The sequence below is a fragment of the Streptomyces sp. RB17 genome (assembly GCF_009604455.1).
Classification (GTDB): domain Bacteria; phylum Actinomycetota; class Actinomycetes; order Streptomycetales; family Streptomycetaceae; genus Streptomyces.
The window spans coordinates 569,207-1,018,580 of record NZ_WEGL01000002.1 but is presented as its reverse complement, the minus strand read 5'-3'; the positions used below and the strand labels follow the sequence as shown (position 1 = coordinate 1,018,580).

General features: G+C 72.5%; 404 protein-coding genes and 20 pseudogenes (2 of these 424 cut by a window edge). 223 read left to right on the top strand and 201 right to left on the bottom strand.

Annotated features, from left to right (window positions below):
- Together pip and SRB17_RS11565 are read right to left on the bottom strand one after the other, a co-directional pair.
- Nucleotides 1-832, bottom strand: the 5' portion of a protein-coding gene (gene pip / locus SRB17_RS11570; protein ID WP_153537370.1) for a prolyl aminopeptidase. The gene continues 134 nt to the left of window position 1, outside the view; the window shows 832 of its 966 coding nt (coding positions 1-832); its start codon is at nt 830-832; its stop codon lies beyond the left edge, outside the window.
- Nucleotides 833-889: 57 nt separating this feature from the next.
- Nucleotides 890-1,042, bottom strand: a complete 153-nt coding sequence (locus SRB17_RS11565) for a hypothetical protein (RefSeq protein WP_153537368.1) — start codon at nt 1,040-1,042, stop codon at nt 890-892.
- Between the two features lie 134 nt (nt 1,043-1,176).
- On the opposite strand from SRB17_RS11565, the gene SRB17_RS11560 reads away from it, so the two are divergent.
- Complete coding sequence (locus SRB17_RS11560) at nt 1,177-1,950, top strand: polysaccharide deacetylase family protein (RefSeq protein ID WP_194293969.1); 774 nt, start codon at nt 1,177-1,179, stop codon at nt 1,948-1,950.
- A gap of 23 nt (nt 1,951-1,973) precedes the next feature.
- Here the strand turns inward: SRB17_RS11560 and SRB17_RS11555 are convergent, their stop codons facing one another.
- Both SRB17_RS11555 and SRB17_RS11550 read right to left on the bottom strand, forming a co-directional pair.
- On the bottom strand, nt 1,974-2,111 hold the full coding sequence (locus tag SRB17_RS11555) for a hypothetical protein (protein ID WP_153537366.1): 138 nt from the start codon (nt 2,109-2,111) through the stop codon (nt 1,974-1,976).
- Nucleotides 2,108-2,437, bottom strand: coding sequence for a hypothetical protein (locus SRB17_RS11550; protein ID WP_153537364.1), 330 nt, complete (start codon nt 2,435-2,437; stop codon nt 2,108-2,110). Before SRB17_RS11550 ends, SRB17_RS11555 begins: the two co-directional genes overlap by 4 nt.
- 183 nt (nt 2,438-2,620) lie before the next feature.
- On the opposite strand from SRB17_RS11550, the gene SRB17_RS11545 reads away from it, so the two are divergent.
- The 6 genes from SRB17_RS11545 to SRB17_RS11520 all read left to right on the top strand — a co-directional run bounded on the left by SRB17_RS11545 (nt 2,621) and on the right by SRB17_RS11520 (nt 11,141).
- Nucleotides 2,621-3,829, top strand: coding sequence for an EfeM/EfeO family lipoprotein (locus SRB17_RS11545; protein ID WP_153537362.1), 1,209 nt, complete (start codon nt 2,621-2,623; stop codon nt 3,827-3,829).
- Nucleotides 3,826-5,064, top strand: coding sequence for an iron uptake transporter deferrochelatase/peroxidase subunit (gene efeB / locus SRB17_RS11540; protein WP_323375302.1), 1,239 nt, complete (start codon nt 3,826-3,828; stop codon nt 5,062-5,064). The genes SRB17_RS11545 and efeB (SRB17_RS11540) overlap by 4 nt, the downstream gene beginning before the upstream one ends.
- A 176-nt stretch (nt 5,065-5,240) precedes the next feature.
- Nucleotides 5,241-7,082, top strand: a complete 1,842-nt coding sequence (locus SRB17_RS11535) for a phospholipase C (RefSeq protein ID WP_153537360.1) — start codon at nt 5,241-5,243, stop codon at nt 7,080-7,082.
- Nucleotides 7,083-7,191: 109 nt separating this feature from the next.
- A complete protein-coding gene (locus tag SRB17_RS11530; RefSeq protein ID WP_323375301.1) occupies nt 7,192-8,193 on the top strand; it encodes an aminoglycoside phosphotransferase family protein in 1,002 nt (333 codons plus the stop codon).
- A gap of 211 nt (nt 8,194-8,404) precedes the next feature.
- Entirely contained in the window at nt 8,405-9,430 is a 1,026-nt protein-coding gene (locus tag SRB17_RS46105; protein WP_228395945.1) for a hypothetical protein, read from the top strand.
- Between the two features lie 157 nt (nt 9,431-9,587).
- Nucleotides 9,588-11,141 carry a N,N-dimethylformamidase beta subunit family domain-containing protein gene (locus tag SRB17_RS11520; RefSeq protein ID WP_323375300.1) on the top strand — a complete coding sequence of 518 codons (1,554 nt, stop codon included), beginning with the start codon at nt 9,588-9,590 and terminating at the stop codon, nt 11,139-11,141.
- Nucleotides 11,142-11,194: 53 nt separating this feature from the next.
- On the opposite strand, the gene SRB17_RS11515 is transcribed toward SRB17_RS11520, so the two are convergent.
- Both SRB17_RS11515 and SRB17_RS45360 read right to left on the bottom strand, forming a co-directional pair.
- Nucleotides 11,195-11,383, bottom strand: coding sequence for a hypothetical protein (locus SRB17_RS11515; RefSeq protein ID WP_153537356.1), 189 nt, complete (start codon nt 11,381-11,383; stop codon nt 11,195-11,197).
- Nucleotides 11,384-11,577: 194 nt separating this feature from the next.
- Complete coding sequence (locus SRB17_RS45360; RefSeq protein ID WP_194293968.1) at nt 11,578-12,474, bottom strand: alpha/beta fold hydrolase; 897 nt, start codon at nt 12,472-12,474, stop codon at nt 11,578-11,580.
- A 384-nt stretch (nt 12,475-12,858) separates the two neighbouring features.
- Here SRB17_RS45360 and SRB17_RS45355 point away from each other — a divergent pair, with 384 nt between their 5' ends.
- Nucleotides 12,859-13,365, top strand: a complete 507-nt coding sequence (locus SRB17_RS45355) for a hypothetical protein (protein ID WP_194293967.1) — start codon at nt 12,859-12,861, stop codon at nt 13,363-13,365.
- Here the strand turns inward: SRB17_RS45355 and SRB17_RS11505 are convergent.
- Nucleotides 13,342-13,875, bottom strand: coding sequence for an RNA polymerase sigma factor (locus tag SRB17_RS11505; RefSeq protein ID WP_323375299.1), 534 nt, complete (start codon nt 13,873-13,875; stop codon nt 13,342-13,344). The two genes, SRB17_RS45355 and SRB17_RS11505, sit on opposite strands and share 24 nt — an antisense overlap.
- A 359-nt stretch (nt 13,876-14,234) precedes the next feature.
- On the opposite strand from SRB17_RS11505, the gene SRB17_RS11500 reads away from it, so the two are divergent.
- Together SRB17_RS11500 and SRB17_RS11495 are read left to right on the top strand one after the other, a co-directional pair.
- Nucleotides 14,235-14,801, top strand: a complete 567-nt coding sequence (locus SRB17_RS11500) for an RNA polymerase sigma factor (RefSeq protein WP_153537352.1) — start codon at nt 14,235-14,237, stop codon at nt 14,799-14,801.
- Nucleotides 14,802-15,142: 341 nt separating this feature from the next.
- Nucleotides 15,143-15,532: a VOC family protein gene (locus tag SRB17_RS11495; protein WP_153538254.1), complete on the top strand. Its 390-nt coding sequence runs from the start codon at nt 15,143-15,145 to the stop codon at nt 15,530-15,532.
- 9 nt (nt 15,533-15,541) lie between these two features.
- Here the strand turns inward: SRB17_RS11495 and SRB17_RS11490 are convergent, their stop codons facing one another.
- Nucleotides 15,542-16,234 (bottom strand): NAD(P)-dependent oxidoreductase, encoded by a 693-nt coding sequence (locus SRB17_RS11490; RefSeq protein ID WP_153537350.1) that lies wholly within the window; start codon nt 16,232-16,234, stop codon nt 15,542-15,544.
- A 170-nt stretch (nt 16,235-16,404) separates the two neighbouring features.
- Between SRB17_RS11490 and sigJ the strand changes: the two genes are divergently transcribed.
- On the top strand, nt 16,405-17,364 hold the full coding sequence (gene sigJ / locus SRB17_RS11485; protein ID WP_153537348.1) for an RNA polymerase sigma factor SigJ: 960 nt from the start codon (nt 16,405-16,407) through the stop codon (nt 17,362-17,364).
- Between the two features lie 41 nt (nt 17,365-17,405).
- Here sigJ and SRB17_RS11480 read toward each other — a convergent pair.
- A pseudogene (locus SRB17_RS11480) lies at nt 17,406-17,959 on the bottom strand (right-handed parallel beta-helix repeat-containing protein); the annotation flags it as partial.
- A gap of 156 nt (nt 17,960-18,115) precedes the next feature.
- On the opposite strand from SRB17_RS11480, the pseudogene SRB17_RS11475 reads away from it, so the two are divergent.
- Nucleotides 18,116-18,416 (top strand): annotated as a pseudogene (locus tag SRB17_RS11475) (GlcG/HbpS family heme-binding protein); the annotation flags it as partial.
- Between the two features lie 271 nt (nt 18,417-18,687).
- Here the strand turns inward: SRB17_RS11475 and SRB17_RS11470 are convergent.
- The 4 genes from SRB17_RS11470 to SRB17_RS11455 all read right to left on the bottom strand — a co-directional run bounded on the left by SRB17_RS11470 (nt 18,688) and on the right by SRB17_RS11455 (nt 23,082).
- Complete coding sequence (locus SRB17_RS11470; RefSeq protein WP_153537346.1) at nt 18,688-19,401, bottom strand: DUF4232 domain-containing protein; 714 nt, start codon at nt 19,399-19,401, stop codon at nt 18,688-18,690.
- A 227-nt stretch (nt 19,402-19,628) separates the two neighbouring features.
- Nucleotides 19,629-21,860 carry a catalase/peroxidase HPI gene (katG, locus tag SRB17_RS11465; RefSeq protein ID WP_153537344.1) on the bottom strand — a complete coding sequence of 744 codons (2,232 nt, stop codon included), beginning with the start codon at nt 21,858-21,860 and terminating at the stop codon, nt 19,629-19,631.
- 33 nt (nt 21,861-21,893) lie between these two features.
- On the bottom strand, nt 21,894-22,331 hold the full coding sequence (locus tag SRB17_RS11460; RefSeq protein ID WP_153537342.1) for a Fur family transcriptional regulator: 438 nt from the start codon (nt 22,329-22,331) through the stop codon (nt 21,894-21,896).
- Nucleotides 22,332-22,764: 433 nt separating this feature from the next.
- Complete coding sequence (locus SRB17_RS11455) at nt 22,765-23,082, bottom strand: hypothetical protein (protein ID WP_153537340.1); 318 nt, start codon at nt 23,080-23,082, stop codon at nt 22,765-22,767.
- A 701-nt stretch (nt 23,083-23,783) separates the two neighbouring features.
- On the opposite strand from SRB17_RS11455, the gene SRB17_RS11450 reads away from it, so the two are divergent.
- Nucleotides 23,784-24,812, top strand: a complete 1,029-nt coding sequence (locus tag SRB17_RS11450) for a Ku protein (protein WP_153537338.1) — start codon at nt 23,784-23,786, stop codon at nt 24,810-24,812.
- Nucleotides 24,813-24,821: 9 nt separating this feature from the next.
- Here the strand turns inward: SRB17_RS11450 and SRB17_RS11445 are convergent.
- A pseudogene (locus SRB17_RS11445) lies at nt 24,822-24,977 on the bottom strand (LacI family transcriptional regulator); the annotation flags it as partial.
- 35 nt (nt 24,978-25,012) lie between these two features.
- Here SRB17_RS11445 and SRB17_RS47990 point away from each other — a divergent pair.
- The 5 genes and pseudogenes from SRB17_RS47990 to SRB17_RS11425 all read left to right on the top strand — a co-directional run.
- Nucleotides 25,013-25,132, top strand: a pseudogene (locus SRB17_RS47990) (MFS transporter); the annotation flags it as partial.
- The gene (locus SRB17_RS11440) at nt 25,078-26,217 is read left to right on the top strand and encodes a Gfo/Idh/MocA family oxidoreductase (protein ID WP_323375298.1); all 1,140 of its coding nucleotides are present in this window, start codon (nt 25,078-25,080) and stop codon (nt 26,215-26,217) included. The pseudogene SRB17_RS47990 and the gene SRB17_RS11440, both read left to right, overlap by 55 nt.
- On the top strand, nt 26,214-27,083 hold the full coding sequence (locus SRB17_RS11435; protein ID WP_323375297.1) for a sugar phosphate isomerase/epimerase: 870 nt from the start codon (nt 26,214-26,216) through the stop codon (nt 27,081-27,083). Before SRB17_RS11440 ends, SRB17_RS11435 begins: the two co-directional genes overlap by 4 nt.
- A gap of 180 nt (nt 27,084-27,263) precedes the next feature.
- Complete coding sequence (locus SRB17_RS11430) at nt 27,264-28,445, top strand: acyltransferase family protein (protein ID WP_153537336.1); 1,182 nt, start codon at nt 27,264-27,266, stop codon at nt 28,443-28,445.
- 297 nt (nt 28,446-28,742) lie between these two features.
- Complete coding sequence (locus tag SRB17_RS11425) at nt 28,743-29,513, top strand: class I SAM-dependent methyltransferase (protein WP_323375296.1); 771 nt, start codon at nt 28,743-28,745, stop codon at nt 29,511-29,513.
- Here SRB17_RS11425 and SRB17_RS11420 read toward each other — a convergent pair.
- The 7 genes and pseudogenes from SRB17_RS11420 to SRB17_RS11395 form a co-directional block, all read right to left on the bottom strand.
- Nucleotides 29,510-30,151 carry a hypothetical protein gene (locus SRB17_RS11420; protein WP_416237049.1) on the bottom strand — a complete coding sequence of 214 codons (642 nt, stop codon included), beginning with the start codon at nt 30,149-30,151 and terminating at the stop codon, nt 29,510-29,512. The genes SRB17_RS11425 and SRB17_RS11420 overlap by 4 nt on opposite strands.
- A 9-nt stretch (nt 30,152-30,160) precedes the next feature.
- Nucleotides 30,161-30,349 (bottom strand): annotated as a pseudogene (locus tag SRB17_RS48450) (hypothetical protein); the annotation flags it as partial.
- A gap of 34 nt (nt 30,350-30,383) precedes the next feature.
- A complete protein-coding gene (locus SRB17_RS11415; RefSeq protein ID WP_153537331.1) occupies nt 30,384-32,552 on the bottom strand; it encodes a discoidin domain-containing protein in 2,169 nt (722 codons plus the stop codon).
- A gap of 130 nt (nt 32,553-32,682) precedes the next feature.
- On the bottom strand, nt 32,683-34,038 hold the full coding sequence (locus SRB17_RS11410) for an FAD-binding protein (protein WP_228395944.1): 1,356 nt from the start codon (nt 34,036-34,038) through the stop codon (nt 32,683-32,685).
- Between the two features lie 169 nt (nt 34,039-34,207).
- Nucleotides 34,208-35,023: an inositol monophosphatase family protein gene (locus tag SRB17_RS11405; protein WP_153537329.1), complete on the bottom strand. Its 816-nt coding sequence runs from the start codon at nt 35,021-35,023 to the stop codon at nt 34,208-34,210.
- 75 nt (nt 35,024-35,098) lie between these two features.
- A complete protein-coding gene (locus SRB17_RS11400) occupies nt 35,099-36,901 on the bottom strand; it encodes an RICIN domain-containing protein (protein ID WP_153537327.1) in 1,803 nt (600 codons plus the stop codon).
- A 136-nt stretch (nt 36,902-37,037) separates the two neighbouring features.
- Complete coding sequence (locus SRB17_RS11395) at nt 37,038-38,204, bottom strand: FAD-dependent oxidoreductase (RefSeq protein WP_323375423.1); 1,167 nt, start codon at nt 38,202-38,204, stop codon at nt 37,038-37,040.
- Nucleotides 38,205-38,380: 176 nt separating this feature from the next.
- On the opposite strand from SRB17_RS11395, the gene SRB17_RS11390 reads away from it, so the two are divergent.
- From SRB17_RS11390 to SRB17_RS11365, 6 genes are all read left to right on the top strand, one after another.
- Nucleotides 38,381-39,385 carry a Ppx/GppA family phosphatase gene (locus SRB17_RS11390; protein WP_153537323.1) on the top strand — a complete coding sequence of 335 codons (1,005 nt, stop codon included), beginning with the start codon at nt 38,381-38,383 and terminating at the stop codon, nt 39,383-39,385.
- Nucleotides 39,386-39,557: 172 nt separating this feature from the next.
- Nucleotides 39,558-40,508 carry an ABC transporter substrate-binding protein gene (locus SRB17_RS11385; protein ID WP_153537321.1) on the top strand — a complete coding sequence of 317 codons (951 nt, stop codon included), beginning with the start codon at nt 39,558-39,560 and terminating at the stop codon, nt 40,506-40,508.
- The gene (locus SRB17_RS11380) at nt 40,505-41,305 is read left to right on the top strand and encodes an ABC transporter permease (RefSeq protein ID WP_153537319.1); all 801 of its coding nucleotides are present in this window, start codon (nt 40,505-40,507) and stop codon (nt 41,303-41,305) included. The genes SRB17_RS11385 and SRB17_RS11380 overlap by 4 nt, the downstream gene beginning before the upstream one ends.
- Nucleotides 41,302-42,147, top strand: coding sequence for an ABC transporter permease (locus tag SRB17_RS11375; RefSeq protein WP_153537317.1), 846 nt, complete (start codon nt 41,302-41,304; stop codon nt 42,145-42,147). Before SRB17_RS11380 ends, SRB17_RS11375 begins: the two co-directional genes overlap by 4 nt.
- Nucleotides 42,144-43,754 carry a benzoylformate decarboxylase gene (mdlC, locus tag SRB17_RS11370; protein ID WP_153537315.1) on the top strand — a complete coding sequence of 537 codons (1,611 nt, stop codon included), beginning with the start codon at nt 42,144-42,146 and terminating at the stop codon, nt 43,752-43,754. The genes SRB17_RS11375 and mdlC overlap by 4 nt, the downstream gene beginning before the upstream one ends.
- Nucleotides 43,755-43,757: 3 nt before the next feature.
- A complete protein-coding gene (locus tag SRB17_RS11365) occupies nt 43,758-44,525 on the top strand; it encodes an ABC transporter ATP-binding protein (protein WP_153537313.1) in 768 nt (255 codons plus the stop codon).
- A gap of 103 nt (nt 44,526-44,628) precedes the next feature.
- Here the strand turns inward: SRB17_RS11365 and SRB17_RS11360 are convergent, their stop codons facing one another.
- The 3 genes from SRB17_RS11360 to SRB17_RS11350 all read right to left on the bottom strand — a co-directional run bounded on the left by SRB17_RS11360 (nt 44,629) and on the right by SRB17_RS11350 (nt 49,653).
- Nucleotides 44,629-47,268 carry a glycosyl hydrolase gene (locus SRB17_RS11360; protein WP_323375295.1) on the bottom strand — a complete coding sequence of 880 codons (2,640 nt, stop codon included), beginning with the start codon at nt 47,266-47,268 and terminating at the stop codon, nt 44,629-44,631.
- 107 nt (nt 47,269-47,375) lie between these two features.
- Nucleotides 47,376-48,500, bottom strand: a complete 1,125-nt coding sequence (locus SRB17_RS11355; RefSeq protein WP_323375294.1) for a GNAT family N-acetyltransferase — start codon at nt 48,498-48,500, stop codon at nt 47,376-47,378.
- 280 nt (nt 48,501-48,780) lie between these two features.
- On the bottom strand, nt 48,781-49,653 hold the full coding sequence (locus SRB17_RS11350) for a helix-turn-helix transcriptional regulator (RefSeq protein ID WP_323375293.1): 873 nt from the start codon (nt 49,651-49,653) through the stop codon (nt 48,781-48,783).
- 140 nt (nt 49,654-49,793) lie between these two features.
- Between SRB17_RS11350 and SRB17_RS11345 the strand changes: the two are divergent.
- From SRB17_RS11345 to SRB17_RS11315, 7 genes and pseudogenes are all read left to right on the top strand, one after another.
- Nucleotides 49,794-50,074: pseudogene (locus SRB17_RS11345) on the top strand (SDR family NAD(P)-dependent oxidoreductase); the annotation flags it as partial.
- 7 nt (nt 50,075-50,081) lie between these two features.
- Complete coding sequence (locus SRB17_RS11340; protein ID WP_228395943.1) at nt 50,082-50,198, top strand: short-chain dehydrogenase/reductase; 117 nt, start codon at nt 50,082-50,084, stop codon at nt 50,196-50,198.
- 26 nt (nt 50,199-50,224) lie between these two features.
- On the top strand, nt 50,225-50,440 hold the full coding sequence (locus SRB17_RS11335) for a tautomerase family protein (protein ID WP_153537303.1): 216 nt from the start codon (nt 50,225-50,227) through the stop codon (nt 50,438-50,440).
- Between the two features lie 627 nt (nt 50,441-51,067).
- Nucleotides 51,068-53,238, top strand: a pseudogene (locus SRB17_RS11330) (TIM-barrel domain-containing protein).
- Nucleotides 53,239-53,361: 123 nt separating this feature from the next.
- The gene (locus tag SRB17_RS11325) at nt 53,362-54,570 is read left to right on the top strand and encodes a carbohydrate-binding protein (RefSeq protein WP_323375292.1); all 1,209 of its coding nucleotides are present in this window, start codon (nt 53,362-53,364) and stop codon (nt 54,568-54,570) included.
- Nucleotides 54,571-54,695: 125 nt separating this feature from the next.
- The gene (locus tag SRB17_RS11320) at nt 54,696-55,472 is read left to right on the top strand and encodes a polysaccharide lyase family 7 protein (RefSeq protein WP_153537301.1); all 777 of its coding nucleotides are present in this window, start codon (nt 54,696-54,698) and stop codon (nt 55,470-55,472) included.
- A 91-nt stretch (nt 55,473-55,563) separates the two neighbouring features.
- Complete coding sequence (locus SRB17_RS11315; RefSeq protein WP_153537299.1) at nt 55,564-56,025, top strand: hypothetical protein; 462 nt, start codon at nt 55,564-55,566, stop codon at nt 56,023-56,025.
- A 32-nt stretch (nt 56,026-56,057) separates the two neighbouring features.
- Here SRB17_RS11315 and SRB17_RS11310 read toward each other — a convergent pair whose 3' ends face one another.
- The 3 genes from SRB17_RS11310 to SRB17_RS47550 form a co-directional block, all read right to left on the bottom strand.
- Nucleotides 56,058-59,432: a pyruvate carboxylase gene (locus tag SRB17_RS11310; protein ID WP_153537297.1), complete on the bottom strand. Its 3,375-nt coding sequence runs from the start codon at nt 59,430-59,432 to the stop codon at nt 56,058-56,060.
- Nucleotides 59,433-59,590: 158 nt separating this feature from the next.
- A complete protein-coding gene (locus tag SRB17_RS11305) occupies nt 59,591-60,460 on the bottom strand; it encodes a hypothetical protein (protein WP_153537294.1) in 870 nt (289 codons plus the stop codon).
- A gap of 76 nt (nt 60,461-60,536) precedes the next feature.
- Nucleotides 60,537-60,671, bottom strand: a complete 135-nt coding sequence (locus tag SRB17_RS47550; RefSeq protein ID WP_267133420.1) for a hypothetical protein — start codon at nt 60,669-60,671, stop codon at nt 60,537-60,539.
- A 548-nt stretch (nt 60,672-61,219) separates the two neighbouring features.
- Here SRB17_RS47550 and SRB17_RS11300 point away from each other — a divergent pair.
- Nucleotides 61,220-62,209 carry an aldo/keto reductase gene (locus SRB17_RS11300; protein WP_153537292.1) on the top strand — a complete coding sequence of 330 codons (990 nt, stop codon included), beginning with the start codon at nt 61,220-61,222 and terminating at the stop codon, nt 62,207-62,209.
- On the opposite strand, the gene SRB17_RS11295 is transcribed toward SRB17_RS11300, so the two are convergent.
- Nucleotides 62,199-62,546, bottom strand: a complete 348-nt coding sequence (locus SRB17_RS11295) for a hypothetical protein (RefSeq protein WP_153537289.1) — start codon at nt 62,544-62,546, stop codon at nt 62,199-62,201. The genes SRB17_RS11300 and SRB17_RS11295 overlap by 11 nt on opposite strands.
- Before the next feature lie 152 nt (nt 62,547-62,698).
- On the opposite strand from SRB17_RS11295, the gene SRB17_RS11285 reads away from it, so the two are divergent.
- On the top strand, nt 62,699-63,856 hold the full coding sequence (locus SRB17_RS11285) for an iron-containing alcohol dehydrogenase family protein (protein ID WP_153537287.1): 1,158 nt from the start codon (nt 62,699-62,701) through the stop codon (nt 63,854-63,856).
- Nucleotides 63,857-64,218: 362 nt separating this feature from the next.
- Here SRB17_RS11285 and SRB17_RS11280 read toward each other — a convergent pair whose 3' ends face one another.
- A complete protein-coding gene (locus tag SRB17_RS11280) occupies nt 64,219-64,554 on the bottom strand; it encodes a DUF6343 family protein (protein ID WP_153537285.1) in 336 nt (111 codons plus the stop codon).
- A 118-nt stretch (nt 64,555-64,672) separates the two neighbouring features.
- Between SRB17_RS11280 and SRB17_RS48445 the strand changes: the two are divergent.
- Nucleotides 64,673-64,964, top strand: a pseudogene (locus SRB17_RS48445) (MFS transporter); the annotation flags it as partial.
- A 47-nt stretch (nt 64,965-65,011) separates the two neighbouring features.
- Here the strand turns inward: SRB17_RS48445 and SRB17_RS11275 are convergent.
- The 3 genes from SRB17_RS11275 to SRB17_RS11265 are packed head-to-tail and all read right to left on the bottom strand — an operon-like array spanning nt 65,012 to nt 66,713.
- On the bottom strand, nt 65,012-65,755 hold the full coding sequence (locus tag SRB17_RS11275) for a metallophosphoesterase family protein (RefSeq protein WP_153537283.1): 744 nt from the start codon (nt 65,753-65,755) through the stop codon (nt 65,012-65,014).
- A complete protein-coding gene (locus SRB17_RS11270; RefSeq protein ID WP_153537281.1) occupies nt 65,752-66,030 on the bottom strand; it encodes a BON domain-containing protein in 279 nt (92 codons plus the stop codon). Before SRB17_RS11270 ends, SRB17_RS11275 begins: the two co-directional genes overlap by 4 nt.
- Nucleotides 66,027-66,713 carry a nucleotidyltransferase family protein gene (locus tag SRB17_RS11265; RefSeq protein WP_153537279.1) on the bottom strand — a complete coding sequence of 229 codons (687 nt, stop codon included), beginning with the start codon at nt 66,711-66,713 and terminating at the stop codon, nt 66,027-66,029. Before SRB17_RS11265 ends, SRB17_RS11270 begins: the two co-directional genes overlap by 4 nt.
- Before the next feature lie 408 nt (nt 66,714-67,121).
- Here SRB17_RS11265 and SRB17_RS11260 point away from each other — a divergent pair, with 408 nt between their 5' ends.
- Complete coding sequence (locus tag SRB17_RS11260) at nt 67,122-68,273, top strand: PP2C family protein-serine/threonine phosphatase (RefSeq protein ID WP_153537277.1); 1,152 nt, start codon at nt 67,122-67,124, stop codon at nt 68,271-68,273.
- Nucleotides 68,274-68,494: 221 nt separating this feature from the next.
- Here SRB17_RS11260 and SRB17_RS11255 read toward each other — a convergent pair whose 3' ends face one another.
- The 4 genes from SRB17_RS11255 to SRB17_RS11240 form a co-directional block, all read right to left on the bottom strand.
- Complete coding sequence (locus SRB17_RS11255; RefSeq protein WP_153537274.1) at nt 68,495-68,995, bottom strand: hypothetical protein; 501 nt, start codon at nt 68,993-68,995, stop codon at nt 68,495-68,497.
- A 178-nt stretch (nt 68,996-69,173) separates the two neighbouring features.
- Complete coding sequence (locus SRB17_RS11250; protein WP_153537271.1) at nt 69,174-69,662, bottom strand: SRPBCC domain-containing protein; 489 nt, start codon at nt 69,660-69,662, stop codon at nt 69,174-69,176.
- Between the two features lie 120 nt (nt 69,663-69,782).
- Nucleotides 69,783-70,598 (bottom strand): SAM-dependent methyltransferase, encoded by an 816-nt coding sequence (locus SRB17_RS11245; RefSeq protein WP_153537269.1) that lies wholly within the window; start codon nt 70,596-70,598, stop codon nt 69,783-69,785.
- Between the two features lie 50 nt (nt 70,599-70,648).
- A complete protein-coding gene (locus SRB17_RS11240; RefSeq protein WP_153537267.1) occupies nt 70,649-71,524 on the bottom strand; it encodes a helix-turn-helix domain-containing protein in 876 nt (291 codons plus the stop codon).
- A 943-nt stretch (nt 71,525-72,467) separates the two neighbouring features.
- On the opposite strand from SRB17_RS11240, the gene SRB17_RS11235 reads away from it, so the two are divergent.
- Together SRB17_RS11235 and SRB17_RS11230 are read left to right on the top strand one after the other, a co-directional pair.
- Nucleotides 72,468-73,130, top strand: a complete 663-nt coding sequence (locus SRB17_RS11235; RefSeq protein WP_323375291.1) for an ATP-binding protein — start codon at nt 72,468-72,470, stop codon at nt 73,128-73,130.
- Between the two features lie 332 nt (nt 73,131-73,462).
- Complete coding sequence (locus SRB17_RS11230; RefSeq protein ID WP_323375290.1) at nt 73,463-74,164, top strand: GNAT family N-acetyltransferase; 702 nt, start codon at nt 73,463-73,465, stop codon at nt 74,162-74,164.
- A gap of 185 nt (nt 74,165-74,349) precedes the next feature.
- Here the strand turns inward: SRB17_RS11230 and SRB17_RS11225 are convergent, their stop codons facing one another.
- The 3 genes from SRB17_RS11225 to SRB17_RS11215 form a co-directional block, all read right to left on the bottom strand.
- Nucleotides 74,350-74,637, bottom strand: a complete 288-nt coding sequence (locus SRB17_RS11225) for a hypothetical protein (protein WP_153537265.1) — start codon at nt 74,635-74,637, stop codon at nt 74,350-74,352.
- A 37-nt stretch (nt 74,638-74,674) separates the two neighbouring features.
- The gene (locus SRB17_RS11220) at nt 74,675-76,843 is read right to left on the bottom strand and encodes an acetoacetate decarboxylase family protein (RefSeq protein WP_153537263.1); all 2,169 of its coding nucleotides are present in this window, start codon (nt 76,841-76,843) and stop codon (nt 74,675-74,677) included.
- A 266-nt stretch (nt 76,844-77,109) separates the two neighbouring features.
- Nucleotides 77,110-77,568, bottom strand: a complete 459-nt coding sequence (locus SRB17_RS11215; RefSeq protein WP_323375289.1) for a flavodoxin family protein — start codon at nt 77,566-77,568, stop codon at nt 77,110-77,112.
- Between the two features lie 190 nt (nt 77,569-77,758).
- On the opposite strand from SRB17_RS11215, the gene SRB17_RS11210 reads away from it, so the two are divergent.
- The gene (locus SRB17_RS11210; RefSeq protein WP_323375288.1) at nt 77,759-78,457 is read left to right on the top strand and encodes a lipoprotein; all 699 of its coding nucleotides are present in this window, start codon (nt 77,759-77,761) and stop codon (nt 78,455-78,457) included.
- A 20-nt stretch (nt 78,458-78,477) separates the two neighbouring features.
- On the opposite strand, the gene SRB17_RS11205 is transcribed toward SRB17_RS11210, so the two are convergent.
- Nucleotides 78,478-79,116 (bottom strand): GNAT family N-acetyltransferase, encoded by a 639-nt coding sequence (locus tag SRB17_RS11205; RefSeq protein ID WP_323375287.1) that lies wholly within the window; start codon nt 79,114-79,116, stop codon nt 78,478-78,480.
- Between the two features lie 177 nt (nt 79,117-79,293).
- The gene (locus SRB17_RS11200; protein WP_153538240.1) at nt 79,294-81,237 is read right to left on the bottom strand and encodes a DUF1996 domain-containing protein; all 1,944 of its coding nucleotides are present in this window, start codon (nt 81,235-81,237) and stop codon (nt 79,294-79,296) included.
- A 369-nt stretch (nt 81,238-81,606) separates the two neighbouring features.
- On the opposite strand from SRB17_RS11200, the gene SRB17_RS48440 reads away from it, so the two are divergent.
- Entirely contained in the window at nt 81,607-83,367 is a 1,761-nt protein-coding gene (locus tag SRB17_RS48440) for an NlpC/P60 family protein (RefSeq protein ID WP_416237040.1), read from the top strand.
- Between the two features lie 33 nt (nt 83,368-83,400).
- On the opposite strand, the gene SRB17_RS11190 is transcribed toward SRB17_RS48440, so the two are convergent.
- Nucleotides 83,401-84,459, bottom strand: a complete 1,059-nt coding sequence (locus SRB17_RS11190) for an NAD-dependent epimerase/dehydratase family protein (RefSeq protein WP_323375286.1) — start codon at nt 84,457-84,459, stop codon at nt 83,401-83,403.
- A gap of 212 nt (nt 84,460-84,671) precedes the next feature.
- Between SRB17_RS11190 and SRB17_RS11185 the strand changes: the two genes are divergently transcribed.
- Complete coding sequence (locus tag SRB17_RS11185) at nt 84,672-86,036, top strand: FAD-dependent oxidoreductase (protein ID WP_153537255.1); 1,365 nt, start codon at nt 84,672-84,674, stop codon at nt 86,034-86,036.
- A gap of 253 nt (nt 86,037-86,289) precedes the next feature.
- On the opposite strand, the gene SRB17_RS11180 is transcribed toward SRB17_RS11185, so the two are convergent.
- Complete coding sequence (locus SRB17_RS11180) at nt 86,290-87,291, bottom strand: hypothetical protein (protein WP_153537252.1); 1,002 nt, start codon at nt 87,289-87,291, stop codon at nt 86,290-86,292.
- On the bottom strand, nt 87,288-87,674 hold the full coding sequence (locus SRB17_RS11175; protein ID WP_153538238.1) for a PadR family transcriptional regulator: 387 nt from the start codon (nt 87,672-87,674) through the stop codon (nt 87,288-87,290). Before SRB17_RS11175 ends, SRB17_RS11180 begins: the two co-directional genes overlap by 4 nt.
- Before the next feature lie 357 nt (nt 87,675-88,031).
- Here SRB17_RS11175 and SRB17_RS11170 point away from each other — a divergent pair, with 357 nt between their 5' ends.
- The 6 genes from SRB17_RS11170 to SRB17_RS11145 all read left to right on the top strand — a co-directional run bounded on the left by SRB17_RS11170 (nt 88,032) and on the right by SRB17_RS11145 (nt 97,300).
- Nucleotides 88,032-89,207, top strand: a complete 1,176-nt coding sequence (locus tag SRB17_RS11170) for a hypothetical protein (RefSeq protein ID WP_153537250.1) — start codon at nt 88,032-88,034, stop codon at nt 89,205-89,207.
- Between the two features lie 143 nt (nt 89,208-89,350).
- Nucleotides 89,351-89,638 carry a DUF1232 domain-containing protein gene (locus SRB17_RS11165; RefSeq protein WP_153537248.1) on the top strand — a complete coding sequence of 96 codons (288 nt, stop codon included), beginning with the start codon at nt 89,351-89,353 and terminating at the stop codon, nt 89,636-89,638.
- 29 nt (nt 89,639-89,667) lie between these two features.
- Nucleotides 89,668-90,366 carry a 2-phosphosulfolactate phosphatase gene (locus tag SRB17_RS11160; protein WP_153537246.1) on the top strand — a complete coding sequence of 233 codons (699 nt, stop codon included), beginning with the start codon at nt 89,668-89,670 and terminating at the stop codon, nt 90,364-90,366.
- Between the two features lie 218 nt (nt 90,367-90,584).
- On the top strand, nt 90,585-93,164 hold the full coding sequence (locus SRB17_RS11155) for a SpoIIE family protein phosphatase (RefSeq protein ID WP_416237048.1): 2,580 nt from the start codon (nt 90,585-90,587) through the stop codon (nt 93,162-93,164).
- Nucleotides 93,165-93,174: 10 nt separating this feature from the next.
- A complete protein-coding gene (locus SRB17_RS11150) occupies nt 93,175-95,913 on the top strand; it encodes a SpoIIE family protein phosphatase/ATP-binding protein (protein ID WP_153537242.1) in 2,739 nt (912 codons plus the stop codon).
- Between the two features lie 67 nt (nt 95,914-95,980).
- Nucleotides 95,981-97,300, top strand: a complete 1,320-nt coding sequence (locus tag SRB17_RS11145) for a tetratricopeptide repeat protein (RefSeq protein WP_153537240.1) — start codon at nt 95,981-95,983, stop codon at nt 97,298-97,300.
- 13 nt (nt 97,301-97,313) lie between these two features.
- On the opposite strand, the gene SRB17_RS11140 is transcribed toward SRB17_RS11145, so the two are convergent.
- Both SRB17_RS11140 and SRB17_RS11135 read right to left on the bottom strand, forming a co-directional pair.
- The gene (locus SRB17_RS11140; RefSeq protein ID WP_153537238.1) at nt 97,314-97,547 is read right to left on the bottom strand and encodes a hypothetical protein; all 234 of its coding nucleotides are present in this window, start codon (nt 97,545-97,547) and stop codon (nt 97,314-97,316) included.
- 91 nt (nt 97,548-97,638) lie between these two features.
- Nucleotides 97,639-99,489, bottom strand: a complete 1,851-nt coding sequence (locus SRB17_RS11135; protein WP_153537236.1) for a glycoside hydrolase family 15 protein — start codon at nt 99,487-99,489, stop codon at nt 97,639-97,641.
- A 153-nt stretch (nt 99,490-99,642) separates the two neighbouring features.
- Here SRB17_RS11135 and SRB17_RS11130 point away from each other — a divergent pair, with 153 nt between their 5' ends.
- The gene (locus SRB17_RS11130) at nt 99,643-99,849 is read left to right on the top strand and encodes a hypothetical protein (RefSeq protein ID WP_153537234.1); all 207 of its coding nucleotides are present in this window, start codon (nt 99,643-99,645) and stop codon (nt 99,847-99,849) included.
- Between the two features lie 118 nt (nt 99,850-99,967).
- Here the strand turns inward: SRB17_RS11130 and SRB17_RS11125 are convergent, their stop codons facing one another.
- Nucleotides 99,968-101,101 carry a molybdopterin-dependent oxidoreductase gene (locus SRB17_RS11125; RefSeq protein WP_153537232.1) on the bottom strand — a complete coding sequence of 378 codons (1,134 nt, stop codon included), beginning with the start codon at nt 101,099-101,101 and terminating at the stop codon, nt 99,968-99,970.
- A gap of 178 nt (nt 101,102-101,279) precedes the next feature.
- On the opposite strand from SRB17_RS11125, the gene sthA reads away from it, so the two are divergent.
- A complete protein-coding gene (gene sthA / locus SRB17_RS11120; RefSeq protein WP_153538236.1) occupies nt 101,280-102,665 on the top strand; it encodes a Si-specific NAD(P)(+) transhydrogenase in 1,386 nt (461 codons plus the stop codon).
- A gap of 99 nt (nt 102,666-102,764) precedes the next feature.
- Here the strand turns inward: sthA and SRB17_RS11115 are convergent, their stop codons facing one another.
- From SRB17_RS11115 to efeU, 4 genes are all read right to left on the bottom strand, one after another.
- Nucleotides 102,765-103,241, bottom strand: a complete 477-nt coding sequence (locus SRB17_RS11115) for a DUF5709 domain-containing protein (protein ID WP_153537230.1) — start codon at nt 103,239-103,241, stop codon at nt 102,765-102,767.
- A 69-nt stretch (nt 103,242-103,310) separates the two neighbouring features.
- Entirely contained in the window at nt 103,311-104,468 is a 1,158-nt protein-coding gene (locus SRB17_RS11110) for a HoxN/HupN/NixA family nickel/cobalt transporter (protein ID WP_194293966.1), read from the bottom strand.
- Between the two features lie 109 nt (nt 104,469-104,577).
- Nucleotides 104,578-105,849: an iron uptake transporter deferrochelatase/peroxidase subunit gene (efeB, locus tag SRB17_RS11105; protein ID WP_153537228.1), complete on the bottom strand. Its 1,272-nt coding sequence runs from the start codon at nt 105,847-105,849 to the stop codon at nt 104,578-104,580.
- Nucleotides 105,850-105,905: 56 nt separating this feature from the next.
- On the bottom strand, nt 105,906-107,936 hold the full coding sequence (gene efeU, locus SRB17_RS11100) for an iron uptake transporter permease EfeU (RefSeq protein ID WP_153537226.1): 2,031 nt from the start codon (nt 107,934-107,936) through the stop codon (nt 105,906-105,908).
- Nucleotides 107,937-108,175: 239 nt separating this feature from the next.
- On the opposite strand from efeU, the gene SRB17_RS11095 reads away from it, so the two are divergent.
- Genes SRB17_RS11095 through SRB17_RS11075 form a run of 5 tightly spaced genes read left to right on the top strand, consistent with a single transcriptional unit; the run spans nt 108,176 to nt 112,214 of the window.
- A complete protein-coding gene (locus SRB17_RS11095) occupies nt 108,176-108,835 on the top strand; it encodes a DedA family protein (protein WP_153537224.1) in 660 nt (219 codons plus the stop codon).
- Complete coding sequence (locus tag SRB17_RS11090) at nt 108,835-109,446, top strand: phosphatase PAP2 family protein (protein ID WP_153537221.1); 612 nt, start codon at nt 108,835-108,837, stop codon at nt 109,444-109,446. Before SRB17_RS11095 ends, SRB17_RS11090 begins: the two co-directional genes overlap by 1 nt.
- A complete protein-coding gene (locus SRB17_RS11085; protein ID WP_153537219.1) occupies nt 109,443-110,198 on the top strand; it encodes a phosphatase PAP2 family protein in 756 nt (251 codons plus the stop codon). The genes SRB17_RS11090 and SRB17_RS11085 overlap by 4 nt, the downstream gene beginning before the upstream one ends.
- Nucleotides 110,152-110,817, top strand: coding sequence for a response regulator transcription factor (locus SRB17_RS11080; protein WP_153537217.1), 666 nt, complete (start codon nt 110,152-110,154; stop codon nt 110,815-110,817). The genes SRB17_RS11085 and SRB17_RS11080 overlap by 47 nt, the downstream gene beginning before the upstream one ends.
- On the top strand, nt 110,814-112,214 hold the full coding sequence (locus tag SRB17_RS11075) for a sensor histidine kinase (protein WP_153537215.1): 1,401 nt from the start codon (nt 110,814-110,816) through the stop codon (nt 112,212-112,214). Before SRB17_RS11080 ends, SRB17_RS11075 begins: the two co-directional genes overlap by 4 nt.
- Before the next feature lie 135 nt (nt 112,215-112,349).
- Here the strand turns inward: SRB17_RS11075 and SRB17_RS11070 are convergent.
- From SRB17_RS11070 to SRB17_RS11055, 4 genes and pseudogenes are all read right to left on the bottom strand, one after another.
- Nucleotides 112,350-113,000: pseudogene (locus SRB17_RS11070) on the bottom strand (hypothetical protein); the annotation flags it as partial.
- A 57-nt stretch (nt 113,001-113,057) separates the two neighbouring features.
- The gene (gene prcB, locus SRB17_RS11065; RefSeq protein ID WP_153537213.1) at nt 113,058-113,912 is read right to left on the bottom strand and encodes a proteasome subunit beta; all 855 of its coding nucleotides are present in this window, start codon (nt 113,910-113,912) and stop codon (nt 113,058-113,060) included.
- 74 nt (nt 113,913-113,986) lie between these two features.
- The gene (locus SRB17_RS11060) at nt 113,987-114,967 is read right to left on the bottom strand and encodes a lysylphosphatidylglycerol synthase domain-containing protein (protein ID WP_153537211.1); all 981 of its coding nucleotides are present in this window, start codon (nt 114,965-114,967) and stop codon (nt 113,987-113,989) included.
- Nucleotides 114,964-116,451 carry a hypothetical protein gene (locus SRB17_RS11055; protein WP_153538232.1) on the bottom strand — a complete coding sequence of 496 codons (1,488 nt, stop codon included), beginning with the start codon at nt 116,449-116,451 and terminating at the stop codon, nt 114,964-114,966. Before SRB17_RS11055 ends, SRB17_RS11060 begins: the two co-directional genes overlap by 4 nt.
- Before the next feature lie 169 nt (nt 116,452-116,620).
- On the opposite strand from SRB17_RS11055, the gene SRB17_RS11050 reads away from it, so the two are divergent.
- Together SRB17_RS11050 and SRB17_RS11045 are read left to right on the top strand one after the other, a co-directional pair.
- Nucleotides 116,621-117,004 carry a BlaI/MecI/CopY family transcriptional regulator gene (locus SRB17_RS11050; protein ID WP_153537209.1) on the top strand — a complete coding sequence of 128 codons (384 nt, stop codon included), beginning with the start codon at nt 116,621-116,623 and terminating at the stop codon, nt 117,002-117,004.
- Nucleotides 117,001-117,894, top strand: coding sequence for a M48 family metalloprotease (locus SRB17_RS11045; RefSeq protein ID WP_153537207.1), 894 nt, complete (start codon nt 117,001-117,003; stop codon nt 117,892-117,894). The genes SRB17_RS11050 and SRB17_RS11045 overlap by 4 nt, the downstream gene beginning before the upstream one ends.
- Before the next feature lie 38 nt (nt 117,895-117,932).
- On the opposite strand, the gene SRB17_RS11040 is transcribed toward SRB17_RS11045, so the two are convergent.
- The gene (locus tag SRB17_RS11040) at nt 117,933-120,287 is read right to left on the bottom strand and encodes a glycoside hydrolase family 65 protein (RefSeq protein ID WP_323375284.1); all 2,355 of its coding nucleotides are present in this window, start codon (nt 120,285-120,287) and stop codon (nt 117,933-117,935) included.
- Nucleotides 120,284-121,024: an HAD family hydrolase gene (locus SRB17_RS11035; protein WP_153537205.1), complete on the bottom strand. Its 741-nt coding sequence runs from the start codon at nt 121,022-121,024 to the stop codon at nt 120,284-120,286. The genes SRB17_RS11040 and SRB17_RS11035 overlap by 4 nt, the downstream gene beginning before the upstream one ends.
- A gap of 84 nt (nt 121,025-121,108) precedes the next feature.
- Here SRB17_RS11035 and SRB17_RS11030 point away from each other — a divergent pair, with 84 nt between their 5' ends.
- From SRB17_RS11030 to SRB17_RS11005, 6 genes are all read left to right on the top strand, one after another.
- Nucleotides 121,109-121,798, top strand: a complete 690-nt coding sequence (locus SRB17_RS11030; protein ID WP_323375283.1) for a nucleoside/nucleotide kinase family protein — start codon at nt 121,109-121,111, stop codon at nt 121,796-121,798.
- A gap of 451 nt (nt 121,799-122,249) precedes the next feature.
- Nucleotides 122,250-124,157 carry a phosphatase PAP2 family protein gene (locus SRB17_RS11025; RefSeq protein ID WP_153537203.1) on the top strand — a complete coding sequence of 636 codons (1,908 nt, stop codon included), beginning with the start codon at nt 122,250-122,252 and terminating at the stop codon, nt 124,155-124,157.
- Between the two features lie 92 nt (nt 124,158-124,249).
- Nucleotides 124,250-126,088, top strand: coding sequence for a phospholipid carrier-dependent glycosyltransferase (locus tag SRB17_RS11020; RefSeq protein ID WP_153537201.1), 1,839 nt, complete (start codon nt 124,250-124,252; stop codon nt 126,086-126,088).
- 78 nt (nt 126,089-126,166) lie between these two features.
- Nucleotides 126,167-127,084 (top strand): MurR/RpiR family transcriptional regulator, encoded by a 918-nt coding sequence (locus SRB17_RS11015; protein WP_323375282.1) that lies wholly within the window; start codon nt 126,167-126,169, stop codon nt 127,082-127,084.
- A gap of 358 nt (nt 127,085-127,442) precedes the next feature.
- Nucleotides 127,443-127,826 carry a hypothetical protein gene (locus SRB17_RS11010; protein WP_194293965.1) on the top strand — a complete coding sequence of 128 codons (384 nt, stop codon included), beginning with the start codon at nt 127,443-127,445 and terminating at the stop codon, nt 127,824-127,826.
- Between the two features lie 120 nt (nt 127,827-127,946).
- Nucleotides 127,947-130,382: a SpoIIE family protein phosphatase gene (locus tag SRB17_RS11005; protein WP_153537199.1), complete on the top strand. Its 2,436-nt coding sequence runs from the start codon at nt 127,947-127,949 to the stop codon at nt 130,380-130,382.
- 277 nt (nt 130,383-130,659) lie between these two features.
- Here SRB17_RS11005 and SRB17_RS11000 read toward each other — a convergent pair whose 3' ends face one another.
- Complete coding sequence (locus SRB17_RS11000; RefSeq protein ID WP_153538226.1) at nt 130,660-131,133, bottom strand: flavin reductase family protein; 474 nt, start codon at nt 131,131-131,133, stop codon at nt 130,660-130,662.
- Nucleotides 131,134-131,943: 810 nt separating this feature from the next.
- The gene (locus SRB17_RS10995; RefSeq protein ID WP_323375281.1) at nt 131,944-132,585 is read right to left on the bottom strand and encodes a peptidoglycan-binding domain-containing protein; all 642 of its coding nucleotides are present in this window, start codon (nt 132,583-132,585) and stop codon (nt 131,944-131,946) included.
- A gap of 149 nt (nt 132,586-132,734) precedes the next feature.
- Between SRB17_RS10995 and SRB17_RS10990 the strand changes: the two genes are divergently transcribed.
- Nucleotides 132,735-135,152 (top strand): polysaccharide lyase 8 family protein, encoded by a 2,418-nt coding sequence (locus SRB17_RS10990; RefSeq protein WP_153537197.1) that lies wholly within the window; start codon nt 132,735-132,737, stop codon nt 135,150-135,152.
- On the opposite strand, the gene SRB17_RS10985 is transcribed toward SRB17_RS10990, so the two are convergent.
- Both SRB17_RS10985 and SRB17_RS10980 read right to left on the bottom strand, forming a co-directional pair.
- A complete protein-coding gene (locus SRB17_RS10985; protein WP_153537195.1) occupies nt 135,139-135,990 on the bottom strand; it encodes a hypothetical protein in 852 nt (283 codons plus the stop codon). The genes SRB17_RS10990 and SRB17_RS10985 overlap by 14 nt on opposite strands.
- A gap of 462 nt (nt 135,991-136,452) precedes the next feature.
- On the bottom strand, nt 136,453-136,722 hold the full coding sequence (locus tag SRB17_RS10980) for a hypothetical protein (RefSeq protein WP_153537194.1): 270 nt from the start codon (nt 136,720-136,722) through the stop codon (nt 136,453-136,455).
- A gap of 356 nt (nt 136,723-137,078) precedes the next feature.
- Here SRB17_RS10980 and SRB17_RS10975 point away from each other — a divergent pair, with 356 nt between their 5' ends.
- The 3 genes from SRB17_RS10975 (at nt 137,079) to SRB17_RS10965 (ending at nt 140,011) form a co-directional block, all read left to right on the top strand.
- Entirely contained in the window at nt 137,079-137,825 is a 747-nt protein-coding gene (locus SRB17_RS10975) for a TetR family transcriptional regulator (protein ID WP_153537192.1), read from the top strand.
- Nucleotides 137,826-137,986: 161 nt separating this feature from the next.
- On the top strand, nt 137,987-138,406 hold the full coding sequence (locus SRB17_RS10970; RefSeq protein WP_323375280.1) for a Zn-ribbon domain-containing OB-fold protein: 420 nt from the start codon (nt 137,987-137,989) through the stop codon (nt 138,404-138,406).
- A 189-nt stretch (nt 138,407-138,595) separates the two neighbouring features.
- Nucleotides 138,596-140,011, top strand: a complete 1,416-nt coding sequence (locus SRB17_RS10965; protein ID WP_153537188.1) for an NAD(P)/FAD-dependent oxidoreductase — start codon at nt 138,596-138,598, stop codon at nt 140,009-140,011.
- 61 nt (nt 140,012-140,072) lie between these two features.
- Here SRB17_RS10965 and SRB17_RS10960 read toward each other — a convergent pair whose 3' ends face one another.
- Nucleotides 140,073-140,459, bottom strand: coding sequence for a PPOX class F420-dependent oxidoreductase (locus tag SRB17_RS10960; RefSeq protein ID WP_153537186.1), 387 nt, complete (start codon nt 140,457-140,459; stop codon nt 140,073-140,075).
- A gap of 70 nt (nt 140,460-140,529) precedes the next feature.
- Nucleotides 140,530-141,708, bottom strand: a complete 1,179-nt coding sequence (locus SRB17_RS10955; RefSeq protein WP_153537184.1) for a MalY/PatB family protein — start codon at nt 141,706-141,708, stop codon at nt 140,530-140,532.
- A gap of 155 nt (nt 141,709-141,863) precedes the next feature.
- Between SRB17_RS10955 and SRB17_RS10950 the strand changes: the two genes are divergently transcribed.
- On the top strand, nt 141,864-142,694 hold the full coding sequence (locus SRB17_RS10950; protein ID WP_323375279.1) for an SAM-dependent methyltransferase: 831 nt from the start codon (nt 141,864-141,866) through the stop codon (nt 142,692-142,694).
- 695 nt (nt 142,695-143,389) lie between these two features.
- The gene (locus tag SRB17_RS10945) at nt 143,390-144,784 is read left to right on the top strand and encodes a S1 family peptidase (protein WP_153537180.1); all 1,395 of its coding nucleotides are present in this window, start codon (nt 143,390-143,392) and stop codon (nt 144,782-144,784) included.
- Between the two features lie 148 nt (nt 144,785-144,932).
- Here the strand turns inward: SRB17_RS10945 and SRB17_RS10940 are convergent, their stop codons facing one another.
- On the bottom strand, nt 144,933-145,118 hold the full coding sequence (locus tag SRB17_RS10940; RefSeq protein ID WP_153537178.1) for a hypothetical protein: 186 nt from the start codon (nt 145,116-145,118) through the stop codon (nt 144,933-144,935).
- Nucleotides 145,119-145,217: 99 nt separating this feature from the next.
- Nucleotides 145,218-146,366, bottom strand: coding sequence for an ROK family transcriptional regulator (locus SRB17_RS10935; RefSeq protein ID WP_153537176.1), 1,149 nt, complete (start codon nt 146,364-146,366; stop codon nt 145,218-145,220).
- Nucleotides 146,367-146,501: 135 nt separating this feature from the next.
- Here SRB17_RS10935 and SRB17_RS10930 point away from each other — a divergent pair, with 135 nt between their 5' ends.
- Nucleotides 146,502-147,704 carry a Gfo/Idh/MocA family protein gene (locus SRB17_RS10930; RefSeq protein ID WP_153537174.1) on the top strand — a complete coding sequence of 401 codons (1,203 nt, stop codon included), beginning with the start codon at nt 146,502-146,504 and terminating at the stop codon, nt 147,702-147,704.
- 39 nt (nt 147,705-147,743) lie between these two features.
- On the opposite strand, the gene SRB17_RS10925 is transcribed toward SRB17_RS10930, so the two are convergent.
- Nucleotides 147,744-148,439: a L,D-transpeptidase family protein gene (locus tag SRB17_RS10925; protein WP_153537173.1), complete on the bottom strand. Its 696-nt coding sequence runs from the start codon at nt 148,437-148,439 to the stop codon at nt 147,744-147,746.
- Nucleotides 148,440-148,553: 114 nt separating this feature from the next.
- Nucleotides 148,554-148,970: a hypothetical protein gene (locus SRB17_RS10920; RefSeq protein WP_416237039.1), complete on the bottom strand. Its 417-nt coding sequence runs from the start codon at nt 148,968-148,970 to the stop codon at nt 148,554-148,556.
- Here SRB17_RS10920 and SRB17_RS46095 point away from each other — a divergent pair.
- Together SRB17_RS46095 and SRB17_RS10910 are read left to right on the top strand one after the other, a co-directional pair.
- A complete protein-coding gene (locus tag SRB17_RS46095; protein ID WP_416237038.1) occupies nt 148,897-149,211 on the top strand; it encodes a LysR substrate-binding domain-containing protein in 315 nt (104 codons plus the stop codon). The genes SRB17_RS10920 and SRB17_RS46095 overlap by 74 nt on opposite strands.
- 205 nt (nt 149,212-149,416) lie before the next feature.
- Nucleotides 149,417-150,805, top strand: coding sequence for a pyridoxal phosphate-dependent decarboxylase family protein (locus SRB17_RS10910; RefSeq protein ID WP_153537171.1), 1,389 nt, complete (start codon nt 149,417-149,419; stop codon nt 150,803-150,805).
- 13 nt (nt 150,806-150,818) lie between these two features.
- On the opposite strand, the gene SRB17_RS10905 is transcribed toward SRB17_RS10910, so the two are convergent.
- The 4 genes from SRB17_RS10905 to SRB17_RS10890 all read right to left on the bottom strand — a co-directional run bounded on the left by SRB17_RS10905 (nt 150,819) and on the right by SRB17_RS10890 (nt 154,364).
- Nucleotides 150,819-151,607: an SDR family NAD(P)-dependent oxidoreductase gene (locus SRB17_RS10905; protein ID WP_153537169.1), complete on the bottom strand. Its 789-nt coding sequence runs from the start codon at nt 151,605-151,607 to the stop codon at nt 150,819-150,821.
- Nucleotides 151,608-151,638: 31 nt separating this feature from the next.
- Nucleotides 151,639-152,553 carry an SDR family oxidoreductase gene (locus SRB17_RS10900; RefSeq protein ID WP_153537167.1) on the bottom strand — a complete coding sequence of 305 codons (915 nt, stop codon included), beginning with the start codon at nt 152,551-152,553 and terminating at the stop codon, nt 151,639-151,641.
- A 96-nt stretch (nt 152,554-152,649) separates the two neighbouring features.
- Complete coding sequence (locus tag SRB17_RS10895; RefSeq protein ID WP_153537165.1) at nt 152,650-153,279, bottom strand: MBL fold metallo-hydrolase; 630 nt, start codon at nt 153,277-153,279, stop codon at nt 152,650-152,652.
- A complete protein-coding gene (locus SRB17_RS10890) occupies nt 153,279-154,364 on the bottom strand; it encodes an S-(hydroxymethyl)mycothiol dehydrogenase (RefSeq protein ID WP_153537163.1) in 1,086 nt (361 codons plus the stop codon). Before SRB17_RS10890 ends, SRB17_RS10895 begins: the two co-directional genes overlap by 1 nt.
- A 235-nt stretch (nt 154,365-154,599) precedes the next feature.
- On the opposite strand from SRB17_RS10890, the gene SRB17_RS10885 reads away from it, so the two are divergent.
- The 4 genes and pseudogenes from SRB17_RS10885 (at nt 154,600) to SRB17_RS10870 (ending at nt 157,553) form a co-directional block, all read left to right on the top strand.
- Complete coding sequence (locus SRB17_RS10885) at nt 154,600-155,391, top strand: acyltransferase domain-containing protein (protein ID WP_228395941.1); 792 nt, start codon at nt 154,600-154,602, stop codon at nt 155,389-155,391.
- A 160-nt stretch (nt 155,392-155,551) separates the two neighbouring features.
- Nucleotides 155,552-155,917: a nuclear transport factor 2 family protein gene (locus tag SRB17_RS10880; RefSeq protein ID WP_153537159.1), complete on the top strand. Its 366-nt coding sequence runs from the start codon at nt 155,552-155,554 to the stop codon at nt 155,915-155,917.
- Nucleotides 155,918-156,342: 425 nt separating this feature from the next.
- Nucleotides 156,343-157,221 (top strand): annotated as a pseudogene (locus tag SRB17_RS10875) (cytochrome c oxidase subunit I); the annotation flags it as partial.
- A complete protein-coding gene (locus SRB17_RS10870) occupies nt 157,218-157,553 on the top strand; it encodes a hypothetical protein (protein WP_153537157.1) in 336 nt (111 codons plus the stop codon). The pseudogene SRB17_RS10875 and the gene SRB17_RS10870, both read left to right, overlap by 4 nt.
- Nucleotides 157,554-157,567: 14 nt before the next feature.
- Here the strand turns inward: SRB17_RS10870 and SRB17_RS10865 are convergent, their stop codons facing one another.
- From SRB17_RS10865 to SRB17_RS10860, 3 genes are all read right to left on the bottom strand, one after another.
- A complete protein-coding gene (locus SRB17_RS10865) occupies nt 157,568-157,882 on the bottom strand; it encodes a hypothetical protein (protein ID WP_153537155.1) in 315 nt (104 codons plus the stop codon).
- A 158-nt stretch (nt 157,883-158,040) separates the two neighbouring features.
- Entirely contained in the window at nt 158,041-158,163 is a 123-nt protein-coding gene (locus tag SRB17_RS47545; protein WP_267133419.1) for a hypothetical protein, read from the bottom strand.
- 64 nt (nt 158,164-158,227) lie between these two features.
- The gene (locus SRB17_RS10860; protein ID WP_323375278.1) at nt 158,228-158,968 is read right to left on the bottom strand and encodes an alpha/beta hydrolase; all 741 of its coding nucleotides are present in this window, start codon (nt 158,966-158,968) and stop codon (nt 158,228-158,230) included.
- 324 nt (nt 158,969-159,292) lie between these two features.
- Here SRB17_RS10860 and SRB17_RS10855 point away from each other — a divergent pair, with 324 nt between their 5' ends.
- Nucleotides 159,293-160,522 (top strand): glycosyltransferase, encoded by a 1,230-nt coding sequence (locus SRB17_RS10855; RefSeq protein WP_153538222.1) that lies wholly within the window; start codon nt 159,293-159,295, stop codon nt 160,520-160,522.
- Between the two features lie 28 nt (nt 160,523-160,550).
- Here SRB17_RS10855 and SRB17_RS10850 read toward each other — a convergent pair whose 3' ends face one another.
- Nucleotides 160,551-161,576: an alcohol dehydrogenase gene (locus tag SRB17_RS10850; protein ID WP_153537153.1), complete on the bottom strand. Its 1,026-nt coding sequence runs from the start codon at nt 161,574-161,576 to the stop codon at nt 160,551-160,553.
- A 761-nt stretch (nt 161,577-162,337) separates the two neighbouring features.
- Nucleotides 162,338-163,000 (bottom strand): TetR/AcrR family transcriptional regulator, encoded by a 663-nt coding sequence (locus tag SRB17_RS10845; RefSeq protein ID WP_323375277.1) that lies wholly within the window; start codon nt 162,998-163,000, stop codon nt 162,338-162,340.
- Nucleotides 163,001-163,151: 151 nt separating this feature from the next.
- On the opposite strand from SRB17_RS10845, the gene SRB17_RS10840 reads away from it, so the two are divergent.
- Nucleotides 163,152-164,420 carry a YncE family protein gene (locus SRB17_RS10840; protein ID WP_153537150.1) on the top strand — a complete coding sequence of 423 codons (1,269 nt, stop codon included), beginning with the start codon at nt 163,152-163,154 and terminating at the stop codon, nt 164,418-164,420.
- A gap of 67 nt (nt 164,421-164,487) precedes the next feature.
- On the opposite strand, the gene SRB17_RS10835 is transcribed toward SRB17_RS10840, so the two are convergent.
- The gene (locus SRB17_RS10835) at nt 164,488-166,356 is read right to left on the bottom strand and encodes a cellulase family glycosylhydrolase (RefSeq protein ID WP_153537148.1); all 1,869 of its coding nucleotides are present in this window, start codon (nt 166,354-166,356) and stop codon (nt 164,488-164,490) included.
- A gap of 82 nt (nt 166,357-166,438) precedes the next feature.
- Nucleotides 166,439-169,084, bottom strand: coding sequence for a GTP-binding protein (locus SRB17_RS46090; protein WP_323375276.1), 2,646 nt, complete (start codon nt 169,082-169,084; stop codon nt 166,439-166,441).
- Nucleotides 169,085-169,342: 258 nt separating this feature from the next.
- Here SRB17_RS46090 and SRB17_RS10820 point away from each other — a divergent pair, with 258 nt between their 5' ends.
- The 7 genes from SRB17_RS10820 (at nt 169,343) to SRB17_RS10790 (ending at nt 177,491) form a co-directional block, all read left to right on the top strand.
- Nucleotides 169,343-169,834: a (2Fe-2S)-binding protein gene (locus SRB17_RS10820; RefSeq protein WP_153537146.1), complete on the top strand. Its 492-nt coding sequence runs from the start codon at nt 169,343-169,345 to the stop codon at nt 169,832-169,834.
- Nucleotides 169,831-172,308 carry a xanthine dehydrogenase family protein molybdopterin-binding subunit gene (locus SRB17_RS10815; RefSeq protein WP_153537144.1) on the top strand — a complete coding sequence of 826 codons (2,478 nt, stop codon included), beginning with the start codon at nt 169,831-169,833 and terminating at the stop codon, nt 172,306-172,308. The genes SRB17_RS10820 and SRB17_RS10815 overlap by 4 nt, the downstream gene beginning before the upstream one ends.
- Nucleotides 172,305-173,159 carry an FAD binding domain-containing protein gene (locus SRB17_RS10810; protein ID WP_153537142.1) on the top strand — a complete coding sequence of 285 codons (855 nt, stop codon included), beginning with the start codon at nt 172,305-172,307 and terminating at the stop codon, nt 173,157-173,159. Before SRB17_RS10815 ends, SRB17_RS10810 begins: the two co-directional genes overlap by 4 nt.
- Nucleotides 173,160-173,174: 15 nt before the next feature.
- A complete protein-coding gene (locus tag SRB17_RS10805) occupies nt 173,175-174,050 on the top strand; it encodes an AAA family ATPase (RefSeq protein ID WP_153538220.1) in 876 nt (291 codons plus the stop codon).
- Between the two features lie 557 nt (nt 174,051-174,607).
- Nucleotides 174,608-175,735, top strand: coding sequence for a vWA domain-containing protein (locus tag SRB17_RS10800; RefSeq protein ID WP_323375275.1), 1,128 nt, complete (start codon nt 174,608-174,610; stop codon nt 175,733-175,735).
- Nucleotides 175,728-176,831 carry an XdhC/CoxI family protein gene (locus SRB17_RS10795; protein ID WP_323375419.1) on the top strand — a complete coding sequence of 368 codons (1,104 nt, stop codon included), beginning with the start codon at nt 175,728-175,730 and terminating at the stop codon, nt 176,829-176,831. The genes SRB17_RS10800 and SRB17_RS10795 overlap by 8 nt, the downstream gene beginning before the upstream one ends.
- A gap of 21 nt (nt 176,832-176,852) precedes the next feature.
- On the top strand, nt 176,853-177,491 hold the full coding sequence (locus tag SRB17_RS10790; RefSeq protein WP_153537136.1) for an SRPBCC family protein: 639 nt from the start codon (nt 176,853-176,855) through the stop codon (nt 177,489-177,491).
- Nucleotides 177,492-177,588: 97 nt separating this feature from the next.
- Here SRB17_RS10790 and SRB17_RS10785 read toward each other — a convergent pair whose 3' ends face one another.
- From SRB17_RS10785 to SRB17_RS10765, 5 genes are read right to left on the bottom strand one after another with little or no spacing between them, the layout of a single operon-like run.
- Complete coding sequence (locus SRB17_RS10785; RefSeq protein WP_153537133.1) at nt 177,589-178,176, bottom strand: GNAT family N-acetyltransferase; 588 nt, start codon at nt 178,174-178,176, stop codon at nt 177,589-177,591.
- A 22-nt stretch (nt 178,177-178,198) separates the two neighbouring features.
- On the bottom strand, nt 178,199-178,699 hold the full coding sequence (locus SRB17_RS10780; protein WP_323375274.1) for a metallophosphoesterase: 501 nt from the start codon (nt 178,697-178,699) through the stop codon (nt 178,199-178,201).
- Between the two features lie 9 nt (nt 178,700-178,708).
- Nucleotides 178,709-179,719 (bottom strand): SDR family oxidoreductase, encoded by a 1,011-nt coding sequence (locus tag SRB17_RS10775; protein ID WP_153537131.1) that lies wholly within the window; start codon nt 179,717-179,719, stop codon nt 178,709-178,711.
- 49 nt (nt 179,720-179,768) lie between these two features.
- Entirely contained in the window at nt 179,769-180,878 is a 1,110-nt protein-coding gene (locus SRB17_RS10770) for an enolase C-terminal domain-like protein (protein WP_323375273.1), read from the bottom strand.
- A gap of 10 nt (nt 180,879-180,888) precedes the next feature.
- Nucleotides 180,889-183,924, bottom strand: a complete 3,036-nt coding sequence (locus tag SRB17_RS10765) for an FAD-binding and (Fe-S)-binding domain-containing protein (RefSeq protein ID WP_153537129.1) — start codon at nt 183,922-183,924, stop codon at nt 180,889-180,891.
- A 151-nt stretch (nt 183,925-184,075) separates the two neighbouring features.
- Here SRB17_RS10765 and SRB17_RS10760 point away from each other — a divergent pair, with 151 nt between their 5' ends.
- The 5 genes from SRB17_RS10760 to rfbC all read left to right on the top strand — a co-directional run bounded on the left by SRB17_RS10760 (nt 184,076) and on the right by rfbC (nt 189,204).
- Nucleotides 184,076-184,513 carry a MarR family winged helix-turn-helix transcriptional regulator gene (locus tag SRB17_RS10760; RefSeq protein WP_153537127.1) on the top strand — a complete coding sequence of 146 codons (438 nt, stop codon included), beginning with the start codon at nt 184,076-184,078 and terminating at the stop codon, nt 184,511-184,513.
- The gene (locus SRB17_RS10755) at nt 184,513-185,916 is read left to right on the top strand and encodes an MFS transporter (RefSeq protein ID WP_153537126.1); all 1,404 of its coding nucleotides are present in this window, start codon (nt 184,513-184,515) and stop codon (nt 185,914-185,916) included. The genes SRB17_RS10760 and SRB17_RS10755 overlap by 1 nt, the downstream gene beginning before the upstream one ends.
- A gap of 7 nt (nt 185,917-185,923) precedes the next feature.
- Nucleotides 185,924-186,508, top strand: a complete 585-nt coding sequence (locus SRB17_RS10750; protein WP_153537124.1) for a hydrolase — start codon at nt 185,924-185,926, stop codon at nt 186,506-186,508.
- A 133-nt stretch (nt 186,509-186,641) separates the two neighbouring features.
- A complete protein-coding gene (locus tag SRB17_RS10745; RefSeq protein ID WP_153537122.1) occupies nt 186,642-188,591 on the top strand; it encodes a glycosyltransferase family 2 protein in 1,950 nt (649 codons plus the stop codon).
- A gap of 4 nt (nt 188,592-188,595) precedes the next feature.
- Nucleotides 188,596-189,204 carry a dTDP-4-dehydrorhamnose 3,5-epimerase gene (gene rfbC / locus SRB17_RS10740; RefSeq protein WP_323375272.1) on the top strand — a complete coding sequence of 203 codons (609 nt, stop codon included), beginning with the start codon at nt 188,596-188,598 and terminating at the stop codon, nt 189,202-189,204.
- A gap of 47 nt (nt 189,205-189,251) precedes the next feature.
- On the opposite strand, the gene SRB17_RS10735 is transcribed toward rfbC, so the two are convergent.
- The 6 genes from SRB17_RS10735 to SRB17_RS10710 form a co-directional block, all read right to left on the bottom strand.
- Nucleotides 189,252-190,055, bottom strand: a complete 804-nt coding sequence (locus SRB17_RS10735; RefSeq protein WP_323375271.1) for a class I SAM-dependent methyltransferase — start codon at nt 190,053-190,055, stop codon at nt 189,252-189,254.
- Nucleotides 190,052-190,933 (bottom strand): dTDP-4-dehydrorhamnose reductase, encoded by an 882-nt coding sequence (gene rfbD, locus SRB17_RS10730; protein ID WP_153537120.1) that lies wholly within the window; start codon nt 190,931-190,933, stop codon nt 190,052-190,054. The genes SRB17_RS10735 and rfbD overlap by 4 nt, the downstream gene beginning before the upstream one ends.
- The gene (gene rfbB, locus SRB17_RS10725; RefSeq protein WP_153537118.1) at nt 190,930-191,901 is read right to left on the bottom strand and encodes a dTDP-glucose 4,6-dehydratase; all 972 of its coding nucleotides are present in this window, start codon (nt 191,899-191,901) and stop codon (nt 190,930-190,932) included. The genes rfbD and rfbB overlap by 4 nt, the downstream gene beginning before the upstream one ends.
- Complete coding sequence (locus SRB17_RS10720; protein WP_153537116.1) at nt 191,898-192,965, bottom strand: glucose-1-phosphate thymidylyltransferase; 1,068 nt, start codon at nt 192,963-192,965, stop codon at nt 191,898-191,900. The genes rfbB and SRB17_RS10720 overlap by 4 nt, the downstream gene beginning before the upstream one ends.
- A 139-nt stretch (nt 192,966-193,104) precedes the next feature.
- A complete protein-coding gene (locus SRB17_RS10715) occupies nt 193,105-193,287 on the bottom strand; it encodes a hypothetical protein (RefSeq protein WP_323375270.1) in 183 nt (60 codons plus the stop codon).
- 127 nt (nt 193,288-193,414) lie between these two features.
- Entirely contained in the window at nt 193,415-193,771 is a 357-nt protein-coding gene (locus SRB17_RS10710; RefSeq protein WP_153538210.1) for a DUF6479 family protein, read from the bottom strand.
- A gap of 126 nt (nt 193,772-193,897) precedes the next feature.
- On the opposite strand from SRB17_RS10710, the gene ctaD reads away from it, so the two are divergent.
- Nucleotides 193,898-195,562 carry a cytochrome c oxidase subunit I gene (gene ctaD, locus SRB17_RS10705; protein WP_153537112.1) on the top strand — a complete coding sequence of 555 codons (1,665 nt, stop codon included), beginning with the start codon at nt 193,898-193,900 and terminating at the stop codon, nt 195,560-195,562.
- Nucleotides 195,559-195,942, top strand: coding sequence for a cytochrome c oxidase subunit 4 (locus SRB17_RS10700; protein ID WP_153537110.1), 384 nt, complete (start codon nt 195,559-195,561; stop codon nt 195,940-195,942). The genes ctaD and SRB17_RS10700 overlap by 4 nt, the downstream gene beginning before the upstream one ends.
- On the opposite strand, the gene SRB17_RS10695 is transcribed toward SRB17_RS10700, so the two are convergent.
- From SRB17_RS10695 to SRB17_RS10685, 3 genes are all read right to left on the bottom strand, one after another.
- Nucleotides 195,878-197,371, bottom strand: coding sequence for a cytochrome b (locus SRB17_RS10695; protein ID WP_153537108.1), 1,494 nt, complete (start codon nt 197,369-197,371; stop codon nt 195,878-195,880). The two genes, SRB17_RS10700 and SRB17_RS10695, sit on opposite strands and share 65 nt — an antisense overlap.
- On the bottom strand, nt 197,368-197,643 hold the full coding sequence (locus SRB17_RS10690) for a hypothetical protein (protein WP_323375269.1): 276 nt from the start codon (nt 197,641-197,643) through the stop codon (nt 197,368-197,370). Before SRB17_RS10690 ends, SRB17_RS10695 begins: the two co-directional genes overlap by 4 nt.
- A 668-nt stretch (nt 197,644-198,311) precedes the next feature.
- Nucleotides 198,312-200,771, bottom strand: a complete 2,460-nt coding sequence (locus SRB17_RS10685) for a SpoIIE family protein phosphatase (protein WP_153537106.1) — start codon at nt 200,769-200,771, stop codon at nt 198,312-198,314.
- Nucleotides 200,772-201,257: 486 nt separating this feature from the next.
- Here SRB17_RS10685 and SRB17_RS10680 point away from each other — a divergent pair, with 486 nt between their 5' ends.
- Nucleotides 201,258-203,402, top strand: a complete 2,145-nt coding sequence (locus SRB17_RS10680; RefSeq protein ID WP_416237037.1) for a SpoIIE family protein phosphatase — start codon at nt 201,258-201,260, stop codon at nt 203,400-203,402.
- Between the two features lie 243 nt (nt 203,403-203,645).
- On the opposite strand, the gene SRB17_RS10675 is transcribed toward SRB17_RS10680, so the two are convergent.
- A complete protein-coding gene (locus tag SRB17_RS10675) occupies nt 203,646-205,031 on the bottom strand; it encodes a S1 family peptidase (protein ID WP_416237036.1) in 1,386 nt (461 codons plus the stop codon).
- Between the two features lie 183 nt (nt 205,032-205,214).
- On the opposite strand from SRB17_RS10675, the gene SRB17_RS10670 reads away from it, so the two are divergent.
- From SRB17_RS10670 to SRB17_RS10650, 5 genes are all read left to right on the top strand, one after another.
- Nucleotides 205,215-205,628, top strand: coding sequence for a PaaI family thioesterase (locus SRB17_RS10670; protein WP_153537102.1), 414 nt, complete (start codon nt 205,215-205,217; stop codon nt 205,626-205,628).
- A 453-nt stretch (nt 205,629-206,081) separates the two neighbouring features.
- On the top strand, nt 206,082-206,297 hold the full coding sequence (locus SRB17_RS10665; protein WP_153537100.1) for a type A2 lantipeptide: 216 nt from the start codon (nt 206,082-206,084) through the stop codon (nt 206,295-206,297).
- Between the two features lie 101 nt (nt 206,298-206,398).
- Nucleotides 206,399-207,205: an HlyD family efflux transporter periplasmic adaptor subunit gene (locus SRB17_RS10660; RefSeq protein ID WP_323375267.1), complete on the top strand. Its 807-nt coding sequence runs from the start codon at nt 206,399-206,401 to the stop codon at nt 207,203-207,205.
- The gene (locus SRB17_RS10655; RefSeq protein WP_323375266.1) at nt 207,202-209,421 is read left to right on the top strand and encodes an NHLP family bacteriocin export ABC transporter peptidase/permease/ATPase subunit; all 2,220 of its coding nucleotides are present in this window, start codon (nt 207,202-207,204) and stop codon (nt 209,419-209,421) included. Before SRB17_RS10660 ends, SRB17_RS10655 begins: the two co-directional genes overlap by 4 nt.
- Before the next feature lies 1 nt (nt 209,422).
- Nucleotides 209,423-212,248, top strand: a complete 2,826-nt coding sequence (locus tag SRB17_RS10650) for an NHLP bacteriocin export ABC transporter permease/ATPase subunit (RefSeq protein ID WP_153537096.1) — start codon at nt 209,423-209,425, stop codon at nt 212,246-212,248.
- 27 nt (nt 212,249-212,275) lie between these two features.
- Here the strand turns inward: SRB17_RS10650 and SRB17_RS10645 are convergent, their stop codons facing one another.
- Nucleotides 212,276-213,106: a ribonuclease BN gene (locus SRB17_RS10645; RefSeq protein WP_323375265.1), complete on the bottom strand. Its 831-nt coding sequence runs from the start codon at nt 213,104-213,106 to the stop codon at nt 212,276-212,278.
- Between the two features lie 254 nt (nt 213,107-213,360).
- Here SRB17_RS10645 and SRB17_RS10640 point away from each other — a divergent pair, with 254 nt between their 5' ends.
- Nucleotides 213,361-214,407 (top strand): MGDG synthase family glycosyltransferase, encoded by a 1,047-nt coding sequence (locus SRB17_RS10640; RefSeq protein ID WP_153538199.1) that lies wholly within the window; start codon nt 213,361-213,363, stop codon nt 214,405-214,407.
- A gap of 1,028 nt (nt 214,408-215,435) precedes the next feature.
- Here the strand turns inward: SRB17_RS10640 and SRB17_RS10635 are convergent.
- From SRB17_RS10635 to SRB17_RS10625, 3 genes are read right to left on the bottom strand one after another with little or no spacing between them, the layout of a single operon-like run.
- A complete protein-coding gene (locus SRB17_RS10635; RefSeq protein ID WP_153537094.1) occupies nt 215,436-216,173 on the bottom strand; it encodes a polysaccharide deacetylase family protein in 738 nt (245 codons plus the stop codon).
- A 27-nt stretch (nt 216,174-216,200) separates the two neighbouring features.
- The gene (locus SRB17_RS10630) at nt 216,201-217,142 is read right to left on the bottom strand and encodes a DMT family transporter (RefSeq protein ID WP_153537092.1); all 942 of its coding nucleotides are present in this window, start codon (nt 217,140-217,142) and stop codon (nt 216,201-216,203) included.
- Between the two features lie 9 nt (nt 217,143-217,151).
- Nucleotides 217,152-218,006 carry an SDR family NAD(P)-dependent oxidoreductase gene (locus SRB17_RS10625; RefSeq protein WP_153538196.1) on the bottom strand — a complete coding sequence of 285 codons (855 nt, stop codon included), beginning with the start codon at nt 218,004-218,006 and terminating at the stop codon, nt 217,152-217,154.
- A gap of 464 nt (nt 218,007-218,470) precedes the next feature.
- Between SRB17_RS10625 and SRB17_RS10620 the strand changes: the two genes are divergently transcribed.
- On the top strand, nt 218,471-218,671 hold the full coding sequence (locus tag SRB17_RS10620; protein WP_153537090.1) for a hypothetical protein: 201 nt from the start codon (nt 218,471-218,473) through the stop codon (nt 218,669-218,671).
- Between the two features lie 131 nt (nt 218,672-218,802).
- Here the strand turns inward: SRB17_RS10620 and SRB17_RS10615 are convergent, their stop codons facing one another.
- Complete coding sequence (locus SRB17_RS10615; RefSeq protein WP_153537088.1) at nt 218,803-219,330, bottom strand: SRPBCC family protein; 528 nt, start codon at nt 219,328-219,330, stop codon at nt 218,803-218,805.
- Nucleotides 219,331-219,358: 28 nt separating this feature from the next.
- Nucleotides 219,359-219,679 (bottom strand): ArsR/SmtB family transcription factor, encoded by a 321-nt coding sequence (locus SRB17_RS10610; RefSeq protein WP_153537086.1) that lies wholly within the window; start codon nt 219,677-219,679, stop codon nt 219,359-219,361.
- A 169-nt stretch (nt 219,680-219,848) separates the two neighbouring features.
- Here SRB17_RS10610 and SRB17_RS10605 point away from each other — a divergent pair, with 169 nt between their 5' ends.
- From SRB17_RS10605 to SRB17_RS10585, 6 genes are all read left to right on the top strand, one after another.
- On the top strand, nt 219,849-221,357 hold the full coding sequence (locus tag SRB17_RS10605; protein ID WP_153537084.1) for an MFS transporter: 1,509 nt from the start codon (nt 219,849-219,851) through the stop codon (nt 221,355-221,357).
- A gap of 90 nt (nt 221,358-221,447) precedes the next feature.
- A complete protein-coding gene (locus SRB17_RS10600) occupies nt 221,448-221,945 on the top strand; it encodes a methyltransferase family protein (RefSeq protein ID WP_153537082.1) in 498 nt (165 codons plus the stop codon).
- 57 nt (nt 221,946-222,002) lie between these two features.
- Nucleotides 222,003-222,179, top strand: a complete 177-nt coding sequence (locus tag SRB17_RS45345; RefSeq protein WP_194293964.1) for a hypothetical protein — start codon at nt 222,003-222,005, stop codon at nt 222,177-222,179.
- Between the two features lie 484 nt (nt 222,180-222,663).
- Entirely contained in the window at nt 222,664-223,677 is a 1,014-nt protein-coding gene (locus SRB17_RS10595) for an iron-containing redox enzyme family protein (protein WP_153537080.1), read from the top strand.
- Complete coding sequence (locus SRB17_RS10590; RefSeq protein WP_153537078.1) at nt 223,678-224,352, top strand: HemK2/MTQ2 family protein methyltransferase; 675 nt, start codon at nt 223,678-223,680, stop codon at nt 224,350-224,352.
- Nucleotides 224,333-224,542, top strand: coding sequence for a CDGSH iron-sulfur domain-containing protein (locus tag SRB17_RS10585; RefSeq protein WP_323375264.1), 210 nt, complete (start codon nt 224,333-224,335; stop codon nt 224,540-224,542). The genes SRB17_RS10590 and SRB17_RS10585 overlap by 20 nt, the downstream gene beginning before the upstream one ends.
- A gap of 200 nt (nt 224,543-224,742) precedes the next feature.
- On the opposite strand, the gene SRB17_RS10580 is transcribed toward SRB17_RS10585, so the two are convergent.
- Nucleotides 224,743-225,177 carry a protease inhibitor gene (locus tag SRB17_RS10580; RefSeq protein WP_153537076.1) on the bottom strand — a complete coding sequence of 145 codons (435 nt, stop codon included), beginning with the start codon at nt 225,175-225,177 and terminating at the stop codon, nt 224,743-224,745.
- 335 nt (nt 225,178-225,512) lie between these two features.
- Here SRB17_RS10580 and SRB17_RS10575 point away from each other — a divergent pair, with 335 nt between their 5' ends.
- The 4 genes from SRB17_RS10575 to SRB17_RS10560 all read left to right on the top strand — a co-directional run bounded on the left by SRB17_RS10575 (nt 225,513) and on the right by SRB17_RS10560 (nt 229,760).
- On the top strand, nt 225,513-226,076 hold the full coding sequence (locus SRB17_RS10575) for a hypothetical protein (protein WP_153537074.1): 564 nt from the start codon (nt 225,513-225,515) through the stop codon (nt 226,074-226,076).
- A gap of 156 nt (nt 226,077-226,232) precedes the next feature.
- Nucleotides 226,233-227,837, top strand: coding sequence for a purine-cytosine permease family protein (locus SRB17_RS10570; protein ID WP_323375263.1), 1,605 nt, complete (start codon nt 226,233-226,235; stop codon nt 227,835-227,837).
- A complete protein-coding gene (locus SRB17_RS10565) occupies nt 227,834-228,505 on the top strand; it encodes a cyclase family protein (protein ID WP_153537070.1) in 672 nt (223 codons plus the stop codon). Before SRB17_RS10570 ends, SRB17_RS10565 begins: the two co-directional genes overlap by 4 nt.
- Nucleotides 228,506-228,590: 85 nt before the next feature.
- Entirely contained in the window at nt 228,591-229,760 is a 1,170-nt protein-coding gene (locus SRB17_RS10560; RefSeq protein WP_153538192.1) for a lactate 2-monooxygenase, read from the top strand.
- A 116-nt stretch (nt 229,761-229,876) separates the two neighbouring features.
- Here the strand turns inward: SRB17_RS10560 and SRB17_RS10555 are convergent, their stop codons facing one another.
- From SRB17_RS10555 to SRB17_RS10545, 3 genes are all read right to left on the bottom strand, one after another.
- On the bottom strand, nt 229,877-231,589 hold the full coding sequence (locus tag SRB17_RS10555) for an RICIN domain-containing protein (protein ID WP_323375262.1): 1,713 nt from the start codon (nt 231,587-231,589) through the stop codon (nt 229,877-229,879).
- A gap of 489 nt (nt 231,590-232,078) precedes the next feature.
- Nucleotides 232,079-232,456, bottom strand: coding sequence for a toxin Doc (locus tag SRB17_RS10550; RefSeq protein ID WP_153537066.1), 378 nt, complete (start codon nt 232,454-232,456; stop codon nt 232,079-232,081).
- Between the two features lie 3 nt (nt 232,457-232,459).
- Nucleotides 232,460-232,699, bottom strand: a complete 240-nt coding sequence (locus SRB17_RS10545) for a hypothetical protein (RefSeq protein WP_153537064.1) — start codon at nt 232,697-232,699, stop codon at nt 232,460-232,462.
- A gap of 176 nt (nt 232,700-232,875) precedes the next feature.
- Here SRB17_RS10545 and SRB17_RS10540 point away from each other — a divergent pair, with 176 nt between their 5' ends.
- Both SRB17_RS10540 and SRB17_RS10535 read left to right on the top strand, forming a co-directional pair.
- A complete protein-coding gene (locus SRB17_RS10540) occupies nt 232,876-233,385 on the top strand; it encodes a methylated-DNA--[protein]-cysteine S-methyltransferase (RefSeq protein ID WP_153537062.1) in 510 nt (169 codons plus the stop codon).
- A gap of 87 nt (nt 233,386-233,472) precedes the next feature.
- On the top strand, nt 233,473-233,709 hold the full coding sequence (locus tag SRB17_RS10535; protein ID WP_323375261.1) for a 2OG-Fe(II) oxygenase: 237 nt from the start codon (nt 233,473-233,475) through the stop codon (nt 233,707-233,709).
- A gap of 30 nt (nt 233,710-233,739) precedes the next feature.
- Here the strand turns inward: SRB17_RS10535 and SRB17_RS10530 are convergent, their stop codons facing one another.
- Both SRB17_RS10530 and SRB17_RS10525 read right to left on the bottom strand, forming a co-directional pair.
- Nucleotides 233,740-234,075, bottom strand: a complete 336-nt coding sequence (locus SRB17_RS10530) for a hypothetical protein (RefSeq protein WP_153537060.1) — start codon at nt 234,073-234,075, stop codon at nt 233,740-233,742.
- Nucleotides 234,076-234,154: 79 nt separating this feature from the next.
- A pseudogene (locus tag SRB17_RS10525) lies at nt 234,155-237,251 on the bottom strand (glycoside hydrolase family 2 TIM barrel-domain containing protein).
- A gap of 265 nt (nt 237,252-237,516) precedes the next feature.
- On the opposite strand from SRB17_RS10525, the gene SRB17_RS10520 reads away from it, so the two are divergent.
- Nucleotides 237,517-239,946 (top strand): SpoIIE family protein phosphatase, encoded by a 2,430-nt coding sequence (locus SRB17_RS10520; protein ID WP_153537058.1) that lies wholly within the window; start codon nt 237,517-237,519, stop codon nt 239,944-239,946.
- A gap of 15 nt (nt 239,947-239,961) precedes the next feature.
- Here SRB17_RS10520 and SRB17_RS10515 read toward each other — a convergent pair whose 3' ends face one another.
- Nucleotides 239,962-240,510, bottom strand: coding sequence for an RNA polymerase sigma factor (locus SRB17_RS10515; protein ID WP_323375260.1), 549 nt, complete (start codon nt 240,508-240,510; stop codon nt 239,962-239,964).
- A gap of 47 nt (nt 240,511-240,557) precedes the next feature.
- On the opposite strand from SRB17_RS10515, the gene SRB17_RS10510 reads away from it, so the two are divergent.
- The 5 genes from SRB17_RS10510 (at nt 240,558) to SRB17_RS10490 (ending at nt 246,101) form a co-directional block, all read left to right on the top strand.
- Nucleotides 240,558-241,949: a serine/threonine-protein kinase gene (locus tag SRB17_RS10510; protein ID WP_153537056.1), complete on the top strand. Its 1,392-nt coding sequence runs from the start codon at nt 240,558-240,560 to the stop codon at nt 241,947-241,949.
- Between the two features lie 152 nt (nt 241,950-242,101).
- On the top strand, nt 242,102-242,794 hold the full coding sequence (locus tag SRB17_RS10505) for a DUF4232 domain-containing protein (RefSeq protein WP_153537054.1): 693 nt from the start codon (nt 242,102-242,104) through the stop codon (nt 242,792-242,794).
- A 197-nt stretch (nt 242,795-242,991) separates the two neighbouring features.
- Nucleotides 242,992-244,233: a hypothetical protein gene (locus SRB17_RS10500; RefSeq protein ID WP_153538188.1), complete on the top strand. Its 1,242-nt coding sequence runs from the start codon at nt 242,992-242,994 to the stop codon at nt 244,231-244,233.
- 64 nt (nt 244,234-244,297) lie between these two features.
- Complete coding sequence (locus SRB17_RS10495; protein WP_153538186.1) at nt 244,298-245,551, top strand: arsenic transporter; 1,254 nt, start codon at nt 244,298-244,300, stop codon at nt 245,549-245,551.
- A 31-nt stretch (nt 245,552-245,582) separates the two neighbouring features.
- The gene (locus tag SRB17_RS10490) at nt 245,583-246,101 is read left to right on the top strand and encodes a universal stress protein (protein WP_153537052.1); all 519 of its coding nucleotides are present in this window, start codon (nt 245,583-245,585) and stop codon (nt 246,099-246,101) included.
- A 1-nt stretch (nt 246,102) separates the two neighbouring features.
- Here SRB17_RS10490 and SRB17_RS10485 read toward each other — a convergent pair whose 3' ends face one another.
- Both SRB17_RS10485 and SRB17_RS10480 read right to left on the bottom strand, forming a co-directional pair.
- The gene (locus SRB17_RS10485) at nt 246,103-248,310 is read right to left on the bottom strand and encodes an RICIN domain-containing protein (protein ID WP_323375259.1); all 2,208 of its coding nucleotides are present in this window, start codon (nt 248,308-248,310) and stop codon (nt 246,103-246,105) included.
- Nucleotides 248,311-248,591: 281 nt separating this feature from the next.
- Nucleotides 248,592-249,506 (bottom strand): helix-turn-helix domain-containing protein, encoded by a 915-nt coding sequence (locus SRB17_RS10480; RefSeq protein WP_153537050.1) that lies wholly within the window; start codon nt 249,504-249,506, stop codon nt 248,592-248,594.
- Between the two features lie 74 nt (nt 249,507-249,580).
- Here SRB17_RS10480 and SRB17_RS10475 point away from each other — a divergent pair, with 74 nt between their 5' ends.
- Nucleotides 249,581-250,390: a phytanoyl-CoA dioxygenase family protein gene (locus tag SRB17_RS10475; protein WP_153537048.1), complete on the top strand. Its 810-nt coding sequence runs from the start codon at nt 249,581-249,583 to the stop codon at nt 250,388-250,390.
- 12 nt (nt 250,391-250,402) lie between these two features.
- On the opposite strand, the gene SRB17_RS10470 is transcribed toward SRB17_RS10475, so the two are convergent.
- A complete protein-coding gene (locus SRB17_RS10470; protein WP_153537047.1) occupies nt 250,403-251,371 on the bottom strand; it encodes an aldo/keto reductase in 969 nt (322 codons plus the stop codon).
- Between the two features lie 193 nt (nt 251,372-251,564).
- Between SRB17_RS10470 and SRB17_RS10465 the strand changes: the two genes are divergently transcribed.
- Together SRB17_RS10465 and SRB17_RS10460 are read left to right on the top strand one after the other, a co-directional pair.
- Complete coding sequence (locus SRB17_RS10465) at nt 251,565-252,389, top strand: endo alpha-1,4 polygalactosaminidase (RefSeq protein ID WP_194293963.1); 825 nt, start codon at nt 251,565-251,567, stop codon at nt 252,387-252,389.
- Between the two features lie 151 nt (nt 252,390-252,540).
- Complete coding sequence (locus SRB17_RS10460) at nt 252,541-253,404, top strand: hypothetical protein (protein WP_153537043.1); 864 nt, start codon at nt 252,541-252,543, stop codon at nt 253,402-253,404.
- Here the strand turns inward: SRB17_RS10460 and SRB17_RS10455 are convergent.
- A complete protein-coding gene (locus SRB17_RS10455; RefSeq protein WP_153537041.1) occupies nt 253,401-253,949 on the bottom strand; it encodes a flavoprotein in 549 nt (182 codons plus the stop codon). The two genes, SRB17_RS10460 and SRB17_RS10455, sit on opposite strands and share 4 nt — an antisense overlap.
- Before the next feature lie 57 nt (nt 253,950-254,006).
- On the bottom strand, nt 254,007-254,465 hold the full coding sequence (locus tag SRB17_RS10450; protein ID WP_153537038.1) for a nuclear transport factor 2 family protein: 459 nt from the start codon (nt 254,463-254,465) through the stop codon (nt 254,007-254,009).
- A 129-nt stretch (nt 254,466-254,594) separates the two neighbouring features.
- Here SRB17_RS10450 and SRB17_RS10445 point away from each other — a divergent pair, with 129 nt between their 5' ends.
- Nucleotides 254,595-255,179: a TetR/AcrR family transcriptional regulator gene (locus SRB17_RS10445; protein ID WP_153537036.1), complete on the top strand. Its 585-nt coding sequence runs from the start codon at nt 254,595-254,597 to the stop codon at nt 255,177-255,179.
- On the opposite strand, the gene SRB17_RS10440 is transcribed toward SRB17_RS10445, so the two are convergent.
- Both SRB17_RS10440 and SRB17_RS10435 read right to left on the bottom strand, forming a co-directional pair.
- On the bottom strand, nt 255,166-255,354 hold the full coding sequence (locus SRB17_RS10440) for a ferredoxin (RefSeq protein WP_153537034.1): 189 nt from the start codon (nt 255,352-255,354) through the stop codon (nt 255,166-255,168). The two genes, SRB17_RS10445 and SRB17_RS10440, sit on opposite strands and share 14 nt — an antisense overlap.
- Before the next feature lie 12 nt (nt 255,355-255,366).
- Nucleotides 255,367-256,596: a cytochrome P450 gene (locus SRB17_RS10435; RefSeq protein WP_153537032.1), complete on the bottom strand. Its 1,230-nt coding sequence runs from the start codon at nt 256,594-256,596 to the stop codon at nt 255,367-255,369.
- 623 nt (nt 256,597-257,219) lie between these two features.
- Here SRB17_RS10435 and SRB17_RS10430 point away from each other — a divergent pair.
- Entirely contained in the window at nt 257,220-257,669 is a 450-nt protein-coding gene (locus tag SRB17_RS10430) for a nitroreductase family deazaflavin-dependent oxidoreductase (protein WP_153537030.1), read from the top strand.
- A 98-nt stretch (nt 257,670-257,767) separates the two neighbouring features.
- Here SRB17_RS10430 and SRB17_RS10425 read toward each other — a convergent pair whose 3' ends face one another.
- Nucleotides 257,768-258,778, bottom strand: coding sequence for a cation diffusion facilitator family transporter (locus tag SRB17_RS10425; protein ID WP_323375258.1), 1,011 nt, complete (start codon nt 258,776-258,778; stop codon nt 257,768-257,770).
- Nucleotides 258,779-258,876: 98 nt separating this feature from the next.
- Here SRB17_RS10425 and SRB17_RS10420 point away from each other — a divergent pair, with 98 nt between their 5' ends.
- Nucleotides 258,877-259,893 (top strand): glutathione S-transferase family protein, encoded by a 1,017-nt coding sequence (locus tag SRB17_RS10420; RefSeq protein ID WP_153537028.1) that lies wholly within the window; start codon nt 258,877-258,879, stop codon nt 259,891-259,893.
- A gap of 28 nt (nt 259,894-259,921) precedes the next feature.
- Nucleotides 259,922-260,227, top strand: coding sequence for a DUF4235 domain-containing protein (locus tag SRB17_RS10415; RefSeq protein WP_153537026.1), 306 nt, complete (start codon nt 259,922-259,924; stop codon nt 260,225-260,227).
- A gap of 5 nt (nt 260,228-260,232) precedes the next feature.
- Here the strand turns inward: SRB17_RS10415 and SRB17_RS10410 are convergent, their stop codons facing one another.
- Together SRB17_RS10410 and SRB17_RS10405 are read right to left on the bottom strand one after the other, a co-directional pair.
- Nucleotides 260,233-260,694, bottom strand: coding sequence for a pyridoxamine 5'-phosphate oxidase family protein (locus SRB17_RS10410; protein WP_153537024.1), 462 nt, complete (start codon nt 260,692-260,694; stop codon nt 260,233-260,235).
- Nucleotides 260,695-260,739: 45 nt separating this feature from the next.
- Nucleotides 260,740-261,459, bottom strand: a complete 720-nt coding sequence (locus SRB17_RS10405) for a TetR/AcrR family transcriptional regulator (protein WP_153537022.1) — start codon at nt 261,457-261,459, stop codon at nt 260,740-260,742.
- A 125-nt stretch (nt 261,460-261,584) separates the two neighbouring features.
- Between SRB17_RS10405 and SRB17_RS10400 the strand changes: the two genes are divergently transcribed.
- Both SRB17_RS10400 and SRB17_RS10395 read left to right on the top strand, forming a co-directional pair.
- Entirely contained in the window at nt 261,585-263,087 is a 1,503-nt protein-coding gene (locus SRB17_RS10400; protein ID WP_153537020.1) for an APC family permease, read from the top strand.
- 17 nt (nt 263,088-263,104) lie between these two features.
- Nucleotides 263,105-264,730 carry an amidohydrolase gene (locus SRB17_RS10395; protein ID WP_153537018.1) on the top strand — a complete coding sequence of 542 codons (1,626 nt, stop codon included), beginning with the start codon at nt 263,105-263,107 and terminating at the stop codon, nt 264,728-264,730.
- Nucleotides 264,731-264,734: 4 nt separating this feature from the next.
- On the opposite strand, the gene SRB17_RS10390 is transcribed toward SRB17_RS10395, so the two are convergent.
- Both SRB17_RS10390 and SRB17_RS10385 read right to left on the bottom strand, forming a co-directional pair.
- Nucleotides 264,735-265,571, bottom strand: a complete 837-nt coding sequence (locus tag SRB17_RS10390; protein WP_153537016.1) for a hypothetical protein — start codon at nt 265,569-265,571, stop codon at nt 264,735-264,737.
- 61 nt (nt 265,572-265,632) lie between these two features.
- Nucleotides 265,633-266,604 carry a GlxA family transcriptional regulator gene (locus SRB17_RS10385; RefSeq protein ID WP_153537013.1) on the bottom strand — a complete coding sequence of 324 codons (972 nt, stop codon included), beginning with the start codon at nt 266,602-266,604 and terminating at the stop codon, nt 265,633-265,635.
- A gap of 71 nt (nt 266,605-266,675) precedes the next feature.
- Here SRB17_RS10385 and SRB17_RS10380 point away from each other — a divergent pair, with 71 nt between their 5' ends.
- Nucleotides 266,676-267,626, top strand: a complete 951-nt coding sequence (locus SRB17_RS10380; protein ID WP_153537011.1) for an NADP-dependent oxidoreductase — start codon at nt 266,676-266,678, stop codon at nt 267,624-267,626.
- A gap of 154 nt (nt 267,627-267,780) precedes the next feature.
- The gene (locus SRB17_RS10375) at nt 267,781-268,161 is read left to right on the top strand and encodes an anti-sigma factor antagonist (protein ID WP_323375257.1); all 381 of its coding nucleotides are present in this window, start codon (nt 267,781-267,783) and stop codon (nt 268,159-268,161) included.
- Nucleotides 268,162-268,182: 21 nt separating this feature from the next.
- On the opposite strand, the gene SRB17_RS10370 is transcribed toward SRB17_RS10375, so the two are convergent.
- The 7 genes from SRB17_RS10370 to SRB17_RS46080 all read right to left on the bottom strand — a co-directional run bounded on the left by SRB17_RS10370 (nt 268,183) and on the right by SRB17_RS46080 (nt 275,074).
- Entirely contained in the window at nt 268,183-270,393 is a 2,211-nt protein-coding gene (locus SRB17_RS10370; protein WP_153537009.1) for an ArnT family glycosyltransferase, read from the bottom strand.
- A gap of 188 nt (nt 270,394-270,581) precedes the next feature.
- Complete coding sequence (locus tag SRB17_RS10365; protein WP_153537007.1) at nt 270,582-272,354, bottom strand: complex I subunit 5 family protein; 1,773 nt, start codon at nt 272,352-272,354, stop codon at nt 270,582-270,584.
- A complete protein-coding gene (locus SRB17_RS10360) occupies nt 272,354-272,701 on the bottom strand; it encodes a sodium:proton antiporter (RefSeq protein ID WP_153538178.1) in 348 nt (115 codons plus the stop codon). Before SRB17_RS10360 ends, SRB17_RS10365 begins: the two co-directional genes overlap by 1 nt.
- 8 nt (nt 272,702-272,709) lie before the next feature.
- Entirely contained in the window at nt 272,710-273,447 is a 738-nt protein-coding gene (locus SRB17_RS10355; RefSeq protein WP_323375256.1) for an MnhB domain-containing protein, read from the bottom strand.
- A complete protein-coding gene (locus tag SRB17_RS10350) occupies nt 273,444-273,707 on the bottom strand; it encodes a Na(+)/H(+) antiporter subunit B (RefSeq protein ID WP_323375255.1) in 264 nt (87 codons plus the stop codon). The genes SRB17_RS10355 and SRB17_RS10350 overlap by 4 nt, the downstream gene beginning before the upstream one ends.
- A gap of 723 nt (nt 273,708-274,430) precedes the next feature.
- Entirely contained in the window at nt 274,431-274,883 is a 453-nt protein-coding gene (locus SRB17_RS10345) for an MrpF/PhaF family protein (RefSeq protein ID WP_323375254.1), read from the bottom strand.
- On the bottom strand, nt 274,880-275,074 hold the full coding sequence (locus SRB17_RS46080) for a hypothetical protein (protein ID WP_153537005.1): 195 nt from the start codon (nt 275,072-275,074) through the stop codon (nt 274,880-274,882). The genes SRB17_RS10345 and SRB17_RS46080 overlap by 4 nt, the downstream gene beginning before the upstream one ends.
- Before the next feature lie 240 nt (nt 275,075-275,314).
- Between SRB17_RS46080 and SRB17_RS10335 the strand changes: the two genes are divergently transcribed.
- Entirely contained in the window at nt 275,315-275,878 is a 564-nt protein-coding gene (locus SRB17_RS10335; RefSeq protein ID WP_153537003.1) for a VanZ family protein, read from the top strand.
- 106 nt (nt 275,879-275,984) lie between these two features.
- The gene (locus tag SRB17_RS10330) at nt 275,985-277,220 is read left to right on the top strand and encodes a lectin (protein ID WP_153537000.1); all 1,236 of its coding nucleotides are present in this window, start codon (nt 275,985-275,987) and stop codon (nt 277,218-277,220) included.
- Nucleotides 277,221-277,232: 12 nt separating this feature from the next.
- Here SRB17_RS10330 and SRB17_RS10325 read toward each other — a convergent pair whose 3' ends face one another.
- The 3 genes and pseudogenes from SRB17_RS10325 to SRB17_RS10315 all read right to left on the bottom strand — a co-directional run.
- Entirely contained in the window at nt 277,233-277,478 is a 246-nt protein-coding gene (locus SRB17_RS10325; RefSeq protein WP_153538170.1) for a hypothetical protein, read from the bottom strand.
- On the bottom strand, nt 277,475-277,783 hold the full coding sequence (locus SRB17_RS10320; RefSeq protein WP_194293962.1) for a hypothetical protein: 309 nt from the start codon (nt 277,781-277,783) through the stop codon (nt 277,475-277,477). Before SRB17_RS10320 ends, SRB17_RS10325 begins: the two co-directional genes overlap by 4 nt.
- A gap of 46 nt (nt 277,784-277,829) precedes the next feature.
- Nucleotides 277,830-278,075 (bottom strand): annotated as a pseudogene (locus SRB17_RS10315) (SDR family NAD(P)-dependent oxidoreductase); the annotation flags it as partial.
- 105 nt (nt 278,076-278,180) lie between these two features.
- Here SRB17_RS10315 and SRB17_RS10310 point away from each other — a divergent pair.
- The 4 genes and pseudogenes from SRB17_RS10310 to SRB17_RS10295 all read left to right on the top strand — a co-directional run bounded on the left by SRB17_RS10310 (nt 278,181) and on the right by SRB17_RS10295 (nt 280,985).
- Nucleotides 278,181-279,224, top strand: a complete 1,044-nt coding sequence (locus SRB17_RS10310; protein ID WP_153536998.1) for a PHP domain-containing protein — start codon at nt 278,181-278,183, stop codon at nt 279,222-279,224.
- A 21-nt stretch (nt 279,225-279,245) separates the two neighbouring features.
- Nucleotides 279,246-279,347, top strand: a pseudogene (locus tag SRB17_RS46075) (HAD family hydrolase); the annotation flags it as partial.
- Between the two features lie 387 nt (nt 279,348-279,734).
- Entirely contained in the window at nt 279,735-280,766 is a 1,032-nt protein-coding gene (locus SRB17_RS10300; protein WP_323375253.1) for an SDR family oxidoreductase, read from the top strand.
- Nucleotides 280,767-280,799: 33 nt separating this feature from the next.
- Nucleotides 280,800-280,985: a hypothetical protein gene (locus SRB17_RS10295; RefSeq protein WP_153536994.1), complete on the top strand. Its 186-nt coding sequence runs from the start codon at nt 280,800-280,802 to the stop codon at nt 280,983-280,985.
- Between the two features lie 71 nt (nt 280,986-281,056).
- Here SRB17_RS10295 and SRB17_RS10290 read toward each other — a convergent pair whose 3' ends face one another.
- A complete protein-coding gene (locus tag SRB17_RS10290) occupies nt 281,057-282,346 on the bottom strand; it encodes an ROK family transcriptional regulator (protein WP_153536991.1) in 1,290 nt (429 codons plus the stop codon).
- A gap of 170 nt (nt 282,347-282,516) precedes the next feature.
- Nucleotides 282,517-285,693 carry a cytochrome P450 gene (locus SRB17_RS10285; protein WP_153536989.1) on the bottom strand — a complete coding sequence of 1,059 codons (3,177 nt, stop codon included), beginning with the start codon at nt 285,691-285,693 and terminating at the stop codon, nt 282,517-282,519.
- Between the two features lie 247 nt (nt 285,694-285,940).
- Between SRB17_RS10285 and SRB17_RS10280 the strand changes: the two genes are divergently transcribed.
- Nucleotides 285,941-286,582, top strand: coding sequence for a PAS domain-containing protein (locus tag SRB17_RS10280; protein ID WP_153536987.1), 642 nt, complete (start codon nt 285,941-285,943; stop codon nt 286,580-286,582).
- 417 nt (nt 286,583-286,999) lie between these two features.
- Here SRB17_RS10280 and SRB17_RS10275 read toward each other — a convergent pair whose 3' ends face one another.
- Nucleotides 287,000-287,935, bottom strand: coding sequence for a DUF3626 domain-containing protein (locus SRB17_RS10275; protein WP_153536985.1), 936 nt, complete (start codon nt 287,933-287,935; stop codon nt 287,000-287,002).
- A 104-nt stretch (nt 287,936-288,039) separates the two neighbouring features.
- Between SRB17_RS10275 and SRB17_RS10270 the strand changes: the two genes are divergently transcribed.
- Nucleotides 288,040-288,534: an FBP domain-containing protein gene (locus tag SRB17_RS10270; protein ID WP_153536983.1), complete on the top strand. Its 495-nt coding sequence runs from the start codon at nt 288,040-288,042 to the stop codon at nt 288,532-288,534.
- Between the two features lie 60 nt (nt 288,535-288,594).
- Here the strand turns inward: SRB17_RS10270 and SRB17_RS10265 are convergent, their stop codons facing one another.
- Nucleotides 288,595-289,599 (bottom strand): quinone oxidoreductase family protein, encoded by a 1,005-nt coding sequence (locus SRB17_RS10265; RefSeq protein ID WP_153536982.1) that lies wholly within the window; start codon nt 289,597-289,599, stop codon nt 288,595-288,597.
- Between the two features lie 131 nt (nt 289,600-289,730).
- On the opposite strand from SRB17_RS10265, the gene SRB17_RS10260 reads away from it, so the two are divergent.
- Nucleotides 289,731-290,309, top strand: coding sequence for a CGNR zinc finger domain-containing protein (locus SRB17_RS10260; RefSeq protein WP_153536980.1), 579 nt, complete (start codon nt 289,731-289,733; stop codon nt 290,307-290,309).
- Nucleotides 290,310-290,316: 7 nt separating this feature from the next.
- Here SRB17_RS10260 and SRB17_RS10255 read toward each other — a convergent pair whose 3' ends face one another.
- Nucleotides 290,317-290,805, bottom strand: coding sequence for a hypothetical protein (locus tag SRB17_RS10255; RefSeq protein ID WP_153536978.1), 489 nt, complete (start codon nt 290,803-290,805; stop codon nt 290,317-290,319).
- 119 nt (nt 290,806-290,924) lie between these two features.
- On the opposite strand from SRB17_RS10255, the gene SRB17_RS10250 reads away from it, so the two are divergent.
- From SRB17_RS10250 to SRB17_RS10240, 3 genes are all read left to right on the top strand, one after another.
- Entirely contained in the window at nt 290,925-292,178 is a 1,254-nt protein-coding gene (locus tag SRB17_RS10250; RefSeq protein ID WP_194293961.1) for an FUSC family protein, read from the top strand.
- 129 nt (nt 292,179-292,307) lie between these two features.
- Nucleotides 292,308-293,357 carry a hypothetical protein gene (locus SRB17_RS10245; protein ID WP_153536976.1) on the top strand — a complete coding sequence of 350 codons (1,050 nt, stop codon included), beginning with the start codon at nt 292,308-292,310 and terminating at the stop codon, nt 293,355-293,357.
- A gap of 109 nt (nt 293,358-293,466) precedes the next feature.
- Nucleotides 293,467-294,666 carry a lactonase family protein gene (locus SRB17_RS10240; RefSeq protein ID WP_153536974.1) on the top strand — a complete coding sequence of 400 codons (1,200 nt, stop codon included), beginning with the start codon at nt 293,467-293,469 and terminating at the stop codon, nt 294,664-294,666.
- On the opposite strand, the gene SRB17_RS10235 is transcribed toward SRB17_RS10240, so the two are convergent.
- Together SRB17_RS10235 and SRB17_RS10230 are read right to left on the bottom strand one after the other, a co-directional pair.
- Nucleotides 294,634-295,359 (bottom strand): DUF2470 domain-containing protein, encoded by a 726-nt coding sequence (locus SRB17_RS10235; protein ID WP_153536971.1) that lies wholly within the window; start codon nt 295,357-295,359, stop codon nt 294,634-294,636. The genes SRB17_RS10240 and SRB17_RS10235 overlap by 33 nt on opposite strands.
- Before the next feature lie 103 nt (nt 295,360-295,462).
- Nucleotides 295,463-296,068, bottom strand: a complete 606-nt coding sequence (locus SRB17_RS10230) for a TetR/AcrR family transcriptional regulator (protein ID WP_153536953.1) — start codon at nt 296,066-296,068, stop codon at nt 295,463-295,465.
- A 107-nt stretch (nt 296,069-296,175) separates the two neighbouring features.
- Here SRB17_RS10230 and SRB17_RS10225 point away from each other — a divergent pair, with 107 nt between their 5' ends.
- Nucleotides 296,176-297,762 (top strand): cytochrome P450, encoded by a 1,587-nt coding sequence (locus tag SRB17_RS10225; protein ID WP_153536951.1) that lies wholly within the window; start codon nt 296,176-296,178, stop codon nt 297,760-297,762.
- On the opposite strand, the gene SRB17_RS10220 is transcribed toward SRB17_RS10225, so the two are convergent.
- Entirely contained in the window at nt 297,724-298,575 is an 852-nt protein-coding gene (locus SRB17_RS10220) for a pentapeptide repeat-containing protein (RefSeq protein WP_153536949.1), read from the bottom strand. The two genes, SRB17_RS10225 and SRB17_RS10220, sit on opposite strands and share 39 nt — an antisense overlap.
- Before the next feature lie 234 nt (nt 298,576-298,809).
- Between SRB17_RS10220 and SRB17_RS10215 the strand changes: the two genes are divergently transcribed.
- Nucleotides 298,810-299,196 (top strand): hypothetical protein, encoded by a 387-nt coding sequence (locus tag SRB17_RS10215; RefSeq protein ID WP_153536947.1) that lies wholly within the window; start codon nt 298,810-298,812, stop codon nt 299,194-299,196.
- 12 nt (nt 299,197-299,208) lie between these two features.
- Here SRB17_RS10215 and SRB17_RS10210 read toward each other — a convergent pair whose 3' ends face one another.
- The 9 genes from SRB17_RS10210 to SRB17_RS10170 all read right to left on the bottom strand — a co-directional run bounded on the left by SRB17_RS10210 (nt 299,209) and on the right by SRB17_RS10170 (nt 308,896).
- Nucleotides 299,209-299,718: a PIG-L deacetylase family protein gene (locus tag SRB17_RS10210; protein ID WP_153536945.1), complete on the bottom strand. Its 510-nt coding sequence runs from the start codon at nt 299,716-299,718 to the stop codon at nt 299,209-299,211.
- Between the two features lie 148 nt (nt 299,719-299,866).
- On the bottom strand, nt 299,867-301,168 hold the full coding sequence (locus SRB17_RS10205; RefSeq protein WP_153536943.1) for an alpha/beta fold hydrolase: 1,302 nt from the start codon (nt 301,166-301,168) through the stop codon (nt 299,867-299,869).
- Between the two features lie 106 nt (nt 301,169-301,274).
- Complete coding sequence (locus SRB17_RS10200; protein ID WP_153536941.1) at nt 301,275-302,300, bottom strand: LacI family DNA-binding transcriptional regulator; 1,026 nt, start codon at nt 302,298-302,300, stop codon at nt 301,275-301,277.
- A gap of 54 nt (nt 302,301-302,354) precedes the next feature.
- Nucleotides 302,355-303,710 carry a BNR repeat-containing protein gene (locus SRB17_RS10195; protein ID WP_153536939.1) on the bottom strand — a complete coding sequence of 452 codons (1,356 nt, stop codon included), beginning with the start codon at nt 303,708-303,710 and terminating at the stop codon, nt 302,355-302,357.
- Nucleotides 303,707-304,027 carry an L-rhamnose mutarotase gene (locus tag SRB17_RS10190; protein ID WP_153536937.1) on the bottom strand — a complete coding sequence of 107 codons (321 nt, stop codon included), beginning with the start codon at nt 304,025-304,027 and terminating at the stop codon, nt 303,707-303,709. Before SRB17_RS10190 ends, SRB17_RS10195 begins: the two co-directional genes overlap by 4 nt.
- 18 nt (nt 304,028-304,045) lie before the next feature.
- Nucleotides 304,046-305,125, bottom strand: coding sequence for a rhamnose ABC transporter substrate-binding protein (rhaS, locus tag SRB17_RS10185; protein ID WP_153536935.1), 1,080 nt, complete (start codon nt 305,123-305,125; stop codon nt 304,046-304,048).
- A 31-nt stretch (nt 305,126-305,156) separates the two neighbouring features.
- Complete coding sequence (locus SRB17_RS10180; RefSeq protein ID WP_323375252.1) at nt 305,157-306,146, bottom strand: ABC transporter permease; 990 nt, start codon at nt 306,144-306,146, stop codon at nt 305,157-305,159.
- Complete coding sequence (locus tag SRB17_RS10175; RefSeq protein ID WP_153536933.1) at nt 306,139-307,209, bottom strand: ABC transporter permease; 1,071 nt, start codon at nt 307,207-307,209, stop codon at nt 306,139-306,141. The genes SRB17_RS10180 and SRB17_RS10175 overlap by 8 nt, the downstream gene beginning before the upstream one ends.
- Nucleotides 307,210-307,381: 172 nt before the next feature.
- Nucleotides 307,382-308,896, bottom strand: a complete 1,515-nt coding sequence (locus SRB17_RS10170; RefSeq protein WP_153536930.1) for a sugar ABC transporter ATP-binding protein — start codon at nt 308,894-308,896, stop codon at nt 307,382-307,384.
- A gap of 261 nt (nt 308,897-309,157) precedes the next feature.
- On the opposite strand from SRB17_RS10170, the gene rhaI reads away from it, so the two are divergent.
- From rhaI to SRB17_RS10135, 7 genes are all read left to right on the top strand, one after another.
- Nucleotides 309,158-310,318, top strand: a complete 1,161-nt coding sequence (gene rhaI, locus SRB17_RS10165; RefSeq protein ID WP_323375251.1) for an L-rhamnose isomerase — start codon at nt 309,158-309,160, stop codon at nt 310,316-310,318.
- A gap of 139 nt (nt 310,319-310,457) precedes the next feature.
- Nucleotides 310,458-312,497 carry a bifunctional aldolase/short-chain dehydrogenase gene (locus SRB17_RS10160; protein ID WP_153536926.1) on the top strand — a complete coding sequence of 680 codons (2,040 nt, stop codon included), beginning with the start codon at nt 310,458-310,460 and terminating at the stop codon, nt 312,495-312,497.
- Nucleotides 312,498-312,505: 8 nt separating this feature from the next.
- Nucleotides 312,506-313,942 carry a rhamnulokinase gene (locus tag SRB17_RS10155; protein ID WP_416237047.1) on the top strand — a complete coding sequence of 479 codons (1,437 nt, stop codon included), beginning with the start codon at nt 312,506-312,508 and terminating at the stop codon, nt 313,940-313,942.
- A 72-nt stretch (nt 313,943-314,014) separates the two neighbouring features.
- Nucleotides 314,015-314,770: a (Fe-S)-binding protein gene (locus SRB17_RS10150; RefSeq protein ID WP_153536923.1), complete on the top strand. Its 756-nt coding sequence runs from the start codon at nt 314,015-314,017 to the stop codon at nt 314,768-314,770.
- Nucleotides 314,767-316,245 (top strand): LutB/LldF family L-lactate oxidation iron-sulfur protein, encoded by a 1,479-nt coding sequence (locus SRB17_RS10145; RefSeq protein ID WP_153536921.1) that lies wholly within the window; start codon nt 314,767-314,769, stop codon nt 316,243-316,245. Before SRB17_RS10150 ends, SRB17_RS10145 begins: the two co-directional genes overlap by 4 nt.
- Entirely contained in the window at nt 316,242-316,883 is a 642-nt protein-coding gene (locus SRB17_RS10140; protein WP_323375250.1) for a lactate utilization protein C, read from the top strand. Before SRB17_RS10145 ends, SRB17_RS10140 begins: the two co-directional genes overlap by 4 nt.
- Nucleotides 316,884-316,982: 99 nt before the next feature.
- Nucleotides 316,983-318,137, top strand: a complete 1,155-nt coding sequence (locus SRB17_RS10135; protein ID WP_153536919.1) for a betaine/proline/choline family ABC transporter ATP-binding protein — start codon at nt 316,983-316,985, stop codon at nt 318,135-318,137.
- Nucleotides 318,138-318,171: 34 nt separating this feature from the next.
- On the opposite strand, the gene SRB17_RS10130 is transcribed toward SRB17_RS10135, so the two are convergent.
- The 4 genes from SRB17_RS10130 to SRB17_RS10115 form a co-directional block, all read right to left on the bottom strand.
- Nucleotides 318,172-319,116 (bottom strand): ABC transporter substrate-binding protein, encoded by a 945-nt coding sequence (locus tag SRB17_RS10130; RefSeq protein ID WP_153536917.1) that lies wholly within the window; start codon nt 319,114-319,116, stop codon nt 318,172-318,174.
- Nucleotides 319,113-319,784: an ABC transporter permease gene (locus tag SRB17_RS10125; RefSeq protein WP_153536916.1), complete on the bottom strand. Its 672-nt coding sequence runs from the start codon at nt 319,782-319,784 to the stop codon at nt 319,113-319,115. The genes SRB17_RS10130 and SRB17_RS10125 overlap by 4 nt, the downstream gene beginning before the upstream one ends.
- The gene (locus SRB17_RS10120; protein WP_323375417.1) at nt 319,781-320,524 is read right to left on the bottom strand and encodes an ABC transporter permease; all 744 of its coding nucleotides are present in this window, start codon (nt 320,522-320,524) and stop codon (nt 319,781-319,783) included. The genes SRB17_RS10125 and SRB17_RS10120 overlap by 4 nt, the downstream gene beginning before the upstream one ends.
- A 128-nt stretch (nt 320,525-320,652) precedes the next feature.
- Nucleotides 320,653-320,982 carry a hypothetical protein gene (locus SRB17_RS10115; protein ID WP_153536914.1) on the bottom strand — a complete coding sequence of 110 codons (330 nt, stop codon included), beginning with the start codon at nt 320,980-320,982 and terminating at the stop codon, nt 320,653-320,655.
- 110 nt (nt 320,983-321,092) lie between these two features.
- On the opposite strand from SRB17_RS10115, the gene SRB17_RS10110 reads away from it, so the two are divergent.
- From SRB17_RS10110 to SRB17_RS10100, 3 genes are all read left to right on the top strand, one after another.
- Nucleotides 321,093-321,950: an AAA family ATPase gene (locus SRB17_RS10110; RefSeq protein ID WP_153536912.1), complete on the top strand. Its 858-nt coding sequence runs from the start codon at nt 321,093-321,095 to the stop codon at nt 321,948-321,950.
- Nucleotides 321,947-323,302 carry a vWA domain-containing protein gene (locus SRB17_RS10105; RefSeq protein ID WP_323375249.1) on the top strand — a complete coding sequence of 452 codons (1,356 nt, stop codon included), beginning with the start codon at nt 321,947-321,949 and terminating at the stop codon, nt 323,300-323,302. The genes SRB17_RS10110 and SRB17_RS10105 overlap by 4 nt, the downstream gene beginning before the upstream one ends.
- 105 nt (nt 323,303-323,407) lie before the next feature.
- Nucleotides 323,408-324,382: a pyridoxal-phosphate dependent enzyme gene (locus SRB17_RS10100; protein WP_153538156.1), complete on the top strand. Its 975-nt coding sequence runs from the start codon at nt 323,408-323,410 to the stop codon at nt 324,380-324,382.
- Between the two features lie 236 nt (nt 324,383-324,618).
- Here the strand turns inward: SRB17_RS10100 and SRB17_RS10095 are convergent, their stop codons facing one another.
- Both SRB17_RS10095 and SRB17_RS10090 read right to left on the bottom strand, forming a co-directional pair.
- Nucleotides 324,619-324,975 carry a cupin domain-containing protein gene (locus SRB17_RS10095; protein ID WP_153536910.1) on the bottom strand — a complete coding sequence of 119 codons (357 nt, stop codon included), beginning with the start codon at nt 324,973-324,975 and terminating at the stop codon, nt 324,619-324,621.
- Between the two features lie 511 nt (nt 324,976-325,486).
- Nucleotides 325,487-325,690: a hypothetical protein gene (locus tag SRB17_RS10090; protein WP_153536908.1), complete on the bottom strand. Its 204-nt coding sequence runs from the start codon at nt 325,688-325,690 to the stop codon at nt 325,487-325,489.
- A 165-nt stretch (nt 325,691-325,855) separates the two neighbouring features.
- Between SRB17_RS10090 and SRB17_RS10085 the strand changes: the two genes are divergently transcribed.
- Nucleotides 325,856-326,560 (top strand): RNA polymerase sigma factor, encoded by a 705-nt coding sequence (locus SRB17_RS10085; RefSeq protein WP_153536906.1) that lies wholly within the window; start codon nt 325,856-325,858, stop codon nt 326,558-326,560.
- Nucleotides 326,557-326,898 carry a hypothetical protein gene (locus SRB17_RS10080; protein WP_153536904.1) on the top strand — a complete coding sequence of 114 codons (342 nt, stop codon included), beginning with the start codon at nt 326,557-326,559 and terminating at the stop codon, nt 326,896-326,898. The genes SRB17_RS10085 and SRB17_RS10080 overlap by 4 nt, the downstream gene beginning before the upstream one ends.
- 41 nt (nt 326,899-326,939) lie before the next feature.
- On the opposite strand, the gene SRB17_RS10075 is transcribed toward SRB17_RS10080, so the two are convergent.
- A complete protein-coding gene (locus tag SRB17_RS10075; RefSeq protein WP_153536902.1) occupies nt 326,940-329,270 on the bottom strand; it encodes an MFS transporter in 2,331 nt (776 codons plus the stop codon).
- A gap of 128 nt (nt 329,271-329,398) precedes the next feature.
- Between SRB17_RS10075 and SRB17_RS10070 the strand changes: the two genes are divergently transcribed.
- Both SRB17_RS10070 and SRB17_RS10065 read left to right on the top strand, forming a co-directional pair.
- Nucleotides 329,399-330,364, top strand: coding sequence for a pirin family protein (locus tag SRB17_RS10070; RefSeq protein ID WP_153536900.1), 966 nt, complete (start codon nt 329,399-329,401; stop codon nt 330,362-330,364).
- A 4-nt stretch (nt 330,365-330,368) separates the two neighbouring features.
- Nucleotides 330,369-330,539: a hypothetical protein gene (locus SRB17_RS10065; protein WP_153536898.1), complete on the top strand. Its 171-nt coding sequence runs from the start codon at nt 330,369-330,371 to the stop codon at nt 330,537-330,539.
- Between the two features lie 106 nt (nt 330,540-330,645).
- Here the strand turns inward: SRB17_RS10065 and SRB17_RS10060 are convergent, their stop codons facing one another.
- Both SRB17_RS10060 and SRB17_RS10055 read right to left on the bottom strand, forming a co-directional pair.
- Nucleotides 330,646-331,749 (bottom strand): substrate-binding domain-containing protein, encoded by a 1,104-nt coding sequence (locus SRB17_RS10060; RefSeq protein ID WP_153536896.1) that lies wholly within the window; start codon nt 331,747-331,749, stop codon nt 330,646-330,648.
- Nucleotides 331,736-334,276 (bottom strand): SpoIIE family protein phosphatase, encoded by a 2,541-nt coding sequence (locus SRB17_RS10055; protein WP_153536893.1) that lies wholly within the window; start codon nt 334,274-334,276, stop codon nt 331,736-331,738. Before SRB17_RS10055 ends, SRB17_RS10060 begins: the two co-directional genes overlap by 14 nt.
- A 287-nt stretch (nt 334,277-334,563) precedes the next feature.
- On the opposite strand from SRB17_RS10055, the gene SRB17_RS10050 reads away from it, so the two are divergent.
- The 6 genes from SRB17_RS10050 (at nt 334,564) to SRB17_RS10025 (ending at nt 340,996) form a co-directional block, all read left to right on the top strand.
- Entirely contained in the window at nt 334,564-335,652 is a 1,089-nt protein-coding gene (locus SRB17_RS10050; RefSeq protein ID WP_153536891.1) for a substrate-binding domain-containing protein, read from the top strand.
- A gap of 35 nt (nt 335,653-335,687) precedes the next feature.
- A complete protein-coding gene (locus SRB17_RS10045; protein ID WP_153536889.1) occupies nt 335,688-336,467 on the top strand; it encodes an ATP-binding cassette domain-containing protein in 780 nt (259 codons plus the stop codon).
- A 5-nt stretch (nt 336,468-336,472) separates the two neighbouring features.
- Entirely contained in the window at nt 336,473-337,744 is a 1,272-nt protein-coding gene (locus tag SRB17_RS10040; protein WP_153536887.1) for a sugar ABC transporter permease, read from the top strand.
- A 303-nt stretch (nt 337,745-338,047) separates the two neighbouring features.
- Complete coding sequence (locus tag SRB17_RS10035) at nt 338,048-339,115, top strand: sugar ABC transporter substrate-binding protein (protein WP_153536885.1); 1,068 nt, start codon at nt 338,048-338,050, stop codon at nt 339,113-339,115.
- A 576-nt stretch (nt 339,116-339,691) separates the two neighbouring features.
- Nucleotides 339,692-339,862 carry a hypothetical protein gene (locus SRB17_RS10030; protein ID WP_153536883.1) on the top strand — a complete coding sequence of 57 codons (171 nt, stop codon included), beginning with the start codon at nt 339,692-339,694 and terminating at the stop codon, nt 339,860-339,862.
- A 156-nt stretch (nt 339,863-340,018) separates the two neighbouring features.
- Nucleotides 340,019-340,996, top strand: a complete 978-nt coding sequence (locus SRB17_RS10025) for a hypothetical protein (RefSeq protein ID WP_153536881.1) — start codon at nt 340,019-340,021, stop codon at nt 340,994-340,996.
- 304 nt (nt 340,997-341,300) lie between these two features.
- Here SRB17_RS10025 and SRB17_RS10020 read toward each other — a convergent pair whose 3' ends face one another.
- On the bottom strand, nt 341,301-341,744 hold the full coding sequence (locus tag SRB17_RS10020; protein WP_153536879.1) for an MscL family protein: 444 nt from the start codon (nt 341,742-341,744) through the stop codon (nt 341,301-341,303).
- Nucleotides 341,745-342,086: 342 nt separating this feature from the next.
- On the opposite strand from SRB17_RS10020, the gene SRB17_RS47540 reads away from it, so the two are divergent.
- The 3 genes from SRB17_RS47540 to SRB17_RS10005 all read left to right on the top strand — a co-directional run bounded on the left by SRB17_RS47540 (nt 342,087) and on the right by SRB17_RS10005 (nt 345,654).
- Nucleotides 342,087-342,221, top strand: a complete 135-nt coding sequence (locus SRB17_RS47540; protein WP_267133418.1) for a TetR family transcriptional regulator — start codon at nt 342,087-342,089, stop codon at nt 342,219-342,221.
- A 714-nt stretch (nt 342,222-342,935) separates the two neighbouring features.
- Nucleotides 342,936-343,415 carry a MarR family winged helix-turn-helix transcriptional regulator gene (locus SRB17_RS10010; RefSeq protein ID WP_194293960.1) on the top strand — a complete coding sequence of 160 codons (480 nt, stop codon included), beginning with the start codon at nt 342,936-342,938 and terminating at the stop codon, nt 343,413-343,415.
- Between the two features lie 151 nt (nt 343,416-343,566).
- Entirely contained in the window at nt 343,567-345,654 is a 2,088-nt protein-coding gene (locus SRB17_RS10005; RefSeq protein WP_153536875.1) for a SpoIIE family protein phosphatase, read from the top strand.
- A 13-nt stretch (nt 345,655-345,667) separates the two neighbouring features.
- On the opposite strand, the gene SRB17_RS47985 is transcribed toward SRB17_RS10005, so the two are convergent.
- A complete protein-coding gene (locus tag SRB17_RS47985; protein WP_323375247.1) occupies nt 345,668-346,930 on the bottom strand; it encodes a PucR family transcriptional regulator in 1,263 nt (420 codons plus the stop codon).
- Between the two features lie 125 nt (nt 346,931-347,055).
- Between SRB17_RS47985 and SRB17_RS09995 the strand changes: the two genes are divergently transcribed.
- The 4 genes from SRB17_RS09995 to SRB17_RS09980 all read left to right on the top strand — a co-directional run bounded on the left by SRB17_RS09995 (nt 347,056) and on the right by SRB17_RS09980 (nt 351,650).
- Nucleotides 347,056-347,898, top strand: a complete 843-nt coding sequence (locus tag SRB17_RS09995) for an SDR family NAD(P)-dependent oxidoreductase (protein WP_153536873.1) — start codon at nt 347,056-347,058, stop codon at nt 347,896-347,898.
- Nucleotides 347,899-347,974: 76 nt separating this feature from the next.
- The gene (locus SRB17_RS09990) at nt 347,975-348,865 is read left to right on the top strand and encodes a M24 family metallopeptidase (RefSeq protein WP_153536871.1); all 891 of its coding nucleotides are present in this window, start codon (nt 347,975-347,977) and stop codon (nt 348,863-348,865) included.
- A 48-nt stretch (nt 348,866-348,913) separates the two neighbouring features.
- The gene (locus SRB17_RS09985) at nt 348,914-350,239 is read left to right on the top strand and encodes a DUF1254 domain-containing protein (RefSeq protein ID WP_153536869.1); all 1,326 of its coding nucleotides are present in this window, start codon (nt 348,914-348,916) and stop codon (nt 350,237-350,239) included.
- Nucleotides 350,240-350,312: 73 nt separating this feature from the next.
- Complete coding sequence (locus SRB17_RS09980) at nt 350,313-351,650, top strand: MFS transporter (RefSeq protein WP_153536867.1); 1,338 nt, start codon at nt 350,313-350,315, stop codon at nt 351,648-351,650.
- A gap of 20 nt (nt 351,651-351,670) precedes the next feature.
- On the opposite strand, the pseudogene SRB17_RS09975 reads toward SRB17_RS09980, so the two are convergent.
- Nucleotides 351,671-352,213: pseudogene (locus tag SRB17_RS09975) on the bottom strand (transposase); the annotation flags it as partial.
- A 137-nt stretch (nt 352,214-352,350) separates the two neighbouring features.
- Between SRB17_RS09975 and SRB17_RS09970 the strand changes: the two are divergent.
- From SRB17_RS09970 to SRB17_RS09950, 5 genes are all read left to right on the top strand, one after another.
- Nucleotides 352,351-353,913 (top strand): long-chain-fatty-acid--CoA ligase, encoded by a 1,563-nt coding sequence (locus SRB17_RS09970; RefSeq protein ID WP_153536865.1) that lies wholly within the window; start codon nt 352,351-352,353, stop codon nt 353,911-353,913.
- Between the two features lie 102 nt (nt 353,914-354,015).
- The gene (locus SRB17_RS09965; protein ID WP_153536863.1) at nt 354,016-355,242 is read left to right on the top strand and encodes an acyl-CoA dehydrogenase family protein; all 1,227 of its coding nucleotides are present in this window, start codon (nt 354,016-354,018) and stop codon (nt 355,240-355,242) included.
- Between the two features lie 80 nt (nt 355,243-355,322).
- Nucleotides 355,323-356,303 carry a GAF domain-containing protein gene (locus SRB17_RS09960; protein WP_153536861.1) on the top strand — a complete coding sequence of 327 codons (981 nt, stop codon included), beginning with the start codon at nt 355,323-355,325 and terminating at the stop codon, nt 356,301-356,303.
- 109 nt (nt 356,304-356,412) lie between these two features.
- Entirely contained in the window at nt 356,413-357,582 is a 1,170-nt protein-coding gene (locus SRB17_RS09955) for a PP2C family protein-serine/threonine phosphatase (protein ID WP_323375246.1), read from the top strand.
- 66 nt (nt 357,583-357,648) lie between these two features.
- The gene (locus SRB17_RS09950) at nt 357,649-357,942 is read left to right on the top strand and encodes a hypothetical protein (RefSeq protein WP_153536859.1); all 294 of its coding nucleotides are present in this window, start codon (nt 357,649-357,651) and stop codon (nt 357,940-357,942) included.
- On the opposite strand, the gene SRB17_RS09945 is transcribed toward SRB17_RS09950, so the two are convergent.
- Nucleotides 357,905-358,345 (bottom strand): hypothetical protein, encoded by a 441-nt coding sequence (locus tag SRB17_RS09945; protein WP_194293959.1) that lies wholly within the window; start codon nt 358,343-358,345, stop codon nt 357,905-357,907. The genes SRB17_RS09950 and SRB17_RS09945 overlap by 38 nt on opposite strands.
- Nucleotides 358,346-358,578: 233 nt before the next feature.
- Here SRB17_RS09945 and SRB17_RS09940 point away from each other — a divergent pair, with 233 nt between their 5' ends.
- Nucleotides 358,579-360,741 (top strand): SpoIIE family protein phosphatase, encoded by a 2,163-nt coding sequence (locus SRB17_RS09940; protein ID WP_153536857.1) that lies wholly within the window; start codon nt 358,579-358,581, stop codon nt 360,739-360,741.
- A gap of 177 nt (nt 360,742-360,918) precedes the next feature.
- Here SRB17_RS09940 and SRB17_RS09935 read toward each other — a convergent pair whose 3' ends face one another.
- From SRB17_RS09935 to SRB17_RS09920, 4 genes are all read right to left on the bottom strand, one after another.
- Entirely contained in the window at nt 360,919-362,103 is a 1,185-nt protein-coding gene (locus SRB17_RS09935) for a type III polyketide synthase (protein WP_153536855.1), read from the bottom strand.
- A 674-nt stretch (nt 362,104-362,777) separates the two neighbouring features.
- On the bottom strand, nt 362,778-363,587 hold the full coding sequence (gene xdhC, locus SRB17_RS09930; RefSeq protein ID WP_153536853.1) for a xanthine dehydrogenase accessory protein XdhC: 810 nt from the start codon (nt 363,585-363,587) through the stop codon (nt 362,778-362,780).
- 1 nt (nt 363,588) lies between these two features.
- Nucleotides 363,589-366,036 carry a xanthine dehydrogenase molybdopterin binding subunit gene (gene xdhB / locus SRB17_RS09925; protein WP_153536850.1) on the bottom strand — a complete coding sequence of 816 codons (2,448 nt, stop codon included), beginning with the start codon at nt 366,034-366,036 and terminating at the stop codon, nt 363,589-363,591.
- The gene (locus SRB17_RS09920) at nt 366,033-367,496 is read right to left on the bottom strand and encodes a xanthine dehydrogenase small subunit (RefSeq protein WP_153536847.1); all 1,464 of its coding nucleotides are present in this window, start codon (nt 367,494-367,496) and stop codon (nt 366,033-366,035) included. The genes xdhB and SRB17_RS09920 overlap by 4 nt, the downstream gene beginning before the upstream one ends.
- A 588-nt stretch (nt 367,497-368,084) precedes the next feature.
- On the opposite strand from SRB17_RS09920, the pseudogene SRB17_RS09915 reads away from it, so the two are divergent.
- The 9 genes and pseudogenes from SRB17_RS09915 to SRB17_RS09875 all read left to right on the top strand — a co-directional run.
- Nucleotides 368,085-369,516, top strand: a pseudogene (locus SRB17_RS09915) (aldehyde dehydrogenase family protein); the annotation flags it as partial.
- Nucleotides 369,517-369,791: 275 nt separating this feature from the next.
- Nucleotides 369,792-370,572: pseudogene (locus tag SRB17_RS09910) on the top strand (helix-turn-helix domain-containing protein).
- A 179-nt stretch (nt 370,573-370,751) separates the two neighbouring features.
- A pseudogene (locus SRB17_RS09905) lies at nt 370,752-371,450 on the top strand (MFS transporter); the annotation flags it as partial.
- 41 nt (nt 371,451-371,491) lie between these two features.
- The gene (locus SRB17_RS09900; RefSeq protein ID WP_153538150.1) at nt 371,492-372,235 is read left to right on the top strand and encodes a PIG-L deacetylase family protein; all 744 of its coding nucleotides are present in this window, start codon (nt 371,492-371,494) and stop codon (nt 372,233-372,235) included.
- Nucleotides 372,236-372,260: 25 nt separating this feature from the next.
- Entirely contained in the window at nt 372,261-372,743 is a 483-nt protein-coding gene (locus tag SRB17_RS09895; RefSeq protein ID WP_153536845.1) for a cupin domain-containing protein, read from the top strand.
- 175 nt (nt 372,744-372,918) lie between these two features.
- Nucleotides 372,919-373,806, top strand: coding sequence for a sigma factor (locus SRB17_RS09890; RefSeq protein ID WP_153536843.1), 888 nt, complete (start codon nt 372,919-372,921; stop codon nt 373,804-373,806).
- A 254-nt stretch (nt 373,807-374,060) separates the two neighbouring features.
- Nucleotides 374,061-374,978 (top strand): sigma-70 family RNA polymerase sigma factor, encoded by a 918-nt coding sequence (locus SRB17_RS09885; RefSeq protein WP_153536840.1) that lies wholly within the window; start codon nt 374,061-374,063, stop codon nt 374,976-374,978.
- 171 nt (nt 374,979-375,149) lie between these two features.
- Nucleotides 375,150-375,623, top strand: coding sequence for a carboxymuconolactone decarboxylase family protein (locus SRB17_RS09880; protein WP_323375245.1), 474 nt, complete (start codon nt 375,150-375,152; stop codon nt 375,621-375,623).
- A 115-nt stretch (nt 375,624-375,738) separates the two neighbouring features.
- Complete coding sequence (locus SRB17_RS09875) at nt 375,739-376,503, top strand: SDR family NAD(P)-dependent oxidoreductase (protein WP_153536836.1); 765 nt, start codon at nt 375,739-375,741, stop codon at nt 376,501-376,503.
- A gap of 77 nt (nt 376,504-376,580) precedes the next feature.
- Here SRB17_RS09875 and SRB17_RS09870 read toward each other — a convergent pair whose 3' ends face one another.
- The 3 genes and pseudogenes from SRB17_RS09870 to SRB17_RS09860 all read right to left on the bottom strand — a co-directional run bounded on the left by SRB17_RS09870 (nt 376,581) and on the right by SRB17_RS09860 (nt 377,435).
- Nucleotides 376,581-376,790, bottom strand: a complete 210-nt coding sequence (locus SRB17_RS09870; protein WP_153536834.1) for a hypothetical protein — start codon at nt 376,788-376,790, stop codon at nt 376,581-376,583.
- Nucleotides 376,791-376,798: 8 nt separating this feature from the next.
- Nucleotides 376,799-377,005, bottom strand: coding sequence for a hypothetical protein (locus SRB17_RS09865; RefSeq protein WP_153536832.1), 207 nt, complete (start codon nt 377,003-377,005; stop codon nt 376,799-376,801).
- Between the two features lie 65 nt (nt 377,006-377,070).
- Nucleotides 377,071-377,435: pseudogene (locus tag SRB17_RS09860) on the bottom strand (cupin).
- Nucleotides 377,436-377,835: 400 nt separating this feature from the next.
- Between SRB17_RS09860 and SRB17_RS09855 the strand changes: the two are divergent.
- The 5 genes from SRB17_RS09855 to SRB17_RS09835 all read left to right on the top strand — a co-directional run bounded on the left by SRB17_RS09855 (nt 377,836) and on the right by SRB17_RS09835 (nt 382,726).
- The gene (locus tag SRB17_RS09855) at nt 377,836-378,732 is read left to right on the top strand and encodes an RNA polymerase sigma-70 factor (protein ID WP_153536831.1); all 897 of its coding nucleotides are present in this window, start codon (nt 377,836-377,838) and stop codon (nt 378,730-378,732) included.
- Nucleotides 378,733-378,904: 172 nt separating this feature from the next.
- Nucleotides 378,905-379,402, top strand: coding sequence for an Ohr family peroxiredoxin (locus tag SRB17_RS09850; protein WP_323375244.1), 498 nt, complete (start codon nt 378,905-378,907; stop codon nt 379,400-379,402).
- A gap of 136 nt (nt 379,403-379,538) precedes the next feature.
- Complete coding sequence (locus SRB17_RS09845) at nt 379,539-379,967, top strand: OsmC family protein (RefSeq protein WP_228395937.1); 429 nt, start codon at nt 379,539-379,541, stop codon at nt 379,965-379,967.
- 145 nt (nt 379,968-380,112) lie between these two features.
- The gene (locus SRB17_RS09840) at nt 380,113-381,813 is read left to right on the top strand and encodes an L-aspartate oxidase (RefSeq protein WP_153538146.1); all 1,701 of its coding nucleotides are present in this window, start codon (nt 380,113-380,115) and stop codon (nt 381,811-381,813) included.
- Between the two features lie 166 nt (nt 381,814-381,979).
- On the top strand, nt 381,980-382,726 hold the full coding sequence (locus SRB17_RS09835) for an SDR family oxidoreductase (RefSeq protein ID WP_153536825.1): 747 nt from the start codon (nt 381,980-381,982) through the stop codon (nt 382,724-382,726).
- Between the two features lie 218 nt (nt 382,727-382,944).
- On the opposite strand, the gene SRB17_RS46065 is transcribed toward SRB17_RS09835, so the two are convergent.
- Nucleotides 382,945-383,334 (bottom strand): SMI1/KNR4 family protein, encoded by a 390-nt coding sequence (locus tag SRB17_RS46065; RefSeq protein ID WP_228395936.1) that lies wholly within the window; start codon nt 383,332-383,334, stop codon nt 382,945-382,947.
- Between the two features lie 292 nt (nt 383,335-383,626).
- Between SRB17_RS46065 and SRB17_RS09825 the strand changes: the two genes are divergently transcribed.
- From SRB17_RS09825 to SRB17_RS09815, 3 genes are all read left to right on the top strand, one after another.
- On the top strand, nt 383,627-383,851 hold the full coding sequence (locus SRB17_RS09825; RefSeq protein WP_153536823.1) for a hypothetical protein: 225 nt from the start codon (nt 383,627-383,629) through the stop codon (nt 383,849-383,851).
- A gap of 299 nt (nt 383,852-384,150) precedes the next feature.
- On the top strand, nt 384,151-384,402 hold the full coding sequence (locus SRB17_RS09820) for a hypothetical protein (RefSeq protein ID WP_153536821.1): 252 nt from the start codon (nt 384,151-384,153) through the stop codon (nt 384,400-384,402).
- 182 nt (nt 384,403-384,584) lie between these two features.
- The gene (locus SRB17_RS09815) at nt 384,585-385,139 is read left to right on the top strand and encodes a hypothetical protein (protein ID WP_153536819.1); all 555 of its coding nucleotides are present in this window, start codon (nt 384,585-384,587) and stop codon (nt 385,137-385,139) included.
- Between the two features lie 190 nt (nt 385,140-385,329).
- On the opposite strand, the pseudogene SRB17_RS09810 reads toward SRB17_RS09815, so the two are convergent.
- Together SRB17_RS09810 and SRB17_RS09805 are read right to left on the bottom strand one after the other, a co-directional pair.
- Nucleotides 385,330-385,699 (bottom strand): annotated as a pseudogene (locus tag SRB17_RS09810) ((2Fe-2S) ferredoxin domain-containing protein); the annotation flags it as partial.
- The gene (locus tag SRB17_RS09805; RefSeq protein ID WP_153536817.1) at nt 385,696-387,672 is read right to left on the bottom strand and encodes a heavy metal translocating P-type ATPase; all 1,977 of its coding nucleotides are present in this window, start codon (nt 387,670-387,672) and stop codon (nt 385,696-385,698) included. The pseudogene SRB17_RS09810 and the gene SRB17_RS09805, both read right to left, overlap by 4 nt.
- Nucleotides 387,673-387,784: 112 nt before the next feature.
- On the opposite strand from SRB17_RS09805, the gene SRB17_RS09800 reads away from it, so the two are divergent.
- Entirely contained in the window at nt 387,785-388,195 is a 411-nt protein-coding gene (locus SRB17_RS09800; protein ID WP_153536815.1) for an ArsR/SmtB family transcription factor, read from the top strand.
- Nucleotides 388,196-388,364: 169 nt separating this feature from the next.
- Here SRB17_RS09800 and SRB17_RS09795 read toward each other — a convergent pair whose 3' ends face one another.
- The 4 genes from SRB17_RS09795 to SRB17_RS09780 all read right to left on the bottom strand — a co-directional run bounded on the left by SRB17_RS09795 (nt 388,365) and on the right by SRB17_RS09780 (nt 392,721).
- On the bottom strand, nt 388,365-389,645 hold the full coding sequence (locus tag SRB17_RS09795; protein WP_153536813.1) for an MFS transporter: 1,281 nt from the start codon (nt 389,643-389,645) through the stop codon (nt 388,365-388,367).
- The gene (locus tag SRB17_RS09790) at nt 389,642-390,772 is read right to left on the bottom strand and encodes a PLP-dependent cysteine synthase family protein (protein WP_153536811.1); all 1,131 of its coding nucleotides are present in this window, start codon (nt 390,770-390,772) and stop codon (nt 389,642-389,644) included. Before SRB17_RS09790 ends, SRB17_RS09795 begins: the two co-directional genes overlap by 4 nt.
- Before the next feature lie 125 nt (nt 390,773-390,897).
- Nucleotides 390,898-391,365 carry a hypothetical protein gene (locus SRB17_RS09785; RefSeq protein ID WP_153536809.1) on the bottom strand — a complete coding sequence of 156 codons (468 nt, stop codon included), beginning with the start codon at nt 391,363-391,365 and terminating at the stop codon, nt 390,898-390,900.
- A gap of 105 nt (nt 391,366-391,470) precedes the next feature.
- On the bottom strand, nt 391,471-392,721 hold the full coding sequence (locus SRB17_RS09780; protein ID WP_323375243.1) for a PP2C family protein-serine/threonine phosphatase: 1,251 nt from the start codon (nt 392,719-392,721) through the stop codon (nt 391,471-391,473).
- A gap of 441 nt (nt 392,722-393,162) precedes the next feature.
- On the opposite strand from SRB17_RS09780, the gene SRB17_RS09775 reads away from it, so the two are divergent.
- A complete protein-coding gene (locus tag SRB17_RS09775) occupies nt 393,163-393,408 on the top strand; it encodes a hypothetical protein (protein ID WP_153536807.1) in 246 nt (81 codons plus the stop codon).
- Between the two features lie 425 nt (nt 393,409-393,833).
- Nucleotides 393,834-394,988 carry a site-2 protease family protein gene (locus SRB17_RS09770; RefSeq protein WP_323375242.1) on the top strand — a complete coding sequence of 385 codons (1,155 nt, stop codon included), beginning with the start codon at nt 393,834-393,836 and terminating at the stop codon, nt 394,986-394,988.
- Between the two features lie 11 nt (nt 394,989-394,999).
- On the opposite strand, the gene SRB17_RS09765 is transcribed toward SRB17_RS09770, so the two are convergent.
- Nucleotides 395,000-396,097: a cation diffusion facilitator family transporter gene (locus SRB17_RS09765; RefSeq protein WP_416237035.1), complete on the bottom strand. Its 1,098-nt coding sequence runs from the start codon at nt 396,095-396,097 to the stop codon at nt 395,000-395,002.
- Nucleotides 396,098-396,167: 70 nt separating this feature from the next.
- Between SRB17_RS09765 and SRB17_RS09760 the strand changes: the two genes are divergently transcribed.
- Complete coding sequence (locus tag SRB17_RS09760) at nt 396,168-396,524, top strand: ArsR/SmtB family transcription factor (protein WP_153536805.1); 357 nt, start codon at nt 396,168-396,170, stop codon at nt 396,522-396,524.
- Between the two features lie 80 nt (nt 396,525-396,604).
- On the opposite strand, the gene SRB17_RS09755 is transcribed toward SRB17_RS09760, so the two are convergent.
- The 5 genes from SRB17_RS09755 to SRB17_RS09735 form a co-directional block, all read right to left on the bottom strand.
- Entirely contained in the window at nt 396,605-397,432 is an 828-nt protein-coding gene (locus SRB17_RS09755; RefSeq protein ID WP_153536804.1) for a ZIP family metal transporter, read from the bottom strand.
- Nucleotides 397,433-397,636: 204 nt separating this feature from the next.
- The gene (locus SRB17_RS09750) at nt 397,637-398,464 is read right to left on the bottom strand and encodes a DUF6461 domain-containing protein (RefSeq protein WP_153536802.1); all 828 of its coding nucleotides are present in this window, start codon (nt 398,462-398,464) and stop codon (nt 397,637-397,639) included.
- A gap of 21 nt (nt 398,465-398,485) precedes the next feature.
- Complete coding sequence (locus tag SRB17_RS09745; protein WP_153536799.1) at nt 398,486-398,965, bottom strand: inorganic diphosphatase; 480 nt, start codon at nt 398,963-398,965, stop codon at nt 398,486-398,488.
- 277 nt (nt 398,966-399,242) lie between these two features.
- Entirely contained in the window at nt 399,243-400,478 is a 1,236-nt protein-coding gene (locus SRB17_RS09740) for an MFS transporter (protein ID WP_323375241.1), read from the bottom strand.
- The gene (locus tag SRB17_RS09735; RefSeq protein ID WP_153536797.1) at nt 400,469-400,654 is read right to left on the bottom strand and encodes a hypothetical protein; all 186 of its coding nucleotides are present in this window, start codon (nt 400,652-400,654) and stop codon (nt 400,469-400,471) included. Before SRB17_RS09735 ends, SRB17_RS09740 begins: the two co-directional genes overlap by 10 nt.
- Before the next feature lie 22 nt (nt 400,655-400,676).
- On the opposite strand from SRB17_RS09735, the gene SRB17_RS09730 reads away from it, so the two are divergent.
- The 6 genes from SRB17_RS09730 to SRB17_RS09705 all read left to right on the top strand — a co-directional run bounded on the left by SRB17_RS09730 (nt 400,677) and on the right by SRB17_RS09705 (nt 404,484).
- Nucleotides 400,677-401,372 (top strand): class I SAM-dependent methyltransferase, encoded by a 696-nt coding sequence (locus SRB17_RS09730; RefSeq protein ID WP_153536796.1) that lies wholly within the window; start codon nt 400,677-400,679, stop codon nt 401,370-401,372.
- A gap of 184 nt (nt 401,373-401,556) precedes the next feature.
- The gene (locus SRB17_RS09725; RefSeq protein WP_153536794.1) at nt 401,557-402,372 is read left to right on the top strand and encodes an alpha/beta fold hydrolase; all 816 of its coding nucleotides are present in this window, start codon (nt 401,557-401,559) and stop codon (nt 402,370-402,372) included.
- Nucleotides 402,365-403,024, top strand: a complete 660-nt coding sequence (locus SRB17_RS09720) for a GNAT family N-acetyltransferase (protein WP_153536792.1) — start codon at nt 402,365-402,367, stop codon at nt 403,022-403,024. Before SRB17_RS09725 ends, SRB17_RS09720 begins: the two co-directional genes overlap by 8 nt.
- Before the next feature lie 109 nt (nt 403,025-403,133).
- Nucleotides 403,134-403,622 (top strand): MarR family winged helix-turn-helix transcriptional regulator, encoded by a 489-nt coding sequence (locus SRB17_RS09715; RefSeq protein WP_153536790.1) that lies wholly within the window; start codon nt 403,134-403,136, stop codon nt 403,620-403,622.
- Nucleotides 403,619-404,074 (top strand): MarR family winged helix-turn-helix transcriptional regulator, encoded by a 456-nt coding sequence (locus SRB17_RS09710; protein WP_153536788.1) that lies wholly within the window; start codon nt 403,619-403,621, stop codon nt 404,072-404,074. The genes SRB17_RS09715 and SRB17_RS09710 overlap by 4 nt, the downstream gene beginning before the upstream one ends.
- Nucleotides 404,075-404,136: 62 nt before the next feature.
- The gene (locus SRB17_RS09705) at nt 404,137-404,484 is read left to right on the top strand and encodes a tetratricopeptide repeat protein (protein ID WP_323375413.1); all 348 of its coding nucleotides are present in this window, start codon (nt 404,137-404,139) and stop codon (nt 404,482-404,484) included.
- Nucleotides 404,485-404,536: 52 nt separating this feature from the next.
- On the opposite strand, the gene SRB17_RS09700 is transcribed toward SRB17_RS09705, so the two are convergent.
- The 3 genes from SRB17_RS09700 to SRB17_RS09690 are packed head-to-tail and all read right to left on the bottom strand — an operon-like array spanning nt 404,537 to nt 406,494.
- Nucleotides 404,537-405,112, bottom strand: a complete 576-nt coding sequence (locus SRB17_RS09700; protein WP_153536786.1) for a GNAT family N-acetyltransferase — start codon at nt 405,110-405,112, stop codon at nt 404,537-404,539.
- 14 nt (nt 405,113-405,126) lie between these two features.
- Nucleotides 405,127-406,065 carry a M48 family metalloprotease gene (locus SRB17_RS09695; protein WP_153536784.1) on the bottom strand — a complete coding sequence of 313 codons (939 nt, stop codon included), beginning with the start codon at nt 406,063-406,065 and terminating at the stop codon, nt 405,127-405,129.
- Nucleotides 406,066-406,071: 6 nt separating this feature from the next.
- Nucleotides 406,072-406,494: a BlaI/MecI/CopY family transcriptional regulator gene (locus SRB17_RS09690; RefSeq protein WP_153536782.1), complete on the bottom strand. Its 423-nt coding sequence runs from the start codon at nt 406,492-406,494 to the stop codon at nt 406,072-406,074.
- A gap of 139 nt (nt 406,495-406,633) precedes the next feature.
- Between SRB17_RS09690 and SRB17_RS09685 the strand changes: the two genes are divergently transcribed.
- Nucleotides 406,634-407,278 (top strand): peptide deformylase, encoded by a 645-nt coding sequence (locus tag SRB17_RS09685; protein ID WP_153536780.1) that lies wholly within the window; start codon nt 406,634-406,636, stop codon nt 407,276-407,278.
- 16 nt (nt 407,279-407,294) lie between these two features.
- Here the strand turns inward: SRB17_RS09685 and SRB17_RS09680 are convergent, their stop codons facing one another.
- Nucleotides 407,295-408,725: a dihydrolipoyl dehydrogenase family protein gene (locus SRB17_RS09680; RefSeq protein WP_153536778.1), complete on the bottom strand. Its 1,431-nt coding sequence runs from the start codon at nt 408,723-408,725 to the stop codon at nt 407,295-407,297.
- A 143-nt stretch (nt 408,726-408,868) separates the two neighbouring features.
- On the opposite strand from SRB17_RS09680, the gene trxA reads away from it, so the two are divergent.
- Entirely contained in the window at nt 408,869-409,252 is a 384-nt protein-coding gene (trxA, locus tag SRB17_RS09675) for a thioredoxin (protein WP_153536776.1), read from the top strand.
- A 12-nt stretch (nt 409,253-409,264) separates the two neighbouring features.
- On the opposite strand, the gene SRB17_RS09670 is transcribed toward trxA, so the two are convergent.
- Together SRB17_RS09670 and SRB17_RS09665 are read right to left on the bottom strand one after the other, a co-directional pair.
- Nucleotides 409,265-410,701 (bottom strand): aldehyde dehydrogenase family protein, encoded by a 1,437-nt coding sequence (locus SRB17_RS09670; protein ID WP_153536773.1) that lies wholly within the window; start codon nt 410,699-410,701, stop codon nt 409,265-409,267.
- A gap of 161 nt (nt 410,702-410,862) precedes the next feature.
- Nucleotides 410,863-411,876 (bottom strand): LacI family DNA-binding transcriptional regulator, encoded by a 1,014-nt coding sequence (locus tag SRB17_RS09665; RefSeq protein WP_194293958.1) that lies wholly within the window; start codon nt 411,874-411,876, stop codon nt 410,863-410,865.
- 102 nt (nt 411,877-411,978) lie between these two features.
- On the opposite strand from SRB17_RS09665, the pseudogene SRB17_RS46060 reads away from it, so the two are divergent.
- The 3 genes and pseudogenes from SRB17_RS46060 to SRB17_RS09650 form a co-directional block, all read left to right on the top strand.
- A pseudogene (locus tag SRB17_RS46060) lies at nt 411,979-412,095 on the top strand (DUF3291 domain-containing protein); the annotation flags it as partial.
- A gap of 47 nt (nt 412,096-412,142) precedes the next feature.
- Nucleotides 412,143-412,805: a TetR/AcrR family transcriptional regulator gene (locus SRB17_RS09655; RefSeq protein ID WP_153536769.1), complete on the top strand. Its 663-nt coding sequence runs from the start codon at nt 412,143-412,145 to the stop codon at nt 412,803-412,805.
- A 17-nt stretch (nt 412,806-412,822) separates the two neighbouring features.
- Nucleotides 412,823-413,968 carry an FAD-dependent oxidoreductase gene (locus SRB17_RS09650; RefSeq protein ID WP_153536767.1) on the top strand — a complete coding sequence of 382 codons (1,146 nt, stop codon included), beginning with the start codon at nt 412,823-412,825 and terminating at the stop codon, nt 413,966-413,968.
- Nucleotides 413,969-414,331: 363 nt separating this feature from the next.
- On the opposite strand, the gene SRB17_RS09645 is transcribed toward SRB17_RS09650, so the two are convergent.
- Nucleotides 414,332-415,012, bottom strand: a complete 681-nt coding sequence (locus SRB17_RS09645; protein WP_194293957.1) for a TetR/AcrR family transcriptional regulator — start codon at nt 415,010-415,012, stop codon at nt 414,332-414,334.
- Nucleotides 415,013-415,115: 103 nt separating this feature from the next.
- On the opposite strand from SRB17_RS09645, the gene SRB17_RS09640 reads away from it, so the two are divergent.
- Nucleotides 415,116-415,679, top strand: a complete 564-nt coding sequence (locus tag SRB17_RS09640) for an NADPH-dependent FMN reductase (RefSeq protein WP_153536765.1) — start codon at nt 415,116-415,118, stop codon at nt 415,677-415,679.
- Nucleotides 415,680-415,737: 58 nt separating this feature from the next.
- Here the strand turns inward: SRB17_RS09640 and SRB17_RS09635 are convergent, their stop codons facing one another.
- Nucleotides 415,738-416,619, bottom strand: coding sequence for an LLM class F420-dependent oxidoreductase (locus SRB17_RS09635; RefSeq protein WP_153536763.1), 882 nt, complete (start codon nt 416,617-416,619; stop codon nt 415,738-415,740).
- Nucleotides 416,620-417,306: 687 nt separating this feature from the next.
- Complete coding sequence (locus SRB17_RS09630; protein ID WP_153536761.1) at nt 417,307-418,284, bottom strand: ArsR/SmtB family transcription factor; 978 nt, start codon at nt 418,282-418,284, stop codon at nt 417,307-417,309.
- A gap of 56 nt (nt 418,285-418,340) precedes the next feature.
- Between SRB17_RS09630 and SRB17_RS09625 the strand changes: the two genes are divergently transcribed.
- Together SRB17_RS09625 and SRB17_RS09620 are read left to right on the top strand one after the other, a co-directional pair.
- Nucleotides 418,341-419,624, top strand: a complete 1,284-nt coding sequence (locus tag SRB17_RS09625; protein WP_153536759.1) for an MFS transporter — start codon at nt 418,341-418,343, stop codon at nt 419,622-419,624.
- A 61-nt stretch (nt 419,625-419,685) separates the two neighbouring features.
- Nucleotides 419,686-421,107 (top strand): amidase, encoded by a 1,422-nt coding sequence (locus SRB17_RS09620; protein ID WP_153536757.1) that lies wholly within the window; start codon nt 419,686-419,688, stop codon nt 421,105-421,107.
- Between the two features lie 134 nt (nt 421,108-421,241).
- On the opposite strand, the gene SRB17_RS09615 is transcribed toward SRB17_RS09620, so the two are convergent.
- Both SRB17_RS09615 and SRB17_RS09610 read right to left on the bottom strand, forming a co-directional pair.
- Nucleotides 421,242-421,670 (bottom strand): hypothetical protein, encoded by a 429-nt coding sequence (locus SRB17_RS09615; RefSeq protein WP_153536755.1) that lies wholly within the window; start codon nt 421,668-421,670, stop codon nt 421,242-421,244.
- A 204-nt stretch (nt 421,671-421,874) separates the two neighbouring features.
- Complete coding sequence (locus tag SRB17_RS09610) at nt 421,875-422,546, bottom strand: helix-turn-helix transcriptional regulator (RefSeq protein ID WP_323375240.1); 672 nt, start codon at nt 422,544-422,546, stop codon at nt 421,875-421,877.
- A 124-nt stretch (nt 422,547-422,670) separates the two neighbouring features.
- Here SRB17_RS09610 and SRB17_RS09605 point away from each other — a divergent pair, with 124 nt between their 5' ends.
- Both SRB17_RS09605 and SRB17_RS09600 read left to right on the top strand, forming a co-directional pair.
- Complete coding sequence (locus SRB17_RS09605; RefSeq protein ID WP_153536753.1) at nt 422,671-423,084, top strand: hypothetical protein; 414 nt, start codon at nt 422,671-422,673, stop codon at nt 423,082-423,084.
- Between the two features lie 161 nt (nt 423,085-423,245).
- Nucleotides 423,246-423,692, top strand: a complete 447-nt coding sequence (locus SRB17_RS09600) for a type II toxin-antitoxin system PemK/MazF family toxin (protein ID WP_323375239.1) — start codon at nt 423,246-423,248, stop codon at nt 423,690-423,692.
- On the opposite strand, the gene SRB17_RS09595 is transcribed toward SRB17_RS09600, so the two are convergent.
- The gene (locus SRB17_RS09595) at nt 423,677-424,579 is read right to left on the bottom strand and encodes a TIGR02452 family protein (protein WP_323375238.1); all 903 of its coding nucleotides are present in this window, start codon (nt 424,577-424,579) and stop codon (nt 423,677-423,679) included. The genes SRB17_RS09600 and SRB17_RS09595 overlap by 16 nt on opposite strands.
- Nucleotides 424,580-424,858: 279 nt before the next feature.
- Here SRB17_RS09595 and egtA point away from each other — a divergent pair, with 279 nt between their 5' ends.
- From egtA to egtD, 4 genes are read left to right on the top strand one after another with little or no spacing between them, the layout of a single operon-like run.
- Nucleotides 424,859-426,193, top strand: coding sequence for an ergothioneine biosynthesis glutamate--cysteine ligase EgtA (gene egtA, locus SRB17_RS09590; protein WP_153536751.1), 1,335 nt, complete (start codon nt 424,859-424,861; stop codon nt 426,191-426,193).
- Nucleotides 426,190-427,527 carry an ergothioneine biosynthesis protein EgtB gene (egtB, locus tag SRB17_RS09585; protein ID WP_153536749.1) on the top strand — a complete coding sequence of 446 codons (1,338 nt, stop codon included), beginning with the start codon at nt 426,190-426,192 and terminating at the stop codon, nt 427,525-427,527. Before egtA ends, egtB begins: the two co-directional genes overlap by 4 nt.
- Nucleotides 427,527-428,342 carry an ergothioneine biosynthesis protein EgtC gene (egtC, locus tag SRB17_RS09580; RefSeq protein WP_153536747.1) on the top strand — a complete coding sequence of 272 codons (816 nt, stop codon included), beginning with the start codon at nt 427,527-427,529 and terminating at the stop codon, nt 428,340-428,342. Before egtB ends, egtC begins: the two co-directional genes overlap by 1 nt.
- Complete coding sequence (gene egtD / locus SRB17_RS09575) at nt 428,339-429,298, top strand: L-histidine N(alpha)-methyltransferase (RefSeq protein ID WP_323375237.1); 960 nt, start codon at nt 428,339-428,341, stop codon at nt 429,296-429,298. Before egtC ends, egtD begins: the two co-directional genes overlap by 4 nt.
- A 1-nt stretch (nt 429,299) precedes the next feature.
- Here the strand turns inward: egtD and SRB17_RS09570 are convergent, their stop codons facing one another.
- Nucleotides 429,300-430,553 (bottom strand): extracellular solute-binding protein, encoded by a 1,254-nt coding sequence (locus SRB17_RS09570; protein ID WP_323375236.1) that lies wholly within the window; start codon nt 430,551-430,553, stop codon nt 429,300-429,302.
- 181 nt (nt 430,554-430,734) lie between these two features.
- Between SRB17_RS09570 and SRB17_RS09565 the strand changes: the two genes are divergently transcribed.
- Nucleotides 430,735-430,950, top strand: a complete 216-nt coding sequence (locus SRB17_RS09565) for a dodecin (RefSeq protein ID WP_153536743.1) — start codon at nt 430,735-430,737, stop codon at nt 430,948-430,950.
- A gap of 13 nt (nt 430,951-430,963) precedes the next feature.
- Here the strand turns inward: SRB17_RS09565 and SRB17_RS09560 are convergent, their stop codons facing one another.
- Nucleotides 430,964-431,455 carry a hypothetical protein gene (locus SRB17_RS09560; RefSeq protein WP_323375235.1) on the bottom strand — a complete coding sequence of 164 codons (492 nt, stop codon included), beginning with the start codon at nt 431,453-431,455 and terminating at the stop codon, nt 430,964-430,966.
- A gap of 65 nt (nt 431,456-431,520) precedes the next feature.
- On the opposite strand from SRB17_RS09560, the gene SRB17_RS09555 reads away from it, so the two are divergent.
- The 3 genes from SRB17_RS09555 to SRB17_RS09545 all read left to right on the top strand — a co-directional run bounded on the left by SRB17_RS09555 (nt 431,521) and on the right by SRB17_RS09545 (nt 435,153).
- On the top strand, nt 431,521-432,528 hold the full coding sequence (locus tag SRB17_RS09555; RefSeq protein ID WP_323375234.1) for an LLM class flavin-dependent oxidoreductase: 1,008 nt from the start codon (nt 431,521-431,523) through the stop codon (nt 432,526-432,528).
- Nucleotides 432,529-432,601: 73 nt separating this feature from the next.
- Nucleotides 432,602-432,790 (top strand): antitoxin, encoded by a 189-nt coding sequence (locus SRB17_RS09550; RefSeq protein ID WP_153536741.1) that lies wholly within the window; start codon nt 432,602-432,604, stop codon nt 432,788-432,790.
- Nucleotides 432,791-432,822: 32 nt separating this feature from the next.
- Nucleotides 432,823-435,153, top strand: coding sequence for an ATP-binding cassette domain-containing protein (locus tag SRB17_RS09545; RefSeq protein ID WP_153536739.1), 2,331 nt, complete (start codon nt 432,823-432,825; stop codon nt 435,151-435,153).
- Here the strand turns inward: SRB17_RS09545 and SRB17_RS09540 are convergent.
- From SRB17_RS09540 to SRB17_RS09520, 5 genes are all read right to left on the bottom strand, one after another.
- Nucleotides 435,119-436,081, bottom strand: a complete 963-nt coding sequence (locus SRB17_RS09540; RefSeq protein WP_153536737.1) for a lysophospholipid acyltransferase family protein — start codon at nt 436,079-436,081, stop codon at nt 435,119-435,121. The two genes, SRB17_RS09545 and SRB17_RS09540, sit on opposite strands and share 35 nt — an antisense overlap.
- Nucleotides 436,081-436,851 (bottom strand): GNAT family N-acetyltransferase, encoded by a 771-nt coding sequence (locus tag SRB17_RS09535; protein ID WP_153536735.1) that lies wholly within the window; start codon nt 436,849-436,851, stop codon nt 436,081-436,083. The genes SRB17_RS09540 and SRB17_RS09535 overlap by 1 nt, the downstream gene beginning before the upstream one ends.
- A 237-nt stretch (nt 436,852-437,088) precedes the next feature.
- Nucleotides 437,089-437,838: a succinate dehydrogenase/fumarate reductase iron-sulfur subunit gene (locus SRB17_RS09530; protein WP_153536733.1), complete on the bottom strand. Its 750-nt coding sequence runs from the start codon at nt 437,836-437,838 to the stop codon at nt 437,089-437,091.
- Nucleotides 437,835-439,793, bottom strand: a complete 1,959-nt coding sequence (locus SRB17_RS09525) for a fumarate reductase/succinate dehydrogenase flavoprotein subunit (protein WP_153536731.1) — start codon at nt 439,791-439,793, stop codon at nt 437,835-437,837. Before SRB17_RS09525 ends, SRB17_RS09530 begins: the two co-directional genes overlap by 4 nt.
- Before the next feature lies 1 nt (nt 439,794).
- Entirely contained in the window at nt 439,795-440,466 is a 672-nt protein-coding gene (locus SRB17_RS09520; RefSeq protein WP_153538124.1) for a succinate dehydrogenase, read from the bottom strand.
- A 119-nt stretch (nt 440,467-440,585) separates the two neighbouring features.
- On the opposite strand from SRB17_RS09520, the gene SRB17_RS09515 reads away from it, so the two are divergent.
- Entirely contained in the window at nt 440,586-441,470 is an 885-nt protein-coding gene (locus SRB17_RS09515) for a LysR family transcriptional regulator (RefSeq protein ID WP_153536729.1), read from the top strand.
- Between the two features lie 119 nt (nt 441,471-441,589).
- Here SRB17_RS09515 and SRB17_RS09510 read toward each other — a convergent pair whose 3' ends face one another.
- The 3 genes from SRB17_RS09510 to SRB17_RS09500 form a co-directional block, all read right to left on the bottom strand.
- A complete protein-coding gene (locus tag SRB17_RS09510; protein WP_323375233.1) occupies nt 441,590-443,734 on the bottom strand; it encodes a putative bifunctional diguanylate cyclase/phosphodiesterase in 2,145 nt (714 codons plus the stop codon).
- The gene (locus tag SRB17_RS09505) at nt 443,731-444,543 is read right to left on the bottom strand and encodes an SAM-dependent methyltransferase (protein ID WP_153536726.1); all 813 of its coding nucleotides are present in this window, start codon (nt 444,541-444,543) and stop codon (nt 443,731-443,733) included. Before SRB17_RS09505 ends, SRB17_RS09510 begins: the two co-directional genes overlap by 4 nt.
- A 259-nt stretch (nt 444,544-444,802) precedes the next feature.
- Entirely contained in the window at nt 444,803-445,759 is a 957-nt protein-coding gene (locus SRB17_RS09500) for an SCO0930 family lipoprotein (protein ID WP_153536724.1), read from the bottom strand.
- Between the two features lie 297 nt (nt 445,760-446,056).
- Here SRB17_RS09500 and SRB17_RS09495 point away from each other — a divergent pair, with 297 nt between their 5' ends.
- Both SRB17_RS09495 and SRB17_RS09490 read left to right on the top strand, forming a co-directional pair.
- Nucleotides 446,057-446,629, top strand: a complete 573-nt coding sequence (locus tag SRB17_RS09495) for a hypothetical protein (RefSeq protein ID WP_323375232.1) — start codon at nt 446,057-446,059, stop codon at nt 446,627-446,629.
- Between the two features lie 33 nt (nt 446,630-446,662).
- The gene (locus SRB17_RS09490; RefSeq protein ID WP_153536722.1) at nt 446,663-447,427 is read left to right on the top strand and encodes a DUF4239 domain-containing protein; all 765 of its coding nucleotides are present in this window, start codon (nt 446,663-446,665) and stop codon (nt 447,425-447,427) included.
- 144 nt (nt 447,428-447,571) lie between these two features.
- On the opposite strand, the gene SRB17_RS09485 is transcribed toward SRB17_RS09490, so the two are convergent.
- Nucleotides 447,572-448,429 (bottom strand): hypothetical protein, encoded by an 858-nt coding sequence (locus SRB17_RS09485; RefSeq protein WP_153536720.1) that lies wholly within the window; start codon nt 448,427-448,429, stop codon nt 447,572-447,574.
- A 332-nt stretch (nt 448,430-448,761) separates the two neighbouring features.
- On the opposite strand from SRB17_RS09485, the gene SRB17_RS09480 reads away from it, so the two are divergent.
- Nucleotides 448,762-449,374: the 5' portion of a class F sortase gene (locus SRB17_RS09480; RefSeq protein ID WP_153536718.1), read on the top strand. 59 nt of this gene lie beyond the right edge of the window; only the first 613 of its 672 coding nucleotides appear in the window; its start codon is at nt 448,762-448,764; its stop codon lies beyond the right edge, outside the window.

Genomic DNA, 449,374 nt, shown 5'->3' with positions numbered 1-449,374 from the left:
TGCCGAGGAGGTTGCCGAAGTCGAGGCTGCCCTGGACGAGAGTGCCGGGGATGCCTTTGAGCAGGTGGGCGTCGCGCAGGACCACGCCTTCGTCGTTGCCCTCGCCCAGGAAGTGGTCGTTGCCCCAGTAGTGCGTGACGGTGCGGGCGATGCCCATGCGGAAGACGGGGTCCTCGTAGCGGGCGACGGAGCGCGGCGGCGCGGGGATGGTGGCGGTCTCCCAGTCGGTCCAGGCCCGGGCGGCCCGTTCCCGCACCTCGCGGTCGGGTGATTCGAGCAGCCGGTTGTAGGCGGCGGCGAGGTTGCCGTCGCGCTCGTCGGCGGGCACCTGGGACCGGAACCTCGCGAAGGCGTCCGGGAAGATCCGGCCGAGCCCGTGGGTCAGCAGCTCGACCTCGGCGTTCGACCCGGTGGCGACGCCGGTGAGCACCAACTCGGAGACGACGCCCGGATGGGTCTGCGCGTAACGGAGCGCGAGCACCGACCCCCAGGACACGCCCCACACCAGCCACCGTGCGATGCCGAGGTGGCGGCGCAGCAGTTCCAGGTCCGCCATGAGACGGTCCGTGGTGTTGACGCTCATGTCGGTGTCGGGGCGGCTCGCGTGCGGTGTGGACCGGCCGCAGCCCCGCTGGTCGAGCAGCACGATCCGGTAGGCGGCCGGGTCGAACAGGCGCCGGGGGTAGGGGGTGCACCCGGATCCCGGTCCGCCGTGCAGGACGACGGCGGGCTTTCCATGGGGGTTGCCGCAGGTCTCCCAGTAGACACGGTTGCCGTCGCCCACGTCGAGCATGCCGTGCGCGTACGGTTCGATCTCCGGATAGAGGGCCATCGGGGCACCGTAACTCCTCCCCGGGTGCCCGCAACGGCTGATCCGCCATGTCCGCGCTCACAACTGCCGTCGTACGCCGGCCTCCCGCTCCGCCTGCTCCGGTTGGTGGCCGAGGTCGCCGTGCAGGGACGTACGAGGTCGTACGACACGCGGTACCCCGTTCTGCGCGGTGTCCTCCGCCCCTGCGGCGTCGTTGGTCCTGGGTGGCATCTGTCGCGGAAGCGCCCCGGAACTGTCCGTGATCCGTAACAGCCGGATCCCGCGATCAACCCCGGCCGTCCTGACAGGTGCACGAAACACAGGTGCACAAGAGCACAGGGACACGGCACGGAACGGGGCGGGGTATGGCGCTGCGCGGTGGGCGGGGTTGGTACGGCCGGATGGTTGCGGCGGCGCTCGGGGTCACCGCGGTGGCGGCCGCCACGTCGGTGTGGACCGCGCAGGCCGGCCAGCCGGGCGGCGGTTCGGGCGGGACGGCTGCTCCGGCCCGGCACGCCGCGCCGCGGACGGCGGCCGTGTCCGCCGAGATCGCCCACGCCTCGGACGGGGGCGCGCACGCGGTCAACATCACCATCGACGACGGCCCGGACCCGGTCTGGACCCCGCAGGTGCTCCAAGTGCTGCGGGAGAACGGTGTGAAGGCGACGTTCTGCATGATCGGTCCGGAGGCCCAGGCGCACCCCGAGCTGGTCCGGCAGGTGGTGGCGGCCGGACACCGGCTGTGCGACCACACGGTGTCGCACGACACCACGATGGACAAGAAGTCCGAGGCCTACCAGGCGCAGCAGATCCTGGAGGCCGAGCGGCAGATCACCCAGGCGTCCGGTGGCGTACGGCCGCTGTACTACCGTGCCCCGGGCGGCGCCTTCACCCCGTACAGCCGGCATCTGGCGGCCTCGCACGGGATGCGTCCGCTCGGCTGGAACGTGGACTCCAAGGACTTCGAGCGGCCGGGCACGGCCGCCATCGTCGCCACTGTCCAGCGCGAGTCGGTCAACGGGCCGACGATCCTCTTCCACGACGCGGGCGGCGACCGCTCGCAGACGGTGGCCGCGCTGCGCACCCTGCTGCCGTGGCTGAAGCAGCAGGGCTACTCCTTCGGTTTCCCGGTGCGCTGAACCGACTCGGGGGGAAGGCGACTTCAGCCGATCCGGTGGCTGAGCTTCTCCAGGCCGCCCACCGGCATCCTGAGCCGTCTCCCGCCGTCGGCGGCGAAGCCGGTGAGGGCCGCCCCGGAGGCGTTGACGTCGGCGGACGCTCCAGTGTCGGTGTCGGTCACGCGGACGACGAGCGCGCGCCCGGCGAGGGTGCCGCCCTGGGCGGCGCGTCCGCGGCCCCGCCGACGATCATGGACGGTGCCGCGGATGCGGTGCCGATCACGTCGAAGTGACCGCGTCCCGTGGGCGCGCCCAGCACCGTCTCTTCGGCGATGGCGTACCGGTCCGGACGCGACCGGCCGGCTGTTCGAGCCGCCCGGCCCTCCGGTAGGAGACGCCGGCTAGCGCGCAGCCGGCCTCCGCCGCGGGGTGCCCGGGCACAGCCGCCGGCACGCTCCGGTCGTGCCAGCTCCACGGCGACCGTCCTGACCAGGTCAGCGACCCGCACCGGGCCGGCCGCTCCCGCTGCTCCGCCACGGCGGTTTCTGGTCCGTGAACGACCGTTTCGGGCCACGTGCGGGTGAACCGCGGGAGAAATCTTGGTCACCGAAGTCCTGGGACGACTGTTCGGATCCGGAGGGTTGCCTACCATGAGGCCGCTGCGTACTACGTCGTTCCGGAAAGGCTCGCCATGCCGTTGCCTCGCCTCGGCACGCGGTCCGCTCGTCTCCGGACGGCGCCCGCCGTGTTCGTCGCCCTCGCCGCGGCCCTCGCGGGCACGCTGACGGCCTGTTCGCTCGGCGGCCGGCAGCACAACGGGACCGCGGGCGCCCCGTCGGCACACGTCGTCGTCGACGTGTCGGAGAGCCACTGCGGCCGCGGCTGGACCCGGCCCGAACCCGGCGTGCGGACGTTCGACCTGCACAACTCCTCCGACGGCGCCGCCGAGGTCTACCTGGAGGACCCGGGCAGCCAGGTGGTGTACGGCGAGGTGGAGGGCATCGGGCCCGGTACGACACGGCAGTTGACGGTCCGGCTGGGCAAGGGGGCCTACGCCTTCAAGTGCGTGCCCGACGACGCCGACGCAGTCACCGGCCCCACCGTGCGCATCACCGGCGGACGGCGCGGCCCGGGCGCCGCGCCGGTCTCGGAGCACGACCTGATCCCGCCCGCCCTCACCTACCAGAAGTGGGTCGGCACCGGGCTCGACGACGTCGTCCGGCTGACGGCGAAGCTCAAGGACGCGATCGACCGGGGTGACCTCGCCGGCGCACGGTCGGCCTGGCTGCCGGCGCATCTGGAGTACGAGCGGCTGGGCGCGGCGTACGACGCCTTCGGGGACGCGGACGCGGCGATCAACGGCACCGACGCCGGCCTGCCCGGCGGGGTGCACGACAAGGACTTCGCCGGGTTCCACCGCCTGGAGTACGGGCTGTGGCACGGCGAGCCTGCCGACGGGCTGCGCGCCCCGGCGGCGGCGCTGGTCAAAGCGGTGACCCGGCTGCGGGACAGCTGGTCGCAGACCCGTATGGACCCCGCCCAGCTGGGGCTGCGCGCGCACGAGATCCTGGAGAACACCGTGCAGTTCGAGCTGACCGGCCGCACCGACTACGGCAGTGGCAGCAACCTCGCCACGGCCCGCGCCAACCTCGACGGCACCCGCGAGGTGCTGTCCCGGCTGAGGCCCGTGCTGGCGGCCCGGTACGCCGGACTTCCTGACCTCCAGAAGGAGCTGGACCGAGCCCAGGACACCCTCGACGGGTTCCACCACCGCGATTCCTGGACCCCGCTGGACCGTCTCGGCCGTACCCAGCGGGAAGACGTGAACGCGGTGCTCGGCGACCTGGTCGAGCGCCTGGCCTCGGTGGCCACCCTGTGCGACCCCCGGAGGACCGTGTGAGCGACCGTGCGACCAGCGCCGAACGACCCGACGGACTGGGCCGGCGCGGCTTCCTGCGCGGCGCCGCCCTGGCCGGGGCCGGCCTCGCCACCAGCGCCGCCGCCCCCGAGCAGTCGCCGGCAGCCACGACGGCGTCCGTCGCCCCCTTCCACGGCGCGCACCAGGCCTCGGCCATCGCGGCCCCGCGCCGCTGTTGCGTGTTCGCCTCCCTCGACGTGACCGCCCGGAACCGCGCCGAACTCGCCGACCTGCTGCGCACGCTCACCGACCGGGCCCGTTTCCTCACCTCGGGCGGTACGCCGTCCCCGGTGGGCATCACCGCCCCGCCGCCCGACTCGGGCGTCCTCGGCGACAGGCTGCCCTCCGGCCAGTTGGCCGTCACCGTCGGCGCCGGCGCCTCCCTCTTCGACGACCGGTACGGGCTGGCCGCGCTCAGGCCCCGGCGGCTGACCGCCATGCCCGCCTTCCCCGACGACGACCTCCGGGCCGACTGGTGCCACGGCGACCTCAGCCTCCAACTGCACGCCGACGAACCGGACACCGTCCTGCACGCGCTGCGCGACATAGCCCGGCACACCCGGGGTGCCGCGCAGGTCCGCTGGCGCCTCGACGGCTTCGCCAGCCCGCCCCGGCCCTCCGGAACTCCACGCAATCTGCTGGGGTTCAAGGACGGCACCGCCAACCCGGACGCCACCAGCGTCCGTGAGATGGACCGCCTGGTGTGGGTGGGCAAGGGCATGGGCGAGCCGGACTGGGCGGTCGGCGGCAGCTACCAGGTCGTCAGGCTGATCCGCATGCTGGTGGAGTTCTGGGACCGGGTCTCGCTCAGCGAGCAGGAGCGGATGTTCGGGCGGGCCAAGGAGTCCGGGGCGCCGCTGGACGGCGACCGCGAGCACGACACGCCGAAGTTCGCCGACGACCCCAAGGGTGACGTCATCCCACTGGACGCGCACATGCGGCTCGCCAACCCGCGCACCCCGGCCACCGCCGACCAGCGCCTGCTGCGCCGCGCGTACAACTACGACCGGGGCATGGACGCCAACGGCAACCTCGACATGGGCCTGCTGTTCACCTGCTACCAGCAGGACCTGAAGCGGCAGTTCGAGACGGTGCAACACCGGCTGAAGGGCGAGCCGCTGACGGACTACATCAGCCCGTTCGGCGGCGGCTACTTCTTCGCGCTGCCCGGCGTACGGGACGCCCAGGACTGGTACGGGCGCGCCCTGTTCGGCTGAACCTGTCCGGACAACTCGGCCGCCACATGGGTCAACACACAGTCAAGTTTTGCCCTGGTATCCCTGACTCGGTGTTCACCCGCGCGCCATCATGGCTCCGCCGACGCGCCCCGCAACGGGCGCAGCATCCCTGCTCGTACGACGCACAGACGTTCTGTCCAAAGGGGTAGACCATCATGGCCAGCAGAGGAAGACGAGCCGCGATGCGGAGCCTGGGCGCGCTCGCGGGAGCCGCGGCGCTCACCGTGCTCGGCAGCAACGCGCCCGGCTGGGCGGCGGCGCCCGCCGCGGCGCAGGGCGGGCACTCGTCGACCGTGACGCCGATCAAGCACGTCGTCGTGCTCTTCGACGAGAACATCTCCTTCGACCACTACTTCGCCACGTACCCGAAGGCCGCCAACACCGACGGCACGAAGTTCACCGCGTCGAAGAACACCCCGAAGGACATCGACACCCTCGCGCACGCCGGGCTGCTGACGAAGAACCCGAACCAGTACGCGCCGAAGCGGCTGTCGCCGTCGCAGGCGATGACCTGCGACCAGAACCACAACTACGGCGCCGAGCAGCTCGCGTACAACGGCGGCAAGGCCGACCAGTTCGTGCAGAACACCGAGGTCGACAAGTGCAGCGGCGGCCTGTTCGGCGAGCCCGGCCTGGTCATGGACTACTACGACGGCAACACCGTGACCGCGCTGTGGAACTACGCCCAGCACTACTCGCTGAGCGACCGCTCCTACAGCTCGAACTACGGCCCCTCCACACCCGGCGCGCTGAACCTGGTCTCCGGCAACACGCACGGCGTCATCTCCATGGACCCCTCCACCGGCACCGACAACCCCAAGCAGACCTCGAAGCCGGACTCGTACACCGTCCAGTCGCCCGACGCCAAGGGTGTCGGCACGGTGATCAACGACCCCGACCCGGCCTACGACGACTGCTCCGGCAAGGACCACACCAGCACCAACGCGCTGGCGTCGATGCAGGGCAAGAACATCGGTGACCTGCTCAACACCAAGAAGGTGAGCTGGGGCTGGTTCCAGGGCGGCTTCCGTCCGTCGACCGCGTGGAACGGCACGTCCGGCTCGTACGCCAAGTGCGACACCACGCACACCAATCTGGGCGGCGCCGCCGTGGCGGACTACAGCCCGCACCACAATCCGTTCGCGTACTACAAGTCGACGGCGAACCCGCACCACCTGGCGCCGAAGTCCGTCTCGGAGATCGGCCACAACGGTCGGGCCAACCACAACTACGACCTGACCGACTTCTCCGCCGCGCTGAAGGCGGGCAAGCTCCCGGCCGTCAGCTTCGTCAAGGCCGGTGAGTACCAGGACGGCCACGCCGGCTACTCCGACCCCACCGACGAGCAGCACTTCCTGGTGAACCAGATCAACGCGATCCAGAGCTCGCCGCAGTGGAAGTCCACCGCGATCGTGGTCGCCTACGACGACTCCGACGGCTGGTACGACCACGCCTACGTCGCCCCGAAGAACGGCTCGACGGACACCTCCCTCGGCTCCAACGGCAAGGCCACCGACAGCCCGGCCTGCCAGAAGGGCCCGAAGGCGGCCGGCGGTTATGCCGACCGCTGCGGCCCCGGCACCCGCCAGCCGCTGCTCGTCATCTCGCCGTACAGCAAGGTCAACAAGGTCGACCACACCCTGACGAACCAGGCGTCCATCACCCGGTTCATCGAGGACAACTGGTGCACCGGCCGCATCGGCGACCACTCCTTCGACGCGACGTCCGGCTCCCTGGCGGGCATGTTCGACTTCCGGCACCCGAACAACAAGCAGGTGCTGCTGAACTCCGACGGCTCGGTCAGGCATGTCGGCCCGGTCCAGGACGTCGCCCCGGTGTCCACCAGCATCACCCCCGGCCCGGCGATGCAGAACACGGCCGCGTCGACCGACGCCTCGGGCTTCCCGACCCTCCCGGTCGGCCTCGGCGTGGGCGCCCTGCTGGCCGCGGGTGCGACCGGCACGTACCTGACGCTGCGCCGCAAGCAGCAGGCCTGATCCCGCAGTCCGGCACACAGTGACGCGCTCCCGGTCGGTGACCGGGAGCGCGTTCGTGTGCCGGCGAAATGGGTGGCCGGCTCGCCGGTCGTGATGTTGAGATGGCCTGGTGCAACATGAGTTCTCGATCGTCGTGGACCGGAGCAGATACCAGTACGCGCCGACTCCGTGGGAGCGGGAGTCATGGCGGGCCTCGGCCCTCGACTGGGTGGCGGAGCAGCTCGCCGTACGGGGCCTGCGGGCAAGCGGTGAGCTGCGGGTGCGGCTGCGGCCGTGGTCCGTACTGATGCGGGTGCCCGTCGAGGGACGGGACGTCGTCTGGTTCAAGGCGAATCCGCCGGCCAGCGCCTTCGAGGGCCCGTTGACCGCCGCACTGGCCCGCTGGGTGCCGGAGCATGTGCTCCGGCCGCTGGCCGTCGACGCCGGGCGTGCATGGATCCTGCTGCCCGACGGAGGAGAGCTGTTCCGCGACGTGCTCGCCCGGAAGCCGGTCGAGCCGCGGACCTGGGAGGAGCTGCTGGGCCGGTACGCGAGCCTGCAGCGGGCCCTCTCCCCGCACGCGCGCGAGATCGAGCGGCTCGGGGTGCCCGCCACCCGGACCGCTGACCTGCCCGAGGTGTTCGACGAACTGCTCGCGGGGAGCGCCGCGCTGCCTCCGGAGGCACGCGAGCGGCTGGAGCTGCTGCGCCCCCGGCTCGCGGACTGGTGCGCCGAACTCGCCTCGCTCGGCGTCGAGGACACCCTCGACCACGCGGACCTGCACGACGGCCAGCTGTTCCATCCGGCGCCGGACCGGTTCACCTTCTTCGACTGGGGCGACGCGGTCGTTTCACACCCGTTCTGCAGCCTGCGGGTCCCCGCCGAGAAGGCGCGCGCACGCTACGGGGCGCAGGTCGTGCCCCGGCTGCTCGACGCCTATCTGGAGCCCTGGACGGACGCCGGCCACACACCCGCGGACCTGCGCCGCGCCGCACACCTCGCCTGGCGCCTGAGCGTCCTGGGCCGCGCCGCGTCCTGGGGCCGCACGTTCCCCGACGCGTCGGGCACCGGCCCCGGTTCCGAACACAGCTCCGCGTCTCTGCTGGAGATCTTCAACGACCCGCCTTTCTAGGAGAGTTGGGCCGTGCGCCCGGATCGGTCAGGGCGCCGGGCTGCCGACTGCCGAGGGCCGAGGAGCGGCGGCTGCGGGTGCCGAGGCGGGGCGGCCGGCCGGTCGACGGTGGGTGCCGACGTGTCGTAGCCGGATCGAGCGCCCCACCCGCCCGATGCCCGCGCTCGCTCGCGCTCGCCGCACCCGTGCCGCGCGGCGGACACTGGGCCGTATGACCCGCGCTCGTACGCCCGCCGCTCCCCCGCCCGGCCGCCGTACCGTGCTGGCGGCCCTCGCCGGTGCCGCGCTCGGCGCGGCGGGGTGTTCCGGCCCTACGACCCCGGCCACGCGCCCGTCCCCTACACCCCCGCACGCTCACCCGTCCCAGAGGTCGACAGCCGGCACCGGCTCGCCGTCGCCCTCCCCCGCTCTGCCGCGCACCACCCCTTGGCGGCCCACGTCCGCCGAAGTGCAACCGGCCGCGAAGCTGCGCGCCGTGCAGTTGGTGGAGGCGATCGGCGCCTGGGCCGACGGGCACGGCGGCGCGGCGGCGGCGCGGGCGAGGGTCGCGGCGCTCGCACTGCCGACGGCCCTCGTCGGCCAGGCAGGGCCGCTGCTGACGACGGCCGACCAGGCGGCGCTGCAGGTCGTGGACGCGCAGTACGGCGGGATCCTGTCCAGATCGGCCAGCGTGCTGGTGGTGTGCCGGCAGTGGACCCGGCGCGCCGGCACGGTCAGCGCCGGCGGCACGACGGTCGACGTGCGCCTCTCCCGGTCGGGTTCCGGCTGGACGGTCGACGCCCTGCATCCGGCGCACCCGGGACCGGCCGCCCGGTCGCCGGCACCGGAGATCCGGAGCGTGCTGTCCGACGGCCGGATCGTGCTGCCGCCCGCCGCCGCGGCGGACCTGCGCAGTGGTCGGGTGCACACCAGCGTGGCGAAGGCGATGCTCGCGCTGGCACGGTCGTACCGGCTGGAGGTGAGCGTCGTCCGCTCCGGGCATCCGCTGGACGTGTTCGGCACCAGCCGGCCCAGCGACCATCCGCGAGGCCGGGCCTTCGACGTGTGGCGGATCGACGGTCACGCGGTCGTCGATCCGGCGACTCCGCGCGGTCTGATCGAGCGGTTCATGCGGGACGCGGCGGCCGCCGGATCGTACAACGTGGGTGGTCCCGTGCTGCTGTCGGGCGGCAGTGCCGGTCAGTTCTTCAGCGACGCCACCCATCACGACCATGTGCACATCGGGTTCCGTACCTGACCGCACCGCCGCGGCGTCACCCGTTCGGCCGTACCGCCGGCAGGCCCCGCCAGGCGGGCTCGCGCGGCCCGCCGGCCGGTGTTCCCCCCGACTCCGCCGGTTGCGCCCGCCGCGCGGGCGCCGGGACGCTGGAGCCGACAGCACCCCGGGAGGTGAAGTGGCTCCGGCACACGGCACCACGCCGTCGGACGGCCTCGGCCGCCGGCGCTTTCTCGTCCTGAGCGCAGGCCTGGGCCTGGGCACGGCCGCCGCGTGTACGGCGGCACCGCCGCATCCGCACTCCACCGCGGCCCCCGACCGGCGGTTGCGGCCCGAGGCGGAGCGGGACGCCCCGGGCACCGCCGACTGGCGTCTGGCCTCCACCGGCCCGCCGGACGCGGTGGCCGGCTACCCGGACCGGGTGAGCGTGACGCCGGGCGAGCCGTTCGGGCTGCATGTGTCCACCACCGCCGCCGCGTTCCGGGTCTCCGCGTTCCGGGTCGGCTGGTACGGCGGCCGGCAGGCCCGCCGGATCTGGACGTCCGAGCGCATACCCGGCCGCGCCCAGCCGGCGCCGCGCGTGCTGACCGCGACCCGCACGGTGCGCGCCGACTGGCCGTTGACGCTGCCGGTGGACACCTCGGGCTGGCCGGAGGGCGCCTATCTGCTGCGACTGGAGGCGGACACCGGCCACCAGCGTTACGTCCCGCTCATCGTCCGCTCCACCGACGGCGCGGGCCGTACGGTCCTGCTGCACGCCCCGGCCACCTGGCAGGCGTACAACCGCTGGGGCGGCAGCAGCCTCTACAACGGCGCGTCCGGCGCCTACGCCACCCGCTCGCTCGCGGTGAGCTTCGACCGCCCCTACGACGGCGACGGCGCCGAGAAGTTCCGGGTCTACGAGTGGGCCCTGGTGGTGCTGGCCGAGCGCCTCGGCATCCCGCTCGCCTACACCACCGGCGTGGACGTCCACCGCGACCCCGGGGTGCTGCGCGGCGCGCACGCCGTCGTCTGCCTGGGCCACGACGAGTACTGGACGCCGGAGCAGCGGGCTCATGTGACCGCCGCCCGGGACGCGGGGACGAACATCGCCTTCCTCGGCGCGAACACCTGCTTCCGCCGGGTCCGGCTGGAGGCCGGGGACGGCGCGGACGACCGCACGGTGGTCTGCTACAAGACCGACTATCGCGCCGACCCCTGCTACGGCTCCCACCCCGCGCTCGTCACCACCGACTACCGTCTCCCGCCGGCCGCGGATCCCGAATCCTCCCTGACCGGTGTGCTCTACGAGGGCTATCCGGTCGACGCCCCCTATGTGGTGCGGGCCGCCGACCACTGGCTGTACGAGGGCACCGGCGCACGTTCCGGCGACGGCTTCGCCCATCTCGTCGGAGTGGAGTACGACCGGATCACCCCCGGCGCTCCCACCCCAGGCCCGCTGGAGATCATCGCGCACTCGCCGCTGGTCTGCGGGGGGCGGGCCAGCCACAGCGACTCGGCGTACTACACGGCCTCCGGTGGAGCCGGCGTGTTCGCGACCGGCACCATGCGCTGGGTGGAGGGTCTCGTCGCCGGGACCGGCATGTTCGGGCGCGACCACGGCATGGACGCCCGCACCCGCGCCTTCGTCACCCGCACCACGGAGAACCTGCTGCGCACGTTCGCGAAGGGCCCCGCGGCCCGACACGCCCCGCCGCCGCGCGCCAACGTCCGTACGGTGTACGGGGCCTGAGGTCAGGACGGCGGGGTGCCGCCGGTCGCGTTGTACATGCGCCGAAAGACCGGTCAGCCCATCGCGGCGTGAGGTCCGCCCGAGCGCAGGTGGTCCCTGCGGGCGTTGTTGTAGATCCGCAGGAGGTGCTTGGCGACGGCACAGGCCGCGCCGTCGGCATGGCACTGACGGCAGGTCCGCATGTGCTGCTCATAGGTGAGGCGCGCGTTTTCCAACGCGTCGTTGAGAGAGGACTGGGACATCTCGGCATCTCCGGGCAGGGCGCGTCCTGGGACTGCGCAAAGCTGACTGACTGGTACACCCGGAACCCAGGTGATCATGTTACTGGCGGTACTGGGAAACCGCCGGGCGCACGTGCCGATCCTTGTCCGGTTCCGCACTGCTCGGCGCCCGGTGCCCACGGGGTCTGCCCGGCGTCGGTGGTGACCGGAAAGGGTCAGTGGCCGCCGGAGAAGAGGGCCACGGCTGCCTCGGCCACCAGAGCGGGGCGTTCCTCGTGGAGGTGGTGACCGCAGCCGGGGACCACCTCGACCCGGAGGTCGTCGGCGTGCCGGCCGGCGTCCGTGATGACGCTCGGCGGGAGCATGAAGTCCCGCTCGCCGGCGAGAATCACGGTCGGTGTGGTCAGCCGGAGCTTCCTGTACCGGCCGAGGACCAGCTTGGCGATGTCCCGCAGGGCGAACGCGCGGTGCAGGGCCTCGCCGGCCCGCGCCCGGCCGGGCTCCTGGCTGGAGCGCACGAACTCGTCCATGGCCTGCGGTGTCCACACCGCCTGCTCGGCCACGCCCTTGCGCATCAGGTAGCGCGTGAAGCCGGGCCGCCGGCGCAGCATCCAGCGGCCGAGCAGCGGCTGTTCCAGCAGTGCCGTGTACCAGAACCGCCAGGACTGGGCCATGAGCCGCCGGTGCATCGGCCACGGGTGCATCATGTTCAGCGCCAGGAAGTGGCGGATCCGCTCGGGTGCCTGGAGACACACGTGGAAGCCGGTCCAGGCGCCCCAGTCGTGCCCGATGAGGTGGACCCGGTCCAGACCCAGTTCGTCGAGGAGGCCGAGCACGTCGGCCACCCTGGTGTCGGTGTCGTAGCCGTGGCCCGGTGTGTCGGACCAGCCGAATCCGCGCTGGTCCACGCACAGCAGCCGGTACCGGCCGGACAGCAGCGGGATCAACCGCCGCCAGCCGTACCAGTGCTGGGGGAAGCCGTGCAGCAGGACGACGGGGTCTCCTCGGCCGGCCTCCGCGACATGCAGACGGACGCCACGCACGCTGACGTAGCGGTGATGGACGCCGTCCGGTTCGGGCAGCGACGGGGTGCTGTGCTCCACGGTCTCCACGAGGGCTCCAGGGGACGTCGGGGTCGGTGATCGGTCTGTCAGGAGTCGCAGGAAGGACGAAAGGTTCCGTCGGATCCCGTCGGACCCTCGTACGGAACGTCTACGGGTCCCGGCTCCTCCTGATCCAGCGCGGCTCGATGCAGCCCAGTAGCCCTCGACGGAGGAGCAGAACGTGCCAAGAAGGCGAGGCCCCACCGCGGTCGGGGGAATGGTCACCCAGCGGGAGCGTGCCCCCGCTGCTTCCCTGTGGCTGAGGGGCAGTCGGTACCCTGGCCTCTCGGACACAAAGAGGCGACTCGACGCCGATACACCCTCTGATCCACCTTGCCTTGACCATGTGGGGGTCGGTGCGGCCCGTCTCGCGACGCAGAGGGAGCGACAGGGATGACCGGTTCGGGGGGCAGCGGCTGGCCGACTGCCGAGCTGGACGCGGTGCGCCGTCTGAAGGTCATCGCGTCCGCCGCCGGGCAGCACGCGTCGTTCGCCGAGCGCCGTTTCGACGCGTCCCTGGACGAGTTGTGGTCGGTCGCCTCGGATCTGGAGAACGAACTCCCCGTGATCGTCGGGGGTGTGCGCTCCTTCACCATCACGCGGTCCGCGGGTGAGCGGCTGTCGGGTGAGGCCGTGGGCAGAGGCGGGTTCCGGGAGCAGTTCGACGTCGTCCTGCGGCCCGGCTGGTGCCTGATGCAGGGCAGGGTGCTGACGAGCGGCATGGCCGCCACCGCGGACGGCGACGGCTGCCGGTTCGCCTTCTTCACCAGCCTGCGGCTGCCCGGCGGCGGCCTCCTCGACCGGCTGCGCGGCCCGTGGTCCGCACGGCGGGCCGAGGCGATACTCGACCGGCTCGGGGAGCGGGTGGCCGTCCGGTCAGCCCCAGGCCGACCGGAATGACCGCCTGGCCCGGAACAGCCGGGATCTGACGGTCCCCACCGGTATCTCCAGCAGGGCGGACACCTCCTGTTCGCTGAGCCCCTCGACGTGACGGAGCATCAGCACCACCCGATGCTCGGGCGCGAGCCGGTACAGGGCGTCGGCGAGGTCGGAGGCCAGGTGGAGGTCTGCGGAGGCGGGCGGCTCCTCCCACTCGACGGGAACCGTCGGCTGCCGGCGTCGCCGCCCCGCGAACTTCAGGGCCTCGCGCACCGCGATCGTCCGGACCCAGCCGAGCAGCGCGGCGGGCTCCTTGAGCTGCCGGATGCCGCGGAACACCGTGATCAGGGTCTCCTGGGCCGCATCCGCGCCGTCCTGCAGCGCCACCGGGCCACAGATCCGGCCGACGTAGGGCGCGAGGACGCCCAGCAGTTCGTCCATGGCCAGCGCGTCGCCGCGCTGCGCTCCCTCGACCAGGCGGGCCAGCAGGTGCGGATCGTACGGTGTGCTCGCGTTGCCCTCCTTCTTCACCGCATCCCCGCTTCCGGCTCCGTGGAGTCCGCGGCGGAAGAGGAGGGAGGGAACGCAATGCGCCTTCTTCCGCCGAGGCAGCGCAGACCCATGAAATCGACACCCCCCGGTTGATGGCGAATTGACCGCTCACGCATCCTAGGCGGCGGCGGAGTCGACGCCCACGGCGGGCGTCTTCCACAACCGGACAGCGGCGTCGCGCGGCCGGTGCACCCCCCCGGCCCGGCATTGAATTCAAGCCAGAGCTCAAAGTACCGGGAGTACCTGGCCGTTCCCGCCCCTCCTTCCCACCGAGGCTCCCGCACGGACGCCGGCTTGGCGTCGCTGGAGCCTCGACGACCAGGGGAGGAGAACGACAGATGACAAGCACGCGAGCAGGCACCGTCCAGCAGAGCCCGCCGTCCCGGCCGACCGCACCGGAGGATCCATGGTCCGCCGCGGCCCCGCTCGTCCTGGCGGCGCAGTCCGGTGACGCCATGGCACTCGACGATCTGCTGAGCCTGCTCACCCCGTATGTGAGCAGGCTGTGCCGGCCGATCGCCCTGCACAACAGCGCCGACGCCGTCCAGGAGGCGCTGATCGCCGTCTTCCAGGGCCTGCCGCGGCTCAAGGATCCGCGCGCACTGTACGCGTGGGTGCGCACGATCACCGTGCGCGAGGCGGTGCGGGTGGCCCGCCGGGCCGAACGCGAGACACCTGTGGGCGAGTTCGACGACATCGCCTGGCCGTGCAGTCCCGAACTGGCCGTCGACGTACGGGACGTGCTGCGGCGCCTGTCCACCGAGCACCGGGCGGTCCTGGTCCTGCGCGAACTGGAGGGCCTGGACGAGCGGACGGCGAGCGACATGCTCGACATCGCCTGCGGCACGCTGAAGTCCCGGCTGCACCGTGCCCGACACAGCTTCCGAAAGGCGTGGCCGCGGTGAACCCGAACCCGCCGGCGGCCGAACGCGACCCGGTGCGGCGCCTGCGCGTCCTGGCCCCGGGGCTGCATGCCGTCATGTGCGCGGACGACGCCCGGCGACGAACTCGCCGAGTCCCGGTGGGGTTGGCCGTCACCGGCGGGCACGTGGTGCACCGGCGTGCCTGGCCGAGCCCGTCAGCGGTGCGTCAGCGCGCGGTCACCGGCTCGGCAGGACCCGCGACACGCCGTCGAGGAGCCGTCGACGCGCCGTCGCGTCCCCGGTTAGGATCGCCGGCGGCATCGCGTGCCGGTCACCGGCCGGGTGAGGCATGGAGGTGCCAGGACATGCCGTGGAGGCATTCCTTGCCGGTCCAGTTCAACCACACCATCGTCCATGCCCGGGACAACCGGGAGTCCGCCGAGTTCTTCACCGGAGTGCTCGGTCTCGAGATCACCGCGGAATGGGGCCCGTTCGTCGCGGTCGCCCTTGCCAACGGTGTCACCCTGGACTTCGCCACCGTTCCCGAGGAACACATCACCCCCCAGCACTACGCCTTCCTGATCTCCGAGGAGGAGTTCGACGCCGCTTACGCGCGGATCGTCGAGCGCGGCATCGAGCACTACGCCGACCCGCACCAAAAGCAGCCCGGCACGATCAACCACAATGACGGCGGCCGCGGCGTCTACTTCATGGACCCCGTCGGCCACGCCATGGAGCTGATCACCGTCCCCTACGGCGGCCGGCCCTCCTGACCGGGCGCTTCACCTGCCGAACCCCTCCTTCTTGACGAGGTCGAGGAAGCGCGGGGTGCCCTCGGTGGTGCGTACGTCGAGAAAGGCCCGCGCATGCCCGTCGGTGACGGCCTCGCGCACCAGCGCGTGCGCGAGGTCGGCACGGGAGGTGAACCGCCCCGGCAGCCGGCCGGAGTCCAGCCGGTAGTCGCTGACCTCGCTCGTGTCGAAGAGGCCGGCGGGCCGCAGCACCGTCCAGTCGTGACCGCTCGCACGCACGATCTCCTCCATGCGGCGCATGTCGTCGTAGACCGTGCGGCCGACGACCCGCGCGAAGAAGGGCTCGAGCACCTTCCGGAAGAAGACGCCCTCACCGGGCGCCGGCACGTCGAACAGGACGGTGGAGGTGACGCACACCAAGCGTCGCACGCCGTGCCGGGTCATGGCCCGGGTGATGTGGGTGAGGCCCGTCGAGTACACCGTGACGGGGGCCCGGCCGTAGGGGACGCCGAGGGTGGAGATCACCGCGTCGTGGCCGGGGACGACGCGGTCGACCGCCGCCCCGTCCAGGACGTCGGCCTCCGCGACCCGTAGGCGGGGGTGGTCGAGCGGGAAGGTGTCGGGGTGGCGGGTCACGGCGGTGACGGTGTGTCCGGCGGCGGTCGCCTGCTCGGTGACCTGCCGTCCGGTCGGCCCGTTCGCGCCGAAGACGACGAGTCGCATGGGCTGCTCCTTCGCTGCGTGGTGCTGCTGGCGTGGACCGAGAGGGCCGGGAGGGCGGCGAGTGTGACAGCGCGGGCGCGGGATGAGACCTACGGCACATATCCGCACCCGAATGTCACACTCCGAGGACCCGGGCCCCTCTGGGTGGGCAGACGTCGTGAGGAGAAGTCATGGCCGACCACCGGACGCCCGCGGGGACGGACACCGCCACCCAGGCGTTCCTCGACCACCGCGAGCTGCTCTTCGCGGTGGCGTACAACATGCTGGGCACCGTCACCGACACCGAGGACGTGCTGCAGGAGACCTGGCTGTCCTGGGCGGGGCGTGCGGGTGCCGAGAAGGCGGGACAGGCGGCGGAGATCGAGCATCCGCGGGCCTACCTCGTGCGGATCACCGTGCGGCACGCGCTCGCCCGGCGGGCGCGGATCGCCCGGCGGCGCGAGACGTACGTCGGGCCGTGGCTGCCGGAGCCGCTGCTCACCGACGGCCCTGCCGGTCCGGCCGCCGGCGAGGACGCGTCCGAGGGTGCGGTGCGCGCCGAATCGGTGTCGCTGGCCATGCTGGTCGTGCTGGAGACCCTGACCCCGCTGGAGCGGGCGGTGTTCGTCCTGCACGAGGTGTTCGGCTACGCGCACACCGAGATCGCGGACATCCTCGGCCGCAGCCCCGTGGCCGTACGGCAGCTGGCGCACCGCGCCCGGTCCCATGTGCGCGCCCGGCGCCCCCGCTACCAGGCCCATCCCCGGGTCCGGCGGCAGGCGACGGAACGGTTCGTGGCCGCCGCGCTCGGCGGGGACCTCGGGGCGCTGCTGGAGATCCTGGCGCCGGAGGCCACGCTGTGGACGGACGGCGGCGGCAAGGCGCAGGCGGCACCGCGGCCGATCCGCGGCCGGGACAAGGTGGCACGGGCGCTGACCGGCTACGCCGCGCGTTCCGCGGCGGACCTGGAGTTCCAGCACCGGGACGTCAACGGCGACGCGGCCGTGGTCGTGTTCGAGGACGGCGCCCCGCACGCGGTGATGGTCATGGACCTGGACCCGGACGGCGCGCATGTCCGCGAGGTCTACCTGGTCACGAACCCGGACAAGCTCTCGGCCCTGGACCCGGGCGAGCCGCGCCATGACGTCTAGGCGTGGGCGAGCGGGACGCCGCCACAATGCGGCGCACCGTGTTACGGGTTCACGACCGTGCCGCCGAAGGTCACCGTGAGGTGCCCGTCGGAGGCGAAGGACCAGCCGAGGGCGCCGGAGTACGAGGAGCAGCGGGAGCCGTTCGTACCGGTCCAGAACTGGTTGGAGCTGTCGGCGTCGCCGGAGATCTTGTCGTTCGAGCCGCTGACGGCGAAGCGGCACGAGGTGTTGCTGCGGAACACCGAAGTGCCCGCGTCGAAGGCGAAGTTGCGCTCGGTGTTGTCGATGCCGGCGTTGTTGGAGATGGTCATCGTGCCGGGGTTGCTGTTGTAGGTGAACCCGTGGTGGCCGTTGTTGCAGGCGATGTCGTGCCGCACGATGTGGTTGACCGCGATGTCGTCGCCGCCGAGCTTGTAGCCGTTGCGGTCGCCGTTCTGTTCTGCGTGCCGTCGGTGAGCGTGCCGTTGCCGTACGACAGGGAGTACTCGATGGTCACCGGGCCGATGGCGCCGGTGTCGGTCTTGGTGTACAGGTCCCAGCCGTCGCCGATGTTGTTGTGGGAGACGTCGTAGCGGAAGACGTTCCCGGTGCCGGTACCTCGCGATCGGGGTTGCGGGGCGGGAGGCGTTCGAAGCGCTGCGGAGGTGAGGGGGCCGTTCGCGTGAACGCCGTTGGGGTGCGGGCGTCGGGCGACAGCGGGTGCTCGGGTGCTCGCGCGGTTCCCCGCACCCCTCACGGGGCGCCGCCCCCCGTCGACCGCAATGGCAACACGCTGGTCACCCTGCGCGTGGACGGGACGGGCCCGCAGTCGTACGAGTCCGCGCAGCGCAAGGTGTTCACCGCCGGGTCCTGGAACGCGCCCACGTCGGAGCCGGCCGAGCGGCTCGAGCAGGCGCCCGGCCTGCAGGCCATCCCGGGCACGCTGTTCCTCACGGGCCCACGCCGGTAACCGGCAAGGGCGCCCCGGTCGCGGGCGTCGGTGTCGCGTGCGCCTGTCCGGTGAGCTGGACCAGAAGTACGCGCAGGCGGGTGCGGGGGTGCTCGGCCGCTGACCGGCCGAGGGCCCCGTCGTGCCCACCCCCGCCTCCGCGCCCCTGCGCGGCCGGGTACGCGCGGCCGCGGGCCGGCGGCGGCGCGTGCTGCGCCGGCCGACCGGGCCGTGGGACACCCACCGGGCCGGCCGGGTCACGGCGGCTGGACTTCCCTGCCCGGTCGCGTGTCGGCCCGGACGGCGGCGGCCTGCCCATGCCGTACGAGAGCGCACGGACGGAGCGGGCGTCCCAGGCAGACCTCCTGGCCGGGGCCGCCCGCCGGCCGCACCGGTCAGGCGGGCTTCGTCGCCGAGACCGCGGTCGCGGTGACCGTGTTGTCGCACTCGGCGAACTCGCCGTCCGACAGCGCGACCTGGTGCGCCCCCGCGCCGGGCAGCCCGACGACGAGCGTCGGGTAGACGGCTGGCTTCGCGCCGGACGCGCAGTAGCCGTCGCCCTCGCCCTGGACCTGGTGGAAGGCCAGCTTCGCCCATGCCTTGCCGGCCGGCGCGAGGCGCACGGCGGATGCGATGCCCGTGGGGGTCACCCGCAGGGGGATGTTGTGCTCGGGGGAGCCATTGCCCGCTCCGGCCACCGACGGGTGGCCCTGCAGGACGCACGGGTGCCCGGAGACGTTGGTGAACTCGACGATCGCGGCGCCCGTGCCGGTGCCGTCCGGGCGTTGGGCCGCCTGGCGGGCCGTCGCCGCCACGGCCGACGGCGAGCACGCCGGTGCCGTGCCGGCCGAGGTGTCGGAGGCCGGAGATGCCGGGGCACCCGAGGCGGTCGACGTGCCGCCGCCCGAGGTTCCCGGGGCCGACGGGGGGGCGGTGGTGGGGCTCGTGGTGGCGGGGGTGGTGCGGGAGGGGGTGGCGGAGACCGGGGTCGGGGAGGACGCCTTCGCCGACCCGTCGCCGTCGCCCGGCCCGCACGCCGTCAGCGTCAGTGCGGCGGCGATCACAGCCGTCGCCGACGCGGCGAGGCGGATGGTGTTGCGGTGGTGCATGTGGTCCCCCGATTCCGGTGGTTCGACCGGCTCGGTGCCGGTGCTCGCCGAGGGAGACAGAGCGGGGAGACTCCGGGTTTCCGCCGTGGATCGTCTGTGACGGTTGTGGATCTCCTGTGACGTTCCGGTGACGGGAGGCCGGTGACTGAAGGCCCGGCCCCTGGTCGAACGACGAGGGCGTACGGCCCGACCCCCGCGGGTCGGGCCGTACGCCCTCACAGCCGTGCTCAGACCAGGTCGAACCGGTCCGCGTTCATGACCTTGTCCCACGCGGCGACGAAGTCCTGCACGAACTTCTCCTTCGCGTCGTCGCTGGCGTAGACCTCGGCGAGGGCGCGCAGCTCGGAGTTGGAGCCGAAGACGAGGTCGGCACGGCTGCCGGCCCACTTCAGCTCGCCCGTGGCGGCGTCACGGCCCTCGAACGTGGTCTGGTCCTCGGTGGTCGACTTCCACGCCGTGCCCATGTCGAGCAGGTTGACGAAGAAGTCGTTGGTGAGGACGCCGGGCGTCTTCGTGAGGACGCCCAGCTGCGACTGCTGGTGGTTGGCGCCGAGGACGCGCAGACCGCCGACGAGCACCGTCATCTCGGGGGCGCTCAGGTCCAGCAGGTTCGCCCTGTCGACCAGCAGGAACTCCGCCGGCAGACGGTTGCCCTTGCCGAGGTAGTTGCGGAAGCCGTCCGCGGTCGGCTCCAGCGCCTCGAAGGACTCGGCGTCGGTGTGCTCCTCGGACGCGTCCACACGGCCCGGGGTGAAGGGCACCTCGACCTCGAAGCCGCCCTCCTTGGCGGCCTTCTCGACCGCGGCGACACCGCCGAGGACGATGAGGTCGGCCAGGGAGACCTTCTTGGCGCCGGAGGAGGCGTTGAACTCCTGCTGGACGTTCTCGAGGACGCGCAGCACCTGGGCCAGCTCGTCGGGCTCGTTGACCTCCCAGCCGCTCTGCGGGGCGAGTCGGATGCGGGCGCCGTTGGCACCGCCGCGCTTGTCGGTGGCGCGGAAGGTCGAGGCGGACGCCCACGCCGTGGTGACCAGCTGGGACACGGACAGGCCCGAGTCGAGCAGCTTGGTCTTCAGGGACGCGATGTCGACGTCGTCGATCAGCTCGCCCTCGCGCTCCGGCAGCGGGTCCTGCCAGATCAGGGTCTCCTCCGGGACCTCCGGGCCGAGGTACAACGACTTCGGGCCCATGTCACGGTGGGTGAGCTTGTACCAGGCGCGGGCGAAGGCGTCCGCGAACTCCTCCGGGTTCTCGTAGAACCGGCGGGAGATCGGCCCGTAGATCGGGTCGAAGCGCAGCGACAGGTCGGTCGTGAGCATGCCCGGCGCGATCTGCTTCGAGGAGTCGTGGGCGTGCGGGACGGTGCCCTCACCCGCGCCGTCCTTCGGCCGCCACTGCTTGGCGCCGGCCGGGGACTCGGTCAGCTCCCACTCGTATTCGAACAGGATCCGGAAGAAATTGTTGCTCCACTGGGTCGGCGTGTCGGTCCAGGTGACCTCCAGGCCGGAGCCGATGGCGTCCGCGCCCTTGCCGGTGCCGTGGGTGCTCTTCCAGCCGAGGCCCTGCTCCTCCAGGCCGGCGGCCTCGGGGTCGAGGCCGACCGCGTCGGCCGGACCGGCGCCGTGGGTCTTGCCGAAGGTGTGGCCACCCGCGATGAGGGCGACGGTCTCCTCGTCGTTCATGGCCATGCGGCGGAACGTCTCACGGATGTCGCGGGCCGCGGCCAGCGGGTCCGGGTTGCCGTTCGGGCCCTCGGGGTTGACGTAGATCAGGCCCATCTGGACGGCGCCGAGCGGGTTCTCCAGCTCGCGGTCGCCGGTGTAGCGCTTGTCGTCCAGCCAGGTGGTCTCGGGACCCCAGTAGACGTCCTCCTCCGCCTCCCAGACGTCGGCGCGGCCACCGCCGAAGCCGAAGGTGTCGAAGCCCATGGACTCCAGCGCCACGTTGCCGGCGAGGATCATCAGGTCGGCCCAGGAGATCTTCTGGCCGTACTTCTTCTTCACCGGCCACAGCAGTCGGCGGGCCTTGTCCAGGTTGACGTTGTCGGGCCAGCTGTTCAGCGGGGCGAAGCGCTGCTGGCCGGCGCCGGCGCCGCCACGGCCGTCGCTGACGCGGTAGGTGCCCGCGCTGTGCCAGGCCATACGGATGATCAGCGGGCCGTAGTGGCCGAAGTCGGCGGGCCACCAGTCCTGCGAGGTGGTCAGCACCTCGGCGATGTCCTGCTTCAGGGCCGGAAGGTCGACGCTCTTGAACGCCTCGGCGTAGTCGAACTCCTCGCCGAGCGGGTTCGTCACGGGCGGGTTCTTGGAAAGAATCTTCAGGTTGAGCCGCTCCGGCCACCACTGGCGGTTGCCACCGCCCTGGGTCGGGTGCAGGGCCCGGTCATGGGCGACGGGGCAGCCACCGCTCGCCCCCTGCGCCTTCGCGTCTGTGACGATCGCGTCGTGGTTCTCAGTCATGGCAATCCTTCCGAACTGTGCGGAACTCGGTGCTCAGGAACTGCGGCCGGTGGAGCAGTCGGGGCAGATGCCCCAGTAGACGACTTCGGCCTCGTCGATGGCGAAGCCGCGGTCGTCGGAGGCGGTCAGACAGGGCGCGTCGCCGACCGCGCAGTCGACGTCGGCGACGGCACCGCACGACCGGCACACGATGTGGTGGTGGTTGTCCCCCACGCGTCCCTCGTACCGGGCCGGGTGACCGGCCGGCTCGATGCGGCGGACGAGGCCCGCCGCGGTGAGGGCGTGAAGGGCCTCGTAGACGGCTTGCAGGGAGATGTGGCCCACGCGGGTGCGTACCCCGGAGGCGATCGCCTCGACGCCGAGGTGGTCGCCGGCCCGGACGGTCTCCAGCAGCGCGACGCGGGCTGCCGTCACGCGCAGGCCGGCACCGCGGAGTTCCTCGGCGGTGGTCGGGGTCGGGGAGGCGGTCATGGGGCCGAACCTACCCTCATAAACACGAGTGATTCAAGAAAACGAACGATGCAATTCAGGTCGCATCGCGTCGGTGGCCGTCCACCTGCGCGCCACCTGCACGTCCGCCTCGACGCCCGCCCGGGCGTTTGCGTTCACGTTTGCCTTCGTCCAGGGCTCAGCCTCGGTTGTCCGTGCACACGGGTCGCGGGGCGCGACGGGCTCGGGCGGTGCGGCGACCGTCCCGGCGATCGGCCCGGCAATCGATCACGGGATGGGTTCGCGGGAAGGTCGGGTACGGATCGGCTGATGGACGGGCCGGCGGAGCGGGGAGTGGGACGGCGGGCGGGTCGGGGGCCGGTGCGGGGGCATACCCGCATCATGTGGCCCCGGATCGGCGACGGCGGCGCGGCAAGCCGGACGGTCCTCCGAACGGGTGGGCCGGTGTACGTGCCTACGCCCGGTCGGGCCGACGGCCGGTCCGGGCGCGCCCGCAGCGGCGGGCCAGGCCGTGGAAGGCCTCCTTGGGCTCCCCGTGCAAGCCGGAGTCGGGGGCGTCCGGGCGGTCCTCGATGGTCTTGGTGACGGCGTAGCTCGCCATCGCCGCGCACACGTCCATCGAGGAGACGTCGAGGAGTTGCATGAGAAGCTCCGCCTGGGTGCGCTCGCTGCGGACCGGACCGCTCTTGGTCTCCGGCGACTTCTCGACGTAGGCACACGTGCCGAACTCCATGACGGCCGGCGGCTTGCCCCACCGCAGACAGCCGTTCAACTCCCTTGTGCAGTCGGCCTTGAGGGAGAAGCACGATCCCGGGCACGAACAGCCAGAACTCACAGCCCACGCCGAGGTCCACGGCCGCCCCATGCTTGCGCAGCCGCTCCGCGAACCGGCGGGTCTCGGCGAGGTGTTCCAGGATGCCCTGAAGGCCGTACCCTCCCTCCTCCGCATACGGTCGCCCTGCCGGGCCCGGCCGCACCGGCGCCGTCCGACGCAAGGTGGGGCCGACACCGAAAGGCGGGGCCCTCCGACGCCGAAAGTCGCGCCTGCCACCACCCGCGTCCGCCCCACCATGATCCCGCGCGCCCCACCCGGACGAGTCACCGCATGACGCACATAATCGGCAACGAGTGAGAAACTCGGACCCCGTCACCAAGTGGCCGTCGAGAGGGACGCTGGTGGACCTGGACGCCGTCGCCGACGAGTTGTACGGGCTGCGGCCGGAGGCGGTCCCGTACCGACGAGCAGGAGGCAGGGGACCGCGCCAAGGACGCCGACCGCGCCGTACGGGAGGCCCGGCGCCACGCCGAGAAGACCGCGGCCCAGGCGGAGCGACTGGCCGGCACCCGTACCGAGCGCGCGTCCCCGGGCCGGGCGCACCGGCGGTGACGGGACAGCACCACAGCGCACGGCGGACCGCTTCAGATGACCGAACACAGAACGAACGGCCGCCCCACGACGGGAGGCGAGGAGCCATGGCGAGACCGATCTGGACCGGTGTCCTGACCTTCGGGCTGGTCACCATGCCCGTGGGCCTGTACACCGCCACCGAGGACCACACCGTGCACTTCCACCAGCTCCAGCGCGGCACCTCGGACCGGATCCGCAACAAGCGGGTCAACGAGCGCACCGGCAAGGAGGTCGACACCGACCGGATCGTCAAGGGCTACGAGATCGACGAGGGCGAGTACGTCGTCGTGGAGCCGCAGGAGCTGGAGGAGATCGCGCCCGGGCGGTCGAAGGTGATCGACCTCGCCGGGTTCGTCGACCTGCACCAGGTCGAGCCGGTGTACTTCGCCCGCACGTACTACGTCGGCCCGCGCGGCAAGGAGTACGTGAAGGTGTACGAGCTGATGCGGTCGGCGCTGGACCGCTCGGACAAGGCCGGGATCGCCACGCTCATCATGCGCGGCAAGGAGTATCTGACCGCGTTGCGCGCGCAGCCGGGCGTTCTCGTCCTGCACACCCTGCACTGGGCCGACGAGGTGCGCGACCCCGCCGACGTGGTGCCCGAACTGCCCGCGCGGCGCACGAAGAGCGACAGCAAGGAGCTGCGGACGGCCGAGCAGCTGATCGACGCCCTCACCATCGACTGGGACCCCACCGGCTATCACGACACCTACGAGGAACGCGTCAAGAAACTCGTCGTGGCGAAGCGGGAGGGCGAGGAGGTCGTCGGCGAACCGGAGCCGCCGGAGGCGACCAACGTCATCGACCTCATGGACGTCCTCAGCCGGAGCGTCGAGCAGGGCCGCTCCCGGGGTCGCAAGGGCGGCAGGGGGAAACGGGCCACCGCAAAAGAACCGGCCACCACTAAGAAGCAGGCCACCGCCAGGAAGCAGGCCTCCGCCAAGAAGCGGGCCGCCGGCCGGAAGGAGGCCGAGGACCTGGGGTCCCTGTCCAAGGCCGAGCTGTACGAGCGGGCGAGCGACGCGGGCGTACCGGGCCGGTCGAAGATGACGCGGGATCAGCTCGTCAAGGCCCTTGCGAGGAAAGCGGCTTGACCACCGTGCTCACCGGATTCCGGCCGGTGGCGGGCCGCTTGTCCCTCGCGCGACCAGTTTCGGGTTTCGGGTCAACTCGGCCTCCCTGGGCTCCAGTTCCGGCTCCTCCAGACGCTGGACGGCGAAGCGGACCGCGTGTTCGGCCATCAGCGACCTTCCTCGCCTTCCAGCAGGGCGCGATCTCGCCGGTGACCTGGCTGATGCTGTCGGAGATCTTCCCGATGCGGATGCGCGGTTTCGGCATGGGCGTCGCGGCGGTGGTGCTGTGGCTGACGAACTTCGTCATCGGCCTGGTCTTCCCGTCCCTGGTGTCCGCGATCGGCGTCTCCGGCACGTTCTTCCTCTTCGTGGTGGCGGGGACCTTCTCGTTCACCTTCGTCAGGCCTGCGTCCCCGAGACCAAGGGCCGCACCCTCGAATCCCTCGAATCCCTCGAATCCGAACTCCGGGCGCGCTTCACCGTCACTGGCGCCCGCGTCACCGCAGTCACGGACATCGACGCCGCCCGCGCCGAGGAGACGGCGGCGCCCGCCGGCGCCCGGGTGCTGCCCGACGGCGCCGCCGTGGTCGCGGCCGACGACGTGGACGCCGTCCTCGTGACGTCCTGGGGCCCGACCCACGCCGAGCACGTGCTGAACGCGATTGCCGCCGGGAAGCCGGTGTTCTGCGAGAAGCCCCTCGGCACCACCGCAGAGGACTGTCTGAAGATCGTCGCGGCGGAGCAGGCGCACGGCCGCCGCCTGGTGCAGGTCGGCTTCATGCGCCGCTACGACGCCGGCTACCGGCAGCTGAAGCAGGTCATCGACTCCGGCCGGATCGGCGAGCCGCTGATCGTGCACTGCGCCCACCGCAACCCGACCGTCCCGGAGTCGTACACCTCGGCGATGGCCGCCCTGGACACGGCCGTGCACGAGGTGGACGTGCTGCGCTGGCTGCTGGACGACGAAATCGTCTCCACCCGGGTGGTCACCCCGCGCGCGACGAGCAAGCGGTTCGAGCACCTCGAGGACCCCCCGATCATGCTCTTCGAGGGCGCCAAGGGCGTCCGCATCGACCTGGAGGTCTTCGTCAACTGCCAGTACGGCTACGACATCCAGTGCGAGGCGGTCGGCGAGGAGGGACTCGTACGGCTGCCGGACCCGGCCGCGGTCGCCGTGCGCACCGGCGGCCGGCACAGCACCGAGGTGCTGACGGACTGGGTGGGCCGCTTCGCGGACGCCTTCGACACCGAGTTCCGCGAGTGGATCGGGAACCTGGCCGCCGGGCGCGAGCCCACCGGGCCGTCGGCCTGGGACGGCTACGCCGCCACCGTCATCACCAGCGCGACGGTCGAGGCCCTGGAGTCGGGCCGGGTCGTCGCCACGGACGTCGAGCCCCGCCCCGCGTTCTACGGAGGTGCCGCGTGAAGATCGCCCTCGACCCGTACATGTTCCGCGCCCTGCCGATCGACGACATAGTGCGCACGGTGGCCGAACTCGGCTACGAATGCATCGAGTTGTCCCCGTGCGACGACTTCATGCCGTTCTTCCTGCACCCGCGGGCGGACGGCGCGCGCGTCGCGGAGCTGAAGAAGTCCCTGCGCACGCACGGGGTGCGGCTGTCCTCCGTGCTGCCGCTGCACAAGTGGTCCTCGCCCGACGAGACCGAGCGGCAGGCGGCCGTCCGCTACTGGAAGCGGATGATCCAGATCACCGCGGACCTCGAATGCCCGCTGATGAACTCGGAGTTCAACGGCCGCCCCGAGCGGGCGGCGGAGAGCGAGGCCGCGTTCTGGCGCTCGCTGGAGGAGCTGCTGCCGCTGTTCGAGCGGGAGGGCATGGCGCTGAACCTGGAGGCGCACCCGGACGACTTCTGCGAGGAGAACACGCCCGCGGTCGACCTGGTCCGCGCGACCGACAAGCCGTGGGTGAACTACCTGTACTGCGCCCCGCACTCCTTCCACCTGTCGGGCCAGGACACGACGGCGGACATCGCGGCGATGATGCGTTACGCGGGCGACAAGCTGCGGCACGTGCGCATCGCGGACTCCTTCAACCACAAGGGTTCCTCCGGCCTGCGCTACATCCTCAACCCGCCCGGCACCCCGGCCCGGATCCACCAGCACCTGGACATAGGGCAGGGCGAGGTCGACTGGGCGGCGTTCTTCGGCACCCTGCGGGAGCTGAGGTTCGACGGCGTGGCCACGGCCTGTGTGTTCGCCTGGGAGGAGCGGGCCCGGGAGTCCTCGGCGTTCATGCTGGAGCGGATCACCAAGGAACTGGCCGCGAGCTGATCAAGGAGGTGCGTGGGGCGTCACTCGTACGGGTGCACCCGGTCCGGCCGTCCGTGGCATCCGCAGAGCTCTGTCGTTCGGCAGCGAGTGTGATGTTTGCCATGTGACGTGATGGACTCGGGGTGAACGGGCAAGGTACCCCTTCATGCCCCACGCCAACCCTCTGCGGCAGGTGATTCGATGACAACGGCGACGACCCGGACGATCCGGACGACGCCGAACGCCAGTACCGGCGACACGACCGCCAGGGATTCCCCAGCAGCCGCCAAGCCCTCGCTGCCGTCCCTCACGGGACTGCGGTGGATGGCGGCACTGCTGGTCTTCGGACTTCATGTGAACAACTTCGGCTACTTCGGAGGCACCGGTGGCCGCCTCGTTTCCTGGGGATTCAGTTCCGGTGCCACCGGTGTGTCGTTCTTCTTCGTGTTGTCCGGCTTCGTCCTGACCTGGTCGGCCCGGCCCCGCGACCGCGCGCTCGCCTTCTGGAGACGGCGCATCGCGCGCATCTACCCGGTGCACCTGGTCACTCTGGGGCTCGCTCTGGTCATGGCGTACACGCTGGCGAACCAGCCGAGGCCGACGCCGAAGCAGGCGCTGTCCAATGCGCTGCTGCTGCATTCCTGGTGGCGTCCCTGGTGGCAGACACTGAACCCGGTCAGCTGGTCCCTCGCCTGCGAGGCGTTCTTCTACGCCGCCTTCCCGCTGTTGTTCCTGCTGCTGCGCCGGCTCGGCGCGCGCGGTTCGATCGTGCTGGGCGGTCTGTCGGTCGCGGCGGTCGTGGTGCTGGCCCGGGCGGACGCCCACCACTGGTGGACGTACGCGCTGTACTCGTTCCCCGCGGCCCGGCTGCCCGAGTTCGTCCTCGGCGCCGTCACCGCGCGGCTGGTGCTGCTCGGCCGGTGGCGCGGGCCCGGCCTCGAGGCCTCGCTCGCGCTGGCGATCATCGGCTACTTCCTCGTCCCGCAGGTCGCGCCCGGCTACTCCGCCACCATGTGCACCATCGCCGGGTTCACGCTGCTCATCCCGGCCGCCGCCGTCGCGGACGTGCAGGGGCTGCCCTCGCTGTGGCGGCGCCGGCGGCTGGTGCGGCTCGGCGAGCTGTCGTTCGCCTTCTACATGGTCCATCTGCTGGTGATCCGGTCCGCCACCCAGTTGCTCGGGACGAAGCCGCACTTCGGGCTGCTGGCGGGGGTCGCCGTCACCACGACCGTGTTCGCGGTGTCGCTGGGGTTGTCCTGGCTCCTGTACGAGACGGTGGAGCGCCCGGCGAGACGCCTGCTGCTCCGCCGGCGCGGCCGCCCGGCCGCACCGCCGGACGCGGCCCCGGCCGATCGCGATGCACCGGCCCCGGCACGGGACTGAGCCGGTCGCGAGGCACCGGCCCCGGCACGGGACTCAGCCGGTCCCCCGGCCTCCCGGGGAGGCTCCCGGAAAAGTCGCCGAGAAAATGCCCTCGGCCTGATCGCGGAAGGCCGCGTGCCGGTGCACCGTGGGGCTCGCACGGCCTGCCGGCCGGCCTTCGGGGGAGGCGGCCCCGCCCCCCTACGCCACCGCCTCAGGTGCCCGCCGGTGCCTTCGGGCCCGGGTCTGGCATCTGGTCTTCCGCCGTCCCCGTCCCTAGGTTCTGGGCGTCGGGAGAGCAGCGGGAAAGGGGGCCGGGTGGACCGGGACATCCGCACGGTGGACGACGTGCTACGACTGCTGGACGGACTGTTCGCGCCGGAGGCCGACCGGTGGACGGAAGGGGCGGCCGCGTGGTGGGACGGCTTCTATACGGAACGGGACAAATCGGTGCCGTTCTTCGCGGCGAAGCCGGACGAGAACCTGGCGTCCTACCTGGAGCGCGGTCTGATCGCGCCGGGGCGGGCCCTGGACCTGGGCTGCGGCCCCGGCCGCAACGCGCTGTGGCTCGCCGCGCACGGGTTCGACGTGGACGCCGTCGATCTCTCGCTCGCCGCGATCGCCTGGGCCGAGGAGCGGGCGCGTCAGGCGGGGCCGGGTGCCGCGGGAGCCGGTGACCGGGTGGGGGGCGTCCGGTTCCACTGCGGGGACGCCTTCACCCTGACCGCGGACAGCACGAGCGAGCTGTGCGGCCCGTACGACCTGGTCTACGACTCCGGCTGCTTCCACCACCTGCCACCGCACCGCCGCGTCAGCCATCTCGCGCTGCTGGAGCGCGTGCTGGCGCCCGGCGGGCACTTCGCGCTCACCTGCTTCGCCGCGGGACGGATGGGATCCGAGCTCCCCGACGCGGCCTTCTACCGCGAGCCCGGCCTGCACGGCGGCCTCGCCTACACCCCCGATTCACTGCGCCGGATCTTCGGCGATCTGGAGGAGCTCGAACTTCGCCCCATGCGACAGGAACCGGCGGACTCCGCCCTGTTCGGGGAGGAGTTCCTCTGGACGGCCCTGTTCCGCCGCCCCGCCTAGTCCGAGCGGATCTCCGCGGAGTGCCGTTCGCCGCCACCCGCTTGGGGGCGCGACCGCCGGGCCGTCGACGGGAAGCGGTCCCACACCCGGTGGGAGTCGAGCAGTCGGGTGAGCTGCTGGAGGACCGTCGTGGCGCCGTCGCCGGAGATCACTCCGCGCGCGTCGGAGGGGATGCCCGCCGCCTCCAGTGCGATCTCCCCGCCCTTGGCGGCGCCGATGGCCTTGCCGTGCCGGTACGCCGTCGCGAGCAGCGGGCCCACCCGGGGGCCGGGAGTGACGTTGCCGCCGGCGGGCAGGGCCGCCTGGGCGTCACGGGCGCCGTAGGCGTCGACGCCGATGCCCGGGGCGCCGTCCACGAGCAGCGCGTCGAACTCCACGGACCGTGCCGTCGCATAGGTCCGCTGGACGGCCGGCGCGTCCGGTCCGGAGCCGGGGGTGCCGCCCGTGGGTGCGACGACGAGCGCGACCGGGCCGGTGAGGATGCCGATGACCCGGCCGCCGGTGGGCCAGGTGTGCCCGACCTGGGACAGGGCGGGGCCGGGCTCGACGTCGGCCAGGGGCACGCTGGGTGCGGGGGCGGGCAGGCCGAGGCCGGTGGCGACGCCCGCGCACTGGTCAGGGTCGATGTTCGCCGGCACCTGCAACGCCCTTTCCTTGATGGCCTGTTCGCAGCACTTGCCGAGTTCGAAGGAGTAGGCGCCGATGATGTGCTGGGGTCGGTGCCGCGGCCCTCTTTGTGCCCGGGCGGTTTGAACACCGCGTCTCCGCGGCGCCGGAACTCCTCCAGGGCCTCGAGTACGGGTGCGCGCGAGTGGTTCATCGCACTCGGCGCGCACTCGAAACCCCCGAGGCCCTGTCTTCAGGGATGGATCACGGGAACGACGTCACCTTGGAGGGAACGGTGCCGGTTCCCGAGGTGGGTGCGCCCGTGCCGTCGACGACATGGGCGTACTGGCCGTTGCCGCCGAGGGAGATCACCAGCAGGTCGTGCATCCTGATGCCCGGGCCCGTCGGGACCTGGAAGCCGTGGGCCTGGACGATCGACGGATCGGCCGTGTAGTTGCAGTAGCTGCCGAGTCCCCAGGCCTCATGGGCGGTGACGGAGTCGGCGACCTTGTAGGCCGCGTAGCCGACGATGCCGTCATGGGTGATGGCGGCGGCGTCGGGGGCGTCGTACGCCTTCTCGTTCTGGAAGAAGATCGTCCGGCCGCGCTCGCCGTTCCAGTAGACGTCGTACTTGTTGAAGTGTTCGACGAACAGGCCCGTGGCGAGCACGTCGTCACCGTTGACCCGCAGGCCGTAGTCGGCACGGTTGGTGTCCCAGCCGACTCCGCTGCCGTGGTCGGCGCGCCAGATCCAGGTGTGGTCGATGATCGTGTCGTTGCTGTCGACCACGAGCGAGTTGGTGGCGAGGCCGGGGCCCGCGCCGCCGATGCGGAAGAACACGTCCTGCACGGTGGTGGGGTCGGCCGAGTGGTCGGCGCCGGCGCCGGGGGTGCCGATGCGCAGCAGGGTGTCGGAGTCGACCGGTCCGGCGTCGATGAGGAAGCCGGCCAGCCGCACGCCGTCGACGTCCGCCACATGCATCGCGTCGATGCCGTTGTCCGGGACGAGCGTGGCCAGGCCCAGGCCGAGGACGACGGTGTCGGGCCGGGTGATGTCGATGGTCTGGTCGAGGTGGTAGATGCCGGGCGTGAAGAGCAGGTCGAGGCCCTGGGCGAGGGCCGCGTTGATGGTGGCGGCGGTGGCACCCGGCTTGACGACGTAGAACCGGTCGAGCGGGAGGGAGGTGCCCGGGGTGTTCGGCCAGGAGACGCCGCGGGCGTTGGTGCGCTTGCCGGGGACGAACACCTTGTAGTCGTTGCCGTCCAGGTAGAGGAACGGCTTCTCCCGCGATACCGGGGTGGTGTCCAGAGTGGTGTACGGGCCGCTGTCGAAGTTGGTCGCGGGTGCGCCCTGGACGCCGGAGAACGTCATGTTCCAGACGCCGTTGGTCCAGCCGCCGACCGAGCTGTCGCGGGTGTACCACTGCTGCTGCGAGTACGGGCCGACCGTGCCGTCGATCTTCGAATCGGCGATGTAGCCGCCGGAGGCCCAGCCGTAGCCGGTCGGGGCGAGGTTCAGGCCGCCCTCGACGTGGATACGGCGGAAGGGCGCGGCCTGTGCCACGGCCCAGCGGTCGGTGCCGCTGGACGGGTTGATGGCGAGGTTCTCCGCCGAACGCCAGAAGTTCTGCGTGGCGTTGCCGTTGAACCAGCCGGCGTCGACCGTGACGTCCCCGTTGATCCGGGTGTCGTCGGGGTTCAGGCCGAGCCCGGAGACAGAGGTGTAGAAGCCGAGCTGGGCGTTGATGCCGTTGTAGGTGCCGGGCTTGAGCAGGAACTGGTAGCGGCCGGTGCCGAACTGGGCGGACTCCTGTTGCGTGAACACGTCGTCGAACCTCTGCTGGAGGTTCGGGGTGGAGGGGTCCACGACGATGACGTTCGGGCCGAGGTCTCCGCCGCCCTGGATCGGACCGGTCGCGGTGGTCGTGGCGTGCACGGCCATCTCCCAGAGGGAGTAGCCGTAGCCGGTGCCGCGTCCGGTGCCGTACATGCGGACGTACCGGCCGGAGCCGCTGACGTCGTACGACGACGAGCCGCCGCTCGCGCCGGTGAGGGTCTTCAGGGTGGACCAGCTCTGGCCGTCGGTGGAGGTCTGGAGCTGGAAGTCCTTGCCGTAGGCGGTCTCCCAGTTCAGGTCGATCCGGCACAGGTCCTCGACCGCGCCGAGGTCGACCTGCAGCCACTGCGGGTCGCTGAACTGGCTGGACCAGCGGGTGGAGGTGTTGCCGTCGAAGGCGGCGGAGGCGGGGGTGCCGGCGTTCTCGGTGGAGGACGCCGTGGCGGGCCGGCCCTGGGCGGCGTCGGCCGTGTCGCAGGTCTGGGTCCCGGCCGCGGCGGGGGTGTGGGCGAGGGGCAGGGTGATGAGCGCGGCCATGGCGGCCAGGGCGAGGCCCAGGGATCTCGGTCGCGTGCGGGTTCTCTGCCGGCTTCTCATGTGGCGGCTCCCAAGGAGGTGCGGGGTCAAGCGACCGGCCGCACAGCTTAGTTCATGTTTTGATTTAAGTGATGAGACAAGCGGGCGGCAAGCCTTCGGAAGCCAGAACCTTCAGAACTCGGCGGACCCTTCAGAACCGCAGCCCGTGTCTGCGCGCCAGGACGTGATGCGGGTCGAAGCGCCGTTTGGCGGCGGCGAGGGCCGGCCGGCGGCTGCCGTGGTGGTGCCGCCAGTCGGCGTCCGACAGGGGCAGGGCGTTGACGGGATAGGCGACGGCGCCCCGGGAGCGGGCCAGTTCGTACGCGGCGCGGTTGGCCGCCACCATCGCCGCGACCGTCTCGGGGCTGCCGGGCGGAGCCGTGCGCAACAGGGCGAACAGATACAGGACTTCGCCGGCGGGGCGGCTGAAGAGGGGGGCCCGCAGCCGGCTGGAGAGCAGGGGGTACAGCAGGACGAGGCCGGTGTCGCGCAAGTCCCGGAAGGCGGGGTCGGCGAGCACGGTGCGGACGACGGACCCGGCACTGTCGTGCGGGAGCAGTAGATTGAGCCACGGGTGCGGATACAGCCACTCCCCCGTCTCCCGCAGGACTTCCTCGTCGGTGTCCACCCGATGGGCGAACTCGCCGTATCCCAGGTCCTCTCTTTCCAGTGCGGCGGGATCGTGCCCGAGTCCGTCGAGGAGGGCGGCGTCGTCGGGCGGGAAGGGGCCGTGGTGCGGGGCCACGGCCTCGATCATGTACTGCCAGCCGTGCTCATCGGCCGGCCGCGCCTGGCCCTCCAGATACGCGAAGCGCCGCTCCTCGGCGAGCCGCCGCTGGTCGGCGAGGTAGCGGGTGAGGTCGGCGTAGTACAGGCAGTAACGGCGGACCTGCGTGGGGGCCGGGACCAGGCGCAGTGTGGCGGCCACGATGACGGCGCACTGGCCGAGTCCGGCGAGCACGGCGTGGAACAGCTCCGCGTCCCGGTCGGGTGAGCAGACCCGGTGCTCGCCGGCCCCGGTCACCACCTCCAGCTCCAGGACCTGGTCCGCGACCAGGCCGTGCCGGTGGCCGGCCCCGCCGAGTCCGCCGGCCGACAGGACGCCGCCGACGCTCGCGCCGAGGTAGTCGGTGAGGACCGGTGGGGTGCGGTCGTACGGCAGGGTGGCAGCGAGCACCTCCCGCCACAACGCACCGGCCTGCACGGTCACTTGGCCGTCCGCCACGGGACCGACCCGGTTCATCGCCCGCAGGTCCAGTACGGTCCCGCCGCCCGCCTGTCCCTGGCCGTACATCGAGTGGCCGCCGCCGCGCACGCTCACGGGGACGCCCCGGGGCCCGGCGAACTCCAGCAGGTCCTGGATCTCGGCGGCGGAGCGTGGGCGCAGGACCGCGACCGGCGGGGCCGAGACGATGTGCCCGAAGTCCTGCGCCGCCTCGCGCAGGGTCTCCGGGCGGGTGTCCAGGGCCTGTTCGAAGCGGGTGGCGAGGTCGGCGGCCAAGGTCATGCGGGCATCACATCAGAGAATCGGCGGCTCCGTCGAGGAGGCGGGCCGGCTTGGCACGCCCGTCCGCGCGATGGCGAACGGACTTCAATTCGGCCCGGCCGCCAGTGATTTGACAGTGAAGGACTTCGACCCGGGCGGCCCGGTTCCGGCGGCCAAAAGGTCCCCTCGGCTAACTGCCCTCACCCCTCTGGTTCTTGATGATCTCCAGCAGTGCGGCGTGGGTCTCCGCGTCGGCCGCCGCGACGAGCCCGCCCGCGCCGCTGAGCACGGGCTCGCCGTACAGGCCGGTCATCGTGCAGCCGGCCGCCCGGCACAGGGCGATCCCCGCCGCGAAGTGCACGCTGTCGCGCAGATCGCCGCCGGTGACATAGGCGGCCCGGCGGCCCGCGGCCACCCAGGCCAGGGCGAGAGTGCTGGAGATGACCCGGGGCCGGAACCGTTCGGCGAAGCCCGGGTCGGCAAGGAGGCGGACCGCCTGGAAACCGGGGGCGTTGCAGAGCGGCGGATCGAGGTTGACGTCCACCAGCACGGACCCGGCCCAGGGCGTCAGCCGTTCGTCCACGCCGTCCCTGCGGACCCAGGCCGCCTCGCCGTCGGTCCAGAACACCTCCCCGCCGAACGGGTCGGCGGTCGCGGCGGCCGTGACCTCGGACCCCTGACGCAGGGCGACGTTCACGCCGACGAGCATGGTGCGCACCGCGTAGTTGAGGGTGCCGCACAGCGGGTCGACGAGCCAGTGCCGGGGCGCGTCCGCGGCGCCGGAACGTCCGCTTTCCTCTCCGGTCACGGCGTCGTCCGGGCGGGCGGAGCGCAGGACGTCCAGGATGGCCCGCTCGGCGGCGAGGTCAGCCTCGGTCGCGAAGTCTCCGGCCGACTTGTCGTGGCGTTCGAGCCGGCTGCCGTAGAGGTCACGGACCACGGCCGCGCCCGCCTGGGCCGCACGCACGGCCAGCTCGGCGTCGGAACCCCCGTTGATGATCGACATGGGCGCAGGATAGCCGGAAGCCTCCTGCCCCTGAAGGGATCGGGCCCCGGCCCGCACGGGTCGGGGCCGGTTCGGCTAGGGACGGGTGAAGCCGGTTCCGGTGAGGGACAGGGTCTGTTCGGCGGCGGAGCGTCCGCCGCCGACGGAACTCCCGCTGCCGTCCGTCCAGGTGCGCAGCGGCGTGGTCTCGGCGAGCCGGCCGGAGGTGCCGGAGAGACCGAGCACGAGCCCGCTGTAACGGTTGACCAGACGGTAGGTGCCGCCGGTGGCGTTCGGGATCACGAACCACTGCTGGCCGACGGAGGGCCCGCCGGTCCGTGCCGCCGTGACGGTGGGCTTCGCGCCCCAGGCCCGGCCCGCGGAGGCGGACGAGTCGACGCCGAGCAGCCGGCCGCTCGCGGCGTTGGTGAGAGTGAAGGCGCCGTCGCCGGTCGGGGTGAAGACCCAGACGTCGCGGCCGGATCCGGTGGGCCGCACCAGCGAGGTGGTGCCGGTGCCGCCGGCCGTCTGGGAGAGGATCCGGCCCGTGCCGCTCGCGATGCGGTAGCCGCGGCTCGTGTCCATCGGCGGGGCCGCGGGTGCGGCGGAGTCGACGGTGATGTCGACGTACTCGCCGGAGGCGTCGTGGGAGCAGCCGAAGGCGCAGTACGAGCGGAAGGAGCGGCCGACGATCGTGGAGCTGGTGCGGTTGGCGCTGTCGAGGAACCAGCGGTACCAGGAGGCGTTGGTGTAGCCGCCGGTGTCCCCGATCAGGCGCCACTTCTGGGTCGTCAGGTCGTCGGTGGCGTAGAGGTACTGGGGCGAGTTGCCGCTCTGGTCGACGGCCTGCGGCTCGCCGATGTACAGCCCGAGATGGGCGTCGTAGGCGATGTTCATGACGAACAGCGGCGAGGTCGGCGGCATCAGCCCGGCCGCGATCTGCTGGGCGGCGGTGCCGGTGTCGGCCGGGTCGTACTCGGCGGAGGCGGGGGTGTAGCCGGTGGGGTGGTCGGCGTCGACGGGGACGATGTCGCTCTCCTTGCCGCCGGTGCCGGGCTGTGACCAGGCGCCGTCGTACCACTTGCGCCAGGAGCCGGGGGCCATCCTGGCGGAGATCGGGGCGCGGGCCACGTGCTCGTAGAACGCCTTCCAGCCGCCGCTCTTGTCGATGATCCGGGAGCCGTAATAGACGTAGAAGTAGCCGGAGGCGGTGTCGACGAAGAGGCGCTGGTCGCCGTCGCCGTAGGAGTACGTCTGGTGGGGGAAGGCCGCCGTGTCCCCGCGCTCGGTGCTGTACGGGGACGTGATCACGTGGTCCTTGATGGTCCAGGTGCGGCCCCGGTCGGTGGAGACGGCGTAGTCGATGGCGTCGTAGTGCAGTCCGTCGCCGAAGGGCTGCGGGGTGAACTCGTTGTGCACCAGGCCGTACCAGTCGCCGGTGTCGGGGTCGACCCACATCCCGGACAGGTCGCAGTAGTTCTTCTGGGCGTAGCCGGAGCCGGCCGGCGCGTACGTCGCCTCCCAGCCGGTGGGGCTGTTGTTGCAGCGCCAGGTGGTGTCGTCGTTGCGGTCGGCGGGGTTGGCCGGGTTCACGGCCTTGCTCAGGGTCTTGTCGAAGCCGGCGGTGTCGAAGTCCTTGCCGGTGTAGAAGTCCCAGGTGCGCGGGTCCTGGGCGCCGTACAGGGCGGCGGACTGCTGGTAGTGGAAGGTGCCGTCCCGGTCGAGGTAGGGACTGGCGGGGGTGTCCGTGGGGTGGGCGAAGGGCAGCGGGGTTCCCACGGTCACGGTGTAGCCGGCGTCGGCGGGTGTGGCGGCCGGTGCCGGGGACGCGATGCCAACGCCCAGGACCAGGCCGGCGGTCGCGGCCACGGTGCCGCCTGCTCTGCTCGAGAGTCGCAACTGTGCTCCTTGGGGCCGAAGGTTTCCGAAGGGCCGGTCGCACGGAACGATCCGGCCCCTGCGGTTTCCCCGGCAATGGACTCCAGTGCTCCGCCTCTTGCACTTTCGCGTGCCGGCGCCCGGTCGGAGCTCCCGGTCAGGGCTGCTCGGGCGGGGCCGCGGACAGCGGGCTGTCCCAGGCCAGTTGGCGGACGAGCGCCTCGTCCGGCTCCGCGGGACGGGCCACGACGGGACCCGGACGGGCCGGGTTCCGGCCGCCGCGGGAGATGCCGCCGCTGACGGTGATGTTGTGCTCCACGCGCGGGCGGCGGTGCCGTTCGTAGGCGGCGAACGCGGTCTGCGGATCGGGCAGGTCGCGCAACGCCTTGGCGAGGACGACCGCGTCCTCCAGGGCCATCGAGGCCCCCTGGCCGGTCGCCGGGGAGGCCGCGTGGGCCGCGTCGCCGATGAGCAGCACGCGTCCCGTGTGCCACACCGTGCCGAGCGGCAGCTCGGTGGCGTTGGTGACCATGACCGGCCCCTGGGAGGCGGCGACGACGTCTGCGGCGGGTGTGGAGTCCTTGCGCAGCAGCGGCAGCAGCTCCTCGCGCCAGGGGGAGGGGTGGGCGGAGCCGCCGACGGGCAGCGGTCCGGTGCTCACGCGGGCGAACCAGTACGTCTGCCCGGCCGGTGACACCGCCTGTCCGAACGTGGTCTCGCTGCCCCGGACGAAGGTGATGACGCCGGTGCCGTCCGCGTCGGGAGCGGTGCCGGTGTAGCCGTAGAAGACCCGCTGGCCCGCGTACCGGGGCCGGACGCCGGGGGTGAGGAGCCGGCGCACGGTGGAGTTCAGCCCGTCGGCGCCGACGAGGAGGTCCGCGTGGGCGGTGCTGCCGTCGGCGAAGCGGGCGGCGACGCCGTGCGGGCCGTCCGTGACGCCGGCCAGACGGGCGCCGTGGCACACGCGGATGCCGCGCCGGGCCGCCTCCTGCTGGAGGGCCGCGTTCAGTTCGCCGCGGCGCAGACAGCGGTAGCGCAGACCGGGTACGGCGACCTCGCCGAGCGGTGCGTGAGTCAGCTCGGTGCCGTCGCTGTCGAGCAGCCGCAGCGAAGTCAGCGGAAAACCGACGGCCGTGACCGCGTCCGCGGCGCCGAGCTGGGCCAGGGCGCGCATTCCGTTGCTCGCCAGGGTCAGGAACGCACCGATGTCCTCGGCGGTGTCGGGATGTGCCTCGTGGACGGTGACGTCGTATCCGGCCTTGTGCAGCCCGAGCGCGGCCGCGGTCCCCGCGATGCCCCCGCCGATCACCAGTACCCTCGTCACGTCCGTCCCGCTCACGTGCCGCTCCTCGCGCCGACTGTGGTGGTGTTCATCTAACGGCAGGCACGGGCCTGGTGTCGGGCAGGGGGCCGAGATCAGGACAGGAGCCGGCCGGTGCTGTGCACACAGGCGCCCCTTGAATGACGGGTTCCTGGCCGGAAAGTGGGTAGTCCCCGGCCATGCGGGTGAGCGTGCTGGATGCGGGGTCGAACACGGTTCGGTTGGTGATCGCGGATGCGGAGGGTGGCGTTCCGCTGCCGGTGCACACGGTCAAGTGGAAGCTGCGCCTGTCCGAACACGTCGGACCGGACGGCACCATCGCCGACGAGGCGGTGGAGCGGCTCGTTCTAGCGGTGGCCGCGGCGGGGGCCACGGCCCGCAGATGGCATGCGTCGGGGCCGCTGGCCTTCGCGACCACGGTGGTGCGCAGCGCCCCGAACCGGCAGGAGGTGCTCCGCCGGGTGGCGGCCGGGACGGGGATCCGCATGTGCACCCTGCCGGGCGAGACCGAGGCGGAGCTGACCTTCCTGGCGGCCCGGCGCTGGCTGGGCTGGCGCGCCGGCCCGCTCGCGGTGCTCGACATCGGCGGCGGCTCCCTGGAGGTGGCCTTCGGCCGGGGCCGGCTGCCCGACTTCGCCGCCTGCCTCCCGCTCGGTGCGCGGCGCCTCACCCAGGAGTACCTCGCGGCGCAGGATCCGCCCGGGCCGGAGGAACTGAAGGAGCTGCGCCGCCGGATCCGCCATGAGCTGCGGGACGTGGCCTCGCGGATCCGCTGGGAAGGGCCGCGCACCGCCGCGGTCAGCTCCCGTACGTTCCAGCAGCTGGGCCGGCTGTGCGGGGCGGCGCCCGGGCGCTACGGCCCCTTCGTCCCGCGGGAGATGCGCTGCCGGGATCTGCGCGAGACGGTCCGCACCCTCGCCGCGCTGCCCGCCGCCGAGCGTGCCCGGCTGCCCGGGATCTCCGCCCCGCGCGCCGAGCAGAGCCTGGCCGGAGCGGTCGTCGGACACACGGCGCTCAAGCTCATGGGGCTGCGCGGGGCCGTGGTCTGTCCCTGGGCCATCCGCGAGGGCGTGCTGCTGCGCTACGTCGAGGACGGCGCGGACTGGTGGACGGACATCACCGGCACCGCCGCCACGGCCCCACCCTCCGCGCCCCCGTTGCGCATCGCCGGCCCACTGGCCTGACGAGGCCTCAATGGGCCGCGGAGGCCTGCCGGAGGCCGGCAATGAGCCGAGCGCGGACACCGCACCGGTTCGTGTTTCTCCAAAGCTCCCGAAACCCGGCCCCGATCTGTAGCGATCATGACAAATGCGGGGTAGTCATCCCCGTATGCCTTTACGCCGATCACGACCGGGAATGACGGGAACGAAACGCCTCGCCGCACTCATCGCCGCGGCGGCGCTGGTCCTCATGGGCTGCGGCAGCGGCGGAACGTCGCACTCCGGTGACGGGCGGCAGCAGCTGACCGTGGCCGCGCTGCCGCTCACCGACTCCGCCGCCCTCTATCTGGCCCGGGACCGCGGGCTGTTCGCCAAGGAGGGCCTGGACGTACGCATCCAGCCCGTGCAGCAGAGCATCCAGGCACTGCCCGCGCTGCTCAAGGGCCAGGTGGACGTGATCGCGAGCGCGAACTACGTCACCTATTTCCAGGCGTACGAGAAGGGCACCCTGGACCTGCGCATCCTCGCCGAGGGCGTGCGGATCGCCCCGCACATGATGGACGTCCTGGTGCCCAGGGACTCGGCGCTGAGGAAGCCCGCCGACCTCGCGGGCAGGAAGGTCGCCGTCGCCGTCCTCAACAACATCCAGTCCCTGACTCTGAACGCGATCCTGGAAGCCCAGGGCGCAGGACGGCCCGTCTACCGGCAGATCCTGTTCCCGCAGATGGGCCCGGCCCTGCAAAGGGGCCAGGTGGACGCCGCCCACGTGGTCGAGCCCTTCGACACCGCCGTCCAGGGCGAATTGGGCGCCCGGGTGCTGCTGGACGGCGGGTCGGGACCGGCGCGGGGCCTGCCCGCCAGCGGGTACATCACCACCGCGGACTTCGTGAAGAAGAACCCCAAGGCCGCGGCGGGCTTCCGGCGTGCCGTCGAGGCGGCCTCGAAGCTCGCCGCCGAGGATCCGACAGCGGTGCGCACCGAGCTGCCCAAGTACGCCAAGGTGACCGCGGACCAGGCCAGGTCGATCCATCTGCCCGCCTATCCGGCGTCCGCGAACCCGGCCGTCCTGCACCGGCTCATCACGCTCATGCGCGCCCAGGGACTGTTGAAGAAGGACGTCGATCCCGCACCGCTGCTGGTGAAATGACGCGGCGCCAGGAACTGCTGCTCGGTCTGCTCGGCGCGGCGGGGGCCTTCGGTATCTGCGAGGCGGTCGCCCGGGCCGGGCTCGTACGGCGCAGCTACCTCCCGCCCGCCTCCGAAGTCCTCGCCCGGGCCGCCCGGTTGGCGGGTGACCCGGCCTTTCTCGGCGGGATCGGGGTGACCCTGCGGGCGTGGGCGCTGGGCCTCGGGCTCGCCTGTGCGATCGCCGTGCCGCTGGGGCTGCTGCTGGGCGCGGTGCCGGTGGTGGAGGCCGCCGTACGCGCGGTGATCGAGTTTCTGCGGCCCCTGCCGTCCGTCGCGCTGATCCCGCTGGTGTCGCTGCTGCTCGGGTCGGGCACGCGCACAGAGGTGACGCTCATCGCGTACGCCTCGCTCTGGCCGGTGCTGTTCAACACCGTCTACGGCCTCGGCGAGACCGATCCGCTGGCCAAGGACACCCTGCGCGCCTTCGGGTTCGGGCGGCTCGCGGTGCTGCTGCGGGTGGAGTTGCCGGCCACCGCCCCGTTCATCGCGGCCGGCGTGCGGATCTCGGCCGCGGTCGCCCTGATCCTGGCCGTCGCGACGGAGATCCTCTCCGGCTTCGGCCAGGGCCTCGGCATCTTCATCGCCCAGGCCCAGACGGAGACGGACGGCACGCGGGACGTGCTGGCCGGGGTGGTGTGGGCGGGTGGCCTCGGGCTGGTGATCAACGGCGTGCTGGTCGGCGCGGAGCGGCGGTTGTTCGCCTGGGCGCAGGAACCCCGCCCGGAGGCAGGCAAGTCGGTGCGGAGCCGCCCATGACGGAGACAAGGCCGAAAGAGCAGCCCGGATCCGCGTCCGGCCCGCCCCGGGGCACTGCCGTCCCCTTCCTGCTGCGCTGGTCGGTGCTCCTCGTCGCCGTCGGCTGCTGGGAGCTGGCCGCCCGCGCCCAGACCAGTGTGTATTTCCCGCCGCCGCTGCGCATCGCCCGGCACGCCCGCGATCTGTGGTTCTCGGGACCTGTCGGCCATCTGTTCCTCACCCCGTCCGCCCTCGACACCATCCTGCCGAGCCTGGGCCGGATGGCGGCCGGGTTCGCGCTCGCCGCACTCGCCGGGATCACCCTGGGTATCGCGGTGGGCCGTTCGCGGCGGGCGTACGCGCTGTGCAACCCGGTGCTGCAGTTCGCCCGGGCCGTGCCGCCGCCCGCGCTGGTGCCGGTGTTCGTCGTCGTCTTCGACTTCGGTACGCCCATGCAGGTGGCGTCGATCGTGTTCAGCGCCGTATGGCCGGTGCTGGTCAACTCGGCCGAGGGCGCCCGCGCCACCGACCCGCTGCGGCTGCAGGTGGCGGCCGTGCTGCGGCTGACGGCACCCGAACGGCTGTGGTTCCTGATCCTGCCCTCGGCGCTGCCCCGGATCTTCGCCGGGCTCCGGCTCAGTCTCTCGCTGTCCCTGATCCTGATGGTGTTCTCGGAGCTGCTGCCGGGCAGTGACAACGGCATCGGCTTCACACTCACCGACGCCCAGACGCGCTCCGACCTGCTCACGGTGTGGGCGGCGCTGCTGCTGCTCGGCGCGCTCGGGTATCTCCTCAACACCGGTCTGCTGGCGGTCGAGAAGCGGCTCGTCGGCCCACGGGCATCCGCAGGGAGGACGCCATGACGACGGCCACGGTCCGCGAGGCGGTCGTACGGTTTCTGCACGAGACCGGCATGACCACGGTCTTCGGCAATCCGGGCTCCACGGAGCTGCGGATGTTCCGGGACTGGCCGGACGACTTCAGGTATGTGCTGGGCCTGCAGGAGTCCGTCGTCGTCGGCATGGCGGCCGGGCACGCGCTCGGCACCCGGCGGGCCGCCTTCGTCAGCCTGCACTCGGCCGGCGGGGTGGGGCACGCCCTCGGCGCGGTGTTCAACGCCTACCGCGACCGGGTGCCGCTGGTGATCGTGGCGGGACAGCAGGCGCGCTCGCTGATCCAGTTGCGGCCGTTCCTCGGCGCCGACGAACCGACCCTGTTCCCGCGCCCGTACGTGAAGTCCGCCCGCCAGCCGGAACGCGCGGAGGACGTGCCGGCCGTGCTCGCCGAGGCGTACCGGATCGCGATGGCACATCCGCGCGGCCCGGTGTTCGTGTCGGTGCCCGAGGACGACTGGGACCGGCCCGCCGAGCCCGTCACGCCCCGCACGGTGCACTCGGCGTTCACGGCCGGCCCGGATGCCCTCGACGCGCTCGCCGCCCGGCTGGACACCTGCGCGCGCCCGGCGCTCGTGGTCGGGCCGGGCGTGGACGACGAGGACGCGCTGGACGAGGTCCGGGCGCTGGCCGAGCGGATCCGGGCCGGGGTGTGGATCAGCCCGCTCTCCGGCCGCTCCGGCTTCCCGGAGTCGCATCCGCTGTTCCAGGGGTTCCTGCCACCCATCGCCCGGCAACTGGCGGCACGCCTCGCACCGTACGACGTGGTGGTGGCCCTCGGCACACCGGTGTTCACCTATCACGTGGCGGACGACGGCCCGCCGCTCGCGCCGGGCACGGAGCTGTTCCATCTGGACTGCGACCCCGGCCAGGCCGCTTGGCTGCCCACGGGCACCAGTATCGTCACCACGCTGCGGCCCGCCCTGGAGCGGCTCACCGGGCTGCTGCGCAAGGAACCCGACCGCGACCCACCGCCGCCAAGGCCGGCCCCCGCCCCGGCACGCGCCGAGGGGCACATCACACCGGAGCTGTTCTTCGATCTGCTGCGCGAGCGGCTGCCGCGCGACCGGGTCCTCGTCGAGGAGGCGCCGAGCCACCGCGACACACTGCACGCGCGCGTACCCGTCGAGGCGAGCGGCGGCTTCCTCACCACGGGCAGCGGGGCGCTCGGCTGGGGTCTGCCCCTGGCGGTGGGACGGGCGCTCGCCGACCGGCGCCGGGTGGTGTGCGTGGTCGGTGACGGTTCGGCGCTGTACTCGGTGCAGGCCCTGTGGAGCGCGGCCCGGCACGCGGCCCCGGTCACCTGCGTCCTGCTGGACAACGGCGGTTACGCGGCCGTGCGCGCGCTGGGCCGCCGGATCGGGGTCGCGCCCGTCCCCGGCACGGACATCACCGGCATCGACTTCGCGGCCCTCGCCGAGTCCTTCGGCTGCCCCGCGGCCCGCGCCGAACACCCCGACGAGCTGCCGGCCTCGCTGGACCACGCCCTGAGCCGGGGCGACGACTCCGGCCCCTTCCTGCTGCACCTGCGGGTCGGCGGCAGCGCGGGCACCCTGTACGAGCCCTGGGCCGGGTGAGGCATGCTGCGCCTCGACTCCGTCAGCCGGCACTTCGGCGACACCCACGTCCTGGACGGCATCACCCTCACCGTGCCCGACGGCCAGCTCCTCAGCGTGGTCGGGCCCTCCGGGTGCGGCAAGTCCACGCTGCTGCGCACCATCGCCGGGCTGCTGCCCGCGCAGCAGGGCATGGTCACGATCGACGGGACGGCGGTGACCGGCGTACCGGAGCGGCTCGCGGTCGTCTTCCAGGACTACGGCCGCTCGCTGCTGCCCTGGCTCACCGTCCGCGACAACGTCGCCCTGCCGCTGCGCCGCCGGGGTCTTCCGCGCGCCGCCCGCCGGGCCGAGGCCGAGACCATCCTCGAACGGGTCGGCCTGCACGGGGTGGCCCGGCGCCGTCCCCGGGAGCTGTCCGGCGGTATGCAGCAGCGCGTCGCCATCGCCCGCGCCCTGGTCTGCCGACCCACCCTGCTGCTGATGGACGAGCCGTTCGGCTCGCTGGACGCGGGCACCCGCGAGGACCTGGAGGACCTGCTGCTGGAGGTCCACCGGACGAACGACACGACCATCGTGTTCGTCACCCACGACATCGACGAGAGCGTGTACGTCGGGGACCGCGTCGTCGTCCTCTCCCCCGGCCCCGGCTCCCGCGTGGTGCGCGACCTGCCGGTGGACCTGCCCCGCGAACGGGACCAGCTCACCACCAGGAGCCTGCCCGGGTTCGTGACGTTGCGCACGGAGGTCGGACGGGCGGTACGGGGCGCTCCGCGGGTCTGGCCGGGATAAGGAAATGCCGCTCCGTGCCGTCTGTTGTCTGCAGGTCCGTGTTGGCTGGTCGCGCAGTTCCCCGCGCCCCTTTCGGGGTGCGGGGAACTGCGCCCTCAATCGTTCAGCGCAGGTCGCACACCTTGACGGTGTAGATCCCGCGGCCGTGCGTCGCGGCGTACAGCGTGCCGCCGTCCGGGCTCGTCTTGAGCTGGAGCACGGCGACGGCCGGCAGGCTGCCGATCCGCTGCCAGGTGGCGCGGCCCGGGGCGCGGTAGACGACCCCGAGGTCGGTGGCGACGGCGAGGCCGCCGTCCGCCGTCACCAGCGCCGAGTTGGTCGGCACGTCGGGCAGGTTGCCCGAGATGTCCTTCCAGGTCGTCCCGCCGTCGGTGGACTCGAAGACGTGGCCGACGCCCGCGCCGGGGCCCTCGGTCCAGTGCCGGGAGAAGCCGTTGACGGCGAGGAACACGTGGTCGGCGTTCTTCGGATCGACGGCGAAGCCGCTCAGGTAGCGGTTGGGCACGGTCCCGTCGACCGGCAGGCTGATGTCGTGCCAGCCGGTGCCGTCCGCGTTGCCGACGGCGATGCCGCGGGCGAAGCCCTGGTTGTTGCAGGGGCCGCACCAGGCGGCGTAGATCTTGCCGCCGGACGCGGCGACGGCGGTCGCGGTACGGCCGGCACCGAGGTCGTGGACGCTGGTCCACTCCTTGCCGCTGCGGATGGCGTAGCCGTGGGTCTGGACCCAGATGTGCCGGCCGCCGGCGACCCAGGTGTTGCCGTCCTTCATGTCCGCGGCGAGCGGGGCGATGAAGCGGGCCTCGCTGGTGGCGTTGTCGGGCGGGGCGACGGAGTACGAGGTGGCCTTGCTCGGGTCGGTTACCCAGCTTCCGTCGTTCACCGCGCAGTTCTGGGTGACCTGGACGGCCAGGTAGACGTACTCCTGGGCGATGTTGCAGCCGTTGGCCGGGTCGGTGAGGGTGTCGCCGCCGTCGCCGCCGAAGTTGGAGCCCATCACCTTGTCGTTGCTGCGCAGAACGGACTGGCCGTTGTCCTGGAGGCCACCGGTGACGGCCAGGCCGCCGTGGTCGGGGTCCTTGCCGATGCCGACGGAGTAGTACTGCAGGGTGTCGATGGTGCCGTCGTTGAGGGAGGTCCAGTCGGTGGCGTGGCCGGAGGCGTCCTGGGAGCCGTTCACCGGGCGCTTGTAGACGCCGCCGTCGTTGCCGACGTACACGAAGCTCTTGCCGTGGTAGCGGCCGATCGCCACGCCGTGCTGGTCGGAGTGGGTGGTCGGGTTGCAGTCGCCGGTCTGCTTGGCGGGGTCGATGTTCCAGCAGGGGAAGGTGAAGTTCCAGTACGGGCCGACCGTCGACCAGTCGGCGCCGCCGTCCTTGGTCTCGTAGACCTCTTCGAGCCCGGCGTACACGTGCTGCGGGTCGCTCGGGTCGACGGTGAGGAACTGGTTGTACCAGGCCTGGACACCGGGCATGTAACCGGCCGTGGTGAGCGCCGAGTTGTCGGCGGCCAGGCCCTTGTAGTCGGCGATCTTCGTCCAGGGGCCGGTCGGCGAGCCGGACTTGGAGACGTAGATGCCCTCCAGACCGCTGTCCGGGTTGGTGTTCAGCTGCTCCGGTGACTGGTCGATGGCGTAGTAGCGGGAGCCGTCGGCGGAGCGGGCGAAGGTGACGTTGCCGACGTTGTCGGCGTCGGCCGGGAGGTCACCGAGGCCACTGGTGATCCGGGTCCAGGTGCCGCCGGCCTTGGTGTAGAAGCCGTTGTAGTCGTCACCGCTGCGCCAGCCGACGGCGAGGACCACCTTGGAGGGGTCCTTGGGGTCGATGGCGATGTCGTTGGCGATGTTCTTGTACGGCGCGCTCGGGTCGTCGGCCTTCGAACCGCCCGGCAGGAAGTCGGGGTTGGGCGCGTACTCCAGTTTCCAGGGGCCGCCGAGCTTCTTCGCGGAGTGGCTCCACACGCCCTTGCTCGTGGCCGCCCACACCGTGCCGCCGCCGAAGCGCAGCTCGTGGATGGTGGTGCTCTCCAACTCGTCGCCGCCGACCCGGCTGCGCGTGGAGAAGGTGCCGTGGTGCGGGTGGGTGAGGACGTAGACTCCGCTGCCGAGGTAGGCGTCGGCGTTGGTGGTGGCCTCGCCCGTGCCCAGCCACAGCCGGCCGGCCCCGTCGACGGCGAGGGCGCCGGTGGACTGGGCGGGCAGCCGGTCGCTGATGGGCTGCCAGTGGCCGCCGCCGCTGCGCGAGCGCCACACTCCGCCGCCGGCGCTGCCCGCGTAGACGTAACCGTCGTCGTCGGCGGCGAGCGCCGCCATCCGGCCGGTGACGTTCCCGCTTCCGCCGCTGGAGTTGGAGTCGATGTCGCGGTAGCGCGCGTCGTCGGAGTTGTACGGCAGGTCGGTGATGTTGCGCCATCTGCCGCCCGCGTCGTGGAGCTTGTTCAAATCCTGCCAGGCCGCGCCGTAGGCACCCGGCGCGACGACACCCGGCGAGGTGCGGGCCTCGGCGTACTGGTCCGCGCCCTCGGCGATCTCGTCCGCCTCGTTGCCGCCGTCGTCGTCCGCCGCCACGTGCGGCGACATGGCACCCACCGACTGCTCGCGCTCCTTGGCCAGTTGGCCGAGGGCACGGACGCCGAAGGGGCTCACCGTGCGCCCGGAGGCGGCGGACGGGGGGATGGCGACGAGTGCGGCGGACGCGGCGAGCGCGCAGACGGTGAACCACCGTCTTCTGTGGGTTGGTACGGACACCAAGGGCCTCCCGGGGTGCAGCGATACTGCTGACATCGCAGACCCGATCACGTAGGCGCGAAATCGTCTGCCGCTTGGCGAAATTTTTGACGAGAACCTGCCAGTAACTACCGGTCCGGGAAGCGATTCTTCCGGGCGGGCGGGGCGGCCGCCACGCCCTGACTGCGCACCCTGCCCACGGTCTTCAGCAGCCGGTCGGCCGGTGCCCGCAGCTGGGGATGGGCGTTGACCGTGTTCCGCAGCCCCCGCACCGGCCTGCGCCACAGCCGCTGGGCGAGCGCCATCGGGTGCGGGCGGGCCGCGAAGCCCTCGGCGACCCGCAGTTCACGGGTCTTGAGCCAGTCCTTGTACTCCTTGTCGCCGCGCCCGAGGTCCACGAGGGTCACCCCGTGCCGGGCCGCCGCCTCGGCGGTCCGCAGATGCATCATCAATCCGGGCGAGTAGTAGTGCAGTTCGGGGTCGTAGGCGGTGAACCAGGCGGCCAGCACGGTGCTCGACCGGGGGCCGAAGTGGGCCGCGACCGGCCGGTCACCCGCGTACAGCACGGACAGCACCCCGGTGAAGTGCTCCTCGCGGACCCGGAAGAGATGGTCGACCAGGCCGACGATCCAGGGCCGGGAGAACCTGTCCATGCGGCCGGTCCTGCGGTACTGGGCGGACTTCCACCGCATGAGGGTGCGCAGCACCTCCGGGTCGCGTTCGTCGAACTCGAACCGCACCTCGCCGATGTCCCGGCCGAGCCGCCGTTCCTTCTTCAGCGTGGTCTTGGCCAGGCCCGGGTAGGTGGCGCGCAGCCACTCCGGGTAGCCGCCGTCGCCGGGCTTCACATCGATCACCGGGGAGGCGAAGGTGCCCGTGACGTGCGGCGCGAACGGCCGCTGTTCCTGGACGAGATGGTCGAACTCGAAGATGCTGAGCCCGCAGGCGCGCAGCAGTTCCCCGGCGTCCCAGGTGACCCCGGGCCGGTGCACGAGGGCCTGGCAGTCGGACAGTCCGAGCCCGATGGCGCGTCCGGTGCCGAACGGCCCCCGCTCGTACGGGAAGAACCCGGCGGGTTCCCCGTTCTCGCGCAGGACCGCCACCCGGGCCCCGCGCCGGTACCGGCCGACGCCGGTCGCGAACTCCGGTGCGAGGAAAGGGTTGGAGTACTCGGGTGACTCGTCCATGGCGCGGTGCCAGGCCCCGCGCAGCTCGGGCGTCAGCTCGCCGGGTCTGTGGATGGTGATCTCCACCTCAGTTCGACCGCCCTTCCGCAGGCTCGGCGAGCGGTGTGCCCGAGGCGGCACAGACCGGTGAGGCGTGTGGATCATGGCTCATGGATCGCATGGGCGACCGCTCCCCCCCATGACGCGCCGGGCGCGTCCTGCCACTCGTTCCGATGTGCGTCGCTTCCCCTCCGCGCGCGACTGCTCAAACGTCGCGAAACAGTACGCACACTGTCAAGGGTGCCTCAGGCGACGGATGATCCGCCACGGGTCCGCCGACTTCGTGACACGCCTGGTGCAAGCCCCCTCATCGGGGCGGGCGCCCCAGCTGCTGCGCCCTGCCGCCCAGGTCCTGCGTGCCGATCACCGAGAGCAGCTCCAGCTGGGCGGCCCCCTCGGTGCCGGGCGGGGCGCTGAACCACAGCAGGCGCTGCCGGCCGTCCTCGCTGAAGAGGCTGTGACAGTCCAGCTCGATGACGCCGAGCGAGGGGTGGACGATCCGCTTGTGGTCGGTGCGGCGCAGGGCGACCTCCCGCTGCTCCCACAGCTCGGCGAACTCCGTGCTGCGCCGCAGCAGCGTGGCCACCAGCCGGGTGACGTCGGCGTCCTTGGCGCGCCGGGCCGCGACCGCCTGGAGGTCGGCGGTGAACACCCTCGAGTGGTGCGGATGGTCCTCGGCCGGGTAGATGCCGCGGGCGCTCGGGTCGGTGAACCAGCGGTGGACGAAGCTGCGGTGGGGCCCGCGTCCGCTCGGCATCTCGCCGAGCAGCGCCACGGCGAGGGGGTTCTGGACGAGCGTCTCGTGCAGGTCGGTGATGACCTGGGCGGGGGTCGTGCTGAGCCGGTCCAGCAGGCCGAGCAGGGCGGGCTGGACGAGCGCGGTGGGCCCGAACGCCTCGGCCGGCAGCGGGCGGTCGGCGAGGTGGAACAGATGGTCGCGTTCGTCGCCGCCGAGCCGGAGGGCACGGGCGAGGGCAGCCAGGACCTGCGCGGAGGGCTGGGCGCCACGGCCCCGCTCCAGCTCGGTGTAGTAGTCGGCCGACAGCCCGGCCAGTTGGGCCACCTCCTCGCGCCGCAGACCCGGAACCCGGCGGCGCGGCCCTGCGGGCAGGCCGACGTCGGCGGGGCGGACCCGGTCACGCCGGGACTTCAGGAAGGCGGCCAGCTCGGCATGGTTCACGCCGTCCATGGTCGCGCCCCGGCGAACGCGGATCCAGGGGTTGCCGACCCCAGGGTGAGCGCAGCCGTGGTTGGCGCGGCCGCGGCGACCCAGGCTGAGGGAGCACGTCCCGCACCGCCCCCTCCGGCAGGAGACAGCTCATGTCCGCTCAGGAAACAGCCGCCCAGGAATCGGCGCCCCGGGAATCGGCTGACCGCCCCCGCGTCGCCGTGGTCACCGGAGGCTCGCGCGGCATCGGCCGGGCGACGGTGAGCCGGCTCGCCGCCGAGGGGGACGCCGTGGTGATCGGCTACGCCGGCCACCGCGAGTCGGCCGAGGCCGCCGTCCGGGAGGTCATCGCGGCCGGCGGCAGCGCGGTCCCGTACACGCCGACGTCGCCGGCGAACGGCAGGTCACCGAGTTCTTCGGTACGGCCGCTGCGCACCCACGTGGACCCGGCCCGTGACGGCAGCGAGGTCGTCTCGGCGGTCGTCGGCCGCATCCGGGCGGAGTTCTTCCGCCGCGCGGGCATCGACGCCCCGCTCACCCCGGGCAGTTCCCTCTGACACCCCTCGAGCAAGGAGAAGAACCCATGCCGTTCGCGAATTTCAAGGTGCCCGCCGGAAGCCTGGACGAGGAGCAGAAGGAGCTGATCGTCGCCCGCACGACCGAGTTGTACGTCGAGATCTACGGCGAGCGGGCCCGGGCCGCCACCATGGTGCTGGTGGAGGAGGTGACGGACGGCGGCTGGGGCATCGGCGGCGGTGTCCTGACTCTCGCCATGCTCCAGGAGCCGTCCGGCGGCTGACGGGAACGCGGCCCGACCCTTGACATGAACCTGCGTCAGCACGAGGCTTCCTGCTTGAAGTTGCTCGTTTCAAGGGACTTCCGAGCGCTTCCGAGCACCAGGAGCAAGATCAGTCAGTCCGCAGTGCTGCGAGGGGAGCTGTTCCGCGTGCAAAGACCGCGAAGACTGCGCCACCGTGTGCCATGGCCGGCCTGGGTACCGCTGGGGCTGGCGACCGCCCTGGCGGGAACCCTGCTCGCCGGTCCGGCGCCCGCCCAGGCCGCCGCCACCGCCTCCGGCGCCGTACTCGATCCCGCACACAGCAGCGTCAGCTGGCAGAGCCCGGTCTACGCCAAGGGCACCGGCGGCGGCACCGAGAGCTGTCCCGACCCGGCCGCCGACCCCGACGACAAGGTCTGCGACCGCTTCGACCTGACCGTCTCGGTGCCGGACGGCTACTGGGACGACAACCCCGAGGGCGGCGTTCCGCTGTCCGTCAAGTGGGAGAAGCCTTCCGACGACTTCGACCTGTACGTCTACGACGACCACGGCACGCAGGTGGCGTCCAGCGCGGGCACCGCCGACCCGGAGGCCACGGTGATCCCCAGGGCGTCGGGGACGTACCACGTGGTGGTCGTGCCGTACGACGTGCACGACAACTCCTTCACGGGCACCGCGTACCTCCCCGCCACCACGGACGCCGGTGATCTCACGTCCTTCTCGGGCGGCGACGGCAGGTACACCGTCGAGGCCGGGCAGCTCACCGCGCGGGCCGACTTCCTCGAGGGCGGTCAACTGCGGCTCCAGGCCGACCCGTCCGGCTCGCTCAGTGATCCGGCGGGCACGGCCATCGTGCGCAAGGAGCCCGCCCCCGAGCGGCAGACCTCCTCCTTCGACGCGGGCGACTACTACGGCATCCGCTCGCCGCAGGCCGTCCTGCGCGTGTACAAGAGCCGCTGCGCTTCGGGCTGTACAAGCCCGACAACCGCACCCGGATCTGGCAGGAGGACAAGCCGCTGCGCTGGTCGACCGGCGGGATGCGGCAGAGCCTGGTGCGGGGCGCGGACGAGCAGTTCTTCGGCGGCGGCGAGCAGAACGGCAGCTTCTCGCACCGCGGGCAGACGATGTACGTGTCCAACAGCTTCGACTGGGACGAGGGCGGCTACAACAACTCCCAGCCGTTCTACCTCTCCAGCGCGGGCTACGGCGTCTTCCGCAACACCTTCGCACCGGGCGTGTACACCTTCGGCCGGCCGGTGACCACCGGTCAGCAGGAACGGCGCCTCGACGCGTACTACTTCCTCGGCGACGCCAAACAAGTCATCGGCAGGTACACGGCGTTGGTCGGCAAGCCCTTCATGCCACCGGTGTACGGCCTCGAACCCGGCGACTCCGACTGCTACCTGCACAACGCCAACCGGGGCGAGCGGCACACCCTGAACGCGCTGAAGATCGCCGACGGGTACACGCAGAACCAGATGCCGCTCGGCTGGATGCTGGTCAACGACGGCTACGGCTGCGGGTACGAGAACCTGGAGCAGACCGCCAAAGGTCTGCAGGACCACCACGCCCAGCTCGGCCTGTGGACCCAGGACGGCATCGACAAGCTCGCCGACCAGGTCAAGGCCGGTCAGCGGGTGGCCAAGCTGGACGTGGCCTGGGTCGGCAACGGCTACAAGTTCGCGCTCGACGCGTGCGACGCCGCCAAGAAGGGGATCGAGGACAACAGCGACGCGCGCGGTTTCGTGTGGCTGCCGGTGTCCTGGGCGGGCGCCCAGCGCTGCGGGGTGCTGTGGAGCGGCGACCAGAAGCTGTCCTGGGACTACATCCGCTGGCAGATCCCGACCTATGCCGGAGCGACCATGTCCGGCATCGCCTACAACACCGGTGACGTGGGCAGCATCTACCGCCACGACGCCACGATGTACGCCCGCGACCTGCAGTGGAAGGCGTTCCTGCCGGCCATCATGACCATGGACGGCTGGGCGACCGACCTCACGACCAAGAAGCCCGCCGACCAGCAGCCGTGGCTCGACGGCGAGCCGTACACCTCCGTCAACAGGAAGTACCTGCAGCTGAAGGAGCGGCTACTGCCGTACATGTACACGCTCTCCGCCGAGGCGGCGAAGACGGGTGTCGGCGCGGTGCGTCCGCTGTGGCTGGAGTACCCGGACGACCCGGGCACCCTGTCCGACCAGGCGAAGTACGAGTTCCTGTCCGGCCCCGACTTCCTCGTGGCGCCGGTCTACCAGGACTCCGACACCCGCGACGGCATCCACCTGCCGAAGGGCACCTGGACCGACTACTGGACGGGCCGCACCTACCAGGGTCCGACCACGGTCAACGGCTACCACGCCCCGCTCGACACACTCCCGCTGTTCGTGCGCGAGGGCGCGATCGTGCCCATGTGGCCGAAGGGAACGACGAGTTGGCAGACCCGGGACCGGCACGAGCTGGACTGGGACCTGTATCCGGCGGCTCACGGCACGAGTCACTACACGCTGTACGAGGACGACGGGGTGACCCGCGACTTCGCCGGGGGTGCCGCCGCCACCCAGCGGGTGTCCCTGCACACCGACGGCGCCGGGACGACCTTCTCGGTGGGCGCGAGCAGGGGCGAGTACACCGGCAAGGTGGACGCCCGCTCCTACCGGTTCACCGTGCACGGCGACACGGCGCCCGCACGGGTCCTCCTCGACGGAAGCCGACTGCCCGCCTCCGCCTGGTCGTACGACGCCGGCGCGCACGTCACGACGATCGACACCCCGAGCCTGCCGCTCGACCGGGGCTTCACCGTGCGACTGGTCGACGAAAGGTAAAGGAATCGTATGGTCTAGTCCAAAGAGAGCGTTGGTCTAGTCCAGCTTATTGACGTGGCCGCAACAGCTCCCGGAGGGTGGGGCTCCCCGTTCTGGGACTCCCCCACCCTCTGGAGGCACGCAGTGAGACCTCTTCGGGCATGTCTGGGCGCGGCCGCGGCCGTCACGCTCGCCGCCGCCGGCACGACCGCGCTCGTCGCGAACAGCGCCTCGGGCGCGACGACCGCTCTGAGCAACCGCTGGTACGCCGCGGCCCCTTATCTGATGCCACTGGACAACGACCCGCCGGACCCGGCCGCCATCATGGACGCCACCGGCCTGAAGGCCTTCCAGCTGGCCTTCGTCCTCGCCCCCAACGGCGGTGGCTGCTCCCCCACCTGGGGCGGCACCGCGCCCGTCTCCTCGGACACGGCCGTACAGTCCATGATCAACACGATCCGCGCCAAGGGCGGTGACGTGTCGGTCTCCATCGGCGGCTACGGCGGCACGAAGCTCGGCCAGGCCTGCGCTGACGCCGCGTCCACGGCGGCGGCCTACCAGCAGGTCATCACCAAGTACGGGCTGCACGCCATCGACTTCGACCTGGAGGAGCCGGAGTACGAGAACACCGCGGCCATCAAGAACGAGATCGGCGCGGCCAAGATCCTCCAGCAGAACAACCCGGGGCTCTACGTCTCGGTGACGACGGCCGGCACCGCGGACGGCACCGGCTGGTTCGGCAAGCAGATGCTGCTGGAGGCCAAGTCCCAGGGGTTCACCCCGAACAACTTCTCCATCATGCCGTTCGACGGCGGTTTCAACGGAGCCGCGAGTCAGACCAGCGCGCTGACCAACTTCAACTCGATCCTGCAGTCGACGTTCGGCTGGGACCAGGCCACCGCGTACGCCCATGAGGGCTTCTCGGGCATGAACGGCCGCAGCGACTCGGGCGAGTACTTCACCCAGGCCGATTTCCAGACGGTGCTGGACTATGCGACGAGCCACAACATGGACCGCTTCACGTTCTGGTCCCTGAACCGCGACCGGCAGTGCAGCCCGCCGGACAACGGCGGCCGCACGTCCGGGACGTGCTCCAGCGTGGCGCAGAACGACTGGGACTTCGCCAAGTATTCGGTGCAGTTCGCGGGCGTCACCCCGCCGAGCAGCACCCCGACACCCACCCCCACTCCGACGCCGACCTCCTGCAAGACCGCGTGGAGTGCGTCGGCGGTGTACACGGCCGGCGACGAGGTCTCGTACGGCAAGCACAACTGGAAGGCCGAGTGGTGGACCCAGAACGAGGTGCCGGGCGCCTCGGAATGGGGCCCGTGGCAGGACGAGGGCGCCTGCTGAGCCACTTGACGTGTCTGGTTCAGACCTCTAGCTTCTCGGGTCATCAACGGCCAAGGATGCGTTCAGCGTTCATCATGCTGAACGCATCCGACGGTCCGGCCTTCACTCGAAGAAGGGACCCCCACATGACCCGATCCCGGCTCCTCGCGGTGCCGACCGCTGCGGGCCTCGCCCTCGCCCTCGCACTCCTCGGCAGCCCCAGCGCGATCGCCGCCGACCCGCATGTGGCGCCCGGCGGCAACTTCGACCTGTCGGTCTGGGAGCTGCAGGAGCCCGTCGGCTCGCCCGGCAGCCCCACCACCATCCCCTCGTCCCGGCTCCAGGGCCCGAACGGCTACCAGGACGCCTACTTCTACACCGACACCCGCGACGGCGCCATGACCTTCTGGGCGCCCGAGAAGGGCGTCACCACGCCGAACTCCAACTACGCCCGCTCCGAACTGCGCGAGATGAACCGCGACGGCAGCGCCGCCGACTGGGCGCTGTCCGGCTCGCACCGGATGAGCGCGACCCTGCGGGTGGTGTCGGTGACGAAGAACGTGTGCGTCGGGCAGATCCACCTCGGCAGCGGCGGCTCCTCCACCAAACCGCTGCTGGAGTTGTACTACCACGCCGACGGCGACATCGTCCTCGGCACGGAGAACTCGCCGTCCGGCGGCCAGACCGCGCACACCGTGGGGCACGTGTCGATCGGCAAGACCTGGACCTACACCATCGCCGTCTCCGGCGGGAACACCATCGACCTGACCGTCAACGGCACCACCACCCACTACGGCATCCCGTCGTCGTTCCAGCCGTACAAGCAGTACTTCAAGGCCGGCTCGTACAACCAGTCCTCATCGGACAGTACGACCAACGGCGCCCGTGTCGCGTTCTACGGCCTGACTGTCAAGCACGGGTGACACGCCGTGCGACCTGCGCGATTGGTGCAAACGGCCGGGTGGTCGTAGCGTCGAGTGGACGGTCGAACACAGCACGACGGTGGGAGCGGCCATGCGTGGAGCACTGGTGGGAACGGCGGTCACCCTGGCGGCAGGAGCCCTGCTGACCACGGCGATGACGACGGCCTCGGCCAGTCCCCCGACCCCTCCCGGTACCGGCGTGCAGGCCAGTCCGGCCCGGCCCGTCCTGGTCGACTGCTTCTTCCACCGGAACGTCCGCCCGGCCGACTTCATCCTGGCCTGTGGCGACGGCAACAGCCGGCTCACCGGACTCCACTGGTCCCAGTGGGGTCCGGACGGTGCGAAGGCCGTGGGCGTGAACTGGGTCAACGACTGCGACCCGTACTGCGCCGCCGGCACCTTCCACCAGTACCCGGTCGTCATCCGGCTGACCGGCGAGCAGCAGTGGAAGAAGCATCCGTCCTTCGAGCGCTACGCGCAGATGAGCCTGACCTACACCGGCGCCCGGCCGAAGGGCTTCAACCAGGTCATGACGTACCCGCTCTGGGACTGACCCGGGGCCCTCCGGCCGCAGCACACGGTGGCTCAGGCGAGCTCGACCAACAGGTCCCCGCCCTCCACCTGCTGGATCCGGTTGATGGCCAGACGGGAGACGCGGCCCGCCTTCGGCGCGGTGATGGTGGCCTCCATCTTCATCGCCTCGATGGTGGCCACGGTGGCGCCGGCGGCGACCTCGTCGCCCTCGGACACCGCCAGGGTCACCACACCGGCGAACGGCGCCGCCACATGACCGGGGTTCGCGCGATCGGCCTTCTCCGTCACCGGCACGTCGGAGGCAGCGGCGCGGTCACGGACCTGGATGGGCCGCAGCTGGCCGTTGAGCGTGGACATCACCGTGCGCATGCCCCGCTCGTCGGCCTCACCGATGGCCTGCAGCTCGATCAGCAGCCGGACGCCGGGCTCCAGGTCGACGGCGTACTCCTTGGCGGGCCGCAGTCCGTAGAAGAACGCCTTGCTGTCCAGCACGCTGGTGTCGCCGAAGGCCTGCCGGTGGGTGTCGAACTCCCGCGTGGGGCCGGGGAACAGCAGCCGGTTGAGGGTGGCGCGGCGCTCCTTGGCCAGCCCCTCGTGGTCCTCGCCGGACAGCTCGGGCGCGGGCCTGGACGCGGCCCGGCCCTGGAGGGCCTTGGTGCGGAACGGCTCCGGCCAGCCGCCGGGCGGGGTGCCCAGCTCGCCGCGCAGGAAGCCGATCACCGAGTCCGGGATGTCGAACCTGTCAGGAGTCTCCTCGAAGTCCTTCGGGGAGACACCGGCGCCCACCAGGTGCAGGGCGAGGTCGCCGACCACCTTGGAGGACGGGGTGACCTTGACCAGGCGGCCGAGGATGCGGTCGGCGGCGGCGTACATCGCCTCGATGTCCTCGAAGCGGTCGCCGAGGCCGAGGGCGACGGCCTGGGTGCGCAGGTTGGACAGCTGGCCGCCGGGGATCTCGTGGTGGTAGACGCGGCCGGTCGGGGAGGCGAGGCCCGCCTCGAACGGGGCGTAGATCCTGCGGACACCCTCCCAGTACGGCTCCAGGTCGCCGACGGCCTGCAGGTCGAGGCCGGTGGGGCGGTCGGAGTGGTCGGTGGCGGCCACCAGCGCCGACAGCGACGGCTGGGAGGTCGTACCGGCCATCGAGGCGACCGCGCCGTCCACGGCGTCGGCGCCCGCCTGGATCGCGGCCAGGTAGGTGGCGAGCTGGCCGCCGGCCGTGTCGTGCGTGTGCAGATGCACGGGCAGATCGAACTCGCGGCGCAGCGCGGAGACCAGCTTGGCGGCGGCCGGCGCGCGCAGCAGTCCCGCCATGTCCTTGATCGCGATGACGTGGGCGCCCGCCTCGACGATCTGCTCGGCCAGCCGCAGGTAGTAGTCGAGGGTGTACAGCCGCTCGGCCGGATCGTTGAGGTCGGCGGTGTAGCAGAGGGCGACCTCGGCGATCGCGGTGCCGGTCTCGCGTACGGCGTCGATGGCGGGGCGCATCTGGCCGACGTCGTTGAGGGCGTCGAAGATGCGGAAGATGTCGATGCCGGTGGCTGCGGCCTCCTGCACGAACGCGTCGGTCACCTCGGTCGGGTACGGCGTGTAGCCGACGGTGTTTCGGCCGCGCAGCAGCATCTGCAGGCAGATGTTCGGAACGGCCTCGCGCAGCGCGGCCAGCCGCTCCCAGGGGTCCTCGGCGAGGAAGCGCAGCGCGACGTCGTACGTCGCACCGCCCCAGCACTCCAGGGAGAGCAGCTGCGGCAGGGTGCGGGCGACGACCGGAGCGACGGCCAGGAGGTCCTTGGTGCGCACGCGGGTGGCCAGCAGGGACTGGTGGGCGTCGCGGAAGGTGGTGTCGGTGACGCCGATGGTCGGCGACTGGCGCAGCCGGCGGGCGAAGCCCTCGGGGCCGAGGTCGACCAGCAGCTGGCGGGTGCCGGCGGTCGGCTCGCCGGCCGGCAGCGGCGGCAGCTTGGTGATGGGGTCGAGCAGGTCGGGGCGCTCGCCGTGCGGCTTGTTGACCGTGACGTCGGCGAGGTAGGTGAGCAGCTTGGTGCCGCGGTCCGCGGAGGAGCGGGCGGTCAGCAGGTACGGGCGCTGCTCGATGAAGGACGTGGTGACCCGGCCCGCCTGGAAGTCGGGGTCGTCCAGGACGGCCTGCAGGAACGGGATGTTGGTGGCCACGCCGCGGATGCGGAACTCTGCCACGGCACGCCGGGCGCGTCCGACGGCGGCCTTGAAGTCGCGGCCCCGGCAGGTGAGCTTGACCAGCATCGAGTCGAAGTGGGCGCTGATCTCCGTACCGGCGTGGGTGGTTCCGCCGTCCAGGCGGATGCCGGAGCCGCCCGGGGAGCGGTAGGCGCTGATCCGGCCGGTGTCCGGGCGGAAGCCGTTGGCGGGGTCCTCGGTGGTGATACGGCACTGCAGGGCGGCACCGCGCAGGGTGATGGTGTCCTGGGCGAGGCCGAGGTCGGCGAGGGTCTCGCCGGAGGCGATCCGCAGCTGGGCCTGGACCAGGTCGACGTCCGTGACTTCCTCCGTCACGGTGTGCTCGACCTGGATGCGCGGGTTCATCTCGATGAAGACGTGGTTGCCGTCCGGGTCGAGGAGGAACTCCACGGTGCCCGCGTTGCGGTAGCCGATCTCGCGGGCGAAGCGCACCGCGTCGTCGCAGATCCGCTGCCGTACCTCGGGGTCGAGGTTGGGGGCGGGAGCCAGCTCGATGACCTTCTGGTGGCGGCGCTGGAGGGAACAGTCGCGCTCGTAGAGGTGGATGACGTCGCCCTCGCCGTCGGCGAGGATCTGCACCTCGATGTGGCGCGGGTCGACAACGGCCTTCTCCAGGAAGACCGTCGGGTCGCCGAACGCGGCGTCGGCCTCGCGGGAGGCGGCCTCGATGGACTCGCGCAGCTGGGCGGGATCCTGCACGCGGCGCATGCCGCGCCCGCCGCCGCCCGCGACCGCCTTGACGAAGACGGGGAAGCCGATCTCCTCGGCGGCGCGCACCAGTTCGTCCACGTCGGTGGAGGGCTGGGAGGAGCCGAGCACGGGTACGCCGGCCGCCCGGGCGGCTGCCACCGCGCGGGCCTTGTTGCCGGTCAGCTCCAGGGTGGCCGCGCTCGGGCCGACGAAGGTGATGCCCGCCTCCTCGCAGGCGCGGGCCAGTTCCGGGTTCTCGGACAGGAAGCCGTAGCCCGGGTAGACGGCGTCGGCACCGGCCCGGCGGGCGGCGCCCACGATCTCCTCGACCGAGAGATACGCCCGCACCGGGTGTCCCGGCTCGCCGATCTCGTACGCCTCGTCGGCCTTCAGCCGGTGCAGCGAGTTGCGGTCCTCGTGCGGGAACACGGCGACGGTGCGCGCGCCGAGCTCGTAGCCCGCCCGGAACGCGCGGATCGCGATCTCTCCACGGTTGGCGACCAGCACCTTGCGGAACATCCTGGAATCCCTTCAGCTGCCCTGCCGGCGACGAACACCATGGTGTCTGCCACGCCCTGCCGTACATCGCGGCCACCCTAGGGGGTGCTCGCGCATGTCGACGTGCGACAACCATCACATCGACAGGGTGGGCGGCGCCACAGGCACACCCGGCGGGGTCAGCACTCCAGGGAGGTCATCGCCGTGTCCTGCGAGCGCTCCTGTGCGCGTTCGGCGCTCGCCGGCGCGGGCACGGTCCGGGGCGGCACGGGCGCGGGGATCACGGGTGGTTCCGTGGGCGTGGGACCGCTGTCCCGGACGGGCAGCAGGGACCGCAGACGGGCCTGCAGCCGGGCGCGGCGGCCGTGCAGCAGGCCGAGGACGATCGCCGAGGCCACCGCGATCAGGTGCTCGCGGCCGGCCAGATTGGGCACGGCGACGGACTCCCACACCATCGAGCCGCCGGTCAGCGTGAACACGACGGGCGCGCGTTCGACCACCGAAAGATAGGTGAACAGGCCGACGACGGCGGCGGAGGGGCCGGTGTCGAGCACCTGCCCGTACGCGTGCGGCAGTCCGAAGCCCCACCAGCCGGGACCCATCGCGATCATCACGCGGGCGGTGAGCGTGCCGGCCAGGGTCGTGGCGTAGGAGATCGCCAGCGTACGGGCCCGGCCCAGAGCCAGTTCGGCCCAGGCGAAGGCGAGGAACAGCTGGGTGATGCCCGCCCACACCGGCAGATCGAGCGCCGGGACGTACAGCGACACGGGCGTGCGCAGCAGCGACAGCCACAGCGGCAGGTCGGCCCGGACGCCGCCGAGGCGCGTCACCCACACAGCGCCCAGCGGATGCTGGGCGATCGCGTGGAAGAAGATGACGCCCAGCGCGGCGACGAACGCCAGCAGCAGGCCGGACACACCGCGCCGCGTGAGCCGCCGCACCGGTTCGACGACGATGGCGTGCCACTCGCCCCGCAGCGTGCGCCCGGTGAACCGGGCCGGCCGTGCGAGCAGCGCGCGGCACCACTCGATGCGCGCTTCAGTCGTCATGAGGCACGGCAGCCCATCGCCTTCGGCTCCCCCGTCATGTCCATCGCCCCCTTCACCCCGGTCCGGCAACCCGGCCTCAGAGCGTTTTCCCGTTGTCCACCGTCGTGGGGAGCAGCAGCAGCGGTACGCCGGTGAAGTCGCCGCCGGCGACGCCGCCCCCGTGGCGGAACTCGTCGATCACCTGTTGGTTGCGCCACTGTCGTTCCGACATGCGCCCGGTCCTCCCCCGGTGTGGGCCTTGGTGGTGGTGAGACCCGATCGGTGACAGTTCAGCGAGCCGGGAGGCGGGCGTCAAGATCCTTTGCGGAGGGAGAAGGGTGTGGGAAGACCCACAGGTCCCCAGCGGCGGAATCCGGGCCCGGGAGGCAACCTCGGCCCCCTTGGATCCGTCCTCCCGTACAGGTCCCTGGAACAACGCGGCGCGGCGCGCGAGCCCGGACTCCCGTACAGCGGCCGCCAGTTGCCCACCGAGTGGCACGTCCCACCGTTCGAGCGTTCCCGCCCGGAACTCCTTGGCGTCCTACGGGCCGTCAAAGTCGGTACCGGTGTGCCTCTCCACGGCACCGCCGAAGTCCATCGGTCGCCCAGAACGACCTGTTCGGGCTGCCGGTGCGGCTGGATTCCCGGCCCGGCCCGGAGCGTTGCTTGACTTGGAGAGCGCTCCAACTCGTAGCGTCGCAGACGTACGGCACGCGAGGGCTCGCACCCGTGTGTCGTACGGGACGACGATCGAGTGTGCAGGAAAGGCTGGGACAACACATGCAGAAGCGCAGTCTGCGGGACCTCCAGGTATCGGCTCTCGGCCTTGGGTGTATGGGCATGTCCGCCTTCTACGGCTCCGCCGACCAGGAGGAGGGCATCGCGACCATCCGGCGGGCCCTGGACCTGGGGATCAATTTCCTCGACACCGCGCAGGTGTACGGCCCGCTGACCAACGAGTCGCTGGTCGGCGAGGCGATCCGGGGGCATCGTGACGAGTACGTGATCGCGACCAAGTTCAACTACCGGATGGACGACGCCGTACCGGGCGACATGACGACCGTCGGCCGCCAGGACGGCTCGGCCGAGCATGTGCGCAGCTCGATCCACGGCTCGCTGCAGCGGCTGGGCACCGACCACATCGACCTGTACTACCAGCACCGGGTCGACCCGAACGTGCCCATCGAGGAGACGGTCGGCGCGCTGGGCGAGCTGGTCGCCGAGGGCAAGGTGCGGCACATCGGGCTGAGCGAGGCGAGCGCGGAGACCATCCGGCGGGCGCACGCCGTGCATCCGATCACCGCCGTGCAGAGCGAGTACTCGCTGTGGACGCGGGACGTGGAGGCCGAGGTGCTGCCCGCCTGCCGGGAGCTCGGCATCGGCTTCGTGCCGTACTCACCGCTCGGCCGCGGCTTCCTCGCCGGCCGCTTCACCTCGCCGGACGAGCTGGACGAGAACGACTTCCGGCGCAACAACCCGCGCTTCACGGACGCCAACCTGGAGGCGAACCTGCGGCTCGCCGCCAAGGTCAAGGAGATCGCCACCGAGAAGGACGTGACGCCGGCCCAGCTGGCCATCGCCTGGGTGCTGGCCCAGGGCGAGAACCTGGTGCCGATCCCGGGCACCAAGCGGCGCAGCTACCTGGAGCAGAACGCGGGTGCGGTCGGCATCGAGCTCAGCAAGGAGGACTTGGCGCGCATTGACGCGGAGCTGCCTCAGGTTGCGGGTGAGCGGTACGACGAGGCAGGGATGCGGGCGGTCAATCGGTGAGCGCCCCGGGAAGCGCCGGGAACTGTCGTCGGGCCGCTGCGGGTTCATCGTGGCTGGTCGCGCAGTTCCCCGCGCCCCTTTGGGGGCGCTGTCGTCGGCGCCGGGCATAAGCGACCGTGAGGACTGCCGGCAAGGGACCCCACAGGAGCAGGGGCGTGTAGCAGACGTAGCGGGACAGGGCCTGCCAGCCGCCCACCCGGGTCGGGAAGTCGGCGGGGAGCCGGTCGCCCGTGACCGTCCGGCCCGAGACCACCATGGTGAAGGTCAGCACCGTCCACAGCAGGGTCAGGGCGGTGGCCCCGAGTCCGGCCGGGGCCACCGCCGCGCTCACCGGCACGCGCCGGCAAGCTCGCGGGCGAGATGAGCCCCGTACGGCTCTACGAGGCGCTGGCCGGCCGGGAGTTCAGGCTGCCGTCTCCGGCCGCCGCGCTCGACGCCACCACCGTCACGGTCTGACGCCACCGAACTCTCCCAGGGAGCCGCACCACCATGACCGACAACCTCGCCCCCATGAGCCTCGACACCGTCCTCCGTGTCGAGTTCGGACCCGGCCGGATCGAACTGCTGCCCGAACTGATCGCGGACACCGGTCACCACCGCGCCTTCGTCGTCACCGACCGGGGGCTGCGCGCGACCGGTGTCGCCGACCGCGTCCTGAAGATCCTGGACGCGGCGGGCGTGGAACACACCGTGTACGACGAGGTGGCGCCCAACCCGTCCACCGGGAACGTCGACGCGGGCGCCGCCCGGGCCCGTGCCTTCGGTCCGGCGGCGGTCGTCGCGCTCGGCGGCGGATCGGTGCTGGACGCCGCGAAGGGCATGTCCCTGCTGGTGGGCAATCCGGACGCGGTCGCCGCCGACGCCGACCACCTGTGGGAGGCGGCCGACGGGCTGCCGCTGATCGCCGTGCCGACGACCTCCGGCACCGGCGCGGAGACCAACGGCTTCGGTGTGATCGAGGACGCGGCGGCCTGCCGCAAGGTGTATCTCGGCCACCCCTCCGTCAAGCCCCGCATCGCCCTGCTCGACCCGGAGCTGACGCTCGGTCTGCCACCGGCGGCGACGGCCGCGACCGGCATCGACGCGCTCGTGCACGGCATCGAGTCGCTGGCCTCGCGCGGCGCGAACGCCTTCTCCGTGGCGTGTGCCACCCAGGCCGTGAGCATGGTCAGCCATGCCCTGCCGGCCGCCCACCGGAACGGGTCGGACCTCGACGCGCGCGCCGAGCTGATGATGGGCGCGCATCTCGCCGGCCAGGCCCTGACCCTGTCCGGGCTCGGCCTGGTCCACGGCATCGGCCATGCGCTCACCGCCCACACCGGCACCCCGCACGGCGTCGCCCTCGCCGCCGTCCTGGAGGAGGTCATGGAGTTCAGCGCGCCCGCGGCGCGGGAGGCGTACGAGCGGGCGGCGCGGGCCATGCGCGTACCGGCACCCGCCGACGGCGACTGGGCCCGGGCGGCCGTCGCCGCGGTACGGGAGCTGTCCGGAACGCTGGACATCAAGCGGCCCCTGCGCGACCTGGGCGCCGCCCGCGCCCAGCTCCCGGCGATGGCGTCGGGCGCGGTCACGGACGCGGTGACGAAGAACGCGCCCCGGCTGCCGGAGGAGACGGAGGTGCTGGAACTGCTGACGCGGGTGTATTGAGGGGACGGATCAGCGGGGACTGGATCGCTGGGGGCGGTGAGTGCTGACGCGGGGCCGCTCAGAGCACGCATCGGCAAGGCCCGGATCGGCGAAGGCGCTGCAACTGCTGACGCGGGGCCGCTCAGGGCACGCATCGGCAAGGCCCGGATCAGCCAAGGCGCTGCAACTGCTGACGCGGGGCCGCTCAGGGCACGCATCGGCAAGGCCCGGATCAGCGAAGGCGCTGCAACTGCTGACGCGGGGCCGCTCAGGGCACGCATCGGCAAGGCCCGGATCGGCGAAGGCGCTGCAACTGCTGACGCGCTGGTCAGAGCACGTGTCAGCGGGGCGCGGCACATCGGTGGGGGCCGGGGTCTGCCGAGTCAGGGGGCCGTGTCCCGCTCCCGCCGTCTCCGCCGCGTCACCACCGTGAGATGCAGCGCCGCCGCCAGCGCGAGGACACCGCACACCACCGCGAGGACGGTCAGCGGGCCTCCGCCCGGGCTGTCGCCGGGACCCGAGTGCGCCGCCCAGACGGCAAAGCCGGCCGTCGCTGCGGCGAACAGCGGCAGGAAGACGGCGGACAACAGCTGACGCAGCCGAAGTGCGCTGCGTGCGGTGGCCGGTTCGGTGCCGGTGCGCGGGAAGCGGTCACCGAACACTCCGGAGCGTGACCGGGGCTCCGGCGCCGCCGTCCGTCCGTGGTGTTGGCCACGCATGGGACGCCTCCTTTCGCGGGGCGTATCAGGTCTGCGACCGACCGCGGAGCCAGGACCCGAGCCCGGCAAACCGGGGGTGCGAGGAGTCGCGCGCACGCCCCAAGTGCCGTACGGGTGGCACAGCGCGGGTCGGCTGGGCACCGCGCTCGCCGCTGCGGCAGTCGGTTTCCTCGGTACCGCCCGCTACGTACGTCGCCAACGGGCAGGCTGTCGTTCCTGTTCGTCGCATCGGTGGTGCCCTTCCTGCGGCCCGGTCCCGGGGCGGTGGCCGAGCAGCCGACGGCCGAGACGCGGACCGTCCCGCACAGGCCGAGATGAGGGTGCGGGAGGGGCTGCGGTTCATCCCGCATCGGCCGCGCCTGATGGCCCTCGCCATCCTCGTCACCGGCCCGCTCGCGGGCGGCGCCGGCCACCGCCCGGCCGAGAAGCGTGCCGTCCCGTTGACTGGCCGGGCGGCTCACCCCTGCGGGTGCTCCTCGTGGTCCGGCAGGTTGTACACGTGGAAGGCCTGTCCGATGACCGGCTGGGCCACGTTCCGTACGCGGATGCCGCCGCTGGTCATGCCGTGCTCGGTGCCGGCGTGGGCGTGGCCGTGCACGGCGAGATCGGCGCCGGCGGTGTCGATCGCCTCCGCGAGCAGATAGCTGCCGAGGAACGGATAGATCTCCTGCGGCTCCCCGGCAAGGGTGTCCGGAACGGGCGAGAAGTGGGTCAGAGCGATCCGGACGTCGCAGTTCCGGTCGGCCAGGTCCTTCAGGGCGGCGTGCAGACCATCGGCGCACCGCCGGCTGTAGCGGACGAACTCCTTCATGAGGGGTTCGCCGAACTCCCCGGCACAGGCTCCGACGAATCCGCCGCCGAAGCCCTTGGTACCGGCGACCCCGATCCGGGTCTCGCCGGTGCCCACCACGGCGGACTCGCCCTCCAGGACATGGGCACCGGCGTCCCGCAGGATCGCGGCGACCTCCTCGGGTCGTTCGTCGTGGTGGTCGTGGTTGCCCAGGACGGCGACGACCGGCACCCCGAGGTCCTTGATCTCCCGTGCGACGACCGCGGCCTCCTCGGGCGTACCGTGCCGGGTGAGGTCGCCCGCGAGCAGCAGGACATCGGCGCACTCGCGCAGCGTCAAGAAGGAGGAGCGCAGCGTGCCCTGGCTCTCCGGGCTCATGTGGATGTCCCCGACGGCCGCGATGCGGATCATGTCAGGTCCTCTCCGTGGTCGGGCGAGGAGGTCCCCGCGACCAGGATGTCGCAGTGGACAGGGTGCCCCGCCAACTCCTCGCGTGCCAGGTGGCAGATGTCGTCCCGGCACTGGGTGGACGGCACGGTGCCGGTCAGCAGGACGGCGTCGCCGCGCAGCTCCAGCCGTACGCCGAGTTCCCCGAGGTCGCCGGTGGCCAGGCGCTCGGCGAGATGGGCGACGCGGTAGTCGAGGTTGCCGGCCGCCGGTGGGGGCGGCGGGCTCGTGTCGGTCATGGCTGCCCCTCCTGGGCGTCGATCACGTTCAGCCGTTCGAGGAGGAAGAGGAAGGCGGCCGGCATGGGCTGGTCGCCGCAGGCCACCCGGAGCTCGTCCCAGTCGACCTTCTCGCGCACGGCGCGGGCCACCGGCAGGACCGCTCCGAAATCGCAGTAGTGCTCCGAGAAGGCGCTGATCAGGCTGTGGATCAGGTCGGTCGGGGAGAGGACGGGCATCAGCACCGAGTCGACCGGCAGGACATGGGCGCGCTCGAGCATCTCCTCGGTGACGGGCTGGTGCGCGAGGGCGAAGATGATGTCGATGTTCTGCCCGCGGCAGGTGGTCTTCAGCAGCCAGTCCTCGGGCGGGGTCCGGATGGGCAGGCCGGCCTCGCGCAGGGTGCCGGTCACCGCCTCCGCGTCGTCGGGCAGCACGCAGAAGTCGGCGTCGTGCTGGAGGTAGCGGCTGCCTCCGTGGGCGTAGACGGCCACGCTGCCGGCGAGCGCGAAGCGGTGGCCGGCGCGTTTGAACAGGGCGCCGATCTCCTTGGTGGCCTCCAGGATCGCCTGGCTGCGGTCCTGCGGCAGGTCCGGCTGTCCCGGTCCGGGCCCGCCCGGCTGGTCCGGTCCGCCCGTGGCGAGGCGGAGCTCGGTGACCTCCGGTCGCCGGAGGGGAGCGGTGTCCTCCCCGTTGTGCGTCATGGCGTCTCCGTTCGCGGCCCGGGGCCGGGTCGGCCGGTTCGGACCCGGGGGTCGTACGGGTACCCGACGCGATCGCACCGACACGGCGCACGCTCGGACGGTTCACGGCGGCTCGGCCGCCCGCGACCAGCGCGAAGTGCCGGGGGTGAGGATCTCCGCGCGGGGCGGGGCACGGTGGAGCGGGGCCGGGCGGAGCCGGGCGCGGCGGGGCGGAGCCGGGCGCGGCGGGGCGGAGCCGGGCGCGGCGGGGCGGAGCCGGGCGCGGCGGGGCGGAGCCGGGCGCGGCGGGGCGCCGCTTCGCCGGCCCGATCGTCACACGGAGGGTGCGCTGGTCCGGCGTCGGCCGTCCGTGCGGGCGGCGAGGGACACTGACGTGCGTCGCGTCCCGCGCAGGGGCACTCTGTAGGAATGAGCCCCCGGCTCGGTGTGGGTCCCCGGCAGCCGTGGCAGTCGGTACACGCTCTGCTGCTGCTCCCGATCGCGCTCATCGTGGTGATCGCGGTGGTGGACACGCAGACCCCCACCAACGTCCATCTCGGCCCGGCCCTCGTGATCGCGCCGGCGATCACCCCTTCCTTCGCCGGGCCCCGGACCACGGCGGCCGTCGGGGGGCTGGCACTGGCCGCGCAGGTCCTCATCGCCTTCACCCACGGCGGGATCGGCACGTCGAACCACATCGTGCAGATCATCACCCTCGCGGTGCTGACGGTGCTGGTGGTGCTCTACAGCGCCCTACGGGAGCGCCGGCAGGCCCAGCTGGCCCAGGTCCGCACGGTCGCCGAGGCCGCGCAGCACGTGCTGATGTGGCCGCTGCCCGAGCAGATCGGCCCGCTGCGGATCGCCTCGCTGTATCTGGCGGCGGAGGACGAGGCACAGATCGGCGGCGACCTGTACGCGGCGACCCGGTGCGACGACTCGGTGCGCGTCCTGATCGGCGATGTGCGCGGCAAGGGCCTGCCCGCGATCGGCGAGGCCGCACTGCTGCTCGGCGCCTTCCGGGAGAGCGCCCATCGGCACATCCCGCTCGAGGAACTGGCGGCCCTGCTGGAGCAGTGCGTCACCCGGTACGCGGCGGACCTGGACCCGCCGGAGGAGGCGGGCGAGCGGTTCGCCACCGCGCTGCTGGTGGAGATCCCGGACCGGGATCCGGTGACCCGGATGACCAGCTGCGGCCATCCGCCGCCGCTGCTGCTGAGCCCCGGCCACGCCGTCACGGTCCCGAGTCTGCACCCGTCCCCGCCGCTCGGGGTGCACGGGGCCACCGAACACACGCTGGACGTGTTCTCCTTCGAGCCCGGTGACACCCTGCTCCTGTACACCGACGGGGTGATGGAGGCCCGGGACACCCACGGCCGGTTCTATCCGCTCACCGAGCGGGTCGTGCGCTGGACCGACGACGCACCCGAGGCGCTGATGCACCATGTGCGGCGCGACCTGCTCACCCATGCCGGTGGCCAGCTGGGCGACGACGCGGCGCTCATCGCGCTGCACCGCACGTCCGTCGACCGGCGCCACCATCACGGCCGGATCGCCGGCGCGCACGGCTTCCGGCACGGATGAGGGCCTTCGGCCACCCGCCGGAGAGCCGTGGCCGCCGCAGGACCGTGCACCGAACCGCTCGCGCACACTCCGCTGCCGCACATCGGCCCTGCCGAGCCCGCTGGTGATCGTGACCGCGGCATGGCGCCGCCCGGCCCTGCCCCTCGCGCGGGCGGCACTGAGCGTCACGGCAGGCGTGAGCCCCGCCCCGAGTGGGGCGGGGCGGGACCGCACGCCCCCGGTCAGCGGACCGACTTGAGGTCGGTGATCTTCAGGGTCTTCAGGTCGGACTGGACGTCGATCCGGCTGACCTCGGCGTGCGGCCCGTCGCTCCAGGTGAGCGTGACCCGGCTGGTGGCGTGGCCGGCGCCGGAACCGGTGTAGGTGACCTTCCACTTCACCGGCACGTTCTGCGCGAAGAGGATGCCGTCGGCGTGCTCCTTCTTCTCGAAGGTGGCGACTTTCTTCTGTGCGGCGGCGGAGAGGTAGAAGGCACGCAGCGCCTTGGCGGCGTCACCGGCGGACTTGTCGTCGGTGGACCAGACGGCGTCGATGTAGGCGCCGTAGAAGTCGGCGACGTGCTGGGTGACGTTGCGCGGGTCGCCCTGGGCGGAGGACACGGCGGCGGCACGGGTGGTGCGGCTCGCGCCGGCGCCCGCGAGGGCGGGCGTGACGGCGGCCAGGGTGAGCCCGCCGGTGAGGGCGACGGCGGTGATCAAGGTCTTGCGACTGCGGACGGACATAGGTCTCATTCCCCCGGTTTCGGTACGACCGGGCTAATCCCGGCCGTCGACGGACTTTAAGACCCCATTTCCCTCGCGCCGGTTCCGCTTTCTCTCGGCTTTTTCCCACTCTGTTCCCGCACTATGAGGCAGCCGGATGGTTGTGCCGAATTCCGGTCGCTTTTCGCCGCCCTTTCGGTCATTCCGCCTCGGACGGCCGGCGGGCGTGCGGTCCCTCGACGAGCCGGGCGAGGTTGTCGAGGGCCATACGGGTGCCCAGTTCGTTGTCCTCGCGGGGGATGGCGTCGGGCAGGCCCTCGTGCAGGATCTCCACGTCCGTGCCGCCGTCGTCGGCCGCGGTGAGCGTGGTCGTCTGGGTGACGGTGCCGCGCAGGGCGTCGTCGTCGGTCTCGAACTCGAACACCTCCACCACCAGCGCGTCGGGCTCGAGCCTGGCGAAACGGCCGTGGTAGGTGTCCGTGTGGCCGCCCGACTTGCCCGCGGCGGACGCGTCGCCGTAGGTCAGGGAGATCCGGAAGGTGCCGCCCTCCCGGGCGTCGAAGGTGTGGACGCGGGCGGTCATGCCGGCCGGGACGCGCCAGGCCGCGATCGCGTCGGCGTCGGTCAGGGCCCGGTAGACGGCGTGCGGCGGCGCCTGTATGTGCCGGGAGACTCGGGTGGCGTACATGGGCTCACGCTACCGGCCGGGGCAACCGCCCGGACAACGGTGGGAAAAGAGGCGGGGCCGGGGTCCGGGAGGTGGGTGCGGACCCCGGCCCCTGGTCTGTCGGGGCTTTCCGTCGGTCTGTCAGGGCTTGCGGGCGACCGCGCCGTACATCGCGATGTCCTCGTCGCGGATGTCCTGTTCGCCCGTACCGTCGGGATGCCACTTGTGGACCTGCACGATGCCCGGCTCGACCAGCTGCAGGCCCTCGAAGAACTCGTGGGCCTCGTCGATGGTGCGCAGCCGCATCGGCATGTTGCGGGCCGCGTACTCGCGGGCGACCCGGCCGACCTCCTCGGGCGCGAACTCGGCGGTGCCGATGGACATCGCCAGATGGCTGCCCGAGGGCAGCGGCTCCAGCAGCCGGCGTACGACACCGACCGCGTCGTCCGCGTCGAGCATGAAGTGGACGATGGCGATGACCGTGAGCGCGACGGGCCGGTCCAGGTCCAGGGTCTCGCGCAGTTCCGGGGCGTCCAGGATGGCCGCCGGGTCGCGGAAGTCGGCCTCGATGTACGAGGTACGGCCCTCGGGCGCGCTGGCCAGCAGGCCCTGGGAGAGGGTGAGGACGATCGGGTCGTTGTCGACGTAGACCACCCGGGACTCGGGGGCCACGGCCTGGGCGATCTCGTGCAGGTTGGGCGAGGTGGGGATGCCGGTGCCGATGTCCAGGAACTGGCGCATGCCCGCCTCCGCGGCGAGCCAGCGCACGGCGCGGTTCATCCAGTCGCGGTTGGCGCGCATGTGGACCGGGAGCGCGGCCCACTCCCGGGACATGGCGTCACCGGCCTCCTGGTCGGCGGGGTAGTAGTCCTTGCCGCCGAGGATGTAGTCGTAGATGCGGGCGGAGTGGGCGTTCTCGGTGTCGATGCGGTCGGCCGGCCATCCGTTGTCGGACAACGCCGTGTCTCCATTCGGTCGAGGGGTCCGGGACTCGCGTTCGGGGTGCGTCACAACTCCCTGCGGATCGCGCCGAGCAGGGCCTCGGTCTTTCTGGCGGGCGCGGCCTGGGCGCCGAGCCGGTCCAGCGCCTCCCGGTACACCACGACGTCGTCGGCCTTGTCGAGGTAGACGGCCCCGACCAGGCCGTTGAGGTACACGATGTCGGGCAGTTCGCGGGCCCGGAACCGGAAGAGGTGGTAGGCGCCCGCCCGCATCGCCGGGTGCGGGCCGTTGGCGAACGGCATGAGCTGCAGGGTCACATGGGGCAGGCGGTTGACCTCCACGAGGTGGTCGATCTGCGCCCGCATCACCGCAGGGCCACCGACCGGCCAGCGCAGCGCCGTCTCGTCCATCACCACCCAAAGCCGCGGCGGCGCCGCGCGGGCCAGCAGCTCCTGGCGGCGCATGCGCAGTGCGACCCGGCGCTCGGTGGCCTCGGCGGAGGCGTGCGGGTTCTCGGCGCCGAGCAGCGCCCGGGCGTAGTCCTCCGTCTGCAGCAGGCCGTGCACGAACTCGTTCTCGTACGCGCGGATCTGCAACGCGGCCTGTTCCAGGCTGAGATACGCGGCGAACCAGTCGGGCATCACATCGCGGTAGGTGTGCCACCAGCCGCGTTTGTTGGCCTCGCGCACGGACTTCAGGAAGGTGTCGATCTCGTCCTGGTCGGCGACGCCGTAGACCTGGAGCAGCTTCTCGGCGTCCGCGAGGCGCAGCCGGGCCACCTTGGCGGCCTCCATCCGGCGGATGGTGGAGTGGCTGACGCCGATGGCGGCGCCCGCCTCTGCGTAGCTGAGGCCGGCCCGGGTCCGCAGCTCCTCCAGCTGCCGGCCGAGGATCATGCGCAGGACGGAGGGGGCGCCGCCCCAGTCGGTCTCAGCGGTCATGCCCCACACCCCCTCACCGGGTCACAGGGACACCGTCGCACACGGTCGCTCTCCCGGGCCCATTCGATCACGTTCTGGCCGGAGCAGCATGCACTTCGCCACTTGAAAATTTCAACTTGCTGGTTGCGGAGCGTTGTTGGCGGGTGCGAAAGTGGATCCACTGCTCCGGCCGACCCAAGGAGCAGGCGGCGCGGCCGGGTTGGGGGAGACCGGGCCGCACCACGGCCTCGTGGGAGGCGTGTCGTCTGCTGCGTGCGGTCGGCCCGACACCGCGACCCCCCACGCGAGGCCGGACGAAAGGCGCACGGCGATGGCTCCGCCCTCCCTCCCCCGACCGCTCCCCCACCCACCCGAGAACCGGAGACCCACCCCACCACCCCTGTCTCCCGGCCCCCCGCGCCTGCCGGCGCTACCCCGTCAGAACCGGGCCGTGGACCTTCCCGACCGGCCCGCCGCTCCCCTGCATCCACTCACGGATGCGGCCCGCCCACACCCGACACGGGACACCGCGAGCCGGCCGGAGCGGGATCCGGGCCGCGCGCCCCACCCACAGCCGACGCCGGACAGCGCACACCAGCCGCATCCGACCCCGGACAGCACGGACCGGACACACCGAAGTCCAGGCCGATCGGACCAGCCACACCCGACGCCGGACAACACGGACCACCCACAACCGACCCCGGACACCGCGGACCAGACACACCGAAGTCCACGCCACGCGGACCAGCCACACCCGACGCCGGACAACACGGACCACCCACAACCGACCCCGGACACGGCGGACCAGACACACCGAAGTCCAGGCCGCATGGACCAGCCGCACCCGATGCCGGACAGCGCGGACCAGCCACACCTGGCCCTGGACAGCGCGGATCATTCACTCCCGGCTTCGGACCGCGCAGTACGGCGAGACGGATTGGCGGATGCCGCGGACGCACCGCGCGTGTGGGCGGATCCCGGCGACGGACCGGACGGGGCCTCGGAGGACACCGGGGACCGCCCGCATCCGGTCGCGATAGGCACCGGGGACGTGCCACGCACCGCCGTGGACGGCACCGAGGAGTGCGCGCGCCCCGCCCCGGACGCCCTGAGGCACCCCTACCGGCCGCCGGCTCCGGCCGGTGTCCTGAGACCACCCGGAGGCGGGCGCCTCGGTCGACTCCCTCGGCCCCTCGGCCCCGACCGGCTCGCCTCCGGGGACCCGCTTCCCCGCTCCGCCGCCGCGTTCGACCTGCCCGCGCAGCCGGCGGCGGTCGGCACGGCCCGGCGTGTCGTACGGGACCTGCTGACCGCCTGGGGCGTGCCGGACGGCCCCCGGGACGACACGGTCCTGGTGACCTCGGAGCTGGTCACGAACGCGCTCGTGCACGCGGCCGGTGAGCGGATCGCCTGCCGGCTGCACGGCACGGCGGACCGGATACGCGTCGAGGTCGAGGACCAGGACGGCGGCCCCACGCTGCCGGCGGCGCTCCGCCCCGGACCCGACGACCAGCACGGGCGCGGGCTCTTCCTGGTCGACGCGCTGAGCCGTGACTGGGGCGTGACGCCGGTGTCCGGCCGGCCCGCCCACGTCGTCTGGGCGGAGCTGCCGTCCGACCGCGGCTGACGCCACTCCCGCCGCGCCCGCACTCGACCACCCGCGGACCATCCCCCACTCGTCCGAAGGATGCCCATGCACTCCATCGCCCCCACGCTCACCCCCACCCCCGCGCCGGCCCCGTCCGCCGACCCGTCCTGGACCCGCACCCACCCCAAGCCGGGCTCCCAGGAACAAGCGGGCTGACCCCGGTCCCCCCACGGCCCCGCCGTTTCACTCCCCCGTCCCAAAACCACCCCCGGCCACACCCCAGCCACGCCCCACCCGCCTCGAAGCCCGGTACATTCGCCGCCGGTGCGGATCGTCCGCATCCCTCGGGACTCGGGGTCTGGACGGGTGCCGTGGTCGTCGCGCGGGCCGTTCCGTCGGGGGTGCGCATGGTCTGGTCGGTGATCCGGCGGAGGCGGGCCGCCGCGTCCGGACTTCCCCTGCCCGGGCGGTGCGGGCCCGAGGCCGGCCGGCATGTTCTGGCCACCGAGCGCCTGCTGTTGTTCACGCCCCGGACCCGGCTGGACGTCGCCGCGGCCCTCGCCGCCAGCGCCGACGCCGAGGCGCAGCGCTGGCTCGGCACCCAGGCGGACGAGGTCCTGCCCGACCCCGGCACCCGCAGGGCCCTGCTCGCCTGGCGGCCGGCCGACGACGACGGCCGCCGGGTGCCCCGGAAGCTGGCCCAGCCGTACGCACCCGGCCCGGACGACCCCCTGCTGCTCGTCTGCGTGCGCAGGTCGGACCTCGGTTATGCCGGCGCCCTCGAACTGGAGCACCGCACGGGCGAGATGGGCGGCTGGCTGGCACCGGCCTGCCGCGGCCAGGGCCTGGGCGCGGAGCTGTTCCGCGCGGGCGCGGCTCTCGCGCACACCCATGCCGGACTGAGCACCGTCCGGGCCGGCGCGGAGCCGGGGAACACCGCGAGCCTGCGGGCCCTGGCCCGGGCCGGCTTCGTACCGGACGCGGGGCCGCCCCGGCACACCCTGCCCGACGGCCGTGTGGTCGAGGCCGTCTGGCACCGCCACGACAGCGCGGCGGCCTCTCGCTGCCGCTGACGACCCGCCGGCGCCGAGTGTCGTACCGGCCATGCGCCGGCACCCCGAGCCGGGGACGCGGGTCTTTCGCGAGCAGCCCGGGTACGCCGGGTGGCCCGCAAGGCCTGAGGCGCTTCGGGCCTCTGGGCAAGAGCACGGCGGCACGCCGGGTGGGGCCGGACCGGCACCGGCCGGTGCGGGACGGCTCAGTTCCCGGCGCGGGTGTGGGGCTCAGTCCCGGCGCGGGTGTGGGTGTCCAACGCCTCGGCGGCGGTGCGCAGTTGCTTCGCCGCCGTGGCGCAGGCGGCGGCCTGCCGCTTCAGGGTGGGGCGGCTCCAGTCGGGTGCCGCAGGGCAGCCGCTCAGGGTGGCCGCGGTGGCCAGCAGCCGGCGGGCGTAGCCGTCCATGAGGTCGGCGTCGGCCCGCAACGTGTCGGCGTGCGCGAGGAGTTCGTCGGCCGGGGCCGTGGTCGCTCGGGGGGACTCGGTCACCATGGCGGCTCCCACTGGACTGGGGGTAGGGGCAGGGGCTTCAGCGCGGCAGGACGGCACCGGCGCTGCGGTGGAGCAGGAACTGCGGACAGCTCAGGACGAACAGGGGCCGGGCCCGGTCGATGCCAAGCCGGCGCAGCTGTCCGGCGAGGGGTTCGGCCGCCGCGGTGTCCAGCCGCAGCCGCACGCCGGTGCCGCGGTGCAGCCGCGGCCTGCCGTGCGCCCGGACCAGGGTGCGTACGGTGCTCTCGGCCCGGCGGCCGTAGAGGATCCAGTCGGTCTCCGGGCAGCGGATGCCCAGTCCGAGCCGGCCCTCGACCGTGAGCCCGAGGTCCCCGGACCTGACGTCGATCCGCCGGCCCGTCAGATCGGCCTCGGCGGTCGTCCGCATCGCGGGCTGGCCCCAGATCTCCCGGGCGACCACGCGGGCCTCGTCGCTGGTGACGGCGAGGGAGAGGACGTAACGGCCGGTGCGGCGCAGGTCGACGCGGCGCAGCAGGTCCGCGGCGACGTCGTACGGGCGGGGCCGCCACAGGTCGTCGACCGGGACGGTCAGGGCGATCTCGGTGAACGGGCCGATCGTGGAGCAGCGGTGCTCGTAGAGCGACAGCACGGCGAGCGCCCGCCGGCCCAGCCGGCTCGGGGTCGGCCAGGTGGCGCCGGGCAGCATGCCGCGCACCGCGTCGGCGGAGACGGGGAAGCAGAGGTGGGCGGCGGCGGAGTCGTAGAAGCGCACCGGCACGTCGACCGGGCCGGCCGTCGTCGGGCGCGAGGTGGTCGGCAGGGTGAGGAAGGGGTAGCCCTCGGGTGGGTTGGCGCGGTCCTTGAGCTGGTAGGCCTGGGTGCGCACGATCGGGCCGCGGTACGGCGTGAGCGCCGCGTCGACGTCCTCGCGGGCCTCGGGGATGACCGTGCGCAGATGCTCGATGTACTCGCGCAGCATGTGGCACAGCGGGAACTCGTGGGTGGGCCCGGTGTAGTCGACCTGGTACCGGTGCGGGTGCGGGTCGAACAGCGAGCCCGCCCCGCGGCCGTCCAGGACGGGCACGATGTCGTGCTGGTTGGTGATGGCGGCGACCCAGGTGCGCGGGTCGGCGGGCTTGTCGTCGTCGACCGGCGAGCCGACGGCGACGACGTGCGTGACCCGGTAGGTGCGGCAGAACTCCTCGTCCCGTGCGAGGTTCAGCAGCGCGGTCCCGCCCTCGCCGTGCCCGATCAGCGCGAGGTCTGCGCCGCGCGGGATGCCGTAATCCGCCAGGGCGAGCCGGAGCGAGCGGGTGTAGGGCGAGCCGGTCGTGAACAGGTTCCGCCAGGCGCCGACGACGTCGTGCGGGGAGTGGTGGCGTGGCCGGCCCGGTGTCATGCCGGGCGCCTGGACGACGTAGCGGACGACACCGTCGGGACCGCGCACGTTCTGCACGAGGATCCGCCCGTCGGTGGACAGCACCTCGATGTTGCGCAGAAACCCGAGGAACGAGCCCTCGGGGGCGATGAACTGCTTCTCCTGGTCCGTGAGGTCGACGGCCTCGGCCGCGCCCCGCTCCCGGTCCGGGTCCGCGAGGTGCGGGACGCTGATCGCGGGCAGCGGACCGGCGGCCGGTTCGCGCCCCGCCGCGCGAGCCCAGCCGGTCTCCTCGCTCTTCGGGTCCTCGTCCAGCAGGGCTCGGACGGCGAGCAGTTCGGTCATCAGCGGGGCCAGCCCGGACAGGGCCCGCTGGGCGCCCTGGTCCCGGAACAGCGCGCGCAAGGCCCGTACGGCGTCCAGATCCCGGTCGGCGGTGACGGCCTCCCTCAGCCGGCGCATGCCCGGGTCGCGTGCGAACTCGGGGTGGCCGGCCAGCACGGCGGCGATCCTCAGGCGCAGCGAGGTGACGGCGGCCAGCGCGGCCAGGCTCTCCCGGCCCAGTACCCCACCGGCCGTGCCGAGCACCTGGCCCATGCCCTTCGGCACGGTGATCGCCTGGCCGCCGAGGCCCTCCTTGCTGGTCAGGGCCCGCAGCAGCGCCCACCGCGCGGCGAGGCCGGTCCGGGGACGGCGGCGCGCGGAGGCGGTCAGGGGCGGCGCGAACAGCGCGGCGCCGGTGCGCTCGGACACCGCGCGGATGCCCTCGGCGACGTCCATCATGTCGCGTGCGCACCGGCGCAGCAGCTCTCCGGCGTCCTCACCGTCCGGCGCGGGCCGTCCCGGTGCGTGGCCGTCCGCTCGCATCCGACGCTCCCTCGTTCGACGACGTACGACGACACATGACAGAGTTCAGCCACGCCGGACGGGCGCGACCGCGGTCCCATCGTCGGTCAGGGACACCGAGCCCGCACCTTGATCCGTCCAGGTAGCGGACGCCAGCCGAGTCCGGGCGAACGGCCGGAGGGCCGCCGCGTACCCGCTCCGCGGCACCGTACGGGTCGGCCGGCCGCCCGGCAGCGGCGGTGACGCGTCAGGGCGGGCCCGCGGGCCACCGGCGCCTCACCCGGCGCTCACGCCCCGGGCATCAGCCCCGCCGCGACCGTGGCCCCGAGCTCCCAGCACGCCTCCGTGTCGGCCTTGCCGGGCTCGCCGGTGACCGTCACCGGGTCGGCCGCGCGGCGCCAGCCGAGGCCGGTGGTGACGGCCTCGACAGCACGTACGGCGCCGGTGACGTCGTTGCCCCCGTGGACGTAGTAGCCGAACGGCCGGCCCCGGGTGTCGTCCAGGCAGGGGTAGTAGATCTGGTCGAAGAAATGCTTCAGCGCGCCGGACATGTACCCGAGGTTCGCCGGTGTGCCGAGCAGATAGCCGTCGGCCTCCAGGACGTCGGAGGCGGTCGCGGACAGGGCGGCCCGGCGGACGACGCGCACGCCCTCGATCTCCGGTGTCGTGGCGCCGGAGACGACGGCCTCGAACAGCGCTTGGCAGTTGGGCGACGGGGTGTGATGGACGATCAGCAAGGTACGCACCCCCGCACCCTGCCTTGCCCCTGCCGCGCCTCGCAAACGACAGGCGTGGCGGCCGGCGAGCACCGCCGACGTCGACGCGATCCACCGCGGTGCGGCGGTGCCACTCGGTTCAGGTGCTCGTTGACTACGAGGTCGGCGTTGTCGGTGCCCTCGGTTACAGTGGCGCTCCTGAACAGGAGGGGAGCGGGAAGTGCAGGTCAGGGTGGGGTCCGTGGCGGGCGCGGTGGTCGTGGCGGTGGCGCTTGCGGCGACGCTCGGCGGGTGCGCGAAGTCCGCGGACGGTGCCGGGAAGAGCGCCTCGAGCGCGTCCTCGGACGCCCAGAGCGAAGGGGCCAGGGAGACGGCGACGGCAAGCGGTGGTTCGATCGGAGCGGCCGGTTCGGCGTGCGAGCTGCCCGTCCGGTTCGACATCGCCAAGCGCTGGAAGGCCAGGGCGATCGACGCCGAGGCGGAGTTGTCCAAGGCGTCGAAGGGCTCCGACGGCGACCTGAGCGGGTCGCTCGCCGACGCCTTCCTGCGCCAGGGCCCGGTCACCGCGGCCTGCGAGATCGATGCCAAGCCGGCGGGCCACATCGGTTTCCTGCGCGTGTGGACCGGCAAGGCGGGGAAGGCGGACGCGGGCAGCGTGCTGCGCGGGTTCGTCGCCGCGGAGGACAACGCCGGCAAGGCGAAGTACCACTCCTTCAGGACCGGCGGCGGCCTGACCGGCGTGGAGGTCGAGTACCTCTACACCAGCAAGCTCCTGGACGAGACGAAGAAGGAGACCGCGCTCGCGGTCGGCACGCCGGACGGCCCGGTCGTACTGCACCTCGGCGGGATGGACAGCGAGGAGCACGAGGCGATGCGGCCCGCTTACGAACTCGCCAAGCAGACACTTGAGTTGAGCTGAGCGCCGCCGCGCGGAAGCGCTCAGCCCACGGTCGTGGACCGGCCCAGGTAGGTGAGGGGACCGGCGTCCGCGACCGGGATCTCCTGGAAGCCCAGGCGGTCGTAGAAGGCGCGGGCGGCGGTGTTGACGGTGACCATGCCGAGATGGACGGCCTGAACGCCCTGTTCGCGCAGGGCGTTCAGGAAGGTGTGCGTCAGCCGGCGGCCGTGACCCTGCCCCTGCCAGGGCGGCAGCAGGTCGATGTGCAGATGGGCGGGGTGGCCGGCGAGTTCGGGTACGAGCATGCGCTCCGGGTGGTGCAGGAGACGGATCATCTCCTCGGTGGGCGTGCGGGGCGGCTCGGTGGGTTCCGGGTCCGGATAGCGGTCGGACAGCCGGGGAATCCAGCTCCGGCGGAAGTCCTCCACGAAGCGCTCGGTGTCGGCGGTGCCGACGATGTAGCCCACGGCCCGGCCCGTGCCGTCGTCCAGTACGAAGGCGAGGTCCGGGTCGAAGTGACAGTAAGGCTCGGCGAAGAGCGCGGGCATGAGGCGCTCATCGGGGTAGAGGGCGCGGGAGTCGCCGCCGTTGTGCGCGGTACGGACACAGACGTCGGCCACCGCGGCGCGGTCGGCGGGGCGGTAGGGGCGGATGACGGGGGTGGGAGGGAGAGAGGGCACGGTGTCATCCTGAACCTCCTGGGAGCGCTCCCACAAGTCACCCCTCCCGCACGGTCGTTCACGGGCTCGCTCGTCCGGCGCACGGCGCAGGGGCGGTCCACTCCGTGGAGCCGAGGAGCGGACCGCCCTGCGGGAGACGGCCGGTTGTAGCCGGGCCACCTTCAGTGGCGGCCGCCGTCAGTAGCGGAGTCGCCGGGCCCTGAGCAGCATGATCAGGCCCGACATGGCGAGCAGGGTGCCGAGCGCCGCGGGCCACAGGTGCGCCCCGGTCTCCGCGAGTGCGCCCTGCGTGCCCTGCGGTTGGGGCTGCGCGGAGGCGGGCGGGACGTATCCGGCGGGAGTGGCCTGGGCGGACGTGGACGCACTGGGCTCGGACTGGGCCGACCCGGGCCTGGGCGAGGACGTGGGCGTGGGCGTGGACGGTGCCGGTTCGGTGGAGCCGCCCTGCTGGGGGGCCTGGTGCCGCTTGGGGCCGCGGTCGCGCTTGACCGTACCGTCACTCGGTGCGGTCGTGCGGCGGTCCGGTGTGGCCGCGCGGCCCGGCGTGGTCGTCGCGTCGGTCCTCGGTTCCTCGCTGGGCTGTGCGGCCGAGGGCGTCGGCGCGGCGGTGGCGGTCACGGTGGCGCCGGGCTGCTGCGTCGTACCGGAGCCGGAACTCGCCGTGGGCGACGCCGTCGTACCGGAGCCGGAACTCGCCGTCGGCGACGCCGTCGTACCCGCGTTGCCGCCGTCGGGGCCGCAGGTGCGGCCGGAGTTGATGCAGTCGACCACCTGGCGCATCAGGTCCGCGTCGAAGACGTTGATGAAGTCGCCGTGGTCGGTGACGGGTTTGTGCAGCTGCTCGGGGAAGGAGTCGACCGCGAAGAGCGGGACCGTACGGCCGCCGTCCTGGAGGCTCGGCGCCTTGACGTCGTAGACGATCCGCTCGACCAGCTGCGGAATGGCGCGGAAGCCGGCCGGGCAGGAGCCGTCGGGGGCGGTGAAGGCCACGTGGGTACGGTGGTTGGCGCTGTCGATGTTGCGGCCGTCCCAGCAGCTCTGGAACCGGAAGGTGCGCACCACGTCGCTGCCGGGCGGGCACAGCGGGTACTTGTCCTTCAGCTGCCGGTCCTCGTGACCGGTGCAGCTCCAGGACGCGTTGGCGTTACCGGGACCGTTGACGAAGGCCTTGGCGTCGCCGGTGATGATGCGCAGCAGGCGGGGCATGGCGGTGACCTTGCCGCGCGGGTTTCCGGTGAAGGTCAGGGTGACCTGCTTGGGCGTGACGATCTGGCCCGCGTTGCCCTCCGTGCCGCCGCCCGGGGATCCGGCGTCCCGCTCCTGGGTGCCGTTCTGCAGGCGCAGCACCGGCCAGTAGTACGAGGACTTGTCGCCCTTGTCCACGCAGCTCGTGTCGGCGTTCGCGAGGTCGTCGTCGCTCGCGAAGGCGGTGTTGCTCTGGTTGCCCACGTAGTCGTGGAAGTGGTGGGCGCCGTTGGAGACGCCGGGGGCGACGATGACGTTGTCGGAGTTGAACAGGCCGTTCGCGTTGACGCCGCAGTCGGAGGTGAAGCTGCCGCGCGAGGCGTCGGCCTGCTGCGGCGGGTTCGGCTCGGCGGGCGGTACGGAGGTGATGTCGGCGTAGTCGGAGACGACGGGTCCGTTGCCGCCCTGGCCTGCGCCGCCCGGCTGGGCACCCGGGCTCGGGGTGGCGGTGGCCTGGGCGCCGTCGCCGCCGGGGCGCAGGGAGCAGGCGGCCAGCGCGTCCAGGCCCTGCGGGTGCTCCCCCGCCCCGTCGATGGCGTCGATGATCCGGCCGATCGCCGCGGCCCGCTTCTCCTTCAGCGGGTTCATGATCGTGTCGTCGACCGAGCCGGAGCCCTGTTCATCGGCCCGGCCCGACTGCTGGAGCTGCCGGTAGGCGTCGGCCGTCTGCCGGTCCAGCAGGGCGAGTTCGCGGTCCACGCCGGGACGGGCCGCGTCCGGTACGGCGGTCAGCCGGCTGCCGACGTCGGGGCAGTCGATCGTGGCCATGCCCGCGGACAGGACCTGTCCGGTGCCGTTCGTGCCGGATCCGTCGCCCCAGCCCTCGGTCGCCGAGGCGTAGACGTTGGCCGCGACGAGGCCGCCTCCGCCCAGCATCAGAGCCATCGCTGCGAAGGTCGCGCGTCGTGCGCCGGTCGGGCGTCTGCGCCTGTTGCGTACCAAGGTCGTCCCCTGTGTGGTGTGTGCGCCGGTCGGGCATGGAGCTCCCCGGCCCCATACGGAGGGCGGCACCGATGTGTTCAACCGCATCGCGGATTCACCGGGACCTCACAGGAAAACGCGGATCTCTCCCCTTCCCCTTCGAACGGCATCACGAACATCACAAATACGTATCGGACATTTCACACCTCAACCTTCACACGAGGTACACAGGTTGGCTAGGTTGACGCGAGGCCGCCCGGCCCTCGACGGACCGGACAGCAACGGCCCAACTGCCCTGTGGGGCAAGGAAGGAGCGTGTCTTCCATGGCGCCGGAGAGCCGCGACGAGGTTGCGCAGGACGAGGTCCGGCAGCGGATCCACTCCCTGTACGACCAGGCCGAGAACGCGACCGGCAACTACAACGCGACCCGGGCCATGGCCTCGGTGACGCGCTCGCGGGGCGTCCCGCTGGCCAAGCGCTCCGGGCGGGCGGCGGATCCCGCTCTCGACGAGGTCGCCCGGCAGTGGTTCGAGGGGGCACGCGCCAAGCTCGGCCCGACCGTCCCCGCCGTCCTGCCCGCCGACCGGCAGCCCGACCGCCCCGACCCGGCTGCGGGCCGCTCCCGGGACCGCGGCGGCCTTCCGGGCGGCGCGCCGGACGCCCCGGGCATGGGCCCCTCCGCTCGGCGGCGCGAGGCCCTGGAGCGCGTCGTCGACCGCACGGTGGCCGAGCTGACGGCCGGCCGGGCGACGGACCCGGAGAGCCTCGCCCTGGCGGCACGCGAGAGCGGACGCGTTGCCCTGACCGGGTCACGGCGCCTCGAACTTCCGAGCGGGAGCGGGGAGTCGACCGGCGCCGACGGAACAGGTGCGGCCGGCGCGTCAGCCGTGGTGGCTCCCGATGGGCGTGGAGTACCGGCCGGTCTCGGTCGGGTGGCACCGGCGGGCCTCGGACCGGCGGAACCGAGCGGTCTCGGTCCGGTGCCTCCGGCCGGCCTCGGTACTGAGCCGGCGGCCGGAGCCGGTCCCGTCGAGACGGCCGTCCTCCCGGCGGCCGCACTGCCGACCGCGCCGGGCCGCCCCTCCCCCTCCGCCTCCAAGGCGAACAACCAGCGCAAGCTGGCCGCGGCGAGCGACGTGATCACCCGCTACACCGCCCGGCTCACGACGGCCGCCGCGACCGCTCAAACCGCACCCATGACGGCTACTGCGCCGGAGTTCGTGACGGCCACAGCGCCGGAGTTCGTGACGACCGCACCGCCGGAGCCGGTGACGGGCATACCGCCGACGTACGTGACGGCCACACCACCCACGCCCATGACGGCCACACCATCCGCTCCTGTTACGGCCGCACCGCCCACGCCGACAGCGGCCGCGCCGTGGGCTTCCATCGCCACGGCGCCCCTCGCGCCACCCGTGGAGCCTGACTCCCTGGACTTCGCAACCAGCCAGTGGCAGCAACCGGAATGGGCGGCATCCCCCGCACCCGCCACGGCCGTGTTCCCCACGCCTCCCGCGCAGACCGCGTCCCCAGACCCGACGACCCTTCAGTGGCAGCAACCGGAATGGGCAGCATCCCCCGCGCCCATCACAGCCGTACCCCCCACCCCTCCCGCGCAGGCCGCACCCTCAGACCCGACGACCGGCCCGTGGCAGCAACCGGAATGGGCGGCCACCGGTGCGACGGCGACGGCAATGCCGGCCCCCGTTCCCGAGTGGCCTCAGGCCACGCGGGCCGCCAAGGCCATCGCGTTCGCCCGGGGGCAGGTCGGCAAGCCCTGTGTGTGGGGTGCGACCGGGCCGGACTCGTACGACTGCTCCAGCCTCACCCAGGCCGCCTGGAAGGCCGCCGGGGTGCCGCTGCCGCGGGCCGCGTACCAGCAGGCGCTCGCCGGCGCCCCGGTCACCCTCGCCGGGATCGAGCCCGGCGACCTGGTCCTCTTCTTCGACGACGACCGGCACGTGGGCCTCCACGTCGGCGGCGGCATGATGGTGCACGCGCCGGGCCCGGGGGCGTCGATACGCGAGGAGTCGATCTACGGCGCCGGTGAGTCGGCGATCCACCGGATCGTGCGGCCCGCCTGAGAGGTCCGCGGACCGGGACGACCGGGACCGGGATCAGCCGCGGCGCCGGTGTGCCCGCCGGCTCTCGTAGTGGTCGAGCAGGGTCTCAGCCAACGGACGGTAGGTCAGGCCGAGTTCGTCGATGCTGCGGCGGTTGTCGACGCGGAAGCGGATGCCGAGGTGCCTGCGGATGTAGTCCTGGGTGAGGCCGAAGGCGGGGCCCAGGATGCGGACCGGCCAGTGCGGGAGCCCGGTGCGCGGGAGCCGGAGGTCGCGGGGGTGGCGGGTGAGGATGACGCGGGCCATCTCGTGGAAGGAGGTCATGGTCTCGGCGGCCACGATGTACCGCCCGTGCGCCGCAGGTTTCTCGGCGGCGGCGATGTGCGCGTCGGCCACGTCCCGGACGTCCGCCGTGGTGAAGCTGAAGTCCGGTGCTCCGTAACAGAAGTAGCCCTGGAACAGCTCGTCCAGCAGGAAGAGGCTGCCGGAGTCGGACGCGGGCGTGAACGAAGGCCCCAGGATCAGTCCGGGGTTGACCGACACCATGCGCCAGCGGTCCTGCTCCGCCTCGGCCTCCCACGCGGCGCGTTCCGCCAGCGTCTTGGCGTAGTGGTAGGGGTTGTTCCCGACGGTGCTGGTCGTGTTGCAGTACCGCTCGGAGAGTACCTGGCAGTCCATCGCGAGCACGTCGGCGTAGTCGCCGAAGATCGCGCCCACGGTGGACGTGAACACGAGCGTGTGCACCTGAGGGGTCCGCTCGATCGCCGCCAGGACGTTGCGGGTGCCCAGCAGCGCCGGGTCCACGACGTCCCGTCGGCCGTCCTTGATCCGCTCCGGCATCAGGAACGGCGAGGCCACATGGAAGACGACCTCGCACGCACGGAACGCCGCATCGAACGTCCCGTCCCTGAGCAGGTCGGCCTCGAACAGCCGCAGTCGGCCGGGAAACTCCTCCTGCAGCTCCCACAGCGGCCGGACCTTGGCCGCGTCGGCCCTGTTCCGTACGGTGGCGTGGACCTGGTAGCCCCGCTCCAGCAGGCGTCGCACCAGATGACTGCCGACGAAACCGCTGCCGCCCGTCACCGCCACGGTCGTCCCCGCGTCTAGGTCCACGCTCGCCCCCTGTCTCCCGTCCTGTCTCGCGTCCGAGGACAGGGTCGGGCACCGGTCGCTCCGGGGGGAACACCCCGGACCATAAGACGACGCTAGGTATGTCATAAGATCCACTTATGGGGTCATAGACCGGACCCGCGTACCAACTTAGGTCTGCCTTAGCTTAGGCTTCCTGATCAAGTCGCCCATTCAGACGCGAAGGGAACCTGATCATGCCGCGCCCCCTGCGGGTAGCCATCGTCGGAGCCGGCCCCGCCGGGATCTACGCCGCCGACGCCCTGCTCAAGTCCGAGGTGGCCGCCGACCCCGGTGTGTCCATCGACCTCTTCGAGCGGATGCCCGCCCCGTTCGGCCTGATCCGGTACGGCGTCGCCCCCGACCACCCGCGCATCAAGGGCATCGTCACCGCCCTGCACCAGGTGCTCGACAAGCCTCAGATCCGGCTGTTCGGCAACGTCGACTACCCCACCGACATCAGCCTGGACGACCTGCGCGCCTTCTACGACGCGGTGATCTTCTCCACCGGCGCGACGGCCGACCGCGAGCTGCCGATCCCCGGCATCGACCTCGACGGCTCCTACGGCGCCGCCGACTTCGTCTCCTGGTACGACGGCCACCCGGACGTGCCGCGCACCTGGCCGCTGGACGCCGAGAAGGTCGCCGTCCTCGGCGTCGGCAACGTCGCCCTCGATGTGGCCCGCGTCCTCGCCAAGACCGCGGACGAACTGCTGCCGACCGAGATCCCGCCGAACGTCTACGACGGCCTGAAGGCCAACAAGGCCATGGAGATCCACGTCTTCGGCCGGCGCGGCCCGGCGCAGGCGAAGTTCAGCCCGATGGAGCTGCGCGAGCTGGACCACTCTCCGAACATCGAGGTCATCGTCGATCCCGAGGACATCGACTACGACGAGGGCTCGATCGAGACCCGGCGCGGCAACAAGCAGGCCGACATGGTCGCCAAGACCCTGGAGAACTGGGCGATCCGCGACGTCGGCGACCGCCCGCACAAGCTCTTCCTGCACTTCTTCGAGTCCCCCACGGAGATCCTCGGCGAGGACGGCAGGGTCGTCGGCCTGCGCACCGAGCGCACGGCCCTGGACGGCACCGGCAACGTCAAGGGCACCGGCGAGTTCAAGGACTGGGACGTCACCGCGGTCTACCGCGCGGTCGGCTACCTCTCCGAGAAGCTGCCCAAGCTGCCCTGGGACCTCGACTCGGGCACGGTCCCGGACGAGGGCGGCCGGGTCGTCGAGGAGGGCGGCACGCATCTGCAGTCCACCTACGTCACCGGCTGGATCCGGCGCGGCCCCGTCGGCCTGATCGGCCACACCAAGGGCGACGCCAACGAGACCGTCGCCAACCTACTGGACGACTACGCGAACGGCCGGCTGCACACCCCGGCCTCGCCCGACCGGGAGGCGGTGGACGCCTTCCTCGCCGAGCGCGAGGTCCGCTTCACCACCTGGGAGGGCTGGTACAAGCTGGACGCCGCCGAGCGCGCCCTGGGCGAGCCGCAGGGCCGCGAGCGCGTGAAGCTCGTCGAGCGCGAGGACATGCTGCGGGAGAGCGGGGCGTAGCCCGCAGTCCGCACCGCGCAGTGAGGGGCCGGCGCCGGTGCGCCGGCCCCTCGCCATGCGCACGGGAAGGCGGTGCGTCCGGCGTGGGCCGCCCAGCCGGTGCCGCCGACGCGCGCCCTCCAGGTTCGCCTGCGCATTCCGGCGGGCCTGTGGCGGAAACCTCGGGCCTCCCGGCCGCGCGGGCCCGTCGCGGCGCGCGCCACCGTGGGACGACGGCATCCGTGTCGGCGCCGCGCTCTGACCCCGAAACGGCTCAGCGCGACGCGAGTTCGCGGCGGCCCGCCACCATCAGCAGCACGGTCAGCAGGGCGAGCGCGGCCGTCTGGGCGAGGCCGCCGCCGGTGTACGTACCGGCCCCGGGCACCCGGAGCCATGGGTAGACGGCGGCGACGCGCGCGGCCAGCAGGAGCAGACCGAGCGCGGCGAGGGCGAGGGCGCCGCCGGGCGCGACGCCCGCCGCGCGGCGCGCGCTCCACAGCAGCCGGCCCAGGGCGGCGACCACGAAGCAGTTCGCGGGCCCCCACACCAGGTCGTCGGCGACCGGCACGAACACCAGGGAAGCACCCGTCACCACACACGTCGCCATGAAGACCAGACCAGGAGTGCCGGCGGGCAGCCGGGCCGGGGGCGCGTCGCGGTGGAGGGCGGCACACAGCGCGAGGGCGGGCAGCCAGGCGAGCAGCGCCAGCGTCACGACGAACGCCGGCTCCGTGACGACCGTCGCCCCCGTCAGCGGGCGGACCAGCGGCCACACGCTGGGCACCGCGGCCACCAGGGCGCCGATCCGGGCGAGGCGGCGGCGGTCGTACAGAAGGGCGAAATAGGCGACGGCCCAGCCGAGCGGAAGGATCCACTGGGCGACGGCGACCGTCGCGGCGAGGAGCCCGTGGTCGGTGAAGTCCGCGAGGAACATCCGCCGTTCTCCGCCGCCCCGGGTGAACGACCAGGTCAGCTGCAGGACCGGCTCGACGACCGCGGAGGCCGCCAGGAGGAGGACGGCGGCCAGCGCGAAGAGCCGGGCGCCCGACCCGAGCAGGACGTAGCGCCGGGGCGCCCCGGCCGCGCCGAGGCGGCTGCGCACCCCCAGGGCGGCGATGCTCGCCACCTCGGCGAGCGTGGGCCGGCTCTGGTCCTGGATGTCGCGGTCGAGGTCCTCCAGGTACGTCTCGACCATCTCCTCCTCCCGTTCCCGCCGGTAGTAGGCGGGGAGCAGGCGCAGGACGGTGCGGTAGCGGGCCTCCAGCAGTGTGGTCATGCGTAGCCTCCCGCGAGTCCGGGTGCGGTGGGGGGTTCGGCCGGGCGGGCCGCGGGGCGGGCGGGGGCGCCGGCGCGGCGGCCCTCGGCGATGCGCCGCTTGGCCGCCCCGGCACCGGCGGCCATCCGTTCGGCCTCCGCGTCCAGCGCGGCCACTCCGGCGTCGGTGAGCCGGTAGTAGCGCCGCAGCCGGCCCTGCTGCACCTCTTCCCGGTCCAGCACGATCAGGCCGTCCGCGGTGAGCCGGTCCAGCACTCCGTACAGCGTGCCGACCCGCAACTGCACCTCCCCGTCGGACAGTTCCTCTATCTCGCGCAGGATGCCGTAGCCGTGCCGCGGCCGGTCCGCGAGCGCCGTGAGGACGAAGAACGCCGCCCGGGTCATGCTCTTCGCTGTCATGCAGCCATGATATATCGACTGCCGATATATATCGAGCGGTTCGGGGGCCCGTAGGCGGCCTCGCACGTCGTCGTGGCCGGGCGGTGAGAACGGGGTCCGCCCCAAGCGGATGGATGGGCGGGCCCCGTTCGCCGGACCATTGTGGGGGCCGCACAGGGGCGCGACCACGTGTGAACGACGGCCGCCCGATGCGGGCTCCGCGCGCCCCGGGTGCACGGTGCGCGTCCCGTGCGCGGGGGCGTCCGGCCGCCGCCACGCGCCGCCCCACGGCCCCGTACGCCGAGAAGCCGCGCCGAGCGGTGATACTGGGAGGCACACCCGCCCCCATCAGCAGATTGGCTCATGTCGAACTCCACCGCTGACCACGCCACCATCCCGCAGACCCTCTGGGCGGCTCGTGGCCGCCACACCGGTCCCGATCCCGAGGAGGTCGTCCGCCGCACCCTGCGCAGGCACAAGGACAGCGGCGACATCGACGACTTCGCCGAACCCCCCGTGCCCGGGGACGCGGCCCGGCGGGTGTTCGAGGCGCGCTGGCGGGTCGCCGGCCCGGTGACCGTGCGGGCCCGGCTCACCCTCGTGCCGCAAGATGGCCGGCGGGAGGGCCACGAGTGGCGGCTCGTCGCGGAGGCGGAGCGCCCGTGGGACGAGGCATGGCCCTCGCCGGCGACACTGTTCTGGCCCGAGGCCGCAGGAGGCGAGGACGGCACCTGGGACCACCACGCCACCGTGACCGGGCTGCGCCTCAGGCAGGTCAACGCGCTGCCCGCCGACGACAAGGAGATGCGGCGCAGACTGCGGGACGCGGCGCGCGAGACCTGGTGCCTGAACGTCGTCGTGCACGAGGCCATGACCCCGGACGAGCAGGGCAGGCTGCCGCTGGCCCGGCTGCTGCCGCCCGGCCTGAGGCACCGGGTGGTGGAGCACCGGGCCGCTCCGCACCAGTTCCGTGCCGTCAACTGGGCGCTGAAGGACCTCGGCGTCGAGGTGCCGCGCGGCGGCGCGGTGCTGCTGCCCCCGGACCCGGCCCCGGAGGGCTACGACAGCCGCGAGCACACGGTCCGCAGCGTCTTCCTGGACGGTTCCGAGCCCGCGGAACTCTTCGCTGCCCTGCGGCACTTCGCCGCCCTGCCCCGGCCGCTGCCGCGGGAGGCGGAGGAGGCGCTGACCGACCTGCGGGACAACTGGACCCTGATGACCCTCCAGGAGGAGCTGGAGCGTGAACGGCGGCTGGTCGCCCGGTACGCCGAGGCGCTGGAGGCGATGACCAGGTCCCGTGATCTGTACAAGGACGCCGCCGAGCAGGCCCTGGAGGCGCTCGCCGCCTACCGTGACGTCCCCGCGCCCGCCCTTCCGCCCCAGCGGCCCGCGTCCCGGACACCGGGCGCGCTGCAGCAGCTGACCCGGACGTTCGAGCGGCTGAGGTTCACGGCCAGGGGCCGGCAGGAGCAGGGGGCCGAGCCCACGGCGGAGAGCGACGGCACGGAGACAGCCGACGGCACGGACCGGTCGTCGTAGCCGGCACAACCGGTCGTCGCAGCCGGCACAGTGAGGGCGGGGCATCGTCGTGGCCGTCACAGCCTCGCTGCAGTCCACGTAGCCGTGACAGCCGCGGCGGAGAGTCGTCGTAGCCGTCCTGTGGGAACTCGGATGGAGGCCGGATGGACACCGCCACCACCCTGCTGGTGATCGGCGCCGTCGTCGCGGCGGTGCTGCTCGCGATCGCCCTCGGCCTGCTGGCCCGGCTGGTGCGTGCGCGGCGCACGCTGCGGCGGGCCGGGCTGCCGACGGGCCCGCGCTGGGTGTTCTGGGACGCCGTCGCGTATCTGCTGCTCCCCACCGACCTGCTGCCCGACCCGGTCTACCTGGACGACATCGCGGTCCTGCTGCTCGCGCTGCGCAGCCTGCGCGCCGCCCGGCCGCTGCCGCCCGGCCGGGCCGAGCCCTGAACGGCCGCCACAGGCCCGATCATGGAGTGATGCAGACCGAGTTCACCGGTATACCCGGTACGCCGGCGGCCCCGGACGTGGCCGTGGTCGTCGATGTCATGCGGGCGTTCACCGTGGCCGCCTGGGCGTTCCGGCGCGGTGCCGAGCGGATCGTCTTCGCCGGCACGCGCCAGGAGGCCCTGGAGCTGAAGTCCCGTCACCCGGGCTGGCTCGCCTTCCAGGACGGCGCGCCGGTGCCGGGGTTCGACCTGGCCAACTCGCCCGCGCGGCTGCGTTCGCTGGACGTGCGGGGCCGTACGGTCGTGCAGAAGACCACCGCCGGGACGGCCGGGGCGCTCGCCGTGGCGGACGCCGGGCTGCTGCTGTGCGCGAGCTTCGTGGTGGCCGGTGCGACCGCCGAGGTGCTGCGCCGGGCCCGACCGCAGACGGTGACCTTCGTCGTCACCGGAGACGGCGGCCGGGCCGAGGAGGATCTCGCCTGCGCCGAGTACATCGCGGACCGCGTCCGGGCGGCCGACGCGGACCCCGGCCCCTACCTGGAACGCGCCCGGCGCTCCGACGCCGCCGGACGGCTCACCGACGGCGCGCGGCGCGGCTGGAGCGGTGTCCACCCCGAGGACGTGGCGATGTGCCTGGAGGCGGACGCCTTCCCGTTCGCCATGGCGGCCTCCCGGGTGGACGGTCATCTGGTGCTGCGCCCGGTGGACACCGGGAGCCCGGCCGGCTGAGGCGGCCCACGTCCTCCACGACACCGGGCCCGCCCGCCGTGACGGCGGGCGGGCCCGGTGTCGTGTCCCACAGCCGGGACGGATCCGGCGCACCGCGCCCCCTTCTCCGGGCTCTCTCCCCGTTTCCCACTCGTACCAGGTGCGTCGCACGGCCCTCCGGGCGCATTCTTGCTGTGTCATCACCCGGCGGCGCACGGGACGAGGTAGGGGCGATGACTGTGAGCGGCGGTGGCGAGCAGGCGGTCCGTACGCGGACGCGTCTCGCCGCGCTGCTGGCAGCCACCTCGACCGGCGCGCTCGGCGCGGCCGGCGGCCGGGTGGCGGCCGTGTATCTGCGCTCCGGCACTCCGGGCCTGTTGCGCCTCGCGGCGCTCGCGGGGCTGCCCGGCCCGTTGTTCCGGCCCTGGTGGCGACTGCACGTCGACCGGGCCTTCCCCGTCGCCGACGCCTACCGCCTCGGCGTCCCCGTGGTGCTGGCGAACGCCGCCGAGACGGTGCGCCGGTATCCGCAGTTCGCGGCCGGCCTGCCCTTCCCGTTCGGGTCCGTGCATGTTCCGGTGCCGGGCGGGAGCGAGCCGCTGGGGGTGCTCATGGTGCTGCGCCCGGCGGTGACGGACACCGCGGACGAGTTGCTGGACCGGGAACTGCTGTACAGGCTCGCCGAAGGCCTGGGCGCCGAGCTGCTCGGACTCGCCGACGGCGACCCGGGCGCGGTGGTCTGGGACGGTGAGCCGCTGTGCGTACGGCCGCCCGCGAGCCGGCCCGCGCAGACCGTCGTGGCACGGTTCCGCTGGGATCCCCGGACCGGCGTGGTGTGCGCGGACGACCGGCTGCATGCCCTGCTCGGGCTGTCCCCCGGTGACTTCGAGGGGACGGACACGGCGCTCGCGCACGCCCTGGCCCCGCACGATGCGCACCTGGTCCTGGCCGCGCTGCGCGACGCCGCGGCCGGGAAGCCGCCCGCCGCGCCGCTGAGCCTGCGGGCGCGGAACGGCACGCCGCGGCTGCTGGACCTGTGGCCGGCCGCCGAGAGCGGGGCCGGGGAGCAGGTCGGCGGGGTGGTGGTCGACCCGGGGCCGGCCGTCTCCGCGGACGGCGCGGCCGACCTGCTGCCGCAGGGCGTGTTCTGCCTCGACCGGCTGGGGCTGATCGTCTACGCCAACGAGGCCGCGGCCCGGCTCACCGGCCGGGACCGGGAGTGGCTGCTCGGGCGCCCGCTGTGGGAGGCGATGCCGTGGCTGGCGGGTGCGCCGTACGACGACCATCTGCGCGGCGCGCTGCTGTCCCAGGGTCCGGTGCACTTCCATGTGCGCCGGCCGGCCGAGAGACCCGGCGAGTCCGGTGCGGGCGACTGGCTCGCCGTGTCGGTGCATCGCAGCGAGGACCTGCTGAGCTGCACGATCGTCCCGGCCAGCCGCATGGACCCACCGGCCGGGCCGGCCGTCGAGGAGCACGTCGTGGAGGACACGGTGGCGGCGAGCGGCCCGATGGCGCCGCTGTACCGGCCGATCGCCCTGGCCATCGCGCTGACGGACGCGGTCACCGCCCGTCAGGTGTCGGCGGTGGTGATGCGGGAGCTGCTGCCCGCGTTCGGCGGCCGGCGCCTGGCCATCTATCTGCTCCAGGAGCGGCATCTGTATCTCGCCTGGGAGACCGGCTTCCCGCAGGGGTTCCTCGCGCCGTTCGAGGGCATCGGCCTCGACGCGCGCATGCCGGGCGTGGAGACCCTCACCACGGGCCGGCCGCTGTTCTTCGAGTCCATGCAGCAGATCGCGGCCAACTACCCGGGCATCCCCCTCGACGCCGAGGAGGGCGCCCGGGCCTTTCTGCCGCTGATCGCCTCCGGCCGGCCGGTCGGCTCGTGCATCCTCGGCTTCGACCGTGAGCGCAGCTTCAGCACCGAGGAGCGCACGGTTCTCACCGCGCTCGCCGGGCTGATCGCGCACGCCATGGAGCGGGCCCAGCGCTACGACAGCGAGGCGGCCCTCGCCCGCGGCCTGCAGCAGGCGCTGCTGCCCCGCCGACTGTCGACGCATCCGCAGGTGGAGACCGCGGGCCGGTATCTGCCGGGCACGCAGGGCATGGACGTGGGCGGTGACTGGTACGACGTGGTCGAGGCCGGTGACGGGCTGGCGCTGGTGATCGGTGATGTGCAGGGGCACGGGGTGCAGGCGGCGGCCACCATGGGGCAGTTGCGCAGCGCCGTACGGGCGTTCGCGCTGGGCGACCGGCCGCCCGACGAGGTGCTGAGCGGCACCAACCACCTGCTGATCGGCCTCGATCCCGGGCAGTTCGCCAGCTGCTGCTATCTGCGGCTGGACCCCGCCACCGGCCGTGCCCGGATCGCCCGGGCCGGACACCCGCCGCCGCTGCTGCGCTCCCGCGACGGGCGGACCCGGCTGCTGGACGTCCCCGGCGGTGTCGTCCTCGGGGTGGATCCGCAGGCCCGGTACCCGGTGGCCGAGCTGCTGCTGGAGCCGGACGCGATCCTCGCGCTGTACACGGACGGACTGGTGGAGCGGCCGGGCGCGGACATCGACGAGGGCATCGAGGTGCTGCGGCGGGCGCTCGCCGGGGCGGGGACCGCCGCCCGGCGCCGGGGCGGGCGGTCGCTGGCCGGGGTCGCCGACCGGCTCACGGCCACCGCCCGGCAGGCCACCGACCGCCCCGACGACGTCGCGCTGCTGCTGGCCGCCCGCCGTTCGCGCCCCTGCGCCTCCGGTGAGCGGACCGCACGCCTCCGAACGGCGGAAGTCACCTCGGGTGACAGTCTCGCCGGACGGGGCCGGGCAGTGTAGACATGGGCACATGGTGCGAACGCCCGGCCGGAACGCGACCCGGCCGCCCCGTCCTCTCGGGCTCCCGCGCGCATCGGCGGGCCCGGGGTCGCAGGGCTCGGGCGGGAACGGCGGCGGGCCCGGGGCGCTGCGGTCGGCGGTGACCGGGCGCAGCGTCGCCGGGCAGGTGTTCGTACTCCAAGTGGTGATCGTGCTGCTGCTGGTCGTCGCGGCCGTGGTGGCACAGTTGCTGCAGGTGCGGCGCGACACCGACATGGAGGCTCAGAACCGTTCCCTCGCCGTCGCCCAGTCGTTCGCGAACGCGCCGGGCACGGTGGCCGCGCTGCGCGCCCCGGACCCGACGGCCATCCTCCAGCCGAAGGCCGAGGCGACGCGCAAGGCGACCGGCGTGGACTTCGTCGTCGTGATGAACACCGACGGCATCCGCTACACGCATCCCAAACCCGACCGCATCGGCAAGAAGTTCGTCGGCACGATCGGCCCCGCGCAGGCCGGCGGCACGGTGGTCGAGCACGTCAGCGGCACCATAGGGCCGCTGGTGCAGGTGGTGGTGCCCGTCAAGGACGCGGCCGGCAAGGTGGTGGGCCTGGTGTCGGCGGGCATCACCACCGCGCACGTCGGCGGTGCCGCCAACCAGCAGCTGCCCATTCTGCTCGTGGCGGCAGCGGTGGCGCTCGCGCTGGCCACCGCGGGCACGGCCCTGGTCAGCAGACGCCTGCTGCGCCAGACGCACGGCCTGGGGCCGTACGAGATGACCCGCATGTACGAGCACCACGACGCGGTGCTGCACGCGGTCCGGGAAGGCGTGCTGATCGTCGGCGACGACGGCCGGCTGCTGCTCGCCAACGACGAGGCGCAGCGGCTGCTGGACCTGCCCGGGGACGCCGAGCGGCGCAGCGTGCTGGAGCTGGGCCTGGACGACGAGACGGCGGCGCTGCTGGCCTCGGGCCGGGTGGCCACGGACGAGGTGCACCTGGTCAAGGACCGGCTGCTGGCGATCAACCAGCGGCCCACGGATCTGCGCGGCGGCCCGGCCGGCAGCGTCACCACGCTGCGCGACTCCACCGAGCTGCGCGCGCTGTCGGGCCGGGCGGAGGTGGCGCGCGAGCGGCTGAACATGCTGTACGACGCCGGGGTGGGCATCGGCACCAGCCTGGACGTGTCCCGTACCGCCGAGGAACTGGCCGAGCTGGCGGTGCCGCGGTTCGCGGACTTCGCGACCGTGGACCTGTTCGACGCGGTCCTGCACGGCGAGGAGCCCAAGCCGGGCACCGCGCTGCGCCGCGCCGCCTGTGCCGGTGTCCGCAAGGACTCGCCGCTGTATCCGGTCGGTGAGCGGATCCGGTTCGTGGCGACCTCGCCGCAGGCGCGCAGCCTGACCACCGGGCAGTCGGTCCTGGAGCCCGTCCTGCGCGAGGCGCCCGGCTGGCGTGCGCAGAACCCGGAACGCACCGGCCGGGTGCTGGCGTACGGCATCCACTCGCTGATCACCGTGCCGCTCAGAGCGGGCAACCTGGTGCTGGGCGTGGCGAACTTCTGGCGTTCGGAGAAGCCACAGCCGTTCGACCCCGAGGAGCTGGCGCTCGCCGAGGAGCTGGTGGCGCGGGCGGCGGTGTCCATCGACAACGCCCGCCGGTACACGCGCGAGCACAGCATGGCGGTCACGCTCCAGCGCAGTCTGCTGCCGCGCTCGCTGCCGGAGCAGGGCGCGCTGCAGATCGCCTACCGCTATCTGCCGGCGCAGGCCGGGGTGGGCGGCGACTGGTTCGACGTGCTGCCGCTGTCCGGTGCCCGGGTGGCCCTGGTGGTGGGGGACGTGGTCGGGCACGGGCTGCACGCGGCGGCCACGATGGGACGGCTGCGCACGGCGGTGCACAACTTCTCCGCGCTGGATCTGCCGCCGGACGAGCTCCTCGGTCTGCTGGACGAGCTGGTGGGCCGGATCGATCAGGACGAGAGCGCCGCGGACGGCGCCGCGGCGATCGCCGGCGCGACCTGTCTGTACGCGGTGTACGACCCGGTCTCGCGGCGCTGCAGCATGGCGCGGGCCGGTCATCCGCCGCCCGCGCTCGTGCACACCGACGGCCGGGTGGAGTTTCCGGAGATGCCGGCCGGGCCGCCGCTGGGGCTCGGCGGGCTGCCGTTCGAGACGGCCGAGCTGGAGCTGGCCGAGGGCAGCCGGCTGGTGCTGTACACCGACGGGCTGGTGGAGGACCGCGAGCGGGACATCGACGTCGGTCTCGACCTGCTGGGTGACGCTCTGCGCGGCACGCCGGGCGCCACGCCGGAGGAGACCTGCCGCGCCGTGCTGGACAGGCTGCCGGCCCGGCCGAGCGACGACGTCGCGCTGATCATCGCCCGGACCCGGGTGCTGGGCGCCGACCGGGTCGCCGAGTGGCAGGTGCCGTCCGACCCGGCGGCGGTGTCCGAGGTGCGGTCCGCGGTGACCCGGCGCCTCGCCGACTGGAACCTGGAGGAGCTGGACTTCACCACGGAGCTGATCCTGAGCGAGCTGGTGACCAACGCCATCCGCTACGGGCGCGGCCCGATCGGGGTACGGCTGCTGCGCGACCGCACGCTGATCTGCGAGGTGTCCGACCGCAGCACGACCTCCCCGCACCTGCGGTACGCGGCGACCACCGACGAGGGCGGCCGGGGTCTGTTCCTGGTCGCCCAGCTCGCCGAGCGCTGGGGCACCCGCTACACCCCCGACGGCAAGATCATCTGGGCGGAGCAGCCACTGCCGTAGACCTCCGCGGCAATCGCGTGCGGGAATTGTGTTGAGGGCACGTCGTCGACGGGTGATGATCTCCGGCATGTTCTCGCGCAGGAATCGCCGCCCGAAGTCCCCCGATCTCCTCAAGGCCTGGGAGTCCCTGGACTCCGGGGATGTGCCCGGTGCGCTGCGGCAGTTGCGGGCGGCCGGCGAGGAACAGCCGCTCGACGAGGTGGCCCTGGTGGTGCGGCGAGCCGCGGCAGCGGCGGGCTTCGCCGACCTCGGGGAGGCCGCCGCGGCTCTCGCCGCCGCCCCCGAACGCCCCAAGGCCCTCTACGACTTCGGGTACGCGTGTGTCGAACGCGGCGTGTCCCACCTGGCGATCCCGCCGCTCCGCGAGGCGCTGCGCCGCAGCGGCGGTTCACCGGCCGTGCTGCGGGAGCTGGTGTCGGCGTACGAGGACGAGGGCCGGCACCGCGAGGCGGTCACCGAACTCGCCCGGCACGAGAGCGCGTTCACGGACTGGCCGGACCGCTATCTGCTGGTGTTCAACGCCGTGATGGCGGGCGACCTGGAGCTGGCCCGGCGCCAGCACGCGCTGCTGTCCGATCCCGAGGACGCGCAGTGGCAGCCGGCCCGGGAGCGGCAGAACCGGGTGCTGGAGCGCGCGGCCGACGCCGAGCGGGTGTCCTCGCTCGACCTGACCGATCTGCGCGGCTGGCAGTACGTGATCGCCGGCACGGTCCTCGGCACCCTGTCGCCGTACGGCTTCGACGCGGGCATGCACGGCCGCTACGCCTGGCTGCAGGACACCCCCGACGGCTGTCTGCGCGGGCTGCTGCGGCTGCGCACCCTGTTGGAGGCCGCCGAGGTGCGGCCGCGGTCGGTGTCGCTGCTGCCCGACCGGGACTCGCGGATCCTCGGGCTCGCCGCGGCCGAGGTGCTGGACCTGCCGGCCGAGCCGTTCGCGCCCGGCCGGGCGGACACGGTCGTGGTTGCCTACGACCTCGACGGCCTGGCGGCGCACGACGACGGCCCGGAGATCGTCGGGCAGCTCTTCGAGCGCGTGCCCGGACAGGTGCTGCATGCGCATGCGAGCTGCTGGACGGACCCGCCCGCGATCACCGCGGACAGTGTCGGGCTGCTGCACCAGTCGGTGGTGCAGCCCTGGGGCGAGCAGCTGCGCCAGGGCGCCGGCGGCGGCGTCGAGAAGGGCCCGGCGGACGACCGCCCGGAGGCGGAGATCGCCGCCGAGGTGACGGCCGCCGACCCGGACGCCGAACAGGGGGACGGCGAGGGCCCGGCGGACGACGACGCGCGGTTCGCCGCGTTCGCCGGCGCCGTCAAGGGCACCTGGCTGCGCGGCGACCGGGCGCGCGTACGGTCCGCCGGGCCCGTCCCCAGTTCCCGGTTCGCCTGAACGGAGGAGGCGGTCAGGCGGTCAGCCGCTCGCGCAGCAGGTGCTTGCCCATCTCGGCGCCCTTGCGGCTGTCGGCCTGAGCCTTGTGGAACAGGTCCATGAGCTCGCGGTCGTTGTCGCGTTCGGCGTCCTGGATGTACGTCTCCAGGCGCAGGGCGTTGTCCAGGCACGCCTCGACGTACCAGATCAGGTCGTAGTTCTTGTCGCGGGTACCGGTGATCCCGCCGGTCTCGCTGGTGCTGGTCATCCGGGGTCTCCTCCTTCTGTCGACCCTGCGTCGTTCTCCTTGCGGAGACTTCCGGGTACCCGTTCGACCTGCGGACACACCGCCCCGATGGTCAGCCGAGGGCGCGGTCGAGGTTGAACGCGGCGCTGATCAGGGACAGGTGCGTGAACGCCTGCGGGAAGTTGCCCTGTTGTTCGCCGGTACGGCCGATCTCCTCCGCGTACAGCCCGAGGTGGTTGGCGTAGGTGAGCATCTTTTCGAAGGCGAGCCGTGCCTCGTCGAGCCGGCCGGCCCGCACCAGCGCCTCCACGTACCAGAACGAGCAGATGGAGAAGGTGCCCTCGTCGCCGCGCAGTCCGTCGGGGCTGACCTGCGGGTCGTAGCGGTAGACGAGGGAGTCGGAGACCAGGTCCTCGGTGAGGGCGTCCAGGGTGGAGAGCCACTTGGGGTCGGTGGGGGCGATGAACTTGGCGAGCGGCATCATCAGCAGCGAGGCGTCCAGCACGTCGCCGCCCTCGTACTGCACGAAGGCGTGGCGCCGCTCGGACCAGCCGCGGTCCATGATCCGCCGGTAGATCGTGTCGCGGGCCTGCCGCCAGCGGGGCAGGTCGGCGGGCAGTCCGCGGTGGTTGGCGAGGCGGATGGCCCGCTCGATGGCGACCCAGCACATCAGCCGCGAGTACAGGAAGTTCCTGCGGCCGCCGCGGGTCTCCCACACGCCCTCGTCGGGCTGGTCCCAGTGTGCGCAGACCCAGTCGACCAGATGGCACACGTCGTCCCACTGTTGGCTGGAGATCGGCTGCGCCCACTTGTCGTACAGGTAGATCGAGTCGATCAGGGCGCCGTAGATGTCCAGCTGGAGCTGGTCGGCGGCGTCGTTGCCGACCCGGACCGGGGCGGAGCCCAGATGGCCCTCCAGATGGGTCAGCTCGCGCTCGCGCAGGTCGGTGCGGCCGTCGATGCCGTACATGATCTGCAGCGGCGGTGCGGAGCTGTCCGTGGCGCAGGGGCTGACGTTCGTGGTCAGGAAGCGCATGAACGCCTCCGCCTCGCCGGCGAAACCGAGCCGCAGCAGCGCGTACACGGCGAAGGCGGCGTCCCGCACCCACACATACCGGTAGTCCCAGTTCCGCTCGCCGCCGAGCTGCTCGGGCAGGCTGGTGGTGGGGGCGGCGACGATGGCGCCGGTGGGGGCGTAGGTGAGCAGCTTCAGGGTCAGGGCGGAGCGGTGCACCATCTCGCGCCAGCGGCCCCGGTACCGGGACTGGTGCAGCCAGTGCCGCCAGTAGGCGACCGTGGTGTTGAACTGGTGTTCGGCCTCGGCGTGCGGGCAGCAGCGGGGGGCCACCTCGGCGCCCACCTGGTCGAGGGCGAACACCGCCGTCTCGCCCTCGCCGAGCTTGAAGTCGGCGCGCGCGTCCCGGGCGTCGCACTCCAGGGGGACCGTGGAGGTCAGCGCCAGGGACATCTTCGCGGACTCGAAGACGACGGTGCCGTCGAGGCAGCGCAGGGTGTGCTCGGCCGCGCCGTAGTCGAACCGCGGGGCCACCAGTACCCGGAACGAGACGGTGCCGCGGACACAGACCACGCGCCGGATCAGCCGGTGCCGGCCCCCCTCACCCGTACCGGCCGCGCTGTCGGAGGTGACCGGCATGAAGTCCTGCACCTCGCCCACGCCGTCCTCGGTGAAGAACCGGGTGATCAGTACGTTGGTGTCGGGGAAGTAGAACTGCTTGGTACGGGCGGGGACGGCGGCGGCCAGCTCGAAGCAGCCGCCGCGCTCGGCGTCGAGGACGGCCGCGAAGACGCTGGGGGAATCGAAGGACGGACAGCAGTACCAGTCGATCGTGCCGTTCGTGCCGACCAGGGCCACACTGCGCAGGTCGCCGATGAGTCCGTGCTCGGCGATGGGCAGGTAGCGGGGACGGTGGTCGCCGTCCCCGAGAAACGGGGTCTCGGCCATCTACGGCCTCCCGGTGAGGGGTGCGAACTGATTTCCAGCTTAGGAGGGTGTGCTCTCCGGTGGCGTGGGAAGGCGCTGCGGGGAATGGTGAGAGTGTGCCCCGTTCGGCGGCACCGGCACGGATGCGGTCATCCGGACCGAGGAGGAGGCATCATGTCGACCATCAAGCCGGAAGAATCCCGGTCGTCCGACGACCACTGCACCCCGGACGCCCTGCTCCACTCCGCACCCTCCAGGGATGTCACCCCGGAGGACCTGGTGATGGCGGCGGGCAGGGACGTCACACCGAAGAACCTCGACTGGGCCCGCCGCAAGATGGAGAAGGAGGGCCCGACAGCCATCGAGAGGCTGATGCCGTAGGGCGGTCCGGGGAAACCGAGAGCTTCTTTTCGACGGGGGCGGAACGACCGACCCAAGGGCGCGGGGAACTGCGCGCACCACCACGCACGACCCGCGCCCCGACGTACGGCATGGGCACCTACGGCGAGGGGCCGTCGTCCACACAGACCACCCGCACGAAGCGCACGGCGTTGTTGGCGAAGCCACCTCGGTTCCAGCGCTGCTCGAGGGGCTGGGCACCACCGACGCCGTCATGCGCCCGCGCGCCCATCGCGTACTCGCCGGGCGCCGCGTGCCAGTCGTGGCGCCAGGCCCGCCACGCCCATCGCCGCCCGGCCACGACCGGGGCGAGGACAGCCGGCTCCCAGCTCGCGCCGCCGTCCGTGCTGATCTCCACCGAGGACACGGGCGCCTGCCCGGACCAGGCACGGCCGAAGAGCCGCACCGGCCCCGGCCGGACCACCCGCGTGCGGGACATGAAGTCGGGAAAGCCGGGCGGCACGAGCAGCGCGCGCGGCGCGATCCGGGTGACCGGCTCGCCCTCCTCGTCGGCGGTGCGCCGGATCCGGTAGGCGACCGCTTGCTGGAAGCCCGTGAACGGTACGTCGCTGACGGTGACCGTGCGGAGCCACTTCACATGCGCCATGCCGTACCAGCCGGGCACGATCAGCCGGAGCGGCCGGCCGTGCTGCGGGGGCAGCGGCGCGCCGTTCATCGCGGTGGCGACCAGCACCGCCGGATCGTCGCCGACGGCGACGGCCAGGGGGAGCGCGCGCTGGTAGTCCTGCTCGACGCCCCGCTCGACGCCGTGATCGGCGCCGGTGAAGACGACGTCGGCGGCCGCCGGGTCCGCGCCCGCCTCGGCGAGCAGCAGCCCGAGCGGCACGCCGGTCCAGTCGGCGGTGCCGACGGCCTCCACCAGCCAGGGCTGGCTGACCGGCCGGGGGCTGAGCAGGGCCCGGCCGTTGCCCGCGCACTCCACGGTCACCCGGGTGGTGACCTGCGGGAACGAGTGCAGGTCGGCGAGGGACAGGTCGAGCGGGGCGCGGACCCGGCCGTCGACGGTGAGCCGCCAGGCCCCGGGGTTCGGCACGTACGGGATGTCGTAGTGCGTGAGGACGTAGTGCAGTCCGGGCGGGGTGACGTCGTACCGCAGCGCCTCCAGGGGCAGACCGTGGTTGCGGGTGGCGAGCGCGAGTTCGTCGGCGCCGATCCCCTCGCCGGGACCGGCCTGCCGGGCGGGGGAGCTGACGTCGCCGGGTCGCTGACCCATGGCGTCATTGTCCTCCCGGGACGCCGGTGCGGCGAGGAGGGCGGACGCCGGTGCGGCGGGCAGTGCGCACGCCGACGGCAACTCCTGTGCGGCTCCGGGGATTTCGACGGCGGCGATCCCTTCCGGAGCGGGCCGGGGGGCTGACAGACTTCCGAGGGTGCCCGACTTCGACTTCGACATGCTCGTCATCGGATCCGGACCCGGCGGTCAGAAGGCCGCCATCGCCGCGGCCAAGCTGGGCCGCCGGGTCGCCGTGGTCGACCGCCCCGACATGCTCGGCGGGGTCTCCCTGCACACCGGAACCATCCCTTCCAAGACCCTGCGCGAGGCGGTGCTGTACCTGACCGGTCTCACCCAGCGCGATCTGTACGGGCAGAGCTACCGGCTGAAGGACGACATCACCGTCGCCGATCTGACCGCGCGCACCCGGCACGTGGTCGGCCGCGAGGTGGACGTCGTGCGCAGCCAGCTCTCCCGCAACCAGGTGACCGTGTACGCCGGCACGGCCCGCTTCGCCGACCCGCACACCGTCGCGCTGTCGGAGGTCTCCGGCCGGGAACGGCGGCTGAGCGCCGGGCACATCGTCATCGCCACCGGCACCCGGCCGGCCCGACCGGACACGGTCGAGTTCGACGGGCGGACGATCATGGACTCCGACAACGTGCTCTCACTGGAGCGGGTGCCGCGGTCCATGGTGATCGTGGGTGCCGGCGTGATCGGCATGGAGTACGCGAGCATGTTCGCCGCGCTGGGCAGCAAGGTGACGGTGGTGGAGAAGCGCCCCGGGATGCTGGACCTGTGCGACGTCGAGATCGTGGAGTCGCTCAAGTACCACCTGCGGGATCTGGCCGTCACCTTCCGGTTCGGCGAGACCGTGGCCGCCGTCGAACGCCATCCGCGGGGCACCCTGACCGTGCTGGAGAGCGGCAAGAAGATCCCGGCGGACACGGTGATGTACTCGGCGGGTCGGCAGGGCCTCACCGACGAACTCGACCTGGAGCGGGCCGGGTTGGCGGCGGACGCGCGGGGCCGGATCACGGTGGACGAGCACTACCGCACCGAGGTGCCGCACATCTACGCCGTCGGTGACGTCATCGGCTTCCCGGCGCTCGCGGCGACCTCGATGGAGCAGGGCCGGGCGGCGGCGTACCACGCGTGCGGGGAGCCGGCCGCGCGGATGCACCGTCTGCAGCCCATCGGGATCTACACCATCCCGGAGATCAGCTTCGTCGGGCGGACCGAGGACCAGCTGACCGAGGACCGGGTGCCGTTCGAGGTGGGGCTGGCCCGGTACCGGGAGCTGGCCCGCGGGCAGATCATCGGGGACTCGCACGGCATGCTGAAGCTGCTGGTCTCTCCTGTGGACCGCACGCTGCTCGGGGTGCACTGCTTCGGCTCCGGGGCGACGGAGCTGATTCACATCGGGCAGTCGGTGATGGGGTGCGGCGGGACGGTGGACTACCTGGTGGACGCGGTGTTCAACTATCCGACCCTGGCCGAGTCGTACAAGGTCGCGGCGCTGGACGCGACGAATCGGCTGCGCCAGGTGGACCGGTTGGGGTAGTTCTGGGTCGCTCTTCGACGCCGGGTGCGGGGTCGTCGTGGGCTGGTCGCGCAGTTCCCCGCGCTCCTGGGGTGGGACCGGTTCCCCCGGCCGGGAGGCTCAGGTTTTCTCGTCCACCACGTGTACGGCCGCTTCCTCGGCGCCCGCCGCTCCTCCGTCCACGCCGACGTCCCCCGCGATCTCCTCCTTGGTGGTGTCGGGGTGCGCGCCCTCGTCCGGGGCGACCAGGCGGCCCGCGCGGGCATCGCCCGCCTCGGGGTCGACCGGTTCGCCCTCTCCGCCGGGCAGGTCGCCGATGTCGTCGCCCGCCGGCGGCTGGGCGTCCGGGACCTCCTGGGCCAGGCGTTCGTCCAGGGTCTCCCCGGCTTGCTGCTCGCTCGCCGTGGTGCCCTGCTTGGTGACGGCCAGGGGGCGTTCCGGCGGGGAGTAGCCCTCGTCGAGGACGTCGTCGTAGGTGCGCTCGTCGACCGCGTCCTGGGGGTCCAGAGGGGCGGCGTCCTGCTGTTCCTCGTTGGTGCCGGTGGGCTGGTAGGCGTCGTCGGCCATCGGGGTCTGCTCGGACTGCTGGTCGCTCATGGTCGCCTCCCTCTGGACTCGCGGGCGGTCCCGGTCCGCGTTTCCCGGAAGCGGGCGGCCAATCCCCGGTCAGGACCCCGGCTGCTCCGCCGTGGCCAGGCCCTCCGTCCACTTCTCCTCGATCCGGCCCGCCTTCCACACCAGCAGGGCGACCGCCCAGGTGGCGAAGAACAGGCCGACGATGACGAAGCCGACGGTGTTGAGGTCGAGGCCGGAGATCCAGTCCCAGAAGGCGCCGTGCAGGCCGAGCTTGTCGGCGAGGAGGCCGAGGAGCTCGACGGTGCCGATGATCAGGGCGACGGCGACGGACAGGCCGGTGATGGTGAGGTTGTAGTAGACCTTGCGGACCGGCTTGGAGAACGCCCATTCGTAGGCGAAGTTCATGAACGAGCCGTCGATGGTGTCCAGCAGGGACATGCCGGCCGCGAAGAGGACGGGCAGGCAGAGGATGGCGTACCAGGGCAGGCCGGAGGCGGCACCGGAGCCGGCGAGGACCAGCAGGGCGATCTCCGTGACGGTGTCGAAGCCGAGGCCGAACAGCAGGCCCAGCGGGTACATCTGCCAGGGCTTGCTGATCGAGCCGGTGACCCGGCCGAGCAGGCGGTTCATGAAGCCGCGGTTGTTCAGCTGCGTCTCCAGGGCGGCCTCGTCGTAGGCGCCGGAGCGCATCTGCCGGAAGACCTTCCAGATGCCGGCCAGGATGACGAGGTTGATGCCGGCGATGAGGTAGAGGAAGGTGCCGGAGACCGTCGTACCGATCAGGCCGGTCACCTCGTGCAGATGCGAGTTGTCGGCGCGGACCGGTCCGGCGAGGGTCTTCATGCCGAGCGAGAGCAGCAGGCAGAAGCCGAAGACGATGCTGGAGTGGCCGAGGGAGAACCAGAAGCCGACCGACAGCGGGCGCTGTCCCGCACCCATCAGCTTGCGGGTGGTGTTGTCGATCGCGGCGATGTGGTCGGCGTCGAAGGCGTGGCGCATGCCGAGGGTGTAGGCGGTCACGCCGATGCCGATACCGAAGGATTCCTTGCCCACGCTGAAGTGCTGCGGCGCGATGATGCCGACCAGGGTGCCCCAGCCGATGACGTGCAGCGCGAGGACGAAACCGGCCATCCCGCCGACCCTGATCCACTCCTGCCGTGTCATGGAGCCGCGGACACGGCGCCAGGCCGAGCGCTTGGCGTCGGCCTGGGCGGGGCGGGACGGAGCGGAACCGGGTGCGGCCGTCATCGGGTGGGTCATCCTTCGGTGGTACGGGTACGGCGGCACAACACAGCCTTGCGCCTTGTGCCATCCAACCGCACCTGCAACCAATACGCAATAAGCCCGACGGTGTGGGTCAGGCGGAGAGCATCCCCCGGCCCAGCCAGTCCCGGGTGTCCCGGACGCCGGGCAGGGCGAAGAAGTAGCCGCCGCCCGTCGGGGAGATGTAGTCGACCAGGGGCTCGTCGATGAGCCGGGTCTGCACGGCCTCGAACTGGCGCTTGACGTCCTGGTTGTAGCAGCAGAAGACGAGGCCCATGTCGAGGTTGCCGACGTTGTCCACGCCCCGGTCGTAGTTGTAGCCGCGGCGCAGGATGCGGGAGCTGTCGGTCGAGGCCTTGCGCGGGTTGGCGAGGCGGATGTGGGCGTCCAGCGGGATCGCGGTGCCGTGCGGGTCCTTGGCGTAGTTCGGGATGTCGGTCTCCTTGGCGCCGTCGAGCGGGGCGCCGGTGTCCTTGCGGCGGCCGAACATCTTCTCCTGCTCGGTGAGCGAGACCCGGTCCCAGAACTCGACCAGCATCCGGATGATCCGGATGACCTGGTAGCTGCCGCCCTGGGTCCAGGCGGGCTCGCCCTGGCCGTCGCCGACCCAGATCAGCTTGTCCGTCTCGCGCGCGGAGGTGACGTCCGGGTTGGCGATGCCGTCCTTGAAGCCGAGGAGGTTGCGCTGGGCGCCGGTGGGGCGCGGGGCGTTCTGGAAGCCGTCGACGCGCCACTTGATCTGCATGGCGCCGCGGGTGTGCCGTGCTATGTCGCGCAGCGCGTGCAGCACGGTGTCCTGGCTCTGGGCGCATATCTGCAGGGACAGGTCGCCGTGGCACTCGGCCGGGTTCAGGTTGTCGTTGGGGAAGGTCCGCATCGGGGTGAGCCGGGCGGGCCTGGCCTTGGCGAGGCCGTAGCGGTCGTCGAAGAGGGAGGCGCCGACGCCGAGGGTGACGGTGAGGCCGTCGGAGGGGACCTCCGGGCCGAGGATGCCGTTGTCGGAGGGCGGCGCGCCGACGCCCAGGTCGGTGGGGGCGCCGCCGGAGGCGAGGAAGCGGGCCCGCTCGGTGATGGTCTTCAGCAGCTCGGTCAGGCCCTTGCGGTCGTCGGCGATGACGTCCAGGGAGACGAAGGTGGCGGCGGCCGGTGCCGGGGTGACGATCCCGGCCTGGTGGGCGCCGTGGAAGGGGACCTTCGCGGTGCCGTCGGGATGCGCCGGCCCTGCCTGCGCGGTGCCGCCGCTCTCGCCGAGGGCGAAGCCGCCGCCGGCCAGCACCGCTGTGGCGGCACCGGCGCCCAGCGCGGTCCGCACGAACGAGCGGCGGGCGGGGCCGACGGGGCAGGCCGACGGTTCGGCAGTGGACATCGCAGGGGTCCCTTCGGGGTGCGGGTGGGCGGAGGTCATCGGGCAGGCTTCGGGCATCAGGCGGACTTCCGGATCTCGAGCAGGTCCGGGATCGGGGCGAGGTCTTCCAGCAGCTGGCCGGTGGCGCCGTTCAGGCGCTGCCGGTCGGCCTGGGCGAGCTGCCCGACGGGGGTCCAGCGGTTGCCGTCGTGGGCCGCGTCCAGGAGTTTCTGCACGCGGGCGATGTCCGCGTCGACCGTCGGGAGCAGCTTCGGCGAGCGGCTGGTGAGCAGTGGCCTGAGGACGGTGAGCAGTTCGCGGGTGCCGGAGAGGTTGGCGTCGGCGGTGGCGAGGCTGGTGCCGCTGCCCTCGTCGGTGTCGCCGGTCAGCTCGAACTGGAGGGTGTTCTCCAGGATCTCGTGCGCGCGCAGCGGCAGGTCGCCGGGGTCGAAGTCCTGGGACGGGAAGGCCTTGCGCAGGCCTGCGGCGTCCGTGGCGAGCTGCCGCGCGGGGGCGGTCAGGTCCTTGGCGGGCTGTCCGTGCCACAGGCCGTACTCGAGGCGGAGGAAGCCGGTGAAGTCCTTGTCCTGCTCGCCGTCCGGGAGTCCGTCGGCCCGGCCGTCGATCTTCTTGTCGTAGTCCTCGAAGGTGCCGTAGGCGGCGCCGAGGGAGGCGTAGGTGCGGTGGGCGGTGAGCCAGTCGGTGCGGGCCTTGTCGAGGTGGTTGTGCTCGATGTCGTCGTCCAGGGTGCGGGTCTGGCCGACGAGGGTGTCCAGGCCCTGCTCGACGTACGTCCTGTACGCCTTCAGGGGGCCTGTGAGGTCCTGTTCGGAGACGGGGACGACCGGCGTCGCCGCGCCGCCGCCGCTCACGGTGACGGCCTTGGAGGTGACGGCCTTGCCGCCGGTGGGGACACAGCGCCAGGCGTAGGTGCCGCCGGCGACGGTGGCGACGAGGTCACGGGTGGTGCCGGGGGCCAGACCCTCGATCTCGCCGTAGACCGCGCTGGTCGACGGGTCGATCAGATACACCTCGGACGTCTTGCTGCCGGTGTTCTGCATCTGGAAGGTCTGCCGGCCCGGCTTGGGCGCGGTGAAGCCCTTGCCGCACGCGGTCTCGGAGACGGCGACGGTCTGGTCCCCGGCGGGCTTGGGCCGGGAGAGTGCGACGACGAGTCCGGCGATCACGGCGGGTACGGCGACGACGGCGGCGGGCACCACCCAGACCGGCCGGCGCCGCTCGGTCCGGCCCGCCTTGGGCGCGCGCTCGGTGCGCTCCTTCGCCGGCTTGGGACCCGTGGTCCGCACGCCGCGCACGAACAGGGTCATCACCACGGCCAGGTAGGCGACGTACGCCACCACCTGGAGCCAGGTCATGGTCGGGGTGAGGTTGAGGACACCCTGGATCAGGGTGCTGTACCAGGAGCCGGCGTCGACGCTGCTCGCGAGGTCGACCGCATAGGCGCTCTTCCCGGGCAGTACGCCGCCCTCCTGCAGATCGCGCAGGCCGTAGCCGAGGACACCGGCCGCGATGACGATCAGGACGGCGCCGGTGGCGGTGAAGAACTTCGTCAGGTTGATCTTCAGCACGCGCCGGTACAGGCCCCAGCACAGGCCCGCCGCGAGGACGAGGCCGATGGCGGCGCCGGTCAGGGGTCCGGCCGACTCGCCGGCCGCGCGGGCCGTGGTCCACAGGAACAGGGCGGTCTCCAGGCCCTCACGGCCGACCGCGAGGAAGGAGGTGAGGATCAGCATGCCGGACCCCATGGCGAGGGCACCGGTCACCTTCTCCTTCAGCTCGCCGGAGAGGTTGCGGGCCGAGCGGCGCATCCAGAAGACCATGGCGGTGACGAACGCGACCGCGATCACGCTGAGGGTGCCGCCGAACGCCTCCTGGGCGGTCTGCGGCATGGAAGCGGCGGTGAAGGTGAGCACAGCGCCGAAGCTCATCGCCACGGCGACGGCGGCCAGGACGCCGGTCCACACCTGGGGCAGCCGTGAGCGCGCCTCGGCGCGGACCAGGGTGGCCACGAGGATGGAGACGATCAGTCCCGCTTCGAGTCCCTCCCTGAGTCCGATCAGGAAACTCGGAAACGCGTCGTCCCACATGCCCTGCTGCCCTCCCTGTTAGTTAGTGAAGGCATGCCTTACCTTCGCGGACCATCATGACCATGGCCATGTAGTCGGCCGGTCACAAAGTGGTAATGGACAGGCAAAGCCCGGGAACGTTCGCCACCCTCCGTTCGTCTACAGGTCGATAGACCGTCTACAAATGTGTAGTCGGATCTTGTCGGAGCCGAAGTCGACGTACGCGTCGACGTCACAGTCGATGGAAAGGGCGTACGGCGATGGCCACTCCCCCACACCTGGCGTCGCAGCTCGCGGTCAACGTGCTCGACGCCCATTCGCTGCTCGCCGCCTTCGGCGTGCTCGGCGTCGGCGTGGTGCTCTTCGCGGAGACAGGCCTGTTGATCGGGTTCTTCCTGCCCGGGGACTCCCTGCTGTTCACGGCGGGGCTGTTGTGCACGGGCCGCTCCGACAGCGGGGTGCACCTCTCGCTCGGGCCGCTGCTCGTCGCGGCGGCCGTCGGCGCGCTGGCAGGCGCCCAGTGCGGGTTCCTGCTCGGCCGGAAGGCGGGCGGCGCGCTGCTGGCCCGCAGCCGGTCGGTGAAGCTGCGCGAGGGCGCTCAGCGCGCCGAGGAACTCCTGGAACGGTACGGACACGCGAAGGCGATCGTGCTGGCCCGCTTCATCCCGGTGGTGCGCACGGTGCTGAACCCGCTGGCAGGCGCGCTCGAGGTCCCGGCCCGAACCTTCACCCTCTGGCAGGTGGCGGGCGGGCTCGTGTGGAGCCTCGGTGTCACACTCGCCGGATACGCGCTGGGCTCGTCGATCCCGAACATCGACAAGTACCTGCTGCCGATGATCGCGCTGATCGTCGTCGTCTCCCTCCTGCCGCTCGCGGCCGAGGTGCTGCGCTCCCGCAGGGCGGCCAGGGAGACCCGCTGATGACGTCCGCTCTGTCCGGCTCGTCGGTCGACGGGCCCCTCTACCTCGACGTGGTGGATCTCGCCCACCGCTCCCCCGGCTGGCTGGACGGCATCATCGCCGTGTGGTCGGCGTACGGCCTGGCGGTGTTCGCGCTGCTCATGGTCGCCGGCTGGTGGCGGGCCCGCCGGGCCGGGGCGGACGCGGCCGTGACGGCGCTCACCGTGCCGGTGGCGGTGGTGGTGGCCTTCGGCGTGAACAGCGCCGTGAAGCCGCTGGTCGCCGAGGACCGGCCGTGCCGACACCTGGCCTTCCGCACGCTGGAGGCGTGTCCCGCGCGGGGCGACTGGGCGTTCCCGAGCAATCACACCGCGGTCGCCTTCGCCGCTGCGGTCGCCCTGTTCTTCGTCTCCCGTCGGCTGGGCGCCGTCGCCTCGGTGTGCGCCCTCGCCATGGGGGCCTCCCGGGTGTGGGTCGGGGTGCACTATCCGCACGACGTCGTCGTGGGGGCGGCGCTCGGCGGGCTGGTCGGCTTCCTTGCCATGATCGCCCTGCGCCGCCGGCCGGACCGCCTCGTCGCACGGCTGTCGCGGACCTGGCTGCGCCCGCTGCTGGTGGCGGGTACGGCATGAAGCCGGGGAGGCTCGCCGAGTCGGCGGGCACGGTAGCCCTGGGCGCCTGGATGGCGTTCGCGGCGCTGGCCGCCGTGGTGGTGAGCGACCAGGGCGACCCGCTCGCCCCGGACCAGGGTCTGCTGTCCTGGTCCGTCGGACACCGCCCGCCGGTCGCGGTGGCGGCGGCCCGCGGCCTGACCGACACGGGCACCGGTGTCGTGCCGTACGTCCTGGTGGTCCTGGCCGGGCTGATCGCGGGACGCACCGGGCGGCAGCGGCTGGGGGCCGCGCTGCTTGCCGCGGTCTGCCTGGGCGCGGGCCAGGCGGTGCGGTACGGCGTGATGGAACTGGTCGCCAGGACCCGGCCGCCGCGGTACGACTGGCAGACCCACGCCTCCGGCTGGTCGTTCCCCTCCGGCCACACCACCACGGCCGCGCTGACGGCAGGTCTGCTGATCACGGCCCTGTATCTGCGCGCCCCGCGCGGCAGAACCGTGCTGTGTCTGCTGGTCGCGTGCTGGGGGGCGGGGGTCGGGCTGACCCGTGTCTTCCTGGGCGTGCACTGGTTCACCGACGTGGTCGGCGGCTGGCTGCTCGCCGTCGGCTGGCTCGGTGTCTTCGTCTGCGCGGTGGCCCGGTGGCTGCCCGGGCGACACGTCCCCCCTGCCCCGGAACAGGACATATCCCACCCGAATGACACGGCCCACGGGCCGGTGGAGAGACATGCGCCCCAGGATCCTCATCGTCGAGGACGATCACGCTCTGCGTGACGTACTGCGCCGTGGTCTGCAGGACGAGGAGTTCGACACCGTGTGCGCCGGTGACGGCGCCACGGCCCTGCGGCTGGCGACACCGGACGTGTCCGCCGTCGTGCTGGACGTCGGCCTGCCCGACGCCGACGGCCGGGACGTCTGCCAGGCGATGCGGGCCAACGGCTTCCTCGCCCCGGTGCTCTTCCTGACCGCGCGGCAGGGACTGGCGGACCGTCTGTCCGGCTTCTCGGCCGGCGGGGACGATTATCTGCCCAAGCCGTTCCACCTCGCCGAGCTGGCCGCCCGGTTGCGCGCCGCGTTGCGCCGGGCGGCGTCCGCGCCGGCCTCCGCCGCCGCGGACGGACTGGTGCTGGACGCCGTCCGGCACAGCGCCACCGTGTCCGGCACGCGCGTCGATCTCACCCCGACGGAGTTCCGGCTGCTGGCGGCGCTCACCGCGGCCGGCGGGGAGCTGGTGCGCCGCCGCGAACTGCTGCGCGCGGGCTGGCCGGAGGGGGCGCAGGTCAGCGACAACACGCTGGACCAGTATCTGACCCGGCTGCGCCGCAAGCTGCGCGCGGCGGGCAGCGAGCGGACCATCGCCACGGCACGCGGGATCGGCCACCGCCTGACATGAGTCTGCGCCGCACGCCTCGCCGGCCCCACCTGCCGCGCCGCACGCACACACTGCTCGCCCGTCTCGCGCCGCGCACCCTGCGCGGCCGGCTCTCCCTCGTCGCGCTGACCACCGCCGCGCTGCTGATGGTGATCCTCACCGTGGTGTTCAACACCGTGGCCCGCCATCGCCTCCAGCGGGAGGCGGACGACGAGCTGCGCACCCGTGCCGCGGCCGTCGCCACGACGGTCGACACACGGCACGGCCGGGTGCGGGTGCTGGAGACCTCCGGCGACCGGCTCCTGGACACCAACGCGTGGATCTACACGGGCGGCAGTCTGCTGGAGCGGCCTCCGTCCGGGGCCGGCGCGCTCACCCGCGCCGCGAATGCCCTGGCCGCGCGCGGCGGGCGCGGCTGCACCACGGTGCACGGCCCCGACACGGTACGCCTGTGCGCGGAACCGGTGCCCGGTGCGGCGGCGCGGGCCACCGTGGTCACGGCCCTGGACCTCGGGCCGTACCGGAGTTCGGCCGAGACGCTGCTGCTGGGCTCGTTCGCGCTGGACGCGGTGATGCTCGCCTGCACCTATGCGCTGACCCGGCTCGCGGTGGGCCGGGCGCTGCGTCCGGTGCGCACGATGACGGACCAGGCGACGCAGTGGAGTGCCGTGGGATCCGAGGAGCGCTTCGCCGGCCGGGGCCGGCCGGCGGAACTGGCCGAGCTCGGCGACTCGTTGGACGCCCTGCTGGACCGGATCCGGGCGGTGCTGCGGCACGAGCGGCGGCTGACCGGCGAGCTGTCCCACGAGCTGCGCACCCCGCTGAGCCGGATCGTCGCCGAACTGGACTGGTGGCGCTCCCGGCCCCGCTCCGACGCCGAGACCCGGGCGGCGCACGAGGTCGTGGCGGAGGCCGCGCAGTCGATGCGCACCATCTGCGACACCCTGCTGGACGAGGCCCGCGCGGGTGTGCCGACGGCGCCCGGCACCGCCGACGTGCCGGCAGTGCTGCACCGCCTGTCCGACTCCATGCCGACCCCGGACGCGGTGCGGGTCGTCGTCGGGGACGTCCCCGGGCCGCTCACGGCCGGCGTCCCGCCGGCGCTCGTCGAACGGATCGTCAGCCCGCTGCTGGCCAACGCCGTGCGCTATGCCCGTACGACGGTCACGCTCGCCGCGTGCCGGACGGCCGACGGCATACGGGTCGAGGTCACCGACGACGGTCCGGGTGTGCCGGAGGCCTTCACGGACCGGCTCTTCCAGCCCGGCAAGCGGGCCGATCCCGCCGACGGCCACGGTGGGGCCGGCCTCGGACTGCCGCTCGCGCGCCGCCTGGCCCGCTCCGCCGGCGGCGAGGTGTCCCACGATCCCGGGCACGGGCCCGGGGCGCGGTTCGCGGTCACCCTGCCCGCCGGCTGACCGCGTCGCACGGTCCGCGTCACTCTGCCTGCCGGACGCCCACGTCGGACGGGCCGCCTCCCGCCGAGGCCCGACGCCGGACGGTCCGTGTGGCCGCGCCCGCCCGCCTGACCACCGCCGTCGCACGGTCCGCTCGGCCGGCCGTTCCACGGTGACGTCCTTGCGGGTCACGATCGGGAACACGACCAGGCCGAGAATGACGGCGAGGAACAGCACGCTGGTGATCACAGTGCCGAAGCCCGGACCGCCGTCACCGGTGGGCTGGGAGAGGTGGTCGCCGACGGAGGCGCCGAGCGGCCGGGTGAGGACGTAGGCGATCCAGAAGCTGGTCACGGCGCTCGGACCGAGCGACCGGGCGACGGCGACCGCGGCAGCGAACAGCACGGCGGACACCCAGTAGCCGAGGTCCATCCGCTCGGCGAGGAGGTCACCGGCCGAGGTGCCGAGCGCGAAGGTGAACAGGACGGCGAGCCAGTAGAAGGCCTCCCGGCGCGTGGTGTCGACGTGGTGGATCGACAGCGTGCGCTCGGTGCGGTACCAGGCGGCGAAGACGATCATCAGGGCGATCGCGAAGACGGTCGTGGTGGTCTCCAGCGCGACGCCCATGTTGTCGGTGAGGTTGTCGCTGACCAGGTTGCCGACGACGCTGCCGACCGTCGTGCACAGCACCGTGATCACCCAGAAGTAGACGGTGACTTCGGGCACCTTGTTCCAGAGCGCGCGACGGCCCGCCGTGGTGGTGCCGACGGCGGCGGCCGGCGTGGTTGTAGAGGTCTCTGAGGTCACGGTGCCGACGGCGCCAAGCAGAACCAACGCATCCTGAGCGCCCGGCGCGGCACTTGGTCAGGGTGTGACGTGCGGGCCGTCCGGGCGGGCGGCGCGCTGCTGGATCATCTCCCGGCTGAGTTCCCCGGTCTCGGACTCCGGCAGCCGTTCGAAGCCGTCCTCGGTGATCACGCAGACGACGGGGAAGATGCGGCGGTTCAGGTCGGGGCCGCCCGTGGCCGAGTCGTCGTCGGCCGCGTCGTACAGCGCCTGGAGCGTGGCGAGGACGGCCTCGCGCCGGGTGAGGCCCGTCCGGTAGAGCTTCTTCAGGGCGCCCCGGGCGTAGGGGGAGCCGGAGCCCTCGGCGTAGAAGTCGTCCTTCTCGTAGAGGCCGCCGGCCGCGTCGAAGCCGAAGATGCGGCCGCGGCCGCCGTCGGGCGCGGTGAGGTCGTACCCGGCGAGCAGCGGGACGACGGCGAGGCCCTGCATGGCCTGGGCGAGGTTCTGCCGGATCATCGTCGCGAGCCGGGTCGCCTTGCCGGCCAGGGTCATCGCCGTACCCTCGATCTTCTCGAAGTGCGCGAGCTCGACCTGGTAGAGCCGCACCATGTCGACGGCGAGGCCGACGGTGCCGGCGAAGGCGACGGCCGTGTGGTCGTCGGCGGGGTGCACCTTCTCCAGGTCGCGCTGGGCGATCAGGTTGCCCATGGTGGCCCTGCGGTCGCCGGCGATCAGCACGCCGTCGCGGTAGGTGAGGGCGAGCACGGTGGTGCCGTGCGGGAACCGGTCGGGGGCCATCCGCACCCCGGCGGGCAGCGCGGGCGCGGTGGGCAGCAGCCCGGGGCGGTGCGCGGCCAGGAACTCCGTGAAGGACGACGTCCCCGGCGTGAAGAACGCCTCGCCCGGCAGCCCCCCTGTGTCGTTCCCCGACATGGCCCTCCCCCTCCGGTACGGCTTCCGACACCCGACTCCTACCTGCCGCGAGCGTGCGGGAAACTCCCCATCCCTCACAGGGCCTTGCGCCGCACCAGCATCCCGAGCACCAGCAGCCCGGGCAGCAGGGGCAGCCAGACGGTCAGCAGCCGGTACCCGAGCACGGCGGAGGCGGCGGCCGCGCCGGGGGCGCCGGAGACGGTGAGGGCGAGCGCGAGCGCCGCGTCCAGGGAGCCGAGACCGCCCGGCGTGGGCAGCAGGGCGGCGGCGCTGCTGGCGGCGAGGTACAGCAGGGCCACCTGCAGCGGGGGCAGCGGCAGTCCGACCGCCTGGGTGACGGCGATCAGCACCAGCGAGTGCAGCGCGGCGAAGGCGAGGGAGCCGCCCCACAGGGCCACCGCCCGCGCGGGGCAGGCGTGCAGGAGACGGATGTCGGCCAGGACGGCCGCGAGGGCCCGGCGGCAGCGCGCCCACCAGGGGGTGGCCGGCAGGGCCAGGAGCAGCACGAGTCCGCCGAGGGCGACGGAGAGGGTCGTCGGGGTGAGGTGCGGCGGACGCAGCAGTCCCGGGCAGGCCGGAGCGAGCAGCGCGATCAGTGCCAGGCGGACCGTGGCACCGGCGGTGGCCTTCACCGCGAGGGCACTGGCCGAGCGGCCCGCGGGCAGTCCGCAGCGCATCAGGAACCTGAGGTTCACCGCGCCCGCGCCGAGCCCGGCGGGCAGCAGATGATTGGCGGCGGAGGCGGCGAACTGGGCGGCGACCAGCCGGGATCCGGGCAGCCGTCGTACCACCGCGCCCTGCTGGGCGAGCGCCGAGGCCGCCCAGGTGCCGAGGGCTGCGGCCGCGCCGACCAGGAGCCAGCCCTGATCGGCGCCGGCCAGCCGCCAGGCCCCGCTCTCCAGGGCGGGCCAGTGCCGGCGGGCCAGGTACAGCCCGCCGAGCAGGACCGCGAGCAGGAGGCCGGCCTGCCAGTAGGCGTGCCGGCGGCCCAGGGACGGGGCGAGGTGCGGCGGGGACGTGATCGGCCGTCCCTGGGTGCGGGGCGGGGACGTCATCGGCCGCCCCTGGGTACGGCGTAGTACAGCCGCTGTCCGTCGAGCGGTTGGGACGGCCAGGCGCGGGCGTAGCCGGGCGGCCTGGTGCCGCCGGGCACCAGCACGGCGACCTGGGTCCGCCGGGCGGTTGCGATGATGGCCTCCTCGGTGCTGTTGGCGTTGTGTCCGGTCGTCGCTGCCGAGGAGCAGCCGGTGTAGAAGGCGACGGGGATGGCCCCGTCCCCGGCGAGCAGGCAGGGCGGGCGGACACCGAGCCGGTGCAGCGCACCTGCCGTACGGGACCAGGCGCGGTGGGCCTCGGTGGCGCCGTCGACCGTGTTCTGCAGGACGGCCAGCTGCACCGCGAGGTGGGCGGCCAGCCCGAGGCAGAGCAGTGCCGCGACGACCGGGCGCCAGGGCCGGCGCGGGGCCCTGACCAGGTACGCCAGCGCGTCGGCGACCGGGAGTGCGAGCAGGGCGTAGGCCGGCAGCAGGAAGCGCGGGGCGGCATAGCCGATCATGAACAGATACGGGAAGGCCGCGGTGGCCGCGCAGGCGAGCGGCAGCAGCGTGGCCGTCGTACGCCGGGCGCGGACGGCCACGACGAGCCCGAGGACGGCGAGCAGCGGCAGCACGAACCACCAGACGGTGACCACCGGGTGGGGGACGTCACCCGTGCACGGCCGGCACAGCGCCCGGCCGCCGAGACTGCGCAGTTGGTCGACGACGGCGAGATGCCAGCCGAGACCGCCCTGGATCTCCGAGCCCTGGGACAGCCGGCGCACCAGGCCGCCGTAGTCGGCGTACGCCTCGATCACCCACTCGGCACTGCCGGCCGCGAGCCCGGCGAGCAGCACCGCCAGTGTCCGCCCGTGGCGGCGCGCCAGTCCGAGGGCGAGGAGCGGCAGCACCGCCCAGACGGCGTCCATGGGCCGCATCAGGGCCATGAGGGCGGCACTCACCGCCAGGCCCCACAGGGCGCCCCGGTCGGTGCGGTCGGCCCGGGCGCGCAGGAAGCAGGCGAGGGCGGCCAGGGCGCCGACGGCGACCCAGTAGTTGGGCATGGCCTGCGGGCCGTAGAACAGGGTCACCCACAGGGAGGCGAAGAGGGCGCCGGCGAGGGCGAGGACGCGCACCGGGAACAGGCCGCGCCAGGCGCGCAGGGCCAGGTACAGGGCGAGGCCGGACAGCACGGCGAGGTATATCCGCAGCAGTGCGGTGGAGGTGGACCAGGAGGCGACGGGCGCGACGAGCAGCGAGACGCCCCGGGCCCGGGGCGCGCTGAAGAAGGCGGCGGGAGCCTGGGGACTGACCTGGCTGACGTACACCGTCTCGTCCCAGCCGAGGCCCATGCCGGGCCGGACCAGGAGCAGTTGGGCCAGGGTGAAGGCGGCGGCGACGACCGCGAGCGGGAAGGCGGTGCGGAGCGGCCGGGTGCCGCCGGACGTGCGCGGTGAGCGTGGGCGCCGGAATCCGGCGAGTGTGGCGTGCGCGCTGCCGGCCATCATCACCCCTCTGCCCCCGCGGAGTGGTGGGGACCCTTGTCACCCTACAACCTGTAGGGGTCGCGAACGGGAGTCGGGGAAAACACCGCCAAACTACCCCGAATACCCGCCTCATGCCGGGTGGACGGGGCCATCCGGCCGACGGCACTACGCGCTGTAAGGTTGGGGCATGGCTGGCACAGGGTCCCGCGGGAGGGCGGAGCGGCGCAGCGCCGGTGAGCTGGAGAGCGAGGTGCTGGCCGCGCTCTGGGCCACCGAGCGGCCCCTGACCCCGGCGGAGATCCAGGCCGAGGTCGACGGGGCGCTCGCCTACAACACGGTGCACACCATCCTCAAACGCCTGTACGATAAAGGGCTGGTGCTGCGGGACGCCGACGGCCGGCGCGGCGCGTACCGCCCGGCGAAGAACGCGGCCGAATTGACCGCCGAGGCGATGCACGAGGCCCTGGACCGTGGCCCGGACCCGATCGCCGCGCTCCAGCAGTTCGTTACCGGGCTGAGCGCCGAGGAGGAGCGGGCGCTGCGCGCACTGCTCGCCGGAGGCGGCGCATGAGGTTCGACGTGTACACCCCGCTGGTGCTGTCCCTGCTGCTGTCGGTGATCGGCCCGCTGATCGCCGGCCGGGTCGCTCCGGCACTCGCCGCGCGCGTCCTCACCTCGGCGGCCGTGCTGACCGCCGCGGCCACCACCTGGTCACTGGTTCTGCTGGCCGCCGCGCTCCTCGGGGACGCGCCGCCGGTGATCCGCGAGGCCCGCGAGGACGGGCATCCGGTGACGGCCCCGGTGCCCGAGGCGATCGGCCTCGCCGCCTGCCTGGCACTGGTGCTGATCGCCGTACGGGTGTACCGGGCCGTACACGCCGAGCGCCGCACCCGGCGTGCCCTGCGCCGGCTGTGCGCGGGACACCCGGCGGACACCGAGCTGATCGTCGCCGCCTCCGAGGTTGCGCAGGCGTTCGCGATCCCGGGCCGGCCGGGCCGGATCCTGGTCACCTCGGCGATGCTGCGCGCCCTCGGGCCGGCCGAGCGACGAGCGCTCCTCGCGCACGAGCGCGCTCATCTCGCCCATCGGCACGGCCCGTTGGTCATGGCAGCGACCCTCGCGGCGGCGGCCGACCCGCTGCTCGGCCCGGCGCGCAGGGCCGTCGGTTTCCTCGTGGAGCGGTGGGCCGACGAGCAGGCGGCGGCCACGGTCGGCGACCGGCGGACCACCGCCCGGGCCCTGGCCCGGGCCGCGCTCAGCGCCGGCGGGGCCCGCACCACCTGCGCCCTGCACTTCACCGACCGCGCCGTCACCCGCCGCATCGCGGCCCTGCAGACCGGCCCGCCGCCGCGGCTGTGGCCGGCCGCGGCGGCCGTCCTCCTGCTGGGCACCCTCTCCGCCCTGCTCGCGGCCGACGCGACAGGGGACTTGCTGCGGCAGCTGTCCGGTGTCCTGATCTGAGACGCCCGACGCATGTCCAGGTGGGGCGGAGCGCGCGCTCAACCCCCGTTCGGTGCCCGGTGCAGCGGCTGCCCGGGCGTCGGTCGCCGGGCAGCCGGCGGCACCGCCCGCACCGCCGGCTCATCCGTACGCACCGTGAGCCGCTCACCATGGTGCCGCAGCGTCAACGGCGGCCCGTCCAGCAGCGCGTACGTCGCCTTGTCCGCGCCGATGTCCACGCGCAGCCGCCGGCCGCGGAACTCCACGTTGAAGGCGAGCCGGCTCAGCCGCTCGGGCAGGCGCGGCGCGAACCGCAGCCGCTCGCCGTCGCGACGCATCCCCCCGAAGCCCGCCACCAGCGCCATCCAGGTGCCGGCAAGCGAGGCGATGTGCAGCCCGTCGCGGGTGTTGTGCTCCAGGTCCTGCAGATCCATCAGGGCCGCCTCGGTGGTGTAGTCCCAGGCGAGGTCCGGATGGCCCGCCTGGGCTGCGACGACGGCCTGGCAGCACGCCGACAGCGAGGAGTCCCGAACGGTCAGCGGCTCGTAGTAGGCGAAGTTCCGGGCCACCTGCTCCTCGTCGTGCTCCGCGTCGAACCAGGCGCCGCAGGTGTACATGGCCAGCACCAGGTCGGCCTGCTTGACCACCTGCTTGCGGTAGAGGTCGAAGTAGGGGAAGTGCAGCAGCAGCGGGTACTGGTCGGCACGGGTGGCGGCGAAGTCCCAGCGCTGGTAGCGGGTGAACCCGGCGTGCTGCTCGTGGACGCGGAGTTCGTCGTTGTAGGGGACGTACATGGCCTCGGCGGCGTCCCGCCAGGCCGCGCTCTCCTCCTCGTCCACGCCGAGCCGTGCCGCCTCGCGCGGATGGCGTTCGACGGCGCCTGCCGCGGCGAGCAGGTTCTGCCGGGCCATGAGGTTGGTGTACGTGTTGTCGTCGGCGACCGCGCTGTACTCGTCGGGGCCGGTGACGCCGTCGATGTGGAAGTCGCCGTGTGCGTCGTGGTGACCGAGCGAGCGCCACAACCGGGCTGTCTCCACCAGCAGTTCCACGCCGACCTCGCGCTCGAACAGGGTGTCCCCGGTGGCCTCGACGTACCGGACCACCGCGTCGGCTATGCCGGCGTTCACATGGAAGGCCGCGGTGCCGGCCGGCCAGTACGCCGAGCCCTCCGGTCCGGCGATGGTCCGCCAGGGGAACGAGGCGCCGCCGAGCCCGAGTTGAGCCGCGCGCTCCCGGGCCTCGTCCAGGGTGCTGTACCGCCAGCGCAGCGCCTCGGCGACCGCCGCGGGGGCGGTGTGGGTGAGCACGGGCAGCACGAACATCTCGGTGTCCCAGAAGGCGTGTCCGTCGTAGCCGGAGCCGGTCAGGCCCTTCGCCGGGATGGCGCGCTGCTCGGCGCGGGCCCCGGCCTGCAGCACGTGGAACAGGGCGAAGCGGACCGCCTGTTGGACCTCCTCGTCGCCCTCCACCTCGACGTCGGCGCGGGACCAGAAGTCGTCCAGGAAGGCGCGCTGGTCCGCCAGCAGACCCTGCCAGCCGTCGTGCGCGGCGGCGGCGAGCGCGGCGTCGACCTGGTCGGCCATCGCGGGCAGCGAACGGGCGCCGGACCAGCCGTGGGCGACCAGCTTCTCCACCCGCAGGGTCTGTCCGGGCTCCAGTACGGCGGTGACCGTCAGCCGGGCCACGTCGGTGCCGCTCTCGCTGCGGGTGGTGGTGCGCTCGGGGCCGCTGACGACGTGGTCGGCGGCCACGGCCACCCGCAGGCCGCTGCGCCGGGTGCGGTGCACAAGGCGCAGCCGGCTGCCGGAGGCGAAGTGGTCCTCCTGCTCCAGCGGGGCCTGCAGCGCCATGGCCGCGCGCGGGTCGCCGTTCGACTCGGGCAGGGTCTCGTTGGCGACCAGTTCGGACTGGATCACCACCCGGCTGCGGTCGCCGACGGCCTCCACCTCGTACGACACCGCGGCCACCGCGCGCTGGGTCAGCGACACCAGCCGGGTGGAGCGCACCCGGACCGTGGAGCCGGCCGGGGAGGTCCACTCGCAGGTCCGCTCCAGCACGCCGCGCCGCAGGTCCAGGACCCGTTCGTGCGAGACGAGCCGCCCGTAGCGGAGATCGAACGGCTCGTCGTCCACCAGCAGCCTCAGGATCTTGCCGTTGGTGACGTTGATGACCGTCTGGCCCGACTCCGGGTAGCCGTAGCCGGCCTCCGCGTACGGCAGCGGGTGCACCTCGTGCACGCCGTTGAGATAGGTGCCGGGCAGGCCGTGCGGTTCGCCCTCGTCGAGGTTGCCGCGCCAGCCGACGTGCCCGTTGGACAGCGCGAAAACCGACTCGCTCTGGGCGAGGACGTCGAGGTCGAGGGTGGTCTCCCGTACGGCCCACGGCTCCACGGTGTACGACCGGTCGGTGATCACTGCTTGCCTCCCAGCTCGGCGAGGTCCTTCACCACGGTGCTCGCGCCGTGCGCGTACAGCGCGTCGGCCTGACCCACGCGGTCCACGCCGACGACATAGCCGAAGCCGCCCGTGCGGCCCGCGTCCATACCGGCCAGCGCGTCCTCGAAGACGGCGGCCCGGGACGGCTCGACGCCGAGGTCGTGGGCGGCGGCGAGGAAGGTGTCGGGGTGCGGCTTGCCCGGCAGCTGCCGCTCGGCGGCGACCACACCGTCGATCCGCACGTCGAAGAAGTGCTCGGCGCCGACGGAGCGCAGCACGTCACGGCAGTTGGCGCTGGAGGAGACGATCGCCGTGCGCAGGCCCGCGGCACGGACCGCCTCCAGATAGCGCAGGGTGCCCTCATAGGCCTCCACACCGCCGGTGCGGATCTTCGCCAGCAGCAGGACGTTCTTGCGGTTGCCGAGCCCGTGCACGGTACGGGCCTCCGGTGGGTCCTCGGGGGTGCCCTCGGGCAGCTTGATGCCGCGGGAGTCGAGGAAGGCGCGGACGCCGTCGGCGCGGGGGCGGCCGTCGACGTACTCGTCGTAGTCGGCGACCGCGTCGAACGGCCGCCCTTGTTCCCCCGCGTAATCCTGCAGGAACGCGTCGAACGTCTCCTTCCAGGCGGCGGCGTGCACGACGGCCGTCCTGGTGACGACACCGTCGAGGTCGAAGAGACAGGCCTGGATCTCATCGGGAAGACCGAGTTGAGTCATACCGGCACTCTTCCCCATGAGCCGCGCTCCCGTGAATGGCACACGCCACACAGCACGCGACCTCCTGATGTCACACTCTGCTGTGTGCCGCTGATCTTCGACGACCTCCTCGACCGCGCCCGTGGCCTCGTCCGGGACGGCCGGCGTGCCGTGCTGGGCATCGCGGGCAGCCCCGGCGCGGGCAAGAGCACGCTCGCCGAGCACCTGGTGCGTGCGCTGAACGCCGACGGGCCGCCCTGGGCCGCGCACGTGCCCATGGACGGCTTCCACCTCGCCGACGCCGAACTGGACCGGCTCGGCCGCCGCGACCGCAAGGGCGCGCCGGACACCTTCGACGCGGCCGGGTACGCGGCACTCCTGCGGCGGCTGCGCGAGGACACCGACGAGGTGGTGTACGCACCCGGGTTCGAGCGGGTCCTGGAACAGCCGATCGCGGGCGCGATCCCGGTGCCGCCGACCGCCCGGCTGGTGGTGACCGAGGGCAACTACCTGCTGCTTACGGAGGGCTCGTGGGCGCGGGTGCGGCCGTGCCTGGACGAGGTGTGGTTCTGCGAGATGGCCGAGGCCGAGCGGATCCGCCGGCTGATCGCCCGGCACGAGGAGTTCGGCAAGGACCACGAGACGGCCGTGGCCTGGGTCCTGAGCACGGACCAGCGCAACGCCGACCTGGTGGCGGCGACGCGGGCACGGGCCGACGTGGTGGTCCCGGCCGCCGTGCTCCCGTCGCCGTCCCGGTCCGCGCACACCCGGTCGACAGGACACGGACGGGACTGACCGGCACCGTCAGCAGCCGCGCGGGCCGGCCGGCGGGTGGGGATCTGCCGGACCGGCATGAGGGCGAAGTCCCCTTCGATCCGGCCGTCCTGCTGGACCGCGTGCCGGAGCCGATGCGGGCGCCGAAGTACCGCAGCCCGAGGACGGATTCGAAACCGGAGTGCTGTTCGCTGTAGCGGGAGCCGCCGTTGTCGTAGCCGCCGGAGGGCGAGTGCCGACATGGCGAACATCACGGGACCGAGCGCGTTTCTGTGGCTCCGAGCGCGTTTCTGTGCGCCGAGCGACCCGCGTTCACCCGCCGACCATACGGAGATCACCGGCCTCTCCCCGGCGCGACACACCACCGCCCTAGATATTCACCCGTTCAACCTCTTCTCCCTCCTTCTCCACGGGTTCGCACACGCCGGCACATCGCCGGACACCCCGTGGACGACTCCTGAGAGGCACAGGCATGCCGTCACCTGCCGGGCACCCCTCCTCCGCGCTGAACCGGCGCGGGTTCCTCACGACCTCGCTGGCCGCGTCGGCGGGTGTGCTCGCCGCCCCGGCCGTCGCCGCCTGGCTGCCGGCGGCCGACGCGAAGGCCGCGAGCGCCCCGGCCGCGTTCGTGGACGACTACAGGACCAACGTCATCGCCAACCTCACGCCCGAGACCAACGCGGTGGTCCGGGTCCTCGGCGGTTTCGCGCAGGTGTGGAAGACCGGCTCCGCCTGGAACACCGGCGCCCCGCTGCGCCCCGAGGTGCTGCGTGCCGACCTGAGCTACTGCGCGCGCGTCACACAGACCCGCACCGACGCGCAGGCGAAGGAGGCCTTCGTCTACGACCGCCAGCACCAGAGCTACGCGCTGATCGCCGGCCTCGGCCCGCTCGCCGGCCTCTACCGGGCGGGCGCGAAGGCGGTCACGTCGATCACGAGCGCGCCCGACGGCACACCGGCGACCACGGTGAGCGACGCCGTACCCGCGAACGCCCCGGCCGGTGCGGCGCTGGGCGCCGGCGCCCACGACTCGGCCCTCGGCAAGGTCGCCGAACTGGTCGACACCGTGCGCGGACCCTACGCCTCCGGCAACCCCGCCAAGTACGCCTACGAGTACCCGCGTCCCTGGCGCCTGACCGAGGACAGCGAGGTCGTCGACACCGGCAGGACGGACGCGTTCGGCTTCCCGGTGTACGACTCGCCGGTGGTCGTGGCCCCGCAGCTGCTGCGCCAGCGCGGCACCTCCCCGGCCGACGACGGCGGCTTCCCGAGCGGCCACACCAACGCCTTCCACCTGGCCGCGCTGGCCTACGCCTACGCCGTACCCGAGCGTTTCCAGGAGCTGGTGACCCGCGCGTTCGAGCTGAGCCACACCCGGATCGTGGCGGGCATGCACCACCCCGTCGACGTCATCGGCGGCCGGATCATGGCCACCGCACTCGCCGCGGCCACCCTCGCCGACCCGGCCAACGCGGACCTGAAGGCCGCCGCCCGCGCCCAGGCCCTCACGTGGTTCACCGCACAGACCGGCACCACCCCCGACACCCTGTACGCCTACGCCCACACCGGCGCCGACCCGTACGCCGACCGGGACGCCAACGCCCGCGCGGTCCGGCCCCGACTGACGTACGTCCTCACCCGGCAGGGCCGCGATCTGCCGATGACCGTGCCGAAGGGCGCGGAGGTGCTGCTGGAGACGCGGCTGCCGTACCTGACGGCCGATCAGCGCCGTGAGGTGCTGCGCACCACAGGCCTGCCCTCGGGGTACGTCCTCCTCGACGGCTTCGAGCAGTGGGGGCGGCTGAACCTGTTCGCCGCGGCGGACGGTTACGGCGCCTTCGACGCGGACGTCTCGGTCACGCTGGACGCGGCCGCGGGCGGTTTCTCGGCGGCCGACGCCTGGCGCAACGACATCGAGGGTCACGGCGGACTGACCAAGCGCGGCACCGGCTCGCTGACGCTGACCGGCCGCAACCGCTACACGGGCGGGACGGTGCTGGCCGAGGGCACGCTGGTCGCCGGTGCCGAGGACGCCCTCGGCCACGGGGACGTGCGGGTCGCGGGCGGCACCCTGCGGGTGGCCGAGCGGCTGCGGGTGCGCGGCGCGTACGCGCAGGACGGGGGCACGCTGGAGCTCACCCTGCGCGCCGGCCGGAAGGCGCCGCTGGCGGTGAAGCACCTGGCGGCACTGGGGAGTTCGGCGGTGCTGTCGCTGCGGCTGGACACCGAGCGGCCCCCGGCCGAGGACATCACCCTGCCGGTCGTCGACGTGCCCCGGCTGCGCGGCCGGTTCACCCGGATCGAGGTGAACTCCGACCGGCTGCGGGCCGTACCCGTGTACACGGCAGAAGGTCTGTCGGTACGACTCGTGAAGCGGTGACGCCTCCGGCGGCGGGAGCGGTGCGACAGTAGGGCCATGATGCGGCCCACGACCGTTCCCGCCGCGCCTCGGCCGGTGCCATCGCGGGGCGGATGATGGCGCGCGAACAGCACCTGCTCCTCACCCGTGCGGTTGCCTCCGAAGGCCCGCGACGGCCGGTCCCCGGCCGCCTCCGGGCCCGGCTGCACCGCCACCGGCGGTGGCTGGTGCCGCTGCTGGCCGTGCTGTTGCTCGCCCAGATGGCCGCGGCGATGGTCACCACGGCCGTGCAGCAGACCCCGACCATCGACGAGCCGGTGTACGTCGCGACCGCCACCGACTATCTGCACGAGCACCGGATCCGCTACAACCCCGAGCATCCGCCGCTCGGCAAGCTGCTGATCGCGGCGGGGGTGGCGGTGGCCGACCCGCACTACGACCCCTCGTACACCGGCACCCAGGGGGATGTGGGCCGGCATCTGCTCTACGAGTCGGGGAACGACCCCTGGCGTGTGATGCTGTGGGCGCGGCTTCCGGTGATCGTGCTGACGTTGCTGTTCGGGCTGGTCGCCTTCGCGTTCGCCCGCGACCTGACGGGCACGGCCGGCGGCCTGGTGGCCCTCGCCCTGTACGTCTTCTCGCCCGATCTGATCGCCCACGGCTCGCTGGCCACGCTGGACGTGCCGACGGCCGGTTTCGTGCTGACGTCGGCCTGGCTGGTGTGGCGGGCGCGCCGCCGGCCCGGGCTCTGTCTGCCGCTCGCCGGGGCGGCTCTCGGCGCGGCCGTGGCGACCAAGATGAGCGCGCTGCCGGCGGTTCCGGTGCTCTCGGTGCTGGCCGCGGCGTCGGTCCTGGTGGCGCGCAGGGGAGCCGATCCGCACCGGCCCGAGCCGCGCTCCCCCCTCGCGGGCCCGGCAGGCACTCGCCCTCGCGAGGCCCCGTCCCTGTCCGCGCATGCCGACACGGCCGGTCCTCGCCCGGGCACGGTCCTGTCCGCCCTCGTGGGTGCCCCCGGCGACCGGCGCCGGGCGGTGCTGTCGGCGCTGGCCGGCGCGGTCGCCGTGGCGGTGGTGGCGGTCGCCGTCGTCTGGGGCGCGTATCTCGCCGTCGATCCCGGTCTGCGATTCTCCCCCGCCGAACCTGTCCCGGCGCTGCACGGGCTGCGGGGCCGACTGGTGGATCTGCTGCCGGTGCCCGACGCCTACCGGGCGGGGATGCGGGTGCAGTTCGGGCTGGAGGACTACCCGTGGCAGGGCTATCTGTTCGGGCACCTGTACACCGGTTCGCTCTGGTACTACCTGCCGGCCGCCCTGCTGGTGAAGACGCCGCTGGGGCTGCTGGCACTCGGCGCGGCGGGTGCGGTGACGCTCGTGGCGGTGCGGCGGCTGCGGCCCGCGGCGCCGTATGTGCTGCTGCCGCCCGGGGTGCTGCTCGCGGCGGCCATGACGGGGTCGCGGGACTTCGGGACGCGGTACGCGCTGTTCGTGCCGATGTTCCTCGCGGTGGCGGCAGCCTGTGTGCCCCGGCCCGGCCGGCGGTGGACGGCCGCCGCGACGGCCGCGCTGGTGCTGTTCGCGGCAGGGAGTTCGCTGCGGACGTTCCCGTACTACCTGCCGTACTCCAACGAGGCCTTCGGCGGCCCCGCCCGCACCCACCGGCTGCTGCACGACTCCAACGTGGACTGGGGACAGGACCTGGGCCGGCTCGCCGACCTGCTCCGGCAGCGGCACAAGGGCGAGCGGGTGTGGCTGGTGTACAAGGGCAGCGGAGTGCCGTCGTACTACGGCATCCGCGCCGCCGATCCGCGCACGGTGCCGCCGGAGCGGGTGCACGGGCTGCTGGTGGTCTCGGACTCCGCGCTCGCCAAGGCGCGCGGACGGCTCGCCGAGCTGGTCGCCGGCAGCCGGCCGGCCGGTGACGTGGGGCATTCGATCAGCCTCTTCCGGCGCTGAAACCTCCTGCTCAACCCCCTGTTCCTGACGGTGGGTGAGCTATGTTGAGTGCTTGTGGCAGACAAAGGAGGCGGACCGGTGCCCTCGCCGCAGCAGGCACGCGCACAGGCATCAGCGATCAGGTCCGGCAAGACCGTGCCCGCGGCCGAGGCCAGCCCGACCTCCCGGCTCCGGGAACTCTTCGACGGCCCCCGCCTGTCGCCGGGGCAGCGGCGCATCGCCCAGTACCTGATCGAGCACATCACCGAGGCCGCGTTCCTGTCCATCACCGAGCTGGCCGACCGGGTCGGGGTGAGCCAGCCCTCGGTCACCCGCTTCGCCGGCGCCGTGGGCTTCAGCGGCTACCCCGCGCTGCGCGAGAGGCTGCAGTCGATCGCGCTGAGCACCCTCGCCGGCGGGCCGGGCGAGGAGGACCGGGCCAACGAGCTGCAGGCGGCCGTCGACGCCGAGATCGAGAACCTGGAGAACCTGCGGCGCGACTTCGCCGACCCCGACCAGATCATCCGAGTCGGCCGCGAACTTTCCCGCTCCACCCCGCTGACGGTGCTGGGCCTGCGCATCTCGGAGTCGCTCGCCGAGTACTTCGGCTACGCGGCCCGCCGTATCCACCCCGACGTACGGCTGGTCACCAGGGGCGGCAGCGTGGCCTACGACGCGCTGCTGCAGTGCCGTGAGGCCGGCGGCACCTGGGTGCTGGCCTTCGCCATGCCGAGGCACTCCCAGGAGACGCTGCAGGCCGTGCGGGTGGCCCGCGGCGCCGGCCTGAAGGTCGCCCTGGTGACCGACCTCGCCCTCGGGCCGGTGGCCGACGAGGCCGACGTCACCTTCGCCACCGGTACCGGCTCACGGCTGGTGTTCGACTCCTACGCCGCGCCCGGTGTGATGGCCGCCGCGCTGCTGCAGGCCATGACCGACGCCGATCCCGAGCGCACCCAGGCCCGCCTGGAGAAGTACGAACAGCTCTCCGACCAGCACCAGTTCTTCATGAAGGACTGATCCGGTCCGTCCCGGAACGTTCCGGTCCGTCCCGGACGGGTGATCCGTCACCAAGCGCGCATGAATGTTTTCATACGGCTTGCAAAGCGGACGGCATATATAAATACTGCTCGCACCACCGCCCCGAGAAAGCCGACGGACCGCCCATGCGTATGCCAGTCACCGCGCGGCGCCGGTCTCCGACGCACGGGGCCCCCGCACGGACACCCCCAGCCGCCGTCCCCTACCCACGTCGGCGCCCGGGGTGTACCGGGGAGCGCCGTCTGCGCGGCGCGCCCGTGGCGGCCCCGGCCATCCCCTAGGCCGGGGCCGCCCCGCACCCGTCGGACCACCCTCACGACGCCGCACACCGGAAGCGATGACCATGCCTCTCATCACCAGCACGCGCATCAGCCCCGACTGGCCCTGCCAGGTCAAGACGCCGGGCTCGTACGACTGGGAGCGCTCGGCGGCCAAGTGGCTGCGTGAGCTGATCCCCGCGCGCTACGCCAGCTATCCGGCCCTCATCCGCCACCCCGTCCTGCTCGCCCGGCACGCCCAGCTGCAGGTCCAGCAGGAGATACGGGTGGCCCGGACGGCACTGCAGACCGCGCGGGCCGAGCTGCCGATGCTCGGTCTGCCCGAGTCGGTCATCGAGCACACGATCAAGCTGTATGCCGCCGAGGTCCTGCAGCTGCAGCACATCGCGCGCAGCGTCCGCGCGGTCAGCGAGGCCCTGGCCGGCCGCGGCGCGGGCCGCTGAGCCACCGGCGTCCATCAGCTCTGTGCGGACGACTCTCGCGTACCTCCAGGCGATCGTACGAAGCCCCTGTGAAGCTCATATGAAACCCCACCCGCCGGAAGAGTGATCGAGCGGGCCCCGATGTGCCATGCTCGTCGCGTGACGAGCGAGCCCGTCCACCCGGCGCACGCCGCCGGCGGCGATCCGGCCGCACTGGCCCGGATCGTGGCCCGGCAGCGCGCGGAGATGGAGCGACTGCGGGACCTGGCCGCCACCTCGGCGGTCCAGGAGCGGGCCAAAGGCGTGCTCATGGCCGTCACCGGATGCTCCCCGCAAGCCGCGCACGAGGAGCTGCTGCGGCGCGCCATGGACGGCAACCGCACACTCCTCGAACAGTGCTGGCTCACCCTGGGCGCCCTGCCGCCGCCCCAGGAGCGGCCGGACGGCGCGTCGCCGGCAGTCGCCGAACGGCCGGCCGCCGGCTGCTGGAGCGTCGCGCCCGCCGGCACGGTGGAGCTCGCGAACGTACTCGGGCACATCGGCCGGGACCTGGTCCGGGTCGGCACGCCGCACGAGCTGGCCCGGTGCCTGCTGGACCACATCGCGCCCGAGACCGGCGCCGACGCCGTGGTGCTGTACGAGCGACTGCCCGAGGCCGGGCTCGAACTGATCGGGCACGCCGGCGTCGACCCGGCCTTCGCCGCGCAGTGGCGGTACGTGCCCCCGCTGACCGCAGTGGCCCCGCTCGACGCCCTGCGGTCCGGCGAGCCGCGCTGGCTGGAGGATCTCGCCGGGGACAGCGACCGGTACCTGATCATCGGAGAGTCGCCGGAACGCTGGCCCAGCCGGGCCTGGCTGCCCGTGCCGGGAGGGGACGCCTCGCATGTCGCCCTCGGTGTGTGGCGCGGCCGTGGCGGTACGTTCGCACCGCGCGAGCGGCGGCTGCTGCGGGCCGTGGCCCGGCTGTGCGCGGGCCGACTGCGGGCCTTCGACTTCGTCCAGGAGCACGGCGGTGGCGCCGTCGCCCGGACCGTGCAGGCGGTGTTCGACGCGCTGCCGGGCGCGGCGATCCTGCTGACCCCGCTGCGCGCCGCCTCCGGCCAGGTGGAGGACTACCTCATCGAGGCCGCCACCTCGGAGGCGGTCGACGTGTTCGGCCGGTCCGGCCGGGAGATGGCCGGCCGGCGGGTTCTGGAGAGCTGTCCGGCTGTCGCGGGCGAGCCGCTGTGGCAGGGCTGTCTCCAGGCGCTGGAGACGGGGGCGCCGTTCGAGGGCGGGCCGTTCGTCTGCCAGGAGGTGGTCGGCGAGATGCCCGTGACCGCCACCTACTCGGTGCGGGCCGCCCCGCTGGGCGAGGGTCTGCTGGTCACCTGGCTGCGGTACGACCCCGCCGACCGACAGGAGCAGCGCCTGGCCGATGTGCAGCGGCTCGGCAACCTCGGCTGGGCCAACTGGAACCTGCTCACCCGGGAGGTCTCCTGGTCCGAGCAGACGTACGCCGTGCTCGGCCGGCCCCCGGCCGAGCAGCCGCTCGGTCTGGAACGGCTCCCCGACCTCGCCCTGCCGGAGGACGCGGGACCGCTCACCCACGCGATCGCCGAAATCGTCCGCCACGCCCGGCCGTTCGACGTGCCCTTCCGCATCGACACGCCCGAGGGTGTCCGCCATCTGCGGCTGGTCGCGGAGGCCGTCAGGGCGCCGGACGGCACCGCCGTCGAGGTGCACGGCTTCGTCCAGGACCTCACCCGGCAGCGGAGCGCGGAACTGGCGCTGGTGGAGAGCGAGCGGGCGATGCTGCTGCAGCGCGGGATCCTGCAGGCCGAACGGGCCCTGGCCGCCCGGCTGCAGTACGCCCTGCTGCCGATGCCGACCAAGCCGATGCGGCGGGCAGGGCTGCGCGTCGAGGTCGCCTATCTGCCCGCACAGTCCGGCATCCATGTCGGCGGCGACTGGTTCAGCGCCGTCGAACTGCCCGACGACGACGCGCTGTTCGTGGTCGGTGACGTGGCGGGCCACGGCGTCGACGCCGTGGCCACGATGGCCCAGCTCAGGTTCACCGCGAAGGGCATGGTCAGCACCGGCTCCTCGTTGACCGAGGTGCTGGCGGGCCTCAACTACCTGCTGCTGCACTCCCGCGACAGCCAGTCCACCGCCACCATGGTGCTCGCCCGCTACGACCCCGAGCGGCACGTCCTCGCCTGGGCACAGGCCGGACATCTGCCTCCGCTGCTCGTGCGCCGCGGCGAGGCGCGCTGTCTCGACCGACCCGGCGGCATGCTGCTCGGCGCGAGCGCGGACCCTGACTTCGAGGCGGCCGAACTCCGTCTGGAGCCCGGGGACCGGCTGCTGCTGTACACCGACGGCCTGGTCGAGCGGCCCGGCGAGAGCCTCGACGCGGGCATGGACCGGCTGGCCGATGCGGTGCGCGCCCAGGGCTGCGGCACGTCCGGCTCGCTGGACGCGCTGCTCGCCACGATGCTCGCGGACGAGGGGCGGGACGATGTGTGCGTGCTGGACATCAGGGTGCCGCTGGAGGACGTGACGGACGTGGCTGACGCGCAGGACACGGACGACTAGGGGTCGGCGGCGCGTGGGTCGAGGGACGGCTCGCCGGGGGCGAGGCCGGGCTCAGTCGTCGTCGCGGTGTCGCCAGTACCAGAACACCCCGACGACGAGGGCCAGCAGAAGGACGGCGGGCACGAGCAGGCCCGGGATGCGGGAGCCGGTCATCGGGCTGGCTTTCGGTCGTGGTGCGGCGGTACGCGCGGCGGTCGGCCGCAGGCTGCCCATGATGAGGCCGGACCACCACTGGGGCAATGCTCTCGTCGGGATGTCGCCCGGTGTTCGAATCCGCTCAGTCCACGGGGTGACCGGCCTCGATGCCGGCCGCGTCGGACAGGCGCAGCAGCGGCCCGCGGCGGCCCTCGCCCCACTGCACCGGGTTCAGGACGAAGCCGACGTGGTCGCCGCCGTCGGTGCGGTGGAGGATGGTGCCGACGAACCAGGCCGCCGTGTCGCACAGCACCACCGCGCCGCCGTACCCCTCCGTCCAGTCCAGGCGCGCGAACTTGTCGATCTCGTCCCCGGTCTCGCCGCCGAGGATTTCCGCGAGGTCCCGCTGGTCGCGGGTGAGCAGGTGGACGGCGAGGTGCTCTGCGGCCCGGGCGACGCGGTAGGTGTGGTTGGCCTTGGACAGCCACACGGTGAACCGGGGCGGCCGGATCGAGCACTGCGAGGCGAAGCCGACCAGGCACCCGGCCCGCTCACCGTCGGCCACGGCCGTGACCGCGCACATGTCGGGGTTCAGCCGCCCGAAGAAGCCGCCCATACCACCCGTCGGACCGACGCCCGGTCCGCTGCCCGGTCCGATGCTCGCGGCACCCGCCGCTCCCTCGGCACCGCCCACATCCGTCATGCCGGCCTTTTCGCCCACGTCAGCCGCGCTTGGCGCACCACCCGTGCCCGCCCCGCCTGCCGCACCCCCCGTGCCCGCCGCGCTAGCCCCAGCGCTCACGTCAGCCCCGATGGCCGCGCCGCCCACATCCGCCCCGCAAGCCGCACCACCACCTACCTCAGCCGCACCTACCGCACCACCCGCGCAAGCCGGGCCCACCGCACCAGCGACGCCCGCACTACCCGCCCTTCCGCCCACGTCAGCCGCGCTTGGCGCACCACCCGTGCCCGCCCCGCCTGCCGCACCCCCCGTGCCCGCCGCGCCAGCCCCAGCACTCACGTCAGCCCCGATGGCCGCGCCGCCCACATCCGCCCCGCAAGCCGCACCACCACCTACCTCAGCCGCGCCCAGCGCACCACCAACGCGGGCCCTGCCAGCCCCACCGCTCGCATCAGCATCGTTGGCCGCGCCGCCGACATCGGCCCCCCGAGCCGCACCACCTACCTCAGCCCCGCCGGCCCCATCACTCGCACAAGCCACGCGCAGCGTGCCACCGACGCCCGAGCTACCCGCCGTACCACCCACGTCAGCCCCGCTCGGCGCGCCACTGGCGTCCGCCCTGCCCGCCGTACCGTTCGCGTCCATGGCACCGCGCTCCCGTCCGCCGTTCCGGCGCCCGGGCCGGGCTCATGCCGGTGGGCCGGGCGCGGCCTGCGTCGCCTCCCGGGGTTCCCCGCGGGCCTGTCATGAATCGTCGCCCAGGCCGGTGCGCGACTCCAGCGCGCGGCGCGTGTCGTCGCCGTAGACGCCGGTCTCGTCGCCGCTGATGCCGTACCAGAGCTGGAACCGGGCCACGGCGGCGGTCAGGCCGGCGTCGTAGGTGCCGCTGGTGGAGCCGTCGCGGTAGACGTCCGGGATGCGGAGCAGCCGTTGCTGCAGTGCGGTGACCTCGGGGCCGGTGTCGCCCTGGCGGAGGGTGCCGGGGCCGTCGGGGTCGGTGGCGGCGGTGGGCGCGGGTGATGCGGTGGGTGCCGGTGCGGTGGCGGGCGGCGCGGTCGTCGTCTGGCGGTGCGGAGGCGAGGTCGCGGTGGCCTGCCGGCTGCCGGGGAGGAGCAGGGCGCAGCCGAAACCGAGGAGGGCCGCGGCGGCCACGGCCCCGGCGACGGCGGAGCGGCGCAGAGCGGGGGTGGGGGTGGTGCGGGGCGGCGCCGGTACGGGCGGCAGTTCCTGTGTCTCCGCCTCGTCGGCGTGTCCCGCTCGCGCCGGGACGCCGTCCATCTCGCGCATCAGCTCCGCGAGGGCGTCGAGACGGCGCGGCCGCAGCACCCGGATGGGTTCCAGGACCGGGCCGGCGTGCGGCCGTTCGGGATCGGGCGGTGTCGGCACCTGGCTCTCCTTCCGTCGTCCCCGTGCAGAGATACGACGTCGGGGATGCCACCGTTCAGGTGTCACCGGCCTCCCCTCAAGCGCTCGATACGCTCAACTCGGTAAGAAATGTTGAGCGGTTGAGAAAGCGCATGCTAGAAAGCGCCGTCATGACGACTCCTTGGTCACGCCGTGGTTTTCTGGCCGCCTGTTCGGGAACCGCTGTCGCCCTGGGTTTCGGGCCCCGGGCGTTCGCGGCGTCGGACGAGTTCACGACACTCCGGGCGAGGTGGCGCACCCTGGTCCTCGGCGAGGGGTTCGACCCCACCACCGAACCGTTCAAGAGCCGGCTCGCCGACCTGGGCACGACGGCGGGCCATTACCGGGCCACGATGGCCCCCGCCACCGGCTCCCTGTGGCCCGACCTGGTCTACGCCGACCCGGATCCGGACACCGACCCGGAGTCGTACGGCTACTCGGGCAACATGAACACCAGTTACACCCGGCTGAGCACGCTCGCGCAGGCCTACTGCCAGCCCGGCACCGGCCTGACCGGCGACGCGGACCTGCGGACCGCGATCCTCACCGGCCTGGACCACCTCCACGACGACGTCTACAACGCGGACCAGACCCGCTACGGCAACTGGTACAGCTGGCAGATCGGCGCCCCGCAGGCCCTGCTGGACGTGTGCGTGCTGATGTACGACGCCCTGCCGGCCGACCGGCTGGCCGGCTACCTCGCCGCCGTCGACCACTTCGTGCCCGACTCGGCGGTGGCGAGCTACAGCGGGACGAGCACGGGCGCCAACCGGGTCGACCTGTGCCGGGTGCTGGCGCTGCGCGGTGTCGTCGGCGCGAGCCCGGCCAAGGTGGCGCTGGCCCGCGACGCCCTCTCCCCCGTGTTCCCGTACGTCACCTCCGGCGACGGCCTGTACGCCGACGGTTCGTTCATCCAGCACACCACCGTGCCGTACACCGGCTCGTACGGCTCGGTCCTGCTCGGCGGTCTCGGGCTGCTGTTCGCGCTGCTGGCGGGCTCCGGCTGGGAGGTGACGGATCCGAACCGGCAGATCGTGTTCGACGCGGTGGAGCACGCCTGGGCGCCGTTCCTCTACAACGGCCTGGTGATGGACGGCGTCGCGGGCCGGGCGATCAGCCGTGGGCTGTCGGCGGCGGACCCCAAGCGGATCCAGCAGGACGATCATCTGCGCGGTCATCCGGTCCTGGCCTCGATCGTGTTGCTCGGGCAGGGGGCGAGCGCGGCCGAGAACGCCCGCTGGCGTGCTCTGGTGAAGGGCTGGATGCAGCGCGACTACTACAGCCCGCCGCTCGCCGACCCGGTGCTGAGCCTGCCGCATCTGGCCCGGCTCAAGGGGGTCCAGGACGACGGGTCGGTGACGGCGGTCGCCGAACCGGCCGGGCACCGGCTGTTCCCCTCCATGGCACGGGCCACGCACCGCAGCCCCGGCTGGGCGGCCTCGCTGAGCATGGCCGACAAGAGGATCACGTACTACGAGACCGGCAACGGCGAGAATCTGCGCGGCTGGCACACCGGGGCGGGGATGCTCTACTGGTGGGGCGACACCTTCGCCAACGGCCAGTACAGTGACGCTTTCTGGCCCACCGTCGACCCCTACCGGCTGCCCGGTACGACCGTCTCGCGCAAGGCGCTGGCGGACGGGGCCGGCGGGGACTGGGGCGCCTCGATGCCGGACGTGAACTGGGTGGGCGGCGCGACGGACGGCCGGCGGGCCGCCGTCGGGCAGTACCTCAAGGGCCTGCAGTCGACGCTGGTGGCGAAGAAGTCGTGGTTCTTCCTGGACGACACGGTCGTCTGTCTCGGCGCGGGCATCACCTGCACCGACGGCACGGCGGTGGAGACCACGGTGGAGAACCGCAACCTCGGCCCCACCGGCGGCGCCCCGTTCACCGTCGACGGCACGGTCCGGCCCTCCTCCTACCCCTGGTCGGCGACGTTCACCGGGGCGAAGTGGGCGCACATCGGCGGGCACGGCGGCTATGTCTTCCCCGGCGGGGCGACCGTACGGGCCCTGCGCGACGCCCGTGACGGCAGCTGGAGCACGATCAACAAGGGCGGCTCGACCACCGTCCTGAACCGCAAGTACCTGACGATGTACGTCGATCACGGCACCGACCCGGCGAACGCGTCGTACGCCTACCAGCTGCTGCCGGGTGCCACCGCGGCCCGTACACAGGCGCGAGCGGCGGATGCGAAATGGCTGACCGTGTTCGCCAACTCCGACAGCCTGCAGGGCGTTGCGGTGCCCTCGCTCGGATTCACCGGGGTGAACTTCTGGTTCGGCGGAACGGTCGGAACGCTCACCGCGAGCGATCCGTGCTGCGTGATGACCAGTGAGAGCGAGGACGGCACGGCCGTGATCGCGGTGAGCGATCCGATGCGGATGCGCACGAGTCTGACCCTGACCTGGCGGCGGGCGGTCACCGCGGTGACGTCCGCGCCGGGCACGCTCGTCTCGGCGGCCGCCGGATCCGCGCTGACGCTGACGTTCGGCGACCTCACGGGCACGGCCGGAGCCACCCAGCGGGTCACCGTCAGGCTGGGCTGAGCACCCCCCGCGCTCCCTGCACGAACCGGCCCAGGGACGCCGTGAACGCGGCGACGAAGGCGTCCCTGGCCTCCTCCGGGAGGGCATCCAGCGACAGGTAGGGGTTCAGGTCCTCCAGTTCGACCAGCAGCAGGCCGCCGTCGCGAGTGCGGCAGGCGTCGACGCGCTGGATGCCGTGGCCGAGGTCGTTCCAGTCGATGAAGCGCCGAGCGAACTCCAGGTCGGCGGCGGTGGCCGCGTACGGCTTCAGCTCCCAGCGGCGCTCCGGGTCGGGGGCGTACAGGGCGTACTGGAAGTCGTCGTCGACGAAGTAGAAGGACACCTCGTGGACGAAGTCGACGCGGGGCTGGATCAGCACCTGGCCGGTGGCGAGCGCGGCGACCTGGCGTGCGGGCACGGTGCGCAGGCCGAGGGAGTCGGCGCCGAGCACGGGCTTGACGACGTACCGCTCGGCGGCCGGCAGCAGGTGCAGCTCCTCGGCGCGGCCGACCGTCGGTATGACGGGGAAACCCGCGGCGCTCAGGTCGAGCAGGTACTGCTTGCCGGCCATGTCCGCCCTGCCGGTGAGCGGGTTGTACACGCGGGCGCCGGTGGCGAGGGCACGTGCGCGGAAGGCGTCGTACTCGCGCTGGTAGCCGAGGACGGGCCCGCTGTTGCGGACGACCACGGCGTCGAAGGCGTCCAGCAACGCGGTGGCGTCCAGCGGATGGCACAGGGCCAGGTCGAAGCGGGCGCGCAGCCGGGAGGTGAGGAAGATGTCCTCGTCGCAGTAGCGGCGCCCGCGGGCCTCGTACGCCAGGTCGGTGACGTAGAGCAGGCGGGGGCGGGCGGCGGGCATAGGGGGTCTCCTGGGGCAGTGCGGCGTGCCGGCTGCGGGGGGCCGTTTTCGGCAGTAGGTGCAGAAAGGTTACGCCGGGGTACGGCCGCTCCCGCTCCCGGCCCTGGCCTCTGTACGATCCGACCTGCGTGCTGCGCGGCCCGGACCCTGGCCCGAGGGCCGGCGGCCTCACCGCCCGGCCGCCCCCAGCTCCCCGACGTCCACGCTCATGCGGCCCCGGCGCACCGTGCGCCGGGGTCCCGCCTCGATCGGCGTGCACGACGGCACGGCGAGCACCCGGCAGCCCACGGCCTCGGCCCGGCGACACCGGCGGGTGAGCCCTCGACGGCGACACATGCGGCGGGATCGACGCCCGAGATGCGGCCGCTGCCGGATACAGGTCGGAAGCGGGCTCGGTTCGGGCCGTCTCGCCCGCGGCGATCGTGGTGCGGAAGGCGTCGACGCCCTCGGTGGCGAGCGGTTTCAGCACAGCGTCCACCACCGGCCGGGAGGACGCCGGCGCAAGGGCTGCCGGTATCCCGAACTCACCCAGGAGACTGAGGAGTTCCCGTGCTCCGGGCAGGGTTTCTCCTCCCGCTCGACGGCCGTGCGGAAGCGGGACTCCATGTCCGCGGCGAGCGTGCCCGGGGCGGTGCCGGTGAGGGTGTGCAGGTGGGCTGCGGTGTCGGTGGCGGAGCGGCCGAGTACGGCGAAGAGGTCGTCCGCGTCGATGCCGGGGGCCGTCTCGCGCACGGTGCGCAGCCACAGCGGGGCGTCCCGGCGGGGTGTCGACCAGGGTGCCGTCCATGGCGAACAGCACGGCGTGCGGCCGGGCCGCGAACGGCCGGCCGCCCAGGGTCCAGTGGCGGTCCGGGTGCCGGGCGAGCGCGGCGAAGGCCTGTGCGGCGACGCCGGTGGGCCGGATCGGCCGCGGGGCGGCGGGTCCGATGCCGGGGCCTGCGGCGGCCGGCCAGGCGGGGCGCGATCGATTCCAGTCAATTCGATCGATCCGATGTTCGACAGTCGCCTCACAGCACTCAGTTCCCTCACTCGCCCACTCGGACTGCACTGAGTGTCACCAGGCTCGTCCGGCTGCTACGTTCCCCTCCATGAGCTCCAGCAGCGCGGCGCCGGCCGCGAAGCCGCCGATGCGCGACGCCCTCGTCGCGGCGGCCTTCCAGCTCTTCCTGGAACGCGGGTACGAGCAGACCACCGTGGACGACATCGTGGCCCTCGCCGGGGTCGGCCGGCGCTCGTTCTTCCGCTACTTCCCCTCCAAGGAGGACGTGGTCTTCCCCGACCACGAGCGCTGCCTGGCCGACATGACCGCCTTCCTCGCCGCGAGCGACGAGCAACACGAACCGGTGCGCCGAGTGTGCGACGCGGCCCGGCTGGTTCTGGGGATGTACGCGGAGAACCCGACGTTCTCCGTGCAGCGCTACCGCCTCACCAAGCAGGTGCCGGGTCTGCGGGCCTACGAGCTGTCGGTGGTGTGGCGCTACGAGCGCGCGCTCGCCGAGTACCTGCGCGGGCGGTTCACGGGCCGGCCCGACGGGACGCTGCGGGCGGATGTCGTCGCGGCCTCGGTGGTCGCCGCGCACAACAACGCCCTGCGTTCCTGGCTGCGTTCGGACGGCCTGGGCGACGCGGGTGCGGCCGTGGACCACGCGCTGGGATATGTGCAGCGGGCGTTCGCGCACACGGCCGAGCCCGTCGCGGCGCCCGCCCGGACCGGTCCGTGGGCGGGCGGCGGGGCGGAGGGCGGCTCCCACGACGTGGTGGTGCTGGTCACCCGCCGGGACGCCCCGCTGTGGCGGGCGGTGCAGGAGCTGGAGGCGGCACTCGGCCGCACCTGAGGCACCCCCACTTTTACACATTGGGGGTACGCAGTGCCTTTACCAGTGACACTGAGTGCCATACTCTGTCGGCGTGCACGGTGGCACGGCCGCCGCGCACGCGTGTGCCCGGTGCGCGCCGGACACGCGGGATTCCGGCCGAGCGCAGGGAGTTGACCAGCGTGTACCACTACTCAGCAAACGTCTCGCATCCGGCGGCCGGCTCCGCGGCGGGGGTTCTCGACCCCGTCCACGCGGACACCAGGGACGCCATCGTCTTCCAGCGCTGCACCTGGTGCGGCACCGCGATGTACCACCGGCTGCTGTGTCCGGTGTGCCAGGGCAGCGAGCTGCGCACCGAGCGCAGCGAGGGTGTCGGGACGGTCCGGCACTCCACCGTGGTGCACCGCAACACGCCCGCGGCACGCAATGTCTCGCTGATAGAGATGGCCGAGGGGTTCGTCGTACGGGGCCGGGTCATGGGCCCGCCGGTCGGCATCCACAGCGGCGACCGGGTCCGGCTGTCCACCGCCCAGGATCCGGTGCGGGGCGAGCCGGTCTTCCAGCTGCTGGACGAGCCGTACCGGGGCGCCTGGACCTGACGGCGCAGGGCCGCAACGCTCCGGCACCCGCGCCGCCGCACCTCGCGGTGGGCGGCGGGCGCCCTCACCGGCGCCCCGGCCCCGGGACCAACTCCGTACGGCGTCCGGTCGCGGATGAGACAGTGGGTGGGTGTGCGGTCCGGGTGATGGGCGCGCCAGCTTCAAGTCGCCGGACAACGAGGTGGTTTGATGTCGGTCGTCGTGGTGGGCGCCGGGGTGCTCGGGGCGTCGGTGGCGTATCACCTGGCCGGGCGGGGCGTGCCGGTCACCCTGCTGGAGCAGGCGGCACGTCCGGCGGCGGGGGTGACGCGTGACTCCTTCGCGTGGATCGGAGGGACGGGCGGGCACTGGCCCGGCGGCGCGGCCCGCTTACGCGGTTCGGTCCTGGCGGACTGGCGGCGGCTGGAGGCGGAGCTGCCGGACGCGCGGGTGCGCTGGACCGGCTCCCTGACCTGGCCGGCCGCGGCAGCGGACCTTGTGGGGCAGGAAGAGGCCGGGGAACTGGTGGGCCCAAAGCGGATCAGGACGCTCGAACCCCGGCTGCGCACTCCCCCGCCGTCGGCCCTGCACATTCCGTCGGACGGCGGTGTCGATCCGGTCGCGGTCACCGAGGCTCTGGTACGGGCGCTGCCTGCGCGCGGCGGCCGGGTGGTGCTCGGGGTGTCCGGGGTGTCCCTGCGGGTGTCCGGGGGCCGGGTCACGGACATGGAATGCTCGGCCGGCTTCCTGCCGGCGTCCACCGTCGTCCTGGCCGCCGGCACCGGTGTCCCCGCGCTGACCGCGCCCTTGGGCATCCCGCTCCCGGTGACGGCGTCCCCAGCCCGCCTGATCCGGCTCACCGCGCCACCCGGACTGGTTCGCGGCATCGTCGCCGGACCGGAGTTCGAGGTACGCGAGGTGACGCCGGGCCACCTGCTGATGACCCTGCCGGACCGGGGAAAGGCATCTCCGGAGGACCGGATGGGCCTGCCGGACAGGGCAGTTGCCGCTGTGGACGACTCGACGGGCGTGGAGGGCACGGGAGCTGCGACTTCGGACCACCCGATGAATCCGCGGGACACGGCAGCCGCACCTGCAAGCCACCCGACAAACCCACCCGACACGGCGGCCGCACCGCCGAACCCACCAGACACCGCAGCCCCACCTGCGAACTGCCCGACCAGCCCGCCGGACACGGCGGCCGCTCCGCCGACCCCCCCGCCGAACCCACCGGGCCGGGTGTCCGCCGATCCCCCGGACGACGACAGCCCGAGTCCGTTCTCCAGGCCGCTCGCGCTGCTCCGGGCCGCCTTCGCCGGGGCGGACGCGTGCCCGGTGGTCGGCTCTCGTGTCGCGGACCGGCCGATGCCCGCCGGCGGTCCGTTGGTCGGTCCGTTGGTCGGTCCGTTGGTGGGTCCGTCGGCCGGTGCGGAGGCGTCCGGTTGTTCGTTGTATGTGGTGGTCGCACACTCCGCCGTCACGCTGGCGCCGGTGATCGGCCGGCTGGTCGCGGACGAGTTGGCCACCGGGCGGCCCACCGAGCTGCTGGACGGATGCCGGCCGCCGTCTCCCTGGCACACCGAGGCGCGCGCCGACGTCAACATCGTTCGCGATCAGGCAGGTTGACCGGCCCGGAGGGCAGGATGTCGTTGCCGGGCCGGAGAAGAGGCTCCGTTCCGGTCGGCGCTCACTCCGCGAGGGTGACCCGGATCCCGACCGTCCCGTCCAGCCCGCGCCGCAGCCGGCTGCCCAGCAGGGTGAGGCGGCCGACGATGCCGTACTTGCGGGCGATGAGGTCCCGGTACCGGGCGGTGGTGGCGGCGTCGGTGATCTCCGCGGTGGCCGGCACCTGGTCGCCGGTGGGGTTGCCGCGCAGGTCGCAGGGGCCTACGAGGACGTCGGCGCGGCGGCGGATCCGCTTGACCTTGAAGCTGTCGGCGGCCGTCCAGACGCCGAGGGTGTCACCGTCGCGCACCACCCACACCGGGGTGGCGACCGGGGTGCCGTTCCTGCGATGGCTGGTCACCAGCAGGTACTTGCCGGAGCCGAGCCGGTCCAGCCGCGTGTCGTCCATGCACGGCAGTCTAGGAGGTCGCCCCCGCTCGGCAGACCGGCTCGGTCACGCGTTCCCGCACCCCGCCCGGTCACTCCAGGGCCACGGCCATCCGCCGTACCCCCTCCGTGAGGATGTCGGGCGAGGTCGCCAGGTTCAGCCGTACGTGACCCGCGCCGCCGGTGCCGAAGGGCAGGCCCGAGCTGAGGGCGACCCGCCCGCGGTCGAGGAAGACCTGCGCGGGGTCGTCGCCGAGGCCGAGGTCACGGCAGTCGAGCCAGGCAAGATAGGTGGCCTCGGCGGGGTGCAGGCGGACCCGGGGCAGGTGCTCGGCGAGCAGGCCGGCGAGCAGGCTCCGGTTGGCCTCCAGTCCGGCCAGCAGGGCGTCCAGCCAGCCGGTGGCCTCGCGCAGGGCGGCGGTGTGGGCGATGACGCCGAGGTGGCTGGGGCCGTGGCTGACCTCCTCGGGCAGTCGGTCGAGGTCGGTGGCGGCCTTCGGCCCGGCGAGGGCGACGGCGGCTTTGAGGCCGGCCAGGTTCCAGCCCTTGGAGGCCGACATCAGGGACAGGCCGCGTTCGGCGCCCGGCACGCTCAGGTACGGCACGAAGGTGACGCCGGGGGCGACGAGGGGGGCGTGGATCTCGTCCGCGACGACCCGGACGCCGTACCGCTCGGCCAGGGCGGCGACGGCGGCCAGTTCGTCGGTGGTGTGCACGGTGCCGGTGGGGTTGTGCGGGCTGCACAGCAGGAAGGCGGCGCGGCCGGAACCGGCGGTCGCCTCGCGGAAGGCCTCCTCCAGAGCGGCCGGGTCGATGCGCAGATCGGCGCCGAGCGGGGCTTCGGTCACCCGGCGGTCCATGTGCGTGACGAACTGGAAGAACGGCGGGTACACCGGTGGGTTGACGATCACCGGATCGCCGGGCCCGGTGACCAGTTTGAGCATCTCGACCACTCCGAGCATCACGTCCGGAACGATCGCGGCGCGCTCGACGGCGATCCCGTCCCAGTTCCAGCGTTCGGCGGCGAACGCGGACAGCGCCTCGGCGTAGGCGGTGCCGGCGGGGTACCCACTGTCGCCGAGGGCCAGCGCGTCGGTCACGGCGCGGACGACGGGTCCGGCGAGGGGTACGTCCATCTCGGCCACCCACAGCGGCAGCACGTCCTCGGGGTAGGTGCGCCATTTCATGCTCGTACGGCGGCGCAGTTGCTCCAGGCCGAGGGAGTGCAGTGGGTCGGGTTCGCCGGGAGTGGTGTGCGGGATGTCGGTCATGGGGCTCACGATAGGAGCCTGTGGGGCGAGCGGGAACGTCGTCATCGCCGGGGCGTGCGGCGGAGATCAACTCGAGCGTCTGGATTGCGTCTTGAACGGTGTAGAACGGTGTATCCATCGTCCGGCAACTCATCCGTACCCAGGAGCTGACCCACGTGACCGACAACCCGGCAGCCACCGACGACGTGGCCGTGTCGCTGCGTGCCCGCATCAACACCAGCCAGCCGCACACCGCCCGGATCTGGAACTACTGGCTCGGCGGCAAGGACAACTACGAGGTCGACCGCGCCGCCGGCGACCAGATACGCCAACTGCACCCCGGTATCGGGGAGTACGCGCGCGCCGACCGGCTGTTCCTGGGCCGTGCGGTGCGTCACCTGGTCGGAGAGGTGGGCATCCGGCAGTTCCTGGACATCGGCACCGGGCTGCCCACCGCGGACAACACGCACGAGGTCGCCCAGCGGATCGCGCCGGAGTCGCGGATCGTGTACGTCGACAACGACCCGCTGGTCCTCGCGCACGCGCGTGCCCTGCTGACGAGCACGCCCGAGGGCCGTACCGACTATCTGGACGAGGATCTGCGCAATGTCGACGCGATCCTCGAACACGCGGCGAAGACGCTGGACTTCAGCGAGCCGGTGGGGCTGATGCTGCTCGGCGTGGTCATCTTCATCGGTGACGACGAGGACCCGTACGGCCTGGTGCGGCGGTTGACGGACCGGTTGCCGGCGGGCAGCCACCTGGTGCTGTCGCACACCGTCACCCATCCGGCGATGCCGGACGTGGACGAGGCGGTGAAGTTCTGGAACGAGCACGGCACCCCGAAGCTGACCCAGCGCACTCCCGAGGACGTGGCCCGGTTCTTCGACGGTCTGGAGCTGCTGGAGCCAGGCGTCGTGTCCTGCTCGCGCTGGCGCCCGGAGGACGCGGACGGCGCCGAGCCGGAGGAGGTCGCGATGTTCGGCGGGGTGGCCCGCAAGAGCTGACCGCGGCCGGAGAGATCCGGCAGGGGCTGAGCGCGGACCCGGGGGCTCCCGCCGACTGAGCGCGGGCCCAGAGGGCTCCCGCAAGGCCTGAGCGCGGCCCGGAGGGCTCCCGCAAGGCCTGAGCGCGGCCCGGACGGACCGACGAACGCTGAGCGCGGGCGAGGGGAATCACGCAAACACCCAGCGCCGGGCGCGGGGAACCACGCAAGCGCACAGCACCGGCGCGAGGCATCCCGCCAGAACCGAACGCGGACCGGACGAACCCAGCCGGCGCTGAGCACAGGCGAGCGGAATCACGCAAACACCCAGCGCCGGCGAGCGGAATCACGCAAACACCCAGCGCCGGCGCGGGGAACCCCGCAAGCGCACAGCACCGGCGCGAGGCATCCCGCCAGAACCGAACGCGGACCGGACGAACCCAGCCGGCGCTGAGCACAGGCGAGCGGAATCAGGCAAGCGTCCGGCACCGGCGCGGGGAACCCCGCAAGCGCACAACGCCGGCGCTCGGCATCCTTTGAGACCCGAGCGTCGGCGCTCGGCATCCCGCGAGGGCCGGGGCCGGTCGGCGGGGATCGGGGGTGCCGGTGAACGCCCGGGCCGTGGGCCGCGTATGGAGGTGCGGGCCCTCGACGACCCGAGGGCCTCGCGCCGCCGGCTCGGGCGGTGCGCGTTCGGTTCGGCTTCGGGAGCCCTGCATGCGGCACGCACGACGACGGATCGTCAGGCGGGTGACACGCCTGGCGGCGGTCGGCGGACTCCTCCTGGGCGGCGGGATGGTCGCCCAGGCGGCCATGGCGAGCGAGACACCCCCGGCCACCGCCAGACCACTCGCCTCCGCGTCCGGCGCGTCCGGCGCCGGGGACACCGGGGCCGCGCTGGTGGCGCGGCTCGGCACGGCACGGACGGCGGGCAACTGGATCGACGCCGACGGGCGGCAGGTCGTGGCGGTGACCGACGAGACGGCGGCTCGGGAGGTGCGCCGCGCCGGAGCCGAGGCGAAGGTCGTGTCGCACAGCATGAACGAGCTGAAGTCGGCGGCGGCGACGCTGCGTTCGGCGCCGCGCGTGGCGGGTACCGCGTGGGCGGTGGACTACCGGACCAACCGGGTCGTGGTCAGCGCGGACAGCACGGTGTCCGCGAGCGACTGGTCCAGGTTGAGCCATGTGGCCGCGGGGATAGGGAACTTCGTGCGGATGGAGCGCACGACGGGCACGTTCACCACGCGGCTGAACGGCGCCCAGCCGATCCTGTCGACCGGCGGCCGCTGCTCGGCGGGGTTCAATGTGACCGACGGGCGGAGCGACTTCATCCTCACGGCCGGCCACTGCGGTCCCGCGGGATCGACCTGGTTCGCCGACAACCAGGGAAATCAGCAGCTCGGCCGGACGGTGGCCAGCACCTTCCCCGGCAACGACTTCTCGCTCGTGCAGTACGCCTCCGGAAAGGCCGGTGACGGCGCCGACGTCGTCGCGATCGGCGGCGGCAACGGCGTGCGGATCACCGGCCTCGCCGATGCGGCGGTGGGGCAGCGGGTGTTCCGCAGCGGCAGCACCAGTGGCCTGCACGACGGGACGGTCACCGCGCTGAACGCGACCGTCAACTACCCCGAGGGGACGGTCACCGGGCTGATCCAGACCAATGTGTGTGCCGAACCCGGCGACAGCGGCGGGCCGCTGTTCTCCGACGGGATCGCGCTCGGTGTGACCTCGGGCGGCAGCGGTGACTGCACGACGGGCGGCACGACGTTCTTCCAGCCGGTGGCGCGGGCGCTGACGGCGCTGAACGTGAAGCTGATCGTGTCGACGCAGAACGCCGGTGGTGCCGCCCGGAGCGCGGCCCCCTCCCCCGCGCCGTCCGGCTCGGCGGCGCGGGGCGCGGTGGCGCCGAGCGCGGCCTCGCCGGGTTCCTCGGCTCCGGTGACGGGCGCGCAGGGCCAGACGCTGCTGGCACGGCTGACGGACACCCGGAACATCGGTCCCGGGCTGCTGGTCGTCGCGGGCAGTCTGATCGCCCTGGTCGCGACCCGCTACATCCGGGCCGAACAGGACCGCAAGGCCTATCAGCGGTACTACTCGGCGACCTGGGGCTGATCCAGGCGATGGGTTGAGAGGTAAGACCGTGGGCTGAGAGGCGAGGCCATGGGCTGACGCGGTCGACGGCCGACGCGGGTGACATACGAAGGGCACCCGTGCGCTCACGGGTGCCCTGGAGGGTTCGGCGCGGTCCGCGCGAGGTGGGTCAGGCCGCTCGCTGCGACCGCGGGGTCGCGGCGGCCCACTCCATCACGAGGCGCTGGTACTCCGCGCGCTGCTCGGTGGTCAGTGTCCCGCCCGACCGGCGCCACAGGGCCCTGATCTCCTCGTTGACCTCCGCGGCCGAGCGCTCGGGGGCGGCTTCAACAGTGGTGGACATGCTGTGAAGCATATGCCGATCGAGGTGAAGGCGCTGTGAGTAAGCCCACCCGAGACGGACATTCCGGACGTGGTGCTCATCACGTCGATCTGTCAAGCGGCAGGCGGGAGTTCACACCGGGCCCTCACCCAGCACCAGCACCTGAATCGCCGGCACGGCGGCGCCTTGTGCCCAGTCGTGGAAGTCGGACACCTTCGTCTCCAGGTCGACCGGGGCGGCCAGCGGATGCCGGTGGGCCCCGATGGTCGCACGGACCGTGTTCCCGGCCACATCCATCAGACCGACCCCCTCTCCGGCGAGCAGGATCTTCTGCGGCATCGCGAAGTTGGAGATCTGGGCGACCAGGGTGCCGAGGGCCCGGGCGGCCTCGTCGATCACCCGGAAGGCCATGGGCTCGCCCGCGGCGGCGCCGGCGAGGATCTCCTCGTAGGTGGTGTCGCGGCCGGTGGCGGCGCGGATCTGGTACTCGATGCTGGGGATGGTGAGCAGGGACACCGCGCTGCCGCGAGCGCCGTTCGGGGTGAGCGGGCCGGTCGGGTCGATGATCCAGTGGCGGCCGAAGCCGTGGCCCTCCTCCGCGAACGGTACGCGTCTGCCGCCGAGCACCAGCCCGTAGCCGATCCCGGCGCCGATGGTCAGGACGGCGAAGCGGTCGAGTCCGCGGCCCGCGCCGAACCAGGTCTCGGCCTCGACGAGGGCGGCAACATCGTTCTCCACGACGACCGGCAGTCCGGTGCGCTCCCCGACCAGCGTGGCGAGCGGCACGTCCCGCCAGCCGAGGAACGGCGACTCGGCGACCACCGCGCGCTCGCGCACCAGGCCGCCCACGCCGATGCCGATGCCCACGGGGGCGGGGCACCCCTGGGCCAGGGTGGCCGCCATCTCCGCGAGCAGTGCGGCGACCGCGTCCGGGGCACGTACGGGGAGCGGCCGGTCGAGCCGTGCGGTCACCTCGCTGCGCAGGGTGGTGACGACGCCGTAGACCATGTCTCCGGTGATCTTGAAGCCGAGGAAGGAGCGGGCGTCGGCCACGACGTCGAGCGGCTGGGACGGACGGCCCTGACGCGCCTGGGCCGGACCGGCCGCATCCGGGGCCTCGGCCAGCAGCCCGGACTCCAGGAGCGGCTTGGTCAGCCGGGTGAGACTGCCCTGGGAGAGCCCGAGGCGCCGGGCCAGCTCGGTGCGGGACAGCGGCCCGTGGACGAGCACCTCGATCGCCACGGAGCGCTCCGCGGGACTCAGCGGCAGCCAGCTGGTCATGGACCGGATTCCTCCACCTCGTCATTTCTTCCGCATCGGAAGTAACCAGACTCACCCTACCCGGAGACGGACGCACACCACAGACCCTCGCCCACCCCTTGACGGACATATTCTTCCGCTACAAAAGTAATGGGCATGACTTTCTCTCTCGGTATCGTCGGCGCCGGACAGTTCTCCGGACAGTTCGCCACGCTGTTCCAGGCCCATCCCGGCGTCCGTGACGTCTACGTCACCGACCTGCTGCCCGAGCGGGCCGAGCGGCTCGCCGCCGGGCAGGGTCTCGCCGGAACCTTCCCGTCGTACGAGGCCATGCTGGAGTCGAAGGCGGTCGACGCGGTCGCGATCTTCACCCAGCGCTGGACGCACGGCCCGCTGGTCCTGCAGGGCCTCGGCGCGGGCAAGCACGTCTACTCCGCCGTCCCCATGGCGATCACCACGGACGAGATATCCGCGATCATCGACGCGGTTCGGGCGACCGGGCTGACGTACATGATGGGTGAGACCAGCCAGTACAACCCGGCGACCGTGCACGCCCGCAACCAGATCGCCCAGGGCGCCTTCGGCCGGCTCTTCTACGCCGAGGGCGACTACGTCCATGACATGGACCTCGGCTTCTACGAGGCCTACCAGTACAGCGGCGGCGAGAACTGGAAGGCGACCGCCAGCTATCCGCCCCTGCTGTACCCGACGCACTCGGTGGGCGGGGTGCTCGGGGCCTGGCGGACGCACGCGGTGAGCGTGTCGGCGATCGGTGTGCGAGATGATCGCGGCGACGGCGTTTTCGATCGTTCGGTCAGCCAGTTCGACAACGACGTGTCCAACGCGAGCGCGCTGTTCGAGGTGGCGGGCGGCGGATCGTTCCGTACGAACGAGTTCCGGCGGGTCGGCTATCCCTCGCACATCCGCGAGTCCCGGTTCCGGTTCTTCGGCACGGAGGCCAGCATGGAGCAACTGGCGACGGTGGCGCTGTGGCAGGACAAGAACGGGGTGAAGGACATCAGCGAGCTGCTGGAGCCCAAGCCGACCCTGGCCCCCGGTGATCCGTCCCTGGCGCACATCGCGCCCGAGCTGCGGGCCGCCTTCACCTCCGGCTCGGCGCCGGTGCACGACCGGTCCAGGCTGCCACGGGAGTTCGACGAGCTGCACAACGGCCACGAGGGCAGCCACCACTTCCTCGTGGACGACTTCGTCACCGCGGTCGACACCCGTTCGCTGCCCCCGGTGAACGCATGGGTGGCCGCCCGCTACACCCTGCCGGGCATCATCGCGCACGAGTCGGCGCGGCAGGGCGGGGTCCGGCTTCCGATCCCCGACTTCGGGGACGCGCCGGAGGTGTGACGGTCCGGGCGGCGACGGCTCAGCGCCGCCCGGTGCTGCTCAGGTGCCCGGCTTGCGGCCGTAGACGAAGACGTCGTCGCCCGTCTTCAGCAGCGACCAGTACGCCTTGGCGTCCTTGGTCGTCATGTTGACGCAGCCGTGCGAGCCCGGCGGGTTCCACATGCTCAGGTTGACCGAGTGGAAGGCCTGGCCGCCGTCGAAGAACTGACTGTAGGGCATCGGCACGTTGTAGAGGGTCGAGACGTGGTCGATGTCCCGCCAGTAGATCTTCTTCAGGCCGGTGCGGGTGGTGTAGCCCTTGCGCCCGGTGCGCACGGGGACCGGTCCGTGGACGAGCTTCTTGCCGTCCTGGATCCAGCTCAGCTGGAGCGTGAGGTTCACGCAGGCGATCCGGCCCTTGTTCACCGGGCACTTGCCGTCCTTGTTCGGGTTGTTCCCGACGGCCTTCTGCTTGTTCATCAGGTCCATCACGCCCCAGGTGACGGGTCCGGCGTAGCCGATGTCGGGCGTGATGCCGTGCTCGTCCTGGAAGGCCTTGATGGCCTTGCAGTCGGTGGCGGACTGCCTGCCGTCGACGGGCAGGCCGAGGAACTTCTCCACCTGCTTCTGGTACGGCCCCGTCTGCGTGGTGCAGCTCGCGGCCTGGGCCGGCGCGGCGGTGAGGGCGAGCGTGAGCGGTGCCACGAGTCCCGTGACGCCCAGCGCGACGACGCCCCGTCTGCGTATGTCCCCCATGTGCAACCCTCTTCTCCCCTTGTCGCCCAGGGCCTGCCCCGGGTGCTCCCCTGCGCGATTCCCGCGATGTCGGACTACTAGACCTGCGCGGGGCTACGGGGGTTGTGGTTCCGGTCAGTCTGTGACGAAACGGTGAACTTCCTCGCCGCGCAGCCGGCCGGCGGGGAGCCTGCGGCCGTAGGCGACCAGCAGCAGGTCCTGTCCGCGCCCGTACAGGGGCGCGCCGGAGCCGAAGGACCAGTCGAGGTCCTGCGCGCACAGCCGTACGCCGCCGAGGTCGGTGCCGAAGATCCGGAAGGCGCGCGGGTCGATCGCGTCGAGGAGGATCCGCTGCCGGTCCTCGGGGACCTCGCGGTCCAGCCCGAGGGCGACGGTGACGTCGAGGCCGTGCACGACGTCGCGCCCGAGGGCCGCGGCCAGACCGCCGACGGGTGGCGTCCACGGGTGGTGGGCGTGGGTGCGCAGGAACGCGGCGAGTTCGGTGTCCCGGTCCTGGAACGGCTGTGCGCCGAAGCGGGTTTCCGCCCGCACGTCGCGTTCGAGGCGGCGACACCGGACGGACTGTGCCGGCTGGCGGCTGGCGGCTCGCGGGCTCGGGGTCGCTGTCCTGCCCGGTCTTGGCTCCCGGCCCGGCCTCACCACCTTGCCCCTGGCCGACCCCCGCGCCCGCGGCCGGGTGGCCCTGGTGTGGCGGTCGGAGGGGCCGATGCTGCCGGCGGCGCGGGAGCTTCTGGGGCGGTTGCGGAGGGGGATGCGGGCGGGGGCGTCCTGACCGTCGCCGGGTGCGGGTTCGTGTGGGCTGGTCGCGCAGTTCTCCGCGCCCCTGGGGAGTTGCCGTTGCCGCGCCCAGAAACGCGCCGCAGGCGGCATCCCGCCGACGCGGGCAAGTGACCCGCGCAGCATCAGCCCCCGGCCCGGTCCAGTTTCCCCGGATTGGACCGCGCTCAGGACTCCCCCGCCTGCATACGCTGCGGCACATGCACCCCGCCCTCGCCGGCGATCTCTCCCGGCTCCCCGAATTGCTCCAGTCGGCCCGCGACGTCGCCGCCCATGAGGCGGAGGCGCTGGCCGAGCGGCCGGTCGCCGTGTCCGGAACGGCGCCCCCGCCGGAACCCCTGCCGGAAGACGGTGCGGGCGCGGACGTGGCTCTCGCGCGGTTCGCCGAGCGGTGGGCGCCCGGCTTCTCGGGCTCCGCCGGACCCCGCTATCTGGGCTTCGTCACCGCTGGTGCGACCCCCGCGTCCCTCGCCGGGGACTGGCTGACCTCCGCGTTCGACCAGAACCTGTCCGGGGCGGGCGGTTCCTGGGCGCAGGAGCTGGAGCGGCAGACGGTGGCCTGGCTGCGCGAGCTGTTCGGGCTGGGCGAGGCGCACAGCGGCGCGTTCGTGACGGGGGCGACCGCCTCCAACACGGTCGGTCTGGCGATCGGCCGGGAGTGGCTCGGCGAGCGGCTGGGCGTGGACGTCTCCCGCGCGGGCGCGGCCGCGCTGGGCCCGGTCGACGTGCTGTCCGGCAGCCCGCACTCCAGCGTGCCGAAGGCGATGTCGGTGCTGGGCATCGGGCGGGACCGGCTGCGGAAGGTGCCGCTGCTGCCCGGCAACCGGGAGGCCGTGGACGTGGCCGCGCTGGAGTCGGCCCTCGCCGGGCTGGACGGCCGGCCGGCGATCGTCGTGGCGAACGCGGGCACCGTGAACACCGTCGACTTCGACGATCTGCGGGCGATCGCCGCACTGAAGGAGCGCTACGACTTCTGGCTGCACGTGGACGCGGCGTTCGGCGGTTTCGCCGCGCTCGCCCCCGAGCACGCCGCGCTGGTCGACGGTCTCGACGCGGCGGACTCGGTCTGTGTGGACCTGCACAAGTGGCTCAACGTCCCCTACGACGCGGCCGTGCAGTTCACCCGGCGCCGCGACCTTCAGGTGAAGGTCTTCCACAACGCCTCCCCCTATCTCGGCCTGCCCGCCGGCGAGCCGGACTTCCTGCATCTGACCCCGGAGAACTCCCGGCGGCTGCGCGCCCTGCCCGCCTGGTTCTCGCTGGTGGCCTACGGGCGTGCCGGGCACCGGGAGATCGTCGAACGCAACGTGGCCCTGGCCCGCCGGCTCGGCGCGGGCGTCGACGCGCTGCCGGGCCTGCGGCTGCTGGCACCGGTCCGGCTGAACGTCGTCTGCTTCACCCTCGCCGAGGACCCCACGCAGGAGCGGGTCGACGCGCTCGCCCGGGCGGTCGCCGCGTCCGGGGAGGCGTATGTGACACCGACCGTGCACGGCGGGGTGCCCGGGCTGCGGGCTGCGTTCAGCAACTGGCGCACCACCGAGGCCGACACCGAGCGGGTGCTGCGGGTGCTGGCGGCGGCCTCGGGCTGACGATCCGGGGTGCTCAGGGGCGCCGTACGGCCAGGTGGAAGCCGGTGTTCACCGCGGTGAGCCCGCCGTCGACCACCAGGGTGGTGCCGGTGATCCAGGCGGCGTCGCGGGAGGCGAGGAAGGCGACCGCGGCGGCGATGTCCTCGGGTTCGCCGACCCGGCCGAGCGGGTAGAACGCGCGGAGCGCGGCGAGTTCGTCGTCGCGGCCGTCCCACGCCGAGGTGCGGACCGTGCCCGGCACCACGAGGTTCACCCGCACGCCCCGGGGTGCCGCGTGCCCGGCGAGGGTGCGGGTGAGCGAGCCGAGGCCGGCCTTGGCGGCGCTGTAGGCGTGGTTGCCGAAGTCCTGCAGGCCGTTGACGGAGCCGATGCCGACGATCGCGCCGCGTCCGGAGGCGGCGAGGTGGGGCAGGGCGGCGCGGCAGCAGCGGTAGGCGCCGGTGAGGGTGACGTCGAGGTCGCGCGCCCACGCGTCATCGGGGTCGTCCTCGAAGAGCGGGACGTCCGGGGTGCAGTGGGCGGCGCAGTTGACCAGCACGTCGAGCGAGCCGAACGCGGCGACGGCGTGGGCGACGGCCGCCTCGACCGAGGCGCGGTCGGCGATGTCGCACGCCAACGCCTCGGCGATGAGGTCCTGTTGGCGCAAGGAGGCGGCCGTGCGTTCGGCTTCGGGCAGGTCCTGGTCGGTGACCAGGACCCGTCCGCCCTCCTGGGCGAGTCTCCTGGCGACGGCGGCGCCGATGCCGCGGGCCGCGCCCGTGACGAGAACTCCGTGTCCTGCGAAGCGGGTGTGATCGGTCATGCGGTGACCGTACGGCCCTGCGGGTGTTCTTTCACCGGTATCCGGTGACGTCGGCCGGCTTGCCCGCGTCCTGCACCTCGACCAGGTACCGCCAGGCGTCGGGCCGGCTGCCGTCGAGGTCGGTGAATCCGTACACCTGGGCCAGCCCGCCGCTGGAGAGCGACTGCCCGTTGAGGCGCGCCACTTCGGGGTCGGCGGCCAGGGCGGCGACGGCGCGGCCGACGTAACGCGGGGTCTCGGAGATGGCGAAGTGCGGTTGGCGGGCGAGGGCGTCGCGCCAGTTGACCTCGCGGACGCCGTACGCGTCGAGCATCAGCTCCGAGCGCAGCCAGCCCGGGGTCAGGGCGACGGCGGTGGCGCCGCGCGGGCCGAGTTCGTGGCCGAGGGCGAAGGCCATGCGCAGCACGGAGGCCTTGGCGAGGTCGTAGAAGAAGTTCACGCGGTAGGTGTCGCGGTTGTAGTCGGCGGTGCCGTCGGTCATCTCCACCACCAGGCCGCCGGGGCGGCGCAGCAGGAGCGGCAGCGCGAAGTGACTGGTGATCGCGTGTGTCTCGACGGCGAGCCGGAGGAGCCGCAGCCCGTTGTCCAGGTCGTGCTCCCAGACCGGGGTGTCCCACTCGAAGAGCTTCTCGCCGCCCCAGATGTCGTTGACGAGGAGGTCGAGGCGGCCCTGTTCGTGGTCGATGCGCTCCACCAGGGCGCGTACGGCGGGCTGGTCCAGGTGGTCGACCGGTACGGCGATGCCGCGTCCGCCGGCCGCGGTGACGAGGTCGGCGGTGTCCTCGATGGTCTCGGGGCGGTCGTACTCCGAGCGGCGCTCGCGGGTGCTGCGGCCGGTGACGTAGACGGTGGCGCCGGCCGCGCCGAGTTCCACGGCGATGCCGCGTCCGGCGCCCCGGGTCGCCCCCGCGACCAGCGCCACCGTGTCCTGCAGCGGTCCTGACATGTCCGGCCTCCCGTGTGCGCGTCTGCTGTACGACTGCTGTCGCATCCACTGTCACGGGAAAGCCCGACATCTTCTGTCGGGATTGCCGAGGCGGTTTCAGTGTCCGCGCCGGATCCACTCGTCCAGGTGCGGTGCCTCGGCGCCGATGGTGGTCGTGTCGCCGTGGCCGGTGAGGACCTTCGTCTCCGGTGGGAGGGTGAGGAGCTTGTCGCGGATGGATTCGATGATCGTCGGGAAGTGCGAGTACGAGCGTCCGGTGGCGCCCGGGCCGCCCTGGAAGAGGGTGTCCCCGGTGAAGACGGTGCCGAGCGCCGGGTCGTACAGGCAGACGGCACCGGGGGCGTGGCCCGGGGTGTGGATCACGGTCAGGTCGGCGCCGGCCGCCTCGATGACCTGGCCGTCGAGGAGGTGCCGGTCGGGGTCGCGGTGCGGGTGGGTCGTCTTCCACAGCGGGAGGTCGTCGGGGTGCAGCCAGATGGTGGCTCCGGTCAGGTCGGCGAGTGCCGGTGCGGCGTTGATGTGGTCGTTGTGGGCGTGTGTGCACACGATGGCGGTCAGGCGCCGGTCGTCGACGGCGCGGGCAATGGCCTCGGCGTCGTGGGCGGCGTCGATCACGATCACCTCCCGCTCGTCGCCGACGATCCACACGTTGTTCTCGACGTCCCAGGTGCCGCCGTCGAGGGTGAACTGCCCAGAGGTGACGAGGCGTTCGATGCGTACGGTCATCAGAACACCACCACCGAACGCAGCACGTCGCCGCTGTGCATCCGCTCGAACGCCTTCTCCACCTCGTCCAGTCGTACGGTCTCGGTGACGAACGCGTCGAGCGGCAGCCGGCCCTGGAGGTGCAGGTCGATCAGCATCGGGAAGTCACGGGAGGGCAGGCAGTCGCCGTACCAGGACGACTTCAGGGCGCCGCCGCGGCCGAAGACGTCCAGCAGGGGCAGTTCCAGCTTCATCTCGGGGGTGGGCACGCCGACGAGGACGACGGTGCCGGCGAGGTCGCGGGCGTAGAAGGCCTGCCAGTACGTCTCCGGGCGGCCGACGGCCTCGATGACCACGTCGGCGCCGAAGCCGCCGGTCAGCTCACGGATCGCCGCCACCGGGTCGGTCTCCTTGGAGTTGACGGTGTGGGTGGCGCCCAGGGTGCGGGCCCTGTCGAGCTTGCGGTCGTCGATGTCCACGGCGATGATCCTCGCCGCGCCGGCGAGGTTCGCCCCGGCGATGGCCGCGTCGCCGACCCCGCCGCATCCGATGACCGCGACGGAGTCACCGCGCCCGACGCCGCCCGTGTTGATGGCGGCACCGATCCCGGCCATGACCCCGCAGCCCAGCAGACCGGCGACCGCCGGGGAGACGGCCGGGTCGACCTTGGTGCACTGGCCGGCCGCGACGAGCGTCTTCTCGGCGAAGGCGCCGATGCCCAGCGCCGGCGAGAGCTCCGTGCCGTCCGTGAGGGTCATCTTCTGCTTGGCGTTGTGCGTGTCGAAGCAGTACCAGGGCCGGCCGCGCAGACAGGCCCGGCACTGCCCGCACACGGCACGCCAGTTGAGGACGACGAAGTCTCCGGGCGACACATCGCTCACGCCCTCGCCGACCGACTCCACGACGCCGGCGGCCTCATGGCCGAGGAGGAAGGGGAAGTCGTCGGAGATGCCGCCCTGCTTGTAGTGCAGGTCGGTATGGCAGACGCCGCAGGCCTGGACGCGCACCACGGCTTCGCCGGGCCCCGGGTCCGGCACCACGATCGTCTCGACCCGTACGGGCTCGTCCTTCCCCGGTGCGATCACGCCGCGCACTTCCTGCGCCATGGTCTGGCCCCTTCCTCGAATGCCTTCGCCGCCGACCCTACGCGCGACCGATCGGTAGCGGGGCGGACGCCTCGCCGGGCGCGCCCGGGGGAGAACAGCACGCCCTTCTTAAGAAACGACCCACTTTCCGGTAAGAATTTGACCGAATAACGTCATTCCATGATGGCAATCTTTTTGCAGGGTGCATGAGTTCGCCTGGTATGTGTATCCGTCCGGGCGTGCCTCAATGAGGGGCATGCCCATCGAAACCCGCTCCGGACGTATCGCTTTCCTTTTCTCGGCCGGCGCCGCGCCGCGTCCCGGAACAGGACGTGAACTGCGGGACGCATTCCCGGTTTTCGCCGACGCGCTGGACGACATCTGCGGGCGCCTCGATCCGTATCTCGAACTCCCGCTGAAATCCGTGATGTTCGCGGACGACGGCACGCGTACGGCCGCGCTGCTGGAGCGGGAGTCGTTCGCCGGGCCCGCGGTCTTCGCGCTCCACGTGGCGCAGTACCGGTTGCTGCGCAGCTGGGGCGTCCTGCCGGACGTGGTGTTCGGGCAGGCTTCCGGGCGGATGGCCGCCGCGTATGCCGCGGGCGTCTTCTGCCTGGCGGACGCCTGCCACGCGGTCGGCACCCTGGCCCGCCTGCTGGGCGGCCCGGCGGACCCGGAGCCGCACTCCGCGCGCCCGGACCGTGTCCTCGATGCCTACGGCCGCACCCTCGCCACGCTCCACCCGTGTGCGCCGCGCATCCCCCTGGTGTCCGACGTCACCGCCGGTCCGGTGGGCGAGGAGACCGCCGAGCCGGAGTTCTGGGTGCGGCGCGCACCGCTGCGCTTGGCGGAGGCGGTGGGCCGGCTGTACCGCGACGGGGTCCGCACCTGGCTGGAACTGGGCCCGGGTGACCCGCTCACCCGCCTGCTCCCGGAGTGTCTCCCGGACGGCCTCCGGGGCGGTACGGCCGCGGCTTTCGCGCTGTCCCGCGACTGGGCGGTGCTGCGGTCGGGGCCGGGCGCCGGCTCCGGGGCCGTACGGCGGTGAGAGCCACTCCTTGCGGGCGTACCGCGCTGAGGGCGTCGACGGCCGGGGCGGAGCCCGCCGGCTGCGCTTGCCGTGTCCGCCGGGCCGGGGGAATCTCGAAGGGTGGGGGCCCGTGCGGTCCGCGCCCCGCCGGGCCGCGGGCGCCCGAAGGAGGTCACCCATGGGCACCGCGACAGGTTCCGCCTTCGACATCGAGACACTGCGCCGGGGTATAGAAGGGAACACCGGGAACACCCTTCTGTCGCTCTACGCCGACGACGCGGAGATCCGGATCGTCGACCGCAACCACCAGCCCAGCCACCCCACCGTCCTGCGCGGGCGGGGTCAGATCGCCGAGTTGCTGGACGACGTCTACAGCCGCGACATGACACACAAGCTGGACCGGTGTGTCGTGCAGGGCGATCACGCCGCGTTCACGGAGTCCTGCCAGTACGGGGACGGCACCCGCGTCCTCGCCGAGTCGATGGTCACGTTGCGGGACGGCAAGATAGCCGACCAGTTGATCATCCAGGCCTGGGACGAGTAGGCACACCCCGGCATGACAGGCGCCGGAAGGAGATTCGCGAGGGTCCGGGTCACCTCCCGGCTGACCTGGACCTTCTCGGCCCGGGCGAGCCTCGGGCGACTGCCCCGGGCTCGCCCGCGCCGGCCGGGACCAGCGTCCGCAGCAGGTCCGCCGGTGTGCGCCGTTCTGCTGCGGTCGGCCCTGAGAGCAGCCCGCCTCCGCCCACGTCCTCCGCTGCCGCGTGCGCTGCGGCCGCGACGTGGCCGGCCTCGCTGAGCCGGACCGGCACGCGCCGTGCGGTGACCGGTGCCGGGTCAGGCCGTACCCGGGCCGTGACCGGCGCTGCGGTGGAGTGCCGCCGGGGGCGGTTAGTGGCGGATGCCGCGCGGCAACCCGGCGCACCGGGTCTGCAGGGGCAGTTCGCGGGGGGTCAGCGCATCCAGACGTTAATCGCGCTGCCGTTCTTCGGCGTCATCAGCGAAGTCATCCCGGTGTTCTCCCGCAAGCCGATGTTCGGCTACATGGGTCTGATCGCCGCGACCATCTCCATCGCCGGTCTGTCCGTGACCGTGTGGGCCCACCACATGTACGTCACCGGTGGTGTGCTGCTGCCGTTCTTCTCCTTCATGACGTTCCTGATCGCCGTACCGACCGGCGTGAAGTTCTTCAACTGGATCGGCACGATGTGGAAGGGCTCGCTGTCCTTCGAGACACCGATGCTCTGGGCGATGGGATTCCTCGTGACGTTCGTCTTCGGTGGTCTGACCGGTGTCATGCTCGCCTCGCCGCCGATCGATTTCGCCACCTCCGACACGTATTTCGTGGTGGCCCACTTCCACTACGTGGTCTTCGGTACGGTCGTCTTCGCCATGTTCTCCGGCTTCCACTTCTGGTGGCCGAAGATGACCGGCAAGATGCTGGACGAACGCCTCGGCAAGATCACCTTCTGGACGCTGTTCGTCGGCTTCCGCGGCACCTTCCTGGTCCAGCACTGGCTGGGCACGAACGGGATGCAGCGCCGGATTCCCGACTATCTCGCCGTCGAGGGGCTCACCACGCTCAACACGGTCTCGACGATCTTCTCTTTCCTGCTCGGCTCCTCCATGCTCCCGTTCTTCTACAACGTCTGGAAGACGGCCAAGTACGGCGAGCGGGTGGAGAGCGACGACCCGTGGGGCAACGGCCGTTCGCTGGAGTGGGCGACCTCCTGCCCGCCGCCGCGGCACAACTTCCGCACCCTGCCGCGGATCCGCAGCGAATCCCCGGCGTTCGACCTGCAACACCCCGAAACACCCGGTCGGCAGAGGCAGTTGAGCGCACGATGACGGCGCAGGAGGAGCAGGCCCTCGTCCGGGCGATCGAGGGCCATCTCCTGCTCGCCGCCGCACGGCAGGAGGGCCGTACGGCGGCCGCGCGCACCGCGTCCCGGCTGGGCTGGCTCTCCGATGTCCAACGGGAGGCATTGGAGCGGGAGTTCCAGGAGGAGTACCTGACGCTGTCCCGCCGGTCGTGGGGGCGCACCGCCGACCGCGCCGAGGAACTGCGGCAGGCGTACGAGACGCGCTACCGGGCGTTGCGGCAGCGGCTGCTGGCCTGTCTGCTGCTGGGGTGTTCGGTGCTCGCGGCGGCGGGCCTGCTGGTGGTGTCCGCCGCGTAGGGCAGGGCGCCGGATCAGGTCCGGGACCACTTCTGGTTGTCGCCGCCGTTGCGGCTCCACAGCACCAGCGATGCGCCGTTGCCGGTACCGGCTATCGGGTGGACCGTGATGCCGCCCAGGGCCGGACCGCCGGTGAAGGTGAGGGAGTTGACTGCACCCTCGGTGAGGTGTGCCTGGACCGAGACCGTGCCCTGGGCGGAGCCGGTGGGCGGAAGGAGACTGTCGTCGGGGTCTTCCCGTCCACCCGGAGGGTCGCGGTGACGGGCGTGGCGGCCGTGTTGGTGTAGGCGCTGCTCGCCGCCTCGGTGTTGACGAAGTCGAAGCCCCATTTGGAGAACTGAAGCATGTCCTGGTCGTAGTGGCCCTCGCTGCCGGTGTCCGGGGCGGCCGATCGGACAGCAGGAGCCGCAGCCGCGCCGCGAAGCTGCTCCAGGACGCCCAGCCCATCGGCGCGGTAGGCACCGGGATCTGGCGGGCCGTCGCCGCCTCAGCCGGCCGCGGTGAGGGCCGGGACGAGCACGCGTACGGCGGCGGTGCGGCACCGGCGTACGCGTGCTGCGGCGAACGGACGGGGTGGGAGGTACATCGGCACCTCCACGTCCTGTGCCATCGCACCTTGAGCCTGTGTCACGGACGTTTGCCCGGGCCCGCTCGGCGGCGGAGCCGGCCCGTGACTAGCGCAGATGCCGGGCGAAGAACCCGGCCGCGTCCTCCCCTGCGAACTGCGGGACGCCCGTGTGCCCGCCCATATTGGCGTGCAGCGTCTTCTCCTTGGAGCCGAAGGCGTCGAACAGGTCCAGGGCCGCCTGCCGGTCGTTCCCTTCGTCGTCCCACTGCAGCAGGACATGCAGCGGAATGGTGACCCGGCGTGCCTCCTCGAACATGGCGGCGGGCACGAAGCTACCGGCGAAGAAGCCGGCGGCCACGATGCGCGGCTCGACCACCGCCAACCGGATGCCGATGGAGATCACTCCTCCCGAGAACCCGACCGGGCCCCCGATCTCGGGCAGCGAGAGAAGGCCGTCCAGGGCGGCCTGCCATTCCGGGACCGACTTTTCGACGAGCGGGAGGATGAGGGCGTTGATGATCTCGTCGCCGACCGGCTCGCCGGCCTCCCTGGCCCGGCGCAGGTCGGCGCGCGCCTGCTCGACGGCGGCCCAACGCGGCCGGTCACCGCTCCCGGGGAGTTCGATGGTGGCCGCGGCGAAGCCCTCCGCCGCGGAGTGCCGGGCCCGGGTCACCAGCCGGGGGTACATCTTGTGCAGTCCGAGCGGGGGGTGGCCGAGCAGGATCAGCGGGACCGGTGCGGATGCTGATGCGGACGCGGGCGTCCACAGGATGCCGGGGATCTCGCCGAGGGTGAATTCGCGTTCGAGGACGCCGTCGTCGAGGTGCTGTTCAGAGCTGAATCGCACGGTCGTGCCTTTCGGGAGTTCGCTTGAACGGCGCTCCCGGACGACGACCTATCGCCCGACCGTGACCCCGGAGGGGAGCACCCATGTCGATACTGTGTTCACGGGTACCACCTCCTCGTTCTCTCGCACGGCCTCCGGAAGGCTAGCAGACCAGCGGGATCAATCCGACATGGGCCGGTGAACCGAACGAGTCTCGGGCCGACGGTAGAGCCGCCCGAGGGGACGTCAACGGCTGCGACAGGTGTGAACCCGCCGTCGGAGTCGGAGCGTTGGGCCCCTCCGAGGCACGGACCGGCCATACTGACCGTCGTGCGCGTTGCGATCATGACGGCGGGGTCCCGGGGTGATGTGGCCCCCTACACCGGGCTGGGACACCGGCTCGCCCGGGCCGGGCACGAGGTCACCCTGGTCACCCACGCCCGCTTCGAACCACTGGTGGCGGGCTCCGGCGTACGGTTCCACGCGCTGCCGGTCGATCCCCGGGCGGAGCTGGAGTCCCCGCGCGGCCGGGGCCTGCACCGCAGTGCCGGCGGTGCCGGGAAGCTGCTGCGGGTGGTGGACCTGGCGCGACGGCTGGTCGGGCGGATGACCGAGGATCTGCTCACCGCGGCCCGGGACGCCGAGGTCCTGCTGCTGTCCGCCTCACTGGCTCCCCTCGGGCACACGATCGCCGAGGGACTGCGGGTGCCGAGCATGGGCGTCTATCTGCAACCTCTCGCCGCAACGGGCGAGTTCGCGCCTCCCGTGCTCGGCGGCGGGCACTGGGGCGCTGCGGCCAACCGGCTCGCCGGACACGGTGTGGGCCTCGCCGTGGAGCACGTGTTCGCGGCCACCGTTCCCGGCGTGCGCGCCCGGCTCGGACTGTCCCCGATGCGCACCGGCACGGCGCGGCGGTCCCGCGAGCGGCGGCACTGGCCGGTGCACCACGGCTTCAGCCCGCTGGTGGTGCCCAGGCCCGGGGACTGGCGGACCGGCCTCACGGTGAGCGGCTACTGGTGGCCGTACGACGCGGAGGTGGAACTCCCGGACCCGGTAAGGGAGTTCCTCGACGCGGGGCCGGCGCCGGTCTTCGTCGGACTGGGCAGCGCGACCGTGCCGGACGCGGCCCGGCTCAGCGCCCAGGTGGTCGCGGCGCTGCGGCGAGCCGGGCTGCGCGGCGTGATCCAGCGCGGCTGGGGCGGGCTCGCGGCCGCCGGCGACGACATGCTGACCGTCGACGACGTGCCGCACGCGCTGCTCTTCCCGCGGATGGCCGCGGTGGTTCATCACGCGGGCGCGGGGACCACCGGGGCGGGGCTGCGCGCCGGGGTGCCGGCCGTGCCGGTGCCGGTCCAGTTCGACGCGGGGTTCTGGTCCGCCCGGCTGGTCGCGCTGGGGGTCGCCCCGGACGTCGTACCGCTGCGCCGGCTCACCGTGGACGCGCTGGCCTCGGCCCTGGTGCGGGCCACCCGGGAGCCGGAGTACAGGGAGCGGGCGCGCCGCCTGGGCGCCCGGATCCGCGACGAGGACGGCGCCGCCCCGGTAATCGAGGCACTGGAGCGACTCGGCGGCTGACGAGCCGGCCGGAGCCGGCTCTCACGGGTCAGCCGTAGGTGAGGACCATCCGGAAGCGGGCCTTGCCGGCGAGCATCTTCTGGTAAGCCGTGTCCGCGTCGTCCAGCGGCACGGTCTCGGTCATCGGGCGGATCCCGTGCAGGGCGCTGAAGGCCATGGTGTCCTCGACGTCCTGCGAGGTGCCGGACGGGTGACCACGGACGACCCGGGCGGCCATGAGCAGCTGCGCCGGACTGATGCCCATCGGCGCGGTGTCCGCCCCGATGGCCACCAGCTCGCCGCGGGGCGCCAGCCCGTCCACGGTGGCCGTGATGGCGTCGGAGCTCCCGGCGGTGGCCAGGACGGCCTGGGCGCCGCCGAGGGACTGCAGCGCCTCGGCGACCGGGGTGCCGGAGGTGCTGTCGACGTAGTGGTGGGCCCCCAGCTGCTTGGCGAAGTCGGCCTTCTCGGCGCCCCGGGCGATCGCCACGGTCTCGAAGCCCATCGCGACGGCGTACTGCACCCCGAGGTGCCCCAGACCGCCGAGGCCGAGCACGGCGACCAGGTCTCCCGGCCGGGCCGAGCTGCGCCGCAGCCCGTTGAACGTCGTCACGCCCGCGCAGGCCATGGGGCCCGCATCGGCCGCCGACAGGCCTTCCGGGATCCGGGCGAGGGCGTCGGCCGGCGCGACCACCTGCGCGCCGAAGCCCCCGTCGTACGCCCACCCCGGGACCTTCAGGTTCGGACACACGATGAAGTCGCCCCGCCGGCACGGGGTGCAGTGCCCGCAGCTGCCGCCGAACCAGCCGACCGCCACCCGGTCACCGACCTTCCAGCCCCGTTCCCGCACGTCCTGGCCGAGTTCCTCGATGTGTCCGGCGATCTCGTGCCCGGGCACCTCGGGGAACGTCACGCCCGGTAGTGCGCCGCTCACGAAGAGGGCGTCACTGTGGCAGACCCCGCACGCCTCCACGGCGATCCTCACCTGGCCGGGCCCGGGCTGCGGCATCTCTCGTTCGACCAGCTCGAACCTGCCGTTCGGGGCGGTCACCTGCGCGACTCGATACGTACTCATGCGCTTCTCCGGAGAACGGGTACGACGGTCCCCCGATCCAGCACACCAGTTCCGGCCCCATCGCGCGCGTCGAGCCCCGGGGCCCATGAGGACCCCGCCCGGCGTGCGCGGCATCGGCCCACGGTCCGGACGTCGGCTCCGGGGTCCGGCCACCGGCTCCGGGGTGCGGTCCGCCTACCCGAGGCCGGGGCCGCCCGGGCCGCACCAAGACGCGCACCACCCGACCGAGCCCCGAGCCGCCGGACTGAGGCGCGGGCCGCACCGAGGCACGGACCACCCGACCAAGACCAAGACCGCGGACAGAAGGCCCGGGCCGCACCAAGACGCGCACCACCGACCGAACCCGGGCCACCGAAAAGAAGCCCACGCCAGCCCGAGGCACGGACCACCCGACCGAGACCAAGACCGCGGACAGAAGGCCCGGGCCGCACCAAGACGCGCACCACCCGACCGAGCCCGGGCCACCGAACCGAAGCCCACGCCGGCCCGAGGCACGGACCACCCAACCAAGACCAAGGTCACCGGACCGAGGCCCGGATCGGGACCGAGGCACGGACCACCCGACCGAGACCAAGACCGCGGACAGAGGACCCGGGCCGCACCAAGACGCGCACCACCCGACCGAGCCCGGGCCATTGAACCGAAGCCCAGGCCAGCCGAGGCAAAGGCCGCGCGACCGAGCCCGGGCCGCACCACGGCGCGCGCCATGAGCCCGGGGTACCCAAGCGAGACCCAGCCGCCAGTCGGGCCGGTGGCCGCTGTCACACGCCATGGGCCCGCCAGTTCTCCGGTCTGAGCATGCCGAGCAGCAGCCGCACCAGCTCGTCCACCACCTCGTCCAGCGAGGCGTCCACCCAGCCGGTGCTCCAGTCGTGCAGCAGGCCGTTGACGCTGCCGATGAAGGCGGTCGCGGCGAGGCGGTAGTCGCGGGGCGCCGCCTCCCCGCGTGCCACGGCCGCGTCCGCCTCGGCGCGGATGAGGTCGATCCAGCGGGCCCGGCGGGCCAGTCGCTGCTCCTCCAGGCGGGGGCTGACGCCGACGATCTCCACGAAGGTGATGCGGATGCGGCGCGGGTCGGAGGTGACGTCGCGGGCGTAGGCCCGGAAGAGCACGCCGGCCCGCTCCGCCAGTGGCAGTCCCTCCGCCGTGGCGAGGGCGTCCAGCACCGCCTGTTCGGCCCAGCCGTTGACCTTCAGGTGCAGCGCGGCGAGGGCGTCCTCCAGGGTGCGGAACTCCTCGTAGAACTGGCGGGTCGACAGGCCGGCGGCCTGGCTCAGGGCGGCGACCGTGGTGCCCCGGTAGCCGGGCGCGCCACCGAACAGCTCCAGGGCCGCGTCCAGGAACCGCCGGCGCCGCTCGGCCTGCCGTTCCTCGGCGGATCTGCCGCCGTAGCGGCCCGTCGGCGCCTTGATCCTGCCCGCCACGTGTTCCCCCTCCGTCCGCCACCGGTCACCCAATCTTGTCGTGCACACATCTTGTCGAGCAGCCCGCCTCTTCCTTACTTTTCAGTAAGTTCACTGTGAATGCGCCCGTGTTCAGATTCCCCGCACATTCCCCCGAGGAAAGAGAGCAGTCATGCCTGCCTCCAGAACCAGGCACCTGTGCTCCGTGGCCGCCGCCCTCGCCCTGACCGTCGCCGGCCCGGCGACCGCCTCCGCCGCAATCGCCGCCTCCGCCGCGAGCGGCACCTCCGACGGTCTGCGTGAGGTGCTGTTCGTCGGCAACAACTGGGACGGCACCGCCGACGTCATCAAGTCCTCCGGCGACTTCGCGAAGATCGGCCGGATCAACGTCGTACCCGACAAGGCGGAGCGGCTGACCGAGATCAACGCCGACCCGATCAAGTGGATCTACTACACGTCCATCCGCAACCAGGTCGGCGAGGGACACGACCAGTACGTGGACGACATGTACTCCACGCCCGACGGAAAGTCCGTGGTCGTCTCCCGGCCCAGCTTCGCCGACGTCGTCTCCATCGACCTGGCCACCGACAGGATCAACTGGCGTTTCCCGGTGGCCGGTTACCGCGCCGATCACATGGCGGTCTCGCCCGACGGCACCAAGGTCGCCGTCTCGGCGTCGACCGCGAACAAGGTGCAGGTGCTGGACATCGACACCGGTGCGGAACTGGGTGAGTTCGGTACCGGTGACAAGCCGCACGAGAACTTCTTCACCAACGGCGGCAAGTACATCTGGAACATGTCCATCGGCGAGGTGACCACCTCCCTCGACGACCCGGGCTGGGACTGGACCAAGGGCGACCGGCACCTCACGATCGTCGACGCGACCACGTTCAAGCAGGTCAGAACCATCGACATGCGGGACCGGCTGGACGCGGCCGGCCTGAAGGACTTCTCCGACGCCGTCCGGCCCGCCGCGTTCACCCCCGACTGGTCCAAGCTGTACTTCCAGGTGTCGTTCTTCAACGGCTTCCTGGAGTACGACGTGGCGGCGGACAAGATCACCCGGGTGAAGACACTGCCGGAGAACCCGGCGACCAACCCCGACCGCACCACCTGGCTGCTGGACTCGCGCCACCACGGCATCTCGATGAACCCCGAGGGCACCAAGCTGTGCGTCGCCGGGACGATGGACAACTACGCCACCGTGGTCGACCGGGCCTCCTTCGACGTCGGCCCGCTCGTCACCGCGTCGACACCGTACTGGGCGACCGTGAGCGGCGACGGCAAGGACTGCGTCATCTCCGAGGCCGGCGCCGACCAGGTCACCGCCATCGACTTCGCCACCGGCCAGAAGGTGCTGTCGGTGCCGGTCGGCGACCATCCGCAGCGCGTCCGGCTGGGGCACGTCCAGGCCGACTGGACCGGTCCGAGCGGGAGTTGAGCGCCGTACGGCCTCCGGGGGTGACCCCACTCCTCCCCGGGGGCCGTACGGCTCCCGCCGGCAGGTCTCAGAAGTGCGCCGACGCCCACGCGGCCAGCTCGGACCGGGCCGCGGCCAGCAGGTCCGCGGAGGGCGCGGTGGCTCCGTCGGTCACGAGCGCGTAGTGCAGCGCACCGGAGTCCGTGTCGGTGAGCAGCAGCCGGCGGCTGCCGGTGCCGCCGGGCTCTGGGGCGACGGCGACCGGGGTCGCGGCGCCGGTGTAGGCGGGCGGAGCGTAGACCGTGCCCAGGTCGGAGACGACGGTGGTGGACGCGGCGGGGAAGGTCGCCGGCAGATGCAGTTCGGTGGGTGCGGTGCCGTCGCCGGAGCGCCACACCAGCAGCCCGTACCGGCCGGAGCCCACGAGTCGGGAGACGTTCGGCAGGGAACTCGGCACCGGGTTCCAGGTGAGGGTGGTGGAGCCGTCGCGGGAGCGGTCCTCGTAGGTGAAGGCGAGGGCCGTACCGGCCGTGGCGCTCGGGTAGAGGCGGTCCAGCAGGCGGGCGTCCTGACGCAGGGTCACGGTGCCGGAGTCGTCCAGGCGGACGGCGGAGAGATCCTCGTCGTTCCAGGCGTCGCCGGAGGTGCGCACCTTGTCGGGGTTGCCGTTCATCAGCTCGTGGTGCCGGCCGTTGTAGAGGTCCCACTGCCACTGGGTGCCGGAGAGCACCGGACCGGAGGCCGCCGGGTTCGTCCACCAACTCGCGCCCGGCAGGCGGGAGTCGAGGGCCTGGTACATGGCCTTCAGGACGGTCGGCGCCTTGTCGGAGACCGTGCCGGACAGCGGGTGGCCGAACTCGCTGACCACAGCCGCGGTGCCGGCGGATGCGGCGCGGTCGCGCACGGCGGCGAAGTCGGAGGCGTACTGTCCGTCGGCGGCCTTGCCCCACATGAGGATGCCGGAGATGGCCTTCTGGTCGTAGAAGTGGGTGTTGAAGACGTAACCGGGGCTGAGCGTGCCCGCGTCCAGGAGGCCGCCCTCCTGTTTCTGGGTGGAGATGTTGGCGTTCCAGAAGAGATTGGGCTCGACGAAGGCGGGCTTGTCCCGCCAGCCGGCGGCGTCCATGCGGGCGCGGAACCTCTCGTAGAACGGCCACAGCAGGTCCCGCTCCCAGGTGCGGGAGGTCTGCCCGGAGTCGTAACTGCCGGCGTAGGGCTCGTTGTACGGGTCGAATCCGGCGATGCCCGCGAACTCGGCCGCGTTCAGGTGCTGTTGGAGGTAGGCCATGGTCGTCTGCGCGGTGGCGAGAAAGGCGTCCTGGAGGCCGTGGGCGTTGTGCCAGAAGTCGTACTGGGCCTTCTGCACGGCCGCGTTCTGGGTGATGTTCTGGCCCCAGAAGAGGCAGATGCCGCAGGACTCGGCCGGGTAACCCCCGGCGTCCACCGCCCACTTGGGGGCGCCGTCACCCGTGTACCAGCTGCCGGTGTTGAACAGGTAGCGGGAGTACAGGTCCTGGTGGAAATCGGGGAAGACGCGGATGCCCGCGTCCAGGAAGGCGCGCATCTGCTCGGTGACGGCGGCCAGATAGCCGGTGTCCACCGCTCCGCGCACGGGTTCGGCGTGCGCCCAGGAGAGCAGCAAGCGCACCGTGTTCGCGCCGCCGAGGGCGCGCAGCGCGGTCGCGGACTTCCTCGCGTCGGCGACCGAGGCGAAGGGCAGGCCGCCGTTCTCCTCCAGCTTGGTCTCACCGGAGACGTTGTAGCCGCGCAGGACGATCTCGCGCCCCTGGCCGTCGGTGAAGCGGCCGCCCTGCACGGTGAGCGGGGCGCCGTCGAACCAGAGGGAGTCGGCGGGGAGGGCGGGAGCGGCGGCGGTGGCGGGCGGGAGGCCCGCCACCGCCAGGAATCCACTGAGGACGACCAGTACGACCAGCAGACGCACCCGGATATTCGGCATGTCCACCACAGTCCGACGATGTCCGGACAGCGTCAACACCTTCTGACTCACCAGTAAGTTGCCCAGTAGTCAGCTTCCGCGTTCAGTCCCTCACCCGACGGGTCACGTTGAGCAGGTACTCCTTCCGGTTCAGCGGGTTGTGGTCGGTGCGCGGCCGCTCCGGGACCGTGCCGCGAGTGACCGGCGCGTAGTGGTCGAAGGCCGTCTCCAGCTCTCCCTCGCCCCGGGTGAGCCCGGGCAGCCGCTGCTCCAGCTCGTGCACCCGGGCGACCGGCACCGTGCCCTGAAGCACACAGAGCGCGCCGTGCGCGCCGGTGGTCTCGGGTACGGCGCCCAGGCGGGCGAGCACCGGGAGCAGCGCGCCGAGCGTGTCCGCCGGGGCCTCGAGCAGGAAACGGTGCATGGGCTCGTGCACCCGGGTGCCCGCCCGGCGCAGCGCCGCGGTGAGGACCAGCGGGGTCAGGCCCCGGAAGTCGTACCCGGTGCTCGACATGCTCTTGTCGAAGCCCTGGTGGGCGTGACTCTGCCGGGGTGAGTAACCGGAGTGGGTCATGGTGACCGTGCAGTCCGGGATCCGCCAGCCGTGCAGTCCCTGGCCGAGGGTTTCCCGGACGGTGTCCTCGACGGCCTTGAAGAAGGCGTACGGCATCGAGCCCAGCTCCACCTCCAGCCGGAACCGCACGCCCGATCCGGGCGGTGCGGGCTCGACCCGCAGGCCGACGGTGGCGAGGAACGGGTTGGCGTCCTTCTTGTTGAACTCCACGGCGTGCCCGGCGCCGACGGGCCGTTCGATGCACAGGGTCGTCGTCTCGCGGAAGCCGACGTCCAAGCCGTACTCCTCGGCGAGGGTGGCCTGGATCACCTCCTTCTGCACCTCGCCGTAGAGGGACACGGAGGTCTCTCCGCGCAGTTCGTCGTGCCGGACCCCGATGAGCGGGTCCTGTTCGGCGAGTTGGGTGAGCGCGAGGTGCAGCGAGCGCCGGTCGGCGCCGGGACCGGGCACGACGACCGTCTCCAGGGTGGGCGGCGCGAAGTGGTGCGTGTACGCCCTCCCGGGTCGCCCGAGCGCGTCACCGATCCGGACGCCACCGAGCCCCCACACCTTCACGATCCGCCCGGCCCCGGCGCTGTCCTGCCGGACGTCGGTGCCGTGCTCGAACACGCTGAGCGCTGTGACACGTGCCTCGGCCCGACGCCGTACACCTCGGCCTGCCGCCGGTCCGCCGAGGCCGAGCCCTTCCGAGCGGTCGCCCGCGCCCCGGCCCTCCGTGCGCCGGGCGCCACGGGGCACCGACGGAGCGTCGCCGCCCAGCCCCTCCGAGCGATCGCCCAGCGCCAGGCCGTTCCCGCGGCCACCGAGCACCGGGGCCGCCCCACGACCATCGGAGACACCCTCCTCCGAACGACCGTCGGCACTACCGCCCTCCGAACCGCCACCGGCGCTCCCGCCCTCCGAACGGCCACCGGCACTTCGGCCCTCCGAACCGCCACCGACGCTCCCGCCCTCCGAACGGCCACCGGCGCTTCGGCCCTGCAGCCGGCCGTCGGCGCTACGACCCTCCACCCGACCACCGGCACTTCGGCCCTCCGAACGGCCACCGGCACTCCCGCCCTGCAGCCGGCCGTCGGCACCCCGACCCTTCACCCGACCATCAGCACCCCGACCCTCCACCCGAGCGTCAGCACCCCAGCCCTCCACCCGACCATCAGCACCCCAGCCCTCCACCCGACCATCAGCACCCCAGCCCTCCACCCGACCACCAGCACCCCAGCCCTCCACCCGACCACCAGCACCCCAGCCCTCCACCCGAGCGTCAGCGCCCCGGCCCTCCGCCCAGCCGTCGGCCGCGGCGGCGCCCCCCTCTCCCCCGCCACCGAACGGCACCCGGTCGCGGACGTGCAGGGTGCCGGTGAAGATGCGGGCGTAGGCCGCCTTCTCGCCCGCCGGGCCGCGTTCGACCTTGAAGACCGTGGCCGACAGGGGACCTGCCGGATCGCCGTCGGCGGCGGGCAGCAGGTGCTCGATGCCGAGAGTCAGCTCGGGCACGCCCGCTCCGGTGATGGCAGAGCCGAAGTACACCGGATGGACCAGTGCGCGCCGGGTCTGGGCGGCGAGGGCGGTGCGCAGGCGGGCGTCGGACACCCCGCCGTCGAGGTAGGCGGCCAGCAGGTCGTCGTCGTGGTCGGCGAGCGCGTCCAGTGCGGCCGGTCCGAGGCCGGGGACGAAACGCGCGGTGGGCGTGCCGAGTGCCGCCGTCGCCCCCATCGGGACGAGCGGTACGGAGAGCCTGCGGGCCATCCGGTCGAGCACGGCGGAGCCGTCCGCGCCCCGCCGGTCGATCTTGTTCACGAAGATCAGCGTGGGGATCCGCAGCCGGCGCAGGGTACGCATCAGCACCCTCGTCTGTGCCTGGACGCCCTCGACGGCCGAGACGACCAGCACGGCGCCGTCGAGCACGCCCAGCACCCGCTCGACCTCGGCGATGAAGTCCGGGTGACCGGGGGTGTCGATGAGGTTGACGGTGACGCCGTCGAGCGGGAACGAGACGACGGCGGACTTGATGGTGATGCCGCGCTGCCGCTCCAGCGCGAGGGTGTCGGTGGCGGTGCTGCCGGCGTCGACACTGCCGACCTCGTCGATCACTCCGGCGGTGTGCAGCAGCCGTTCGGTCAGGCTGGTCTTACCGGCGTCGACATGCGCGAGAATTCCGAGATTGAGCAGATGCACTGAGCGTGATGTCCTTCGGCACGAGGCGGATTCCTTCCTGGGTGGACATGCACGCAGCGCGCATCGCTGGTCCTCTCTGTGTGACGACGGGTACCGCGCAGTGCAGCAGACACCGGCACCCGACAGCAATGGATTAACGCTCAACAAATGCCCGTCACAGCACTCGCCGTGACCAGAGCGCGGTCGTAGGGTGACCTACATCACGTCCCGCTAAAAATCCCTGGCTGAAAACCCTCTCCCGCTCGGTCTGGAGGGCCCATGACCCACATCTCGGTGAACGTGGACGGCACGACGTACGAGGACGACGTGGAGCCCCGTCTCCTCCTGGCCCACTACCTGCGCGACCGCCTCGGCCTCACCGGCACCCCGATCGGCTGCGACACCTCCAACTGCGGCGCCTGCACGGTCGACCTGGACGGAACCAGCGCGAAGAGCTGCTCGGTGCTCGCCGTCCAGGCGGACGGCTGCGCGGTGACCACGATCCAGGGCCTCGCCGAGGACGGCGAGTGGACGGCGCTGCAGCGCGCCTTCCACGAGCAGCACGGGCTGCAGTGCGGCTACTGCACCCCGGGCATGATCATGGCCGCCCGCGATCTGCTGCGCGAGAACCCGCACCCCGGCCCGGACGAGGTCCGCCACGCCCTGGAGGGCAACCTCTGCCGCTGCACCGGTTACCAGAACATCGTCCGGGCGGTGCTCGCCGCGTCCGGGCAGGAGGCTCCCGCGGCCGCCGAGGAGGTCACGGCATGACCGACCAGGCCGTCGAACGCGAGGTCGGGCGCCGCCGGCTGCGCAAGGAGGACGCCCGGCTGATCACCGGCCAGACCAACTGGACCGACAACATCCAGGTGGCCGGACTGCTGCACCTGGCGATCCTGCGCAGCCCCATGGCCCACGCCCGCGTCACCCGCGTCGACGTCTCCCCCGCCCTCGAACGCCCCGGTGTCGTCGCGGCGTTCAGTGGCGCCGACCTCGCCGAAGGGCTGGGTTCGCTGCCCTGCGCCTGGCCGGTGACCGAGGACATCGTGCTGCCCGACCACCCGCCGGTCGCCGTCGACGAGGTCCGCTACGCGGGCGACCCGGTGGCGGTCGTGGTGGCCCGCGACCGGTACGCGGCCGCCGACGCCCTGGAGGCGATCGAGGTCGACTACGACCCGCTGCCCCCGGTCCTCGACCTGGAGGCCGCGCTGGCGGAGGGCGCCCCGCTCGTCCACACCGACAAGGGCACCAACCGCTGCTACACCTGGCCGCTGGCCACCGGCGAGAGCTTCGCCGCGGTGCGGGACCGCGCCGAGGTGACGCTGAAGCGCCGCTACCACCAGCAGCGGCTGATCCCCAACGCGATGGAGCCGCGCGCGGTGGTCGTCACCCCGCTCGCCGCCTCCGGCGAGTACACGCTCTACTCGGCGACCCAGATCCCGCACATCCTGCGGATCATGCTGTCCACGGTCACCGGGATCCCCGAGCACAAGCTCCGTGTCATCGCCCCGGACGTCGGCGGCGGTTTCGGCTCCAAGCTCCAGGTGTACGGCGAGGAGGCCCTCGCGCTGGCGGTCGCCCGGAAGCTCGGCCGGCCGGTGAAGTGGACCGAGTCCCGCTCCGAGGGCGCCCTCGCCACCCACCACGGCCGCGGCATGATCCAGGACGTGGAGATCGCCGCCACCCGCGAGGGGAGGCTGCTCGGTCTCAAGGTCGACCTGCTCGCCGACATGGGCGCCTATCTGATGCTCGTCACCCCCGGCATCCCGATCCTCGGCGCCTTCATGTACCCGGGGATCTACAAGATGGACGCCTACGACTTCACCTGTACCGGCGTCTTCACCACGCGCACGCCCACCGACGCCTACCGCGGCGCGGGACGCCCCGAGGCGACCTTCGCCATCGAGCGGATCATGGACGAGCTGGCCGCGGAACTCGGCCTGGATCCAGTGGAGTTGCGCCGGCGCAACTGGATCCGGCACGAGGAGTTCCCGTACACCACGATCGCCGGGCTGACCTACGACAGCGGCAACTACGAGGCGGCCACCGACAAGGCGCTCGCCCTGTTCGGGTACGACGACCTGCGCGCCGAGCAGCACAAGCGCAACGAGCGCGGCGACCCGGTGCGGCTCGGCATCGGCGTGTCGACGTACACCGAGATGTGCGGGCTCGCGCCGAGCCGGGTGCTGCGCGACCTCAGGTACGGCGCCGGCGGCTGGGAGGCGGCGAGCATCCGCATGCTGCCCACCGGCAAGGTCGAGGTGGTCACCGGCACCAGCCCGCACGGACAGGGCCACGAGACCTGCTGGAGCCAGATCGCGGCGGACGTGCTCGGCGTGCCCTTCGAGGACGTCGAAGTGGTGCACGGCGACACCAGGTCGGCCCCGCAGGGCATGGACACCTACGGCTCGCGGTCGCTGGCGGTCGGCGGCGAGGCCGTGCACCGGGCGGCGAAGTCGGTGGTCGAGAAGGCGCGAAAGGTCGCCGCCCATCTGCTGGAGGCGAGCGAGCAGGACCTTCAGTTCAGCGACGGCGTGTTCTCCGTCAAGGGCTCGCCGGAAGCCCGTAGGACCATCCAGGAGATCGCCTTCGAGACGTTCACCAACCACGACCTGCCCGACGGCGTCGAGCCCACGATCAACGCCGAGCACGTCGTGGACCCGGAGAACTTCTCCTACCCGCACGGCACCCACCTGTGCGCGGTCGAGGTGGACACGGAGACCGGGCGGACGCGCATCAGGTCGTACGTCTGCGTCGACGACGTCGGCCGGGTCGTCAACCCGATGATCGTCGAGGGGCAGGTGCACGGCGGGCTCGCGCAGGGCATCGCGCAGGCGCTGTACGAGGAGGCCGTGTACGACGACGACGGCAACCTCCTGTCCGGCACCATGGCCGACTACCTCGTGCCGTCGGCGGCCGATCTGCCGGACTTCGTCACCGACCGGACGGAGACACCGGCGGCCTCGAACGCCCTCGGCGTCAAGGGCGTGGGCGAGGCGGGGACGATCGCGTCGACACCCGCCGTGGTCAACGCCGTCGTGGACGCGCTGAGGCCGCTCGGCGTGCGGGACGTGCGGATGCCGTGCTCGCCGCACCGGGTGTGGCAGGCCATCGAGGAGGCGCGGTCCGGTGCGGCCGGCGGGTCCGCCGGGACCGGGCCCGCGCAGTCCGGGCAGGCAGGTCAGGCGGTGCGGGCCGGCGAGCCGGGTCAGTACGGGCAGCCGGGTGAGGAGGGTTCGGCATGATTCCCCCCGCGTTCGAGTACACCCGTCCGGACAGCGTGGACGACGCGGTACGCGCGCTCGCGGACGCGGGCGAGGAGGCGAAGGTGCTGGCCGGCGGGCAGAGCCTGGTGCCGCTGCTGCGGCTGCGGCTGGCCTTCCCGGAACTGCTCGTGGACGTCGGCCGGATCCCCGAGCTGCGTGGGGTCCGCGAGGACGGTGACACGCTCGTCATCGGCGCGCTGACCACGCACCACGAGGTGGTGCACGACCCGCTGGTGCGCCGGCACGCCGGGCTGCTGGCGCAGGCGACGGCCACGGTGGCCGACCCTGCCGTCCGGCATCGGGGCACCCTCGGTGGCTCGCTCGCCCACGCCGACCCGGCCGGGGACCTGCCCGCCGTGGCGCTGGCCCTGGACGCCGAGCTGGTCGTGGCCGGGCCCGCCGGGCACCGCACCATCGCCGCGCGCGAGTTCTTCGTGGACTATCTGGAGTCGGCGCTCGCCGCCGAGGAACTGCTGCTGGAGGTGCGGATCCCGAAGACGGACGGCTGGGGGTTCCACTACGAGAAGTTCCACCCGGTCGCCCAGTCGTGGGCCGTCGTCGGCGTCGCCGCGCTGGTACGGCGCGACGACGGGCGGATCGCCGAGGCACGCGTCGGGCTCACCAACATGGGTGCGACCCCCCTCCGGGCGAGCGCCGCGGAGGAGGCACTGGCGGGCGCCGACGGCCCGGAGGCCGTGGCCCGGGCCGCCGAGGCGGCGGCGGACGGGACCCGGCCGGCGCGGGACCTGTCCGCCTCGCCCGAGTACCGGCAGCATCTGGCGCGGGTGCTGACCCGGCGGGCGGTGCTGACCGCCGCGGGAATGGGGTGAGTGCCGATCATCACGATGGACGACCCGGAGCAGGTGCGGGCCCGCCTGGAGGAGACGGGGTACCTCGTCGACGAAGGGCTGGCCGTCACCTGCTTCCTGGCCCTGAGGCTGCACCGGCCGCTGTTCTGCGAGGGCGACGCCGGCGTGGGCAAGACCGCGCTCGCCGCCGCCCTCGCCGAGGCGCTCGGGGCCCGGCTGATCCGGCTGCAGTGCCACGAGGGCATCGACGCCGCGCAGGCCCTGTACGACTGGGACTTCCCGCGCCAGCTGCTGCACCTGCGGGCCGCTGAGGCGGCCGGGGTCACGGACGCGGACCGGCTGGAGAGCGAGCTGTACGACCGCCGCTTCCTCATCGCCCGGCCACTGCTCCAGGCCCTCCAGAGCCGGCCGGCGGTACTGCTGGTCGACGAGATCGACCGGGCCGACGACGAGTTCGAGGCGTTCCTGCTGGAGCTGCTGTCCGAGTACTCGGTGACCATCCCCGAGCTGGGCACGTTGCGCGCCGAGGTCCCGCCGGTCGTCGTCCTGACCTCGAACCGCACCCGCGAGGTGCACGACGCCCTGAAACGCCGGTGCCTGTACCACTGGTTCGACCATCCTTCCTTCGCCCGCGAACTGGCCATCGTGCGCCGCCGGTTGCCCCGGGTGTCGGCGCTGCTGGCCGAGCAGGTCACGGCACTGGTGCAGGCTCTGCGGGGCGCTGACCTCCTCAAACCGCCCGGGGTGGCCGAGACCCTGGACTGGGCCGAGGCCCTGGACGCGCTGGGGGCGAGCGAGGTGGACGCGGACCTGGCGGTGGCGACGCTGGGCTCGGTGCTGAAGTACCGCGAGGACACGGACCGGGCGCGGGGTCTCGATCTCGCGGCGGTCCTCGCGGCCCGGGGCGGGTGACGGCGGTGCCCACGACCGGGAACGATCCAGACCGCCCGCCGGGAGCGGACGCCGTACGGCACGAGAGGCACGCCGGACGCGACGAAGGGCGCGCCGTACGCCACGAAGCGGACGCAGGACGCCACGGGATGGACCCTGGGCGCGTCGGGACGGCACCCGAACACCACGGCCCGGGCCGCGAATCCTTCGGGACCGGCCCCGAACGCTCCTGGACGGACGCCGAACACCCGGGGACCGGCCCCGAACGTCAAGCGAGCGACTCCGGCTCCCTCGGGACCGACCGCGAACACTCAGGGACGCCCGCCGAACACCCGATGAGCCACCCCGCCCCCCTCGGGACCGACCGCGAACACTCAGGGACGGCCGCCGAACACCCGGCGAGCCACCCCGCCCCCCTCGGGACCGACCGCGAACACTCAGGGACGGCCGCCGAACACCCGGCGAGCCACCCCGCCCCCCTCGGGACCGACCGCGAACACCCGGCGAGCCGCCCGGGCCCTCTCGAGACCGGCCCCGAAGCCCTCGGGACCACCCCCCAACCTCTCGGGGCGGAGGCCGTGTTGGTCGGTTTCGTGCGGGCGTTGCGTGCGGCCGGGGTCGAGGCCAGCACCGAGCGGCTGCACGCCTTCCTGCGCGCCGTGGCCGCGCTGCGGCCGGGGGTGCGGGCGGACGTGTACGGGGCGGGACGGGCGACGCTGTGCGGCGGGCACGACGACCTGGAGCGTTACGAGCGGGTGTTCGCCGCGTACTTCGGCCCCTCGGGCGAGCAGGCCCGTCGGCCGGTGCCTGCCGCTCCCCCGCCCCGGCTGCGGCTGGTCGCCCGGAAGGCGCCCGCGGGACCGGGTACGCCCGGCGAGGGCGAGCCGCCGGGACCGCCGGTCGCCGCGCTCGCCAGCTCGGCCGAGGTGCTGCGGCACCGCGACTTCGCCGCGCTCGACCCCGCCGAGCGTGACCAACTGCGCAGGCTGTTCGCCGCGTTCGCGCTCCAGGGGCAGGCGCGGCGCTCGGCGCGGCGTCGGCCCGCCCGGCGTGGTGAGGTCGATCCGCGGCGCACGGTACGGGAATTGCTGCGGCGGGGCGGGGAACCGGCCCGGCTGCGCCGGCACGCGCGCGTGGAGCGACCGCGTCGTGTGATACTGCTCGTCGATGTGAGCGGCTCGATGGCGCCGTACGCCGACGCGCTGCTGCGGTTCGCGCACGCGGCCGTGCGCGCGGGCCGGACGGAGGTGTTCACCATCGGCACCCGGCTGACCCGGGTGACCCGCGAACTCTCGCACCGGGACCCCGACCTGGCGATGGCGGCCGTCGCGGCGGCCGTGCCCGACTGGCGCGGCGGCACCCGGCTCGGCGAGCTGCTGCGCGAGTTCCTGAACCGCTGGGGGCAGCGCGGTATGGCGCGCGGCGCGATCGTCGTCCTGCTCTCGGACGGCTGGGAGCGCGGCGATCCGGAGCTGCTGGGTCAGCAGATGCGCCGACTGCATGCCTTGGCCCACCAGGTGGTCTGGGCGAACCCCCGCAAGGCCCGCCCCGGTTACGCGCCGCTGGCGGCCGGGATGGCGGCGGCACTGCCCAGCGTGGACGCCTTCGTCGCGGGGCACAGCCTGGCGGCGCTGGAGCGGCTGGCTGCGGTGGTGCGCGGTGCCCCGACCGCCGCGGCCCCGGTGAGAGGAGCGGATGGTGCGTGAGATCCTGCCGGCGCTGGCGCACTGGCACGCGGCCGGGATGCCGTTCGGGCTGGCCACGGTCGTCGCGGTCAGCCGCAGCGCGCCGCGCGGCCCCGGCGCCGCCATGGCGGTGGGCCCGGACGACGAGGTCGTGGGGAGCGTGTCCGGGGGCTGCGTGGAGGGCGCGGTGTTCGAACTCGCCCAGGAGGTCGTGGCGAGCGGCGAGGCGCGCCTCGCGACCTTCGGATACAGCGACGAGGACGCGTTCGCGGTCGGGCTGACCTGCGGCGGCGAGATCACCCTGCTGGTACGCCCGGTGACGCCCGGATCGGACCCGGCGCTCGGCGCGGTCGCCGCGTCGGTCGCCGGGGGCGAGCCGGTGACGGTGGCCACGGTGGTGGACGGACCGGCGCCGCGCGGCGCCACGCTCGTGGTCTGGCCGGACCGGGCGGCGGGCACGCTCGGCGCAAGCGGCCTCGACGTCGCGGTCACCGCCGACGCGCGCGGCGAACTCGCGCTGGGCGCCTCGGTCCTGCGGCACTACGGGCCGCACGGCGAGCGCCGTGAGGACGCCGTCACCGTGTTCCTCCAGTCCTTCGCCCCGCCGCCGCGCATGCTGGTCTTCGGCGCGATCGACTACGCGGCCGCCGTGGCGCGCATCGGCGACTTCCTCGGTTACCGGGTCACCGTGTGCGACGCCCGCCCGGTCTTCGCCACACCCAAACGCTTCCCGGCGGCCGTCGAGGTCGTGGTCGACTGGCCGCACCGCCATCTCGCCGGCACGGACACCGACGACCGCACCGTGATCTGTGTCCTCACCCACGACCCGAAGTTCGACGTGCCGCTCCTGGAGGAGGCCCTGCGCCGTCCGGCCGCCTACATCGGCGCGATGGGCAGCCGGAAGACCCACGAGGAGCGGCTCGCACGGCTCACCGAGGCCGGCCTCACCCGGGCCGCGTTGTCCCGGCTGCGCTCACCGCTCGGGCTCGACCTGGGGGCCCGTACGCCCGAGGAGGTCGCCGTGTCCGTCGCCGCCGAGATCGTCGCGCTGCGCTGGGGCGGCAGCGGCGCGCCGCTGACCAGCACGGCCGGAGCCATCCACCCGCCCGCCGCCTGACCATTCCGGAAGGAGCCCGTCATGGAACTGCACCACGAGTTCACCGTCCCCGTCCCGGTCGACGACGCCTGGCACGCACTCCTCGACATCGAACGGGTCGCACCCTGTCTGCCGGGCGCGGTGGTGGAGGACTACGACGGCAAGACCGTGACCGGCTCGGTGAAGGTCAAGGTCGGCCCGGTCACCGTGACCTACCGGGGTACGGCGGTCTTCGAGGAGCAGGACGAACCGGCCCACCGGATGGTGCTCGCGGCAAGCGGCCGGGAGACCCGGGGACAGGGCACGGCGAGGGCGAAGGTCGCCGCCACCCTGGCCGAACGCGACGGCGGCACGGCGGTGTCGGTGCGGACCGACCTCACGGTGACCGGCCGCCCCGCGCAGTTCGGACGCGGGGTGCTGGCGGAGGTGGGCGACCGTCTCGTGGGCCAGTTCGCGTCCTGCCTGGCGGACAGACTCGCCGAGCCGGCCCCGGCACCGATCACCGAGGAACAACCGCGACAGCGGGAGGAGCCGGAGCCGGAACCCTTCGACCTGCTGCGCGCGTCCAGCCTGCCGGTGGCCAAGCGAGCGGTGCTCGTGGCGGCGGCGGCCGTTCTGGCATGGGTGGCGGCAAGGCTGCTAGGACGCGGGCGAAGGAGGCTCACTCCTCAGCGCTGGTGACGGACGACCCCCTGAGGGGCGCGGGAAACTGCGCGCCCGGCCAAAGGCTCGGCCGCACCCCCGCACACGAACCGGTCCCGGCAGACCGGCAGGCGACTCAGACGTCACCCTGAACCCGCGCATGCAGATGCTGATCATGCCAGCCATCGGGATGCAACAGAGCACTACGCTGCGTACCCTCCAGCTCGTACCCGGCCTTCTCTGCCACCCGGCACGACGCGGGATTGGCCGTGGAGTGGCACAGCCGCAGCCGATGCAGACCCAGGTCGTCCAGGGCCCACCGCCCCAGCCGGCGCACCGCCGCCACCGCGACCCCACCACCACGCGCCTCGGGCAGCAGCCAGTAGACGAGCTCGGCGGACCCGCCCGCGAGGTCGACGTCGTTCAGCCCGATGAGCCCGACGGCCGGGCCGCCCGGCCGGGCCACGGCCCACACGGCGCCGGTCTCCGCCCGCCACCGCTCGTGCATGCGCGCGATCCGCTGCCGGGCGTCGTCGAGGCCGTCCACGGTGAACAGGTTCCACTGCCGGATCGCCGGGTCCTGGCCGGCGGCGAGCAGCGCGCTCGCGTCGTCGGCACGCCAGGGCCGCAGTTCCGGGCCGGGCGCCAGGGACAGGACGGGCTGGGCCTGCCGGGCCATGCGGCCCGCGGGTACGACGGCGGGTATGCCGGAGCTGTTGATCATCCGCGGATGATGCCACGGAACGCTACCGCTGCGGCAGCGGGTGCAGGGTCACCTCGGTGAGCGCACCGCCGGCGAGCACGGCGGTCATGTACGTGCAGTGGGGCTGGCGCCGGCGGTCGGTCGGTGAGCCGGGGTTGAGCAGGCGAAGGCCGGTCGGCGCGGTGGTGTCCCAGGGGATGTGGCTGTGGCCGAACACCAGCACGTCGAGGTCGGGGAAGCGCGCGGCGCAGCGGGCCTCGCGGCCCTGGGCGGGACCGGTCTCGTGGACCACGCCGAAGCGCAGGCCGTCCAGTTCGGCGTACGCGACCTCGGGGAGCCGGGCCCGCAGCTGAGGGCCGTCGTTGTTGCCGTGGACGCCGATGAGCCGGCGGCAGCGGCTCTCCAGCAGGTCCAGGGTGGCGGTGTCGACCCAGTCCCCGGCGTGGAACACGACGTCCGCGCAGGGGAGTTCGGCCAGCAGCGGCTCGGGGAGCCGTTTGGCGCGCTTGGGCAGATGGGTGTCGGACATGAGCAGGAGACGCACGGCGTCAGCCTAGGCGGCGCGGGAGGTCAGCCGGCGCAGGCCGCGTGCGACGCCGAGCAGCGCGGCGCCGGTGCCGAGGGCGGTGGCGGCGGGGTGCCGTACCAGGGTCTGCTGCCAGGAGCGGGGGTGGGCGCTGTCGTCGAAGGAGCCGTGGGCGCCCTGGTCCTCGGCGGGGTCCTGGTCCACGGGCGCGAAGAGGTTGTCCAGTCCGGCGGGCGGGATGCGGTCGGTCTGCTGGGAGCCGAAGCCGGTGCGCGCGAGGTAGCGGTCGAGCGGGGCCGGGGCGAGCCGGTTGGCCCAGATAGTGGCCACGGTGCTGGCGCCGACCAAGTACTGCTTGCGGCGCGGGTGGTCGGCCGCGTACAGCACGCCGCGGGCCGCGACCTCCGGCTGGTAGATGGGCGGCACCGGCATGGGGTGCCGGGAGAGCCGGGAGCGGACCCATTCGAACTGGGGGGTGTTGACCGCGGGCAGCTGGACGACGGTGACGTGGACGCCGCTGCCGCGGTGCAGCAGTTCGGTGCGCAGAGAGGAGGTGAAGCCGTTGATGGCGTGCTTGGCGCCGCAGTACGCGGACTGCAGCGGGATGGACCGCTCTGCGAGGGCCGAGCCGACCTGCACGATCGTGCCCCGGTCGCGGGGCAGCATGCGCTTCAGGGCCGAGCGGGTGCCGTTGACGAAGCCGAGGTAGGTGACGTCGGTGATCCGCCGGAACTCCTCCGGCGTGATCTCCTCGAACGGCGCGAACACGGTCGCGAAGGCGCAGTTGATCCACACGTCGACCGGGCCGAACTCCTTCTCCGCGGCCTCGGCGACGGCCTCGACCTGGGCCTGGTCGGCCGTGTCGGCCGGCTGGACGAGGGGGCGTCCGCCGAGGGCCGCGACCTCGTCCGCCGCCGCCTGAAGGCCGCCCTCACCGCGCGCGACCAGCACGACGTTCGCGCCGCGCCTGCCGTACAGGCGGGCGGTGGCGCGCCCGATCCCGGCGCTGGCGCCGGTGATGACGACGGTCGGTGGCATGGTCATCTCCCTTTCCCGCACACTGACTTCACTGCCCCGTGGGGTGACTTCACGCCACGCGGTACGGCCCGGCCCGTTCCTCCACGAGGGTCAGCCCCAGTCCGGGTGCCCCGTCGGCGCCCGGAGTGATGCTCCCGTCGCCGGGGTCGAGGACGCCGTCGAAGAAGAGCCGCTCGATGCGGACGTGGTCGTGGAACCACTCCAGGTGGCGCAGATTGGGTACGGCAGCGGCGGCATGCGCGTGGGCGTGCGGCGCGCAGTGGCCCGAGACGTCGATCCCGCGCGCGTGGGCGAGCGCGGCGACGCGCAGCCAGACGGTGATGCCGCCGCACCGGGTGACGTCCGCCTGGAGGCAGTCGACCGCCCCGGCGGCCAGCATGTGCTCGAAGTACGGCAGGGTGTAGCCGTACTCGCCGGCGGTGACGTCCATCGGGAGGCGGCCGCGCAGGTCCGCGAGCAGGGTGAGGTGGTCGGAGGAGACCGGTTCCTCGAACCAGGTGACGTCCTGGTCCGCGAGCGCGTCGCCGATGCGTGCGGCCTGTCCGCCGGTGTAGCCGCCGTTGGCGTCCACGTACAGCTCGGCCGCGTCGCCGACGCTCTGCCGTGCGCGGGCGACCCGTTCGAGGTCGCGGGTCTCCCGGCCGCCCCACGACTCACCGATCTTGATCTTGACGCGGGGGATGCCCTCGTCCTCGGCCCAGCCGCGCAGTTGGCGGTCCTGGCGCTCGGCGTCGTAGGTGGTGAAGCCGCCGCTGCCGTACACGGGCACGTCGTCGCGGGCGGCGCCGAGCAGGTCGACGAGGGGCAGGCCGAGCAGGCGGGCCTTGAGGTCCCACAGGGCGATGTCGACGGCGGCGGTCGCCTGCGCGGCCACACCGGGCTGTCCGGCGTTGCGCACCGCCCGGCACATCCGTTCGTTCGCGCGCGGCACGTCGAGCACCGGCAGACCGGTGACGGTGCCGGCGAGGAGCTCGCGGACGACCTGGACGGTGGCGGCCGGGGCGTAGGTGTAGCCGAGGCCGGTGGTGCTGCCGGAGCGCACGGTGACCAGGACGAGGGTGGTCCGGTCCCAGGCCAGGGTGCCGTCCGCCTCGGGGGCGTCGGTGGGCACGGTGTAGACGGCGGTGTCGATGGCGTCGACGGTCGGCCGGTCGCTCACGGACGCCTCCTCACACCCGCCGCCGCGCCCCGAGCACGGCACCGCCGGCGGCGAGGCCGGCGACGGTCGCCGTCGTCGTCCAGCGTGCCGTGCGCGAGGGCTCGGGCGGGCGGTCGGCCAGGCGTTCCGGGTGGTCGCTGGGCAGGTTGCCGTCGAGGGCGAGCGCCAGGGCCTCCGCGAGGTGCAGGGCGCGGCGGCCGGTGCCGGCCCCCTCGATCTGCGTGCGGCAGCTGAAGCCGTCGGCGAGAATCAGGCTGTCCGGTGCGGCGGCGCGCACGGAGGGCAGGACGCCCAGTTCGGCGACGGCCATGGAGACCTCGTGGTGGCCGCGTTCGAAGCCGAAGTTGCCGGCGAGTCCGCAGCAGCCCTCGTCGAGGACGTCGGCGTCCAGGTGGGCGCGGCGCATCAGTTCTTCGTCGGCGTCGAACTTCATGACGGCGTGCTGGTGGCAGTGGGTCTGCACGGTCGCCGGCCGGGCGAGCTGTGGTGGCCGCCAGTCGTCGGGGGCGTGGTGGACGAGCTGTTCGGCGAGGGTGCGGACCTGTCCGGCCAGTCGGCGCACGTCCTGGTCGGCGGGCATCAGCTCGGGGGCGTCGGCACGGAAGACGGCCGTGCAGGAGGGTTCCAGGCCGATGACCGGGGTGCCCGCCTCCAGGTGGGGGCGCAGCACCGCGAGGGTGCGGGTCAACACCTTCTTGGCCATGGGGAGTTGACCGGTGGAGATCCAGGTCAGGCCGCAGCACACCGGCTCGGTGGGGACGGCGACTCGGAAGCCCGCGTCCTCCAGTATCCGTACGGCCGACTTGGCGATGGCGGGGTGGAAGTAGGTGCTGAAGGTGTCGGGCCACAGGACGACGGTGCGCGGGTCGGCGGGGTCCGGCTGCTCTCGGCGCTGGGCCCGCCACCACTGGACGAAGGACTCCTCGGCGAACACCGGTGCCGAGCGGGCGCCGTCCACACCGGCCAGCCGCTTTCCGGCGCGGGCGAGTCCGGGTGCGTGCAGCGCGGAGTTGACCAGGGCGGGGGCGATGCGGGAGAGCCGGGCCCAGACCGGGAGCCAGCCCATGGAGTAGTGCGCGGCGGGGCGCGTACGGCCCTCGTAGTGGTGGGCGAGGAACTCTGCCTTGAGGGTGGCCATGTCGACGCCGGTCGGGCAGTCGGACTTGCAGCCCTTGCAGGCCAGGCACAGGTCGAGCGCGTCGCGTACGGCCGTGGAGCGCCAGCCGTCCTGGATCGCGGAGTCGGCATGGCCGTTCAGCATCTCGAACAGCAGCCGGGCCCGGCCGCGGGTGGAGTGCTCCTCCTCCATGGTGGCCCGGTAGGAGGGGCACATCACGCCGCCGGAGTGGCTGCGGCAGTTGCCGATGCCGACGCAGCGCATCACCGCGCGGTTGAAGTTGTGCTCGTCCTCGGGGAAGCCGAAGTGGGTCGCCTCCGTGGCCGGCCGCCAGCCGGGGCCGAGCCGCAGCTGCCCGTCGACGGGGTTGGGGCGGACGATCTTGCCGGGGTTCATCCGGTCGCGGGGGTCGAAGAGGGCCTTCAGCTCGCCGAAGGCGGTGACGAGCCGCTCGCCGAACATCCGGGTGAGCAGTTCGCCGCGGGACTGGCCGTCGCCGTGCTCGCCGGACAGCGAGCCGCCGTAGGAGGCCACGAGGTCGGCGGCGCGCTCCACGAAGCGGCGGAAGTCGGCCACGCCGTGGGCGGTCCTGAGGTCGAAGGGGATGCGGGTGTGCACACAGCCCTGTCCGAAGTGGCCGTACAGGGTCGGGCGGTCGTAGTCGAACGCGTCGAACAGGCTCCTCAGGTCGCGCAGATAGTCGCCGAGCCGCTCGGGCGGTACGGCGGAGTCCTCCCAGCCCTCCCAGGTCTCCCGGCCGTCCGGCGGTCGCGCGGTGACGCCGAGTCCGGCCTCGCGGGCCCTGAGCATCTTCTGCTCGCGCTCGGGGTCGTCGGAGAAGGCGACGCTGCTTGCCTTCTCGTCCCGGCCGACGGCCCGCAGCAGAGCGTGCGCCTGCTCGTCCACGTCCTCCTGGCTGTCACCGCTGTACTGCACCATCAGCCAGCTGTCGCCCTCGGGGAGCATGGCGAGCGAGTCGAGGTAGGCGCCCTCCTCGCGCATCAGCTGCGCCATGCGGTCGTCCAGGGCCTCGAGCTGGCTGGGCGTGCTGTGCTCCAGCAGGCGGGGTACGTCGTCGGCGGCGGCGCAGACGTCGTCGTAGCCGAGGACCAGCAGCGACTGGTACGGCGGCACCGGGACGAGGTCGAGTTCGGCGCGCAGGACGGTGACCAGGGTGCTCTCGCTGCCGACGAGCGCCTTGGCCACGTCGAAGCCGTTCTCGGGCAGCAGGGAGTCCAGGTTGTAGCCGGAGACGCGGCGGGGGATCTTCGGGTAACCGCGGCGGATGTCGGCCAGGTACTCGGTGGCGATGCGGTCGAGGCCGCCGTAGAGCTCGGCGAGCCGGCCGCCGGCGGCGACGATGCGGGCGCGCTCGTCGGGCGGGGTGGGACCGGTCCAGGTGCGCTGTCCGTCGTAGGTGAGGATCTCCAGGCCCCGGACGTTGTCGACGGTCTTGCCGTATGCCTGCGCGGAGGCGCCGCAGGAGTTGTTGCCGATCATGCCGCCGAGCGCGCAGTGGCTGTGGGTGGCGGGTTTCGGCCCGAACTGGAGCTGGTGGGGGCCGAGTTGGCGGTTCAGTTCGTCCAGGACGATCCCGGGCTCCACCACACAGGTGCGCCGCCCGGGGTCGACGGAGACCAGCCGGGTGCAGTACTTGCTCCAGTCGATCACCACGGCGGTGTTGGTCGACTGTCCGGCCAGGCTGGTGCCGCCGCCGCGGGAGAGGACGGGGGCGTCGAAGCGTGCGCACACCGACAGCGCCCGGGCGCCCGCCTCGACCGTGCGGGGGACGACGAGACCCAGGGGGACCTGCCGGTAGTTGGAACCGTCCGTGCTGTAGGCGCCGCGGCTGCCGGCGTCGAAGCGGACCTCGCCGTCCACCTCGGCGCTCAGAGCGGCCTCCAGGCCGGACGTGTCCGGAGGGGTCATCTGCGCTCCTTTGGTTCACCGACGTACTGCGCTGTCCGAGGACCGGCGAGTACCCGACAATTCGTCAGGCAAAACTGAACAGGAAGACTGAAAAGGGAAACTAAACAGGTTGGACTGGACAGTTTCCGCTGTCGGTCCTAGGGTGGGCGGCATGGCTGACATCTCCGACTCCGCCGCCCGTGCCGCGCGCGATCTGCGCGTGGTGTTCAGCCGGCTGCGGCGCCGTATCCGCGAGGTCGCGCAGGACACCGACCTCAGCCCGTCCCAGGAGTCGGCGCTCACCCTGGTCGGCAAGCACGGCGCCGCGACGGCCAGTGCGCTCGCCGGCGCCGAGGGCGTACGCCCGCAGTCGATGGCGACCACGCTGGCCGCGCTGGAGCAGCACGGTCTGATCCGGCGCGCCCCCGACCCCGACGACGGCCGCCGCCAGCTGGTCACCCTCACCGACGCCGGGCGGGCCCGCACAGCGGGCAACCGCCAGGTCCGCGAGGAGTGGCTGGCCCGCGCCTTCCAGGACCGCTACACGGAGGAGGAACGGCAGACCGTGCTGACGGCACTGGAGCTCATGGAACGGCTGTCGCAGCAGTGATGCCGAGGCTCACCGGACGCACCGAGAGGGCCACCCGCCCCGCCCCCGCCGGATCCGACCGCCGGCTGATCCCGCCGATGCTGTTCGGCTCGGTCCTCAACCCGATCAACTCCTCGATGATCGCCGTGGCCCTGGTGCCGATCGGCGTCGCCTTCGGGGCCCCGCCCGCCGAGACCGCCTGGCTGGTCTCGGCGCTCTATCTGGCCACGGCCGTCGGGCAGCCCGTCATCGGCCGCCTGGTGGACATGTACGGCCCGCGCAGGCTCTACCTCGCCGGTACGGCCCTGGTCGGCGTCGCCGGCGTGCTCGGCGCGCTCGCGCCCTCGCTGGGCGCGCTCATCGCGGCGCGGGTCCTGCTGGGATTCGGGACCTCGGCGGCGTACCCGGCGGCCATGCGGCTGACCCGCAGCGAGGCCGAACGCACCGGGCAGGACAGCCCGGCCGGGGTGCTGGCCGCGCTGGCCGTCGCCAACCAGACGGTGGCCGTCGTCGGGCCCGCGCTCGGCGGCCTGCTGATCGGCCTCGGCGGCTGGCGCGCCGTGTTCACCCTCAACGTGCCGCTCTCGGCGGTCTGCCTGGTGCTCGCCACCCTGCGGCTGCCCCGGTCCGAGACCCGGCGGCGGGCCGTGGACCTGCTCGGCATGGCGCTGTTCGCGCTACTGCTGGTCGCGCTGATGCTGTTCCTGATGCACCCGCGCGCCGACCGCTGGTACCTGCCGGTGCTGTCGGCCGTCGCGGCCGCCGGTTTCGCCGTGCGCGAGCTGCGCGTACCGGACCCGTTCATCGACCTGCGCGTCCTCGGCGGCAACGGCCCGCAGCTCGCCACCTATCTGCGCCAGCTGCTCGCCTACACCACTTCCTACGCCTTCATGTACGGCTACACGCAGTGGCTGGAGCAGGGGCGCGGGCTCGGCGCCTCCACCGCCGGGCTCGTGCTGCTGCCGCTGTCGGTGGCCGCACTGATCGTGTCCACGCTCACCGGGCGCCGGGAGGCGGTGCGCGGCAAGCTGATCGTCGGCTCCGCGCTCCAGGTCGCGGGCTGCGCCCTGCTGCTCCTCGTGCGCGCCGACAGCGCCCTGTGGCTGCTGCTCGCGGTCGGCGCGCTGCTCGGCGTCCCGCAGGGCCTCATCGGCCTGGCCACGCAGAACGCCCTGTACCGGCAGGCCGATCCGGAGCGGATCGCCTCCGCGGCCGGGCTGCTGCGGACCTTCGGTTACCTCGGCGCGCTGGCCGCGTCCGCCGCCACCGCGGCGTTCTACCCGCACCGCGCCGACACGGCCGGGCTGCACGGCCTGGCCCTGTTCATGCTCGCCGGCTCCGCACTGCTGCTGGCGACGATCCTGCCGGACCGCTCTCTGGGCCGGCTGGGCACCACCACTCCCCGAACCATCGGAAAGGCCTGACCGACTCATGTCGCTCACCACGCTCGACCCCCGTACCGCCCTCGTCGCGATCGACCTGCAGAACGGCATCGTGGGCATGCCCGTCCAGCCGCACGCGGCCGCGGACGTCGTCTCCCGCACCGCCGAACTGGCCGAGGCCTTCCGGTCCCGGAACCTGCCCGTGGTCCTGGTCCGGGTCTCCTTCGCGCCCGACTGGGCCGACGCCGTCCCCGGCCGCACCGAGCGCCAGGCGCGCGGCCTCGCCTTCCCCGAGGGCTGGGACGTCCTCGTCGACGAGCTGTCCGGCCACCCCGGCGACATCCGCGTCACCAAGCACAACTGGAGCGCCTTCCACGGCACCGACCTGGACGTCCAGCTGCGCCGCCGCGGCATCACCCAGATCGTGCTGACCGGCATCGCCACCAGCATCGGCGTGGAGTCCACCGCCCGGGACGCCTACGCCCACGGCTACCACGTCACCCTCGCCACCGACGCGATGGCCGACGCCGACGCCGAGGCGCACGCGGGCAGCGTCGAGCGGATCTTCCCGCGGCTCGGCGAGAGCGGCACGACCGCCGAGATCCTGGAGCTGCTCGCCAAGACCCACGCCTGACCCGGGCGCGCCCGGCCCCTTGCGGCGGGAGCGGGGGTGCCCGAACACCCGCGCAAGGGGCCGGGTTAGCATTCGGCCACGCCCACCGTGCCAAATAGGCAACGGCAAGCGAACTGAGGGGGCTTGGAGCCGGATGCCGGTCAAGGTCAGCGTCATCGTCCCCGTGTACAACCCGGGGCCGTACATCGAGGACTGCATCGCCTCGCTGCTGCGCCAGTCGCTGCCTCCGGACGCCTACGAAGTGATCTTCGTGGACGACGGCTCCACCGACGCCACCCCGGCCCGCCTGGACGCGCTCGCCACGGGGCATCCGCACATACGCGTCATCCACCAGGAGAACTCCGGCTGGTCCGGCAAGCCCCGCAACGTCGGCATAGAGGCCTCCCGCGGCGAGTTCGTGATGTTCGTCGACAACGACGACCGGCTCGGCGACGAGGCCCTGGAGCGGATGTACGACTACGGGGTCGCCAACAAGGCGGATGTGATCGTCGGCAAGATGGCCGGAAAGGGCAGGCCGGTGCCGGTGGAGCTGTTCCGCCGCAACCACCCGCACGCCACGGTCGCGAGCGCTCCCCTCATCGACAGCCTCACCCCGCACAAGATGCTCCGGCGCTCCTTCCTGGACCGCACCGGACTGCGCTTCCCGGAGGGCCGGCGACGCCTGGAGGACCACGTCTTCATCACCGAGGCCTATCTGCGCGCGGACAACGTCTCGGTGCTGAGCGACTACGTCTGCTACTACCACCTCGCACGCGACGACGCCTCCAACGCCGGTTTCCAGCGCTTCGACCCGGTCGGCTACTTCGGCAACCTCCGCGAGGCCCTCGACGTGGTCGAGCGGTACACCGAGCCGGGCCCGCTGCGCGACCGGCTGCTGCGCCGCTGGCTGCGGGTGGAGATGGTGGAGCGGATGAGCGGGCGCCGGCTGCTGGCGATGCCGGACGACTACCGGCGCGAGCTGCTCAAGGAGATGCACGCGGTCGTCGTCGAGCGCTTCGGCCCCGGGGTCGCCCCCGGGCTGCGCCCCGGCCAGCGGATCGTCGCCGCGCTGATCCGCGAGGACCGCTACGACGACCTTCTCGCCTACGCCGAGTGGGAGGCCGGGGTGCGACCGTGCGCCGTCCCGGCCGGTGTCGCCTGGCGGGACGGCGCGCTGCACATCGACCTCACCGCCGAGTACACCACCGGGCAGGGCCCGCTGACCGTCCCCGCGGACGCGCCCGGGCCCCCGGCGGACGGCGCGCCCCGCGATCTCGCCGAGGCCGCGTCCTGGCTGGCCGCGGCCGCCGGGGACGGTTTCGACGCCGCCACGCTCGACCTGATCGTGCGCGACCGGGAGAGCGCGGCCTCCTTCTTCCAGCCGGTGCGGGTCACCCGCGAGCGGGTTCCGGCCGAGGACGGCGGCACCCGGCTGGTGCTGCGCGCCACGGCCACGGTCGATCCCGCCGGGGCGGCGGGCGGCGACGCGCTGCACGGCGGCCTGTGGGACCTGTACGTGCGGGTCGGCCTGGGCGGCTGGACCAAGGAGTGCCGGCTGGGTCCCGCCCCGGCGCGGGGGCCCGCGCTGCCGCCGGCCGGGATCGTCGCGGACCGGGTCGTCCTGCCGTACTGGACGCAGCAGTACCGCAATCTGTCCCTGGACGTGGACCGCGCCGCCAAGTCCCTCGGACTGCACCGGCTCACCCCGGCCGACGCGGCGGTCTCCGACGCCGAGACACTGACCGTCGCGCTGCTGCTGTACGTCCCCGACCGCACCCACGCCACGCTCCGCCTGACCGACGCCTCGGGCCGGACGGTGGACCCGCCGGCCGTGCTCACGCCCGCCGACGGCGTCCACGCGCTGCTGGCCGCCGATCTGCCGCTGCGCGAGCTGCGCAGCACCCTGTGGCGCACCGAGCTGCGCCTGGCCGGCGGACGGACCCTGAAGCTGCCGCTGCTGCTGCGGGTGGGCCGCACGCCCGGTGCCGTCGAGGTGGTCCGTCCGTCGCCGCCCGGTATGCTGCGCCGGCTGCTGCGCAGGGCACGGCGCCTGCTCGGCGCGGTACGGGGGACACGGACGGCCACCACGACACGGAGGGCATGACGGCGTGCGCCAACTGGGGATAGGTGACGCCTGGGTGCTGGAGCCCCAGGTGTTCCCGGACGAGCGGGGAAGCTTCCACGAGTGGTACCGGGGCGCGGAGTTCCGCGAGGCCACCGGCCACGACCTGGGCCTCGCCCAGGCCAACTGCTCGGTGTCCCGGCGGGGCGTGCTGCGCGGCATCCACTTCGCCGACGTGCCGCCCGGCCAGGCCAAGTACGTCACGTGCGTGCGCGGCGCCGTCCTCGACGTGGTCGTGGACATCCGCGTCGGCTCCCCCACCTACACGCAGTGGGAGGCCGTACGGCTGGACGAGGACACCCGGCGCGCGGTCTTCCTGGCCGAGGGCCTCGGGCACGCGTTCATGGCGCTCACCGACGACGCGACGGTGGTGTACCTGTGCTCGACCGGGTACGCGCCGCAGCGCGAGCACGGGCTGCACCCGCTCGACCCGGCGCTGGACATCGCCTGGCCGGAGGGCATCGAGCCGGTGCTGTCGCCCAAGGACGCCGAGGCGCCCTCGCTGGCAGAGGCGGAGCGGTCCGGGCTGCTGCCCGCGTACGCGGACTGCTCCGCCCACTACCAGCGGCTGCGCTCGGGGGAGTCCGGCGGCTGACCCGGCGCACGGGCGAGGTCAGCCGCCCAAACGGTGTACGGGCGAGGTCAGCGGTCGGCGGCGTACGGGGCCAGCGCGCGGCGCAACGACTCCCAGCCGCGGGCGCGTTTCGTGCCCCGGTCGCGGGCCGCGACCAGGGCCTTCCAGAAGCCGGCGGCAAGGAATTCCTCGGGCTTGACGGCCGTGGTGCGCTCGAGGACGGACTCGGGGACCTTCTGCGGGTCGGGGACCTCGAACTCCGCGATGATCTCGTCGTACTTGTCCTTGAGGACCGTGTTCGCCGGGTCGGCGCCGAAGACCACCAACTGGCCGGTGGGCGCGGTGTCGACCAGGACCGTCACGAGGTCGGGGCGGTGGCGGCCGAGGATCTCGACCAGCTTGTAGACGTCACCGGTCCAGGCGTTGGTGTGCCGGTCGCGGGCGGCCTCGTCGACGTTGCGCGGGAGCATGTCGTCGAAGACGATCACGCTGGCCCAGTCGCTGTGCTTCTCGATGTTGATGAAGTCGCGCAGCGAGTACTCGAACAGGTGCATGCCGTCGATGAACGACAGGTCGAGGGTGGTGCGCCGCCAGTAGCCGAACGGGCCGCGGTTGCGCGCGAGGTTGCGCAGCGGGTGGCGTCCGCCGCGCAGGTGCGCGAGCGGGTTGTCGCGGGCGAAGAAGTCGTCGCTCGTCGCCTTCGCCAGGTGCACGTCGCAGCGTATCTCCGTGACCACCTTGAACGCGGGGTCGATCGCGATGCTGGGCACCCGGGACAGTGTCAGACTGCGGCCGTCGTTGACGCCGATCTCCAGGTAGTTGCGGTTCGCGCTGACCTTGTGGAGTTCCCGCAGGAACTCGTGCCGTTTCACTGAGACATCTCCTTGCGGATGTGGGGCAGTGCTTCGTGCAGGGCGGACCGCCAGTCTCCGAGCGGTGCCAGACCGGCCGCCCGCCACCGTTCGTGGCCGAGGACGCTGTAGGCGGGCCGGGGAGCGGGCCGGACGAAGGCCCGGCTGTCGGTGCGGCGCACCCGGTCCGGGTCGGCGCCGGCCAGCCGGAACACCTCGCGCGCCAGCTCGTACCAGCTGGCCTCGCCGGAGGCGGTGGCGTGGAAGATACCGTGCGCGCCCGTGTCGGGGGAGATCCGGGGACCGAGGTCGGCGATCCGGGCGGCCACGTCCGCGCTCCAGGTGGGCTGCCCGCGCTGGTCGTCGACGACGTCGACGGTCTCGCGTGCGGCTTCCAGCTCCAGCATGGTGCGCACGAAGTTCCGGCCGTGCGCGCCGTACAGCCAGCCGGTGCGCAACACGGCGGACCCGCCGGGGAGTTCGGCGAGCACGGCCCGCTCCCCGGCGAGCTTGGTGCGGCCGTAGGCGGTGCGCGGGTCCGGTTCCTCGTCCTCCGCGTAGGGGACGTCACGGGCCTCGCCGGAGAAGACGTAGTCGGTGGAGACGTGGATCAGGCCTGCGCCGCGCGCGGCGCAGGCGCGGGCGAGCAGCCGGGGGCCCTCGCCGTTGACGAGCAGCGCGCGCTCCTCGTCGGTCTCGGCCGCGTCCACGGCCGTGTAGGCGGCGCAGTTGACGACGACGTCCGGCCGGTGCCCGGCCAACGCCCGCTGTACGGCGGCCGGTTCGGTGATGTCGAGGACGGCGCGGGCAAGGCCCGTGACGTCCTCGCCGCGCCCGCGCAGTTCGTGCACGGTGTCCTGGCCGAGCATGCCGCCCGCGCCGGTGACCAGCCACCTCATCGCCCGCTCCGCTTCTTCAGCGGCTCCCACCAGCCGCGGTGGTCGCGGTACCAGGCGACGGTCTCGGCGAGCCCGGCGGTGAAGTCGCGGCGCGGACGGTAGCCGAGTTCGTCGCGGGCCTTGCTCCAGTCGACCGAGTAGCGCAGGTCGTGGCCCTTGCGGTCGGGGACGTGACTGACCCGGTCCCAGCCGGCGCCGCACGCGTCGAGGAGCAGGCTGGTGAGCTCCTTGTTGCTCAGTTCGGTGCCGCCGCCGATGTTGTAGACCTCGCCGGGTCGGCCCTTCGTGCGCACCAGGTCGATGCCGCGGCAGTGGTCGTCGACGTGCAGCCAGTCGCGGACGTTGCGGCCGTCGCCGTACAGCGGGACCTTCAGGCCGTCGAGGAGGTTGGTGACGAAGAGCGGGACGACCTTCTCGGGGAACTGGTGCGGACCGTAGTTGTTGGAGCAGCGGGTGACCCTGACGTCCAGGCCGTGGGTGCGGTGGTACGCCAGGGCCAGCAGGTCGGAGGAGGCCTTGGAGGCGGAGTACGGCGAGTTGGGGGCCAGCGGGTGCTCCTCCGGCCAGGAGCCGGTGTCGATGGAGCCGTAGACCTCGTCGGTGGAGATGTGCACGAACGGGCCGGTGCCATGTCTGAGGGCCGCGTCCAGCAGGGTCTGGGTGCCGAGCACGTTCGTGCGGACGAACTCCGCCGCGCCCTCGATCGACCGGTCGACGTGCGACTCGGCGGCGAAGTGCACGACCTGGTCGGCGTCCGCCGTCAGCTTGTCGACCAGGTCGGCGTCGCAGATGTCGCCCTGCACGAAGTCCAGCCGGGGATGGCTCTCCGGGAGGTTGGTGAGCGTGCCGGCGTAGGTGAGCCGGTCCAGCACGGTGATGCGGGGCGCGTCGGGCGCGTCGTCGGCGAGGAGCATGCGGACGTAGGCGGAGCCGATGAACCCGGCGGCGCCGGTGACGAGGAGGTTCATGAACGGATCTGCACCTTGCTGTGGTCTCCGAGGACGAGTCGGTGGGCGCTGGGTACTCCGGCCGCCGGGGTGACCTCCGTGTGCCGGCCGATCAGCGAGGACTCGATCCGGCCCACCCCGGTGATGGACGAGTCCCGCAGCACGATGGAGAACTCCACTTCGCTGTCGGTGATCCGGCAGTTCTCCGCTATGGAGGTGTAGGGGCCGACGTAGGAGTCGGCGACGACGGTGCCGGCGCCGATGAGCGCCGGGCCGACGATCCGGGAGTTGGTGATCTTCGCTCCTTCTTCGATCACCACCCGGCCGACGGTCTCGGTGGCGTCGTCCACCTCGCCGTCGATGCGCCGCTCCAGGCGTTCCAGGACGGTCCGGTTGACCTCCAGCATGTCGCCGACGTTCCCGGTGTCCTTCCAGTAGCCGCCGATCAGGGTGGACCGCACGTCGGCGCCCGTGTCGATGAGGTACTGGATGGCGTGGGTGATCTCCAGCTCGCCCCGCCAGGACGGTTTCACCGCGCGTACGGCCTCGTGGACGGCCGGCGTGAAGAGGTAGACGCCGACCAGCGCGAGGTCGCTCTTGGGGTGCTCGGGCTTCTCCTCCAGGGCCACCACCTGTCCGGACGCGTCGAGTTCGGCGACTCCGAAGGCGCGCGGGTCGGCGACGTGCGTGAGCAGGATCTGGGCGTCGGGCCGGTGCGCGCGGAACTCCTCGACCAGCGGGCGGATCCCGCCGACGACGAAGTTGTCCCCGAGGTACATCACGAAGTCGTCGTCGCCGAGGAAGTCCCGGGCGATCAGGACCGCGTGCGCGAGGCCGAGGGGACGTTCCTGGGGGATGTAGGTGACGTCCAGGCCGAACTTCGAGCCGTCGCCGACGGCTTCCTCGATCTCGGCCGCGGTGTCACCGACGACGATCCCCACCTCGGTGATCCCGGCTTCGGCAAGAGATTCCAGGCCGTAGAACAGCACGGGCTTGTTGGCCACCGGCACCAGCTGTTTCGCCGAGGTGTGCGTGATCGGCCGCAGCCGGGTGCCGGAGCCGCCGGAGAGCACCAGAGCCTTCATTCGCCACACCCTAACGGCGATCGTCCGGATCGGACCTTTGTTTGTATGACTGGATCGTTACGACGTCATGGCTCTGGTGTCGACGGAACTTTACCGGGGCGGGTTCACCCGGTTCCGGGGCCGGATCCTCGCGGCTCCCTCAGTCCTCGCCCCGCACGATGTTGTCCTCGGCGGCGCCGCCCTGCCGCTGCGCGCGGCCGCGGTGCACGACGGCGGGGAGACATGTCCGCACCCCCCGGTCCCGGCGTCGGCGAGCCTTGGCCCAGCCGGTCTCGGCGTAGGGCAGGGCGGGTTTGTCACTGGGGTGCGCGGGCGCGGTCACGTCGTCCAACTTCCTTCTGCGTCGTGCGCCGGGCGGGGCCGGTCGCGCCGGCCCCGCGCGGGCTTCGTGTGCGAGGTGTGCCTCACCGGGTCCCCGCGGCGGTGCGCCGGCAAACGCGCACGCCGGCTCAGGTCCGGCCGCCGCCCCCGCCGCCGAAGGAGCCGCTGGAACCGGGCGACCAGCGCGGGCGGCGCTGGTCGTCGGCGCGCCGGGAACGGACGTTGCCGACCTGGTACGGGGTGAGCCGCTCGCTGTCGTCCGCGGCCCGGGGCACCTCCTGGGGTTCGCGCATCTCACGGACCTCGTGGACGGGTCCGGACGGCGGCACCCGGGGCTGCTCGTCGGGCCGGGGCGGCGCCGGTTCGCGGCTGCGCACCTGGAAACCGAACCGGAAGGCCCAGAGCAGTCCGGCGACGCAGACGACCCCGGCGAGCAGGACGACGACGTACCCGAACACCTCGGTGCCCGTGGCGGCTGTGTACATGGCGGAGTTCATGGCCGTCGGGTACCCGGCCGGGCGGCGGATACGACCCCGGCCGTGAGGGCGTGGCGCACGGGAGGCCGCAGGTCACGGGGAGTAGCGTCACCCGCGATGACGGAACTACCGGAAATGTCGGACACTCACGAGGTCGTCGCGCGCTACACGGCGCCCGCCCCGCGTCCCGGCCGGGCCCTGCTGCGCTGGGTCTCCACCGCCGACCACAAGGTGATCGGCCGGCTCTACATGGTCACGGCGTTCTGTTTCTTCCTGCTCGCCGGTCTGCTCGCCCTCGGGATGCGCGCGGAACTCGCCCGGCCGGGTCTGCAGTTCCTGAGCCACCACGGCTACAACCAGTTCTTCACGGTCCACGGCACGATCATGATGCTGCTGTTCGCGACCCCGATGTTCGCCGGGTTCGCCAACGCCGTCATGCCGCTGCAGATCGGCGCGCCCGACCTCGCCTTCCCGCGGCTGAACGCGCTGTCGTACTGGATGTACCTGTTCGGCGGCCTGATGGTGGTCTCCGGCTTCCTGGTGCCCGGCGGGGCCGCGGCGTTCGGCTGGTTCGCCTACGCGCCGCTGAACAGCGCCTACTTCTCCCCCGGCGCGGGAGGCGACCTGTGGGCGATGGGGCTGGTGGTCTCGGGTGTGTCGACGACGCTCACCGCGGTGAACTTCATCGCCACGATCCTGTGCCTGCGCGCGCCGGGCCTGACGATGTTCCGGATGCCGATCTTCACCTGGAACGTGCTGTTCACCTCGATCCTGATCCTGCCCGCGTTCCCGGTGCTCACGGCGGCGCTGCTGGTGCTGGAGGCGGACCGCAAGTTCGGGGCGCACGTCTTCGACGCGACGAACGGGGGCGCGCTGCTGTGGCAGCACCTGTTCTGGTTCTTCGGGCATCCCGAGGTCTACATCGTGGCGCTGCCGTTCTTCGGGATCATCTCGGAGATCATCCCGGTGTTCTCCCGCAAGCCGCTGTTCGGCTATCTGCCGATGATCGGGGCCACGATCGCGATCACCATGCTGTCGGCGGTGGTGTGGGCCCACCACATGTTCGCCACCGGCGCGGTGCTGCTGCCGTTCTTCTCCATCATGTCGTTCCTGATCGCGGTGCCCACGGGCATCAAGTTCTTCGCGTGGATCGGCACGATGTGGCACGGCTCGGTGTCGTTCGAGACCCCGATGCTGTGGTCGATGGGCTTTCTGGTGTCGTTCCTGCTCGGCGGGCTGAGCGGGGTGCTGATCGCCGCACCGCCGCTGGACTTCCATCTGACCGACAGCTACTTCATCGTGGCGCATCTGCACTACGTTCTGTTCGGCACGGTGGTGTTCGCGATGTTCGCGGGCTTCTACTTCTGGTGGCCGAAGTTCACCGGGAAGATGCTGGACGAGCGGCTCGGCAAGGTGCACTTCTGGCTGCTGTTCCCGGGGTTCCAGCTGACCTTCCTGGTGCAGCACTGGCTCGGCGAGGCCGGCATGCCCCGCCGGTACGCGGACTATCTGCCAGAGGACGGCTTCACGCTGCTCAACTCCCTGTCGTCGGCGGGCGCGTTCGTGCTGGGCGTCTCCACGCTGCCGTTCCTCTACAACGTGTGGCGCACCGCCACCACGGGCGAGAAGGTCACCCTGGACGACCCGTGGGGGTGGGGGCGCGGCCTGGAGTGGGCGACGTCCTGCCCGCCGCCGAGGCACAACTTCGTGGCGCTGCCCCGGATCCGCTCCGAGTCCCCGGCCTTCGACCTGCACCACCCGGACATCGAGAGCCCGGCCGGAGAGGAGCTGGCGCGATGAAGGCGGAGGCGATGCTGTTCGGCGGGGTCGCCGCGTTCTTCGGCGGGTCCGCGGCGCTGTACGGGATGTGGTCGCAGGACGAGACGGGCACGGTGGTGCTGGTCGTGGCGTGCGGGATGGCCGCGCTGGTCGCGTTCTTCTGCCTGATCCAGTACCGGCGCCGGGGCACCCGGGCGCAGGACCGCACCGAGGCGGAGGTGGCGGACGCGGCCGGGCCGGTGGCGTTCTTCCCCGACGAGAGCCTGTTTCCGATCGTCACCGCGCTGGGTTTCGCGCTGACGGCCACCGGCGTGGTCTTCGGCCTGTGGCTGTTCCTCATCGGCCTGGGCGTTCTGGCGCGCGGGGTGTTCGGGATGGTGTACCAGTACGCGCACCGGTGAGCGGTCTGCGCGGGGCACCGGGCCGGAACGTCTCCACGGGCTCGTGATCGGTCTCGTAGCCGCCGGTGACGCTCTGCCGGATCCGGCCCGTGGGCACGCCCTCGGCCAGCCGCTCGGTCTCGGCCGCCGTCAGGGCCCGGCACAGCCACCGGGTGACCAGGAAGGCGACGACGGGCGCCAGGACGAACGCGACGCGCAGCACCCAGGTGATGGCGTTGACGGAGACACGGAAGGTCTGGGCGATGACGTCGTTCCCGCCGGCCAGCAGCAGCACGCCGTACCACACCGTGCCCGCCACGCCGAGGCCGGTGCGCACCGGCCGCTCGCGGGGCCGGTCGCACAGATGCCGCTCGGCCGACCACTCCCCCGTCAGCCGCTGCTCCACGAACGGATAGGCGTACAGGGCGGCGAACAGCAGGCCGGGCAGGACGACCGCGGGAAGCAGGACGTTCCACATGAGGGTGTGTCCCGCGACGTTCGTCTCCCACGGCGGGACCAGCCGCAGCGCGCCCTCCAGGAAGCCGACGTACCAGTCGGGCTGGGAGGCGGTGGAGACCTGGTCGGGGCGGTAGGGGCCGTAGTTCCACACCGGGTTGACCTGGGCGATGCCCGCCAGCAGCACCAGGACGCCTGCCACGATGACGGCGAGGCCGCCGGAGGAGCCGGTGAACTGCGGGAAGAACGGCTTGCCGACGGCGTTGCGCTGGGTGTGGCCCGGTCCGCGCCACTGGGTGTGCTTGAGATACACGACCAGCATCAGGTGCAGGGCGACCAGCGCGAGGAGAACACCCGGGAGCAGCAGGACGTGCAGCGGGTACAGGCGGGTGATGATGTCGTGGGCCGGGTACTGGCCGCCGAAGACGAAGAAGGCCACGTACGTGCCGACGACCGGGATCGACAGCATGATGCCCTGCGCGATGCGCAGTCCGGTGCCGGAGAGCAGGTCGTCGGGGAGCGAGTAGCCGGCGAACCCCTCGGCCAGCGAGACCGCGAACAGGGTCACCCCGATCACCCAGTTCAGCTCGCGCGGCCGGCGGAAGGCGCCGGTGAAGAAGATCCGCAGCAGGTGCGCGCCGATCGCGGCGACGAAGACGAGGGCGGCCCAGTGGTGGGTCTGCCGCATCAGCAGTCCGCCGCGCACGTCGAAGCTGATGGACAGGGTGGAGTCGAAGGCGGCCGACATGCGCACGCCCTGCAGCGGCACGTACGAGCCCGAGTAGACGACCTCGCGCATCTCCGGCTGGAAGAACAGGGTGAGCCAGACCCCGGTCACGATCAGCACCAGCAGGCTGTACAGGGCGAGTTCGCCGAGCAGGAAGGACCAGTGGTCGGGGAACGCCTTGCGCAGCAGCGGGCCGCCCTCGATGACGGGCAGCCGGGCGTCCACCGCGTCGACGAGCCGCTCGGCGTGGCGGCCGGCACGGCTCATGCGCCCTCGGGCTCCGCCGCCGCGCGGGCCACCTCGGCCTCCACCTCCGGGCGGGGCCGGCCCGTCTCCTTCGCGAACTCGCTCAGCGCGCTCTGCACGTCCCGGTCCAGGTCCCGCCAGGCACGCAGCGCGGTCTCGTACGTGCCCGACTGGGCGCCGGTCATCCGCCGCTCGGCCGGCGGGCCGTAGGCGTCCCGCAGGTCCTCGACCGTGGCGTGGGCCGCGTCGGCCGCGCGCTGTTTCTGCACGAGTTCGTCGAAGGTGTGTGCCACACCAATCGACCCTAGGCACCCCTCCCCCGCCCCGCCTCCCGAGGCCTCACCAACCTGCCGAAACGCACCCGTGTGGCGGTCAGCGAAGGCCGTACGCCAGGGCGGTGGGCCGACGGCGAGGCGGGCACGGGGGGCCGACGATCGTCGGTGTGCCGGCGGGCCGGGGCGCTGGGGAGGGCGGGGAGTGGCGAGGGCAGGCAGGGGGCGGCGATCGCTGGTCGGCCGACGGGGCGGCGCGCCGGGGACGGGGCAGGTACAGGCACCGGGCGCCGATCGGTCACCGGGGCGGCGCGCCAGGAAACACGGATACGGGCGCCGGACAGCGGCGGTCAGCCGACGGGGCGGGTACGGGCGCTGGGCAGTGGCGGTCGAACGGCGGTGAGGGGCCGGTGATCGCCGATCAGCCGCCAGGGACAAGGCCGCCCCCTGGAAGGCCGGACGGCCGAACAAGCCCGGCAGCGGCGACGAGGGGGTGGAAGAAGACCCAGAACGGCAACCTGCCCGCGAGAGCGAGGCCCACAGCGGCTCTCCGCCGACGCGCGCGAGACCGGCCGCCACCGCATCCGCTGCCGCACCAGTCACCTCACGCCACACGACGCCGTCACGCCACGCGACGCGAGCCGCGGCTGCCGACCGCCCGGCGCCCGACACCCGGCCCGCTGTGGCGGTCAGTCCCTGGGGACGAGGTCGGCCCACACCTGTTTGCCGCCGCTGACCGGGACCGTCCCCCAGGCCGCCGACACGGCCTCCACCAGGAGGATGCCCCGGCCCCCTGTGGCCTCCCAGCCGATGCTCGTGGGCTTGACGGGGCTGCGTGGGGAGGTGTCGGCGACGGCGAGGCGCAGGCGGTGGTTGACCAGGCTCATGTCGAGGCGGACCTGGCCGTCGGTGTGCACGAGGGCGTTGGTGACGAGTTCGGAAACCACCAGCAGGGCCGCGTCCAGCGTGTCCGGCGAGACGCCCCAGACCCGCAGGGTGCGCCGGGTGAAGCGGCGGGCGTGCCGCACCGCCTCCGGCACCCGCCACACCGTCCAGCTCTCCCGCAGCGGGCGTACGGCCAGCCCGTCGTAGCGCATCAGCAGAAGGGCGACGTCGTCGCCCCGGTGTGCGCCGGTGAGCAGCGCGTCGGCGACCAGCCCGAGGTGCTCGGGGTCGGCGGCCGCCAGCTGGGCGGAGAGCCGGTCCATGCCGGCGTCCATGTCCTCGTCCGGCGACTCCACCAGGCCGTCGGTGGTGAGCGCGATCACCGTGCCGGGCAGCAGCCGCATCGGGGTCAACGGGAAGTCGGCCTGCGGCAGTACGCCCAGCGGCGGCCCGCCCTCGGCCCGCATGATCTCGGCCGTGCCGTCCGGGTGCCGCAGCACGGGCTGGAGATGGCCGGCGCGCACGCACCAGCCGGTGCCCTGCTCCACGTCGACGTCGACGTAGGCACAGGTGGCGAAGAGGTCGGTCTCCATGTCCAGGAGGAGGCGGTTGGCGAGCGCGACGACCACGTCGGGCGAGTGTCCCTCGGCGGCGTAGGCGCGCAGCGCGGTACGCATCTGGCCCATCAGCGTGGCCGCGCCCGCGTTGTGGCCCTGCACGTCACCGATGACGAGGGCCACGTGGTTGTCCGCCAGCGGGATCACGTCGTACCAGTCGCCGCCGACCTCCAGTCCTGCCGTGGTGGGCAGGTAACGGGCGACGGCGACCGCGCCGGGCAGCCGGGGCAGCCGGCGCGGCAGCAGGGTGCGCTGGAGCATGCCGACGAGTTCGTGCTCGGCGTCGAAGGCGTGGGCGCGCAGCAGGGCCTGGCCGGCGAGGCCCGCGCAGGCGGTGAGCAGGGCCCGTTCGTCGGGGCTGAAGCGGTGCGGCCGGTCCCAGCCGATCAGGCAGGCGCCGGCCATGCGGCCGCCGGCGGGCAGCGGCAGCACCGCAAGTCCCCCGGGGCCGACCTCGGCGAGCGCGGGCTCCAGTGGGGTGCCGGCGGGCCAGATCCGGGAGCGGCCCTCGCGCAGCGCGGTGGCGAGGGTGGGCATGGCGCGCACCGGCGCGTCGGGCCACTCGGTGCGCCACTCGGTGCGCCACACCTCGGGCCAGGCCTCGGGTTCGGGCGGGTCGAGGACGGTGACGACGAGCCGGTCGTTCTCCAGTTCGGCGAGCGCGAGCCGGTCGGCCTGCAGCGGCCCGCGCAGGGCGGCGACGACGGCCTTGCCGACGTCCTTGACGGTGGTGGCGGTGGCGAGGGAGGCGGCCAGGCGCTGGACCCGGGCCACGTCGGTGACGTCGGAGCGCAGGGTGGAGGCGTCCGCGACCGTGCCGACGAGCCGGGCGGAGCGTCCCTCCCCGGCGGGCAGCAGCCGGCCGCGCAGCCGCAGCCACTTGGGCGGGCCGGAGGGCTGCAGCACGCGGAACTCCAGCTCGCGGTCGCCGATCGACATGTGGTCCGCCTCGACCACGGACATCAGCGCGGGCAGGTCCTCGGGGACGGTGAGCGCCAGCAGGGTCTCCACCCGGCCGTCGAAGTCGTCCCGGGCGAGCCCGAACAGCCGCAGGATCTGGTCACCGACCTCGACCCGGCCGCTGTCCATGACGAGGCTGAAGGCGTCCGGCGGCAGCTCGCCGCCGTCGTCGGCGGGCGCGGGCGGGTGGGGTACGGCGATGGCGCGGACGACCAGCTCCAGGCAGGCGCGGTCGTCGGTGCCGAAACCGCCGGGGTGCTCGCTGACGGCCAGCAGACAGCCGCGGCCCGCCGTGCCGAGCGGCAGGGCGGCCATGGAGAAGTCCGGGGAGGGGGTGCGCCGTGCCTCGGGGCAGCCGGCGAGCTGTTCGGGACCGAGCCAGAGCGGCCGTCCGGTGCGGTGGGCCTCGGCGACGGGGGACCCTCCGGCGGCCGGATAGCCGTCACGGAGCCCGTACAGCGTGCGCGGCAGGCCCGCGGACTCGGCGAGGTGCAGCTCGGCAGGGTCGTCGCCGGGCGCGTAGACCCCGGCGAAGGCCGCCCCGGCGAACACCAGTGCCTGTTCGAGGACCCTCCGGAGTCGGTCGGGCGTGGCGGGTGCCGCGGTGAGCGTCTCCAGGGCGGCTTCGGCACGCTCCGTTCTTGTTCTGCTGACCGCAGCGCCCTCGCTCCTCACCACGTTCGCCATTACAGCGCGTGTGGGGCTCCCGCGCAGCCCCTGTGAAGGCTCGCGCTGCGCTGACGGGCCCGTTCGCTCGAAAGGCGCCGAACACATCCTTGGCCCATGAGTTCCGCACGGTGACGTCGTGGCCGAGGGGCGGAAGGTCCATGGACACGCGGTACAAGGTGTACACGCGCGCCGGCGGACACTCCTACGACACGCCCGACCGCCTCCCGGGGCGGCCGATGCGACGCGCCGCTGTTCACGACGGCGCGTCGCGCCGTCCCGGAGGCCGGCACACGGCCCGTTCCGGCGGCTTGCCGACGCCTGACCGCTCACCGCGGACGGCGCAGCCGTCCCGTCCCGCCACCGATGGTGCCCGGCGACCGGCCCAGCACTCCAGTGCCTCCTCACCCGAGGGCCCCCGGAGTGCGGCCGGGGCGCTCGCCGTGCGCGGTGCGCGCCCGCGAGGGAATCTTGTGCCCAGGATGCGCGACGCGGCCGTGCGAGGAGGTGGTCGGCGTGTCCGACGGGCCGGGACCGGCACCGGCGGCCGACGGGGCACCGGCCGCCCATCCGGTGCTCTCGCTTGCGCTGGTCTCGATGATGCAGGAGGTGCACGCGCACTTCGGCGGCCTCTACCTGCTCAGGTCCGACGAACCGGTGCTGGAGATGGCGGTGCACGCGGGCATGCCCCGGACGTTCGCGGCGCCGTGGGAGCGGGTCGGGCTGTCCGCGCCGCTCCCGGTCGCCGACGCGGTGCGCGCGCGGCGGCTGGTGTGGGTGGGCGGCGAGGAGGAGATGGCCCGCTGCTATCCGCGGATCGCGGTGGTGCTGCCGTACCCGTTCGCGCTGGCCGCGCTGCCGGTGGCGACCGACCGGAAGGTGTACGGCGCGGTGTTCGTGACCTGGCCCGGGACGCATCCGCCGGAGCTGTCCGACTGGGAGCGGGACCATCTGTGGGCGGCCTGCGACCGGCTGGCACTGCGGATGGAGCGGGCCGCGCAGGAGGACCGGCCGCTCGTCCGCGGGGCCGATGTGCTGACGGAGCCGGCGGGTGCCGTGGCGGACACGCTGGGCTCGGTGGAGGCGGCGCGGATGGTGTCCCGGCTGCCGTACGGGCTGGTGTCGCTGGATCTGCACGGCCGGATCGGGTTCGTCAACACGGCCGCCGCCGAGCTGCTCGGCAGACCGGCCGGGGAGCTGCTGGGCACGCTGATGTGGGCGTCGGTCCCCTGGCTGAACGACCCGATGTACGAGGACAGGTACCGGGGGGCGCTGCTCAGCCAGCAGATGATGTCGTTCGTGGCGCTGCGTCCGCCGGGCGAGTGGCTGTCGTTCCGGATGTACCCGAGCACGACCGGGCTGAGCGTGCGGATCAGCCGGGCCAAGGCGGTTGCGCAGATGGCGAGCGAGGCGCCGCGGGAGGAGGCGACCCCGCCGCGGCTGGTGACGATCTCCCAGGTGCTGAGCCTCGCGGGCGCGCTGACCGAGGCGGTCGGTGTGCAGGACGTGGTGCAGCTGGTCTGGGACGAGGTGGCGCCGGCGGTGGGCAGCCAGGCGATGGTGATCCTCGGCTCGCAGGGCGGGCGACTGCACGTGCTGGGGCACCGCGGCTATCGGGACCCGCACACCGTGGAGCGGTTCCACGGGCTGCCGCTGACCGAGCGGACCCCGGGCACCCATGCGCTGAACAGCGGAGTGCCCGCGTTCTTCGGCAGCCAGGAGGAACGGGAGCGGCTGTATCCGGGCCGGCAGGAGACCTCGGACGGCTTCGCGGCCTGGGCGTATCTGCCGCTGATCGCGTCCGGGCGGCCGGTGGGCACGTGTGTGCTGGCGTACGCCGAGCCGCATGTCTTCCCGGCCGACGAGCGGGCCGTACTGACGTCCTTGGGCGGCCTGATCGCGCAGGCGCTGGAGCGGGCGCGGCTCTACGACGCCAAGCACCGGCTCGCACACGGGCTCCAGCAGGCCCTGCTGCCGCACACGCTCGTGCCGCCGCCCGGCATCGAGGCGGCCGCCCGCTATCTGCCGGCCACCCACGGCATGGAGATCGGCGGGGACTTCTACGACCTGGTGCCGACGCTGCCGCTCACGGCCGCGGTGATCGGGGACGTCCAGGGGCACAACGTGACCGCGGCGGGTCTGATGGGGCAGATCCGCACCGGGGTGCGGGCGTACACCACGGTCGGGCAGGCCCCGCACGAGGTCATGAGCAGCACGAACCGGCTGCTGATCGACCTCGGCACCGAGTTGTTCGCCAGCTGCCTGTATCTGCGGCTCGACCCGGCGCGCGGGCGGGCCGTCATGGCGCGGGCGGGGCATCCGCCGCCGCTGCTGAGGCGGCCGGACGGACAGGTGCGGGTGCTGGACCTGGCCGGGGGCCCGCTGCTGGGGATCGACCCGGACGCGGTGTATCCGACGACGGAGGTGTCCCTCGCTCCCGGCGCGGTGCTCGTCCTGTACACCGACGGTCTGGTGGAGACGCCCGGGCGCGACATCGAGGACGCGCTGGTCGGCCTGGGCCGGCTGCTGTCGGAGACCGGCGCCGAGCCGCTGGAGACGCTGGCGGACGAGGTGATCCGGCACAGCGCGGCGGCCCGGACCCGGATGGACGACGTGGCGGTACTGCTGCTGCGGGCGCGCGACGACGCCTGACCACATGCGACGGTCCGGCCCTCCCGCCGGAGGGCCGGACCGTTCCCCACCGACCGGAACCGCGGGTGAGGCCGGCGGGAGACGGGGGGTGGCAGCGCGTCCCCAAGGGCAGCCCCGCCCCCAGGGAGCGCGGGGCTGCATTTGCCATGGGGCTCCGGCCGCGTGGGCGCGACCATGCACGACGCCCCCGGACGTAAGACGGCCGGTCGCGGCACCAACCTGCCGCGGCCCCCGAGCCGAGCGCTACCGCGTGCTGGTCAGGGACGACCCGTCGTTCGCGGAGCCGGCGCCGGACTGGTCGCTGCCGCTGCCGGACGGGTCCGCGGAGCCGGCACCGGCACCGGACTGGTCCCCGGCCGAGGCGGACGGGTCGGCGGAGCCGCCGGTCTGATCGCCGCCCGCGCCCTGCTGGTCGCCCGCCGATGCCGACGGGTCGGCGGAGCCCGACTGGCCGCCCGCGCCGTTGCCGGCGTTGCCCGCGTTGCCGAGGGTCGCGCCGGTGGCCTGCAGGGCGGCGGTGACCGGCTGGAAGAAGGTCTCGCCGCCGCTGGTGCAGTCGCCGCTGCCGCCGGAGGTGAGGCCGACGGCGCCGCCGTCCTGGGTGAACAGGGAGCCGCCGCTGTCGCCGGCCTCGGCGCAGACATTGGTCTGGATGAGGCCGTTGACGGTGTCGGTGGCGCCCGGGACGGTCTCGCTCGCGAAGTTCACGGTGGCGTCGAGACCGGTGACCTGGCCGTCGTGCAGACCGGTGGTGGAGCCCATGCGGAACACGGTCTCGCCGACCGTGGCATCGGCGGCCTGGGTGATCTGCACGGTCTGGCCGTTGCCGGTGTTGACCTCGCTGGGCGCCTGCGTGCTCGGGTCGTTGTACTTGACGAGCGAGAAGTCGTTGCCGGGGAACTTGGCCTGGTCCACGGTGGCGACGGGCTGGCCGTTCTGCGAGTCGGACCAGTCCTTGGCGGCGACTCCGCAGTGACCGGCCGTCAGGAAGGCGGGACTGCCGTCCGAGGCGGTGACGTTGAAGCCGAGGGAGCAGCGGACGCCACCCTGCTGGGTCTGGGCGAAGATGGCGTCGCCGCCCGAGACGAAGGTCTTGAAGGTGCCGGCGGACTTCTTCAGCGTCGCCATGCCGGAGCCGAGGCTCTGCACGGTCGACTGCAGTCTGTCCCACTTGGCGCCGGTCACGGTGGAGTCGGCGGTGACGAGAACCTTGTCGGTGCGCGGGTCCACGGCCCAGGAGGTGCCGGGGATCGTCGCCTTGGTCTTCAGCGTGCCGGCGGCGGCCTTGAGGTCGCTGGTGCTGTTCTTCACCTGCCGGACGACCGCGCCCGCCTTCTTCGCCTGCTGGATCACGTTGTTGTCGCCGGAGACCACGTTGACGACGAGTTGCTGCCTGCCGCTGTCGAAGTAGGACCCGGCGAAGGCGTCACCGAGGGCCTTCTGGAGCTGGGCGGCCAGGTTCGAGGCCTGAGTGGCCTTCAGCGTCTTCGCGGTGCCGGTGGTGCTCGACGCCTGGTTCTTGTCCTGTGAGGCGTTGGCGTTGGGCAGCAGAAGCGCCGCCGCTCCGAGGGCCGCGACACCGCCCACCGCTATCGCGGCCTTGCGCTTGGGCATTCGCTTGTGACTCAAACTTCTCGACCTCCTGGGGACGGGGGCCTGCCGCTTGCGGGCAGTTCGTATCGGGGCGCCTGGATGGCCGTACGTACGCACCGGCCGTGCGGTGTGTTCAATTCCGTTTCCCAACGGCCGTGCCGGGCGGGCGAATCGGCCACGCCCCGCGTGTCGCCGCGAGCGGCCGGGAACACTCCCCGCATGACGATGACCCCTGCCGAGGCCGACAAGATCCTCTCCACCCGCTTCGCCCCCTGGGTGCTCGATCTCGGGCTCGCCGTCGAGGCAGTGGGCGAGGACCGGGCCGTGCTGCGACTGCCCTGGTCCGAGCGGTTGGCCCGGGAGGGCGGGGGCCTGTCGGGGCAGGCCCTGATGGCGGCCGCCGACACGGCGACGGTGATCGCGGTGTCCGCCGCGCGGGGCGGTTTCGTGCCGATGACGACGGTTCAGCAGTCGACGTCGTTCCAGCGGGCGGTGACCGGTTCGGATGTCCGGATCGAAGCGGTGCTGACCAAACTGGGCCGCCGGATGGCGTTCGCGGACATCACCCTGAGCGACGCGGATTCGGGGGCGCTCGCGGCCCGGGCGAGCACGGTGTACGCGATTCTGGGCTGACACGGACTGCTACTGATCGGTAACGGTCCGTTCCGGACGCAATGTGGAATCCCTGCTTCAGGGAATCTGCACATTGAATACTCAACCAAGTCACCGTTGACCGGAGATCTGCACATCCGCACGCCCCCCGGCACTCCTTTGGTGTGGAGTGCCGGATTCGCCGTCCATTGGGCAAGAGGCCTACCGCGACGATGCCGTGCCGCATGTGAAGGAGTCGCCGACGTGGCGTGCGCACGCCTGCACGGATGCACCCCTTCGAACATCAAGTGCCCAGGTGAGAGCCCAGGTTGATTGGAAGCCCACACCCGCTGCGTGCTTTGATCCATCGCACCGCGGGGGTCGCGGCGGGCTCCCGGCGACGGGGGCCCGGCGCCCGCGGTCGCGGCCGTCCGTCTGTCCCCAGAGGGGGCCGCTCCCCCTTGTGAAATATCCATTAGGAAGGGAAGTTCCACCATGAACTCCACCCCCCAGGTCGAGACCGTCGAGATCTCGGACGCCGAGCTGGACAACGTCTCCGGCGGTCTGTCCGTGAACGCCCTCAACTCCGCCACGGGTGCCCTGAACGGCATCGCCCCGGTCTCGGGCGTGGCCGACACGGCCATCGGCACCGTCGAGGGTGTCACCGGCCTGAACGTGCAGCCGGTCACCGACCTGGTCGCCGGTCTCTGATCGCACCTCGTTGCATCGGAAGTCCCGGAGCCGTCCCTCGGCTCCGGGGCTCTCGGATGCCCTGAAACACCCGCGTCTCTCCCACAGGTGAGGGAAGTTCCGTGCAGTTCCGCCAACAGGCCCTCGCCAAGCTCCAGTCGCCGGAAGAGCTGGACCTTCCGGTGCGGCTGGCGCGCCCCCAGGGCTGGCTCGCCCTGGGCGTCACCGTCGTCGTCATGGCGGCGGCCTCCGTCTGGGCGGTGACCGGTTCGGTCGCCTCCACGGTGAGCGCACCGGCCGTCCTCACGCACGGTCAGGGCAGTTATGTGCTGCAGAGCCCGGTGTCCGGCCAGGTGACGGCCGTCCTCGCCCGGCAGGGCGAGCGGCTGCCCGCGAACGCTCCGGTCCTCAAGGTCCGTACGGCACAGGGCGATTCGGTGGTCCGCACGGTCGCCGCGGGCCGTGTCACCACGCTCGCCGCCACCATCGGCCAGATCATCCAGACCGGCACCGATGTCGCCGCCGTGGAGAAGATCGCGCACGCCTCCGACCCGCTGTACGCCACCGTGTACGTCCCCGCCCAGAACGCCGCCGCCATCCCGGCGCACGCCTCCGTCGACCTCACCGTCTCCTCGGTGCCGGCGCAGACCTACGGCGTGCTGCGCGGCCGGGTGAAGTCGGTGGACCGGACCGCGCAGTCCGCACAGTCGATCTCCGCGTTCCTCGGCGACAGCCAGCTCGGGCAGCAGTTCACCGGCAAGGGCCGCCCGGTGGCCGTACTGGTCGCGCTCGACACGTCGACGGCCACCAAGAGCGGTTACCAGTGGTCCACCAGCGACGGGCCGCCGTTCCGGCTCGACTCCATGACGCTCGCCTCCGGTTCCGTCAAGCTGGCCGACCAGCACCCGATCGATTGGCTGCTCCCGTGACCGCCACGCAGGAACGCGGCCGCAGACGCGCCGCCCCGGCCAAGCGCCCGGTCCCCAAGCCCCGTGGCGGCACGGTCCGTACACCCACCGTGCTCCAGATGGAGGCGGTCGAGTGCGGCGCCGCCTCGCTCGCCATGGTCCTCGGCCACTACGGCCGGCACGTCCCCCTGGAGGAACTGCGCATCGCCTGCGGCGTCTCCCGCGACGGCTCGCGCGCCTCCAATCTGCTGAAGGCGGCCCGCAGTTACGGCCTGACCGCCAAGGGCATGCAGATGGACCTGGCCGCCCTCGCCGAGGTGCAGGCACCGGCCGTCCTATTCTGGGAGTTCAACCACTACGTCGTCTACGACGGCATGGGCCGCCGCTTCGGCCGGCGCGGCGTGTACATCAACGACCCCGCCAAGGGCCGCCGTTTCGTGCCCATGGAGGAGTTCGACGGAAGCTTCACCGGTGTGGTGCTGGTGATGGAGCCGGGCGACGGCTTCAGCAAGGGCGGCCGCAAGCCGGGCGTGCTCGGCGCGATGCCGGCCCGGCTGCGCGGCACCGCCGGCACCCTGCCCGCCGCCGTCCTGGCGAGCCTGCTGCTGGTCGCGGTCGGCGCCGCCGTGCCCGCGCTCAGCCGCACCTACATCGACACGTTCCTCATCGGCGGCCGGACCTCCCTGCTGGGCGTGCTGTTCGCCTCCATGGGCACCTGCGTCCTGCTCACCCTGGTGCTGACCTGGCTCCAGCAGGCCAACCTGCTGCACGGCCGGATCATCTCCTCCACCCTCTCCAGCGCCCGCTTCCTGCGCCATCTGCTGCGGCTGCCGGTGACGTTCTTCGCCCAGCGCTCCCCCGCCGACCTGGTGCAGCGCCTGCAGTCCAACGACCAGGTCGCCGAGACCCTGGCCCGCGACCTCGCGGCAGCCGGCGTGGACGCGATCGTCGTCGTGCTGTACGCCGTGCTGCTCTACACCTACGACCCGCAGCTGACGTTCGTCGGCATCGGCGTGGCCCTGTTCAACGTGGTCGCCATGCGGCTGGTCGTACGGCTGCGCGCGACCCGTACGGCGAAGCTGCGCGCGGACACGGCACGGCTCACCAACACCTCGTACACCGGTCTTCAGCTGATCGAGACGATGAAGGCGACCGGCGGCGAGGACGGCTTCTTCCGCAAGTGGGCCGGGCAGCACGCCACCACGCTGGAGGAGCAGCAGCGGCTCGGGGTGCCGAGCGCCTGGCTCGGGGTGGTCGCGCCGACGCTCGCCACGTTCAACAGCGCGCTGATCCTGTGGATCGGCGGCCTGCGCGCGGTCGAGGGGCACATCTCGGTGGGGCTGCTCGTCGCCTTCCAGGCACTGGTCACCCGGTTCACCGCCCCGCTCACCCGGCTCAACGGCGTGGCGGGCCGCATCCAGGACTTCGCGGCCGACGTGGCCCGGCTGAAGGACGTGGAGAACTTCCAGGCCGACCCGCTCTACGCCCGCCGGGGCGGCGCCGATTCCACGCGCCGGCTGCACGGGCACGTCGAGCTGGAGAACGTCACGTTCGGCTACAGCCCGCTGGACAAGCCGCTGCTGAGCGGCTTCGACCTGACCGTGGGCCCGGGGCAGCAGGTGGCGCTGGTCGGCGGGTCCGGCAGCGGCAAGTCCACGGTGTCCCGGCTGATCTCGGGCCTGTACGCGCCGTGGGACGGGGTGATCCGCATCGACGGGCGCCGCCTCGAGGACATCCCGCGCGGCGCGCTCGCCGCCTCCGTCTCCTTCGTCGACCAGGACGTGTTCCTCTTCGAGGGCTCGGTGCGCGACAACGTGGCGCTGTGGGACCCGTCGATCCCGGACGAGGCCGTGGTGGAGGCGCTGAAGGACGCGGCGCTGTACGACGTGGTGATGCGCCGGCCGGGCGGCATCCACAGCAAGGTCGAGCAGGACGGCCACAACTTCTCCGGCGGCCAGCGGCAACGGCTCGAGATCGCCCGCGCCCTGGTCCGCAGGCCGAGCATCCTCGTCCTGGACGAGGTGACCAGCGCGCTGGACGCGGAGACCGAGCTGGTCGTGATGGACAACCTGCGCCGGCGCGGCTGCGCCTGCGTGGTGATCGCGCACCGGCTGAGCACGGTCCGCGACAGCGACGAGATCGTGGTGCTCCAGCACGGCACGGTCGTCGAACGCGGGCGGCACGAGGAGCTGGTGGCGCACGGTGGCACGTACGCCGCGCTGGTCAGGGAGCGTTGAGATGACGACTGTTCAGGAAGGGTACGGAGGCGACCTCGTCATCGGCGCGCTCGGCTCGCTGGGCACGCGCATGGACTGCGCCGGCTTCAACCGTCTGGACCTGGAAGGCCCGCAGGTGCTGTGGCTGGTCGCGGCCGGCGCCCTGGATCTGTTCGCGGTGGACGCCGTCCAGCAGGGCCACTGGCACCACCTGGGCCGGCTGGAGCCGGGCACGCTGCTGCTCGGCCCGGTCGCCGGCCCCCAGCACACCCTGGTGGCCCGCCCGGTCCGGGACTGCGTGGTGCACCGGATCAGCCTGCGCGAGCTGTACCAGCCGGCGAACACCCAGACCTGGTCGTACGACGAGTACGGCAACCCCCAGTACGTGCCGCCCGCCACCAGCCCGCTGGAGTACGCGGTCGCGCTCGGCGTCGGCCGTGGCCTGTCCGTCCTGTTCCAGGCGCCGATGGCGGAGGAGCGGACCGCCACGCCCTCCGACGACGACGTGTTCTGGATGCAGGTGCCGCCGGGCAGCGTCCAGTACGGCTCGCTGTACGGTGCGGAGGCCGCCGCCGACCTGCTGATGGACCCGGCGCTGTGGCAGTCGATGGTCGACCAGCAGTACCGGCTGCTGACCGCGCTGGACCGGTGGATCGAGCAGCTGGAGCGGACCCACGAGACCCGTACGGCCGCCGGGATCAAGGCCGGTGAGGCGGTGCGCGCCCAGGCCGACCAGACTCTGCTGGCGTCCATCGGCAAGCGCTCGGACCGCCGGGCGACGGCCGCGGACGCCGACGCCGGCTACGCCGCCTGCAAGCTGGTCGCCGAGGCGGCCGGGATCAAGCTCGCCGAGCCCGCGCAGAGCGGCACCGAGAGCGAGCGCCTCGACCCGGTCGAACGGGTGGCGCTCGCCTCCCGGGTGCGGGTCCGGGCCGTACGGCTGCAGGGGCGCTGGTGGCGGGAGAACGTGGGCCCGCTGGTCGGGCACCGGGCGCTGTCGGGGGCGCCGGTCGCTCTGCTGTGGCGGCGCGGCGGCTATGTGGCCGTGCACCCCGGCACCGGACGCGAGACGCCGATCGAGAAGGCGAACGCGGAGGAGTTCGAGCCGCGCGCGGTGATGTTCTACCGGCCGCTGCCCGACAAGGGGCTCTCCCCGTTCGGTCTGCTGCGGTTCAGCCTGCAGGGCACCCGCGGCGATCTGCTCGGTCTGCTGCTGGCCGGGCTGGTGACGGTGGCGATCGGCGCGCTGGTGCCGGTCGCGACGGGCAAGGTGCTCGGCGAGTTCGTGCCGAGGGCGCAGGAGGGCCTGATCGTCCAGGTGTGCCTGGCCGTGATGGTGAGCGGGGTGGTCGCGGCGGCGTTCACGCTGCTGGAGAACCTGTCCATCCTGCGCCTGGAGGGCCGGATCGAGGCGGCGCTCCAGCCCGCCGTCTGGGACCGGCTGCTGCGCCTGCCCACCCGTTTCTTCACCCAGCGCTCCACCGGTGAACTCGCCAGCGCGGCCATGGGCATCAGCGCGATCCGCCGGCTGCTGGCGGGCGTCGGCCCGGTGGTGGCTCAGTCGGTGACGGTCGGCGCGATGAACCTGGGCCTGTTGTTCTGGTACAGCCCGTCGATGGCCCTGGCGGCGCTCGGCATGCTCGTCGTCATCGGGGCCGTGTTCCTGGGGCTGGGGCTGTGGCAGGTGCGCTGGCAGCGGAAGCTGACGGTGCTCGGCAACAAGCTGAACAACCGGGCCTTCCAGACCCTGCGCGGCCTGCCCAAGCTGCGGGTGGCGGCGGCCGAGAACTACGCGTACGCGGCCTGGGCGCGGGAGTTCGCGCGCAGCCGGGAACTGCAGCAGAAGGTCGGCCGGATCAAGAACCTCACCACGGTGCTCGGCGGTATCTACCTGCCGGTGTGCACCCTGCTGATGTTCATGCTGCTGGCGGGCCCGGCGAAGGGCGCGATGTCGGCGGCGGACTTCCTGACCTTCAACACCTCGGTGACCATGGTGCTGACCTCGGTCACCCAGCTGACCGGCTCCTTCGTTTCGGCGGTGGCCGCGCTGCCGCTGTTCGAGGAGATCAAGCCGGTGTTCGAGGCGACCCCCGAGGTGCGCACGTCGAGCACCCGGCCGGGGCCGCTGTCCGGCGCGATCGAGGCCCGCCGGCTGTCCTTCCGGTACGCCGACGACGGCCCGCTGGTCCTGGACGACGTGTCCTTCGCCGTCCGGCCGGGCGAGTTCGTGGCGGTCGTGGGCCCGAGCGGCTGCGGCAAGTCCACCCTGCTGCGGCTGCTGATCGGCTTCGACAAGCCGGTCTCCGGCAGCGTCCTGTACGACGGCCAGGACCTCGCGGCACTGGACCAGTCGGCCGTGCGCCGCCAGTGCGGGGTGGTGCTCCAGCACGCGCAGCCGTTCACCGGTTCCCTCCTGGACGTCATCTGCGGCGCCGAGCCGTACACGCCGGAGGAGGCGATGGCGGCGGCCGAGATGGCGGGGCTCGCGGAGGACATCAAGCGGATGCCGATGGGCCTGCACACGATCGTGGCGGGCAACGGGGCGATCTCCGGCGGCCAGCGGCAGCGGCTGATGATCGCGCAGGCCCTGATCCGGCGCCCGCGCATCCTGTTCTTCGACGAGGCCACCAGCGCCCTGGACAACGACACCCAGCGCATCGTGATCGACAGCACCCGCAAGCTGAACGCCACCCGGGTCGTCATCGCGCACCGGCTGTCGACGGTCCTGGACGCCGACCGGGTGATCGTGATGGAGGACGGCAAGGTCGTCCAGCAGGGCACTCCGGCCGAGCTGCTCGCCGACACCACGGGCCGGCTGCACGAGCTGGTGCGTCGCCAGCTGACGTGACGTCCGCCGCGGCCGGCCGGGGAGCGTTCAGTACTTCCCCCGGCGCGGTTCCAGGCCCTTCTCTCCCCGGTCGTCGTGGTGCGGCGTCCAGTGGTGCTCGGTGAACCAGCGGCCGAACAGGGCGCCGCCGTAGATGACGAACCCGACGCCGATCAGCCAGGACTCGACCACCAGGACGGTGCCGACGGCGCCGTAGCTGAGCGCGTTGGTGACGATGAGCGGGGTGAAGACGAGGTAGGAGAAGGCCCGCAGGCCGGCCAGGCCGACGACGGTGGCGAGCGCGCCCGGCAGCAGGGTGCGCCAGGCGACCTGGCCGCCCAGCAGGAAGCGCTGCCCCCACCAGAAGAAGAGCACGCCGCTCAGCGCGGACAGCGCGATCCGCTGGCCCCCGTGCAGCGCGTCCTTGCTCGCCACCTCCTGGTAGAGGTAGCCGGTGAGCACCACCAGCCAGGTGGCCTGCCGCCAGACCCGGTGCCAGGGGCCGGGGGGCACGCCCCAGATCCGTTCGTAGGCGTTCTGCACGCTGCCGGCGAAGGACACGCCGAAGACGGCCAGCAGGACACCACCCCAGACGCTGGTCGTGCCGATGACGCTGCGCGGCGGGCTGATGACGTCGGTGATCACATGGGCGGACCGGCCGGACAGGCCCATGCCGTCGGTCAGCCAGGAAGCGAAACCGCCCCGCACCAGGGGATCTGCGGCGGCGACCACGATCAGCAGGGGTGCCAGCGTCACCAGCGCCAGGGTGGCGAACCCCATGGCTCGGTGCATCAGTTCCAGCTCGCGGCCGCGTTCGAGCAGGACCCCGGCCCTGAGCCACTCCCACGCGCGGTGCAGGCCGCGCCGCCACCGCTTCACGGCTCCTCCCGTGCTCGCGCCCACACGCTGTCCTGAGCCGATTCATCCACCCCGGCGGGCTCGGGGCAACTCGCGTGCACGCCGTGTCGTGGGTGCGCACTCCGGCGACACGGCGGCGGGGTGACCGGTTTGCGGGGGCGCCCACCGGAGAATCGGACCCCGTGCGTACTCCTGCCGAGGTGCCCTCCACGCCGCCCGCCACACCGCCGGACCCGCCGGGCGGCCGGCGGCGACCGCTGATCCTGAGCGCGAGCATGGGCGCGGGTCACGACACCGTGGCCGCCGAACTGGCGCGCCGGGCCGCGGCCTGCGGACACGAGCCGCATGTGGCCGACGTGCTGGGCCTGCTGCCGTACGGCCTGGGTGGCGGGCTGCGCCGCTCCTACCAGGCCGCCGTACGGTACTTCCCGTGGGCGTACGCCGGCGTGTACGGCGCGTTCCTGCGCGGTGGCAGGGGGCCGCGCCCCAGCGGGGTGCCGCTGGCCCGGCTCGCCGCCGACGGGCTGACGGAGCTCGTGGAGCGGCTGGACGCCGATGTGGTGGTGTCCGTGTTCCATCTGGCCGCCCAGCTCACCGGTCATCTCCGGGCCCGGGGACGGCTGCGGGTGCCGAGCGCCGTGTTCCTCGTCGACTTCGCCGTGCACCGGCAGTGGCTGCATCCCGGCAACGACCATTACCTGTGTCTCACGGACGGGGCGGCGGCCGAGGTGCGCCGGGCCCTGGGCACGCCCGCCGTGACGACCGGCCCGGCGGTCGCGCCCGGGTTCCGGGCACCGGCGCCCGGGGCGGCGCGGTGGCGGGAGCGGTTCGCCGAACAGGCTCCCGGCCGGCCGGCGGTCCTGCTCTCCGCGGGCGCCTGGGGTGCGGCGCACCGCCCGGACGCCACCGCCCGGCTGCTGACACGGGCCGGCTGTCTCCCTGTGGTGCTGTGCGGGCGCAACGCGCGGCTGCGGGCGCGGGTGGCCCGGGTGCCCGGGGTGCTCGCCCTGGACTGGGTGGACGACATGCCCGGGCTGCTGGCCGCCGCGTACGCCCTGGTGGACAACGCGGCCGGCCAGACCGCCGTACAGGCCCTGGCCGCCGGGCTGCCCGTGATCGGGTACCTGCCGCTGCCCGGCCACGGGGTGGACGGGGTCCGCCGGATGGCCGACCTCGGCGTGTCGGAACTCGCCCCGGACGGCCCCGCGTTGCTGACGGCTCTCGGCAGGCTCACGGAACACGGCCGCGAGCGCACGGACCGGGCAGCCCGGGGGCGTGCGCTGTTCCGGACCGATCCGATGGCGTACGTGGCCGGCTTGTGACGGGACCGAGAGACACGGCCGCCAACTGGGCAACCGACCCGACGCCTCGCCCGGCTTGTGACGGGACCGCGAGACACGGCCGGCAACTGGACACCGACCCGACGCGTCACCCGGGTCGCGACAGGACCCCAAGACACCACCGACAACTGGACACCGACCCGGCACCTCACCCGAGTCGCGACAGGACCGAGAGGCACGGCCGGACAACTGGACACCGGCCCGATCTGTCGCCCGGGTCGTGACGAGGCCGAGTGACACCACCGACAGCTGGGCACCGGCCTGGCGCGTCGGCCGACCTGAGTCCCTGCGCTTCCGCGAGGTGCGTCAAGGACGCCGACGACGACGGCCACGCGCAACGGGCCGCCGCTCGCACCCGTGCCCAGCAGCGCGGAACTCCGCGCTCCGGCAGCTCCCCTGCCTTTTCTCTCGGCCCCCGCCTCCGGCCCCACGTATCACCGCCGACCGGCCCGACGCCGCCACCCAGAAGCCGCACCCCCGAACCCGGCGCAACGGGCAGCCGCTCGCGCCCGTGCCCAGCAGCGCGGAACTCCGCGCTCCGGCAGCTCCCCTGCCTTTTCTCTCGGCCCCCGCCTCCGGCCCCACGTATCACCGCCGACCGGCCCGACGCCGCCACCCAGAAGCCGCACCCCCGAACCCGGCGCAACGGGCAGCCGCTCGCGCCCGTGCCCAGCAGCGCGGAACTCCGCGCTCCGGCAGCTCCCCTGCCTTTTCTCTCGGCCCCCGCCTCCGGCCCCACGTATCACCGCCGACCGGCCCGACGCCGCCACCCAGAAGCCGCACCCCCGAACCCGGCGCAACGGGCAGCCGCTCGCACCCGTGCAGGTGTGCCCAGGGGCCCGGAATCCGTGCTCCAGCGGCTCCCCGGCCTTCGCTCAACCGCCGCGCCCGGCCGTCCCTGTCACCGCCGACCCGGCCCGACCGCCACCCAGAAGCCGCAACCCAGGATCCGGCGCAACGGGTGGCCGGTCGGCCGGTTCAGCGGCGTGCTGGGTCGGTGGTCGGCCTGGTCAGCGGCGCGTTCCGTGGTCTCGCAAGGGGCCGACCGTGAGGCCGGCTTCGTGACAGTCGGTCACCAGGGCCGGCAGCGCGCCGAGAGCTGCGCGCCAGCAGCCGGGGGCCGCGAGGCGGTCGGAGTCGTGCAGCAGGACGGTGCCGCCGCCGCGAAGGTCCGCCGCGACCAGGGCCCGCACCGACGCCGGGGTGGCCTCGGCCGTCCAGTCCCTGCCCCACGCCGACCACAGCACCGGCCGCAGCCCTGCCCGGCGTGCGGCCAGCCAGCGTCCGGAGGTGAGGATGCCGTACGGCGGCCGGTACCACTGCGCCCGGTGGCCGCTGATGTCGTGCAGCGCGCGGGCGGTCCGGGCGACCTGCTCCGCGTCCCGGGCGGGCGCGGGGCGCCAGGGACGGTCGTGCGTCCAGCCGTGCACGGCCAGTTCGTGTCCGCGCCGGGCGGTCTCACGGACCAGCGCGGGATGGCGCACCACGCTCTCGCCGAGCACGAAGAACGTCGCCCGCACCCCGAGGTCGTCCAGCACGTCGAGGAAGCGTGGCGTGGACTCCGGGTCCGGGCCGTCGTCGAAGGTCAGCGCGACATGCCGGCGGCGGCCGCTGCCGGAGAGCCGCGGGAACAACAGCAGCCGCACCCCTGGAAGCCAGGTGGCCGCCGGCCCGATGTGCGCGGCGGCGACGGCGGCCGGTAGCAGGACCGCCGCGGCCCGCCACGGACGGCCGGACAGGAGGGACATCGCTCATCCGCCTTCCCATACGTGGCCTCACCGGCGCGTCCGATGCAGACGCCCTCCGGTCTCCTTCCCGTTCCGCGACCGCGCGTCCCACTCCCGTCCGACGGTCGGCACCCGGGCCAGTCCGATGCTGCCCGCCCCGATCAGCGCGACGCCGAGCGCCTCCGGCAGCATCCGCCACCCGAGGTGGATCGCCTCCGCGAACAGCACCCAGCCGAGGACGACGCTGGTGAGCGCGTCGCCGAGGGTGAGGGCGGGCTGGGAGGCCGTGAGCGATCCGGCGCCCAGCGCGCTCTGCAGCAGCAGGAACGCGACGAGTCCGGCGCCGGCCGTGGCGTACGGCGACCAGTGGGTGAACATCGCCGCGGGCCCCTGCCCGAGCCGCCCCACGGCCTCCTTGAGCAGCGCGGCGGTGGCGGCGAAGCACACGGCGGAGGCGAGGCCGAACAACGCGGCCCGTAGCGCGCCCCTCGTCGGGCGGGCGGCGGCCACGAGGAGCACGACCAGGCCGAGCGCCCCGCCGCCGCCCAGCAGCCACGCCCGGGGCGGCGCGGTCGGCCGGCCCGCGCCAGGGGCGGCCGCCAGCAGGAACACGGCCAGCCCGGCGGCGAGGGCGACGAAGGCCAGCCAGGTCCACAGGCCGGGGCGGCGCCGGAAGACGACACCACCCACCAGCAGAGTGAACAGCAGCTCGGTGGCGAGCAGCGGCTGGACGAGGGACAGGCTGCCCACGGCCAGCGCCCCTGCCTGCAGCAGACCCGAGACCCCGAGCAGCGCGGCGCCCGCGAGCCAGTACGGGCGCCGCAGCAGCCGGGCGAGCCGGCGCACGGCCGACCCCGCCCCGCCGGCTCCGTCGTCCTCGCCGTCCTCGCCGTCCTCCGACCGCTCCTGTATGGCGGCCCGGCGCTGCAGCACGGACGCGGACGCGTTGGTCAGCGCCGCGAGCAGGGCGAGCAGCACCGTGACGGCCATCGTGACCGGTCACCCGAATCGGGCGGCGAGCCACCGGTAGAGCCCGGGCGCGACGCCGCGCAGCTGGGCGGGATACCGCAGCCAGCCGGGGACGTACACCTCGTCCCGGCCGTGCCGGACGGCGTCCCGGACGGCGTCCGCCACCCGCTCGGCCGGCACCGGGCGCGGCCATGCCCTCGTGTACGGGGCGCCCCGGCGCTCGAAGAACGGCGTGTCGACCGCGCCGGGGATCACCAGGGTCACGCCCACCCCGGTGCGCCGCAGCTCGTAGCGCAGGGCGTCGGCGAAGGCGGCGAGGGCGGCCTTCGCCGCGGAGTACACGGCCTCGCCGCGCACGCCGACGCTGCCCGCGACGGACCCGACGAGCACGATGCGTCCGGAGCCTGCCGCGACCATGTGGGGCAGCAGGGCGCGCACGAGGTGCAGGGTGGCCAGCAGGTCGACGCCGACGATCTCGTCGATGCGCGCGTGCGGCATGCCGGTGAAGTCACCCGCCCAGCCCACGCCGGCGCACGCCACCAGCAGGTCGAGGCGGCCCACGTGGTCCAGGACCAGATCGGTGAGCAGATGGTCGGCGCCCGGCCGGGTCAGGTCCGCGGGCACGGCCAGGGCGTCGAGCGGGGCGGCCACCTGCTCCAGGCGGGTTGCGTCCCGTCCGTTCAGCACCAGCCGCCAGCCGCCCTCGGCGGCGAGCCGGCGGGCGACGACGGCGCCGATGCCCGAGGAGGCACCCGTCACCAGGGCCGTGCCGCCCCGGCCGGCCGGGTCTCCGGCGGATCCGAGGACGGAGCCCGCGGCCGGGACGGAGGTCGCGACCGGCCCGGCGCGTTTCGACGGTCCTGCGGGGGGCGGGGCGTGGGACATGGTGACGACCTCACTGCGACGTGTGGGCACGGGCTCGCGAACTCCGGGGCCGAACCTTCGCGGTGTATCCAGGGCGCCACACACTGAAACACCGCGCACGGCGGAGCCCCGCCGAACGCGTGCCGCCGGTGTACGCACGGCGCCCGGGTCGCCGGGTGGTGCGTCGCGGACGACCATGGGTTTCTGGGGCGAGGCGGCGGGCCGGCGGCACAGGGCCGACGCCACGCCCGTACGCCGGGCCGGCCGACGGGAGAAGGACATGACGCACACCGAGGAGCACTGGTCGCGGGGGCGGGTCCGGTCGGTCCGACGGCCGCTCTCGCACCGCGCAGACGGGGTGTGGCTGCCTGCTGATCGGCCGGCTGCCGTACGCCCAGGCGGTCGGCAGCCGGCCGCGGACCTTCTAGGTCGGGGAGCGGACGGGCGCGGCCGCGCGGCGCTCGACGCGGCACTGCCTGTCCGACGTGCTGCGCGAACGCGACCGCATCCTGCTGCTGTGCGCCCACTCCGCCTCCGGCACGCGGGGCTTCGCGGAACTCGCTCAGACGGCGGCCCGGTCGGCCCGCGGCCAACTGACCTGCTCCTGCGTGCTGCCGGACGGGGTCGGCCCCGGTGGTGTGCCGCTGCCGGTACTCAGGGACGGGCGGGGGAAGTTCCGCGCCTGAACGCGAGCGCCGGAAGCACCGCGTTCCTGGTGCGCCCGGACGGCCATCTGGGCGCACGGGTGTGCCCCGCCGGGCCCGGCGCGCCGCCACGGCGCTGACCCGGGTGGTCGCGCGCTGACCGGCGCGGCCGGTCAGTCCAGGCCCGGTACGGGCGCGCCGGAGGGCACACCGGCGCCGGTGTAGGCGTCGTAGAACTCCTTCCAGGGCGCGCTGACCCCGGCGTGCGCGCCCTGGAAGCGCTCGCCGCGCGCCCTGGCGTCGAGGGCGGCGAGGCAGACCTCCCAGCCGGCGCCGTTGCGGGCGGCGGTGTCGGCCTCGCCGAGGACGTCGGTGAGCGTGAACCGGGTGCGCCGCTCGCCGACGGCTTCGAGGTCGAAGTGGAGTTCGTCGCCGCCCCACGCGAAGGACAGGTGAGTGGGCGGGTCGACGGCGAGTACCCGGCCGGTGGACTCGGGCATGTTCGGGTCGCCGCTGAAGCGGATGGTGCCCCCGGGACGCAGCTCGATCTCGGCGCGGGAGGGGAACCACTGGGCCAGTTCGTCGGGATCGGTGACGAAGTGCCACACGCGGTCCACCGGGTGGTCGTAGGTGCGGCTGAACCGGACGGCGGGGCGGCCGTCGTCCAGGGTCAGATAGGTGCCGGTGAGGTCGACGGGCATGGTGCCTCAGTCCTTCGGTGTGGGGGTGTCAGGTGTCGTCCGACGTCTCGTCGAGTCGCCGGCCCAGGGCGTCCAGGCTGCGGTTCCACAGCCGGCGGTAGGGCTCGAGCCAGGCGTCGAGGGCGGCGATCGGTGCCGGGTCGAGGGCGTAGACACGGCGCTGCGCATCCTGCCGGACCCGGACCAGTCCCGCGTCCCGGAGCACCTTCAGATGCTTGGAGGTGCTCGGCTGGCTCAGTCCGCAGGCCTCGACGATCTCCCCGACGGGCCGGGGGCGCTCCAGCAGGAGCGCGACGATGGCCCGCCGGTGTGGGTCGGCAAGAGCGGACCAGAGCGCTGCGTCGGACATGAGCCCTAATATGCCTCACCAGTTATATTCCTGTCAAGGAATGCAAGATGCCACAAGAAAACGTTGCCGTTTCGCTAGGCGTGCCCTAGGCTCCAGGTGTACGAAACAGTTTCGTTTACGAGCTGATCGCTCTCCCGTACCCGAACGACTTGCCCTGGAGTGGTTCCGTATGCCCCAGAAGACCCTGGCCGAAGGCTCCCGAGCAGGAGCCGCAGCGATCGAGCACGGGAGCTCGGCCTCGCCGAAGCGGTGGTGGATCCTCGCGGTCATCGCCCTCGCCCAGCTGATGGTCGTTCTCGACGCCACGATCGTGAACATCGCCCTGCCGTCCGCCCAGACCGACCTCGGCTTCTCCGACGGCAACCGGCAGTGGATCGTCACGGCGTACGCCCTCGCCTTCGCCTCCTTGCTGCTCCTCGGCGGCCGGATCGCCGACCTGTTCGGCCGCAAGCCCGCCTTCCTCGTCGGCGTCGTCGGCTTCGCCGCGGCCTCCGCGCTCGGCGGCGCCGCGAACGGCTTCACCATGCTGGTCGTCGCCCGCGCCCTGCAGGGCGCCTTCGGCGCGCTGCTCGCGCCCGCCGCGCTGTCCCTGCTCAACACCACGTTCACCGACGCCCGGGAACGGGCCCGCGCCTTCAGCGTCTACGGCGCGATCGCCGGCGCCGGCGGCGCCGTGGGCCTGCTGCTCGGCGGCGTGCTGACCGACGCGCTCGACTGGCGCTGGACCCTCTACGTGAACGTGGCCATCGCGGTCGTCGCCTTCGCGGGCGGCTGGATCCTGCTCGGCAACCACCGCGACGCGGCGAACGCCAAGCTGGACGTGCCGGGCACGGTCCTGGTGGCCGCCGGTCTGTTCTCCCTCGTCTACGGCTTCTCCAACGCGGAGACCCACCACTGGGGTTCGCCGCTGACCTGGGGCTTCCTGATCGCGGGCGGTGTGCTGCTGGCGGCCTTCGCCGGGTGGCAGACGCGGGCCCCGCACCCGCTGCTGCCACTGCGCATCCTGCTCGACCGCGACCGCGCGGCCTCCTTCGTCGCGGTGCTGATCACCGGCGCCGGCATGTTCGGGGTGTTCCTGTTCCTGACCTACTACCTGCAGCTCAACCTGGGCTTCAGCCCGACGAAGACCGGTGTGGCGTTCCTGCCGATGGTCGGCGCGCTGATGGTGACCGCGCAGGTGGGCACCACGGTCCTGGTGCCCCGGCTCGGCCCGAAGGCGGTCATCCCGCTGGGCTTCGCGGTCGCCACGGCCGGCATGGCGTGGCTGACCGGCATCGGCCTCGGCTCGCACTACCTGAGCGCGGTGCTGCCCCAGCTGATCGTGATCGGCGTGGGCCTCGGTCTGGTCATGCCGCCGGCCATGCAGCTGGCCACCGGCGGGGTCGCGGCCGAGGACGCGGGCGTGGCCTCCGCCACCGTCAATGCCATGCAGCAGGTGGGCGGTTCGATCGGCACGGCCCTGCTGAACACCCTCGCCGCGAGCGCCGCCACCGACTACCTCTCCGGCCGGGACGCCACCAGCAGGCTCGTCCAGGCCCAGGCGACGATCGAGAGCTACACGACCGCCTTCTGGTGGTCCGCGGGCTTCTTCGCCGCCGGCGCGCTGCTCGCCTTCGCGCTCTACCGGCGCGGCGTGCCGCGGCAGGACGCGGGAGCCGCACCGGTCGTCCACATGTGACGACCACGAGGTGACCGCCTGGCACCACAGAGCCCGAGGGGCCGCCGTCAGCAGGGAGACGGCGGCCCCTCGCCCTGTCATGGTGGGGGTATGCGCAAGGCGTCGGCGGCGCTCGGCAGCGCCCTGTTCCTCGTCCTCGTCTCTGGCAGCGCGGCCGTACTGCTGCCGTGGTGGCTGACCGGCGGCTGGCGGACCGGCCACTGGTGGCTGCCGCTGCGGCTGCTCGGGCTGCTGCCCCTGGCGGCCGGTGCCGTCGTCATCCTGGAGGCGTTCACCCGGTTCGCCCTGGAGGGGCTCGGCACCCCGGCGCCGGTCGCGCCGCCCGCGCGGCTGGTGGTGAGCGGCCCCTACCGGTACGTGCGCAATCCGATCTACGTCGCGGTGGTGGCCGTACTCCTCGGACAGGGCCTGCTGCTCGCCCGGCCGGTCCTCTTCGGTTACGCCGCCGGAGCCTGGGTGCTGACCTGGGCGTTCGTGCGCTGGTACGAGGAGCCGGGCCTGGTGCGCCGGTTCGGTGCCGAGTACGAGCACTACCGGCGGGCGGTGCCGGCCTGGCGGCCCCGGCGCACTCCCTGGCAGGGTGCTTGAGACGCCCCCCGGCGGGTAACTCAGCTGATCAGGGGTACGGCGGCGGAAGGAGAGGCCATGTCCGGCGAGGAAGAAGACGAGAAGGACCGCAAGGAACAGTTCGACACCGCCCTGGAGGAAGTGCTCCGGGAGGTCGAGGAGGCCGAGAAGCGCGACGAGGACAAGGCCGGCGGCGAGGCCGGAGACGCCGTCACGCCGAACACCGAGGCACAGGAGCAGGCCGAAGAGGACTGAGGAGACCGGACGCGGGACCAGCCGTGCTCTCCGGGTGACGTCCGCCTGCGCTCCAGAGGTGTCACCGGTGCCACCCACTCGGGCGTTCCAGGCGTGGCAACTGCGCATGCGGCCCAAGGGCGGGGCCAGTGTTGCCCACTCGCGGGTTCCGGGCACGGCGGCTGCTCGTGCGCTCCAGGCACGGCGACCACTCCTGCGCTCCAAGGGCGGAGCCACACCGGTGGCCTTCCCTGAGCCGCGCGACCGCCGGGGCCATCCCCAGCCGAGCGGCCACCGCCACCCATCCCCAGCCCCAGCCACCACCGGCGCCCTTCCCGGAGCCGCTCGACCAGCCGTACCCTCCCGGGGCCCGTCAACCGCCACTGCCCCTTCCCCGAGCCGAGCAGCCACCCACCCCCGGCCATCCCCAGCCCCAGCCACCGCCGGCGACCTTCCCGAGGCGGCTCGACCAGCCGTACCCCCGGCCCCTGGGTACCCGGCTCCCATGGACAGCCATGAGCGCGGGCCCCGGTTGCCCCCGCCGCGAGGGCCTCTCTCCGCCGCGGTCGGGGAGTGGCTGTGCGGGGCGGGGCCCCTCCCCCGTCCCGCCGATGCCGGGAAGGCGGATCCCTGGGGCGACGACGCGCAACTCGCCCTGTACCTCTGCTACGAGCTGCACTACCGGGGCTTCGCCGAGGTCGGCGCGGAGTGCGAGTGGGATCCGGATCTGCTGCGTGTCCGCGCCGAGCTGGAGCACCGTTTCCTGGCCGTGCTGCGCGCCGACACGCCGGGCCACGACGGTCTCGACGACGCGCTCGCCGCACTGCTGGTCGAACCGGTCGAGGGCGGCGGAGTCACCCATTTCCTCTGTGCCGAGGGCGAGTTGTGGCAGCTGCGGGAGTACGCCGCCCAGCGCTCCCTGTACCACCTGAAGGAGGCCGACCCGCACGCCTGGGTGCTGCCGCGGCTGTGGGGCAGGGCCAAGGCGGGGATGGCGGCGGTGGAGTTCGACGAGTTCGGCGGCGGCCGGGCCGACCGCATCCACGCGCGCCTGTTCGCCGCGCTGATGACGGACCTGGGCCTGGACAGCGCCTACGGCCGCTACCTGGACGCGGCCTGCGCGGAGATGCTCGCGGTCGTGAACCTGATGTCCCTGTTCGGCCTCCACCGCGAACTGCGCGGCGCGCTGGTGGGCCACTTCGCCGACGTGGAGATCACCTCCTCGCCGGGTTCCCGCCGGCTCGCCGAGGCCATGCGCCGCACCGGCGCCGGCCGCGCGGCGGAGTTCTTCTACGACGAGCATGTCGAGGCGGACGCGGTCCACGAGCAGGTCGTACGCCACGAGGTGATCGGCGGGCTGCTCGCCGAGGAGCCGGAACTCGCGGCGGACGTGACGTTCGGGATCGATGCGACCGAGCATCTGGAGGACCGGCTGGCGCGGCGGCTGCTCGCCGACTGGCGCGCCGGACGCTCGTCCCTGCGCACGCCCCTGGCGCCGGAGATATCCCATACATCCTGAATGTCGGGGTACTCGCGCGGTGTGATCGCTGTGCTGCTTCCGGGCGTCTACGCCCCGCAGGACGACACGGAGTTGCTCGCCGAGTCCTTCCGCGAGGAGGCCGTGCCACCCGGCGCCCGGGTCCTCGACGTCGGCACCGGCAGCGGGGTGCTGGCCCTGGAGGCGGCCCGGTACGGCGCCGAGGTGACGGCGGTGGACGTGTCCCGGCTGGCGGTGTGGACCGCGCGGATGAACGCCTGGCTGACCCGGCTGCCGGTGCGGATCCGGCGCGGCAACCTCTTCGGACCGGTCAGGGGCCGCACGTACGACCTCATCCTCGCGAACCCGCCGTACGTTCCCGCACCCGACGCCGGACGCGGGCGGCGCGGTCGTTCCCCGGCCTGGGACGCGGGCCGGGACGGCCGGCTGCTGCTGGACCGGATCTGCCGGGACGCGCCGGTACTGCTGCGCCCCGGAGGCGTGCTGCTGATCGTGCACTCCACGCTCAGCGACCCCGACCGCACCCTGCGCCTGCTGCGCGCCGCACGCCTGAAGGCCTCGGTGGTCCGGCGCCGCGGGATCCCTTTCGGTCCGGTGCTGCGCTCGCGGGAGGACTGGCTGCGCCGGCGCGGTCTGCTGGCGCCGGCCGCACAGGAGGAGGAGTTGGTGGTCGTCCGTGCCGAACGAACGCGCTGACCGCGCCCGCCGCATCACCGTCCGGCGGCAGGGGCCGCTGCTCGTGGAGGGGCCGGTGGAGGTCGAGTTGGAGGACGGCACCACGGTGTCCTCGGACCGCTTCCTGGTCGCTCTGTGCACCTGCCGACGCAGTCGTCGCTACCCCTGGTGCGACACGAGTCACCGGCACAAGAGCAGGGACAGCGGTTGAAACGGGCTGTTTTTCGCCGCTCCCCGGGAAAGGCCCCCCACGGGCCCGCCCGGGGAGCGGCTGTGTGCCCGGAAGCCGGCGGGCGGCCCCACTCCGCCCGTCGGCTCCGGTGCGAGATCGCAGGTTCCCCGCTCCAGGGGCCGCACTCCCCGGTTGCGGACCTGTTCCGGCGTATGCGGGAGCCGCCTGCGATCCCGGTCCTAGAAGGCGAAGACGCCGCCGCCGACGGAGTCCCGCACGCACGTGTTGCCGAAGGTGCGCTCGTAGGAGACGCGCTTGCCCTGCCAGACGCCCTGGACGGTGACGACGACCGGGTCGTACAGCTTGTTGCACCACACGTCGTCGGCGGGTTTGAGGGCGTCGAAGTCGCCGCCGGCGCCGCTCAGTTCGGCGCAGGCCGCGGCCGCTGCCGGGTGGGTGCCCGAGGCCGTGGGGGCGCAGGTCAGGGTGACGGCGCGCTCCGGGGTGGCCGTGGCCGCGTCGTTGCCGTGGCCGGTGGTGAGGACCAGCGCCGAGGGGGCGTAGAGCGACGACGAGGCGGCGCCCGGTGCAGCGACGGCGGCCCCGGTCAGGGGTCCGCAAACGGCGGCGGCCGTGAGGCCGAGGGCCGCTGCCCAGCGCGCGGTGTTCCGCATTGTGTGCATCCTTCCGCTCGAATAGACGGGTGCCGGCTCCGGCCCGGTCGGCACCGGAGCGGCGAGCGCCACTCTGCCGAGTCCGCCGCCGAAACACACATCGAACCCATCGCTTTCAGTAACCTTGCGTGTTGAAGCAGTGGCGTGAAGTTACGGAAATGAACGGCGCTGACCGCGTAACTGAGCGGTTCTTGATCACAGAAAGCCGTTGCATGGCCGAAAATCACCGGCCCGTTAATCGGCCTGAAACATTCCGGGTTCACCGCGAGTGAATGCTTTCACGACGCCTTCACGACTCCTTGCGTTCATGGAGGCCACCGCGTAATGCTGATTACATGATTACAGAAGAGCAGAAAGAGAAGCTGCGCGGCTGGTTCGCCGGCCGTCTGCCGGACGATCTCTTCGAGGAAGTGGTCGAGATCACCGCCGACCGCGAGGAGATCACGGTGATCGGACGGGTCCCCGAGCCCCGGCTCGCCGAGGGCGCCTCGGACGCCGAGCGGGAGACCGCCCTGCGCACCCGGATCCAGGACTTCCGGGAGCGCACCCGCGAGAACCGGATGGAGGTGGCCCGGGAGGCCGAGCACCTGTTCCGCCGCAAGGTCTCGTGGGGCGTGGTGTGCGGCCCGGAGCGCGCCCTGTTCACCCATGTCGCCGCCCCGGTCATGACCCGGCTGCGCCAGCCGGAGCGCCAGGTGCTGGACACCCTGATCGCCGCGGGCGTCGCCCGCAGCCGCAGTGACGCCCTCGCCTGGTGCGTGCGCCTGGTCCAGCGCCACACCGAGGACTGGCTGACCGAACTGCGCGAGTCACTGGAACACGTCCAACGGGTGCGGGCGCAGGGACCCGACACCGGAGAGATTGACGATTCCTCCACCGACGACGGCGAGGATGGATGAATCGTCCTCTGGCAGGCGTCCGCGCCGGAGCCATACCGTCGGCGGACCGCTCCGGACGGCCGCCGCCCGTGCCGCGACACCCCCGCGGCACCGACGGCCGTCCGCCACCGCCGCGCCACCAAGCGCTCCGTCGCCGCGCCCTCGCTGGAGCCCTCCGTGACCCCTCAGTCCCCCGACTCGCCCACCGCGCCGCCGCCGTCCCTCACCGAGGTCGAGCCCTACGGCGTCGAGCGCATCCCCGACGCGGACCGCACCGCGACCCCGCTGGACCTGTTCCGGGTCGCCTTCGGCGGCGCCAACACCTTCTCCACCTGCGTCCTGGGCGCCTTCCCGATCCTGTTCGGACTGTCCTTCTGGCAGGGGCTCGCCGCCACCGTCCTCGGTGTCGTCGCGGGCGCGCTCATCCTGTGCCCGATGGCCGTGTTCGGCCCGGTGAACGGCACCAACAACGCCGTCTCCTCCTCAGCCCACCTGGGCGTGCACGGCCGGGTGGTCGGCTCGTTCCTGTCCCTGCTGACGGCCGTCGCGTTCTTCTCCATCTCGGTGTGGAGCTCGGGCGACGCCCTGGTCGGCGGCGCGCACCGGCTGTTCGGCCTGACGCGCGGCACACCGTCGTACGTCGTCGCCTACGCCCTGTTCGCCGGGCTGGTCCTCGCGGTGTGCGTCTACGGCTTCCGGTTCATGCTGTTCATCAACAAGATCGCGGTGACCTCGGCGACCGTGCTGTTCCTGCTCGGCGCGATCGCCTTCGCCGGTGACTTCGACCCGTCGTACGCCGGTGTGTTCACGGCCTCGGCGGACGCGGCGACGCACTCGATGTTCTGGCCGTCGTTCATCGGCGCGGCCCTGATCGTGCTGTCCAACCCGGTGTCGTTCGGCGCGTTCCTCGGCGACTGGTCGCGCTACATCCCGGCCGGCACCCCGCGCCGCACGGTGGTCGGCGCCGCGTTCCTCTCCCAGATCGCGACCTTGCTGCCGTTCGTCTTCGGTCTGGCGACGGCGAGCATCATCGCGACGAAGGCGCCCAGGTACGTCGACCCGGCCGCGCCCGACTTCGTGGGCGGGCTGCTGGCGATCTCGCCGAGCTGGTTCTTCCTGCCGGTGTGTCTGCTCGCCCTGATCGGCGGCATGTCGACGGGCACCACCTCGCTGTACGGCACCGGTCTCGACTTCTCCTCGGTGTTCCCGAGGCTGTCCCGGGTGCAGGCGACAGTGCTGGTCGGCGTGCTGTCCATCGCGTTCATCTTCATCGGCCGGTTCGGCCTGGACCTCGTGCAATCCATCTCGACGTTCGCCACGATGATCATCACCTGCACCACGCCGTGGATGGTCGTGCTGATGCTCGGCTTCGTCACCCGGCGCGGCTGGTACGACCCCGACGCGCTGCAGGTCTTCAACCGCCGCCAGCGCGGCGGTCGTTACTGGTTCGCGCACGGCTGGAACTGGCGCGGCATGACAGCCTGGTGGGTGGCGGCGGTGATCGGCGTGCTGTTCACGAACATCCCGGGTCAGTTCGTCGGCCCGCTGGGGAACCTGGCGAACGGGGTCGACATCAGCCTGCCGCTGTCGCTCGCGGTGGCCGCCGTCCTGTTCCTGACGCTGCTGCGTCTGTTCCCCGAGCCCCGGGCGGCGTACGGCCCCGAGGGCGCGCGCCTGGCGCGCACCGTCGACGTGCCGGTACCGCCGATCACCGGCCCCGGCGCCCCGGATGCCCCGGCGGACGACGCGCCGACCGCGGTCGCGGCCGAGGGCGGCCGATGAGCGGCTGGGTCGATCTGTCGGTGCCCGTGGTCTCCGGGATGCCCGTGTACCCCGGTGACCCGGAGGTCACGGTGTCACCGGCGCTACGGGCCCCGGTCGACGGCGTCAACGTCCTGGCCCTCCATCTGGGTTCGCAGTCCGGCACCCATGTCGACGCGCCGTACCACGTCGACGACGCCTGGCCCCGCCTGGACGAACTGCCCCTGGACCGCTTCGCCGGTCCCGCGGTCGTGGCCGACGTCCGCGGACTGGCACCCCGCTCCCCCGTCACGCCCGGCCTGCTGGCCCCCGCGCTCGACGCCCTTGTGGCGGCGCCCGGCGCGCTGCTGCTGCTCGTCACGGGCTGGTCGGCGCACTGGGGATGCGACACCTATCTCGACCACCCCTGGCTGGCTCCCGACGCCGCCGAGGCCGTCGTGGCGGCCGGTGCCAGAACCGTGGCGGTGGACGCGCTCAGCGTCGACCCGACGCCCCGGCCCGGCGCACCGCAGGCGGAGTTCGGCCTGCCGGCCCATCGGGTGTTGTGCGGCGCGGGCGGGGTGATCGCCGAGAACCTCACCGGACTCGACCGGCTGGTGGGCACGGAGCGGGTGGAGGTGTTCCTCTTCCCGCTCCGGCTTCCCGAGGCGGACGGCGCTCCGGTGCGAGCGGTGGCCCGGGTGGGCTGACGGGATCCCCGCTGGACGGAGCCGCAGCTACCCGCGAGTATCGTCGGCGCGGCGCATGCTCGACGACGAGAGGCGGAACGACCGGATGGCGAAGCACTGGGCTGATTTCCAGTACGAGATCTATCTGAACGGGATGACGGGTGCCGTGCCCCGGCTTCCCACCGATCTGACCCGGCTGGAGGAACTGGCCGAACACCGGCTCGGTCCGGGCCCGGTGGGGTATGTGGCGGGGAGCGCGGGCGACGGCAGCACGGCCCGCGCCAACCGGGCCGCGCTCGCCCGGCGCCGGATCGTGCCGCGCATGCTGCGCGACGTGGCCGAGCGCGATCTGTCGGTCGAGGTGCTGGGCCGCCCGCTGCCGGCGCCGCTGGCCCTGGCGCCCGTCGGCGTGCTGTCGATCATGCATCCGGACGCCGAGTGCGCCGCCGCCCGGGCCGCCGCCGCGCAGGGCGTGCCGTACGTCCTGTCCTCGGCGTCGAGCACGCCGATGGAGCAGGTGGCGGAGGCGATGGGGGACGCCGAGCGGTGGTTCCAGCTGTACTGGGGCAAGGACCGTGAGGTGACGCGGAGTTTCCTGGGCCGGGCGAAGGCCGCCGGGTTCTCGGTGCTCGTGGTCACCCTGGACACCCCGTTGCTGGCCTGGCGGCCGCGCGACCTGGACCAGGCGTATCTGCCGTTCCTGCACGGGGTGGGCACCGCGAACTACTTCACCGACCCGGCGTTCCGGGCGGGACTCGCGAAGCCCGTGCACGAGGACCCGAACGCGGCGGTGCTGCACTTCCTCGGCCTGTTCGGGGACGCCGGCCACACCTGGCCGGACCTTGCGTTCCTGCGCGATCACTGGGACGGCCCGATCGTGCTCAAGGGCATCCTGCACCCGGACGACGCCCGGCTCGCCGCCGACGCCGGCGTGGACGGAGTGGTGGTCTCCAACCACGGCGGCCGGCAGGTGGCCGGCTCGGTCGCCGCTGCCGATGCGCTGCCCCGGGTCGCGGACGCGGTCGGCGACCGGCTGACGGTGCTGTTCGACAGCGGGGTACGCACCGGCGACGACGTGTTCAAGGCGCTGGCCCTCGGCGCGCGCGCCGTGCTCCTCGGCCGGCCGTACGTCTACGGGCTGGGGCTGGACGGACAGGCCGGCGTGGAACACGTCATCCGCTGTGTACTGGCAGAACTGGACCTGACACTGGCCCTGTCGGGGCACGCGGGCCTGGGCACGGTGACGCCGGCGGACCTGACCGAGAACCCGACCTGACCATGCCTGTGGGCGCCGGCGCGCCGTGAAGCCGACGGCGCTGCACCTCCCGAGGGGCGCGGGGAACTGCGCGACCGGCCCCGGCGCACCCGCGCGACGACGAACCCGTCGGCCCCCTACGTACGCCGCTCCGCCGGCGTCGCCGGCCGCGCCGACGGACCCCCCGTGCCGGCGATGGACAGGGAGCCCGGGCTCGCGGACGCCCCGTCGGTCACCCAGCGCTGCCCGGCCGACCCGTCGCGGACCTTGACGACGAGGTCGGCGCCCGCGTTCGGCGCGGCGGTGGCGAGGGCCAGCGTCCGGTCCCAGCGGGGCAGCAACTCGCCCCGCACGGTGAGGTCGTAGCGCACGTCGTCGCCCCGCGGTGCGCCGGCGTCCGCGCAGGTGCCGAGGATCACCACTCCGGCGTCGGCGTGCGAGTCCAGGCACAGCCCCGAGGCGGCGGCGCTGCGCACACGCCCGTCGGTCTCGTACGTCCACTGCTGAGTCGGTGCCGAGGAACAGACGGCGAGGACCGCGCCCGCACCGGCCTTCGGTGTGCCGTTGATGTCCAGGCACAGGCCGGCGGCGGCGTTGCGCAGCCGGGCGGGGCGGCCGGCGGCGGGCAGTCCCGCGGTGCCGGGCGGGGTGGCGGCGGGCGGTGACTGACCGGCGGCGCTGCCGGGGACCGCGTTGGTGGAGGCGACCGGGCCGGTGGCGTCGCCGCCGTCCGGCCACACGCTGATCGCGAAGACGGTCGCGAGCAGCCCGGCCGAGGCCACGCCGACTCCGGTGAGCAGGGTCCTGGACGACCAGGCGGTGCCGCGGATCCGGGCGAGCGGTCCGGGCTCGCCGCCGTGCCGCCGGCCGCGGAACACGGGGACCCGGGCCCCGGGTTCGCCGTCGGCGCGCCGCCGGGTGCCCGGCAGGGTGACGTGGCTGAGCAGACCGGGGCTGCCGCCGCCGCGCCGGCGTCCGCCGGAGCGCCGGGAGCCACCGCGGGTGCCGGCGGTACCGGGGCGGCGGCCGGGGCGCGAGTCGAGGTAGCGGCGGGCACCCCAGCCGAGCACGGCCTCGGCGAGCAGCACCCCCGACGCGGCATCGGCGTGGCCCAGTTGCTCGGCGGCGTGCCGGCAGTAGGAGCAGGCGGACAGATGCTCCTGGACGTCGGGCAGCAGGGCGCCGCCGCGGCGGATCGGAACGTCGAGCAGACGGTTGTAGTAACGGCATTCCTTGCCGGGCGCGAGTTCCCGGTGGGCGCGTACCAGGCCCTCCCGGAATTTCTCGCGCGCCTGTTCCAGCGCGACCGCCGCGCTCTCGATGTCCACGCCGAGCAGTGCGGCGGGAACGGTCATCGGCTCGGCCTCGACCTCGATGTGCCAGAGCAGTGCCTGCTCCAGCCGGGAAAGGGCGTGAAATGAGCGGTCGGAGAGGGCGCGGTTTTCCGGTATCAGGGTCTTCGCGGCGCGCATACCGCGGCCCCCGGCGGGTTTCCCGAGTCCGGGCAGTACGGCGGTGATCCGGTCGGTGCCGGACCAGTTGACGGCTGTGTCCCGGACCGCCACGAGCAGTCGGGGCCGCAGGGCCTCCGCGGGTTCGCCGAGCGCGAGCCGGCCGAGGACCTGGTGGAAGGCGGTGGCGGTGACCATGTGGGCGAGCGGCCCGGTCAGGGCCAGGCAGACGACCGCGTAGTCCTGCGCCGGCTGCCAGTGCCGGGCCATCAGCAGGGCGGCGGACCGGGAGGCCTCCGCGTCGGAACCGGCCCGCAGCGGACCGGCGAGCGACTCGTCGGACTCCCCGGGGTCGCCGCCCGGCGGATAGGGAGGACGAGGGGGGTGGGGGGTGGGCACTGAGCGGATTCCTTTGGTGCGACGTGCGTTGATACGTAGCTCTGCGACGCGCGGGGAAGGAATGGCCGGCGCTCGGCCGGTGAAGTTGCACAACTGCCGGAAGAACTCCGGATATTACCCCCGCACGGTCGTTTCAACCCTTGCACAACTTCCACACGAGCAACAAGGCACCCGCACACATCGGCCGTTTTGAAGGAAAGTCAGATACTGCCCTCTGCCGGTCTCCCCCGCGGCGGCTTTCGGTATTTCATGCGCCCCGTGTGAACCACGCGCACACACCGGCGGTCCCACGCACGCTTCCGGGGTGTGGAGCCCGGTAGTGCACTGGGGCCGGCCTCCTCGGAAAAGGCCCCGTGCGGGCTCTCCCGCGCGAAACCGGCCGCCGGCCCCGTTCCTCCCGCCCTCGGCCGGCGGCCCCGCCGAACCCTGCCCGGCCGGCGGCCCCGGCGGCTTCCCCCGTCGGCCGGGACGGGTCCCGCGGGGGGCGGCTCAGATCTGCCAGGACCGCAGCCGGTCGGCCGCGCCGTACACGTCGGTCTTGCCGGAGATCAGATCGCGGGCGAGGTCGACGAGGGCGCCGTAGGGCGGGTCGATGCCGACGCCGCTGACGAACATGTAGGCCACGGCGGTCGCGCAGGCGAAGCGGGCGTTGGCCGCGGGCAGCGGCTTGAGCAGGGCGAGGGTGTGCAGCAGGGCGGCGGCCCGCCAGGCGGGGTCGGAGTCCACGCCGAGCCGGGGCGGATCCACGCGGTGCCGGGCGACGGCGGCGACCAGCGCGGAGAAGTCGTCGACCGCGGGCTGGTCGGGCAGGACCTCCTCGTGGCGCTGGAGCAGCCAGGGGACGTCGATGTGGATGACGGAGGACATGCGTCAGGCGGCCTCGTCCTTCGCGGGGGACTCGTCGTCGGGGAAGGCCGCGGCGAACTCCTCGGCGTGCGCGGCGAAGAACTGCCGGAAGGCCGCGGCGCCCTCCTGCAGGGCCCGGTGCCGGGCTATGTCGGCAGCGGCGGCCTCGCGCACGAGGGCCTTCATCGACGTACCGCGCTCCTTGGCGATCTGCCGCAGGTCCTCGAGTTCCCGTTCGCTGAACTCCACATTGAGAGCTGGCATGCCCCTCACGGTACCGCTCGGGTACTCGACCGTAAATATTGCCAGGTCAGACGCCCTTCGCACCGGTACCCGCGGGATTCGAGGGCCATGTCCGATTCCCGCCGGTCAGGGGGCGTGCGACGCAGCAGACTCGGCAGCGGGGAAGAAGACGAGAGCGGAACCCGAGGAGCCCTGCCATGACCACACGTACCGTCCACACCGTCCACCCGAGCCCGCTGGGCGACCTGCTGCTGACCGGCGCGGTCTCGCCGGCCGGCCTGACACTCGGCTCGCTCGGCATGCCGGGGCAGCGCGGCGCGCCCTCGATCCGCGCCGAGGACCGCGACGACCGGCCGTTCGCCGAGGTGCACCGGCAGCTGGACGCGTACTTCGCGGGCCGCCGGACCCGTTTCGAGCTGCCCCTCGCCGCCACCGGCACCCCGTTCCAGCGGGCGGTGTGGCAGGCCCTCGAGGACATCCCCTACGGCACGACCACCACGTACGGCGAGCTGGCCACCCGGCTCGGCGTGCCACGCGCCGACCTGCGCGCGGTGGGCCGGGCGCTGGGCGCCAACCCCCTCCTGCTCGTCCGCCCCTGCCACCGGGTGATCGGCGCGGACGGCTCGATGCGCGGGTACGCGGGCGGAGTCGAGCGCAAGCTGTGGCTGCTCACGCACGAGGGCGCGCTGCAGCCGGCCCTGGTGTGAAGGAGGCCGTGGTCGTCCGCGGGTTCGACGTGGCCGGTCGCGCAGTTCCCCGCGCCCCTTCGGGGCGCTGCCCGACTCCCTCGGCGAGTGGCTGGAGCGCTGTCACGCCGCCGGCCAGGATCGCTCGGCGCAGAGCTGGTCTTTCTTCTCCAGGTGATGATCGCGCGCATCCTGCGCCAGGGCCCCGGCCTGGTGTTCACCACCCGGGACCACCCCGTGCGCTCCCGCCCGGGCTGGTCGGCCGACGCGATGCGGCACGGGGTGAGCACCGTACGGTCGGGCCGGCGGCGGACGCTGGGGCTGGTGTTCCACGACGTGGCGTGAGGCCACCGTGGCTTCCGGCGCAGGGGCAGGTCACTCCGGACGAGCCACGGCCTCTTTCTGCAGCTGCACCGCCGCCATCAGGCTGAGCCGCGGCTCAGCCTGACGCAGTGCCTTCAACGCCGCCACGGAGGAGATGTCCCCGGCGAAGCCGACGGCGGCCAGCCGGGAGCGAACCCAACGGGCCCGCAGCTCCCCCTCGCTGGCGGCGGCGGTGGACTCGACGAGTGCCGCGGCGCGCTCCAGACCCGGGCGCTCCTCCGGGGGTGCCTCGGCCAGCGCCCGCCGCAGAGCCGCGGTCACCATGTCCGCGTCCCGGATGACGAGTACGGCGTCGTGTCTTCTGTTCAGTCCCGCGAGAGGTGCCATGGGATCACCATGGCCGTCACCCTCCGTACCCGGCAAGGAAATTGAGGAACCTCAGAGGATCACCGGGCTTCGCCCGCTGTCACACATCCAGCCTGCTGATCCGTACCGCCCCCTTCGCCTCCCCCGGATGGGCGCTCGTGAGCGTCAGCCGCAGCCGGGAGCCCCGTACCGGGTCAAAAGTGATCAGCGTCGGGGTGTCCGAGGTCGTGGCCCACTCCACCTTCGCACCCGTGACCGGGACGTACGCGCGCCCGTCCCACACCGCCGCCTCGGCCTTCGCGGGCAGCGCATGGGTGGAGTCCACGGTGAAGGAGACCGCCACCCGGTCGAAGGTCCGGGTGCGCCCGAAGTCGACCGAGACCCAGTCCTCGGCGCGAGCGCCGTTGAACGCGGGCAGCAGCGCGGTGGCCGACTTGGCGAAGGCGTTGGACCAGCCGGTGGCGGGATCGCCGTCGAGCATCGCGGCGGGCAGGGTGTCCGGGCGCCCTGAGTAACTGGCGTCCGGGCAGGGGTAGTTCGCGGGTGACGGGTGGTCGGGCCGGAAGCCGGCCGCCGGGGTGCGGGCGGTGTCGCCCGCCGGGGTGGTGTGCACGCTCGCCGTGCCGGTGCGCAGGCCGTCCGCCCGCGCGGTGACCGTCAGCGGGCCCGGGTTCGTACCGGACCTGACGATGGCGAGGGCCTTGCCGTGGAACGCGGTGCGGGTGCTCGCCTGGTAGCGCTCGGCACTCTCCTCGCGGCCGTTGTCGACCCCGGCCAGGGAGCCGCCGGTGAGGTCGAAGGCGATGAGGTGCTCGGCGTCGGGCACCACCACGCCGTGCGCGTCGACGATCTCGGCGGTGACGAAGACCAGCGAACGGCCGTCCGCGGCCAGGGAGTTCCGGTCGGTCGTCAGCCGTACGGCGTGCGCGGCGCCTGCCGTGCGCAGCACGTCGGTGGCGACCACCTACCTGCCCGTCCCAGCGTGCCACCGCCTTCAGCTCGCCCGGCCGGAAGGGCACTTTCCAGGTCAGGTGCAGCTTTCCCGCGCTGCCGTTGGGGCTGGTGTAGCTGCCCGGGTAGGGGCCGTCGGTGAAGGTCTTGTCGTCGCCCGTGGCCTCGGTGGTCTCCAGGTAGCCGCGCCCGTCGGTGGTTTCCTTGACGTCGAACTGCCGTACGCCCAGGGACATTCCGTCGAGGAACAGCTCGACCGAGGGCACGTTAGCGTACGCCCAGACCTCGACCGTGTCGCCCTCCTCGTGGTTCCAGGTCATCGGCAGCAGGTGGACCATCGGCTCGGCCGTCCACTGGCTCCTGAAGAGGTGGTACATGTCCTTCGGGAAGCCTGCCGTGTCGACCGCGCCGAAGAAGGACGTCTTGACCGGGAAGACGTTGTACGGGGTGGGCTCGCCGATGTAGTCGATGCCGGACCACAGGAACTGTCCGGCGAACCACTTCCGGTCCCGGTCCTTCTTGTGCCCGTACTCGCCGCTCATCGTCCAGGAGGCGAGGTTGTTGTCGTAGGAGGAGGTCTCCCGCCTGCCCGGCGTGTGGTTCTCGCCGGTGTTCAGGTGCTCCGGCTCCTGGTAGGTGCCCCGGGTCGAGGTCTCCGAGGAGGACTCGGACTCGAAGAGGAACAGGTGCGGGTACCGGGCGTGCAGCGCGTCGACCGACTTGGCCGTGTTGTAGTTGAGGCCCAGCCCGTCGAGCTTGGCGAGCATCAGGTCGGCGGCCGAGCCCTGGGCGGGCACGCCGTGGTACTTGTTCGAGCCGATCACCACCGGGCGGGTGTCGTCCGCGGCCTTGATCGCCCCGATGATCCGGTCGGCCATCGCGAGTCCGGCCGTGGAGGTGGAGTCGGGGATCTCGTTGCCGATGGACCACAGGACGACGGCCGGTGAGTTCCGGGCGGCCAGCACCATCTCGGTGGCGTCCTTCTCGCACCACTGGTCGAAGAAGCGGCCGTAGTCGTACGTGGTCTTGCCGGTGCGCCAGCAGTCGAAGGCCTCCACCATCATCACGATCCCCAGCTCCTCGCAGACCTGGATCATCTGCGGCGAGGGCGGGTTGTGGGAGGTGCGGAAGGCGTTGACGCCCATCGACTTCATGATCCGCATCTGTCTGCGGACCGCGTCGATGCTGATGGCGGCGCCGAGCGCGCCCTGGTCGTGGTGCAGGTCGACGCCCTTGATCTTGGTGTGGGTGCCGTTGAGGGAGAAGCCCTCGTCGGGGTCGAAGCGGTAGCTGCGGATGCCGAAGGGGGTGCTGAAGATGTCGGTGGTGCGGCCCGCCACGCGCAGCTCGGTGTGCAGGGTGTAGCGGTGCTCCGGGGTCGCGAAGTCCCACAACAGGGGCTTGCCGACGGTCAGTTCGTGAGTTTCGGTGGCCCGGTCGGCGACCGCGACGGTGGTGGAGGTGCGGGCGACCGTGCGGCCGTCGGGGCCGGTGATCCGGGACAGGATCTGGACGTCCGTGCCGGTGCCGGACTCGTTCACCACCGCCGTCGCCACCCGGACCCGGGCGCTTGCCGCGGAGACCTCCGGGGTCGTGACGTACGTGCCCCAGCGCGCCACGTGCACCGGCTCGGTGATCACCAGCCGGGCCTCGCGGTAGATGCCGCTGCCGGAGTACCAGCGGCTGCTCGGCAGCTGGTTCTGCACCTTGACCGCGAGCAGGTTGGGCGTGCTGCCGTCGGTGTGCACGAGGCCGGTGAGGTCGAGTGCGAAGCCGGTGTAGCCGTAGGGGTGGCGGCCGGCCTGCGTGCCGTTGCAGTAGACGTACGAGTCCATGTAGACGCCGTCGAACTCCACCGAGATGCGCCGGCCGGCGTACGCGGGCGGCAGGGTGAAGGCGAGCCGGTACCAGCCGAGGCCGCCCGGGAGGAAGCCGGTGCCGCTGGTGGTGCCGTGGTCGGTGGTGGGCGTCTGCTCGATGGACCAGTCGTGCGGCACGGCGACCTCGCGCCAGGCCGAGTCGTCGTAGCCGGGATCGGCGGCCTGTGCGTAGGCGCCGCTGGGATCGGTGATGCCGCCCGGATCGACCAGGGCGAAGCGCCAGCCGTCCCGCAGGGGCACGCTGTGGCGTCCGCCCGCACCGGCGGACGCCTCGGCGGCGGCCGGCGGGGCGGGGATGCTCAGCAGCGCGCCGGCCGCGGGTGTCGCGGTGCCGGCGACCAGTACCGATCGGCGGGTGACCGTCATGGCGGCTCTCCCTCATCAGGGCCCAGAAGTACTCACAACTGATCGTGAACAAACAGATTCTGACGGGATGCCACACGCGATCGTCAAGGGTCGGGAGCCTCGCGACCACCCCGGTCGACAGATCGGCCGGATTTGCCCCTTGACCGTGTTCGACCGACCGGCCAGGGGGACAGCGGTTGCGGCTCGCGGGAGCCCCGGAAGCACTACGCTGGAACACGAGAGGTGCCACCTGTTCACTGTGAGTGTGCGCTGGGGAGCGGCGACGATGAGCCGGGTCTATCCGTTCGACGACGCGGCGACGGCCCGGGCTGTCATCGATAACGACGGGACGCTGGTCGAGTGGAACGAGGGCGCCAGGCGCCTGCTCGGCCACCCGGCGGACGCCGTCCTGGGCCGCCCCGCAGCCCGGCTGCTGGCCGCAAAGGACCCCCGGGCCCTGCCCACGGGCCCTCGCTGGGAAGGAACGGTCGGATTGCGCCACCAGGACGGCCGTACCGTCCCGGTCTGGCTGCTCGCCCACCGCCGGCCGGCGCACGACGGACACGGCGGCAGCTGGCTCGTCGTCACCCCGCTGCCCGGCACGGAACCGCCCGCCGCCGACGACCCGCTCGCCGCGGCGGGCCTGCTCCAGTCGCCGTGCGCCGTCGCCGTGTACGACGCCGAGCTGCGGCTGCGCCGGATGAACGAGGCGATGGCCGACGTCGTCGGTCTGCCCGAGGAGCACGTGCGCGGGCTGCGGCTCGCGGAGATCGGCGGCAAACCGCAGAGCGAGGACCTGGAGCAGGCCATGCTCCAGGTGCTGACCACCGGCAGCCCGCTGAACGTGCAGACGTACCTGCGCACCGGCGGCGAGGACCGCGCCCACGCCTGGCTCGCCAGCATGGCCCCGGTCCTGGACGGCCAGGGCCAGGTGCGCGGGGTGTCTCTGGCCGCGCACGACATCACCGACAACTACCGGGCGCGGCAGCGGCTGCAGCTGGTGAACGAGGCGAGCGTGCGCGTCGGCAGCACGCTGGACGTCACCCGTACGGCGCAGGAGCTGGCGGACGTGTGCGTGCCCGCGCTCGCCGACTTCGTCACCATCGACCTGCTGGACCCGCAGGACTACGGCGGCGAACCCCCGGCCCGGGTCACGGCGCCGCTCACCCTGCGCCGGGCCGCCCATCACTCGGTGCTGCACGGGGTTCCGGAGGCGGTGATGAGGCCGGGGCAGACCGAGGAGTACCCGGCCGGCTCGCCCCAGGCGGACGCGCTGACCGCGGGCAGCACGATCATCGCCTCGGTGGCGGCGGGCGAGATGCGGACGTGGCTGACCTGGAACGCCACGCGGGGCGAGCAGGTGCGCAGATTCGGCATCCACTCCTCGATGGCGGTGCCCATCCAGGCACGCGGGCTCACCCTCGGTGTCGCGCTGTTCAGCCGCCACCGGCGTCCGGACCCCTACACCGCGGACGACCGGCTGCTCGCCGAGGAGATCACCACCCGGGCCGCCGTCTGCATCGACAACGCCCGCCGCTACTGCCGTGAGCGGGAGACCGCGCTCGCGCTCCAGCGCAGCCTGCTGCCCCGCACACTGCCGCGCACGGCCGCGCTGGAGGCGTCCTCGCGCTATCTGCCGGCCGCGCGGACCGGGGTGGGCGGCGACTGGTTCGATGTGATCCCGCTGTCCGGGATGCGGGTCGCGATGGTCGTCGGGGACGTCGTCGGGCACGGCGTGGAAGCCTCGGCGACCATGGGCCGCCTGCGGACCGCCGTGCGCACCCTCGCCGACATCGACCTCGCGCCGGACGAGCTGCTGACGCACCTGGACGACCTGGTGGTCCGGCTGTCGGAGGAGTCCGGGGCCGGCGCCGGCCCCGGCGAGGCCGGCAGTCCCGGCGAGGTCGGCGCGACCTGTATGTACGCGGTCTACGACCCGGTGTCCAGGCGCTGCACGGTGGCCCGCGCCGGGCACCCGCCGCCCGTGGTCCTGCGGCCGGGCGGCGTGCCCGAGGCGCTGGACGTGCCCGCCGGTCCCCCACTGGGCCTGGGCGGGCTGCCCTTCGAGTCCACGGAGGTGGAACTGCCCGAGGGAACCGTCCTCGCGCTGTACACGGACGGGCTGGTGTGGTCCCGGGAACGGGATCCGGAGACGAGCCGGGAGAAGCTGTACGAGGCGCTCGGGACGTACACCGACTCCCTGGACGGGACCTGCGACCGCATCCTGCACACCGTGCTGCCGCCGGGCGGCTCCGTGGACGACGTGGCCCTGCTGCTCGCCCGCACCCAGGGCCTGCCGTCCGCGCAGGTCGCGACCTGGGACATCCCGGCCGACCCGGCCCTGGTCGCGCCGATCCGCAAACAGGTCGTGCAGCAGTTGGACACCTGGGGGCTGAGCGAGGCCTCGTTCACGACGGAGCTGGTGGTCAGCGAACTGGTCACCAACGCCATCCGGTACGGCTCGCACCCCATCCGGCTGCGGCTGATCCACGACTCCAGCACGCTGATCTGCGAGGTGTGCGACACCAGCCACACCGCCCCGCACCTGCGCCGGGCCAAGATCTTCGACGAGGGCGGCCGCGGCCTGCTGCTGGTCGCCCAGCTCACCCAGCGCTGGGGCAGCCGGCACACCCCGGAGGGCAAGACGATCTGGGCGGAACTGCCACTGTTCGAGCCGGACCAGCAGGGCTTCCAGTCGGACCAACAGGGCTTCTAGTCGGACCGGAGGCGCTCAGGAGCCCGCCAGCCAGGGACGTACCAGTTTGCGGGCCTCGTGGAGGCGGGACTTCAGGGTGCCGAGGGGAATGCCGATCCGTTCGGCGACCTCCGCGTAGTCCAGCTGGCAGATGTCGCGGTAGACCAACGGCGCCACCAGGTGCGGATGCGTCCGCTCCAGCCGTTCCAGCGCCTCCAGCAGGTCCACCCGGGAACCCGCGATGACGCTGGTGGTGCGCGGGTCGACGGCGTGCGAGGGCTCGATGGCGGCCGGCTGCTCGGCGGCCCGCCGCTTCAGCTCGCGGTACTTCTGCCGGCAGCAGTTGGCGACCACGGTGTACAGCCAGGTGCTGAAGCGGCTGCGGCCCTCGAAGCGGGAGATGTGCCGCGCCACCTGGAGCAGCACGTCCTGGGCGGCCTCCTCGGCGTCCTCCCGGCACGGAAGGAAGCGCCCGCAGCGGCGCAGGACCTCCGGCCGGATCTCGCTGAGCAGCCGGTCCAGGGCCACGCTGTCGCCTGCGGCGGCCCGCCGGGCGAGGTCTTCCATCGGCGCCTGGTCCTGCACGGACGGGTCCCCCTTTGAGTCGATCTCAGGCCAGGCATGATAGTCGTATGCACTCCCTGGATCGGATCGGCCGCTACCGTCTCGAACGGCCGTTGGGCACCGGCGCCTTCGCGACGGTCTGGCTCGCCCACGACGACGAGCTCGAGGCCCCGGTCGCGCTGAAGGTCCTCGCCGAGAACTGGGCGCACCGGCTGGACATCAGGGACCGCTTCCTGTCCGAGGCCCGGCTGCTGCGCCGGGCCGGCTCCAGCCGCGTGGTGCAGGTCTACGACATCGGTGAACTGCCCGACGGCAGGCCGTACTTCGTGATGGAGTACGCCGCCGGCGGCACCCTCGCCGACCTGCTGGCGCACGGGCCGCTGCCGGTGGGGCACGCGCTCGCGCTGACGGCCGAGGCCGCGCGGGCCGCCGCCGCGCTGCACGAGGCGGGGATCGTGCACCGGGACATCAAGCCGACCAACGTGCTGCTGCACACCGCCCCGGACGGCACCCGGCGGGTGCTGCTGGCCGATCTGGGGCTCGCCAAGAGCCTCGCGCAGGCGTCGGTGCTCACGCTGGCCGCGGGCTCGGCGGGCTATCAGCCGCCCGAGCAGGCCGAGCCCGGCGAGGGCATCGACGAGCGGGCCGACGTCTACAGCCTGGGCGCGGTCGGCTACGAGCTGGTCACCGGGACCGTGCCGGGCCCGCCCGGCCGGGTCGTACCGCCCCGGCGGCTGCGGCCGGACCTCGGCGAGGACGTGGAGCGGGCTTTGCTGCGCGCGCTGGAGCCGGACCGGGCGCGCCGCTGGCCCGGCGCGCAGGCGTTCGCCGACGAGCTGCACCGGCTGGCGGCGGGGCCGCCCGCGCTCCGGCCCGTCCGGCGACTGGACGGCGTGCGTGGCCGGCTGAACACGGTGACGCTGGCGGTGGCCGCGGTCCTCGCCGCGGCGGCGGCCGCGACCGCGGTGACCCTGTTGATCCACCGCCCGGACTCCTCGGACCGGGTGCGGGTCACGGACTCCACCGGGCGGGTGACCGTCACCGTGCCGGCGGGCTTCGGCCGCGAGCTGCGCGACTCCGGCTGGGACCCGAGCGCGCTGGGGCTCGGCAGGGGCCACGACCCCGGGCTGGTGGTGGCCGACGACCTGAGCCGGTGGCCCGATCTGGGGGCGGCGGTGGACGGCGTGTTCGTCGGGGTGAGCGAGCACGGTGACGTCACGGCGCGCGTGAAGGCCCTCGGCCACTCCGGCTGCCGCTTCTCCGGCAGCCGGACCTTCACCGACGCCGACTGGCACGGTCTGGTACGGGCCTGGAGCGGCTGTCCGGACGGCGGTTCGGTCACCGAGTCCGCCCTGGACCCGGCGAACGGCGCCGCACAGCCCCAGGTGTACGTGCAGGTGCGCCAGCGGGGCGACGGGGACGCGACCGAGGGGATACTCCGTTCGCTGAGCGTGACCTGACGGGCGCCTGCCGGAGGTCACAGCGGGGAAAAGATTCCTGCGTGTGCCGAACTTTTCCGGGCCTGTGCGCATCGGAGTGTGAGGACGGCGCACCCGCGCCCTGAGGCACGCGTTCCGGCGCGTGCCACGACCCTCCAGGAGTGTTGAGCGACATGGTGTACACACCCCGGTCCGCGCGGCACGGGGCCCTGCTCGTGGGCACGGTCGCCGTGCTGGGCCTCGTGACCGCCTGCGGCAACAGCCACGATGTGAACAGCAACCCGCCCATGACGGCGTCCGGTACGGCTGCGCCGGCGACGGGCAGCAAGACCCCGGCCGCCTCTGCCACGTCCGCCCCGGGCACCACCCCCACCGGCGCGGCCACGACCGCGCCCTCGAAGGCGGTTCCCTCGACGGGCGGCGGCGGCACGAACACGGCCCCGGCGAGCAGCCGCTGCCACACCTCCGAGCTGCGCGCCTCGGTGGGCCGCAACGACCCGGGCGCAGGCCAGGAGAACTTCCCGGTCGTCCTCACCAACACGTCCGGCCGGACCTGCACCGTGCACGGCTATCCGGGCGCGGCGTTCGTGAGCGCCTCCGGCAGCCAGGTCGGCCCGGACCCCAGGCGTGAGTCGGGCTCCCCGGCGACCATCACCCTGAAGCCCGGGCAGAGCGCCTGGGCGGGGCTGACCTTCTCCAACCCCGGCATCAGCGGTGCGAAGACGGCCAGCCCGGCCGCGCTGCTGGTGACGCCGCCGGACGAGCACGACTCGCTGAAGGTGGCGTGGACGGGCGGAGCGGTGCCGGTCTCCGGGAACTCCTCGTCCGTCTTCCTGTCGGTGTTCAGCCCCGGCACGGCCCCCTGACCGGCCCGAACGCCCCCTCGAACCCCGCTGTCCCACTCCCTGGGCAGCGGGGTTCGTCATGTTCGCGCCACAACTGTCACAGGACGGCAACAGGCACCGGTGGCCGCGATCTTTCCCCCGACTCCCGTCATCGAACCCGTCGACCCACAACGGCGAGCAGGCTCCGCAGGGGCCGTGACAAGGAAATCGGGGACATGATGAGCGGGATCTCACGCAGGCGAGTGCTGACGGCGGGCGCGGCGGCGGGCGCCCTGGGCGCGCTGGCCGCGTGCTCCTCCGGCACCGGCCTCTCGGTCGACGGCCCGGCGGACGACGGCAAGGGCACCGCCCAGGCCCGGCCGGTGAAGCCGATCGGTGACGGCTCCACGGCCGACACCGGGGCCCAGCCGCATCAGCCGACGCCCGAGCGGCTGAAGCCGGGCCAGAAGCCCCCGCAGTTCGTGGTGTTCTCCTGGGACGGCGCGGGCGAGCTGAGCAACCAGCTGTTCTCCCGCTTCCGCAAGGTCGCCGCCGACCACGGCGCCAAGATGACCTTCTTCCTCAGCGGCATCTACACGCTGCCCGAGTCGAAGAAGAACCTGTACCGTCCGCCGCAGCACGCGGTCGGCGCCTCCGCCATCGGCTACCTCGCCGACCGGCACATCCACGCCACTCTCCAGCAGGTCCGCGCGGCCTGGCTGGAGGGCCACGAGATCGGCACCCACTTCAACGGGCACTTCTGCGGCGCGACCGGCGTGCGCAACTGGTCCCCGGCCGAGTGGCGCAGCGAGATAGACCAGGCGGTCGACTTCGTGACCAAGTGGAAGACCAACACCGGCTTCACCGACCTGGAGCCGCTCCCCTTCGACTACCGAAAGGAGCTGATCGGCGGCCGTACGCCGTGCCTGGAGGGCCAGTCCAACCTGCTGCCGACGGCGGCCGCGCTCGGCTGGAAGTACGACGCCAGCTCCCCCGGCGGGCTCCAGATCTGGCCGGGCAAGGTGCAGGGCGGGAAGATCTGGGACTTCCCGCTGCAGTCCATACCGTTCCCCGGGCACAGCTTCCAAGTGCTGTCGATGGACTACAACATGATGTTCAACCAGTCCGGCGGCAACCCGCTCGGCGACCGCACCCAGTTCGACGCCTGGCGCACCCAGGCCCGCGACGCCTATGTCGCCGGCTTCCAGCGGGCGTACACGACCAACCGCGCCCCCTTCTTCATCGGCAACCACTTCGAGCGCTGGAACGGCGGCATCTACATGGACGCCGTCGAGGAGGCCATCGGGAAGATGGCCGCGTACGGCGACGACGTGCGGTTCGTGTCGTTCAAGCAGCTCGTTTCCTGGCTGGCGGCGCAGGACCCGGCGGTGCTGCGCAAGCTGCGCACGCTGGTGCCGGGACAGGCCCCGGCGGGCGGCTGGGCGGAGTTCCTGGGCGCGGCGGGCAGCCACAGCTCGTAACTCGTTCACGATCGTCTGTTTTCATGGGCGGGCACCGACTGATCCATTCCGGAAGGACCTGCCCCTGAACACCCCTCTGGCCGAGGCCCTGTCCGCCGTTCTGCTCGTCGCCGTGCTGGCCTGGGCCGTCGTACGGCCCTTCGGGTGGCCGGAGGCGGTCATGGCCGTGCCCGCCGCCGGCATCGCGGTCGCCACCGGGGCGATCTCGCTGGGCCACGCCAGGGCCGAGGCCGAGCGGCTCGGGCCGGTGGTCGGGTTCCTGGCCGCGGTGCTGGTCCTCGCCCATTTCTGTGATGTGGACGGGCTGTTCCAGGCGTGCGGGGCGTGGACGGCCCGGTGGGCGGCGGGCCGTCCGGTGCGGCTGCTGACGGCGGTCTTCGCGCTGGCGTCCGTCATCACCGCCGTCCTCAGCCTGGACGCCACGATCGTGCTGCTCACCCCGGTGGTGTTCGCGACGGCCACGCGGACCGGCGTACGGCCGAAACCGCATGTGTACGCCTGCACCCACCTGTCGAACACGGCGTCGCTGCTGCTGCCCGTGTCCAATCTGACGAACCTGCTGGCGTTCGCGACGAGCGGGCTGAGCTTCACCCGGTTCGCGGCGCTGATGGCGCTGCCGTGGCTGGTGGCGATCGGTGCCGAGTTCGTGGTGTTCCGGCGGTTCTTCGCCCGGGACCTCGCGGCGGCGGTGCCGTCCGGCCGGGACACCGGTGAGGCTCCGGAACTGCCCCTGTTCGCCCTGGTGACCGTGGGCTGCACGCTGGCGGGGTTCGTGGTGGCGTCGGCGTTCGCAGTGGAGCCGGCCTGGGTCGCGGCGGCGGGCGCGCTGGTGCTGGCGGGGCGGGCGCTGGTGCGCGGCAAGGCGACGCCGCTGACCGTCGTACGGGCGGCGGCCCCGGCCTTCCTCGCGTTCGTACTGGCGCTGGGCATCGTGGTGCGGGCGGTCGTCGACAACGGGCTCTCCGACGTGCTGGGCCATGTCATGCCGGGCGGTACCGGGCTGCCGGCGCTGCTCGGGATCGCCGCGCTGGCCGCCGTCCTGGCGAACCTGATCAACAATCTCCCCGCGGTCCTGGTCCTGCTGCCGCTGGCCGCACCGGCCGGACCGGGCGCGGTGCTGGCGGTGCTGCTCGGCGTGAACATCGGCCCGAACCTGACCTACGCCGGGTCGCTGGCGACGCTGCTGTGGCGGCGGATCGTGCACCAGCACGAGCACGAGGTGGACCTCGGGGAGTTCACCCGGCTGGGCCTGCTCACCGTGCCCTCCTCGCTCGCGGTCGCGGTGGTGGCACTGTGGGGGTCACTGCAGATCTTCTGAGAGCTCGTCCGACGTCTGGGGAGGCCGACCGATGCGTGTGATCGCCTGGCTCGTCGAGGGCACCTGGCCCGCCTGCGTGGACGCCGTACGCACCCACGCACCGGACACCGCCGAGGTGGTGCTGCTGCACGTCACCGGGGCCGAGGTGCCCGGGCTGGCGCACGGCGCGTTCGCCGGACTGCTCGGGCGCGGGGGTCCGTGGGGGCACCTCCCGGCCGAAGGCTGGGGGAAGGACCCGGGCGACCGGCTGGAGGCGCTGGGCGGGAGTTCGGCGGCCGAGCTGCTCGACGCGGCGGCGGAGCGGCTGGGTCGGCCCTGCGTGCGCGAGGAACGCTCGGGCCGGGTCGAGCGGGAGGTGGTGGCCGCCGCCGAGGGCGCCGATCTGCTGGTGCTGGCCCGGGACGGCGACCGGTCCCGGCTCGGGCCGAAGAGCCTGGGCCCGGCGGTCCGGTTCGCCGTCGACCACGCGCCCTGCCCGGTGCTGCTGGTGTGGCCGGAGCCGGCCCCGGGGCTGGGCACGATCCCGCCGCCACCGCCGCACCACCCGTGAGTCAGCGGCGGTGACGCCCATCGCCATAACCTCCGCCGTCCCCGTATCCCCCGCTGCCCCAGCCGCAGTAGTACGGGTACGCGGAGCAGGGGTCGGACGTGGTGGACGGCGTGGCAGCGGGGCCGGACCCGGTCGCCGTGGGCTTCGGGGCCGGTGACGGGCTGGTGCCGGAGCCCCGGGGGGTGGGTGTCGCCCGGGAGGACACGGGGTTCGGGCCGGCGGTCGGCGACGCGGCGCTGTCGCTGTCCCAGTTGACGTTCTCCATCTGCAGATCGGGTCTGGCGGTGTCCACGGACCAGCGCTGGGCGTCGCCGGGCGCGCGGTTCTTCAGCACCAGGGCGCCGGAGCCGTCGGTGGCGGCCGGGGTGAGGGCCAGGTCCTGGTTCCAGCGGGGTATCAGGGCGCCCTGGAGGGTGAAGTCGTAGCGGATGTTGCGGGCGGCCTTGCCGGTGGCCGAGCAGGGGGCGAGGCGGACCGAGTAGCCGAGGTGGGAGTCCAGGCACAGACCGGGCGCCGCGGAGTTGCGCAGCAGTCCGTCGGTCTCGTACGTCCACTGCTGGCTCGGGGTCGCGGAGCAGGGGGCGAGTTCGGTCTCGGCGCCCTGCACGGCCTTCTTGCCGACGACGCCGACACACAGTCCGGAGGCGAGGTTGTGCAGCCGTCCGTGCAGGGCGCCCTCGCCGGCCCCGCTCGCACCGGCCCAGGACGCGCCGGGGCTCGCGGCGTCCTTGCCGGGCGCCGGGGAGGAGGCGTCCTTGTCGGCCGGGGCCGCTCCGTCACCCGACCCGAGCACCGACCACAGCACCAGGGGCAGTACGACCAGCCCGCTGACGGTGACGACGGCCAGCGCGAGATTGCGCCGCCGGGCACGCCGGGCACGAGCGGCACGATGAGCCGACCGACCGGAGGGGAGGGCGTCCCCAGGACCACTCGTGGCACCGGCGACGGCGGAGGGTCGGGCCGAGCGGGGGGAGGAGTCGTCGGCGTACGCGGAGCCTGCGGCGGAGGCAACGCCTGCGGCATCGAAGGAAGCGAAGGCGGAGTCGGCGGAGGCGCGGCGGTGCGAGGCGCCGGCGGTGCCGCCCCCGCCCGTCGACCCGGCGAAACGACCCCGACGCCCGCCCCCGGCGGGACCACCCCGACGCGCGGGCTCGGCGGCGCTGTTCCGGCCCGCGGACTCGGTGGAGCCGCTTTCCCCCGCGGACTCGGCCGAACCGCTCCACGCCAGGAACTCGGCCGAGCCGTTGCGGCCCGTGGACGCTGCCGAACCGCCTCGGCGGCCGGACTCGACGGCGCCACCTCGCCGCCTGCCCCCGGCGGGACCGGGCCGGTGCGGTGGCTCGGGGGGCAGGAAGGGCTCGCCGGAGCGGGGGGCGAAGCTCTCGGCCTGTGGGGCCGGTTCGGACGGCTCCTCGGCGCGGCTCGCCCGGGCGTCGACGTAGGCGTGGGCACCCCAGCCGAGGACCGCCTCGGCCAGCGCGAGCCCAAGTCCCGTGTTGAACGCCGCGAGTTGGTCGGCGGTGCGGCTGCAGTGACCGCACCGGCCCAGGTGCTCGCGCAGATCGGGGTCGATGTCGACGCCACCGCGCCGGAACGTCACGTCGAGCATCCGCAGGTAGCGCCGGCACTCGTTGTCGGGGGCGAGTTCGCGATGCGCCTGGAGACACTCCTCGCGGAGCCGTTCCCGGCCCCGGCGGAGCTCGACGCGAGCGTCCTCCAGGTCCAGCCCGAGCAGGGCCGCCGGTACGGCGAGCGGTTCGGCCTCGACCTCCGTGTGCCACAGCACGGCACGGGAGGTCTGCGGCACCCGCTGGAACGCGCGCGACAGCAGCCGCCGGCCGGGTGGCGGCAGCAGCCGGGCGGCGGCACGCTCACCGGTGGCGGCGGACCGCAGCGCCGGGTGGAGGAGTTCCTGGCGGCCGTCGGTGTCCCACTCGGCCGCGATCCGCCGGACGGCGACCAGCACATGGGGCCGCCAGGCGGCGGTCGGCCCGGTCTGCCGCAGCGACTCCCCGAACAGCCGGGTGAATGCGGCGGTGGTGAGCATGCCGGCGGCGCGCGTCCCGTCCGTGCACAGCCGTGCGTAGGCGAAGGCCGCTTCCCAGTGCCGGTCGAGGAGTTCACCGACGGGATGGAGCGCGGGTGTCCCTCCCGTCCACTTCTTCAGCTCGGCACTCAGTTGTTCGTCCGACCGGCCTGCCTCATTCACGACTGCATTCCTCCAGACGTGATACGGAATTAGTCCATACCAAGCGGTATGGGAAGGTGGTGGGGCTGCTCGAACGTCCACCTGAGGCGGCTCTTTTGAAGCGTGGGGGGTGTACGGGGAGCGGCCTGGCGCATACAGAGGGAAATCCGATGAGCCTGCGCGCCGACAGTGCACACTTTTGCACAGCCACACGGGCGCGAACAAGGGATCTTTCGAATATCGACATTCACCGCGGCAGGATTCCTTATTGACGCAGGTTCAAGGTAATCCCTTTCTTCCCTTTATCGCCGTCCGCCCGTCCGGTAGGCGCCCGGCGGCACTCCGTAACGTTCCCGGAAAACCCGGCTGAAGTGGAAGGGGCTGCCGAACCCGGAGGCCGCCGCCACCCGTTCCACCGTGAGGCCGGTGGCCTCCAGCAGCCGGGCCGCGTGCCGCAGCCGGGCCTCGCGCAGCGCCCGCATCGGCGGCCGCCCGGTGCGCAGGGTGAACAGGTGGGCGAAACGGGACGGGGACAGCGCGACGCTCTCGGCGAGCGAGCGGACGGTGTGCGGGGCGCCGGGGTCGGCGGCGATCAGTTCCTCGGCCCGGCGCACCCGGGCGTCGGTATCCGTCGCGGGTGGCGGCGTCCGGGCACCGCCGGCGGCGAGCAGGACCACCTCCTCCAGTGCGCACAGGGCCAGTTCGTGCGCCAGGCTGCCGTGGGCCACGGCCACCGGGTCCGGCTCGCGCGGGGCGTCCTGCCCAGGGGTGCCCCCGGCCGGTCCGCGGGCGTCGGCGAGCATCCGGCCGAACGCCGCCTCGATACGGCCGTGCAGGGCGCCGGGTACGGGTGTCATGGCGTACAGGCCGTCGGACACGGCGTACGGGGCGAGCCAGGTCGTCCAGGACGGGCGGGCCTGGCAGTGCGTCCACCAGAACCGCCAGCACTCGGCGCCGGGCGCGACGGTGTAGCGGTGGCCGGTGCCCGGAGCGAGCACCACCAGATCACCGGCGCCGGCGCGGGCCCGGGCGGCGCCCTGGCGGAGCAGCCCGCAGCCGTCCAGCGTGAAGGTGAACAGCCAACTGTCCGAGCCCCGGGGCCGGTTGACGCCGTAGCCCGGCGGCTGGTCGTAGCGGCCGGTCACCACGAGTCCGGGCGGCGGGGACGGGTCGGCGGCGGCAGCCGTCACGCGCAGGTCCTCAGCATGCACGGGCATCCTCCCGTCGGGTGCGTCTGCCTAGCGTGGCGGGTGAGTGACCATCTGACCACCGGACGCCGAGGAGCGGACACATGACAGCCACGGACAGCGGCGGCATCCTGCCGCAGGCACTGCGGCAGCGGTTCGAGGAGGACGGGTTCACCGTCGTACGGAGGCTGTTCGGCCGGGACGAGACCGAGCGGCTGTGCGCCGCGTTCGCCGCGTTGTACGCGGCCGGTCCGGTGCCGGGCCGCTTCGAGCCCCGTCCGGCGGACCCCGACCCGCTGCGCCGCTACCCCCGGGTGATGCAGCCGCACGAATTCAGCGCGGTGGCACGGGAGTTCCTGCTGGACGCCCGGCTACGGGCCGTGCTGGAGGTGCTGTTCGGGGAGGAGGTGCTGGCCGCGCAGAGCATGTTCTACTTCAAGCCGCCGGGTGCGCGTGGGCAGGCGCTGCACCAGGACAACTTCTATCTGCGGGTCGAACCGGGAACGTGCGTGGCGGCCTGGGTGGCCTGCGAGCCGATCGACCGGGACAACGGCGGGCTCGAGGTCGTCCCGGGCACCCACCGGATGGACCTGTTCTGCCCCGAACTCGCCGACGAGCAGCTGTCGTTCGCCCGCGAGTACGTGCCGCCTCCGGCCGGGCTGACCTCGGTTCCCGTGGATCTGGCACCGGGTGACGTGCTGTTCTTCAACGGCAGCCTGGTGCACGGCTCCGGGCCCAACCGCACCGCCGACCGGTTCCGGCGGTCGTTCATCGGGCACTACGTCGGGCGGTCGGCCGAGCGGATCGGGGGGTACTACCGGACGCTCACGATGTCGGGCGAGCGGGTGCCGTTGCCGGCGAGCGAGGGGGCGGGTCCGTGCGGCACGGAGTTCGTACCGCACGGACCGCACTGAACCGTCAGAGCCTCAGTGGCCGCTGATCGCGCGCGGAGTGTAGGGCTGCTCCAGCTCCTCGATCTCCTTCTCCGTCAGCTCCAGTTCGACGGCGGCCACCGCGTCCTCGATGTGGTGGGGCTTGGCGGCGCCCACGATCGGTGCCGCCACCGTGTCCTGGTGCAGGAGCCAGGCGAGGGCCACCTGGGCGCGGGGTACGCCGCGGTCGTTCGCGATCCGGGTGACGGCCTCGACGATCGAACGGTCGCTGTCCAGGTACAGCCGGCTGCCGAAGTTGTCGTTCGCGCTGCGCTCGGTGACCGTGCCCCAGTCACGGGTGAGCCGGCCCCGGGCGAGCGGGCTCCACGGCAGCACGCCTACGCCCTGGTCCGCGCAGAGCGGCAGCATCTCCCGCTCCTCCTCGCGGTAGAGCAGGTTGTAGTGGTTCTGCATGGTCACGAACGTGGTCCAGCCGTGCCGCTCGGCCGTGTACTGCAGCTTGGAGAACTCCCACGCGTACATCGAACTCGCCCCGATGTAGCGGACCTTGCCCGCCTTGACCAGGTCGTGCAGCGCCTCCAGCGTCTCCTCGATCGGGGTCGCGTGGTCGTAGCGGTGGATCTGGTAGAGGTCGACGTAGTCGGTACCGAGGCGGCGCAGGCTGTGGTCGATCTCGGCCATGATCGCCTTGCGGGACAGCCCAGCGCCGTTGGGGCCCGGCCGCATCCGGCCGTGCACCTTGGTGGCCAGCACGATCTCGTCGCGGTTCGCGAAGTCGCGCAGGGCCTTGCCGACGATCTCCTCGCTGGTGCCGTCGGAGTAGACGTTCGCGGTGTCGAAGAAGGTGATGCCCGCCTCCAGCGCCTGCCGGATCAGCGGTCGGGACGCCTCCGCGTCGAGGGTCCACTCGTGGACGCCGCGGTCGGGCAGGCCGTAGGTCATGCAGCCCAGACAGATCCGCGAGACGTCCAGGCCCGTCGAACCGAGCTTCACGTACTGCATCGTTGCTGCTCCTGCCTTCGGGACGATGGTCACCCACGAGCCTACGGCGTGGCCCGGCACCGGCTTGACGAGCGAAGCGCGCGGGCGATTTGATCCTGCCGTGTGCCGCGCCGCCCGGCGTGGGCAGGATGGAGCGGACTTGCCCCCCAAGGGTGTTTTCCGCGCCGCGGGCTCGCGCGGGAGCGCAGGCCCCATGGCAGCGGCTCTGATCGTCACCCTGTCGGCGCTGGCCGGCTGCGCAGCCGGCGGTTCCGGCGCCTCGGGCGACTCCGGCGGCAAGGAGCGACGGAGTTCGCCGAAGCCCGCCGCGGTACGGCTGCCCCCGCGCCACGCCGGGTTCGACTACCAGATCGGCGGTGCCTATCCCCCGCCGAAGGGCGTACGGATCGTCAGCCGCGACCGTTCCGCCTCCCCGGCGCCCGGCCTGTACAACATCTGCTATGTCAACGCCTTCCAGGCCCAGCCCGAAGAGCGCGCCTCCTGGCCGGCCGACCTGCTGCTGCGCGACGCGCACGGCGAGGCCGTCATCGACGAGGACTGGAACGAGGCCCTGCTCGACCTCCGCACCCCGGCCAGGCGGGAGCGGGTGGCCGAGCGGGTGAACGACTGGATCGACGGCTGCGCGAACAAGGGCTTCGACGCCGTCGAGCCGGACAACTACGACAGCTACACCCGCTCCCACCGCCTGCTCACCGCTGCCGACGCGACCGCCTTCATGACCCTGCTGACCCGGCACGCGCACGCCCGGCACCTGGCCGTCGCGCAGAAGAACACCGCCGAACTGGCCGGTGTGCGGCGGCGGGCCGGGCTGGACTTCGCGGTGACGGAGGAGTGCGGGCAGTACGGCGAATGCGGGGTGTTCGCCAGGGCGTTCGACGACCGGGTGGTGGACATCGAGTACACCGACGCCGGGTTGCGCTCGGCGGTCGCCGACTGGGGCGCCAGGCTGAGCATCGTCCGCCGGGACCGGGATGTGTCCACTCCGCGGAGCAAGGGGTACGTCCGCGAGGTCGGCTGACTCCTCTGTAGCCGCACCCGGGCCAACCCATTGCTGCCCCCAGGTGACCGTGCGGCGTGGGAGTCCGCCGATCGTCGTACTGTCGGTTCATCCTCGGCGCAGACGACCGGCATCCGGCCGGTCTCGGCCACCCGGAGGTAACGCGGTGCCGATGCGTCCCACCACCCTGAAAACCCTGGCCGGAGCGGCGCTGCTGCCGCTGGCCCTCGTCACCCCCGGCTGCGCCCAGTCCGCCGCAGCCGCGCGGCCGCCCGAGATGCCGGCGCCCGAGGCTCCGGCGACCCTGTGCTCGGTGGCCGGCACGCTGCGCGGCGCGCACGGTGAGCAGGCCGAGGTCAGCCTGTGCGCGGACACCGGCGCCCCGAGGTTCAACATCACGGCCCCGGCCACCTGCCGGGTCGGCCGTACCCGGATCCGCTACGCCTGTCGCACCGAGGGCACGTGGAAGGTCGCCCGGTCCGGCAAGACCCTGGGCAACGGAACGCTGCCCGGTTCGGGCCTGTACCCGGGTCCGGGCAGCTACGACGTCAGCGCGACCGTCCGCGTGCGGTCGACGCCCGCCGGTGTCGACCTGAAGGGCACGGTGCAGGCCACCGTGGCGCTGACCGCGGCCAAGGCGAAGCCGACGCACTCCGTCACCGTCGACAGGGCCGTGCTGCGCCGCAACGCCACGACCACCGTGACCTACACGATCCGCCGGGACAGTGCCGACGGCGACGGCAACGCCCGGCTGGGGATGATCGGCCAGGAGGGCACCGGCCTGCGGATCAGCACGGCCGACAGGCGCTGCGTCAACCCGCTGGTGGGGCGGTATCCGGCGAAGACCCGGCTGGCGCACTCCCTGGACTGCACGGTGACCGAGCTGCAGCCCGGGCACCCGGAGACACTGAAGCTCCGCTTCACGGTCGGGGCGAAGTGCTCCACGGTGGTGTCGAAGCTCGGCTACTGGGTGCCGAAGGGCCAGGACATGTTCACCGGGAACATGCTGGCCGGGCCGACGCTGACCTGCCGCTAGAGCACATCCGGCGCCTCCCGCTGGAGCAGGTCCAGCGCCCGTTCCCAGGCGAAGTCCGGCCGGTCGCCGTCCGGCAGGACCTCACCGGTGTACGGGTCGCCGAAGCGGACGCCCATCCCGCGCAGCCGCTGCAGGCTGTCCCGGTAGGCGGGATGGGCGGCCAGCGCGCCGGCGACGCAGGGCAGGACGGCGATCGGTACGCCCAGGCCCGCTGCCTCGCACAGGGTGCCGAGCGCGAGGGTGTCGGCGATGCCGGCCGCCCACTTGTTGACGGTGTTGAAGGTCGCGGGTGCCACCACGACGGCGTCCGGTGGCGGGAAGGGGCGGGGGTCGACCGGTGTGCGCCAGGCCGATCTGACGGGCCGGCCCGTCTGCGCCTCCACGGCCGCGCTGTCGAAGAAACCGCCCATGGCGAGCGGTGTGGCGATGACGCCGACCCGCCAGTCCCGTTCCTGGGCGGTGCTGATCAGTTTGCTGACGCCGGAGGCGATGCCGGCCGCGCAGACGACGACGTAGAGGAAGGGCTTCTCGGCCTGTTCGGTCATCCGGGAACCCTACTGAGCGGGAAAACTGCTGAACGGGAAATCTGCTGAACGGCAACGCTACCGGAGCGGGAAGGACCGCCCGCGCTCGGCCTCGGGGCGGGGGCCGTGGATGCGGCGCTCCCCCTCCTCGATGCGTACGTCGTTGATGCTGGCCTCCCGCCGGGTCATCAGGCCGTGCTCGTCGAACTCCCACAGTTCATTGCCGTAGGAGCGCCACCAGCGCCCGTCCGTGTCCCGGGACTCGTACTGGAAGCGGACGGCGATGCGGTTGCCGTCGAAGGCCCACAGGTCCTTGCGCAGCGCGTAGTCCAGCTCGCGCTGCCACTTGGCGGTCAGGAACGCGACGATGCCGGCGCGACCCGTGACGAAGGTGTCGCGGTTGCGCCAGACGGAGTCCTCGGAGTAGGCGAGCGCCACCTTGTGCGGGTCGCGGGTGTTCCAGGCGTCCTCCGCGGCCTGGACCTTCTGCGCGGCGGTCGCATGGGTGAACGGCGGCAGGGGCGGACGGTCGGCCATGGTCTCCTCCTGGGTCGGACGACATCGGAGAACGAGCGTTCTCCACGCTGCTGCTACGATAGGAGAACGCTCGTTCTCCAGTCAAGGAGGACATCGGTCCGAGCGCATCGAGGAGTAAGGGTGCCGCCGATGGACAGTGCCGCCGCCCGGGACAGGGTGCTGGACGCCGCCGAGGAGCTGTTCTACTCCCGGGGCGTGCAGTCCGTGGGCATGGACGAACTGCGCGGCGCGTCAGGTGTCTCGCTCAAGCGGCTCTACCAGCTCTTCCCCGCCAAGGAGCAGCTCGTCGCGGCGTATCTGGCACGGCGGGACGAGCGCTGGCGCGGACGCCTCGCGGAGCACGTGGCGAGGCGGCGGGACCCGCGGGAGCGGATCCCGGCCGTGTTCGACTGGCTGGAGGGGTGGTTCGGCGAGGACGGTTTCCGCGGCTGCGCCTGGATCAACGCCTACGGCGAGCTGGGCGCCACCTCCACTCTGGTCGCCGAGCAGGTGCGCGCCCACAAGGAGGCGTTCCGGGACTACCTCGCCTCGCTGGTGGCCGACGCCGGACTGCCCGCCGCGCTCACCGGACCCCTCTTCCTGCTCGCCGAGGGGGCGATGGTGACGGCGGGCATCACGGGGACCGCCCGGCCGGCTGCCGAGGCCCGCGAGGCGGCGCGAGCCCTGGTGGCGGCCGCCCGCCCGGTCGGGCCCGGCCGTCCTAGGACAGCGTGATCGCACGCACCGGGCAGGCGCGGGCCGCCTCCCGGACCATCGGATCGCCCGCGCCGTCCTCACGCCCGGGCAGCAGGGTGCTGTAGCCGTCGTCGTCCTGGGTGAAGACGCCCGGTGCCGTCAGCGCGCACTGACCCGCGCCGATACAGACGTCCTTGTCGATGTCGATGTGCATGAGCTGAGCCTCTTACCAGGTCACGGGGAGTTCCAGCATCCCCTGGATCGTGTCGCCGCGCTTGAAGGGGATCTCCTCGGCCGGGACGGCGAGCCGCAGCCCCGGCAGCCGGGACAGCAGGCCGGCCAGGGCGATCTCCAGTTCCGCGCGGGCCAGGTTCTGACCCAGGCACTGGTGGATCCCGAAGCCGAACGCCACGTGGTGGCGGGCGGGGCGGTGGAAGTCCAGCGCGTCGGGGTCGTCGTAGAGGGCCGGATCGCGGTTGATCACCGAGGTCGAGAAGAGCACACCCTCGCCGGCCCGGATGGTGGTGCCGGCGATCTCGATGTCCTCCAGGGCCACCCGCGCCAGGCCCTCCGCGATGGACAGCATCCGCATCAGCTCCTCCACGGCCGCGGGCAGCAGCGCCTGGTCGGCGCGCAGCTCGGCCAGCCGTTCGGGGTGCCGGAGCAGGGTGAAGGTGCCGAGGGAGATCATGTTGGCGGTCGTCTCATGGCCCGCGACCAGCAGGATGACGGCCAGCGAGACGAGTTCGGCGCGGTCCATCGTGCCGTCGCGCAGCTGATGGTGGACGAGGTCGTCGAGGATGCCGTCGCCGGGGTCCGCCTGCTTGGCCCGGTCGTCGATCAGCCCGCCGAGGTACTCCTCCAGGCGTGAGCGGGCCTCGATGGAGTCGGCCGCCCGCGGGCCGCGCAGCAGCCTGCGGGACTGCTCCTCGAAGAACTCGTGGTCGGAGTACGGCACTCCGAGCAGGCCGCAGATCACCATCGACGGCACGGGCAGGGCGAAGGCGGAGACCAGATCGGCGGGCGGCCCCTGCGCGATCATCGCGTCCAGCAGCCCGTCCACGGTCCGCCGGATCCACGGCCGCAGCTCGGCCGCGCGTTTGACGGTGAACGACGGGATCATCATCCGCCGCTGGCGCTGGTGTTCGGGATCGTCCAGCCCGAGCAGGGCCACCCGGCGGTCACGGACGCCCGCGAACCGCTCCGCGGGGATCGGGAAGCCGGGACGGCGGCGGTCGCTGGACAGGCGGGGGTCGGAGAGCAGGGCGCGGGCGGTGGCGTGGGCGGTGACCGCCCAGACCTCGCGGCCGTCGAAGAGGGTGACGCGGGACAGGGCTCGCCCGTCGCGCAGCGGCTCGTATCCGGTGGGCGGGTGGTAGGGGCAGGTGCGGTCCTGCGGGAAGGCGACGGCGTCGGCCGGGTTCGCCGGTCCGGTGGGGTCCGTCAGTTCCGTCATGGAAGACCTCGCAGACGAAGGAGTGCGTCGTGCCGATCTTCATTAGATGCCCCGGGCATCTATGGGTCGACTGCAAGTTCGGCCAGTTCGGCTATGTGGGTGATCTGGCCGAGGACGAGTGGTCGGAGGGATGGATTCCGGCCGGGGTTCGGCACGTCTCGGCCCTTCACGCAAGCCTACGGCTCTCGCCGGACGGGGGCGAAGGCACGCACGACGGCGAGGCTGTCCTGGTACACGTGGTTCCGTACGACCAGACCGTCCCGGACGGTCGGGCGCAGGGCGAGGCGGGCGGTGTGGGCACGGCCGGTCGGCGCGGCCGTCGGCCGGACGGCACCCGGTCGGCTCCCGCTGGTGGGCGGCGGTGTCGGCGCGGGTGGAGCGGTGCCGGGTCCACGAAGTGTCCGCGCGACCGTGCTCCTCCTCCGGCCGGCCGGGGCGCCGGTCGCAGCCCTCCGCGTACAGCTCGGCGATGTTCGGGATCGCCCCCGCACCACCGCGCCGCGATGACCCGCGAGGTCATCACCCCGTCGGCCCAACCGGGCCGCGGTGCGGATGATTCGGTGGAGCACGGGTGTTGAATGCGGTGGCAGACAGCCGTTGGACCGACGAAGGGGACCGATCCCATGCCTCTTGACGGCGAGTACGAGCCCAGCCCGGCACAGTGGGTGCGCGAGCAGGTCGAGCTGTACGAGAGCTCCGGCGGGACGAAGGGCACCACACTCCTGGACACCGGGCTGCCCGTCATCGTGCTGACCAGCCGGGGAGCGAAGAGCGGGAAGATCCGCAAGACGCCGTTGATGCGGGTGGAGCACGAGGGGAGGTACGCGGTGGTCGCCTCGCAGGGCGGCGCGCCGAAGCACCCGGTGTGGTACTTCAACATCATCTCCGATCCGCATGTCGAGCTGCAGGACGGGCCGGTCAAGCGGGACATGAGGGCCCGTGAGGTCACCGGCGAGGAGAAGGCCCGGTGGTGGGAGCGGGCCGTGGCCGCGTACCCGCCGTACGCCGAGTACCAGCAGAAGACGTCGCGGGAGATCCCGGTCTTCGTGCTGGAACCCTTCGACGAGGGGTGACGGGGGCTGACGCGAGCCGGTTCGCGCCGGGCACCGGCGGGAACCGGAAAAACTCGCCCGGGGAGGTGTGAGCCCGTGCCGGGGCGGGCACTCCTGCGTCAGGCCCCGCCGCGTTCCCCCGTCGCGGCGGGGCTCTCCCGTGCCTCGCCCGCCGGCCGGTCGGTCACGTCCAGGAAGATCTGGTCGGCCTCGGGAAAGGTCCGGGCCAGCGACCGCTTGATGCGTACGGCGACCTCCTCCACCCGCTCGCTCTCCAGCCCCGGCACCAGGTCGATGCGCGCGGCCACCAGGGTGGCGTCCAGGCCCATCTTCATCGTGAACAGCGCCTCCACGCTGTCGATCTCCGGCTGGGCCCGCAGCAGCGAGCGGATCCTGCCGCTCAGCTCCGGGTCGGCGGCCTCGCCGATGAGCCGGTCGCGGGCGTCACGGCCGAGCCGGTAGGCGACGTAGACCAGCAGGACGCCGATCGCCAGCGAGGCGGACGCCTCCCAGACGACCTGCCCGGTCACCATGTGCAGGCCCATCCCGGCGAGGGCGAGCGTCACGCCGAGCACCGCCGTGCCGTCCTCGGCGACCACCGTGCGCAGCGCGGGATCGCTCAGTCCGCTCAGGGCGCCGCCCTGCCGGCGCACCTGGTGCAGGGCCCGCAGCAGCGAGACGCCCTCGGCGACGAGCGCCACGCCCAGCACGATCAGACCCGCCACATAGCCGCTGAACGTCTCCTGCGTGCCCTGGCGCAGGGCCTCGAAGCCCTGGAAGAAGGAGAAGCAGCCGCCCATGACGAAGATGCCGACGGCGGCGAGCAGGGACCAGAAGAAGCGTTCCTGGCCGTAGCCGAAGGGGTGCTGTGCGTCCGCGGGGCGGCGGCTGCGGCGCAGCGCGGCCAGCAGGAACACCTCGTTGAAGCTGTCCGCTACGGAGTGCGCGGCCTCGGACAGCAGCGCGGGCGAGCCGGCGAGGACACCGCCGACGGCCTTGGCGACGGCGATCACCAGGTTGGCGGCGAGCGCGACCAGGACGGTGACCCTGGTGTGCCGGTCGGCCTTGGAACCCGTGCCGGGCGTCCCGCCGCTGCGCTCACCGTTCTGCTCGCCGTCGGTCCCGCTCACGCAACGCCGACTGCCCCCGAGCGGGCGGATCACACCGTGCGGGCGGCGGAAAACGGGGAACGCGTTGCCCGAGGGGCAGCGGGCGGCGAGGAGGAGACATGGACGGCGACGGCAACCGCGCCTACGGCCACAAGACGTTCACCCGGTCCAGGAGCCACTTCACGGACCGGATCACCGCCGACGGCCGGGACGGCTGGCCGGTGCAGGCGGGCCGTTACCGGCTGGTGGTCTCGCGCGCCTGCCCGTGGGCGAGCCGGGCGGTGATCTCGCGCCGGCTGCTGGGCCTGGAGGACGCGCTGTCCATGGCGGTCGCCGATCCGGTCCAGGACGACCGCAGCTGGCGGTTCACCCTGGACCCGGACGCCCGGGACCCGGTGCTCGGCATCCGGTTCCTGAGCGAGGCCTACGACCGCCGCGAGACCGGTCACCCGGGCGGGGTCAGCGTGCCCGCGGTGGTGGACGTGCCCAGCGGACGACTGGTCACCAACGACTACCAGCGGCTCACCCTGGACCTGGCCACCGAGTGGACGGCCCTGCATCGGGCCGGCGCGCCCGATCTCTACCCGGACGGCCGGCGCGAGGAGATCGACCAGGTGATGGCCGAGGTGTACGAGGACGTGAACAACGGCGTGTACCGGGCCGGGTTCGCCACGCACCAGAAGGAGTACGAGGACGCGTGCACGGGCGTCTTCCGGCGGCTGGAACTGCTCGCCGAGCGGCTGGCCGGACAGCGGTATCTGGTCGGCGGCACCCTCACCGAAGCGGACATCCGGCTGTTCACGACGCTGGTCCGGTTCGACGCCGTCTACCACGGTCACTTCAAGTGCAACCGCTGGAAGCTGACGGAGAACCCGGTGCTGTGGGCGTACGCCCGGGATCTGTTCCAGACGCCCGGGTTCGGTGACACCGTCGACTTCGACCACATCAAGCGGCACTACTACCAGGTTCACACCGGCATCAACCCCACCGGCATCGTGCCGCTCGGCCCGGATCTCGCCGGCTGGCTGACGCCGCACCACCGCGAGGAGCTGGGCGGACGGCCGTTCGGGGACGGTACGCCGCCGGGCCCGGTGCCGCCCGGCGAACGGGTGGCCCCCGGGGGACGGCCCGCATGAGGGCCGTCCGGCGAGGAAGGAGTGACACATGGCCAAGACAAAGAAGAAGAAGCTTCCCTTCGTCTACCAGCCGATCGGTTTCGTGCTCAGCTGGGCGGGCGGCGCACTGGCCGGTGTCGCCTTCCGGAAGGCGTGGACGGCGCTCCGGCACGAGGAGAACGCGCCGGACGCGTTGGACGAGGACCGGGGGTGGGGGGAGATTCTGTTGGCGGCGGCGGTGCAGGGGGCGATCTTCGCGGCGGTGCGCAGCGCGGTGGATCGGACGGGGGCGAAGGCGATCGCTCGGTCCACCGGGGTCTGGCCTGTGGCCTCCGAAAAGGGGAGCCGGGACTGAGCCCCTTACAGGGCGATCCACTCGCCGTCTCTCATCAACTCCCTGCCCTTCAGCTCGTTCGCCTCGCGCCACGCCTGGACCCGCTGCGGGAGGACCCTGAAGTACAGGTAGTGCGTCGGGAGTTGACGGGGGTCGAAGCCGGTCTTGCCGGCGAAGACCTCGGCGTCCTCCTCGGGGAGGTCCTCCGGGGTCCACGACTGGGCGGTGCCCTCGATCATGACGACGTCCCGTGTCGGGCCGAGGCCGAGGCGGGCCCGGCCGGTGGCCACGAGGTTGCGGCCGGTGGGGCTGTCGGCCGGGGTGGCGATCAGCACGGTCGCGCCGTCCCACACGAAGGACAGCGGTACGAGATAGGGCGCGGCGCCGTCGGGACCGGCGGTGGCGACCCACACGTCGACGTCGTTCTCCAGCCGGTGGAGGGTGTCCTTCTTGCGCTCTGCGGCGGAGCGGGCGGGCGGTGGGGTCATGACGGGGCGCCTCCTCGGATTCGCGAACGGCGTCCAGTGTGACCGTCAGTCCCGGGTCCCCGCACGGATGTGATCAAGGCGTGTCCTGGCGGCCGTCAGGAGCAGTTCGAGGGCGGCCGGGTAGGAGCTGGCGCGCATGGTGGCGACCAGATGGGGGGCGGTGGCCGCGATGTGCGGGTGGCTGTCGGCGGGCAGCCGGCCGTAGGTGCTGCGCCACACCTCCGCCTCGGCCTCGCGTGCGGCCCGGGGCAGGGCGGTGGCCGCGGAGTCCAGGGCGCCGAAGGCGAGGGCCTGGTCGACGAAGGCGTGGTAGATCCGTACGGCCTCCGGGGCGGGGAATCCGGCGTCGCGCAGTACCCCGAGGATGCTCTCCACGGCCTGGATCTCATGGGTGCGCCCGGTGACGCGGTGGCCGCTGAGCATCGCCGCCCGGGGGTGTGCGAGGGCCCCGGCGTGCATGCGCAGGCCCAGATCGCGCAGGTCGGCCACCCAGTCGCCGGTCGGCCGCCAGGTCCGCAGGGTACGGCCGATCAGCTCGTCGGCGATGGCCAGCATCAGGTCGTCGGTGTGCCGGAAGTACCGGTAGAGGGAGCTGGGGTCGGCGCCGAGGGCCCGGCCGAGGCGGCGCACGGACAGCGCGTCGGCGCCGTGCTCCTCGATGAGCCGGAGGGCGGTCTCCACGATCAGCTCCACGGAGAGCACCACGCCCTGTTTGGTGGGTCGGCGACGCTGCCGGGCGGCGGCCGGGACGACACGGTCGGTCATGTGGGCCTCCCTGGGGTGTGCCCGGCACCTTATGACAACACCGTTGACCTGTTAAGGGGCGCGGCAGTTTCATTTCCGGTCACCGGGGCCGTCCGGGGCCCCGCGGTGCGAGCGGAGAACCGGCCATGAGCGACAGACCCTTCGGAGTGGATCCCCCGGCGCGGCCCGAGCTGCGCAGGTCCCTGACCGTGGTGGACGGTGTGGCCGTCGCCGCTTCCAGTACGGCCGCCACGACCAGCATCGGCATCGGGCTCGGGGTGACCGCGGGGGTGGTCGGACCGCATCTGCCGGCCATCATGCTGCTGGCGTTCCTGCCCGTCCTCGGCATCGCCGGGGCCTACTCACGGCTGAACCGGGTGGAACCGAACGCGGGCAACGGCTATGTGTGGGTGGGCCGTTCGCTCAGTCCCTGGCTCGGATTCATGGTCGGCTGGGTGAACGTCGTGGCGAGCGTGGCGTTCCTCGCCTATACGACGGCGGTGACCGGTTCGGCGCTGCTGCAGCTCGCCGGTGAGGCCGGGCTGCACCGGATCGGATCCCTCGGCCTCGATCCCGGCTCGACCGCGCAGACGACGGCGGTGGGGATCGTCGTCCTGGCCGCCGTCACCCTGACCGCCGTCACGGGTGTGCGCACGGCGGCCCGGCTGCAGACCGGGCTGCTGGTCTTCGAGTACGTGGTCCTGCTGGGGTTCTGCGGCTACGGCATCGTCACCGGACCGCACTCCTTCAGCCTCTCCTGGTTCGACCCGTTCGCGATCCCCTCGGCGACCGCGCTGGCGCAGGGCCTGCTGCTGTCGGTGTTCTGCTACTGGGGGTTCGAGGCGGCGTTCACCGTCAACGAGGAGGTGCGGGACCCCGGGGACGCCTCACGGGCCGGGACCATCACCCTGGTGACGATGCTCGGGCTGTTCCTGCTGGGTTCGGTGGCCTTCCAACGGGTGCTGTCCCAGCGGGAGCTGGCCGGTCATGGCGCGCAGGGGCTCGCGTACTTCGGGGACCGGCTGGCCGACCAGCCGCTGGCCGCGCTGCCGCTCGTCGCGCTGATGTTCTCGGCGGTGGCCTCGCTGCAGGCCGGCGTCATCCCGACGGCGCGCGGGATGTTCGCGATGAGCCGGGACCGTACCCTCGGTCCGGTGTGGTCCAAGGTCAGTGCCCGGTACGGGACTCCGGCGGCCGGGACGCTGCTGATCGGGGCGCTGGCCGTGGCGGTGGCCGCGGGGGCACTGGTGATCCCGCGGCTCGCCGACATGATCGACGCGATCGTGAACGCCGTCGGCATCGTCGTCGCCCTGTCCTACGCGCTGACGGCGCTGGCCGCCGCCGTGCGCTTCCGCTCCCTGCTGCGGGACGACTGGCGGCAGGGCGTCCGGGCGGTGCTGCTGCCCACGCTCAGCGCGCTGGCGCTGCTGGGCCTCGGCGGCTATCTCGGCTGGTCCTTCTACACCTCCGCCGACCATCTCGAACTCCGCGCGGACAACGGCTGGTTCCTGCTGCTCATGCCGGTCGCGATGATCGCGTCCGGGTTCGCGGCGGCGGCGTGGGCCAAGTGGGGGCGCAGGTCGCCGTACTTCCGGACCGGGGCGGGCACCGACGCCGACGCGCCCGAACTGCTCACCACCTCCAACTGACTGTCAGGAAAGGCATCATGCACGCAGACCTCCTCTTCACCGGCGGCCCGGTCCTCACTCCGGGCGGCCGTACGGCGACCGCTGTGGCCGTCACCGGGGACCGGATCACCGCCGTCGGGCACGACGAGCTGCGCGACCTCGCCGGGCCGGGCACGCAAGTGGTCGACCTCGCCGGACGGCTGCTGCTGCCCGGCTTCCAGGACGCACATGTCCATCCGGTGCCGGCGGGCCTCGAGCTGGCCCAGTGCGACCTGTCGGGCCGGGCGACGGCCGAGGAGACCGTGGCCGCCGTACGGGCGTACGCCGAGGCCCGCCCGGAGCGGGAGTGGATCCTGGGCGGCGGCTGGTCGATGGAGGCGTTCGCGGGCGGTACGCCGACGAAGGAGCTGCTGGACGCGGTGGTACCGGACCGGCCGGTGTATCTGCCCAACCGGGACCACCACGGCGCCTGGGTCAACAGCCGGGCGCTTCAGCTGGCCGGTATCGGCCGGGACACGCCCGACCCGGCCGACGGGCGGATCGAGCGGGACGCTTCCGGGGAGCCGAGCGGCACGCTCCAGGAGGGGGCGATGCGGCTGGTCGGCCGGCTCACCCCGCCCGCGACCCCGGCCGACCGGCTGGCGGCGCTGCTGCACGCCCAGCGGCATCTGCACGCGCTCGGCGTCACCGCCTGGCAGGACGCGCTGGTCGGTGACTTCCTCGGCATGGACGACCCGGCCGAGGCGTATCGCACGGCGGCGCGGGACGGTTCGCTCACCGCGCGGGTGCGGGGGGCGTTGTGGTGGGACCGGGAGCGCGGGGCCGAGCAGATCCCCGAACTGGTCGCGAGGCGGGCGGAGTCGAGTCACGGCCGGTTCCGGGCGGGCACGGTGAAGCTGATGCTGGACGGGGTCGCCGAGAACGGTACGGCCGCACTGCTGGACCCCTATCTGGACCGGTGCGGGTGCGCGACCGCCAACCGCGGCAAGAGCTTCATCGATCCGGATCAACTCCCCAAGTACGTCACCGAGTTGGACGCCCTCGGCTTCCAGTGCCACTTCCACGCGCTGGGCGACCGGGCCGTACGCGATGCGCTGAACGCGATCGAGGCGGCCCGCGCCGCCAACGGGCCGAGCGACACCCGGCCGCATCTCGCCCACCTCCAGGTCGTGCACCCTGACGACGTCCCCCGCTTCGCCCGGCTCGGCGCCACCGCGAACATCCAGCCGCTGTGGGCCGCGCACGAGCCGCAGATGGACGAGCTGACGATCCCCTTCCTCGGGTCGGAGAGGGCCGCGTGGCAGTACCCCTTCGGGGCGTTGCTGCGCTCGGGTGCACGGCTCGCGGCCGGCAGCGACTGGCCGGTGAGCAGTCCCGATCCGCTCCAGGGCATCCATGTCGCGGTCAACCGGGTCGAGCCGGGCGGCGGCGGCCCGGTGTTCCTGCCTCACGAGCGGCTCGGTCTCGCGGACGCGGTGACGGCGTACACGGCCGGGTCCGCGTACGTGAACCATCTGGACGACACCGGCCGGGTGGCCGTCGGCGCGCTCGCCGATCTGGTGGTGCTGGACCGCGATCCGTTCGCCGGGCCGCCGGAGGCGATCGCGGAGACGGCCGTGGCGCTCACCTACGTGGGCGGGGAACGGGTGTACGCGGCCGAGTGAGGGCCTACTTGCAGCCGACGCCCTGTGCCAGCCGGGGCCAGGCCTCGACCCCGTCGGAGGTGCGGACGTACGCGGTCGCCTTGTCGTCCGTGAGCCACAGCCGCCAATGCCGATAGCGGTACCCGGTGTCGTGGGCGCCGGCGGGGACACGGGCGTGGCCACGGTACGGCGCGGTGAGCAGGTCGACGCCGAGGACGCCCTCGGGGTCGCGGGCGTAGGTCGTACCGTTCAGGTCGAGAAAATGGGCGGACTGCCATCCGCAGTGCTCGGGGCCTGGCGAGCTGGTGAGTCTGCTCACCGGCACCCTCCCGCCGGCCCGGTCCGTCCAGATCTCCCAGCCTTTCGTGAAGCTCACCGGGAGTTCGGCCGGGTCGCAGGAGGCGCTCGTCTCCGGGCCCCAACCCGGCCGGTTCTTCTGGTCCTTGGCCACCACGACCGCCACCTTGGTCCGCCCGTCCACGTCGAAGGAGTACAGGACCCGGTCCTTCTCCCTGCGCTCCACCCGGTAGCCGTGGGCGGGCAGGTCCGGCTGGACCATGTCGAAGTACAGATCGAGCCCGGCCTCGGGTGTGTCACCTCCCTCGGAGGAGGTCCAGCCGTCGGGTCCGGAGCCCTCGTAGATCTCCCCGTCGCACTCCAGTGCCCGGCCGGCGGCGCCGGAGGCCAGGCGCAGGGCGCGCGGGCCGCTGCCGTCGAGCTCCTTGGTGGGCACGTCCAGCCGACCGCGGTACGGGGAGGCCGGAGGGGTTCCCTTCACCACCCGGTGCGGACCGGTGCCGCCGTCGCACCCCGCCGTCGCCACGGCCGCCAGTACCGCCACCGCCACCAGCCCTCTGCGCATTCCCGCCCCCATGCCTCGGTGCCCTGATCCGGTTCTTCGACGCCGGGCCGGGCCGGAACGTTCAGCGGGACTGCTGGAACGTCCGTCGGTACGCCTGCGGGGACACCCCGATCGCCGTGTGCAGGTGCTGGCGCAGTGAGGCGCCGGTGGCGAAGCCGACCTCGGCGGCGATCCGGTCCACCGGCAGGTCGCTGGACTCCAGCAGATGCCGGGCGCGGGCGACGCGCTGCTGGATCAGCCAGCGGCCGGGGCTGAGGCCGACCTCGTCGTTGAAGCGGCGCGCGAAGGTGCGCAGGCTCATCCGGGCGTGGCCGGCGAGGTCGGACAGGGTGAGCGGCTCGTCCAGACGCTCCAGCGCCCAGACACGGGTCGCGGCCGTGCTCGCCGCGCCGCTGACAGGGACCGGCTGCTCGATGTACTGGGCCTGGCCGCCGTCCCGGAACGGCGGGACGACACAGCGGCGGGCGACGGAGTTGGCCAGTTCGCTGCCGTGGTCGGTGCGGACGATGTGCAGGCAGATGTCGACGCCGGAGGCGGCTCCGGCGGAGGTGAGGATGCGGCCGTCGGCGACGAAGAGGACGTCGGGGTCGAGCTCCACCCGCGGGAAGCGGCGGCGGAACAGGTCGGCCACCTGCCAGTGCGTGGTCGCCCGCCGGCCGTCGAGCAGGCCGGCCTCGGCGAGCACGAACGCGGCCGTGCAGATCGAGACGATCCGGGCGTCCGGGCGGATCTGGGCGAGGGCCGCGGCGACCTCGTCCGGCAACTCGGTGGGGATGTACGCGGGCGGCATCGAGGTGACCACCACGGTGTCCGCCGTCCGGAGGATCTCCGGGCCGTGTGCGACACCGATCGTGAAGTCGGCGCTGGTGCGCACCGGGCGGCCGTCGACCGTGCAGGTGAGCACCTCGTAATGACCGTCCGCCGCGCCGAAGATGCGGCTGGGGATGCCCAGCTCGAAGGGATAGACGCCGTCGAGGGCGAGGACGACCACTCGCTCGGGACTCCGCTTCGTTCTCTTCGTCGTGCCACGCATGGCACGATCCTATCGGATGTTGGCATTCATGCCATTTCCCGGGCGGGCGGGACCGGGCAGGCTGGGTGACCATGAACGACGTGAATACGATGCGAGCCATCAGCCAGGACGTCCTCGGCGGCCCCGAGGTCCTGAAGGAAGTACGGGTGGAGCGGCCGAAGCCGGGCCCCAACCAGGTGCTGGTCCGGGTCCGGGCGGCCGGGGTCAATCCCACCGACTGGAAGCACCGGGCCACCGGCGGCTTCCTGGGCCAACCGCCGTTCGTCCTCGGCTGGGACGTCTCCGGCGAGGTCGCCGAGACCGGAATCGGCGTGGCCGCCTTCGAGCCCGGCGACGAGGTCTTCGGCATGCTGCCCTACCCCTACGGCCACGGCTCGCACGCCGAGTACGTGATCGCCCCGGTGCGTGCCCTGACGCACAAGCCGGCCTCGATCGACCACACCCAGGCGGCCGCGCTGCCGCTGGTGTCCCTGACCGCATGGCAGGCGCTGACGGAGCACGCGGACGTGCGGCCCGGACAGCGGGTGCTGATCCACGCGGCGGCCGGCGGCGTCGGGCACGTGGCCGTGCAGATCGCCAAGGCGCGCGGTGCGTATGTGATCGGTACGGCCAGCTCGGGCAAGCACGACTTCCTGCGGGAGATCGGCGTGGACGAGCCGCTCGACTACCGGGCGACCGACGTCACGGAGGCGGTGCGGGACGTCGACGTGGTCCTGGACACGCTGGGCGGAGACACCTCCGTGGAGTCACTCAAGGTGCTGCGACCGGGCGGTGTCGTGGTGTCGATCCTGCCGGTGGGTTCGCGCGCGTTCCACGACGAGGCGGAACGGCGCGGCGTACGTGCGGTGCGCATGCTGGTGGACGCCGACCGGGCCGGGATGGAGAAGGTCGTGGAACTGGTGGAGTCCGGGAAGCTGAAGGCGACGATCGCCGGGACGTTCCCGCTGAGCGAGGCGGCGAAGGCGCACGAAGTGGGCGATGCCGGACGGACGGCGGGGAAGCTGGTCCTTCTGGTCGACTGAGGGCGGAACGTCCGGTCGGCGGAGCAGGGTTACCGGGTGACGCGCCGCAATCTCGAAGACATATGTCAATCGAACATGCTCAAATTCCTTCCATCGAGGGTAACTTGACGATCGGGAGACCGTCGTCCGGGCACGGGTGGGAGGTGATGCCGTCGTGCGCGACGAGCCTGCACCACTCACCCGACACCTCCGCGTGTACGAACACCGGGCGCACACGGTGCTGGAGTTGCGGGGCGAGATCGACCTGGTCTCGGCGACCGAGCTCGACCCGCTCCTGGACCGGATCACCGGCCGGCCCGGGGCACGGGTCGTCATCGACCTGCGGTCGGTGGAGTTCTTCGACTGCTCCGGACTGCGACTGCTGTACCGGGCCCGCGCCCGAGTGGTGGGCGGCGGCGGGCAGGTGCACCTGGTGTGCACCCATCCGCTGACCCTGCGCGTCTTCCGGGTCACCGGTCTGTCCCGGCTGCTGCCCCCGCACCCGACGGTGGACGCGGCCCTGGCCCGGTCCGAGGCCGCGTCCGGCTCGCTGTGAGCACCGGGCCGGGGGACCACGCTACCGACCGGGACCGCACCGGTAGAGGGTCTGCGCGGTGCCCGTCTGCGCATTGCTGACGGGGGGTGTCCCGCCGTAGGCCGAGGCCGGAACCTCGGTGCACGCGGACCGCACCCAGGTGGTGATCTGCGCCGCGGCCGTCTTCCCGGTGCGTGCGGACGCGGAGCCCATGCCGCGGCCGCCACCCAGCAGCACGTACCGCACCTCACCGGCGTCGACCAGCCGCCGGAACCGCGTCTCCGTCGGAAACGGCACTCGGCCGCTGAAGCCGCCGAGCGGCAGGACATGGGCGCCGGCCGCCAGGATGTACGGCGACGCGGTGCTCCAGCTGCTGGTGACGAACACATAGGCGGCGGAGCCCTGGTGCGCGCGGGTGTAGTCGAGCAGCCGGCGCTGGTCCGCGGTCAGTGAGCCACTGGCGTCGGCGCCCCCGAAACCGCCCCGGCCGCCGAATCCGCCCGGGCCGCCGGATCCGCTCCGGCCCGCGCCGCGCACGCCGCCGAGGGCCGCCTGCCCGAACGACCGGCCGCCGGCCCAGGCCGCCCGGCCGAACCGCCCGGGCCCCGAACGCGCCGCCCCGAAGCCGCGGTTCATGGCCGACGGGCCGACCGCGCCCATGGCAGAGGTGCGGTAGCCGGCGTTGAAGACCTGTACGGCCCACGCGCTCGGCGCGAGCAGCAGGGCGGCCAGGGCGGCGGCCGGCCCGGCGAGCGCGAGACGGCCCGCGAAGCGTGGCCGTCCGGGCCGGGCGAGGAGGAGCAGCACCACGGCGGCGGCTCCGAGCACGGCCACCGCGGGGGCCAGCCAGGGCAGGAACGACGGGAACCGGGAGGCGAGATACGCGCTCCAGGCGGCCGTCGCCGCGACCGCGCCCGGCAGGGCCCAGGCACGGCGCCCGCCGGCCCGGTGGGCGCGCCACATCAGCACGCTCCCGGCGCCGGTGAGCGCGGCGAGCGGTACCGCGATCACACCCATGTAGTACGTGTGGCCGCCGACGCTGCCCGCGCTGAACACCAGGAAGTACAGGGCGAGCCAGGTGGTCCACAGGACGTATCCGGCGCGCAGCCGGTCGGTGCGCGGCCGTCCCCGGCACCACAGCAGTCCGCAGACCGCGGCCACGGCGGCGAACGGGTAGAACCAGCCGGTCTGCGGGGCGAGCGCCGTACCGAACATCTTCGACCAGCCGTTCTGGCCACCGCCGAACCCGCCGGCGCGCGGCCGGCCGGCAGTCACCCCGGCCGTGCCTCGGGCGAACGCCGTTCCACGGGCGTCCCGGACGAGTCCGCCGCCCCCGGTGCCGCGCACACCGCGTCCGCCGCCCTGGGTCGCGCTCACGCTGCCCGTGGAGGCCGCGCTGATGCCCAGCGAGGAGAAGCGGTTCAGGAAGTTGTAGCCGACCACCATGCTGAACGCGGAGTTGTTGGTGGTGCCGTCCACGTACGGCCGGTCCTTGGCCGGGGTGAGGGTGACGGCGAGCATCCATGACACCGACACGGCGGTCATCACCAGGGCGGACACGCCGAGGTGCAGCAGGCGCCGGCGCAGCGCGAGCGGTGCCGACAGCAGGTAGGCCAGGGCGAGCGCCGGCAGTACGGCCCACGCCTCCAGCATCTTGGCCTGGAAGCCGAGGCCGACCCAGACCCCGGCCGCCAGCAGCGGGCGCAGCCGGCCGTCACGGGCGGAGCGCGAGGTGGCCTCGGCCGCCAGCAGCAGGCACAGCGTGAAGGCGGGGTCCTCGACCGCGGTGCGGAACAACCCGACCGCCACGGGGGTCACGAGGAAGGCCGTGCAGGCGATGAGCGCCGCGTCCACGCCCGCCCAGCCGCGTACCAGGCGGTGCAGCACGAGCAGGCCGGCCACTCCCTCCAGGACCTGGGGCAGGACGAGCGCCCAGGGATGGAATCCGAATAGCCTCGCGGAGAGCGCCTGCGGCCACAGGAACCCCGGCAGTTTGTCGAGCGTGATGGAATTCCCTGGGTCGAAAGAGCCGTAGAAGAACGCCTTCCAGCTCTCCGTCATGCTGCGGACGGCGCTCGCGTAGAACGTGTGGTACTGGCTGTGGTCGATGCCCCAGCCGTAGAGAACGGCGGCGAGCACGGTGAGGAGCAGCAGCGCAGGGCGTGCGTACGCGGGCTCGTCCGCCGGTGATCGCCAGGGTGCGCGACGGGCGGCACCGGTGGACGCGGTTGCGTCGAGGACGTTCGTGGCCATGCGCAGCAGTCTTCGTCAACCGCGCGCCTCCACCACGCCGTGACGGCCCCCTTCAAGGAAAATCTCACCTCACCCAGAGCATCTCTTTAATCACACAAGATGGAATTTGCAGCAGAAAAGCAGGTTCCTTACCCGGGGCTGGATTCCGCCGTACACAGGAATCCGACAGCTCTCGCACAGGTGCCGTTTCAGCCGCCGAGCACCGCCGGCAGGCCCAGTGCCCCCAGCACCGTGGCGCCCATGAGCAGCCAGGCCACGTAGTCGCCGACATGGCCCGACTGCAGCCGGCGCAGGGGCCGGGCCCAGTCGGGGGCGGCGGTCCAGTGCGGGCGGGTCACCGCGAGGCCGGCGAGGCCCACGGCCAGCGCGGTGGCGGCCAGGTCGAGCAGGACCCCGTGCGCCGTCCACTGCGCCGAGGCGTGGGCGCCGCCCGATCCGGCCTCGTTGACCGAACGGGCCACCACATCGCCGAATCCGGGCACCGCTCCGACGGCGAGAGCGCCGGCCAGGAGCACGGCGGGCACCGTCGTCATGGTGTCCGGGATCCGGCGCAGCGGACCGGTCGTCTCGGGCTCCTCCTCGGATCCGCTGGTCTCCAGGTCGGTGTCGGCCTCCTCGGGACGCGGTCCGAGGCCACGGAACACACGGGCGGTGACCCGCAGCACGGCGCCACCGGTGATCGCGGAGGCGACCACGTACACCACGGTGAGCGGACCGCCGACCGCCTCCTCGGCGACCGCCTTGCCGAGCCCCGTACCGAACGGGGGCAGGCCGGCGAGGCCGAGGCCGCCCACGGCGAACATCACCGCGGTGGCGCGCAGTTCGCGGGCCCGGCCGTGCAGCGCGTGTTCGTCGAGGCAGCCGTACCGGTCGAGCAGGACGCCCGCGCAGGCGAACAGCGCGGCCTTCAGCCCGGCGTGCCCGAGGATGTAGAGGGCGACCCCGTCGTCGCCCTGCGGGGTGAGGACGCCGAGGCCCACGAGGAACAAGCCCGTGTGGGCGATGGTGGAATAGGCCAGGAGCCGCTTGATGTGCCGCTGGTACCAGCACATGACGGCACCGGTCGCGGCCGTGAGCGTGCCGAGCGTCACCAGGGCCCGGGTGAGGTCGGCGGCGGGGATGCCGCCGGGTCCGGCGAAGACGGTGCCGTACACCCGCCAGACGCCGTAGGCGCCGAGTTCGACCATCACCCCGGACAGCAGCATGCAGACCGGGGTGGGGGCGACGGCGTGGGCGTCGGGGAGCCAGAAGTGGAAGGGCACGGCGGCCGCCTTCACCAGCAGCCCGGTCAGCACGAGGACGAAGGAGGCGAGAACCAGCCCGTCCGCTCCGCCGTGCCCCGCCGCCGCGTCGAGACCGCGCCCGATCTTCGCCATGGCCAGCTCGCCGGTACGGGCGTACAGCAGGCCGATGCCCATCAACATGACGTAGGCACCGAGGGAGTTGACGACCCCGAAGGTCAGCGCGCCCTGTACGGCCTTCGGATCGTCGATGCGGTAGCCGGTGAGCGCGTACGCGGTGACGCTCATCAGCTCGAAGAAGACGAACGCGTTGAACAGGTCGCCGGCGATGGCGAACCCGCACATGCCGCCCTGGAACACCAGCATCAGCGCGGTGAAGGCACCGGGATGGCCGCGCGGCGGTTCGTCGAAATAGCGCCAGGAGTAGGCGAGTGCGGCCAGCGTCAGCAGGGAGACCAGCGCGGCCATGCCGAGCGAGGGCCCGTCGCCGACCACGACGATGCCGACGCTCTCGCCGTCGACGGGCAGCCATGCGCCGACCCATTCGACCATCGGCGGCGAGGAGTTCAGCAGCAGCACCAGTGCGAGGGCGGCCGTAGCGCCGGAGACCACGAAACCGGTGACCTCGGCGGCGATCCGGGGCACATGGCGGCCGATGGCCACCAGCAGGGCGGCGCCGAACACGGGGGTCGCGACGAGCAGCGGGAGCAGATGGTGCATCAGCCGCGCAGCTCCCGCAGTTCGTCGGGGTCGACCGTGCCGTGCCGTTTGGCGATCTGCAGGACGAGGGCGAGCAGAAGGGCGGTGGCGGTGGCGCCGACGACGATGTCGGTGAGCGTGAGGGCCTGGACGACAGGGTCGACCACCGGCCGGGAGCCGGGCTGGATGTCGGAGAAGACGGGTGCGGTGGCGCCGTTCCGGTAGCCGACCGCCAGCAGCAGCACATAGGTGGAGGACTGGCAGACCGCGAGACAGCCGACGGCGTGGATGAGGTTGCGGCTGGTGGCGAGGCCGTAGCAGCCGGTCAGCAAGACATGGACGGCGACCAGGTAGGGAAGGACGTGCATCACGGTGGTCAACTCCCGTGCTCCTCCTCGATCTCGACGGCCTGGTCGAGGAAGTTCGCGAGCAGCACGACGACCGCGCTCGCCACCTCCATGCCGATGGCCGCGTTCAGCAGGGGGACGGTGCCGCCGGAGGACAGGGTGTTGAAGGTGCCGTACGGCAGCAGCGTGTTGGCGAGGAACGCGGTGCCGGCCAGGACACCGGCGGCGCCCAGCACGAGGTAGGACGAGACCGCGACCGCGTCGGCGGCCTCGTAGACGGCGAGCGGACGGATGCGTTCCAGCGCGCGGTAGTCGGCGCCGAGGTACAGCAGGTGCAGGGCGGTCGCGGCGACGACTCCGCCCTGGAAGCCGCCGCCGGGGCTGAGCTGGCCGTGGGCGATGACGTAGAGGCCGGTGACCAGGGCGACGGGCAGCACGATCAGGGTGTAGCGGCGGACCGGGAGGGCCACTTCGGCGGGTTGCGGCTGTGCCCGGTGCTCGTCGCGGGCCTGGCGCAGCAGCACCACGCAGCCGAGGACGGCGGCGAACAGGATGGTCATCTCGCCGAGGGTGTCGTAGGCGCGCTGGTCGAAGTTGACGGAGGCGATGGTGTTGGCGGTGCGCCGGGTGAGGGAGGCGTGTACGGCCCGGGTGCCGTACGGATGGCTCCGGCCGCCGAAGCCGGGCAGGCCGAGGCAGGCGGCGACGAGCAGGGCGGCCAGGCCGGCGCCGCCGACGGCCAGCAGGGTGAGCCGCAGCCGGTTCACTTCGCACCACCGTCCTCCGAGCGGCCGCGGCGTCTGACCTTGCGCACGCTCAGCATGATCAGCAGCGGGGTGAGCGCGGAGCCGACGGCCAGCTGGGACAGGCCGACGTCCGGGGCCTGGAGCACGGTGAACAGGACGGCCAGCACGGACCCGAGCACGGACAGCACCAGTGCCTGGCGGGCGGGGTCGCGCTGGACGACGGCGGCGGTGGCGGAGGCGGCCGTCAGGAGCAGCGCCACAAGGATCACGGCATCGTCCACGCCGCACCTCCACTCGGCCCGGCGGCCGGTCCGTCAGCGGGGCAGATCCGCGGCCGCCCCACGAACACGGGGCGCGCGGCGCGCTCCGGCCGACGCCCCGGGGGCGGGCCGGCCGTCCAGCACCCCCGCAGCCAACTTGGCCCGTCGCCCGTCCGGCACCCCCGCAGACGGCTCGGCCCCTCGGACGTCCGGCACCCCCGCAGACGGCTCGGCCCCTCGGCCGTCCCGCAGTCACACGGCCGATTCACGAACAAGCGGGCCGACCCACAACCCCTCCGCCTCCCGGACGCAGCATCCGCCCCGCATCCCAGGCACCCCGCGAGCAAATGGGCCGCAGGCCCCCGCGGCCGCCACGCGCACTCATCCGCCACGCACCCCTGCCACCGCCCCACCAGCACACCAGCCACCCCGCACCCCCGCCACCTGCCCACCCACGCATCCACCGCCGCACCTCGCCGCGCGCACGCGCCCCCCGCCACACACCTCCGGTCTCCGGCCCAGCGCATGTCAGCCACCCCGCACCCCCGCCACCTGCCCACCCACGCATCCACCGCCGCGCCACGCCACGTGAACCCGCCCCCCGCCACACACCTCCGGTCTCCGGCCCAGCGCATGTCAGCCACCCCGCACCCCCGCCACCTGCCCACCCACGCATCCACCGCCACACCTCGCCGCGCGCACGCGCCCCCCGCCACACACCTCCGGGCTCCGGCCCAGCGCATGTCAGCCACCCCGCACCCCCCGGAATCCACCGGACAGGGCGCGTGAGGCGATCACGTTGCCGGCGATCAGGAGGGTGCCGATGACCAGGAGCTTCACCATGGCGCGGCCGGGGCCGGTGGCGATGCAGACGGCGGCCACGACCGCCGCGCTCAGTGCGGCGGCGCTCCAGGTCAGCCCCCAGGCGCTCGGCCGCTCGCCCTCCAGGTCGTCCGAGAGGAGGCGGGCGAAGACGAGCGTGCCGACCGGGCCGAGCAGGGCCAGTAGCAGGGCGAGGTCCACGTAGGCGGGGCGGGCGTAGCCCTGGGAGAGCAGCAGCAGGGCGGGGCACAGGGCGGAGGTGGTCATGTTCTGGGCGACGACCCGGCGGGAGGGCGGGCCGGTGGTGACACCCCACAGGGCGGCCGCACCTCCCCCGCCCAGTACGACGGTCGCCGCGAGGATCCAGCCGTTCACCGCCAGGCCACCGCCCGCCGGCCGGCCCGTGCCAGCAGCGCCCCGACCACCGCGGCGCTCCCGCCGACAACCCGTTCCAGGGTGTCGACCGAAGTGATGAACACCAGCCACAGCAGGGCCAGCGCACCCCACCAGACCAGGAGTTCACCGAGGATGAGGAGGACCGGTCGGGGAATCGTACGCCGGGTCATCCGCCACCTCCTCGGTCCGCTCTGCACACATACACGGCGATGTGTCCGATGCACCGCTCGGGGCATCCAAGCACCGCCGGACCCCCGGAGATGCGGCGGCACGCGGGTCCGCAGCCGGAGTGCCCCGGGAGCGTGAACGGAAACCCGTTGCGTGCCCGAAGTCGCCGGGACAGGGGCATTCCGAGCCGGTTGCCGGGTAACCGGCCTACGACCCACGGGAGTTCACCACGGGAGGATCCCATGGCCCGCACCGTCCCGCGACTGCCCGCACTGCTGAGCGCACCAGGGAAGCGGGCGCCGGCCGAGAAGACCCGCCGACCGGCCGCGCAGCGCGCGCTTCCCCTGCTCCTGCGGCTTTCGGCGATGCTCGTCGCCTTCGCGTTCATGGTCGTGTTCGCGGCCGTCCTGGCCCGGATCACACTGGAGCCGTCGCCCGCCTCGGCGCATCTGACGCACAGCAATCTGCACCCCGGCCGCTCTCTGCGGACCTACCTGGAGCAGGCGCGGACGGCGGACGCGGTGCGGCAGATCGGCGGGAACGTGCTCCTCGGCGCCCCGTTCGGGGTGCTGGTGCCGGTCCTCGCCCCGCACGCCCGAGGGATGCTGCACGTACTGGCGTTCACGGCGCTGGTGATGCTGACGGTGGAGCTGGTACAGGGCGCGCTGGTCACCGGGCGCGCCTTCGACATCGACGACGTCCTGCTCAACACCGCCGGGGCGCTGCTCGGGCGGCTGCTGCTGGGACGGCGGCTGGGACGGGCGGTGCACCGGCGCGCGCCCAAGCCCAAGCCCAACTCCGAGTGACCGGCTGACGGTACATCAACATCTGGTCTGTACCAGGGTATTGACGCCTGCTTTTCTCACTCCTTAAATCAAGAGGCATCTCACCCCCCACACCGAACGGAGAGCCATGGCCTCCCCACGCATGCTCCGCAGATGTCTCCTCGCCGCCGTGTCCGCCGCCCTGATCGGCTCCGCCGCCGTCGGTCCCGAGCGGGCCCAGGCCGGCGCGCCGACGGCGGCGACCGTCTCCACCTTCTCCGACACGTTCGACGGGCCCGCGGGCTCCGCGGTCGACTCCTCGAAGTGGACGCTGGAGACCGGCGACAACGTCAACAACCACGAGCGGGAGTACTACACGTCCGGCACGAACAACGCCGCCCTGGACGGCCAGGGACACCTGGTGATCACCGCCCGCAAGGAGAACCCGGCCGGCTACCAGTGCTGGTACGGCAGCTGCCAGTACACCTCGGCCCGGCTGAACACGGCCGGGAAGTTCAACGCCCAGTACGGGCATGTCGAGGCGCGGATGAAGATTCCCCGCGGGCAGGGCATGTGGCCGGCGTTCTGGATGCTCGGCACGCCCGTGGACTGGCCCGACTCGGGCGAGATCGACGTGATGGAGAACGTCGGCTTCGAACCCTCGACCGTGCACGGCACCATCCACGGCCCCGGCTACTCCGGCTCGGGCGGCATCGGCGCGGCCTACACGCTGCCGAACGGACAGGCCTTCGCGGACGCCTTCCACACCTTCGCCGTCGACTGGTCACCCGGCTCGATCACCTGGTCCGTGGACGGCACCGTCTACGAACGCCGCACCCCCGCCGACCTGGGCGGAAAGACCTGGGTGTTCGACAACAAGCCGTTCTTCCTGATCCTGAACCTGGCCGTCGGCGGCTACTGGCCCGGCGACCCGGACGCCAGCACCCAGTTCCCGCAACAGCTGGTGGTGGACTCGGTGTCGGTGACGACGAGCAACAGCGCGGCCGGGGTGCCGATACGCGGCCTGGCCGGCAAGTGCGTGGACGTGGCCGGCGCGAACTCCGCGAACGGCACACCGGTGCAGCTCTACGACTGCAACGGCACGGCCGCGCAACAGTGGACGGTCGGCTCGGACGGCACGATCCGGGCGCTCGGCAAGTGCCTGGACGTCACGGACAACGGCACGGCGGACGGCTCGACCGTCCAGCTGTGGGACTGCACCGGCGGCCCGAACCAGAAGTGGACGGTCACCGGGGCGGACGACATCGTCAACCCGCAGGCGAACAAGTGCCTCGACGTGACCGGGAACAACTCGGCCAACGGCACACGCCTGCAGATCTGGACGTGCACGGGCGGCGCCAACCAGAAGTGGACGGTCGGCTGAGCCGCACCCTGCTCAGTGCAGCGTCCAGGTGTACTTGTCCCCGCCGACCCAGCGGACCACGTCGGGGTCGTCCAGGTCGTGGATGGTGATGCCGTACGAGGCGGCGGTCTCCAGTACGTCGGTGACGGTCCTGGCCTGACCGATCACCTGACCGTCGATCTCCATGATCCGGAAGGGCCGCTCGCCGGGCTTGCCCGGGCACACTCCGAGCACCATGATCCGTGGATGGGAGATGTGAGGAGCTGCTTGTTCGGTCATGCAATAGAGCCTAGAACGCTTCGCGCGCCGACGAGTCGTCCGCCGACGCCGTCCAGATGATCGAGTACGGCCGCCCCGACGGAGGAGGACCGGCACGCCGCCGGGGTGTTGCCCAGGTGGTGGCTGACCTCGCGGACGGCACGGGTGATCCGCCGGTGCCGGGCCGCGCGGCTCGCCCGGCCGCTCTCGGCGGTCACGGCGACCGCGGTGAGGGGCCGGCCGGTGGTGTCGGCGTGGCGCAGGCCCCGGCCGCGGCGGACGCGGCGGTTGCCGGGACCGTCGCAGAAACCGGTCCGCAGGCGCATGGCCTCGGCGTCGGCGCCATTCGTCGCCGGTCAGGTGGGAGCCGGCGGTGTCCTCCTGACCGGTCGTCGGCGTGGCGATCTCGCCCGGCGCGACCGCGTTCACGGCGATGCCCTGCTCGGCGAGCTCCAGCGCCATGACCTGGGTGAGCAGCCCGAGCCCGCCCTTGGCCGCGCAGTACGGCGCCGCGCCGCCCCGGGGCCTGTGTTCGTGGACGGAGGTGACGTTGACGATTCTGCCGCCGTCGCCCTGCCGGATCATGTGCCGGGCCGCGTGCTGCCCGCACAGGACGGGTTCGTCCGCGTGGCCACCCGCGGACCGTCGCGGTCTGCGGGTGGCTCGTGGCTGATCGCGCGGTTCCCCGCGCCCCTTCAGGGCGCCTCGGGCACTCTGGGTTGCATGGATCCCGTCGCCGCTCTTGACCGGATCGCCTTTCTGCTGGAGCGGGCGCTCGCGCCCACCTACCGGGTCAAGGCCTTCCGTACCGCCTCCCGGACGCTGGCCGCCCTGCCCGCGGACGAGGTGGCCGAGCGGGCCGCGGCCGGGACCTTGGAGGCGCTGAAGGGGGTCGGGCCGAAAACGGCGCAGGTTGTCCGGGAGGCGCTGGCCGGGGAGGTGCCCGGTTATCTGCGCAAGCTGGAGGAGGAGGCCGGGGTGTCGGTCGGGGCGGAGGGCGCCGGCGCGGAGCTGCGGGCGCTGATGCGCGGGGACTGTCACACGCATTCGGACTGGTCCGACGGGGGCAGTCCGATCGAGGAGATGGGGCGGGCGGCAGCCGGGCTCGGGCACGAGTGGACCGCTCTCACCGACCACTCCCCCCGGCTGACCGTGGCCCGCGGCCTGTCGCCGGAGCGGTTGCGTGAGCAGTTGACGGTGGTGGCGGAGCTGAACGGGCGATGGGCACCGTTCCGGCTGCTCACCGGCATCGAGTGCGACATCCTCGAGGACGGCTCGCTGGACCAGGAGCCGGAGCTGCTGGAGCGGCTGGACGTGGTCGTGGTGTCGGTGCATTCCAAGCTGCGGATGGACGCCCGCTCGATGACCCGCCGGATGGTGGCCGCCGTACGCAATCCGCGCGCCGATGTGCTCGGGCACTGCACGGGGCGGCTGGTGACGGGCCGGGGGCGGCCGGAGTCGGAGTTCGATCCGGACGCGGTGTTCGCGGCCTGCGCCGAGTCCGGTACGGCCGTGGAGATCAACAGCCGCCCCGAGCGGCTGGACCCGCCCCGCCGACTGCTGCGCCGTGCCGTGGACGCGGGCGTGCTGTTCTCCGTCGACACCGACGCGCACGCGCCCGGCCAGCTGGACTGGCAGATCCTCGGCTGCGCCCGGGCCGAGGAGTGCGGGGTGCCCGCCGAACGGGTGGTGACCACCTGGTCCGCCGACGAGCTGCTGGCCTGGACCCGGGAGGGCCGGCTTCCGGCGCGCGCGGCGGGTTCCTGATCCGGCCGGTGTGGTCTCCGGATCGCGGAGACAGCGAGCTCGGAGGACGTGCAGGAGGGCAAGCCGGCCTCGGAACCCGTGGAGCACTCCCTGGAGCCGGCCGGGGTGCCGTCTACGCGGGCCCCGCCGGCCTGCTCGAAAGGCTGGACGGGAGCCCGTTGGGCTGAGCATCATGGGAAGTGGCGCAGGTCACATGACCGGCCGGAACAGCACGGGGTCGTTGTCCGTAGAACCATCGGTGGGTACGGATGGGACAGTGTCCCCGGGCCTCACCTTCTGCCCACAGGGACGATCGTTCGGCTGAAGCCCTGTGGAGCCTGTCGCCGAGAGGCGACCGCCATCCGTGCCCACCACCAGACGCCCCGGTCGTGAATCCCCCGTCACGGCCGGGGCCCTTTCGTCTTCATCGGCCGACCGGGGTGGGGTGGGCCGGGGTGGGGCCTGGTGTGCGCGCGCCCGGGCCCGGGTACCCGGCCGGTCCGCCGGAGCGTGGGCCGAGAGGAGCCGAAGGTGAGCAGCGCAGCGGGCATCAGGGTCGTCGTCACGGGTGCCACCGGCAATGTGGGCACGAGCGTGGTGCGGTTGCTCGCGGAGGACCCGGAGGTCAAGTCGGTGCGCGGTCTGGCCCGGCGCACGCCGGCCTGGTCGCCGCCGAAGACCGAGTGGTCCGCGGTCGACCTCGCCTCCGAACAGCCGCACCTCGCCGAGCGTTTCGAGGGCGCCGACGCGGTGATCCACCTGGCCTGGGCGTTCCAGCCGACGCACGATCCGGCGGTCACCTGGCGGACCAATGTGCTCGGCGGCATCCGGGTGTTCGAGGCGGTCTCCGCGGCGCGGGTGCCGGTGCTGGTGCACGCCTCGTCCGTGGGCGCGTACTCGCCCGGCCCGAAGGACCACGCTGTGGACGAGTCCTGGCCGACCCACGGCTGGCCGGACGCCGCCTACTGCCGGGAGAAGGCCTATCTGGAGCGCACGCTGGACGTGTTCGAGCGGGACCATCCCGAGGTGCGGGTGGTGCGGATGCGCCCGGCGTTCCTGTTCAAGTGGCAGTCGGCGAGCGAGCAGCGGCGGATCTTCGGCGGGCGTTTCCTGCCGGGTCCGCTGGTGCGGCCGGAGCTGCTTCCGTTCCTGCCGCACGTCCCGGGGCTCAGGGTGCAGGCGCTGCACACGGACGACGCCGCCGAGGCCTACCGGCTCGCGGTGCACCCGGACGGCGCGCGGGGCGCCTTCAACCTCGCCGCGGACCCGCCGCTCGACACCGGCGTGCTCGCCGAACTGCTGGGCAGCCGCCCGGTACGGCTGCCGCGTACGGCGGCCCGGTCGGCGATCGCCGCGGCCTGGGGGCTGCATCTGCTGCCGGCCTCGCCGCACCTGTTCGACGCCGTGCTGCGGCTGCCGCTGATGGACTGCGGCCGGGCGCGCACCGAGCTGGGCTGGCAGCCGCGGCGCACGGCGACCGAGGTGCTGCAGGAGTTCCTCGACGGACTGCAGAAGGGCTCGGGGATGGACACCGAGCCGATGCGCGGGCGCAAGGTCGGCTGACCCGCCGCCCGCCCGGGCCGAGGGGAGAACACCATGGCCGCACAGCGAGAACCGGAGCCGGAGCGCGACACGGGCCCGGTGCCGAGGGACATGCCCGACCAGCAGGCGGGCACCGGCGACGACCCGTGGGAGGTCAGGCCGCGCAAGCCGCGTGAGCCGCGCGAGCAGGACGTGGCGCCGGCGGAGGACGCGCCCGACGCGGACGAACCGCCGGCCTGAGCAGCGCTGCGCGGCGGGCGGCCGTCCGCGGCGCCGTCGTGACTGTTCGCGGTTCCTTCCCCGCCCTGTTGCTACCGCGGCGCCCTCTGTCGCAGCGCGGCTCGCCACGCCGGCAGGCGGTCCTCGGTGACCGGTTCCGGGCGGCGGCCGCCGCTGGTGAAGAAGTCGGCCAGCGGCAGGATCGCCGCGCCGACGGTGACCGCGTCCGGACCCAGCCGGCCGAGGTCGATGGTGACCTTGTCGGCCGGATGACGCAGCGCGTACGTCGTCGCGTGCCGCCGTACGGCCGGCAGGAAGCGGGCGCCCAGCTGGAGTCCGGCCCACCCGCCGATGAGGATCCGCTCGGGCTGGAAGAGGTTGATCAGGTCGGACAGGCCGGCCCCGAGGTACTCGGCGGTCTCCTCCAGCACGGCCAGCGCGACCGGATCGGGCTCCGCGCCGTCGGCCGGGTACGCGGCGGCGAGCATCGCGGTGAGCGCGGTCTCCTCGTCGGTGCCCTCGGGCGGCCGTCCGCCCTCCTCCCGCCAGCGGGCCAGCAGCGACTCGGCGCCCGCGTAGGCCTCCAGGCAGCCGGGCGCACCACAGCGGCAGCGGCGTCCTCGCACCCGCACGGTCAGATGCCCCCACTCCACCGCCCGCCCGTGCTCCACCTCGGGTGTGACCACGCAGGCACCGACGCCGGAGCCGAACAGCACGACCACGGCGTTGCGGGCGCCACGTCCCGCTCCGAACCACATCTCGGCCTGGCCCAGCGTCTTGGCGCCGTTGTCGATGAAGTACGGGATCTCTTCGGGGAGTCGAGAGGCCGAGCGGAGCAGCCGCTCCAGCGGGACGGCGTCCCAGCCGATGGTCTGCCCGTGGACGACGGCACCCTGCTCCGGGGTGTGTTCGACTATGCCGGGGACGCCGACGCCGACCCCGAGCAGCCGCTCGGGCACGGCCCGTTCGGCGCCCAGGACCTCGGCGATGCCATCCCGGATGTGACCGGCGATCACCTCGGCGTCGTAGTTCTGCGGGGCCAACGGGTGTTCGGTGCGGGCGAGTTCGGTCAGGGCCAGGTCGAACAGCTCGACGCGGACCCGGGTCTCGCCGACGTCGACGCCGATCATCTGTCCGCTGTCCGGAGCGACGCGCAGCAGGGTACGGGGCCGGCCGCCGTCGGAGTCGACGCTGCCGGCCTCCTCGACCAGACCGTCCGCGATCAGGTCGGCGACCACGTTGCTGACCGAGCCCGAGCTCAGGCCGGTGGCAGGGCCGAGCTCGAAACGGCTGAGGGGGCCGTCGAAGTAGAGCTTCTGCAGCACCGCCGTGCGGTTGCCCCGCCTGAGGTCGCGCACCGTGCGCCCGTTACGCCCCGCCATGCCGCTCCCTTCACGAACCCTGCCCGACCTGCAACATACCCCTTCGGACGGGCGGAACGCGAGATTCTCCCAACCCTTAGTTCACGATCTGAGCTAAGCGGAGCGCTCCGCGGGCGCCGCATACCGGCACAGCTCCGCGCCCCATTCGGGGCGCGGCCCCTGCCCCCGGCTCACCCCGCCGCGTACACGTCCTCCACGTAACGCCCCTCGGCCACCAGCCCGTCGAGCCACCGCCCGGCCGCCGCGTCGTCGCCGCCCGGCGTCCGCTCCCGGTACAGCGCGCGGAACGCCTCCCGGACGCCCGGTGCCATCCTCGCACCGTCCCCGCACACGTACACCCGCGCACCGGACTCCAGCAGCTCCCAGACCTCGTCGGCCTCGGCGGCGACGCGGTGCTGGACGAACACCGCGCCGTTCTCGGGGGCCGCGCTGAAGGCCGGTCGCAGCGAGATCGCGCCGGACACCTCCGCATCCCGCAGCTCACCGGCGTGCAGGAAGTCGGCGTCGGGGGCGTCGCAGCCGAAGTACAGGAGCGCGGGCGGGAGTTCGGCGCCCGCCGCACGGGCCGCGACGCGGTCGGCGACGGCGCCGCGGAACGGCGCGAGTCCGGTGCCGGCGGCGATCATCACGACCGGTGCGGAGCCGTGAATCCGGAAGGCCGCGCGGCAGGGCTGGACGCGGGCGAACACGGTGTCGCCGGGCCGGAGGGACGCGAGGTGGCCGGAGCCGGTGCCTCGGTAGCGGCCCTTGCCCGAGCGGGCGGGGGCGTCGAGGACGGAGACCATGAGGTCCACGTGACCCGCATCGACGGCCGGCGAGGAGGACACGGAGTAGTGGCGCGGCCGCAGCGGGGTCAGCAGATCGAGCAGGAGCGGCCAGTCGAGGGCGCCGCGCAGGGCGGGGTGGTCCTCGGCCAGCTCCATCAGAGTGCGCGGGTCGTCGCCGGTCAGGGCGGCGAGGGCGGCACGCTCGGGCGGGCAGGGGTTGGCCTCGGCGAGCAGGGCCCGTTGCCGGGCCGTCGGCCGCTCCTGCAACTCCACGTGGTGCGTGAGGAGTTGCCGTACGGTCAGCGGACGGTCCACGGCCAGTCGGTCGCGGCGCCGGTGCGTGGCCCGGATGTCCAGGACGGCATCGGGGTCGAAGCCGAACGCGGTGACGGCACGGTCCACCAGGTCGGGGGCGTTCGCGGGCAGCACGGTAAGGTGGTCGGCGGTGCGGTAGGTGACGCCCTCGGGCAGCGCGACGCGCAGGAACCGCTTGGTGCGCGGGTGTTCCGGCGCGGTGAGGTCGTACGCCTCGGTGACGGTCATCGGGACCAGCTCGTGCCGGGCGGCGAGGGCGTACAGCGGGCCGCCGGTCAGCGTGCGGACCTCGTACGCGGCCGTGGGCTCCGCCGTCGGGGCACCGGCGCCGGGATCGCCGCACTCCGTCAGCAGGGCGGTGCGCAGCCGGGCCGTGAACTCCCGTACGGTGCCGCTCAGATCGCCGGAGGCGTCGGCGGCGGCCCGGTCGGTCAGGCGGGTGGCGCCCAGTTCGGCGAGGCGGGCGTCGATGCGGGTGGGAACCTGCTGGTAGGTGGCGGCCCAGTTGCGGTCGCCGACGCCGAGGACGGCGTAGGTCACCCCGGTCAGGTCGGGGGTGCCGTCGAGCCATGCGGTGAAGGCCGTGGCGTCGTCGGTGGGCCGGCCGTTGTAGGAGGCGGCGGTGATGACGACGGTCCGGTCGGTGGGCAGTGCGTCCGCGTACGCGTCCAGCGCGGCGACCTCCGTGGCGCAGCCGACGGCGGCCGCCTCGTCGGCGAGCTGGGCGGCGAAGGCGCGGCAGGTGCCGTAGTTGCTGCCGTGCAGGAAGAGGACGCCGGTGCCGGGGCGGACCCGGGTGGGGAGCGTGTCCGGGGCCGGGCCCTCGTCGGTCTGCGCGGGGCTGCCTCCCGGCAGCGGGGCGTGGACTCGGTCGGCGGAGGTGCGCGGGGTCAGCGTGAGGGTGAAGCCCTCGGGCTTGAGGGTGAGGGTCTCCTTCACGGTGAGCCGGTAGTCGGCGTGGTCGTGCAGCCGGTACCGGTGCACCAGCATGGCGAGCAGCATGGTCGCCTCGTGCAGCGCGAACTGCCGCCCGATGCAGGCGCGTTCCCCGGTGCCGAAGGGTTTGAAGGCGTGCACGGGGCGGGCCGCCTCCGCCTCGGCGGTGAACCGCTCGGGGTCGAACAGCTCCGGGTTGTCGCCCCACACGGGCTGCCGGTGCAGCATCGGGGTGAGCACGGTGACGGCCTGCCCGGCCGCGAGCGGGATCCGGCCGCCGAGCAGGGTGTCCTCGCGCGCGTGCCGGCTGAAGGCGGCGGCCGTCGGCCACAGCCGCAGCGCCTCGTTGAGAACCTGGCGGGTGTAGGTGAGCCGGCCGATGTCGTCGTACGACGGCTCCGGGTCGGCCGCGCTGCCCCACAGCGCGTCGGCCTCGCGCTGCACCAGCCGCAGCACGGCGGGGTGCTTGGCGAGGTAGTACAGGGCGAAGGACATCGCGCCGGAGGTCGTCTCGTGGCCGGCGATGAGGAAGGTGATGACCTGGTTGCGGATGTTGGCGGTGTCCAGGGTGGTGCCGTCGGCGGGGTGCGGCGCGCTGAGCATCAGCCCGAGCAGGTCCTCGGCGCCGCTCTGGTCGGTACCGGTGCGGGAGGCGATGACCTCGTCCACGACCCCGGCGAGGTGGTCGGCGTCCGCCCGGAAGGCCGCGTCGGCCGCCGAGTGGTCCTGGCCGGGGGTGCGGGCGAGGCGGGTCATGCTCCACTCCAGGCAGCGGACCATCGACTCCACGAAGGGGTGCGGCTCGTCGCGTTCGAACGAGCCGAAGTCGTAGTCGAACCCGGCCAGCCCGATGGTGTCGAGGGTCATCCGCGTCATGTCGTCCGGCACGTCGACCGGCCGCCCCTGTCGGGCCGCGCGGTCCCAGGAGTCGATGAGCCGCCGGGCCACCCTGACCATCACCGGGTGGTAGGTGCGCATCGAGCCGAGCGCGAAGGCGGGCATCAGGATGTCGTGCGCCTTCGCCCAGTTGGGCTCGTCGTTGTACGCCGTGAACAGGCCGTCGGCGGCGAAGGACCGCACGTTCTCCAGCGCGGGCCCGATGTGCTTGGCGAACCGCTGCTCGTCGGCGAGGTCCGCGACCAGATCGGCGTCGGCGACGAACATCGCGTCCCGGCCGTGCAGCCGGCGCACGAGCACCGGGCCGTGGGTGCGCATCAGGTCCATGACCTGCTGCAGGGGGGTACGCCCGGGACCGGTGGCGGTGATGTCGACGACGGGGACGCCGGGCAGGATACCGGCCGGGGCGGGGTGCAGGGCGGTGGGGGGCATGGCGCGACAACTGCCTTTCGCGGTAACGGAGTACTGGCGGTAACGGGTACTGCGCTCCAGCCTCATCGACCGTCGGGACGCCCCCGCGCCACGGCACTACACGATCGCGCAGTCAAATCTCGGTCGCGGGCCTTGCGCGGACCGCGGCACACGGCCCGGCACGGCGCGGTCGGGGGCCGCACGGTTTGCCGCTGACCAGGGTCTTCGTCTTGTATGTGGGGGTGGCACGGAACTTCGGGAGGTGGGCATGGACCTGGGGCGGGCCGACGGGGTCGTGTGGCGCAACCGGGCCCTGATGCTCTTCGACCGGGTGTCGGTGCCGGTCGCCGTGTGCGATGTGTACGGCCAGGTGGTGCTGGCCAATCCCGCGATGGCGGCGGAGTGCGGTACGACACCGGGGCGGCTGCGCGGACGGGACGTACTGGACCTGTTCCGCCCGCAGGAGGCCACACAGGTGGAGCGGATCGCGCAGGCGCTGCGGCTGCGGCACCGCTCGCGCTACCAGGTGTCGGTGCGCTGGCGGGTGCCGGGCGGGGCCGAGCGGTTCGGGGAGCTGACGGCGGACCCGGTCAGCGACCGCGTGGACGAGACACCGGCCCTGCTGGTGATGCTGCGGGTGCGGGGCGAGTGCGCGCCGCCCGAGCCGGAGCCGGCGCGGGTCACCCCGGTGGAGGGCCGGGTGCTGGTCCTGCTGGCCCGGGGTGCCACCACGGCCGGCGCCGCCCGCGAGCTGGGCCTCAGCAAGGACGGCGTCACCTACCACCTCCGCCGCCTGTCGGCCCGCTGGAACGCCGCCAATCGCACCGAACTGGTCGCGCGCGCCTACGCGTTGGGCGTCCTGACGCCTGGGGTGTGGCCACCGGAGGCGAGGACGGCGGAGCGGGGGTAGAGCAGAGCATCCTGCTCAGCGGCGACCGGGGCCGGAAGGGGCACACCGGAGGGCCCGTGCCGAAGCGGGCCGAGCGGTCGGAGGCCGAACCGGGGCGGCGCGGCTGAGCGAGGACTACTGGGGTCCAGCTACTGCGCCGACGCGGAACCGGCCGAGCCGCCGGAAGCCGCACCGGAGCCGGCGAGGCCGAGAGAAGACGTACCCGTGCACCCAAGCCGGCACCGGCCCGGGCGCCCGAGCCGTACCGGAGCCGGTGGTCCCGCAGAAGGACATTCCGGTGCGCCCGCGCCGGAGCCGGCCGAACCGCCGGAAGCACTGCCACCGCCCGGCGGGCGACACCGGAAGATGACCACCGCGGCCGACAGTGCCGGTGGAGGTCGGGGCCGTCCGGCCGCCCATGCCGGGCCGCGGGGTCGTCTACGCCGGGCCGGAAGACACCGTGGCCGAGGATCCCGACCCGGAAGCGGCCGTGCCGCAGGCCGTGGCCGTGGCACGGTACGCCGTGCCCGCGCCCTCCGGGGCGCCGAAGCGGGCCAGGATGTGCCAGACCATCTTCAGGTCCTGGAGCACGTACCGGCCCGTGCGGGCCGCGTCGCCGATGATGCGCGGGGTCAGCAGGCCGCGCCCGGCGATCTGCGCGCCGAGGTCGGCGTACTCCGGCCCCCGGTAGCCGGCGTGGCGGCGCAGTGCGGTGACGGTGAGCCGGTAGCCGGGATGCCACTCCAGGGGGAAGGGCAGGTGCCGGGCCGCCGTCTCCACCGCGGTGCCGCGGTAGCTCGCGTCGAGCACGAGCGCCTCCACGTCCCGGGCGAGCAGCACACCGGCGTGCACATGGCTCTCGATGTAGTCGTTGAGGGGGTCCTGCTCGTCCGCGTCCGCGAGCGCGATCAGCGGCATCGCCGGGGCCACACCGAAGTCGGTGGGTTCGGCCGCGCTGTCCGGGTAGCAGAAGGTGGCCCGCTCCAAGACCGCTCCGGCGAGTCTGAGATGCGAGGATCCGAAGCGCGGGGCGGCGCCGACGACCTGGCGCCGGAAGTTCAACCCGCCGTACAGCGGGCGCTCGGCCGGGGCCGCGTCGTCGTACGCGCCGCCGAAGATGCGGCTCTCCCAGCGCGTCCGGTCGCCTCCCGGGTGGGCGGTGAGGCCGCCGTTGCTGGTGCCGGTGACGAACTGCGAGTGGTACGCGCCGTCCCGGGCCAGTGCCGCGAGGATCGGCCGTCCGGCGGAGACCCGATCGGGATGGAAGTTGAGGGTGATGCGCAGGCCGGGGTCGAGCGGTGGGCCGCTCAGCCCGGCGGCGACATGGTCCAGCGCCCGTCGGGCGCGCGGCGGCAGCACCTCCCGGAAATCCATTGGCCCACCCTCCCCTTGGCTACCTAGGCTGGTCGTGAACCTAGACCCATTAGGTTTATGGACCCACCAGGTTCACAGCGACGAATCCAGAAGGACTCCCCCCCATGAGATCGCTCACCGAGCAGGACATCCGCAACTGCTTTATCAACTGCTCCAAGGGGGAGGCCAAACGGCTGGCGGTGCCCCGGGACCTCGCCGAACGCCCATGGAACGACCTTGACTTCCTCGGCTGGCGGGATCCGGGGGCGCCCGACCGCAGCTATCTGGTCACGGAGCGGGGCGGCCGGCTCATCGGTGTCGCCCTGCGCTTCCAGGCCTCGCAGCGCGGGTTTCTGCACCGCAGCATGTGCTCGGTGTGTCTGACCACACATCCCGGCGGCGGGGTGACGCTGATGACGGCACGCAAGGCCGGGACGGCGGGCCGTGAGGGCAACTCGGTCGGCCTGTACATGTGCACCGATCTGGCGTGCTCGCTGTATGTCCGGGGCCGGAAGGTGCCGGAGTCCGGCACCCGGTTCGAGGAGAGCCTGACACTGGAGGAGCAGATCGCCCGTACGACGGGCAATCTGTCCGCGTTCATCGACAAGCTGTACGTCTGACGGTCATCGACGGGCTCATCGCCTGACGACGCCGACGAACCATACGCCTGGCCGGCTTGTTCACCCCACGCTCAGCACGATCTTGCCCCGGTTGTCCCGGCTCTCCAGCCGCTCGTGCGCGGCCCGCGCCCGCTCGAGCGGCAGCACGGTCTCGACCGGCACCCGGTAGTCGCCCGCGGCCACGCGCTCGGCGAGTTCGCGCAGGTCGGGTCGCGGGTCGTAGCCGTGGATCTGGCGGTTGGTGAGCTGGAAGCCGAGGATCGCGATGTTCTTCGGGTAGAAGTCGCGGGTGTCGAGAGTGCTCGGCTCCAGGGCCACGTTGGCGAGGGAGACCACCCTGCCGCCGTGCGCGGTCTCGCGCAGGCTCCGTCCGAGGGCCCGGCCGCCGACGGTGTCGAGGACGACGTCGGCGCCGCGCCCGCCGGTCAGCCGCAGCACCTCCTCGACCTCCCCCTCACCTTCCCCCTCGTCGGCGTACCGCGAGGTGTCCACGACCTCGGAGGCCCCGAACTCCCCGGCCCAGGCGGCCTTCTCGGCCGACCCGGCGAGGGCGATGACGCGGGCGCCGGCCCGGGCGGCGATCTGGACGGCGGCGGTGCCGACACCGCTGGCCGCGGCCTTGACCACGACCGTCTCCCCCTTGGCGACCCGGGCCAGGCGGCGCAGGCAGTACCAGGCGGAGAGCCAGGCGACGGGCAGGGTGGCCGCCTCGGTCAGGCCGACCCCGTCGGGCAGCGGGACCACCTGCCGGGCGTTCACCACGGCCAACTCGGCGTAGTAGCCGGGCGATTCGCCGCCGTCGAGGGCCATCACCCGCTGCCCGTCCCGCAGTCCGCCCACCCCCTCCCCCACGGCCGCGACGGTGCCTGCCGCCTCCGCACCCGGGATCAGCGGGGGCCGGCCCGCCCGGTGGTAGGCACCGGCGCGCAGCAGCGCGTCCGCCCGGTTCACGCCCGCCGCCGCGATCCGCACGAGCACCTGCCCCGGACCGGGCACCGGGTCCGGCACCTCCACCGGCACCAGCACCTCGGGCCCGCCGAACTCCTCGATCCGCACCGCACGCATGACACACCCACCCTGGTCGCAGCCCCGTGTCCACCCACGGACACCAGTTGAAATGGTGTCACCGTGCAACACCCGTTCAACTGGTGTCAAGAGACACTGCATGAAGCGGTGTCGCACGGTAGGCTGCGCCCATGACCACGCCCACGGACCCCGCACTCGAGTTCCCCTTCCTCGGTGGCCGTCCGTGCCTGGACTTCGTCGCCACGCTCGGCAAGCGGCACGCCACGCCCGTGGAGCGGATCCCCGACCCCGCCGCCCTGGCCCGCTGGATCACCGAGGCGGGCCTGGCGGCCGGGGACGGCCCGGTCCCGGTCGCCGTACGCAACCTGGCCGAGGCCCGCAGCCTGCGCGAGGCGGTCCACCGCGTGCTGCGGGCGGCGATGGCGCGACGGGAACCGGAGGAGGCCGACGTGGCGCTGGTCAACGAGGTCGCCGCCCGGCCCGACCTCGCACCCCAGCTCGGCCCCCGGCACTGGACGGCCCGCCATCCGGCCCGTGCCGCGCTGGCGACCGTCGCCCGGGACGCCGTCCTGCTGGTCGGCGGTCCGCTGCTGGAGCGCGTCAAGGAGTGCGGCAACCCGGACTGCTCGCTGCTGTTCCTCGACGACTCGCAGGCCCGGCGGCGCCGCTGGTGCTCCATGGAGCGCTGCGGCAACCTCGCGAAGGTCGCCGGCTACCGGTCGCGCAACCGGGCGGCCGCCGCCCCGTAAGCGTGGATCAGCACGTCGTGGCCGCGGGCGAGCGTGATGCCGTACGGCCCGCCGGGGCAGGCGGTGCCGCCGCTGCGGGTCGGCCGCGCCCGCGCCGGCCAGTCGGGGGCGGGTGAGGTGAGGGCACGGTCAGGCCGCCGGCCACGCCCGCTCCGAGCCCCGGCCGGGCCGGGAGCCGCCCGGTGAGGCCGCGGTGAGGGTGCCGGGGGTGCTGGGCGGCGACCGGTCGCAGGCCCGCCGCCGGCGCGGGTGTGAGTGGCCGGTTCTGATCGGTGGCGGCGGTCGCCACGGCGATGCCCCAGGCAGGCGCGTCGGCATCCGGCGCCCCGCGCCCGCCTGCCCGCGGCAGGGGCAGCCGGCCCGGCGGCGTCGGCACGGACCCCGCGTCGGCCGGCCGCCCCGCGCAGGCGCCGGCCACGGTGTCCAGGACCTTGTCCAGGTCGGCCACCGGATCGCCGTACAGGGCGTCGGCCGGACGGAACGGGTCCTGACCCACGCCTCCCCCAGCACCACGGGAACCACCTCGCGCAGATGGACGTGCCCCTTCCGGCGGACAGAGGTGGTCCGCAATGCGGGGACGTTCGACCCACGCGAGGAACGGGAACAGGCCAAGGGATGCACGACGTACGGAAGTGGACCGCGGGACTGCGGCGTCTGCTGGAGCGCCGCCGGGAGCCGGTGGTCGTCCAGACGCTGCGGTCGGCGACCGCTGCGACGATCGCGTACGTCATCGCCCTCCGGCTGAGCCCCGAGCCGGCCCCGCTGACCGCGCCGCTGACCGCGCTGCTGGTCGTCCAGGTGACCTTCTACGCCACCCTGACCAACGGCATCCGCCGGGTGAACTCGGTGGTCGCCGGGGTCCTGGTCGCGATCGCCTTCAGCGTGCTGGTGGGGCTGACCTGGTGGAGCCTCGCCCTGCTGATCGTGGCCTCGCTGGCCGTCGGGCACCTGGTGCGGGTCGACGAGTACGTGGCCGAGGTGGCGATCAGCGCCATGCTGGTCCTCGGGGTCACCACCGTCGGATTCACCGCTTGGGCGCGCATCGTGGAGACACTGATCGGCGCGGTCGTCGGCACGGCCTGCAATCTGCTGCTCCCGCCCCCGGTGTGGGTGGACGAGGCGGGCCGCTCGATCGAGGACCAGGCGCGCCGGGTCCGTCAGTTGATGCTGCGGATGGGTGAGGAGGCCGCCGGCCGGATCTCCTGGGAGCGGGCGGCCGAGCGGCTGCACGAGGCGCGCCGGCTGGACCAGCACATCTCCCGGGTGGACGCATCGCTCCGGCAGGCCGAGGACAGCCTGCGGCTCAATCCGCGGGTCAAGGAGGGGCTGCTGCACCGGGTGGTGCTGCGCACCGGTCTGGACACGCTGGAGATCTGCACGGTGGTCCTGCGGGTGCTGGCCCGTACCTTCACGGACCTCGCCAAGGCCCGTGGCGCCCAGGAGCTCTTCCCGCCCCGGGTCGGGGCGACCGTGGCACAGCTGCTGTCGGAGATCGCCGACGCGGTGGTCAGCTTCGCGGTCCTGGTCACCACCCATCTGAGCGAGAACGCCGAGTCGGCGGAGGCCCGGCTGTCCGCCGAGCTGCACACGGCGGCCGGCACCCGGGACCGGCTCGCCGAGCTGATCCGCGAGGAGATCGGCAAGGACTGGGAGAACTGGCAGCTGCTCGGGGCCGTGCTGACCGAGACGACCCGGATCATCGACGAGCTGAACACCGAGCACCGCACCCGGCGCCTGTTCGAGGAGCTGGACCGGGTCTCCCAGCGGCAGCGGGCGAAGCTCCCCCGGATGTCCCGGGTGCGCGAACGGCTCGGGGTGCAGGAGGAGCTGTGGCGGAACCGTGCGGGCTTCGGTGAGCGTTCTTGGTGAGGAGGGCGCCGGGCACGGCGCGGCGCTAGCGGTGCCGGGCCGCCGGCACGGAGTACGAGGGGTGCCGGGCCGCCGGCACGGAGTACGAGGGGTGCCGGGCCGCCGGCGCGGAGTGCGAGGGGGCGACGGATGGCCGGTTCCGGGGTACGGATCGACGGGAACACACTGCGCTTGCCGGGCGGGGTGGCGGTGCGGTTCATCCGCACGCTGCGGCTGCCGGAGACGGGCACGCATCCACTGCCGCCCGGACTGGGCGAGTTCCCGGTCCGGCGGGTCTCGGACCACCCGGACACCGTCCCGGCCGAGTGGCGCACGCGCGGTGGTGTGATGCTCCCGGTGTATCTGCGCGAGGCGATGTGGCTGAGCTTCTCCGGCACGACGGAGCCGGCGGCCCTCCAGGTCGGGGTCGGCAAGGTGTGCGCGGTGTCCGGCCGGCCCTGGAACGACCGTCTCGCCCGGGATCCGCAGAACTACGTGGTGCTGCCCCGCCAGCCCTGGCTGGACGGCATCAACTCCGGCAAGGAGACGGTCCGCCAGTTCGTCGCCGTGCCGCTGGGCCTCGGCGCGACGGTGGAGGGGCAGGTCACCGGCGAGGAGGTGTGGGGCGGGGTGCAGCTCCAGTCGTTCCCGCTGCGCGAGCCGCTCCTCACCGAGTGGCGGCGCCGCGAGCGGGAGGAGGCGCGGCGCAGGGCCCTGGCGGCCGGGCCGACGGGCGGGTACGGCGCGGCGATGCCGATGGCGGCGTCCGCGCCGGGGGCGATGCCACCGCCCGCGGCCCCGGGCGCCGCGCCCCGGGGCGCGGCCATGGGTCTCGGCGTCGGCGGCTCGATGCGCCAGGAGGTGTACCGGGACGACCGTCCACTGACGGACTGGTCCGAGGAGCCCGCGGGGCGTGTGTTCGTGCATCTGGTCACGCCGCCGGAGTGGCGGCGCATCACCGGCGAGGCGCCCCCGCCGTCACCGGTCGACCGGGCGGCGTACACGCGCGCAGGCCTGCCCTGGTACGAGTACTACGACGCCGGTGCCGAGGATCTGACTCCCGCGGACACTCTGGAGGCGGTCGAACCGGTCGGCGAGTGGCTCGGGGACGACCTGGACCCGTGGCAGGCGCCGTCCGCCGGCCAGGTGACCCCGCTGAAGGACGCGCCGGGCAAGCCGGTCGAGGACGGGGAGTGGTAGGCCCATCGGTTGCGCAGCATGCAACGCCGGTTGCCCGGGTTGCCCTCGGTGACGGGTTCGGGTCAAGGTGGCTGTCACGACCGGGGTGACCGACGACCTGAGGTGCCGGATGGACACGGAGGACGGGCCGGTGGACGGACGCTGGAGCCGGCGCCGGTTCGTCGGAGCCGTGGCGGGTACGGCGGCCGTGGTGGCGCTGCCGTCCCCGGCGGCCCCGCCGGCCGCCACCACGGCCGCGGCGCACGAGCCCCGGCCCGCCGCACCACCCCGCAGGCCCTCCGGTCCGCGTCCGCTGTACGTGGGCACGTACACCTCGGTCGACGGCGGCGGCACCGGCATCGGGCTCGCTTCCTACGATCCGGCGACCGGCCGGATCACCGGCTCGGGCACCCTCACCGGCGTCCCCGACCCGTCGTACCTCGCCGTGCATCCGGACGGCCGCACGCTGTACGCGGTCGACGAGCGCCAGGACGGGGGCGTGACGGCCGTGCGCCTCGCCGACCGGCAGGTCCTCGGCACCCGCGGCACGGGCGGCGCGGGCCCGTGTCATCTGTCGGTGCATCCCTCCGGACGCTGGCTGCTGAGCGCCAACTACGGTTCCGGCAGTGTCGCCGTGCATCCCGTCGACACCTCGGGCGCCCTCGGCGAGCGCACCGACGTCGTCACGCACACCACACCACCACCGGGCCCCGGCCAACAGGGGCCGCACGCACACCAGTTCGTCACCGGCCCGGACGGCGGCCATGTCCTCGCGGTGGACCTCGGTACCGACACCGTCTACAGCTACCGTCTGGACCAGGCGAAGGGCACGCTGACCGAGGTGGCACAGGCGCACACCCGGCCCGGGGCGGGACCGCGCCATCTGACCTTCCATCCGGGCGGCCGGTACGCGTATCTGGCCAACGAGGTGGACGACACGGTCGCCGTCTGCGGCTACGATCCTGACTCCGGCCGGCTGACGATCGGCGAACCGCAGTCCACGGGCTCCGGCGGCGGCACCAACTACCCGGCACAGTTCGTCGTGACGGCTGACGGCGGGTACGCGTTCCTGGCCAACCGGGGCCACAACAGCCTCGCTCGGTACGCGGTCGAGGCCGGCGGTGCCCGGCTGCGGCTGCTCGGCACGGTGCCGGTGGGCGGGGACTTCCCGCGGCAGATCGCTCTCTCGCCGGACGGCGGGCTGCTCTTCGCGGCGAACCAGCGCTCGGGGACGGTCACCGTCTTCCACGTCGCCGCGGACAGCGGTGAACTCCGCTCCGCCGGCGCCCCGTTCCCCTCACCCGTCGCCGTCTGCGCGCTGCCGCTGTAGAGCGCGGGGGCAGGCGGCGGCGGTGGCCTGGGCCAGCAGGGCGTGCATGCGCTCGGTGAGCTGGGCGACGTCGTCGGCGGGCGTGTGGAAGGGCAGCCGTACGTCGCCGTGGGCGCAGGTGCGTTCGATGCGCAGGGTGAGTCCGTGCCGGTCGACGGCGAGGGGCAGCACCCGGGTCGCGGCGTGCAGGCTCTCCGGCCGCACCAGGCGGGTCAGCCGCTCGACGGCGTCCGGGTGGGCGTCGGCCAGGTGGGTCAGGAGCCGGGCCTCGGCCTCGGCGAGCGGGTCCGGCCGGGCGGCGGCGTACTCGTCGAGGTCGACCACCACGGCCCCCGAGGACCGCCGCAGCACCACCCGCGTGGGCCGGAACAACAGTGTGCCGCGGTCCGGGGCGAACCAGCCGGCGAGGTGAAGCCGGGCCCGGATCCGGCTCCGTACCGGTACGGGGGCGACATCGGCGAACTCCAGCACGGCGGAGGGCTCCTGGCGCGGGGCGCAGATGGCAGCGGTCAGCAGGGCGCTGTCGTCGGGCACCGCCAGCCGCACGGCGCCGTCCTCGGTCACGGTGTGCGCGCCGACCAACTCCTCGCGGGCGCCGTCCGCTGTCACCGCGCACGACCAGGCGGCGGCCGGCACCGACCGTGCCCGTTCCGCCGCGCCGGGTGCGGCCGTCCAGTCCTGTGTGTCACCCATCCCGAGACCTCCTTAGGTAAGCCTTGCCTAACCTACCGAAGATCTGGGCGCAGGCCAACCACACCCCACCGGCGGAAAGGATCGGAAGAGGGGCGGCCAGTGGTCAGGCGATGACACCCAACAGCGCCCGCGCACACAGGTCGCGCACCTGCTCGCGGGTCAACTCGCCGTCGCGCAGCCACTCCAGGCACACGGCGGTGGTGAAGGCGAGCCAGCCGCGCACGGCCAGCCGGACGTGCGGGGCGCCCTCGAAGACGGGCCCGAACTCGGGGTCGGCGGCGAGCGCGGCAAGGATCTGCTGCTCCTGGGCGGCCAGCGCCCGCCGGTAGACCCGGCGCACGGCCTGGTCGCCGGCCGCGTCGGCGCGATGGAAGGCGCGGAAGCCGTGGGCGTGGGCCTGGACGTAACCGAGGTAGGTGTCGAGGCCGGCGGTGAGTTGCTCGCGCACCGGCACCCCGGGCACGGCCGCCGTCATACGCAGCATCCGCTCGCTCTCGCGCTCGACGACCGCCGCGAAGAAGTCCCGCTTGGTCGGGAAGTAGTGGTACAGCAGCCCCCGGGAGACCCCGGCGATCTCGGCGACCTGCTCGATCCACACATCGTCGTAGGGGCTCTCCGAGAACAGCCGTGCGCCGACCGACAGCAGCTGCTCACGGCGTTCCCCGGTGCTGAGTCTGCGCCGGGCGCGCTCCCCCTGGTTCGCGGGCATGGCGTCACTTTACTTGACGCGGGTTCAACAAGCGGACCAGACTGAAACCGGTTATTGAACCCACGTACAACACGCGCGTCGCGGCTGGATCAAGGGAGATCGGCGTCATGGCGGAGTCGACGGGGACGACGGAGACGAGGAACACGGGGCTGCCGAAGGGTTTCCGGAGCGCCGAACTGGGCTGGCCCGAGCTGCACCGCATCCCGCATCCGCCGCGCCGGGTGCCGCTGCTCGGCGATGTGCTCGGCGCCGACCGGCGCAAGCCGGTGCAGGACTCCATGCGCTTCGCGCGCGACCTGGGGCCGATCTTCCGGCGGCGGGCCTTCGGCAAGGAGTTCGTGTTCGTGTGGGGAGCGCGGCTCGCCGCCGACCTGGCCGACGAGTCCCGGTTCGCCAAGCACGTCGGACTCGGCGTGGCCAATCTGCGGCCGGTCGCCGGGGACGGCCTGTTCACGGCCTACAACCACGAGCCCAACTGGCAGCTGGCGCACGACGTGCTGGCGCCCGGCTTCAGCCGGGAGGCCATGGAGGGGTACCACGGGATGATGCTGGCGGTCGCGGAACGCCTGACCGCCCACTGGGACCGTGAGGCGGCCGCCGGGCGCACGGTGGACGTGCCCGGGGACATGACCAAGCTGACCCTGGAGACGATCGCGCGGACCGGGTTCGGGCACGACTTCGGCTCCTTCGAGCGGGACCGGCCGCACCCCTTCGTCACCGCGATGGTCGGCACGCTCACCTACGCCCAGCGCCTCAACAGCGTGCCCGCGCCGCTGGCCCCGCTGCTGCTGCGCACCGCCGGCCGGCGCAACACGGCCGACATGGCCTACCTGAACAGGACGGTCGACGACCTGGTCGCGGAGCGGCGCCGGTCTGGCCGCGGGGACGGCGATCTGCTGGACCGGATGCTGGAGACGGCACATCCGGAAACGGGCGAGAAGCTGTCGGCGGAGAACGTCCGCAAACAGGTGATCACGTTCCTGGTGGCGGGCCACGAGACCACCTCGGGCGCGCTCTCCTTCGCCCTGTACTACCTCGCCCGACACCCCGAGATCGCCGCCCGGGCCCGCGCGGAGGTGGACCGCGTCTGGGGCGACTCCGAGCGGCCCGGCTACGACCAGGTGGCCAAGCTGCGCTTTGTCCGCCGGGTGCTGGACGAGTCCCTGCGCCTGTGGCCGACCGCCCCGGCCTTCGCCCGCGAGGCCCGGCAGGACACCGTGCTCGCCGACGACCACCCGATGCTCCGGGGCGCGTGGGCCCTGGTGCTGACACCGATGCTGCACCGCGACCCGGAGGTCTGGGGCGAGGACGCCGAGCGCTTCGACCCGGACCGCTTCGAGGCGGCCGCCGTACGGTCCCGTCCGCCCCACACCTTCAAGCCCTTCGGCACCGGTGCACGGGCCTGCATCGGCCGCCAGTTCGCCCTGCACGAGGCCACCCTGGTCCTCGGCCTGCTGCTGCGCCGCTACGGCCTGATCGCCGACCCTGCCTACCGGCTGAGCGTCACGGAACGGCTGACGGTGATGCCGGAGGGGCTGCGGCTGGGGTTGGAGCGGCGAGAGCGCCCTGAAGGGGCGCGGGGATCTGCGCGCGACACCACGACGCACCCCCAGCCGGACGACGACACGGCGCGGCCCGGCCGACGCACCGCGTTGTCAGCCGCCCGTTGCCCAGTGCACCGGCCGGGAGACTGACTCCGGCAGCCGCGTCCGCACGCTGCCCCGCGCCGCGTTGATCTGCGGCTGAGTGAGAAAGAACGCACCGCTGAGGTCCGCATCGGTCAGGTCGGCGTCGCGCAGATCCGCACCGATCATGTCCGCGTCGCGCAAATCGGCGCCGGTGAGGTCGGCGGCGATGAGATACGCGCCGCGCAGGCTCGCCCCGCGCAGGTCGGCGCCCCGGAGCCGGGCCCCGATGAGATCCGCGCCCCGCCGGTCCTTGCCCTTGCCCTTCCTGCCGCCCTTCCCGCCGGTGACGCCGGCGCGGGCCAGCTCGCTGGTCCGCAGCAGCAGTTCGTTGACCTGCTGCCGGTGCGCGGCGACGTCCAGGGCGGCCAGTTCCCCGGCGGTCTGCCGGGTCAGCCGCTCGGTCTCCTCCAGCGCCCGCCGCAGCTCCGGGTGGACCGGGCGGGCGGCGGGCAGGCCGAGCGCCTCGGTGAGATACCACAGCAGCTCGTGCAGCTGCCGTACGACCGGGAACACGTCGAACATCCGCCGTGCGTGCTCCTTGGACGCCGTCCGCCAGTCCTGTCCGCCGAAGGTGACCTGCGAGACCTTCTGCCCGGCGCCGAAGCAGTCGTAGACCGTGCAGCCGGTGAAACCCTTCTTCCGCAGGTCGGCGTGGATGCCGCAGCGGTGGTCGCCCCGGAGGTTCGGGCACGGTTTGCCGGCGGGCTTGTTCAGCGCGAAGTCGGCGGAGGCGGCGAAGTGCAGGGCGACACAGCACAGCCCGAAGCAGCGGGCGCAGTCCCCGCGCAGCTCCGGAAGACCCGCTATCGGTTCTGGCATGCGGGACAGCCTACTGGGCTGTCCGACCTGGGCTTCTGCAACCGACGGGGGGTCGGTGCGCGGCCCATGGTCGCTCACGGACCGCGCCACCACCACCGGTGCACGGTTCAGGACCACCGCACGAGCCCGTATTCACCCGTTCGGCCCATGCAGGATCGCCTCCCCTCGCCGGAAGGTCTTCAGTCGGGGGTGAAGGCCTTCCGGCACTCGGACGTTCCGGCAAAGGAGTCGCTCATGACCGCCAGGCCCCAGCTCGCCCTCGCCGCCGCGATGGGCGGTGCCGCGCTCGCCGTGCAGCTCCTGGCCGGCGCCGCCCCGTCCACGGCCGCCCCGAGTCCGTCGCCGTCGCCGTCCTTCAAGGTCGGCGAACCCATTCCGGCGTCCAGCGCCGGACTCCCGATCTGTGTCACGGGCGTCGACACCACGTTCGTGATGCTCGACCAGAAACGCGCGATCGTCGTCTCCGGCACGGGCCACGTCGTCCAGAGGATCCTGTCGCCCGGCGGGGCCTACGACGACGGCACGGTGCGGCTGCGCTTCAACACGGACGCCAGGAGCATCACGTACAAGCCGCAGGGCGAGACGTCACCCGTCACCGTGGTGTGCAAGCCTTCCCGGTAGAACTCCTGGAACTCAGCGGCCGAACACCTCGAAGGCCACCGCCGGCCTGCCGCCGAAGCGTTCGCCGGTGGTCCTGGCGTCGGTGGTCAGGAAGGTACGGACGTACGTTTCCGGGTCCTCGTCGGTCAGTGCCTCGCCCCAGGTGTCGCGGTGGTTGAGGGTGATGACCAGTTCGGGGCGGTGGCGGCGGATCGCGGCGGCGATGTCGCGGCGCAGCGCGAGCCCGTACTCGATGACGCCGTCCCGGTGGTCGAGGAACTCGACCGAGTCGACACCCACGACGGCCGCACCGGCCCGCTGCTCGCGTTCGCGCAGCGGGCCGCAGACGGCCGGGTCGAGGGTGTCGATGCCCGCCTCGCCGCGGGTCGCGAGGACGTAGGCGACCTCGCGGCCGGCGTCGGTCCAGGCGGCGACCGCCGCGGCGCGGCCGTATTCGAGGTCGTCGGGGTGCGCCACCACGGCGAGGGCGCGCTGCCAGTCCTCGGGCATGGGCTGGAGTCGACTCGTCACGGGCTCGGTCATGGGCCGCACAGTACGCTCCGCCGGGCGGGCCGCCGCCTTGTCGTCCGCCCTCGACTGCCGTCCGGCGGCCGGCGGCCCGTCGTGGTTTCTCGCGCCCACGCGACGGAGCCGCATACCGATACAGCCCCGCGCACCTTCGGCGGCGCGCTCACACCTCGTCGCGTGCCATCGCCAGCAGCCGGTCCAGCACCCTCGGCGCTCCGGCGCGCAGGCCGTCGTGCTCGAACTCGTTCGTGACCCAGGTGCGCAGGCCGCGGATCGCGCGGGCGGTCTCCAGGGAGTGCGAGGTGTCGACGTACATGTCGTCGTGGTAGACGGCAGCCACGACCGGGACCTCGTTGGCGGCGAGGCGGGCGGGGTCGTAGAGAGGCTGCCAGTCCGTGCGGGCGGCGAGCAGGTCGGCCGTCTCGCGCAGCGGGCGCAGGGCCGGGTCCGCCTCGAACGTCCAGGGGTGGACCGTCTCGCCGGTGAACAGGACCGGGGTGTCACCGGCGACCGCCTTGGCCGCGTCGAACTGCGGGAACTCGGCGCGGACCCGCTCGGCGGACCAGGCGGTGGGGCGGGTGTCCTGGCCGTAGACCGACTCGTGGACGAGCGCGTAGAGGGGGTGGGCGGCGTACGACAGCAGGGACTGGGCCTGTTCCCGGAAGGCGTCGGAGAGCTCCGGGCCGCCCGGTGTGCGCACGAAGGCGTCCTCCAGGAGGTGGTGCAGCCGGTGGCTGCCGTCGCTCGTGCCGAGCATCAGGCCGAGGGACTGGAACGCCTCGACGGTGAACCGGTAGCTGTTGGGCAGGACCACGTCGTGGGTGAGCAGGTGGTCGGCGATACGGCGGGCCCGGTCGACGTCCTGGGGGTAGCGGGCGTAGTGCGCGGTGACCTTGCGCTCGATGCGCGGGTAGGCCGAGCGGTAGACGTCGTCGGCGTGGGCGTGCAGGGAGGGCAGGCCTCCGGTGATGACGGCGGTGTCCAGGCCCTCGGGGGCGAGGGACAGGTAGGACACCGTGCAGAAGCCGCCGAAGCTCTGGCCCAGAACGGTCCACGGGGCGCCGCCGGTGACCTGCGGGCGGATGTGCTCGCAGTCCCGGACGATGGAGTCGGCACGGAAGAGGGTGAGGTAGTCGGCCTGTTGGGCGGGGCCGCCGCGGAGCGGGAGCGTCTGCCGGGAGGCCGGGGTGGAGCTGCCGGTGCCGCGCTGGTCGAGCAGCAGGACGCGGTAGTCCTTCAGCGCCCGGTCGAGCCAGGCCTGCCGTCCGACGAAACGATTCGCCCCGAAGCCGGGACCGCCCTGGAGATACAGCAGCCACGGCAGCTCCTGCCCGGCCTTGTCGCTCGCGACCGCCTCACGGGCGTACAGCTCGATCGTCTCGCCGTCCGGGGCGGCGTGGTCGAGGGGCACGGTGAAGCGGCGGTCGGTGAGGATGACGCCGGGCTGGCGGTAGCTGAGGCTCAACGGGTCTCCAGGGACGGACGGTACGGACGGATCCCAGTTCAGCACATGACCGGGCCCGCAGCCCGGGGATCATGGATTCTTACTGAACTTCCGGTCAGCACCCGGCTCAGCGCGCCACGAGGCTGGAACGGCGCACCACCAACTCCGGCTGGAGCACCACCCGGCGGTGCTCGTGCGTGCTCCCGCCCTCGCCCTGTTCGGTCTCCTCCAGCAGCAGTTCGGCGGCGAGGGCGCCCATGGTGACGGCGGGCTGCCGTACGGAGGTCAGCGGTACGGCGGCGGCCGCCGCGAACTCGATGTCGTCGTAGCCGACGATGGCGAGGTCGTCGGGGACGGTGACCCCGGCGGCGTACAGGGCCTGCAGGACACCGAGGGCGAGCAGGTCGTTGGCGCAGAACACGGCGGTGGGGCGGTCGGCGAGGCCCAGCAGACGGGCGCCGGCGTCGCGGCCGGCGGCCACGTCGAGGCGTTCGGTGGGCAGCTCGCGCAGCGCCTCGGGGCCGAGCCCGGCCTCCGCGAGGGCGTTCAGGGCGCCGGTACGGCGGTCCCGGACCTGGTTGAGCCCGGGCGGCCCGCTGACGTAGGCGATGGAGCGGTGGCCCGCGTCCACCAGGTGCCGGACGGCGAGCGCGCCGCCGGCCACGTCGTCCACGGACACCGAGCACTCGGTGGTGCCCTCGGCGACCCGGTCGACCAGCACGAACGGGATGCCGTGCCGACGGAAGGTCTCGATGTTGCGGCCGGTGGCGTCGGCCGGGGTCAGCAGCACGCCCCGCACCCGCTGCTCGGCGAAGAGCGACAGGTAATCGGCCTCCTCGGCGGCGTTCTGGGCGCTGTTGCACACCATCACGCCGAGCCCGGCCTCGCGGGCCGCCCGCTCGGCGCCCCGTGCCACGTCCACGAAGAACGGGTTGCCCATGTCGAGCACGAGCAGGCCCATGATCCGGCTGCGGCCTGCGCGCAGCTGCCGCGCGGACTCGCTGCGGACGTAGCCGAGCCGGTCGATCGCGGAGAGCACCCGCGCCCGGGTCTCACTCGCTACGGTGTCCGGGCGGTTGATGACGTTCGACACCGTGCCCACCGACACTCCGGCCGCACGGGCGACGTCCTTGATACCCACCGACTGGGCCATCGGGCGAAGACCTCCAGGGAGATGAGGGGCGGCGGGACGACCTTCACATTACCGTCATGCCGGCAGCGCGAAGTCGGCCACGTACAGGGGCGAGGGCGTCGTACCGGTGGACTTCTCCTGGTACATGAAGGACAGGACGCCGTCCGACCGGATCCGCGTCTCGTCGATCACCACCTCGCCGAAGGCGTTCAGGTCACCGCCGTCGTACAACAGGGTCCAGTCGGTGTACCCGGAGGCCTTGGACGCGGCGGCGATCCGGCCGAACGGAAGGACCACGTAAGCGTTGTCGTACCGGTCCAGGACGAGCTTGGTGCGCTGACTGGAGTTCAGCGGGACCGGGATCTCGGTCTTCTGCCAGGTGCCGGAGGCGTTCTTGCGGAGGTGGAAGGCGCGCCCGTGGGCCTTGCGGTCGGCGGCGTAGTCCGTGGTGCACGGCCCGAAGCGGCCGGGGACGTGACTGATGACGGCGTGCGGCCGGCCGGCCGAGTCGACGGCCTGGCTCTCCTGGTTCATCAGACAGTGGTCGGGTGGGAGTGGGTCCACCACCAGCCCGGGACCGTCCACGGCGACCTGGTCCGGGCCGCCGGTGGTGCCCACGAGCACACCGGCGTCGTTGCGCCAGGTCCGCCCGCGGTCGGCGGAGACGACGTAACCGGTGTCGTGGTTGCTCAGGCCGCCGCCGCTGCACGTCACGGAGGCGTTCCGCTCGCGCCAGGTGAAGAAGCAGTGCAGCCGGCCGTGGGTGTCGTAGTCGAGGCCGTGCAGGTACATGCTGCGGGCGGTGCTGGAGCCGTGCGCGCTGGAATACGTGCCCGTCGAGCTGCTCCACTGCCCGAGCGCAGTCCACGCCGAACCGTCGTACTCCGCGAGGGCGTTGCGGCCGTCGCCGGAGATCCCGGCCCGGTAGCCGAGCTGGAGCCTGCCCTCGGGGGTGGAGACGAACTGCGGGTAGGTGAAGCGCGGGGTGAGCGCGAGTCCGTCGAGGGTGGTCCGTACGGGTCCGAAGGCGGCCGGGGTCCAGGGTGGCTCGCCGTCGAGGAGGCCGGCGACGGACTTCACGTAGAAGAAGCCGTCGCTGTGCGCGTCCATGACCAGGTGCAGCCGGCCGTCGGTCCGCGAGGCGCCCATCGCGATCACGTTGTGGGAGTCGTCGCTCTTGAGCCGGTGGTCGAGGGTCACCGTCGCCCACTCCCCCGCATCCGGGGTGCGGCGGGCGACGGTCGCGCTGCGGTCGGCCGAGTACCAGGCCGCGTACTGCCGGCCCCGGTGGGTGAACAGGCCGTTCTTCTGGAAGGAGTTGTTGTTGACGAGGCCGTCGTACGACACGAAGTACAGGGCCCGGGCGTCGAGGAGGGTACGGCCGAGCCGGGTGATCCCGGGGGCCGCGAGCCCGCTTACGGCGGCGGTCATGACAGGTGGAATATTTCCGTGAGCGGTTTCATGGCCTCGTCGGGCCGGGCGCCGTCCAGCGACTCGAAGAACGGCGCCATCCGCGCCTGCCAGCGCGCGTTGACCTCGGTCGCCTCCATGCGTGCCTGGGCGGCGGCGAAGTCCTCGGTCTCCAGGTAGCCGACGAGCAGGCCGTCCTCGCGCAGGAACAGCGAGTAGTTGTGCCAGCCGGTCGCCTTCAGGGCGTCGAGCATCTCCGGCCAGACGGCCGCGTGCCGCTCACGGTACTCGTCGAGACGGTCCGCCCTGACCTTCAGCAGGAAACACACGCGCTGCATCAACAACACCCCGCTTCCCTAGAAGTTGAACTGGTCGATGTTCTTGGCGTCGAACACGGTCGGCTTGCCCAGGCTGATCACACCGTCCTTGCCGATGGTGTACGTCGTACCGCCGGCCTTGAAGGTCTCGCCCTCCTTGCCGGTGATCTGTCCCGAGGCCAGTGCGACTGCGGTGCGGGCGGCGAGGTCGCCGAGCTTGGCCGGGTCCCACAGCTCGAAGCCGTCCACGGTGCCGTTCTTGACGTACTTGCGCATGTCGTTCGGGGTGCCGAGACCGGTCAGCTTGACCTTGCCCTTGTACTTGGAGCCGGACAGGTACTGGGCGGCGGCCTTGATGCCGACGGTGGTCGGGGAGATGATGCCCTTCAGGTTCGGGTACTGCTGGAGCAGGCCCTGGGTCTGCTGGAAGGACTGCTGGGCGTCGTCGTTGCCGTACGCGATCTTGACCAGCTTGACGTTCTTGTACTTCGGGTCCTTCAGCTCGTCCTTCATGTACCCGATCCAGGTGTTCTGGTTCGTGGCGGTCTGGGCGGCGGACAGGATCGCGATCTGGCCCTTGTAGCCGATCTGCTGGGCGAGCAGCTGGACCTCGGTACGGCCGAGGTCCTCGGCGGACGCCTGCGAGACGAAGGCGTTGCGGCAGCCGGGGGTGGTGTCGGAGTCGTAGCTGACGACCTTGATGCCGTTCTTCATGGCCTGCTTCAGCGCGGTGCACAGGGCGCCCGGGTCCTGCGCGGAGACGGCCATCGCGTTCACCTGCTGCTGGGTGAGCGTGTTGACATAACTCACCTGCCCGGCGGTGTCGGTGGCGCTGGAGGGGCCGACCTCCTTGTACGTGGACCCGAGTTCGGCGAGAGCCTTCTCGCCGCCCTTGTCGGCGGTGGTGAAGTACGGGTTGTTCACCTGCTTGGGCAGGAAACCGACGGTGAGCCCCTTCTTGGTGGCGGCGTTCGGATCGGCCTTGCCGGCGGAGGCGGCGGAGTTGTCGTCGTTCTTGACGTCGTTCTTGGTGGTGCCGCCACAGGCGGTGAGGGCGAGGGCGAGGGAGGTGCCGGCGGCGAGGGCGGCGCAGCTGCGGCGGAGGGATGGCTTGCGCATGGCGGAGGGTCCTTTACGAGGATGGGAGGGCTTACGAGGTCGGAGTCGAGGCCGCTCTACGGCCCACCCTCGCGACGGAGATCTGGCGCGCGACCCGGGGGCCGAGCACGGACACGACGAGCAGGACGCCGGTGACGACGATCTGCGACTGGGCGGAGACGTTCAGGAGGCTCATCACGTTCTGCAGCGCGCCGAGCAGGAACACACCGGCGATCGCGCCGCCGAGTGTGCCCTTGCCGCCGTCGAAGTCGATGCCCCCGAGCAACACCGCCGCGACGACGGAGAGTTCGAGGCCGGTGGCGTTGTCGTAGCGGGCGCTGGCGTAGTGCAGGGCCCAGAAGACTCCGGTGAGGGAGGCCATGAAGCCGGTGACGACGAACAGCAGGAGTTTGGCCCGCTTGACCCGGATGCCGGCGAACCGGGCGGCCTCCTCGCCGGCGCCGATCGCGAACAGCGACCGCCCGAAGGGAGTGGCGTGCAGGACGACGACGGCGATGGCGAGCAGCACCAGGAAGGGCAGGAAGGCCTGCGGGAGGAACGAGTTCCCCAGCCGTCCGGCGGCGAAGTCGAGGTACTGGCTGGGAAAGTCGGTCACGGCGTCGGAGCCGAGGACGATCTGGGCGATGCCCCGGTAGGCGGCGAGGGTGCCGATGGTGACGGCGAGGGACGGCAGTCCGAGCCTGGTCACCAGCAGGCCGTTGACCAGACCGCACGCCACCCCGAGCAGCAGGCACAGCGGGATGATCGTCTCGATGGCCATGCCCTCGTTCCACAGCTTGCCCATCACCGCGCCGGACAGGCCGGCCGTGGAGGCCACCGACAGGTCGATCTCACCGGACACGACCAGCAGTGTCATCGGCAGCGCGATCAGCGCGATGGGCAGGGTGTTGCCGATCAGGAACGACAGGTTCAGGGCATTGCCGAAGCCGTCGACGAAGGAGAAGGACAGCAGGAGCAGGACGATCAGCAGGGCGCCGACGACCGTGTCCCAGCGGACGGCACGGGTCAGGGACTCAGGCACGAGCCTCCCCCTTCTGTACGGCGGACTTCTCTGAAGCCGACCTCTTCTTCAGGGCGGCCGCCACCCGCACCGCGACGATCCGGTCGACGGCGATGGCCAGCAGGAGCAGCACGCCGTTGATGGCGAGGACCCACACGGAGCTGACGCCGAGCGCGGGCAGGACACTGTTGACGGAGGTCAGCAGCAGGGCGCCGAGCGCGGCGCCGTACACGCTTCCCGAGCCGCCGGTGAAGACGACTCCGCCGACGACGACCGCGCTGACGACGGTGAGTTCGTAGCCGTTTCCGGTGCCGGAGTCGACATTGCCGAACCGGGCCAGGTACATGGCTCCGGCGAGGCCGGCCAGAGCGCCGCAGAAGGTGTACGCCAGCAGGATGCGCTTGCGGACGGGGATGCCGGCGAGGCGGGCGGCCTCCGGGTTGGAGCCGAGGGCGTACAGCTCGCGGCCGCTGCCGAAGTGTTTGAGGTAGTAGGCGGTGGCGACCAGTACGGCGAGGGCGATGAGCGCCAGGTACGGCACGGCGGAGATGCCGCCGGAGCCGAAGTCGACGAAGCCTGCGGGGAGGTCGGCCGCGGTGATCTGGCGGGAGCCGACCCAGATGGAGTCGATGCCGCGGATGATGTACAGCGTGCCCAGGGTGACGACGAGGGCGGGCACCTGGCCGAGGCTGACCAGCAGGCCGTTCACCAGGCCGAAGCCGATGCCGAGCAGCACCGCGAGGACGATCGCGACGACGGCGTTGCCGCCGCCGTGCAGATAGGTGCCGGCGACGAAGGCGCTGATGCCGAGGGTGGAACCGACGGACAGGTCGACGTTGCGGGTGATGACCACCAGCGACTGGCCGGTGGCGACCAGGACCAGGATGGTCGCGTTCAGCAGCAGGTCCTTGATGCCCTGCTCGGACAGGAACTCGCTGTTGCCCGCCTGCGTGACCGCGATCATCACCAGGAAGACGACCAGGATGGCGAGTTCGCGCATCTTGAAGACGCGATCGACCAGACGGGTGCCGCTGGAGCGGGGCACCTCGGCGAGGGGGGTGGGGTTCGGCGTGGTCACCGTCATGCTCCGCCCCTTTCGTTCTCCCCCAGCCTTCGGCCGGGGGCACCCCCGTCTCCGCGGGCGTCGCGCAGAGGCGCGGCCGTCGTCGTTGTCTGCGGCCCGGCGTCCCGCCCGTCTCCCGCCACCGCCCTCAGGCGACTGCGCTGCGCGCAGGCTGTTTCGATGCGCGCGTCGCTCACGCGGCCCTCCCGGTGGCTGCGGCCATCACGGTCTCCTCGGTGGCGTCGGAACGGGGGATCTCGGCGGTGAGCCGGCCCTCGTGCATGACCAGCACCCGGTCGGCCATGCCGAGGATCTCCGGCAGGTCGGAGGAGATCATCAGCACCGCCACCCCGTCGGCGGCGAGCTGCGACAGCAGCCGGTGCACTTCGGCCTTGGTGCCGACGTCGATGCCCCGGGTGGGCTCGTCGACGATCAGCACCTTGGGGTCGGTGGCCAGCCACTTGGCGAGGACCACCTTCTGCTGGTTGCCGCCGGAGAGCGTGGAGACGGCGTCGGCGATCCGGGCGTACTTCACCTGGAGCTTCAGCGCCCAGTCCAGCGACCGGCTGCGCTCGGCACCCCGGTCCACCAGCCCGGCCCGCACGGTCGTCCGCAGCCCGGTCAGGCCGATGTTCCGCTCGATGGACATGTCCATCACCAGGCCCTGCGCGCGCCGGTCCTCGGGGACGAGGGCGAGCCCGGCGGCCATCGCGGTGGACGGCGCGCCGTTGGTGAGCTTCCGGCCGTCGACCTCCACCTCCCCGGCGTCCCAGCGGTCGACGCCGAACACCGCGCGGGCGACCTCGGTACGGCCGGCGCCGACCAGCCCGGCGACACCGACGATCTCACCGTGCCGCACCTCGAAGGAGACGTCCGTGAAGACGCCCTCGCGGGTCAGCCGGCGGACGCTCAAGGCCACCTCGCCCGGCTCCACCGCCTGCTTGGGGTAGAGCTCGTCGAGGTCGCGGCCGACCATCCGGCGGACCAGGTCGTCCTCGGTCATTCCGGCCAGCGGCTCGCCGGCGATCCGGGCGCCGTCGCGCAGGGTGGTCACCTTCTGGCAGAGCTCGAAGATCTCCTCCAGCCGGTGGGAGATGAACAGCACCGCCGCACCCTGTTCGCGCAGGGTGCGCACGACTCCGAAGAGCCGGGCGACCTCGCTGCCGGTGAGGGCCGCGGTGGGCTCGTCCATGATCAGGACCCGAGCGTCGAACGAGAGCGCCTTGGCGATCTCGACGATCTGCTGGTCGGCGATGGACAGACCGCGTGCGGGGCGGTCGGGGTCGAGGTCGACGCCGAGCCGCTTCATCAGGGCGGCGGTGGCGTCGCGGGTGGCCTTGTGGTCGATACGGCCGAGCGCACGCCGGGGCTGGCGGCCCATGAAGATGTTCTCGGCGATCGACAGGTCGGGAAAGAGCGTGGGCTCCTGGTAGATCACGGCGATCCCGGCGTCGCGGGCTTCACCGGGCCCGTGGAACTGGACGGGCTCACCGTCGAGCAGCACCTGGCCGGCATCCGGACGGTGCACTCCGGCAAGCGTCTTGATCAGGGTCGACTTGCCCGCGCCGTTCTCACCGGCGAGGGCGTGCACCTCACCGGCGAACAGTTCGAGGGAGACGCCCCGCAGGGCGCGTACGGCGCCGAAGGACTTGGCGACGTCCCTCAGTGCCAGCACCGGGGCCGGTCCCGTTTCGGACGGGTGGGTCATGGGTGGCTCCTCGACAGCGTCGGCGGGAGAGGCCGTCGCAGCGTCGTGAAAGGTTTCAACTGGATGGCCGGGACGTTAGGCATGGCAGACATGTCACGTCAATGGCTATCGCTCGAAAAAATTTCGATAGCCGAAGGCCACTCCCGGGTCACGGAAAACAGGCCTGGCCGCAGGGCTTGACACACCTGCGGAGGGCTCATAGCTTCGCGTTCTGAATCGTTTCACGAAAGCCTTTCAGGCCCGATGCCACAGGAGCCCGAAGTGACCGACCTCGCCGCGGTGAAGGCCGCGCTCAAGACCCAGGCCGTCGAGACGCCGTCGTGGGCGTACGGGAACTCGGGGACGCGCTTCAAGGTGTTCGCGCAGGCCGGTGTGCCCCGGACGCCGCAGGAGAAGCTCGAGGACGCGGCCACGGTGCACGCGTTCACCGGCGTCGCGCCGACCGTTGCCCTGCACATCCCCTGGGACAGGGTCGAGGACTACGCCGCGCTGGCCAAGTTCGCCGAGGAGCGGGGGGTGAGGCTCGGTGCGATCAACTCGAACACCTTCCAGGACGACGACTACAAGCTGGGCAGCATCTGTCATCCGGACGCGGCGGTGCGCCGAAAGGCGCTCGATCATCTGCTGGAGTGCGTCGACATCCTGGACGCGACGGGCTCCGCCGATCTGAAGCTGTGGTTCGCGGACGGGACGAACTATCCGGGGCAGGACGACATCCGGGCCCGGCAGGACCGCCTCGCGGAGGGGCTGGCCGAGGTGTACGAGCGGCTCGGGGACGGGCAGCGGATGCTGCTGGAGTACAAGTTCTTCGAGCCGGCCTTCTACACGACCGATGTGCCGGACTGGGGGACGGCGTACGCGCACTGTCTGAAGCTGGGCCCGAAGGCGCAGGTCGTGGTCGACACCGGGCATCATGCGCCGGGGACCAACATCGAGTTCATCGTGGCGACGCTGCTGCGGGAGGGGAAGCTCGGTGGGTTCGACTTCAACTCGCGGTTCTACGCCGACGACGACCTGATGGTCGGGGCGGCCGATCCCTTCCAGCTGTTCCGGATCATGTACGAGGTCGTTGGTGGGGGCGGGTTCGGGCCGGGCGTCGCGTTCATGCTCGATCAGTGCCACAACATCGAGGCGAAGATTCCGGCGATCATCCGCTCCGTGATGAACGTGCAGGAGGCCACGGCGAAGGCGCTGCTGGTCGACCGGTCGGCGTTGGCCGCGGCGCAGGCCGCGGGGGATGTGCTCGGGGCGAACGCCGTGCTCATGGATGCGTACAACACCGATGTACGGCCGCTGCTTCGTGAGGTTCGCGAGGAGATGGGGTTGGATGCCGATCCCATTGCCGCGTACCGCCGGTCGGGGTGGGCCGAGAAGATCGTTGCCGAGCGGGTTGGCGGGCAGCAGGCCGGCTGGGGCGCGTAAGCGTCTGCGCTGTTCTGTTTCGTCGCGGGCTGCGGGGCCGTCGTGGCCTGTCGCGACCACGCGGCGGGGCCGCAAATGGATACAGCCCCGCGCCCCTCAGGGAATCCGCTCAACCTCTTTCGAGAAGTAAGGAACCTCCATGTCCACCCACCCCGAAGCCGCCGCCCTCCTCTCCCGTTCCCATCGGCTCGGCTCCGATCCCCGCAACACCAACTACGCCGGCGGCAACGCGTCCGCCAAGGGCACCGCCACCGATCCCGTGACCGGCGGGGACGTGGAGCTGATGTGGGTCAAGGGGTCCGGCGGTGACCTCGGGACGCTCACCGAGGCCGGGCTCGCCGTGCTGCGGCTGGACCGGCTGCGGGCGCTGAAGGGGGTGTACCCGGGCGTCGAGCGCGAGGACGAGATGGTCGCCGCCTTCGACTACTGCCTGCACGGCAAGGGCGGGGCGGCTCCCTCCATCGACACGGCCATGCACGGGCTCGTCGAAGCCCCGCACGTCGATCATCTGCACCCTGACTCGGGGATCGCGCTCGCCTGCGCGGCCGACGGGGAGAAGCTGACCGCCGAGTGTTTCGGGGACACGGTGGTGTGGGTGCCTTGGCGGCGGCCCGGCTTCCAGCTCGGGCTGGACATCGCGGCCGTCAAGGAGGCCAACCCGCAGGCGATCGGCTGCATTCTGGGCGGGCACGGGATCACGGCGTGGGGTGAGACGTCCGAGGAGTGCGAGCGCAACTCGCTGCACATCATCCGTACCGCCGAGGCCTTTCTCGCCGAGCGCGGGAAGCCGGAACCCTTCGGACCGGTGATCGAGGGGTACGAGGCCCTGCCCGAGGCCGAGCGGCGGGCACGGGCGGCGGCGCTGGCGCCGTACGTCCGGGCCGTCGCCTCGCAGGACAAGCCGCAGGTCGGGCACTTCGACGACTCCGACGTCGTGCTGGAGTTCCTCGCCCGCGCGGAGCATCCGCGGCTCGCGGCCCTGGGCACGTCGTGCCCGGACCACTTCCTGCGGACCAAGGTGCGCCCGCTGGTACTGGACGTGCCGCCGACCGCGCCGCCGGCGGATGCCGTGGCCCGGCTGAAGGAGCTGCACGCCGGGTACCGGGAGGAGTACGCCGCCTACTACGAGCGGCACGCCCTGCCCGACTCGCCCGCGATGCGCGGCGCCGACCCGGCGATCGTGCTCGTGCCGGGCGTGGGCATGTTCAGCTTCGGCAAGGACAAGCAGACCGCGCGCGTGGCCGGTGAGTTCTACGTCAACGCCATCCATGTGATGCGCGGGGCGGAAGCGGTGTCGGCGTATGCGCCGATCGAGGAGTCGGAGAAGTTCCGCATCGAGTACTGGGCGCTGGAGGAGGCCAAGCTCCGGCGGATGCCGAGGCCGAAGCCGCTGGCGACCCGGGTGGCGCTGGTGACCGGGGCGGGCAGCGGGATCGGGAGGGCCATCGCGCACCGGCTGGTGGCCGAGGGTGCGGGTGTCGTCGTCGCCGACCTGAACGCCGAGAACGCGGCCGCCGTGGCCGAGGAGCTGGGCGGGCCGGACAAGGCGGTCGCGGTCACCGTCGACGTCACGTCCGAGGAGCAGATCGCGGCGGCCTTCGAGGCGGCGGTGCTCGCCTTCGGCGGTGTCGACCTGGTCGTCAACAACGCCGGGATCTCCGTCTCCAAGCCGCTGCTGGAGACCTCGGCGCGCGACTGGGACCTGCAGCACGACATCATGGCCCGCGGTTCCTTCCTGGTCTCGCGGGAGGCGGCGCGGGTGATGATCGCGCAGGGGCTGGGCGGCGACATCGTCTACATCGCCTCCAAGAACGCGGTCTTCGCCGGGCCGAACAACATCGCCTACTCCGCCACCAAGGCCGACCAAGCGCATCAAGTGCGGCTGCTGGCCGCAGAGTTGGGTGAGCACGGCATCCGGGTCAACGGGGTCAACCCGGACGGTGTGGTGCGCGGCTCGGGGATCTTCGCGGGCGGCTGGGGCGCGCAGCGGGCCGCGGTGTACGGGGTGCCGGAGGAGAAGCTGGGCGAGTTCTACGCCCAGCGGACCCTCCTCAAGCGGGAGGTGCTGCCGGAGCATGTCGCGAACGCCGTCCTCGCGCTGACCGGCGGCGATCTCACCCACACCACCGGGCTGCACGTCCCGGTCGACGCGGGTGTGGCGGCCGCGTTCCTGCGGTGAGCGGGCTCGTGAAGGCGTACGCCGCGGTCGACCTGGGCGCCTCCAGCGGGCGGGTGATGGTGGGCCGGGTGAGCCCGGACTCGCTGGAGCTGAGCGAGGCACACCGCTTTCCCAACCGGCCGGTGCGCACGCCCGAGGGGCTGCGCTGGGACATCCTCGCGTTGTACGGCGGTGTCCTGGACGGGCTTCGGGCGGCCGGCCGGGTGGACTCGGTCGGCATCGACAGCTGGGCCGTGGACTACGGCCTGCTGGACGCCGACGGGGCCCTGCTGGGCAACCCGGTGCACTATCGCGACGCCCGCACCGAGGGGGTCGCGGAGAAGGTGTGGGCGACCGTGCCGGCCGGGGAGCTGTATGCGGCGACGGGCATCCAGTACGCCCCGTTCAACACCCTGTATCAGCTCGTGGCCGCCCGCTCGACCACCCAACTCGCTCATGCCGAGCGGCTTTTGCTGATCCCGGATCTGGTGTCGTACTGGCTGACCGGCGAGCAGGGCACCGAGCTGACCAACGCCTCCACCACCCAGCTCGTCGATCCCCGGACGCGGACGTGGTCGTACGACATCGCCGAGCGGCTCGGTGTCGACCTCGGTCTGTTCGCGCCGCTGCGCCGGCCCGGCGATCCGGCCGGGCTGCTGCGGCCGGAGGTGCTGGAGGAGACCGGGCTGGCCGGTCCCGTGCCGGTGACGGCCGTCGGCTCGCACGACACCGCCTCCGCGGTGGCCGCCGTCCCTGCCACCGGCGAGCCCTTCGCCTACATCTGCACCGGCACCTGGTCCCTGGCGGGCCTGGAGCTGACCGCTCCGGTGCTCACCGAGGAGAGCCGGGCCGCGAACTTCACCAACGAACTGGGGCTCGACGGCACGGTCCGGTATCTGCGCAACATCATGGGACTGTGGCTGCTCCAGGAGTGCCAACGCGTCTGGGGCGAGCCGGACTTGGAGCAGCTGTTGCGCGAGGCCGGGGCGGTGCAGACGCTGCGCTCGGTGGTGGACGCCGGGGACGAGCGGTTCCTGGCGCCGGGTCGGATGCCGGAGCGGATCGCCGAGGCGTGCCGGGCGTCAGGGCAGCCGGTGCCGGTCACGCGGGCCGAGGTCACCCGGTGCATCCTGGACTCGCTGGCCCTCGCGCACCGGCGGGCCGTCGAGGACGCGCAGCGGCTGGCCGACCACCCGGTCGACGTGGTGTACCTCGTCGGCGGCGGCACCCGCAACGCGCTGCTGTGCCAGTTGACCGCCGACGCCTGCGGGCTGCCCGTGGTCGCCGGCGCGACGGAGGCGGCGGCCCTCGGCAACGTCCTGGTCCAGGCCCGCGCCCACGGCGTCGTCGGCGACCTGGCCGCGATGCGCCGGCTGCTCACCCGTACCCAGCCGCTGACCCGGTACGCGCCCCGTGGCGACGGCGCGCGCTGGCGGGAGGCCGAGGCGCGGCTCGCCACGCGGTGAGCGGCGGTCTCCCCTCGGCGGAATTCGCCTACTACCCTGCACTCGTCCGATGACCGATCCCGAGGAGCCGCGATGCGTGTCGCCCTGTTCCTGACCTGTGTCAACGACACGCTCTATCCGGACACCGGCCGTGCCGTGGTGAAGCTGCTGGCCAGACTGGGTGTCGACATCGACTTCCCGATGGGTCAGAGCTGCTGCGGGCAGGCGCACTACAACACCGGTTACCGGCATGAGGCCGAGCCGCTGGCCCGGCACTTCTCCGATGTCTTCCGCGAGTACGACGCGATCGTGACTCCCTCCGGATCGTGCGGGGCGATGGTCCGGGAGCTGTATCCGCGCATGGGCGAGCGGGCGCTTGCCGAGGGGCGGGGGGACGCGTTGGCGCGGACGCTGGCGCCGGTGGTGCCCAAGACGTACGAGCTGACGGAGTTCCTGGTGGACGTGCTCGGGGTGACGGACGTCGGCGCCTACTACCCGCACACGGTCACGTACCACCCCACCTGCCACGGCCTGCGCTCCCTCGGGCTCGGCGACCGGCCGCGCCGGCTCCTGCAGGCCGTGAAGGCGCTGGAGCTGGTCGAGTTGCCGGGCGCCGAGGAGTGCTGTGGTTTCGGGGGCACGTTCGCGGTGAAGAACGCCGAGGTCTCGGCGGCCATGGGCACGGACAAGGTCCGCAACGCCGAGTCGACGGGCGCGCAGGTGCTGTGCGCGGCCGACAACTCGTGTCTGATGCACATCGGTGGCACGATGAGCCGGCTGCGGACGGACATGCGGCCGGTGCACATCGCGGAGATCCTGGCGAGCACGGAGGAGGAACCGGCGGCATGAGCGGAACGTTCGTCGGCATGCCGGCCTTCCCGAAGGCGGCTCACGACGCCCTGGCCGACACGACCCTGCGCGGCAATCTGCGGCACGCCACGCACACCATCCGCGCCAAACGGGCCCGCGCGGTGGCCGAGTTGGACGACTGGGCGGAGCTGCGCGAGGCGGGCCGTCGCATCAAGGACCACACCCTGCGCCATCTCGACCGCTATCTGGTCCAGTTGGAGGAGTCGGTCACGGTTGCGGGCGGTACGGTCCACTGGGCCGCCGACGCCGAGGAGGCCAACCGGATCGTCGCCGAACTCGTCAAGGAGACCGGCGAGTCGGAGGTCGTCAAGGTCAAGTCGATGGCCACGCAGGAGATCGGGCTCAACGAAGCCCTTCTCGAAGAGGGCATCCGCGCCTACGAGACCGATCTCGCCGAGCTGATCGTACAGTTGGGCAAGGACCGGCCCTCCCACATCCTCGTCCCCGCCATCCACCGCAACCGGGGCGAGATCCGGGACATCTTCCGCGCGGAGATGGGCGAGTGGGGCCGTCCCGCGCCCGAGGGGCTGACCGACACCCCCGCCGAACTCGCCGAGGCCGCCAGGCTGCATCTGCGGGAGAAGTTCCTGCGCGCCAAGGTCGGCATCTCCGGCGCCAACTTCATGGTCGCCGAGACCGGCACCCTCGTCGTCGTCGAGTCCGAGGGCAACGGCCGGATGTGCCTGACCCTGCCGGAGACCCTGATCTCGGTCGTCGGCATCGAGAAGATCGTCCCCACCTGGCGGGACCTCGAAGTCTTCCTGCAGACCCTGCCCCGCTCCTCCACCGCCGAGCGCATGAACCCGTACACGTCGATGTGGACCGGCACCACGGACGACGACGGACCGACCGCCTTCCACCTCGTCCTGCTCGACAACGGCCGCACCGACACCCTCGCCGACCAGGTCGGCCGGCAGGCCCTGCGCTGCATCCGCTGCTCGGCCTGCCTGAATGTGTGCCCGGTGTACGAGCGTGCGGGCGGCCACGCCTACGGATCGGTGTATCCGGGCCCGATCGGCGCGATCCTCAGCCCCCAACTCCGGGGAACGGCAAGCGACATCGACGCCTCCCTGCCGTACGCGTCGAGTCTGTGCGGCGCCTGCTACGAGGTCTGCCCGGTCGCCATCGACATCCCCGAGGTGCTGGTGCATCTGCGGGAGCGGGTCGTGGAGGGCGGTCCGGCGGTACGGCAGGGCAACAAGGTGATGCTGAAACCGGCCAAGGGACACGCGGCCGAGCGGGCGGCCATGCGCGCGGCACGCTGGGCGTTCACCCACCCCGGCGCCCTGCGCACCGGCCAGCGGCTCGCCTCCCGCACCCGCCGGCTGCACCCTCGTACCCTGCCGGGCCCGGGCAAGGCCTGGAGCGGCACCCGGGACCTGCCCGCCGTACCGGCGGAACCCTTCCGGGACTGGTGGCAGCGCACCAGCGGCGGAAAGGACGGCACCAAGTGAGCAGCAGGGAACGGATCCTGGGCCGGGTGCGGCGCGCGCTCGCCGATGTGACTGCGGACGAGCGGCCGTACGAGGAGGCCGTGCCCCGCGACTATCTACGTGAGCACGGCGACCGTACGACCGAGCAGACGGTGGAGCTGCTGGCCGAGAACCTGGCGGACTACCGGGCGATCGTGCACCGCGCCACGGAGGCCGAACTCCCCTCGCTGATCGCACGGTTGCTGGCCGACCGGAAGGCCGGCTCGGTGCTGGTGCCGCCGGGGGCGGCGGCGGACTGGCTCGCGGAGACGGGGGCCACGCGCGTCGCCGACCGGGCGAACAGCACCCCTGACGACCTGGACCGGGTGGACAGCGTGGTGACGGGCTGTGCCGTGGCGATCGCCGAGACCGGCACGATCGTCCTGGACGGCTCCCCCGACCAGGGCCGGCGCCGCATCTCGCTCGTCCCGGACCACCACATCTGTGTCGTCCGGGTCCCGGACCAGGTGGTCTCCTCGGTCCCGCAGGCCCTCGAACGCCTCGACCCTGCCCGCCCGTCGACCTGGATCTCCGGCCCGTCGGCGACCAGCGACATCGAGCTGGACCGGGTGGAGGGCGTGCACGGTCCGCGCACACTGGAGGTCATCCTGCTCAGCTGACCCGTTGTGGGTGCCGTTCCGCCGAACGGGTCCGGCGTCCCGCCACCCGGCGGACGCCACCGCCGCGCGCCGCGTGCCCGGCCCCGATAGCGTGCGGACATGATCCGGTTCGAGCAGGTCACCAAGCGGTATCCGGACGGTACGACGGCCGTGGACGACCTCTCCTTCGAGGTGGCCGAGGGAGAACTGGTCACGCTCGTCGGTCCGTCGGGCTGCGGCAAGACGACGACCATGATGATGGTCAACCGGCTCATCGAGCCGACCTCCGGGCGGATCTTCGTCGACGGCGAGGACGTCGCCTCGGTCGACCCGGTGCGGCTGCGCCGCCGCATCGGGTACGTCATCCAGCAGGCGGGCCTGTTCCCGCATCGCACCGTCCTGGACAACACCGCGACCGTGCCCGCGCTGCTCGGCTGGAAGCGGGCGAAGGCGCGGGCACGGGCCGCCGAGCTGCTGGACCTGGTGGGGCTCGATCCGAAGACGTACGGGCCGCGCTATCCGGAGCAGCTGTCCGGCGGACAGCGGCAGCGGGTCGGGGTGGCGCGGGCGCTCGCGGCGGACCCGCCGGTGCTGCTGATGGACGAGCCGTTCGGCGCGGTCGACCCGGTGGTGCGCGAGCAGTTGCAGGACGAGTTCCTGCGGATGCAGGCCGCGGTGCGCAAGACCGTGCTGCTGGTCACGCACGACATCGAGGAGGCGGTGCGGCTCGGTGACCGGATCGCCGTGTACGGGCAGGGCCGGATCGAGCAGTTCGACACGCCCGGCGCGGTGCTCGGGACGCCCGCGACCCCGTACGTCGCCTCCTTCGTGGGCGCCGACCGGGGGCTGAAGCGGCTGTCGGTCACCGTGATCGAGCCGGACGACCTGGAACAGCCGCCCGTGGCCCGGCTGGACGAGCCGGCCGAGCGGGCCGTCGAGCGGCTGCGGGCCGAGGGCGCCCGGTGGGCCGTCGTCCTCGACGCGCAGGACGATCTGCACGGCTGGGCCGGCATCGACGAGCTGGCGCGGGGCGGCACGGTCGCGGACCTCACCCACCGGATGACCGCGTGGGTGCCGGTCGGCGCGCCGCTCAAGCAGGCGTTCGGGATGATGCTCCAGTACGACGCCGGGTGGGTCGCGGTGCTGGACGGCGCGCGCTTCCTCGGCGTGCTCACCCCGGCCAAGCTGCATGAGGCGCTGCGCCGCTCGGTGGACGCGGACGCGCGGGGCGTGGCGCGGGGGCAGGTACGGTTCGACTCGGTGGCGGATGCCTGAGCCAGGTCACTTCGTCAGGCCCCGGCCTTCGGGGTCATGTCAGCAGACCCTTGTCCTTCAGGTAGGCGCGGGCCACGTCCGAGGGCAGCCGGCGCCAGCTGTCGACCTGCTGGTTCAGCCGCGCCAGGTCCTGGGTCGTGAGGACGTCGTTGAGCCGGCCCAGTGCCTTCGCCACGCGTTCGCTGCCCGCCCGGGAGCGGTTGACCACCGGGACGACGTAGTCGGCGTTCTGCAGGTGTCTGTCGTCGGCGAGCAGGACCAGTCCGAAGGAGTCGAGGGTGGCGTCCGTGGTGGTGGTCAGCAGCATCTGGTCCCGGCCCTCCTGCACGGCCCGCTTGGCCTGCGTGGTGCCGACGCCCTTGGGGTCGACGCCGGTGATGTCGATGCCGTACACCTTCTTCAGCCCCGGTTCGCAGTACGGCCGTCGGACGCACTCGTCGCCGGCCGCGAGGCGCACCTTCAGCTTCGACGCGCCGAGGTCGCTGAGGGTCGCGAGGCCGTGCCGGCGGGCGTAGTCCGCGCGCACGGCGAAGGCGTTCTGGTCGACCGCGCGGCCGGGCGGCAGCACGGTGAGGCCGCGGGGTGCGGCGAGCCGGCGCAGGGCGGTCATCGTCCGGCCGAGGTCGGGTGAGCCGACGGGCTCGGCGTCGGCGCCGTGGGCCTTGGCGTTCAGCCAGTCGGCGAAGGTGGCCGCGTACTCGGGGACGATGTCGATCTGGCCGGACTCCAGGGCCGGTTCGTACAGCTCCCGGTTGTTGACGGTGAGCAGGGACGTCCGGTAGCCGGCCCGGTTCAGCAGCTGGGCGTACATCTGGGCGAGCAGATCGCTCTCGGTGAAGCCGGCCGAGCCGATGGTCAAGTGGTGGCTGTCGCCGGGTGACGCGGTGACCTGGCCGCGGTTCTCCAGGGAAGGGCCGGAGGTGCAGGCCGTGATCGTGAGCAGGGTGAGCAGCACGACGGCGGTGAGGGCTCTTCTCATCGGCCACCCCGCGCCCACCCCGGTGCCAGTCGCTCGGCGATCTCGAAAACGCCCTCGACGACGAGCGCGAACACGGCGACGAGCAGGGCGCCCGCGACCACCTGGGGCGTACTGGCGAGGTTGAAGCCGGCGGTGATGATCCGGCCGAGCCCGCCGCCGCCCGCGAGCGCGGCGATGGTGGCGGTGGCCACGAGCTGAACGGCGGCGATCCGCGCCCCGTTCAGGATCATCGGCAGCGCGAGGGGCAGCTCCACCCTCAGCAGCAGCTGCCGTCCCGTCATCCCCATGCCGCGGGCCGCCTGTACGACGCCGCGGTCGACCTCGCGCATGCCGACGTAGGCGTTGGTGAGCAGGGGCGGGACGGCGAACAGCACCAGGGCCACCACGGTGGGCCCCTCGCCCCAGCTGCCGACCGGGGTGAGGAGCAGCAGGACCAGCACGGCGAACGTGGGCACGGCCCGGCCGACGTTGGAGATGTTGACGGCGAGCGCGCCGCCCCTGCCGAGATGGCCGAGGACCAGGGCGACGGGCAGCGCGATCAGACAGCTCAGGACGAGGCAGACCACGGTGAGCACCAGATGCTGGAGCAGCCGGTGCCGGACGCCGTCGTCACCCGACCAGTTTGCGGGGTCGGCGAGCCAGTGCCAGGTCGCGGTGAGCGTGCTCATGCACGGCCCGCCTTCGCCCCGGGGACCCTGGCCCGCGGCCTCCCTGGTCCGGCGGGCGCCCGGGCCCGGCCCGCCCTGGTCCACGGCGTGATCAGCCACTGCACGCCCAGCAGGAGCAGATCGGCGGCGACGGCGATCAGCACGCAGAGCACGGACGCGGTGAGCACCTGGGCCTTGAAGTAGGTGTTCATGCCCGCGTAGATGAGGTTGCCGAGCCCGCCGAAGCCGACGATCGCGCCGACCGTGACCAGGGAGACCGCCGAGACGGTGGCGATGCGCAGCCCGGCCATCGCGGCCGGCAGGGCGAGGGGCAGTTCCACGGTGAGCAGCAGGCGGACCGGGCCGTAGCCGAGGCCGCGGGCGGCCTGCCGGGTCTCCTCGGGGACGGCGCGCAGGCCGGCGAGGATGTTCCGCACGAGCAGGGTCAGCGAGTACAGCACCAGGCCGGCGACGACGAGGGTGGCCGAGAGGCCGTACAGGGGCAGGAGCAGGGAGAACATGGCGAGCGACGGGATCGTGTAGAGGATGGTCGTCACGGCGAGCACCGGCCCGGCCGCCCAGCCCCAGCGGCGGGCCAGCACCGCGAGGGGCAGCGCGACGGCCAGGCCGATGAGGACCGACAGCACGGTCAACTGGAGGTGCTGCACGACCGCGTCGAGGAGGATCCGGCGGCGGGTGCTCAGATAGGCGCCGCAGATCCACTCGTTGCGCGCGAGGCAGTCGTCCGGGGGCGCCACGATCTCATTGGACCGGGTCGGGAGCCCGTCGGCGCGTTGTGCTGGTCCCTACGGGTTCGACGCGCCCCCGAAGGAGCGCGGGGAACTGCGCGACCAGCCACAACCGACCCGCAGCCGAGCGACGGCACTGCTCAGTCCATCCCCGCCGCATCCGACAGTGCCGTCACCGTCGCCGTGGCAAGGCCATCGTCCAGGCGTTCCACCCGGGCGCCGCCTCGCTCCGCCGCCGCGCGGAACGTGTCGGCCAGCCGTTGCTCGACGGCTCGGGCGACCCCGGTCGCCGGGTGTTCGGGGTTCTTCAGCTCCACGAGCGCGGCCGGATAGGGACAGCCGTGGCACTCGGCGTCGGCGGAGACCCGCTCCAGACGTTCGAAGACGTACAGGATGGGCTCACGTGGGGTCGCGGACTCCGGATCGGGGTGCGTGAGCCGGGCCTCGTGGAGGCCATGCAGTGAGGTCAACCGGCGGCACGGACGAATGGAAACCGATCGGTGTATATCACTGGACAGAGTTGCTGAACAAGCGCTTAGATAGGAGTCCGGACACCGCTCCCGACCCGCCGGAGGCCCCGTTGTTCACGTCCGTCGACGACGTCTCCGCCCGCCTCGCCGAGACCGGCTACCTCGCCTCGCCCGCCGTCGCCACGACCGTGTTCCTCGCCGACCGGCTCGGCAAGCCGCTGCTGGTGGAGGGCCCCGCCGGGGTCGGCAAGACCGAGCTGGCCAAGGCCGTCGCCCAGGTGGCCGGAGCCCGGCTGGTCCGGCTCCAGTGCTACGAGGGCGTGGACGAGTCCCGCGCACTGTACGAGTGGAACCACGCCAAACAGCTGCTGCGGATCAGCGCGGGCCGCGACGAGAACTGGGACGAGACCCGCACCGACATCTTCAGCGAGGAGTTCCTGCTCCCCCGCCCCCTGCTGACCGCCATCCGCGGCGACGAGCCCACCGTGCTCCTCATCGACGAGACCGACAAGGCCGACGTCGAGATGGAGGGGCTGCTGCTGGAGGTGCTCAGCGACTTCCAGATCACCGTGCCGGAGCTGGGCACGGTCACCGCGACCCGGCGCCCGTTCGTCGTCCTCACCTCGAACGCCGGCCGGGAGCTGTCCGAGGCACTGCGCCGCCGCTGCCTGTTCCTGCACATCGGCTTCCCCGAGGAGGAGCTGGAGCGGCGGATCGTACGGCTGAAGGTGCCGGGCCTGACCGTCGCGCTGGCCGAGTCGGTGGTCCGGGTGGTCGGGGCGCTGCGCGCGATGGACCTGCGCAAGGCGCCGTCCGTCGCGGAGACCATCGACTGGGCGCGCACCCTGCTGGCGCTGGGCGCCGACACTCTGGACGAGACGGTCGTACGGGACAGCCTCGGGGTGATCCTCAAGCATCAGGACGACATCCAGAAGGCGGCGGCGAAGCTCGACCTGGACGCGCTGTGACCGCGGTCGCCGAGCGGATCACCGGGCTGGTCGGGGCGCTGCGCGCCCACGGGGTACGAATCGGCACCGGCGAGACCGTGGACGCCGCCCGCGCGGTGGAGGCACTCGGCCTCGCCGACCGGGAGTTGCTGCGCGAGGGGCTGGCCGCAACGCTGCTGCACGGCCCCGGTCAGCGGTCGGTGTTCGACCCGGTCTTCGACCTGTACTTCCCGCGCGGGGTCGGCGCCCCGGACGACGGCGGGCCCGCCGACCGCGAGGCGCTGCGCGGCCAACTGGCCGAGGCCCTGGCGGCGGACGACCGTGCCCTGATGGCCCGGTTGGCGGTGGACGCGGTCGACGCCCTCGGCGGCTACGGCAGTTCACCCGGCTCGGACGGCTGGTCGGCGTACCAGACCCTGGACCGGCTGCGCCCCCAGACGCTGTTGACGCGGGTGCGGGCGGACGTCCGGGGCCGGGACGGCAGCGCGGCCGGCTTCGCGGACCGGCTGCTGGACGACGAGATCCGCCGCCGGATCGAGGAGTTCCGGCGGATGGTCGGGGCGGAGGCGCGGCGCAGGGTCGCCGAGCGGCGCGGGCGGGACGAGATCGCCCGGCGCGGCGTCGTACCGACCGCGGACCGGGTGGACTTCCTGTACGCCAACCGGAACCAACTGGCCGAGCTGCGCAGGGCGGTTCAGCCGCTGGCGCGCAAGCTGGCCACCCGGCTCGCGGCGCGCCGGCGCCGGGCCGCGCGCGGCACCGTCGACCTGCGCCGCACCCTGCGCTCCTCGTTGTCCACGGGCGGGGTGCCGATGCGGCCGGTGCTGCGCCGGCGCCGCCCCGTGCGTCCCGAACTGGTGCTGCTGTGCGACGTCTCCGGCTCGGTGTCCGGCTTCTCCGACTTCACGATGCTGCTGGTGCAGGCACTGCACGACCAGTTCAGCAAGGTCCGGGTGTTCGCCTTCGTCAACCGGCTCGACGAGGTGACCGGCCTGCTCGACCACGGCCGCGCCGACCCCGACGGACTCGGCGCCCGCATCCACGCCGAGGCCGCGCTCACGGGCTGGCACGGCAGCAGCGACTACGGCGTGGCACTCGGCGAGTTCGCCGCGCGGTACGGCGACGCGGTGGGCCCGCGCACGACCGTGTTCGTCCTCGGGGACGCCCGGACGAACATGAGCGACCCGAACCTGGCCGCCGTACGCGAGGTCGTCGGCCGGGCACGGCGCGTGTACTGGCTGAACCCCGAGCCACGGGACCGGTGGGGCACCGGCGACTCGGCAGCGCCCGCGTACGCCGAGCTGGTCGAGATGCACGAGTGCCGTACGGCCCGTCAGCTCAGCGCGCTCATCGCCCGGCTGCTGCCGGTGTGATCGACTGGTCCGCACGACCAGGATCGGTACCCGCCGATGACCCCCGATGAGCACCTCATCGGCACCGATCAGCACCTGCTCCGCACCGAAGGACGCACGTACGCCATGAGCCACTCTCCCGTACCGCTCGGCACCTTTCCCACCCCCGTCGAACCGGCGCCCCGGCTGGCCGCTGCGCTCGGGCTCGGGCCCGAGGACCTGTGGATCAAGCGGGACGATCTGACCGGTCCGGGCGGCGGCGGCAACAAGATCCGCAAACTGGAGTGGACGGTGGGCGCGGCCCTCGCCGAGGGCGCGGACACGCTCGTGACCACAGGTGCCCCGCAGAGCAACCACGCCCGGCTGACCGCCGCAGCGGCCGCCCGGCTGGGCCTGTCCGCCGTCCTGGTCCTGCGCGGCACACCGGGCGCCTCCAGCTCCGGCAACCTCGCGCTGGACGGCCTGTTCGGGGCTCGCGTCGCCTGGGCGGGCGAGGTGGACCAGGCGGGGCTGGACGCGGCGGCGGCCGACGTCTGCGCACGGCTGCGGGCGAGCGGTGCCCGGCCGGCGCTGATCCCCTTCGGCGGGTCCAGCGTGCTGGGCGCCCGGGGCTACGTGCGCTGCGGCGAGGAACTGGACGGGCAGGTGCCTCGGCTGCGGACGGCGGTGGTCGCGCTCGGCTCGGGCGGCACCATGGCGGGCCTGGTCGCGGCCCTCGGCGCCGGCTCGGTGCTCGGCGTGGACGTGGGCGCGCTGGCCGACCCGGCCGCGGCGGTCGTGGAGTTCGCAACACCGCTGGCGACGCAGAAGGTCACGGCGCAGGGGCTGCGGGTGCGCCGGGACCAGGTGGGCGCCGGGTACGCGACCCTGACCGGCCCGGTGACCGAGGCGCTCCGGCTCGCCGCCCGCACCGAGGGCCTGGTCCTCGACCCCATCTACACGGGCCGGGCCCTGGCCGGACTCCGGGCAGCCGTCCGCGACGGCGACGTCCGGCCGGGCGAGAAGACGGTGTTCGTACACACCGGCGGCCTGCCGGGCTTCTTCGGGCACCCGGATGCGGTCGCGTTCGCGGAGGAGGGGGCGGTGGACTTCGACGGGTGAGGGCGGGGCGGTGACCGCCTTCGATGCGAAACGGCGGTGGGGGCCGATGCCGGAACATCGACGAGAGACGATCGGCGGGGCCGGCAAGCGCGCCCCAACGAGAGACGACCGGAGGCCGACAACCGCGTCTCGACGGCTGAGCCGGCCGGGTGCGGATCCGGCCGCCGGCACGCCGACCGGGCCGCACGGTGTGCGACCCGGTCTTCTGCGGCCGGGCGGACCGCCGTGCCCGCCCGTCAGCCCTTCGCGTACTCCTTGGCCATGGTCCCGGCGAAGTCGAAGACCACGGCCTGCTCGTCGCCCACCACCCAGGCGTCATGGCCGGGCCCGCACACGAACACGTCTCCGGGGCCGACCTCGCTCTCGCCGCCGTCGTCCATGCGGAGGTGCATGCGACCCTGCACCACATAGCCGTTGTGGTGGACCATGCAGCTCTCGGTGCCCGCGATCGGTCCCACGGACTCCGACCAGCGCCAACCGGGTTCGAAGGTGGCCACGGCGAAGTCCAGTCCGGTCAGGTGAAGGGCTTCGAGGTGGCCGCGGGGGAAGTCGCGCCGTTCGTCCGGCTTCTCGACCGTCTTCACTTCCAGCATGACGGTGTCCTCCCTTCCGGCCGCGGACCGCGGCCGGGGCCGGCCCACCGTCCCCCGGCGGCCTCGGACACCCCCGGCGCTGCGGCGGCGGCCGTACCCATGGCTCCATGGTCGGCCCCGCGCCTCGGCACCGCCATTCGACGGGGCGGACAACGATGTCGGAGTCCAGCTGATGCTGGTGGGGCCCGGATGTGGTCACGGACCTGGCGGCCGCCCGGGAGTTCTTACCGGCGTACGCCGATAAGGAGGCGGCCGACGCGGGACCTCCATTCCCCCGGGGAGCAACGGCGGCGCGCGGAAAATTGGTCAAGCATCACCTGCAACCTCGGCCGGGGTCGGACGTCTGTCGGGATGGAGGCCTCCACTTCGACCAGATGTCCGACCCCGAACGACCGAAGGAACCGATGTCCGCACACCGTGTATTTCGCCCCGGCCGCGCCCGCAGGCTGCGTGCCGCCCTGGGGGTCTCCGCCGTAGGCGCGGCCCTGGCCGTCGCCGGCACCATGACCGCTCAGGCGGCCCAGGACGGCAGCCACGCGACCCCGTCCCCCGTACCCTCGCCGATCCACACCGCGACCCCGTCCCCCGTACCCTCGCCGATCCACACCGCGACCCCGTCCCCCGTACCCTCGCCGATCCACACCGCGACCCCGTCCCCCGTGCCGTCACCGGTGCAGACGGCCACTGCGAAGCCCGTACCGTCACCGGTCCGCACGGCCGCTCCGAGCCCGGTCCCGGCGCCGGCACACGCCACCCCGAGCCCCGTACCGTCGTATCCCAGGCACGCAACTCCACTCCCCGTACCGCAGCACCGCTGAGCGGCAGCACCCAGGCAGGGGTCGGAAGCGGGCCGCACCCCGCTTCCGGCCCCAGGAGACCCATGACGACAGGCACACCACCCGAGGCGGCCCTGCCCTGGGACCGGGCGCACGGCGCCGCTCGACACCCCACGCCCTGGTGGCGGTTCACGCAGGCACTGCGCACCCGCGCCCTCGTTCGCGCCCGCGCCCGTACGGACGCGCTCACCGATGCGGCTCCCGCTACGGGCGTCACCGGCACCGGCGCGGTCCGGGCGATCCCCCTGGCCGGTCCCGAAGAGCAGCCTGGGATCGTGGAGTTGTACCACCACCGCAGGCTCGCCCTGGTCCGGCTCGCGGTGCTGCTGGTGGACGATCTGCCCACCGCCGAGGACGTCGTCCAGGACGCCTTCACCGCGCTCTTCCGCCGGCACGGTCACCGGCTCGCCTCGCTCGACGACCCGGAGGCCTATCTGAGGACCAGCGTCGTCAACGCGGCCCGCTCGGTCCTGCGCCGGCGCAGGACCGTACGGGCACACACCCCCGCCCCCGAGCAGCACGCGCCCGCTCCGGAGGAGGACGTGCTGCTGCACGAGGACCACCGTGAGGTGCTGGCGGCCCTGCGCACGCTGACCCGGCGGCAGCGGGAGGTGCTGGTGCTGCGCTACTGGTCGCATCTGAGCGAGGCCGAGATCGCGGCGCCGCTCGGTCTGTCGCGGGGTGCGGTCAAGTCCACGGCCAGCCGGGCCCTGGACGCACTCGGCCGACGTCTGGAGGGGCTGCGATGAACGAGTCCGGCACCGGCACCGCGCAGGCACCGGTCGAGGAGCGGCTGCGGGCCGCGCTGGCCGCGCGGGCCCATTCCGTCCGCCCCGCCGACCTGCGTCCGCTGCGCCCGCCGAGGGCGATGGTCCGGCCCCGCAGGGTGCTGCTGCGCCGGACGGTGGTGGGCGCGCTGGCGCTGGCCGCCGTGGCCGCGCTGGTGTTCTTCACGGTGCGCGCCGGTCACTCCCGCCCGACCGAGCCGGCCCGCCCTCCGCATCCGACGACCGGCACACCGACCCCGGTTCCGAGCCCGGTCCGCCCGTCCACGGCCGAACCGTCACCGAGCGCGCCACACCCGTGAGTCGGGCGTCGTACGACAGACGGATCCGGTGCTCCCGCGAACTACGCCCTGGGATGCGCGAGTTCGATGTCGTGGTTCTCCACGCCCGCGCCGGCGACGGTCACCCCGGCGGCCCGGGGCGGACAGCCGGCCGCGATGAGTGTGTACGGGCCGCCGTCCAGGTCGGAGAAGGCGTACGCCCCGTCGTCGCCGGTGGTGGTCGTCGCGACGACGTTGCCCGCGGCGTCCAGCAGGGTCACCCGGGCGTCGCCGAGCGGTCCGCCCGCCCCGCGCACGGTGCCGCGCACGTGGGCGCCCGGCCGCAGTGCGGCCTCGACGCGGGTGACGCCGGTGCCGTCGATCTCCACGGGCAGGGCGAGTGGCCGGTGCTTGGGGGAGCTGACGGCGAGGGTGACCGTGCCTGGTACGAGACCGGTGAGGGTGAACTCGCCCAGTCCGTCGGTCCGTACCGTCGCCAGTACCTCCCCGCGCACATCGGTGACGACCACCACGGCGCCGACGACCGGCGCCCCGCCGTCCGCGGCCCGCACCACGCCGGCCAGCCCGCCGGTGCCGCCGAGCAGCAGGTCGTACGAGACCGGATGCGCGCCGACGACGACGGTGGCGGCCTGCGGGCGGCGGCCGTCGGCGGAGGCGACGAGGACGTACGTCCCCTCCCCCGGTGCGTCGACGGCGTAGCGACCGTCGTCCCGGGCGACGGTCCGGCCGAGTTGCCGTCCACCGAGCGAGACGAGGGTGACCGCGGCGCGGCCGACACCGGTGCCGTCGGCCCCGCGTACATGCCCTTGCACCCGGGTCCCGCGCGAGCCCAGTGTGTCGGCCGTCCGGAACGGCGCCGCACCGACGACACCCTGCTCCCCTCCAACCCCCGTCGGCGCCTCGACCGCCTCCGCCGCCTCGACCGGCGCCCCCGCCACCGGAGTGTCCGTGCCCGGCGCCGCCGCCCGGACCCCAGCCGCCGCCCGAGGCGGGATGAACGCAGCGACGAACAGGGCGAGCACGGCCGCGCCGGAGCCGACGGCCATGACCACCTTGAAGCCGTTCTCGGAGGGCAGCGGTGTGCTGCCGAGGGTCGTGGTCATCCGGGCGAGGATCACACCGGCGACGGCGCTGGCGGTGGACGTGCCGATGGACCGCATGAGGGTGTTGAGGCTGTTGGCGGCGGCCGTCTCGGACGGGTCCACGGCGCCCATGATCAGCGCGGGCATAGCGCCGTAGGCGAAGCCGATGCCGGCCCCGATGACGCAGGAGGCCACCAGGAGTTCCCAGACGGCGTGCATCAGCACGATGTCGAGGCCGTACCCGGCGGCGACGATCACCGCGCCGCACATCAGGGTGACCTTCGGTCCCCACGTCCGGGAGATCAGCGCGGACACCGGAGCCATGGCCATCATCACCAGACCGGTCGGCGCCATGACCAGACCGGCGTCGAGCAGCGACTTGCCGAGGCCGTAGCCGGTCGCCTTGGGCAACTGCAGGAGCTGCGGCAGGACGAGGGACATCGCGAACATCGAGAAGCCGAAGGCGACCGAGGCGAGGTTGGTGACCAGCACCTGGCGGCGGGCGGTCGTGCGCAGGTCCACCAGGGGCTCGGCGGCGCGGAGTTCGAACAGGCCCCAGGCGAGCAGCACGACGACGGATGCCGCGAACAGTCCGAGGGTCGTACGGCTGCCCCAACCCCAGTCCGCTCCCTTGGAGATGGCGAGCAGCAGGCAGACCAGTCCGGCCGCCATGCCGAGGGCACCGGGCAGGTCGAAGCGCCCGCCGGTGCGCACCTTCGACTCGGGGACGAGCAGCAGCACGAGCAGGCCGGTGACGGCGCCGAGCGCGGCCGAGGTCCAGAACAGCATGTGCCAGTCGAAGTGGTCGGCGATCAGCGCGGCGGCCGGCAGACCGAGCGCGCCGCCGATGCCGAGGGAGGCGCTCATCAGGGCGGTGGCGGAAGCGAGGCGTTCGGCGGGCAGTTCGTCGCGCATGATGCTGATGCCGAGCGGGATGACGCCGGAGGCCAGTCCCTGCAGCGCCCGGCCGGCGATCATCGGTGCGAGGCCGTCGCTGAGCGCCGCCGTCACCGAGCCCGCGACCAGCATCAGCAGGCTGGTCAGCAGCATCAGTCGCTTGCCGTACATGTCACCGAGCCGGCCCATCACGGGCGTGGCGACGGCAGCCGCGAGGAGGGTCGCGGTGACCGCCCAGGCCGCGTCGGAGGCGGACGCGTCCAGCAGGTGGGGCAGTTCGGGCACGATCGGGATGACCAGGGTCTGCATCAGCGAGACCACGATCCCGCCGAGGGCCAGCACCGCGACGACGACGTTCGTGCGCGGTACGGCGGACTCTCCCGCCTGATCGGACCGGGGATGCGCTGGGGACATGGTCGGGCCTCCAAGGGGACGACTGGGTCGGCGTACCCTCGAATGTAAGTCAGTTGATTGACTTAACCAAGGAAAATGCGGGTTTCCGCGCTCACCGGTACGCGGCCCGCACCGCTAAGTTGGGCGGCATGAGCAACCTTGACCGTGTGCCGGTGCCCAGTGTCTGCGGCGGCCGCGGATTCGTCGTGGCCGAGCCCGTCCGCGAACTGCTGAGCCCCCGTCACGTGAAGCTGGGCGAGTCGACCGAGGTGCGCCGGCTGCTGCCGAACCTCGGCCGTCGCATGATCGGCGCGTGGGCCTTCGTCGACCACTACGGGCCGGACGACATCGCCGACGAGCCCGGCATGCAGGTCCCGCCCCATCCGCACATCGGGCTGCAGACGGTCAGCTGGCTGCACGAGGGCGAGGTGCTGCACCGCGACTCGACCGGCAGCCTGCAGACGATCCGGCCCCGGCAGCTGGGCCTGATGACTTCGGGCCGCGGAATCAGCCACTCCGAGGAGAGCCCCCGCCCGCCCGCCCGTTTCCTGCACGGCGCCCAGCTGTGGGTCGCGCTCCCCGACGAACACCGCGACACCGACCCGGAGTTCGAGTACCACCCGGACCTGCCCACGGTCGCCGCGCCCGGCCTGACCGCCACGGTGATCCTCGGCACCCTCGACGGCACCGTCTCGCCCGGTACGACGTACACCCCGATCACCGGCGCCGACCTCACCCTCGCCCGGGGCGCCGACGTACGCCTGCCCCTGGAGCCCGACTTCGAGTACGGCGTCCTGGCCATGTCCGGCGAGGTCCACGTGGACGGCGTACCGGTGCTCCCCGGTTCCCTGCTCTACCTCGGCTGCGGCCGCCCCGAACTCCCGCTGCGCGCCGAGTCGGACGCCTCACTCATGCTGCTGGGCGGCGAGCCGTTCGCGGAGGAACTGATCATGTGGTGGAACTTCGTCGGACGCACGCAGGGCGATATCGAACGGGCCCGTGAGGACTGGATGAGCGGGTCGAGATTCGGGGAAGTGAAGGGGTACGACGGGGATCCGCTGCCTGCCCCGGAGCTGCCGCCGGTGCCGCTGAAGGCGCGGGGTCGGGTGCGCTGAGCTGGTGTTCGACGCGTTCGACGGCGGCGGTCACCGCGCGCCAGGACTGCTCCTGGGCACTCTGGTTGACCGTGGTCAGGTTGAAGCAGCTCATCCGGGAGAGAGCCACGAGGACGCCGATGACGCGCTGATCGTTGAAGCGAGGACCGCGGTGGGCCACCAGCTCCTGGCGTGACCCGACATCGCGGGATCAAGTCCGCGTCACAGGGTGAAACAACGGGAGAAGACGACCGCTGTCGCGAATGGCCGGCCAAGGCCCCCTCACAGCGGCCCCCGCCCGTCTACGGAGTCAGCCCTGCCTTCGCACAAGCGGCCCGCAGCTGCGGCGTGCAGATCTGGGCGATGGTGTACACACCGTCCTTGATGAGGGTCTGCTTGATGTTGGCGGTTGTCACGGCGACCGGGGTGAGGAGCACGGACGGGATGTGGTGGGTGGTGGGGCTGTCGGTCGTCGTCGTGGCGATGGTGTGCAGCTTCTCGCCGCGGCCCAGGGCGACAGCCATGGCAGCGGCTGCTTCCGCTTCCGCGCGGAAGGACTTGTACACCGTCATGGACTGCTCGCCGTTGATGATGCGCTGTACCGCGTCGAGGTCGGCGTCCTGGCCGGTGACCGGTGGAAGGCGCCTGACGTGGGCGCTCTTGAGTGCGGAGATGACGCCTGCGGCCATGGCGTCGTTGGCGGCCAGGACGCCGTCGATCCGGCCCGGGCCCAGGGCCGAGATGGCGGCGGACATGTCGGCGTTCGCGTTGTTCGTGCTCCAGCCCGGGGTGTCGTAGGAACGGCCGATCCTCACCTTGCCCCGCAGGACGGACAGTGCACCCCTCTTGTACGACGCCGCGTTGGGGCTGGTCGGGTCGCCGTTCATCATGACGATGGTCCCGCCCTTGGCCGGGCCGTGCATGGCCTTGAGGAGGGCCTGGCCCTGCAGCGTGCCGACCTGTACGCCGTCGAAGCTGACGTAGCCCGAGATCGGACCGTCGGCGAGCCTGTCGTAGGCGACGACCGGGACGCCCGCATTGCGCGCCTGCTGGACGGAGGAGCGCTGAGCCCTGTTGTCGGTGGCGCCGAGGATGAGGACCCTGACCCCCTTGGTGATCATGGCGACCATCTGCTGCCGCTGGGCCATCGAGTCGTCGTCGGCGTTGGCATAGGTGACGCTGCAGTGCGGGCAGAGCTGTTTCACCCGTCGCTCGATCAGCGGCTTGTCGGAGTTCTCCCAGCGTGGCACCAGCCGGCTCGGCAGCAGCAGGCCGACGGTGAAGCTGTCCGTGGTGGCTGTTCCGTCTCCTGTGCAGGCTGCCGAGGGCATGGTCAGCAAGCCCGCGACAAGTGCGCCGACGACATACCGCGTACGGATTGCCACGCATCGACTACGACACGTCATGGTCGGTCCCCGTCCCTGCGCCCGGTTCCGCGCCCACCGAAGCCGGTTCACGACGCGGTACCGCTATCTCGCTGCACACCTGCTTGCCGCCGGCCACCGGCACCGTGCCGAAGGACTCCGACATCGCCTCGACCAGGAGCAGACCCCGGCCGCCGGTCGACTCCCAGTCCACGATCACGGGCTTGGCGGGCGCCCGCGGAGAGGAGTCGCTCACGCAGACGCGCACCCGGTCCCCTCGGAGCATCAGGTCGAGACGGACCGGGCCCTGGGTGTGCACCAGGGCGTTGGTGACGAGTTCGGACACCACCAGCAGCACGGGGTCGGTGGCTTCTTCGACCTTCCAGCGGCGCAGGGTGCGCGCGGTGAACCGGCGGGCGTGCATGACGGCGTCGGGCAGCCGCCACACCACCCAGCCCGACCGGATCGGCCGGGTCTTCATGCCGTCGTAGCGCAGCAGCAACAGCGCCACGTCGTCCTCGCGACGACCCAAGTCGCCCAGCAGGTGGTCGGCCACCCGTCCAGGATCCGAGGGGTCGGCCGCGGCGAGGGTGGCGCGCGTGCGGCGCATGCCCTCGTCCAGGGACAGGTCGGCGGCCTCGATCAGCCCGTCGGTGACCAGGGCGAGCATCGTTCCGGGCGTCAGTGCCACGGCGGTCATCGGGAAGTCCGCCTCCATGGAAATTCCGAGCGGAAGGCCGCCCTCGGCCTCGACCTCCTCGGTGCTGCCGTCGGGATGGCGCAGCAGCGGTGCGATGTGCCCGGCCCGGACGAACAGGACGTCGCCCTCGTCCATGTTCAGTTCGGCGTAGCAGCAGGTGGCGAAGAGATCCGTCTCCATACCGACGAGGAGGCGGTTGGCGTGCGAGACGACCACGTCGGGCGGATGGCCCTCCACCGCGTACGCCCTGACCGCGGTGCGCATCTGGCCCATGATCGTCGCGGCTGCGGCGCTGTGGCCCTGCACGTCGCCGATGACCAGCGCCACCCGGTCCTCGGAGAGAGCGATCACGTCGTACCAGTCGCCGCCCACCTGCAGTCCCCGCCGGGCGGGCAGATAGCGGGCGACGACGATCCCGCCGGGAAGCCCGGGCAGACGTCGCGGCAGCAGGCTGCGCTGCAGCATCGTCGCGAGTTCCTGTTCGGCGTCATAGGCGTGGGCGCGGGTGAGGGCCTGGCCGGCCAGTGAGGCGGTGGCGGTCAGCAGCGAACGTTCCTCGGGGACGAACTCGTGCGGCCGGTCCCAGCCGATCAGGCACACGCCGGCGACCCGGCCCCTGGCGGGCAGCGGCAGGACGGCAAGGCCTCCTGGGCCGATGCCGTCGAGTCCCGGTTCGACGGCGGTGCCCGTCGGCCACAGGTCCATACGTCCGTCTCGCAGAGCCGTCCGCAGAGTGGGCAGGGCACTGAGGGGTGCGTCCGGCCACTCCGAACGCCACTGAAGACGCCATGTCCGCGGCCAGGCAGCGGGCTGCGGCGGGTCGAGCAGGGTGACCTGGAGCCGTTCGTGCTGCAGCTCGGCGAACGCCACCCGGTCGGCGCCCAGGGGCTCGCGCAGGGCGGCGACCACCACGTGGCTGACGTCGCGCACGGTGGTGGCCTTGTCGAGTGCGGCGGTCAACCACTGGATCCGGGAGACGCCGCCGGCGCCCCGGTGCAGGACCGAGGTCGCCGTCACCACACCCAGCACCTGCTCCGGCCGGTCGTCGGCACCCGCCGCCACGCGGCACCTCAGGCTCAGCCAGCGCATCTCACCGGTGGGGCAGCGGACGCGGAAGTCCAGTTCCCGTCGGCCGAACGTCCGGGTGGACGGCTCCAGCACCGACATCAGAGCGGGCAAGTCTTCCGGCAGTGCGTGGGCGAGCAGGGAGTCCGCCCTGCCGTCGAAGTCGTCCGGCTTGATGCCGACCAGTTCGCGCAGCGTCTCGTCCGCGTCCATCGCGCCGGTTTCCGGTACCAGGACGAAGGAGCCGACGCGCATTCGGCGCAGTGCGGAACTCAAGGGTGCCGACGGCGGCCCTCCCCCGGCCCCGGCCTCCAGCACGTCGGCGACCGCGTCGGCGTAGCGCTCCAGGAAACGCTGCTGCTCGCCTTCGAAGCCGTTCTCACCGGCGCCCACGACGACGAGGCAGCCGAGCCGTCCGCCCTCGGCGCCGAGAGGCAACGCACCGAGCGATGTCCGGGCTCGCGGCGGCGCCGGACATCCCTCGGGGTAGGAGGCGAGTGCCGCGGGGGTCAGCCACACGGGGTGGGGGGCGCGGAAGGCGCGGGCCGCAGGCGAGCCGCCGGACAGGGCCAGGCGCTCCGGCAGCCCGTACTCGGCGGGGGCGTATCCGGCCGTGTCCACCGATCGAAGGTCGTCAGAACCTGCGCCGGCCACATAGAGCACTGCCAGCGCCGCTCCGGCGAACGTCAGGGCGCGGACGCTCGTGGGGGTCTCCGGCTCCGGTGGTGAGCCGGTGTCCGCGACGCCGGCCTCGGCTGTCCCCGGCTGCGAGAGTCCGGCCCGGGCACTGCCGTCGTGAGGCATGTCCCCATCTACCTCCCGTCCGTGCCGGGGTGGCGACCGGCTACCGCCGGTCACTCCCCCTACCAGAATCGCATAGACGGACAAACCGAACAGATTGACGTCGCGTCGGCTACGCGGCGCCTGGTTCGCAGTTCACCATGGCCGGTGTCACACTGACGACGTGGTCGTTCAGCCACTTTCGCCCGGTCCGGGCGGGTACGGGCCGAGACCCCGCCTCGCCCCGGTGGGCCACGCCGCTGCACCGCGGTTGCAGCCGCCTGGCTCCAGGGAGGAGGGAGGCCTCGCGCATGAAGGCCCGCGTTCGGGACACCGCCCTTGCCCTGGCCGCGGTCTCGACGGCCATGTCCCTCACCGCCTGCGGATCGGGCGCCGGGAACACCTCCGGCTCAGGGCGCGCGCGGAAGATCGGCGTGCTGCTGCCGGACTCCACCACCGCCCGCTGGGAGACGCGGGACAGACCCCTGCTGGAACAGAAGATCCGGCAGCTGTGCGGCGACTGCACGATCGAGCACGCCAACGCCAAGGGTGACGTGGCCATCCAGCAGGAACAGATGGACTCGTCGATCGCCAACGGGGTCAATGCCATCGTTCTGGCGGCCGTCGATGCCAGGGCCATGGGCGCCTCGGTCGGAAGAGCAGCTGCCGCGCACATCCCGGTCATCGCCTACGACCGCCTCGCCGAGGGCCCGATCTCGGGCTACGTCTCCTTCGACGGACAGGAGATCGGCAGGCTCCAGGGCAAGGCGCTGCTGACGGCCATGGGCGCCAAGGCGCACGGCGGCCAGATCGTGATGATGAACGGCGACCCCGGCGACCCCAACGCGCTGTCGTTCAAGCAGGGCGCACTGTCCGAACTCCGGGGAAAGGTGACGATCGCCAAGGAGTACGACACACCCCAGTGGAGCCCGGAGGCGGCTAACGTGAACATGTCCGGAGCCATCTCCGCCCTGGGCGCCGGCAGCATCAACGGCGTCTACGCCGCCAACGACGGCCTCGCCGCCGGCAGTATCGCCTCCCTCAAGGCCAACAAGGTCAGCCCGCTGCCCCCCGTCACCGGGCAGGACGCCGAGCTCGCAGCCGTACGACGCATTGTCGGCGGCGATCAGTACATGACGGTCTACAAGCCGTTCGGGCCCGAGGCTGCCGCCGGCGGCGCCATGGCCGTGGCCGCCGCACGTGGTCAGCGCCTCGACGGAGTGACCACCAGGCAGGTGAAAACCCGCAGCGCCGCGGAGGTTCCGGCCGTGCTGCTCACCCCGGTGCCCGTGACCCTTGCCACCATCAAGAACACCGTGGTGAAGGACGGCGTGTACACACTCGAACAGATCTGCACCCCGCCACTCGCGGGCGACTGCCACAAGGCCGGGCTGACCTGACAGGCGGGGCCGGCCGGCCCAGGCCCGGGAAGGAGATGATCCTCTTGCCGCCCCCCTTGCTCGCCCTGCACGGCGTGTGCAAGCGCTTCGGCGTCGTCGAGGTCCTCCGGGACATCGAGCTGGAGATCCACGCCGGCCAGGTCCTCGCCCTGCTCGGCGACAACGGAGCCGGCAAGTCCACCCTGGTCAAGGTGATCTCCGGGGTCGCTCCCGCGGACAAAGGGAGCATCGAGTGGGAGGGCCGGCCCGTTCACATACGGCGTCCCCAAGAAGCCCGGGACCTCGGCATCGCCACCGTCTACCAGGACCTGGCGTTGTGCGGAGGCCTCGACGTCGTCGGCAACCTCTTCCTCGGACGCGAGATCCGCAGGTTCGGTTTCCTCGACGAGGTGGAGATGGAGCGCCGCACCAGGCAGCTGCTGGAGCGCCTGACCCGGAGCGTCCCCGATCTGCGCGGTCCCCTGGTGTCACTGTCCAGCGGCCAGCGGCAGACCGTCGCCATCGCCCGCTCGATTCTCGGCGACCCGCGCGTCCTTCTTCTGGACGAACCGACCGCGGCGCTGGGGTTCGAGCAGACCACCGAGGTCCTCGACCTCGTCGACCGTCTCCGCGACCACGGCCTGGGGATCCTGCTCATCAGCCACAACATGGGCGATGTGAAGGCCCTCGCGGACCGGGCCGCCGTGCTGCGGCTCGGCCGCAACAACGGCTTCTTCGACGTGAGCACCGCCTCCCAGGAGCAGATCATCTCCTCCATCACGGGTGCCACGGACAACGCGCCCCGCCGGCCGGCCCACCGCGAGGCCGAGTGGTGAAAGGGATGCGTGACATGCCGGACGAGACGCGGGCCGATCCCGCAGCAGCCACCGCAGAAGCCCGTCAGCAGCGCGCCGGGGGGGCCGTCACCCATGCCGTGACGGGCTGGATCGCCGTCCGGCGGCGCAGGCTGAGCGCCGGTGAGCTGGGCCACCTTCCCGTCACCCTCGTCCTCGCCGCGGTCTGGATCATCTTCCAGTGCATCAACTCCGCCTTCCTCTCGCCCCGTAACCTGTCCAACCTCAGCGTGGACATCGTGGGCACGGGCCTCATCGCGGTCGGCATCGTCTTCGTGCTGCTGCTCGGTGAACTCGACCTGTCGGTCGGTTCGATCAGCGGGCTTGCCGCCGCAGTCTTCGCCGTGCTGAGCGTCAACAACGGCGTGCCGGAATGGCTTGCCCTGATCGCCGCCGTGCTGACGGGCACCGTGGCAGGAACCGTCCAGGGGTACTCCGTCGCCAGGACCCGGGTGCCGGCCTTCGTGGTCACGCTCGCGGGGCTGCTGACGTGGAACGGCCTCATGCTCGCCATCCTCGGCACGAGCGGCACCGTCAACCTCGACGAGAACGGGCTCATCGCCCACCTGACCAGCTACTACTTCACCAACGCCGGCGTCGCCTACGCGGTGGCGGCACTCGCCACAGCTCTGGTCTTCCTCGCCTCCTACCTGAACAGGCGCCGTCGCAGGGCCGTCGGCATGCCACACCGCCCGCTGCACACCATCGGGGTGCGCACAGGAGCAGTGGCGGTGATCGCGTTCGCCTCCGCCTATCTGCTGAACCAGTTCCAGGGCCTGCCGCTGGCTCTGCTGATCTTCCTCGCCGTGGTGGCGGGCCTCGACATCATGCTCCGGCGCACACCCTACGGACGGCAGGTCTACGCACTGGGGAGCAGCGTCGAGGCGGCCCGTCGCGCCAGCCTCAGCGTGACCGGCGTACAGACGGCCGTGCTCGCGGTCTCCGGCACCCTGGCGGCGACCGGCGGCCTGTTCCTGGCCTCGCGCATCACGTCGGTGAGCCAGAACTCCGGTTCCGGCGTCCTGCTGCTCAACGCCATCGCTGCCGCCGTCATCGGCGGCACCAGCCTGTTCGGAGGACGCGGTACGACCTGGTCCGCAGTGCTCGGCATACTGGTCATCCAGTCGATCGCCTCGGGCATGGCCCTCACCGACACGCCCACCGCCGTCCAGCTGGTGATCACGGGTGGGGTGCTCTTCGCCGCGGTGGTCATCGACTCATTGTCCCGGCACACGCAGCAGGCACACGGGCGCGCCTGACACTTCCACACGGTGGCCATGAGGCTGCCGAGGTACCGGTATGCAGGGTAAATGACTAGATATAATGAGAATGTTTTCGCATACACATGAGATAAAGAGGCACTGTGGTGCCGGCCGGATGTGGCATGTTTCCCTTCCATCCCTGCACAGATCAGATCGAAAATTCGACGCGGTTGATGAGATGTGTCTGTCGGCCTAGTGAGCCCGCCGCCCTCCCCTGGCGCGACTGAGCTGGGACTTCGCAGCCGGCCCTGCCCAGGGGTAGACGGCAGGCGCGCGGGGACCCAGCGCGAGGAAACACCGATGAGGCTCAGATCCGTCCTCTGCTCCACCGCTGCCGCCCTCTCCGCACTGGTGCTGCTCAGCGCCTGCGGCGGCGGCGCCGGCATCACGGCCACGTCGAGCGGCGACAAGCCGCTGGTCGGTGTCGACTACCCGCGCTCCGACACCGATTTCTGGCACGCGTACATCAAGTACACGCCGGAGTACGCCAAGCAGCTCGGCCTCTCGCTCAAGACCACCAACTCGCAGAACGATGTCGCCAAACTCGCCGCCAACGCGCAGACACTCATCCTCCAGGGCGTCAAGGGCATCGCGATGGCCCCGCAGAGCACATTCGCCATCGCGCCGATCCTGGCGCAGTTGCAGGCGGCGAAGATCCCGGTCGTCACCATCGACACCCGCCCCGACACCGGCAAGGTCTACATGGTGGTCCGCGCCGACAACCGCGCCTACGGCGAGAAGGCATGCAAGTACCTGGGCGCCAAGCTGGGCGGCAGGGGCAAGGTCGTGATGCTCGAGGGCGACCTCGCATCGATCAACGGCCGTGACCGCACCGGCGGATTCAACGACTGCATGAAGAAGAACTACCCGGGCATCAAGGTGTTCGGCGAGGCCACCAACTGGGACGGCGCCGTCGCCGCGCAGAAGCTCCAGAACGACCTGACTGCCCACCCGGACATCAAGGGTATCTACATGCAGTCCAGCCTGGCCCTGTCCGGCACGCTCCACGTGCTCAAGCAGGAGGGGCTGTTGGCAGGCCCGAAGGACAAGAAACACGTGTTCGTCGTCTCCAACGACGGCATCCCCAGGGAACTCAAGAACATCTCCGACGGCAACATCGACGCCACCGTGTCCCAGCCGGCCGACCTTTACGCCAAGTACGCCCTGTACTACCTGAAGGCCGCGATCGACGGGAAGACGTTCAAGCCCGGCAAGACCGACCACAAGAGCACCATCGTGCTGGTCCGCGACGGACTTCTGGAGGACCAGCTCTCCGCCCCGCTCGTCACCGCCGACGGCGGCACGTACGGTGGCGTCCCCAGCCTCAAGAGCACCGACACGTCTCTGTGGGGCAACAGCCCCGGCTGACACCGCGTCTGACCGCTGTGTGAACCACCGGGTCTTCGCCCCAGGTGAGGAACTTCCCTCGGCCGGCAGCGCGTTCCACATCGCGGCGAACTGCTCCTCGGTGAGGTCCTCCCGGTCGCACCCAATCCGGGTCACGAGCTGATTCGGTTCTGATGCTGGAGGAAGCCGGCGGCCGTCCCGAGGACGGTGGGGTCAGGCAAGACCTGGACAAGGCGGTTGACCGCGACGCTTCCCAGGACCACAACATCCACCGGCCGCAAAGCGTCGACCTCGACTGGGTGCGATCGTCGCCGCGACCCGGCTGCTCGCCGCTTCGCGCGGTGGTACGTGCACAGTGGCGGAGTCCAGGAGATAGAACGGTTCGGGTGTGGCCAGGCACGCCACGTCTTCACCGTCGTACGCCATGGCCGCAGCCGGCATCCCACGATTCTGGCCTGCTGGGACACCCTCCGCCGGGCGGTCCGTCTGGGCCGCTCCGCTGCGGCGTGAGGCCGAGGAACTCTCTGCCGCCCTGTCGAGCCGCACCCGACCGTGAGGTGGTCACCCCGCACCCGCCGGCCCCGCCCGAGCTCCTCAGTGCCCCGCGGCCCGAAGGTCTCCCTCAGCGTCTCCCGGTGCCGGCGACGCGTCCGTGAACCGGACACGGCCGGGATCGTCTGCGGCCACTGCGCCGTCGTCGACACCGCAGCGCCGGGATACGGCTTCGAGGTCCTGCTCTTCGCCACGCTCAGCGGCCCGACGCGGTGACCGAGCGGTAGCCGCGCGAGGAGCCGACCATCCGCTGGGCAGGCGGAGGTCACCAGACAAGGGGGCCAGAGCCGAAAAGCCGCTGAAGACAAGCCCGAACTCGTCGCGTGAAAAGCGCTCGTGCTCCCATGTCCAGCGGCGCTAGCCTCGCTGGACATGGGAGCACGAGCGCAGTACGTGGTGGTCGAGGACGGCGCCTGGCAGCGGTACTACTCGCACTGGGCCGCCAACCGGGTGGTCGACGATCTGCTGCCCGGTCCGGCCGCGGCGACACGCTGCTTCCGCGCCAACCGGGAGATCGACGAATGGCTTGACGACGTGTGGTGCGAGGGCGCCGCACTCGTCGACCACGACCGCCGGATCCTGCTCTGGTTCGCCTTCGCGGACAGCTGGGCCGACCACATCGCCGCCCGCGCCGTACTGGCCCGGACATGGCCCGGCTGGGACGTTCGCTTCGCGCACGACGGCATGGGTGATCTGACCCACCACCTGGGCCTCGGCAGGGATCTGACCCGTGCGCCGGGCTGGTTCGAGACCTTCGAGGCATCCGGGTTCGCGGCCACCGAGTACACCGAGCCCTGCTCCGTCGTCTCCCTGCGCCTGCCCGACGGAAGCGTTCGCGCGTGGGGCAGCGACTGGGAGCCCATCGAACACCTCGCCGCCGGCCCCGGACTGATCGACCTGATCGATGCGTCGCCGGCTACCCCTCAGCTCACCGACATGCCGTACGGCGGCGTCCATTTCGACCCGCAGGCCCGCACCGTCTCGCTCTGGGCAGTGCAGACCGTGGCCGGTATCCACCACTGGCCATTGCCGGGCTGGGAGAACTGGGTCCTGGACTTCCGCGGCGACGACCACACCCAGCAAGCCGGGCTGCTCCCGGCGAACTTCCCCTTCCCGCAGCCCCCGCTCACGGCCGCACTGCGGCAACTCAGCGACGGCCTCGGCACCCCGCCGCCCGACAACGGCGTACTCCTTGCCGCCGCCGCGGCTGCGCCTGGTCCGGAGGGCACCACCCCCATGGTGAACCCCGCTGCGCTGGTGCCGCACGAACCGGCCGATCCCACCCCGTCCGAAACAGCCGAGCTGCGAGCGGCGCTCGATGCGCTGATCGCGACGGCGCAGGCGGACTGACCACCATCCCAAGGGCTCCCCGCGCCCGACAGGTGGCTCGGCCACCGTGGCGGACCACCACACAGGTCACGGGCCGCTCGGCTGAGGGCGCTGAACAGCACTCACGCCGACGGGGTCGGCGGTATGCGGCAACCGGGGCATCCAGCTCGTCGGCGGCACCGCCGGCGAAGCCCCGACCAGCCGCCTCCGGAGCATCCTTCGTTCGCCGTTGACCTCGGGGGTGCCGAACCGTGTCAGGCAGCGGCCCACGCCTTCTTGGTCGTGCCCGCAGGGTGAGGATCTGACCGGCGCCTCGCCCCGCGCGTTACGGGTGCTGCGTCGTACCCGCCGCAGGCTGCTCCGTCCCGCAGTACCGGCACTTGCCGGCCGCGGCGGGAATGTCCTCGGAGAGGCAGGCGGGGCACGTCTTCACCGCACCGGGCTCCTTGAAGGCGGCCACTCCGCGCCGGGCCTGGAACTTCTTGTACGGCACGACGATCAGGAAGTAGACGACGGCCATGAAGATGATGAAGTAGATGACCGCCGAGATGAACGACCCGATGTCGAGGAAGGTCGCCTTGTTCCCGGGCCGCCCGAGCTGCCACCCGAGCCCGACGGTCCGGCCCCCTTGCGCCCGCGCGATGATCGGGTTGATCACATTGTCCGTGAACGACTTGATGAGGGTGCTGAACGCCAGCGCTACGATCAGCCCGACCGCGACGACGACGATCTCGCCCCGCATCAGGAAGTTCTTGAATCCCCTGAGCATCTTGTCTCTCCGCGTTGGCGCCGATTTGACCGATTGGTCATCAGAACGCTAACGATCCTGCGCGGTGAGGCGAGGATGTGACGCGCGGGAATTGCGCGCGGTCTCTTCTCGGTTCCACCAGCCGTGCGGCGCCGGCCGGCGGCCGGTTGTGAGCAGCAGGACCTCGGGCACGGCGTGCTCCCGAGGGGACCGTATGCTCGGATCATGGTCAGCAGCCGGACGCAGAGAGAGAGGGGGGCGGGGGCCGGGGCGCCCGCGAGAGGAACGTGTCACCGGTGCGGTACGGAACGCGGTGATCGAGCTGGTGACCGGACACGGCGTCAAGGCGGTCACGATGACGCGGTGGCGGCGCGCGCCGAGGTGAGCAAGCCCGCGATCTATCGTCGCCGGCCGTCCAAGCAGGCTCTGGTCATCGCCGCCGCCGAGACACGCATCGGACCGCTCTCGGTGCCCGATCTGGGGCGATCTCCGCGCTGAACCGCACGATGTCCTGCTCACCGTGAGGTGTTCGCCAGCGCGCTGGGCGTGGTGCGCCTCCCCGGGGACACGCCGGCCGCATTCCTGCGCCACGCCGTCGACTTCGCGAACGGGACACTGCCCGGCACCCTCGGCGCGACGCTGATCGTGCACCCGAGGACGGAGAAGGAGGACAGTGCCGCCGTGGAGAGGGCGGTCGCCGAACTGCGCTACGGCACCCTCGGCATCAACTACTGGTCCGCGATCGGCTTCCTCCTCGGCTACACCCCCCTGGGGCGCCCATCCCGGCCACACCCGGCAGGCGATCGGCAGCGGCATCGGCTTCGTCAGCAACGCCTTCATGCTGGAGGACGTCGAGAAGACCGTGGTACGGGCCCCCTTCGCGCCCCTCCCCCCGCGGCCTGTTCACCGGGTCCGCGTCCCTGTCGCCGCGCCCCCCGTACTTCGTCACCAACCGCACCGGCCGCAGGACCCTGGAACGCGTCACCCGGTTCACCGCCGCGCCGGCTCTCGCCCGCCTGCCCGCGATCTTCGCCTCCGCGATCCGCGGCTGACTGGGCAGGCGCGAGAGGTCCGCCCGGCCGCCCCCGCCGGCTGCAGGATCCGGGCCTGCGTTCGCCCGCAAGCGCCGGGCCCGTGCTCCGCGTACCATGAGAAGGGAATCGTACGCGGAGCAAATCGTATGCGGGGTGAAGAGTGTCCGAGGTGTCCTTGGTGCCGGGGACCGTGGCCGAGCACACGGTCTGTCTGCTCGTCAAGCTCGGTCAGGTGGCCTTCCGGTTGAGCGAGGACAGCCTGGAGGACACGGGCCTGCGCGTGCGCCACTACAGCATCCTGCAGGCTCTGGCGGACAACGGTCCCCAGCCGCAGCTGGGCCTCGGTACCCATCTGCGCATCGACCCGGCCACCATGGCCGGCAGTCTCGACCTGCTGGAGAACGCGGGCTATGTCACTCGGGCCCGTGACCGGACGGACCGCCGCAGGTACGTCGTCGAGCTCACCCCTGCCGGTACGACCGCGCTCAGCCGCGTCAACGGCAAGCTCGGCCTGCTCGACACACAGGTGTTCGCCGACCTGGCCCCGGCCGACCGCACGGCGCTGCACCGCATCCTGACCGAGCTGGCGTCGGGCGCCACCCTGCCCACGCTGTTCGACGAGGCGCGCGACCGGACGGGGTCCCGGAAGGAGTCGTAGAGCGGCGCGCCGGGCACGGAAGAGGCCTGGAGAACGGCGGCGCCGGGGAGCGTGCGAGCGCCAGGGTGGCACCGGGCGCGATGCGGTGATTTGCTCGATATGTCCGCCGTATGTGTCTGCTGTGGGCCTCTCCCACCGACAAGGACTTCTCGTGACCGCTTCGCCACCCCACACATCCCCTTCCGGCGGGTTCGGACTGGACGAGGCCGTGATCGGAGTGCTGTTCCGGCAGTCGCCGTACGGGCTGCATGTGTACGACACACAACTGCGACTGGTCCGGGTCAACACCGGTGCCCGGTTCATCCAGGAGTTTCCGGTCGACCGCATGCTGGGGCGCCCGATGCGCGATGTGCTGCGGGCCTATCAGGCCGACGATCCGAAGGCCGTCGAACAGGCGGCGCGCGAGGTGCTGGAGACCGGCTGCCCCGCCCTCGACGTGCAGTTCCGGGTACGAAGCTGGGAAGGCCCGCTGCGGGAGCATGTGACCTCGGTGTCCCTCTTCCCGCTGCAGCGGGACGACGGAACGGTGCAGGGTCTCAGCGTCGTCGTCACGGACATCACCGAGCGGGTCCGGGCCGAGGCCCGGCTCCGCCTGCTGAACCGGGCCACCGCCGAGGTCGGTACGACGCTGGACGTGTTCCGCACCGCGCAGGAGCTGTGCGACATCGTGGTCCCGGAGCTCGCCGACTCGGTGACCGTGGACGTGCTCGACTCCGTGCTGCGGGGCGAGGCGCCCGCCTTCGGCACGGTGACGGAGAGACTGCCGCTGCGCCGCGCGGCCTCGCGCTCGGTGGACGACGAGGGCCGCCGGCACGACCCCCCGACCGGCGCCGCCTGCCGGGTCTGCGCCCCCTCGCGACGGGACGTCCTGCCGAGCCTGGAACCCGAGCTGGTCCCCGTCCTGGATCAGGCGCACGCGCGGAACACCCCGCTGACCGCGGCCGGTGTGCACTCCATGATCACGGTGCCGTTGCGCGCCCGTGGGGTGGTGCTGGGCCTGGCCTGCTTCTACCGGTCGCACCACCCCGTCCCGTTCGACCGGGACGACCTGGCGCTCGCCGAGCAGCTGGCGGCCGGCACGGGTCTGTGCCTGGACAACGCGCGTCTCTACCACCGGGAGCACTCGGTCGCCCGTATCGTGCAGCGCAATCTGCGGCACCCCGACTCACGGTGCCACGCCGCCGTGGACACCGCACACATCTACCTTCCCGCGGGAGCCGGAGGCGGCTGGTTCGACGTCATTCCCCTCTCGGGCTCGCGCGTCGCCCTGGCGCTCGGGGACACCACCGCGCTGTACATCGACGACACGGCGGCCATGGGGGAACTGCGCGCCGCCGTCACCGCCCTGTCCGAACTCGATCTGCCGCCCGACGAGATCCTGGCCCGTCTGCACGACCTGACCAGCCGGTTCGCCCGTGCTCCGTGCGGTCCGGAGTCCGAGGAGGCGCCGTCGCCCGACCAGACCTGGCCGGCGACCTGCGTGTACGTGATCCACGACCCGGTGACCGGAAACTGCGCCGTGGCCGCCGCCGGGCACCCGCCGCCGGCGCTCGTCCTGCCCGACGGCGAGGTCGGACTGATCGACGTCACCCCGGGTCCACCCCTGGGCGAGGGCCTAGGCGAGTACGCCGTCACCGAACGCACCCTGCCCGAGGGCAGCACCCTCGTCCTCTACAACCCCGCCCTGCTCCCGGCCGGCGACGGTCCGCGACCGCGCCACATCCCGCTGGACGAGCTGCGCCGCATCGCGGCGGACCACTCCTCCCTCCAGGCCAGGTGCGACGCCATCGTCGACGCCCTGCTCCCGGAGCAGCCGCAGCGGGACGCCGTCCTGCTGCTCGCCCGGACCCGTGCACTCGACGCGAGCCGGACGGCGTCATGGACACTTCCGAACCAGCCCCAGGTGGTCACCGAGGCCCGGCGGAAAGTCGCCGACAGGCTCACCGAGTGGGCCCTGGACGACCTCGCGGACGACACCGCACTCGTCGTCAGCGAACTGGTGACCAACGCCGTCCGCTACGCCGACGGGCCCATCGAGCTGCGACTGGTCCGCGACCGGACCCTGACCTGCGAGGTCACCGACGACAGCAGCACCGCGCCGCAGCTGCGCCGCGCCATGGTCGGCGACGAGGGCGGCCGGGGACTGTTCATCACCGCGCAGCTCACCGAACGCTGGGGCGTCCGGCCCGCACGGCGCGGCAAGACCGTGTGGGCCGAACTGCGCCCGCCCGAGGACTGACGGCCGTACGCGTCTACGGGGCCGGCGGCAGGCCCCGCAGGGTGGGCAGCAGTGCCAGGGCCACCCGGACGTCCAGGGTGTCGCTGTCGATGCCGCGGCCGAGGATCTGGCGCGCCTGGTGGACCCGGTAGGTGACCGTGTTGGGGTGGATCATGAGACGTTCGGCGGTGCGGGTGCGGCTGCAGTTCTCGTCGAGGTAGCTGGCCAGCGTCGTCGCCAGCCGGAAGGTGGCCTCGTCGTCGGCGGCGAGGTCACCGAGCACCCGGATGACGAACGTCCGGGCCTGCTCGGCGTCCACTGTGCCGAGTGCGGCGACGGCCATGTTCCGGTAGCGGGCGACCGGCGCGGTGTGCGGTTCGGCCAGCATCACCACCCGGCGGGCATGCGCGGCCTCGATGTGTGTGCGGCGGAAGCCGTCCAGCCCGTACGCCGGCTCGCCGAGGACGACCCGGACCCCCGCCGGGGCGGCGAGCCGCGCGGGGTCGAGGTCCGCCTCGGTGAACGGCGTGGTGCGGCTCAGCCAGGCGGCGTGCGTCTGCGGCCCGAGCGAGTGGGTCAGCGTGGCGTCCGCGCCCACGGCCCGCCCGGCGGCCGCCACCACCTGGGCGGCCCGCGCGTCGGACGTGGCCTCGACCCCCCAGGCGATCAGGCCGAGGTGGTGGCGGGCGAGCTCGTAACGCAGCCGGTTCGTCGCCCGGCGCTGGTCGCGTTCACGCCCGGCCAGGATGGCCGTGATCGCCTCCGCGCGGGCCGCGGCGGCACTGCGCATCCACGCCTCGCGCTCGGCCGCGTACTCGTGTTCCGTCTGCTTGACCGCCGCGTCGACGTAGGCGAACAGCCAGCGTGACGCCAGATCGACGGCTGCCGTCTGCTCGGCCGGATCGGCCGGCCGGGCGGTGATCCGGTCGAACACCCACTGCCACAGCATCTCGTGTCCGAGCCGGTAGGAGCGCAGGATCGCCGCGAGCGCCAGTTGCCGGTGCACCACGGACCGTGTCGCCTCCACGGTCGAGGCCGGAAGGTCGACCCGGCACGGGTCCCCTCCCCGTTCGAGGGCCTCGGCGATCAGCCGGAAGTGCGCCTCGTTGCTCTTGACGCTCTCGGCGACCGACTCGGCGTCCGGAAACCACTCCGGTCCCTCGGCCTTCAGGGCCGCGGTGACCCGTTCCGCGAGTGCCGCCGCCTGCGTGGCCAGCTCGGCCGCGACCGGGCGAAGCACCTGCCGCCAGGCCTTCTGGGCAGCCGGCCTGCGCGCAGGCGCCCACTCGATCTCCACTCCGCGAGTCTATCGAGGCGCTCCTGCACCGGCGATCGGCCGCTTGTCACCGGGCGCCAAGATCCGCGCCACTGTTGGCAGCCCAGTACAAGCCCGCACAGGCCCGCGCCGCATAACGTCCGCGCATGCCCTCACCACGCATCAAGACCTCGGACCTGAGCGGCCGCACCGTGGTCATCACCGGAGCCGGCAGCGGCATCGGCCGCGAGCTGGCCCTGCTGTCCGCCCGCCGCGGTGCCGACCTCGCCCTGTGCGACCTCAATGAGCAGGGGCTGGCGGAGACCGCCGACGGCATCCGGGCCTTGGGCCGCGCGGTGCTCACCCAGCGTGTCGATGTGGCTCGCGCCGCGGACATGGAGGCCTTCGCCGCAGCCACCCACGAACGCTTCGGCGTCGCGGACCTGCTGGTCAACAACGCGGGCGTCGGGCTGCTCGCCGGTTTCCTGGACACCGGGCCCAAGGACTGGGACTGGCTGGTGTCGATCAACCTGATGGGCGTCGTGCACGGCTGCTCGGCGTTCCTTCCCACCATGATCGAACGGGGCAGGGGCGGCCATGTCGTCAACCTCTCCTCCACCGCCGGTGTCCTCGCCAACCCGCAGCTGTCGGCCTACAGCACGACGAAGTTCGCGGTGTTCGGCCTCTCGGAGACACTGCGCCTGGAGATGCGCCCGCACGGGATCGGCGTGACCGCGGTCTGCCCCGGCGTGATCAACACCAACATCACCCGGGCGACCCCGATCCGCGGCGGCGGCGACCACGACCGGCGCCGCGAGCACCTGGCCGCGCTGTACCGCAAGCGCGGTTACACCGCCGAGCGCGTCGCCCGCAACGTCCTGCGCGCCGTGGACCGGAACAAGCCCGTCGCCCCGATCGCCGCCGAGGCCCACCTCAGTTACTGGCTGTCGCGCGCGGTGCCTCCGGCCGGCCGCTGGTTCTCCGCCCGCCTGGCCGCCATGGCCGACTAGCCGGATCCGGCACCCGCCCCGTCCCACCCCGCCGGCACGATCAACCGGCGGTGAACCGCCCCGAGAGGTTTGACCGATGTCCAAGGAACACTTCACCGACCAGGAGCTGGCCGAGGTCAAGGCGGCCCAGCGGCTGGCCTACGACGCGGTGGCCGCCGTAGAGGCGCAGCTGTACGAGGGAATCACCGAGAAGCAGGCCGCGAAGGCCATCGAGGACTGGCTCCGCGCGCACGGAGTGACCCGCTTCTTCCACTACGGCTTCGCCTGGTTCGGGGACCGCACCCGGTTCAAGAACTTCGAGAAGCCGAAGGGCGGGGCGCTCACCAGCCTGCTCAACCCGAAGATCGCCCACTTCGGCAAGCAGTTCCAGCCCACCGACCGACCGCTGCGCCGCGGTGACGCGGTCATCCTCGACGTCGGCCCCGTGGTGGGCGGATTCGCCTGCGACATGGGCTACTCGTGCAGCCTCGGCGGCGAGGACGACGAGGACTTCCACGCCGCCCGGATGGCGCTGGAGCCCCACCGCGCGCTCATCCTGGACCTGGTCAGGCAGGGCACCCCGCAGTCCCGGATCTACCGGGAGGTCGACAAGCTCATCGCCGACCAGGGCTACGAGAACATCCACAGCTACTACCCCGGCTCGGTCATCGCCCACAAGGTGGGCAAGGTGCCCGGCACCCGGCTGCCCACCTTCCGGGTGCAGGGGTTCAGCCCGCAGGCCATCGCCTACCTGAGCGGGCACCTGCTCGAGTCCGCGATCCGCCCCCGGCTCAACCGGACCCCGCTGTGGGGAGAGACCTCCGACCAGCCCTGCGAGCCCGGGCTGTGGGCCGTCGAACCCCACATCGGCAAGGGCGAGATCGGCGTCAAGTGGGAGGAGTTGCTCGTGGTCACGGAGGACGACGCGTACTGGCTCGACGACGACCTGCCCCACATCCGCTACTGGCAGCAGCACCGGGCCGCCTGACCGGCGACGACACCCACTCACGTATTCCAGAACCTGAGAGAAACCCCCATGACCGACGTGCAGAACGAGACCGCCACAGAGCTCGCCGACCTGGCCGCGGAGACGTACGTCTTCGCCTACCCGCTGGTCCTGATGGAGCTGACGAAGCGGCAGATGACGTCCAAGTACGCGCCGGAGGTGGGGCACGCCCCCATCAACACCTTCGCGCACGCCCCGGCGTTCCCTGACGCGGCCTTCGAGTCGGTGGTCAGCCCCAATGTCGACACCCTGTACTCGGTCGCCTGGCTGGACCTGTCGGCGGGCCCGGTGCAGCTGTCCGTCCCGGACACGGACGGCCGGTACTACATGCTTGAGCTGCTCGACGCCTGGACCAACGTCTTCGCCTGCCCCGGCACCCGCACCACCGGCAACGAGGCGGCGGAGTTCGCCCTGGTCGGCCCCGGCTGGCAGGGCGAACTGCCGGACGGCGTCCAGCGCATCGACGCCCCGACCGCCACGGTCTGGTGCATCGGCCGGACCTACACCGACACAGTGGCCGACTATCCGGCCGTGCACGCGGTCCAGGCCGGCTACCGGCTGACCCCGCTCGGCGGCTCCACGAGCGCCGCGGAGCCCGGACCCGGTCCCGTGGACGCCGTGACGGCGCCCGTCGACCAGGTCGCCACGCTCGATGCCGCCACCTTCTTCGCGATGACGGCCCATCTGCTGGCGACCAACCCGGAGCGGGCCGCCGACGCCCCGATGACGGAGGCGCTGGAACGACTCGGCGTCATCGCCGGACGGCCGTTCGACTGGGACGCCCTCACCCCGGACGAGCAGAAGCAGATCGCACGCGGAGCGGCCGACGGGCTGAAGCGGGTCGAGGAGAGGGGCCGCTGGCCCCGCGCCGACTTCCACGACGGCTGGCTGACCGCGTACGACCTGGGCGAGTACGGCACGGACTATCTGCACCGGGCCTCGATCGCCTGGGTCGGCCTGGGCGCCAATCTCCCCCAGGACGCGCTCTATCCGCTGTGCCGGGTGGACGCCGGCCGCGAACCGCTGCACGGCGGCACCTCCTACACCCTCCACTTCGAGGCCGACGCCCTGCCGCCCGCCGACGCCTTCTGGTCCCTGACCATGTACAACGACCGGCAGTTCTTCGTGGACAACCCGCTGAACCGCTACGCCATCGGCGACCGGGACGCCCTGGAGTTCAACCCCGACGGCTCCCTGACCCTGCTGATCCAGCACGCGTCCCCGGGCGAGGGCCGCGAGGCCAACTGGCTGCCCGCGCCGGAAGGTTCGTTCAACGTCATCATGCGCCTCTACCTCCCCCGCCCGGAGGCCCTCGACGGCAGCTGGCGCATGCCCGGCATCCGCAAGGCTGGCTGATCCCGGTCCTGCAACAGACCCAGCAACCGTGTCCGGCCCTCGCGGGCCGGACCAGGCCTCACGGAGGTTCCCCATGGGCTCGCCATCGCTCCGTCCGGGACGGGGGCCGGGCGTCGATGCCTCCGGCCCGGCCACGCCCCCGGTCTCCCGGCGCTACGCGTGGTACGTCTTCGCGCTGGCCTTCGCGCTGGCGCTCACGGACTACATCGACCGCCAGATCATCGTCTCCGCCTTCCCGTTCCTGAAGGACCAGTGGGGGCTCTCCGACACGCAGCTGGGCGCCCTGGTCTCCGTCGTCTCGGTGACCGTGGGCCTCGGCGCGCTCCCGCTCGCCCGCCTGGCGGACCGCTGGAGCCGGGCGAAGTCGGTCGCGCTGATGGGCACCGTCTGGAGCCTGGCCGCGTTGGGCTGCGCCATCAGCGGCAACTACGGCCAGATGGTTGCCGCCCGGGCGGCCGTCGGAGCCGGTGAGGCGGGCTACGGCCCGGCGGGCGGTGCCCTGCTCGCCAGTCTGTTCCCGCAGCGCAAGCGCTCCACGGTGGCGGGCGCCTTCCTGTCCGCGGCGCCCATCGGCGCGGTGTTCGGCGTCTTCCTGGGCGGCTTGATGGTCGGCCAGCTCGGCTGGCGCATCACCCTCGGCGTGTTCTCCGTGCCCGGCGCGGTGCTGGCTCTGCTGTTCCTCAAGGTGCGCGAGCGCCACGCCCCCGGCACCGACGCGGTCGCCACCGGGCAGGACGCGCCGGCGGTCCCGGTCGGACTGCGCGCCGTCATGGCCGAACTCTTCCGCGCCCGCACCGCCGTCCCGGTCTACCTCGCCAGCGCCCTGCAACTGGCGGTGCTCTCCACGCTCTTCGCCTGGCTGCCCAGCTATCTCACCCGGGCCTACGGCTACACCGACACCCGGGCCGGAGCGGTGTCCGCCGTGGCGATCCTCGCCAGTGCCGTCGGCACCTTCGTGCTCGGCGGCCTGGCGGACCGCGCGAGCGCGACGCGCGCCCGCAACAAGCTCCTCTTCCCCGCCGCGTTCGCCCTGCTCGCCCTGGCCCTGCTGACCTCCGCTTTCGGGGCGGTGCCCACCGGTCCGCTGCAGCTGTGCCTGATCGTCGTCGGCACCTTCGCGGTGACCTCTGTCATCGGGCCGGTCCCGGCCGTGGTCATGGACATCGTGGACTCCTCGGTCCGCGCCACCGCCCTCGGCATGCTGGTGCTGGTGCAGAACCTCTTCGGCCTGGCCGTGGGACCGCTGCTCACCGGCCGGCTCTCGGACGCGTACGGCCTGCCCACCGCCCTCACCGTGATGCCCCTGTTCTGCATCGGTTCGGCCGCCGCCCTCTGGTACGCCTCGCGGACCTACGAGCAGGACCTGAACGCACAGACCCGACGGGACGCACAGTCCGGCGAAGCCCTGTGAACCCGGTTGTCGCGCAGGAGCTTGAGGCGGCGGCTGTGGGGCTCGGGCCGGTGCATGGTGCCGGTGCGCCGGCCGGAGTCGCGTGGAACGGGTACCGGTCCTGCCGCGGAGGCCAGGTGCCCGGCGTCCGCGTAGGCCGACAGGTCCACGGCGGCGACGACGTGCTCAGCGCCGAGGATGGGGCCCGTGCCCGGCAGGGATTCGATGATCTCCGCCTGCGGGTGGGCGCGGAAGGTGTCCCGGATCTGCTGGTCGATACGTTCGAGCCGGGCGTCCGGGGCGGGGATCCGCGTCGCCGGGTCAGCCACGAACCGCGCGGTGACGTCCTCACCGGGCCGTGCCGTCCGCTGCGCGCGAGCCGCCTCCAGGGCGGTGGCCGCGACCAGGTCGGCACTACGTACGCCCCGGTTGGTGAGCCAGAACGTCAGCCTGGCGAAAGGCCGTTCCAGCGCGGGGAAGACGCCGGTCAGTACGTCGCGGAGCCGGTTGAGCAGCCGCACCCGGTCGGCCACCAGGCCGGTGCGGTGGGCCGTCGGCAGAGCAAGATCGGCGCCCGGCCGGGCCGATGCCGCCCCGCCCATCGGTCACATGCCTCTCCTCGAACCACCGCTCCTGCCCCGCCCCTGGCTCGCCACGGCCGGCAAGAACCGATCAGCCACACCCGGCCCTTCCGGGCCGCGTCACACCTTACGGAGAACCGATGCTCAACCTCGTCGCCATGCTCGAGGACAGCGCACGCGCCGTGCCGGACCGCGCCGCCGTGGTCCTCGGCGACCAGCAGTTGACCTACGCGGAGCTCGACGCGTCCGCCTGTCAGGTGGCCAACCTGCTGCGTTCGCGGGGCATCGAGCCGGGCGACAAGGTCGCGCTGTCCTGTCCGAACGTGCCCTGGTTCCCCGTCGTCTACTACGGCATCCTCAAGGCCGGAGCGGTCGTCGTCCCGCTCAACGTGCTGCTGAAGAGCCGCGAGATCGCCTACCACCTGCGCGACTCCGGCGCGAAGGCGTACTTCTGCTTCGAGGGCACGGCCGAACTCCCGCTGGGGCAGGAGGGCTGGACCGGGTTCGGCGAGACCGAGAGCTGTGACCACTTCTTCCTGCTGACCGGCCGTCCCACCGCCGACTCCCCGGTCAGCGGCGCCCAGACGGCGACCACGGCCCTGGCCGACCAGGACACGGCGTTCGCCACCGTGCCCACCGAGCCCGGCGACACCGCGGTCATCCTGTACACCTCCGGCACGACCGGCCGGCCCAAGGGCGCGGAACTCACCCACGCCAACATGACGCTCAACGCGCTCACCTGCCACAAGATGCTGGGCGAGATCGAGCACGAGGTCCATCTCATCGCCCTGCCCCTGTTCCACTCCTTCGGCCAGACCGTGCAGATGAACGCCGGCCTCGCCGGCCGGTCCACCCTGGTCCTGCTGCCGCGCTTCGACGCCGCGTCGGCCCTGGCGCTGATGCAGCGTCACCGGGTGACCTTCTTCGCCGGCGTTCCCACCATGTACTGGGCGCTGCTCGGCGAGGCGGCCTCGGGCGCCGCGGACGTCGACGTGCCGGCGATCGCCGGAAATCTGCGGAGGGCCATGGCCGGCGGGGCTGCGCTGCCGGTGGAGATCCACCGCCGCTTCGAGGAACGCTTCGGGGTCACCATCCGCGAGGGGTACGGGCTGTCCGAGACCAGCCCGCTGGCCACGCTGACACCGGTCGGCGAGCAGGTGCGCCCCGGTTCCATCGGCCTTCCGGTGTGGGGCGTGGAGGCGGAACTGATCACCAAGGACTGGAAACGTGTCGAGGGGCACGACGAGGTCGGCGAGATCGTCGTGCGCGGGCACAACGTCATGAAGGGCTATCACAACCGCCCGGAGGCCACCGCCGAGGTCATGCGCGACGGCTGGTTCCGCACCGGAGACCTGGCCCGCCGGGACGCGGACGGCTGGCTCTACATCGTCGACCGCGCCAAGGACATGATCATCAGGGGCGGGTTCAACGTGTACCCCCGGGAGATCGAGGAGGTCCTGCACACCCACCCGGCCGTGAGCATGGCCGCCGTCATCGGCGTGCCCCACGAGAGTCACGGCGAGGAGGTCAAGGCCTGCGTGGTCCTCAACCCCGGCGCCACCCTCACCGAGGACGAACTCATCGCCTGGTGCAAGGAGTCGATGGCGAGCTACAAGTACCCACGCCGGGTGGAGTTCCTGGACGCCCTGCCCATGAACGCGACCGGGAAGATCCTCAAGCGACAGCTGCGGAACGGCCTGTAGGCACCTGTCCGCCATCGTGCAGGACCAGGTGCCCGGCATGGTGTCGCCCCTCACACGATGCGTACCACTAATCGTATGCAGTACGAATGATATGTTGCACATATGATCTCCTTCCCCCAACGCCAGGCCGACCGCCTCTACCACGAACTCCTCGCCCCGCAGGAGACCCAGGACGTCCGCACCCGGGTGCGCGCACTCGCCGAGAAGGCCGTCGCCCCGCACGCCGCGGCGATCGCCAACGGCGACGAGCGCACCGACGGTTTCCCCCGGCAGGTGTTCGACGACCTCGCCGCCGCCGGCCTGTACGGCACAGCGTTCCCGGCGGATGTCGGCGGTGCCGGACTTGCCCACCCCGCCACCGCCACCGCGGCCGCCATCGAGGAACTGGCCTACTGCTCCAGCAGCATCGCCGCGGTCTTCGACGTCCACTGCATCCTCGCCGGGAACGCCCTCAACCAGGGCACCGAAGCCCAGCGACAGCGCTGGCTGCGCCGGGTCGTCGACGGCTCGGTGGTCGGCGCCTTCGCCACGACCGAGCCCGACGCCTCCAGCGACCTGTCCCCGCAGGCGGTGCGGACCGTCGCCGAACGGACCGCCGAGGGCTGGGTGCTCAACGGCCACAAGCGGTGGATCTCGAACTCGCCGGTCGCCGGCTTCGTCGTCACCCTGGCCCGCACCGGTGACCGGCTGAGCATGTTCATCGTCGACACCTCCCTGCCTGGTGTGTCGGTGGGCGTGCCGGACCGCAAGATGGGCAACCGCGGCCAGCTCACCGCCGACGTGCACTTCGCAGACGTCCGGCTCACCGACGACGACCTGCTCGGCGGCGTCGAGGGACAGGGCCTGCGGCACGCGCTGGGCACCCTGACCTACGGCCGGATCGGCATCGCCGCCGCCGGCGTGGGGATGGCGCAGGCGGCCTTCGACCACACGGTGGCCCACCTCTCGGAGCGCCGCGCCTTCGGCAAGCCGGTCGCCGCCAACCAGCACTGGCAGTTCCTGCTCGCCGAGCGTGCCACCGAGATCGAGACGGCCCGGACCCTCTACACCAAGGCCGCCCTGCGGCTGGACGCCGGCAACCCCTTCCCGGAACCCGAGGCGGCCATGGCCAAGTTCCACGCCACCCGGCTCTCGGTCGACATGGCACGCGACGCCGTACAGGCCTTCGGCGGCCTGGGATTCGCCCGCGAACTCGGCGCCGACGACCGGCTCTGCCCCATCGAGGCGATCTACCGCGACAGCAAGATCGGCGAGATCTACGAGGGCACCAACGAGATCCAGAAGTGGGTCATCGCCCGTCAGATCTTCGGTCGCGACATCACCGGCTGACCCACCCCCGCGGCGCCGCCCGGGCACGGACCGCTCCGGTCCGTGCCGGGCACGCCCGAGCCACGAGGATGTGCCCCGTCATGCACGTCTCTGCCGAAGCCCGGGAGCGGGCAGCCGCCGCTCTCGTCCGACTCGCCGAACTGCTCGGCCCGAGCGGCAGCGCCGCTGAGCCGGCGGACACCGATGCGGTGGCCCTGGAGCAGCGTGTGGAGGACGGCCTCGGCGCGCTGGGCCGGATGGTGCCGTCCTGTACCGGGCCGGAGGCCACCGCGGTCGCCCTGCTGGCGCTCGAACTCGCCGAGGTCAAGGCCCTGCTCGCCGACGAGCGCACCGCCCGGCGCCTCGACGGAGTGCTCCAGGTGCAACGCGCCCTGGCACATCTGCCGGCGACCGGCTCCACCGAGCAGATGCTGACGAGGGCCCCCGACGCGGTGTGCACGTACTGCGGGTTCAAGGCGGCGATCCTGTGGCGCGTCGAGGACGGCGTGGTCACGCCCGTGTCCGCGTACTCGGTGGAGGATCCGCATCTCCACGAGAAGGTGCGGCGCTTCTGCGCGGGCCTCGCGCCGATCCGGCTCGACGCGATGGTGCTGGAGAACGACATCCTGCGGCGCCGGTCGCCGCTGCTCGTCCATGACGCGCTCAACGACCCGCGGGTCATCCGGGAGCTCACGCGGGCGTCCGGCATCCGCTCGTATGTGGCGGCAGCGGTCATGCCGGAAGGCCGGGTGATCGGATTCCCGCACGCCTCCACCCTGGCGGTCGACGACGTTCTCGACCGGGACGTGCTCTGGGCGTTCGCGGAGGGCTACGGGTACGCGCTGGAGCGGACGATCCTGCTGCGCCGCCTGCACGACCACGGGGAGCGCATCCGCGACCTGGTCCATTCCACCGAGGCGGCGCTGACCCAGCTGCGCGAGGCCGGGTTGCAGATCTCGACCACCAGTGCGGGGCCGCAGGACGTCGAGTCCGGGCCGGTCCGCTCCGCGATGTTCTCCGCGCCCCGCTCCCCCGGCCGTGCGTGCGTTCTCCGGAAGGCAAAGACACTCCCCGCTCGGTGACACCTCACCATCGGTGCCGCCCGGTGGAACGAGACCGCGACGGCCTTGGCCACTCGTCGCCGGAGGTGACAGCGTTCCCTGCTCGTCAGCCGTCCTGGACGGTGGCACTGTGGGAGATGTGAACGCCGAGCACGGCTTGGCCGGTGTGCGGCAGCCACGGCAGTCGAGCCACGCGCTGCTGCTGATCCCGATCGTGCTCATCCTGGTGATCACGATGGTGGACCAACTGGTGCCCGAGGACGTCCATCTCGGCCCGCTCCTGGTCATCGCCCCCGCGATCACCGCCTCGTTCGCCGGTCCCTGGCTGACGGGGCTGATCGGTTTCCTGGCGGTGGGGGCGCAGGCGTACATCGGCTGGCATTTCGGCGTGCTGTTCTCGCGCAACGTCCTCGTGCAGATCCTCGCACTGGCGGTGCTGGCGGCCTTGATCGTGTTCTTCTGCGTGGTGCGAGAGCGGCACCAGCGTCAGCTGGCCAAGGTCCGGTCGGTCGCGGAGGCGGCGCAGCACGGCCTGCTGTGGCCGTTGCCGGAGCGGATGGGCTCCTTGCGGATCGCCTGCCTGTATCTGGCCGCCGAGGACGAGGCGCAGATCGGCGGTGACCTGTACGCGGCCACCCGCGTCACCGGCGGGGTACGCATCATGATCGGAGATGTGCGGGGCAAGGGCCTGTCCGCCATCGGCGAAGCCGCCCTCCTGCTCGGGGCCTTCCGCGAGGCCGCACACCGGCACGCCACCCTCCCCGATCTGGCCGCCACCCTGGAGCAGAGCGTGTCCCGGTACCTGGCCGACTTCGAGCCGACCGCCGAGGCAGGCGAACGGTTCGCGACCACCCTGCTGATGGAGCTCCCCGACGACGACCACATCATCCGCATGATCAGCTGCGGGCACCCCCCTCCCCTGTTGCTCAGCCCCGGCAGCGGCCTGACCGTCCCCGGCCTGCATCCCGCGCCGCCCCTGGGGATCGCGGAGACGGGACCGGACGGCTACACCATCGACGTGGCTTCCTTCGAGCCCGGCGACACCCTCCTGCTCTACACGGACGGCGTCATCGAGGCCCGCGACGCCGACGGCCGTTTCTACCCCTTCGAGGCACGGGCCGCCCAGTGGACCAAGGCCGGCCCCGAATCACTGCTGCACCATGTCCAACGCGATCTGGCCGCCCATACCCGCGGGCGCCTCAACGACGACGCGGCGCTCATCGCGCTCCACCGCGAGCTCGACAGCCACCGTCGCCATGGGCGGGTCATCCACTCGAGCGGGCTCGGCCACACCCCCTGAACCGGACGTGAGGGATCTCGTTCCCGCACCCCCGGGCCACCGCGGGGAAGGTGGCAGGATCGGCTCATGAGCACCGAGACGGACTGGGTGTACCGGGTGGACGAGCCGCACGGCTCCGCGGGCTGGCGCCCCTACGGCGACCATCCCGAGCGTTGGCGGGGGACCGTCACCACCGACGATGCGAAGGAGGACGCCGAGTACGTCGCCGCCCTCGTCGTCACCGACCTGGTGTCCGAGTGGGATCGTCAGGGCTCCGTCCAGAAGCACGTGCGCGTGATCGTCTGGGAGGACGAGGAAGGCGCCGGTCCCGAGGACGCGGTCTTCACGGTCGAGATCCGGCCGTCCATCGGCGGAGAGTGACGCCCAGCGCGCCGTTCGCTGCCGTCACTCGATCCACCGGGCAGCGGCCTCGTAGGGTCGTGGCCGGCGTGCTGTCGAACGCGATGGCCGCATCGGGTGCGTGCCGTCGAACGAGGTTGATCACCTGCTCCAGGAGTTCGACGTGATCGTCCGAGTGCCGCAGGCCACCCCCGACGGTGACGCACTCCCACGGATGGGCTCGCAGCGCGTTCCCGACGGCCGCTTCCACGTCGTCCCGTCCGTCGAGGCCGATCAGGCAGGTCTCGACGCCCACGCCGTGCTCGGCGAACTTGGTCAGTCCCCCCTCGATCGCCTTGGCCACCGGCTCGGGATCCCACGGCCCGGGCACCCGGTACGGGTCGAGCCCGATGACGAGGACACGGGGCGAAGCAGCGCCGTCCATGCCGGGACGATACGCGTCGAGCGCCCCCCATCAGAAGGTGATGCGCGCGCCGCGTGACACCCCGATCCAGAGGTCTTGACTCTCACTGTCCGTGTTCACCGCGCGATCCGCTGGTGTGGGCGAAGCGACCCCCGCTGTTATTCAATGAGGTGTGCGGTCAGGGATCTCGGGGCCCCGTCGCACGGGTCCGAGTACGGCCTCGGCGCTGCGCCGGGGATTGCTGAGAGAGCCGCATGGACTCCACACCCTCCCCCTCGTCCTCTTCGCCGTTCGACCTGGTCAGCAGCGCCCTGGGGCGTTACGTCCCGCGCGGTGGAGCGGCAGCGGCCGCCGGCCCGGCAGACGCGGAGGGCGACCGCGGCACCCCGCCACGCGTACCCGACGACCCCGCTGCCGGCCATGAGGATCAGATTCTGGGCGTGGTCAACCTGGACAGGGACCTGAGAATCACCCGCTGCAATCTGGGCGCCCCCGTGTTCGCGGGTCTGGACGCCGTGGCCGGGGGTCCCTTCGTCGATCTCCTGCCACCGGGGGACGTACCGACGGTGACACGGCGGTTGCGGCAGGTCCTGGAGACCGGTGAGGCGCATGTCGCCCGGATCCAGCGCCTGCGGCGCGGCAACGGGTCGGAGCTGGTGGTCTCGATGAGCATCCTGCCCGCCGCGGCGCCTCAGGAGGGCCTGACCGTCTCCGTGATCGCCATGGCCAGGAGGCTGCACCTGTACGCCGCCGAGACCGCGATCGGCACCTCGCTGGACATCGGCGAGACCGCGCAGTCGCTGGCGGAGTCCCTGCTGGCCTGGGGAGAGGTGGCCGCCATCGACCTCGACTTCGCCGTGTGGACGGGCGAGGGAGTCACCGGGCAGGCGCAGGGGCGCATCCGGCTACGGCGGGCGGCCCTGGTGCCGGACCGGGCGTGGCCCGAGGGCTATGTGACTCCGGGCGACGATCTCCCCAGCGACGCGAGTCGCCTGCTGGCGCAGGCGGTACGGCGCAACGACGCCCCGCAGGCCATCGTCATACCCGACCGGGCGACGGTCGAGCGGGTGCTCGGCAGTCCGCGGGTGATACGTGCCCTGGTGCCCGGCGACCGGTCGGCGGGGGTGGCGTGCATACCGCTGGTCCTGGACGGCGCGCCGCCCGTCGTGCTGGGCGTGGCGGAGGTCTGGCGGCGGGCGGACTGCCCCTTCCGCGACAGCGAACTGTTCGACCTGCAGGAACTGGTCGCCAGGACCGCCCACCACATCGACCTGGCCCGTCAGCACCAGCGCGAGCACACGCAGGTGCTGGCGTTGCAGCGCCGGCTGCTGCCCCGGACCGGCGGCGACACCATCGAGATCGCCAGCGTCTACCAGCCCGCCACGCCCGACAGCGCGGGCGTCGGCGGCGACTGGGTGAACAGCTTTCCGCTGCCGGACGGCCGTACCGCGCTGGTCGTCGGTGACGTCGTGGGGCACGGGCTGGGAGCCGCGGCGACCATGGGCCAGCTGAGCATGGAGGCTCGCGCGCTGCTGTCCGCGGGGCTCGCGCCCGACGAGGTGCTGGAGCACCTGGACGAGACCGTGACGCTGCTGGACGACGCGGAGTCCGGGCTGGCGGCCGGCTACAGCGCCCTCGGGTCGACCTGCTGCATCGCCCTGTACGACCCGGTCAGCCACCGCGTGGCCTTGTCCAGCGCCGGCCATCTCCCCCCGGTCCTGGTCTCCCCGGACGGGCACGCGGGCCCGCTCGTGGTCCGCCCTCACCCCGGCCTGGGCGCCGAGTTCGCACTGCGGGAGCCGTTCGACGTGCACACGTTCGACGCACCCCCGGGCTCCCTGCTCGCCCTCTACACCGACGGCCTGGTGGAGGATCCGGCCCTGTCGATCGACGAGGGCATCGGCAAGCTGGCGGACGCGGTGTCCACGGTGCACCCCTGGGACTCCCTGCAGAAGGCCGTACGGCACGTCGTCTCCGCGCTGGCACCCGTGCGCCAGCGCGACGACGTGACCCTGCTGCTCGCGCGGATGATCGGCTACCGCAAGGGGGACACCGCGACCTGGCGGCTGCCCGCCCGCTACGACGCCCCCGCCCGCGCCCGCTCGCAGGTCTCCGCGCTGCTGCGGCAATGGCGCACCAGGGACGACACCCGGGACACCGTCCTGCTGCTGGTCAGCGAGCTGGTCACGAACGCGGTGCGCTTCTCCACGGGTCCCATCACGGTACGGCTGATCAGGGCCGGCCACGGCCTGCTGTGCGAGGTGGGCGACACCGGCAACGGCAGGCCGCGTCTGAACCCGGTCGGCATCTTCGACGACGGCGGTCGTGGCCTGCACATCGTGCACCGGCTCACCACCCGGTGGGGGGTGCGGTGGACGGACGCCGGCAAGGTGGTCTGGGCGGAAGTCGCGAGGTGACGCGGCTGCGGGGCGAGGGCGCGGGCGGCGTACGGGAGCGCGGCGCGGGCGCGGGAGGAGGACCCGTCACCGGGCGCCACGTCACCTGGCGCCACCGACGGTACGGACCGTATCCTCAGCGATACGTGACGTGACCGTTGATACGGACGGCCCGTCTGCCGGTGGCGTGGGCTCGCGCTACAGCCACTCCCCGTCCAGGGCGGTGGCGGTGAGGCCCGGTGCCGCCGCGTACAGGACGGCGCGGCTGCCCGGCTTCTGCCCGGCGTCGTACGCCCGCCGCATGATGTCGAACACGGCGGCGCCTCCGCGGTTGCCGCTGGTGTAGCTGTCCCGGCTGTAGTCCAGCAGCCCCGGCGGCCACGTGTCGGGCATCGTCTGCTCCATGTACTCCAGCACCCGGGTCCCGCCGGGGTGCGCCAGCAGCACGTCGGGGTGCCAGGAGTCGGCGTGGTCCTGGTAGCGGACGCGCAGCCACTCCCACATCGCGGTGACCGTCTCCTGTACGGCGCGCGGCCCGCGCCGGTCCATCACGAAGTGGGTGCCGTCCGCCCGCGTGTCCAGGCGGTGCAGGTCCTGGGTGCCGGGCAGGGTGTGGTGCCAGGCGGAGTCCAGCCGCAGCACCGACTCGCGCCGCGGGCGGCCCGTGACCACCGCGGCGACAGCGGTGTCCGCGAACAGCAACCGGACGATCAGGGACTCGAGCGTGTCGTCCGCGGGCTGGTAGGTCGTGCTCAGCGCCTCCGCGATCACGACCAGGACCACCCGGTCGGGGTCCGCAACCACGAGATCCGCCGCCAGCGCCAGGGAGCGGGTCCCCGCGATACAGGCCCACTGCGTGGCCGGCAGCAGCATCGCGTCGTTGCGGAGCTGAAGCTTGTTGGCCAGGGTTATGTCCAGACCCGGCAGCGCCGGGGTGGTGGAGTTGCTGGTGATCAGGCAGTCCACGTCCGCGGCGTCCAGCCCGGCGATCTGCAGGGCCCCGCGCGCCGCACGCTCGCCGTAGGACTGCACGGCCTCCCAGGCCGGCGCGGTGCGCTCCTGGACGGTCTGCGGCGTAGGTATCGCCTCGAGTGCGGCGATCACGCGTTCCACGTCCTGCTCGGTGAACCCGTCGCGTGCCAACGCCTCTTGGGCCGACCCGATGCCGACACCCCGCAGGCCACCGCCGTTGCCGGGCGCGACGGCGGCCTCCAGCGGCAGCATCCACCCGCGGGTCTCGATGCCCGTGCTGGCCGCGATGCCGTCGATCCGCGGTTCCCACGCCGCGTGCGGGTGCCGGTCGCGCACCTCCGCCACGATCTGGCTGGTCTTCACGGTGTGCTCGCCGTGTATCACGGCAGGAGGGCAGAGGTAAGCGGCCATAGTGCGGCACCTTTCCGGGGGAACAAGCAGGAATGTCACGAGTGCTGTGTCATGGGTCACTTTGGGATGTCGCGCCCAAGAGGTTGCCGACCCGCTCCACTTCGGGAGCCGGTTTCCGCGTTCGAGCATGGACGCCAAATGGACATTTCCGCTGTGATGCAGACAACTTAGGCAGCCCTGGAAGGCGTGACACGCCACACACCCCTCACCTGACACACCGTCAACCCGCAGGCTTCTCGTCGCTGCCGCGCCGCGATCGGCAGGCTGTCCCACGCGATGGGCGACAGAGGGGCACACGATTGCCGTACTTCGCTGCCGTACCGCGGCGCGGCACGCCCACCGGCCTCGGCTGCGCTCGCGCCGCGGCCGGCTCGAGGCCGCCCCGCCATCGCTGGTCATGCGAGCATGACCGCGCGGGTGGCCAGGCCGCCGCTCCCCCTCGCAGCCTCACTTCCCGGGGGACACCGCGCAGGGCCGCCTGCACAGGCGATGACCTCGGCGTGGCTGGTGCGATCCGGCGTCGGAGCCTTCCTGGAAAGCCCCGTTCACCGGGCTGAGTCCGCGTCAGTTCGGCAAACGGATCACCGCCGAGACCGCACCGCGCTGGTGAAACCTGGCTTCTTCCAGGGCGCTTGAAGTTGCCGGCCTCGGCGTGCGGGCTCCGGGTCGGAGGGTCAGCTCTTCTCCGTCTCGAAGGTGCGCAGCAGATCGGCGGCGACGCTCACGGCGATCGTCGCCGGTTCCTTGCCGGTGATGTCGGCCAGCCCGATCGGAGTCTTGATCCGATCGATGGTGGCCTCGTCGTGACCGCCCTCGGTGGCGAGGCGTTTGCGGAACCGCGCCCACTTGGCCGCCGAGCCGATCAGCCCGATGGAGCCGAGATGGGTGGTGCGCAGGGCGGCGTCGCACAGAGCGGCGTCCTCGGCATGATCATGGGTCATGATCAGGATGTGGGTGCCGCGCGGCAACTCCTCCAGCACCTCCTCGGGCAGCAGCGGCGTGTGATGCACATGCACCTGCGCCACCGCGTCCGCCAGCACGTCGAGCCGCTTCTCGGTCAGGACGTCGGAGCGCGTGTCGATCAGATGGAGGTCGAGGTCCTGACGGGCCAGGATGCGGGCCAGTTCCAGCCCGACGTGCCCGACGCCGAAGATCGCCACCGCCCGTACCACGGGCAGCGGTTCGAGCAACACCGAGACCGTACCGCCGCAGCACTGCACGCCGTGCTCGTTGGTCACCTTGTCGTTCAGGGCGAAATCGATAAGTTCCGGCTCCGGTTCGGACGCGGCGATCATCTCCCGGGCCCGATCGATCGCGACGGCCTCGACATTGCCGCCACCGATCGAGCCCCACGTCTCGTTCTGCCCCACGACGAGCTTCGCACCGGCGTCGCGCGGGGCATGGCCGCGCACGGTCGCGACGGTCACCAGCACGCCGGACTCCCGGCGTGCCCGCAACCGTGCGACCGCGGCGATCCACGTCATGTCAGGCACCGTTCAACGCGGCTGCGTCGGCACGGATGGTGCCGTTGACGGCGTGCCCGTGTCCGGTGTCGCCGCCCGCGGCAAACCCGCTGCCGGCGTGACCGTTCCGGGAGGCATCGCCCTGGCGAGCCGCCTGGATCGCCCAGTACACCGCCTCCGGCGTCGCGGGCGAGGCCAGATCGACACTGACCCCGCTCGGCCCGAACGCGGCAGCGGCCTGCCGCAACGCCTCTCGCACCGAGAACGCCAGCATCAGCGGAGGCTCACCGACCGCCTTGGAGCCGTACACCGCGCCCTCCTCGGTGGCGTTCTCCAGCAGGGTGACGTTGAACTCCTCGGGCATCTCCGAGAAGCTCGGCAGCTTGTAGGTGCTCGCGGCCTGGGTCAGCAGCCGGCCGCGGTGCGGCCCGTCACCGGTGTCCCAGCGCAGGTCCTCGAGCGTCAGCCAGCCCGCCCCCTGAACGAAACCGCCCTCGACCTGACCGATGTCGATCAGCGGGGAGAGGCTGTCACCGACGTCGTGCACGATGTCCACGCGCCGAATGCGGTACGCGCCGGTGAAGCCGTCGACCTCCACCTCGGTCGCGGCGGCGCCGTGGGCGAAGTACTTGAACGGCGAGCCCCGGAACGTCTTCGCGTCCCAGTGCAGCCCCTCGGTCCGGTAGAAACCGGCCGCCGACAGCTGGACCCGCTGGAAGTACGCGGTGTGCACCAGGTCGTCCCAGGCCAGCTCCTTGTCGCTGCCGAGGGCGCGCGCGACGCCCTCGACGATGCGCACGTCCGAGGCGTTCGCGCCCAGCTGGGTGGCGGCCACCTGCAGCAGCCGCTCGCGCAACTGCTCGCAGGCGTTCTTCACCGCCCCGCCGTTGAGGTCCGCCCCGGAACTGGCGGCGGTGGCAGAGGTGTTGGGCACCTTGTCGGTGCGCGTCGGGGCGAGGCGGACCTTGTGCAGCGGGATGCCCAGCGTGGTCGCGGCCACCTGCAGCATCTTGGTGTGCAGGCCCTGGCCCATCTCGGTGCCGCCGTGGTTGATCAGGACGGAGCCGTCCTTGTAGATCAGCACCAGCGCGCCGCCCTGGTTGAAGGCGGTGAGGTTGAACGAGATGCCGAACTTGATGCCGGTCATGGCGAGCGCCCGCTTGGTGTGCGGGTGCGCGGCGTTGAAGGCGGCGATCTCGCGCTTGCGGTTGGCGATGCCGGCGTCGTCCTGCACCTGCCGCCAGACGGTGGAGATCCGTTCGGGCTGCGTGACCGGCTGTCCGTACGGCGTCGTCTGGCCCTGGCCCGGCTGGTAGAAGTTGCGTTCCCGCAACTCCATGGGATCCAGGCCGAGCAGCGGTGCGCAGCGGCCCAGGATGTCCTCGATCACCAGCATGCCCTGCGGTCCGCCGAAGCCGCGGAAGGCGGTGTTGGAGACCGTGTTGGTCTTGGCGATACGACCGGCGACGCGCGCGTTGGGAATCCAGTAGGTGTTGTCGATGTGGCACAGCGCTCGGGCCAGCACCGGCTCGGAGAGGTCCAGGCTCCAGCCGCCGTCCGCGGTCAGGGTGGCGTCCAGGGCCTGGATACGGCCGTCCGCGTCGAAGCCGATCTTCCATGTGGCGTGGAACCCGTGGCGCTTGCCGGACATGGTCAGGTCCTGGGTCCGGTTGAGCCGGAACCGGACCGGCCGGCCGGTCAGCTTGGCGCCGAGCGCGGCGACGGCCGCGAACCCGTGCGGCTGCATCTCCTTGCCGCCGAAGCCGCCACCCATCCGCAGGCACTGCACGGTCACCTCGTGGGCGGGCACGCCGAGCACGTGGGAGACGATCTCCTGGGTCTCCGACGGGTGCTGGGTGCTGCTCTGGATGAACACCTGCCCGTTCTCGTCGATCTGGGCCAGCGCCGCGTGCGTCTCGAGGTAGAAGTGCTCCTGACCGGAGAACCGGAACTCGCCGGTGAACACGTGCGCGGAGTCGGAGAAGCCTGCGTCGACGTCGCCGGCCAGCATCATGGGCCGGGCGCCGTGATAGCTGTCCGCCGCGATCGCGTCCTGCAGCGTGACCAGGGACGGCAGTTCGTCGATCTCCACCTCGACGGCCGCCGCACCGAGCCGGGCCGCCTCCAGGGTCTCGCCGAGCACCCAGGCGACCGCGTGGCCGTGGAACATGACCTCGTCGGGGAACAGCGGTTCGTCGTGCTTCATCCCGGCGTCGTTGACGCCCGGCACGTCGGCACCCGTCAGGACACGGACCACGCCGGGCACGGCGAGCGCGGGCTCGGTGCGCAGCGCGATGATCCGGCCGTGGGCCTTCATGACCTGGACCGGGTAGGCGTGCAGCACGTCCTTGGTGCGCTGGACCAGGTCGTCGGTGTAGAGCGCGGTGCCGGTGACGTGCAGGGCGGCACTCTCGTGCGGCATCGGGACGCCGACGACGGGCTTTTCGGGACGCTCGGACAGATGGCTCATGCCGACACCGCCTCGGTGGTCTGTGCGTACAGCTTCAGCAGGCTCTGGCCGAGCATCGCGGAGCGGTACCCGGCGCTGGCGCGGTGATCGTTCATCGGCGTGCCCTCGGCCTGCAGCACCCGGGCCGCGGCCTCGACGGTCTGCGCCGCCCACGGCCTGCCCTCCAGGGCCGCCTCGGTGGTGAGGGCGCGGATCGGGGTGGCGGCCACCCCGCCCAGGCCGATGCGTGCCGTGCGGACGATCCCGTTCTCGATGTCCAGCGCGAAAGCGACTGCCACGCTGGAGATGTCGTCGAAGCGCCGCTTGGCGATCTTGTGGAAGGCCACGACCGGCGACAGTGGCCGCGGGATGCGCAGCGCGCGGATCAGCTCGCCGGGACGGCGCACGCTCTGCCGGTAGCCGGTGAAGTAGTCCGCCAGCGGGACCTCGCGCTCACCGTCGGCGTCGGCGAGCACCACCGACGCCTCCAGCGCGAGCAGCACGGGCGGGCTGTCCCCGATGGGGGACCCGGTACCCAGGTTGCCGCCGAGCGTCGCACTGTTGCGGATGAGCCGGGAGGCGAACTGCGGGAACAGCTCTGCCAGCAGCGGCACGTCACCGTCGAGGCGGCGTTCGATCTCGGTGAGCGTCAGCGCCGCCCCGATCTCGATGTGGTCGGACTCGACGCGCAGTTCCCGCAGTTCGGGCAGTCGGTCGATGGCGACCACGCAATCCGCGCGGCGGGAACGGATGTTCACCTCGACGCCCCAGTCGGTGGAGCCGGCGACCACCACCGCGTCGGGCCGCTCGCGCAGCAACCGCAGCGTCTCCGCGAGGGTGCCCTTCCGCAGGAATGCCCTGTCGTCCCGGGTGTATTCGGTGGCGACCGGTGCGGGCGGGGACTGCTCGCGACGCTGCGCCAGCGGGTCCTCATCGGTGGGCACACCGACGGCGAACGCGGCATCGCGGATGGGACGGTAACCGGTGCAGCGGCACAGGTTTCCGCTCAGCGCGTGCAGATCGAAACCGTTCGGGCCGTGCTCGGCGTCGGTGCCGTCGGCCGGGTCGGCATGCGCGCAGCGGTTCGGCCGGTAGTACTCGGCGGCCATGCTGCAGACGAACCCAGGTGTGCAGTAACCGCATTGGGAGCCGCCGCGGACCGCCATCTCCTCCTGCACCGGGTGCAAGGTGGGCGGCGTGCCGGGTTCGCCGGCGGTCGCGAGACCTTCGGAGGTGATGATCTCCTGACCGTCGAGCGCGGCGACCGGGACCAGACAGGCGTTGACCGCCACCCAGTCGGTGGGCTTGTTCACCCCGGGACGGGCCACCAGGACCGAACAGGCGCCGCATTCACCCTCGGCGCAGCCCTCCTTGGTGCCGGTGAGGCCACGCTCGCGCAGAAAATCCAGCGCTGTGGTGTGGGGTGCGGCCGGCGAGATGGGTGTTTCTTCCCCGTTGACCGTGATCCGCGCCGCTACCATGACGGGCCTTCGTTCCGGAGTGTGATCGGTCGATTCATCATGTTCGCCAATTTCAGGCAGCTTTCTGTGTTCAGCCGCGCCACGCGTGAGCAGCGGGCGCACAACGGCACGCAACAGCGACGTGAGGAAGGTTGGTGAGGGAGACCCCGAAGGTGCCCGAACGGGCACGTCGGAACGGCGTGCTCAGCAGCCGTGCGCGATGCGACCCGGAACCCAGACCGTGCACTGGGCGAGGCGACCGAGATCAGAGCTGGTGTACATCCGCTGGTCGCCTCCTTTCGGCGGTGATGGGTCGACGGCTACCGTAAGTTAGTGGCTGGGAACACCGAGGTCAAGAGGCCGGCCTCCGGCTCCCGAGAACGGACAGGAAGGTCCGTCCGTCCCCACGGGGCCGTTCAGTGGGCGGGCGCGTTCCGGTGCACCGGCCGGCCCGCGCGGGCGTGGCCGCTGTCCCAGGGCCCGCCGACCAGGATCGGGACCCGCGCGTGGGCGTCGCGTCGTGCGTTGCGGGAAGGTGCCGCAGGGCGCACCGACCAGCCCGAGGCAGGGCGGCAGAGTGACCCGGATCATGGGTATGGCGGAACATGGATGCCCTGCGCCGGCCGATGTTCTCTTGACGGCATGAACGTACACCGTGAGGTTCCCTTTCCCACTCCGTCCCACTGGATCGACGGCCACGCGGTCGAGGGGTCCGGACCGCTGATCGACGTCGTGAACCCGGCCGACGAGTCCGTGATCGCCTCCGTGCACGAGGGCACGGCGCAGGACGTGGACAAGGCGGTGGACGCCGCGCTCGCCGCCTTCCCCGCATGGTCGTCGACGTCGCCGGGAGACCGCGTCGCCGTCATCCGGCGCCTGGCCGAGGGGCTGCGGGAGCACAGCGAGGAGCTCGCGGCCACCATCACGCTGGAGATGGGCGCCCCGATCAGTTTCTCGCGGCAGGCGCAGGTCGGATTCCCCGTGGCGTCGACACTCGCCGCGATCACCGCGGCCGAAGAGTACGCGTGGACGGAGGTGATCGAGAACTCGCTCGTCATCCATGAGCCGATCGGCGTCGTGGGCGTCATCACCCCGTGGAACTTCCCGCTCCAGCAACTGGTGACCAAGGTCGTCCCGGCCATGCTGGCGGGCAACACGGTGGTGCTCAAGCCGTCGGAAATCTCTCCCCTGAGCGCCCGGATGTTCGCGGAGATCGCCACCGAAGCCGGTCTGCCGAACGGTGTGTTCAACGTCGTGCAGGGCACCGGCCCGGTCGTCGGCGAGGCCATCTCCCGGGCCCGAAAATCGGCATGGTGTCCTTCACCGGGTCCACCCGTGCCGGGAAGAGCGTCTCCGTCGTGGCCTCCGACACGGTCAAGCGCGTGGCGCTCGAACTGGGCGGCAAGGCGCCCCACATCGTCCTGCCCGAGGCCGACCTCGACTTCGCCGTCAGGCGCGGACTGGCCTACGCCTGGGCGAACGGAGGTCAGGCCTGTGGCGCGCCTACGCCCGCATGCTGGTATCCGAGGACCTTCAGCAGGCCGTGGCCGAGAAGCTACGGGCCGCCGCCGCGGAGTACACCGTCGGCGACCCCGCCGACGAGGCCACGCGGATCGGTCCGGTCGCATCGGAGAGCCGGCGCAAGCGCGTGGACGGCTACATTCGGCGCGGTATCGCCGACGGCACCACGCTCGTGGTCGGCGGGCCCGGCAAGCCGGAGGGCTTCGCGACCGGCGCCTACGTCAAGCCCACGATCTTCTCGGACGTCGACCCCGGATCCGTCATCGCCCAGGAGGAGATCTTCGGTCCCGTCCTGGTCGTGATCCCGTACGCCGACGAGGACCACGCCGTCGAGATCGCCAACGGCACCATCTACGGCCTCAGCGGTGCCGTCACCGGTGACGAGGAACACGCCATGGAGATCGCACGGCGCCTGCGCGTCGGCCAGGTCGACGTCAACGGCGGGGAGCACAACTTCCAGGCGCCGTCCGGTGGTTACAAGCAGTCAGGCAACGGCGTCGCCGAACACGCGAGAAGCGGCCCAGCACGCGTCCGGGCCTGCCGGGCCTGCCGGGCCCAGGTCGCCGTGGACCCAGCGTCCTCCACGGCCACCCGTGCGCGGATGGTGCTGACCGGCACATGCCGGACGGGGAATCCGCAACCGGGCCGCGTCGCTCACCCTGCTGTGGTCCTCGACGACGACCGTGTCCGGCCGACGCGGCGTCCCTCTCGGGGTCGCCTCGTGGACCGCCGCGCAACCGTCCAGGACCGGCAGCTCCCTTCGGGGAGGATCACCAGCCGGGAGGAAGATCAGCCATGGCGGACCGAGCGGGGCTGGCGGCCTTTCTACGGGCGCGCCGTGAGGCCCTCCAACCGGAGGACGTCGGGCTTCCCCGCGGACGCCGCAGGCGTACCGGCGGGCTGCGCCGCGAGGAGGTCGCGGCGCTGTGCGACATGTCGGTCGACTACTACGGCCGACTCGAGCAGCCGCGAGGGCCCCACCCCTGGGAACAGATGCTCGCCGCGCCACGCCCTGCCCCGCAGGGTGTGGCGCGGCGACCACATCAATCCCGGGATGATGCGCGTCCTGGACCGGCTGGAGGACACGCCTGCCCAGGTCATGAACCACCTGGGCGAGACGCTGAAGCAGACCCGCATGGCTGAGGCCCTGCGGGGCGACGAGACGGCGTACACCGGACTGGCGCGCAGTGCGCACTACCGCTGGTTCACCGATCCCGCGTCCCGCCTGGTCCACCCCGAGAGCGACCATGCCGAGCTGAGCCGGCTGATGGTGGCGGACCTCCACGGCACCTACGCCCGTGACGGCGGCGACTCGCGTGCCGGCGAACTCGTCGACACGCTGCGTGAGAAAAGCCCCGAGTTCGCCCGCCTCTGGCATGAGCGCCCGGTGCCGGCCCCCTACTGCGCCTCCAAACGCTTCCGGCACCCGCAGGTGGGGGCCTTGGAACTGCACTGCCAGACGCTCGTCGACCCGGACCGGTCCCAGCGGCTCCTGGTCTACACCGCGGTTCCGGGCACCGAGAGCCACACCGGCCTGCGACTGCTGTCCGTCCTGGGTCGGTCCCTTCCGGGCTGAGGTGAGGGCGGCCCGGCGGAGACGGACCGAGCAGTGGCCACCGACCTGTTCACACGTCGATGTCACATCCCGTCCGGCTGTTCGGTCTTACATGTCACAACGTTGCTGTCACGCAGGAACCCGACATGGACACCTCTCCACACGCGCAGCCCTCCATCCCCGTCACGAGCGCCCACGGCCGGTGCATCCTGCAGGGCGTGGCGTGGTTCGCCGTGGCCTCCCTGCTGGTGCGGCCCGGCTGCCGACGCCGGCACGCTGATCGCGGCGCGCGCCCTGCAGGGGGTGGGCGGCGGCGCCCTGCTCACGCCCGGCCCGTTGGCGCTCGTCGAAGACTCGTTCCACCCCGACGACCGGCAGCGTGCGGTCGGTCTGTGGTCGGGTTTCGGTGGGATCGGCGCGGCGCGAGGGCCGATCCTCGGTGCCGGCTGGTCGACGGCCCGGGCCGGTGCTGGACGTTCCTGCTGAACGTCCCGCCGGCGCCCGCGTGTGTGCCGATCGCGCTCCGTCACGACCCGGAGTCCGTCTCGGGGACGGTGATGATGCTGCGGGTCGGCCCCGGCTCTTCGTACCGTGACCCTCCTGTCGTCCGTGGACGGCTCGAACGCCGGAGTGGCGAGCGGTGTCAACAGCGCGGCGGCGCGGGCGTCCGGTCCGGTGGCCGTGGCGACCCTGCCGCTGCTGGTGGGCATGGGCCTGGACGCGTACCGCCCCGGCCCGCCTTCGACGCGTCGTTCGGCCGGGCGATGCCGCTGTGCACGGCACTGCTGGGCGGCGCGGCCCTGCTGGCCTTCATGGCGCTCGACCCCGCCGCCGAGGTCCCTCACCGGGCGCGCCGGCTCACCCACGGGTGGCTCATGGTGCCGCCTCCGGTGCCATGACTCGCGCACCCTCGCAAGAACCCCTGACGAAAGCAGACATGATGACCAGTGCGTCTTCCCCGCTCCTGCGGCCCCTGCCCGAGGACTGGCAGCGTGCCCTCGCCGTGGTGGCCCATCCCGACGACCTCGAGTACGGATGCTCCGCCGCTGTCGCCGCCTGGACCGCGGAAGGGCGCGAGGTCGCCTACACCCTGGCCACGCGCGGCGAGGCCGGCATCGACACGCTCGCTCCCCGGGAGGCCGGCCCGCTGCGGGAGAAGGAGCAGCGCGCAGGTGCCGCCGCCGTGGGCGTCGCGGAGGTGGAGTTCCTCGGCCACCGGGACGGTGTGATCGAGTACGGCCTTCCCCTGCGCCGTGACATCGCCGCGGCCCTCCGCCGCCACCGTCCCGAGCTGGTGATCACCCTGAACCACCATGCGACGTGGGGCCCGGGGGCGTGGAACACACCGGACCACGTGGCCGTGGGGCGTGCCGTCCTCGACGCCGCGGCGGACGCCGGAAACCGCTGGATCTTCCCGGAGTTGACCGAGCAGGGGCTTCAGCCTTGGAACGGCGTGCGATGGGTGGCCGTCGCAAACTCTCCGGTCCCCACCCACGCCGTACGAGCGGAACCGGGGTTCGAGCGGGCGGTGCGTTCCCTGCTGGCCCATCGCACGTACCTCGAGGCGCTGACCGACGAGGCCCCCGAGACGTACGTACGTCGTTTCCTGACCACCACCACCCACGCGCACAGTTCGCGGTTCGGTGGCGAACCGGCTGTCGTCTTCGAGCTGTTCAGCCGCTGACCTCGGATGAAGGGGATGGAGAACGATGTCGTATCCGGAACAGGTGTACTGGGAGGACAGCGGGGAAGTCAGCGCGGACTTCCGTCCGGAGAGCACCCCGCCCGATCTCGGTGAGCGAGGCCGGGACGCCATCCACTACCTGGCGACCACGACCACCACCAGAGGCGAGTTCGGGCTCTACCGCGTCGAGATGAGGGCGAAGGCGGGCGGGCCGAAGACGCACTTCCACAAGACGATTTCGGAGTCCTTCTACATTCTCGACGGAACGGTTCGTCTTTTCGACGGCGCGCGGTGGGTCGATGCCCACAAGGGCGACTTCCTGCACGTTCCGCAGGGCGGTCTGCACGCCTTCCGCAACGATTCCGACGCCCCGGCCGAGATGCTGCTCCTTTTCACTCCGGGCGCTCCGCGTGAGGAGTACTTCGAGCAGGTGTCGCAGCTCGCGGACGCCACGGACGAGGAACGCGCGAACTTCTTCACCCGGCACGACTCCTACTTCGTGGAGTGACTTTCGCAGGAGGTGTGACATCGGGGCGTGACAGATGGTGTGTCACTGAGCGTCACCGCCTGCCGCATCGCCTTCCCTGATCGCGAAAGGAGCGGATCGTCCCGCACGTACCCCGCCGGCGTGCCGGATCCGCCTGGTGGTGCGGTGCGAGGGCGCCGTGGGAGGAGGTAGCGGTATGGACTTCGCCGATGGGGCGCTGCCGATCGGGGAACTGCTGGATGAACGGCGGCATCTGCTGGATGTCGCGTTCTGGATGCTGGGGAGTGGCGCCGAGGCCGAGGGCGTGGTCGGCGAGACGTATCGGCGGTGGTACCGGCTGGCGGAGTCGGAGCGGGCGGTGATCGAGGACCCGCGGGCGTGGGTGTCCAGGGTCGCGGGCGGGATCTGTCTGGAGCGGCTGGCGCAGCCGGGGCGGCGGCGTCCTGACCGGGCGGGGCCGGTGTCCGCCGAGGCGGCCGGGGAACGGCGGCGGATGCTGGAGCGGGAGGTGAGCGCGGTGTTGCTGCGGGGACTGGACGCCTTGTCTCCGTCCGAACGGGCCGCGTTCGTCCTCAATGACGTCTTCGGGATGGCGCCCGGTGCGGTCGCCGACATCGTGGGCCGGTCCGAGCCGGTGTGCGCCGAGCTGGCGGACCGTGCGCGGCGGAGTCTACGGGACCGGCGCGGGCGGCCCAGCACGCCGCGGCAGCAGGACGCGGTGGTGCGTACGGTGCGGGAGGCGTGTGCGGCGGAGGACACCGACCGGCTCACGGCGCTGCTGGCGCCGGACGCCACCGCGTTCTTCGACGGGGGTGGCAAGGTACGGGCGCAGGTGCGGCCCGTACACGGCCGGGAGCGGGTGGCCCGGAGTCTGCTGACGCTGCTGGCACCCCGTGCACGGACGACGGTGGACACGCATTCCGTCAACGGCCGGACCGGACTGCTCGTGCGGTACGACCGGCGGGTCGCAGCGGTCATCAGCCTCGACGTCGCCGGCCGTCACGCCGTCCAGGTCTGGATCGTCGTCAACCCAGACAAACTGCGCCTATGGAACCAGGCCGTTCCCCGGCCCGGTCCGCCGTAGGGGGCCGCCAACCCGTTCATGACACACGCCGGCCCGAGAACACTGGTTTCACGGGTGAATCCGAATTGACATGCCACAACCTGTCACAAGACAGGGGCATCCGTGGTCAATGAAGAAGGCGGGATCGGACAGGGCCCGGTGGGTTGCCCTCTCCTGCGCGAACAGCACGCGCCACAGCGGCCGCTCGTCGGACGGCCGGTGGATCACGGCACCTGCCGGCGCCGGAGACCTGGAGGAACGGAGACAGAAGGATCATGCATGCCACGCCCCCGGGGGAAGGTGACCTGGACGGGGCCGTTTCTGTCTTCCTGGAACTCCGGCCACGCCTCTTCGGTATCGCGTACCGCGTCCTGGGCAGCGCGGTCGAGGCGGAGGACGTGGTGCAGGAAGTGTGGCTGCGCTGGCAGAAGACGGACCGTTCGGTCGTCGTCAGCCCGGTGGCCTTTCTGTCGAGCACCACCACCCGACTGGCGATCAACGTGGGCCAGTCCGCCCGGCTGCGGCGCGAGACCTACATCGGCCCGTGGTTGCCCGAGCCGGTCGACACGAGCAGCGACCCGGAGGTGGGCGCCCAGCGGGCCGAGGCCCTGGAACTCGCGCTCCTGCTCCTCCTGGAGAAGCTGACACCCACAGAGCGGGCCGCATACGTCCTGCGAGAGGCGTTCGACTACTCCTACGCCGAGATCGCGGAGATGCTCCAGATGACGGTCGTCAACGTCCGGAAGATCGTCAGCCGAGCCCGCAAGCACCTCGACACGGAGCAGCGCGAGAGCGTCGACGTGGCCGCACACCGGCGCCTGCTCGACGCGTTCGTGGCGGCGGCACGGCAGGGTGACATCGACTCCTTGGAAGCACTTCTCACACCCGATGCGGTCAGTCTGTCCGACGGCAACGGCATGCGCGGCGCCGCTCGTGTCCCGGTGCTGGGGCGCGCCCGCGTCGCGAACCTGTCGACCGCGTATCCGAGGTTCTGGGGCGAGGTGGAGATACGACCCGTCCAGGCCAACGGACGCGGCGGGGTGCTGCTCCACCGGGACGGCCACCCCTCGGCCTTCATGACCGTCGCAGCCTCGCGCGAGGGGATTCACCGCGTCATGTGGGTGTTCGAGCCGAGCAAGATCGCCGCGTTCCTCGACTCGCGCTTCCGGTACGCGACCGCGCCCGGTGTCTGACAGGCGCCGATCACGTGCGCACAGGGCGGCGCGGGCGCGTCCGCCGGCGCCGTCGACGTACTCCTCCGTGTCGACGAGCGCGTGAGACCCAGGTCACGCACGGCTCGGTGTCACACATTGCCGGTCACCCCGGTCAAGAGTGTGTATCCGCAAACACGCAAGGAGATCACCGTGGAATCGCGTCTCGACTACTTCGGCCACCCGCTCGGGGGCAAGGTGCTGAAGCACATCAACTCGGCCGGCAAGGCGGTTTCGGACTCGACGCTGCCGGCTGCGGTTCAGGAACTGGTGAAGATCAGGGCCAGCCAGATCAACGGGTGCGGATTCTGCACCGACATGCACACCAAGGAGGCGGCGCTCGCCGGGGAGAGCGCGCAGCGCCTCAATCTGGTCGCGGCCTGGCGTGAGGCCAAGGTGTTCTCCGACGCGGAGCGCGCCGCGCTGGAGCTGGCGGAGCAGGGCACCCGCATCGCCGACGCCGCCGGTGGTGTCACCGATGCGGCCTGGGCCGACGCGGCCAAGCACTTCGACGAGGAGCAGCTCATCGCCCTGATCTCCCTCATCGCCGTCATCAACGCCTACAACCGCATCAACGTCATCAATCAGCAGCCTGCCGGGGACTACCAGCCTGGCCAGTTCGGCTGAGCGACACCGCCTGTCCACTCGGGCGGGCCTCCTGGGGGGGCAACGGTGGCACATACAGCCTGTGCCACCCGGACATCACCGAAAGTCTGTTCCTTCCCACGCACGAAGGGGAACCATGCACAGCCCTGTCCCATCACACTTCGCACACCGTGTCGCGATCGTCACCGGAGCAGGATCCGGCATCGGCCGGGCCACCTCGATCGCCCTGGCCCAGGCGGGAGCACGCGTCCTCGGTGTCGGACGCCGGAAGGACGCGCTGGAGGAAACGGCCCACGTCCACTCCGCCATCACCGTCCTGCCGCTCGACATCTGCGAAGAGGGCGCCGCGGACACGATCGTGGGCACCGCCCTGGACCTGTGGGGCCGACTCGATGTGCTTGTGAACAACGCGGGCGCCACCGCCGTGATGCCTCTCGCGGAGACCGAACGATCAGTGATCACCCGCCTGTTCGAGCTCAACGTGACCGCGCCCAGCATGCTCGCCCGTGCGGCGCTGCCGCACTTGCGCGACTCCTCGGGCTCCATCGTCAACGTCTCGTCCACTTACGGTCACCGTCCTCTGCCCGGAGGGGCCCACTACGCCGCGACCAAGAGCGCGGTAGAGCAGCTGACGCGCAGTTGGGCGCTGGAACTCGCCTCGGCGGGAGTACGGGTCAACGCCATCGCCCCGGGCCCCACCAAGACGGACGTCCTGGCCGCGGCCGGCCTCCCGCACGACGCCATCGACGAGATGGTCAGCCGCGAGCGGGACCGGATACCGACGGGCCGGCTCGGCGACCCCGAGGACGTCGCCCACTGGATCCTGCGTATAGCCGATCCCCTGGCCACGCACATCACGGGTCAGGTACTGACCGTCGACGGTGGCCTGGAACTCGTCTGACGCCGCCGGATGCCTCACGGCGTGGGTGCGTCGCAGCGGAGTCCGTCCGTGGGACCACGTGCGGACTCCGCTGTCCGTCATCGGCGGAGCCCCGGTTCGGCGTACTCGAAGGTCGGCCGGCCGTCGTGCCGTCGCCGTCCGGGCGTGTCCATCAGGCCCTGCGCCTGCGCCTTCAGCGCGTACATCATGCCGGTCGCGGCCCCGAGCTTCTCCGGGCCGCCGGTGAACGTCTCTTCCAACGGATGGAGCAATCGGCAGTAGGTCAGGTTGAACTTCCTCTCGGCCATCCGCCCCTTCAGAAGACCGTCCGCGGCAGCTCCGGCAGCACGCGGCCCGAGCGCCACGGCATCACCGCCATGGCCAGGGCCATGGCGGTGTGCAGAAGGTGGTCGACCCGACTGCGCCATCCAGGACTCCGTGGCGCGTCGTGCCGGAGAGCGTGGACCGCGCCGGCGCTGAACAGCGCCGTCGGCATGGCGTGGACGGCGTCGATCGCGTTCATACCGTGTCGCGCCCTTCCAAGTAGTCTCCCGTCGGAACGGGCCTGCCGAGGGTGCAGGCGGCCGGTCAGGCGGTGGGACGCGGGGCGCGCAGGTGCGCCCGCTCGGCCAGTTCCTTCTCGTCGACCAGTTCGAGCATGGGCCTGCCAGGAGCGCACATCATCGTCACGGCGAACCGGGTCCGCGCGTCCGGCAGCGCGTTGCCGTCCTGGTAGTGGATCGCGTCACCGCCCGGCTCCCAGAAGCCGGCCCCGAGTGGCGGTGCGGCGGCGTTCCCGGGTCTCCGGGCTCCCACTCGACGCGAATGGTCATCGCCGAGGCGCCCTCGGGGATGGAGATCGGCGCGGCGTCCTGCAGCATCGTCGCCGCTGTCTTCCACCCCTTCGACCGGGGCTGCTCGCCGGACGCCTGCGCTGGATCCTTTTCCGACATCGTGTTGCATCTCCATGGATTCGTCATGACACGGGACGGCACACCGTTGGCCGGATGCGTGGTTCACGCGTCCGGGTCCCATGCGCGTCGCACAGTGATGACCGGGTGCACGGTGGATCTGTGACAACAGGGAGTGCGGCGGCTCCCTTTGGCGGGGGCGCTTCGGTATCCGGAGACGGAAGAGACCTTGGCTGGTCTTGCTGAACGTGCGGCCCGATCGGGTCGGTAACACCGTGTCGGCCGTCCGGCTCGCTGCACGCGGATGTGCGTTCACACGGTCCGCTTCCGGTGCGCGGAGACAGTCGGTTCCGCGGAGCCGCCATGTGACATGAGGAGGACCGGGACACACGCATGTGCTGGTCCGGCTTGTAGCATGGTGGTCCGAGTACGGAGGACATGGATGCGCGCCGAAGACCACTCGGGCTCCCTTGACCGGGCGACGAGGGATTTCATGGCAGTGCGTCCCCAACTCTTCGGTATCGCCTACCGCGTGCTCGGCAGCGCTGTGGAGGCCGAGGACATCGTCCAGGAGGCGTGGCTGCGATGGCAGTCCACCGACCGTTCCGGGATCCATGAACCGGCCGCCTTCCTGGCCACGGTGACCGCCCGCCTGGCGATCAACTTCGCCCAGTCCGCCAGGGTGCGGCGCGAGTCGTACACCGGGCCCTGGATCCCCGAGCCCGTGGACACAAGCATGGATCCACAACTGGGCGCGGAGCGGGCAGAGGCACTCGACCTGGCGGTTCTTTTCCTTCTGGAGAAGCTGAACCCCGTAGAACGCGCTGCCTACGTGCTGCGGGAAGCCTTCGACTACCCGTACAAGCGCATCGCGGACATCCTCGAGACCAGCGAGGCCAACACACGCCAGTTGGTGACCCGTGCCCGGAAGCATCTGGCTGCCGAGCGCAGAGAGCCGGTCAGCCGTACCGCTCACCGGCGTCTGATGGAGGTGTTCCTCGCCGCGGCGCAGACCGGTGACCTGGCGGTACTGGAGGATGTCCTCACGGAGGATGTGGTGAGCTACTCCGACGGCGGCGGAATGCGCGGGGCATCGAAGATCCCGGTCTTCGGACTGCCGCACGTCTCCCGGTATCTCGCCGCCTTCGCCCCGCGTTTCTGGCCGCAGTCGGGCGTCCGCTGGGTCGAGGCCAACGGCCGGCCGGCCGTCCTCGTCTCGGAGGAGGGAAAAGCGAAGGCGCTGCTGTGCGCCGATGTGTCCGCGCGGGGTATCGAACGCCTCATGTGGGTGATGAACCCGGCCAAACTGGCTCCTTACCTGGCTTTGCTGGGCGCTTGAGGCGGCGGCCCACCGAAGGCTGTCACAGCAGGGGCGACGTGCCGGTCAACTGACTGTCCGTATCCGGCACACCCCTCAGACGTAAAGGCCCGCACAATATGACACCCAGGACATGCACGCCTGCTCCGGCTCCGCGCCCGGCGGTGCACCGCGGCGTCGAAGGAGTCACGCGGTGAACGACCCGATCCGGTCGCCCCGCCTCTCCACCGACAAGGACTTCGACGGGGAGTCCTTCGCCCCGATCCACACCACGACGGTGACGGTGAGCGGTGGCCCGGCGAGTCACGGCCGCGCCACCGGCAGAGCCCGCTCGGCCGACGGTGCCCTGGATCTGGACCTGCGTATGCCCGCGGAACTGGGCGGAGACGGGCAGGGGACGAACCCGGAGCAGTTGTTCGCCGCCGGCTTCGCCGCCTGTTACCACGGGGCGCTGAGCCTGGTGGCACGGCAGGCCGCGCTCGACCCTTCGGTGATCTCCGTGGAGACGACCGTGGCTTTCGGGCGGGACCCGGAGGACGGTGGTTATCTGTTGCGCGTGGACCTGGTGGTCAAGTGGCCGGACATCGATCCCGCCGTCGCCGCCCCGCTGATGGAGACGGCCGATTCGCTCTGCCCTTACGTGAAGATGACCGGGCAGGGCACGCCGACGCACATCACGCTGGACTGCTAGCCGGACGCACGGCTGTTCCCCGGCCGGGCCGGCCATCGCGCATCGGTCTCCGCACCGTTCCGTGCGCTCGGGGCCACATGTCACATCAAGGAGGGGCGTCCTGTCTCAACAGGGACAGCACACACGGAGAGGGAGAATGATGACCACCTCACGCATCGTGGCCGTGCGCGAAGGCCGGCACCTCGCCCGGTCCGTCGTGGTCGGCCCGCACGCACTGACCGCGGACGCACCCCAGCCCGTCGGGACCGACACCGGGCCCACACCCGGAGAACTGCTGCTGGCCGCGCTGGGGACGTGCACGTCCATGGCCGTCCGGGCGTACGCGGACAGGCACGACTGGCCGCTCGACCGGGTCGATGTCACCGTGCGGTTCGATGCGCGGGGACAGATCGTCAAGGACGTCCGGCTGACCGGCGATCTGGATTCCGGCCGCATCAAGCACCTGGTCGCGGTGGCCGGACGCTGCTCTGTCCACCGGCTGCTGACCAAAGAGGTCTCGGTCGTCACCGTACCCACGGTCACGGTGCGGCCCTCCACATCCCCCGACCGGTCGCTGCCGCGATGACCCGGCCCGGGAACCGCTCCGTCGGCGTCGGCGGACCCCTGAGCGGCGCAAGCTGTCACAGATCACCGGACGGTCCGGTCGTACTGAGGGACAACCCCCGCGATCGGAGTGGACCGTGGCTATCACCGAACAACGACTTTCCACCATGGTGCTGGTGATCGGCACCGGAGGTGCCGGGCTGCGAGCGGCGATCGAACTGGCCGAGGCCGGTGTCGACGTCCTCGCGGTCGGCAAACGCCCCAAGCAGGACGCCCATACCGCACTCGCCGCCGGAGGCATCAACGCGGCGCTGGCCACCATGGATCCGCAGGACAGCTGGCAGCAGCACGCGGCCGACACGCTCAAGGAGAGCTATCTGCTGGCCGACCCCCGGACCGTGGAGATCGTCACGCAGGGCGCCGCCCGCGGCATCGACGACCTGGAGCGCTACGGCATGGCCTTCGCCAGGGAGGAGGACGGCCGGATCTCCCAGCGTTTCTTCGGCGCGCACAAATTCCGGCGGACCGCCTTCGCCGGCGACTACACCGGCCTGGAGATCCAGCGCACGCTCATCCGGCGCACTGAACAGCTCGGCATCCCCGTGCTCGACGGCGTCTACATCACCCGCCTTCTGGCGCACGACGGCGCCGTCTTCGGCGCCTACGGCTTCGACCTCACCCATGGCACCCGGTACCTGATCCACGCCGATGCCGTCATCCTCGCCGCGGGCGGCCACACACGCATCTGGCGGCGCACCTCCTCACGCCGTGACGAGAACACGGGCGACTCGTTCCGCCTGGCCGTGGAGGCCGGCGCCCGCCTGCGCGATCCCGAGCTGGTCCAGTTCCACCCCTCCGGGATCATCGAGCCGGAGAACGCGGCCGGCACCCTCGTCAGCGAGGCCGCCCGCGGTGAGGGCGGCATCCTGCGCAACGCGCTCGGCGAGCGGTTCATGAGCCGCTACGACCCCGTGCGCATGGAGCTGTCCACCCGTGACCGCGTGGCCCTGGCCTCCTACACGGAGATCAAGGAAGGGCGCGGGACCCCCAAGGGCGGAGTGTGGCTCGACGTCTCCCACCTGCCCCGGCAGACGATCATGACCCGGCTGCCGCGGGTCTACCAGACGCTGCTGGACCTTCAGATGCTGGACATCACCCGCGACCCCATCGAGATCGCGCCCACCGCGCACTACTCGATGGGCGGGGTGTGGGTGCGCCCCGAGGACCACAGCACCGACGTGCGCGGCCTGTACGCCATCGGTGAGGCGTCGAGCGGGCTGCACGGCGCCAACCGGCTGGGCGGCAACAGCCTCATCGAACTGCTCGTCTTCGGCCGCATCACCGGCCGGGCCGCTGCCGCCTACTCGCAGTCGCTGACCGCACAGCCGCGGTCGGCGCCGGCGATCGCGGCCGCCCGCGCGGAGATCGACGAACTGCTCGCGGCCGACGGCCCGGAGAACGTCCGCGCGCTGCAGCGCGCCATCCGCAACACGATGACCGAGCACGCGGGCGTCGTACGCGACGAGGAAGGCCTGCGCACCGGGCTGGCGGAGCTGGCGGCGATCGAGAAGAGGATGGAGGACGTCGGTGTACACCCGGACATCGCGGGCTTCCAGGACCTCGCCCACGCCTTCGATCTGAAGTCCGCCGCCCTGGCCGCCCGGGCCACCCTCGAAGCGGCGTTGGAGCGCCGTGAGACCCGCGGTTGTCACAACCGCAGCGACTACCCCGCGCAGGATCCCGCTCTGCAGGTGAATCTCGTGTGGTCCCCGACGGCGGGCGTCACCCGCGAGACCATTCCGGCCGTCCCCGACGAGATTTCCGTGCTCATGGAAGAGGTCTCGACCGACGGGAAGCTCGCCGAATGACGTCGGGCCGGGTCGGCGCGATCCCTCGCTCGCCGTGCATGCGGTGTCACAGGGAGAGCCGCTGTCCGGTCTCATCCAGTGCAGGCCGCATTACGTCGGTGCCGGTGCACAGCTCCCCGCCGGGGCGGGCCGCACCAGGAAACAACACCTCCGAGAGGATTCCGTCATGAAGGTCGTAGTGATCGGTGGGACCGGGCTCATCGGCTCGAAGGTGGTCGCCAGGCTCGGCGAGCACGGACACGAGGCTGTCGCGGCAGCGCCCAACACCGGTGTCAACACCCTGACCGGCGAGGGCCTGGCCGAGGTCCTTCAGGGCGCGTCGGTCGTGGTCGACGTGTCCAACTCCCCCTCGTTCGAGGACCAGGCCGTCATGGACTTCTTCCGTACCTCCACGACCAACCTCCTCAAGGCGGAGGCCGACGCAGACGTGACGCACCACGTCGCCCTCTCCGTGGTCGGCACCGAGCGTCTCCAGGGGAGCGGGTACTTCCGGGCCAAGCAGGTCCAGGAGGATCTGATCATGGAGTCCGGCATGCCGTACTCCATCGTCCACGCCACGCAGTTCTTCGAGTTCGCGAAGGGACTCGCCGACGGGATGACCGAGGGCGACACCGTGCGCCTGCCCGCCGCCAGGATCCAGCCCATCGTCTCCGACGACGTGGCCGCGGCCGTCGGCCGCGCCTCGGTCGGCGCCCCGGTCAACGGTGTGTTGGAGGTCGCGGGCCCCGAGGCGTTCCGGCTCGAGGAGTTCATCCGCATGGGACTCACCGCCACGGACGACCCCCGCACGCTCGTCACGGACCCGCAGGCGCGGTACTGGGGTGCCGAACTGCAGGAGAACACGCTTCTGCCGGGGCCGGACGCGCACATCGCCGAGACCAGGTTCGCGGACTGGCTCGCCCGGCAGCAGTGAGCCCTGAAGGGGCTCCTGCTGCGAGGCCGGGGCCCCCTTGCGCTCCGAAGTTTCGGGACGGGTTCACCGGCGTGGGACGCGCATGTCACCGGCCCGGACTTCCTCGGCCGCGTCGAGATCATCTCACCGTGGCCCCCGGTGGGCCCCGAGGCATGGTGTTACAGCTTGATCCGCCCCGTCAGCCACCATTCCAGGTACGTGGCCAGGCTCGGTGCCACTCAGGTGCGGCTGTCGTCCTCGTGGTTCCAGACGAAGACGTCGGGCCGGTCGATCCTGGGCAGGAGCGCGAACAGGTCTCCGTTCCCCGCGTCCGCGAAGAAGAGCAGTGGATCGAACGGCATGTACAGCGTGGCAAGTTCAGCGTCCTCGCGAAGGCTCTGGTTCTCGGAGGCGATGCGCTCGGCCGACCAGACGAGCCCGTCTCCGTACTCGCCCTCGATGCCGTTGCTTTCGCGGGAGGAGAGCGGCGAGATCCGTGGGCGGCCTACAGCCCCGTCGGCGCGGGCCGGGGTCCGCGTTTCGACAAGCGTGACTGATCGCCGGACGAACAGTACGGACCCGGCCGAGCCGGTCACCCACCGGCCCCGGCAATGCGCGACAGCCGTCATGCGGAACGGACTCCGGAGACGACGCGCGACCGGCCACAGCCGGGCCTCACCACTGATGCCCGGCTCTTCCCGTCAGCCGGCCGCGGAGCCTCAACTGGCCGACCCGTGCCGGGAGAAGCACAGGAGGCTGTCACTGAAGGGCGTGCCGTTCGGTCAAGTTGATGGAAGGGAGATGAACGGCATGTCGCTCGAGGCGGACAGATGTGTTGTGCAGGGTGCTGCCGCCACCGCTGTCACGGACAGCGGTCGGATCTCCACCGGCTGCCCTCTCATGGAGACGGGTGGGTGGCTCGTGGGCCTCCGGTTCCACACCGCCGACCTCCGGCACTTCTGGCTGTACTACGTGGTCGACGAGGCCTGCGGCCCGGCGCACGCGGTCTGCGCGGCCATCCGTCGTGCGGACCGTGACCCCGACCGGGTGACTCGGGGCGGGGTCGGGGCCACGGCCGATCAGGTCGAGGTCCTGCGGGTGGTTCAGGACGGTCTGGGCCATGTCGGCCTGGCCCGTTCCCCGTGACGGCAACCGGGCGCAGCAGAAGGCGCAGTTGCCGTGCAGCGCGGTCGAGGACGAGCGCGCGGCAGACCTTGCAGGTGGTCCAGCCACCGGCCCTCAGTGCGACGGGATGACACTGTCTCACACGCTGTTCAGTCGACCCGGTGAACAATTACGACCTTGCATTTGATCACGGCCCGAGGTGAAACCGTCCGGCTGTCACAGGCCCGTCGGCTGTCCGGTCCATACGGAGGGCGTCACGCGAGCCGCCCTCCGTCAGCCGTCAGCCGTCAGCCGTCAGCCGCAAGGGAGCAGAGGGACGCATGATGCCACCAGACCCCGACGAACACTCCGACCCCGCCGTCACCAGTGTGTCCCTGGCGGCCGAGGCCGCGCTCCTCGAGGCCCGGCTGCGCATGCTTCGCGAGGAGCTCGGCCATGTCGACGTGCGCATCAAGGCAATATCCGACACGCTTCGTCTGCTGGGCGGCGTTGCTCCCGCGTCGGCCGAGACGCCGGACGGGGAGGAGCGGTGCGGATCGTGCGGCCCGTCGGGCCGGGGGAACACCGACTGACAACGACATTGTGCCGTGCGTTGCATCGGGTGACCTGTCTCGGGAAACCGTGGCGTCGGTGCATCTCCAATCGGTGTGCGCCAGTGCCTAAGATGTCAAGGGGTACCCGTTCCGCGTCCAGGCCCGGGCGGCACGCAGGTGGGCCGAAGCGCGGCACGAGGGGTCGATGATGAGAGGAACACATGGTCTCCGCAGCCCACGCGGCACATGATGTCGAGGTCACCGCTGAGAGCCTGCAGGAGGAATGTGCGCGCCTGCAGATCCAGAAGCAGGCGCTCGAGAGGGAACTCGCCGCGGTCGTGGCGCATCTCAGTTCGGTGCAACGGGCTCTCGGCGCCCTGGAGACTCTGATGCGTGCCCCGGCCACGGCGTCGCAGAGCCATGCCCCGACGCCCGTCGCCCGGAAGGCCGGCCTCTCCACCGCCGAGGCCGTGGACACCGCGACGGTATCCGTGCCCCCGGCGCGGCGGCCACGCGGCAACGACGGTGAACCTCCCGCCGAGTTCGACGCCGGCGCGGACGGGACCAAGAAGTACGGCAAGCTCACCGAGCAGATCATGGAGTACTTCGCCTCGGTCGGCGACGCCGATGTACGGGCACGTGACGTCGCCGCGGCTCTGGGCCGCGACTCCGACAGCGGAAGCATCAACGCGGTCCGCAGCACGCTCGATCGCCTCGTCGGCGGGTCCCGCATCCAGCGCGCCGGCCGGGGTCTCTACCGCGCCCGTCGTTCCTAGTCACACGCCTCACGCGGCCACCGCCCGCGCACGCTCGAAGTCCCTTACCGCTCGCGGACCTCGCGGGCCTGCCCGCCGGTCAGATCGCGGCCCCCTCGTACATCACGTGGTGGCGACGGGATCTGACGAGTGCAGCCACTGCCCCAGGAGGTCGGCCGGACAGCGCTCGTTCGCGCCACCAGGAGAGGGCGCGTCGCGACGGTGTGAACGCGTACAGGTCGAGCACACCGGGCGGGACCACCGGCCGCGATCCACGTGGCGATGTCGTCCGCTGCGTCGGAGTCGTGGACCAGGCCGAGCCACACCGCCCGCCCGCCGGCGGCTCGCCCGGCAGGCGAGGGCCGCACGACGATCACGTCGGCGGGCTCGCAGGCGTCCAGGCACCCGGTCACCCGGACCTGCGCGGCGTCGGCGACCGCCTTCCGCAGCAGGGAAAGCTGGGCGGCGTGGTCCACACCGGGGATCTTCCCGGTGCCGCAACAGCAGCCGCGGCGCACGGTGACGGTGCAGCGGGCGGGACCGTCAGCCGCGGTGACCGGTCCGCGGCCCCGGTCGCTCACCGGTCCGTTCCCGTACGGGCACGGTGCCAGGCGCCATCGGCCAGCAGGCGCAGGCCGTTGAGGCCGACGATGACCGTGGAACCCTCGTGCCCGGCGACGCCCAGCGGCAGCGGCAGGGTGCCGGCCAGATCCCAGACGACCAGTCCGGTGATGAACACCGCGGCGATGACCAGGTTCTGCACCACCAGGCTGCGCGCTCGGCGCGAGAGGCGTACGACCGTGGGAAGGGTGGCCAGTTCGTCGCGGACGACGACGGCGTCGGCGGTCTCCAGGGCGAGGTCGGAGCCTGCCCGGCCCATGGCGATGCCAGTATGGGCTGCGGCAAGCGCGGGGGCGTCGTTGACGCCGTCGCCGACCACCAGCACCTTCCGCCCGGCCTGCGCCATCTCCTGCACCGCGGCGACCTTGTCCTGCGGGAGGAGACCGGCGCGGACGTCGGTGACACCGACCTCGGCGGCGAGCCGGGCCGCCGCTCGGGGGTTGTCGCCGGTGACCAGCACCGGGGCGGCGCCGGTCAGCCCGCCCAGGGCGGCGACCGTGGCGGCGGCCTCGTCCCGCAGCCGGTCGGCGAGGCCCAGCACCGCCACCGGGGTGCCGTCGACCGTGACCAGCACGGCGGTACGGCCCTCCTGCTCCAGGCCGGCGGCCACAGCGACGGCCGGGTGACCGGCAGGGTCTTCCAGGACGCGGGCGGGGCTGCCTACCGCGACGGCGCGGCCCTCCACCTTCGCGCTCACCCCGGCGCCCGGGGCGGAGGCGAAGTCCTCCACCAGCGGGATGTGCAGGTGGCGGGCGCGGGCGGCGTCCACGATCGCGCGGGCCAGCGGGTGCTCGCTGGGGTGCTCGGCCGCCGCCGCCAGCCGCAGCACCTCGCCCTCCGTAAGGCCCGAGGCGGCCAGCGGGCGGATGTCGGTCACGCGCGGGGTGCCCTCGGTCAGCGTGCCGGTCTTGTCCAGGGCGATCGCGTCCACCTGTCCGAGCCGTTCCATGACCACGGCCGACTTCACCAGCACGCCGTGCCGTCCGGCGTTGGCGATGGCGGACAACAGCGGGGGCATGGTGGCCAGCACCACCGCGCAGGGCGAGGCGACGATCATGAACGTCATCGCGCGGAGCAGTGTCGGCCTCAGGTCGGCGCCGAACAGCAGGGGGAGGACGAACAGGGCGAGGGTGGCGGCGACCATGCCGAGGCTGTAGCGCTGTTCGACCTTCTCGATGAACAGCTGGGTGGGCGCCTTGGTCTCGGAGGCTTCCTCGACCATGGCCACGATCCGGGCGATCACCGAGTCGGCAGGGTCGCGCTCCACCTCCACCCGCAGCGCGCCGGTGCCGTTCAGGGTGCCGGCGAACACCTCGTCCCCGGCCTCCTTCGGCACCGGCAGCGGCTCGCCGGTGATCGTGGCCTGGTCCACCTCGCTCGCGCCGGCCAGCACCCGGCCGTCGGCACCGATGCGTTCCCCGGGCCGGACCAGGATGACCTCACCCACTGCGAGCCGCTCGGTCGGCACCGTTTCCTCGGTGTCGTCGTCGGCGAGCCGGGTGGCCGTGGCGGGGGCGAGGTCGAGCAGGCCGCGCACGGAGTCGGCGGTGCGGGCGGTGGCGATCGCCTCCAAAGCACCGGAGGTCGCGAAGATGACGATCAGCAGCGCACCGTCCAGCGCCTGTCCGATCGCCGCCGCTCCGAGTGCGGCGACCACCATCAGCAGGTCCACGTCCAGCGTCTTCTCCCGCAGCTCCCGCAGTCCCGCCCAGCCCGGCTCCCAGCCGCCGGTCGCATAGGTGAGGGCGAACAGCGGCCCCCACGTCCACACCGGCGCCCCCAGCAGATACAGCGGTAGGGCGACGAGGAACAGCACCAGCGCCGCAGCCGCCCAGCGAGCCTCGGGCAGGGCGAAGATCCGGGTGCGGCGGCGGGGCGCCACAGCCTCCCGCGCGGGACCCTGCGGCGCCGGGCGGGTGAGAGTGGAAGACATCGACACGGGGGTCCTTCACGGTGAACGGGCAGAGCGGGGTTCTCCCGCCACCGTAGCAGGAATGAATGAAGAGTCATTCATGTGTTCATGAGTGGTGCCGTAACATGGGCGCATGGGTCATGGAGCCGCACCGCCAGCCGGAAGCGTCCCGCGCCGGCATCTGGACGCCGACAGCGCCGCCAAGGTCGCCACCACCCTTCAGGCGCTGGCGACCCCCTCACGGCTGCTCATCCTCGCCCGGCTTCGCGAAGGCTCCCTGCCCGCGACCGAACTGGCCGCCGAGGTGGGCATGGAGCAGTCCGCCTGCTCCCACCAGCTTCGCCTGCTGCGCAACCTCGGCCTCGTCGTCGGAACCCGCAACGGCCGCTCGATCGTGTACTCCCTCTACGACAACCACGTCGCCGAACTCATCGACCAGGCCATCTATCACGTGGAGCACCTCCGCCTCGGCCTGACCGACTCCACCGCCACCCTCACCGAAGGGGAGCCAGAACCGGAAGAGGCGGCGGCCCCGATCGCATGACCCGCGATCCGCCCCGCCGGGCGACGCGAGTGCGGGTGTACCGCGCCTGTCTGCGTGCCTTCCACTCGGCCCGCTGAGGCGGACACCCCGGCGCCTGCGACGTGCAAGGCGCTCGGGGCGTCCGGTGGGAAGAGGTTGCTCTTCCGTCGAGCGTGCGGTGCGCCCGCCGTCACGAGACCACCGCCAACGGTTCGGGCTCCCGCCGGGGGTTCAGGCGGCCGGATCGCACGAGCAGCGCGACACAGCCGGCACAGAGCGCGCCCGTCGCCGCCAGCGCTGCCCAGGAAAGCTCCGGGTGGCCGAGGCTATGGGCGGCGTCCCACACCGCGCCGGTGACCAGATTGCCCAGGGTGATGCCCAGCCCGGAGACGGTGTTGTAGAGCCCGTAGTGCGTGGCGACGAGCCGGCCGTCGGCGAGCGAGACGACGGTGTCCATCTCGAACGGATACACCGTGGCCGTGCCCAGCCCGAGCAGGGCCACCGCGGTGAACAGCGACAGGAGTTCCAGGATCCAGTCCAGGAGGCCGGACCTTCTGTCGACCACCGCGTCCGTCACCACGAGGGGCACGAATGCCGCGCCCATGAGAGCGATGCCGTGGACGATCGCACGCTGCGCGGACCAGCGGGCCCGGGCCCACGCGGTGATCCTCAACTGCCCGACCACGGCCACGGCTGCGGAGACCGCGAACAGGGCCGTGGTGACCGCGTCGCCGCTGCCCGGCGCCACCCGGTGGGCCTGGAGCGGCAGCGCCAGATAGACCTGGAAGGACAGGACGTAGGAGCCGATCATGGCCAGGGAGAAGAGGAGGAAGGGACGGTTGCGGACGACGCTGCGCCAGTCGGTGAGCACGCCACCCGATCCGCCCGACGCGCTGCCGTTGCGGCCGGGCAGGAGGCGCAGCTGGACGACGGTCAGGGCGAGGAACAGCGCAGCCGCCACCGAGCAGACCAGCCGGAAGTCGGTGGCCAGCAGTGCCAGCCCGACCAGAGGGCCGACGAACATGCCGGCCTGGTAGAAGACGTTGAAGGCGGCGAAGGCCTCCACCCGCCGCTCCCCCGCTTCCTGGGCGAGGCAGGCCCGTACGGCGGGGTTGAACAGCGCCCCCGCGAATCCGGTCGCGGCCGAGGCCACGACGAGGGCGGGCAGGGCGTCGACGAAGCCGAGGAGGCCGAAGCCGGCGGTGCGCAGCAGGCACCCTGCCATGATCGTGGGCTTGTGGCCGAGCCGGTCGGCGAGCGTGCCGCCGACGAGGAACATCCCCTGCTGGGTGAAGTTGCGCACCCCCAGCACCAGGCCGACCGCCCAAGCGGCCATGCCCACTCCGTCCGCCAGATGCACGGCCAGGTAGGGCATGAGCATGTAGAAGGCGGTATTGATGGTGAACTGCTGGACCATCAGGAGCCGGGCGCACCAGCTGAAGGAACGGAACTCCGTGACCAGGGACCTCATCGGGCAGCTCCCTCCGGCACGGTGACGTTCGTACAGCGGGTCCACCGCTCGACCACCTGGTCACCGGGATGGGCGATCTCGTCCGGGTCTGCGGCCGGCCGGCTTCCCAGCAGGTCATGGGCGCGGCAATAGTCGTCGCTGTAGACGGTGTTCCAGTAGCGGTGCACACCGTCGGGGAAGATCGCCACGATGCGGGTGTGTTCCGGCTGTGTACGGGCGATCCAGTTGGCCACGAGGGCGACCGCGCCCACGCTCCAGCCGCCGCTGGTGTAGTGGCCGCGGGCCAACCGGCGGCAGGTCCGGACAGCTTCGCCGGGGGCCACCCAGTGCGCCTCGTCGAAGGCCGCGTGGTCGACGTTTCCGGGGTGGATGCTGCTGCCGAGGCCGCGCATCAGGCGCGGGCCGGCGGGCTGGCCGAAGACGGTGGAGTGCACCGAGTCGACGCCGACGAGCCGCAGCTCGGGATGGAACGTACGCAGCGTGCGGGCGATGCCGGCGGAGTGGCCTCCGGTGCCGACGGCCGCCACCAGGACGTCGACGCGGCCGAGCTGGACGACCAGTTCGAGGGCGAGCGTCGCGTACGCGGCGACGTTGTCCGGGTTGTTGTACTGATCGGGGCACCAGGCCGAAGGCGTGCGCGCGAGCAGTTCGCCCACCCGCCGGCGGCGTGCCTCCTGCCAGCCGCCCACCGGGTGCGGCTCGGTGACCACGTCGACGTGCGCCCCGAGTGCGTGCAGCTGGTGCAGCATGAGCGGCTCCATGCCGGGGTCGGTGACCAGGGTGACGGGATGGCCGTAGGTGATGCCGGCCAGGGCGAGACCGAGGCCGAGCGTGCCGCTGGTGGACTCGATGACGGGTGCGCCCGGTCGGAGATCGCCGCGCTTGCGGGCGGCGGCGACCATGTGGAGGGCCGACCGGTCCTTGAGGCCACCGGGGTTGGCGCCCTCCAGCTTGGCCCAGAACCCGCGCCCGGGCGGGTTGAAGGGCTCGCCCACCCACAGGACGGGGGTGTTGCCGACCATGCCGGCCGGCGACCGGCGCGGGGCTCCGGCCGGTTCCGGGAGTTCGTGTGCTGCGAGGAAGGAGCTGATGTCGCGCGCAGAGACACTGCGCAGAGCTGTACTCATGGAGTCGTCCTTCTGCGGCCCGTGATGACCATGGGCCGCTGTGTGTGCCGTACGGAGCATGCGTGATGCCCGGCGGCGTGCACCTTCCGGGGTTCACCCTCGGGGGCACGGCCGGGGCAGCTCTGTCAGGTACGGCTGACGCAGACGAGACGCAGGAGAGGGAGTCCACCGGAAGCCGACGGGGGCTCCGGGCCCGCTCCTCCCGGCGGCGCACTCGGCAGCAGCGGGGCGCCCGCACGGCCGGTCCGTGCGAGGACGAGCAGGAGCAGCGCCAGGAGCAGAGCTGCCGTGGACGCGCGCAGGTCGGCGGGCCGGTCGGCCGGATCACAGCACCCGGTGCCGTGGCCGGGGTGTTCACCGGCGTCACGGTCCGCGGAACTGGCCGCGGCGTCGGATCCGAGCGGCGGGACGACGCCGACGGCGCTCGGGACCGCACTCGTCATCGCCATGGTCTCCGCCACGGTGTGCGAGTGCGCATCAGCGGGGTGCAGGGCGCAGGACACGACGTGGGCCACGAGCAACAGCGCCAGGCCCACGAGGAGAGCAAGGGCCGGCGCACGCCTCTCCGGGCGGCCGGCCGATTCCTGCGGCATGCGAAAGATCGTATGCAGCTCGCCGCGATATGGCAGCTTTCAGCCGCTTTCGGGTGAATTATTCGAGCGAGCGCCTGCGCCAGGCCACCGCGGAGTTCCGGTTGTTCAGAGCCGGACGACGATCAGCGCCACGTCGTCGCGGCCGCCGCTGGCGACGCCGAGGCGCGCCAGGACGGTGTCGGCGAACTGCTCGGTGCCGAGGCCGACGCAGTCGCCGAGCACGTCGGTCAGCCGGCTCAGGCCGACGTCGATGTCCTCGTCCCTGCGCTCGATCAGCCCGTCGGTGTACAGCACGAGGGTGTCCCCGCACTTGTAGGACGCACTCGCCTGCGGGCGGGGGACGTGCACGGGACGGGTGCCGAGTGGCGGGTCGGTGGCCTGGTCGAGCAGTTCGCAGCGGCCCTCGCTGCGGACGAGGACCGGCGGTGGGTGCCCCGCGCTGCTGTAGGTGATCAGGCGGCTGCGGGTGTCGATGATCGCTTTGACGGCGGTGGTGCCGAGCGCCCCGTCGATGGACCGGGCGTACAACCCGAGCACTTCCAGCGCCTGGGCGGGGCGTTCCAGGGCGCGGATGGCGGCGGACAGGGCACTGCGCAGCATGCCCATGACGGCGGCGGCGTCGAGGCCGTGGCCGATGACGTCGCCGACCGCGAGGGCGATGCGGTCGGGTGGGATGTCGACGACGTCGTACCAGTCGCCGCACACGTTGAGGGAGCCGGTGGCGGGAAGATAGCGCACCGCGACATCGCGGTGGCGGGCCAGGTCGGGGGCATGCAGCATGGCCTGCTGCAGGGTGACGGCGACCTCGCGTTCGCGGGTGTGGGCCTGCCGCAGTTCCTCGTTCAGCCGCTGCAGTTCCCGTGCCCGTGCGTACAGTTCGGCCTCCAGCGCCTGGGTTTCGTCCAGGTGTTCGCTCAGCAGGGCGGCGGCGGGGTGGGCTGCCTGGTGGGCCTTGACGAACGCGGTGACGTCCTCGACCCGGTGGATGATGTAGGCCACCTGCCCGTCGGGGCCGAGGACCGGGGTGTTCACCGGGGACCACCAGCGCTCCTCGAACACCCCTGGACGGTCCATGACGGGGATGTCGTACTTCTGCAGCGCCATCGTGTCGGCCTGGCGAGTGGCGAGGACGCGATGCAGGGAGGCGTCGAGGTTGCGGACCCCGTCGGCCTCGGGGTCGGCGGGGTTGTCGGGGAACGCGTTGAAGATGTGCCGGCCGAGCAGGTCCTCCCGGGTACGGCCGGTGGCCGCCAGATAGGCCCGGTTCACGTCCACGATGACCAGGTCCGGGCCCAGCACCGGGTAAGGGCTCGGTGTCGCGGCGAACAGCGCCGCGTGGTCGACCCGCGATGCCACCGGCAGCACCCCCTTCCCGACCCATGGCCTCAGCCTCACCTTCAATCTAGGCGTCGCCCCCCGGCTGCGCCCGCCGTCGCCCACGTGGGCGGCTACCGGGTCGCGGCCGATCGGACGGTGTGCAGGCCTGCCGGGCGCACATCACCCCGAACGAGGCCATCGTCCGTGTGTTCGAAGCGGGGTGATCGGAGGAAGCGGACGGTCCACGGCGCCTGACTCGACGCCGTCATCGCCTCGCCCGATGTGCGGTCGTGCGCGCGCACCCGGCTCGGAGCAGTCCGCCGGACGCGCGGCGCCTGCTCGTGTGGTTCCGTGGCATCAGGTGCCATCGAGCCGGCACAGGTCCGGCTCCTGCCGGCGCCCGTCGAGTCGAACCGATCAGCGGACTCGTCGGCGCCCCACGGGTATCCGCTGCAGACAGAGAAAGGGCACACGACCGCCATGCGGAAGTACTCCCTCGACGCCCAAGTCCGGCGAATACCTGGAGCGGGCCGACGCGTCCGCCAACGGCCGCAGCGCCGCGCGGCACTGCTCTACGTCGTCGCCTCCGTCCTCGCTCTCGGCCTGCTGCCGGGTGACCTGCTTCCCCGGGCCGTGCACGACCCGCCCGCGCGGCGCGAGACGCGGCCGTCCCGCCGACGGCGAGCGGGCAGCAGTACGGACAAGTGCAGCGGTACGGACAAGTGAGGAGCGGGCCACCTCGTCGGTGCCGCAGGTGTCGGGCCCCCGTCGGCCACCAGCCCGAGATCGGCCGGCGCCACACCCGCGCCCGTCAAGAACCGCACCGACGGCGCGGACGCCCCCGACCACATCCCCCTGCGCCATCTGCCGGCCTTCACCGCCCCGCTCCTCCTCACCACCAAACCGTTCCTCCAGGGACACGGCCAGGAAGACCGGTGACGCGCGGCGGTGATCAGTCGCGTCCCGACCGCATGCACTCGGCGTCCCGGGCCAGGTGGAGCCGGAGGCTGGCCGCGGTACCGAGGCCGGGGGCGGTCGCGGATGCCGAAGTCCGACCTGCTCGGCGCGTCCGCCGTCCGTGGTGATGCCGCGCCCGGATACGCCGTGTGCCGCCGGGGTACTCGTGCGCCGCGACGAAGGAGGTACCGGCCGTGGGCGCGACGTTCTCGCTGGGCCGTGTGGCGGGCATCCGCGTCGGCGTGCACTGGAGTGTCCTGGTCATCTTCGCGCTGATCACAGTCGGGCTGGCGGAGGGGCGCCTGCCCCGCGCTCACCCCGGCGCTCCGGCCTGGGCCTACTGGCTGACGGCGCTGGCGACGGCCGTGGTCTTCCTGCTGGCCCTGCTGGCCCACGAGATCAGCCACCTCCTGGTGGCTCACCGCAACGGCGTCGGCGGTGACGAGATCACGCTGTGGCTGCTGGGCGGGGCGGCCCGTCTGCACAACGAGGCGCCGACCCCGACGGCGGAACTGCGCATCGCGGGCGTCGGCCCCCTGGTGAGCCTTCTGCTGGGCGGGATCTTCACCCTGCTGACCTGGTGGGCGCACGCGCTGCGCGGCCCGGGACTGCTGATCGAGGCGCTGGCCTGGCTCGCGGGCATCAACGTCCTGCTGGCGGTGTTCAACGTGCTGCCCGCCGCGCCCCTGGACGGAGGCCGGCTGCTGCGCGCGCTGGTGTGGTGGCGCACCGGCAACCGGCTGCGCGCCACGGAGGTCGCCACCGGCGCCGGACGGGCGCTGGGCTGGATCCTGGTCGCGGTCGGCGTGTACGAGGCCCTGGCCGGCGGATTCGCGGGCGGCGTGTGGCTGCTGCTCATCGGCTGGTTCATGGTCGCGATGGCGACGGTGGAGGGCAGCCAGGCGAAACTGCGGGAACTGCTGCGCTCCGTGCCGGTCCGGCAGGCGATGAGCGCGGATCCGGTGACCGCTCCGGTCGGGACGAGAGTCCAGGAGTTCCTCAGCAGTCCGCCGTGGCGCTATCGGCACTCGGCCTTCCCGGTCACGGATCCGGCAGGGCGTCCCGTGGGCCTGGTCAGCGTACGGCAGGCCGGGCAAGTGCCGCTGGAAGAGCGCGAGTCGACCTCGCTCGAAGCCGTGATGGTGCCCCTCGGCGACATCCCCACCGCCGGCCCCGACGACCCTTTGGTCCAGCTCCTGCCGGCCCTGGACGCCAGCCCAGCCCGCCGTGCCCTGGTGCTGGCGGACGGTCGTGTCGTCGGCATCGTCACCAGCTCCGACGTCAGCCGGGTCATCGCCTGGCTCTCCTCGACGGCACCGCCGGGCGCGGGACTCAGGACAGTGCCCTGACCTCGCTGGAGTCAGTGCGTGGCGTGGTGGCCGAGAACCGCGTGGGGGTCGCCGGTGCCGGGAGTGGGATGCGGGTCGGTGTGCACGGTGGCGGCGGTCAGCCGGGGCACGGCATGGATCAGGGCGTGTTCGGCCTCGACGGCGATGGCGTGGGCCCGGGCGACGCTCAGCTGCGGGTCGACGACGATGTCGGTCTCGGCGCGCAGGGAGTGGCCGATCCAGCGCATCCGCACCGAGCCGACACGCTCGATGCCCTCGACGGTGCGCAGGGCCCGCTCGGCGCGGTCGACCAGGGCGGGGTCGACGGAGTCCATCAGGCGCCGGTAGATCTCGCGGGCGGCGTCCTTGAGCACCATCAGGATGGCGCCGGTGATCAGGAGCCCGACGACCGGGTCGGCCCAGCGCAGGCCGAGGGCGGCGCCACCGGCACCGAGAAGGACGGCCAGGGAGGTGAAGCCGTCGGTGCGGGCGTGCAGGCCGTCGGCGACCAGCGCGGCGGAGCCGATCCTGCGGCCGGTGCGGATGCGGTGGTGGGCAACCCACTCGTTGCCGACGAAGCCGGCCAGCGCCGCGAGGGCGACGGCCCACAGGTGGCTGATGTCGCGAGGGTGCAGCAGGCGGTCGACGGCCTCGTACGCGGCCAGCGCCGAGGAGGCGGCGATGGTCAGCACGATGGCGATGCCGGCCAGATCCTCGGCGCGACCGTATCCATAGGTGTAGCGGCGGTTGGCCGCCCGCCGCCCGAGGAGGAACGCGATGCCGAGCGGTACGGCGGTGAGCGCGTCGGCCGCGTTGTGGATGGTGTCGCCCAGCAGCGCGACCGACCCGGACACCGCGACGATCACCGCCTGGACCAGGGTGGTCACCCCGAGGACGGCGAGCGACAGCCACAGGGTGCGCATCCCCTCGCGGGAGGTCTCCATCGCGGGGTCGACCTTGTCCCGCGCCTCGTGGCTGTGCGGAGTGACCAGGTGAGCGAGCTGGTGCCGCACCTTCGGCCATCGCCCGCCTCCGTGCGGGTGGTCATGGTCGTGCCCGCGGCCGTGGCCGTGGCCGTGGCCGCCGTGATGGTGCCCGTGCGGTTCGTGGGTGTGGGTGTGCTCGGTCACGATGCGCCTTTCTCGGACGGCGGGCCGGTCGGAGGTGGACGCCGGTACTGCTGCCCCTCATTATGTGCACATGAACGCACGCATGCATCTATCAGGTGCGCACCCCTCGCATCAAGCGGACGAAGGTGAACGCCTGGCGGTCGCGGTGGAGGTGCTCGGCCTGCTCGCCGACCGCACCCGTCTGGCTCTGCTGCGGCGGCTCGGCGAGGGGGAGGCCGACGTCACGACGCTGACCGGGGCGACCGACGCCACGCGGACGTCGGTCAGCCAGCATCTGGCCCGGCTACGCCTTGCCGGGCTCGTGACCACTCGGAAGGAGGGGCGCCGGGTCGTGTACGCCCTGCGGCACGGACACCTGCGCCGCCTGGTCGACGAGGCACTGAGCATCGCCGACCACCAGATCGGCCACCTGCCGCCCCACGACTGACGCCCGGTAACGAGAGGATCAGCGGGTGGGGTCGCGGCGAGGCCTGAGGAGGTGCTCCAGCAGGCCCCGCGCGGGAAGGCTCAGGCTCCGGCCGCGGTCACCACGGCGTCCGTGGCGAAGCCGAGGAGCAGACCGAGGAGGACGCACCAGGTGGTGAGCGTCTTCAGGTTGGCCTTGCGGGCCACGGCGAGGAGTTCGATGACGACGTAGAGGATGGAGCCGGCGGCCAGGCCCAGGAACGCGATGGAGAGCGTGTCGTTGACGAGGTGCTGGCCGACGAGGGTGCCGAGGAAGGTGGGGCCGCCGCCGATCAGGCCGAGCCAGAAGAGGGTGGCCCAGGTGGGACGTTCGCCCTCGGCGGCGAGCGGTGCCACGATGCCGAAGCCCTCGGTGGCGTTGTGCAGGCCGAAGCCGATGATGAGCAGCACGGCGAGGGAGAGTTCACCCTTGGCGGCGGAGTTGCCGATCGCCAGGCCCTCGGCGAAGTTGTGCAGGCCGATGCCGGTCGCGATCATCAGCGCGAGGGAGGCCGCCTGGCTGCGGGTCTTCGGAGCCAGCTCCGTCGCCGCGGCGGCGCCGGGACCTGCGGGACGGTTGGCGGCGGCCCGGCGGCGGGCGGTCCAGCCGTCGTAGTACACCAGCCCGGCGAGTCCGACCGTGAGCCCGGCGGCGAGGACGAGTCCGCCGGAGGCGACCGTCGCCCAGTGGTGGTCGCTCAGCGCCTCGTCGACGGGTTCCCAGGCGTGGGTGAGGACGTCCCAGACGAGGAAGACGAGGATGCCGATGGCGACGGCGTTCAGCCCGGCCTTCAGGCGGGGCGTCGGTGTGCGCAGCCGGCCGAGCGGGAGGCCGAGGTAGATGGTGAGGCCCGCGATGGCGCCGAGCAGGGCAATGTTGGCGCTGGACATGGGGAGAACTCCGAGTCGTGCTCTGACGGCGGCCTGGTGGGGGCGGGCTGCCTGGGGACGACGTCAGCATAGGTTAGGCGAGCCTTACCTAAGGGTGCTCCGTCCAGCGCTTGGGGGAATCTTGGCGGATCCGTTGCCGGTTGGTGTCCTCCTGCCCCGGACCGGCGCCGGTCTGCGGCGGCGCCGCCACCGGCGCACTGCCGGTCAGGGAGCGGGCGATGAAGGCCCGCGGATGACGATCGGTCCCGTGGCTTCGGCGCGAGCGCGGGCCATGCCGCCCTCGACCTCGTCGCGGGTGACTTCCCTGTAGAAGCGTTCCCCGTGGGCGTCGGTGATGTCGATGACGATGCCGGTCCACTCCTCGGCGGGCTCCTCGGGTACGTGTCCGAGCTGGTATTCGGCCTCCTGGAGCAGGGTCTCCGTCACCCGAACCCCGGTCAGCCGCTCGGCGAGAGCGAAGACCGCCGCCTTGGTGTCGACGCGCTCGCCCGTCTCGCCCTCGTTGTCCGACGTCTGGCCCTCGTCGTCCGACCAGGCGAAACCGACCTCACGCATCACCGGGTTCAGGGCATCGGGAGTGCTGCCGTCCCTGACGGTGGGCCACTCGAAGGTGGTCCGAAGGTCCCCGTCCTCGTACCACTGGAAAAAGTGCATGGGCTTGCCCCCGTTGCTGGAGTGCACCACGGCGCGCCCACCCGCCGACAGGGCCTCCAGGAAGCGCGACCGCATCCCCATGCCCCCGTCTCCGATGTGCAGGACGAGCGTCCAGTCGCCGCCCTCGCCCCAGACGGTGAACGCGCCCGCGAGGAAGGACTCGTCCCAGTAGTCCGCCGCGTCGAGCAGTTCATCCTGCCGCTCGATCAGCGCGTCCGCTCCTGTGCACATGCCCTGGGGCTCCGCCTCCATCACCCGCAGCACCCGGCTCGGAGCGACGCCCCGCACCAGCGTCAGGGTGTACCCGGTCTCCAGCGTGTGCCGGAACAACGCAGAGGAACGTATCCAGGCATAGTCATGTGCGGTCACGGAACTCATGCACCACAGTCTGCGCGAACCTCATTCGAGGCATCCCGTGAGCCGCTCGTAGGCGTGATGGGCGTCGCTGATCAGATGCTCGGCCTCGGCGCGGCTGCCGCAGTCGGTGACCTGATCGACGGCCTGGTGGCGCAGGCGTGCCAGAACGGCGGCCCAGGCGTCGCCTTCGGCGTGCCAGCGGGGCAGGTCGTCGGTGTCGACGAGGCCGATGAAGGAAGGATCCTCGGCCACGCACAGCAGCACCGGGGCGACGGGCACGGCCTGTGCGCCGATGCGGTGCAGGACGCCCAGCGGCCAGGCAGGCACGGTGGTACCGGCCAGGGCGGGTTCGGCCATCAGGACCAGGGCGTCCAGGGGCAGCCCGGCGTCGTCGAGGGTGTCGGGGATGCGTCCGTGTCCGACCGGCCAGCCCGTTGAGGTGAGGCGGCCGGAGGCGCCGTCGTCGGACGTGCGGATGGTGGAGGAAGCGGTGGCGTCGATGTCGACGGTGATCCGGGGCATGGCCCTGACCTCCTCAGACGTGAGCGTGGTCAGTGGGTGAAGGCCATCGGCACCGCGTCGGCGCGATGGGCGGCGAGCCCGATCGCCGGATACCAGCAGTCTCCTTCCGTACGGCGGGCGCGGCAACCAGCCGGGGGCGGGCGGGCCCCTGCGGGCCCCGGCGGGATGCGGGGCTCAGGTTCGTGCCGTGGCGGGCAGGAGGACGGCGACCGGGCTCACCGCCGGTCGCGGGTCGCGACGGCGCCGCCAAGTGTCCTTGCCGGCGCCGGCCACCCACTCAGCGGCGGTTCATCCTCGTGACCAGCAACAACACCACGGCCAGCACCTGAATGGCGACAACCACCGTGATCAGCACGGGGATCGAGTAGCCGTACAGGCCGCCCGTCAGCGCGCCGCCGGCCAGACTCGCCGCGCCGACGACGCCGGCGAACAGGCCGTACGCGGTCGCGCGCCGTCCGCTGGGCACCAGGTCCGCGACCGTCGCGCGCAGGGTCGACTCCTGGATGCCCATCGCCGCACCCCACACCAGCGACCCGACGACCGCGACGGCGAGCGTGTCGGTGAACGCCAGGGCCACCACGCCCGTCGTGAGCACGGGCAGGGCGACCAGCACGCGTGGGCCGTGCCGGTCGTACAGCCAGCCCGTGGCAAGCGCCGCGACGGCGTCCACGGCCATCGCCGCCGCGTACAGCACCGGAACCCACGCGGCGGACAGCAGATGGCGCTGGACCAGGTGGTAGGAGAGCACGCCGAAGGTGGCGAACCCGGTCGTGGTGGCCGCGGTGAAGCCGGCGTACGTCCAGAACGCCCTCGGCAGTCGCCCGTCCCGGCCCTCCCGCGCGTCCGGTGCCGCGGGTGCTGCGGCCGTCACCTCGCGTTCGTAGGCCTCCGGGTCCGGCACCCGGGCCCGCAGCCAGAGCAGAAGCAGCAGTACGGCGATGCCGGGGATGGCGAGCACACCGAGCGCGGGCGCGTAGTCGTTCCCGGTCAGCGCGAGCACGCCCGCCACCAGCAACGGACCGACCAGGGCGCCGATCTGGTCCATCGCCTCGTGGACGGCGAAGCCGCGGCCGCGGCCGGTGGCGGCGGTGGCGTGCGACAGCAGCGTGTCCTTCGCGGGCGAGCGCACCGCCTTGCCGACCCGCTCGGCGATCACCAGCACGCACGCCGCCCACAGCACCCCGGCCACACCCAGCAGCGGCACCGAGACGACCGTCAGGGCGTACCCGGCGATCGCCAGCCCCCAGAAGCGGCGCGTGCGGTCGGCCAGTGGGCCGGACACCAGCCGCAGCCCCAGCGCCGCCGCCTCACCGGCGCCGGTGACCACGCCGACGACGAGGGCCGACGCGCCGAGCGAGGCGAGCAGCGGCCCGGTGATCGAACGGGCGCCCTCGTACACGAAATCCGCGAGCAGACTGACCGTGCCGAACCAGACCACGAACCGCCACGGCCCCATCGGCACCGACGGCCGATCCGCCTCCCCGTGCTCGGACACCGACTGCTTCACGTCCACATCGCCTCCGCGAACGACACACCGACCCACGCCGCCCCCGGGCCGGCCTCCACGCCGGCGACGACGTCGGCGGCGACGAACAACTCCGCCCCATCCTCCACCAGCAGAAGCGTCCCGTACGAGAGAGCCGAGCCGGGCAGGCGGGTTTCCGATCCGGCGGCACGGTACGTGAGCACGTCCGGCTGGGAGAATGCTCCGATGACAGCCGAGACCGCTTATCACGGTGAGATGGGCGAGCAGTTCGCGACGCAGGCCACGGACAGCACGTACCACGCGCACACGGATCGACCGGCCATGCTGAGGCTCGCCGGTGATGTGACCGGACTCCGGGTCCTGGATCTCGGGTGTGGGGCCGGCCACTACGCCGCGGATCTCCTCACCCGGGGAGCCGCTCAGGTCGTCGGGGTCGACGGGAGCGAGAGCCTGCTGCACTCCGCGCGGGAGCGGCTCGGGGCCGGTGTCCCCCTGCACCGTCACGATCTGGAGGAGCCGCTGGCCTTTCTGGCGGACGAGTCCTTCGACCTGGTCGTCATGGCGCTCGTCTACCACCACATCGACGCACGCGGACAACTCCTCGCCGAGAGCCGGCGCGTCCTGCGGCCGGGTGGCACCCTGCTCGTCTCCACAACCCATCCCACCGGCGACTGGGGGTACTTCGGCGGCTCCTACTTCGCTCACGAACGCGTCGAGCTGCCTTTCGGCGACGGTTTCGCCCTCAGCTACTGGAGGATGACGCTGGAGCGGTTCCTCGGCGAGCTGTTGGGGGCCGGATTCGTCCTGGAGGCGCTGGAGGAACCGCGGGCGGCGGAGGCGGCGCGCCCGGCCGATCCGCGTCGCTACGAGAAGACCCACCGGCAGCCGCATTTCCTGGCCGTCAGGCTCCGCCGCCCATGAGCCGTCGAAGCCCTGCCGGACGCGGGTGCGGCGGTCGATGCGGAGTACGGCCGGGGGCGCCGATGTTGACCTTGCCCCCAAGGGCAAGGTTTAGGCTGCCACTGGCCGTTGCTCCCAGTCGAGGGGCCGGGCCATCAGCAACACACCTCTGCCGACCTGCCGATCACGGAATCGTGTGCCTGACATGAACGCCATAGCCCTGCGCGGCGCCACCATCCACTACGACGATCTCGGCCCCTCGGCGGGACTGCCGGTCCTGCTGATCCACGGGCACCCCTTCGACCGCACCCTGTGGGCACCCCAGGCCAAGGCGCTGACCGAAGCCGGGTACCGGGTCATCACCCCCGACCTGCGCGGGTACGGCCGCAGCAGCGTCAGCCTCGGAAAGGTCTTCCTCTCCGACTTCGCCGACGACCTCGCCGCGCTCCTCGACCACCTGGACATCGGGCGGGCCGTGGTCGGCGGCGTGTCCATGGGCGGTCAGATCGCCATGGAGTTCCAGCGCCGTCACCCGCAGCGGGTGCAGGCGCTGGTGCTGTCCGACACCTCCGCACCTGCCGAGACCGACGAGGGCAAGGAGTTCCGCAACCGGATGGCCGACCGGCTCCTCGCCGAGGGGATGGACGGCTACGCGGGCGAGGTGATCGACAAGATGCTCGCCCCGTACAACGTCGCCGCGATGCCGGATGTCGCCGAGCGGGTCCTGGGCATGATGCGCGCCACCGACCCCCGTGGCGCAGCGGCGGCACTGCGTGGGCGGGCCGAACGCCCCGACTACCGGGACACGTTGGCCGCCGTACGGCAACCGGTGTTGATCGTCGTCGGCGCGGACGACGTCTACACGCCCGTCGCGGACGCCGAGGCGATGCATCGCCTCGTCCCCCACGCGACCCTGGTCGTCGTCGAGAAGGCGGGGCATCTGCCCAACGCCGAGCACCCCGGGCCCTTCAACACCGCGCTGCTGGACTTCCTCACCACACAGGTGGCCGAGCATGGCTGAGCCGCGCCCGCCCCTGCCGCTGGAGGGTCCGGTTCTGCAGGGAGCGCTCGTGCGCCTGGAGCCCTTGGACCATCGCCACGCCGCGGACCTGGCCGCGTCGGCCGAGGAGGACCGGAGCGCCTATACGTTCACCTGGGTGCCGCGGGCGGCCGAGGTCGAGGAGTACATCGACATGCAGCTCGCCCGTGCCGCCGCGGGCAAGCTGGCTCCGTACGCGCAGGTGGAGACGTCGTCGGGGCGGGCCGTGGGGGCCACCGCCTACTGGGATCCGCGGCCCTGGCCGAGCGGTGAGGGTCTCTGCGCGATCGAGGTCGGTTTCACCTGGCTGGCTGCCTCGGCCCAGGGCACGGGGCTGAACACCGAGGCGAAGTTCCTGTTGTTCCGGCACGCTTTCGAGAACTGGGGTGTCGCGCGCGTCGACTTGAAGACGGACGCGCGCAACGGCCGTTCACGGGCGGCGATCGAGGGCGTGGGCGCACGGTTCGAGGGCGTACTGCGGAACTGGTCCCGCTCGTGGGCACCGGGTGAGGGCGGCCTGCTCCGTGACTCCGCGATCTTCTCGATCACCGCAACGGAGTGGCCCGACTGCCGCGCCCGCCTGGAACGCCGACTGGCCCGGACCCGGACCGCCACCTCAGCACCGACAACCTGAACCACTCACCTGACAGTTTGACGGCGGTGCTGCGGATACGGCGACGACGTGACCTGGCAGCGCTTCTACATAGTAGCCATGTACATAGTAGCCATGTACTGTATTCACCATGAGCAAGGCTCCCGAAGGAGCCACACCCGGTTTCCTGGTGTGGCGGCTGTCCATGAAGTGGCGGGTCGCGGTGGATCGCGCGGTGGCCCCGCTGGGCCTGACCCACGCGCAGTACGCACTGGTGGCGTCGCTGTACGGCATGCACCGCTCCGGTCTGCGACCCAGCCAGCGGCGGCTCGCCGATCACACCGGCCTGGAGGCGCTGTACGTCTCCAAGCTGGCCCGCGGCCTGGAATCCGCCGGCCTGCTCGAGCGCACCCGCGACCCCGACGACCCGCGCGCCGTACAGCTGGAACTCACCGAGCAGGGACGTCAGGTCACCCGGAAGGCGATCGACGTCGTCCAGGGGCTGTTGCGGCAGCTGCTGGCACCGCTCGGCGGCCTCGACGGTCCGCGCGCACGGGAGTTCACCCGGGAGCTGACGATCCTGCTCGACGCACCGCTTGACCCGTTCGGCACCACCGATCACGAGACGGAGCAGTCATGACCAGCGCCGCACCCCTTGTCGACCCTCGCACCATCGCCCTCGCCCACTACGCCGCGCGCGCCGTTCTGGAGCGCGTACTGGCCCCCTACGGCACCACCTTCCTGCAGAACGTCACCCTGCGGCTCGTCGCCGTCGCGGACGGCCCGGTCGAGCGCGCCGCGCTGATCGACGGCGTCACGGACGCGGTGAAGGTCGACGCTGCGGACGCTCACGAGACGATCGAGGAGCTGATCGCCGCCGGGCTGCTCGTCGTGGCGGAGGGGTCCCGCATGGACATCACCGACGCCGGCCGGGAGTTGTACGCCAAGGCCGCCACCGAGACGGCACCGCTGACGGCCCGGATCTACGCCGGTATCTCCGAGGAGGACCGCGCCGTGACCGGCCGGGTGCTGAGTCTGATCACCGAACGCGCCAACGCGGAGCTGGCCGCCCTGGAGGCCCGGCAGGGTTAGTGGAATATTGAACAAACACGTTCCGTTGTGGCCCTCGAAGGAGGTCACGAGTGGAGACGCAAGTGGAGACCACGTACTACGACCACGGCACCCCGGCCGAGCGCTGGGAGCGCGCGCAGCAGTTCTTCGACGCCAAGGACTACACGGGCGCGGCGCAGGTGCTGACCGGTCTCGTCGAGGAGGTGCCCGAGCAGACCGGACCCCGGCTGCTGCTGGCCCGCGCCTACTACCACTCGGCCCAACTGCGCCGCGCGGAAGCCGAGTTGCGGATCGTCGTCGAGCGTGACCCGGTGGAGCACTACGCCCGGCTGATGCTGGGCCGTACGCTCCAGCGGCAGGCCCGGCACGAGGAGGCGGAGCGGCACCTGCGGATCGCCTCGGCGCTCGCGGGCGACTTCCCGCAGGAGTGAGCGGCAGAACGAGGACCCGGTTCCCGGCAGGGGGCCGGGTCCTCGTCATGGCTCAGGCGGAAGACCGAATCGTCCGTGTCACCACCCAGTGGTTCCTGCCCAGGCGTCGCGTGCGGGTGAAGCCCCGGCTCTCGAACAGGGCGACCGTGACGTTGTGCAGGAAGGACGCCGACACCCGGGCGCCCTCCGTGTCCTGCGGGTAGCTCTCCACCGTGCCGCCGCCGAGCCGGGCGATCTCGCGCAGGGCGCCGTCGAGCGCGGCCGAGGCCACTCCCGTGCGGCGCCGGGCGCGGTGCACGAAGAAGCAGGTGATCCGCCAGTCGGGCGGGGTCGGGGCGGCCGCATCATAGGCGCGGCGGTGTTTGATCCGGGGCAGCTCGGCGGGCGGGCCGAACTGGCACCAGCCGACGCAGTCGGGGCCGTCGTACACCAGGGCCGCGTGTGCCCTGCCCTCGCGGACCCGTGTCTGCTTCGCCGTCCGGTTCTGCTCGGGCGTCCTGGTGCGGCCGACGCCCTCCTCGTGGAACGCCATGCACCAGCAGCCGCCCCAGACTCCGTCGTGCTCCGCCACCAGCCGGGCGAAGTCGGGCCAGGTGTCCGGGGTCAGGGGCCGTACGGAGAACGTCATCTCTGTCCTTCGGGTCAGAGCGGGGCCGTCGGGTGCAGGAGCAGGTACAGGGTGACGGCGGAGTTCGCCGACGACATCGCGGACACCAGTGCCCCGGCGGTGGCCGCCCAGACGGCGAGGCCGACCGAGGTGAAGACAGGCGGCCAGGTACGGGCCACGGGTGCGGGCGCCAGCAGCGCGGCCACCCGGCGCGGCACGGGACCGGTGGCCGCGAGCGCGGCCAGGGTGGGTGCGGGGGTGCCGGCGGAGAGCAGGGCCGCCCGGCCGATGGCGCGGGCGACGGTGCGCCGGTCGCCGACCGCCCGCGCCGCCTCCTCGTCCGCCCAACGCTCGGCCGTGTAGACGACGGCGGTACGCAGCGGCCGCAGAAAGGGGTTGGCGCGCGCGGCGAGGTGCGCGGCGAGGAGATGGCGGTGGTGCCGGGCCGCCAGATGGGCGCGTTCGTGGGCGAACAGGGCGCGCCGCTCGGCGGGGGCGAGCCCGGTCAGCAGCCCGGTGGTGACGACGATCCGGCCCCGGCCGCCGGGCAGGGCGTAGGCGTACGGCGTGCTGTCGGGCAGGACCGCGACCGTCCGGCCGGGCAGTGCGGCGAGGGCCCGGCGGGCACGGCGGGTGATCCGGCGGTGCCGGAGCAGCGTGCGGGCGCAGCCGGCGGCGACCAGGGCGAGCGCGAGGACGGCGGCCCGGCCCGCGAACTCGTCGTGCGGTACGACGGCCCGAACCTGCGGGTCGGACCAGGCGTCCGGGAGGGGGCTGCCGGGGAGTCGGGCGGTGGCGACGACCATGAGAAGACCCAGGCAGAGCGTGCTGCACCCGGCCATGACGACCGCGACCGCCGTCAGCAGCCGGGTCGCGGCACGTGGATGCAGCCGTGTCTCGGCGAGCCGGGCGACCGGCCAGGCGGACAGCGGCAGCACCAGCGGCAGGAAGACGAAGACCCCGAAGACCCCCATGGGCCGTCAGTCTTCCGTACGGCCCTCCCCCGTGTCCGCGGACCGCGGCAGACCGGTGTCCGCCGCGTCGAGCAGGGCGCGCAGCACCTGTTCGTCGCCGGGCGGCAGGGCGGTGACGAAACTGGCGAGGACCGCCTCGCGGTCCCGTTGGCCGTCGAGCAGGCGGTGCATCCGCAGGGCGGCGAGGCGGGCCACGTCCGCGGTCGGCGTCCAGACGAAGGAGCGGCCCCGGCGTTCGCGGGCGACGACGTCCTTGGCCAGCAGCCGGGTCAGGATGGTGACGACGGTGGTGTGGGCGAGGTCGCCGCCGAGGCGCTGCCGCACCCAGGCCGCGGTGACCGGTCCGTCCGCCTCGCGCAGCGCGCCGAGGACCTGGCCCTCCAACTCGCCCTGGCCGCGCCGCCGGGCCCGGCCGCCTTCCCGCGCCATGTCCCGTTCTCCCTCTCGTATGGCTCCGGTTCATCTCCCGGACGCCCGAGTGGGCGCCTGCGTGAGGGACCACGCTACGTCACGGCGCCATGACCAGGGTGCACCCGTCGGCGGCCGCCCGGCATGGCATGCTGACGCGATGGCCCCTCTCCGTGATCACGCACCGCTCGCCGAGCGGGTCGAGGAACTCCTCGCCGCCGGCGGCCCCTTGCCCATCGTCGCCGCCGGGCAGCCGGTGCTGCGGCGCGGCACCGAGCCGTACGACGGCCAGCTCGGCCCCGCCCTGCTGGCCCGTTTCGTCGAGGCCCTGCGCGTCACCATGCACGCCGCACCCGGTGTGGGCCTGGCCGCACCGCAGGTCGGCGTGCCGCTCAGGATCGCGGTCGTCGAGGATCCGGCGCCGGTGCCCGAGGAGGTCGCGGTGGCCCGGGGCCGGGTGCCACAGCCCTTCCGTGTCCTGGTCAACCCGGTCTACGAGCCCGTCGGCACCGCTCGTGCCGCGTTCTTCGAGGGCTGCCTGAGCGTTCCGGGCTGGCAGGCGGTGGTGGCCCGGCACGCCGAGGTGCGGCTGCGCGCCGAGGACGAGCACGGGCGGGCGCTGGACGAAGTGTTCACCGGGTGGCCCGCCCGTATCGTCCAGCACGAGACGGACCACCTGGACGGCACCCTCTACCTGGACCGCGCCGAACCGCGCTCGCTGTCCACGAACGAGGCGGTCGCCGCGCTGTGGAACCGGCCGACACCCGAGGCGGCGGCCGAGGCGCTCGGCTTCGAGCTGCCGTGACTTCCTTTGCCGAGGGCTATTTGTCGCGGTACGACTCCAGCAGTCGCAGCCATACCTCGCTCAGCGTCGGGTACGACGGGACCGCGTGCCACAGGCGGCTGACCGGCACCCGGCCGGCGACGGCGACGGTCGCCGAGTGGATGAGCTCGCTTACGCCGGGGCCGACGAAGGTGACGCCGCGCAGGATCTCGTCCTCCAGGTCGACCACCATCCGGGCGCGGCCCTTGTAGCCGTCGGCGTACAGGCCCGCACCCGCGACGGCGGAGAACTCGACGTCGACGGCGCGGACGCGGTGGCCGGCCTGTTCGGCCTCCGCGAGGGAGAGGCCGACCGCGGCGGCCTCGGGGTCGGTGAACACCACCTGGGGTACGGCGTGGTGGTCGGCGGTGGCCGTGTACGCGCCCCAGGACTCGACCTGCACGGTGTCGCCGGCCGCGCGGGCGGCGATGGCCGCGCCGGCGATGCGGGCCTGGTACTTGCCCTGGTGGGTGAGCAGGGCGCGGTGGTTGACGTCACCGACCGCGTACAGCCAGTCGGTGCCCGTGACGCGGAGGGTGTCGTCGACGCCCAGCCAGGAGCCGGGTTCCAGGCCGACGGTGTCGAGGCCGATGTCGTCGGTGTGCGGGATCCGGCCGGTGGCGAAGAGGATCTCCTCGGCCTCGATCCGGTCGCCGGCGACGGTGACGGCCACGACCGTGCCGTTCTCACGGGTGACGGACTCCACGGAGGTGCCGGTGCGGACGTCGGCGCCCGCCTGGGTGAGCGCCTCGGCGACCAGTTCCCCGGCGAACGGCTCCATACGGTTCAGCAGGCCCTTGCCGCGCACCAGCAGGGTGACCCGGGAGCCGAGGGCCTGCCAGGCGGTGGCCATCTCGGTGGCGACGACACCGCCGCCGACGACGATCAGCCGGGCCGGGGCGGCCCCGGCGCTGGTCGCCTCGCGGCTGGTCCACGGGTTCACCTCGGCGAGGCCGGGCAGGTCGGGCAGCCAGGCGCGGGTGCCGGTGGCGACGGCGACGGCATGCCGGGCGGTGAGGGTTTCGACCGTGCCGTCGGGGGCCGTCACGGTGACCGTACGGGGGCCGGCGAGCCGCCCGTGGCCGCGGTACAGGTCGGCGCCGATGCCGTCGAGCCAGCCGACCTGGCCGTCGTCCTTCCAGTGGGAGGTGTACTCGTCCCGGCGGGCGAGGACGGCCGGGGTGTCGAGCGGGCCCTGGACCGCCGGGGCGAGGCCGGGCAGGCGGCGGGCGTCCGCCTGGGCGATCACCGGCCGGAGCAGGGCCTTGCTGGGCATGCACGCCCAGTACGAGCACTCGCCGCCGACCAGCTCGCTCTCCACGACCGCGGTGGTGAGGCCGGCCGCGCGGGTGCGGTCGGCGACGTTCTCCCCCACGGGCCCGGCCCCGAGCACCACGACGTCGTACGCGATGGATTCCGTTTCCGTCATGGGGTTCAGTCTGGTGGGTGGTGTGCGCGACGGCCACATGGGTACGTGCGCGGAACACAGACGTGCACGTGTGGAATAGGCGGTCCGACGGCCGTGTTTCCGCCGTCGGCACACCCCCGCACCAGGAAGTAGGGACTCAGGGCATGAGCAGCACCGTGGAGCTGACCAAGGACAACTTCGACCAGACGGTCACCGACAACGACTTCGTTCTGATCGACTTCTGGGCTGCCTGGTGCGGGCCGTGCCGCCAGTTCGCACCCGTGTACGAGAAGGCCGCGGAGGACAACCCGGACCTGGTCTTCGGCAAGGTGGACACCGAGGCCCAGCCGGAGCTGGCCGCGGCCTTCGGCATCCAGTCGATCCCGACGCTGATGATCGTCCGCGACAAGGTCGCCGTCTTCGCCCAGCCGGGCGCCCTGCCCGAGCCCGCGCTGACGGACCTCATCGGGCAGGCCCGGAAGCTGGACATGGACCAGGTCCGCAAGGACATCGCGGCTCAGGAGGCCCAGGGGGGCGCCGCCCAGTAGCCCAGAGGCCTCTCAGAACGGGTACGGCGCCACGTCGCCGCGCAGGGTCGTCCAGCGCAGGTCGGTGAAGGCGTCCAGATTGGCCTCACCGCCGAAGCGGGCGCCGGTACCGGACGCGGCGACGCCGCCGAAGGGGGCCACCGCCTCGTCGTTCACGGTCTGGTCGTTGACGTGGACGATGCCCGTGGGGATCCGCTCGGCCAGGTCGAGGGCCCGGGCGGTGTCCCGGCCGACGATGCCGAGGGAGAGGCCGTAGGGGCTGTCCGCGGCAAGGGCCGCCGCCTCGTCGGCGGTGGCGAAGGAGCGGACGGGCGCGACCGGGCCGAAGACCTCCTCGGCGTACGCCGGGGTGTCGTCGCCCGCGTCGGCCAGCACGGTCGGCCGGTAGAAGAGCTGTTCGTGGGTGCCGCCCGCGGTGAGTTTCGCGCCGCGGGAGATACTCGTACGCACGAGGCCGTCGATCTTGGCGAGCTGCCCCGCGTCGATGACCGGGCCGAGGTGGACCTGCTCGCGGTGGGGGTCGCCGACGGCCAGCGAGTCGGCCTTGGCGGCGAGCCGTTCGACGTACTCGTCGTAGAGCGAGGCGTGTACGAGGTGCCGGCCGGTGGTCATGCAGATCTGGCCCTGGTGGAAGAACGAGCCCCAGGCCGCCGTGGAGATCACGGCGTCGAGATCGGCGTCCTCCAGCACGATCAGGGCCGAGTTGCCGCCCAGTTCGAGGTGGGCCCGCTTGAGGTGGCGGCCGGCCGCCTCGCCGACCGCGCGGCCCGCCGCGGTGGATCCGGTGAAGGAGATGACGGGGACGAGTGGGTCCTCGACCAGCGCCGCACCCGTCTCCGCGCCGCCGGGCAGCACATGCAGCAGGTCCTCGGGCAGACCGGCCGCCGCGAAGACGGCGGCGAGGGCGAGGCCGCCGCAGACGGCGGTGCGCGGATCCGGTTTGAGGACCACCGCGTTGCCGAGCGCGAGGGCCGGCGCGACGGAGCGGATGGACAGGATCAGCGGCGCGTTGAACGGGGCGATCACACCCACCACGCCGACCGGGACCCGGCGGGTGTACGACAGCCGGGCGGCCTCGCTGGGCAGCACCTGGCCGGTCGGACGGGAGGCGAGGGCGGCGGCCTCGTAGCACTCCTGGGCGGCCACGTGGAGCTCGAAGTCCGCCTTGCCCGGCACGGATCCGGACTCGCGTACGAGCCACTCGCGCAGTTCGTCGGCATGCTCGGTGAACAAGTCACCCGCCCGGCGCAGCACCTGGGCCCGCTGGAAGTGCGGCGTCCGGGCCCAGCCGGCCTGGGCGGCGCGGGCGACTCGCGCCGCGCGGCCGACGTCCTCGGGGGCGGCGAGGGCGACGGTGCCGAGGGCGTCGCCGGTGGCGGGCTCGGTGACGGTGTGGGCGGGTCCGGCAAGGCTGCGGGCTTGCCAGGTCTTCGGGTCGAGCAGCGGCATTCGGCTCTCCGATCGATCGCCGTGCGGTACGGAACTCTGCGCTCGACCCTACTTGGTTGAGCACGAAACTACATCGGGCGACGCCGCCCCGGAACCCGTCACCACCGGGAGCTGTACCCCGCCGGCGCCACCTGCGCCCCGGCTGCCGCCGAGGCCCGCCGTCAAGTGGACTCGCGCTGGACCACCGAGGCGCCAAGAACCTTGTGCACCTCGGGCTCGGCGCCGGGGTCGCGGACCGCCCGGTCGACCAGTTCGGCGAGGTCGCGGCCCGAGGGCAGCTCGATGTGCACCGTGCTGAGCCGGGGCCGCAGCAGCCGGCCGAGCATCAGGTCGTCGGCGCCGATGACCGCCACGTCCTCGGGGATGCGCACGCCCGCGTCCTGCAGGGCGCGCATCAGGAGCATCGCGTACTCGTCGTTGTAGGCGAACACCGCATCGAGGTCCAACTCCCCCCAGCGGGCGGCGAGTTGGCTGGCGGATTCCTCCGTGTACGCGAGCGGGAGCCCGGTCACGGCGGCATCCGTGCCGCGCAGCGCCCGGCGCACACCGGCGAGCCGGGGCCGGGAGTACACCTCCAGACCGGACTCCTCGGGCACCACCACACCGATCCGGCGCCGGCCCCGGGCGTGGAGATGGGCGCCCGCACACTCACCGACGGCGTCGTGGTCCATGAGCAGGGCGTGCGCGCCGTCGACACGTCCGGGGCCGAGGGTGACCACCGCCCGGGCACCGGAGCGCTTGAGGACCCCGACGCCCTGCGGCCCGAGTCCCGCACCGGGCACCAGGACGGCGACCGGCCGCAACTCCGCCCAGGCGCGGGCCGCTTCGTCGCCCTGGAGGCCGACGGCGCCGTACTGCACGACGGTGTAGTCGAGCCGGCCGAGCTCCCCCTGCAGTTCATTGAGGAACCCGCTGTAGAGCGGGCCCACCGGGATCGCCGGGGCGGGCATGAGGACCATACGGCTGTGTCCGGCGCGCAGGCTGCGGGCGGCGGCGTGGGGGACGTACCCCAGTTCCCGTGCGGCCTCACGCACGCGGCGGCGCGTCGGTTCGCTGATCCGTACGGCGCTGGTGTTGTTGAGGACATAGGACACGGTCGCGCGCGAGACGCCCGCCAGGCGGGCCACATCGGCACTCGTGGGCGTGTTCGGTATCTGCACCATGACAGACCGCATCTTGGCAGAGGGGCGGGGGCCGGGAAGAAGCGGGTCGACGTGGTTCACGGTTCGACGAAATCTGCGGCGACCTGTTGAGCGGTTTGTCGATGCTGCTCGCAGATGCCCCACCTTGTTCTGTACACATTCGGCGTCCTGAAGTCACCTCTCGCCGATCCCGCACCTCTCACGCGCGAGTTCCACGACATTGGTGAGGCCGTCTACCGGAAGATCAGTCAGCAGGTGACGAACTTGTTCGTAACGAACGTGTTCGTTACGGTGGAGTCATGGCCGCTTCTCCCCGCTCCCGTCGCGAGCGTCCCGCCAAGCCCGCCCTGACCCGGGAGGGCATCGTCGCCGCCGCCGTCGCGATCCTGCGCGCGGAAGGACTGCGCAAGGTGACGATGCGGCGACTGGCGCAGGAACTCGATACCGGCCCGGCCTCGCTGTACGTCTACGTCCGCAACACGGACGAACTGCACGCGGCCGTCCTGGACGAGCTGCTCGGCTCGGTCGCCCCGGTCCCGGCCGGGGGCGACTGGCGGCAGCGGCTGGAGAAGGTGCTGACCGCCTACACCGCCATGCTCCTGGAACATCCGAGCCTGGCCCGCTCGGCACTGACCGCGTGGCCGAGCGGGCCGAACTATCTGCGGCTCGTCGAGACCCTGCTCGACCTGCTCCGGTCGGGCGGGGTGCCCCGGGCGCAGGCCGCGTGGGGCGTCGACCTGTTGCTGCAGCACGCCACCGCGACCGCCGCCGAGCACGCCGGGGAGGACACCCCCGGCGAGTGGCGGGCGCTGGCCCGCGCCCTGCGCGAGGCGCCGTCCGACACCCATCCGCACATCGCCGCGAGCGCCGACGCACTGCTCGCCGGCACGCCCGAGGCCCGCCTTTCGTGGGCCTTCCGGACCCTGATCAACGGCATCGAGCGCACCGCCGTACCCGACTGACCGGCCAGGAGGCCCCCATGAGCACCACCTGTCCCCACCACCCGATCGCCGTCGTCGGCGCGGGCCTCGGCGGGCTCGTGCTCGCCCGTGTTCTGCAGGTGCACGGCATAGCAGCCGCCCTCTTCGACCTGGACCCCGGGCCGGCCGCCCGGACCCAGGGAGGCATGCTCGACATCCACGAGGACTCCGGCCAGGAGGCGCTGCGGGCGGCCGGGCTGCACGAGGAGTTCCGGAAACTGGTCCACCCCGGTGGCCAGGCCCTGCGCGTCCTCGACCGGCACGCCACCGTCCGGCTCGCCGAGGACGACGACGGCTCCGGCGGCCGGCCCGAGATCGACCGCGGGGACCTGCGTGAGCTGCTGCTCGGCTCACTGACCGAGGGCACGGTCCGCTGGGGCGCCAAGGTCACCGGTGCGCGATCGATGGGCGACGGCCGACACGAGGTCGCCCTGGCCGACGGCACCGCGTTCACCACGGACCTGCTGGTCGGCGCGGACGGCGCGTGGTCCCGCATCCGCCCGCTGCTCTCCCCGGCCCGGCCCGCGTACACGGGTGTGTCGTTCGTCGAGGCCGACCTGACGGAGGCGGATCTGCGCCACCCGGAGAGCGCGGCGGTCGTCGGCGGCGGGATGCTGTTCGCGCTCGGCGCGGGCCGGGGCTTCCTCGCGCACCGCGAGAGCGACGGCAGTCTGCATGTGTACGCGGCCGTCGAGGCGCCCGAGGACTGGCTGGACGGCATCGACTTCGGCGACACCGAGGCGGCGAAGACGGCGGTACTGAAGGAGTTCGACGGCTGGGACGAGAGCCTGCGGAGCCTGGTCGCCGACGCGGACGGGGCGCTGGTGCCCCGGCGGATCCACGCACTGCCGGTCGGCCAGCGCTGGGACCGGGTGCCCGGGGTCACCCTGCTCGGGGACGCGGCCCATCTGATGTCGCCGTTCGCGGGCGAGGGCGCCAATCTGGCCCTGCTCGACGGCGCCGAACTGGCCCTCGCCCTGGTCGCGCACCCCGCCGACACCGAGGCAGCGCTGACCGCGTACGAGGACCGGATGTTCGAGCGCGCGGAACGGTCCGCGGCGGAGTCGGCGCAGAGCGCCGCGCTCCTGTTCCGCCCGGACGCACCACAGGGGCTGCTCGACATGTTCGCAACCCGGAGCGACTGACCGGGGCGGGGCGGCGATGGAGGCGACTCGGCGCGGAGCGCGGAGCGCGGTGACCGCGGGTGGCCAAGCCGAGGCCAGGCGAGGCGGACAGGGCAACAGACCCAGGCCCAGCGACAGGGTTCGCGGAACAGCCAAGCCGCGGCCCCGCGAGGCAGACAAGGCAACAGACCCAGGCCCAGCGGCACGGTTCGCGGGGCGGCCAGGCCGATGCTCTCGGTGAGGCGGCCGTGGGGTGGCAAGGCCTGCGTCCAGCGACGGAACCACGTGGTGGCCGTGCCGGGCTCGGCCTCGTGCGGACCGTGGGCCGGCGCCGAGCGGGACGGCCTCGTGCGAGCCTCGGCCGGGCGCCCGGCCGACCGGAGCTCAGCTGGGCGGGCGGGTGCCGGTGACGCGGGCGACCAGGTCGATCCAGCCGGCCTCCAGGCGCTCCATGGGCATCCCGCACTGCCTGGTCTGGTGGTGGATGAGGGCCGGGTCGAGCGAGTTGAGAAGGGTCTGGGACAGCAGTTCGCAGTCGGCGTCCGGCACGATCTGCCGCAGCAGCATCGTGACGTGCGTGCGCAGCGCGGTGACCGCCGGGTGGGAGAACCGGCGGGTCGGTTCCGTCTGGGCGGCCAGCTGCAGGTCGAGCTGCTCGACCGAGCGGTACAGCACCGCCACGCCGAACGCCCGCAGGCGCTCCAGGGGCAGCGCCCCGGGCCCCAGCGGCGGGGGCCCGCCCAGAAAGTCGGCCTGCAGCTTCCGGTCCGAGTGGTCGAGCAGGGCCATGAGCAGCCCCGTGCGGTCGCCGAAGCGGCGGAACACCGTCCCCTTGCCCACCTGGGCCGCCACCGCGACCGCCTCCATGGTGACCCCGGCCACCCCGTGCTCCGCGATCAGCCGGGAGGCGGCCTCCAGCAGCCGGGCCCGGTTGCGCGCGGCGTCGGCACGCAGGCATGGTTCCTCGGGCCCCATGCCGACCTCGAGCAACTGAGGGGCTTCGAGGGGCTCTTGGGGTGGCGGGAACGGCGGCAGCGCGCTGGGCATGAAGACAGCGTAAAGCATGGGGAACAAAACTGGACCACGGTCCGGTTAGGGTGATACAAATCTAAGCGGACCTCGGTCCGGATCGTAAACGGCGATGTTTCACCCTCTTGGAGTGTTCCCCATGTCTGTTCGCATCCTCGCGCTCGTCGGCAGCCTTCGCGCGGGTTCGCACAACCGCCAGCTCGCCGAGGCCGCTGTCAAGCTCGCTCCGGAGGGCGCCGAGGTCGTGCTGTACGAGGGCCTGGCCGACGTCCCCTTCTACAACGAGGACATCGACGTCGAGGGAAGCGTCCCGGCCACCGCCGCCAAGCTGCGCGAGGCCGCGCAGTCCGCCGACGCCTTCCTGCTCTTCTCCCCCGAGTACAACGGCACCATCCCGGCCGTCCTGAAGAACGCCATCGACTGGCTGTCCCGCCCGTACGGCGCCGGCGCCTTCGGCGGCAAGCCCGTCGCCGTGATCGGCACCGCGTTCGGCCAGTACGGCGGCGTGTGGGCGCAGGACGAGACCCGCAAGGCGGTCGGCATCGCCGGCGGCAAGGTGATCGAGGACATCAAGCTGTCCATCCCGGGCTCGGTGACCCGCTTCGCCGAGACCCACCCGGTCGACGACGCCGAGGTCGCCGCCCAGCTGACCGAGGTCGTCGCCCGTCTGCACGGCAACGTGGGCGAGGTCGCGGCCGCCTGAGCCGCATCCCAGCAGGCAGGGGCCGGATCCGTCCGGCCCCTTGTCGCGTTCCCGCGACTCAGTCGAGGCCGGCCAGTCGCTCCACCGCCGGGGCCGCGAAGCGCTCCATCCACGCGGAGGTCGCGCCGAGCCGGGGGCAGAGGATCATCGTGTCGATGCCGAGCTTGGTGTAGCCCTCCATGTCCCGCAGGAAGGCGTCGAGGTCGCCCGCGGTGGCGTGCTCGCCGGTGTGGGCGACGGTCTTGCGGATGGTGTCGTAGTCCCGCCCGACGCTCTCGCAGTGGCCACGCAGCACCTTCAGCTTGTGGCGCAGTTCCTCGGGCGAGGACGGGATGAGGTTGCACGCGTCGGCGTAGCGGGCCACCAGCCGCAGGGTCTTCTTCTCTCCGCCGCCGCCGATCATGATCTCCGGGTGCGGGCTGCTCACCGGCGCGGGGACGCACAGGGTCTCCGCGAGCCGGTAGTGCCTCCCCTCGAACGGGCCGTTGTCGTCCGGGTCCCACATCTGCAGACAGATCCGCAGCGTCTCGTCCAGCCGCTCGAAACGTTCCGCGAGCGGAGGGTACGGCACGCCGAGGCCGTGGTGTTCGCGGTCGTACCAGGCGGCTCCGATGCCCAGCGTGGCCCGGCCTCCGGAGAGGACGTCGAGCGTGGTGGCGATCTTGGCGAGCAGCCCGGGACGGCGGTACGTCACCCCGCTCACCAGGGCGCCGAGTCGGACACCGGAGGTGTGGGCGGCGAGGTAGCCGAGCGTGGTGTACGCCTCCAGCATGGGGGCCTCGGCGCCGCCGTTGAACTCCATCTGGAAGTAGTGGTCCATCACCGACAGCCAGCTCACCCCGGCCGCCTCGGCGGCGGCACCGGCGGCGGCGAGTTCGCCGCCGAGCGCGGGCCCGCCCCCGGGATGGTCGAACCGGTTGATGTGCACACCCACGCGCATGGTCGTCTCCGTCCGTCCGGACCGTTCGCTCGAGGCTTTCGACGCTAGGCGCTGGAGCGCGCTCGAAGTCAACCGACACGGGCGGACCATCCTGGCCGGACAGGAGCGCTTCCCGTCGCACGCCGGTCCGCCCACGCCGGCCGCGCACCGCATGCCCCCGAGGATCACCAGCCCGACGGAAGCGGGCCGCCACGACGGCCACCTCGGCCACCCACCGGCCGAGCATGGGCCTACCCCGTCACCCCCATCCACCGGCCGAGCACGAGCCAACCCCATGCCCCACGCCCACCGGCCGAGCACGAGCCAACCCCATGCCCCATGCCCACCGGCCGAGCACGCGCCGGCCCATGGCCTCGCGCACACCCCGCCGCCCACGCACCTCCCCCATCGCCCACGCCCACCCGCCGAACACCCCCGACCCCCGGCCCCACGCCCACCCACCGAACACGCACATCCCCCATCACCCCACGCCCACCCACCGAACACCCCCGACCCCCGGCCCCACGCCCACCCACCGAACACGCACATCCCCCATCACCCCACGCGCACCCACCGAACACCCCCGACCCATGGCCCCACGCCTGCCCGCCGAGCACTCGCCTCCCCCATCACTCCACGCCCACCCACCGAGCACGCGCACCTCGTGCCCCGCACCCACCAGCCCGACCACGCACCCACCAGCACCCCTCACCCTCCGACCAACCGCTCCCCCAGCTCGCTGCGCCGGTACAGCACCCGGCGGCCGTCCCGGGCGCGGGTCACCAGGCCCGTGGCGTCCAGGACGCGCAGGTGCTGGGAGACGGCGCTCGGGGTCACGCCCAGCCGGCGGGCGAGTTCCACGGTGGGCAGGGGTTCCCCGAGCAGCCGCAGCAAGGTGGTGCGCGGTGCGCCGAGCAGGGAGGTGAGCGCGGAGGCGTCGGGTGCGGGTTCCGGTTCCCACAGGGTGGCGGTGCCCCGGCCCGGATAGGCGAGCATCGGCGGCGCGTCGGCGCTGATGGGGGGCGCCGGCTTGTGCGCGAACACCGACGGGACCAGCCGCAGACCCCGTCCGGCGCCGTCGATGGCGTGCCGGCCGATCATCCTGTCGACGGTCAGGACGCCGTCCCGCCAGCCGAGGTTCGGATGCAGACCGGAGAAGAGCGAGCGTGCGCCCCCCGTGGCCAGCTGTCCCGCGCGGTGGGTGATGTCGGCCTCCAGGACGAGCCGGATCCGGGGCCAGTGGGGCAGCAGGGCCGTCTGCCAGTAGCGGTGCAGCAACAGGCAGAGGGCGTCGAGGAGTTCGAGGACGGGACCGTCACCGGGGGTGTCGGCCCGCCGCAGCGCGCCTGGCAGCGGGCGCGGGGCGTGCGCGGCGCGCAGGTCGCGTCGTACGACCTCCGGTGGCGTGGCCCGTACGCCGGTCAACTCCTCGTCCAGCGTGGGGGCGTAGCCGGTGGGCCGGGGCGTCAGGAAGTCGGGCAGGGCCAGGGTCGGACCGACCAGGGCCGACAGCAGGGGCAGATCGGCGGGGTCGAGGGCGCCGAGCACGGTGCGGCGCCAGCCGCGGTGCAGGGGGTGCAGGGCGGGGGCGCGCAGGACGCGCAGGCTCTCCATCAGCTGGCTGAGCGGGGAGACGGCGAACCGGGTGTCGGCGAGGTCGTCGGCCCCGAGCCGAAAGCTGATCATTTAGCCCCCGTCTACATCCTTCGCCAACCGCCCGCGCAGGGCGTGGACTTCGGCACATGACGGATCACCACACCGGGCAGCGTACCCCGCGGCTCGTCGCGCTGCTGGCGCTGGCCTGCGGGGTCGCGGTCGGCAATGTGTACTTCCCGCAGGCCGTCGCGCCGCTCGTCGCCACGGGCCTCGGCGTCTCCCCCGGCACGGCGGCCGGGGTGGTCACCGCGACCCAGTTCGGCTACGCCGCCGGCATCTTCCTGCTCGTTCCGCTCGGCGACCGGCTGCCGCCCCGCCCGCTGCTGGTCACCCTTCTCGCCCTGACCTGCCTCGGCCTGTGCGCCGCAGCCGCCGCGCCCGGGCTGCCGCCGCTGCTCGCGGCGAGCGTGCTGGTCGGCGCGAGCACGGTGATCGCCCCGCTGGCCGGCCCGCTGGCGGCCGGACTGGTCCCGGCGGAGCGGCGGGGCGTGGTCGGCGGCACGCTGCTGAGCGGGGCGCTGGCGGGCATGCTGCTGTCCCGCACGGCCGGCGGCGCCCTCGGCGACCGGCTGGGCTGGCGGGCGCCGTACGCCCTCGCGGCCCTGCTCACGCTCGCGGTGGCCCTGCTCCTGGCCCGCGCGCTCCCGGCCGCGGCGGCGCCGTCCCGGCAGCGCTACCCGCGGCTGCTGACCGAGCCCGTCCGCCTGCTGTTCGCCGAACCGTCCCTGCGCCGGTCCTCCTTCTACCAGGCGACGGTGTTCGCCGGTTTCTCCGCCGTGTGGACGGGGGTGGCACTGCTGCTGACGGGCCCGGCATACGGCCTGGGCGCGGACGCGGTCGGACTGCTCGCGCTGGTCAACGCGGCGACCATGCTGGTCACGCCGGTCGCGGGCCGGCTGGTGGACCGGCGCGGCGCCGACGCGGTGAACCTGGTCTGCTTCCTGCTGGTCCTGGCCTCCGCGGCGGTCCTCGCCCTCGGCGGCCTCGGCGGCACCCCCGGTCTGCTGTCCCTGGTGGCGGGCACGCTGCTGCTGGACGTCGGCATGCAGTCGGGCATGGTCGCCAACCAGGTGCGCGTCTACGCCCTCGCCGCGAACGTCCGCAGCCGCCTCAACACCGCCTACATGACCTGTGCCTACCTGGGCGGCAGCCTCGGCTCCTGGCTCGGCTCCCGGGCGTACGCGGGGTACGACTGGTCCGGGGTGTGCGCTCTGCTCGCGCTGCTGACCGGGCTGGGTCTCGTACGGCACCTGGGTGCACGGGCCGCTGCGCGGACGGTGGTTGCCGGCGGACCAGGCGGGGAGGTGTGCGGGGCCTCCCGGGGGGACCGGCCGCCGCCCGAGGCATCCGGGCGAAAGCCTTACGGCTGACCGGTTGTGAGGTTACCGTTCGGTAGACATCGGTACCGGAGAGTCCCGGAGGTGCCCGCCCATGACGCACGACCGTTCCGCCGGCCTGGTCGAGACCCGGCGTGCGCTCGCCGACGGGGAGGTGACCTCGCGTGCGCTGGTGGAGCGGGCGCTGGCCCGGATCGAGGCCACGCAGGGGACGCTGAACGCCTTCCGCATCGTACGGGCGGAGGCCGCGCTCGCCGAAGCGGACGCCGCCGACCGGGAGTTGGCGACCGGGGCGCGGCGTCCGCTGCTCGGGGTGCCGGTGGCGGTGAAGGACGACATGGACGTGGCCGGGGAGCCGACCGCGTTCGGCTGTGCGGGCGCGTTCCCGCCGGTCGCCGAGGACGGGGAGGCGGTACGGCGGCTGCGTGCGGCCGGCGCCGTGATCGTCGGCAAGACCAACACGTGCGAGCTGGGGCAGTGGCCCTTCACCGAGGGACCGGCGTTCGGGGACACCCGCAACCCCTGGAACCCCGCGCACACACCCGGGGGTTCGTCCGGGGGCTCGGCCGCCGCCGTCGCGGCCGGGCTCGTCCCCGCCGCGCTCGGCTCCGACGGCGCCGGCTCGGTGCGCATCCCGGCCGCGTGGACCGGCCTGGTCGGCATCAAGCCGCAGCGGGGCCGTATCTCCACCTGGCCGCGCGGCGAGTCCTTCCAGGGCATCACGGTCAACGGCACCCTCGCCCGTACGGTCGCCGACGCGGCCCTGCTGCTGGACGCGGCGAGCGGCAACCACGACCGGGATCCGCACCGGCCGCCCGCGCTGACGGTGGCGGACGCGGTCGGCCGCGACCCGGGCCGGCTGCGGATCGCCCTGTCCCTGAAGCCGCCGTTCACCGCCGTACCGGCCCGGCTGCACCCGGAGCTCCGCGCCCGGGTCGTCGAACTCGCCGGAAGACTGGCCGCGTTGGGGCACGACGTCGAGGAGGCCGACCCACCCTACGGGCAGATCGGGCTGACCTTCGTGCCACGCGCCACCGCGGGCATCGCCGAGCACGTCCGCGAGGCACCCGACCCGGCACTGCTCGATCCGCGCACCCGGGGCGCGGCCCGGCTCGGCCGGCTGCTCGGCGGGGCCCCGCTCCGGGCGGCCCGGCGTGCGGAGGCGGTGCTGCACCGGCGGATCGGCCGGTTCTTCGCGTCGTACGACGTGATCCTCGCGCCGACGACGGCCGCTCCCCCGCCCCGGATCGGCGCCCTGTACCGGCTGCCCGGGCCGGCCACGGACCGGGCGATGATCGCCGCCTGCCCGTACGCCTGGCCGTGGAACGTGCTGGGCTGGCCGGGCGTGAACGTGCCCGCGGGGTTCGTCGGCGACGGCCTGCCGGTGGGGGCGCAGTTGCTCGGGCCCGCGTACAGCGAACCGCTGCTGGTGTCCGTCGCCGCCCAGTTGGAGACGGAGCTGCGCTGGCACGACCGGTGGCCGCCGCGGTCCACCTCGGTGACGCGGGCCGCCTGACGGCCGTTTCGCCGGTCCCTGTGGTCCACCACGGAAACGGGCGGACCGCGGTCCCGGCACAGGACCGTCCGCGCGGCGGGCGGAGCCTCGGCGAGCAGCCGGAGCGGGACGTCCGGTGCGAGGACCTCACGCCGTCACGCCGTGAGCAGGCCGATTCCCAGGGCGATCAGCGCGATGCCCTTCAGCAGCTCCAGCCCCACGTACCAGAAGTGGCTGCGGGAGCGGGGCAGTTCCTCCCCGGCGAGGATCCGGTCGGAGCGGCGGTTGAGGTAGGGCCGGACGGCGGCCGGCTGGGCGAGAAGCAGCACCGCGGCAACCGCGGTCAGCGCCGTGATCCCGGCCGGGGCACCGCCCACGGCGATCGCCGCGATGACGACGACGGCCGGCACCACCTCCACGGCGTTCAGCGCGCGGAAGACCAGCCGGCCTGTGCCCAGGCCGACCGGGATGGTCACGCCCGGTGCACGGAACTTCAGCGGGGCCTCCAGGAAGGAGATCGCCAGCACCATGCCGAGCCAGACGAACGTGACCGCGCTAGCGGTGGCGGCGGACGTGACGTTCATTGCGGGGCCTTTCTCCGCCGGGGGCCGGCGGATGGAGTGCGTGGGAGTGGGGGAGCGTTCTCAGTGAGGCGATACGGAGTGCCGCGCCGACGGTATGGATCGGGGTCCGGGGCGGTGGTCCGGCGGGCGGCTGCGGGCAGCGGGCAGCGGGCGCGCACGGGCCGGCCCGGTTCGGGTCGCGCTCTCCGTCGCCGGACAGGCCGGTCAGGCGGCCCTGGTCGCGGCCAAGTGGGCCACGCAGGAGTCGGGTTCGGCGAAGGGCTCCAGACCCGTGGCCGTCAGCGGGGCGCCCAGCCGGTCCAACGCGCCCTGCATCAGGCCAAGATGGAGCGGGCACACCACCTTCCCGTACTCCTCGGCGAGTTCCAGGAAGGGGCAGTGCCGCAGCCGGATCCGTGGGGGCGGCCCGCCGGGCTCGTCCGCTCCCTCCGCCTGCGGAGCGAAGCCCAACTCGCCCAGCAGGGCGAGGAGTACGGCCACCGAGCGACCTGCCGTCGGCTCCTCGAACGGGGGCGGCGGCTGCACCAGGTGACCACCCCACGCCCGGCCCGTCTGCATCGCCTCCTCACGCACCGTCGCCGGGTCGGCGGACGCCCACCGGCTGAGCAGCATGCGCGCGAGGAGCCGGTAGTCACGCGTGCCGGCGCGGTCCATGCCGGGAAGCGCACTGTAGACGGTGCGGGGCCGGCCGGGTCCCGGGGACGGCTCGGCCCGGCGCTCGACCAGACCCTCGGCCACCAGGATGTCCAGATGGAACCGCACCGTGTTCGGGTGGACGCCCATGCGCTCGGCCGTCTCCGCGACGCCGAGCGGTGAGGGCGCGGAGCGCAGCACGTCCAGCACCTCTCGGCGGCGCGGGCTCTGTCGTGTGGTCACCTGCGGCCCCCTCTCCCACCTGTGCTGATTTTTCACTAAGCCCACATGTATTAATTGTGGGGTGAGCAGAGGGGTCGGTGGTTGCCTGTTCGCAGGGAGACGGAAGAGCCGAGGGGAACAGCAGATGACGTCGCACTCCGCGACCGACACCGGACCGGCCGGCCGCACCGAGGCGGACGCACGCGTGCTGTGCGACACCCGGGCCCTGGCCGAGTCTCCGCCGCTGCCCGGCGGGGTGCTGTGGAAGCTGGCCGAGAGCGGACGGCAGCTCGACGCCAACGTGGTCCGGCTCGCCCCGGGCGACCGGATCACGGCGCACACCGAGAGGCAGTTGGATGTGATGCTCCTGGTCGTGTCGGGGGACGGCGTGCTCGGCGCGGGCCCCGCCGACGGACCGCAGCCGCTCACCGAGGGCGCCCTGGCCTGGCTGCCGCACGGCGCGCAGCGCAGCATCACCGCCGGCGAGCCGGGCCTGACCTATGTGACCGTGCATCGACGCCGCCCTGGACTGTGGATCGGCACCCGCCCCCAGGCCTGACCGGTCACACGCCCGACGGCGCCGACCGGTCACAACCCCGACGGGCCGACCGGTCACCAAGACCCGAACGGTCACCGAGCCCCACCTCTCGGACCCTCCGCCGCAACGCCCCCACGGCAGGCGCCCCTTGCCCCGCGGGACCGTGCCACTAGGGTGCCCCCGTGACCACGTTTACCGATGAGAACGTCCCCGGCCGCTACGGCCCCACCGCGACCACCGAGGCCGACCCCCGCGACGTCGGCCGGGTGCGCACCGAGTACTCCCCGGCCCACGACGGCGACCCGGACCCGGGCGAGATCGTGTGGACCTGGGTGCCGTTCGAGGAGAACGACGGCCGGGGCAAGGACCGCCCGGTGCTGGTCGTCGCACGAGAAGCGGCCGGCACCTTTCTCGCCGTACAGCTCTCCAGCAAGCGGCACGACGGCGACCGGGAGTGGGTCGCGATCGGCAGCGGACCCTGGGACCGGTCGGGCCGGGACTCATGGGTGGACGTGGACCGCGTCCTGCGGCTCCACGAGGACGGCATGCGCCGCGAGGCGTGCGCGCTGGACCGGATGCGCTTCAACCTCGTCCGACAGCGACTGCACGAGCGCTACGGCTGGACCTGACCCGCGTACGGCGCGTCGGCCGCGTTGCCGCGCGACTCCGGGAACGCCCTGGTGAACGCCTCCCGGACCACCGTTCCCGGCGTCCGGTCCAGCACGCCGAACACCACATGCTGAAACGTCCCGGCGAACCGGCCGCCGGGACCGAGCAACGCCCGGAACGCGCCCGCGACCTGCGCCGGGTCGTTCTGGAAGACTCCGCAGCCCCAGGCGCCGAGCACCAGCCGGCCGTAGCCGTGGGCGGCGGCCGTCTCCAGTACGCGCTCGGCCCGCACCGCGAGCGCGGCCGGCAGCTCCGCGGCGCGCCGCGGCTCCGTGCGCCGTACGACGCCCGCGTTCGGGGCGGCCGCGGTCAGGAAACCCGCGAGGTACGGCTCGGGCAGCAGCCGGGCCCGGTCGTCCCGGAAGACGGGGACCGCCGGGGAGTGGATCAACCGGTCCGTGTAGAAGGGGTCGCGGTGGGTGCGGTGGTGGTCGTAGAAGGAGCCGGCCGCCAGCAGGCAGGTGTACAGGGCGGAGGCGCGGCACAGGGCCTCCTCCTGGGCCTGTGCGCCGTTGAGGTAGCCGCCGCCGGGGTTCCGTGCGGAGGCGAAGTTCAGGACGGCGACCGGGGCGCCGGCCAGCCGGCGGGCCGCCTCGAGGCTGCTCTCCCCGGTGACCTCGACAACGGTGTCCGCCGTGGGCTCCGAGCCCGTCCCGGCGTCGCCCATGGCACCGGCGCCACCCGACTGCCGTAGGGATACCGGTTCCGGGCCGAACATCCGCGTACCGGCCCGCGCGGCCTCGATCTGCGCCGCGAGGGAGACATCGCGGCCGTCCGGCGTGCGATACCGGCCCGCCGCCACGATCCTCTCGGTCTCCGCGGCGATCCCGCGCAGGCGCGCGCTCACGGCGCCACCCCCGTGGGCGTCGTGTCCGCGGCCTGCGCGGTCTCCCCCGTCGTGCTCATGCACGCATCCTGGGTGATCCTGGTGATGCGGCGCAACGGAGTTTCCCGCCCCCGGAACGGTCCGGAGAACGCCCACGGAAACGGAGATGACCGAACCGGAACGTCCCCAGGGGCACCCTTGTGCGAATCGGCCCGAGGGTCTTGGGTGGGACGAGTGCCTGCCCGGCCCGACGATCGAACCGGGCCGGTGGCATGGTGGAATCTTCAGGAGGATCCCGACATGTCCGATTCCCAGAGTGACGGTGGCGACTGTACGGACCACCGCACGGCCGTCGCCGAAGCCGAGGTGGAGGCCCTGGTCCGGGGCATCTGCTTCAAGACCGGGCCGCCCCGCGCGCTCGGTGTCGAACTGGAATGGCTCATCCAAGAGCTGCGGATGCCGCAGCTCCCCGTGACACCCGAACGACTCGAAGCGGTGTACGCCGCACTGCGGGCCCTGCCCCTGCGGTCGCCGCTCACCGTGGAGCCCGGCGGCCAGCTGGAGCTGAGCTCGCCGCCCGCCGCCTCCCTGATGGAGTGCATCCGCACCGTCTCCGCCGACCTGGACACCGTCCGCGCCGTCCTCGCCGAGGAAGGACTCGGTCTGGTCGGCATCGGCCACGATCCCTGGCACGCCCCCCGCCGGTTCCTGCACGAGCCGCGGTACGACGCGATGGAGACCTGCCTGGACCGCACCGGTCCGGCGGGCCGGCACATGATGTGTGCCTCCGCCTCCGTGCAGGTCTGCGTGGACGCCGGCCATGAGGAGCCGGGCCCGCTCGGGTACCGGCGCCGCTGGTGGCTGGCCCATCAGCTGGGAGCGGTACTGGTGGCCGCGTTCGCCAACTCCCCGCTGCTCGGCCGCGAGCCCACGGGCTGGATGTCCACCCGGCAGCTGATGTGGATGGAGATCGGCGCCGGCCGTGCGGGGGCGCCCCCGCTGGACGGCGACCCCCGGGCCGCCTGGGCCCGGCACGTGCTCGACTCACCGGTGATGTGTGTGCGCCGGGACAGCGGGCCGTGGGAGGTGCCCGAGGGGCTCACCTTCCGGGAGTGGATCCGTTCCCGTTCGCCCCGGCCGCCCACCCGGGCGGACCTGGACTACCACCTGACCACCCTGTTCCCGCCGGTCCGGCCCCGCGGCCACCTGGAGCTGCGGATGATCGACGCGCAGCCCGGCGACGACGGCTGGATCGTGCCGCTCGCGGTGACGGCGGCGCTGTTCGACGACCCGGCGGCCGCCGAGACGGCGTACCGGGGCGTCAAGCGCCTCGCGGAACGGTCCCTGAACCTGCCCGCCCCGCACAACCCGTTGTGGACCGACGCGGCGCGCCTCGGCCTCGCCGACCCGGAGCTGCGCGAGGTCGCCGCCATGTGTTTCGCGGCGGCGCTGCAGGCCCTGCCCCGGCTCGGTGCCACCACCGAGGTGACCGATGCGGTGGCCGCGTATCTGGACCGCTATGTCGCCCGGGGCCGCTGCCCGGCCGACGACCTGCTGGACCGGCCGGCCGGCCGGGGCCTGCCCCCGTCCCCGCCCGGCCGCACCGCCCACAGGAGGAAGGACATCCGCACATGACCGCCCCCGAGACCGACACCGCGACGACCGAGGTGGACACCGAGACACTCCGCGAGCGGGTGCTGGCCTCCCTGACCACCGCGCGGGCCCGCACCACGCTGCTGACCAGCTGCGTCGAGGAGCCCGACCTCACCGCCCAGCACTCGCCGCTGATGTCCCCGCTGGTGTGGGACCTCGCCCACATCGGCAACCAGGAGGAGCTGTGGCTGCTCCGGGCCGTCGGCGGCCGGGACGCCATGCGGCCCGAGATCGACGGGCTGTACGACGCCTTCGAGCACCCACGGGCCGAACGGCCCTCGCTGCCGCTGCTGCCGCCCGCCGAGGCCCGCACGTACGCGGCCGAGGTGCGCGGACGGGTCACGGACCTGCTGGCGGGCGCGGACTTCCACGGCACCCGGCTGACCGAGGCCGGGTTCGCCTTCGGGATGATCGCCCAGCACGAACAGCAGCACGACGAGACGATGCTGATCACCCATCAGCTCAGAACGGGGCCACAGGCGCTGACCGCACCGGACCCGGAACCCGCCCCGCTGTTCACCGGTCCGGCCGAAGTCCTGGTCCCCGGCGGCCCGTTCATGATGGGCACCTCGGCCGAGCCGTGGGCGCTGGACAACGAACGCCCGGCGCACGCCCGGGAGGTGGCGCCGTTCTGGATCGACACCACCCCGGTGACGAACGGGGCGTACCAGGCGTTCATCGAGGACGGCGGCTACGACACCGAGCGCTGGTGGACCCCGGAGGGCTGGGCCCACATCAGGCAGCACGCGATCACCGCGCCGCTGTTCTGGCGCCGGGACGGCGACCGCTGGCTGCGGCGGCGCTTCGGGGTCACCGAGGCGGTCCCGCCGGACGAGCCGGTGCTGCATGTGTGCTGGTACGAGGCCGACGCCTACGCCCGCTGGGCCGGTCGGCGGCTGCCCACCGAGGCGGAGTGGGAGAAGGCCGCCCGGCACGACCCGGCCACCGGCCGCTCCATGCGCTACCCGTGGGGCGACGCGGACCCGGCGCCGGAGCACGCCAACCTGGGCCAGCGGCACCTGCGGCCCGCGCCCGCCGGCAGCTACCCGGCGGGCGAATCACCGCTCGGCGTACGGCAGTTGATCGGTGACGTGTGGGAGTGGACGGCGAGCGACTTCCTGCCCTATCCGGGGTTCCGGGCCTTCCCGTACAAGGAGTACTCGGAGGTGTTCTTCGGCTCCGACCACAAGGTGCTGCGCGGCGGTTCGTTCGCCGTGGACCCGGTGGCCTGCCGGGGCACCTTCCGCAACTGGGACTACCCGATCCGGCGGCAGATCTTCTCCGGGTTCCGCACCGCCCGCTCGGAGGCCCTCTGATGTGCCGTCATCTGGCCTATATGGGGCCCGAGGAGCCGCTCGGACGGCTTCTCATGGAGCCGGAGCACAGCCTGGTGCGCCAGTCGTGGGCACCCCGGCGGCAGCGCTACGGGACGGTCAACGCGGACGGCTTCGGGGTCGGCTGGTACGCCCCGGACGACCCTCTTCCGGCGCGCTACCGGCGGGCCGGGCCGATCTGGGCGGACCTGTCCTTCGCCGACCTGGCCCGGGTGGTGCGCTCCGGCTGCGTCCTCGCCGCCGTACGGGACGCGACGCTCGCGGGCGCCGACGCCGAGGCCGCCGCGGCGCCCTTCGCCTGGGGCCGTTGGCTGTTCAGCCACAACGGCGCCCTGGCGGGCTGGCCGGACTCGGCGGCCCCGCTGGTGTCCGCGCTGCCCCCGGTGGAGCTGCTGTCGCTGCAGGCCCGTACCGACTCGGCGTTCGTGTGGGCGCTGGTCCTGCACCGGCTGCGCTCGGGCGACGAGCCGGAGCAGGCCCTCAGTGAAACGGTTCGTCAGCTGACCGGGGCGGCCCCGGCCTCGCGGCTCAACCTGTTGCTGACGGACGGCACGACGATCGCCGCCACCGCCTGGGGCGACACCCTCTGGTACCGCACGGAGCCCGGCCGGAGCACGGTCGTCGCCTCCGAGCCGTACGACGACGACCCGCTCTGGCAGGAGGTCCCCGACCGCACCGTACTCACCGCGAGCCGCGCCGGCGTGCTGCTCGCACCGCTGGAGGATCCCACGTCCTCCCCCACTCTCGACTCCGCTCGAGCGGGGGCGCCCCCATCATCGAAGGAGCCCTGTACGTGAGCCCCTTGCACGTCACCCGCACACTCCCCGAGGACGCGACGGAGGCCGCGCTGCGCGCCGACGTCCTGCACGGCCTCACCGTCAACCCCAAGTGGCTGCCGCCCAAGTGGTTCTACGACGCCCACGGCAGCGAGCTGTTCGAGCAGATCACCGAACTGCCCGAGTACTACCCCACGCGCGCCGAGCGGGAGATCCTCGCCGGCCGGTCCGGCGAGATCGCCGCGGCGAGCGGTGCCCGCACGCTGATCGAACTCGGCTCGGGCTCCTCGGAGAAGACCCGCTTTCTCCTGGACGCGCTCTCGCCCGCGGCCTACGTCCCGGTCGACGTCAGCGAGAGCGCCCTCACCCAGGCCGGACAGGCCCTCGTCGAGGACCGCCCGGATCTCGACGTGCACGCCCTGATCGCCGACTTCACCGCCCCGCTGGCCCTCCCCGCGACTCCGGGCCCCCGGCTGGTGGCCTTCCTCGGCGGTACGATCGGCAACCTGCTGCCCGACGAACGTGCCGGCTTCCTGGCCTCCGTACGCTCCCTGCTCGCGCCGGGCGACGGGCTGCTGCTCGGCACGGACCTGGTCAAGGACGAGCGGGTGCTGGTCCGGGCGTACGACGACGCGGCCGGGGTGACGGCGGCGTTCAACAAGAACGTCCTGGCCGTGGTCGACCGCGAGCTGGGCGCCGACTTCGATCCGGACACCTTCGACCATGTGGCGCTCTGGGATCCGGTGCACGAGTGGATCGAGATGCGGCTGCGCTCCCGTACCGCGCAGACCGTGAAGGTGCCCGCGCTGGACCTGGCCGTGGACTTCGCGGCGGGCGAGGAGCTGCGCACCGAGGTGTCCGCGAAGTTCCGCAAGGAGGGAGTGACCGGCGAACTGGCGGCGGCCGGCCTTGAGTTGACGCACTGGTGGACGGACGCACCGGGCCGCTTCGCGCTGTCCCTGAGCGTGGTGCGGTGAGTCACACGTCCGGCGCGAGTTCCCCGGTGATCTTCGCGGAGGCCCGGCGGGCCTCCGTCGCCGGGTCCGCGCCCTCGAGCACCCGGGTCATGTACTCCTTGATCGGGTTGTCGGCCTCGACGTCGGCCCACTGAGGGGTGCTGGGGGTCGCCCGGCCGTGTGCCGCGCCCGCGGCCATGGCGGCGACCCCTTCCTCGCCCGCAACCGCGCCCGCCAGCGTGGTCTTGTTGGGCACGTAGTTCATGGTGCGGGCGAGTTCGGTGTCCCACTTGGCACCGACGAGCGCCCCGACGACGGCGGTCGCCGCGAACTGGTCCTTGGTGTGGCCCGAGACGACGAGGTCGGAGCCGCCGGTGAAGACGGTGCCGGGCCGCGCCGCGGTCTTCCCGGGCACCGGGAAGAAGCCCAGCTCGTCCTTCAGATCCGGGTTCTGCCGCACGATCGACTGGGCGAGCCCCGGTACGGCGATGATCTGCGCCACCTTGCCACCGGCGAACACCCCGGCCTGGGGCGGGTGTTCCTCGTCGGCGTCCACGGGACCCCGGCCCAGCGCCTGCAGCCGCCGGTAGAAGTCCATGCCGCGCAGCGCCGCCGGGGAGTCGAGGGCGCCCTCCCACCTGTAGTCCTTCTGCCGGGCGAGGTCGCCGCCCTCGTCCCAGATGAAGCCGGAGAGGGTGTACCAGTCCTGCCCGGCCAGGTAAATGCCCTGGTTGCCGCGCGAGTTGAGCTTCTCGGTGTCGGCGAGCCACTCCTCGCGGGTCCTCGGCGGACGCGTGATGCCGGCCGCCTCGAACTGGTCCTTGCGGTAGATGACGACGCGGTTGGCCGCGTACCAGGGGATGCCGTACTGCGCGTTGGCGTCCTTGCCCGGCTCGGCGAGGGCGGGCAGCCACCGGTCCTTGCCCCAGTCGCGCATCGACTCCAGCGTGAGGTCGGCGAGCTTGCCGTCGTCGGCGTACAGCGGCACCTGGGTGTTGCCGACCTCGATGACATCGGGGCCGCCCCCGGAGTCGTCCTTGAGCGCAGCGCGGACCTTGTCGACGATGCCGGTCCATTCCTGGATGCGGATGTCCAGGCGCAGGTCCTTGTGGGTGCGCTCGAAGTCCTCGGTGAAACGCTGGAGGAACTCCTTGGAAGCGCTGTCCTTCATCAGCCACACGGTGACGGTCTTGCGCTCGTGGCCGCCCGGGAGCAGGCCGCAGGCGCTCACGAGGGAACCGGTGACACACACGAGGGCGAGCAGACGACGTCTCACGAGGGGTCCTGTTCTGTCTGGCAGGGGTGCGGACAGGCGTGGGGGCCCGACGTGGGGGGACGAGCGGCACGGCTCGTACGGGTGTGCTGGATTTTGGTATGGACCAATGCAGAGGTCAAGGGGCGGGCCGGGCGGGGATGGGGCACGGTGGAGTACGGCGTGACACGAGAGGAGCACCCTCATGACGAATCACACCTACCGGGTCACCGAGATCGTCGGCACGTCGCACGAGGGCATCGACCAGGCCATCCGCAACGGCATCGCCCGCGCCGACCAGACCCTGCGCAACCTCGACTGGTTCGAGATCACCGAGGTCCGCGGGCAGATCGAGAACGGCCGGATCGAGCACTACCAGGTGGGGTTGAAGGTGGGCTTCCGCATCGAGGACGCGGACTGACCGCCCTGGGGCGTCAGGTGCGGCCCTCGCGCTCCTGAGCCTCCTGAAGCGCCTCGGACTTCGCGGCCCAGCGGGCGCGTACGACGGTGAACCCGGCGCGCTCGGCGTCGTCGCAGACCAGTTCGTCGTCGTCCACGAGGAAGCGGATCTCGCGGTCCTGGGCGAGCCGGCGCAGGATCTCCAGCTTGGTGAACCGGGCGGGCCTGCGGTCGGCGTTGCTCCGCATGTACACGCGCCCCTCGGGCAGCCCGTGCGCCGCGAGCCAGTCCAGCGTGTCGCGCCGCCACCGCTCGGGGCGGCCGGTGAGATACAGGACCTCGCATAGGCGGGCGCTCTCCACCGCGAGCGCGATGCCCTCGGCGAGGGGCGGGTCCGTGGGCGCGGCGGCGAAGAACGCGGCCCAGTTCTTCGGCCGTACTTCCAGGAAATGCTGCCGGTGCGCGGTGTCGGCCAGGGTGTTGTCGAGGTCGAACACGGCTAGCGGGCGCCTGGTGCTGTCGGTCACGGGGCCACCTTAGCCAGGCGCCGGCGGGCCAGGAATTCCCGGCCCGCCAGGGCGTTGAACCGTGCGTGAGCAGCACAGTGATCGCCCGGACCCGGTTCTCCGTCCTCGACCGTTCCCGTACCCGCGAGGGGCACCCGCCCGGCGAGGCGCTGCGGGACACCGTGTCGCTGGCCCGGGACGCGGAGGCGCTCGGCTATCACCGCTTCTGGGTGTCCGAGCACCACGGCGTGCCCGGCGTCGCCGGTTCCGCGCCGACCGTGCTCGCCGCCGCGGTCGCCTCGGCCACCCGTACGATCCGGGTCGGCACCGGCGGAGTGATGCTGCCCAACCACCGGCCGCTCGTCGTCGCCGAGCAGTTCGGCGTGCTGGAGTCCCTGTTCCCCGGGCGGATCGACATGGGGCTCGGGCGTTCCGTCGGCTTCACCGACGGGGTGCGCAAGGCGCTCGGCCGGGACAAGGAGGTCGCCGAGGACTTCGCGGCACAGCTCGGCGAGCTGCTGGGCTGGTTCGAGGGCGGCTCGCCGACCGGGGTGCGGGCGCGTCCCGCGGAGGGGCTGCGGGTGCCGCCGTTCGTGCTGGCCATGGGCGAGGGCGCGCGGATCGCGGCCCGCGCCGGGCTGCCGATGGTGATCGGCGATCTGCGCGGCCGGGAGAAGATGCTGCGCGGCATCGACGAGTACCGCTCCCTGTTCCGCCCCTCCCACTGGGCGTCCGAGCCGTACGTCGTGATCTCCGGGACGGTCGCGGTCGCCGGCACGGAGGCGGAGGCGCGGCGGCTGCTGGTCCCGGAGGCCTGGTCGATGGCGTACGCGCGCACCCATGGCACCTTTCCGCCGCTCGCCCCGGCCGAGGAGATCGAGGCCCGCCCGATGACCGCGAAGGAGCGCGGTCTGTACGAGGCCGGTCTCGCCGGGCACATCGCCGGCACCGGGGACCAGGTCGCGCACGAGCTGGAGACGGTGCTGAAGGAGACGGGCGCCGACGAGGTCCTGGTCACCACCAGCGCGTACCACCGTGCGGCCCTGCTGGACTCCTACCGGCGGCTCGCCGCGCTCTTCACGCCCGGCCGCTGACGGGCCCGAGATGCGAACCCGGCCGGGGCCGGTGACCCTGGGAGAGGAGCCTCAAGCGACGAGGAGGGCTGCCATGTCCATGATGGACAAGCTCAAGCAGATGCTGAAGGGCCACGAGGACCAGGCCAAGAAGGGCGTCGACAAGGCCGGCGACATGATCGACGAGCGGACCCAGGACAAGTACCGCTCCCAGGTCGACACCGCGCAGAGGCAGGCGGACAAGTACATCGACCAGAACCGCCGCGACAACCCTCCGCAGTAGCAGCGCGCGGGCGTGGATAGAGTTGTGCCTCTATGCACAGCCCATATGACCAGTACGTCCGCGTCCGCGACGCACGCGAGCACAATCTGAGAGGCGTCGACGTCGACATCCCCCGCGACGTCCTGGCCGTGTTCACCGGCGTGTCGGGCTCGGGCAAGTCGTCCCTGGCGTTCGGCACGATCTACGCCGAGGCGCAGCGGCGGTACTTCGAGTCGGTCGCGCCGTACGCGCGCAGGCTGATCCACCAGGTCGGGGCGCCCAAGGTGGGCGAGATCACCGGGCTGCCGCCCGCGGTGTCGCTGCAGCAGCGCCGCGCGGCCCCCACCTCGCGCTCCTCGGTGGGTACCGTCACCAATCTCTCCAACTCCCTGCGCATGCTGTTCTCCCGGGCCGGGGACTACCCGCCGGGCGCTGAACGGCTCGATTCGGACGCGTTCTCGCCGAACACGGCGGCCGGGGCCTGCCCGGCGTGCCATGGGCTCGGCCATGTGCACGACACCAGTGAGGAGTTGCTGGTCCCGGATCCCTCGCTGACCATCCGTGAGGGCGCCATCGCCGCCTGGCCCGGCGCCTGGCAGGGCAAGAACCTGCGTGACATCCTCGACGCGCTCGGCCACGACGTGGACCGGCCCTGGCGCGAGCTGCCCGCGCAGGCGCGGGAGTGGATCCTGTTCACGGACGAACAGCCCGTCGTCACCGTCCACCCCGTCCGGGACGCCGACCGCATCCAACGGCCGTACCAGGGCACGTACATGAGCGCCCGCAGGTATGTGCTGAAGACGTTCTCGGACACCAGGTCGGCGTCGCTGCGGGCCAAGGCGGAACGGTTCCTGACCAGCACACCCTGCGCCGCGTGCGGGGGCAGCCGGCTGAGGCCGGAGGCGCTGGCGGTGACCTTCGGCGGCCGGACCATCGCCGAACTGGCCGCGCTCCCGCTGACCGACCTGGCCGCCCTGCTCGACGGCCGCACCGAGACCGCGCGGGTGCTCACCGAGGACCTGAAGTCCCGGATCGCACCAGTGGCCGAACTGGGCCTCGGCTACCTCAGCCTGGACCGCTCCACCCCCACCCTGTCGGCGGGCGAACTGCAACGGCTGCGGCTCGCCACGCAGTTGCGCTCCGGACTGTTCGGCGTCGTCTACGTCCTGGACGAGCCGTCCGCCGGACTGCACCCGGCGGACACCGAGGCGCTGCTGACCGTGCTCGACCGGCTGAAGACCGCGGGCAACTCGGTGTTCGTGGTGGAGCATCACCTGGAGGTGGTGCGCGGCGCCGACTGGCTGGTGGACGTGGGCCCCGGCGCGGGCGAGCACGGCGGACGCGTGCTCTACAGCGGGCCGCCGGCCGAGCTGGCGTCGGTCGAGGAGTCGGCGACCGCGGCGTTTCTCTTCGACGAGTCACCCGGCCCGGCACGGGAAGTGCGCTCCCCGCGCGGCTGGCTGACGGTGGGTCCGGTGACCCGGCACAACCTGCGCGCGGTGACGGCCGAGTTCCCGCGCGGCGCGTTCACCGCCGTCACCGGGGTCTCCGGTTCCGGAAAGTCCACGCTCATCGGCGAGTTGACGGAGGAGCTTGAGGGCGTGGACCGACTGGTCCGGGTGGACCAGAAACCGATCGGGCGCACCCCGCGCTCCAACCTCGCCACCTACACCGGCCTGTTCGACGTCGTACGCAAGGTGTTCGCGGCGACGGACGAGGCACGGGCTCGCGGATACGGCGTGGGACGGTTCTCGTTCAATGTCGCCGGTGGGCGCTGCGAGACCTGTCAGGGCGAGGGGTTCGTCAGCGTCGAGCTGCTGTTCCTGCCGAGCACCTACGCGCCCTGCCCGGACTGCGGCGGCGCCCGCTACAACCCCGAGACCCTCGAAGTGGCGTACCGGGGACGGAACATCGCCGAGGTGCTCGATCTGACGGCGGAGGCCGCGGCGGCGTTCTTCGCCGACATCCCGTCCGCCGCCCGCAGCCTCGGCACCCTGCTCGACGTGGGCCTCGGCTATCTGCGGCTCGGGCAGCCGGCGACCGAGCTGTCCGGCGGAGAGGCCCAGCGGATCAAGCTGGCGAGCGAGTTGCAGCGCGGCCGGCGCGGCCACACCCTCTACCTGCTGGACGAGCCCACCACCGGGCTGCACCCGGCCGACGTGGAGGTGCTGATGGACCGGCTGCACGGGCTGGTCGACGCCGGGCACACGGTCGTGGTGGTCGAGCACGACATGACGGTGGTCGCGGGCGCGGACTGGGTCGTCGACCTGGGCCCCGGCGGGGGTGACCGGGGCGGACGGATCGTGGCGTCGGGGCCGCCGGAACGCGTGGCGCGGGCGGCGGGGAGTGTTACGGCGCCCTATCTGGCGCGGGTGATGCCCTGAACGGATAGTGCCGCGTTGTGCCGTCGGTCGGCTGCTGCGCCGTCGTGGCTGGTCGCGCCCGCGCGGCGGTAGCCGCATGTGGGATACAGCCCCGTGCCCCTTCGGGGCGCTCCCGCTCGGCGTCGGCCACCAGGGCTGCGTGAGTCCAGGCGGGCTCCGGCGTGCCCGGCTGGGCCGCGGCGGCGAGGGTCCGGCGGTCGGGGTGGGCGTCCGCCGGGATCGCCGGCCGCACGTCCACCTCCGCTTGCAGGCCCCGGGTACGGGCCACCCGCCACAGGGAGGCGAGCAGGGTGTCCTCGCCGACGAACGCGGCGGCCGTACTGGCCGTACCGCCCTCCTGCGTGTAGCGGAGCCGCACCGTCTGCACGGGTACACCGGCGTCCAGCGCGGCCTGGAAGACGGCCCGGTGGAAGCGGCCGTGGGCGCGCCCGCACCAGGTGCTGCCCTCGGGGAACGCGGCGACGGCCGCGCCCTCGCGCAGTGCCTCGGCGATCCGGGCGACGGTCTCGGGCAGGGCGCGGATCCGGTCCCGCTCGATGAACAGGGCCCCGCCGCGCGCGGCCAGCGGGCCGGCGACCGGCCACTGCCGGATCTCGGTCTTGGCGAGCATCCGGGCGGGGCGCACGGCGGTCAGCAGCGGGATGTCCAGCCACGAGACATGGTTGGCGACCAGCAGCAGCCCGCCGGCCGGCGCGGCGGTGCCGGTGAAGCGGACCCGGACCCCCATGGCCCGCACGATCGCCCGGCACCACCGCCTGACCCACGCGGCGGGGATCCTCCCGCCGAGCGGGGACAGCAGGATCCCGGCCAGCACCAGGACCGCGACCGCGGTCAGCCGCAGCACGGCCCTGGGTGCGGCCACAGCGGCCGGGGCAGGATCCACACAGGCGCCCGGGGTGCAGGGCGCGCTGGGCAGCCAGACGCTCATCAGGCCGGCACGAGGGAGAGGAAGTGCCGCAGATAGCGCGGGTTGACCCGGCGCATCGACAGCAGCACGTACAGGTCCGCGACCCCGAAGTCCGGGTCGTGCGCGGGCTCGCCGCACACCCAGGCGCCCAGGCGCAGGTAGCCGCGCAGCAGGGCGGGCAGCTCACTGTGCCCGGCGGGGGCCTCCGCGTTCGGGATCCAGGGCAGCAGCGGCCGTACCCGGAACTCCTCGGGCGCCAGGTGCTTGGTGCGCACCCGCTCCCAGGTGGCCGTCGCGAGGGTCCCGCCGTCGGCGAGCGGCACCGAGCAGCAGCCCGCCAGCCACTCGTGCCCGCGGTCGACCATGTAGCGGGCTATCCCGGCCCAGATCAGGCCGATGACCGTGCCGTCGCGGTGGTCGGGGTGCACACAGGAGCGGCCGACCTCGACCAGTCCGGGCCGGATCGGGTCGAGCGCGCCGAGCTGGAACTCGCCCTCCGAGTAGAGCCGGCCGGCGACCGAGGCCCGCTCCGGCGGCAGCAGCCGGTAGGTACCGACGACCTGCCCGGTGACGGTGTCGCGCACGAGCAGGTGGTCGCAGTAGGCGTCGAAGGGGTCGACGTCCAGCCCCGGCTGCGGCGTGGCCAGCAGGGCCCCCATCTCACCGGCGAAGACGTCGTGCCGCAGCCGCTGCGCGGCCCGCACGTCGTCCTCGTCACGGGCGAGGGTGACGGTGTAGCGGGTCGGTGCCTCGGGCTGCGGTGGGCGGTCGAGGGTGGAAACGCCGGTCATGGCTCTCTCCTGGTCACGGGCCGGTTCGGCGACGGCGGCGAGCGGATGCGTACGGCCCGCCGCTCCTGTTCTTCCGACGCCGGTTGGCCGCCGCGTGACCTCTGCCGGGAGAGGGGATGTGAGAATGTTGAACGCCGGGGTGCCGGCGATCACCGCAAAGCCGAACGGGGCCGGTGAGCACCATCCCCGGCCCCGCCCGTTCGCCTGTGCGACGAACGTTTCCTGCTCAGTACCGCGCTACCGCTTGCCCACCTTACGGGTGGCCCGCAGCCACTCCTTGTTCATGCCGGTGATGGACACCAGCGGAATCCCCTTGGGGCAGGCGGTGGCGCACTCCCCCGTGAGCGTGCACCCGCCGAAGCCCTCCGCGTCCATCTGCGCCACCATGTCCAGCACCCGCGTCTCCCGCTCGGGCGCGCCCTGGGGCAGCACGTTCAGGTGGTTGACCTTCGCGGAGGTGAACAGCATCGCCGCACCGTTGGGACACGCGGCCACACACGCCCCGCAGCCGATGCACTCGGCGTGCTCGAACGCGAAGTCGGCGTCGGCCTTCGGCACCGGTGTGGCATGGGCCTCCGGCGCGGACCCGGTCGGCGCGCTGATGTAGCCGCCGGCCTGGATGATCCGGTCGAACGCGGACCGGTCCACCACCAGGTCCTTGATCACGGGGAAGGCCGCCGCCCGCCACGGCTCGATGTCGATCGTGTCGCCGTCCTTGAAGGACCGCATGTGCAGCTGGCAGGTGGTGGTGCGCTCCGGCCCGTGCGCCTCGCCGTTGATCACGAGGGAGCACGCGCCGCAGATGCCCTCGCGGCAGTCGTGGTCGAAGGCGACCGGCTCCTGTCCGGCCAGGATGAGCTGTTCGTTGAGGACGTCCAGCATCTCCAGGAAGGACATGTCGGACGAGATGCCGTCCACCTCGTACGTGGACATGGCGCCTTCGGCGTCGGCGTTCTTCTGGCGCCAGACGCGCAGGGTGAGCTTCATGCGTAGCTCCGCTGGGTGGGGTGGACGTACTCGAAGACCAGGTCTTCCTTGTGCAGGACGGGTGCGTCACCGGTGCCGGTGAACTCCCAGGCCGCCGCGTAGCCGAACTCGTCGTCCCTGCGCGCGGCTTCGCCGTCCGGGGTCTGGGACTCCTCGCGGAAGTGGCCGCCACAGGACTCGGCGCGGTGCAGTGCGTCGAGGCACATCAGCTCGGCCAGCTCCAGGTAGTCGACGATCCGGTTGGCCTTCTCCAGCGACTGGTTGAACTCCTCGCCGGTGCCGGGGACCTTGATGCGCCGCCAGAACTCCTCGCGGATCTGCGGGATGCGCTCCAGGGCCTTGCGCAGTCCGGCGTCGGTGCGGGCCATGCCGCAGAACTCCCACATGAGTTCGCCGACTTCGCGGTGGAAGGAGTCGGGAGTGCGGTCGCCGTCGACGGACAGCAGCCGGTTCAGCCGGTCCTCGGTCTCGGCCAGCACCTCCTGTACGGCCGGGTGTTCGGCGGTGACAGCTTCTTCATCGGCCCGGCGCGGGTTGCGGGCCAGGTAGTCGTTGATGGTGGCCGGCAGCACGAAGTAGCCGTCGGCCAGGCCCTGCATCAGCGCGGAGGCGCCGAGCCGGTTGGCGCCGTGGTCGGAGAAGTTGGCCTCGCCGATCGCGAACAGGCCCGGGATGGTGGTCTGCAGGTCGTAGTCGACCCACAGGCCGCCCATCGTGTAGTGCACGGCCGGGTAGATACGCATCGGCACCTCGTACGGATCCTCGTCGGTGATCCGCTGGTACATGTCGAAGAGGTTGCCGTACTTGGCCTCGACGGCCTTGCGGCCCATCCGCTGGATGGCGTCGGTGAAGTCCAGGTAGACGCCCTGCCCGCCGGGGCCCACTCCCCTGCCCTCGTCGCAGACGTTCTTCGCGGCGCGGGAGGCGATGTCACGCGGGACCAGGTTGCCGAAGGACGGGTAGATGCGCTCCAGGTAGTAGTCGCGCTCGTCCTCGGGGATCTGGTTCGGTGGGCGGGTGTCGCCCTTGGCCTTGGGCACCCAGATCCGGCCGTCGTTGCGCAGCGACTCACTCATCAGGGTCAGCTTGGACTGGTGGTCGCCGGTGCGCGGGATGCAGGTGGGGTGGATCTGCGTGAAGCAGGGGTTGGCGAAGTACGCGCCGCGCCGGTGCGCCCGCCAGATGGCGGTCGCGTTGGAGTTCATGGCGTTGGTCGACAGGTAGAAGACGTTTCCGTAACCGCCGCTGGCCAGTACGACGGCGTCGGCGATGTACGTGTCGATCTTCCCGGTGATCAGATCGCGGGCCACGATGCCGCGGGCCCGGCCGTCGATCACGATCAGGTCCAGCATCTCGGTACGCGGATGCATCTCCACGTTGCCCGCGGCGATCTGCCTGCTGAGGGCCTGGTACGCGCCCAGCAGCAGCTGCTGGCCCGTCTGTCCGCGGGCGTAGAAGGTGCGGGAGACCTGGACGCCGCCGAAGGAGCGGGTGTCGAGCAGGCCGCCGTACTCGCGGGCGAAGGGCACGCCCTGGGCCACGCACTGGTCGATGATCTCGACGGAGATCTGGGCCAGCCGGTGGACGTTGGACTCGCGGGCGCGGAAGTCGCCGCCCTTGACGGTGTCGTAGAACAGCCGGTGGATCGAGTCGCCGTCGTTGCGGTAGTTCTTCGCCGCGTTGATGCCGCCCTGAGCGGCGATGGAGTGGGCGCGGCGCGGGGAGTCCTGGTAGCAGAACTGGACGACGTGGTAACCCTGTTCGGCCAGGGTGGCGCCCGCGGAACCACCGGCCAGGCCGGTGCCGACGACGATGACCGTGTGCTTGCGCCGGTTGGCGGGGTTGACCAGCTTGGCCTCGAAGCGGCGCTTGTCCCAGCGCTCATGGATGGGTCCGGACGGGGCCTTGGAGTCGGTGACCGGCTCGCCCGTCGCGTAGTGCACGTATTCGGTCATGTCAGCTCACCACTCCGGTCATGACGCCCACGGGTACGGCGATGAAGCCGGCCGTGAGCAGCAGCGCGAGAACGTTGGCGATGGTCTTCAGAGCGCGGTCGCGGGCGCGGCTGCCGACGCCCAGGGTCTGCGCGGCACTCCAGAAGCCGTGCCGGATGTGCAGGCCGAGCGCGAGCATCGCGACGATGTAGATGACGTTGCTGTACCAGTGCGAGAAGTCGTCGACGACGTTCTGGTACGGGTGCCCGGCCTGGAAGTGGCCCGGGTGCACGGTGCCCGTGGTCAGGTCCAGGACGTGCCAGACGATGAACAGGCCAAGGATGACGCCGCCCCAGCGCATGGTGCGGGTGGCGTAGCTCGCCCGGGGCCTTGAGTGCACGTACTTGCTGGGCCGGGCCTTGATGTCACGGCGGCTGAGCTGGTACGCGGAGGTGGCGTGGGCGACCACGGCGACGACCAGGACGATCCGGATGAGCCAGAGCGTCCACTCGTAGTGCATGAAGGGTTCGCCGACGGTGCGCAGCCAGTGTGCGTAGTGGTTGAACTCGCCCGCGCCGAAGAAGATCTTCAGGTTGCCGATCACATGGGCGACGAGGTACAGCAGCATGATCACGCCGCTGACGGCCATCACCGTCTTCTTGCCGACGGAGGAGTCCCACATCGTGCGCGCCATGGACGACCGTCGGTCCGTCCGCGTTGCCAGAGCCATGGCCAGCACGCTAGGGCCGAAGGACCCCATCGGTCCAAGACATGGTCCAGCTTGTTTCCATAGACAGAAGCTATCCTTGCAGGATGCAGTTCCACCAGCTCCAGTACTTCGTCGCCGTCGCCGAGACCCGGCACTTCACCCGCGCCGCCGAGCTGGTGCACGTCGCCCAGCCGTCGCTGTCGCAGCAGATCAAGGCGCTGGAGCGGGAGCTGGGCGCGGATCTGTTCCTGCGCGCCCGGGGCAACATCACGCTCACCGACGCGGGCGAGGCGCTGCTGCCGCTGGCCCGGCGGATCCTGGCCGACGCGGACACCGCCCGGTACGAGGTGCAGGAGCTGGTGCAGTTGCGGCGGGGCCGGGTACGGCTGGGGGCGACGCCGAGTCTGTGCACGGGCCTGCTGCCGGATGTGCTGCGCGCCTTCCACGACCGCTATCCCGGCATCCAGCTGCTGATCGAGGAGGGCGGCTCGCACGATCTGGTGCGGGAGCTGGCGCGCGGCGCGCTCGATCTCGCGCTGATCGTCCTGCCGCTGCCGACGCCGGCGCCGGCGCTCAGCGCGGTCGAGCTGCTGCGGGAGGATCTGGTGGTGGTGTCGTCGCCCGAGGTGCCGGCCCCCGGCCGGGGTGGGCGGGTGCTGCACATCGGCGATCTGGAGGGCGAGCGGCTGGTGATGTTCCGCCACGGGTACGACCTGCGGGAGCTGACCGTCGCCGCGTGTCGGTCCGCTGGGTTCGAGCCGGAGTTTGCCGTTGAAGGGGGTGAGATGGACGCGGTGCTGGGGTTGGTGCGGGCGGGGCTCGGGGTTGCCGTGGTGCCGCAGATGGTGGCCACGCGGGCCGGACAGGGGCTGCGGGTCACTCCGTTGGCTCGGCCGGGGTTGCAGCGGACCATCGCGTTGGCTCACCGGAGTGACGTGGCGCCGCCGCGGGCCGCGCGGGAGCTGCAGCGGATGCTTCTCGAGCGGTGACGGTGCTTGTTGCCGGACGCGTCCGCCTGGGGAGCGCCGTTCGGGCTTTTGCGCCGTTGTAGCTGGTAGCGCAGTTCCCCGCGCCCCTCAGGGAACTGTGCTACCCCTCTTTGAAAGACTCAGCCCGTTGCGTCCACCAGGGCCAGGTCGTGCAAGCGGTCCGGTGGGCCCGGCCGGGCGTAGTACCAGCCCTGGGCGGTGTCGCAGCCCAGTATCCGCAGTTGTTCGGCCTGGGCGCCGGTTTCCACGCCCTCGACGGTGACCGCCAGGTCGAGGCTGTGGGCGAGGGAGACGATGCCCTCGACGATCTTCAGGTCGACGGGGTCGGCGGGGAACTGCTGCATGCCCTGGGTGAAGGAGCGGTCCAGCTTGAGGATGCGCACCGGCAGGCGGCGCAGGTTGGCCAGGTTGGAGTAGCCGGTGCCGAAGTCGTCCAGGGCGATGTCGACGCCCATCTCGGCGAGCCGGCGCAGGGGTTTGAGCAGGTCGTCGTCGGCGCCGATGAGCGCGGACTCGGTGACCTCCAGGCACAGGGCGTCCGGGGCGACACCCGCGCGCTCCAGGATCTCGACGGTGTCCTGCACCAGGCCGGGATGGCTGAGCTGGCAGGGCGACAGGTTGACGTTGATGCGCAGCGGCCCGGCGGTCGTCTCCTCGCCGTGGCGTTCTCGCCAGGCGCGGGCCTGGCGGATGGACTCCTCCAGGACCCAGCGGCCGAGCGGGACGATCAGTCCGGTGTGCTCGGCGAGCGGGATGAAGCGGTCGGGGCCGAGGACGCCGTGCTGCGGGTGCAGCCAGCGCACCAGGGCCTCGGCGCCGCGGACGCTGCCGTCGCCGAGGTGGACCAGGGGCTGGTACTCGATGAAGAACTCGCCGCGTTCCAGGGCCGTGGGCAGGGCCGTCGTCAGGCCGTGGCGGGTGATCGCCCGGGCGTCGGCCTCCGGGTCGGCGAGCTCGGAGCGGTTGCCGCCCGCCGATTTGGCCCGGTACATGGTGATGTCGGCGCTCCGGAGGACCTCCGCCGCCGTACGCTCGCCCGCCGGACCCTCGACGATGCCGAGGCTGCCGCGCACCAGCAGGTCACGGCCGTCGATGCTGACGGGCGTGACGAGGGCGCCCATGATGCGTTCGGCGAGTTCGTCGACCTCGCGTTCGGTGCCCGGCCCGGTGGTCAGTGCCACGAACTCGTCGCCGCCGAGCCGGGCGACCATCTCGCCGGGCGCGGTCGCACAGGACTGCAGCCGGTCGGCGACCTCGACCAGCAGCCGGTCGCCGGCGGCGTGCCCGAGGCTGTCGTTGATGGTCTTGAAGCCGTCCAGGTCGAGGTAGCACAGGCCGAAGCGCTGGCCCTCGCCCGCGTTCAGCGCCTTCTCCAGGCGTTCGAAGAACAGGCTGCGGTTGGGCAGGCCGGTGAGCGCGTCGTGGGTGGCCTCGTAGCGGAGCCGGAGGTTGAGCAGCCGGCGCTCGGTGGTGTCCTCCATGAGGGCCAGCTGGTACTGCGGTTCGCCGTCGGCGTCGCGCAGCAGGGAGACCGTGAGGTTGGTCCACAGCACCGTGCCGTCGGGGCGGTTGAAGGCCTTTTCGAGGTGGTAGTGCTCGCGCTCGCCGCGGACGAGTTCGTCGTAGAGCTTCCAGGTCTGCGGCGCGTCCTCGGGGTGCACCCAGTCCTGGACGCGGCGGCCGCGCAGGGCCTGGTCGGACTGCCCGAACATGCGCAGCAGGGCCCCGTTGACCTGCAGGACGTTGCCGTCGAGGTCGGCGATGCCGATCCCTATGGCCGCGCCCTCGAAGACCGCGCGGAAGCGGGCCTCGCTGGCGTGCAGCGCCTGCGCGACCACGCCCTGGGCGCGGAGCGCGGCCTGGGCGATGGACTCCTGCTCGGTGAGGGTGCGTTCGCGCAGCGCCTGGGCGTATCCGGCGGCCATCGCGTGCTGCAGCCGCGAGGAGCGCAGGCGCGGTTCGTCCTGGGGGCCGTCCTCGGCGCAGTACAGCACCAGATAGGCGTCCACGCAGTCCAGGGTGCGGGTGAGCGCCTCGGGGTCGGTGCAGTGCGCGCCGACCAGGGCGGCGCCGACCGACTTCGCGCCGTCCGCGTCGAAGCCGCGCGCCCGCAGCAGCTCGCTCAACCGGTGTGCGAGCGGAAGCAGTTGTTCCTCGAACTCGGCTCGGGTCAGCGACGTGGAGGTCACCGGGTAGACCGCCCGGCTCCAGATCGTCGTGAACCGGCGCAGTCTGTCCTCCGGCCCGTCCGGCTCGGCGCTCACGCCGTACGCCCCACGCCGCCGAATCCGGAGAAGGCGAACGGGTCCTCGTCGTCCGGTGCCGACTCCGGCCGCCAGTGCGGCATCGGCACCAGTCCGGGTTCCACCATGTCGTACCCCTCGAAGAACCGCGCGATCTCGTCGCGCGAGCGCATGATGAGCGGATTGCGAATGTCCTTGTATACGTCCACCGCGCCCTCGGCCCGCTCGGCGGGCAGCGGGATTCCCTCGTACGAGGCATGCGTGAGGATCAGCAGGCTGCCGGGCGCGAGCGCGTCGCGCAGCTCGGCAACCGCACCGTAGGGGTCGTCCGCGTCTTCCACGAAATGCAGTATGGCAACGAGGAGGACGGCGACCGGGCGGTTCAGGTCGATCAGCCGCTCCGTCTGGGGGCTGGAGAGGATCTCCTGGGGCTTGCGCAGGTCCGCGGCGACCACGTCCGCGTCGTCGTTTCCGGCCAGCACCGCCTGGCTGTGCGCGACGGCGACCGGGTCGTGGTCGACGTAGACCACGTGCGCGCCCGGTACGGCCGCCTGGGCCACCTCGTGGACGTTGCCGAAGGTCGGGATGCCGGAGCCGATGTCGAGGAACTGGGTGATGCCCTCCCCTGCCGCGAACCGCACGGCACGGCGCATGAACGCCCGGTTGGCCTGCATGATCTTGGGCAGGCCCGGCATGAACCCCATCGCCTTGCGGGCCGCTTCCCGGTCCACCTCGAAGTTGTGCGAGCCGCCCAGGTAGTAGTCATAGATCCGGGAGACGCTCGGCACCGTGATGTCGATGCTCCGTGGGGCCCAGGCGGGGCGCTCCATGTATCTCTCCAAGGCGTAGGCGACAGGGACAGGCGATCCGGTGTTCGAGCTGAGGCTACTGATCGCCCGCCAACGGAGCGACCCAAACCGGAAATTGACCGTCCGTTCCCCGCCACTGCCTGCGGCAAGTGCCCGTATGACCCCGCTGTGTAACGGATTCCGGCACAAACAACGGTCCGCCCCCTCCGTGCGGTGCGGAGGGGGCGGACCTTCGGTGGCGCTCCGGGTCGGGCGGGGCGATCGACCCTGGGGAGGTGATCTAGTTGCCCGGTGCGCCGACCGGCTTGCCGTCGGGCGAGACGGCGTACCAGGTGCCGCCCACGCCCTGACCGTTGGTGTCGCCGGGGGCCTTGTCCCCGGAGAAGGTGTAGATCGGCCAGCAGTTGACCGTCATCTGCTTGACCCCGTCGGGACGGGTGAAGCCCATCAGGCCCTTCTTCTTGACGCCCTGGGTGTCCTCGGGCTTGACGATGCCGACGGCCGGCCACTTCTCCAGGCAGGCCCCGGTGCAGTTGGAGACGGACTTCGGCCAGGCCTTGTCCTTGAGGAAGCGGTAGACCGTCATGCCGTTCTTGTCGACGATGATGTCGCCCAGCTTGGGGTCCTTGTGGACGGACAGACCGGGCAGGGCGGCCAGGGAGGCCTTCTTGCCGTTCGGGGCCAGCGCGAACCACTTGCCGCCGACGCCCTGGCCGTTGACCTCTCCGGCGTTGACGTCCTTGGCGTAGCGGTAGGCGGGCCAACCGGCGACGGTGAGCTGCTTGGTGCCGTCGGCGCGGGTGACCTCGCCGAGCAGCGCCTTGTCGATGCCGGCGCCGGCCGTGGCGTCGTCGGCGGGCACCGGCGGCCAGGTCTTGGCGCAGTCGCCGTCGCAGTTCGACTTGGGCGGGTCGGCGGTGTCGTTGTCGAACCGGTACAGGGTGAGGCCGGAGCCGTCGGTCAGCACCTTGCCCAGGTCGGCGTTGGCGGCCACGGTCAGCTTGCCCGCGGGCGCGGCCGGGGTCGGGGAGCCGGTGCTCTGGTTGCCGTCGGCGCCGTAACCGTTGCCCGATCCGGTGCCGGCTCCGGTGGTCGGGCTGCCCGCGGGCGCGGTGGCGCCGACGTTCTGGGCCGCCGATGCCGGGGTGGTGCCGTTGTCCTGACCGCACGCCGTCGTCAGCGCCAGCACCGAAGCGGCTGTGGCCACCAGTGAGGCGGTCCGCCAGGAGGTCTTCATGTCCAACTCCCCATATTCGCCTGGATGTTGCAGCGCCTGCCGCGCCGCCGCACGGCCATGGGTACGCACCGAGGGGGCCGGAGCGTTCAACGGGGAGGGGAAGTTCTTCGGGAATTTCTTTCCGCATCCTGTGACCCGCGCGCCGCAGGCGCCGGCGCGCAGGGCCCGTACGGGCGTGTGTATCGCACCAATCACGCTCTTCTTCGCGTCAAACCATTGATCGCCTCATGTCCTTCCTTCGGAGCAATCCGGACGCACTACGGCGTACGACCGGGTTCCGGGCCCCATGATCTTCGCGTGCATGGACCCGAAGTGACCCGCTGCGCGCCCGCCGCACGGGTGTTGGCCCTGGTGGCGCTGACCTGGACCCTGGTGGGCTGCCCGGCCGGCGCCGCGTCGGCCGACGCCTGTGCGTACGCCTCCACGGGGCCGGACGGCTCGGTGGCGGTGGCCTACGCCGGCGGCGACCACTGGCCGACCCCGCCGCCCTGTCCGACCCCCACCCCGCCCCCGTGCCCACCCACGCCCACACCGACGCCGACGCCGACGCCCCCGCCCCTACCACCGCCGAAGCCGACGCCGACGCCACGCCCGACACCGAAGCCCACCCCGAGACCGAGGCCGCCGGCCCGGCCCGCCCCGGCACCGCCGGCACCGCGGCCGACACCGACGCCCACCCCTCCCCCCACGCCCGCCCCGACGCCCAAGCCGAAGCTCACTCCGCGGCCGTCGGCGACGCCGGTGAGCTATCCGGCGTACCACCCGCACCCGGCCCCACATGTCGCGCCCGACCCCACCACGCCGGTCACCTACGTCCTGCTCATCACCGTGCCCGCGATCGTCGCGGTCGCGGCCCTGCGCCCGCGCTGACGCGCCGGCCCGCTCACCTTCTGGAGGTATCCGTTGCCGGATTGGCTTGTTCTCGTCCTCGCGATGCTGGCGGCCTGCGCCGTGGTGGTGGTCGTCACCTTCGTACGGCACAAACGCGCCCCCGAGGACGAGGATCCCAGCGAGACCCCGGACGTCATCGAGTACATGACGATGTGGATCGGCGTCGTGTACGCGATCGTCCTGGGCCTCGCCATCGCGGGCGTGTGGGAGGCCCGCAGCTCCGCCCAGGACCATGTGCAGTCCGAGGCCCAGGCGCTGCACGAGATCTCGGAGCGGGTCCGGGTCTACCCGCCGGACGTCCGTGACCGGATCCGGGCCGATGTCAACACCTATGTCTCCTACGTCGTCCACCACGAGTGGCGGACGATGTCCCACGACGAGCGCGTCACCGACCGCGGCACCCAACTGCTGCAGAAGGTCCGTCAGGACGTCACCGACTACCGGCCGAAGAACGACTTCGAGGCGCAGGCCTACCAGCCGCTGCTGGACCAGATGACCGCCGCCGACCAGGCGCGCAACGCCCGCGCCGACTCCACCGGGGCCACCATGCCGCCGGTGGTGTGGTGGGGCCTGCTCACCGGGGCGCTGGTCACCGTCGGCATGGTGTTCGCGCTGCAGATCCGGCGCACCGGTCGCGAACTGGTCCTGGCGGGCCTGTTCTCCGCGACCATCGCGTTCATGCTGTTCCTCATCTGGGACTTCGACGCCCCCTTCAGCCGGGGCATCGCGGTGACCGCGGAACCGTTCACGAATCTGTTCCCGGGCGTCACCGGCTAGTCCCCCGCCCCGGGGGCGTCGCCCCTTGAACGACCGTACACCCGTGCCCGGTTCGCGCTGTTCCGAGGGCACGGGTGTGCGGTCGTCCCGGTGTTCCCCGCGCGAGCCGGCGGCTCGGGTGAGCCAAGGGCGCGGGACGGGGCGTCAGCTTCGCTTCTCGTTCCGGCGGCGCACCCAGAACGCGCCGCCCCCGACGACCGACAAGGTCACGAGTCCGGCGCCGATGGACATGTCGACCGGTGTGGCACCGGTGGACCGGCCGCCGCCGACACCGCCCTGGACGCCGCCGAGCACGGTGAACGCGGCCGGGCGGATCAAGGTTCTTCCGCCACAGCGGACCTTGATGTCGTACCGGCCCGGAGGGGCGTGGTGGTCGACGTCGATGGTGCCGCGCACGGTGTCGCCGCTGAACTCGTCGAACTGGGTGGTGGAGAAGGCGGGGGAGGACATGGTGCCGCCGTGGCAGCCGTCCACGGTGACGGCGAGCCGGCCGCCGGCCGGGAGCACGTGGGGCTTGGCGACGATGTTCCGCGGGCCACCGTGCTCACGGCCGCCGAAGTCGTCGCCACGATCGCCGAAGTCGTCCTCCCGGGCGGAGTCGCCACTCCGGCCGCCGGAGTCGTCGCCCCGGGCACCGGAGTCGTCACCCCGGCCTTCGTTCCCGTGGTCGTCGCTCCGGCCGTTCCCGGTGTCGTCGCCCTTGTCCTTCCAGTTGTCGTCGCTCCGGCCGCCGTTCCCTTCGTCGTCGCCCTTGTCCTTCCAGTTGTCGTCTCCCCTGCCGGAGTCGTCCCCGCGGCCCGGGTCGCGGCCGAGGTCCCCGTTGTCGTCGAAGTGACCGTGGTGGTTGAGGTTGCCGCTGCTGCCGTTGTCCGGGCCGGCGCCCGCGTGGTTGTCGGACGGGCTGCCACCGTTGCCTGCGCCGTCCGCGACGGCCACGGGGGTGGCGAACCCGAGCACGGCGACCGCGACGCACGCGGCCGCCAGGGCACGTTGGTTTCGCATGTGATCCTCCGCGGGAGGCGCCCGGGAACCGTCCCCGGTCGATCGGCGAGAAAACGCCTCCCGCGACGACCCTCGGGCGCGCGGAACACGCCCGCATGTCGAGAATCGTCCGTCCTGGTGAGCCAACACACCGCACGAAAAGCACACAATCGGATATTTCCGCAGGTCACGGCCCGTCAGAAATCTTCCATGAATGGCAACTCGGATGGCGCACCACACAGGCCGTGGGCCACCCGTTCGCCACTCGCCCCGTCCGTCCTTCGCGCACACGGGATTTAGCGTTTTCCCATGCGTGATGGACGTGGTGAGGCCGCGTCGAGAGGGGAAGGCGAATGTCTGCGTCCGAGCTGTCCGAGCTTGCCGAAGAGGAGGAACGGCGGAGGAAGCGCGCTCCGTGGGGCGTGATGGCGCTTGTTCTGCTGACCGGTGTGGCGCTCATTCGAAATGGTTCGGGGGAGTTCGACATCGGTCCGCCGCAGCCTGCCTCGGCGGTGGCCCCGGACAGCCGCGGCGGCTCGGGCACGCTCTCCACGGCTCCGAAGCCGCTCGGGTTCTCCGCGGCCGACCGGGTCCGCATCCCCGCGATCCGGGTGAACGCGCCGCTCATGCCCGTCGGCCTGGACGCGGCCGGCTGGGTCGCCGCGCCGCCGCCGGACGACCCCGATCTGGCGGGCTGGTTCACCGGTGCGGTCTCGCCCGGCGAGAAGGGCACCGCCGTCGTCGTCGGGCACGTCGACAACAGGCGTGGCCCCGCCGTCTTCTACGGACTCGGGGCGCTGCGGAAGGGAAACCGGATCGAGATCCTGCGCAAGGACGGAAAGACCGCGGTGTTCGAGACCTATGGCGTCGAGGTCTTCTCCAAGAGCGGTTTTCCGGGCGACCGCGTGTACGGCTCGAAGGGAACACCGGAACTGCGGGTCATCACCTGCGGTGGCGGTTTTTCCA

Excerpts from the sequence above, each read along its gene's own strand:
- SRB17_RS46080 (WP_153537005.1), bottom strand. The coding sequence starts at position 275,074 with ATGACCCGGCGTACGATTCCCCGACCGGTCCTCCTCATCCTCGGTGAA.
- SRB17_RS10775 (WP_153537131.1), bottom strand. The coding sequence starts at position 179,719 with ATGCCACCGACCGTCGTCATCACCGGCGCCAGCGCCGGGATCGGGCGC.
- egtB (WP_153536749.1), top strand. The coding sequence starts at position 426,190 with ATGACCGCCCCCGAGACCGACACCGCGACGACCGAGGTGGACACCGAG.
- SRB17_RS10445 (WP_153537036.1), top strand. The coding sequence starts at position 254,595 with ATGGACAGTGCCGCCGCCCGGGACAGGGTGCTGGACGCCGCCGAGGAG.
- xdhB (WP_153536850.1), bottom strand. The coding sequence starts at position 366,036 with ATGAGCCATCTGTCCGAGCGTCCCGAAAAGCCCGTCGTCGGCGTCCCG.
- SRB17_RS10050 (WP_153536891.1), top strand. The coding sequence starts at position 334,564 with ATGAAGGCCCGCGTTCGGGACACCGCCCTTGCCCTGGCCGCGGTCTCG.
- SRB17_RS10490 (WP_153537052.1), top strand. The coding sequence starts at position 245,583 with ATGCGTGTGATCGCCTGGCTCGTCGAGGGCACCTGGCCCGCCTGCGTG.
- SRB17_RS10480 (WP_153537050.1), bottom strand. The coding sequence starts at position 249,506 with ATGCCCGTGCATGCTGAGGACCTGCGCGTGACGGCTGCCGCCGCCGAC.
- SRB17_RS10630 (WP_153537092.1), bottom strand. The coding sequence starts at position 217,142 with ATGGCCGTCACGGTGCTGCTCGCCCTGCTCGCGGCGCTGACCAACGCG.
- SRB17_RS09875 (WP_153536836.1), top strand. The coding sequence starts at position 375,739 with ATGCACAGCCCTGTCCCATCACACTTCGCACACCGTGTCGCGATCGTC.
- SRB17_RS11085 (WP_153537219.1), top strand. The coding sequence starts at position 109,443 with ATGAAGCCGGGGAGGCTCGCCGAGTCGGCGGGCACGGTAGCCCTGGGC.
- SRB17_RS11450 (WP_153537338.1), top strand. The coding sequence starts at position 23,784 with ATGGCGAGACCGATCTGGACCGGTGTCCTGACCTTCGGGCTGGTCACC.
- SRB17_RS09785 (WP_153536809.1), bottom strand. The coding sequence starts at position 391,365 with ATGCCGCAGGAATCGGCCGGCCGCCCGGAGAGGCGTGCGCCGGCCCTT.
- SRB17_RS09900 (WP_153538150.1), top strand. The coding sequence starts at position 371,492 with ATGACCAGTGCGTCTTCCCCGCTCCTGCGGCCCCTGCCCGAGGACTGG.
- SRB17_RS09685 (WP_153536780.1), top strand. The coding sequence starts at position 406,634 with ATGGCCCCTCTCCGTGATCACGCACCGCTCGCCGAGCGGGTCGAGGAA.
- SRB17_RS11050 (WP_153537209.1), top strand. The coding sequence starts at position 116,621 with ATGGCTGGCACAGGGTCCCGCGGGAGGGCGGAGCGGCGCAGCGCCGGT.
- SRB17_RS09960 (WP_153536861.1), top strand. The coding sequence starts at position 355,323 with ATGCACGTCTCTGCCGAAGCCCGGGAGCGGGCAGCCGCCGCTCTCGTC.
- SRB17_RS09525 (WP_153536731.1), bottom strand. The coding sequence starts at position 439,793 with ATGACCGAATACGTGCACTACGCGACGGGCGAGCCGGTCACCGACTCC.
- SRB17_RS10335 (WP_153537003.1), top strand. The coding sequence starts at position 275,315 with ATGGCCCGCACCGTCCCGCGACTGCCCGCACTGCTGAGCGCACCAGGG.
- SRB17_RS11430 (WP_153537336.1), top strand. The coding sequence starts at position 27,264 with ATGACAACGGCGACGACCCGGACGATCCGGACGACGCCGAACGCCAGT.
- SRB17_RS10635 (WP_153537094.1), bottom strand. The coding sequence starts at position 216,173 with ATGTCCCTCCTGTCCGGCCGTCCGTGGCGGGCCGCGGCGGTCCTGCTA.
- SRB17_RS11170 (WP_153537250.1), top strand. The coding sequence starts at position 88,032 with ATGTCGAACTCCACCGCTGACCACGCCACCATCCCGCAGACCCTCTGG.
- SRB17_RS10590 (WP_153537078.1), top strand. The coding sequence starts at position 223,678 with ATGTCGGGGTACTCGCGCGGTGTGATCGCTGTGCTGCTTCCGGGCGTC.
- SRB17_RS11415 (WP_153537331.1), bottom strand. The coding sequence starts at position 32,552 with ATGAGAAGCCGGCAGAGAACCCGCACGCGACCGAGATCCCTGGGCCTC.
- SRB17_RS09670 (WP_153536773.1), bottom strand. The coding sequence starts at position 410,701 with ATGCCGCTGCTCGACCCGAAGACCTGGCAAGCCCGCAGCCTTGCCGGA.
- SRB17_RS09835 (WP_153536825.1), top strand. The coding sequence starts at position 381,980 with ATGAAGGTCGTAGTGATCGGTGGGACCGGGCTCATCGGCTCGAAGGTG.
- SRB17_RS10605 (WP_153537084.1), top strand. The coding sequence starts at position 219,849 with ATGCCCCAGAAGACCCTGGCCGAAGGCTCCCGAGCAGGAGCCGCAGCG.
- SRB17_RS10060 (WP_153536896.1), bottom strand. The coding sequence starts at position 331,749 with ATGACGTGTCGTAGTCGATGCGTGGCAATCCGTACGCGGTATGTCGTC.
- ctaD (WP_153537112.1), top strand. The coding sequence starts at position 193,898 with ATGTCGGACACTCACGAGGTCGTCGCGCGCTACACGGCGCCCGCCCCG.
- SRB17_RS11225 (WP_153537265.1), bottom strand. The coding sequence starts at position 74,637 with ATGGTGACCGAGTCCCCCCGAGCGACCACGGCCCCGGCCGACGAACTC.
- SRB17_RS11020 (WP_153537201.1), top strand. The coding sequence starts at position 124,250 with ATGATGGCGCGCGAACAGCACCTGCTCCTCACCCGTGCGGTTGCCTCC.
- SRB17_RS11110 (WP_194293966.1), bottom strand. The coding sequence starts at position 104,468 with ATGACGGCCGCACCCGGTTCCGCTCCGTCCCGCCCCGCCCAGGCCGAC.
- SRB17_RS09655 (WP_153536769.1), top strand. The coding sequence starts at position 412,143 with ATGGCCGCTTCTCCCCGCTCCCGTCGCGAGCGTCCCGCCAAGCCCGCC.
- SRB17_RS10230 (WP_153536953.1), bottom strand. The coding sequence starts at position 296,068 with ATGCCCGCGAACCAGGGGGAGCGCGCCCGGCGCAGACTCAGCACCGGG.
- SRB17_RS09605 (WP_153536753.1), top strand. The coding sequence starts at position 422,671 with ATGACGTCGCACTCCGCGACCGACACCGGACCGGCCGGCCGCACCGAG.
- SRB17_RS47550 (WP_267133420.1), bottom strand. The coding sequence starts at position 60,671 with ATGTCGGAACGACAGTGGCGCAACCAACAGGTGATCGACGAGTTCCGC.
- SRB17_RS11140 (WP_153537238.1), bottom strand. The coding sequence starts at position 97,547 with ATGACCAGCACCAGCGAGACCGGCGGGATCACCGGTACCCGCGACAAG.
- SRB17_RS11045 (WP_153537207.1), top strand. The coding sequence starts at position 117,001 with ATGAGGTTCGACGTGTACACCCCGCTGGTGCTGTCCCTGCTGCTGTCG.
- SRB17_RS10550 (WP_153537066.1), bottom strand. The coding sequence starts at position 232,456 with ATGTCCTCCGTCATCCACATCGACGTCCCCTGGCTGCTCCAGCGCCAC.
- SRB17_RS10190 (WP_153536937.1), bottom strand. The coding sequence starts at position 304,027 with ATGCAGCGCGTGTGTTTCCTGCTGAAGGTCAGGGCGGACCGTCTCGAC.
- SRB17_RS09895 (WP_153536845.1), top strand. The coding sequence starts at position 372,261 with ATGTCGTATCCGGAACAGGTGTACTGGGAGGACAGCGGGGAAGTCAGC.
- SRB17_RS10600 (WP_153537082.1), top strand. The coding sequence starts at position 221,448 with ATGCGCAAGGCGTCGGCGGCGCTCGGCAGCGCCCTGTTCCTCGTCCTC.
- SRB17_RS10510 (WP_153537056.1), top strand. The coding sequence starts at position 240,558 with ATGCACTCCCTGGATCGGATCGGCCGCTACCGTCTCGAACGGCCGTTG.
- SRB17_RS10285 (WP_153536989.1), bottom strand. The coding sequence starts at position 285,693 with ATGCCCCCCACCGCCCTGCACCCCGCCCCGGCCGGTATCCTGCCCGGC.
- SRB17_RS09520 (WP_153538124.1), bottom strand. The coding sequence starts at position 440,466 with ATGGCGCGCACGATGTGGGACTCCTCCGTCGGCAAGAAGACGGTGATG.
- SRB17_RS09715 (WP_153536790.1), top strand. The coding sequence starts at position 403,134 with ATGAGCAAGGCTCCCGAAGGAGCCACACCCGGTTTCCTGGTGTGGCGG.
- SRB17_RS10955 (WP_153537184.1), bottom strand. The coding sequence starts at position 141,708 with ATGACCGACATCCCGCACACCACTCCCGGCGAACCCGACCCACTGCAC.
- SRB17_RS09515 (WP_153536729.1), top strand. The coding sequence starts at position 440,586 with ATGCAGTTCCACCAGCTCCAGTACTTCGTCGCCGTCGCCGAGACCCGG.
- SRB17_RS11200 (WP_153538240.1), bottom strand. The coding sequence starts at position 81,237 with ATGCTGGGCGGAGGCGGCCTCGTCGCGGCCAACGTCTACGCCTCGGCG.
- SRB17_RS09865 (WP_153536832.1), bottom strand. The coding sequence starts at position 377,005 with ATGAACGCGATCGACGCCGTCCACGCCATGCCGACGGCGCTGTTCAGC.
- SRB17_RS11535 (WP_153537360.1), top strand. The coding sequence starts at position 5,241 with ATGGCCAGCAGAGGAAGACGAGCCGCGATGCGGAGCCTGGGCGCGCTC.
- SRB17_RS10270 (WP_153536983.1), top strand. The coding sequence starts at position 288,040 with ATGAGATCGCTCACCGAGCAGGACATCCGCAACTGCTTTATCAACTGC.
- SRB17_RS09665 (WP_194293958.1), bottom strand. The coding sequence starts at position 411,876 with ATGCGGTCTGTCATGGTGCAGATACCGAACACGCCCACGAGTGCCGAT.
- SRB17_RS09635 (WP_153536763.1), bottom strand. The coding sequence starts at position 416,619 with ATGCGCGTGGGTGTGCACATCAACCGGTTCGACCATCCCGGGGGCGGG.
- SRB17_RS09500 (WP_153536724.1), bottom strand. The coding sequence starts at position 445,759 with ATGAAGACCTCCTGGCGGACCGCCTCACTGGTGGCCACAGCCGCTTCG.
- SRB17_RS09855 (WP_153536831.1), top strand. The coding sequence starts at position 377,836 with ATGCGCGCCGAAGACCACTCGGGCTCCCTTGACCGGGCGACGAGGGAT.
- SRB17_RS11490 (WP_153537350.1), bottom strand. The coding sequence starts at position 16,234 with ATGCGACTCGTCGTCTTCGGCGCGAACGGGCCGACCGGACGGCAGGTC.
- SRB17_RS11390 (WP_153537323.1), top strand. The coding sequence starts at position 38,381 with ATGCGGGTGAGCGTGCTGGATGCGGGGTCGAACACGGTTCGGTTGGTG.
- SRB17_RS10250 (WP_194293961.1), top strand. The coding sequence starts at position 290,925 with ATGCACGACGTACGGAAGTGGACCGCGGGACTGCGGCGTCTGCTGGAG.
- SRB17_RS11180 (WP_153537252.1), bottom strand. The coding sequence starts at position 87,291 with ATGACCACACTGCTGGAGGCCCGCTACCGCACCGTCCTGCGCCTGCTC.
- SRB17_RS11315 (WP_153537299.1), top strand. The coding sequence starts at position 55,564 with ATGCGTGGAGCACTGGTGGGAACGGCGGTCACCCTGGCGGCAGGAGCC.
- SRB17_RS09790 (WP_153536811.1), bottom strand. The coding sequence starts at position 390,772 with ATGAGTACAGCTCTGCGCAGTGTCTCTGCGCGCGACATCAGCTCCTTC.
- SRB17_RS11185 (WP_153537255.1), top strand. The coding sequence starts at position 84,672 with ATGCCGCGCCCCCTGCGGGTAGCCATCGTCGGAGCCGGCCCCGCCGGG.
- SRB17_RS10790 (WP_153537136.1), top strand. The coding sequence starts at position 176,853 with ATGGAACTGCACCACGAGTTCACCGTCCCCGTCCCGGTCGACGACGCC.
- SRB17_RS10450 (WP_153537038.1), bottom strand. The coding sequence starts at position 254,465 with ATGGCCGACCGTCCGCCCCTGCCGCCGTTCACCCATGCGACCGCCGCG.
- SRB17_RS09840 (WP_153538146.1), top strand. The coding sequence starts at position 380,113 with ATGGTGCTGGTGATCGGCACCGGAGGTGCCGGGCTGCGAGCGGCGATC.
- SRB17_RS10290 (WP_153536991.1), bottom strand. The coding sequence starts at position 282,346 with ATGGCGGGGCGTAACGGGCGCACGGTGCGCGACCTCAGGCGGGGCAAC.
- SRB17_RS10665 (WP_153537100.1), top strand. The coding sequence starts at position 206,082 with ATGAACTCCACCCCCCAGGTCGAGACCGTCGAGATCTCGGACGCCGAG.
- SRB17_RS10310 (WP_153536998.1), top strand. The coding sequence starts at position 278,181 with ATGGATCCCGTCGCCGCTCTTGACCGGATCGCCTTTCTGCTGGAGCGG.
- efeU (WP_153537226.1), bottom strand. The coding sequence starts at position 107,936 with ATGTGGGACGACGCGTTTCCGAGTTTCCTGATCGGACTCAGGGAGGGA.
- SRB17_RS10135 (WP_153536919.1), top strand. The coding sequence starts at position 316,983 with ATGATCCGGTTCGAGCAGGTCACCAAGCGGTATCCGGACGGTACGACG.
- SRB17_RS10200 (WP_153536941.1), bottom strand. The coding sequence starts at position 302,300 with ATGGCCCAGTCGGTGGGTATCAAGGACGTCGCCCGTGCGGCCGGAGTG.
- SRB17_RS10125 (WP_153536916.1), bottom strand. The coding sequence starts at position 319,784 with ATGAGCACGCTCACCGCGACCTGGCACTGGCTCGCCGACCCCGCAAAC.
- SRB17_RS11320 (WP_153537301.1), top strand. The coding sequence starts at position 54,696 with ATGACCCGATCCCGGCTCCTCGCGGTGCCGACCGCTGCGGGCCTCGCC.
- SRB17_RS09940 (WP_153536857.1), top strand. The coding sequence starts at position 358,579 with ATGGACTCCACACCCTCCCCCTCGTCCTCTTCGCCGTTCGACCTGGTC.
- rfbB (WP_153537118.1), bottom strand. The coding sequence starts at position 191,901 with ATGAACCTCCTCGTCACCGGCGCCGCCGGGTTCATCGGCTCCGCCTAC.
- SRB17_RS09550 (WP_153536741.1), top strand. The coding sequence starts at position 432,602 with ATGTCCATGATGGACAAGCTCAAGCAGATGCTGAAGGGCCACGAGGAC.
- SRB17_RS09950 (WP_153536859.1), top strand. The coding sequence starts at position 357,649 with ATGAGCACCGAGACGGACTGGGTGTACCGGGTGGACGAGCCGCACGGC.
- SRB17_RS09885 (WP_153536840.1), top strand. The coding sequence starts at position 374,061 with ATGCATGCCACGCCCCCGGGGGAAGGTGACCTGGACGGGGCCGTTTCT.
- SRB17_RS10220 (WP_153536949.1), bottom strand. The coding sequence starts at position 298,575 with ATGCCAGAACCGATAGCGGGTCTTCCGGAGCTGCGCGGGGACTGCGCC.
- SRB17_RS10810 (WP_153537142.1), top strand. The coding sequence starts at position 172,305 with ATGATTCCCCCCGCGTTCGAGTACACCCGTCCGGACAGCGTGGACGAC.
- SRB17_RS10895 (WP_153537165.1), bottom strand. The coding sequence starts at position 153,279 with ATGACCGTACGCATCGAACGCCTCGTCACCTCTGGGCAGTTCACCCTC.
- SRB17_RS10045 (WP_153536889.1), top strand. The coding sequence starts at position 335,688 with ATGATCCTCTTGCCGCCCCCCTTGCTCGCCCTGCACGGCGTGTGCAAG.
- efeB (WP_153537228.1), bottom strand. The coding sequence starts at position 105,849 with ATGTCCACTGCCGAACCGTCGGCCTGCCCCGTCGGCCCCGCCCGCCGC.
- SRB17_RS10910 (WP_153537171.1), top strand. The coding sequence starts at position 149,417 with ATGCACCCCGCCCTCGCCGGCGATCTCTCCCGGCTCCCCGAATTGCTC.
- SRB17_RS09965 (WP_153536863.1), top strand. The coding sequence starts at position 354,016 with ATGATCTCCTTCCCCCAACGCCAGGCCGACCGCCTCTACCACGAACTC.
- SRB17_RS10475 (WP_153537048.1), top strand. The coding sequence starts at position 249,581 with ATGACAGCCACGGACAGCGGCGGCATCCTGCCGCAGGCACTGCGGCAG.
- SRB17_RS10505 (WP_153537054.1), top strand. The coding sequence starts at position 242,102 with ATGGTGTACACACCCCGGTCCGCGCGGCACGGGGCCCTGCTCGTGGGC.
- SRB17_RS09970 (WP_153536865.1), top strand. The coding sequence starts at position 352,351 with ATGCTCAACCTCGTCGCCATGCTCGAGGACAGCGCACGCGCCGTGCCG.
- SRB17_RS10805 (WP_153538220.1), top strand. The coding sequence starts at position 173,175 with ATGGACGACCCGGAGCAGGTGCGGGCCCGCCTGGAGGAGACGGGGTAC.
- SRB17_RS09815 (WP_153536819.1), top strand. The coding sequence starts at position 384,585 with ATGGTCTCCGCAGCCCACGCGGCACATGATGTCGAGGTCACCGCTGAG.
- SRB17_RS10420 (WP_153537028.1), top strand. The coding sequence starts at position 258,877 with ATGGACGGCGACGGCAACCGCGCCTACGGCCACAAGACGTTCACCCGG.
- SRB17_RS10840 (WP_153537150.1), top strand. The coding sequence starts at position 163,152 with ATGCCTGCCTCCAGAACCAGGCACCTGTGCTCCGTGGCCGCCGCCCTC.
- SRB17_RS09720 (WP_153536792.1), top strand. The coding sequence starts at position 402,365 with ATGGCTGAGCCGCGCCCGCCCCTGCCGCTGGAGGGTCCGGTTCTGCAG.
- SRB17_RS10370 (WP_153537009.1), bottom strand. The coding sequence starts at position 270,393 with ATGGCCACGAACGTCCTCGACGCAACCGCGTCCACCGGTGCCGCCCGT.
- mdlC (WP_153537315.1), top strand. The coding sequence starts at position 42,144 with ATGACGACGGCCACGGTCCGCGAGGCGGTCGTACGGTTTCTGCACGAG.
- SRB17_RS10320 (WP_194293962.1), bottom strand. The coding sequence starts at position 277,783 with ATGCGCCTGCGGACCGGTTTCTGCGACGGTCCCGGCAACCGCCGCGTC.
- SRB17_RS09820 (WP_153536821.1), top strand. The coding sequence starts at position 384,151 with ATGATGCCACCAGACCCCGACGAACACTCCGACCCCGCCGTCACCAGT.
- SRB17_RS11265 (WP_153537279.1), bottom strand. The coding sequence starts at position 66,713 with ATGACGCACAACGGGGAGGACACCGCTCCCCTCCGGCGACCGGAGGTC.
- SRB17_RS11500 (WP_153537352.1), top strand. The coding sequence starts at position 14,235 with ATGACAAGCACGCGAGCAGGCACCGTCCAGCAGAGCCCGCCGTCCCGG.
- SRB17_RS10325 (WP_153538170.1), bottom strand. The coding sequence starts at position 277,478 with ATGACCGAACAAGCAGCTCCTCACATCTCCCATCCACGGATCATGGTG.
- SRB17_RS10595 (WP_153537080.1), top strand. The coding sequence starts at position 222,664 with ATGGACAGCCATGAGCGCGGGCCCCGGTTGCCCCCGCCGCGAGGGCCT.
- SRB17_RS09935 (WP_153536855.1), bottom strand. The coding sequence starts at position 362,103 with ATGGCCGCTTACCTCTGCCCTCCTGCCGTGATACACGGCGAGCACACC.
- SRB17_RS10885 (WP_228395941.1), top strand. The coding sequence starts at position 154,600 with ATGCCCATCGAAACCCGCTCCGGACGTATCGCTTTCCTTTTCTCGGCC.
- SRB17_RS11000 (WP_153538226.1), bottom strand. The coding sequence starts at position 131,133 with ATGGGCGGCTTCTTCGGGCGGCTGAACCCCGACATGTGCGCGGTCACG.
- rfbD (WP_153537120.1), bottom strand. The coding sequence starts at position 190,933 with ATGAGGTGGCTGGTCACCGGCGCGGGCGGCATGCTCGGCCAGGACACC.
- SRB17_RS09775 (WP_153536807.1), top strand. The coding sequence starts at position 393,163 with ATGCGGAAGTACTCCCTCGACGCCCAAGTCCGGCGAATACCTGGAGCG.
- SRB17_RS10380 (WP_153537011.1), top strand. The coding sequence starts at position 266,676 with ATGAACGACGTGAATACGATGCGAGCCATCAGCCAGGACGTCCTCGGC.
- SRB17_RS11220 (WP_153537263.1), bottom strand. The coding sequence starts at position 76,843 with ATGCGAGCGGACGGCCACGCACCGGGACGGCCCGCGCCGGACGGTGAG.
- SRB17_RS09650 (WP_153536767.1), top strand. The coding sequence starts at position 412,823 with ATGAGCACCACCTGTCCCCACCACCCGATCGCCGTCGTCGGCGCGGGC.
- SRB17_RS09985 (WP_153536869.1), top strand. The coding sequence starts at position 348,914 with ATGACCGACGTGCAGAACGAGACCGCCACAGAGCTCGCCGACCTGGCC.
- SRB17_RS09725 (WP_153536794.1), top strand. The coding sequence starts at position 401,557 with ATGAACGCCATAGCCCTGCGCGGCGCCACCATCCACTACGACGATCTC.
- SRB17_RS10265 (WP_153536982.1), bottom strand. The coding sequence starts at position 289,599 with ATGCGTGCGGTGCGGATCGAGGAGTTCGGCGGGCCCGAGGTGCTGGTG.
- rhaS (WP_153536935.1), bottom strand. The coding sequence starts at position 305,125 with ATGCGCAAGCCATCCCTCCGCCGCAGCTGCGCCGCCCTCGCCGCCGGC.
- SRB17_RS10580 (WP_153537076.1), bottom strand. The coding sequence starts at position 225,177 with ATGCGGAACACCGCGCGCTGGGCAGCGGCCCTCGGCCTCACGGCCGCC.
- SRB17_RS11135 (WP_153537236.1), bottom strand. The coding sequence starts at position 99,489 with ATGGCCGAGACCCCGTTTCTCGGGGACGGCGACCACCGTCCCCGCTAC.
- SRB17_RS11145 (WP_153537240.1), top strand. The coding sequence starts at position 95,981 with ATGTTCTCGCGCAGGAATCGCCGCCCGAAGTCCCCCGATCTCCTCAAG.
- SRB17_RS10225 (WP_153536951.1), top strand. The coding sequence starts at position 296,176 with ATGGCGGAGTCGACGGGGACGACGGAGACGAGGAACACGGGGCTGCCG.
- SRB17_RS10390 (WP_153537016.1), bottom strand. The coding sequence starts at position 265,571 with ATGCGCAGAGGGCTGGTGGCGGTGGCGGTACTGGCGGCCGTGGCGACG.
- SRB17_RS09890 (WP_153536843.1), top strand. The coding sequence starts at position 372,919 with ATGGACTTCGCCGATGGGGCGCTGCCGATCGGGGAACTGCTGGATGAA.
- SRB17_RS10260 (WP_153536980.1), top strand. The coding sequence starts at position 289,731 with ATGACCACGCCCACGGACCCCGCACTCGAGTTCCCCTTCCTCGGTGGC.
- SRB17_RS10405 (WP_153537022.1), bottom strand. The coding sequence starts at position 261,459 with ATGACCGACCGTGTCGTCCCGGCCGCCGCCCGGCAGCGTCGCCGACCC.
- SRB17_RS10195 (WP_153536939.1), bottom strand. The coding sequence starts at position 303,710 with ATGACCGCCGCCGTAAGCGGGCTCGCGGCCCCCGGGATCACCCGGCTC.
- SRB17_RS10940 (WP_153537178.1), bottom strand. The coding sequence starts at position 145,118 with ATGCTTCACAGCATGTCCACCACTGTTGAAGCCGCCCCCGAGCGCTCG.
- SRB17_RS11365 (WP_153537313.1), top strand. The coding sequence starts at position 43,758 with ATGCTGCGCCTCGACTCCGTCAGCCGGCACTTCGGCGACACCCACGTC.
- SRB17_RS11470 (WP_153537346.1), bottom strand. The coding sequence starts at position 19,401 with ATGCACCACCGCAACACCATCCGCCTCGCCGCGTCGGCGACGGCTGTG.
- SRB17_RS10700 (WP_153537110.1), top strand. The coding sequence starts at position 195,559 with ATGAAGGCGGAGGCGATGCTGTTCGGCGGGGTCGCCGCGTTCTTCGGC.
- SRB17_RS09540 (WP_153536737.1), bottom strand. The coding sequence starts at position 436,081 with ATGAGCGTCTGGCTGCCCAGCGCGCCCTGCACCCCGGGCGCCTGTGTG.
- SRB17_RS11080 (WP_153537217.1), top strand. The coding sequence starts at position 110,152 with ATGCGCCCCAGGATCCTCATCGTCGAGGACGATCACGCTCTGCGTGAC.
- SRB17_RS10210 (WP_153536945.1), bottom strand. The coding sequence starts at position 299,718 with ATGACCGAGCCCGTGACGAGTCGACTCCAGCCCATGCCCGAGGACTGG.
- SRB17_RS10455 (WP_153537041.1), bottom strand. The coding sequence starts at position 253,949 with ATGACCGAACAGGCCGAGAAGCCCTTCCTCTACGTCGTCGTCTGCGCG.
- SRB17_RS10330 (WP_153537000.1), top strand. The coding sequence starts at position 275,985 with ATGGCCTCCCCACGCATGCTCCGCAGATGTCTCCTCGCCGCCGTGTCC.
- SRB17_RS10465 (WP_194293963.1), top strand. The coding sequence starts at position 251,565 with ATGGCAGCGGCTCTGATCGTCACCCTGTCGGCGCTGGCCGGCTGCGCA.
- SRB17_RS10765 (WP_153537129.1), bottom strand. The coding sequence starts at position 183,924 with ATGACCCCTCCGGACACGTCCGGCCTGGAGGCCGCTCTGAGCGCCGAG.
- SRB17_RS09690 (WP_153536782.1), bottom strand. The coding sequence starts at position 406,494 with ATGGCGCGGGAAGGCGGCCGGGCCCGGCGGCGCGGCCAGGGCGAGTTG.
- SRB17_RS09485 (WP_153536720.1), bottom strand. The coding sequence starts at position 448,429 with ATGCGAAACCAACGTGCCCTGGCGGCCGCGTGCGTCGCGGTCGCCGTG.
- SRB17_RS09615 (WP_153536755.1), bottom strand. The coding sequence starts at position 421,670 with ATGAACGTCACGTCCGCCGCCACCGCTAGCGCGGTCACGTTCGTCTGG.
- SRB17_RS10395 (WP_153537018.1), top strand. The coding sequence starts at position 263,105 with ATGCACGCAGACCTCCTCTTCACCGGCGGCCCGGTCCTCACTCCGGGC.
- SRB17_RS09755 (WP_153536804.1), bottom strand. The coding sequence starts at position 397,432 with ATGTCCAGCGCCAACATTGCCCTGCTCGGCGCCATCGCGGGCCTCACC.
- SRB17_RS10850 (WP_153537153.1), bottom strand. The coding sequence starts at position 161,576 with ATGAGTACGTATCGAGTCGCGCAGGTGACCGCCCCGAACGGCAGGTTC.
- SRB17_RS10575 (WP_153537074.1), top strand. The coding sequence starts at position 225,513 with ATGATTACAGAAGAGCAGAAAGAGAAGCTGCGCGGCTGGTTCGCCGGC.
- SRB17_RS11060 (WP_153537211.1), bottom strand. The coding sequence starts at position 114,967 with ATGACGTCCCCGCCCCGCACCCAGGGACGGCCGATCACGTCCCCGCCG.
- SRB17_RS10070 (WP_153536900.1), top strand. The coding sequence starts at position 329,399 with ATGAGCAACCTTGACCGTGTGCCGGTGCCCAGTGTCTGCGGCGGCCGC.
- SRB17_RS10960 (WP_153537186.1), bottom strand. The coding sequence starts at position 140,459 with ATGGACGACACGCGGCTGGACCGGCTCGGCTCCGGCAAGTACCTGCTG.
- SRB17_RS11005 (WP_153537199.1), top strand. The coding sequence starts at position 127,947 with ATGTGCCATGCTCGTCGCGTGACGAGCGAGCCCGTCCACCCGGCGCAC.
- SRB17_RS10610 (WP_153537086.1), bottom strand. The coding sequence starts at position 219,679 with ATGTCCGACGCAGCGCTCTGGTCCGCTCTTGCCGACCCACACCGGCGG.
- SRB17_RS10020 (WP_153536879.1), bottom strand. The coding sequence starts at position 341,744 with ATGCTCAGGGGATTCAAGAACTTCCTGATGCGGGGCGAGATCGTCGTC.
- SRB17_RS10530 (WP_153537060.1), bottom strand. The coding sequence starts at position 234,075 with ATGGCACCTCTCGCGGGACTGAACAGAAGACACGACGCCGTACTCGTC.
- SRB17_RS10540 (WP_153537062.1), top strand. The coding sequence starts at position 232,876 with ATGACCACACGTACCGTCCACACCGTCCACCCGAGCCCGCTGGGCGAC.
- SRB17_RS09745 (WP_153536799.1), bottom strand. The coding sequence starts at position 398,965 with ATGCCCCGGATCACCGTCGACATCGACGCCACCGCTTCCTCCACCATC.
- SRB17_RS10815 (WP_153537144.1), top strand. The coding sequence starts at position 169,831 with ATGACCGACCAGGCCGTCGAACGCGAGGTCGGGCGCCGCCGGCTGCGC.
- SRB17_RS11380 (WP_153537319.1), top strand. The coding sequence starts at position 40,505 with ATGACGCGGCGCCAGGAACTGCTGCTCGGTCTGCTCGGCGCGGCGGGG.
- SRB17_RS09990 (WP_153536871.1), top strand. The coding sequence starts at position 347,975 with ATGTCCAAGGAACACTTCACCGACCAGGAGCTGGCCGAGGTCAAGGCG.
- SRB17_RS10435 (WP_153537032.1), bottom strand. The coding sequence starts at position 256,596 with ATGACGGAACTGACGGACCCCACCGGACCGGCGAACCCGGCCGACGCC.
- SRB17_RS10360 (WP_153538178.1), bottom strand. The coding sequence starts at position 272,701 with ATGCACGTCCTTCCCTACCTGGTCGCCGTCCATGTCTTGCTGACCGGC.
- SRB17_RS11375 (WP_153537317.1), top strand. The coding sequence starts at position 41,302 with ATGACGGAGACAAGGCCGAAAGAGCAGCCCGGATCCGCGTCCGGCCCG.
- SRB17_RS11280 (WP_153537285.1), bottom strand. The coding sequence starts at position 64,554 with ATGCGTGGCCAACACCACGGACGGACGGCGGCGCCGGAGCCCCGGTCA.
- SRB17_RS10160 (WP_153536926.1), top strand. The coding sequence starts at position 310,458 with ATGTCCACCCACCCCGAAGCCGCCGCCCTCCTCTCCCGTTCCCATCGG.
- SRB17_RS10460 (WP_153537043.1), top strand. The coding sequence starts at position 252,541 with ATGCGTCCCACCACCCTGAAAACCCTGGCCGGAGCGGCGCTGCTGCCG.
- SRB17_RS11250 (WP_153537271.1), bottom strand. The coding sequence starts at position 69,662 with ATGTACGCCACCCGAGTCTCCCGGCACATACAGGCGCCGCCGCACGCC.
- SRB17_RS11385 (WP_153537321.1), top strand. The coding sequence starts at position 39,558 with ATGACGGGAACGAAACGCCTCGCCGCACTCATCGCCGCGGCGGCGCTG.
- xdhC (WP_153536853.1), bottom strand. The coding sequence starts at position 363,587 with ATGACGTGGATCGCCGCGGTCGCACGGTTGCGGGCACGCCGGGAGTCC.
- SRB17_RS09620 (WP_153536757.1), top strand. The coding sequence starts at position 419,686 with ATGACGCACGACCGTTCCGCCGGCCTGGTCGAGACCCGGCGTGCGCTC.
- SRB17_RS10150 (WP_153536923.1), top strand. The coding sequence starts at position 314,015 with ATGCGTGTCGCCCTGTTCCTGACCTGTGTCAACGACACGCTCTATCCG.
- SRB17_RS11270 (WP_153537281.1), bottom strand. The coding sequence starts at position 66,030 with ATGACCGACACGAGCCCGCCGCCCCCACCGGCGGCCGGCAACCTCGAC.
- SRB17_RS10025 (WP_153536881.1), top strand. The coding sequence starts at position 340,019 with ATGGGAGCACGAGCGCAGTACGTGGTGGTCGAGGACGGCGCCTGGCAG.
- SRB17_RS10625 (WP_153538196.1), bottom strand. The coding sequence starts at position 218,006 with ATGTCCCACGCCCCGCCCCCCGCAGGACCGTCGAAACGCGCCGGGCCG.
- SRB17_RS10170 (WP_153536930.1), bottom strand. The coding sequence starts at position 308,896 with ATGACCCACCCGTCCGAAACGGGACCGGCCCCGGTGCTGGCACTGAGG.
- SRB17_RS10640 (WP_153538199.1), top strand. The coding sequence starts at position 213,361 with ATGGGCGCGGGTCACGACACCGTGGCCGCCGAACTGGCGCGCCGGGCC.
- SRB17_RS09505 (WP_153536726.1), bottom strand. The coding sequence starts at position 444,543 with ATGGAGCGCCCCGCCTGGGCCCCACGGAGCATCGACATCACGGTGCCG.
- SRB17_RS10965 (WP_153537188.1), top strand. The coding sequence starts at position 138,596 with ATGTCGGTCGTCGTGGTGGGCGCCGGGGTGCTCGGGGCGTCGGTGGCG.
- SRB17_RS10035 (WP_153536885.1), top strand. The coding sequence starts at position 338,048 with ATGAGGCTCAGATCCGTCCTCTGCTCCACCGCTGCCGCCCTCTCCGCA.
- SRB17_RS10990 (WP_153537197.1), top strand. The coding sequence starts at position 132,735 with ATGACGACTCCTTGGTCACGCCGTGGTTTTCTGGCCGCCTGTTCGGGA.
- SRB17_RS10710 (WP_153538210.1), bottom strand. The coding sequence starts at position 193,771 with ATGTACACAGCCGCCACGGGCACCGAGGTGTTCGGGTACGTCGTCGTC.
- SRB17_RS09750 (WP_153536802.1), bottom strand. The coding sequence starts at position 398,464 with ATGAGTTCCGTGACCGCACATGACTATGCCTGGATACGTTCCTCTGCG.
- SRB17_RS09640 (WP_153536765.1), top strand. The coding sequence starts at position 415,116 with ATGTCTGTTCGCATCCTCGCGCTCGTCGGCAGCCTTCGCGCGGGTTCG.
- SRB17_RS10865 (WP_153537155.1), bottom strand. The coding sequence starts at position 157,882 with ATGGGGCTTCGACTTCGTCAACACCGAGGCGGCGAGCAGCGCCTACAC.
- SRB17_RS11075 (WP_153537215.1), top strand. The coding sequence starts at position 110,814 with ATGAGTCTGCGCCGCACGCCTCGCCGGCCCCACCTGCCGCGCCGCACG.
- SRB17_RS10930 (WP_153537174.1), top strand. The coding sequence starts at position 146,502 with ATGACTTTCTCTCTCGGTATCGTCGGCGCCGGACAGTTCTCCGGACAG.
- SRB17_RS11410 (WP_228395944.1), bottom strand. The coding sequence starts at position 34,038 with ATGACCTTGGCCGCCGACCTCGCCACCCGCTTCGAACAGGCCCTGGAC.
- SRB17_RS10500 (WP_153538188.1), top strand. The coding sequence starts at position 242,992 with ATGAGCGGGATCTCACGCAGGCGAGTGCTGACGGCGGGCGCGGCGGCG.
- SRB17_RS11240 (WP_153537267.1), bottom strand. The coding sequence starts at position 71,524 with ATGACCGCTGAGACCGACTGGGGCGGCGCCCCCTCCGTCCTGCGCATG.
- SRB17_RS09530 (WP_153536733.1), bottom strand. The coding sequence starts at position 437,838 with ATGAAGCTCACCCTGCGCGTCTGGCGCCAGAAGAACGCCGACGCCGAA.
- SRB17_RS10245 (WP_153536976.1), top strand. The coding sequence starts at position 292,308 with ATGGCCGGTTCCGGGGTACGGATCGACGGGAACACACTGCGCTTGCCG.
- SRB17_RS10670 (WP_153537102.1), top strand. The coding sequence starts at position 205,215 with ATGACGATGACCCCTGCCGAGGCCGACAAGATCCTCTCCACCCGCTTC.
- SRB17_RS10760 (WP_153537127.1), top strand. The coding sequence starts at position 184,076 with ATGGCTGACATCTCCGACTCCGCCGCCCGTGCCGCGCGCGATCTGCGC.
- SRB17_RS10745 (WP_153537122.1), top strand. The coding sequence starts at position 186,642 with ATGCCGGTCAAGGTCAGCGTCATCGTCCCCGTGTACAACCCGGGGCCG.
- SRB17_RS10385 (WP_153537013.1), bottom strand. The coding sequence starts at position 266,604 with ATGCGTGGCACGACGAAGAGAACGAAGCGGAGTCCCGAGCGAGTGGTC.
- SRB17_RS10900 (WP_153537167.1), bottom strand. The coding sequence starts at position 152,553 with ATGTCAGGACCGCTGCAGGACACGGTGGCGCTGGTCGCGGGGGCGACC.
- SRB17_RS10615 (WP_153537088.1), bottom strand. The coding sequence starts at position 219,330 with ATGCCCGTCGACCTCACCGGCACCTATCTGACCCTGGACGACGGCCGC.
- SRB17_RS47545 (WP_267133419.1), bottom strand. The coding sequence starts at position 158,163 with ATGGCACAGGACGTGGAGGTGCCGATGTACCTCCCACCCCGTCCGTTC.
- SRB17_RS10890 (WP_153537163.1), bottom strand. The coding sequence starts at position 154,364 with ATGGCGCAGGAAGTGCGCGGCGTGATCGCACCGGGGAAGGACGAGCCC.
- SRB17_RS10545 (WP_153537064.1), bottom strand. The coding sequence starts at position 232,699 with ATGCCAGCTCTCAATGTGGAGTTCAGCGAACGGGAACTCGAGGACCTG.
- SRB17_RS11305 (WP_153537294.1), bottom strand. The coding sequence starts at position 60,460 with ATGACGACTGAAGCGCGCATCGAGTGGTGCCGCGCGCTGCTCGCACGG.
- SRB17_RS10275 (WP_153536985.1), bottom strand. The coding sequence starts at position 287,935 with ATGGATTTCCGGGAGGTGCTGCCGCCGCGCGCCCGACGGGCGCTGGAC.
- SRB17_RS11300 (WP_153537292.1), top strand. The coding sequence starts at position 61,220 with ATGCAGAAGCGCAGTCTGCGGGACCTCCAGGTATCGGCTCTCGGCCTT.
- SRB17_RS09695 (WP_153536784.1), bottom strand. The coding sequence starts at position 406,065 with ATGGGGGTCTTCGGGGTCTTCGTCTTCCTGCCGCTGGTGCTGCCGCTG.
- SRB17_RS11175 (WP_153538238.1), bottom strand. The coding sequence starts at position 87,674 with ATGACCCGGGCGGCGTTCTTCGTCCTCACGGCGCTCGCGGACCGGCCG.
- SRB17_RS11035 (WP_153537205.1), bottom strand. The coding sequence starts at position 121,024 with ATGACTCAACTCGGTCTTCCCGATGAGATCCAGGCCTGTCTCTTCGAC.
- SRB17_RS09920 (WP_153536847.1), bottom strand. The coding sequence starts at position 367,496 with ATGGTAGCGGCGCGGATCACGGTCAACGGGGAAGAAACACCCATCTCG.
- SRB17_RS11130 (WP_153537234.1), top strand. The coding sequence starts at position 99,643 with ATGTCGACCATCAAGCCGGAAGAATCCCGGTCGTCCGACGACCACTGC.
- SRB17_RS10650 (WP_153537096.1), top strand. The coding sequence starts at position 209,423 with ATGACGACTGTTCAGGAAGGGTACGGAGGCGACCTCGTCATCGGCGCG.
- SRB17_RS11405 (WP_153537329.1), bottom strand. The coding sequence starts at position 35,023 with ATGTCGATCATCAACGGGGGTTCCGACGCCGAGCTGGCCGTGCGTGCG.
- SRB17_RS11310 (WP_153537297.1), bottom strand. The coding sequence starts at position 59,432 with ATGTTCCGCAAGGTGCTGGTCGCCAACCGTGGAGAGATCGCGATCCGC.
- SRB17_RS09805 (WP_153536817.1), bottom strand. The coding sequence starts at position 387,672 with ATGTCTTCCACTCTCACCCGCCCGGCGCCGCAGGGTCCCGCGCGGGAG.
- SRB17_RS10755 (WP_153537126.1), top strand. The coding sequence starts at position 184,513 with ATGCCGAGGCTCACCGGACGCACCGAGAGGGCCACCCGCCCCGCCCCC.
- SRB17_RS11560 (WP_194293969.1), top strand. The coding sequence starts at position 1,177 with ATGGCGCTGCGCGGTGGGCGGGGTTGGTACGGCCGGATGGTTGCGGCG.
- SRB17_RS11095 (WP_153537224.1), top strand. The coding sequence starts at position 108,176 with ATGGCCACTCCCCCACACCTGGCGTCGCAGCTCGCGGTCAACGTGCTC.
- SRB17_RS10905 (WP_153537169.1), bottom strand. The coding sequence starts at position 151,607 with ATGACCGATCACACCCGCTTCGCAGGACACGGAGTTCTCGTCACGGGC.
- SRB17_RS11275 (WP_153537283.1), bottom strand. The coding sequence starts at position 65,755 with ATGATCCGCATCGCGGCCGTCGGGGACATCCACATGAGCCCGGAGAGC.
- SRB17_RS10100 (WP_153538156.1), top strand. The coding sequence starts at position 323,408 with ATGAGCCACTCTCCCGTACCGCTCGGCACCTTTCCCACCCCCGTCGAA.
- SRB17_RS10855 (WP_153538222.1), top strand. The coding sequence starts at position 159,293 with ATGACGGCGGGGTCCCGGGGTGATGTGGCCCCCTACACCGGGCTGGGA.
- trxA (WP_153536776.1), top strand. The coding sequence starts at position 408,869 with ATGAGCAGCACCGTGGAGCTGACCAAGGACAACTTCGACCAGACGGTC.
- egtC (WP_153536747.1), top strand. The coding sequence starts at position 427,527 with ATGTGCCGTCATCTGGCCTATATGGGGCCCGAGGAGCCGCTCGGACGG.
- SRB17_RS11010 (WP_194293965.1), top strand. The coding sequence starts at position 127,443 with ATGACCATGCCTCTCATCACCAGCACGCGCATCAGCCCCGACTGGCCC.
- SRB17_RS09710 (WP_153536788.1), top strand. The coding sequence starts at position 403,619 with ATGACCAGCGCCGCACCCCTTGTCGACCCTCGCACCATCGCCCTCGCC.
- SRB17_RS10560 (WP_153538192.1), top strand. The coding sequence starts at position 228,591 with ATGGCGAAGCACTGGGCTGATTTCCAGTACGAGATCTATCTGAACGGG.
- SRB17_RS09995 (WP_153536873.1), top strand. The coding sequence starts at position 347,056 with ATGCCCTCACCACGCATCAAGACCTCGGACCTGAGCGGCCGCACCGTG.
- SRB17_RS48440 (WP_416237040.1), top strand. The coding sequence starts at position 81,607 with ATGGCGCCGGAGAGCCGCGACGAGGTTGCGCAGGACGAGGTCCGGCAG.
- SRB17_RS10935 (WP_153537176.1), bottom strand. The coding sequence starts at position 146,366 with ATGACCAGCTGGCTGCCGCTGAGTCCCGCGGAGCGCTCCGTGGCGATC.
- SRB17_RS11460 (WP_153537342.1), bottom strand. The coding sequence starts at position 22,331 with ATGACCGCCTCCCCGACCCCGACCACCGCCGAGGAACTCCGCGGTGCC.
- SRB17_RS09645 (WP_194293957.1), bottom strand. The coding sequence starts at position 415,012 with ATGCTTTACGCTGTCTTCATGCCCAGCGCGCTGCCGCCGTTCCCGCCA.
- SRB17_RS45355 (WP_194293967.1), top strand. The coding sequence starts at position 12,859 with ATGACCGGTTCGGGGGGCAGCGGCTGGCCGACTGCCGAGCTGGACGCG.
- sigJ (WP_153537348.1), top strand. The coding sequence starts at position 16,405 with ATGGCCGACCACCGGACGCCCGCGGGGACGGACACCGCCACCCAGGCG.
- SRB17_RS10870 (WP_153537157.1), top strand. The coding sequence starts at position 157,218 with ATGACGGCGCAGGAGGAGCAGGCCCTCGTCCGGGCGATCGAGGGCCAT.
- prcB (WP_153537213.1), bottom strand. The coding sequence starts at position 113,912 with ATGTCGGGGAACGACACAGGGGGGCTGCCGGGCGAGGCGTTCTTCACG.
- SRB17_RS10880 (WP_153537159.1), top strand. The coding sequence starts at position 155,552 with ATGGGCACCGCGACAGGTTCCGCCTTCGACATCGAGACACTGCGCCGG.
- SRB17_RS10975 (WP_153537192.1), top strand. The coding sequence starts at position 137,079 with ATGAGCTCCAGCAGCGCGGCGCCGGCCGCGAAGCCGCCGATGCGCGAC.
- SRB17_RS10215 (WP_153536947.1), top strand. The coding sequence starts at position 298,810 with ATGACCGCCAGGCCCCAGCTCGCCCTCGCCGCCGCGATGGGCGGTGCC.
- SRB17_RS09870 (WP_153536834.1), bottom strand. The coding sequence starts at position 376,790 with ATGGCCGAGAGGAAGTTCAACCTGACCTACTGCCGATTGCTCCATCCG.
- SRB17_RS09700 (WP_153536786.1), bottom strand. The coding sequence starts at position 405,112 with ATGACGTTCTCCGTACGGCCCCTGACCCCGGACACCTGGCCCGACTTC.
- SRB17_RS09545 (WP_153536739.1), top strand. The coding sequence starts at position 432,823 with ATGCACAGCCCATATGACCAGTACGTCCGCGTCCGCGACGCACGCGAG.
- SRB17_RS10720 (WP_153537116.1), bottom strand. The coding sequence starts at position 192,965 with ATGAAGGCTCTGGTGCTCTCCGGCGGCTCCGGCACCCGGCTGCGGCCG.
- egtA (WP_153536751.1), top strand. The coding sequence starts at position 424,859 with ATGTCCGATTCCCAGAGTGACGGTGGCGACTGTACGGACCACCGCACG.
- SRB17_RS10470 (WP_153537047.1), bottom strand. The coding sequence starts at position 251,371 with ATGCAGTACGTGAAGCTCGGTTCGACGGGCCTGGACGTCTCGCGGATC.
- SRB17_RS11115 (WP_153537230.1), bottom strand. The coding sequence starts at position 103,241 with ATGAGCGACCAGCAGTCCGAGCAGACCCCGATGGCCGACGACGCCTAC.
- SRB17_RS10095 (WP_153536910.1), bottom strand. The coding sequence starts at position 324,975 with ATGCTGGAAGTGAAGACGGTCGAGAAGCCGGACGAACGGCGCGACTTC.
- SRB17_RS09625 (WP_153536759.1), top strand. The coding sequence starts at position 418,341 with ATGACGGATCACCACACCGGGCAGCGTACCCCGCGGCTCGTCGCGCTG.
- SRB17_RS10695 (WP_153537108.1), bottom strand. The coding sequence starts at position 197,371 with ATGAGCCGTGCCGGCCGCCACGCCGAGCGGCTCGTCGACGCGGTGGAC.
- SRB17_RS45345 (WP_194293964.1), top strand. The coding sequence starts at position 222,003 with ATGTCCGGCGAGGAAGAAGACGAGAAGGACCGCAAGGAACAGTTCGAC.
- SRB17_RS10985 (WP_153537195.1), bottom strand. The coding sequence starts at position 135,990 with ATGCCCGCCGCCCGCCCCCGCCTGCTCTACGTCACCGACCTGGCGTAC.
- SRB17_RS11150 (WP_153537242.1), top strand. The coding sequence starts at position 93,175 with ATGGTGCGAACGCCCGGCCGGAACGCGACCCGGCCGCCCCGTCCTCTC.
- SRB17_RS11165 (WP_153537248.1), top strand. The coding sequence starts at position 89,351 with ATGGACACCGCCACCACCCTGCTGGTGATCGGCGCCGTCGTCGCGGCG.
- SRB17_RS10085 (WP_153536906.1), top strand. The coding sequence starts at position 325,856 with ATGACGACAGGCACACCACCCGAGGCGGCCCTGCCCTGGGACCGGGCG.
- SRB17_RS11025 (WP_153537203.1), top strand. The coding sequence starts at position 122,250 with ATGCCGTCACCTGCCGGGCACCCCTCCTCCGCGCTGAACCGGCGCGGG.
- SRB17_RS11260 (WP_153537277.1), top strand. The coding sequence starts at position 67,122 with ATGAGCCCCCGGCTCGGTGTGGGTCCCCGGCAGCCGTGGCAGTCGGTA.
- SRB17_RS10520 (WP_153537058.1), top strand. The coding sequence starts at position 237,517 with ATGAGCCGGGTCTATCCGTTCGACGACGCGGCGACGGCCCGGGCTGTC.
- SRB17_RS10080 (WP_153536904.1), top strand. The coding sequence starts at position 326,557 with ATGAACGAGTCCGGCACCGGCACCGCGCAGGCACCGGTCGAGGAGCGG.
- SRB17_RS10410 (WP_153537024.1), bottom strand. The coding sequence starts at position 260,694 with ATGACCCCACCGCCCGCCCGCTCCGCCGCAGAGCGCAAGAAGGACACC.
- SRB17_RS10400 (WP_153537020.1), top strand. The coding sequence starts at position 261,585 with ATGAGCGACAGACCCTTCGGAGTGGATCCCCCGGCGCGGCCCGAGCTG.
- SRB17_RS09535 (WP_153536735.1), bottom strand. The coding sequence starts at position 436,851 with ATGACCGGCGTTTCCACCCTCGACCGCCCACCGCAGCCCGAGGCACCG.
- SRB17_RS10235 (WP_153536971.1), bottom strand. The coding sequence starts at position 295,359 with ATGGGTGACACACAGGACTGGACGGCCGCACCCGGCGCGGCGGAACGG.
- SRB17_RS11565 (WP_153537368.1), bottom strand. The coding sequence starts at position 1,042 with ATGCCACCCAGGACCAACGACGCCGCAGGGGCGGAGGACACCGCGCAG.
- SRB17_RS10240 (WP_153536974.1), top strand. The coding sequence starts at position 293,467 with ATGGACACGGAGGACGGGCCGGTGGACGGACGCTGGAGCCGGCGCCGG.
- SRB17_RS10365 (WP_153537007.1), bottom strand. The coding sequence starts at position 272,354 with ATGCACCATCTGCTCCCGCTGCTCGTCGCGACCCCCGTGTTCGGCGCC.
- SRB17_RS10440 (WP_153537034.1), bottom strand. The coding sequence starts at position 255,354 with ATGCACATCGACATCGACAAGGACGTCTGTATCGGCGCGGGTCAGTGC.
- SRB17_RS10055 (WP_153536893.1), bottom strand. The coding sequence starts at position 334,276 with ATGCCTCACGACGGCAGTGCCCGGGCCGGACTCTCGCAGCCGGGGACA.
- SRB17_RS46105 (WP_228395945.1), top strand. The coding sequence starts at position 8,405 with ATGACCCGCGCTCGTACGCCCGCCGCTCCCCCGCCCGGCCGCCGTACC.
- SRB17_RS10040 (WP_153536887.1), top strand. The coding sequence starts at position 336,473 with ATGCGTGACATGCCGGACGAGACGCGGGCCGATCCCGCAGCAGCCACC.
- sthA (WP_153538236.1), top strand. The coding sequence starts at position 101,280 with ATGCTCGTCATCGGATCCGGACCCGGCGGTCAGAAGGCCGCCATCGCC.
- SRB17_RS09845 (WP_228395937.1), top strand. The coding sequence starts at position 379,539 with ATGATGACCACCTCACGCATCGTGGCCGTGCGCGAAGGCCGGCACCTC.
- SRB17_RS10565 (WP_153537070.1), top strand. The coding sequence starts at position 227,834 with ATGAGCGGCTGGGTCGATCTGTCGGTGCCCGTGGTCTCCGGGATGCCC.
- SRB17_RS11255 (WP_153537274.1), bottom strand. The coding sequence starts at position 68,995 with ATGTCCGTCCGCAGTCGCAAGACCTTGATCACCGCCGTCGCCCTCACC.
- katG (WP_153537344.1), bottom strand. The coding sequence starts at position 21,860 with ATGACTGAGAACCACGACGCGATCGTCACAGACGCGAAGGCGCAGGGG.
- SRB17_RS11545 (WP_153537362.1), top strand. The coding sequence starts at position 2,621 with ATGCCGTTGCCTCGCCTCGGCACGCGGTCCGCTCGTCTCCGGACGGCG.
- SRB17_RS10685 (WP_153537106.1), bottom strand. The coding sequence starts at position 200,771 with ATGGCGAACGTGGTGAGGAGCGAGGGCGCTGCGGTCAGCAGAACAAGA.
- SRB17_RS10750 (WP_153537124.1), top strand. The coding sequence starts at position 185,924 with ATGTCGCTCACCACGCTCGACCCCCGTACCGCCCTCGTCGCGATCGAC.
- SRB17_RS10145 (WP_153536921.1), top strand. The coding sequence starts at position 314,767 with ATGAGCGGAACGTTCGTCGGCATGCCGGCCTTCCCGAAGGCGGCTCAC.
- SRB17_RS11160 (WP_153537246.1), top strand. The coding sequence starts at position 89,668 with ATGCAGACCGAGTTCACCGGTATACCCGGTACGCCGGCGGCCCCGGAC.
- SRB17_RS11515 (WP_153537356.1), bottom strand. The coding sequence starts at position 11,383 with ATGTCCCAGTCCTCTCTCAACGACGCGTTGGAAAACGCGCGCCTCACC.
- SRB17_RS10130 (WP_153536917.1), bottom strand. The coding sequence starts at position 319,116 with ATGAGAAGAGCCCTCACCGCCGTCGTGCTGCTCACCCTGCTCACGATC.
- SRB17_RS09760 (WP_153536805.1), top strand. The coding sequence starts at position 396,168 with ATGAACGCACGCATGCATCTATCAGGTGCGCACCCCTCGCATCAAGCG.
- SRB17_RS10820 (WP_153537146.1), top strand. The coding sequence starts at position 169,343 with ATGACCCACATCTCGGTGAACGTGGACGGCACGACGTACGAGGACGAC.
- SRB17_RS10430 (WP_153537030.1), top strand. The coding sequence starts at position 257,220 with ATGCCTCTTGACGGCGAGTACGAGCCCAGCCCGGCACAGTGGGTGCGC.
- SRB17_RS10835 (WP_153537148.1), bottom strand. The coding sequence starts at position 166,356 with ATGCCGAATATCCGGGTGCGTCTGCTGGTCGTACTGGTCGTCCTCAGT.
- SRB17_RS11055 (WP_153538232.1), bottom strand. The coding sequence starts at position 116,451 with ATGGCCGGCAGCGCGCACGCCACACTCGCCGGATTCCGGCGCCCACGC.
- SRB17_RS09945 (WP_194293959.1), bottom strand. The coding sequence starts at position 358,345 with ATGGACGGCGCTGCTTCGCCCCGTGTCCTCGTCATCGGGCTCGACCCG.
- SRB17_RS10075 (WP_153536902.1), bottom strand. The coding sequence starts at position 329,270 with ATGTCCCCAGCGCATCCCCGGTCCGATCAGGCGGGAGAGTCCGCCGTA.
- SRB17_RS46065 (WP_228395936.1), bottom strand. The coding sequence starts at position 383,334 with ATGACGGCTGTCGCGCATTGCCGGGGCCGGTGGGTGACCGGCTCGGCC.
- SRB17_RS11090 (WP_153537221.1), top strand. The coding sequence starts at position 108,835 with ATGACGTCCGCTCTGTCCGGCTCGTCGGTCGACGGGCCCCTCTACCTC.
- SRB17_RS10415 (WP_153537026.1), top strand. The coding sequence starts at position 259,922 with ATGGCCAAGACAAAGAAGAAGAAGCTTCCCTTCGTCTACCAGCCGATC.
- SRB17_RS10295 (WP_153536994.1), top strand. The coding sequence starts at position 280,800 with ATGGCCGCACAGCGAGAACCGGAGCCGGAGCGCGACACGGGCCCGGTG.
- SRB17_RS10785 (WP_153537133.1), bottom strand. The coding sequence starts at position 178,176 with ATGATCAACAGCTCCGGCATACCCGCCGTCGTACCCGCGGGCCGCATG.
- SRB17_RS09795 (WP_153536813.1), bottom strand. The coding sequence starts at position 389,645 with ATGAGGTCCCTGGTCACGGAGTTCCGTTCCTTCAGCTGGTGCGCCCGG.
- SRB17_RS09680 (WP_153536778.1), bottom strand. The coding sequence starts at position 408,725 with ATGACGGAAACGGAATCCATCGCGTACGACGTCGTGGTGCTCGGGGCC.
- SRB17_RS09730 (WP_153536796.1), top strand. The coding sequence starts at position 400,677 with ATGACAGCCGAGACCGCTTATCACGGTGAGATGGGCGAGCAGTTCGCG.
- SRB17_RS11335 (WP_153537303.1), top strand. The coding sequence starts at position 50,225 with ATGCCGTTCGCGAATTTCAAGGTGCCCGCCGGAAGCCTGGACGAGGAG.
- SRB17_RS11125 (WP_153537232.1), bottom strand. The coding sequence starts at position 101,101 with ATGGGTCAGCGACCCGGCGACGTCAGCTCCCCCGCCCGGCAGGCCGGT.
- SRB17_RS09630 (WP_153536761.1), bottom strand. The coding sequence starts at position 418,284 with ATGATCAGCTTTCGGCTCGGGGCCGACGACCTCGCCGACACCCGGTTC.
- SRB17_RS09800 (WP_153536815.1), top strand. The coding sequence starts at position 387,785 with ATGGGTCATGGAGCCGCACCGCCAGCCGGAAGCGTCCCGCGCCGGCAT.
- SRB17_RS10280 (WP_153536987.1), top strand. The coding sequence starts at position 285,941 with ATGGACCTGGGGCGGGCCGACGGGGTCGTGTGGCGCAACCGGGCCCTG.
- SRB17_RS09980 (WP_153536867.1), top strand. The coding sequence starts at position 350,313 with ATGGGCTCGCCATCGCTCCGTCCGGGACGGGGGCCGGGCGTCGATGCC.
- SRB17_RS09565 (WP_153536743.1), top strand. The coding sequence starts at position 430,735 with ATGACGAATCACACCTACCGGGTCACCGAGATCGTCGGCACGTCGCAC.
- SRB17_RS11285 (WP_153537287.1), top strand. The coding sequence starts at position 62,699 with ATGACCGACAACCTCGCCCCCATGAGCCTCGACACCGTCCTCCGTGTC.
- SRB17_RS10925 (WP_153537173.1), bottom strand. The coding sequence starts at position 148,439 with ATGGGGGACATACGCAGACGGGGCGTCGTCGCGCTGGGCGTCACGGGA.
- SRB17_RS10945 (WP_153537180.1), top strand. The coding sequence starts at position 143,390 with ATGCGGCACGCACGACGACGGATCGTCAGGCGGGTGACACGCCTGGCG.
- SRB17_RS10175 (WP_153536933.1), bottom strand. The coding sequence starts at position 307,209 with ATGACGGTGACCACGCCGAACCCCACCCCCCTCGCCGAGGTGCCCCGC.